Here is a 451427-nt window from a genome sequence, read left to right as displayed (position 1 = left end):
GGCGCGCAAGGCACGAACCTTGTTGTTTTTAAAGGATATTTGCGACGAGCGTGGCGTCTTGATGGCACGCTTTTGAGGCGTTAGCCGCTCTGCTGCGCCACTTGAGGGCAGCGCGGCGCCACAAACAAAACTGCAACTCTTTTTTAACCCTGCCGGTCCCAATTTCAGTGAGCCATACAAGGCCCTGTAGGGGGAAAGCAACCATGTTTCGTGATTTCGACACCTGCATCGCCTGGACCGATGCCATGAAGGAAGGCCACAACTACGTGGGCCTGATCGAATACCAGCCTAAGCGCATGGGCGCCGAAGTGCGCGTGTTGTGGGTGATCGTGCCGGGTTGCGTGTGCGAGAACGAGGCGGAAACCGCCGCCGACAATATGTTGCGCGAGATCAGCGACATCACGCAGCTGGACCGCGTGACCTACAGCGACGGCGTGACGCTGTAGCGCAAGTTTCGGCAGCGCCTGAACACTTACTGAAGAATTGAGCGAGGAACGCCGGTCATGGCACGAGCCATCTGGAAAGGCGCCATCAGTTTTGGCTTGGTGCACATCCCCGTGGCGCTTAACTCCGCCACCGCCTCCCAGGGCGTCGACTTCGATTGGCTGGACAAACGCAGCATGGAGCCCGTGGGCTACAAGCGCGTGAATAAAGTCACCGGCAAAGAAATCGACCGCGAGAACATCGTCAAAGGCGTGGAGTACGAGAAGGGCCAGTACGTGGTGCTGAGCGAGGAGGAAATTCGCGAAGCGCACCCGGCGTCCACGCAAACCATCGACATTTTCTCGTTCGTCGACAGCGCAGAAATTCCCCTGCAGCACATCGACACGCCGTATTACCTCAGTCCCGACAAGCGCGGCGAGAAGGTGTATGCCTTGTTGCGCGAAACCCTGGCCAGCACCAAAAAGGTGGCGCTGGCGCTGGTGGTTTTACATACCAAGCAGCACCTGGCGGCCCTGATGCCCATCGAAGACGCCATGGTTTTGGTGATGCTGCGCTGGCCCAGCGAAGTGCGCAGCCTGGCGAGCCTGGAGCTGCCGGCCTCGGTGAGCAATGCCAAGCTGGCCAAGGGTGAGCTGGAAATGGCCAAGCGCCTGGTAGAGGACATGAGCGGCGAATGGTCCCCGGACGATTACCAGGACAGCTTCACCGACAAGATCATGCAGCTCGTAGAGCAGAAGGCGCAGCAGGGCAAGATCGAAGCGGTCGAGCAGGCGCCCGGCGAAGAAGGCCGGCGCACCGCCGACGTTATCGACCTCACCGAACTGCTCAAACGCAGCCTGGGTGGCAAGCCGACGGCGAAGAAGGGCGCGGCGGCATCCAGCAAGGAGTCGGAAGAAGACGAGGCGCCCGCGCCAAGAGCAAAAAGCTCGCGCAGCAGTGCGAACAAAAGCACCGCGTCGAAAGCCAAAGCGCCTGCGCGCAAATCCACCAAAACCAGCAAGGCGAGTTAACGCGCCAAGGGCGGGGCCATGAGCGAACATAAACGCGCACAAACGTCCGACGTCGTTGCGCCGAAAACCCAACGCCAAGGCATGCCTGCGGGCGAGGCGGCGAATCATCCGCACGGTGCAGATGGCAAGGGCCGGCAACTGCTTGATGAGGTGTCGATCAGCCATCCCGAGCGGGTCATCGATGCGCAGAGCGGTACGCAAAAAGTGGAGCTGGCGCAGTTCTATCACGGCATCAGCGAGTGGATTCTTCCGCACCTTAAAGGCCGGCCGGTTTCGTTGCTGCGCGCGCCAGATGGCGTGGACGGCGAGCATTTCTTCCAGAAGCACGCCCAGCATCTGGCGATTCCGCACATCACTCATTTGGACCAAGCAATCGACCCGGCGCATCCGCAACTGATGCAAGTCGACAGCTTGCCGGCGCTGATTGGCGCGGTGCAGATGGGCTGTATCGAACTGCACACCTGGGGCGCCACCAGTGCGGCGGTGGAAACGCCGGACCGGCTGATTCTCGACCTCGACCCGGACCCCGCGCTGCCATGGAGTGCCATGGTCGAGGCGACGCAGGCGACCCTCGCATTATTGGATGTCGTGGGCTTGGAGGCCTGGCTGAAAACCAGTGGCGGGAAGGGCATGCACATTGTAGTGCCACTGCGAAAACAGGCCGGTTGGGACAGCGTGAAGGCGTTCGCGAAGGCCCTTGCGAACCATATGGCCAACCAAGCGCCGGAGCGCTTCACCGACAAAATGGGGCCGCAGAATCGGGTGGGGAAAATCTTTATCGACTACCTGCGCAACCAACGCGGCGCCAGCACCGCCAGTGCCTACTCGGTGCGCGCGCGTCCGGGCTTGCCGGTGTCGGTGCCGATTGAGCGGGACGAACTAGGCACGCTGCAAAGTGCTGCGCAATGGACCGTCGCCAACCTGCAGGCGCGACTTGAAGGTCTGCCGCGCGAGCCGTGGCACGACTACCACAACCGCCAAGGCCTCACCCGCGCGCAGTGGGGCCAGTTGGGCATCGAGCCTGTCTGACGCTATTGCTCGCTATCGGCTTGCACTTGCTTAAACAACTGCTGCTTGGCGCCTTGCAAAATGCGCTCGGACAACTGCGGATCGGCCACGCTGCGCGACAGCACCAATGCGCCTACAAGGGTTGAGAGCAGGGCGATGGCTTGCTCATCGGCATCTGGCCCTTCCAAGTGTTCTGCCAGTTTGCTGAAGCGGCTTTGCACCACGGCGTCGGTTGTGGGGCTGGCTTGGCCGCGCTGGCCCAGTTCGGCGCACATCGTAGTCAGTGGGCAGCCTTTGCCGGGGTGGGTGCGGTGGGTGTTGCTCAGGTAGTAGCGGATAAAGCTCTGCAGGGGCTGCGCTTCAGAGAAGGTTTTCTCGACGCCGTCGGCCAGTTTTTCCGCAGCCGCGCTGAGCGCTTGCTCAACCAGGTCATCCTTGGATTTGAAATGCGCATAAAAGCCGCCGTGGGTCAGGCCCAGCGCTTTCATCAGCGGTTGCAGGCCGGTGGCGCCGATGCCGTCGCGGCGAAAACGCTCCGACGCTTCGTCGATGATGCGCTGGTGAGTTTGTGCCTTGTGATCTTCTGAGTAACGCATGGCAACGCCCTCCAATAACGTGAAATGCCGGCCGTCATTCTAAACCAGCCGGCACCTGAACGTCAGACCGCTTCCAGCAACGTCGCCACGCCCTGGCCGCCGGCGATGCACTGGGTGGCAATGGCGAAACGCCCGCCCGTGCGTTTGAGCAGCGAGGCCGCTTTGCCGGTGATACGCGCACCGGTGGCGCCGAGCGGGTGACCCATGGCCAGCGCGCCGCCGTCGAGGTTGACCTTGGCCATGTCCAGGCCCAACTCGCGTACGCAGGCAATGGATTGGCTGGAGAAGGCTTCGTTGATTTCCACCAGGTCGATGTCGTTGATGCTCAGCCCTTCACGTTGCAGCAGCTTGCGCGTGGCGTGAAGCGGACCCATGCCCATGATTTCCGGCGCGCAGCCGGCCACGGCCACGGCGCGTACGCGGGCCAGCACATCAAGGTTCCAGCGTTTGGCAAAGGTTTCCGTGCAGACGAACACCGCTGCGGCGCCGTCGGTTAATGGCGAGGCGGTGCCGGCGGTGACGCTGCCGCCGAACGCCGGTTTGAGCGTGGCCAGTGCGTCGGCATTAGTGCCGGGGCGAATGCAGCCGTCTTCGCTGACCAGCCCTTCAGGCGTGGCGATGGGCACGATTTCGTCGGTGAAGTAACCGAGTTCGCGCGCCTTGGCGGCTTTGGCGTGGGAGTCGACTGCCATCAGCTCTTGCTCTTCGCGGCTGATGCTGTACAGGTTGGCGACGTTCTCGGCCGTCTGGCCCATCGACATATACGCCTGGGGGAAACTCTCAAGCAGTTTCGGGTTGGGCGAAATATTGAAGCCGCCCATGGGCACGCGGGTCATCGATTCCACGCCCGCGCAAATAAACGCCTCGCCGGCGCCGAGCAGAATTTGCCCAGCGGCGAAGTGCACGCCGGTCATGGACGAGCCGCAGAAGCGGTTGACGGTGGCGCCGCCCAAGGTGTCGGGCAGGCCAGCGAGAAAACTGGTGATGCGCGCGATGTTCATGCCTTGCTCGGCTTCGGGGTAGGCGCAGCCCATGATCAGGTCTTCGATTTCCCGTGGGTCGATGTCGAGGCGCCCCACCAGCTCTTTCACCACTTGGGCGGCGAGGTCATCGGGGCGCACATTGATCAGGCCGCCTTTGCGGGCAAAGTGAAACGGCGAGCGGGCGTAGCCGGCGATTACGATGTTTTCCATGGTGCTTCTCCTGCGACGCGGCCTTAGCCGTGCATGTTCATGATCAAACAGGTGGTGGAGCCGGTGGCGTAGAGCTTGTCGTCTACGTCGTACAGGCGGCCTTCGGCGAGCGCGGTGGAGCGGCCGACGTGGATGATTCGCCCTTCAGCGCGAATCGGGCCGACAGCGGTGGTGACGGCGCGCACGTAGCTGATGCGTAAATCCGTGGTGGTGTAGCCCTGGCCTTTGCTGAGCATGGTGTGGATCGCGCAGCCCATGGCCGAATCGAGCATGGTGGCGATGTAGCCGCCGTGCACGCTGCCCAGCGGGTTGTAGTGCATAAGCGCGGGGTGGCCCTGAAAGATGAAATGGCCGCTGGACCATTCCATCGGCACCATCGCCATAGGCTCGTTAATGGGCGGCGAGGGCAGTTGGCCGCTGCCGATGCCATCGAAAAATTCCTGCGGGCTCATGCCGGCCACTTGCTTCAATGTCATGGTGTCGGGTGCCGCCAAACGCGCACGCAAATCGTCGGCAGCTGCCAGCCAAGCCTGGATTTTTTCCTCGCGGGACATGCTCATAAAGACCTCTCAAGCGTTAACGAACTAAAAGTATCAAGCCGCACTGGCATCACGCTTACAGCCTAAATTACACTCGTCATGTAAAACAATATGAAGGCCGTAATATAAGTGCCAAGCTTGGTGGCATAAACGCCATGCGCAAATTACAAACCTGTAGGAGCGGCCTCAGCCGCGATGCTTTTCCGTCCACCAACGAATCAATTGCAGTCTTTACTGCTAAGAAATTTCCCAACCGGAGAACCAGCATGAGCAACTACGACGTAGTGGTAATTGGCGGCGGCCCAGGGGGCTACAACGCGGCGATTCGTGCCGGCCAACTCGGGCTTAAAGTCGCGTGTGTGGAAGGGCGAGACACCCTGGGCGGCACCTGCCTGAATGTCGGCTGCATGCCATCGAAAGCGCTGCTGCACGCGTCCGAGTTATACGAGGCGGCCGTAGGCCCGGAATTCGCCAAGCTGGGCATTGAGGTCAAACCCACGCTCAACCTGGCGCAAATGATGAAGCAGAAAGACGAAAGCGTGACCACGCTGACCAAAGGCATCGAGTTCCTTTTTCGCAAGAACAAAGCCGAATGGATCAAAGGCTGGGGCCGCATCGATGGGCCGGGCAGGGTGGTGGTCAAAGCCGCCGATGGCAGCGAGCAAGTGCTGACGGCCAAAGACATCGTCATCGCCACCGGCTCCGAGCCCACGCCGCTGCCAGGCGTGACCATCGATAACCAACGCATCCTCGATTCCACCGGCGCGCTGTCGCTGCCCGAAGTGCCCAAGCACCTGGTGATTGTGGGCGCCGGGGTGATTGGCTTGGAACTCGGCTCGGTGTGGCGCCGGCTCGGCAGCGAGGTCACGGTGGTCGAATACCTCGACCGCATCTGCCCGGGGCTGGATCTGGAAACCGGCAAAACCTTCCAGCGTTCTCTGGCCAAACAAGGCTTTGCATTCAAGCTCGGCAGCAAGGTCAGTAGCGCCACCGCCACGGCCACCGGTGTGACCGTGGAAATCGAACCGGCGGCTGGCGGCGAAAAACAAACCTTGGAAGCCGACTATGTGCTGGTCGCCATCGGCCGCCGCCCGTTCACCCAAGGCCTGGGCCTGGAAACCGTGGGTATCACGCCAGACAAACGCGGCATGTTGGAAAACCAGAAACACCGCTCGGGCGTGCCAGGCATCTGGATCATTGGCGACGTGACCTCTGGCCCGATGCTGGCGCACAAGGCCGAAGACGAGGCGATTGCCTGCATCGAACAAATCGTCGGCAAAGCCGGTGAGGTCAACTACGCGCTGATTCCAAACGTGATCTACACCAAGCCGGAAGTGGCGACGGTGGGCAAAACCGAGGAGCAGCTCAAGGCCGAAGGGCGGGCCTACAAGGTCGGCAAGTTTCCATTCGCCGGCAACAGCCGGGCCAAAATCAACCACGAAAGCGAGGGCTTTGTAAAAGTGCTGGCCGATGAGCGCAGCGACGAAATTCTCGGCGTGCATCTCATTGGACCCAGCGTCAGCGAGCTGATTGGCGAATATTGCGTGGCCATGGAATTCGCCGCCTCGGCTGAAGATATCGCCCTGACTTGCCACCCGCACCCGACACGTTCCGAGGCGCTGCGCCAAGCGGCCATGAACGTCGATGGTTGGGCCATGCAGGCTTGAACAAGGCACTTCAAGCGCAGCACTGATAAAACCTGCACTTGCCTGGCTGCTCGCGGACTAATGGCACATCAGCCTTCCACAAACCGCGAGCAGCCATGGCCGACCCCGCAATTGAAAACAAACTCTTCCTCGTCCTGCTGACCGCAGTAACGCTCGCCTTCGGCTGGATTTTGCTGCCGTACTACGGCGCCGTGTTCTGGGCAGTAATCCTGGCCATTTTGTTTAACCCGCTGCAGCGCCACCTCGCCCGTCGCCACCAAGGCTCACGCAACCTGACCGCCTTGGCTACGTTGCTGGTGTGCCTGTGCATCGCCATTTTGCCCGTGGTGTTCACCACCGCCTTGCTGGTGCAGGAAGCCGGCGAACTCTACAAACGTATCGAAAGCGGCGAGCTGGACATCGGCGCCTACATTTTCGAAATCAAACGTCACCTGCCCACCTACGTGCAGGGGCAGATGGACCGTTTCGGCATGGGCAGCCTCAATGGCCTCAAAGACAAAGCCATCAGCGGCGCCATGCAAGGCAGCCAAGCCGTCGCCAGCCAGGCGTTCACCCTGGGGCAGAACACCTTCGAGTTTCTGATCAGCTTCGCGATCATGCTGTATTTGCTGTTCTTCTTTCTGCGCGACGGCCAGGAACTGGTGCGGCGTATCCGTAGCGCCATTCCGCTGAATGACGGGCAAAAGCGCCGGCTGCAATTGCGCTTCACCCGCGTGGTGCGCGCCACAGTGAAAGGCAACGTGCTGGTGGCGGTGACGCAGGGCGCGCTGGGCGGTCTGGCGTTCTGGTTTCTGGGCATTACCAGCCCGCTGCTATGGGCGGTGCTGATGGCGTTTTTGTCGCTGCTGCCGGCAGTGGGTGGAGGCATTGTCTGGGTGCCGGTGGCGGTTTACTTCCTCGCCACGGGCGCCATCTGGCAGGGCGTGGCGCTCAGCGTCTGGGGCGTGTTGGTGATCGGTATGGTCGACAACGTGCTGCGCCCGATTCTGGTTGGCCGCGACACCCGCATGCCGGACTACATGATTCTGCTATCGACCCTCGGTGGGCTCACGATCTTTGGCTTGAACGGTTTTGTGATCGGCCCGTTGATTGCGGCGCTATTCCTTTCTTGCTGGGGCATTTTCACCAGCGGCAATCAGAAAGTGCGCCTGCCTTCTTAAAAGTGACTAAAAGGCGCGCTGTCTTTAGGTAACTGCCCACTGGATGCAGCTGTCGGTCCTGCATTAACCGCTGCGGCTTGTCGAGAAGCTTGCGACCCTTTTTTGGAGGAGGGTCGCCATGACGTTAACCCTTTCAAAAGCGTTGGGCGGCCCGATTCCTCGGGCCGCGTTGCGTTCTTTCTTGCCACTGTTGCGAAGCCGCTTCGCAGTGGGGCAACTCACCTCTTTTCCTGTTGCAGCTGCGCAGAGAACCCCAGTTCCGGCGCCTGAGTTGCTTATCAGCGTGATCGTGCCCACCTACAACTACGCCCACGTGCTGCCCAGAGCGCTGGATTCGGTGATAAGCCAATGGGGCGACGATATTGAGTTGCTTGTTATCGACGACGGCTCCGACGACCACACGCCGGACGTATTGCAGCGCTACACCCGACGATTTGCTGGCTGTTTTCAGATAATCCGCCAAGACAATGCCGGAGCCGCAGCGGCGCGAAATCGCGGGGTGCAGGCGGCGCGCGGCGCCTATGTGCTGATGCTGGATGCCGATGATGAGTTGCTACCAGACGCCTTCCAGACCTTGCGCGAGGCGTTGCGCGCGACGCCCTCGGCGGCCATGGTGCTGGGCGCACAGGTTTCGGTGTATGCCGATGGCAGCCAACGCGTCAGGCTGCCCACACCCGTGACGGGCACGCCAGTGCAGCGGTGCCGCCGCTATCTGCTGCAAAAGCGAATTTCCATTTCCCATAGCCGCTGCCTATTCCGCCGCGATCTGCTGCTGCAACGCCCTTACCCGGAAACACTGCGCAGCGGCGAAGATGTGGCGGTGTTTGCCTATGTTTTGGTGAGTGGCTCCGCCGTGACGACGACCCACCCTTTGGCTCGGGTTTATAAACACCGCGATAGCCTGCGCCACAGCCGAGCGGACGAAGAGTCGGTGGCCCAAAGCATGCTCCATGAAGTGTTTGCGCAACTGCCGGACGAGTGCCAGCGCTTGCGCCAGCGTTATGCGGCTCAATGTTATCTATCGCTGTTTCGAGCGGCGCTTTTAGTCGGTGATGGCTGTTCGGCGCGCCGCTTTTATCGGCAGGCCGTGACCCTGTCGTGTTGGCAAGCGCTGCGACCCGGCTACCTCAGTAAATTGCTGCGCATTGGGTGGCGCTGACGCGGGCTGCGGCTCAGATTCTCGCCCCATAAAAAAGCCCGGCATGAGCCGGGCTTTTTTATGGGCGCTGCGCTTATGGCGTCAGCACCATGGTGGAGTGTTGCACCAGTTCCAGCAGCGGTTGTGGGTACACGCCGAGCACGAAGGCCAGCAGCGCCACGGCCAGCAGCATGATGCCGCCGGTACGCTGACCCCAGTTGAACGGTGCATCGTGCCGATGCAGATTCGGTTCCACCAGGAACAAGGTGACCATCACGCGCAGGTAGTAGAAAACGCCGATCGCGCTGCCCAGCACCAAGGCGCCCAGCAGCCACCATTGTTGGGTTTGCACGCCAACCATAACCACCACGAACTTGCCGATAAAGCCGGAGGTCAGCGGAATACCCGCCAGCGACAGCATCATCACCGTGAGCACGGCGGTCAGGTACGGACGGCGCCAGAACAGGCCGCGGTATTCGTACAAGGCGTCGGCATCGCGGCCGCTGAATGGCGTGGACATCAGTGTCACCACGCCAAACGCGCCAAGGCTGGTCAGCACGTAGGTGGCCAGGTACACGCCAACCGCTTCCACGGCCAAGCCTTTGCCGGCGATGACCGCGATCATCAGGTAGCCGAAGTGGGCGATGGAGGAATAACCCAGCAGACGCTTGAGGTTGTTCTGCAGCAGGGCGAGCAGGTTGCCGACCAGAATCGAAGCCACGGCGATCACCGACAGCACGGTGGTCAGCAGCCCTTCGTTGGCGGCCGGGGAGAGCAGGAACAAGCGAACCATCACCACGAACACGGCCACTTTACTGGCGGTAGCCAGGAACGCGGCCACGGGTGCGGGCGCGCCTTCGTAAACGTCGGGCGTCCATAGGTGGAACGGCACCAGCGACAGCTTGAACGCCAGGCCAACCAGCATCATGCCCATGCCCAACTGCGCCATGGCGCTTTGTGCGCCAGTGGCGGCCAGCTTGGCGCCGATGCCGGTGAAGCTCAGGGTGCCGGCGTCGGCATACAGCAGGGCCATACCGAACAACAGGAACGCCGAACCGGCGGCCGAAAGCACCATGTATTTGATGCCGGCTTCCAGCGAGCGCTTGTTGAAGAACGCGTACGCGACCATGCCGTAGACCGGCACCGACAGCAGTTCCAGACCGATAAACAAACCAGCCAGGTGCTGGGCGCAGACCAGCACGATGCCACCGGCGGCGGCCAGCAGAATCAGCAGGTACAACTCGTCACGGTTGCCGGGGAAGCCGACCTTGTCATCGCCCATGTAGGCGTGAACCAGGGTCACGCAAGCGAGGGTCGAGACCAGAATCAGGCCGATGTAGAAGTTGGCGAAGTTGTCGACCAGCAGCAGGCTGGTGACCGCCAGCGGTGTGGCTTTGACGGCGGGAATGATCGACAGCAAGGCCAGGTTCAAACCCAGACCCGACAAGATGAAGGTCTGGCTGTGGTTGCGTCGCCAGGCGATGGCCAGCATCACCACCACGATGGTGGCGCAAACCACCAGCAGCGGGAGCAGGGCGAGCAGGTGTTGAGTCGTGAATTCCATAACGCGGCTTTCCATTACAGGCTACCGGCCCGATGCGAGTTGAGTGGAAGCGGTACCCAGCCAGTGTTGGATGCCCTGCATAGTGGCCGACGAGGTGTCCAGAATCGGCTGCGGGTAGACCCCAAGCAGAATCAGCAACACCGCCAGGCCCAGCACCATGAACATCTCACGGGCGTTCATGCCTCGCAGTACATCGTCAGACTTGGTCGGACCAAAGTAGGCACGGTGAATCATGATCAGCGAGTACACCGAGCCAAACACCAGGCCGGTTGCCGCCACGATGGTGAACCACGGGAAGGCTTTGAACGCGCCGACCAGAATCAGGAATTCGCCGACAAAGTTACCGGTGCCCGGCAAGCCCAGAGCCGCTGCAGCGAAGAACAGGCTGATGGCCGGCAGGTACGGCAGGCGTCCCCAGATACCGCCCATTTCGCGCATGTCGCGAGTGTGCAGGCGCTCATACAACTGGCCGCTGAGAATAAACAGCGCCGAGGCCGACAGACCGTGGGCAATCATTTGCACCACCGCGCCTTGCAAGGCGATCTGGCTGCCGGAGTAGATGGCAATCAGCACAAAGCCCATGTGCGACACGCTGGAGTAGGCGATCAGGCGCTTGATGTCGGTTTGAGCAAACGACAGCAGGGCACCGTAGATGATCGCAAACACGCCAAGGTACATGGCGATGTGAGCGAACTCCGCCGACGCATTAGGGAACAGCGGCAGGGCGAAACGCAGCAAACCATAGGCCGCGGTTTTCAACAGGATACCGGCCAGGTCGACCGAGCCTGCAGTTGGCGCCTGCGCGTGGGCGTCGGGCAGCCAGGAGTGGAAGGGCACCACCGGAAACTTCACTGCGAAGGCAATGAAGAAGCCGAGCATCAACACGTATTCGGTGCCTTCGGACAGCTTGGTCTTCAGCAGGTCGGCGTAGTTGAAGGTGATCACGCCCGTGGCGTTGTAGTTGACGAACACCAGCCCAAGAATCGCCACCAACATGATCAGGCCGCTGGCCTGGGTGTAGATGAAGAACTTGGTGGCCGCATTGATGCGGGTGTTGCCTTTGCTGCCGCTGTGACCCCAGAGCGCGATGAGGAAGTACATCGGCACCAGCATCATTTCCCAGAAGAAGAAAAACAGGAACAGGTCGATGGCGAGGAACACGCCTACCACACCGCCGAGAATCCACAGCAGGTTGAGGTGAAAGAAGCCGACGCGGTTCTGGATTTCATTCCAGGAACAGAGCACGGACAGCACACCGAGCAAGCCGGTGAGCACGATCATCAGCACGGACAAACCGTCCATGGCCAAGTGAATGGTGATGCCGAAGCGCTCGATCCATTGCACCTTGAACTCGTGGGCCCAAACCGGCTCCGCACCTGGCGCGGGCGCCAGGCTGAAGTTACCGGTGGTCCACAGCCAGAGGCTCAGGCCGAACAGCAGCACCATGCTGAGCAGGGCGATCCAGCGCGGCAGGGTGTTGCCGAACCGTTCGGCCTGCCAGCACAGCAGGCCGCCGATAAAGGGAATCAGGATTAGCCAAGGCAGAATCATGACGGGCTGTTTTCCTTAATTCAAAATCAGAAGAAGGGCGAGCAGCAGCACGGCACCGCCGGCCACCGAGGCCGAGTACCAGCGCAGGTTGCCGGTTTCCGTACGGCTCATCAGGCTGTTACCCAGGCGTACCAAGCGCGGAACCACACCGATGCTGCTGTTGATGGGGTCGTTGCCCAGCAGGCGGGTGATCAGCAGGTACGGCTGCACGAACAGCTTGTCGTAGATCCAGTCGAAGCCCCACGCAGCGAACCACCAGGCCGAGAGCAATTTGCCCGGGCCGCTGTTGGCCACTGCGGTGGCGAAACGGCGCTTGCCGAGGAACAGCACCGCAGCCAGGGCGATACCGGCAATGGCGATTAGGCCCGACGACAGCTCCAGGCTGTGTTTGGCTTCGCCACCGGCGTGGCCGAAGCTTTCCGGCAGCACACCAGCCAGCGGCGGGCTGATGAGCGCGCCGATAAAGGTCGACAGCACGATCAGCACCGACAGCGGCAACCAGTGGCTGATGCCGTGACCGGCATGGGCCTCGGTTTTCGCCTCGCCGTGGAAGGCGATAAAGATCAGGCGGAAGGTGTACAGCGAGGTCATGAACGCACCGACCAGACCGGCGTACAGCAAACCGGTGTGGCCGCTGGCGAAGGCTTCCCAAAGAATTTCATCCTTGGAATAGAAGCCGGCGGTCACGAAGGGCAGGGCAGCCAGTGCAGCGCCGCCGACGATAAAGCTTGCGTAGGCCAACGGCAGCTTCTTCCACAGGCCGCCCATCTTGAAGATGTTCTGCTCGTGGTGGCAGGCGACGATCACCGAACCGGAGGCGAGGAACAGCAGGGCCTTGAAGAAGGCGTGGGTCATCAGGTGGAAAATCGCTGCGTCCCAGGCGCCAACGCCCAGGGCCAGGAACATGTAGCCGATCTGGCTCATGGTCGAGTAAGCGAGGATGCGCTTGATGTCGGTTTGTACCAGTGCCGCGAAGCCGGCGAGTACCAGCGTCACGCCGCCGACGATGCCAACCAGCTCCAGCACTTCCGGCGCCAGCAGGAACAGGCCATGGGTGCGGGCAATCAGGTACACGCCAGCGGTCACCATGGTGGCCGCGTGAATCAGCGCGGAAACCGGAGTAGGGCCGGCCATTGCATCGGCGAGCCAGGTTTGCAGCGGCAACTGAGCCGATTTACCTACCGCGCCACCCAGCAGCATCAGGGTTGCCCACCACATCCAGGTATCCCCGGCCTGCAGTTTTTGCGGCGCCAGAACCAGCAGCTCTTGGATGTTCAACGTGCCCAGGTGCTGGAACAGCAGGAACAGGCCGATGGCCATGAACACGTCGCCGATACGGGTGACGATAAAGGCCTTGAGTGCGGCGTTACCGTTGTTGCGGTTGCTGTAGTAGAAGCCGATCAGCAGGTAACTGCACAGGCCCACGCCTTCCCAACCGAAGTACAGGAACAGCAAGTTATCGCCCAGAACCAGGAACAACATGCTGGTGATAAACAGGTTGGTGTACGAGAAGAAGCGCGAGTAACCGGCTTCACCGCGCATGTACCACGAGGCGAACAGGTGAATCAGAAAGCCTACGCCGGTGACGACGCCCAGCATGGTCAGCGACAGGCCGTCCAGGTACAGGGTGAAGCTCGGGGCGAAGCCGTCTACCGACATCCATTGCCACAGCACCTGGCTGTACACGCCGCCTTCTGGCGGGTTGACGTTGAATTGGTAGATCAGAAAGGCGGTGGTCAGGGCCGACAGGCCAACGGAGCCCACGCCGATCAGCGCCGAGACGTTTTCCGACCATTTGCCGCGCGAGAACGACAGCAGCAGCCAGCCGATAAGGGGGAAGGTAAATGTCAGGAATAAAAGGTTCATCCGCGCATCTCGCTGGCAGCGTCGATATCGAGGGTGTGGAAGCGGCGGTAGAGCTGCAACAACACGGCCAGGCCGATGCTGGCTTCGGCGGCAGCCAAGGTCAGCACCAGAATGAACATCACTTGCCCGTCAGGCTGTGCCCAGCGGCTGCCGGCCACGATAAAGGCCAAACCGGCGGCGTTCATCATGATTTCCAGGCTCATCAGCACGAACAGAATGTTGCGGCGCACCATCAGGCCTACCAGGCCGAGACAGAACAGCACACCCGCTACGGCGAGGCCGTGTTCCAGGGGGATCGAATTCATCATTGGATTTCCTTCGCCTCTTGACGGCCGAGGTGGAACGCGGCGACTACCGCTGCCAACAGCAGCATGGAGGCCAGCTCAACAACCAGCAGGTACGGGCCAAACAGGCTGATGCCCACGGCTTTGGCGTCAACGGTGGTCAGGCCGATGGCGCCGGCGCTCGGGTTGCCGAACAGCACGTAGAGCAATTCAGCCAGCAGCAACAACGCCAGCAGCGCCGGGCCGAACCAGATGCCGGGCTTGAGCCAGATACGCTCCTGATCGGCGGCAACAGGGCCGAGGTTGAGCATCATCACCACGAACACGAACAGCACCATGATGGCGCCGGCATACACGATGATTTCCAGCGCACCGGCAAACGTCGCGCCGAGGCTGAAGAACGTCATCGACACAGCCAACAACGAGATGATCAGGTAGAGCAGGGCGTGAACCGGGTTGGTGTTGGTGATCACTCGAAGAGTGGACACCACCGCCACGCCGGACGCGAAGTAGAAAGCGAATTCCATAGTCAGATTCCCACGACGGATACAGGCAGCCAACGGCCGGTCGCCACATTCAGAGTCAGTTGAGCGCGCATTACGGCAGCAACCCCTTGACGTTGATCGGCTCGGCTTCGTTTTGCGCCGCGCCCTTCGGCTTGCCAGCAATGGCCATACCGGCCACGCGGTAGAAGTTGTAGTCCGGGTTTTTACCGGGACCGGAAATCAGCAGGTCTTCTTTCTCGTACACCAGATCCTGACGCTTGAACTCAGCCATTTCGAAATCCGGCGTGAGCTGGATCGCGGTGGTCGGGCAGGCTTCTTCGCACAGGCCGCAAAAGATGCAGCGCGAGAAGTTGATGCGGAAGAATTCCGGGTACCAGCGACCGTCATCGGTCTCGGCTTTCTGCAGGGCGATGCAGCCCACCGGGCAAGCCACGGCGCACAGGTTGCACGCTACGCAGCGCTCTTCACCATCGGGGTCGCGGGTCAGCACGATGCGGCCGCGGTAGCGCGGCGGCAAGTACACGGGCTCTTCGGGGTACTGCAAGGTGTCGCGTTTGCGGAAGGCATGGGAGAACACCATCACCAGGCTGCGAAGCTGGGTATAGGTGCCATGCACAACGTGGAGCACATACTTAAGCATGGTCATTCTCCGTTACTGAGCCACGCCGGCCGGGGTGTTGAGCAACACCACGGCAGCGGTCACCAGCAAATTGATCAGGGTCAGCGGCAGGCAGAACTTCCAGCTGAAGTCCATCACCTGGTCATAGCGCGGGCGCGGAATCGAGGCGCGCAGCAGGATGAACAGCATGATGAAGAAGCCGGTTTTGAGCGCGAACCAGAGGAATGACAGCGACGGCAGAATGTTGAACGGACCGTGCCAACCGCCGAAGAACAGGGTGACCAACAGCGCCGAGATCAGCACGATGCCGATGTACTCACCGACAAAGAACATGCCCCATTTCATGCCGGCATATTCGATGTGGTAACCGTCGGCCAGCTCTTGCTCGGCTTCCGGTTGGTCGAAGGGGTGACGGTGGGTAACAGCCACGCCCGCGATGAAGAACGTACAGAAGCCGAAGAACTGCGGAATGATGAACCACAGGTTTTGCGCCTGGTATTCAACGATGTCGCGCATGTTGAACGAGCCCACCTGCGCCACGATGCCCATCAGCGACAGGCCCATGAACACTTCGTACGACACGGTTTGTGCCGAGGCACGCAGGCTGCCGAGCAGGGCAAACTTGTTGTTACTCGACCAACCGGCAAACAGCACCGCGTACACCGACAAACCGGCCATGGCGAAGAAGAACAGCAGGCCGATGTTCAGGTCTGCGACGCCCCAGGTCGGGGTGATCGGGATGACGGCGAAGGCAATCAGCAAGCAGCTCATGGCCACCACCGGCGCCAGGGTGAAAATCACCTTGTCGGCGAACGGCGGCGTCCAGTCTTCCTTAAAGAACATTTTGATCATGTCGGCGGCGATCTGAAACGCACCGAACGGACCCACTCGGTTCGGACCGTAACGGTCTTGCCAGAGGGCCAGCAGGCGACGTTCCACCCAGCTCAGCAACGCGCCGCACACCACCACGGCGAGCAGCACGACGATGGCTTTGAGCACGGCGATGATCACGTCGATCACTTCAGGCGTGAACCAACTCATTGCGCGGCCTCCTGCAGCGAATCAGCGGTTTTGCCAGCAATCGCGGCGGGGATGCCTGCCAAACCAACCGGCAACGCAACGATGCCCGCACTCAGCTCTTCGCTCACGCGCAGCGGCAGACGCAAGGTCTGGCCAGCTACGTTGAGGCTGACCAGCGCGCCTTCGTTCACGCCCAAGCGGGCCGCTTCCGAAGCGGCGACGGCGACGTAGGCTTCAGGAATACGCTGCTGAACCGGCGCGGCGCGCGAGGAATTTTCTTCGCTGCCGAACAGGTGATGAACCGGCACAACCTGCCAGGTGCCTGGCGCCGGGTTGAATGCGCCCGGTGCAGTGGCAAACCAGCTGAGGCCATCGCCTTGGCTTTCGATCAGGCGCGTGCCCGGATCGCCAGCACGCAGGTGACCGCCGACTTCGTCCTGGAATTTGTTCCAGGCTTGCGGCGAGTTCCAGCCCGGCGACCAGGCGAACGGCACCTGTTGACGCGGTTCGGCGGAGCCGGAGTAGCCTTCCATGGAGAAGGCGAAGGCGGTGTCTTTGTCTTGCGAGGCGCGCGGTTCGTGCACGCTGATATTCGCGCGCATCGAGGTGCGACCGCTGTAACGCAGCGGCTCGCGAGCCATTTTCAGGCCCTTGATGCGGAACGAGGCGCCCGGTGCAGCGTCGACGATACCGGCCAGCAGCGGCGTACTGGCGGCGGCAGCGGCGGTCACCTGGTCGAGCTGAGTCCAATCAACGTTCTGGCCGAGCAGGGTGCTGCGCAGGGCATGCAGCCAGCGCCAGCCTTCGTGAACCAGAATGCTTGGGTCGTAGTAGGTCGGATCAAACACTTGGAAGAAGCGCTGGGCGCGGCCTTCCTGGCTGACCAGCGTACCGTCGCCTTCGGCGAAGCTCGCCGCGGGCAACACCAGATGGGCGCGGGCCGTGGTGTCGGTTTGCTGGTGGTCGGCAACGATGACGACCTTGGCGGCAGTCAGCGCGGAGTCGACCAGCGCTTTGTCGGCGCGGGTGTACAGATCGTTTTCCAGCACGACGATGGCGTCGGCCTTGCCGTCGACCACAGCTTGCAGCGCGGCGTCGGCAGAGTCGCCGCCGAGCATGGCCAGGCCCAGGCTGTTGGCTTCGCTTACCACCAGGCTGAGGGAGCCGTTTTTCTCGCGCAGCTTGAGGGCCTTGGCGATGTTGGCGGCGGCTTCGATCAGGGCTTTGTTGCCCAGTGAAGTGCCGGCAATTACCAGCGGCCGTTTGGCTGCCAGCAGGCTGTCGGCGATGCGCTGGGCCAGTTCCAAGGCTTCGGCGTCCAGACCGGCAACGGCCGGAGCGCTGGCGTCGATGGCGTGGGCGACGGCAAAGCCGATGCGCGCCAGGTCATCCGGCGCGGCGTGCACGCACTCTTCGGCGACGTCGTCGAGCTTGGTGGCGTCAAGGCTGGCAATAAACAGTGGGTTCAGCGCGTGCTGACCGATGTTCTGCACCGCAGCGTTGAGCCACGGCTGAATCTTCATGGCTTCGGCCATGTCTTCGGCCTTGCCTTTCACCGACTGGCGCAAGGCGAGGGCGAGGCGGGCGGCGGTTTGCGTCAGGTCTTCCCCGAGCACGAACACGGCGTCGTGGTCTTCGATGTCACGCAGGGTCGGAATGGGCAACGGGCTGTTTTGCAGTACGTTCAAGACAAGGCGCAGGTTGTCCAGCTCAACAGCGCCGATACCGGAGTAGAAATGCTCGGCACCGACCAGTTCGCGCAGGGCGAAGTTGCTTTCCAGGCTGGCGCGCGGCGAACCGATGCCGACGATGTTGCGACCGCGCAGCAGCTCAGCGGCGTTATCCAGGGCTGCATCCACGCTCAGCTTTTGGCTGCCGGCCGTCAGCAGTGGCTGACGCGGACGGTCGGTGCGGTTGACGTAGCCGTAGCCAAAGCGACCACGGTCGCAGAGGAAGTACTGGTTCACCGAACCGTTGTAGCGGTTTTCGATGCGACGGATTTCGCCGTAACGCTCGCCGGGGCTGATGTTGCAGCCGCTTGAGCAGCCATGGCAGATGCTCGGCGAGAACTGCATGTCCCACTTGCGGTTGTAGCGCTCGGAGTGGGTTTTGTCGGTGAACACACCGGTCGGGCAGACCTCGGTGAGGTTGCCGGAAAACTCGCTTTCCAGAACGCCGTCTTCAACGCGACCGAAGTACACGTTGTCGTGGGCGCCGAACACGCCGAGGTCGGTGCCGCCGGCGTAGTCCTTGTAGAAACGTACGCAGCGGTAGCAGGCGATGCAGCGGTTCATTTCGTGCGCAATGAACGGGCCGAGTTCCTGGTTCTGGTGAGTGCGTTTGGTGAAGCGATAACGGCGCTCGTTGTGGCCGGTCATCACGGTCATGTCTTGCAGGTGGCAGTGGCCGCCTTCCTCGCACACGGGGCAGTCGTGCGGGTGGTTGGTCATCAGCCATTCAACGACGCTGGCGCGGAAGGCCTTGGACTCTGCGTCGTCGATGGAAATCCAGGTGTTGTCGGTGGCGGGGGTCATGCAGGACATGACGATGCGACCACGGGTGTCGTTTTCGTCGGTGTACTGCTTCACCGCGCACTGGCGGCAGGCGCCGACGCTACCGAGCGCCGGGTGCCAGCAGAAGTACGGAATGTCGAGCCCGAGGGACAGACAGGCCTGTAACAGGTTGTCTGCTCCATCGACTTCGAGCGCTTTGCCGTCTACGTGGATAGTGGCCATAGTTCAAGTTTCTTCGTTGGCCCGTTTGTTCAGGGGTGAAAGCCGCATCTGCTGCGGTTTTCGCCACGCTCAACTGGCGGGCTTGGCTAATAGAATCACGGTTCGATGGGGCCAGAGTTCTAGATAAGCGTTCTCTGGCCGCCGTCGTAAAAACGTTAGGCGCTGACGAACTGCGTCGGCGCCACCGGCGTGCTGATTCGGGAAATACCCGCTTCGAACTCCGGTCGGAAATATTTGATTGCGCTGCCCAGCGGCTCCACGGCGCCCGGTGCGTGTGCACAGAACGTTTTGCCTGGGCCGAGGAAGTTGACCAGGCCCTCGAGGGTTTCGATATCGCCGGGCTGGCCATGACCTTTCTCAATGGCGCGCAAGACTTTCACGCTCCACGGCAGGCCATCGCGGCACGGCGTGCAGAAACCGCACGACTCGCGGGCGAAGAACTCTTCCATGTTGCGCAGCAGGGCAACCATGTTGACCTTGTCGTCCACCGCCATGGCCAGGCCGGTGCCCATACGGGTGCCGACCTTGGCGATACCGCCGGCGTACATTTGCGCATCCAGGTGTTCGGGCAACAGGAAGCCGGTACCGGCACCGCCGGGTTGCCAGGCTTTCAGGGTGAAGCCGTCGCGCATACCGCCGGCGTAGTCTTCAAACAACTCACGGCCAGTGACGCCGAATGGCAGTTCCCACAGGCCTGGGTTTTTCACCTTGCCGGAGAAGCCCATGAGCTTGGTGCCCATGTCTTCGCTGCCCGGCCGGGCGAGGCCCTTGTACCACTCGACGCCGTTGCCAACGATGGCCGGCACGTTGCACAGGGTCTCGACGTTGTTCACGCACGTCGGCTTGCCCCACACGCCGACAGCGGCCGGGAAAGGCGGCTTCGAACGCGGGTTGGCGCGGCGACCTTCAAGGGAGTTGATCAGCGCGGTTTCTTCACCGCAGATGTAGCGACCGGCACCGGTGTGCACGAACAGTTCGAAGTCGAAACCGCTGCCCAGAATGTTCTTGCCCAACAGGCCGGCAGCCTTGGCTTCAGCCACGGCGCGGTTGAGGTTGGTGGCCGCATCAACGTATTCGCCACGCAGAAAAATGTAGCCGCGATAGGCCTTGAGCGCGCGCGCACTGATGAGCATGCCTTCGATCAGCAAGTGCGGCAGCTGCTCCATGAGCATGCGGTCTTTCCAGGTGTTGGGTTCCATTTCATCCGCGTTGCACAGCAGGTAGCGGATGTTCATGGATTCGTCTTTAGGCATCAGCCCCCACTTCACGCCCGTGGGGAAGCCGGCACCGCCACGGCCCTTGAGGCCGGAGTCTTTGACGGTTTGCACGATGTCGTCTTGCGACAGGTCGGCGAAGGCTTTACGCGCGGCGGCGTAGCCGTCTTTGGCCTGGTATTCCTCAAGCCACACGGGCTGCGCGTCGTCACGCAGGCGCCAGGTCAGCGGGTGCGTTTCCGCGGTGCGGGCAATGCTGTTGGCCGGCCCGAAGGAGGTCAGGCGGGTGGTCGAAGCGGACGTCATACGTAAGCCTCCAGCAGTTCTGCTACGCCATCGGGTTGCACGTCGCCAAAGGTGTGGTCGTCGATCATCAGCGCCGGGGCCTTGTCGCAGTTACCCAGGCAGCACACCGGCAGCAGGGTGAAGCGGCCATCGGCAGTGGTTTCGCCGAGGCCGATGCCCAGCTGTTGCTGGATGCTGCTGACTACCGACTCATGGCCGCCGATGTAGCAAACCATGCTGTCGCACACGCGGATGATGTGACGGCCAACGGGCTGGCGGAAAATCTGGCTATAGAAAGTGGCAACGCCTTCGACGTCGCTGGCCGGAATGCCGATGATCTCGCCGATGGCGGCGATGGCGCCATCTGGCACCCAACCACGGGCTTTCTGAACGATCTTCAGCGCTTCGATGGAGGCCGCGCGGGAGTCTTCGTAGTGGTGCAGCTCATGTTCGATGGCCGTGCGCTCGGCATCGCTGAGGGTGAAACGGTCGGTTTGAATCAGCGTGGTGGTAGTCATAGTTAGCGGTCCACGTCAGCCATAACGAAGTCGATACTGCCCAGGTACGCGATCAAGTCCGCGACCATGCTGCCGCGGATTACCGAAGGAATCTGCTGCAGGTGCGGGAAGCTTGGCGTACGAATACGGGTGCGGTAGCTCATGGTGCCGCCGTCGCTCGTCAGGTAATAACTGTTGATGCCCTTGGTCGCTTCGATCATCTGGAAGCTTTCGTTGGCCGGCATGACCGGGCCCCAGGAAACTTGCAGGAAGTGGGTGATCAAGGTTTCGATGTGCTGCAACGTGCGCTCTTTCGGCGGCGGCGTAGTCAGCGGGTGATCCGCTTTGTACGGGCCAGACGGCATGTTGCGCAGGCACTGGTCGATGATTTTCAAGCTCTGGCGCATTTCTTCCACGCGCACGATGCAGCGGTCGTAGGCATCGCCATTTACGGCCAGCGGCACTTCGAATTCGAAGTTTTCGTAGCCCGAGTACGGGCGCGCTTTACGCAGGTCGAAGTCCAGGCCGGTGGAACGCAGGCCGGCGCCGGTGACGCCCCATTCCAGCGCTTCCTTGGTGTTGTACTGGGCAACGCCAATGGTACGGCCACGCAGAATGCTGTTTTTCAGGGCGGCTTTTTCGTACTCGTCGAGGCGCTTGGGCAGCCATTCAACGAAGTCTTTCACCAGCTTTTCCCAGCCGCGCGGCAGGTCGTGCGCAACGCCGCCGATGCGGTACCAGGCCGGGTGCAGACGAAAACCGGTGATGGCTTCAATCACCGTGTACGCGCGCTGACGGTCGGTGAAGGTGAAGAACACCGGGGTCATGGCGCCGACGTCTTGAATGTAGGTGCCGAGGAATAGCAGGTGACTGGTGATGCGGAAGAACTCGGCCATCATGATGCGGATGACGTCGACCTTCTCCGGCACTTTGATGCCGGCCAGCTTCTCGACCGAGAGCACGTACGGCAGGTTGTTCATCACACCGCCGAGGTAGTCGATACGGTCGGTGTAAGGAATAAAGCTGTGCCAGGACTGACGCTCGGCCATCTTCTCGGCGCCACGGTGGTGGTAACCCACTTCCGGTACGCAATCGACGATTTCTTCACCGTCCAGCTGCAGCACGATACGGAACGCACCGTGGGCCGAAGGGTGGTTGGGGCCGAGGTTGAGGAACATGTAGTCCTCGTTCTCGTTGCCGCGTTTCATGCCCCAGTCTTCCGGGTTGAAGCGTGCGGCTTCTTCTTCCAGGTTCTGCTTGGCAACCGACAGGCTGAACGGATCGAACTCGGTGGCGCGCGCTGGGTAGTCTTTGCGCAGCGGGTGACCCTGCCAGGTCGGCGGCATCATGATGCGGGTCAGGTGCGGGTGACCGGCAAAGGTCACGCCATACATGTCCCACACTTCGCGCTCGTACCAGTTGGCGTTCGGCCAGATATTGGTCACGGTCGGCAGGTTCAGGTCGCCTTCGGACAGCGCGACTTTGAGCATGACGTCGCTGTTCCGCTCGATCGACATCAGGTGGTAGAACACCGTGAAGTCGGAACCTGGCAAACCACGCCGCTGAGTGCGCAGGCGTTCGTCGACGCCGTGCAGGTCGTAGAGCATGACGTAGGGCTTGGGCAGCTGACGCAGAAAGGTCAGCACCTCGATCAGCCGCTCACGCGCCACCCACAACACCGGCATGCCGGTGCGGGTTTGCTGGGCGGTAAACGCATCTGCGCCAAAGCGCGTGTTCAATTCGGTGACGACGTCTTGGTCGTCTGCCTTGTAAGGCGGGATGTACAGAGCGGTGTCTGCAGTCATGGTCTCGGTCGCTATCAGTCAACGTAAAGGGTGAATCCGGCGGACTTTCTGGGTAAGAAAAAGCTAGATCACACTTCGTCGGGGCTGCGCAGGTTGGTTACCTGAATACGCTGTTCACGGCGCTGTTCCTTTTGCGACGGCATGTCGGCGCGGTAAACGCCTTGTTCGCCAACGACCCAGGAAAGTGGGCGACGCTCCTGGCCAATCGATTCTTGCAGCAGCATCAGCGCTTGCAGGAATGCTTCAGGGCGAGGAGGGCAGCCGGGCACGTAAACGTCCACGGGCAGGAATTTGTCCACCCCTTGAACGACAGAGTAAATATCGTACATGCCGCCGGAATTCGCGCAGGCGCCCATGGAGATAACCCACTTGGGCTCGAGCATTTGCTCGTACAAGCGCTGGATGACCGGAGCCATTTTGATGAAGCAGGTGCCTGCAATCACCATGAAGTCGGCCTGACGGGGTGACGCACGAATTACTTCGGCGCCAAACCGGGCAATGTCATGGGGAGCGGTGAAGGCAGTCGTCATCTCCACGTAGCAGCAGGACAGACCGAAGTTGTACGGCCAGAGGGAGTTTTTACGCCCCCAGTTGACCGCGCCATTCAGCACGTCCTGCAGTTTGCCCATGTAGATGTTTTTGTGGACTTGATCCTCTAGAGGATCGGAAACGGTCTCCCGCTCGCCGATCGGATACTGCTCATTAGGCGCATCCGGGTCGATTCTGGTGAGTTTGTATTGCATCGCCAAAGCCTCATTGTTTTAGCTTCGCCTGCCGCTTGCGACGACCTTCGGGAGCCCAATCAAGAGCACCGATGCGCCATAGGTAGACAAGACCTGCCAACAGAATTGCTATAAAAACTGTAGCTTCAATAAAGCCGGCCCATCCGCTTTCACGAATAGATACCGACCAGGCGAAGAGAAAGAGGGCTTCAACGTCGAAGATCACGAAGAGCATCGCGACCAAATAGAATTTTGCCGACAGGCGCAGGCGAGCGCTGCCGGTGGGCAACATGCCGGATTCGAACGGCTCGTTTTTAACCCGGCCCCACGCCTTGCCACCGAGCAGGCTGGAGACGCCGAGCATAAAGGCGCAAAGGCCGATAACGCCCAGCAGGAAAATGGCAAAGCCCCAGTTGTGGGACATGGTCGCGACAGCTTCAGCAGGCATGCCGGTACTCCTTAGACAAGCATCGGCGGAATCATGGGAGATGAAAGTTGCCGGTTGTAATCCATAGCCAGCAATCTAATTTTCGTAATTTTATGCGTGTCTGGCTTCGTAAGTAAATTTTTCCTTATAAAAAATTTACTTACGGGCCAACATCTTAGCGGCGCAAATCGCGCAAAGCCCGTGGCGTCGGGGTTATGACGCGTTCTACGTCGTTAGTCGAACATCCGCTTTTTTATTGTTAATGACAGCAAATTGTGCTGTAGATGATATTCGTTATTATTTGGGCGTTAAATCAGAAACGCCCTACGTTGGAGAAGGGTAGCTGCTGTTAGCGCATAAGCGAGCAAAGCGTTAGGGAAGTTGGCGCTTGAGTGAAGGGCGAGAGAGGAGTGGGTGCCTGGATTTCGGCTTGCCATCCACCGAGACGGCAATTTTCAACGCACGCGACATTTTTCTGGCATAAAAAAAGGCGAGCCTGAGCTCGCCTTTTCTTTACACCCCAGGCCGAAGCCTAGTGAGCCATTCCGTGGATCAATGGAATTGGTTCATGGTGTTGTCTTTACCGCTTGCTTTCAGAGCCGCTTCGCCAGCGAAGTACTCTTTATGGTTGTCGCCGATGTCGGAGCCAGCCATGTTCTGGTGCTTGACGCAGGCGATGCCTTGACGCAGTTCCTGACGCTGAACGCCTTTCACGTAAGCCAGCATGCCTTGGTCGGCGAAGTAGCCTTTTGCCAGGTTGTCGGTGGACAGCGCAGCAGTGTGGTAGGTCGGCAGGGTGATCAGGTGGTGGAAGATACCAGCCTGTTGCGAACCGTCGCGTTGGAAAGTGCGGATCTTCTCGTCTGCAACCTGAGCCAGTTCGGTTTCGTCGTAATCGACGCTCATCAGCTTGGCGCGGTCGTAGGCGGAAACGTCTTTGCCTTCAGCAACGAATGCATCGAACACTTGCTGACGGAAGTTCAGGGTCCAGTTGAAGGACGGGCTGTTGTTGTAGACCAGCTTGGCGTTCGGGATCACTTTGCGGATCTCGTTAACCATGGCAGCGATCTGGCCAACGTGTGGCTTCTCGGTTTCGATCCACAGCAGGTCAGCGCCGTTCTGCAGCGAGGTGATGCAGTCCAGGATGCAGCGAGCTTCGCCGGTGCCAGCGCGGAACTGGAACAGGTTGGAAGGCAGGCGCTTAGGACGCAGCAGTTTGCCGCCACGGTTCAGAACCACGTCGCCGTTGTTCAGCTCGTTTGCCGACACTTCTTCGCAGTCCAGGAACGAGTTGTACTGGTCGCCCAGGTCGCCCGGCTCTTTGGTCACAGCGATTTGTTTGGTCAGGCCAGCACCCAGGGAGTCGGTACGGGCAACGATTACGCCGTCGTCTACGCCCAGTTCCAGGAATGCGTAGCGAACTGCGTTGATCTTGGCCAGGAAGTCTTCGTGCGGAACGGTCACTTTGCCGTCTTGGTGGCCGCACTGCTTCTCGTCAGAAACCTGGTTTTCGATCTGGATGCAGCACGCACCCGCTTCGATCATTTTCTTGGCCAGCAGGTAGGTGGCTTCCGGGTTACCGAAACCAGCGTCGATGTCGGCGATGATCGGTACGACGTGAGTTTCGTAGCCGTCGATCTGAGCCTGGATTTCGTCTGCTTTCACTTTGTCGCCAGCGGCGCGGGCTGCGTCCAGGGCGGTGAACAGCAGGTCCAGCTCACGGGCGTCAGCCTGGCGCAGGAAGGTGTAGAGCTCTTCGATCAGGCCCGAAACAGCGGTCTTCTCGTGCATGGATTGGTCTGGCAGCGGGCCGAAGTCCGAACGCAGAGCAGCAACCATCCAGCCGGACAGGTAGAGGTAGCGCTTGTCGGTAGTCTTCAGGTGCTTCTTGATCGAGATCAGCTTCTGCTGCCCGATGAAGCCGTGCCAGCAGCCCAGGGACTGGGTGTAGACGGAGGAGTTAGCGTCGTACTCAGCCATGTCTTTGCGCATGATAGCGGCGGTGTACTTGGCGATATCCAGACCGGTTTTGAAGCGGTTCTGAGCGCGCATACGAGCGACGGACTCAGGGTTGATCGCACTCCAGCTGTTGCCGGCGGTTTCTTTCAAAGCGGCTACGGCTTTGATGTCATCTTGATAAGCAGACATGGTCAATCCTTCAAAGTTGATTGGTTGAGCACGACACTTCCCTTTCAAAACCGACAAGCAACACGGTCTTTCAGTGGGCGGTGTACTGCAGCGCAACGAGATATCGACTGAGACGAGATTGAAGCTGAGGAGGGGGCAGAGGGGGCGAACAGTTCGAAGGTGCTGGCGTTAACACTTGCTGGTTCGTGGAAACCGATGGGTGTTGCTGCTGTGACCAACTGGCCGATTCGTTAAACGCTTCCCCGTCCCTCAGGACAACTTCGTTCCAGTCGCAATCTCGTCGAACTGCCTTTTGAGCGGTAAAACACGAATCGAATCTACGGTAAGCAGGTTGCGATCCGGAGACCTCCGTTAGGGGCCTCTGATTAGCGGGAGCGGGGCCATCATGCCTTTGCAAAAAGACTTCGTCAAACGTTTTGTAGTGCTTTTTTCTTACTACTACATATTGTTCGACGAGCGACTGATGGGTCACGTTTTTCGGCCGTGGCGCCGCCCTGATCAGTCCAGGGCATCGACCTTCAGGCGCAGCGTCATGTCTTCACGACCTTGCGTTGAGCGGTGCTGAATAAAGCCGTTTTGGTCGGACTGCGAACTCTCATTCACGCCGCCGATGGTGATCCATTCGCCCAGGCGGCCGGTCACTTTGGTGTTGGTATTTTGAATGTCGATCGCGCCTTGCTGTGTTTGGCTGAGGCGGTCGTTATTGTTGTTGATACTGACGTGCACCACGTCGCCGGTGAGGCTGGCGGTGACGTAAAACCCGCGGGTGACATTGCGGTATTCGGTGTTGTTGTAGACCCGGCCGTAACCGTCGACGCTCGAGCTGGTCAGCGGCACGCTTTGGCCCACTTGAATCAGCGCCGGGTAGCCTTCCGTGGTCTGCACTTGTTGGGTGCCGCCGCCCCGGCTTTGGGTGCTGCGGTGGATGATGCGTACTTGGTCGCGACCATTCACTTCGCCACGTCCCGATTGAATTTCCACATTGCCAGCATTGGCCGAGCCGTTCACCGAGTAACCCTGGTCGTTCATCTGGTTGCTGTCGGAGGTGTCGACACTGATGAGCAAGCGCCTCGGTTGTTTGTCGATCTGCTTGAGCAGGTCGCGAACTTCCTGAAGTTTGGCGGGCGGGGCGTTGACGACCAGTTGGTTGCCGTAGTTGCTGGCCCGGCCTTCGTTGCCCAGCACGGATTGCACCACGGGCAATACGTCGTCGGCAGTGCGGTAGTTCAGCGGCATCACTTCGGTAGCCGCCAGCACCGGCAGGCTGACAGTCAGGCACAGGGCGGCAAACAGCGAGCGCAGGGTCATACCAGAAGACTCCGAAGGTCGAGGTCGGTGACGCTGACGTCCCAGGCCTGATCAAATTTGTTTTGCAGCACGCGCACCTGGCCAGGATCGTTGTACAAGGCGTAGCCGGCCAGTTGCTCGAGTTTGGGGCGCATCAGGATGCCATTGGTGTCGGCGAGCAGATAGGCCACTTCATCGTTGCTGTAGCTGGGGTTGAGCTTGCGAATGTGCAGATTGCTCGGCAGGCGCCGCGACAGTTGCAACAAGCGATGGCCTTCTTTCACGGCGTTGCTGGCGTCGTTCACCAGAATGCGCAAACGATTCTTCGGATTAGCCAACAGGAATTGGGTACAGGCCTGTTGCACGCTGCTGTGGTGGTAAAGCCAGCGTTCTAGATCCGGGGTGTAGATGCACAGGCTGCGCTGCGCCTGTTGCAGCAACGCCAACGCATGCGCCTGGGCGTGTTCGGCGTGGCTGAAATGCTGGAGTTGACGCGGCCCGCCGAGGTGAAAGGGGGCCGGTTCGCGACGCTCCGGCTCCGCCTGCAAGGGCGGCGGATTGTGCACCGTAAAACTGCCGGGCGAGACGAACTCGATGGCCGGCAGTTCTTCCGCGACACCGTCCGTGGCGTCTGTTGGCGGAGCGTCTTTATCGATCATCCTGACCTCACTGACTGATGCGTTTCATCTCTACGTGGGGAATGCCGGCGTCGAGAAATTCGCCGCTGACTACGGTAAATCCTAGACGCTCATAGAAGGCCGTGGCGTGAACCTGGGCGCTGAGCATTTGTTCTTTCAGACCCCGGCGCTCTGCTTCCTGGATAACGGCCTTCATCAGCTGTTCACCGACTTTCAAACCGCGCCAGTCTTTCAATACCGAAACCCGGCCGATATGGCCGTCGGGCAGCAGGCGCGCGGTGCCAATCGCGTAATCGCCATCGGCAGCCAGAAAATGCACGGCTTCGACATCTTCGGCGTCCCATTCCAACTCCGGCGGCACCGCTTGTTCAGCAATAAACACGGTTTCGCGAATGCGGCGCAGGTCTGCGTTGTCTTTCTGCCAGCTGGCGAGCCTTACCTGAACGTTGCTACTCATCTGCAAACTCCAAACTTCCTTGTTTCACCAGTTCGAGGACGAGGTTACGCCCTTCATCGTCGGCCAACCATTGGCCCAGGTTTTCCAAGTGCAGCACGTCGGCGGCACAAATCAGTTTCAGCAATTCGCGCAGGCTGGTCGACAACAAGCGGCTTTGCCCGCTGGCAAACAGCACCAAATCTTCGCCCACTTCAGACCAGGCCAGGCGCGCACTCGGATTGCGGATAAGCATGGCGCCGTTTTCGATTTGGTCGAGCAGCTCTTCTTCGTCCAGTTCAGTGCCAGCAACCAGTTCTGGATAGCGCGGTTCGGTCATGAATTGGCCGAACCAGGTCATCAGCAAACGCTCGTCACCGATGTGTTCGTTAAGCAGGGCTTTGAGACGGTCGAGCGAGTCGCGCTGAATCTGATGCGGGTCGCTGGCAGGGGCGGCGCCGGCATCGCTGTAGCGTTCTTCGTCCGGCAGGAACTGGCTGAGAAAGTCGGTGAAATGGGTCAAGACTTCTGCGGCGCTAGGGGCGCGGAAACCCACGGAATACGTCATACAATCATCCTCGGCGGTGCCATAGTGAGCCAAACGTGGCGGCAGATAGAGCATGTCGCCGGGCTCCAACACCCATTCGTCGGTCTGTTCAAAGTTGGCCAGAATGCGCAGGTCCGCATGCTCAAGCATGGGGCTATCCGAGTCGCACATCTGGCCGATTTTCCAGCGCCGGTGTCCCTGGCCCTGGAGAAGGAAAACGTCGTAATTGTCGAAATGCGGGCCTACACCGCCGCCCGGCGTGGCGAAGCTGATCATCACATCGTCGATGCGCCAGCTCGGCAGGAAACGAAAGTGCTGCAGCAGCTCGGCCACTTCCGGCACGAACTGGTCGACGGCTTGCACCAGCAGGGTCCAGTCGCGCTCGGGCAGGGTGGCGAATTCATCTTCGTTGAACGGGCCGCGGCGCAGCTCCCAAGGGCGTTCGCCGTGCTCAAGCACCAGGCGCGATTCAACTTCTTCTTCCAGCGCCAGGCCGGCCAATTCGTCGGCGGAGATAGGGCTTTCGAAATCGCTGATGGCCTGACGGACCAGCAAGGGTTTCTTCTGCCAGTAGTCGCGCAGGAATTCACGAGCGGTAATGCCACCGAGCATCTGAAGCGGAATATCAGGATTCATCGCTAAGCCTTTGAAAGTCATCTGAGCCCGTAAATAAAAACGCCCGGCACTGCCGGGCGTGCAACTGGGCAATATCGGTTAGATACGTTTGGCCTGAGCGGCGGCGTTGCCCGCGTAGCCAGCCGGGGTGAGGGCGCGCAGCTGAACCTTGGCGTCGGCTGGAATATCCAGGCCGTCGATAAAGGTTTGCAGGGCTTCGGCGCTGATGCCTTTGCCGCGCGTCAGCTCTTTGAGTTTCTCGTAGGCGTTTTCGACGCCGTAGCGGCGCATTACGGTTTGCACCGGTTCGGCCAGCACTTCCCAGCACGCGTCGAGGTCGGCAGCGATGCGCTGAGCATTGAGCTCCAGCTTGCTGATGCCTTTAAGAGTGGCTTCGTAGGCGATCACGCTGTGGGCGAAACCAACGCCCAGGTTGCGCAGTACGGTGGAGTCGGTGAGGTCGCGCTGCCAGCGGGAGATTGGCAACTTGCTCGCCAGGTGCTGCAGCAGCGCATTGGCGATGCCCAGGTTGCCTTCGGAGTTTTCGAAGTCGATCGGGTTGACCTTGTGCGGCATGGTCGACGACCCAATTTCGCCAGCAATGGTGCGCTGTTTGAAATAGCCGAGGGAGATGTAGCCCCAAATATCACGGTCGAAGTCGATCAGGATGGTGTTGAAGCGGGCAACCGCGTCGAACAGCTCGGCAATGTAGTCGTGCGGCTCGATTTGCGTGGTGTAGGGGTTGAAGCTTAGGCCCAGCTCTTGCTCGATAAAGGCGCGGGCGTTTTCTTCCCAATCGACCTGCGGGTAGGCCGAGAGGTGCGCGTTGTAGTTGCCCACGGCGCCGTTGATTTTGCCCAGCAGGGGAATGGCGGCAACTTGAGCGATTTGGCGCTCCAGGCGGTACACCACGTTTGCCAGCTCTTTGCCCAGCGTGGTCGGCGAGGCCGGTTGGCCGTGGGTGCGCGACAGCATCGGCACGTCGGCAAAGCGGTGAGCCAGCTCGCGGATGGCGTCGGCCAGTTGCTGCATCAGCGGCAGCAGCACGGTGTCGCGGCCTTCGCGCAGCATCAGCGCGTGGGAAAGATTGTTGATGTCTTCGCTGGTGCAGGCGAAGTGGATGAACTCACTCACCGCAGCCAGTTCTGGCAGCTTGGCGACTTGTTCTTTAAGCAGGTATTCCACGGCTTTTACGTCGTGGTTGGTGGTGCGCTCGATTTCCTTGACGCGCTCAGCGTGCTCAACCTGGAAGTTGTCGACCAGTGCGTTAAGCAGGGCGTTCGCTTCGGTGGAAAACGGTGCGACTTCCGGAACGCCGGTATGCGCGGCCAGGCGCTGGAGCCAGCGAACCTCGACCATGACGCGGAAACGGACCAAGCCGTATTCGCTGAAGATTGGGCGCAGAGCGCTGGTTTTGCTGGCGTAACGGCCATCAACGGGGGATACCGCGGTGAGCGAGGAGAGCTGCATGGGGCGTTCTCGGACAGTCGGGCGACGAAAAGGGGCGCGAATTATACATAGAAAAACCTTACCTGACCCGCGCGCAGCGAACTGCTCTGTCGGGTTTTTCGGTGAGGCGTGGAACAGCGCGGTGCTGTGGGAGCGACTTCAGTCGCGATGCTTTTAAGATCACGAGCATCGTGGCTGAAGCCGCTCCTACGGGTATGGAAGTGTTTATCCGCGAACCAGCGGGTAAAGCTCTTTCAGCAATTTGCGACGGTTAATCACCAACTGCCAGCGATGGCCGCCCAGTTGACGCCACAGGCGTGCCGAGCGAATGCCAGCAAGCAACAGGGCGCGAATTTTTGCGGCATTGCTCGGTTGTTGAAGGTTGCGCATGTCGCCGTGCACTTGAATGCGTTGGCGGAAGGTGCTCAGCGTGTCCTGATACAGGCCGCCGCTCGCGGCAATTACGTTTTCGTGCACGAGACCGAAGTGCTGAACCTGCTGTTGAATCTGGTCGAGGCGTTTGCCGATGGTTTCCAGCATGTCGTCGCGCTTGGCCAGCTTGCGTTCCAAGCCCAGCAGCGCCAAGGCGTAGCGCAGCGGTTCGCGTTGCAGGGTGGTGGGGTCGCGCTCCAGGGCACTAAGCAGCGCGCGGTAGCCATTGCGCAGGTTGATGTCGTCGCCGCCGTAAACGTCCAGGGTGGTTTTCGGATCGCGGACCATCAAACTTCCGAGCATGCAGCTCAAAGCGCCTTCGCTGATCTGCCCGGTGCGTGCCACTTGGTCGACCAGAAACGCCGCCTCAAACACGCCGCCCAGGGCAACCAGTTGTTCCTGAATCGGCGTCATGCGCGCTTTTCCTTACTGCTCCAAGGTTGCGCCACTTCTATTACACCGCCGCCCAGGCAAACGTCACCGTCATAAAACACCACCGACTGGCCCGGCGTAACGGCCCGCTGAGGCATGGCGAATACGGCGCGGTAACCCTCGCTGGTTTTCTCCAGCGTGCACGCCTGGTCGCCCTGGCGGTACCGCACTTTCGCGGTCAAGGCGCGTGGGCTGGTGAGGTCGATGGGGTTGACCCAATAGATGTCGGAGCAGAGCAGGGCGCTGGAAAACAGCCATGGGTGTTCATTGCCCTGGCCGACCACGAGCACGTTGCGTTCGAGGTCTTTGATCAGCACGTACCACGGTTCTTCGCCGGCATCTTTCAAACCGCCGATTCCCAGGCCCTGACGCTGGCCAATGGTGTGGTACATCAGCCCGTGATGACGGCCGATGATTTCGCCTTCGGTGGTTTCGATATTGCCGGGTTGTGCGGGCAGGTATTGCTTGAGGAAGTCGCTGAAGCGGCGCTCACCGATAAAGCAGATGCCGGTGGAATCCTTCTTTTTGGCCGTGGCCAGCTGATGTTTTTCAGCGATGGCGCGCACTTCCGGTTTTTCCAGTTCGCCGACCGGGAATAACGTCTTGGCCAACTGCTCACCGCCCACGGCGTGCAGGAAGTAGCTTTGGTCTTTGTTCGGGTCGAGGCCTTTAAGCAGTTCGGTGCGCCCGTCGATATCGCGGCGACGCACGTAGTGGCCGGTGGCAATCAGGTCGGCACCGAGCGACAGCGCGTACTCAAGGAAGGCTTTGAATTTGATTTCCCGATTACAGAGGATGTCCGGGTTGGGCGTGCGTCCCGCCTTGTATTCGGCCAGGAAATGCTCGAACACATTGTCCCAGTATTCCGCAGCAAAATTGGCGGTGTGCAGCTTGATGCCGATTTTGTCGCACACCGCTTGCGCATCGGCCATGTCGTCCATGGCGGTGCAGTATTCGGTGCCGTCGTCTTCCTCCCAGTTTTTCATAAACAGGCCTTCGACCTGATAGCCCTGCTCCAGCAGCAGCACGGCGGAAACGGAGGAGTCGACACCGCCGGACATGCCGACGATCACGCGAGTTGAGGAATTGTCACGCATAGGAGTTTGGATGCAGGGCTTTTCGGAAAAACGCGATTCTATCAGGGCCGCCGGCTCAGTGGTGATCGACGCTAGTCACGCAGCAGGGCGAGGGGGAAGCGTTCGCCGCTCAGATAGTCGTCGATGCAGCGCAACACCAGCTCGCTGCGCAAACGCTCTGGTTGCGCGGCGAGTTCGGCGCGGGTCAGCCATTGCGGGCCGATGATGCCGTCGTCGAGCTGGTAGTTGTCGCGCTGTTGCAGCGCCTTGGCGGCGAAGCACACGCGCTGGTAGGTCACGCCGTTGCTGGGGGCTGTGTATAAATAGATGCCGGTGACGGCAGTGAGCTCAACGTCCCAGCCGGTTTCTTCGAGCGTTTCGCGAATAGCGGCCTGCATGAGACTTTCGTCGGCTTCCAAGTGGCCAGCAGGCTGATTAAATACAGCGCGGCCGCCGGCGGTTTCTTCCACCATCAGGAAACGACCCTGATCTTCGACGATGGTCGCGACGGTAACGTGAGGGGTGAAACGCATGAGTAACTCCTGTGCGATCAGCGCGCGCTTTGGTTTCAGGCGGGCGGCGAAAAAGGCAATATCGGGGCAAGCTGCTAGGCTAAAAAGCGCCTCTGCTACCGGGTAAATGTAGTAGCGATGTAGTTTGACTACAGAGATAGGTCAGGTGCCGTAATAACGCGGCCTGCAGCGGGTGTTTAGTCCGATAATCTCAAGAAAAGTGCGTGACTTTCTGTAGAAATACTACAAGAATGGCCCGCCTTTCCGAGACCAATTCAAGTTCCATATCGCCGCGCCATCCGCGTGGCGGGATGTCAGACCACGAAAGCAACGGAGTCCAGCATGGGATACCAAAAGATCCAGGTGCCAGCAACCGGTGACAAAATCACCGTCAATGCCGATATGTCCCTGAATGTACCGAACAACCCAATCATCCCTTTCATTGAAGGTGATGGCATCGGGGTTGATATCAGCCCAGTGATGATCAAAGTCGTCGATGCAGCCGTAAACAAAGCCTACGGCGGCGAGCGCAAGATCTCCTGGATGGAAGTTTACGCTGGCGAGAAAGCCACCCAGGTTTACGACCAAGACACCTGGCTGCCGAAAGAAACACTCGAAGCCGTTCGTGATTACGTTGTATCGATCAAAGGTCCTCTGACCACTCCAGTTGGCGGCGGCATCCGTTCCTTGAACGTGGCCCTGCGTCAGGAGCTCGACCTCTACGTTTGCCTGCGCCCAGTGCGTTGGTTCACCGGTGTTCCGAGCCCGGTTAAAAAACCACAAGACGTTGACATGACTATCTTCCGCGAAAACTCGGAAGACATTTATGCCGGTATCGAGTGGAAAGCCGGCTCGCCGGAAGCTGAAAAAGTCATCAAGTTCCTGAAAGAAGAAATGGGTGTTACCAAAATCCGTTTCGACCAAGACTGCGGTATCGGCGTTAAGCCGGTTTCCAAGCAGGGTACTCAGCGTCTGGTGCGTAAAGCACTGCAGTACGTGGTTGATAACAACCGCGACTCGCTGACCATCGTGCACAAAGGCAACATCATGAAGTTCACCGAAGGTGCCTTCAAAGATTGGGGCTACGAAATCGCCAAAAACGAATTCGGTGCAGAGCTGCTGGATGGCGGCCCATGGATGCAGTTCACCAACCCGAACACCGGTAAGAAGGTCGTGGTTAAAGACGCCATCGCCGACGCCATGCTCCAGCAAATTCTGCTGCGCCCGGCTGAGTACGATGTGATCGCGACCCTGAACCTGAACGGTGACTACCTCTCCGACGCCCTGGCGGCCGAAGTAGGCGGTATCGGTATCGCTCCGGGCGCTAACCTGTCCGACAACATCGCTATGTTCGAAGCCACCCACGGCACCGCGCCGAAGTACGCTGGTAAAGACCAGGTGAACCCAGGTTCGCTGATTCTGTCCGCCGAAATGATGCTGCGTCACATGGGCTGGACCGAAGCTGCCGATCTGATCATCGACGGCGTTAACGGGGCGATCTCCGCCAAAACCGTGACCTACGACTTCGAACGTCTGATGGACGGCGCTAAGCTGCTGTCTTGCTCGGCGTTCGGCGATGCCATGATTTCTCACATGTAATGTGAGCGTTTAGGCAATAAAAAAGGCCGGTCCATGACCGGCCTTTTTTATTGCCCATTGAAATTGGCCCCAAGGGGCCAAATATCAGGCTTCGGAGGTAACCGCTTGTGGCTGTGATACAGCGACTGGCGGCGCGTCCGCGGTTTGGGTGATGGAGCTGATGTTGACAGCATGCAGGCCCTTGGGACCCTGAATGATGTCAAAGCTGACCGGCTGGCCTGCTTTAAGGGTTTTGTAACCGTCCATCTGGATAGCCGAGTAGTGGGCGAACAGGTCCTCATCTCGGCCGTCAGCCAGGATAAACCCATAGCCCTTGGCGTTGTTGAACCACTTGACCTTACCGCTAAGCATGCTGATGTCCCTCTGCAAATACACCCACCACTGGGGTATTATCCGTTACGACTCCGCGCTGGAATCATCCGCTTTGGTAAGCGCGCGGACCCTGATACCCTCGATTGGGTATTCTCTGTTTGTAACACTGATTTACTGATAGTCAAGGCGACGGCACGACCGTCTGCGAAGTCGGTCAAAAACTGTCTGTCGTCCCACTCCTACAATTACGAACCTTTCATCCCACATGCGTGTAAGTAGCCAGATTCGACTAACATTCAATCAGGACCATCCCGAGCCGCATGAGGATGACGCCTCGGGCGTGGCCCTGCAGGAAGCTAAGCCTGCGTTGCAGGCACCACCGATGTACAAGGTGGTCCTATTCAACGACGACTACACCCCCATGGATTTCGTTGTCGAAATTCTTGAAGTGTTCTTCAGTTTGAACAGGGAAGTGGCAACCAAAATCATGCTGACCGTTCATACAGAGGGACGGGCAGTGTGTGGCGTGTATACCCGCGATGTTGCGGAGACCAAGGCAATGCAGGTCAACCAATACGCGAGAGAAAGCCAACACCCGCTACTCTGTGAGATAGAGAAAGACGGTTAATTGCGACTGCTTGGTTATGAGGTGAAGCTATGTTGAATCGAGAGCTCGAAGTCACCCTCAATCTGGCCTTCAAGGAGGCCCGCACCAAGCGTCATGAATTCATGACGGTTGAGCACCTCTTGCTGGCCCTGCTGGACAACGAGGCAGCCGCCTCAGTCCTGCGTGCGTGCGGAGCGAACCTGGACAAGCTGCGCCATGACCTCCAGGAGTTCATCGACTCCACCACGCCCCTGATCCCCCAACACGACGAAGAGCGCGAAACCCAACCAACCTTGGGCTTCCAGCGCGTTCTGCAGCGCGCGGTCTTCCACGTGCAAAGTTCGGGCAAGCGTGAGGTGACGGGCGCCAACGTGCTGGTGGCTATTTTCAGCGAACAGGAAAGTCAGGCCGTATTCCTGCTCAAGCAACAAACTGTCGCGCGAATCGATGTGGTCAACTTCATCGCGCACGGCATTTCCAAAGTTCCAGGCAACGCCGATCACACCGACAGCGATCAGGAGATGCAGGACGAAGAGGGCGGCGAAGCGTCTTCGTCGAGCAATCCGCTCGATGCCTATGCCAGTAACCTCAACGAAGCTGCACGTTTGGGCCGCATTGATCCGCTGGTAGGCCGTGAAAACGAAGTGGAACGTGTTGCGCAGATTCTTGCGCGGCGCCGCAAAAACAATCCATTGCTGGTGGGCGAAGCAGGCGTTGGTAAAACCGCCATCGCTGAGGGCCTGGCCAAGCGCATCGTTGACGGCCAAGTACCGGATCTGTTGTCCGATAGCGTGGTTTACTCGCTCGATCTCGGCGCCTTGCTCGCTGGCACCAAATATCGCGGCGATTTCGAGAAGCGCCTGAAGGCGTTGCTCAACGAATTGCGCAAACGTCCCCATGCCATTCTGTTCATCGACGAAATCCACACCATTATTGGTGCGGGCGCGGCGTCTGGTGGCGTCATGGATGCATCGAATCTGCTCAAGCCAATGCTGTCTTCGGGCGAGATTCGCTGCATTGGCTCGACGACCTTCCAGGAATTCCGCGGAATCTTCGAGAAAGACCGCGCCTTGGCGCGTCGCTTCCAGAAAGTTGACGTTACCGAGCCGTCGGTTGAAGACACCATTGGCATTTTGCGTGGCCTCAAAGGACGCTTCGAGCAACATCACGGTCTTGAGTACAGCGATGAGTCGCTGCGTGCCGCTGCTGAGCTCGCCTCGCGCTATATCAATGACCGTCATATGCCCGACAAGGCCATCGATGTAATCGACGAAGCAGGTGCGTTCCAGCGCTTGCAGCCAGTCGAGAAGCGCGTGGCGCGAATCGAGGTGGAGCACGTCGAGGACATCGTCGCCAAAATCGCGCGCATTCCCCCGAAACATGTCTCCAGCTCCGACAAAGAGCTGTTGCGTAACCTTGAGCGCGATTTGAAGCTGACGGTGTTTGGTCAGGACGCGGCCATCGATTCGCTGGCAACGGCAATCAAGCTTTCCCGCGCGGGCCTCAAGTCGCCGGATAAACCGGTCGGTTCGTTCCTGTTCGCCGGTCCTACCGGTGTCGGTAAAACCGAGGCGGCGCGGCAGTTGGCCAAAGCCATGGGTATCGAACTGGTGCGTTTCGACATGTCGGAATACATGGAGCGCCACACGGTTTCCCGCTTGATTGGTGCGCCTCCAGGCTACGTCGGTTTCGATCAGGGAGGCCTGCTAACCGAAGCCATCACCAAAATGCCGCATTGCGTATTGCTGCTCGATGAAATCGAAAAGGCGCACCCGGAAGTCTTCAACTTGCTGCTGCAAGTGATGGACCACGGCACGCTGACCGATAACAACGGCCGCAAGGCGGACTTCCGCAACGTCATTTTGATCATGACCACCAACGCCGGTGCCGAAACGGCCTCGCGGGCCTCGATTGGGTTCACCCATCAGGACCACTCGACCGACGCCATGGAAGTGATCAAGAAGAGCTTCACGCCGGAGTTCAGAAACCGCCTGGATACCATTATCCAGTTCGGTCGCCTGAGCCACGAAGTGATCAAAAGCGTGGTCGACAAGTTCCTCACCGAGCTGCAAGCACAACTGGAGGACAAACACGTCACGCTGGAAGTCAGCGACGCGGCGCGCAATTGGCTGGCAACGGGTGGCTACGATTCGCAAATGGGCGCACGCCCAATGGCGCGTCTGATCCAGGACAAGATCAAACGTCCGCTGGCAGAAGAGATTCTGTTTGGCGAGCTGGCCGAACACGGCGGTGTGGTGCACATCGATGTGGTCGACGGCGAGATGACGTTCGACTTCGAAACGACAGCCGAAATGGCTTAGCTCGGTAAGGCTTGTCGGGGAAATGGTCTGCCATTTCCTCGGCTCGCTACATAAACCGCACCAACAAAAATGCCCAGCAGTTGCTGGGCATTTTTATTTAACTGGCTTAGCGCGCGCGGTAAGTAATGCGGCCCTTGCTCAGGTCGTACGGCGTCAACTCAACACGTACTTTGTCACCGGTAAGAATACGGATGTAGTTCTTGCGCATCTTTCCGGAGATATGCGCGGTTACGACGTGCCCATTTTCCAACTCCACGCGAAACATGGTGTTAGGTAGGGTGTCGACGACAGTGCCTTCCATTTCGAAGCTGTCTTCTTTCGACATGCAGTAAAGCCCTCGGTTACCAATGAATGGCCCGGTGCAACTGGCGCCAGGCAAAAGCGGCGTGCATTGTGCCCGAAAACAGGGCCCGCCGCCAAGGTATTCAGGTGAGGGTTATCCAGCGTTGATTGACGAACAGCTCAATGGGGCGGTATTGGGTCTTGTAATTCATCTTCCGGCAGCTCTTGATCCAGTAACCCAAATACACCGCATGCAGCCCGATACGGCGGGTTTCGGCGATCTGCCAAAGGATGGCGAAGCGCCCGAGGCTGCGGCGTTCTTCGGTGGGGTCGTAGAAGGTGTAAACCGCTGAAAGGCCGTTCGGCAGTACGTCGGTCACCGCGATAGCGACCAGTCGGCCGTCCAGGCGGAACTCATAGAAGCGCGAGAAGGGCAGATCGCGCACAAGGAAGGTCGTGAATTGGTCGCGGTTTGGCGGATACATGTCGCCGTCCGAATGGCGCTGTTCGATGTAGCGGGCGTATAGCGCGTAATACTCTTCATTGAAGTTCGGCCGAACGGCGCGCACCTGCAGATTTTCATTACGTTTGAGAATGCGCCGTTGCTGGCGGGTCGGCTGGAAAAGGGCGGCGGGAATGCGCGCCGGAACGCACGCGGTGCAGCCTTGGCAGTGCGGGCGATACAGGTGATCGCCGCTGCGGCGAAAACCCATTTCCGAAAGCTCGGCGTACACATCCACATCCATGGGCTGGCTGGGATCGAGGAACAGCGTGGTGGCTTGTTCTTCGGGCAGGTAGCTGCAGGGATGCGGTTGAGTGGCATAGAACTTAAGGCGCGCCAGCTCGGTCATGATCAACACTCTTGAGAGCCTGGGGTTAAGTGTATGCCAGGGTTTCGGACTCGACTAGGCGACCCAGTCGGCTGTGGTCGACTGATCCAGATGACGCTTCAGAAAATCGGCAAATTCGGCCCGCGCAATGGGTCGCGCACCGAAGCTATGCAAGTGTTGGGTGGGCATCTGGCAGTCGATCAAAACAAAACCCCAGGCTTTGAGATGTTCGACCAGCGTGGCAAAGCCGACTTTCGAGGCGTTATCCGCATGGCTGAACATCGACTCCCCGAAAAACAGCTGCCCCATCGCCAGCCCATACAGCCCGCCGACCAGTTTGCCGTCGTCCCACACTTCCACCGAATGGGCGAAACCCTGCTGATGAAGCTTCAGGTAGGCCGCTTGCATGGCATCGGTAATCCAGGTTCCATCGGCGTAACTGCGCGGGCCAGCGCAGGCGCTGATGACGGCAGTGAAGTCTTTATCAAAGGTCACCTGATAGCCGCCCTGACGCATCACCTTGGCCAGGCTGCGCGACACGTGCAATTCGCTAGGAAACAAAACGGTGCGTGGGTCGGGCGACCACCACAAAATTGGTTGTCCCTCAGCAAACCAGGGAAAGCAGCCGTGTCGGTAGGCGGCGACCAAACGTTCGGCACTGAGATCGCCCCCGGCAGCCAATAAGCCTTCAGGGTCGCGCAGGGCTTTTTCCAGCGGTGGGAATTCGTAGGTGTTTCGTTGCAGCCAAGTGAGCATGGTCAGGCCCGGCCGGGGGAGAGGAGGGCGGACCAAAGGGCCCGCCGCTTAACGCTTACAAGTCCAGATATTTCTCGGCATCGAGGGCGGCCATGCAGCCTGCGCCGGCCGAGGTGATGGCTTGGCGGTACACATGGTCTGCCACATCACCGGCGGCGAATACGCCTTCGATGTTCGTAGCGGTGACGTTCCCTTCGCTGCCGCCTTTGATCAGCAAGTAGCCGTCACGCATATCCAACTGGCCGGTGAACAGGTCGGTGTTCGGCTTATGGCCGATGGCGATAAATACGCCAGCCAGCGCCAGTTCCGAGGTTTCGCCAGTGTGGCTGTCGCGCAGGCGCACGCCCGTCACGCCTTTGTTGTCGCCCAGCACTTCGTCCAAATTCTGGTTCCAGTGCAGGCGCATGTTGCCGTTGGCGGCTTTGTCGAAGAGTTTGTCTTGAAGAATCTTCTCGGCGCGCAGCTTGTCGCGGCGGTGGATCAAGTGCACTTCTTTAGCGATGTTCGACAGATACAGCGCTTCTTCCACGGCGGTGTTGCCGCCGCCAACAACCGCGACCACCTGGTTGCGGTAGAAGAATCCGTCGCAGGTCGCGCAAGCCGAAACGCCCTGGCCGGCGAACGCTTCTTCAGACGGCAGGCCCAGATACTGCGCAGACGCGCCGGTGGCAATAATCAGTGCGTCGCAAGTGTAAGTGCCGCTGTCGCCTTTGAGCGTGAATGGCTTGCTCTGCAACTCGGCGGTATGGATGTGGTCGTAGACAATCTCGGTGTCGAAGCGCTCGGCGTGTTTCTGCATGCGCTCCATCAAGGCCGGACCTGTCAGGCCTTCGACGTCGCCGGGCCAGTTGTCCACTTCCACGGTGGTCGTCAGTTGGCCGCCGGGTTGAATACCAGTGATGACCAAAGGTTTGAGGTTGGCGCGCGCGGCGTACACGGCAGCGCTGTAACCGGCAGGGCCGGAGCCCAGGATGATCAGCCGCGAATGCTTGACTTCACTCATAAAAAGACCCCATAAGCCTTTGTCACAAAAGAGAATGCGTGCTCCAATTGGGCCGCACGAAAGATGCTGGCGGCTATGCTACACCGAAGCAGCAGAGCCCCGCAAAACGCGCCAGCGGCAAGGCCGGGCGCGTGGCAAGAAGCGGGTAAATCCGTACAATGGCCGAGTTTTCGCCGCCAATCGTTTAGTTGGACGCGCCACAAGCGCAGGAAAAGACGCGTTTTGAAGAATTCCACCACCACCGCTCAAGCACCCGTCTGGCGTCAGCAATTGCACTACCGACTCAAGGAAGGTGCGCTGATCGCCCTCGGTGCGCTCTGCCTCTATCTGTGGATGGCACTGCTCACCTACGACCAGAACGATCCGGGCTGGACCCACACCAGCAACGTGGTGCAAGTGCAGAACGCCGCCGGCCGCGCCGGCGCCTGGTTCGCCGACATCCTGTTCATGGCCCTCGGCTATTTTGCTTATCTGTTCCCCGGTCTGCTGGTGATCAAAACTGTGCAGGTGTTCCGCAATCGCCACGAGCCGTGGCAGTGGAATGGCTGGTTGTTCTCCTGGCGCCTGATCGGCCTGGTGTTCCTCATTCTTTCTGGCGCGGCCTTGGCCTACATTCACTTCCATTCCGGTTCCTCCATGCCCGCGTCGGCTGGCGGCGCGCTGGGCGAGAGCCTGGGCCGTCTGGCTGTGGCTGCGCTGAACGTGCAGGGCAGCACCTTGCTGTTTATCGCCTTGTTCCTGTTCGGCCTGACTGTGTTTAGCGACCTGTCGTGGTTCAAGGTGATGGACGTCACCGGCAAAATCACCCTTGATCTGTTCGAGCTGATCAACAGCCTGATCACCAATTGGTGGAATTCGCGCGTCGAGCGCAAGCAATTGGTGGCGCAGCTTCGCGAGGTCGATGACCGCGTCAGCGAAGTGGCCGCTCCCGTGGTGCACGACCGCCGCGAGCAAGCCAAGGTCAAGGAACGCATCATTGAGCGCGACGAAGCCCTGAGCAAACACATGACCGAGCGCGAAACCCGTCCCGCGCCCGTCATCACGCCGCCGCCAGCGCCGAAAGTCGCCGAGCCGAGCAAGCGTGTGCAGAAGGAAAAGCAGGTTTCGCTGTTCGTCGACAGCGCCGTGGAAGGCACCTTGCCGCCCATTTCCATCCTCGACCCGGCCGAGAAGAAACAGAAAAAGTTCTCCCCGGAATCGCTGGAAGCCATGTCGCGACTGCTCGAAATCAAGCTCAAAGAGTTTGGTGTCGAGGTGGTTGTCGAGTCGGTGCATCCGGGCCCGGTCATTACCCGTTTCGAGATCCAACCGGCCGCCGGTATCAAGGTCAGCCGTATTTCCGGGCTGGCCCGTGACCTGGCCCGTTCGCTGGCCGTGATGAGCGTGCGGGTGGTGGAAGTGATCCCCGGCAAAACCACCGTAGGCATCGAAATTCCCAACGAAGACCGCCAGATCGTGCGCTTCTCCGAAGTGCTGTCTTCACCTGAGTATGACGATGCCAAGTCGCCGGTTACCTTGGCGCTGGGCCACGACATCGGCGGCCGCCCAGTAATTACCGACCTGGCGCGTATGCCGCACTTGCTGGTTGCCGGTACCACCGGTTCGGGTAAGTCGGTGGGCGTAAACGCCATGATCCTGTCGATTCTGTTCAAGTCTGGCCCGGAAGATGCCCGACTGATCATGATCGACCCGAAAATGCTTGAGCTGTCGATCTACGAAGGCATCCCGCACCTGCTGTGCCCAGTGGTCACCGACATGAAGGAAGCGGCCAACGCCTTGCGTTGGAGCGTTGCCGAGATGGAGCGCCGCTACAAGCTGATGTCCAAGCTGGGCGTGCGTAACCTCGCGGGCTTCAACCGCAAAGTGAAAGACGCCGAAGAAGCCGGCGAGCCGATTCCGGACCCGCTGTACAAGCGTGAAAACATCCACGACGAAGCGCCGCTGTTGAAAACCTTGCCGACCATCGTGGTGGTGGTCGACGAATTCGCCGACATGATGATGATCGTCGGCAAGAAGGTTGAAGAGCTGATCGCCCGTATCGCGCAGAAAGCCCGTGCGGCGGGTATTCACCTGATTCTCGCTACTCAGCGTCCGTCGGTGGATGTGATCACCGGTCTGATTAAGGCAAACATCCCGACGCGTATGGCGTTTCAGGTGTCGAGCAAAATCGATTCCCGAACCATCCTCGACCAAGGCGGCGCCGAACAACTGCTAGGCCACGGTGACATGCTCTACCTGCCGCCCGGCACCGGGTTGCCAATTCGCGTGCACGGCGCGTTCGTCTCCGACGAAGAAGTTCACCGCGTGGTGGAAGCCTGGAAACTGCGTGGCGCCCCGGATTACATCGACGACATTCTTAATGGCGTGGAAGAGGCCGGCAGCGGCTTCGACGGCGGCAGTGGCGGCGGTGGTGAAGGCGGCGAAGGCAGTGAAGACGATCCGCTCTACGACGAAGCCGTTCGGTTTGTCACCGAAAGCCGCCGCGCCTCGATTTCTGCGGTGCAACGTAAGCTGAAAATCGGCTACAACCGCGCTGCCCGTATGGTCGAAGCCATGGAAATGGCCGGCGTGGTAACCGCCATGAACACCAATGGCTCGCGTGACGTAATTGCCCCGGCGCCGATTCGCGACTGACGCGCCCGTTTCCCTATTTGTGTGACCAATGACGAGGATTTACATGCGCCTGATCCGCTTGCTGTTGCTGGCTGCCCTGACTGTCGCCGCGATTCCCGCGTATGCCGACGACGAAGCCGCCGTGCAAAAGCTGACTCAACTGCTCAACCAGGCCCAAACCATTACTGCCCGGTTCTCCCAACTGACCCTTGATGGCGGTGGCACCCAGCTGCAGGAAACCGCCGGCGAACTGGCCCTAAAGCGCCCTGGCCTGTTCCGCTGGCACACCGACGAGCCACAGGAACAACTGCTGGTTTCGAACGGTGAAAAAGTCTGGCTCTACGACCCGGACCTGCAACAAGTCACGATTCAAAAGCTCGACCAGCGCCTGACCCACACGCCCGCCTTGTTGCTGTCGGGCGATGTGTCTGAAATTCGCCAGAACTTCGACATCAGCTTCAAAGAAGCCGGCGACGTGGTGGATTTCACCCTCAAGCCCAAGGCCAAGGACACGTTGTTCGATAGCCTGCGCCTGTCGTTCCGCAAGGGCGTGATCAACGATATGCAGCTGATCGACAGCGTCGGCCAGCGCACCAATATTCTGTTCCTGAGCGTGAAAATGAACCCGGTCGTCGACGCCAAGCAGTTCACCTTCGAAGTGCCGGCCGGCGCCGATGTGATTCAGGAATAACTGCGCTTCACCCCTAACGAGACACTGCGCCCCGCCATGGATCTGTTCCGCAATAGCCCCGTCGCTCAACCTCTGGCTGCCCGTTTGCGCGCAGCCAGCCTGGACGAGTACGTCGGTCAGGAGCATTTGCTGGCCCGCGGTAAGCCGCTGCGCGAAGCGCTGGAGCAGGGCACGCTGCATTCGATGATTTTCTGGGGCCCGCCCGGCGTGGGGAAAACCACCTTGGCGCGGCTGTTGGCGCAGGTCTCGGATGCGCATTTCGAAACCATTTCCGCCGTGCTTTCGGGCGTTAAGGAAATTCGCCAGGCCGTAGAGGTTGCCCAGCAGCACGCCGCGCAATATGGCCGCCGCACCATTCTGTTTGTTGACGAAGTGCATCGCTTCAACAAGTCGCAGCAGGATGCGTTTCTGCCCTACGTGGAAGACGGCACGCTGATCTTTATCGGCGCCACCACGGAAAACCCTTCGTTCGAACTGAACAACGCCTTGCTGTCTCGGGCGCGCGTTTACGTGCTGAAGAGCCTCGACGAAGAAGCCCTGCGCAAATTGGTTCACCGCGCCCTGACCGATCCGAAGGGCCTCGGTGATCGCCACCTGACCTTGCCGGACGAAAGCTTCAAAATCCTGCTCGCCGCTGCCGATGGTGACGGCCGACGCCTGCTGAATTTTCTGGAAAACGCGGCCGACCTGGCGGAAGACAACGGCGAGTTGAGCGTCGACTTGCTGCAAAACCTGCTGGGCGACAGCCGTCGTCGTTTCGACAAAGGCGGCGAAGCGTTCTACGACCAGATTTCCGCACTGCACAAATCGGTGCGCGGCTCCAGTCCGGACGGCGCCTTGTACTGGTTCGCGCGCATGCTCGATGGCGGTTGCGATCCGCTGTACATCGCCCGGCGCGTGGTGCGAATGGCCAGCGAAGACATCGGCAACGCCGACCCCCGTGCGCTGACCCTGTGCCTGAACGCCTGGGATGTTCAAGAGCGCCTCGGCAGCCCCGAAGGTGAACTGGCCGTGGCGCAGGCCATTGTCTACCTGGCCTGCGCGCCGAAAAGTAACGCGGTGTACAACGCCTTCAAAATGGCCATGCGCGACGCGGCGGAGCAGGGCTCGCAAGAAGTGCCGCTGCACCTGCGCAACGCGCCGACCAAATTGATGAAAGAACTGGGTTACGGCGACGAATACCGCTACGCCCACGACGAGCCCGAGGCTTACGCCGCTGGCGAAGATTACTTCCCCGACGCGCTCCAGCCCCGCCGTTATTACCAGCCGGTGCCCCGTGGCCTCGAACTGAAAATTGGCGAAAAGCTCAAGCACCTGGCGGCGCAAGACCAAGCCAGTCCTCGGCAGCGGAGAAAATCATGATCCGTCTGATTTTGGCGGTGGCCGTGGGCGGCGCCGCCGGCACGCTGTTGCGTTTTGCCACTGGCAGCTGGATTGCGGCAAATTGGCCGCAGCATTTCAGCCTCGGCACGTTTCTGGTCAACATCGTTGGCTGCCTGCTGATTGGCCTGCTGTATGGTTTCTTTTTGCTCCGCCCGGAACTGCCGATAGAATTGCGCGCAGGTCTGATCGTCGGCTTCCTTGGGGGCCTGACGACGTTTTCTTCCTTTTCCCTCGACACACTGCGCCTGCTTGAAAACGGGCAATTGCCGCTGGCCCTGGGTTACGCGGCGCTCAGTGTGTTCGGCGGCTTGCTTGCCACCTGGGTGGGCTTGTCCCTGACCAAACTCTGATGATGAGAGACAACCATGCTTGATCCGAAACTGATCCGTAGCGAACTGCACGCCATCGCCGAGCGCCTCGCCACCCGTGGCTTCCAACTGGATGTCTCACGCATCGAGGCCCTCGAAGCGCAGCGCAAAACCGTGCAGAGCAGCACTGAGCAGTTGCAGGCCGAGCGCAACGCCCGTTCAAAATCCATCGGTCAGGCCAAAGCCCGGGGCGAAGACATCGCGCCACTGATGGCAGACGTCGATCGTATGGCCGCCGAGCTGAGCGCCGGCAAAATCGAGCTGGACAAGATTCAGGCCGACCTCGATGCCATCTTGCTGGGCATTCCCAACCTGCCGCACGAATCGGTGCCGGTGGGTAAAGATGAAGACGACAACGTCGAAGTGCGCAGTTGGGGCACGCCGACCACCTTCGATTTCGAAATCAAAGACCACGTCGCCCTGGGCGAACTGCATGGTTGGCTGGACTTCGAACGCGCGGCCAAACTGTCCGGCGCGCGTTTCGCCTTGCTGCGCGGCCCTATCGCCCGCCTGCACCGCGCCCTGGCGCAATTTATGATCAACCTGCACACCGGCGAACACGGGTACGAAGAGGCGTATACGCCTTATCTGGTGCAGGCGCCTGCTTTGCAGGGCACGGGCCAGTTGCCGAAATTCGAAGAAGACCTGTTCAAAATCAGCCGTGAAGGCGAGGCCGATCTGTACCTGATTCCGACGGCCGAGGTGTCGCTTACCAACATCGTCAACGGCGAAATTCTCGACGCCAAGCAGCTGCCATTGAAGTTCGTCGCCCACACGCCGTGCTTCCGTAGCGAGGCCGGTGCTTCGGGCCGTGATACCCGCGGCATGATCCGCCAGCACCAGTTCGACAAAGTCGAGATGGTGCAAATCGTCGAGCCAAGCACCTCCAACGCGGCGCTGGAGGAACTCACCGGCAACGCCGAGAAAGTGCTGCAACTGCTGGGCTTGCCGTACCGCGTTCTGGCGCTGTGCACCGGCGACATGGGCTTTGGCGCGGTGAAAACCTACGACCTAGAAGTGTGGGTGCCAAGCCAGGACAAATTCCGCGAAATTTCTTCGTGCTCCAACTGCGGCGACTTCCAGGCGCGCCGCATGCAAGCCCGCTGGCGCAACCCGGAAACCGGCAAGCCGGAGCTGGTGCACACCTTGAACGGCTCGGGCCTGGCGGTCGGCCGTACGTTGGTGGCTGTGCTGGAGAACTACCAGCAGGCCGACGGCTCCATTCGCGTACCGGACGTGCTCAAACCTTACATGGGCGGCATCGAGGTGATCGGCTAAATGGAATTTCTGCCGCTGTTTCATAACCTGCGCGGGCAACGCGTGCTGGTGGTTGGCGGCGGCGAAATCGCCTTGCGCAAATCCCGTCTGGTGGCCGACACCGGCGCCGTGTTGCGCGTGGTCGCGCCGTACATCGACAGTCATCTGGCAGCGCTGGTGGCATCCAGTGGTGGCGAGCAGTTGCTGCGAGGCTACGAAGCGGCTGACATGAACGGCTGCACGCTGGTGATTGCCGCCACGGACGACGAGCCGCTTAACGCCCAGGTGTCGCAAGACGCCCGCGCGCGCGGCATGCCGGTCAATGTGGTGGATTCGCCGGCGCTGTGCAGCGTGATCTTTCCGGCCATCGTCGACCGCTCGCCGTTGCTGGTGGCGGTGTCCAGCGGCGGCGATGCGCCGGTGCTGGCACGGCTGATCCGCGCCAAGCTGGAAACCTGGATTCCCGCTGCGTATGGCCAACTGGCCGGCCTGGCGGCACGCTTTCGCGCGCAAGTGCGTGAACGGTTTCCGGATTTGCAGCAACGTCGTGTGTTCTGGGAAGACGTGTTCCAGGGCCCGATAGCCGAACGCATGTTGGCCGGGCAGGGCAGCGAAGCCGAAGCACTGCTGCAAGCGCGACTGGATGGCGAGACGGGCACGGTGAAAGGCGAGGTGTATCTGGTTGGCGCCGGGCCGGGCGATCCCGACCTGCTGACCTTTCGCGCGCTGCGACTGATGCAGCAAGCCGACGTCGTGTTGTACGACCGCCTGGTAGCGCCCGCCATTGTCGAGCTGTGCCGTCGCGACGCTGAGCGCATCTACGTCGGCAAACAGCGCGCCGAGCATGCGGTGCCGCAGGAACAGCTCAATCAGCAACTGGTGACGTTGGCCAAACAAGGTAAACGCGTGCTGCGCCTCAAGGGTGGCGACCCGTTTATTTTCGGTCGCGGTGGCGAGGAAATCGAAGAGTTGGCGGCCCATGGCATTCCGTTCCAGGTGGTGCCGGGCATTACTGCGGCGAGCGGCTGCGCTGCCTACGCCGGCATCCCGCTGACCCACCGCGACTATGCGCAGTCTGTGCGTTTCGTGACCGGCCATTTGAAAGACGGCAGCACCGATTTGCCCTGGTCCGACCTCGTCGCGCCTGGGCAAACGCTGGTGTTCTACATGGGGTTAGTGGGCTTGCCGTCCATTTGTGAGCAGCTTGTGCTTCATGGTCGTAGTAGCGACACCCCAGCCGCGCTGATTCAGCAAGGCACCACCCAGAACCAGCGCGTTTTCACCGGCACCCTGGGCAACTTGCCGCAACTGGTGGCCGAGCACGAAGTGCATGCGCCGACGCTGGTGATCGTGGGTGAGGTGGTGACGTTGCGGGACAAGCTAGCGTGGTTTGAAGGCGCGCAGTCCCAAGTCTGACGCCAGCCCTACGGACTTAAATCCAAAAGCATCGCGGCTAAAGCCACTCCCGCAGTGGTGCGGACGCCTGGGCTTCTGTGGGAGAGGCTTTAGCCTCGATTTCCTGGAAAAGGTGGTCTTCGGGTAATGGCGCGGTTGCAGCATCGCGGCTAAAGCCGCTCCTACAGACAGCGGGTGCAAATGGTCTAGAACCGCTCCCGATCGTGCGCCCGCATGAAATCCTGCTGCGGCCCTTTGGGCACGATGCCCGTTGGGTTGATGGTCAGGTGACTCGCGTAGTAGTGGTGCTTGATGTGCTCGAAATCCACGGTCTGCGCCACGCCCGGCCACTGATACAGCTCGCGCAGCCAGTTAGACAGGTTCGGGTAATCCTCAATGCGCTTGAGGTTGCACTTGAAGTGGCCGTGGTACACCGCGTCGAAGCGAATCAGCGTGGTGAACAGCCGCCAGTCCGCCTCGGTGATTTGCTCGCCGGTCAGGTAGCGTTTCTCGCTCAGCAGCGTTTCCAGTGATTCCAGCGTGGCGAACAGGCCGTCGAAGGCTTCTTCGTAGGCTTGCTGCGTGGTGGCAAAGCCGGCGCGGTAAACGCCGTTATTCACATTGGGATAGATGAGCTCGTTCAGCGCATCAATCTCGCTGCGCAGGGCTTCGGGGTAGAAATCCAGTTCGTTGCCGGTCAGCCCGTTAAAGGCTGAGTTGAACATGCGGATGATTTCCGACGATTCATTGCTGACGATGCGCTTGAGCTTCTTGTCCCACAGCACGGGCACCGTTACGCGGCCGGTGTAGTGGGGGTCATCAGCCACGTAGCGTTGGTACATCAGGCTTAGGTCGTCCAGTGCATCGCCGCTGGAGCCGTGGGTGGTGTCGAAGGTCCAGCCGTTTTCACGCATCAGCCAGCTGACCACGGAAACGTCGATGAGATCTTCCAGGCCTTTCAGCGCGCGGAAAATCAGGGTGCGGTGGGCCCAAGGGCAGGCCAGGGACACGTACAAATGGTAGCGACCGGCTTCGGCTTTAAAGCCACCTTCGCCGCTGGGGCCGGCTTCGCCGGTCGCGGTCACCCAGTTGCGGCGCTGGGCGTTTTCACGCTTGAAGCGGCCGCCGTCCTCGGTGTTGTACCACTGGTCTTGCCATTGGCCGTCGACTAACAAACCCATCATCAAATCCTCAGCTATTTTGCGTTGGAGCTGAGTCTATTCCGATCAGTTCGAACGAATAGCGCAAAAGTCGCCTGGGAATGATCGGCTAAATCGATTTGTTGCGCTTCTGCCAGAAGATTTCGGCTTTAGCGAATGCTTCGTCACGTGGCGTATCCAACCCACGTAGCGCCAACGCCATGGTGGCCATGACGGCTAGCCGGCCGTAATTGTCTTCAACTTCGCCTCGCCAGAAGGCGGCCAAATGTTCCGGATCCAAACGCTCGGGTTTGACGTGGCGCTGGGGCGACAACGGCGGCCATTCTTCATCCCAACTGCTGCCGCCCTCGGTGCCGTAAAGGTGCGAGGTGGCGTCCGGGTTCATCTCGATTTCGCCGCCGTCGCCCTTGATCACGATGGCTTTGTCGCCCAGCAATTGGCTGGCGTCGCGATGCGCGGCCTGATAGCCCGGATGGAAAATACTCTGCAGGCCGCAGCGGGCGTTGAGCGGGTTGAGCACGCGGGCCAGGGAGTGGATGGGCGAGCGCAAGCCGAGGGTGTTGCGCAGGTCGATCATGCGTTGCAGTTGCGGCATCCAGTCTTGCAGCGGGAAGAAGGCGAGGTTGTGCTGAGCCAGGGCCTGTTCGGTCCCTGCCCAGTCGCGGCACAAGGTGATGCCGAGTACGTCGAGCACTTGTTCGCTGTACATGCGGCCGGCCGTGTGAGCGCCGCCACCATGCATCAGGATGCGGACGCCGTTGTTGGCCAGGCATTTGGCGGCGAGCAAGTACCACGGCAAATGGCGCTTTTTGCCGGCGTAGGAAGGCCAGTCGAGGTCAACCTGAATGGCCGGGGCGTTCAGCCGCGCGCGTACGGCCTGGGTAAAGCCGGCCAATTCCTCCGGGCCTTCCTCCTTGTGGCGCATCAGCATCAGAAACGCACCGAGCTGAGTGTCTTCGACCTTGCCGTCGAGGAGCATGCCCATGGCCTCGCGGGCTTCTTCCTGGGTCATGTTGCGCGCGCCGCGCTTGCCCTTGCCGAGAATGCGCACGTAGTGGGCGAACGGGTGCTCGGCGGGGGTTACGAGGGTCAGCGGTTGGGCGGTCATAGGCAATTCGTCGGCTTCGGCAGGCCCGCCAGTTTGGCGGCGAGTTTGGCTGGAGTGCCTTTGAACAGGCGATTGAGGTGCAGGCTGTTGCCCTTGTCGGCGCCCAGCTTCAAGGCGGCAAATTTGATCAGCGGCCGCGTTGCCGGCGACAGCTGAAATTCGGCATAGAAGTCACGTAGCAGATTCAACACTTCCCAGTGCTCGGGGCTCAGGGCGATGTCTTCCTGTGCGGCCAGCGCTTCGGCGGCGGCAGGTGACCAATCATGGTGGTTCGCCAGGTAGCCGTCTTTGTCGAGGGCGATGGCGCAGTCTTCAACGATCAGTTCGTTCATAGCCAGGTGTTGACCTTGGCGAAGGCGGTGCAGCATTCGACGAAGCCGGGGTAGTCGAGCGCTTTTACGCGCGGCGGCAGGGCGAGGTGGCGGGCGTGCAAATCTTCCTCCAGCGCGTAAAGCGAAATGCTCTCGGGCATCAGGCTTAGTGCCTGCCATTGCGCCGTGTCGGGCTGCAACGCGTAGGTGGCATCGCCAGTGAGTAAAACGCCGTCGCCAGGACCGAGCAGACGCAGGCAACTGACCAGGCGGGAGTCGCTGAAGGGCGAGTGGGAGAGCATGTGCAGGGTGGCCATTAGAGCGTGATCACCTGGTCGTGTTGGGCGATTAGAACGGTGAGGGCGCTGTCGTCTAGCGCTTCCACTGCGGGGCTCAACGGCTGGCCGCTCAGGCCGCGCTCGTCGAGGCTGCGGGTGGACGCGTACAGAGCGTCGACGCCAAACAAGGGCAGCGCTTGCAGGTTGGCGGTGAGGTCTTTTTGCTGCACCGCAACGGCCTGCTGAGCGGTTTGCAGCTGGAACACGCCATCGTCGAGAAACAGCAGGCTGATGGGCAAATCGAACGCGCCGCCCGCCAGGGCAATGTCCAACGCTTCACGCGCACCGGGGCCGGACCACGGGGCCTGGCGGCAAATAATCAGCAAAGACTTGGACACTTCACGGCCCTCCGAAGCAGACGAGGCGGTCAGCGAGTTGCGCCGCTTCATGCAACTGGCCCAGGCCGGAAAGCTCCCACGGCTTGGCCAGGCTGGCGGCGCTGCGTTCGTAGCGTTGGGCTTCTTCTTCGTTCAACACGCCGCGGCGCAGAGCGGCGGCGATGCACACCACGCCGTCGAGGGTGTGGGTGGCAATGAAGGTTGACCAGGCGGCAGCGGTGTCCAGCTCGTCCTGCGGGGCGATCGGCGTGCTGGCGGCGCTGTAGACGCCGTCCTGATAAAAGAACACCCGCACAATCTCGTGACCGCCGGCCAGCACCGCTTCGGCGAAACGCAAAGCGCGTCGCGATGAGGGCGCGTGGGGCGCGGAGAACAGGGCGATAGCGAATTTCATGGCGCTGACCGATCAGAAAAAACAGGCGGAATAATACGGCGCTTTGCCAATTTCAGACATAAAAAAGCCCGCCGAAGCGGGCTTTTTCTACGACGCCTGAATCAGTCGTCGCTGCTCATGATGCCGAAAATTTGCAGCAGGCTGATGAACAGGTTGTAGATCGAAATGTACAAGCTGACGGTCGCCATAATGTAATTGCGCTCGCCGCCATGAATGATCTGGCTGGTCTGGAACAGGATGCAGGCCGACGAGAACAGCACGAACGCCGCGCTGATTGCCAACTGCAGACCGCTGATCTGGAAGAACATGCTGACCAGCACCGCGCCGAGCAACACGAAGAAACCAGCGGTGATAAAACCAGCCAGGAAGCTCATGTCCTTACGGGTAGTCAGCACGTAAGCCGACAGGCCGCAGAACACCAGAGCGGTCATGGCGAAGGCCGAGCTGATCAGCTCCGGACCGTTGGCCATACCCAGATAACGGTTAAGGATCGGACCGAGCGTGTAACCCATGAAGCCGGTAAGGGCGAAGGTGGAAACCAGACCCCATGCGGAATCACGCAGTTTTACGGTGAGGAAAAACAGACCGTAGAAGCCGATCAGAACGACGAAAATATTGGGATAGGGAACGCGCATCTGCTGGGCAAAAAACGCAACCACGCCACTGAAGGCGAGGGTGAGGGCCAGCAGCCCGTAGGTGTTGCGCAGTACGCGGCTGACTTCTTGCTGCTCGACCTGCGCGTGGCCGAGTGCGTAATCTTGTTCGTGCATGGCGACACTCCTGAATAGACGGCTTGTTGGGTTCCGTGACCGTAGTCTTGGCGATCATAACAGAGCACTTGTAGCTGCCAACCCGCAGAGTTTGACAGTGTGTTTCCTTCCGGTATGATTCGCCCGCACTTCGGAGGTGTGGCCGAGCGGTTTAAGGCAGCAGTCTTGAAAACTGCCGACTGTAACAGGTCCGTGAGTTCGAATCTCACCGCCTCCGCCATTTGAAAAACGAAAAGCCCCGCTTAATGCGGGGCTTTTTTATGCCAGCGTTTTCTCTTAGCGAGAGGCGCTGGTTGGGGCGCAGCCGGTGCTTGAGCCGCCTGTCAGCGACTCCACGTTGTCGAGCACCTTGTTGCCCTGGTCAACCTTCTGCGCATGCTCGGCGGCCTGTACGCGTTGTGCGTAACCGGCAGAATTGCCGCTCAGGTTTTGCTGGGTTTCCAGCACCGAGTTGGTGATGGCCAATAGGCTGCGGCCGGTTGAAATCAAGTCGGCCGTGGTACTCGGCGCGCACGGGCCGTTCGCCGTTTGTACGTTATTCAGGCCTTGAGTTTGGGTGTTTTGCGGCAAGCAGCCGGCGAGCGTGGCCAGCACGGGCAATACGAACAATGCGCTCAGTGTTCCCTTGATCTTCATCTGCAGTTCCCTCTGGTTTGCCGGGTTATAGGAGACCGGGCCTCGACCGAAATGCCGAAGCGAAGGCGGGAAGTCTATGAGCGCCGTGTAGGCACGAGGAATAGTACGGGTGTACTACGGCGCTCAGCCGCTCAAGCCTGCTAGCGTCTTGTCCTCTGGGGTGCGACCGCTTAGGGTGAGCGCATCTGTTAAGTCGGTTTGCAAGGATTGCTTATGCCTACGCGCGCGCGTCGCCCGTACGACACCGAACGCGCCCAGGCGGCGGTGCGTTTGATCATTACGCCGATCACTGTCAGCTACATGTTTTGGGTGTATTTCCAATCCATCATCGACCGTGAGCTTGCCTGGCTGGTCGCCTGCTTCGGTTTGTTGTTCTTTGCGCTGTCGTTGCTGCTGTGGTGGGACATCTGCCGGCGGCCCGGCGAGCACCCGGTGCGGCGCGCCTTTACGCTGCTCACCGACTTCAGTTGCATTACGCTGACCATGGCGGTGGGCGCCGCCGCCATGCTGCCGGTGTACGGCATTTTGTTATGGGTGACGGTTGGCTACGGCTTGCGCTACGGGCCACGCTATTTATTGGTGGCGACGGCCATGGCGATAGCGTCGCTGGCCATTACCGCCAGCAGCTCGGCGTACTGGCAGGCGCAACCGTTCATGACCATCACGCTGATCATCACCACGCTGATGGTGCCCGGTTATATGTACGCGCTGCTCAAGCGCACGCATGACTCCGCGGAGGCTGAGCGCGCGGCGAACCAGGCCAAGTCGCAATTTCTGGCGCAGGCCAGCCACGATTTACGTCAGCCCATTCACTCGATAAGCCTGTTTACCGCTTGCCTTCGCGATGGCCGGCTAGACGCTGAGCAACAGCGCCTGGTGGACAACGTCGACAAATCGCTGCACAGCGTCTCTCGCCTGTTTCGCACAATTCTTGACATGTACTCGCTGGACAGCGGTCGCGTCACGCCGCACCCCGAAACCCTGGCGCTGCACACCTTGCTGCAGCAACTGGTGCAGCAGAACGCCGAGGCCGCGCGCTGGGCGGGCGTGGCGATCCGCGTTCATTGCCCGCCGACCTACGTTCACGCCGACCCCGGTTTGCTCACCACCATGCTGCAAAACCTGCTCACCAACGCGCTGAAATATGCGCCGGGCCGGCCGTTGCTGATTGGCTGTCGACGGCGCGGTGACCAGCTTTGCATCGAAATGTATGACAAAGGCATCGGCATCGCCGAAGCGCATCTGGGCAGCATTTTCGACGAGTTCTACCGCGTGCGTCAGGCCCGTGGCAAAGACGTGGAGGGCATGGGGCTGGGGCTTGCCATCGTCAAACGCCTGGGCCAACTGATGGGGTTGTCCATCCGCATTCGCTCCACCGTGGGCAGCGGAACCGTAGTGGCGATCGACGGCCTGGAGCCGGTTTCGGTACCCGCCGTCCATAGCCCCGCGGCGCCGCTTCGGCCTGTGGCATCGCCAATGCTCGGCGGCTTGCGCGTGTGCTTGATCGAGGATGACGACAACGTGCTGTTGGCGACCGCCACCTTGCTGCAGAAGTGGGGCTGCAACGTGGACAGTTACACCTCGATTCCGCGCAGCCATAACCCCTACGACCTGGTGATCACCGATTTCGATCTGGATACCGAGGCGTCCGGCGCGGACTGCATCACCTATGTGCGCCAACTTAGCGGGCGCAATATTCCGGCGATCATCGTCACCGGCCACGACGTGCGGCGGGTGCAGGAAGCGGTGAATGATCCGGCCATTCCGGTGCTGCCAAAACCGGTTCATCCGGCAGAGCTGCGGTCGCTGCTGGTGGCGCTGAAACTGGCGGAGCAGGCGTCGTAGCCTTCAGTTAAGCCCGGCTTTTGCCGCGAGTGCAGCGGCGGCGGTGCGCGTCGTCACGTCGAGAATGTGTAGCAGGGAAGACACATGAATGCGCACCGTGAACGGCGAAATAGCCAGCTCCCGCGCAATTTCTTTGTTGGACAGACCGCGAGCCACTAGCACCAACACTTCCCGTTGTCGCGGTGTCAGTTGATCCAGCGCGCTGCCATGTCTGATAAACGCTGGCAGCCCGGCAGGCCCAGTGGCCAAAACGAATTCCCCCGCACGTACCGCCAGCAGCGCTTGGACGATTTCATCCGGTGGCGTGGCTTTGCCGATAAAACCATCGGCGCCAGCGGCCATCACCTCATCGATCAGCCCTCGGTCGTCGACCATCGAGACGATGACGATGGAACTGCGCTTGAAGGACGTGCGCAATGCGCTGATCGCTTGCGGCGACTGCCCGGGAAACAGCAGGTCGAGCAAGAAAATGCTAGGTGCTGGGCCGTCGTGAGCCAGCCGCAGTACATCGGCCATATCGCTGGCTTCTTGCACGGCTGCCTGCGGGAAGACGCGCTGCACGATACGGCTCAGGCCATCGCGAAACACCGGGTGATCGTCGGCGACAATGATGCGTTCAGGTGGCGACAGGGGCGCGGTATTGGCGTTGTCAGTCATACCCGAAGCCTAAAGTCATATTTCGAGCAGCGCCACCTCCGGGCTTCAAGGATGCGCGACGGCGCTAGTTTTGCGTGGCAAACGCGCGCAAGCGTCCAAGATTCTGGCGTTGGCTATTTGACTGATATGCGCCAAGCTAGGCCATGTAAGGAGATTTTGTTAAGGTGTCCGCCTTCCCATAAGACCGCTTCGCCAAGCGGCTTTGACGCGCAAGAGGTGTCGCTTGATTAGGGTGCTAGTGGTCGATGACCACGATCTGGTTCGAACCGGTATTACGCGCATGCTCGACGATATCGACGGCCTTCAGGTTGTCGGTCAGGCCGACTCGGGGGAGGAGTCGCTGAAGAAGGCGCGCGAGGTCAAGCCGGACGTCGTCCTGATGGACATCAAAATGCCAGGCATCGGCGGTCTTGAAGCCACCCGCAAGCTGCTGCGCAGTCACCCCGATATGAAAGTCATCGCCGTCACAGTCTGTGAAGACGACCCGTTTCCGACGCGTTTGCTTCAAGCCGGCGCGGCAGGTTATCTGACCAAGGGCGCGGCGCTGGAAGAGATGGTCCAAGCCATTCGTATGGTGTTTGGCGGGCAGCGTTACATCAGCCCGCAAATTGCCCAGCAGCTGGCGCTGAAATCGTTTCAACCGCAAACCAGTGGTTCGCCGTTCGACCTGTTGTCTGAGCGGGAAATCCAGATCGCGTTAATGATCGCCGGTTGCCAAAAAGTACAAACCATTTCCGACAAGCTCTGCCTCTCACCGAAAACCGTGAACACCTACCGCTATCGCATTTTCGAAAAGCTGGAAATCACCAGTGACGTAGAGCTGGCCTTGTTGGCGGTGCGTCACGGGATGGTCGATGCCACCAGTTGAAATGAGCGAACCGTTTGACGCCAGCGCGTTTCTGGCGACCAGCAGTGGCCGCCCCGGCGTGTATCGAATGTTCGATGCCGAGGCGAAGCTGCTGTATGTGGGCAAAGCCAAGAATCTGAAAAAACGCCTGGCCAGTTACTTCCGCAAAACCGGACTGGCGCCGAAGACCGCTGCCCTGGTGGCCAAGATCGCGCAGATCGAAACCACCATCACCGCCAACGAAACCGAAGCGCTGCTGCTTGAGCAAACCCTGATCAAGCAATGGCGGCCGCCGTACAACATTCTGTTGCGCGACGACAAATCCTATCCCTACGTGTTCTTGTCCGATGGTCCGTTCCCGCGCCTGAGCATTCACCGTGGGGCCAAGAAGCTGAAGGGTCGCTACTTCGGTCCATACCCCAGCGCCGGTGCGATCCGCGAAAGTCTGAGCCTGCTGCAGAAGACTTTTCTGGTCCGCCAGTGCGAAGACAGTTACTTCAAAAACCGCACCCGTCCGTGCTTGCAGTACCAGATCAAGCGTTGCAAAGGCCCGTGCGTGGCCGGCTTGGTGACGGCTGAGGAATACGCCGAAGACGTGCGTCACTCGGTGATGTTCCTAGAAGGGCGCAGTAATGCGCTTACCGACGAGTTGTCTACCGGCATGGAACAGGCAGCGATGAATTTGCAATTCGAGCGGGCGGCCGAATTGCGCGATCAAATCGGCTTGCTGCGCCGAGTTCAGGACCAGCAAAGCATGGAGGGCGGCAATGGCGACGTCGATGTGATTGCCGCGATGGTCAATCCCGGCGGTGCCTGCGTGCATCTGATCAGCGTGCGGGGTGGCCGCGTGTTGGGCAGTAAAAATTTCTACCCGCAGGTCGCGATTGAGGAGGGCGTGGGTGAGGTGCTCGCCGCGTTCCTTGCGCAGTATTACCTCGGCAGCCATGAGCGCGATCTTCCGGCCGAGTTGATCGTCAACACCGACCATGAAGATTTCCCCGTGCTTATCGAAGCGATTCAATCGCTGCGCGGCCGTGAGTTGGCGATCAGCTACAAAGTTCGCGGCACCCGAGCGAAGTGGCAGCAGTTGGCGGTGGCCAACGCCGAGCTGGCGCTGGCTTCGCGCCTCGCTGACCGTCAGCACATCGCCGCCCGCTTCGAAGCCTTGGCGCAGGCGCTGAACATGGATGAAATTCCCCAGCGCATGGAGTGCTTCGACATCAGCCACTCCAGCGGCGAAGCGACCGTGGCTTCGTGCGTGGTGTTTGGGCCGGAGGGGCCGCTGAAGTCCGACTATCGGCGCTACAACATTGAAGGCGTTACCGGCGGCGACGACTACGCGGCGATGCATCAAGCGCTGACGCGGCGTTTCAGCAAGATCAAAGACGGCGAGGGCAAGTTGCCCGATATCCTCTTGGTCGATGGCGGTAAGGGCCAGCTGTCGATGGCGCGCGAGGTCTTGCAGGAGCTGGCTGTGCCGGACCTGATTCTGCTCGGCGTGGCCAAGGGCGTAACGCGCAAACCCGGCCTGGAAACCTTGTACCTGAACGACGCGGCCCACGAATTCACCTTGCCCGGCAACTCGCCGGCGCTGCATTTAATTCAGCAGATCCGCGATGAATCGCACCGCTTCGCCATCACCGGTCACCGCGCCCGTCGCGGCAAGACACGGCGCACGTCGAATCTGGAAGAAGTGCCAGGCGTTGGGCCGAAACGCCGCCGCGAGTTACTCAACCACTTCGGCGGACTGCAGGAATTAAAGCGCGCCAGCAGCGATGAGATCGCCAAAGCGCCTGGAATTAGTAAAAAGCTCGCCGAGTCGATTTATGCGGCCTTGCACAGCGAGTAGAATGCCCGCTCACCTCGCAGCCTAGTTGTGCCGATGAATATCCCCAACCTGCTTACCGTTCTGCGCGTTCTGCTGATTCCGATCTTCCTATTGCTGTTTTATCTACCGTTCTCCTGGAGCTACCTGGCGGCCAGCGCGGTATTTGCAGTTGCAGCGGCGACTGATTGGCTGGACGGTTATCTGGCCCGCAGATGGGAGCAGAGCACCCCGTTTGGCGCTTTTCTCGATCCGGTTGCCGACAAATTGATGGTCGCCGTGGCCTTGGTGGTGCTGGTGGAAGAGCACCACACCATTTGGCTGACGCTGCCGGCAGCGATCATCATCGGGCGCGAAATCGTCATTTCGGCCTTGCGCGAATGGATGGCCGAGCTCGGCGCCCGCGCGCATGTTGCGGTGTCGAACCTGGGCAAATGGAAGACCGCGGCGCAGATGCTGGCCCTGGTTATTCTGCTGGCGAGCCCGCCGTCGGAAACCGTGCGCGTGGTGATTGGCTTTGCTCTGCTGATCGTCGCGGCGGGGCTGACGTTGTGGTCGATGGTGCATTACCTGATCGCCGCCTGGCCGCACCTGAACCCCAACCGGGGAAAATAAAGTTTTTTGAATCAAGGGGTTGACGGGATGTTTGGTTTCTATAGAATGGCGCCCGTCACCAAGACGCGGGAATAGCTCAGTTGGTAGAGCACGACCTTGCCAAGGTCGGGGTCGCGAGTTCGAGTCTCGTTTCCCGCTCCAGTTTGTTGACGTTGACGCCGCAGTTTGCGGCGTCTTCGTTTTGAGGCCGAGTAGCAAAATGGTTATGCCGCGGATTGCAAATCCGCTTACGCCGGTTCGATTCCGACCTCGGCCTCCATTATAGAAAGACCCCGTAGCTCGTTGATCTACGGGGTTTTTTCTTTTTAGGGCTGACCAATTCCTACATGCCTTGAAGCTTGCCTCACGCACGATGGCTGTATATATTCCGCCCTCGTTCTGTGCCGCAGCACCGCCATTGGCCGCTGCCACACACCATCGCCCGGATGGCGAAATTGGTAGACGCAAGGGACTTAAAATCCCTCGTTCTTTGAACGTGCCGGTTCGACCCCGGCTCCGGGCACCACATACAAATCAAGGGCTTACGACCGAACTGGGCGTAGGCCCTTTTTTGCATCTGGTCCGCAATTTTGGAGCCGGTCCGCAATTCCTATTTTGTGGGCGTCGATTTCTCCCCCTTTCGCTCGCGAATGTAAGCCGCGGTCAACACTACGGTGGTGTGTCCGAGCTGCTTCTGCGCCTGCCGAATATCCCCGCTGGATTCCGCTTTGTCTGTTCCTGCCTTGGCCCTCAGGTCACGCATTTGGAACAACCCCTTGTCGATCCCAGCCGCCTTCCTGGCTAAATCAAAACGCCCCCTCAACATGTGATAGGTCATCGCCTGGCCGCTCTCCAGCACCACCAGCCTTGTGCTATGGATCTTGTAACCGGCCTTGCGTTGGCTGATGCGGTCCATCAGTTCCTTCAGCTCCCCAACGATTTCGATCCGCCGCTTGGCGCCGGTCTTGCCCTGGGTAATATGTAAGAAGCCTTCGCGGATGTCGCGGGTGTCCATTTTCAAAGTGTCGGCGACACGCTGGCCCGCCAGGTAGGCGAGGTCCATGGCCTCGCGCAGCGGTTGCCCGGCGTGCTCATAGACCTTGGCGTACAGGTCATCTTCAACGTACACCGAGCGTCCGGCTTCTTTGTGGCCTTTCACGCCCGCGCACGGGTTCGCCAAGTTGGTGTAATCGGTTTCTCTGGCGTAGTTCCAAATCGCGCTGAGCAGCGCCTTCTCGCGGTTTGCTCGACGGGTGCGTCTTTGCCTCGGTAACGTAGGTACTGCTTCACGTTCTGCGGCTGGATGGCGTCTAGCGGCGCTGGCGGGTCGTTGAAGAAGGCCAGCAGCTGTTTCAGCTCCCGCTTGTTGTCCTTCTGGGTGGTTGGGCTCTTGGTCGGAACGACCTCGGCGAAGTATTGGATCGCCACGTAGTCGAAGGTGATGACCTTCTGTACCAGCTGCGTGGCTGTGCGGTCTTTCTCGAACTGGGCGTACTGCATGATGGCCAGACCGTAGTCGCTGCCCAGCGGTATTTCCTTACGAGGAGTGCCGCCCGCGTCGTAGTAGTAATACACCTTGCCGCTGGCTTTCTTGCGCTCCCTCAGCCTGGCTACATCGCCAGGCTTATTCGGCTCTCTGCCCATTTCATCCCGCCAGACGTGGTTTCCATGTCGATTTTTCGGCAACAGCGGGGCCGGTCGCCGTTACAGCGTCGGTGGTGACCGCTGGCCAGCCGTTTCGTTTGATGCTGTGCCGTATGCCGTTTTTCTTCAAGTTCTGGATCTGGCCAGCCTTTGTTCCAGCGCCGGTCAGTTCCCGCACCTGGGCGGGCGTTAGGAATTCAAGCATGAGGGCTCCGGGCCGCCCTGTGGCGGCAGAAGGTTGGATGGAGGAAGGGGGGAAAGGGGACCTGCCAACAGTGCTAAAGGCAGATTGACATCACGTTCGGCGCCCCCCGAAAATCGAAATGGCTTACTAGTTCATAGAAATCTGGAAAGCCTTATCTGCTAGGACTCATAAAAAATAAAATGGAGAGCACCATGAAAAAGCTATTTCTGATTGCGCTGTTTTTGTGTTTCGCGGGAAACGCGATGGCCGACAATCCTGGGAAAGCGGCATCCAATTGCGTTGAAGCCTCAAACGGCGAACTAGATGCCAACAACAAACGCACGGTTACGTTTACGAATGTTTGCGACGAAAAAGTGTTCGTCATTTGGTGCGGCAATCTGGCTTACAGCAATAAACAGTGCGGCGACGGCCCACACGGCGGCTTCTATACCCAGTCCAATAACATTGGCCCCGGCCAATCCGTCGACACCAAAGTTAACAATGGCGGTGGGTATAACTTTGCGGCCTGCTATGGCGGCATTTCCTTTGGTTCGGATGAGTACACAGACGAACCCAATGGCAATTTCACCTGCGTAGCTACTGGGCGCTATAAGAACGGGTCTTAAACCTGTCGTTATTTTCAACGAAGTCTCTGGACGAGTGGTGATGAGCAGTTGGTTTGCTCATCACTCACCTGCCTTAGCGGGAAGGCCGTATTTCGCCTCCGCCTCTTCGCGTGTCATCAGCCCATAAGCGACAACCCGCTCAACGCCCGCCTCAGCCTTACAAACGCTGCAGATGCTCGGCCCGCCGCAGCGCATCCTCACGCCATCAGGTCGAGGTCGAACGTGACCATGGCCGGTGTTTGACTTAACGGCCTCGGCGAACACGAACTGCGCTATTAGCTCGACGCTCATGTCGTGCAACGACTGGACCTTGCCGAGCGCCGCAGCAAGCGAGTGCTCGGTGAAAGTCATTGAAGGGTTTGGGCTCATGCTGCTTTCTCCGGCTGCTTTAGGTCTTCGTGCTCATCAGGGCCCAGGTACTGACGCCAGGGCACTTTCACCCCGTTGACCAGAAAGCCCCACATGCCTTGCCAGGGGCCGGTAATGAAGAGGGTGTAGACGCCCTCGGGCGGCACCTGGTCGATGCGGTGGTACTCGCTGTGGGAAAGAAGAGCGGTAACACCTGCCTTCCGATGCATGGGGATGATTTTCACCGGGTCGTTTTCGAGCCAGTACAGATCCAGTTCCCGAGGGTGGTTGGAGATATCCACCATGGTGGCGGGCACCATTCGCTGCTCGGTGTACCAGCCCCGGAGAATGATCGTCCGGGCATTCCATGGGTGGTCGTGCAGATCCCGGTCGCCGTCGGCGCGCATGATGTGTTGCACGCGAACCGACCATGGCCACCAGCGGTACTTCGCTTTGTGCTCACCGCGGCTGTACGGATTGAACAGCCACCACCGCCATATGTACGTCTCGCTTTCGTCGTGCGAAAGGATGTGGAGGTAGGGAGTGCGCTGGGCGCGGTTGATGATCCGGTTGGCAACTGCCGGGCGTGCCAGCAGCTTGGCGGGCAGGCGCCAGAAGAAGTTAGGCATGGATAGTTCTCACCTGATAGCGTGATGGGAATTTTTTACGGAGATGGATGATGTTTCCAGACTTGGATGCCAAACCTAAAAGCGGGGAGCTTTCAATACATAAAATTTGGCCGAAGATTCTGCTTGCCTTTGTGCTTGTTCTTGTCGCGGTACTGGCGCCAGTGGCCGCATTTAACGGTTTTCTTAAGCCCGCCGAGGAAGCCCTGTCAACATGGTTTATGCGGAGCGGTGCGATCAGCGCGATTTTTGCATTTGCAGCCCAGAATCAAGCTTTTGTTGCGATGGAATTGCTTTCCCCCAGAGGCTTGGGGTCACTCGGAATTAACCGATTGAGGAAGGTGTTAATCCCTCCGCTTAACGCAATAAACCGATTCGTGTTCTGGGTAGCCATTTCGGGCTCAGTGATCTGGGGCTATGGTGACTTAGCTCTTGCCATGTTGAATCGCTAATCGTTTTTCCCGCTTTCATCTTCCTGTCGCCCGACCTAACTGGCGACTAGGCGCCAAAAGAAACTGAGCATCGGAAATACCTCGCCAGGGTGGCGTGACAATGGGTTATGGGGTATGACTCGCGACTGCAAATTGGAGGGTATAAGTGTGGATATCGGTACAGTGGCGAGCGTTGGTTCCTTGGTTTTTGGATTGCTATCTGCGATTTTCTGGGTAGCCTCGGCCGTGGCTAACGCGCCGCCGCCGGCAGCTCTTGTTGGGAAGCCCGATGGTAGCTATTGGAAAGGGAACATCCTGAATGGAGGTGACCTTTATGGAACGCTCAGAGCGCAAGCGAAGTGGAACAGCCGTGCGGCGTTTACGGCCTCGGCAGCTGTGATGTTGCAAATAGTTGCTGGGATTTGCACGAGCGGCAATGTCTGACAGGGATGTGATATGGACCAAAATGAAAAACATTGAGCGGCCATTCGATCAGTAATCGAAGATTGTACCGGGCAGGTAAAATGGTCTGGCCTCAACGCTTTTACTCATTTAGAGCGTGCTAACCAACTCGCCTACCCCACAATTGCTGCTTTCTGCGCCATATGCGCGGAAGAGGAAGCCGCCGCCGCCCTTATTCATTCCCTTAGGAATTTAAAATATCCAGGCGCCAAACAAATTCAATTTCTCTCCCATCCACACAAGCAAGCGGTTTTCGTCTTTATCCATACAATTATAGATTGGTTTAAAGTCTTTTCCCGCCCCGAATGGCCGTTTCAGTCTCCTATCTTCTATGTTGCACCTGAGGGCTATCGGAAAGCAGTGTGGATGGACTTAGTATTTAAAGGATCAACCCATAAGGGCACTCCTATCCCTCCGTTAAACGGGCAGATTAGCGGGGAAGTGCCGCTGACGGAACAACTCCGGGAACACATGCTTAAGTTTATGGGGAACGATGGTGTGGACGAGGTGCGGAAGAAGATTGAGAGCACCGCAAGCTATCGAAACAAGATGTTGTATGCAGCTTCGAACGGTCTCCCGCAAGGCCCTGTGTTGATTAAAGAGTTCATCAACCTACATACCGCCAAAGTTAGCGCCTTATTGATTGCTGTTGGTCTCATTGACCCATGGAAGAAACATCCTAAGTCACCCATGGTTATTACCTCAATCGAGCTGCTTCTGGCGTTCATGGATCGGACTACGTCCACTCCGCACCCCGATAAACTTTAACCTTTCAATCTTTCTATTCCGAGAAGCTTTCCGAGTTGGTGATCCATACTGTTCGGCTTGGAAACATCACGAGAGCTGACCGCTGAAAGGTGGCGCGCAACAACTCTCCAGCGATGGCCTCGGCTCGCTCTTCGATGTCGACGCTGAGCTTTGGGAACCGTGGGTAGTGATCAGCCCTACCACATAGCCGGCTTCCTCGCCGCCGGTGTAGACGAAGGTGGTGGGTTCGATGGTTACGCACAGCCCTTCCTGCATGCATTCCTGTCGAAGCACTTGCTTGGCGACTTCAATGGGGCTGGACAAGTAGAGCTTTGCCCAGAACGTGGGCGCTTCGGTGTAGTTAATTCTGGTCACTCGCAAAGTCCATAGATAGACCTGCACAGTTCAACTTCGTTATCCATCCGAATCAGGTCGTACTGCCGGCCGCCGCGTGATGTTTTAGCCCATTCGACCCGGGCGTGGACACCATGGGTGATCGTGCCCGCATCTGCTGCCGAGGTGGCGCCGAGGTCAGAGGCTGGGAAGAAGGTGGCGACTGTGGTTTTGCTGACCCTCGATATGAGCTGCTCCCATTCGGCTAGCCGCCTCAGCTCTTCGGGAAAGCGCTTGCTGATTTCCAGCAGTTCGTCCTTGCCTGCGTTGATGCAGGGCATACAACCGACGCGGCGCATCCCCATCTCGTAGAGAGGGTTGGCCTTGAGCCCATGCTTGCGATGCATGGCGAAGCACTCTTCGGCCTTCCACGGAAGAATCGGGCGGTAGTTCCAAAGCTCCGCCCCGTTGGCGTGCGTCATCACGTGTTCGGTAGCGGGCAGGGGTGCCCGCTTTGCACCCTCGTCAGCGCGTACGCCTTGCCACGTCATCCCCGCCATCAAGCAGCCAAATGTGCACTTGCTTGGTCAACTGATCGCGCTTCAGCTCTTTGCTGCAGAACGCGACTTTGGTAGATGGAAAGCGTCCGTGAACCATGCACATGTCCAGGAACGGGTTTCCGGTTGAATGCAGAAGTTCAAGCGCCTATTCGGCAATCTCAACCGTCCATTCGTAGCGACCCTGGTTCTTGTGAGTGCCCGCAATCACGTTGCGCATCATCTGCCGGCGCCCTTCGATCTGCTTGGTAAGTCGGCGCGGATTCAGCGGATCGGCACACCGGTGGCGCGCTCGATGTAAAGGACATATTCGTATGTGAACGGGTGCTCGTTACCGGTGTCGGCGAACACTGCTTGCAGGTCAGGCGTTTCCCGCTCGACCGCCAGCAACAGCATCGCGGTGCTGTCCTTCCCGCCGCTGTAGCTGATGACGTTGTGTTCGACTGACATGGTTTTCTCCAGGCAAAGCGCCGCCGTGCCGGGGCAGGTGGCAATCAAAATGGGAATGGGGTATTTGTTGGCCGCCGGCAATGGGCCGGAACAAGGAGGTTTTAAATGCGGTGTTACATCTGCCCAGGGCAAGCTGATCGCTTGTCCACCACGCGTGATGCGGAAAATTTCGATTGCCCGACTTGTGGCAAATACAGCATCACCGGTTCTGCGCTGGCGGAGATCAGGCAAAACATTTACGTGTTCGACCAGGCCAATACCTGGGCATGGCTCGAATCTGAGCGGTCAAAAGGCGTTGAACGGCCGATGATTGGGTCAGACCTCGGCCTCTACTCTTAAATTGATCATTGAGCCGTCTGGCGCGAAATTCTCGTCGCCTGGATTGTTGGTAAGCTCTGCCATGCTCAGAAACTCGAACTCGCGCGACACCTTTTCAGATACAGCGAAAGGTGTCGTGACGCCTCGCAACAGCCAGGCGGCAACCGCGTCGTCAGCATCCAGCACATTTCGCAACAGGTTTTGGTAGACCTCTTGGCTGTTGTTGAAACCAGGCTTCTTCATCAGGCGCTTCAGTTTGCTCTTGAAGCCGCCGGCAACCTCCACCGCCACAACCTCGACGCCCAGCGCGTCGTCCTTCTGCTTCTTCTTTTCCCGCTTGCGCCGCTGCTTCAAAGCCTCGGCCGATCGCTGGTCATGGTTATCTATTCCGCTTGGCGGCAGGATGATATGCATCCGCCGCCGGTGGTGTGGTGCGCGCTTCATTTGCGCGGATGCTGCTTTGCAGGAAAGTCGATGTCGTATTCCTTCAGCAATCGGAGGAAGCGTTCGTAGGCGATTCCGAGGGCCTTCATCATTTGGTTGCGCGTGAGCCCCAAGCCCATGCTCGCCTTGATGCGCTCGACATCCGCCGCATCGTGGGTGCGGTCGATGTAGAAGTCGCGCGGCTGGAACTTGAACCCGCCAGCTGCCGCCATCCGCCGCAACGCATCTCTGCTGATGCCTAGGGCTTTGGATGCGGTGACGAGATTCATCGTTTGCGCCGCCACCCGAGCCTTTTCGATTTGCTCCTTGCGCCGATCCGTCGCAACCCGAGTCGCGGCGATGCGCTCTGTGGGCGGCCGGATCACCTGGGCATGGTTGTTGAAGCTCGTCGGCATTGGTGCGTCTATCCGGGTTGGCACGTCCTGCACTTCGCCGCCGCCGGTAAGGTACCGGGCTACGGCATCCGCCAACTGTGCAGAGGCCTCGCCTTTAATCTGGATGGCTGTCTGGTCGATCATGCCCGGAGCTCCCCGCGCTCCATCTGGTCAGCCAGGGTGCGTGCTTCGCTGTAGGTTTTGAAGGTGTCGATCACGCGGCCGGTTTCGAGGTCGCGCACTTCGTAGACGCCGCCTTGGGCGTACACCTGGGCAGGCCTTGCCGGGAGCTGGCGCTTTTGTGCGTTGCGCCGGCGGGCGTTCAGCAGGCTGTTGAGGTCGGCGATGCGATCAAACAGATTCATAGGTTGTGCTCGCTTGGATGGGTGAGGGGAAGCGTTTGAGCAAAACGCGGTGGCCGGCCAACTGAACCACCTGGTTGACGCCGATGGCGCCCCAGGCAGGGGAAGTGCAGGCGATCCAGCCCCAGTCGATGTAGCCTGAAAGCTTTGCTGCCACCAGAAACAGCGTGGCGATGGTGTAGAGGCTGAGGAACCATCCGCAGTCGTCGTGCTTGTCCATGGTGGTGCTCCGGATTGCGTGCATAGGTCGCCACCCTGTCCGGAAGAGTCCTCCGCAAGGTCCAACCGGTAAGGTGGCGGCGTATGTAGGCGATGGGTAAGCTGGCGGGAAAATCAGAAGGAGCGGCAGATGAAACGGATTTTGACCCTTGGCGCGGCATTGCTACCCATCGCGGCTTTTCTGGCTGGATGTGTAGCTGGTCAAAAGGGGGCGGCGGATTTTTCAGGTGTCGAGGATCCCGCAGAATTATCAGCCGCGGTAGATCGATATGTTGCCGCATTCGATGCGGATCCTCAGCTCACCGAGGACAGGTATACCTATATGGTTTTGGTTGCTCACGGTTGCCTCTCGCAGAACGACCTAGACCCCGAGAAATATTGGACGGCGAATGATTTCCCAGAGCGTGAAGCCGTCCAGAGCTGCGCTAATCATCAGGCGGAGGTCATAGCTGGGGATGTCCTAACGATTGAATCCGTGGGTAAGAAAACTTCCTCCGAATATGGCAAAGCGCTTGTTGATCGTTCGCTGAATTTTGCGATGAGTTACAGCGATAAGGCCAAGGCCTACGACTCCACCGCGCTTTTAGCTTGGGCACGGCTGCAGGGGAAAATAGCGCGCTACGAAAATGAGAACCGCGACCCGTCGGCCGTGCCTCGGTAGCGGCAACCCTTCCAATTGGAGCACTAAATGAAACGGATTTTGACGATTGCGCTAATTGCAGCTTCTACTGCTGCATCTCTTTTGGGGTGCTCGGCGCCGGCCCCCGAACAGTCGGCTGTTGATCAAGTCGCAGGCAGTCCGCAATTTCGAGAAGACATACACACTAGCATTGGGCTCCTTTTCATTGGCTGCGAAGGCAAGCTGCAAATAAATCCCGCGCTCGTTGATGAGAATCTGGCGAAGTTATTGAAGTGCGAACGGGACCAATTCGACGCTATTAGTGTCGAGGCCAATAGCCGTATTGATGAAGGGCTGCTAAAACTAGAGGAAATGTCATCGTTTGCTATCAGTGCTTCTGTCCAGTTTGCGCAGAATCACAATGACAAAGCCGCTGCGCTCACGCCTGAAGCGCTAATCGCATTCGTCAAAGATACCGACGAAAATAAATGGCCAGTTTTGCCTGATCGAGAAACGGTGGATCCAGTCGTCAGCGCCGCCGCTGCAGCAATTTCGGCTGAAGAAGATCGTCTCGATGCCTTATTGAGCGGGGATCCTAAGTACATGGAGGACGATTTTACTGCCTTGGCTTTGGTGTCCTACGGCTGCATGGAAAAGCATCACGTAGACGCAGAAAAGAATTGGCACTCAAATGATTTTCCCGAACTTACAGCCGTAAAAGAGTGCACTGATTTCCAAGCGGACCTTATTGCTCAGGAGGTTCTCACTGTTACCTCTGTTTCGAAAACACCGCGCGAGTATGGGAAAGAGCTTGTGGAGCGGGCGCTGAATTTCGCTCTAACTAACCGGTACAAAGCAAAGTCTTCCGACCCTGCCGCACTTCTTGCTTGGGCAAGGACAGAAGGCAAGATAGCCCTTAAAAAATACGCAAACAGCGCCGAGGCGTCCCTTCCTCGGTAGCTGCCATAACTCGTTAGTTTCTTCGCTGTAAATGGCGGCGTATGAAGGCGATTGGGTAAGCTGGTGAAAAGCCAGAAGGAGAGATGAATGAAACGAAGTTTACGGATCGCCCTGCCTGCAGCTTTTGCCCTTATTGCTCTTCAAGGCTGCACGACAGATGCCGATGGTTCAGCTTCTCCTGCGGCATTGGAAATGTCGAAAATTGCAAAGACCCAGCAGTACCGTGAAGATATCCAGACAAGCAGTTGGCTTGTGTTCGTAGGCTGCCAAGGAAAGCTGCAAATTCCTTCAGAGCTCGCCCAGGAGAAGTTCGATCTCATCTCAGAGTGTGCCTCTGCCGAAACCAGCCGCATCGCTCTTGAAGTCCGTAGTCGTCTTCAGGAAGGGCTATTGAAGCCAGAGGAAGCCTCATCGTTTGCACTTAGCGCAGCGTGCCGCTTTGCTCAGAACTATAGCGAACGGGCTGCCGCGCTTACTCCTGAGCATTTAATTCAATCAGTCCGCACCGAAACTCTTAGCCGCTGGCCAGTCAGGCCCAACAAGCAAGAACCCTGATTGCCGAGCTTTTTACACTACTGCTGCAGTATTGGTGCGTTCACTATCAGCCAATCACTGTAGTTCATGACAGGCAGCAATCGGCCAACAGCGGACAGGCCAAGTCATATATTTAGATAATTTCTGATGGCGGAGTTTTCTTGATCAGATTGGACACCGTCACCTCAACAGATTTGGTGAGACGGTTAACTCTCGCCGAGCTAATTACGACGGCGTCCTCAGGTTTTTCACCGGCAACGTAAAGCTCGAATATTCGATGCTCTTTTTCGAAGGCGACACCCAACGTCAAGTTCTTTTTCCACTCTTCCGGGGGAGCCTCATACCCTTTGAGAGCTTCGTACGTAGCTGATCGAGCCAACTCTTTTAGCTCATCCAGCTCTTTGGGCTTTTTCATAACCTGGCTGTCCCCGTTCATTGGAGAGTCGAGAATACCAGCGCGTAACCGGATTCCCACCGTCCGCTTCTGGCCGCTTTGAGCCTGTCGTGTCAGGCCGGAGTCGGCCAGAAGCAGCAGCTCGGATGTGTCTACGAAACTAGGAGCGACTCAGTTTGCTTGATACACCTGAGCCACTTCTTAGGAAGTGGCTTTTTGTCGGTTTTCGATCAGCACCTTCGCTGTCTCACGATGGTGAGCTGTAAGAATAGGGCGATGGGCCGCTTTCCAGTGGCGCCCTGTAGCCTCGTCTACCCCTCAGCCCCGCCGGCGGGAAGCGCGAGCTTCGGCCACACTGCTACGCCTGTCCGGGTCGTAGTAGATCGCATCGAGCAATGCGGCGCGGCCGTACCACAGTTGCTGTTCCTCATCGGACTCTGGCAATTCTTCCTGCCACCAAGGCATGAGCTGCATGGGCTCAATGAACCGGTCCCAGTAGTTGTGCAAGGTGACGGTCGAGAAGGCTGTGCCGAAGGCGGCAGCTAGACCCAGTTCATTCGGGCCACAGTAGCAAAAGAAGTAGTCCGGCCGCTTCATCGCCAGCAGACGCGTGCCAATGCCAATCCACGTCGCCGCCGCACCGGGTACCCGTAGGAATCTGCTAACGAATGCTTCGTAGTGGCGGCGCTTCACGGGGCCCAGCAACGGTATCTGGTCCAGAGCGCATGAGATTGCCACGGGTTCGTTTTGCAGGGCAGCGAAGGCCCGGCCAGACGAATTCATTTGCCCGAAGAGCCCCCAATCCAGATCCTCTACGGAAGAGCGGTGCAGTAAGCCGCCGATCCGGCGTTGGTCGTTTATGGGCAGGTCAGCAAAAGTGGTGGTGTCGGCGAACAGTTGCCGGGCTTGCGAGAGCACCTGTATCCGCCCCGGCAGGTCGTTGGCCCTGTCCGCCTGGACGCTGGCCACGTAGTGCTTCCAGTTCATGCCATTGAGATCAGCGTTATTACCTGACCCGCTTCGCACGAAAGGCTTCCTGATGCGGGTGAATGCCTTCAGCTCCTCCAAGGCGTCCTTTGCCCGGGCCTTGTTGGCCTCGTAGGACTGGATGAAATCGTCGTCGATCGACTCGGCGCGGGCCCACTGTTGGCGGATGAAGTCGTGGAACGACACCAGAGCAGGGTCTTTTCGGCCGCCCTGCAGGAACACGCCGGCTTCGATGTTGCGGGCCATGCCGGCGCCGGTGAGGTTTGCACTACCCACATAGACGCAGAGCTCATCACCCAGGTCGAAGCTGTAGACCTTCGGGTGAAACATCGGGGCGGCGTCCGGAGCAAAAACCTTGGCCGGGGTGAAGTCTTTGCAGGCCACCAGGCACTTCGTATCGCTGAAATAGCGCGTGGTACCGATAACCAGGTGGGTCATTTTCGCCTTGTTGGCGATCGCCGCCTTAAACACCGGATTTTCCGTGCACCACGCGCTAGCCCAAGAGAACGACTTGCACTGCTTGATCAGTTTGAGCAACTTCTGACTGGTTTCTTTGGAGCCGGTTACCGGCGATATGGTGGTCATCCTTGGTCTTCCATAAGGCTGGGTTTAGCTCAGCGTGAGATCATCATTGCCCTGCCAGCCACGACGTAGCGCATCGGTTTGCACAGCCCGGTCGGCAAGACCCAGTTGTAGCGATCATCGCTTTCTACCCGCTGTAGCGCCAGCGGCAAACTCGCCCAATCCGCCTTGCAACGTGCTGTCATGGAAAAGGGGACAGATTTATTAAGCTGCTCTAATTTAGAGTCGGTTAATAAATCAGTCCCCTTTGTTCTGCTACGGCGGAGAGTCACGACGCAGCAGTCTTTCCCGATGTTCTTTGTCGAAGTGGGATTGAGCGTCTGCCATCTTTGGCCAAACCTGGGAATCGAACACCCGCCGCTGCTTTTCGAAAAGCGAGTCGAGACACCGACCGAACACCTGCTTAATGATGCCCTCAGCTTCAGCGCTTAGCGGAGAATCGTCCTATTTTAAAGTCCGCGGCCTGCTCTATGGGATATCAGGTTTCGTCCTTGATTGACCTGATTACGTCTTCAGCACTTTTAATATGCTGATCCAAATAAGCAACTCTGGCTAACGGCAAAGCAAGCCTATAAGACAGCATTTTCTCGTAATTACCGAAGTACCAACACATAGTGTTAGGGTTCACTTCATTCGCGCATTCCAGATAGAAAGACGCACCTCCTTCACCATGTCTCACCAACGCAAATCCAGTATCCAGCTCATACCTATCATATCCCGAGAATTGCGAAGCGGCTTTTTTTTCCTCATTCAATTTAGAAATGTTGATCTCCCTCCGGACCTCTGGGGTTACGTATTTTTCGAGCATAAGAAAATCGTCTGAAAGATGATTTTTTCCGTTTGGATAAGGCTTCAAGATTACCATCGATACCGTACCTCGAGGATAAGGGGCCCCATCAGGTATCATGCCACGAGGTACGCTCAGTCTGATTTCGGAACTTTTCCCTTGCACACTAAAACTCGTTTTACTGTCGCAACCAGACAGAAGAAGAAAAAAAGGCAAGATCGTAAAAATACCCTGTTTCAACGAGCCGATAAAACTCTCGATGACGGCGTTTTCAGACGGCCTACCTTTTCGGCTGATGCTAACCAGTGAGGAGATACCGGATATAAATTTCATGATGACTCCTTTCATCCAATTCAAACGGTAGCTATCGGCCAAAAGTGAGTTACCTCTATTCTCACATATCGCGCTAGACACTCAGATCGCCCATTGAAGGTCGCGAAGCCAATGCTAGCGCTTTGAGCGGCGCTCATTGCTGAGCTGCAGCCCTGAGAATTTGGTCCTTGATTGCTGAGTTGTTCTGAGCAAGATTAGCAATAGCATCTACAACCGTTTTCAATATTTCTACTCCTAGCGAAATGTATATATAATTCCCGATTCGAACTATTGTCGCTTGAGGCGGTGCGTCAATAGTAGAAATAGTTGCATCTTGAAGTGTCTGGCCAAGGGCGGAAACCGTTATTCTTGCACGTCGCACCTCGATTTCCTCGTCAAACAAATGTGCTACCAAGTCAGGCGTAAGCAAGCCAGACATTCTTGGGCGGGGATTGCCGTTAAGTTCTACATTTGGCTTAAAAACAGACTCGATAAAAACTGCGGCCGCCTGAGTAGTCACATATGTTATTTCATTCGATACATCAATATCTAAGGGAATTTCTGCCGAATTCAGCCCGAAATTATAAACCATAAGCGAATAGTCTTGTGATGGAAGAGATGAGCCTATCAATCTAGTAATTCTACTCTCCATCTGCTCGCTAAAGTGTAGCCTTGAAATATACAGCCGGCCTTCATCAAAGCTCACGTGAATGTCTATCCTTGGCGGCATTGAATGTGGTCCGTTTTCACATATTGCGTACCACTCATAGAATCCACCGCAACCTAGATCAATTGGGGTACCTGGAGCGCGTCCGTTTTCTATGCCTCTTTCTCGGAAGAGCATTTGACTAGAAATCAATTCAGCCAAGTCTTCAGTTGGACTGATAGAAAGATGATCGCGAAGTTTTTGATTGCCTACAGATGTAATTATATTGGCGATAAGCTCTCCACCACTGCCTGCGACGTAACATTTTCCGTAATTTATGGTGTCTATTTGGCTGTGCACGTTATGTATGAAAGCCTCACGGGATCCACCGCTACTGACAAGCACTCCGAGCAAGGAAAATTCACATGCTCTCCTAGAGTTTCGCAAAGAATCTTCAATTATTTTGCGTGAGATTCGAAGTGATCGATCATAACTGTAAGATGTCAAAAACTTCCTGGATAGCTCTCTTAGGAAATCCGCAGCGGCTGCGCAGTTCCCAGAAAAAGCAAGTACTCCAGAACTGTTTGGCAAGAAATAGGTTTTCCTGGCTAGTCGCGAAATATGCCAAAGTTTTGGAGGTGTACCCCATTCGGAGTTAATGCTTCCTAGCGCTGGAAGCCAAATTTTCTTTTCGGGGTTCGGATCCGCCGTCTCCACGCTGACTAATGTGTCTGCAATTAGATACGGAGACTTTTCAGCGTCGAGTAGCGCAATTGCTGTCATGAGTAAGCCTTTTATATCCAAGATATTACTGTATTTATTTTTTCGTGGATTGAGACCATCAGCGCTGCCGCAGCAGTTCCATAGGCGCTTCTGAATGTCTACTGTCAAGTATTTGCACGTTACAACCAACGACTGCTCCTGGCCGATACCTGCCATACAGGGAGTATCGCATTAGGTAGGCGGGGCCCCGTCAAAAGTCGCAGACTTTACTAAGCAACCCCCGCGCAACAAGAGGGCCGCGCGCCGAGTTCGGCGTACAAATAACGGCCGCATCGGCTTGATTTCATTAAGTCGCGCATCTGATTCGTAATCAGCCACACAAGGGTCGGATAAAGGCCTGAAAACTGGTCCGCAATTAATTAACGACCCTTGAAACTATTGGGCTGCAAGGGTGCCATAAATCGTTTTTTGCGGCCCGCAAAATGCAGTAAGTAGCTGATATTTCGAGCTTCCCCTTAGGACTTAAAATCCCTCGTTCTTTGAACGTGCCGGTTCGACCCCGGCTCCGGGCACCACTTCCAACACAAAGGCTTATCCGCAGCGATGCGGGTAGGCCTTTGTTGTTTCTGACGCCCGCTGGTTTTATGGCACGGTCGTACGCTTAAATTCGCCTCTTCCTACACAAATCCGACATTGCGACTACGATCAGATGGCATGGCCAGGTGGGCCATGGACAGTGCCATCTACGGATCGAGGTGCAGCGTGGCGAAAGTTTTGATTGCTGACGACCATGAGGTTATCCGCATGGCTACACGGATGATGTTGGAAACTGCCGGGCATGAGGTTATTGGTGAGGCCAGTAATGGCGTCGAGGTGGTAAGCCTTTTACGCAGTCTCTCGCCGGATCTGGTCATTCTGGACATGGACATGCCGCAGCTTGATGGCTTCGCCGTGCTTCAGCGGGTTCACGCGCAGGCCAATCCGCCCAAAATCATTGTGTTCTCGGGCCTGGATGCCAGCCGCTACGCGGTTCGTTGTGCGCGGGCCGGCGCGTCGGGGTTCGTAGCCAAAGACAGCGACATGAAACAGCTCACCAACGCCGTGCAAACGGTGATGTCGGGCTACAAGTTGTTTCCCGTCACCGAGTATTCCTCGGTCGATGGCAGCGGTCAGTTGGCTTCGGAGAAGGAGTTGTTGGAAACCCTGTCCGACCGCGAAATGACCGTGCTGCGTAGCCTGGCGACGGGCCATCGGATCAAAGACATCGCCGATGAGCTGCTGCTGAGCGAGAAAACCGTGAGCACGTACAAAAGCCGACTCATCAGCAAGCTTCAGGTTGGCAACATTCTCGAACTGGTCGAACTGGCCAAGCGCAACAATCTGATCTGAAACCCACCCCGCACGGCGCGCTTCTTAGTCGAACGCGCCGTTGAGCACCTCATAAATAATGCCGGTGGCGATGGCGACCAAAATCAGGTCGGTGCCGACTTGCTGCCATTCATAACCCTCGTAGCGCGGCAGCTGACCGAGCAGGCGACCGTCGAGTTTTTTGGCGATGCCCGGTGGCAGCGGTTTGCCGCGGGCGAGGTTCTTCTGAATGCCGGGGGGCAGCGCTGGGCCTGGGCTCCAATAGTCGCGGTGGCCGCCCAGCAGGCCGTAGATAGAGTTACGGTCCACGCTGGGGCCGCCGCCATGCCCTTCGTTACCGCCGCCGCCCTTATTCTTCCCGCCCTGCGCATGTTCGCCACCATGGCCGTTGCCGTTGTTTTTGCCCTTGCCGTTGCCAGGGTCGGCGAGTGCCGAAACAGAACCCATCGCCAGGGTCAGGCAGGCGAACAGCGCGATCGATTTGTGTGCTTTGAACATGGCAGCGTTCTCAAGAGGGAAGGGCAAGGGTCAACAATTCGAGCTTAGCTCAGCCCCAACGGCAACGTCCTCGGCAACTTAAGCGACAGCCGTCAATTGCCCGCGAGCCGCCTGTAAAAAAAGCTCAAATGCTTCTGTCACGCCGCGCTGCAGTTCGCGCTCGTCACAGTGCTGCGCGTGGTTTTCCAGCCGCTGCAAAAAGCTTGGCCAGAGACCAGGCGTGGCGGCGTGGCCCAGATAACGCATAGGCGCGCCCGGCTGCGCGGCTTGCACGCGCCGAGCGAGCACTTGGCCGCCCAGGCGTGAGCCTTCCAGCACATACGCCGCGCCCCAGCACCACGCTTGGCTAACGCTGCTGCGCGCCGGCAGCGGCGCAACGGGGCGGCAGTTGAGTGCTGCGAGGTCCGCACGCAGGGCATCGCTGCGCCGACGCTGTGGCCAATCGTCGAGCAAACATTCGATGCCGTTCTGTTCCAAGCAGTGTTCGAGGCTGAACAGCGCAGCAGCGTGGGCTTGCAGAAAGTGGCGATAACCGTCGGCAGTTTCCACAGACAGCGCCGAGAAGGCGTCATCGACCTCTTGATGCAAGCCGGCGCCGGCCTGGCGCAGGCGTGCGCGCACGTTATCCATGCTTGGGCACCACGGCGCGCAAGGCTTGCAGAATCTTGCGCACCAGCTGGTCTTCGGTGAACGGCTTTTGGATCACCGGGCTGTCGCCGAGGCCCACGGAGTCGAGTTCGGCATAACCGCTGATAAACACGATCGGCAGCTGAGGTTGCTGCACCGCCACCACCCGGGCCAGTTCGCCGCCGTTCATGCCGGGCATGGCGAAGTCGGCGAGCAGCAAATCCACCTTTATGCTCGTCAACAAGTGGAGCGCGTGGGCGCCGGACTCCGCTTCGGTGACTTCAAATCCCAGGCGCCGAAGCATCTGCGCCGTGACGTCGCGTACCGAAGGGTCATCATCGACCAGCAAAATGTGGTGCTCGCCGCACAGCAACTCGGGGCTCTCGCCCGCCTGATCGGCCGCTACCGGGTTGGCCTGCGGTTCGGTGCGTGGCAAATACACCTGCACCGTGGTGCCCACGCCCACTTCAGTGAAAATCCGCGCGCCGCCACCCGATTGCTTGGCAAAACCGAACACCTGCGCCAAGCCCAGGCCGGAGCCTTTGCCCACCTCCTTGGTGGTGAAGAACGGTTCGAAGGCTTTTTGCAGCACCTCCTGGCTCATGCCGGTGCCGGTGTCCGAGACCGACAGCATCACGTAGTCGCCAGGCCCCGGCTCTTCGGCGCTTTGCGCGGCCTGGCTGATGGTGACGTTGGCGGTGGCCAGCACCAACTGGCCGCCGTCGTTCATCGCGTCGCGGGCATTGATGGCCAGGTTGAGGATGATCATGTCGATCTGCGTCGGGTCGACCAAGGCGTGCCAGAGGTCGGACTGCGCCTGAATCGCCACGCTGATGCGCCCGCCCAGGGTGCTTTTGAGCAGGGTGTGCAAGTTGTTCAGCGTTTCATTGAGGTCTAGCGGTGCGGGCGCCAATTGCTGACGACGGGCGAAGGCCAGCAGCTGGCTGGTCAGCGTGGCGCCGCGTTCACCGGCGGTGCGAATGTGATTAACCCGGCGCAGGCTGGTTTCAGGCGGCACGCCGCGTTCCAGGTCGCGCTGCAAGAAGGTGGCGCTGGTCAGAATAACGGTCAGCAGGTTGTTGAAATCGTGGGCGACGCCTGCGGTCAGTTGGCCAACGGCCTCCAGGCGTTGCATTTGCCGGAGCGTGGCTTCGACTTTTTCCCGCTCCTGAATCTGCTTGCGCAACGCGGCGTTGGCGTCGGCCAGCTTGTCGATGCTGGCAATTTCGCTGGTGATATCCCGGCCTGCCACGTAGGCACGACCGCCGTCGGGCACGGCACTCCAGGAAATCCAGCGGTAACCGCCGTCACGGTGGCGCAGGCGGTTGACGAAGCGGTCCGCGACCTTTCCGCGCCGCACGGTGGCCATCGCCACGCGGCTGCTGCGCACGTCGTCGGGGTGGGTGAGGGCCACCAGCGGAAGGCCGAGTAACTCGTCCTGACGCCAACCCAGAATGCTTTGCCAAGCCGGGTTGACCGCCAAGGTGGTGGAGTCAAAACCCGTCACCGCCAGCAAATCGCGGGACAATTCCCACGTGCGGTCGCGCTCGCGGGTGCGCTCTTGCACGCGCTCGCCGAGGGTTTCGTTCATTTGCTTGAGTGCTTCGGTGGCGGCGCGCTGCTCGGTGATGTCCATCACCACGCCGACAAAGCGGGTGCACTGCGTGCCTTCAAAAAACGCCTGGCCGCGCATTTCCAGCCAGCGCTCGCGGCCGTCCGGCAAATGAATGCGGTAGGGCGTGGCGAAATCAGGGTGATGCGGGTCGCTGGTCACCGCTTGAATGCGTGCCCGCAGCGCCGGCAAATCGTCCGGGTGACAGAGGCGTTCGAACACGCTCATGTCCAGCGTTTCGTCGCCGTCCAGGCCGCACATGGCGCGGTAGCGCTGGTCGCAGCGCAGTTCGCCGCTGCTGGGCTCGTAATCCCACATGCCCAGGCCAGCCGCTTCCACGGCCAGACGGGCGCGCACGCCAACCTCCTGCAACGCCTGCTCCGCCTGTTGCCGACGGCGCCGCTCATTCACTTCGGCCAGGGCGCGGTTCACCGCCTTGGGCAGCAGCGAGAGGTTCTGTTTGAGCACGTAATCGACGGCGCCGGCGCGCATCATGTTGACGGCGTTTTCTTCGCCGTACACACCGGAAAGGAAAATAAACGGGGTTTGCGGTGCCAGGCGCCGGGCTTCCTGCAACGCCTGGCTGCCGGAGAAACCCGGCAGAATGAAGTCGGCCAGAATCAGATCAAACTCGCGTCGCTCCAGGGCTTCAACGACACCAGACTGGTCGTAGACCAATTCGACATCGAGGTTGTAACCACTGCGCTCCAGTGCTAACTGAGCCAGTTCCGCATCGTGCGGGCTGTCCTCAATCAACAAAATACGGATGTGTGTTGACGCGGGCATCAATGTTCCTAGGTCAGTCGTGCTGGTCGTCGTGCTTGCGGGTGCGGTTCAGACGCAACGAGCCGGGCGGTGGTTCATTGAGAACGGCCCAGAAAATGCCCAGATCGGAAATCGCCGCCACGAAGTCTTTGAATTCCACCGGCTTGACCACATACGCGTTCACGCCCATTTCATAGGCGCGCATCAGATCGGGTTCCTCGCGAGAGGAGGTCAGCATGACCACCGGAATGCTGCGCAGCGCCGGGGTTTCGCGCACGGTTTTGAGCACTTCCAGACCGTCGACCTTGGGCAACTTCAAGTCGAGCAACAGCACGGCCGGATTGCCGTCTGCGCGGCTCTCGTAATCACCACGTCGCAGCAGGTAATCCAGCGCTTCGGCGCCGTCGCGTTTAATCACAACATCGTTGGCCAACTGGCTGCGCTCCAGCGCGACCAGAGTCAGTTCCAGATCGTTGGGGTTGTCTTCAACGAGAAGGATGGGTTTGAGCATCAGTCTTTCCGGTCATCAAGTGGAGTGTTGTAAGTCAGTCGGGGTAAGGCGAAATAGAACGTGGCGCCATGGTCGATACGGCCTTCGGCCCAAACGTGGCCGCCATGGCGTTCGATGATGCGGCGCACACTGGCCAGGCCAATGCCGGTGCCTTCGAACTCTTCCATGCGATGCAAACGCTGGAATACGCCGAACAGCTTGTTGCTGTACTGCATGTCGAAGCCCACGCCGTTATCGCGGATAAAAATCACCGTTTCATCGTCGTTTTGTTCGGCGCCCATTTCGATCACGGCCTTGTCGCGGCGGCCGCTGTATTTCAATGCGTTGCTGATCAGGTTGCGCAGCACCATGTGAATAAAGGCGGCGTCGGCGACCACCACGGGCAGGGAGCCGATGCGCCATTCGACGTCACGTTGATCGTAGTCCGGGCGCATTTCCTCGCGAATCGAGGCCACCAGCGCGCCGAGGTCCACATCGGTCATGTGCAGCGCGGCGCGGCCCATTTGCGAGAAGCTCAGCAGGTTGTCCACCAGCACGCCGGCGAAACGCGCGGCATCGCTGATGTTCACCAGGAAACGCTTGCCGCGCTCGCTCAGCTGCTGACCTTCAAGCTCACCGAGCAGTTCGGTGTAGCCGGCGATGTGGCGCAGCGGCGCGCGCAAGTCGTGGGACACGCTGTACGAGAACGACTCCAGCTCTTTGTTGCTCTCGCGCAGTTCGCCAGCCAGCATCGCCATCTCTTCGGCCTTGCGCAGCACGATGCCCAGCACGGCGTTGCGCAGCTCCATAGCACCTTCGCATTCAGCCGCGTCCCACGGCGCGCAGTACCCGCGCAGCTCTTCGCGCCAGGTGTCGAAACTGTTGCGCGGGGAAAGGGCGCCGCTGGTTAAATCCAGGGTTTTATTCGGCTGCCCGGCCCATTTCACTGTCTGCACGCGCTCGGGCCGGAACCACATCAGGTAATGAGCGTGCAGCTTGGAAATCGACACCGCCAGCACGCCGGCACTGTGAGCCGCCAGGTGCGGTAAATGCGGCACGTCGCGCCCCAGGTTGTCGCTGCTGAACAGTGGGCCGCCGTTCTGGCTGCCCAGCCAGGTCGCCAGTTGCATGATCTGCGCGTCGGCCGGCGCGTTGCCGACCGTGACGCACGTATCGGCCGTCACCACGGCGGCGCCTTGGGCCTGGGCGAATGCCAACACCACCTCAGGCAAGCGCTGGAAGCCTTCGGTCACGCTGTCGTAATCGGCCATACCGGCCAACAGCCGCACGACCAGATGGCGCAATTCCAACTTGCGGTGCGCCAACTCAGCCGCTTCGCTGGCGTCGATTTGCAGCGCCAGAATGCGCGCCAACAACTCACAGGTGGTGCGGGTTTTGTGGCTGAGCAGACGCGGCTCGCTGTCATGACACGAGATCAACCCCCACAGGCGATCGCGCACCACAATCGACACCGACATCGAGGCCAGCGTGCCCATGTTGCGCATGTATTGCAGATGCACCGGCGACACGCTGCGCAGCGAGGCGAAGCCCAAATCCAGCGGCTGCTGATCGACCGGGTTCAGCGCGGGAATCAGGGGTGAGGGCGTGTAATTGGCATCGGGAATCAGCCGAATCAGATTCTTGCAATACAGCGCGCGGGCCTGGGCCGGGATATCCGAAGCGGGGAACTGATGGCCCAAGTAGCTGGCGTAACCCGGGGCGGCGCGTTCGGCCAGCACTTCACCATTGCCGGCTTCATCGAACCGGTAGGCTTTGACGCGGCCAAAACCGGTAATCCGGCTCAACTCATTGACCGCCAACTGGCAGATGGCCTCGATGGTATTCGCCGCATGCAGCTCGGCAACAAAGGTGCGCATCAAGGGATACAGAACACCGTAAGCCTCGCCAGCATTACTGGCCTGCTCGAATTCGAGAATCAGCTGATCCTCGTTGCGATGGCCCATCAGCGCGAAGGAGCAGGCCTGTGCCGTACCCTTAACAAAACGCACATCGCCAAGGTGGAAGGGGTTGCGGTCTTCATCCGAGAGGCCGGCGAGCCGCGCCGGTAACTCCGGCTCATCAATCAGCTCGCTCAGCGATAAACCCAGCAGGCTCTGCGCCTCGAGCCCAAGCCACTGGCGGACGTTTTCACTGACCTGCTGCACTGCCAAGTCTGTCGCCGCGACCACGATCAAAAATCCATGGGGCTGAATGCCGCCGGGAATATGGATCGGTTCGTCGGCACAGCGCGCTACGGCGTCGGTCAGCGAATCAGGGACGGGGGTGTTCATGGTGCATCCTTTCAGACCAGTGCCACGAGAAATGGGCCGGCAATACGGCTTGGCCCAATTCAGAGCGGCGGCTGCGGAAAATGGTTCGAGAAATTTTCGACGGTGCGATTGGCGGTTATTTTGCCTTGGCCAACCCGTTTACTGCCAGTAGCCACTGGGGGTTCAGACGCGGCTGGTCGGTTTCCAGTCCGAGCGCCTGCATGGCTTCTTTATGGGCGGCAATTTCAGCGGTTACCTGGCTGAGCGAACTGGTATTGGCTTCCAGCAGGTACATCTGCGTCAGGCCCTGGTGGTAGAAACGCAGCAACTTCATGGCCTCCGGGTTCTGCGCGCTTACGCCGGCCTCCACGTCGTGCATCACATTGGTCACGCTCATCAGCGCGCGCTTCAGACGCCAGCCATACACCGCTGCGTTCATCCACGGCTGCGACCACAACTTGACCTTGAACAGTGCGGCGCACAGCACCACCGCCAACGCCACGCCGCCGGCATTCCAACGGAAATTGTCGCCGCCCGGCGTGCCAAACAACATCACCGCCAGGCTGGACAACAGCATGGCCATGGCCACGAAAATCACCGCCACGATCACCGTGCTGCGGCGGGTTTGCTGGCGATAGGTGGCAGGGTCGAAGGGTTGGATTTCAAACATGAGGGGAGAGGGCTCTGAGGCGAATGCGGCGGGCATTATCGCCTTAGAGCGGGCGAGCAGGGGAGAGAGGACGAGGCGAGTTGCTGAATAAAAGAAGGGCTGCGGCGAAGTTCAGCGCCCCGCATTCGCTCCTCGTACCAACCGACTGATCGCCTCGCGCTCACTGATCTGCGTCGGCATCTTCAGGGTGACAAGGTGACCATCCATAAGCTGAATGGCCAGTTCGGTTTCAAAGTGCAGGCCGTTTTCGTCGAGGGTGGCGTAGGTCACGCCATAGGCGTTTTTACCGGTTTCGCTGAACATGCTGCCCATGGCGTTCTCCTTGTTGAGCCGCGTTGCATTAATGACGTGCAGGTTTTTGTTCGGTTTTTGCCGGGGCAGGGGTTTTGTCGCTGTGGCGATACAGCTCGGCATTCAAGTGGCTGGCAAAGGCCGAGGCGGCTACAAGGCTGGCGATGGCTCCGAATTTGTTCATGGCGGTATTCCTCATGCTAGGGGGGCGGTGTTGCCCGATGGGTTGCATGATTGCCGAGCGTCGCGGTGACCAGAAGTGAATGGGCACGATGGTGACTATCGAAGCCAGTGATAGAGCGCAGCGGCGCTATCGAGCCAGCGATATGGACGCGCGGCCTTGCTCAGGAAAATGGGTCAGTTCGTAAAATTTTATTGACGACAACGGCCGCCGCATTTCCCGCTGTGGATTCGCAATTAAAACCGCGAAAGCGAGATAAGCCGTGGTTTATGGGTTTCCTTGCGCGCGCCGCTATGTTAAATAAAACAAACAGCTGGCCATAACCTACATCGCTTCAGGAAATCCCTTATGTCGTTACGTATCTGCATTCTGGAAACAGACATTCTGCGTCCGGAACTGGTTGACCAATATCAGAGCTATGGCCGGATGTTCGAGCAGCTCTTCGCTCGCCAGCCAATTGCCGCCGAGTTCGTCACCTACAACGTGGTGGAGGGCAACTACCCGGCAGATGACGAGCGCTTCGATGCCTATCTGGTCACCGGCAGCAAAGCCGATTCGTTTGGCACGGATCCCTGGATCGAAACCCTCAGAACTTACTTGCTCGACCGCTACCAGCGCGGCGACAAGCTGCTGGGCATTTGCTTTGGCCATCAGTTGTTGGCGCTGTTGCTGGGCGGTAAAAGCGAGCGGGCGCATCAGGGCTGGGGCGTCGGTACCCACCGCTACCAAGTGGCCGAGCAGCCGAGCTGGATGACCCCTGCGATGGATGAGTTGACCTTGCTCATCAGCCATCAGGACCAAGTCACCGCGTTGCCCAAAGACGCCACGGTAATTGCTTCCAGTGCGTTCTGCCCCATCGCCGCGTACCGCATCAATGACCAAGTACTGTGCTTCCAGGGCCACCCGGAATTTATTCACGATTATTCCCGCGCCTTGCTGGAGATTCGCCAGCAGCACCTGGGCGAAGAAATCTATAAGTCCGGTATCGACAGCTTGCAGCACGACCATCAAGGCGCGGCTGTTGCCGAGTGGATGATGCGTTTCGTCGCGCAAGACAAGGCGGCGTTGCCGGCCTGATCCATCGAGGCTAAAGCCTCTCCCACGGATTGTTCGTTGCTGTGGGAGTAGCTTTAGCCTCGAGCTGTTTGCGCCTGTTCAGCCCGCCCGCCGTACCAATTATCAAAATCCCCGCTCATTTTTTCCTCCCTACGGTCACAAAATTAAGCGCGGCGTTTCGTTGCCGTCGCCTTTTGAAGACCAGAGGAAAACGCAGCACGATGGACTATCTCGATCTTTTGCAGTGGCCGGCCATGGCCGTCACGGTAATGGCCGCCTGGCTGATTGGCGCACGAAGCGCGCGCCGCCGGATGATGGGGTTTTGGGTTTTTATTCTGAGCAATGTGTTGTGGGTGATCTGGGGGCTGTACACCCACGCGTATGCGCTGATCTTGCTGCAGTTCTGCCTGTGCGCCATGAACTGCCGGGGCCTGAAGAAAAATGCCGACACAGTCACACAGCCGTAACGCCGGGTTGGCAGTTTTTTTCAGCAGCTATAGTCAAGACTTACTGCCGAAATACATGAGGCCCGTTTTATGGACTGGCTCGTCACTTATAAATACAACAACGTGGAGCGCCACCTGCAGTTGCAGGCCCGCAGTGTGCCCAACATTCAGGTGGTCGCGTTTCGCGCGGTAACGGAGGTATTCGGCGAGAAGCCGCCGGTGGCGAAGGTCGCCGGGCAGCCGGTACTGGAGTGGGTGAGGGCGTGCGGTGTGGATATCACTGACGTGATCTTGCTGCGTCGCAACAGCCGCGAGCGCAAGCCTGACGCAGAAGAGCAGGGCGCGGGTGCCCAGTCGCAAAAAGGCTGAAGCGCCTCCCGGTCATGCAACTGTTGCCAGCCATGCGGAAGAGGCTTCAGCCTCGATGTTGCGAACTTACCTGATGGTGCGAACTAAATTCCGTGTCCGCTAAACCTGCTTAGCAGGCAACCGCTTTCTGCACGCGGCGTTGACGCAATTCCTGATTCGAACGGCGAGCCAGGGTTTTCGCTTTGGTCACGTGAATCGGACCTTCAACGTAGGTCGGCAATTCACGCTCAACCCAAGCCGCCTCATCCCCGCGCCAGCGCAGCAGGCCAGCCTCGATTTTAATTTCGCGGTGCAGTTCACGAATCAGGGTGTGCATGCGCGCCTGGCTCAGCAGCTCTTCGCTTTTGATTGCCTTGCACAGCGGCTTGCCGTTCTGCCCAACCAGGGACAGCAGCAAAGAACCGTCTGGACGAGGTTTGATGGCAACAGTGTGCTGAGGAAACGCGTCGAAGAATTCTTTGATGGCCAGTTGCATTCCATGTACTCCATTGATTCTTTTGCAGATGGAGTGAATAGAGCAGATGCCGTGCCAGAAAATTCGTACGAGAAAAACAGAATAAAATCAGTAGCTTAGATATTTTTCCGAGCGCAACGGTCGTGCACTTTGCATGATCGGGCAAAACCCGATCTTGCAAAGTGCAATTTCAGCTCGCGTCGTTTAGCTGAAGGGTTGCTGAAACGGGGTTTTCACCGGCACGTCCGGCCCAGCTTCATCGGGCACGAACGTCTGCGGTTGATAGCCGCGTGGCGCCGGTTTGCGTGGCACGCGCTGCGCCACTTCGGGCAGGTGTTTGAGCTGATAGCTCGGCGGTGCCGGATGACGCGCACGGCCTAGGCCGCGGTAGATGGCGACGGCGCCCAAGACGATGTCAGCCGCGCCGAGCACGCCCTTCACGGCCATGCCTTTGCGAATCAGCAACGCGCCGCCGGCGACGGCAAGCAAACGTTCGAGATAACCCGGATTAGCCATTGGTGAACTCCTCAGGACGCTTTCTTCAGGGCCGACACCAGCTCGGCTTTGCGCATGCTTGAGCGGCCCGGAATGTTCATGTCCCGCGCGCGCATCATCAGGTCCGCCTTGCTTTGCTCTTCCAGCTTCTGCCCAGGGCGGGGTGCGCCATGTTTAGTGGCAACGGCCTGGCGCGCCGACGATTTGCGCGCCGCGCTCTTGGCTCCCGGCGCCTTGCGCTGCCCGGAACCGCCGGCCTTTTCGCCGCCACCGGACTGTTTATTCACCGTGGCCCAGGCGCGGCCTTCAGCTTCGCGTTTAGACACACCTTTGGCTTCGTAGCTTTCTTCGATGTGCTCGGCCTTGCGCTTTTGCTCGGCCGTGTACTTGTCTTTACTTCCGCGCGGCATGATTGCTCTCCTCATGAAGCGGGGCTGTAGCAAGCCCGTTACAGGTTCTGAGCCAGGGCCGTTGCCGGGAGTTCAGCTTTTTCCGCAAACGGTTCGCTGAGGGCAAAATTGGTTGAACTCTCACGCGCAATCACACACCTATTCTGTAGGGGACCGGTCTGCCCATCGCTCAAACGCCAGTGTTGCGCGCAACCGGATGGTCGACTGGCTTCGATCATTGGTTACGGTCCTCTGCACATTTCACCCCTTGCAATCGGCCATTTATTGCAACCGGTTGGAGCGGGTCTGGGAATCAGGAAACGGGGACGAGGAGCGAAGGACATGAAAAGAGATTGGGAGCTGTTGCGCGAAATGCTGCTGGAAATCGAGAGCCTGCAAAAGGGTCATCATTTCTTCCCCCACCGCATCGACGGGCACTCCAGCGACAGCGTCAGCTATCACCTGCACCTGCTTGAGCAGGCTGGCCTGGTGGAATGCGCAGACCACCGTCCGCTCAGCGGCGAGTTGGTGCGCATCGGTAAATCGCTGACCCTCACCGGCCACGATCTGCTCGACCTGATCCGTGACGACAACCTGTGGATGGTCAAGAAAGCCTTCCTCACCGAGCACCTCGGCGGCATCACTATCGACGCCCTCAAATCGACCATGGCGCTTTACCCAAGCGACAGCGGCAGCTCATTCAATGTCTCCCGCCACGCACAGAACGACGCCGTCTTTAATTAACACGGCAACCCGTTTTCATTCGGTAGCAGTGGCGGCTTTGAGCCGGCCGCTGGCTGCCGCTTTCACTCGCGCTCAACTCAGCTGACCGAGGCACGCCCATGTCCGCCGATCGCACGTCGCAAGACGAGGCCACGTTCAATTCCACTGGCACTCAGTCTGACAACCCAAGCTCCAGCACTTTATCCAGCGCCGACGTTCAGGCCTTCAAGCAAAGCATTCTGGCCAAACTCAAATACGCCGTCGGCAAAGACCCAGGCAACGCCTACATTCACGACTGGTTCGAAGCCATCGCCCTGGCCGCCCGGGATCACCTGGTCGACAACTGGGAAGAAGCCGAAGCGCGGGTCGATCGCAAGCCGCAGAAGCGCGTGTACTACCTCTCGCTGGAATTTTTGATCGGCCGCTTGCTTGTTGATTGTCTGAGCAACCTGGGCCTGCTGGAAACGGCACGCGAGGCGCTGGCCGAGCTGGACGTCGACATCGAACGCATCCGCGAAGTCGAGCCCGATGCCGCGCTCGGCAACGGCGGCCTCGGGCGACTGGCCGCGTGCTTTATCGAAAGCATGGCCACGCTCAACATCGCCGGCCATGGCTACGGCATTCGCTACGAGCACGGTCTGTTCAAGCAGGTGATCAGCGACGGCTGGCAACACGAACACACCGAAACCTGGCTCGACTTCGGCAACCCCTGGGAGTTCGAGCGGCCGGAAGTGAGCTACAACGTCGGCTTCGGCGGCAGCGTTAATACCGTTACCGAGCGCAACGACGTACCGCGCCAACACTGGCAGCCCACCGAGATTATCCGCGCCATTGCCTACGACACCCCGGTGGTCGGCTGGCGTCGCGCCGGCGTCAGCACCTTGCGGCTCTGGCGGGCGAGGGCGCTGGAAGACCTGCAACTGGAACGCTTCAACGCCGGCGACCACTTGGGCGCCGTGGCCGACGTGGTGCGTGCCGAAAGTATCTCGCGCGTGCTGTATCCGGCTGACAGCACCGAGGCCGGTCAAGAACTGCGCCTGCGCCAGGAATTCTTCTTCGTTTCCGCCTCGCTGCAAGACTTGCTGCACCGCCACATGCGCCTGCATGGCGACATTCACTCGCTGCCGGAAAAAGTCGCCATTCAGCTCAACGACACCCACCCGGCCATCGCGGTGGCCGAGTTGATGCGCCAATTGGTCGACGTGTACCGCATCGAATGGTTTGCCGCCTGGGAATTGTCCGTCGCGACCCTGTCGTACACCAACCACACCTTGCTGCCCGAGGCGCTTGAGTCGTGGCCGGTCTCGTTGATGGAACGACTCTTGCCGCGCCATATGCAGATCATCTATTTGATCAACGCGCACCACATCGACTCGCTGCGGGCCAAAGACATCCACGACTTTGACCTGCTGCGCTCGGTGTCGCTGATTGAAGAAGAACACGGGCGCCGCGTGCGCATGGGTAACCTCGCGTTCCTCGGCTCGCACAGCATCAACGGCGTGTCGGCGCTGCATACCGACCTGATGCGCGAAACCGTCTTCCGCGATTTGCACAACTTGTACCCCGACCGCATCCGCAACAAAACCAACGGCGTCACCTTCCGCCGCTGGCTCTACCAGGTGAACCCGCAGCTTACCCAACTGCTCAGAGAAAACATCGGCGATGGCGTGCTCGACAGCCCGGAAACCTCGCTGATCAAGCTCGAACCGTTCGCCGACAAACCGGCGTTCCGCAAACAATTCGTCGCCCAGCGCCAACACAGCAAAGCGGCGCTGGCGCGGTTGGTCAAAGAGCGGCTGAACATCGACCTCAACCCCGAGGCGATTTTCGATGTGCAGGTCAAACGCATTCACGAATACAAACGCCAACTGCTGAACCTGCTGCACACCGTGGCGCTGTATCAGGCGATTCGTAACGAGCCGACCACCGATTGGGTGCCGCGTGTGAAAATCTTCGCCGGCAAGGCAGCCGCCAGTTATCACCAGGCCAAACTGATCATCAAACTGGCCAACGACATCAGCCGCACCATCAACGACGACCCGACCGTGCGCGGCTTGCTCAAGGTGGTGTTCATTCCGAACTACAACGTCAGCCTGGCGGAAACCATCATTCCGGCGGCCGACTTGTCGGAACAGATCTCCACCGCCGGCATGGAAGCCTCTGGCACCAGCAACATGAAATTCGCCCTGAACGGTGCGCTGACCATCGGCACGCTCGACGGCGCCAACGTGGAAATGAGCCAACTGATCGGCCAGGAACACATGTTCATCTTCGGCATGACCGCGCAGGAAGTGAAAGCGCGCATGAGCAATGGCGACTTCGACACCATCCATGTGATCCAGCAATCACCGCGACTGAACGCGGCGCTGGAAGCCATCAGCAAAGGGGTATTCTCGCCGGATGATCCAGAGCGCTATGTGGGCCTGATCGATGGCCTGGTGCACCACGACCGCTACATGCTTTGCGCGGACTTCGACTCGTATTGGGATGCGCAGCGCAAAGTCGACGAGTTGTGGCAGCAGCCCAACCAATGGTGGCGGTCGGCTGTGCTGAATACTGCACGGACAGGCTGGTTCTCCTCGGATCGGACCATTCGTGAGTACGCCGAGGATATTTGGAAGGCGATGCCTCCCAAGAAGTGAGGGTTAAAAGCATCGCGGCTAAAGCCGCTCCCACAGAAATCGCACAATCTGTGGGAGCGGCTTTAGCCGCGATAGGTTTTATCAGGCGACGGACATTCGCCCCAGCCCGCGGTTAACGTCCGCCTTTGATCAGGCTTTGTGATCCACCCCGCAGCGCAGCGGAGGGCGAAGCTCGGGGCTAGACGTTTTGGCTTCTTTGCGCCGATCTACCGTGTACGGCTTGAAATACTGGATTCCCGCCTGCGCGGGAATGACGGTGGTCTTTGAAAGCTCCTCCGTCATCCCCGCGCAGGCGGGGATCCAGAGTTTCACGGCTATTAGCCCGGCCCGCAGCGCCGCCGCTCAAAAAAATTGCGGCTAATCGGAATGCCGCCCAGCCGCTCCTACAGAAATCGCACTACCTGTGGGAGCGGCTTCAGCCGCGATTTTTCTCACCTAGTGAGCAACCCCAGCTCACCAAAACCCAGCGGGATGTTGCTTGGCAATGTAATCGGGCTGCAACCCAAACGCCGACTGAAAAAACGTGGCTAACCGCGTATGCAGCACCATCTGGTTAATCGACGCCAACTTCCCGCGTTGCACGCGCCGCTGGTTGCTGTCGCTGTAAAAGTCCTCGTGCAACACCCGTTGTTGCTCCGGCTCGGCAGTGATGCAGCAACTGTTGAATCCGTGCTCACCCTGACCCTCCGGATACGCCACCAAAAGGCATAAGCCCGGGCTGGCTTTTTCCGGGCCGTGCAGTTCCACGCGCACCTCCAGCCCCGCACCCTGCGCGTAGGTTTTGGCTTCTTCAAATAACGGCAGGGCGCATTCGTGCATCAGCGTCATAAAGGCATCGAGAAAAGTTTGGCTATCGACGACCTGGCTATCCATGGTGCACACGCCTCCTGTCAGTGCCCGGCACGGGCCGGTTTATGGCGAAGGGGAACCGCGCGCATGGTGGTGCGTTGCACCGGGCGGCTGTGTTGGCGCGTGTGGTGACGACGGGCGATGCGCAGCATCCCCCACAAAGCGGCCGCTGCCACCAGCAGCCAGGTTCCGATCAACAACAGCACAACGCTTTCAGGTGGCATACGGTCCTCCTGCAGCCCCTTATGGCTGCGGCATAACGTCGACATCAACGGGATTGGGTGCAGTGGTGGGCTGCGCATGAATGCGGATGCGCTGGTGCATGTGCTCGGCGTGGCACACCTCGTCGATCACTTGGCTGACGAAGCTGCTGAGTGCGTCGCCTTGCACCTCGGCGGTTGGCGCGTCGAACAACGTCCACACCACAGGGCTCGCTGTCAGGCGCTCTTTCAGGTGGCCTAGCGGTTCGGTCAGGCCGTCGTCGCCGCCGTCCAGCCAGGTGAAGTCGCCGAGCAGCAGCAGGCGTTTCACACCGGCGACCGGCAAGCCATCGAGCAGGGCGGTGACGGCTTTGAAGGTGCTTTCGAATTGGTGGTCGTGGTCGGAGGCGGGCAGCACGACGATGACCGCGTCGCGCCCGGCGATGCTGTGGCTGACGCTGATAGCGTCGTACAAATCGCCCTGGATGGTGCTTAGGCCAGGGCGGGCGTTTACGGCGTTCAGGTCATCCAGAATCAGCGTGGTCTCGAACTGGCGCGCCAAGGCTTCAACCATCAACGCGTTTCCAATGCTGCTTTGAGCGCCGTACACAGCGAGTTTTACGGCAGGCGTTTCGAGATTTTTCATCTAGGCGATTCTCGTGAGGGTGGTGGGTGTCGCGAATTGGAAAGCAGGTGCGGGTATCAGCCGTTGGACGCGCGCTGGCGCCCCGGCTCGTTGGGTCCGCCAGGTTGCCCGGCAGAAACCGTGACCTCGGTGATATCGCTGCTCTTGGCTGAACTGTGCAGCGACTCCACATGCCGACGGGCCTGGGTTTCGGTGAACGCCTCGGTGTCGCTTTGCACCTCCACGCTCTTGGCTTGGCCCTGAAGCTGGTAATGCACCACAAACGAATAGTTGCCGCTCATCTTGAGAGTCTCTCCAACGGTGGCAGGTATTAACTTTGGCCGCTTGGCAGGGCAAAGGGTTCAGCTTTATTTGCCAAGCGGTAAACGCGGCCAACGGGCCGCTTACGCGCGCGTAACGGCGGCGTAAATGTCGCTATCAGCGAAAAATGGTTAAACCAATGCGGGTGCGCGAAAGTCGATTGAAGGGAGACATGCACAAACACGCTCGGCCGTGACGTACGGCGTACTCGCGGGGTGATCCGCAGGAGGTGCTGATATGACCTTTGTCTGCTTTCTAAAAGGCTGTAACTGGCTGGAACCTACCCATGAGCTGTTCGGCAACGAACTGCTGCTATGCCAATGCTGCTCACGTTGCGGCGCGCACCGGTATTTGCCCGAAGGCCTACCGAGCGCCACGGGCGAGGGCGGTCACGGCGGCGCCGCTTGAACACCTGGGAGACGATTCTCGCCACCGTCATTGGCGAGTTTTCCGACCTTAACGATGTCGCCCACACCACCCGCGTCACCCTGCGCATGGCGCTCGCCACGTTGCTCGGCGGCGTGCTTGGCTGGGAACGCGAGCAGCAGGGCAAGTCGGCCGGCGTGCGCACGCACATGCTCGTCGCCTTGGGCAGTGCGCTATTTGTGATGGCGGCTGAGCAAATGGGTGCCGAGGACGACGCCATGAGCCGCGTCATGCAAGGCGTGGTCGCCGGTATCGGCTTTCTGTGCGCCGGCACCATTCTCAAAGGACGTTCGCCCAACGAGGTCAAAGGCCTGACCACGGCGGCGGGTATCTGGCTAACGTGTGCGATTGGCATCACGGTCGGACTGGGCCGCGAGGCCACGGCGTTGCTGGGTACGGTCTTCGGCTTGATTGTGCTGAATCTGGTGCCGCACCTGATGAGCCGGCTGGAGAAGGACAGCCCGGAACAGGGTCAACTCACCCAAGAGGACGAAGAGCCGCCCAAGTGAGCCCGCCTACAGGGGCGCCGGGGTCTTGCGCCGCAACACCAGCAAAAACTGGCGCTTGCCGGTGGTCCAGACCAAGGTTTGAAAATCCCCCTCGCGCAGCCCGGCCTTGTTATAGGCATTGGCCTGATGCACCGCATTGCCCTCGGCAAGGGTTTGCGCCACCACCACCTCGCTCATCACCACACCTTCGGGCGTGCCGGGTTGCAAACTGGGCGTGACCGCAATCGAATAGCCCACCCGCAACGGTTGCGGCTGATTCACCAGCGTGCCGTTCTTGCGCACCGCCTGGTCGCGCTGGGTATCAACAAACGTCGACACGGTTGCCGAACTGCCAAGTGTTGCTACAAACGGCTGTAATGGCTGCAAGGCGTAGTTGTTGGCGCCGGCAATGCGATCCACTAAGCCCTCGGCGGCCACCTCGGCTGGCCCGTGCAACAAGCCCGCTTCCCGGTTCGCGCGCGCCTCCAGGTTGGCCACCGGGGATTTCACCTCCGCCAATACCGCGCGCCATTCAACCTGAGAGACGGGCGAGGGAATGGGGGCGGGTGCGTTGGGGTCGAGGGCGGCGGCGGATGCCATTGAAGTGAGCAGCAGGCCGAGCAGGGGAATCACAACATTCATCAAGCAGAGCGCCGAGATAGGAGAAGGGGAGACTATAGCCGGCATCTTCTTTTCCAGGAATCGCGGCTGAAGCCGCTCCCACAGGGCTGAGGTTTTTTGTGGGAGCGGCTTTAGCCGCGATGCTTTTGATTGCCATATAGGGCGTGTTCGGCTCAAGACTCTCAATCCTGAGTCGTCGAAACGCCGCTTGCCCAACGCTGCCAACCACCGCCTATCCATCTGAATTTCAAGCCCTTTTACCCCGGCCACCGGCTGTGTAAAATCCCGCGCCCCGACCAGAGGAGACACACCGTTGGCCACCCATTACTCGCCGTCCCCAGACACCATTGCCTGCGGCCGCACCGGCGCCAGTCTCGAAAGTGCTGCCGATCTCAGCCAGGTCACCTGCAAGCTGTGCCTTCGCGCCGCCGAAAAGGCCGCCGCCGAACCGGTGCGTAAAACCCCAACCCTGGCCGAACTGCGCGCTGCTGCCAAAGCGAAAAAAGCGGCCACCAGCGAAGACGGCCAAGCAGTCGCCGCCGTGGCCAGTGAACCCAAGCCGGTCGCCGCCGTAGCCGCTGCAAAGCCTGCCGAAGGCAAACCTGCTGCGAGCAAACCGCAGCCAGCGCCGCACACTCAAACCGCGCCCAAAGCCGCCGCCGCGCTCAGCCCGCGTGCCGCTTGGCAGGAACGCCTGCAACAACTGCCCGGCCGCAACCGCCTGCCGCGCGGCGTCGCTAAGCAACGGTTTATCTAACCGACACAGGCCGGTGCGCTATCGGCCAGATGGGTTAACTGGCCTAGCGCGGCCACTTCGCCGATCACCAGCACCGCCGGGGCCTTCAGTTCAAACGCCAACGCTGCCTCGTGCATGCCCGCCAACTGGCTGCGGCATTCACGCTGGTGCGGCAGCGAGGCGTTTTCGATCATGGCCACTGGCGTTTGCGCCGGCAGGCCGCCAGCCAGCAACTCGCGCTGCACCTCGGCCAGTTTCGCCACCCCCATGTAGATCACCAGCGTGGTGCCGGTTTGCGCCAGGGCGTGCCAGTTCAGGCTGCTGTCGTCTTGCGTGTGAGCGGTCACCAACGTCACGCCGCGCGCCACGCCGCGCAAGGTCAGCGGAATACCGCATTGGGTGGCGCCAGCCAGACCGGCGGTGATGCCGTTGACCAACTCCACTTCGATGCCATGGGCGCCGAGCCAGTCGGCTTCCTCACTGCCTCGGCCGAAAATGCATGGGTCGCCGCCTTTCAGGCGCACCACGCAATAGCCTTGGCGGGCGTAACGCAGCATCAGCCGGTGAATGAACTCCTGCGGCGTAGAACGGCAGCCGCCGCGCTTGCCGACCGCGATCACCTTGGCGTTAGGGCAATGCTCGAGCACGGCCGGATTGACCAAGTCGTCGATCATCACCACCTGCGCCGCATTCAGGGCGCGCACGGCTTTAAGGGTCAACAACTCCGGATCACCAGGACCGGCGCCCACCAACCAGACTTTTGCGCTCATAGGAATTTCCTCCAACGGGTCAGGCGAAACGCGCTGCGCGTTTTTGTAGGAGCGAGCTTGCTCGCGAATGCGTTCCTGAATCGTGTCGTCATGTGTGTAACACCCACACCAGCAGCCCGATATTGATCAGCAGCGAAACCAACGCCAGCCCACGCCACACTTTCAGCGGTTCGCGCTCCAGCAACGGACGCGGGCGGGCTGCGGGTTGGAGTTCGCCTTGTTGCAAGGCCAGCAGCCATTCTTCAGCGGTTTCAAAGCGCTGCGCCGGGTCGTTGGCCAGGGCTTTTTCCAGGTTGTGCACCAGCCATTCCGGCAGGTCGGGCCGGTAGCGACTGGCCGCAACAGGCACGCCAAAACGCGGGCGTTGAAAGGCTTCGATTTCACCGTGCGGGTAATGCCCGGTGAGCAGGAAGTACAGCGTAACGCCCGCGCTGTAGAGATCTTGCGCCACGCTCGGGGCGGCGCCGGCATAAGCTTCCGGGGCGATGAAACTGGGGGTGCCGGGCAGCTCGCCGTTGTCCTGCGGCGACAGGCCAGGGCAATAGGCGAGGCCGAAATCCAGCACCCGCAGTTCACCGTCGCTGCTGAGCAGCAGGTTTTCCGGTTTGATGTCCCGGTGCAGGATATTGCGCCGGTGCAGCATGCCCAGCGCCCGTAACAGGCGCGAGGCGATTTCCAGCCATTGGTTAAGGCCGAAGTTGCCGTGCAGGTTGAAGTGCTCGGCCAAGGTGATGCCTTCGTGTTCGCGCATCAGGTAGTACAGGTGCTGACGCTGATTGGCGTGGTGCACCTCAGGAAAGTAACGACCGGCCACCCGGCGCAGAAACCACTCTTCCTGCAACAGGGCTTGCCCGGCGTTGCTGTCACTGTCCCGGCTGGCTGGCAGGGTTTTCAGCAGCCAGGGGGTTTGCTGTGCGTTCGTGCCGGTGGCACGCACGCGGTAAACCAGCGACTGGCGGCTTTGGCCCACCAGGGCCTCGACCTTCCAGCCTTCAAACAATTGCCCGGGCTTTAGCGCCGGTGGCACTGGCCATTGCTCAACTTGCCCGAGCACATCGCCCAGACTCGCTTCGCCCAGGGCCTCAACCCGCACCAGTAAGGCGCTGGCGTTGTCCTGGCTGCCGGCCTTGTGCGCGGCGGTCACCAGCGCCTGGCTGGCGGCTTGTAACTCGGTTTCGTCACGCAAGATGCCGGCAATCGAGGCTTCGCTGAGGGTCGCCCAGATGCCATCGCTCACCAGCAGAAAACTCTCGCCCTGGCGCAATTCACCGTCCAGGTAATCGACCACCACATGCTGTTCCAGCCCCATGGCGCGCTTGAGCACATGCTGCATGCCCGGCTGGCCCCACACATGGTCTTCGCTGATGCGCTGCAACTGCCCGGCGAACCAGCGATACACGCGGCAGTCGCCGATATGCGCCAGGGTGAATTGCTTGCCGCGCACCACCAGTGCGCTGAGGGTTGTGAGCAAGGGCTGGCCGCCACCGTTGGCGTGCAGCCAGCGATTTTGCGCCAGCAGCAAACGGTCCAGCGCCTGCGCCACGCCCCAGGTTTCCGGGGTGGCGTAGTAATCGAGCGCCAACGCTTGCAACGTGGACCGCGCGGCCAGACCGCCGTCCGCGCATTGGCTGACGCCGTCGGCCAGGGCAAACAGATAACCCTTGCTGGCAGCCAGGGCCGGGGCGGGCGTGACCAGGCGCACAGCGTCCTGGTTCTCGGCCCGTGGTCCGCAGGCGCTCGCTTCGGCGTAGCTCAATTGCAGGCTCATGGCGTGTGCTTAAACGCGTGCGGCGGTGAAGGCGGCCGAACCCCAGGTGGTTCTCCAGCGGCGTTTCACCCCGTGCAGACCAAACCACGCCACCACGCCAAGGCTGGCGAACAACCACAGGCCCAACTGGTAATCGCCGGTGTTTTGCTTAATTGCGCCCAGACCCGCTGCCAGCAGGAAACCGCCGATGCCGCCGGCCATGCCGATCAGGCCGGTCATCACGCCGATTTCCTTACGAAAGCGCTGCGGCACCAACTGGAATACCGCGCCATTTCCGGCGCCGAGGCCGAGCATTGCCGCCACGAACAATGCCAATGCCGCCACCGAACTGGACAAGTGGAAACCCACCGCCGCGATGCAGATGGCCGCTACCGCGTACATGCCCAACAGCGTGCGAATGCCGCCGAAACGGTCCGCCAGGGCGCCGCCCAGAGGACGCATCAGGCTGCCACCGAACACGCAGGCCGCGGTGTAGTAACCGGCAGTCACCGGGTTGAGGCCGTATTGATCGTGGAAATAGCCGGGCAGGGCGCTGGCCAGGCCGATAAAGCCACCGAAGGTGACGCTGTAGAAAAACATAAACCACCAGCTGTCACGGTCGCCCAGGGCCTTGAAGTAGTCGCCCATGGATTTTGGCTTGGCGCGGTTCGGTGCGTTGCGGGCCATCAGGCTGAAAGCGACGAGGGTCAACACCAGCGGAATCAGCGCCAGGCCGAAGACGTTGGTCCAACCAAACGCCGCCGCCAACACCGGCGCAGCCAGCGCGGCGAGCACCGTGCCCGAGTTGCCGGCACCGGCAATGCCCATGGCCTTGCCCTGATGCTCCGCCGGGTACCACTGCGAGGCCAGCGGCAACGCCACCGCAAACGAAGCGCCGGCCATGCCCAGAAACACGCCGAGCAGCAGCGCTTGCTCATAGCTGTGAATACCCAACTGCCAAGCGACCGCCAAGGCGCCGATGACAATGATCTGGCCAAAAATGCCCGCCGTTTTCGGCGACAGCTGATCGGCCAACATGCCCATCACAAAGCGCAACAGCGCGCCGGCCAGAATCGGCGTAGCCACCATAAAACCGCGCTGCTGGGTGGTGAGCTGCAAGTCGGTAGCAATCTGCACCGCCATTGGGCCAAGCAGGTACCAGACCATAAAGCTCAAATCGAAATACAGGAACGCCGCAAACAGCGTGGGGGTGTGCCCGGCTTTCCAGAAACTGTTGTTGTTCATTGAACACCTCATCTGCAAAAGGAAATGTGTTTGCAGGTGGGCTGCCGCTGCCGGCTGCACCACCTCCCCGAAACCGGGGCCAAAAACGCAAAAAACGCCGCATTCCGCCGGGCACTTGGGCCTAGGGAATAGCGACGTCTTTGTCGTGGTGGGGCAACCGCCGTTGGCTACCTGTGAGGATGTATGAGCAGGTTGTGTGCCAGGTTGGGTGGGAGGCTCTGGGATGGGGGTTTGGTGGGGTTTTGGCGGATAAGCGTGTTTTGTTGTGCTGCGTTTTGGAGCGCTGGACTCGGTGTGCGCACCAACGCGTACGATTTGAGATTCTGGATTCCCGCCTGCGCGGGAATGACGGTGTTCTCCCAAACACCGCCGTCATCCTCGCGAAGGCGGCGGTCCGACGATTCGGGATCCAGAGTTTCGGAGGAGACGCTGGTGCTGCGGCGAAAGGGTCGTCAGTACTGAAAATCTGCTCCGCGGGCGCGTCTGGTGCGGGGTGCGCAGCATCGTGTACGACTTGAGATTCTGGATCCCCGCGTGCGCGAGGATGACGGTGCCCTCTCCAACACCTCCGTCATTCCCGCGCAGGCGGGAATCCAGAATTTCGGAAGGGACGCCGGTGCTGCGGCGAAAGGGTCGTCAGCACTGATCTACTCGCGGGCGCGTCTGGTGGGGGGTGCGCAGCATTGTGTACGACTTGAGATTCTGGATCCCCGCGTGCGCGAGGATGACGGTGCCCTCTCCAACACCTCGGTCATCCTCGCGAAGGAGGGAATCCAGAGTATCGGAGGAGACGCTGGTGCTGCGGCGAAAGGGTCGTCAGCACTGATCTGCTCGCGGGCACGTCTGGTGCGGGGTGCGCAGCATCGTGTACGACTTGAGATTCTGGATCCCCGCGTTCGCGAGGATGACGGTGCCCTCTCCAACACCTCCGTCATCCTCGCGTACGCGGGGATCCAGAGTTTCGGAAGAGACACCGGTGCTGCGGCGAAAGGATTAATTCAACATCTCACTCATCGCAATAATCTGCTCCGCCACCTGAATCAACTTCTGCTGCCGACTCATCGCCTGCCTACGCATCAACGTATAAGCCTCATCCTCATTGCAGTCTTTCATCTTCATCAGCAGCCCCTTGGCCAGTTCCACGCGTTTGCGTTCGGCCAGTTGCTGGTCGCGAGCGTGCAGTTGGGCGCGTAGGGTTTGGTCGCTTTCGAAGCGGGCCATGGCCACGTCCATGATCGGCTGCAAACGCTGGGCGTGAATGCCTTCGACGATGTACGCGCTGACGCCGGATTTGATCGCCTGGCGCATTACATCCGGGTCGTGCTCGTCGGTGAACATCACGATGGGTCGGGGCTGGTCGCGGCTGACCAGCACCACTTGCTCCATCACGTCGCGGCTCGGCGATTCGGTGTCGATCAGCACCACGTCGGGGCGCACGGCTTCCACGCGGGCGGGCAGGTCGATGGTCAGGCCGGATTCGTCGATCACCTCGAAACCGGCTTCGCTCAGGGCAGCACGCAACCGCCCGACTTTCTTGGATGTGTCGTTGATCAGCAGAATTCGCAACATGGCTGGCGGCTCCGCTTACTGAGCGCTAAGGGCATGCAGGGCAAAGCTGCGGGCGTAGGCGGCGGGGTCGCTGCCGTCCCACACGCCGCCGTCGAGCAACTGACTGCTGCGCATGGGCGAGGCCGGTACGGTGATTTCCAGACTGCCGGCCGCTCGGCTGTAGAGTTCAAGCTGCTGCACCTGTTGCGCCACGGCTAAGTAGTCCGGGTCTTCGCGCAGCAGGCCCCAGCGGCGGAACTGGGTCATAAACCACATGCCGTCCGACAGGTACGGGAAGTTCGCCGCACCGTTGGCGTGGAAGCGCAGGGCGTGGTCGTCGTGCCAGCTGGCGCCCAGGCCGTCGCTGTAACGGCCGAGCAGGCGCGGTTCGATGCTCGTGACCGGCGCGTCGAGAAACTCGCTGGCGCTGAGCAATTGCGCGGTGCTGCGGCGGTTTTCCGGGCTTTCTTCGATAAAGCGGCTGGCCTCCAGCACGGCCATTACCAACGCGCGCGCGGTGTTGGGGTATTGCTCGACAAACGCGCGGGTGCTGGCCAGCACTTTTTCCGGGTGGTCCGGCCAGATCGCCTGGCTGGTGGTCACGGTAAAACCTTGTTCCTGGGCAATGGCGTGCGCGCCCCAGGGTTCGCCCACGCAGAACCCATCGATACGCCCGGCTTGCAAGTGCGCGAGCATTTGCGGCGGCGGTACCACCACGCTGTTTACATCTTGCAGCGGATGAATGCCCTGGCTCGCCAGCCAGTAGTACAACCACATGGCGTGGGTGCCGGTGGGGAAGGTTTGCGCGAAGGTCAGTTTTGAGCCGCTTTGGTGCGCGCGCGCATTCAGTGCACTGGCAGTGGTCACGCCGGCTTCTTTCAGCGGTTGCGAGAGGTTGATGCTCTGGCCGTTCTGGTTCAGGCCCATGAGCACCGCCATGTCGGTAGCCGGCGCACCGCTGATGCCCAATTGCAGGGCGTAGACCATGCCGTACAGGCTGTGCGCCGCGTCGAGTTCGCCGCACAGCAGCTTGTCGCTGAGGCCGGCCCACGAGCTTTGGCGCTTGAGGTTGAGCGTTAATCCATAGGGCTGCGCGAAGCCTTGCGTGGCGGCGACGACCACCGAGGCGCAATCGCTGAGCGGCATAAAGCCCAGGTTCAGCACGTTCTTTTCCGGCGCATCGCTGCCGGCCACCCAGGCGAGGGCGTGAAGGGCATCGAGGGGATTGCTTGAATTGCTCATGGCGCTGTTCCCGTATTGCAAAAAAAAGCGCCGTAGCGTCCGGCCTGGAGGGCCAGTTGCGCACGACGCCGTTGTCATGACTGGGGTTGGCCTGATGGTGGCCTTTGAGAATGGGAGAGCAAAGGGTGTGCCGGATATCGTGGATAGCCTTGAGATTCTGGATCCCGGATCGCCGGACCGCCGCCTGCGCGGGGATGACGGTGAACACTGTGGGAGCGGCTTTAGCCGCGATTGGCCGGGCCTGCAAATCAACAGCATCGCGGCTAAAGCCGCTCCCACAGGTGATATGTGCCGCTAGTACACATCCCGCAAATACCGCCGATCCTTGCTCATCCCACTCACATACAACGTAGCCGCCCCAGCGGTCATTTTGCCGTGCACCTGCACAATCTTTTTCAGCGCGGCGTCCACGTCCTTGGCCATGCGGCTGGCGTCCCCGCACACGCACACGTAGGCGCCTTGTTGCAGCCATTGCCAGATGGCGGCGCCTTCTTCGAGCATGCGTTGCTGCACGTAGATCTTCTCGGCCTGGTCGCGCGAGAACGCGGTGTCCAGGCGCGTGAGCAAGCCGCTGCGTTGCCAGGTGCGCAGTTCGTCGTGGTAGTAGAAGTCGCCCACGGCGCGCTGTTCGCCGAAGAACAGCCAGTTTTTTCCGTTGCCGCCTTGGGCCTGACGTTCCTGCAAAAAGGCGCGGAACGGGGCGATGCCGGTGCCGGGGCCGATCATGATCAGCGGCGTGGCCGGGTCTTGCGGCGGGCGGAAGTGGGTGGAGCGTTGCAGGAAGATGCGCACGCCGGTGTTGGCGGCGCGGTCGGCGAGAAAGGTCGAGCACACGCCGCCACGGGCCTGGCCTTGATGCTGGTAACGCACCACGGCGACGGTCAGGTGCACTTCGTTTGGCGTCACCGTTGGGCTGGAGCTGATGGAGTACAGCCGTGGTTGCAAGGGTTTGAGCAGGCGCGCTAGTTGCTGAGCGTCGAGGGCGATGGGGTATTCGCGCAGCAGCGTCGGCACCTGGCGGCCCCACAGCCAGTCTTGCAGCGCCGCCTGATTGCCTTCGTGCAGCAGTTCTTGCAGAAACGGACTGCCGTTGTGCCCGGCCACGCGGCGCAGCAGGTCGGGGCTGATGCGGGCGATTTCCAGGTGCTCGGTCAGGGCTTCGCGCAGCGGCATCGGCGCCTGATTGTCGAGGTCCACGGCGCTTTCGCCGTCGAGCCGCAGGGTGGCGAGCAGTTCATCGACCAGCGCGGCGTCGTTGCTCGGCCACACGCCCAGGGCGTCGCCGGCCTGGTAGGGGAAGTCGTGGCCGCTGAGGTCGAAGGCAAGATGGCGGGTTTCTTTGACTGAGCCGGCGCCGTTGAGCACTTGGTTATGTACCAGGCGGGTCCGCAACGGGTTGGCGCGGTTGAAGGTGCTGCTTTCGCTCGGTGTCGGGCGCAGTACGGTGGGCGCGGCGCTGTTGCTGGCGAAACGGCTGCACAGCTGCGTCAGCCATTGCTCGGCGGGGGCGTGGAAGTCCGGCTCGCATTCCAGGCGCGGCTGCAAACGCTCGGCACCGAGGGCGGCCAGGCGTTCGTCGAGTTTGCGGCCGAAGCCGCAGAATTGCTGATAGCTCGAATCGCCCAAGGCCAGCACGCTGAAACGGCTGTTAACCAGGGCGTCGGCCTCGGCGCTTTGCAGGCTGTGCCAGAAGTCGCTGGCGTTGTCGGGCGGGTCGCCGTCGCCAAAGGTGCTGGTCACTAACAGCACGCCGGCGGCGTTGCGCAGGTCGTCCAGCTTGGCCTCGTCCATGGCTTGCAACTTCGCCCGCTGACCGGCGCTGCCCAGGCGTTCGGCGCAGGTGGCGGCAAGGGTTTCGCTGTTGCCGGTTTGCGAAGCCCAGAGCACCAGCCACGGCGCCTCGCCGCTGTCAGTTTCGGCGCTGGGCGTTTCAGCGGCACGGGAGAACAAACCGGCCAGCAAACCGTTGACCAACAGCCGGTTGTTCGGCGCAAAGGGGGCGCTGGCGGGCAGCGTCGGCACGCCGGCCTGGCGTGCTTGCTCGTTGCGCAGGCCCAGCAGAAAACCTTGCATATACAGCTGCTCTTCGCTGGCCAGCGCCAGTGGTGCCGGGCTGTCGAGGTTGAGCTGGCGGGCGAAGGCATCGATTGTCATCGGAGCAAATTCCTTGGCGAGAGGCGAGGGCAGCGCTTCGTCGGGTGGGCTGACCGGGTGCAAGGCGACCGCGCAGAACTTGAACGCCGGCTGCAGGGAAATCGGGTCGATGGCGTCGCTGGTCACAGCGTTGATTGCCAACTGCTCGCCAAACACATCGTTCCAGTGGAACGGCGCAAAGCAGTTGCCCAGCTGCACCCGGTCGCTGACCACGGCCGGCAACACCGCGCGGCCACGCCGTGAGCGAATTTCCACCTTGCTGCCGGCGCGAATGCCCAACCGCGCAGCGTCGCTGGGGTGAATTTCCACAAACGGGCCGGGGTTGAGTTTGTTCAGGCTTGGCACCTTGCCGGTCTTGGTCAGCGTGTGCCATTGGTGCTGCACGCGGCCGGTGTTGAGCACCAGCGGGTAGTCGTCGTCGGGCAGTTCGGCGGGCGGCAGATAAGGGCGGGCGAAGAACTGCGCTTTGCCGCTGGCGGTGGGGAACCGCAGGGTGGTTTCGCTGCGATAGCGAATGGGGTTGCGCTCGCTTGCCGCCTCGCTCGCGCACGGCCATTGCACCGGCGCCTGCTGCAAGCGGGCGTAGCTGGCGCCGCGAATGTCATAGCCGGTGCCGGGGTTGGCAGCCTGTTTGATTTCTTCGAATACCTGCTCGGCGCTGGTGTAGCTGAAGGCCTCGCTGTAGCCCATGGCGCAGGCGACGCGGGCGATCAGTTGCCAGTCGGGCAGGGTGTCGCCGGGCGGCTGCACGGCCGCCTGCATCAGGGTGAGGTTGCGCTCGGAGTTGATCATCACGCCCTCGGCTTCGGCCCACAGCGCGCCGGGCAGCAGAATGTCGGCGTAACGGTTGGTTTCGGTGTCGAGGTAGGCGTCCTGGGTGATCACCAGCTCGGCCGCTTGCAGCGCCTCGATAACGGTCTGCCGATTGGGCGCGCTGGCCACCGGGTTGGTGCAGATGATCCAGCAAGCCTTGATCGCCCCGGCCTTCATCTGTTCGAACATCGCCACCGTGCCGTCGCCGGCTTCAGCGCGAATGGCGCCAGGTTCCAGTGCCCACAGCTGTTCGATAAATTGGCGGTCGTCGGCCACCAGTGCCGAGCGCTGCCCAGGCAAACCGGGGCCCATATAGCCCATCTCGCGGCCGCCCATGGCGTTGGGCTGGCCGGTGAGGGAAAACGGTCCGCTGCCCGGCCGGCAAATGGCGCCGGTGGCCAGGTGCAAGTTGCACAGCGCGTTGGTGTGCCAGGTGCCGTGGATGCTCTGGTTCAGGCCCATGGTCCAGCAGCTCATCCAGTTGGCGGCTTCACCGATCCATTGCGCGGTCTGGCGGATATCGGCTTCGGCGAGGCCGGTGATTTCGGCGACGTAGGCGGGCGTGTAGAGCGCGAGAAAATCGTCCATCACCTCCCAGCCGTCGGTGAAGGATTCGATAAAGGTTTTGTCGCTGTGGCCATTGGCGACCAGCAGGTGCAGCAGGCCGTTGAGCAGGGCCAGGTCGGTGCCGGGACGAATCTGCAAAAACAGATCGGCCTTGTCGGCCGTGGCGCTGCGGCGCGGGTCGATGACCACCAGTTTGGCGCCGGCCTTCAAGCGGTCGAGCAGGCGCAGAAACAGAATCGGGTGACAGTCGGCCATGTTCGAGCCAATCACCACAAACACATCGCTGTGCTCGAAATCGTCGTACGAGCCGGGCGGGCCGTCGGCGCCGAGCGACAGTTTGTAGCCGCTGCCAGCGCTGGCCATGCACAGCCGCGAGTTGGATTCGATATGCCGGCTGCGGATAAAACCCTTGGCCAGTTTGTTTGCCAGGTACTGGGCCTCCAGCGACATTTGCCCGGACACATACAAGGCCACGGCGTCTGGCCCGTGGGTGTCGATGATGCTGCGCAGGCGGCTGGCCGTGGCCTCGATGGCCTGTTCAATGCCCACACGCACCGGGTCGCGGGTGCGCTCCTGGCGCATAAAGGCATGCTCCATGCGCCCGCTGTTGGCAACGGCCTGGCCGCAGGTGCTGCCCTTGGTGCACAGCCGGCCGGCATTGGTGGGGTGCTGTTTGTCGCCGGACACTTTGACGATCAGGTTGTTTTCCACCTGCATGACAATGCCGCAGCCCACGCCGCAATAAGGGCACACGCTGCGTACGCTTTTGCTGGTGATGATGTCGCCCATGCCATTCCCCGCTGAAACGAAAAAGGCGCCATGCAGCGCACCGTTTTTCAACGGGGCTGCATGGCGCCTTTGCCTGAATGTGCGGCCACCGACGTTGATGGCCTTTGCCTGTGTGTAGCAATGGCTGGGCCAACACCCTCGCGAGCCCTTGCACGACCCTGTGGGAGCGGCTTTAGCCGCGATGCTTTGGCTGTTAAGAGCATCGCGGCTAAAGCCGCTCCTACAGGGTTTCTTGGGTCCGAATTGGGGCGTCTGGCAGGTGGTCGCACTGTTTTGGCTCCAGATTCGGGCGCGGCAACGAGCCCACGCCATCGCGCAAAACCCCCACGCCACGGCCTCTGCGCCGTTGTTGTTTTCCTTCTGGCACAACCGCTGCATACGTGACTGCAACCCGCCGCGTTGCTGCGTGTGGGATGCCCTGTCGATCAATGGCGATCGTCTGGCCGCAACCGGCCCGGGTAACTACATGACTGCATGGCTCAAGGGCCGGCAGCACGAACAGGCAAAGGCGCCTGGAACCTTTTTGGTTCCGGGCGCTTTTTTTTTGCTTCGACAAAACCGCGTTGGCTCTGGCAGGTACGTCTATGAACAGCACAAATGAACTGCAAACCCTGGTGGTAATCGGCAACGGCATGGTGGGCCATCACTGTGTCGAGCAACTGGTGGAGCGGGGCGCCCTGGCGCATTACCGCATCGAGGTGTTCAGCGAAGAACCGCTGCGCGCTTATGACCGTGTGCATCTGTCCGAGTACTTCGGCGGCCGCGATGCCGAGTCGTTGGCCTTGGGCGATGCCGCGCTGTATCACACGCCCGGCGTGACCCTGCATCTGGGTGTGCCGGTGCTGGAAATTGACCGCGCTCGCCAGGAAGTGATCACCGCCAACGGCTGCGTGCCGTTCGACCAGTTGGTGTTGGCCACCGGTTCCTATCCGTTCGTGCCGCCGATTGAAGGCGCGGCCGGCGACTCGCGTTTGGTCTACCGCACCTTGGCGGATCTGGACACCATTCAGGCAGCGGCGAAAAACGCCCGCCGTGGCGTGGTAGTCGGCGGCGGCTTGCTGGGGCTGGAAGCGGCGAATGCGCTGAAGTCTCTCGGCCTTGAAGCCCATGTGGTGGAGTTCGCGCCGCGCCTGATGCCGGTGCAACTGGACGACCACGGCGGCCAGGCGCTGAAAGCACGCATCGAGGAATTGGGCGTGAGCGTGCACCTGTCGCGCGGCACCCAGTCGATCACGCCGGGCAGCGAGTACCGCTACCGCATGAACTTCGCCAACGACGAATTTCTGGAAACCGACCTGATCGTGTTCTCCGCCGGCATTCGTCCGCAAGACGCCCTGGCCAAAGCCTGCGAGCTGGAACTGGGCGCCCGTGGCGGCATCGCCATCGACAGCCAGTGCCGCAGCAGCGATGCACGTATTTTCGCCATCGGCGAATGCGCGGCGTGGAACGGCAGCATTTTCGGTTTGGTCGCGCCGGGTTATCAGATGGCCCGCAGCGTGGCCGCGCAACTGTGCGACGCGGTGGGCTTGAGCGATGACAGCGCCCAGCCATTTCTCGGCGCCGACATGTCGACCAAGCTGAAACTGCTGGGCGTGGACGTGGGCTCCATCGGCGATGCCCACGGCGCCACCCAAGGTGCGCGCAGCTACCGGTTTATCGACGAAGCCACCTCCACCTATCGCCGTTTGATCGTTTCCGCTGACGGCAAACAGGCCCTTGGCGCCGTGCTGGTGGGCGACAACAGTTACTACGACACGCTGCTGCAATACGTGCAGAACGGCATCACCTTGCCGGCCGACCCGGCGAGCCTGATTCTGCCCCAAGGCGCCGCCGCCCCGGCCCTGGGCGTGGACGCGCTGCCCGCCACGGCCACCGTGTGCTCGTGCCATAACGTCAGCAAAGGCGCGATCTGCTGCGCCATCGACAACGGTTGCAGCGACCTCGCCGGCCTCAAGTCGCACACCAAGGCGGCCACCGGTTGCGGCGGCTGCGCGGGCTTGCTCAAGCAAGTGTTCGAGCACGAACTGACTGCGCGCGGTGTGGTGGTCGACAAGAGCCTGTGCGAGCACTTCGCCTATACGCGCCAAGAGCTGTACTCGCTGGTGCGCGTCGGCGGCATCGAAACCTTCGAAGACATGCTCGCCCGCCACGGCAAAGGCCATGTCGGCTGCGACATCTGCAAGCCTGCCATCGGCTCGATTCTCGCCTCGTGCTGGAACCGCCCGATTCAGGAACCGTGGCTGGTGCCGCTGCAAGACACCAACGACACCTTTATGGCCAACATGCAGAAGAACGGCACCTACTCGGTGGTGCCGCGTATTCCCGGTGGCGAGATCACCCCGGACGGCCTGATCGCCATTGGCGCCGTGGCGAAAAAATACGACCTGTACACCAAGATCACCGGCGGTCAGCGCATCGACCTGTTCGGCGCGCAGTTGCACGAGCTGCCGGATATCTGGGGCGAACTGATTGCCGCCGGCTTTGAAACCGGCCACGCCTACGGCAAGTCGACCCGCACCGTGAAGAGTTGCGTCGGCAGCACCTGGTGCCGCTACGGCGTGCAGGACAGCGTGAAGATGGCGCTGTTTATCGAAGACCGTTACAAGGGCCTGCGCTCGCCGCACAAGCTCAAGTTCGCCGTGTCCGGCTGCACCCGCGAATGCGCCGAAGCGCAGAGCAAAGACGTCGGCGTGATCGCCACCGAGAAAGGCTGGAACCTGTACATCAGCGGCAACGGCGGCATGCGCCCACGTCACGCCGAACTGTTCGCCACTGACCTCGATGACGAGACGCTGATCCGTTACATCGACCGTTTCCTGATGCTCTACATCCGCACCGCCGACAAGCTGCAACGCACCTCGGTGTGGCGCGAAAGCCTGGAGGGCGGCCTGGATTACCTCAAGGCCGTGGTCATCGACGACAGCCTGGGCCTGGCCGCCGAGCTGGAGGCGCAGATGCAGCTGGTGGTCGACCGCTACGAATGCGAATGGGCAAATGCCCTGAAAGACCCGGAAAAACTCAAACGCTTCCGCACCTTCGTCAATGCCAAGGGCGGCGACCCGGATATTCACTTCGTCAAAGAGCGCGGGCAGATTCGCCCGATTCAGCTCGACGAACTCAAGCTGATCAATGCAGTGGAGGTGGTGTGATGCAGGCCATGGCACGGGAACAAGGTTGGACCGGCGTGTGCGCGCGGGCGGATTTGGTGGCGAATTCCGGTGTGGTGTCGCTGGTGGACGGCGTGCAGGTGGCGCTGTTTTACCTGCCCGATGGCGAGCAGATATTCGCCGTGGAAAACCGCGACCCGTTGTCGGGCGCCAATGTGATTGGCCGCGGAATTATCGGCAGCCTGGCGGGGGATCTGGTGGTGGCGGCGCCGTTGTACAAGCAGCACTTCCGCTTGCAGGACGGCACCTGCCTGGAATACCCGGAGCAGGCGTTGAAGGTGTGGCCGGTGCGGGTGAGTGGGGAGGTGGTGGAGGTGTTTTTGGCTTAACGGCCCCCTCACCCCAACCCTCTCCCGCGAGCGGGAGAGGGGGCTTAACCGTGTATGCCGCGCCACCTCGGTCAATTCCCCTCTCCCGTTTACGGGAGAGGGGCTAGGGGTGAGGGCCGAATCCACCACCGTTCCGACTCCCGCCCAGATTTAAATTGTCTAGAGTTCTATAACTCCCTCAGCGTGCCACCCAGGCGGACAATCCAATCAAACGGCTCATCCTCACCAGCCTCTGCCTGGCCGCGCTAAGTGGCCCGGCGCAGGCCGCCACGCCCGTGCTCACCATCGCCACCAGCGAGCTGCCGCCTTTCGTCAGTGCCAACCCGAAAAACAGTTTTCTCACCGAGCTGTTGCCGGAAGTGGGCAAGGAAATGGGCGTGAAATTCGCCTTCCGCTTTATGCCGTGGCCGCGCTGTGAGCGCGAGACGGATGACGCCAAGGTGTGGGCGACCATGCCGTATGTGCCGACGCCGGAGCGCGATGCCAGGTTTCTGTTCTCACAGCCGCTGTATGCCAAGAAAACCTTGTTTTTCTATTACAGCCCGACAGATCAGGGCTATCCGCGCACGTTTGAAGCGTTGAGTGAATTGCAGGAATACCGAATCGGCGGCGTGCGCGGTTATTACTACGAGGCGCTGCTGGCTGAGGCCGGTTTACAGGTGGAGTCGGCGACCAGCGAGGAGTCCAGTTTCAAAAAACTGCGAGCCGGGCGCGTAGACCTGGCGCCGGCGGTGGACGTGGTCGGCTGGGACGTGATTCGCAAGCATTTTCCAGCCGAGGATCACGCCAGCTTTCGTACGCTGGAAACACCGCTGGCGGTCGGCCACAACTACCTGATGACCTCGCGCAATTACCCGCAGACCGAAGCGTTGCTCGAGCGCTTCAATCAGGCGCTGGCCAAGCTGCGGCGCAACGGCGTGTACAAGGCCATCGCTGAACGCCATGGCCTTAGCGTGGACAACTAGCCCGGTTTGGTTGATTCGCGGCGGCCGTAATCCTGGGTGATGCGGTCGATGATCACGGCCAGCGCCACAATCGCCAGGCCGGCTTCCACGCCACGGCCGACATCCAGGGTTTGAATGCCCACCAGCACTTCTTCACCCAGCCCGCGTGCGCCAATCATCGAGGCGACCACCACCATCGACAGCGCCATCATCACCGTCTGGTTCAGCCCGGCCATGATGCTCGGCAGCGCAAGCGGCAGCTCGACATTGCGCAGCACTTGCCAGCGCGTAGCACCCAGGCAACGTGCGGCTTCGCGCACCGAGGTGTCGACCTGGCGCAAGCCCAGGTCGGTGAGGCGAATCAGCGGCGGCAGCGCGTAGATGAGGGTGGCGAAAATCGCCGGAATCTTGCCCAGGCCAAACAGCATCAGCACCGGAATCAGGTACACAAAACTGGGCAGCGTCTGCATCACATCGAGCACCGGCATGATTACCCGCCGCGCCGTGGGCCGGAAGGCGAGCAGCACGCCGATGGGCACGCCGAGCAGCACGCACAAGCCGGTGGCCACCAGCACCAACGCGCAGGTTTGCAGCAGCTTGTCCCACAGGCCGACCACGCCAATCAGAAACATCAGTGCCACCAGCGCCAGCGCCCGTTTCCAACTGCGCCCGGCATGCCAGGCGAGGGCGAATACCCCTATCAGCAGCAGCCACCAGGGCAGGGCGCGCAAGCCGCTTTCCAGCCAGGTCACGCCCAACAACAAGGTGTCGGCCACTTGCCGCAACTGGTCGCCATAGTTGACGACCAAGCCATCAACCAGGCGGTTTACCGGCTCGGCGATGGAGTGGTGCAGGCTTTCGGGAAAGCCTGAACTCACAGCGCCGCCTCGACCTTGCTGCGCGCTTGGTCACTGACCCACGCCTGCCAGACCTGCGGATTGGCTTTTAAAAATGCCTCGGCAGCGGCGCGTGGCGATTGGCGTTGTTCGCTCATGCTCGCCAGCGTGGTGTTGAGCAGGGCGATGGGGAAGTCGACCTTTTCAAACATCGCCACCAGCTCGGGGTGTTGCGCACGGAAGGGCGCCGACACACCAATCGACAAGCGCGCGGCCAGCGAACGGCTGCCGCGTGGGTTGGGGTTTTTGCTGTCGGTGAGGGTTTTCCAGGCGTCGCCGTCGAAGGCCGGTTCTTCCAGACGCACTAGCTTGTAGCGGCCCATTAGCGGGGTGGGCGACCAGTAATAGAACAGCACCGGTTTGCCCCGGCGAATGGACGAGGTGATTTCCGCGTCCAGCGCAGCACCCGAGCCGGTGCGGAAGTTCACGTAGCTGTCGCTCAGGCCATAGGCTTTGAGTTTTTGCGTGTTGACCACTTCCGAGGTCCAGCCGGCGGGGCTGTTGAGGAAGCGGCCTTTTTCCGGTTGCTCGGCGTCGCGAAACACCTCGGCGTAGCGCGGCAAATCGCTGACCGAACGCAAGTCCGGCGCCACGGCCTTGATGCCTTTGGCGGCATCGCCATGAATCACATAGTCCGGCACCCACCAGCCTTCATCGGCGTTTTTAACGATGTCGCCCAGGCCAAACACTTTGCCTTCGGCCTCGGCTTTGACCCAGGCGGGGCTGCGGCCGGCCCATTCTTCGCCGATCACCTGAATGTCGTTGCGCGCCAGGGCCACTTCCAGGCTGACGGTGCTGCCGGGCTGGGTGTCGGTCTTCAAGCCATAGCCTTTTTCCACCAGCACGCGCAGCACTTCGGTGATCAGGCTGCCGCTTTCCCAGGTGAGGTCGCCGAAGTAAATCGGCTTCGGCTCGGCCGCGTGCGCCGTTGGCATTAACAAGGTGAAAGCCAGTGCAGCGCCGCCCAGCCAGCGAGTAATCGAATGCATCGCGCGTTCCTTTTGTGCGGAGAGTCGTTGCGAATCCTAGGCGATTTCTTTTACGCCTGACGGTTTTTGAACACGCCGCTGAGAACAAATTCATAGCGTTCGGGGCGGATATAAAAGGTGGTGCGGTCGCAGCACTGCTGCTCGTCAAACCATGAGGTGCGCTGCATCACCAACAGCGCCGTGCCGCGTTTGATGCCCAGGTGCTCGGCCAGTTTTTTGTCGGCCTCGCGGGCGCGAATGGCCATGTCGGCGCGCACCACGGGTTTGCCGGTGACGCGTTCCAGCACCGAGTACAGCGGCTCTTGTTCGACGCTGGGCCAGTCGACGTCAGCCAGCTCGGCGGTGAGGTAGCTGCGGGCGAAGGCGATGGGTTCGTCGTCCACAGTGTGCAAGCGCTCGACCATCACGCAAGCCTCGCTGAACAGCGCGGTCAGCTCGTCCGGCACTGCCACGCGGCGATGGGCGAGCAGGCGCATGGTCGGCGCCAGGCCTTGCAAGACCAGCGAGTCGTGAAAGCTGCGCAGGGCGTCGAGGTCGTGGCGCACCTGTTGCGCGGCCACAAAGGTGCCCTTGCCTTGCTTGCGCTCCACCACGCCGTCATCGCCCAACTTGGCGAGGGCCAAACGGATGGTCACGCGGCTGACCTGGAAGCGCTCCACCAGCTCGGATTCCGACGGCAATTTGCCCAGCGCGCCAAAGTGGCCTTGCTGGATTTCCGTCAGCAATTGGTGAGCGATCTGCTCGTAAAGCGAGGTGGAACTGTCGCGTTGCAAGGTCACGGTGAGAAGTCCTGAGCGCGAGAAGCAGGGCAGTCGGCCGCTTGCTTCTAAGGTTATGAATTTTCAGTCTTGGGGCTAACTTGTATTAATACGTATTATGACGACCACAGACAGTATAAATGACCTTACGGCGCCTGCCATGTCCCGATTCCAGACCCAACTCGCCATGCCACAGTTCGCCTTGCCACAGCCCGCCTTGCAGGTCGATGCCGCGCATTTCGCCTACCCCAACGGCCATGTGGTGTTTCGCGACTTCAGCCTGAGTGCCAAGCCAGGCGAGTTCGTGGCCATTCTCGGGCCGTCCGGCTGCGGCAAAACCACCTTGCTGAACCTGCTGTCCGGCTTTCAGAAACCCCAGGCCGGGCGCTTGCTGGTGCACGGCGAAGCGGCGCGCCCGGAGTTGCCGGCGCTGGGTTATGTGTTCCAAAGCCCGCAGCTGTTTCCCTGGCTAAGCGCGCTGGAAAACGTACGTTTCGGCTTGCGTGTGGCCGGTGAGCAGAATGTGGCGGCGCAGCGTGAAAAGGCGCTGCATTACCTGCGGTTGGTCGGCCTGGAAGCGGCTGCCGAGCGCTTGCCGCGCCAGCTGTCGGGCGGCATGCAGCAGCGCGTGGCGCTGGCCCGCACGCTGGCGCTGGAGCCGCAGGTACTGCTGATGGACGAACCGTTCGCCGCGCTCGATGCCATCAGCCGCAACAGCATGAATGAAGAAACCCTGCGGCTGTGGGCCGAGCTGGGCCAGACCGTGTTGTTCATTACCCACGACATCGACGAAGCGGTGTTTCTCGCCGACCGTGTGGTGGTGCTGAACATTGCCCCAGGGGGCGTTCACAGCGAGCTCGCCATCGACTTGCCGCGCCCCCGCACCAACCGTGACACCCGCCGCTTGCCGGCTTTTCTCGACTATCGCAACGAGCTGATGGAACGCATCGGCGACGTCATGGCGCAGTCGCCGTCGCTTCCTGAACTCACTTCCTGATATCGAGAATTTCATGATCAAAGCACTGCTGTTGCCCGTCGCACTGGCGGCTACTTCCTGGCTGGGTGGCGCCCAGGCCGCTGAACCGCTGCGTATCGGCTACGTGATGGCCATGGCCAACGCGCCGGTTATCGTCGCCGAGAAACAGGGCTACTACCGCGACGAAGGCCTGGCGGTGGACATCAAAGCCCTGGGCGACGGCCCAGTGATTCAACAGGCGCTCGCGGCCCACGAATTGGATGTGGCCTACGTCGGCACGCCGCCGGTGTATCAGTGGTACGCACGCGGTTTGAAGAGCGTGATTCTGGCCAAGGTCAACTACGGCCAGGCCGCCGTGCTGACCCGCAGCGACAGCCCGATCAAGAGCCTCGCCGAACTCAAAGGCCACAAGCTGGCCGGGGTGAAAAAGGGCAGCGGCATGGACGTATTGCTGCGCGGCTACGTGCTCAAAGAAAACGCCAAGCTGGAACCGGACACCGACGTCGAAATCGTCGACATGCCGCCCGGCAATATGAACGCGGCGCTGGAACGCGGCATTGTCGATGCGGCCTTCACTTGGGAACCCTTTGTCAGCCAGGCGCTGTTGCGCGGCTCGTCGCGACTGTTGCTCGACGTGAACCAGGCGCTGCCCAACTACCCGTGGTACGTGGTGATCGGCCTGCCGGAAACCCTGAAACAGCGCCCCGATGACGTGGTGAAACTGCTGCGCGCCCATCGCAAGGCTATCGCCTTTCTCAACGAACACCCAGCTGAGGCCAACGCGATCATTGCCGAGGCGTTCAAGCTGGAAACCGTGCAGCGCGCCGACGGCAGTACCGTCAGCGGCGTGGAAATCGTCGCCGAAGCGCGCAAGCGTCTGGGCTGGTCAGCCGAGCTGCAAGCCTCGGACCTGGCGTTTATCCAGCGCCTGATGAACTACTCCAACGAGCTGAAATTCATGGACGCACAGATTCCCCTCAAGGATCTGGTGGACACCTCGTACCTGCAAAAAGCCTCGCGTTGAGCCCAGCCATGAAACGCGCCTTGTCACTGCCAACACCGAACTGGGGCTGGGCCTCGCTGCCGTTTCTGCTGCTGGTGTGGATTGCCCTGGCCAGCCGCTTTCCCAGCTACGTGCTGCCGCAGCCCTGGACCGTGGCAGGCGAAGCGCTGCGCTGGATTGACGACGGCTCGCTGTGGAAGCAGTTCAAGGCCAGCGTGCTAGAGGAACTGGCCGGCTTTTTCAGTGCGGTGCTGGTGGCCGTGGTGTTGGGCGGGGCGGCGGGTTTGTCGCGGCGTTTTCGCGATTTCATCTCGCCGCTCAACAGCCTGTTTATGGCCATTCCGCCGATTGCCTGGGCGCCGCTGATTTTGATCATTTTCGGCTTTGGCTTTTTCTCCATCGTGCTGGTGATTTTTATCGCCGCCGTGTTCCCCATGGCCGTGACCATTCAGGAAGGCGTGCTCGGCATTCGCGACGGCGAAGTACGCGCCGCGCGCACCTTGGGGGCCAATCGCTGGCAGCTGCTGGGCCTTGTGTATTTGCCGGCGTCGCTGCCGTTTCTCACCGCCGCGTTGCGCATTGGTTTCAGCCAGGGCTGGCGTGCGCTGGTGGCCGCGGAAATGATCGGCGCCTCGCAAGGCATCGGCTGGATGGTGTCGATGGGCGGGCAAATCGGCAACAGCAGCCAGGTGCTGCTGGGCATCGTGCTGATCGGCTTGCTCGCCTGGCTGATGGAAGCCCTGGTGTTCCGCCGTATCGAGCGTCACTACCAAGCGTGGCGCGCCGCCTGAACAGGCGCGCCGCTGCATTCTTTTTTGATCAAGAGGACTTACCGTGAGCCAGACGTTCGATCCCCGTGAAGCCGGTGAATACACCGCCCCCGTCGGCCTGTATGCGCGCAACAAGGCGCGGCCGTTTCTGGGCAGTATCCGTTGCGACCGCCAGACTCTGGTGGCCGGCCAGTGGGACGAAATCACCTTCGTGTACGAGGTCGGCGCCAGCGGCCTGGCCGACGGCGCCTGGCTCAAATTGGCGTTCAAATTCTATTCGGACTGGGCGCTGTTCCAGACTTCCGACCCTACCGCTGCCAACTACGTGAGCGCCGAATACCAGGCGGGCGAGTTGGTGCCAGGGCAAAGCCCGGCGACCGTGCAGCACCTGAACGTGCGCTTCGATCAGAAGGGCCACGAGCGGCCGTTTCAGAAAGCCATCCTGATCGACATCGTGGACGGCTATCTCAACCCTGGCGACCGCATCGTTATTCGCATCGGCGACCGTCGCCAGGGCGGGGCGGGCACGCGGGTGCAGAGCTTTGTCGAAAAAGACTTCCGCCTGCGCCTGTTTATCGACCCGCTGGGCAGCTCGAAATTTGCCGAAGTGCCGGGCGATTTGCTGCTCGATATCGTGCCCGGCGTGCCGGAGCGCATGCTGGTGATCGTGCCGCGTCTGGTCGGTCAGGGGCAGCCATTCGATGTGCTGATACGCGCCGACGATGCCTGGGGCAACACCTGCCGCAACCTGCCACTGACCGGCAACTTGCTGCTCAACGGTCCGCAGGGCGGCAGCCTGGCGCTGCCCATCACCTTGGCGGCCGAAGGCTGGGCGGTGGTTCGTGTACCCGCGCTGAAACTGGAAGCAGTGGGCGAGTGGTCCGTGAGTGTGCAGCCCGACGAGCCGGGCATCGCCCCAGCGCAGGCGTACATCAACGTCGACGAAGCGGGCGCCGGCATTCGCCCGTTGTATGCCGACTTGCATGTGCATTCCGATGACACCGTGGGCACCAACGACACGCTTTATAACCTCAGCTACGGCCGCGACGTGGCCGGCCTCGACGTGCTGGGTTACACCGCCAATGACTTCAACATCACCGAAAAACGCTGGGACGCCGCCGTGGCATTGATCGGCGAACTCAACGAGCCGGGGCGCTTCGTCTGCTACCCAGGCACCGAGTGGTGCGGCAACTCCTGCGCCGGTGGCGACCGCAATGTGGTGTTTCTGCACGACGGCAAACCGGAGTTTCCCTTCGACGCCCAAGGGCGTCTGGTGCGCTCGTTCGAATGGAATGAATTCACCGCCGGCACCATCAAACCCGGCGCCTGGCCGGTGGATGAGCTGTACGCGGCCTACGCAAAAAATCCCGAAGGGCATCTGATGATGCCGCACGTGGGCGGGCGTCGCTGCAACCTGGACTGGCATCACCCCGAGCTGGAACGCCTGATCGAAGTGGGCTCGGCCTGGGGCCAGTTTCACTGGGTGTATGCCGAAGCCTTGCAGCGCGGTTACCGCGTTGGCGCGGCGGCCAACAGTGACGAGCACCAGGGCCGTTGCGGCGGCGGCGTGCCGGCCACGGCGGTGTTTGGTTCGCGCGGCGGCCTCACCGGCGTAATCGCCGACAGCTTCGACCGCGCCGGCGTCGGCAAAGCGCTGCGCGCCCGGCACACCTTTGCCACCACCGGCGAGCGCAGCGTGGGCGTGGTGAAGGTCGGTTCACACCTGATGGGCGACGTGCTGCGCGCCGAACCGGGACAAACCTTGGACTACCGCCTGCTTGGCGATGCCGGCTGGGAGCAGGTGGAATTGTTTGATGGCGAGCAGTGCATCTGGTCGCGCAACCTGCATGAAGAAGCCGGGCTTTCCAGCCGCCGCGTCCGGGTTCGTCTGGGCGGCGCGCGGATCAAAGACCGTTACCGCGGCGCGTACTGGAGCGGCGAAATCGAGATCACCGGCGCGGTTATCAATGGCTTCAACTTCCTCGGCGCCGATCACCCGGAGCAAACCGTGTGGCGCAAAAACGCCACCACGCTGGCCTTCCGCACCGACACCAATGGCGACACCGACAGCCTGGAAATCGAACTGTCGCAACTGGCGGGCGCGCGCATCAGCCTCACCAGTCGCGTGGACGCCTACGTGAAAGTCGGCGATCCGTTGCAGCCCCATCCCCATGTGCACGCGCCGACCGTGAAGGTGCAGGTGTCGGGCACGCAGTTGCTGGAGCAGGGCGCCGTGGTGGAAAAGCTGCCGGGCGCCGAACTGCAAGTGGCGCTGGAGCGCATCACCGAGCAGCCGTTGCCGCGTGAGGTGCAGGGCAGTATTGGGCTCGACGAACTGGCGCTGGACCCGGCGCGCGAGCATCCGCTGTTTATCACCGCACGCCAGCGCGACCAGTCGCGCATCTGGACGTCGGCGGTGTTTGTCAGCGCGTAGGGCGCGCGGTCAGTCTTTGAAGGCATCGTCCAGCGGCACGCGGTAGCCGGTGGCCAGGCGATTGGTTTCGTTGGCCATGCCGATTACCGCCTGCAGCTCGCCAAACATCTCGTCGGTCATGCCCGCTTTGCGCGCGCTCGCGGTGTGCGAGCCGATGCAATACGGGCAGTTGTTGGTCACGCTGACGGCGACGTAAATCAGTTCTTTGGTCAGGGCGTCCAGCGCGCCCGGGGCCATCACCTGCTTGAGGCTCTGCCAGGTGCGCTCCAGGGTGTCGGGGTGCGCGGCGATGCATTTCCAGAAGTTATTGACCTGATCAACCTGACGCGTTTGCTTGATGTCGTCGTACACCGCCCGTACGCGCGCATTGGCATTTTCATATTCGATTAAGTGCTTGGACGTCATGTTCTTATTCCTAATATTTTTTGCGTTGAGCCGAAGGGAAACTACCGTCTGCTCTAACGCTATCAAGGAGAGAAACCGATGTCATTGCGCATTCTGGCGTTAGCCGCCACCGCCTTACTGCCCCTGTACACCGCCACGGCCAGCGCCGCCGAGCCGGGTTTATGGAACGTGTACGCGTCGCTGAAAAGTCATAAATGGGTCGACCTGACCCACAGCTACAACGAGCAGATTCCGCACTGGAAAGGCTTCGAGCCGGCGCAGCGCAAAACCCTGTACACCATTGAGAAAGACGGCTTCCAGGTGGACCTGTATTCCCATGTGGGGCAGTGGGGCACGCACGTTGATCCGCCCGCGCATTTCCACACTGGCCTGCGCACCGTTGACCAGATTCCGGTAACCGAGCAGCTGCTGCCTTTGGTGGTGCTGGACATTCACCAGCAGGTGCAGAAGAACCCGGACTACACCGTCACCCTCGACGATGTAAAAGCCTGGGAAAAACGCCACGGCGCCATTCCCGCCGGCGCGTTTGTGGCGCTGCGTAGCGACTGGTCCAAGCGCTGGCCGAGCCAGGACAAGATTCAAAACCTCGACGACAAAGGCGTGGCCCACTATCCGGGCTGGAGCAAAGAGGTGTTGGTGTACCTGTACGAAACGCGAAAAATTACCGCCTCCGGCCATGAGACAACTGACACCGATCCCGGCATCGCCACCAGCAAAGACGACTACTCGCTGGAGTCGTACATCCTCGGCAAGAACCACTACCAGATCGAGCTGCTCGATAACCTCGACCAAGTGCCGGAGGCCGGTGCCCTGGCTGTGGTGAGCTTTCCGAAAATCGAAAAGGGCAGCGGCTTTCCGGCGCGAGTGTTTGCCATCCTGCCGTAGCATCGGGTTTTCAGCGGTGCTTTAAACGCCTGGATTTATAAAATCGCTTGGTATGACGCTCTGCCTTAAATAGAATCAATCTCATTTGTTTCGTAGGCAGAGCCTCTCGCTATGACTGAAGTCGCCTCAACGCCGCAGCACATGCCGGAGCCCGGCCTGACCGCGCTGTATCGCGAGCACCGCACGTGGCTGGAAAGCTGGTTGCGACGCCGCGTCGGCAACGCGTGGGATGCGGCGGATATCAGCCAGGACACCTTTCTGCGCGTGCTCTCCAGTGCGCAACCGCTGGCCGATTTACGCGAGCCGCGTGCCTATCTGCTCACCGTGGGCAAACGCCTGCTCAGCAACTTCTACACCCGCCGCAGCCTGGAACAGGCGTATCTGGAAGCGCTCGCGCAGCTGCCACAAGAGTGCGTGCCGTCACCGGAACAGCGCTGGTTGCTGCTGGAAACCCTGCATGCCCTGGACGAACTGCTCGATGGCTTGGCAGCGCCGGTGCGTCGCGCGTTTTTGTTAAGCCAGTTGCATGGCCTTGGCTACCGCGACATCGCCGAGCAGTTGGGCATTTCTGAGCGCACGGTGAAGCGCTACATGGCCCAGGCCTACGAACACTGCCTGCTGGTGGAGCTGTGATGCGCGCCTCGCCGGCAAGCGAAGCCGTGGAAGTGGCCCGCGCCGCCGCGCGCTGGCTGGCATTGCTGGAGTCGGGCGCCGCCACCGAAGACGATCATCGCCGCCTGCAACAGTGGCGCAACAGCCATTCCCACCACGAAGCCACCTGGCAGAAAGCCCAATTGCTGCGCGAACGCTTTAGCGGCGTGCCGCCAGAATTGGCCATGGCCACGCTGGACCGCCCGGACCTGGCTCGCCGCGCCGCGCTCAAACGCGCCTTGGCGGTGGCAGCGCTGGTGCCGACCGGCTGGCTGATCAGCCGCCAATTGCCGCTGGACGTCTGGAGCGCCGACCTGCACACCGCCATCGGCGAGCGCAGCAGTCGGCTGCTCGCCGATGGCAGCACCGTTGCGCTAAGCACCGACAGCGCCGTGAACATCGACCTGGCCACCCGCACCGTCACCTTGCTGCGCGGTGAGCTTGCCCTGACGGTGCCCGGCCACCAGGCACTGACCGTGCAAGTGCCGTACGGGCACGTCGCGGTCGCCAACAGCGAACTGTGCGTGCGCCGCAATGCGCACGCCTGCCACCTTTCGGTATACGCCGGTGAGGTCAGCGTGCAGCCGTTGCACGGCGCGCCGCTGGTGCTGCGTGCAGGGCAGCAGGTGGACATGAACATCGGCGGCATCAGTCCGGTGCGGCGCTTTGAAGTGTCGCAGCCGGGTTGGCGCGACGGCGTGCTGGTGGCCGAAAACCAGGCGCTGGGTGATTTCCTGCGTGAACTCAGCCGCTTTCGACCCGGGCTGTTGCGCTGGTCGCCGGAGCTTGAAGGGCTGCACGTGACCGGCAGTTTCCGCCTCGACAACACTGACACGGTGCTGGCGCTGCTGGCCGCCACCTTGCCGGTCGAGGTGCAATCGCGCACTCGCTATTGGGTCACGCTGGTGCCGAAAAAAGCGCCGCTCAAAAATAATGTGGGCTGAGGCTGTCCCTTTTTTTCATCTCGCCGGTCATTCCAGGCAAGTGAATTGAATCGAGAGCGATCCTCCATGTCCGTCGTCCAGCCTCATCGTCCCAACCGTCTGCCTTTCGCCTTGCGCCCGCTGTCGCAACTGGGCCTGATTCTCAGCCTGGCCGGCGCGCTGCACGCCGTGCCCAGCCTGGCCGACGACGCTCGCCACAGCGTGCAGATTGGCGCTGGCAGCCTGAGCAGTGCGCTGACCCGCTTCGCCAGCCAGGCCGGCGTCAATCTTTCCGTCGACCCCGCGCTGGTCAGCGGCCGCAATAGTCCCGGCCTGTCCGGTAACTATGGCGTGGAGGAAGGGTTTGCGCGCTTGCTGCAAGGCAGCGGCTTGCAGTTGCAGCAAGCGGGCGAGGGCGCCTACACCGTGGTGCCAGCTGCGCCCGTGGGCAGCGCCGTGGAAATTGCGCCCACCAGCATCACCGGCGGCCAGCACGCCGCCGAGGCTGAGCGCTATGCCGGTGGCCAGATCGCCCGTCGAGGCTCGCAAGGTTTGCTCGGCTCGCGTGACTTTATGGAAACGCCGTTCAGCATGACCACCTACACCAGCGAGGCGGTGAAGAATCTGCAGGCACGCACCTTGAACGACCTGGTCGCCAGCGACCCGTCCGTGCGCGCCACCAACCCGGCCGGTGGGCGCTTCGAGCAATTCACCATTCGCGGGTTCAGCCTGTTCAACAGCGACGTTTCCTATAACGGCCTCTACGGCATCTTGCCGACGTACTCCATCGACATGGATATGGCCGACCGCGTCGACGTACTCAAAGGCCCGAGCCAACTGGTCAATGGCATTTCGCCGCGCGGCAGCGTGGGCGGTGGCATCAACGTGGTGGCCAAGCGCGCCGACGACAAACCGCTGACCGAATTTACCGGCAGTTACGCCTCCGACAGCCAGGTCGGTGGCGCCGTGGACATCGGTCGGCGCTTCGGCGAAGGCAATCAGTTCGGCCTGCGTTTCAACGGCGTGAAACAGTCCGGCGACACCGAGTGGGATCACCAGAGCGTCGACCGTGAAATGGCCGTGTTGGGCCTGGACTTTCGCGGCGACCGCCTACGCCTTTCCACCGACATCGGCCACACCGAGCGTGACACCGACGCCCCACAGGAGCGCGTATTGATTGGCGCGGCGGCGAAGGTGCCGGACGCCGACGATGTGCGCCACAACTATGCGCAGTCGTGGACCAAGGCACGCACCGAAGACACCTTCGGCGCGGTGAATGCCGAGTACGACCTCAGCGATTCGTTAATGGCCTACGGCGCCGTGGGTGCGCGGGAAAGTAACCACGACTTCCTGCGTCACAACGTGCCGGTCAGCAACGACGCCGGTGCCTTTGTGGTCCAACCGCGCGACTTTACCCGCGACGAGTCGGTCCGCACCGCCACTGCCGGCGTGCGCAACTGGTTCGACACCGGCCCGGTCAGCCATGAGCTGAATCTGTCGGCCAGCTACTTCTACATGGACTTCACCAACGGCGGCGCGCGCTACGCCAACGCCACCAGCAACCTCTACAACCCGGTGCAAACCCCGACACCCACCAGGCCGATTCGCGCCGACGCCGAGGTGTACACCGAGAACCGCTTCAGCGGCGTGGCGCTTGCAGACACCCTGGGCTTTTTCGAAGACCGCTTGCTGGTCACCCTCGGCGCGCGCTGGCAGCGGGTGCAGGTGGACGACTGGTCGAACGACGTAAAAGGCGACACCGCCTACGACGAAGAGAAGGTCTCGCCTTCCGGCGGCGTGCTGTACAAGCTCACCGACGAGCTGTCCCTGTACGCGAACTACATGGAAGGCCTGAGCCAAGGCAAGATCGCGCCGTCCACGTCGGTGAACAGCGATGAAATCTTCCCACCGTTTATCAGCCGTCAGGTGGAAGTGGGCGCCAAGTACGACCTCGGCAGCTTCGCCCTGACCGCCGCCGCGTTCCGCATCAAGCAGCCAGCCTACGAAACCAACGCCACCTCGCGGGTGTTCGGCCCTAACGGCAAGCGCGAAAACAAAGGCATCGAACTGAGCGTATTCGGCGAGCCGCTGCAAGGCTTCCGCCTGATGGGCGGGTTGATGTACATCGACAGCGAACTGACCGGCACCGTCGGCGGTGTGGCAGACGGCAACCGCGCCCCGGCCACCCCGGAATACAACGTCAACCTCGGCGCCGAATGGGACGTGCCTGGCGTGTCGGGCCTGACCCTCACCGCGCGTGGCATTCACTCCAGCTCGCAGTACCTCGACCAAGCCAACAGCAAGCAAATCGACGGCTGGGAACGCTACGACATGGGCGCGCGCTACGCCTTCAAAGCAGCCGAAAAAGACATCACCCTGCGCGCCGGCATCGAAAACGTCATGAACGAGCGCTACTGGGCCTCGGCCGGCGCTTCCGACGACAGCGAGCCTGGGCTCAGCATGTCGACGCCTCGCACTTACCTGGTCTCGGCCACCGTCGGTTTCTGACTGCTGTTTACGGCGCAACTGTTTACCAGCGGCGCCGGCTAAACAGACTTTTTGGGGAAAAGCAGGCGCGCTGATCGCTATTTGACCGTACCCACCTTCGCCAGCGCGAAACGCTACATGTAGCGTGCTATGCACAGAGTTATGCACAGATAGTGTGGATATCTAGGATGAGTGCCGCGCTGTTGGCGGGCCTTAAAGGGTTGCGGAAGGTCCGCTATTCGTGCTCGGAGGGATCCTGCTCAGCGTGGTTGGCGCGCAGCCAGGCAAGGCGTTGATGGAGTTGGGCGGCGAAGGTGCGGGCGGCCAATTCTTCCTGAAAGGTCACACCCCGATAGCCGATACGCACGCGCCAGCATTGCTGCCCGCGAAGCTTCACATACTCGACATGCACGTTGTTCATCACCGCTCCCTGTTCGCGGCCCACGGCGCCGCAGCGCGAAGAGTAACGGGGCGGGTGCGGGCTCGCAATTGCACTAAAGGCGACAGTGGCAATGCGGCGCGATGTTTTTAATGCGCTTGCAGGCCCGGCCAATCGCGGCTAAAGCCGCTCCCACAGATGGTGCATTCCCACAGATGGTGCATTCCCTGTGGGAGCGGCTTTAGCCGCGATGTTTTTGATGCGATTGCAGGTCTGGCCAATCGCGGCTGAAGCCGCTCCCACAGATTGTGCGTTTCCACAGATGGTGCATTCCCTGTGGGAGCGGCTTTAGCCGCGATGTTTTTGATGCGATTGCAGGCCTGGCCAATCGCGGCTGAAGCCGCTCCCACCGATTGTGCGTTCCCACAGCTGGTGCGTTCCCTGTGGGAGCGGCTTTAGCCGCGATTCCTGCAAACGCTAAAGCTGCAGCGGTTTAGTACACCCACACTTCCACGCGACGGTTTTTGATTCGGCCGTTTTCGGCGCTGTTGGCGGCCACGGGAAGCTCGTCGCCGAGGCCGTCGATGTCGCGGAACATTACGCCTTGTTTGGCCAGCTCACGGCGCACGGTCATGGCGCGCAGTTTTGACAGCAACGCGGCACGCGACGGGTCGGCTTTCGGGTCGCCGAAGCCGAGCAGCACGACCTGACGGTTGAGTTTGTTGTTGTCTCGCAGGTAATCCATCACGCGCTGCAGGTCGTAGTGCGATTTGTTGTCGAGGTTGGCGCTGCCTTCTTGGAAGCGGAAGTTCACCGACAGGCGCTGGGCGTCGCGGGCCAGGTCTTGGTAGTTCTTCGGCATGTCGGCGGTGGGCGCCACTTTGATCGCTTGCACGGTCTGGGCGATAAAACCGGTTTTGGCGACGATGGCCTGGCCTTCCGGGCTCTGGGCGAATTTCACCAGGGCGTCGGCCCATGGGTTTTTCACCTGGGGCGGCAGGTAGAAGAAGAGCCGGCGCGACAGCGGATAGTCTTCGGTGGCGATCAGGCTGGTGGACGGCGGCATGGCCTGCGAGTCGCCGTCGGCGATGGCCACGGCTTTGGCTTGGCGGATGTAGGGCAGGCCGATAAAGCCGATGCCGGCCGGGTCTTTGGCCACTTCATCGGACAGCTGTTCGCTGGACTCAAAACGCTTGGCGCCGGGGCTCAGGGTTTTGCCGTGGCTGGCCAGTACCAGTTCCTTGAAGGTGTCGTAGGTGCCGGAATTGTCGTCGCGGGCGTACAGGTGAATGGCGCCGCCACGGCCGCCCAGGGCTTCCCAGGTTTTCGCGTCGCCGGAAAAAATCTGCGCCAGTTGCTCGGTGCTCAACGCACTAAGCGGGTTGCTGGGGTGCAGGATGATGGCCAGGCCGTCGATGGCGATGATGTGTTCGGCGCCACGGCCTTTCAAATCACCCAAGCCGGCGAGGTCGGTGTATTCGCTGTCTTTGATCGGACGTGACGAAGCGGCCAGGTCGGCGCTGCCGTCTTTGAGGGCAACAAAACCGGTGCCCGAACCATGGGCGGCGACGATGATCACCACGTTCTGGCCTTTGGCGTTCTGGCCGCTCAAGCGCTGTTCGTTGTCATTGCCGGTCGGTTCGGCGCGCACGTTTTTCAGGCCCTGTTGTTCCAGCAAGCCTTTAACCAGGGCGGGGCCCAATTTCGCGCCGATGGTGTTGGAGCCCTGGATGCGCAACGCCGGCGTATCGCCCGCAGTGGCGGGTAGCGCGGCGAATACGGACCACGGCAAGGCGTAGCAGATAAAACCCAGAACCAGGAAGGTGACGGTGCGAATCCAAGTATCACGTTCGGTTACAGCAGGGGCGCGCGGCATGCGGCAGGACCTTATTCTAGAGCGGTGGAAAGTGCCCGGAGAATAAGTCGGAAAGGTTGCAGGAAAGTGACAATGCCTGCGCCTTTGCCGTGCCAAGCAAAGGCGCAAACACGCCAATCAGAACGACTTGCTGACGCTCGCTACCACCGTGGCGCCGCAGGTGTCGGTAAAGCCGTAATTGCTCGCGCACTGATCGTCCGAAAGGTCGGTGTCGATGTAGCTCAGGCCCCATTTCAGCTCGAACAGCTCGTAGCTGAGTTTGGCTTCCCACTCGCGGTACGAGTCGCTGCCGGTGCCATTTTGCGACCAGTACAGAGGGTCCTTGAAGTCCATGCGGCCATAGCGCAGCAGCAGGCCGACGTCGGCGGGCAGGGTGGTTTCGTAGCCGACGTAGGTGTAGAGGGTGTCTTGGTCTTTGCCGACGATATTGGGCGCATCGTTGGAGTAGTAGGCCGCCGCCTTGAAGCCATAGGCGCTGAGGATGCCGTAGGCCTCGCTCTGGTTGAATTGGCCTTCTTTGGGATAGGCGTATTTGAGGTAGCCCACGTCCAGGCTCACGTCTTCGGTCGCCTGCCAGAACCAGCCGGCGTAGTAGTCCACTTCTTGCCGGGTTTTCAGGCCGAAACCGAAGTCTACATTCGAGGTCCAGACGCCGACGTACAGGCCGCTGCTGTGCAATAGCGTGGCGCCCGCTTGGGCGGCGGGGTCGTTCTGGGTTTGCGAAATGCCACGGGTGCGGTAGTCGCTGGCCAGGGTCAGGTCGACCTGCACGGCGAAGTCGTCGTTCAACGGTATGGCGGCTTGGCTGAGGAGCGGAAACAGGGCGAGGCCTGCGAGCAAAACATGCTTCATGGTGTGATCCCGATGTTGTGGTTTTTATGGGGCGGGGCGAGCGGACAGGTAGGCCGTGCGTGCAGCTTGCCCTCTCCCTAACCCTCTCCCGCACGCGGGAGAGGGGACGATCGCGGTGCTTGAAGCCAGGCGTTCGCGCTGTTCTCCCCTCGCCCGCGCGGGGGAGAGGGCAAGGCGGCGCACGGTTATTGCTCGGCGGCGTACACCTGCTTGCCGGCGAAATACGTCGCCAGCACCTGGGTTTCGCCGAGGGCTTTGGCGTCCACGGTGAACACGTCACGGTCGAGGATGACGAAGTCGGCGGCCTTGCCGGCTTTCAGTGAGCCGATCTGTTTTTCCAGGCCGATGGTCCGCGCCGCGTTGAGGGTGTAGGCGTAGAACATGGTGTCGCGGTCGATGCGTTCGTCGGCGTTGAGCACGCCTTCTACGCCTTCGCGGCTGATGGCTTGGGCGATGGCCAGCCAAGGGCTCGGACTCGACACCGGCCAGTCGCTGGCGCCGGCAATGGTGGCGCCTTGTTTAAGCAGCGAGTGCGCCGGGTATTGGTAGCGGAAGGCAAACGCGCTGACGTAGGGCTTGACCATGCCGATGGTGTATTCGTCGCCAGCGGCCCACAGCAACTGCATGGCGGCGATCACGTTCAGCGGTTTGAAGCGGGCAAATTCTTTCGGATTGACCAGCTGCAAGTGGGTAATCGAATGGGTGATGCCGCTTTGCCGGTCTTTGCGCGCCTGCTCGATGCCGTTCAGCGATTCACGCACCGCGCGGTCGCCGATGGCGTGGATGTGCACCAGCCAGCCGCGGGCGTCGATGGCGCTGACCAGCTCGCCGAAATGCGCCGGATCAATCAACAGCTCGCCGCGTTTTTGCGAGTTGTTGTACGGGTCAATCAAGGCCGCGCTTTGCGCCGGGTATTCGAGCACACCGTCGGCGAAAATCTTGATGCCGGGCAGCGTCAGGTTGGGGATGCCTTGGAATTGGTCATGCACCTTGGCCAGCACATCCAGGTCGCTCGGGCGGCTCTTGCCGTTGGCCACCAGCAGCGCGGCAACGTGGGCCGTCAGCTGGCCTTTTTCTGAAAGGGCTTTGTACACCGGCAACACGCCGACGGATTTTTCCGTGGGCTTCATGGCGAACACGGCTTCGCCGGGTGCGGCGTTGGCGGCGGGGTCCATCCAGGCGGTGATGCCCAGGCTGTTGTTGTAGGTCACGGCGGTTTGCCCAGCCTTGTACATCACCGCGTCGCTTGGCGGCGGCAGCACGGCGGCGGCACGGTCCCAGCCGGCGTCTACCAGAAAGCCGTTGGGTTCGCCGTTGGCGCGTTTGCCCACGGTGTCGGCTTCGGCGGCCGGCAGCTTTTTGATCAGCGCGGCGTCGATGCCGGCGCGCTTGAGCATGGCGGCGTTGATCCAGCCGGTGTGGTGATCGCTGCCCATAAAGGCGATGGGTTGGTCGGCCCATTCGCCAGCGTTGAAGCGTTCGCGCAGGGCTTCGGCCTGTGCCCAGTAGGCCGAGTTCATGCCCGCTACAACGAGCACCGCGCCGTGCCCGGCTTTGCCGTCGGCGCGCCAGCTTTGCAGGCGTTTTTCCAATTCTTCAAGGGGTACGACTTCATCGGCCATATTCGCCGAGGCCATCTCCAGACCGCCGAACACGGCGTGGGAGTGGGCGTCGATCATGCCGGGCATGAGGGCTTTGCCGCCGAGGTCAATGACGGTGGTGGTGCTGTCGGCCAGCGCTTTAATCTCAGCGTCGCTGCCCACTTGCAAAATTTTGCCGTTCTCCACGGCCACAGCTTGCGCCTTGGGCGCGCTGCTTTCGGCGGTGAAGACTTTGCCGTTGAACAACACCAGATCAGCAGCCGCCATCGATTCCATCGAGGAAAAAGCCACCGCCAACGCCAGCAGGTTCGGAATGAACCTTTTCATGGGAAACCCCTTGTATTTATTGGTCTGGTGGCGAGACTAGCGGTTGCGCTTGGCGGGCAGAACGGCTGCGCCGCGCAAAACCCTTTTGCCTGACAGGAAAAACTGTATGGACAAGCTCAGTGCCCTCGGCATGTTTGTGGCCACTGCCGAACACGGCAGTTTCAGCCGTGCGGCCGAGCAGTTAGGCAAAACGCCGTCGGCGCTGACCAAGGCCGTCAGTCACTTGGAAGCCGAATTGGGCAGCCGCCTGTTCGAGCGCAGCACGCGGCGCACGGTACTGACCGAAGCAGGGCGGTTGTACTTGGAAACAGCACGGCAAGTGCTGCAGCGCCTGCATGAAGTGGGTGAGGAAATTGGCCAGTTGCAACACGGGCTGCACGGCAATTTACGCATCACCGCGCCGCTGGCGTTTGGGCGCGCGTTTCTTGATGAAGTGTGCGCAGGCTTTCTTGCGGTGTACCCGCAACTGACCCTGCACATCGATTTGTGCGATGCCTTTGTCGACCTTGTGGAAAGCGGCTATGACCTGGCGTTGCGTGAAGGCCACAGCGATTTGCCCGGCCTGATTGCCCGCCGTGTGGGGCGCAATCGCATTTTTATCTGTGCCAGCCCGGCCTACCTGGAACGCCATCCCGAGCCGCTGACGCCGAGCAGCGTCAGTGAGCACCAATGGCTGGTGTATCAGCACCCGGCGCTGGACAAGCATCAATGGTTTGTCGAGCGCGACGGCCAGCGCCTGACCCTGGCGCACCCAACCAATACGCGGCTGCGCAGCGACAACTATGACCTGTTGTTGGCCAGCGCCCTGGCCGGCGCCGGCCTGCTGCATACGCCGGAATGGAGCGTGGTGCCGTACCTGGCCGAGGGCCGTTTGGTACGCGTGATGGCGGATTACGACATCGATCCCGACGCCTTCGGCCCGCACATTCTGGCGGTGTACCCCAGCCACCGCCGCGCCACCGGCAAGGTGCAGGCGTTTATTGATTTTCTCGCTGCGTTTCTGGCCCAGCGTGGGTTGGATGGAACGGCTTAGAAGAAGCGAGTGACGCTGACTTTGGCGTTGCGGCCTTGGCTGCGCACGCTGTCGCCGCTCAGTTGCGGGATGTAGTCCTTGTTGAAAATGTTGTCGACGGTGAGATTTACCTCGGTGCCTTTCAATCCGCGCTGGCGCGGTTTCCAGTTGGCGAATACACCGAACACGGCGTAGCTGTCGTTCTGCGCCTCGTCGTAGGCGGAGTCGCTGGTCCAGTCGTCGCTGGGTACGCGGTCGGTTTTACGCACGTACTCGGCTTGCCAGCCCACTTGCATATCCAGCGGCACGATCTTCGCGCCGAGGGTGCCGTTCCATTTTGGTGATGGAATATCGCGCGCCCATACGTCCGGGCCCCAAGGGTTGAGGTAGGCACCGTCGTGTTTGCCGGTCATCCACGAATAGCTCAGCGAGCCGAACACCCAGGTGGAGTCGTAGAAGCTTTCGACCTCGAAGCCCTTGATGGTCGAGCCATTGATATTGCGGTAAATCGGCCGGTTGCCGGCGCCGCAGCGGGCGGTCAGGGAGCCGCCGTTGATGGACTGGTTTTCACAGTCGATGCCGAGGTTTTTGAAAATCTCGTCTTTGATTTCGTTGCGAAACACGGTGGTGCGCACTTGCAGGTTGTCGGCGCGGCCGATGTCGAACGACAGCACGGTGCCGGCACGCAAAGCGGTGATGCGCTCGGGGTCCAAATCACGGCTGGTGCGGTTGCGGGTGCTGGTGGCGCTTTGCACTTCGTACTGTTCGTCGATCACCGGCGCGCGCCAGGTTTTGCTGTAGTCGGCGAAGAAGCCCACCTGCGGCAGCGGCGCCCAGAATAATGACAGGCGCGGCGACCAGCCGCTGTAGGTCTGGCTGCTGTAGTCGTGGACGCCTGGCGTGTTGTACAGCGGCGCCAGGTTCTTTTTACCGTCGTTGCGCACTTGGTCGAAGCGCAGCGATGGCGTGAGGGTCAGGTCGCCCAGGGTGATGGCGTCTTTGATGTAGTGACCCTGGCTGTCGACTTCGCCGCGCGGCATAAAACCCGGCTGGTAGTAGCCGTAGTTGTACTGCGGTCGGTTGTAGGTGCTGCCGGGCATGTACATCAGGGTGTCGCGTTTGTGCTTGCGCAGTTGGCTGCCAACCGTGACGGCGTGGGCCAGCGGGCCGGTGTCGAACAGGCTGGTATTGCGCAGTTCGATGACATCGTCGCGGTACGAGGTGTCCATCTTTCGGCCACCCGTGGCGGGCTGGTAGAAGGCGTTTTCGCCGCGCTCGTCGGTCTGCTCGGTTTTGGAGTGCGAGTAGCTCAGCTCCAGGTCCACCAACGGGTTGTCCAGCGGCTGGTATTCGTACTTGGCCGACCAGGTGGTGTCGACCGTGGTGCGGTCGGCGAGCAAACGGCGCAGGGCACCTTCATAACCGTACAGGCGGATGTTGGTGGCGATTGGCGGCGTGGGGTAGCTGTTGGAGGAAAACGGCGTCATGCGCTCGCTGTTCGAGCGGGTGTAAGACAGGCCCAGGCTGTGCTCATCGTTGGGGTGCAAGTTGAGTTTGAACAGTTCGGCGTCCAGGTCTTGCGCGGAGTTGGGCAAGCGCTTGGGGTTGATCGGGTAGCGGTTATCCGGGTCGGGACGTTGATCGGCGAGCTTGAGGTCGCCGCCGTCGCGCTTGGTGTAATACACCAGCGCGTCGATCATGCCGTCTTCGGTACGGCCATACGTCGCACCGGTGTAGATCTGCTGATGATCGTTGCTGCTGTAGCCGTACTTGAGCATGGCGCCGGTGTCGCGGCCTTGTTCGAGCAGGTCGGGAGCGTCCTTGGTGGTCATGTTCACCGTGCCGCCGAAGCCGCCGTTGCCAGTGAAGGGCGAGTGCGGGCCTTTTTCCACTTCGATGCTCTTGATCAGCTCCGGCTCGATGAAAATGGTGCCTTGCTGGTAGCGCTCAAAGCCGGATTTGGGCGCGCCATTGAGGGTTAACGGCACGTCTTCGGCATCGCCCATGCCCCAGATATTCAAGGTTTGGCCGCCCGGCTTTGGCGAGCCGCCGGCGGTGACGCCCGGCAAGGTGGAAAGCAGGCTGCCAATGTTGTTGGGCTGGCGGCGGTCGATCTCAACCTGGCTTAACGTGGAACGGCCGACTGTCGCCGAATCCACCTGCGCGCCGTCGCCGACAATACTCAACGCGCCGAGGCTGATGCCCTGTTCCGTGGCCGGTACTTCGCTGGCGCGCACCACGTAGGTGTTATCGACCTTCACCAGGGTAAACGCGCTGCCGCGTAGCAATTGGCGAATGGCCTCGTCGGGGCTGAATTGGCCGCTAAGGGCCGGCGCCTGCACGTTGCGCAGCACAGTTTCGTCGAACAGCAACTGCGCCTGGGTTTGTTGCGCCACTTGGCTAAGGGAGACGGCCAGCGGCTGGGCGGGCAGGTTCAGGCTGAATGTCTGCGCCTGGGCTTGCAGGCTGAAGGCCACGCACAAGGCCAGCAGCGATGGGCGGGCGTAGCGGCTTTGGACGTAGTGGTGCACGCGAAACATGACTTCCCCCAAGGTGGCAATTGCCGAAAATTGGCCTGCACGGACGATGCAGACGGTAGGAAGACGCGGCACGGAGCAAAACCCTCATATGCAAATAACAAATATTCGCATCTATTTTTTTCGTGGCTCGATCTTGGCGCGTCCGTCGCCAAGAATCACCGTTCTCACCGGCAGCAAGGCCGGCAGCGCGCGCAGCAGAGCGTCCGGGTCGTTGACGTCCAGACTGCCGGACACCGTGTAGTTGGCTAACGCCGGATCGCTTAACTGCACCGGCTGGTCGCGGTACAGCGCCAACTCGTCGATCAGGCTGGCGAGGTCGCGGTTGCGAAACACCAAATGGCCACTGCGCCAATCGGCGACCTGGCTGGCATCGAGCAGCGTTTGCTGCACGCGGCCGCTGCGGTAGTCGTAACTGGCGCGCTGCTGGGCACTGAGCAGCGTGGGCGTGGCATCGGCCGTCGGGATCAGCGCAACCTGGCCATGGGCGACGGTCACCACCAACTGCCGCTGGCCGCGCCGCACGTCAAAGCCGGTGCCCACCACGCGCACCTGCGCTTCGCCGGAGTGCACCCAGAGCGGCCGTTCTTTGTCGGGCGCCACCTCGATATACAACTGACCCTGGAGCAGATGGATGTCGCGACGGTGGGCGGTGAAATCGATGCTCAGCCGGGTATTGGCGTTGACGAATAACGTACTGCCATCGGGCAATTGAACATCACGAACGCCCTTGGCCTGCGCCGCAATGTGTTGGCTGAACACGGTGTGTGGCGCGCCGAGGGTCATGGCCAGCAGGGCACAGAGCAGCGCGGCGGCAACGGCCAGCGCCGGCCGCCAGCCACGTCGACGACGGGCTGGGCGAAGCGCCGGCGCGCCGCGCAGTTCGCCCAGCTCAGCCCACAGGGCTTCGAACTCGGCATAGGCGCGGGCATGTGCCGGTTCGGCCAGCCACTGGGCGAAGGCTTGCGGGTCGGGGTTGCTGCCTCGGTTACGGCTGAACCACTCGGCGGCCTGGGCGTCGATGCTGTCGTCGCCCAGGTTGTCGACGGGCGCGTTCACTGCGCCGGCTCCTGAGCGTGGTCCTGTTCCAGCCGGCGCTTGCAATGCAGCAGGGCGAAGGCGATGTGTTTTTCCACCATGCTTACGGAAATTCCCATGCGGTCGGCGATCTGCGCCTGACTCAAGCCATCAAAGCGATGCAGCATAAGGGCTTCGCGGCGCCGCGGCGAGAGTTCGTCCAGCACGCTGCTGAGGCGTTCCAGATGTTGCTGCTGCTGGGCGCGGGCAAGCGGCTCGTTGCTGTGCAGGGGCGTCACGTGCACCTCGACCTCGCTGGGTTGCGCGCTGTGCTCGGCAAATACGGAATGCCGCACCTTCTGTTTACGCCAATGATCGCGCAGTAAATTGCGCGCCATTTGAAATAGAAAGGCGCGCGGTTGCTCGACGCTGGCCTGGTCGCGATAGCCCAACCATTGGGTGAATACGTCCTGGGTCATGTCGGCCGCATCACTGGCGTTATCTGTGCGTTTGCGCAGGTAATGCAGGATGTCCGCATAGAAGCTGCGATACGTGTGCGCGTCTTCAGGGTCGGGGTGGCGGCGAGACATGAGCGTCCTTTTCGGTAAGCGGCAGAGCAGGGCGCGGCGATGTTATCGAGAATGGTTAGCATTTGTCTCGTGCGAAATGTGTTTCGGTGAAATTCTCTGTTTCGTACAAATGACTTTCTTGCCGCGCCGCTTTCTCTTGTTGCGGCATCTGGCTAAGCTCGGCGTTCGTTGCCGCTTTCGTTGCCGCTTGCAAACGCAGCCGACCTTCACCTGCCGACCTTCACTGCCGAGAGTTTCTTATGCCCCAGCAATGGCCCGCCGCCGATATCGCCCGGTTGATCCTCGACGGCTTCGATGACTATCGCGAGCACTTCAAACAGATCACCGACGGCGCCCGCGCTCGCTTCGAACAGGCGCAATGGCAGGAAATTCAGCAGGCCTCGGCGGCGCGCATCAATTTGTACGAAGAGAAAGTGCACGAAGTCAGCCTGCGCTTGCGCCAGGCCCACGCCGATGAGGTGCTGCTCGACGTGCACCTGTGGCCGCTGGTGAAAAGCGCTTACATCAACCTGATCGACAGCCGCTTCGACGACGAACTGGCCGAAACCTGGTTCAACTCGATTTTCTGTGGCCTGTTCAGTCACGACCTGATCAGCGACGGCTGCATGTTTATTCACACCACGCGGCCTTCCTTGCGTAGCCACGAACGCGGGGCGCAGACCCGCACCTACATGCCGCAAGTGAACCTGGCCGGCATGCTTGAGCAGGTGTTCACCGACTACCAATTCAGCGTGCCCTACGAAGACTTGAACCGTGACCTGGCGCGCCTGGAAGGCCAACTGCGGGCCAACCTGCCGGACTGGGTGTGCAAAGACCCGGAGCTGTGCATCGAGCTGTTTTCTTCGGTGCTGTACCGCAACAAAGGTGCCTACCTGGTGGGGCGCATTTACACCCGCGACGAACAGTGGCCGCTGGTGATCCCGCTTCTGCACCGCGAGGAGCGCGGTATTCAGATTGACGCGCTGATTACCGATGAAGCGGAAGTGTCGATCATCTTCTCCTTCACCCGTTCGTACTTCATGGTCGATGTGGCGATTCCCGCCGAGTTTGTCGGCTTTCTCAAACGCATTCTGCCGGGCAAGCACGTCGCCGAGCTGTACACCTCGATTGGCTTTTACAAACACGGCAAGTCCGAGTTTTACCGCGCGCTGATCAACCACCTGGCCAACACCGATGACCGTTTCATCATGGCGCCCGGTGTGCGCGGCATGGTCATGAGCGTGTTCACGCTGCCGGGCTTCAACACCGTATTCAAAATCATCAAAGACAAATTCTCGCCGTCGAAAAACGTCGACCGCGCCACGGTGATCGAGAAGTACCGCATGGTGAAAAGCGTCGACCGGGTAGGGCGCATGGCCGACACCCAGGAATTCGCCGACTTCCGTTTTCCCAAGTCCAAATTCGACCCGGAGTGCCTGGCCGAGCTGTTGGAAGTGGCACCGTCCACTGTCGAGCTGGAAGGCGAAACCGTGCTGGTGCGCCACTGCTGGACTGAACGGCGTATGACGCCGCTGAACATCTACCTCGAACACGCCAACGAAGCCCAGGTGCTCGAAGCGCTGGAAGACTACGGCCTGGCCATCAAGCAACTGGCAGCGGCGAATATCTTCCCCGGCGACATGCTGCTGAAAAACTTCGGCGTCACCCGTCATGGGCGCGTGGTGTTTTACGACTACGACGAAATTTGCGCCCTCACCGAAGCCAACTTCCGCGTCATTCCGCCACCGCGTTATCCCGAAGACGAGATGTCCTCCGAGCCGTGGTATTCGATCGGGCCGCTGGACGTATTCCCAGAGGAGTTCCCGCCGTTCCTGTTCGCCGACATGCGCCAGCGCAAGCTGTTCAGCGAGCTGCATGGCGACCTGTACAAAGCGGACTACTGGAAAAGCCTTCAGGACGCGATTCGCGCCGGCAAGGTGATCGACGTGTTCCCGTATCGGCGCAAAGAGCAACTGAACTGACTGCCCATGGCAGAGGCGATTTTCTCCCGCTCCTCGTGGCTTAACTCGCTGCATATGTCGACGCTCACCGTGAGCCTGTTGCAGGCCCACGGGCACGCCGCCGAGACCGTGCTCGAGGGCAGCGGCATTTCCACCGACGACCTGCGCGGCATGAAACGCCTGATCGGGCCCAGCCAGGAACAGCAGGTGTTCGCCAACGCCCTGCGCCTAAGTCCGCTGCCGGCACTGGGCCTGCAACTGGGCGTGCGCACCCGTATTTCTGCCTATGGTTTGCTCGGTTACGCGCTGCTTTCGGCGCCGACCTTTGGGCAAGCGCTGCGCATTGGCCTGAGTTACCCGGTGCTGCTGGGCACTTACTTCAACCTCAGCCTGGTGCGCGAAGGCGACGTCGCCTGGTTGGTGGCCACCGGTTATGGCGAAGACGAAGCGCTGCGGCCGTTCAACGTCGAGCTGTGCCTGGCTTCGCTGAACGTGGTGTGCGCCGACCTGCTCGGCCAGCCGTTGCCGCTGGAGGCCGTGCAGTTTGACTACGGCGACACGCCTGAACGGCGTCAGGCCTACCGCGACTGTTTTGCCTGTGCGCTGCACTTCGACCAACCGCGTAACGCCATCGGTTTCGCGGCCCACTGGCTTGATGCAGCGCTGCCGCTGGCCGACCCGATCACCCACCAGGAAATGCTCGACCAATGCCGCCGGCAGAACGCCGAACTGGCCGCCAGCCGCGCCTGGCTGGAGCGTGTGCGCGAGCTGCTGGCCGAGCGCTTGCAGCAACCGCCGAATCTCGACGAACTGGCGCGGCACATGAACTGCTCGGCCCGCAGCCTGCGGCGCTATTTGCAGCAACAACACACCAGCTACCAGCAACTGCTCGACGAGCTGCGCTTCAGTCGCGCCAAAGAGCTGCTGCAACAGGGCGATCTGCCCATCTACCGCATCGCCGAATTGCTCGGCTTCAGCGAAACCGCAGGGTTACGCCATGCGTTCCAGCGCTGGAGCGGGCAGCCGCCGAGTTATTTTCGCGTGTAGTTCTGGGCGCTTTCTTTTCCAGGAATCGAGGCTAAAGCCTCTCCTACAGGGAACCGAAGCCGTCCTGTAGGAGAGGCTTCAGCCTCGAGCTTGTGATCTTTATTCGGCCAACCAGATTGGCCATTTCGATCCCCTTTTGGCCACTGCCAGCGTTCTCGCCAGCGCGGTCGCGTGCCCACAATGAAGGCACAAGAACACTGATGAGGTAGTGCCCATGTTGACCGTGTACAGCGACGATCACCGTCTTCACCATGGCCAGTCGGAACTGGTCGATGGCCAGCTGCAGCCCTGTTTCGAAATGCCTAGCCGTGCCGACACGGTGCTGGCGCGGGTGCAGCAGCAACAGTTAGGTGAGGTGATTGCGCCCAAGGATTTCGGCCTGTCGCCGATAGCGCGTGTTCACGACGCGGCCTACCTGACTTTTCTACAAAACGCCTGGGCGCGCTGGGCGGCAGAAGGGCACAGCTGCGACCTGCTGCCCTCGACCTTTCCCGGTCGCCGCCTGCGCCGCGACGGCCCGATTCCCCGCGCGCTGATCGGCGAGCTGGGGCATTACTGCTTCGATACCGAAGCGCCGATTACCGCCGGAACGTGGCAAGCCATTTACAGCTCCGCACAAGTTGCACTCACCGCCCAGGACCACATGCGCCAAGGCGCGCGTACCGCCTTTGCGCTGTGCCGCCCGCCGGGCCATCACGCGGGTAGCGACTTTATGGGCGGCTACTGCTTCCTCAATAACGTCGCCATCGCCAGCCAGGCGTTTCTCGACCAGGGCGTCAAGCGCGTGGCGATTCTTGACGTCGACTACCACCACGGCAACGGCACGCAAGAGCTGTTCTACAAGCGCGGCGATGTGCTGTTCGCCTCCATCCACGGCGACCCGCTGGACGAATACCCGTACTTCCTCGGCAACGCCGATGAAACCGGCGAAGGCGAGGGCGCCGGCTGCAACCACAACTACCCGCTGGCGCTCGGCAGCGGCTGGGCGCAATGGAGCGCGGCGCTGGACGACGCCTGCGAGAAAATCGCCGCCTATGCACCCGACGTGCTGGTGGTTTCCCTGGGCGTAGACACCTACAAAGACGACCCCATTTCCCAGTTCAAACTCGACTCGCCGGACTACCTGACCATGGGCAAGCGCATCGCCGCCCTCGGCCTGCCGACGTTGTTTGTGATGGAAGGCGGTTATGCGGTGGACGCCATCGGCGTGAATGCCGTGAACGTGCTGCAAGGTTTTGAAGAGGAGGCTGCCCATGCGCCGGAATAAATTGCTCAGCCTGGTCGCCAGTGCCAGCCTGCTGGCCAGCGCCACACTGATGGCGGCAGAGCCGGTGGTGCGAATCTACAACTGGTTCGACTACATCGGTCCGGACACCCTCAAAGGCTTCAAACAGGAAACCGGCATCGAACCCAAGTACGACGTTTACGACAGCAACGAAGTGCTCGAAGCCAAACTGCTTTCCGGCCATTCCGGCTACGACCTGGTGGTGCCCAGCGATAGTTTCTTGCCCAACTACATGAAGGCGCAGGTGTTCCAGAAACTCGACAAGAGCAAGCTGCCGAACTGGAAAAACCTCAACCCGGAATTGCTCAAGGTGCTGGCCGCCAAAGACCCCGGCAACCAGTACGTGGTGCCGTACATGTGGGGCACCAACGGCATCGCCTATAACGTCGACAAGGTCAAAGCCATTCTTGGCGACGACGCGCCGCTGGATTCGTGGGACTTGCTGTTCAACCCGGAAATTCTCGCCAAGCTCAAACAGTGCGGCGTGGCCTACCTGGATGCGCCGACGGAAGTGATTCCTGAAGTGCTGCAATACCTTGGCCTGTCGCCCAACAGCCACAACCCCGAAGACTACAAAAAGGCCGAAGCGCACCTGAACAAACTGCGCCCGTCGATTACCTACTTCAGCTCGTCGAAGTTCGTCACCGACCTGGCCAACGGCGACATCTGCGTAGCGCTGGCCTGGTCGGGCGGCGCCATGCAAGCGGCGGCGCGGGCGGAGGAGGCGAAGAACGGCATCAAGATCGAATACCGCATCCCCAAAGAAGGCACCGCTGCCTGGTTCGACGTGCTCGCCATTCCCCGCGACGCGCAGAACCTCGACGAGGTACACGCCTTCATCAACTACCTGCTGCGCCCCGACGTGGTGGCGCCAGTTTCGGATTACGTGGCCTACGCCAACCCGAACAAGGCCGCCGACGACTTGATCAGCCCGGCGCTGCGCAATAACCCCAACGTGTATCCGTCGGCTGAGATGCAGGCGAAGTTGTACAGCGTGGAGATGCTGCCGCCGGCGTTGGAACGGTTGCGGACGCGGACGTGGACGAAGGTTAAGACGGGCAAATAGGGGGCTTTTGGAATAGGTGATCGACGCAACATTCTGGATCCCCGCGTTCGCGAGGATGACGGAGGTCTATGCAAAAACTTCCGTCATCCTCGCGAAGGCGGGGATCCAGAATTTCGGAGGAAACACCGCTCGCTCCACAAACCGAATCTAACCTGCCCCTTGATCCCACCCCGCCCACTAAGCCACGCTTCAACCTCCCCAATCCCACCCGGAACCAACCGTGGTCCTACTCAACTGCGACATGGGCGAAAGCTTCGGCGCCTGGTCCATGGGCCTTGACGCCGAGGTCATGCCCTTTATCGATTGCGCCAACATTGCCTGCGGTTTCCACGCCGGCGATCCCGGCACCATGCGCGCCACCGTGGCCTTGGCGCTGGAGCACAAGGTGCGCATCGGCGCGCACCCGGCGTACCCCGATCTGGTCGGCTTCGGTCGCCGCTCCATGGCCTGTTCCTCGCAAGAAGTCATCGACCTGCTGCACTACCAGATCGGCGCATTGGCGGGCGTCTGCCGTGGGCAAGGCGGGCAGGTGGAGTACGTGAAACCGCACGGTGCGCTGTACAACGACATGATGAAAAACCCGGCGCTGCTGCGCGCGGTATTCCAGGCCGTGGCCAATTATGGCGACGGCCTGCGCCTGATGCTCATGGCGCGTGCCGACAACACGGCGGCCGAGGCGCTGGCCGCTGAGTTCGATGTGCCGCTGTGGTTCGAAGCGTTCAGCGACCGCGCCTACGACGGCGCCGGCCATCTTGTGTCGCGCCAGCTGCCGGGCGCGGTGCACCACGACCCCGAGCGCATCGTCGCCCAGGCGCTGGATCTGGCGCAGGGCAAACCGTTGCTGGCGAGCGACGGCAGCGCTCTGCAATTGCACGTCGACAGCCTTTGCGTACATGGCGACAACACAGCCTCGGTGGCGGCGGTGCGGCGTATTCGCGAGTCGTTGGACGCGTTGAAATCGGTATGAAACCAAAGGTCGAAGCGGTGGCGGTCGATTGCCTGATGCTGCGGCTCTTCGACGACATCAACGAAGCCCACATGCCCTGGCTGATCGCCGCCGCCCAGCGTTTGCGCGCGGTGTTTGGCGATTCGCTGAGCGACCTGGTGCCCTCGTACACCACGTTAATGCTGCATTACGACGTGCTGCGCATTGACGGCGCCCAGGCCCGCACATTGATTAACGATGCCCTGCGCGACTTGCAGCCGGCCGATGAAAACAGCGGGCGCAGCCATGCGTTGCCGGTGTGGTACGACCCGCAGGTCGGGCCGGAATTAACGCGGTTGGCGCGGCGCAGTGGCCTGTCGGTCAGCCAGGTTATTGCGCTGCACAGCGGTCACGCCTACCGCGTATTCGCCCTCGGTTTCGCGCCCGGTTTCGCTTACATGGGCCTGGTCGACCCGCAACTGGCAGCGCCGCGTCTGGACACGCCACGGCCGCGTGTTCCCCGAGGCAGCGTGGCGTTGGCGGAGCGCCAGACCGCGACGTATCCGCAGGTGTCGCCCGGCGGGTGGAATGTACTGGGACGCACGCCGGTGGCGCTGTTTGATCGCGCCCTGGACGGCTACAGCCTGTTGCAACCTGGCGACCGCGTGCAGTTTGTGCCGGTGGAGCGCGCCGAGTTCCTGCGCTTGGGCGGCGACGATACGGCGCTTGAGGCCTTGCCATGAGCCACGCAACGGTAGAACAGAGCACGCCGCTGGTGCAGCTGCAGGACGGCGGCCGCTTCGGCGTTCGTCATTTGGGCGTAACCCAGGGCGGTGCGGCGGATTGGCTGTCGATGCGTTGGGCCAATTGGCTGCTGGGCAATGACTTAAACGCGGCGGTGGTGGAAGTCACCTTGGGCGGCTTTGCCGTGCTGATGGAGCACGACGGTTGCCTGGCCCTGACCGGCGCCGACCTGGGCGCCACGCTGGACGGCGAGCCGTTGCCGCCTTGGCGCAGCTTCAGCGTGCGCGCCGGGCAACGGCTGCACTTCAATACGCCGCGTCAGGGCATCCGCGCTTACCTGGCGGCGCCGGGCGGCTTCGATTGCGCGCCGACACTCGGCAGTGCCAGCACGGTGAGCCGCGAGGGATTTGGCGGGTTGCATGGCGACGGCACGGCGCTGGTCCGTGGCGATACCTTGACGTGGAACGGGCCGACCGTGGCGCCTCGGCAGTTGCCTGAACAGCACATTCCCGTGTTGAGTCTGGAGCAGCCGCTGGAACTGATGCTCGGTGCGCAACTGGGCGAGTTCAGCGGCCAGGCGCTGTTCGATTTATTCAATGCCAACTGGCACCTCGACACCCGCGCCGACCGCATGGGCATTCGCTTGCTGGGCCCGACGCTTGGCTACCAAGGCGCTGGGTTGATTTCCGAAGGCATCCCGCTGGGCGCCGTTCAGGTGCCGCCAGACGGGCAGCCAATTGTGCTGCTCAACGACCGGCAAACCATCGGCGGCTATCCACGCGTAGGCGCGCTCACACCGCTGGCGCTGGCGCGTCTGGCGCAAGCGCAACCCGGTGACAGCGTGCGTTTCAAACCGGTTGTCCAGCACGTTGCCGAGCGCGAATACGTGCAGCTGCTCAAACGCTTGAGCACCCCGGCTTAAGCCGGTACCAGATCGAAGCCGGTGGTTCCCAGGCGCTCGCCGTTCACCAGCACGTGCACGGCGTGATGCCCCATGTAGTGTTTGCGCGTAGTCAGCTCGCGCATCTGTTGCGCGCGTGACAACACCACGCTGGCACCGCCGGGCAAGTCGAAGGTTTTCAGCTTGAACACTTTGCTGGCGGTTTTGCCGGAGGCTTTGACGTAGTCGATGGCGTAGTCCACCACCAGGCGCTGGGACTGCGCGCTCGTGGAGGTGAGCGTGAACGCCAACGTCATGCTGTGGCCCAGCGGCACGGTTTCGGGGCTGACGCTCAGTGCGGTCAACGCCACTTGCGCCGGTTCGCCGGCACCGAGCACCGCCAGCGCGCGGCGGTCGCCAGCCTTGATCAGCGTGCGCAGGGCATGGCGGGCAATCCAGGCGGTGCGCGGCTGGTGCAGCGGCCAGGCTTCTATTTGGTCGAGCAACGTGTCGGGGTGGTCTTTGCTGATGTCGTTTAAATGGTTGGCCACCGATTTGCGCACATACAGGCTGGGGTCGTCGTTCAGCGCCTGCAGAATCGGCCAGGCGCGCCACGGTTCGGCCTGCATTTGCGGCAGCCTGAACGACCACGGTAAACGCGGGCGGCTGCCTTCGCTGGCGAGGCGGCGCACGTGTTCGTTGCTGTCGAACGCCCAGTCGCTCATCAGCGCCAGGCTGCGCTCAAGGTCTTGCAGCAAGAAATGGCGGATGGCGAATTCGGACGAGCCGAAGCAGGTGAAATACTTGAGCGCCTGCATCGACAGTTCGAACTGGTCACGCCCGTAGACGGCGACGTATTGCGGCAAGCACATGCTCACGAAGCCGCTGTTCAAACGCGGCGCCAGCTCTTTGAGAAGGCCCAGCGCCGTGGCGAAGTCGGCGGGCAGAGTGGCGTGCAAACTGTCACTGACCCGCGCCATGCGCTGCATCACTGACAAATTATCGAGGCCGTCTGTGGCCAGCGTCAGGAATTGTTTGCGGTCGAACGCCGGGTAGACCGCTGCGGTTTGCTCGGCGATGTGGTGCAGTCGGTCGCGGTTGAAAATTTCCTTGAGGGCGGGGGCGCTGGTTTGCGTGGTGCTCATGGCTGACCTGGGGAAGATTGCTGTCAGGGAAGTCTACCGGCTGGGTAGGACATACCGTATATCGGCAAAGCGCTACTTTTCCCGCTCCGACAGGGCCTGGGAAGTGGCGCGGTGCCAGTGTTAGTGCCACTCTCAGCGTGTAGCCCGGCCGATGTGGCGGACTACAAAAGAGTAACGTGACGTTGCCATCAATCAATCGGACCGGATATCCATCGGAATAGGCTGCTATAAACGTAAGCAGATTCTGAAAAACTTCCTGATAAGCCAACGTGACTGTTTAGGCTTGAGTTCCGAGGAGACGGCCGCACTTAACAGGCGACCGCCCACTCGCTGTTTAGAGAGGAACAAACGATGAAAATGTGGCTGCGTACTTTGGCCTGGAAACTGTCCGTCCTGTTGGGCACCGCCCGGCTGCAACCCATCCCGATTCCAACCGAGGAACAGCAACGCCGGATGGCTGCGCAGCGCCGCAGACGTTAATCGACGTTGCGATTCCAGCCTGGCCGTGTAAACGCCGGGCTGGCCGATTATGTCCCCCGGCGTGGCGCTTTTCGTGACTCCTGGGCGTTCTGGCCGGTGCTAGCATCCTCGGACTTTTCCGGGGAGCAGTGCATTCGATGGAGCGTCTGATTCAGGCCAATGGCCAAGCGCATTACGGCATTTTTCCCCACGCGGTGGATGAGGTTAACTACCGCGACTTCGACTTCCGCTCGCCGATGGGCCGCCGTCTCGGCGCCTTGGCCAAGTGGCGACGCTTCCACCAATTCCAATATTTCGGCGTCATCAGCGACCAGCTGATTGGCGGCTGCGCGCTCGCCAACTTGAGCCTGGCCGGCATCGGTTTCGTCTACCTGTACCACCCAGCGAGCGGGCGCATGATCGAGCGCCAGTTCAAGTTGCCGCTGGGCATCGGCAGCCAATTTTCCCAACACCCCAATGACGGCGTTTGTGAGCTGCACAGCGGCAAAAATCTGCTGCGCCTGGAAAACAGTGGCAGCGAAAAACGCCTGTGGGTTGAGCTGGATGACGGCACGCGCATAGACGCGCGTTTCAACGAACACGAGCCGCCGTTCCAACCGATGTGCCTGAACACTCCAACGGCCAGCAACGGCTGGGTGTATGCGCAAAAAGTCGCGGGCGTGCGCTGCGCGGGCAATGTAAACAGCGCGCTGGGCAATTTCGACCTCGGCGCCATCGACGCCTTTGCTCATCACGATTGGTCGGCCGGCTATATGCGCCCGGAAACGTGCTGGAATTGGGCCTGCCTGTCGGGGCAGGCGAGGGCGCAGCGCGTAGGGTTGAATCTGTCGTGCGGGGTGAACGAAACCAGCTTCACCGAGAACTGTTTCTGGCTGGACGGCGAACTGATCAAGGTCGACACCGTGCGTTTTGACTTCGATCGGCAAGACCCAATGAAGCCTTGGCGCATTAAGTCCTTTGACGGCCAGGTCGACCTGCATTTCGAAGCGCGCGGCCTGCATAAAGAGCGGCTGAACTTGGGAATTATCGCCAGTAACTTCAAGCAAATTTTCGGACAATTCCGAGGCGAGCTGCGGCCAAAAGGTCGGCCAGTACTGGCAATCAATGACCTGTGGGGCTTTGTTGAAGACCAATACGTGAAGTGGTAACTGCGACAATTTCGCCTGCACGAAGCGACTATGTCTTACAACTCAACGTCTTCCACTTTACCGAGGGTTATGGTTAGCTGGCTAATTATTAGTTTTAGCTATGACCACGAGCGTTTTCTTATGCCCCACACAGATCAACACCGTTTTGGTATGCAATTGGCCCAACTGTCGCGCTCGTGGCGCGGTGAGTTGGACCGCCGTCTGGCCGGGCTGGGTTTGTCTCAGGCGCGCTGGTTGGTGTTGCTGCACCTGGCCCGTTTCCGCGATGAATTGCCCACTCAGCGTGAGTTGGCGCAAAGCGTTGGGGTAGAAGGCCCGACTTTGGCGCGTTTGCTCGACAGCCTGGAAACCCAGGGCTTGGTGCGCCGTCAGGCAGTGGTTGAAGACCGCCGCGCGAAAAAGATCAGCCTCGACGATTCGGCCCGGCCATTGATTGAGCAGATTGAGGCGATATCTACGCAACTGCGTAAGGAGTTGTTTGACGGCATCGACGAAGACGAACTTCGCCGCTGTCAGTTAGTTCACGCGCGCATCCTCAGTAACCTCGAAAAGCGTTAAGGCCGGCGCAAACGGGGAGGGCTGCAATGGCTTTCCCCTGTAGCCAAAACCTCTTTTGTAGGGCTTTTGACACTGGCGTCCTACGTCGCTAAGTGCATCTTTTCTTTGCCATTTATTTGACTGTTTTTCCCCTGTTTTGCGTATCATGGCCAAATGCCGGGATAACTGCGTCACAAATAAAGGAATCGTGACCATACTCTTAGGCAGGGGCTTACATGGATGTCTCTCCCTTCTTCAGTCTTTTGCTAAACCTTTTGTTAGCACCACAACGTTGGAACTGCGCCGATAGGTGCGCTGTGGTGTGAACATGGAGCAGTACTTTCCGGGAGGCGTCGATGGTGCAGGTTCGACATTTATTACTTGGCTTGGCCTCCGGCTCGGTTTTGTATTCGGGGTTGGCGTCAGCCTTGGGCTTGGGCGACATCACCTTGCATTCGGCGCTTAACCAGCCCCTGGAAGCCGATATCGAACTGCTGGAAGTGGGCGACCTCAGCGCCGCTGACATGAAGGTGCACCTGGCGCCCGATGCCGTTTTCGCCCGTTCCGGTGTCGACCGCATCTACTTCCTCAACGACCTGCGCTTCACGCCGTTACTACGTGGCGGCAAAAGTGTGATTCGCGTGGTGTCGAGCAAGCCGGTGCGCGAGCCCTACCTGAATTTCATCGTCGAATTGGCGCGGCCCAACGGCCAGTTGTTCCGCGAATACACGCTGTTGCTCGATCCACCCAATTCCTCCGCCTATAACGCAGTGGCTGCTACGCCAGCGGCGACCTCAGCCAAACCTGCCACGCGTTCCACGGCTGGCGCACCCGCTGCGGCGAAGCCAAAAACCGCGCCGCCGCCGGCCGCACTCGGCAAGCGCTATGTGGTGGCCCGAGGCGACAACCTGTGGACCATCACCGCCCGGCTGCGCGCCCAAGGCAGCAAGGCGTCGCAACAGCAGTTGATGGATGAAATCCACGCGCTGAACCCGAAGGTATTCACCGGCGACGACACCAGTCGCCTGCAAGTAGGCGATAGCTTGCTGCTGCCGGACACGGCTCCCGCAACGGCCACTGCATCGACCCCGGCTAACGCGTCTGGCCCGGCTTCCAACGTCGGCGCTGCCAGCGATGCCGAGGCGCCGCCGACCCTCAGCGTGGTATCGCCAGACGACGAGCCGCTGCCCGTGCCGACCACGCCGCTCGACCCGCAAGCGGAAATGATCGTGCAAATGCAGCGGCGTCTGGACAACGAACTGGCCCAGCGCGCCGACGAGAACACCAAGCTGCAACAAAGCCTGGCGGAGCTGACGCTGCAAGTGCAGCAGTTGATGGAGCAATCCGCCGCCAAGGACAAACAGCTGGCCGACCTCAAAGCCCAGCTCAGCGCCCAGCAGTCGCCGACGCCGGTGCAGGACAGTAACGCTGCCAGCCCATCAGCCCCCGTGGTTGCGCAACAGCCTGCCGATAACACCTGGTACGGCGCGCTGTGGGCCCTGGTGGGCGCGCTGCTGCTGGCGTTGCTCGGCGTGCTGTTCTGGCGCCGCAAGCGTCAGGAGCCCGAGCCGCAGCCGGTGATCGTGGTCGCCCCAGCAGGCCAAGCGCAGGATGAAGACGACGACTTCGACCTGGACGATTACGACAGCGAACCCGTTGCCCCCGCGCCGGTAGTGGCCAAGCCACGCGCCGCCGTCGCCCCAACCGAAGCGCGTGCCGCCAGCCCGACCGACACCCTGGAAGGGGCCAACATCTACATCGCCTATGGCCGTTTCAGCGAAGCGGCCACCAGCCTGCGCCGCGCCCTGGATGCAGAGCCGCAGCGCAGCGATATCCGCTTCCGCCTGCTTGAAGTGTTGGCTCAGCTGGGCGATGCCCGTGGCTTCCAGCGCGAGGAAGAGATTCTGCTCGACGCCGGTTACCCCGACGCGCCCATCGCTCAGCTCAAAGCCCGCCACCCGGAAATGTTTGAACGCCCGCTGGCCGAAGAACCGGCTGCCGACGTGTTCGACGACGCCGTGTTGGCGCTCGACGAGCCGCAGCCGCTGGTGAGCCAGCCGGTGGCCGAAGACGATCAGTTCAACCTCGACGACTTCTCCCTCGACCCCGACTGGGACCTGATCAGCCCGTTCTCTGCCAACGCCCGCAACAAAGCGGAAGCGGCGCACAAAGCCAGCAATGATCCGGCACCGGAGCTGGATAAAATGGACTTGAACAGCCCGTTCGCCGAGTCGTCGATGGTGGTCGAAGAAACCCATGACGAGGGCTGGTTCGGCAAGGGCGTGGACGACGGCGAATACCTCAGCCAACCGCTGGTTGAAGAGGATGAGCCGCTGGCGGACCTTGACCATCTGGACTCGCGCCGCGATAACCTGGCCAAGTTCAATCAGGCCCTCGCTTATATCGAGCAGGGCCACTTGGAAAGCGCCTGCGACATCCTCAATGAACTCGTCAACGAAGGCGACGAAGAGCAGAAGCGCGAAGCCTCGAGGCTGCTGGCTAAAATCGCCTGAGCCAGGCCCTAACAAATAGCCCGCGTGTTCTAAGCCCGCGGGCTTTTTTTATGTTTTCAGGAGTGCACCATGGACCGTAAAGCCGACGTCACCATCACCTACTGCACGCAATGCCAATGGCTGCTGCGCGCCGCCTGGTTGGCGCAGGAATTGTTGTCCACCTTCGGCCAGGATTTGGCCAGGGTCAGCCTTGAGCCGGGTACCGGCGGCGTCTTCCGCATCACCTGTGGCGACGTGCAGATTTGGGAACGCAAGGCCGATGGCGGCTTTCCCGAGGCCAAGGTGCTGAAACAGCGGGTGCGCGATGTGATCGACCCCGATCGCGACCTCGGCCATAACGACCGGGCCACGCCAGCGGCGGACTAGCCGCTCATGGCCGCGCGGGTTGGGCGTCCACCGGCTCGACCGGCTTGCCGTCGCCCATGCGGGCGGAGAGGAAAATCGCGAAGATGATTAACGCACCGCCGCCCATCATGCGCAGCGTCGGCGTTTCGGAAAAAATCAGCCAGGCGAAGGTGATGCCGTACACCGGCTCCAGGGCGAACACCACGGCGGCGGTGCGAGCTTTGAGTACGTCCAGACTGGCAACGAACAAGCTATGGGCGACGCCGGTGCAGAACACGCCGAGCAGCGCAATCCACAACCAATTCATGGCCGACACACTCGGCAGCTCCGTTGCCGCGAAGGGCAGCAAACACAGCGCCACGACCAGGTTCTGACACAACGCCGACTGCACCGGGCCGACCTTGCCGGAGCCGGCGCGGTTAACCAATGACAACAGGGCGAACAGCAGGCCCGAGAGCACGCCCCACAGCAGTCCGGTGGTGGCGCCGCTGGCCAAGTTGAAATCAGGTGTGACCAGCACCAAACCGATGCTCACCAGGCACACCAGCACAATCTCATTGCGGCGAATGCGCTCGCGGAAAATCAGGCCTTCGAGAATCACCGTCAGCGCTGGAAAGCTGGTGAAACCGAGTGTGGCGATGGCCACGCCGGCCACCTTCACCGAGATAAAAAAGCTCACCCAATGCCCGGCCAGCAACACGCCGCCCAAGGCCAGCCGTGCCCAATCGTTGGCGCGTAAACGCTGCCAGGGAATGCGCGCAATCAGCGCCGCAAACACCGCCAAGGCCAGCACCGCAAACAGTGCGCGGCCGAACACGATCATGGTGGGTGTGGTGGTCGCCAGTTTGCCCAGCACGCCGGTAAAGCCAAACATCAGGGCGCCGCAGTGCAGAGCGGTGAGGGCGGAGCGGTGATTCATGGGGGTCCTTAAATTTGATTCAAAAGCATCGCGGCGAATCGGAGTGCCGCCCAACCGCTCCTACAGGATGTTGAACGCCTACGCCTACGCCTACACCTACGTCTATGCCAACCGCGCACCATTGGGCAACGCATGCTCAAAGCTGGCCAAGACTACCCGATTTTCCCCGTCATACGCGCCGGTCACCAGTAGCTCGGAGCGCACGCCAGCGATGGATTTAGGTGCGAAGTTACACACGCATAGCACCTGTTTTCCGATCAGGCTTTCGGCGCTGTAGTGGTCGGTAATTTGTGCGCTGGAGGTCTTCAGCCCGAGCGGGCCGAGATCGATTTGCAGCACATAAGCCGGCTTGCGTGCCTTGGCATTGGGTTCGGCGTGGTAGATGGTGCCGACGCGTAGCTCCACGCGCTCAAAGTCTTGCCATTCGATGGTGTTCATAGCGGCTCCGGAGACACTGATCGGCGCAGTGTAAGCAGCGCCCCGGAGTCTGTCTGTCGCCAGACTCGCGGCCATTGTCGCCAGGCTCTCGCCGTTAGTGCGCGTGCCGCAGTTGCCGGGGCGTGGTGCCAACATGCCGGGCGAGGGCGGCGGTAAAGGCGCTTTGCGAGCTGTAGCCAACCCGCTGCGCCACCTCGCCGACTGGCAGCGCGGTGTCGCGAAGTAGGTCAATGCCCTGTTGCAGTCGACGCTGGCGAACGTAGTCCATCGGCGTTTGTCCGGTTTGTTGGAGAAACCGGGCGTGAAAGCGCGCTGCCGACAAACCGCTGAGGCGCGCCAGGTCGGCGACCTGCAAAGGGTGCGCGGCATGCTGGTCAATGTAGCGATCAAGGCTCGCCAGCGGCAGTTCGCCAGCAACAGGCGAAGCGGAGGGCGCGCTGGCCAGGCTGGCTAGTAGCAGCGCCGCACCTTGCTGGGCGATGACCGGGTCGGCAATCGGGCTGGCGATCAGCCAATTCACCAACTGCTGTTGTGCGCCGCCGAGGGTCAGCGTTTGCGGGCGGTCGAGCAGGCGTTGGCCATTATCGGCATGGGCGCCGAGGCGGCTGCGCAGCCAGTGGCTGTCGGGCACATCGAACACCATGCAATCGCTGCCTTCACGGCTTTCGCAGGCGTGGTGGGAGCCGCTGGGAATCACCAACAGCTGTTGGCCGCGCAGCAGGCTGCCGTGGCCTTCCACTTCGAATTCCAAGCGACCGTTAAGGCCGAAGACAATTTGCGCGTGGCTGTGGCTATGGGCGATCAACTCATCGCTGTAATGGCGCAGGGACAAAATCGAGTGCATGGCGGGCTCCTCAGCACAGAGACGCAGTTTACCGATGTGCACCTTTGGGGGAAGCGTTGTCATCAGTTTGTCTTGGGCATGTCACACGCAGGTCACCCGCAGCCTTCAACCTCCATTAAACCCTGCCGGAGGCCGCGCCCATGAGCAGCGCTCAGCTCGTAAAACCCAGCCGTAAGCAACGTGTACGTACCCTGTGGATTTCCGACGTGCACTTGGGCACGCGCGATTGCCAGGCCGAACACCTGTCGCAGTTTCTCAAACGCTATCAGGCCGACAAGGTTTACCTGGTAGGCGACATCATCGACGGCTGGCGCCTGCGCAGCGGCATCTTCTGGCCTCAGGCCCACACCAACGTGATTCGCCGGCTGCTGACCATGAGCAAGCGCGGCACCGAAGTGGTGTACGTCACCGGCAACCACGACGAATTCCTGCGTCGTTATTCCAAGCTGATTCTGGGAAATATTCAGTTGGTCGACGAAGCCGAGCACATCACCGCCGATGGCCGTCGCCTGCTGGTGATCCACGGCGACCAGTTCGACGTAATTACCCGCTACCACCGCTGGCTGGCCTTTCTCGGCGACTCCGCCTACGAATTCACCCTTACCCTGAACCGCTGGCTCAACCACTGGCGGCGCAAATACGGCTATGGCTACTGGTCGCTGTCGGCGTACCTGAAGCACAAGGTCAAATCGGCGGTGAACTTCATCAGCGACTTCGAAGAAGCCATCGCCCACGAGTGCAACAAGCGCGGCTTCAATGGCGTGGTGTGCGGCCATATTCACCATGCCGAAATCCGCCAGATGGGCGACGTGGAATACATGAACTGTGGCGACTGGGTGGAAAGCTGCACCGCGCTGATCGAACACCTGGACGGTAGCATCGAGCTCTATCGTCTGGCCGACGACCACGCCCGTCAGGCGCAGCAGGCTGCTGAGGAGCAAGCCGCCGGCGCTGTTGTGGCAGCCGCTGTGGGCGCCGCGTTGGCAAATCCGCCCGCAGCCGTGGTGGCCGAAGCGGCGCCGCGCGAAACCACTGCATGAGGATTCTGATCGTCACCGACGCCTGGACGCCGCAGGTAAACGGCGTAGTCACCAGCCTGCAAGCGCTCATCGCCGAACTGCGCGGACTGGGCCATCTGGTCAAGTTGCTGTCGCCGGCTGACTTTCGCCACGTGCCGTGCCCCACTTACCCAGAGATTCCGCTGGTGTGGGACCTATGGCGCGTCGGCCCGGCGATTCGCGACTTTCGCCCCGACTGCGTACACCTCGCCACCGAAGGCCCGCTGGGCTGGACCGCGCGGCGCTGGTTGAGCAAGCGCGGGCTGGCGTTCTCCAGCGCCATTCACACGCGCTTTCCCGAATACGTGCACACCCGCTGGCCGCGCATTCCGTTGGCCTGGGGCTACGCCTACCTGCGCCGGTTTCATCGACCGAGTCAGGCCGTGCTGGTCACCACCGAACGCTTGCGCAGCGAGTTCGCCGGCTGGGGCCTGCAACGCCTTGGGCTATGGCGCAAAGGCGTGGACCTGACGCGCTTCACGCCGACGTTGAAGACGCCCGGCAAGCTGGCGTTTCTCTATGTGGGGCGGGTGGCGCCGGAGAAGAATCTGGATGCGTTTTTGCGCCTGGATCTTCCCGGCCAGAAACACGTGATCGGCGACGGCCCGCAGCGTGCCGAGCTGCAAAGCCGCTACCCGCAGGTGCGTTTTCACGGTTATCAGCACGGCGCTACGTTGGCCCGGGCGTATGCCGAAGCCAGCGTGCTGGTGTTTCCCTCGCGCACCGACACCTACGGGCTGGTGATGCTTGAAGCGCTGGCCTGCGGCACGCCGGTGGCAGCGTTTCCCGTGGCGGGTCCGCTGGATGTGCTGGAGCAGGGCGTTAGCGGCGTGATGGATGAAGATTTGCGCGGCGCGTGTCTGGCGGCGTTGAGCCTGGATCGGCAGCGCTGCGCCGAGGCGGCGCAGAAGCAATCGTGGCGGGCGTCGGCGTTGGAGTTTTTGGCGCAGCAGCCGCTGATTGATGGGGAAGTGGTTGAGCCGGTGGTTGAAAAGGCTCTGCTGAACTAACCGCTTTTCGTAGGAGCCAGCTTGCTGGCGAAGCCTTGGGGAACTGAAATCAAGGGCTTCGCCAGCAAGCTGGCTCCTACGAGCACCGCGTGATTTACACGATCACCTTATCGCGCAACTTCTCCGCCGCCAGGTTCAGCGCCTGAATCACGCGCTCTTTGTCGTAGTTCTGAATGCCGTTGGTATCCAGATACATAGAGAAGCCTGGCAATTCGTGCTCCACATAGCTGGACGCAGCGCCTAGGTCGCGACGGAAGTCGACCACTTGGTAAATCTGCACCGGGCGGGTGAACCCTTTGACGGTGATCTGGCCTTTATCGCGGCACATGATCACGTCTTTGATCAGCGAGTAGGTCTCGTGGGAAATCAGAATTTCCCCGGACTCGGCGGCGCTTTCCAGGCGGCTGGCGAGGTTCACGTCGCGGCCGATGATGGTGTAGTCCATGCGCGTGTCGGCGCCGAAGTTGCCCACCGTGCAATAACCGGTGTTCAACCCCATGCGAATTTCCAGCGGTTTGGTGATGCCCTGCGCTCGCCATTGTTGGCGCAACACTTTCATGTGCTTGCGCATGGCGATGGCCATGGACACGGCGTTCACCGCATCTTTCTTGGCGCCCTGGCTGGACGGGTCGCCGAAAAACACCATCACGCAGTCACCAATGAATTTGTCGATGGTGCCGCCGTATTTCAGGGTGATCTTCGACATTTCGTTGAGGTAGGTGTTGAGCAGGTCGGTCAGCGCTTCGGCTTCCAACTCTTCAGACAGCTCGGTAAAGCCCTTGATGTCAGAGAAAAACACCGTGAGCTTTTTGCGCTGGGTTTCCAGGCGCACGCTTTTCTTGCCGCTGAAAATCGATTCCCACACTTGCGGTGACAGGTACTTGGCGAGGTTTCGCGCCAGGCGGGCGGCTTTTTCCTGCTCGCGCTTGATTTCGTTGCGCGCTACGTCCAGACGCAGCCCTTGTTGGTGCACGAAATAGGCGGTGATGCAGATGTACAACGTGCTGAACACCACGCTGATCAGCGACACCAAGGTGGGCGTGGTGGCTTTGACTTCCGGCTGCACGATGACGCTGGTGAGCACCACGCCGCTAACGGTAATCAGCAGGGCCAGGCCCAGGTAACGCAGGCCGCCAATGATCAGCGCGCTAAACACCAGCGTTAGCACGATCATCAAACTCGGCACCACCGAAAAACCCAGCAGGGCAATGGCGGCGCCGCAGTGCAGCGAGTCGATAAACAGCAACACCAAATCGGTTTCGCGCGCGTGCTCGCGTTTGAAACGCTGGCTCAGGTGATGGGCAAGATGGGGATAAAGGAGGGCGTACGGCACCATCCAGAGGATGTTGTAGCCGAAATACTGCACAAAGGTGCCAGCCGCGATGCTGGCCGCCATGGCGATATAAGCCAGCACCCGCGAGTAGTACTCGCGCAGAGGTAAAGAAGGTAAGTCAATCGGACGATCGATACTGGCTGACTTCATAGCGTTGACACGATCCCTGCTAGTTTTCTGACGTCTCTGTAGGACGTCTTCGCTCTCTGCAAAACAGAGGCCATGCTTTTGGTTGGTGCGGGATCATAACCAGCAAAAGATGGACCGCCAATACCGCCCGCCGAAAGGCTGGAGACAAGGGCTCCAGCGGTCGGTGATAGCACTATGGTTTCAGATTGATGGCTCGGTTACAGCCTTATAAACCGAGTTTTTAGGCTGGGCAAACAGGCGCCGCAGCATCGGTTCGAAGAACTCCAGCGGCAGGTGCTCATAGGCCGGGTCGAAAGCGGCGGCATCGTACTTGGCGCAGAACTCAATAGTACGCAGGTACTGCGGGTGGTCCTTGAATTGCTCACGCAGCAGCCGGTCCATGCCCAGATGATGAAAGAAGTAATAACCCTGGAAAATGCCGTGTTTCTCCACCATCCACAGGTTTTCCTCACTCACAAACGGCTTGAGCATGGCTGCGGCGATATCCGGGTGGTTGAAGGTGCCAAGGGTGTCGCCGATGTCATGCAGCAGCGCGCACACCACGTATTCCTCATCGCGGCCATCACGGTGGGCACGGGTGGCGGTTTGCAGTGAATGGGTCAGACGGTCGACGGGAAAACCACCGAAATCGCCATCCAGCAGCTTGAGGTGCGTCATCACCCGGTCGGGCAACAGCTTGGCAAACGCCATGAAATCTTGAGCGATGATCGCCCAGTCCTCGGCGGTTCCGTCTTGCATATGGGTGAAGCGGGCGTGAGCGTTCATCAGGTTCTCCGCGATTGTTTTTGTTTTTTTAGATGAAAGTTGCGTAACGGGTCTGAGCGAGGGCCAGGCAAGGCGAAAGTGGGTGAGAAAAGCGCAGTTGGCTGTAGCCAATGAGCATTTTCGAATCCCGCTTTCAACGCCGCATGGTCGAAGATCAGGCCCGTTAAAAGGGAATTCGGCCGGTGAAGGCATCTTTGAGCATCACCCAATCTCCGGCGAGACTCCACAGCGGATAGTCAAAAGTAGCGGGCCGATTCTTCTCAAAAATAAAGTGCCCCACCCACGCAAACCCATACCCGGCGAGCGGCATGGCCAGCAGCCACAACCACTGCTGAGTGAAGAGGGCATACCCAAGAATGCTCAGCACCAACAGGCTGCCAACGTAGTGCAGACGGCGGCACACCGGGTTGCTGTGCTCTTGCAGGTAGTAGGGATAGAACTGCGCAAAGCTGGTGAAACGTTCGGCGGTTTGCGTGCTCATGGCACACCTCCTGTTGTTCTCTTACGTAGGGCCGTCTGTAGGACACGGTGGATTGAAGTGTAGGTCGAGTGTCTTCGTGGGCCAGTGACAATCAGCGCCACTTTAGTATCCTTGCGCTCGTTCCGCCTTCGCGCGGCTCCCGTGATTAGAACAAGAACTCTTGCATGAGCGAACGTACGACTTCTTCGAGTTGGGTACTGGCCATCGTCAATGGGCTGGAAATGGGTGGCGTCGATTGCCGGCAGCTGTTTGCCGAGCTGGGGCTGGATTACCAAGCCTTGAATGACCCCGACGCGCGTTTTTCCCAGGACGGCATGACCCGCGTCTGGGGCCGCGCGGTGCAGCTCTCTGGCAACCCGGCGATTGGCCTGAACCTGGCCAAGGTCGTACGCCCGGCGTCGTTTCATGTGGTGGGCTACGCGTGCATGTCCAGCCGCACGCTGAAAGAAGCCTTCACCCGCCTGGTGCGTTTCCAGCGAATCATCGCTGAAGGCGCCGACCTCAACTTCCGCCCCCTGCCTGAAGGCTACGCCCTGACCCTGGCGATTCACGGTGATCGCCTGATTCCGGCGCGGCAGAGTGCCGAGGCCTCGTTGGCGTATACCTTGTCGTTTTGTCGCTGGATTACCGGTAAAGAGCTGCGCCCGCTGAAAGCCTGCTTTCAGGGTGAACCGCCGGCCGATCTGGCGCCGTATCAGCAAGTGTTCCAGGCACCGCTGCAGTTCAACGCCGAGCATTACGCCCTAGTGTTCGAGCGCGCCGACCTCGACGCGCCGATCCCGAGCGCCAACCCGGCGCTGGCGCAATTGCACGACCGTTTTGCCGGCGAATACCTGGCGCGCTTTTCGGAAAGCCGCATGACCCACCAGGCGCGCCAATTGCTCTGCCGCTTGCTGCCGCAAGGCGAGCCCAAGCGCGACACCGTGGCGCAGGCGTTGCACCTGTCGCAACGGACCTTGCAGCGCCGCTTGCAGGAGGAGGGCACTAGTTTTCAGCAGTTGCTCGACGACACCCGCCGCGAGCTGGCGGTGCAGTACCTGGCGCAGCCGGAGCTGACGTTGTTGGAGATTGCGTACCTGCTGGGATTTGCCGATCCGAGTAATTTTTTCCGCGCATTCAGGCGCTGGTTCGACAGCACGCCGGGGGAATACCGGGCGCAGATGTAGCAGTTACCGCGGCGCTCAAGCTGTCAAAGCGCCTGAAGGATGGCCGGGAAATCCGGTCGCTCTGCCACGTTCGGCGTCACACAGGCGCGCTGCAACTGCCACAACCGCTCCGGCGCCTCGCCGCAGCGTTCCAGCAATTCCTCCAGCAAACAGCCAAACGCTCGCGCTTCGATGCGTTGCAGCGCGTGGCCCTGCGCGCTTCCTGGGTCGAAGAACGAGGCGGCGCCGAAGTCGCCGAGCAGGCAGTGGCCGGCATCGTTGACCAGCAGGTTGTGGGCGTAGAGGTCGCCATGAAGGATGCCGTTGGCATGCAGGTGGGCGGCCGCCGATGCCACGGCGCGGGCGATGGCCACGGCTTGCTCCAGCGTAAAACGGCGCGCTTCGGCATAGCAGTCGCGGGTGCAACTGGCGAGCGACGGCGGCCCGGCCAATACGCGGTAGTCTGCATTGATGCGTTCTAGCAACAGGCCAGGCGGCGCGCCGGCTTCGGCTTGAAGGGGCCCGGCGACGCCAATCAGATTCGGGTGATTACCCGCCGCCAGGCATGCGGCCATTTCGCTGTGGGGCAGGCCGTCGCTGGTGACCTCGCCGCGAAACAGCTTGGCGGCCATGGCACGCGGCGCCTGGCCCGGCGCTTGCCACTGCGCCGCGTGAATTACCCCCGAGGCACCTTCGCCCAACACGTCGCCTAGCTGCAACTGCGCCCGGGCAATGGCCGCCACCGGGTGAGCGGCCAACACCGAGCGCTCTGCGACATCACTGGCCGGATTGCCGGCATACGCCAGCCACGCCAGCTGCGGCAACTCCAGCAACCAGCCAGGAAGATGCTCGAAGCGGTTGGCGGCGATACGCAGCAGTTGCAGGTTGGAAAGAGCGCTCAGGCTGTCGGGTAGGACGCTCAGGCGATTGCCCGCCAGCATCAGTTTTTGCAAACGCGGCCGCTCGCCCAGTTCAGCTGGCAAGTCGCTCACCTGGTTGTCGCTCAGAATCAGCCAGCGCAACCGAGTCGGCAACGCAGCCGCCGGCACATGGACGATGCGGTTGGCCTTGAAACCGACCATCTCCAACTGCGCGCAATCACCGAGCACTTCGGGCACGTGGGTGAACGGGTTGTCGGAACAGAACAGCACCTTGAGCTTATGCAGGCGCGGCAAATCCGAGGGCAGGGCGGTGAGCTGGTTGCCGGATAAGTTGAGCACTTCCAGGCTGTCGGCCAGCGTGAAGATCTCGTCGGGAAACTCAGTCAGCCCGCAGGACAAATCCAGCCGCGTAATGCCAGCCAGCTCGCCCCGGCGCAGTTGTTCAAGCGTATGCATAGAGGAAATTACACGCGGATAGAATTCCCCTCTCCCGTTTCGGGAGAGGGGCTAGGGGTGAGGGTAAAAACAGCGCAGAGGCAGAACTTAGTTGTCATACCCCAAATTCGGCGCCAACCACCGCTCGGTCACGGCCAGATCCTGGCCCTTGCGCGCGGTGTAACTCTCGACCTGGTCTTTATCCACCTTACCCACCGCAAAGTACTGCGCCTGCGGATGGGCGAAGTACCAGCCGCTGACCGCTGCCGCCGGGAACATGGCGTAGTGCTCGGTCAGGAACACGCCGCTCACGCCCGCTTTGTTCTCCTCGGCGGCCGGGTCGAGCAGGGTGAACAGCGTGCCTTTCTCGGTGTGGTCCGGGCAGGCTGGGTAGCCGGGGGCAGGGCGGATGCCCTTGTAGGCTTCCTTGATCAGCTCGTCGTTGCTTAGCGTTTCTTCCGGATCGTAGCCCCAGTGGGTTTTGCGCACTTGTTGGTGCAGCCACTCGGCGCAGGCTTCGGCCAGACGGTCAGCCAGGGCTTTGACCATGATCGAGTTGTAGTCGTCGCCGGCGTCTTGATAAGCCTTGGCCACTTCCTCGGCGCCGATGCCAGCGGTGGTGATAAACCCGCCCACGTAGTCGGTGACGCCGCTGCTTTTCGGCGCCACGAAATCGGCCAGCGAGAAGTTCGGCTTACCATCGGTTTTGATGATTTGCTGGCGCAGGTGATGCAGCTTGGCCAACGGTTTGCCGTCGTCGCCGTACAGTTCGATGTCGTCGTCCTGCACCTGATTGGCAGGCCAGAAGCCAAATACCGCGCGGGCTTTGATCAGCTTGCCGTCGATGAGCTTGGTGAGCATCTCGCGGGCGTCTTCGTACAGCGCGGTGGCCGCTTCGCCGACCACTTCGTCGGTGAGAATGCGCGGGAATTTGCCGGCCAGGTCCCAAGAGATAAAGAACGGCGTCCAGTCGATGTACTCGGCCAGCACGTTGAGGTCGATGTCTTCCAGCACCTTCACGCCGGTAAAGGTCGGCACGCTGGGCTGGTAGCTAGCCCAATCGAATTGCGGTTTCTTCGCCACGGCGGCGGGGTAGCTCAGGCGCTCGGTGCGGGCGCTGCGGTTGGCGGTGCGCTCGCGTACTTCTACATAGTCTTTGCGGGTGCTTTCGACGAAGCCGGCTTTCAGTTCCTTGGACAGCAACTGCGTGGCCACGCCCACGGCGCGCGAGGCGTCGGTGACGTACACCACGGCATCGTTCTGGTACTTGGGCTCGATCTTCACGGCCGTGTGCGCTTTGGAGGTGGTGGCGCCGCCGATCATCAGCGGCAGGGTGAAGCCCTGGCGCTGCATTTCGCGGGCGACGTGCACCATTTCGTCCAGCGACGGTGTAATCAGGCCCGACAGGCCGATGATGTCGCACTTCTCGGCAATCGCCGTTTGCAGAATCTTCTCGGCCGGCACCATCACGCCCAGGTCGACGATGTCGTAGCCGTTACAGCCCAGCACCACGCCAACAATGTTCTTGCCGATGTCGTGCACATCGCCTTTTACCGTGGCCATCAGAATCTTGCCCTTGGCTTCAGGCTTGTCGCCTTTTTCCAGCTCGATAAACGGAATCAGGTGAGCCACGGCCTGCTTCATCACGCGGGCGGATTTCACCACCTGTGGCAGGAACATTTTGCCCGCGCCGAACAGGTCGCCGACCACGTTCATGCCGGCCATCAGCGGGCCTTCGATCACCTCGATGGGCCGCTTGCACTGCTGCCGCGCTTCTTCGGTGTCTTCAACGATGTGCGTGGTAATGCCCTTGACCAGCGCGTGCTCCAGGCGCTTGCCGACGGTCCAGGAACGCCACTCTTCGGTTTCCGCTTCTTTAACGCTGCCGTCGCCCTTGTAGTTGTCGGCGATGGCCAGCAGGGCGTCGGTGCCGTTCGGCGTGCGGTTGAGCACCACGTCTTCCACGCGGTCGCGCAGCTCGGCGGGAATCTGGTCGTAAATCTCCAGTTGGCCGGCGTTGACGATGCCCATGGTCAGGCCGTTTTTGATCGCGTAGTACAGGAACACCGAGTGAATCGCCTCGCGCACCGGGTTGTTGCCCCGGAACGAGAACGACACGTTGGACACGCCGCCCGAGCTCAAGGCGTAGGGCAGGTGGTCGCGGATGTAGGCGCAGGCGTTGATGAAGTCGACGGCGTAGTTGTTGTGTTCCTCGATGCCGGTGGCCACGGCAAAAATGTTCGGGTCGAAGATGATGTCCTGCGGCGGGAAGCCGACTTGATCAACGAGAATGTCGTAGGAGCGTTTGCAGATTTCGATTTTTCGTTGTTCGGTGTCGGCCTGGCCGAGTTCGTCGAACGCCATCACCACCACGGCGGCGCCGTAGCGCTTGCACAGCTTGGCGTGGTGAATGAACTGCTCGACGCCTTCTTTCATGGAAATCGAGTTGACGATGCCCTTGCCCTGAATGCACTTGAGGCCCGCCTCGATCACTTCCCACTTGGACGAGTCGATCATGATCGGCACGCGGGAAATGTCCGGCTCGGAGGCGATCAGATTGAGGAAGGTGACCATCGCCTTCTTCGAATCGAGCATGCCCTCGTCCATGTTGATGTCGATCACCTGGGCGCCGGCTTCCACCTGTTGCAGCGCCACTTCCAGGGCTTCGGTGTAGTTATCTTCACGGATCAGGCGGGCGAACTTGGCGCTGCCGGTGATGTTGGTGCGCTCGCCGACGTTCACAAACAACGACTGACGGTCGATGGTGAACGGCTCCAGCCCGGAAAGACGGCAGGCTTTGGGAATGTCAGGGATCGCGCGCGGCTTGTACTTGCTTACGGCCTCGGCGATGGCCTTGATGTGCGCGGGCGTGGTGCCGCAGCAGCCGCCGACGATGTTGAGAAAACCCGAGGCGGCAAATTCTTCAACCACCACGGCCATTTCCGCCGGGCTTTCGTCGTATTCACCAAAGGCGTTCGGCAAGCCGGCGTTGGGGTGAGCGGACACATGGGTGTCGGCCTTGCCGGCCAGTTCTTCCAGGTACGGACGCAGTTCCTTGGCGCCGAGCGCGCAGTTCAAACCAACGGAAATCGGCTTGGCGTGGCTCACCGAGTTCCAGAACGCTTCGGTGGTCTGGCCGGAAAGGGTGCGGCCGGAGGCGTCGGTGATGGTGCCGGAAATCATGATCGGCAGCTCGAAGCCGACTTCTTCATACACGCCTTGCACCGCGAAAATTGCCGCCTTGGCGTTGAGGGTGTCGAAAATAGTTTCGATCAGAATCATGTCCGCGCCACCTTCGATCAGGCCGCGGGTGGCTTCGGAATAGTTCTCCACCAGCTCGTCAAAGGTGACGTTGCGGTAGCCGGGGTTATTGACGTCGGGCGACAGCGAACAGGTGCGCGAGGTTGGGCCAAGCACGCCGGCAACGAAGCGCGGACGGTCCGGGGTCTCCAGGGTTTTCGCATCCGCCACCTGGCGCGCCAGACGGGCGCCTTCCACGTTCAGCTCGTACACCAGCGCTTCCATGCCGTAATCGGCTTGCGACACTTGCGTAGCGTTGAAGGTGTTGGTTTCCAGAATGTCGGCGCCGGCATCGAGGTAGGCCTTTTCAATTGCCTGAATCACATCGGGGCGGCTGAGCAGCAGCAGGTCGTTGTTGCCCTTCACATCGCTCGGCCAGTCGGCGAAGCGCTTGCCTCGGTAGTCTTCTTCCTCCAGGCGATAGCTCTGAATCATCGTCCCCATCCCGCCGTCGAGAATCAGAATGCGCTCGCTCAGGGCGTGCTGAAGAGACTGGAGTCGGGCTTGGCGATCGGACATGTAGGCATTACCTGAAAAGCGCGGAATTTAGTGGGCGCGATAATAGCAAAGCTGCAACGGGCTGGAGCACATGGCGGGTTTACATGAATTTGGCTCATGTTGGAGCTGCTCCACTCCCTGTAGGAGCCAGGTTGCTGGCGTACCGTGCGCACACCGGCCTGAATATCGGCTGCGGCATTCGCCCGCAAGCTGGCTCCTACCAAACCAATTAGCGGGCGCCCGCGATTACAAAAAAACACCGCGAAACCCCTCGCCGTCGGTGCCTGGGGCCGCGCATATCGTTAGACTCGCGGCTTGAGATTTCAGGATGTTTCCATGTCATACCGCTCCTACGTCGCAGCCGTCTTATGGTTTTTTGCCATGGGTGCCGACGCCGACTCCATCTCCTACAACCGCGACGTTCAACCGATCCTCACGGAGAAGTGCGTGGCCTGCCACGCCTGCTATGACGCGCCGTGCCAGCTGAACATGGGCAGTGCTGAAGGCGTGTCGCGCGGGGCGAGCAAAATTCCGGTGTACGACGGTGGCCGGACGGTAGCGGTCGACACCACGCGCCTGTATCTCGATGCCCACAGCCCGGCGGCGTGGCAGCGCAAGGGCTTTTCGTCCGTGCTCGACGCCCAGGGCGGCCAGGCCGCGTTGATGGCGCGCATGTTGGAACTTGGGCAGCAACACCCGGTAGAGCCCAACGCCAGGCTGCCCGAGAGCATTCAGCTCGGGGTAGAGCGGCCAAATTCCTGCCCCACGCCGGGCGAATTCGACGGTTACGCCAAGACGCATCCGCTGGAAGGCATGCCGTTGGGCGTGACGGGGCTGACGGCGGGTGAATTACAGACGCTGCAACAGTGGCTGGCCGCCGGCGCGCCGCTGGACCAGCAGGCGCTGGTGGCCAACGGTATAGAACTGGCGCAAATCAAGCAGTGGGAAGCCCTGTTCAATGCCCCAGGCGCGCGCGAGGGTTTGGCGGCACGTTGGCTGTACGAGCATTTGTTCCTGGCGCACCTGTACTTCCAGAACGGCGACAACCGCCATTTCTTCCAAGTGGTGCGCTCGCGGACGCCAAGCGGTACGCCGGTTGATCTGATCGCCAGCCGCCGACCGAACGACGACCCCGGCACCGTCTTCTATTACCGCCTGATTCCGGTCCAGGGCGTGATCGTGCATAAAACCCACATCACCTATCCGCTCAGCCCGCAAAAGCTGGCACGGGTGAAGGAGCTGTTTTACGGCAATGACTGGCAGGTTCAGGCCTCGCCGGGGTATGGCCCGCAGCGTCGCGCCAATCCATTCGATACCTTTGCCGCCATTCCGGCGCGGGCGCGGTATCAGTTCATGCTGGAAAACGCCGAATATTTTGTGCAGACCTTCATTCGCGGTCCGGTATGCCGGGGCCAGATCGCCACGGACGTGATCCGCGATAACTTCTGGGTCATCTTCCAGGATCCCGACCACGACCTGTTCGTCACCGACCCCAACTACCGGGGCCAAATCACCGAGAAGCTCGCCTTGCCCGGTCAGCTCGACGACTTGGGCGCCACCTTGAGCCTGTGGCGGGCGTACCGCGACAAACGCAACGACTACGAAAACGCGCGCAAAGATGCTTACGCCGACGCGCCGGCGCCAAGCTGGTCGCACATCTGGGCGGGCAACGACAACGCCGTGTTGTCGATTTTCCGCAACTTCGACAGCGCCACCGTGAAGAAGGGCTTGATTGGCGAGGTGCCGCAAACGCTGTGGTGGATGGACTACCCGCTGCTGGAGCGCACCTATTACCAGTTGGTGGTCAACTACGACGTGTTCGGCAACGTCTCGCACCAGGCGCAGACGCGGCTTTATTTCGACTTGATCCGCAACGGCGCCGAGCAGAATTTTCTGCGCCTGATGCCGGCCGACGCGCGCGACGAGATACTCAGCGACTGGTACCAGGACGGCGGCAAACTGAAGATGTGGATGGACTACCAAGACATCGACGACGACAGCCCCACGGGCTTGTTCCTGCCGGAAGCCAATGCGAAAAACATCTTCGCCAAGCAACTGATCCAGCGTTACGCCGGCTTCAACATGCGGCCCGACCCGATCAACCGCTGCGCCGACGCCAACTGTTACCGCCGCAACTTCCCGAAACCGCAGCAAGACGCCGAGCAGGCGCTTAGTCGCCTGACCAACAAACCGGCGGCCGGGCTGAAAGTGATTCAGGACCTGCCCGAAGCGACCCTGTTGCGCGTGGAAGAAGCAGACGGCAGCTACGACGTCTACAGCCTGCTGCGCAACCGCGCCCACAGCAACGTGGCCTTCATGATGGGCGAGAGCCTGCGTTATCAACCCGGCCTGGACACGCTCACCGTGTACCCCGGCGTAATGAGCAGCTACCCGAACTTCATGTTCAACGTGCCGGTGAAACAGGTGCCGGAGTTCGTCGCGACCTTGGAGCGCGTGCGCGACGACGTGGCGTTTGAACAAGTGGTGCAGCGCTGGGGCATCCGCCGCTCACATCCGCAGTTCTGGCAGTACTTCCACGACCTGGACCGCTACATCCAGCGCACCGAGCCAGTCGAGGCGGGGGTTCTCGACATGAATAGGTACGAGAATTTGTAGGGCTTTGGAAGCATTTCTGGTGCTGTGGGAGCGGCTGGTCTGCACTCCGATTAGCCGCGATTCCCTGGAAACGCCGAATTTGAAAGCATCGCGGCTGAAGCCGCTCAGTGGCTGCGTCGTTAGCGCTTCTCCCTGATTTATGGACCTTTTCCCCCGCCGTTACGGTCAACCCTGTAACGCGAGGTGGCTCGCCGTGGTGTCGGTTTGCCATGTGCGCGCCGGGTTCTGGCGCCAGAAGGCGTCGTGGTTGGGAGCAGGGATTTATGCTGATTTCAGTGCAAGCGCTAAGGGCGTTGGCGGCGTGGTTGGTGGTTGGTCATCACATCATGCAAGTGTTCTTTGACTTCAAAGCCGACAGTGCGTTTGGCCAATTTTTTATCGACAAAGGCGCCGTGGGCGTCGACATTTTTTTTGTGATCAGTGGCTTTGTCATCTACCTCTCCACCCAAGGCAAAGACATCGCCGCCGGGCGCTTTCTGCTCAATCGCGTGCTGCGAATCGTGCCGGCTTACTGGCTTTTTTCGTTAATGGCGGCCTTGCTGATCGTCTACGCCCAACCCGTGATGCCGGGACAAAGCTTCGAGCTGCAGCACTTCGTGCTATCGCTGCTGTTTATACCTGCCGACAACCCTGGCGGCTTCGGTCTTTACCCCACCCTCAGCGTGGGCTGGACCCTCAACTACGAGATGTTCTTCTACCTGCTGTTCGCACTTGGCTTCAGTGTGCCGGAGCGCTACCGGCTGTGGCTGATTGCCGGTGCGCTGTTTCTGATTGGCACGGTGGCGACTCGGGAAAGTTGGGTGAGCGATTTCTACCGCAACAGCATCGTTTATGAATTTCTGTTCGGCATCGTGCTGGGCATGGTGTATCAGCGGGGTTGGATTCAACCGGGGCGCTGGCTACCAGTTATGGTCATTGTGGGGTCGTTATTGACCATCTATCACCTGGACACCGCCGTGCGCATGTTGCATTGGGGCGTGCCGAGCGCCTTGATTGTGGCGAGCTGCATTTCGCTGGAAAGCTATTTCCGTGGCAGTCGCGTGCTCAAGTCGCTGGGCGATTGCTCGTACTCGGTTTACCTCGTGCACGTGCTGGTTCTGTCGCTGGGCTGGTACCTGACGCAGCGCTTCGACTTGAACATTTATTGGGTGATCGGCGCCTGCATTCCGGCTATCGTGCTCGCCTCTTGGGGGAGCTACGAGCTGATCGAGAAGCGCTTTTTCCAGCAAGCCAAAGTCTGGCTGGACGATCAGAAGCCTCTTACGAACAGATCGGCTATTCCTGACTGATTTACTAGGGCTTTATTCGCCCGCCCCATGGGCGTAAACTGCGCCCATGTTTGCGAGGAGTTGCCATGACTGCCATCACCATTACTGAAGCTGCCCACGATTACCTAGCCGACCTGCTGAGCAAGCAGAGCACCACCGGCATCGGCATCCGCATCTTCATCACCCAGCCGGGTACCCAATACGCTGAAACCTGCATCGCCTATTGCAAGCCGGGCGAAGAGAAGCCAGACGACCACGCCGTAGCGTTGAAAAGCTTCACCGCTTATATCGACGCCTTCAGCGAAGCCTTCCTTGAAGACGCGGTAGTCGACTACGCCACCGACCGCATGGGCGGCCAGCTGACCATCAAGGCGCCAAACGCCAAAGTTCCGATGGTTAACGAAGACAGCCCCATCAACGAGCGCATCAGCTATTACCTGCAGACCGAAATCAACCCGGGGCTGGCCAGCCACGGCGGTGAAGTCAGCCTGATCGACGTGGTCGAAGACGGCATTGCCGTACTGAAATTCGGCGGCGGCTGCCAAGGTTGCGGACAGGTTGACCTGACCCTCAAAGAAGGCATCGAGAAAACCTTGCTCGAGCGTATTCCCGAGCTCAAAGGCGTTCGCGACGTGACCGATCACACCAACAAAGAAAACGCCTACTACTAAGTAGCGTTCGATGACAAAAGGCGGCCCTCGGGCCGCTTTTTTCATTTCTGCAGGTTCATTTCTGCCCGCTTCACTGGGGAATCCGTGGAGTTTTAGCTTCGTTCTGCAAAGCTAATCGGAGCCTTCATACAGGCTCTAGGTCGTGCCTTTCATAGGGTTTATGTATTGAGCCCTAGGGGAAGAAACGCCATGAACAAACACTGCTTTCGTCTTATTTTCAGCAAGCCTCTGGGCTTTTTTATTCCCGTCGCCGAAATCACTCGCGCCCAACGCAAGCCTGGGCAGCGGCAGGGGCCTGCTGCTAGTGCAGTTGCACCTAAACCGCCGGCTTTTTCGATTAAGCATCTTGCACTTTCTATGTGGGTGGCCGCTGTTCCGAGCTGGGCCACCGCAGAAATTCTGCTGGATCGCAGCAGCGGCGCCACGGTATCCAGCGCCGTCAATGGCGTGCCCGTGATCGAGATCGCGAAAGGTAACCAAAAAATAGACGCACAACAGGTCGCCAAATCACTTTCCAAAAAGTTAGGTTCGTTGGGTGGTGAGACGCGCGTGAAAGAGCTGTCTTTCATCGATGGGGCTTTCAAAGAAAACGTCCGAAACAAGATTGACCGCCACATTCTTATTAACGCTAACCACGGTGATCCGGCCGCTGATTATGCTGTCGCCCAGTTGGCAGCGAAACACCCCACGACGACGACCGTTGTCATCCCGACACATGATGGCAACGCTCAGGTGCTGTCTGGATCGCTTGAGGGAGGCGGTCGCAACGCCAAGTTCGAAGTGGTTGGGCATGGAGCAGAGAGGAAAATCGGCACTCTGAGTCCGGAGCAAATTGCAACGACCGTAGCGCGTTTATCGGCATCAACCGGCACTTCAGTGGAAAAACTGACGCTGGTTGGTTGCGAGTCACTTTGCAATAAGGGGGGCATTGTTGACGAGGTGCGATACCTGCTCAATACAAAGGAAGATATTCAAACGCGCGTCAAAGGTTACTCCACATCGATCATTATCGATGGCAACGGTCACAAACTGCCTGTTTCGGCTGATACCGTCGGCGCGCTGGGAAAAGACGATCCGCTTAGTCCGGGTGAAAGCCCCCCCCACCTTACCGGCACCGAAAACGATCCCCATAGCGAAGGTCCAGAAACAGCAAAGCCCAACCATATCTGGGAAGCCTACAATAAAAAGATGATTAGCATGGAGGCTGCCGAGTTTCTGTCTCATGTGAAAAACAAAGTCGAGTATGACTTGCAACTTGGCCCGGTTTTTCTGGGTGAGGCCCATAATTTACCTTCGGCGTGGTTACTGACGAAGCAGTTGTTATCCGACGGGGCGTTAAAGCGAGCTGTCTTGGAGAGTGTTCCGATCTACGACTCGTATGAGCTCGCGGATAATGCGGCTGTCGAACAGGCGCTGGCAATGAAAGGTTATTCATCGCTGGATGATTATTTTAGTAATTTCGACTTGCTGGAAAAAGATTCTACCGGTTATAAAATTATCAAGCAGGAGTTTGCCGCTGAAGTGGCAAAAATTAATAACTATTATGCTGGGCTATTGCGGTCGGATGTATTGGATAACAATATCAGATTTGACTTTATTGACAGCGGGCGATTGGAGGACCGACCCGCCAATGATCTGGAGGAAATAACCGTGCGAAATATCGCGATGGCTGAACAACTAAATAGTGATCTTAAATACAAGCTGCCGGGTGTGCTTGGAATATTCGGCGCCGAGCATCTGCGCAGGCACCCGACTCATAACAATACGGCGGGTCCGGCCGTTCAGGAATTGGTGGATCTACCGCAGTACAGAACATATGACTTAACACCGTTATTTAACGATTATTCAACCGGAAAGGATCTGTATCGGTGGTCGCAGCTTAGTGATAGCCGGCCCCTGGATGCGGGAATATCGGAGGCGACCCCTTACAAACCTTCAGGCGCCAACATTGGGGAGCCTATTCAAATTAGAAAATATAAAAACCAACTGGTACTCAACGCAGCAGGTGAGCATGCGCAGCCGGCAATAGATCAAGTCAGAGCAAATTATCCATCCACCTCTATCGTCTTCGATGCTCAGGAAGGGGGCAATCTCGAATATGTCGACGGTGCGGCGGCAAGCACTTCTCGCGAGCGGCTGACGAAGGTATTTCTTTTTGCCGATAAAGAGCCCGCTCTATCCGATAAGCACCGCTGGTTAACACTGGCCAGTAATAAATTGTACCGAGCCCCCAAATACTTGAACCTCAAGGAGTTTCATCTAACGGCTCAGGGCACATTCGAGTTCGTCCCCCCCGGCTCGCTGTCCAACCCAGTGCCGTTTAATGATCCTACGCAGTAGGGACCGCAGGACGCGTTAAAGCGGCGTAACCACGTGCCGCTCCCTGGCCGGCCATAGCATCACCAGCGCCAACGCTACTAAGGGCAAGACACCGAGGTTGATGGCGGTCCAACCCAGCCCGGTGATCAAGGCACCGGAGGCAAATGAGGCACAGGCGGCGACGGAACCGTTGACCAGTTCCATGACGCCTTGCGCCTGACCACGTTCGCTTGGGGCGTGACCTTCTGCGAGCAAGGTGGTGCCCGCGATCAGTGCCAGGTTCCAGCCCAGGCCGAGCAGGAATGAACTCACAAGAAAATGCCCTTTGCTCAGGCCGAGGAGCGCGACCACGGCGCTGGCGAGCAAAATGCAGCCGCCGAGCACGGCGACGCGGCGGCTGCCGAGGCGGTCTACCAGCGGACCGGCGACAAATGCTGGAAGAAACATGCCGAGCATGTGCCACTGAATGACCCCCGCGCCCACTGCCACATCAAAGCCACAAAAACTCATGGCCAGTGGCGTGGCGTTCATCACCAACACCATCAAGCCGTGGCCGATAGCGGTGGTGGCAACCGCTGCGCGCACCACTGGCCTTGCCAGCAATTCGCGCATGGCGGCAAAGCCCGCTTTGCCTGGCGCCGGCGCGGCACCTTCGCGCAACCGGCTGAGCAGTAGCAAGCCGAATGCAGCGAGCGCCGCGATGGCCAGATACGCCCCCAGATACGGCGTGCTCAGCACGGTGCGCGACCACAGCGCCAAGCTGGGTGCCAGCAAAGCCGCAAGCACACCGCCTCCGACGACATACGCGGTGGCACGGCCTTTCTGATGTTCGTCTACCGCTTCCAGCGCGGCGAAACGGTAGTACATGGCCGACGCTTGATAGGCGCCGATGGGCAAAGCGCCGAGGCAGAACACGATGAAGTCGCCCACCCAAACGCCCAACGCGCTGAGTAAACCGCCCGCCACGCCACAAGCCGCACCGAGCATCAAGCCCGGTCGCCGGCCGTGACGCTGCATAAACAGCGACAGCGGCTGCACGGCCAGCAAATTGCCGAGCACCAGCAGTGCCAAGGGCAGGGTGGCCAGCACGTTGCTCGGCGCCAGTTGCAAGCCGACCAGCGAGGTCAGGGTGATGCCGATGAGCGAGCAAGACCAGTACAGCGCCTGGCCGGCGAAAAGCAGCCGAACGGAGGCATTACGCAACAGCAACATGATGGTTTTTCCTTGGCGGATGGTGACGTCAGCTGGCCTTGGCGCAACCGGCTGGTTTGTGCACGCGTTCGGTGGAAGCGGGGTTGTTGAGCAACTTGGCGGACGGGCGGCGAGGGCGTTGCAGCAGTTCGCCGCCGCAATTCGGGCATTCGCCCTTGAGGTGGGTTTCGGCGCAGTCCTGGCAGAAGGTGCATTCGAATGTGCAGATGCGCGCGTCCACAGAGTCCGGCGGCAGGTCGCGGTCGCAGCATTCACAGCTTGGGCGGAGTTCGAGCATGGCGTAGTCCTTACGTGGGTGGCTTTGCATGAGGATGGCGGGCGCTTATAGCGCCGGCTCGCGCAGTGGGGCGTCGCCAAAGCGCTGCGAATATTCCTGGGGGCTGACCGCCAGGTGTTTGTGAAATGTGCGCCGCAAGTTTTCCGGATGGCCGAAGCCGGTCAGGCGCGCCACGGTGGCAATCGAGGCTTGGGCGTCTTGTAGCAGCAAGCGCGCCGCTTCAAGCCGCACGCGCTCGACATAGCGCCCCGGGCCCATGCCCAATTCCTGGGTAAATACGCGCGACAAGGTACGCGGCGTCATTTTCGCCTGCTGCGCCAGGGCTTCCAGCGACAAGTCTGCCCCGATGTTGGCGGGCAGCCAGTCGAGCAGCGCAGCCAGGCGCGGCACGCGGGTCGGTTCCGGGGTGAGCAGGGCGCTGAATTGGGTTTGTCCGCCAGGACGACGCAAAAACATCACCAAGCGCCTCGCGACGCTCAAGGCTATTGCCCGGCCCAGGTCGGCTTCAACCAGGGCCAGCGCCAGGTCGATACCAGCCGTGACGCCCGCCGAGGTGAACACATGGCTGTCGCCGTCGAGATTGCGCGGGTCGAAGGTGTGCAGGCGGTCGCTTTCGATCAGCACCGAGGGAAACCGGCAGCGCAGCTCGTCGACGTCGGCCCAATGGGTGGTTGCCTGGCGGCCGTCGAGCACGCCAGCGGCGGCGAGAATCAGTGCGCCGGAACAGATCGACCCCAGCCGCCGCACCTGCGGCTCGGTCTGGCGCAACCACTCAAGCAACGGCGCGTCGAGCATTTGCTCGTTGACGCCGAGGCCGCCGGGCACGAGCAGGGTGTCGAGTTGCGCAACGTCCAATGTTTGCCAGGTGTGGTCTACGCACAGACGCATGCCAGCGGACGTGGGCACGGGCGTCAGGTCTTCGCCCACCAACAGCAATTCATAAAACGCTGGCAGGCCCTGGCGCCCGCGCTCGACGTTGGCCGAGGCGAACACTTGCATGGGGCCGGTGACATCCAGGCTCATCACCTGCGGGAAAATCAGGCAGGCGACGGTGCGCAGGTGGCTGGAATGAGGAGGCGTGGCCATGGGGGCACCTTCTTGACGAGGATGCCATTCTGTCGCGCGATGGGCTTGGCAACAATGACAATAAGCCCACAGATATTGCCATTTGATTTTGACTGCGCGGTTTTAGGCAAATCGCGGCTGAAGCCGCTCCCACAATTGAGGTGGACCCTGTAGGAGCGGCTTCAGTCGCGAGCTTTTGAACGGAAAATCCCTCATTGCGGATTCAACCGCTCCAAAAACCGCATCAATGTGGTTTCTTCATCCCGCAAACCCTTGCGGCTGCGCGCCTTGCTCAACGATGCCAGTTCGCCGGCAACGAAATGCTCCAGCACCGCCGGATGCACGTAGCACTTGCGGCAGATGGCAGGGGTGTTGCCGAGCTGGCTGGCGACATCTTTGATCACTTCGTTGACGAGGCGTTTTTGCTCGGTGGCCGAGCGTTCCTCGTGGGGCAATTGGCGCAGGCGGTCGAGGGCCAGGGCGGTGCCGGCCCAGGTGCGGTAGTCCTTGGCGGTGAAGTCGCTGCCGCTTTGTTCTTGCAGATACTGGTTGATATCGGACGAGGTCACGACCCGGCGCTGACCGTCGTCGTCCAGGTATTGGAACAGGTGCTGGCCTGGCAATTCGAGGCAGCGGCGAATGATTTTCGCCAGGCGCGGGTGCTGCAGGCTCACTTCGTGCTCGACGCCGCTCTTGCCGCGAAAGTGAAAGCGGATGCCGGCGCCTTTCACGTCCACGTGGCGGTTACGCAGGGTGGTCAGGCCGAAGGATTTGTTGTCACGGGCGTACTGCGTGTTGCCGACGCGAATCAGCGTGGAGTCGAGCAGGGCCACCACCGTGGCGACCACTTTGTCATGGCCCAGCCCCGGCAGTTTCAAGTGTTCTTCGGTGCGCGTGCGCAGTTTCGGCAGGGCGCGACCGAATTCCAGCAGGCGTTCGTATTTGTCGGCATCGCGAATTTCCCGCCAGCGTGGGTGATAGCGGTACTGCTTGCGCCCACGGGCGTCGCGGCCTGTCGCTTGCAGGTGGCCTTGCGGGTCGGCGCAAATCCATACGTCTTCGTAGGCCGGCGGAATGGCCAGCTTGTTGATGCGCTGAATCTCGTCGGCGTCGCGGATGCGCTCGCCCTTAAGGTCGAAGTAGACGAACTTGCCGCGCAATTTACGTCGGCGAAAACCCGGTTGGCTGTCGTCAACGTAGTGCAAGTCGGGCGGCAATGCGGGACAGAGCAGGGTGCCGGTGTCGCCGCCTTCGTCATCGGGTAGCGGCCGTTCGCCTTTGGCCAACGGCAATACGTCGGGCTTGATTGCGCTGGTCATGGTTAGCCTTGCCTCGGAGTGTTGATGGCTTCGCTCCATTCATCATGCTCGCAGCGCTGACATGTGGCGTGCTCGCCGGCCTGCAGTTGCGTGGTGTTGCCGCACCAGATGCAGGCGTACAACGCGCTGCTCGGCACTTCCCGATATTGCTGGCGAAGCGGGCTGGGCAATACCGACAGGCCGTAGCGCACCTGGTCGTCGGGCAGGAAATACAGGCTGACGTCGCCGTTCACTTCCATGATGCCGATGCGCACTTGGCCCAGGTGCTCGACGCCTTTCTGGCGCAGCTCCATAAAGAATTCGTCGGTGGAAATGTTCTTGCGCGCCAGCGCCGGCACGTCGCACACGCCGTTTTCAATGATCAGCGCCGGGCGGCCCTCCAACCAATCACCGAACCGCGGCAAGCGCTCCATGGCGAAGGTGGTGACGCGGTAGAGCAGCAGCAACGTAGCGAACACCACAACGATGGGCAGCAACGGCACGTCGTCGTAGAAGGTGACGTCACCTGCGGCTGAGCCGAGGGTGAGGATCACCACCAGCTCAAACAGCGACAGCTGCCTGACGCCACGGCGCCCGGAAATTTTCAGAAAGGTGAACACCACCAGATAAGCGAACAGCGTGCGCACCGTGACTTCGAGCAAAAACGGTACGGGCAGCTTGTCGATCAGCATCCGCTGCCAATCGAAAGCGGTCATGGCCAGAGGCCTTGGTGACGAGGGGACATGGGCGGTTTCCTACCTGACTGCGGGTAACAAAATAGACGCTGACCGGCGGTTTTAGGTTCGGTGTATTTGTGCGTCAGGGGCAGGTGTACGCCGGCTCGACGCGTAATGCCTGAAAAGCATGTTTTTTATGCTCTTTAGGTTTGAATGAATAAAAAGTCATGAAAATCAACGTGTTAAAAATTGTAATTCTTTTAGGTTATTACAAAATAGTTAAAAGTTACTTTTTGAGATAAGCCCTCTCCTCAATCATTGCGCCCAACACGTCGAACCGCTCTGCAACGGCCACTTGCCAGACAGCGCGGGCGCTGGGTCACCGCGCTGTTGACCGGCGACATACGCAATTGCGAGGAGTTTTAAATGGGCAATGTTCAACCAGCCGCATCAGCGCAGCGGCAATGGCAGGCGCCGGCCAGCGCCGATCTGGTCGACCTCGGTCACCGCCACCGCGAGCCGCTGGCCCAGAGCCGGCGGCATCACGTGGCGCCAGTCGGCGCATTGAGTCGGCGCGAAAAGCTGTTGCTGGCGGTGCTCGCGGTGGTCGCCCACGGTGGGCTGATTTACTGGCTCAACCAGCAGACCCCGCCGCCGCTGCCGGTAGTGCCGCCAGAAATTCCGCCCATGGAAATCGAATTCACCCGTCCGGCGCCGCCAGTGGTGGAACCGCCACCGCCGCCACCGCCGCCGCCCGTGGTTGAGCCGCCACCACCGCCACCGCCGGTGGTGGATGAGTTGGCTGCGAAGCCGGCGCCAAAACCGATTCCGAAACCCAAGCCGACACCGCCGCCCAAACCCTTACCGAAGCCGGCACCCAAGGCTGTAGAACCGCCGCCCCCAGCGCCGACACCAGCGCCCGTTGCGGCACCGGCGCCACCCGCGCCGCCGGCTCCGGCGCCGGTGACACCGCCGTCGGCCAACGCGGCGTACTTGAAGAACCCGGCGCCGGAATACCCGTCGCTGGCTCAGCGTCGCGGTTGGGAAGGCACGGTGGTGCTGCGGGTGCATGTACTGGCCAGCGGCAGCCCGGCAGAGATTCAGATTCAAACCTCCAGCGGCCGCGAGCTGCTGGATAACGCAGCCGTACAGGCGGTCAAGCGCTGGTCGTTTGTGCCGTCCAAGCAAGGCGATGTGGCGCGAGACGGTTGGGTCAGCGTGCCGATCGGCTTCAAGTTGCACTGACAGCGACCACGCATTAGCGAATTTATAGAGAGAGTTGAATCATGAGCGTATTGGCCACATCCCCCCTCGAGTCGATTGAAAGCGCGGTCATCTGGCTGCTGGTCGGTTTCTCTGTTGTGACCTGGGGCCTGGCCCTGCTGAAAGCCTTGCAGTTCGGGCGATTGAAACGCCAGGACCGCAAGTTCCAAAAGCTGTTCTGGGGTGCCTCCAGCCTGGATGGAGCGGCGGAACTGGTGAACTCCCAGCCCGGCGCCGTCTCCCGTGTTGCCCAAGCCGGCTTCGGCGCGATCCAGGTGCAGGAGCACGCCCAGGATTTAAGCCAGGCGATCAACCATCAGGACCGCCTCGAACGCGCCCTGCGTCAGCAGATTCAACGGGAGCGTCGTTCGTTGGAATCGGGCTTGGCGGTGGTTGCATCCATCGGCAGCACGTCGCCCTTTATCGGTCTGTTCGGCACCGTATGGGGAATCATGGAAGCGCTCAAAGGTATCAGCCTGGCCGGCTCGGCCAGCCTGGAAACCGTGGCCGGCCCAATTGGTGCTGCGCTGGTGGCGACCGGTGTGGGCATCGCCGTCGCCGTGCCGGCGGTGCTGGTTTACAACTACTTCTTGCGCCGCCTGAAGCTCAACTCGGCTGACCTGGACGACTTCGCCCACGACTTCTACAGCCTGGCGCAGAAGTCCGCGTTCAAGCTTATTCAACTGCCTGGCGGTAAGGCCGCGCCGCAGAAAGTGAAGGAGGCTTCGTAATGGCGTTCTCCACTCAAGACAGCGATGAAGTGCTCAGCGAAATCAACGTAACGCCGCTGGTGGATGTGATGTTGGTGCTGCTGGTGGTGTTTATCGTCACGGCGCCGCTGCTGACCAATGCCATCCCGATCAACTTGCCGAAAACCGAAGCCGTGGCGCCGGTCGAGCAGAAAGACCCGCTGGTGGTCAGCATCGACGGCGCCGGCAAAGTGTTCCTTAACAAGGACGAAATTCAGGCCGACTTGCTGCAATCCAGCCTGGAAACCGCCAAGGCCAAAGACGCCGAACTGCGGGTGCAATTGCAGGCTGACGAGAAGGTCGACTACGGCCAGGTGGCCAAGGCCATGGCGTCGATTGAGCGAGCAGGGATTACCAAGCTGTCGGTGATTACTGCGCGTTAACCCGTTTTGGTCGCCCTGCTTCAGGCAGGGGCAGGGCGGCCTATTTTCTTCGTTCCCGGACACGGTGAAACTGCTGCGCTCGGTTCTGCTGCGTTGAAAACGAGCTCGCACTGCTCATTGGCTACAGCCAACTCCGCGTGCTCGCTCGTTTTCGCCTTGCATAACCTTCGCTCGCTACGTTTCACCGTGCCCGGACCGCAGAGCAAAGCGTCACTTAGGAGAAACCTGATGACTTCCACTCTCTATATCTCGCCGGGCGCTTGCTCGTTCGCCGCTCACGTGGTCGTGCATGAGCTGGAGTTGCCGATTCAGGTGGAGCGCGTTGCGTTGCGCACGGCGGACTCGACGATTCACCAGATCAACCCCTTGGGCCGCGTGCCGGTGTTGCAGTTGGACGATGGCCGGCGCATCACCGAGAACAGCGCGATTTTGCCGTATCTCGCGGACCTTAAGCCGGGCACTTCGCTTTTCGCGCCGGCGGGTAGCGTGGAGCGCGCGCAGATTCAGAGTTGGATTGGTTACCTGGCCGCCGAGGTGCACGCCGCCTCCTTTCGCCCGCTGAACCGGCCGGAGCGCTACAGCGCCGATGAAAGCGCCCACCCCGGCATTCGTGCGCAGGCGCTGGAGCAGTTGTATAAGGCGTTTGCGCACATCGACCAACACCTGCAAGCCCAGCCTTTCTTGGGCGGCGAGCAGTACAGCATTGCCGATGCTTACCTGGGCGTGTTCGCTGGCTGGGCAGGGCGCGTGGGCGGGCGCTTGGATGAGTTGAAGGCGTTGGCGCGCTTTCGTGAGCACTTCAACGCGCGGCCGGCGGTCCAGCGCGCGTTGGTGGCTGAGGGCTTTTAGGCCTCAGCCGTTTTCCTCTTCGTAGCGGTCCAGCGTGTCGCTGGTGATGATGCGGCCCAGTTCGATCAACTCGGGCGCTTTGTAGAACTCGAAAAAGCGGCAGGCGCGGCGCGGTACGTTGACCAGAATATCGGGCGGGTAGCCGGCGATCTTGTATTGCGCGAGCGAGGTTTGCATCACCTCGAAGCTTTGGTTGACCAACTCCAGCAGCGACGCCGGGCTACCGGTTTCCGCAACCCGTGAGCCGGTGGCCGAGTTTGGCGTCGGGCTTTCATCCGGGCGCGGCGACGGTGCGGCGGCCGGTGGGTCGAGCCAGGGGTTGGGCTCGGCGCTGGCGGCGGCTTCGAGTAACGCAGCTTCTTCGGCGGGGCCGGCCAGTTTGCGGCGAAACGGAATGCGTGAACCAATGCTGTCCATCAAGCCATCGAGCTTGCCTTTGAACGCGGCAGGACGCTCGATTACCGGCAGTTGGTAATGGCGCTGGCCGTTGGCGTTGAGGTTCACTGCCACAATCAAATCGCAATGACTGGCCACCACCGGCACGATGGGCAACGGGTTGAGCAGGCTGCCGTCTACCAACATGCGCTTGCCCTGGATCACCGGGGTAAACAGGCTGGGAATCGCCGCCGACGCGCGCATGGCTTGGTGCAGGTTGCCTTGCTGGAACCAGATTTCCTGCTGGAAGGTGAGGTCGGTGGCGACGGCGGTGTAGGGGATGCGCAGGTCTTCGATATTGATCTCGCCGACCATTTCGCGAATGCGCCCGAAGACTTTTTCACCGCGAATGGCGCCGAGTCGAAAGCTTACGTCGAGCAGACGCAGCACGTCGATGTAGTCGAGGCTTTCAATCCACTCGCGGTATTCGGGCAGCCTGCCGGCGGCATAGATGCCACCCACCACCGCGCCCATGGAGCAACCGGCGATGCAGGCGATGTCATAACCGCGCCGCTCCAGTTCCTCGATAGCGCCAATGTGCGCATACCCCCGTGCGCCCCCCGCACCCAACACCAGCGCCACGCGTTTACTCATCACCCGCTCCTGATTACTATCGCCGGCCGCTTGGCACGGCATTTTGCGACCATACGCGCGCCGGCTTGCGCCGCCAAGGCGTAGGCGATCGCCGCTTCGCTTGATCGCACTTTTTCGCGGCGCTGGCGTCTGATCAACACACGTGCTTAATGACGTTTAACCTGCTGTTTCTCTTATTTGGAGCAATGTTATGAAAGCCTGGATCTGCTTACCCCTGATGGTGCTGGCGTTGTCCGGTTGCGCCGCAAAAACTGCCTACCGCGACAGCTGCGCCGCGCAGTCGGACGCCGCCTGGCGCGAGCTTGATCTGGCCAAGGCCGAAGGCTTTGCCGGCACCGTGAGCTACTCCAAAGCCCTGTCGCTGCTGACCGGCGCGAAAACCTCGCAACAATTCGAAGGCTACGAAAGCTGCACCAAGAACGCCAAGAAAGCGCGCTTCTACATCAGCGAATCCCGCGCCGGGCGTTGATTGCGTTTCAGCAGAACACGGTCGTCAGGTAGGTTGGGCTGAGCCATCGGCGAAGCCCAACACGCCACTTCTGCAATCCAGCACAGCAATACAATCTCTTCCCATCTGCATCTCTCACTATCAGCTCATACGAATCTGACAGTGAGCGCCCCATGGCCAATCCCGTTTCCCGCAGCGCTTTCACCGCCAGTGATTGGGGCTTGCTGTGGCTACGCGTTACCGGCTCGGCCTTGCTGCTGCATGTGCACGGCTTGCCAAAACTCCTGCATTTTCAAGAACAGCTGAGCCTTATCGAAGACCCCTGGCGCCTCGGCGCGACCTTCACGCTGAGCCTGGCGATTTTCGCCGAAGTGCTGTGCCCGCTGCCGATTCTGCTCGGCGTGCTCACCCGTCTTTCTTGCTTGCCTATTCTCGCCGTGCTGCTGGTGGCGCTGGTGGCCGTGCACCCGGAATGGAGCGTGGCCGACGGCCAGTTCGCCTGGTTGCTGCTGATAATTTTCAGCACGGTGTTTATCGCTGGCCCAGGGCGCATTGCCTTGTCGCAACGCCTGCCCGGTAAGGCGCGGGCGCTGGTCTATCTTCAGTGACGGCTCGGTTTCTTACGTTCAAACAGGAGGCGTCAGCCCATGAGTAGTGTGGAAGTGTTCGAAGAGGTGGCGACCTTGCTGGTCCGTCACCGCGTCAAGGCCGGCAAAGATGCCGCCTATGAAGCGTGGCTGCGCCGCATCATCAGTACCGCGCGCGAGTACGCCGGGCACTTAGGCATCGACGTGATGCGCGGCCACAGCCAGGGGCTGACCCAGTTCACCTGCGTGCTGCGCTTTACCAGTACCGAGCTGCTGCAAACCTGGCTCGACTCTGACGACCGCCGCCGCTTGGTGGCCGAAGTGGAACCGCTGCTGGCCGACGGCGATAAAACCGAAGTGAACGCCGACCGCGAATTCTGGTTTACCCCCGCTGAAATCGGCACCGCCAAACCGCCCGCGCGCTGGAAACAGGCGTGCGTCACCTTTCTGGTGATTCTGCCGCTGAGCATGGGCGTGCCGCTGTTGTGGAAGCCGGTGTTCGCCAAGCTGCCGTTTTTGTCTGGCTACCTGGCCAGCAGTGTGGTGATCACGCTGAGCATCGTCCTGCTTGTGGTGTACGTGTTTATGCCGCGAGTGACACGCCTATTTGCGCGCTGGCTTAACGCCTAGCGCTGCTTTGTGAAAGGAGAGTAATCCTCATGGCTGATGAAACCCCTCCAAAGTCCCCCGGGCGCCGCCAATTTCTGGCAGCCAGTTCAGTGCTTGGCGCTGCTGGCGCGCTGTGGTCTGCCTTGCCTTTTTCCGCTTACGCCACCTCATCAGGAGCTGCGATGAACGCCGATCTAATTCTCTTCAATGGCCGGTTGCACACGGTTGACCGAGAAAAACCGACCGCCACGGCCGTCGCCATCAAAGACGGCAAGTTCATTGCCGTGGGCAACGACGGCGAAGCCATGGCCTTTCGCGGCGGCTCGACCCGCGTGGTCGACCTGCAAAAGCGCACGGTCATTCCAGGCCTCAACGACTCGCACCTGCACTTGATCCGCGGCGGCCTCAACTACAACCTCGAACTGCGCTGGGAAGGCGTGCCGTCGTTGGTTGACGCCTTGCGCCTGCTCAAAGACCAGGCCGACCGTACGCCCGCGCCGCAATGGGTACGCGTGGTGGGTGGCTGGAACGAATTCCAGTTTGCCGAAAAGCGCTTGCCAACCATTGAAGAGCTGAACAAAGCCGCGCCCGACACCCCGGTGTTTGTGCTGCACCTGTACGACCGCGCCTTGCTCAACCGCGCCGCGCTCAAGGTGGTGGGCTACACCCGCGACACGCCGAACCCACCGGGCGGCGAGATTGTGAAAGACGCCAATGGCGAGCCCACCGGCATGTTGGTGGCGCGCCCGAACGCCATGATTCTGTACTCCACGCTGGCCAAAGGGCCGAAGCTGCCGCTGGAATACCAGGTGAACTCCACGCGTCAATTTATGCGCGAGCTGAACCGCCTGGGCGTTACCAGCGCCATCGATGCCGGTGGTGGCTACCAGAACTACCCGGACGACTACCAGGTTATCCGCGAGCTGGCCGCCAACGACCAACTCACCGTGCGCATCGCCTACAACCTGTTTACCCAGAAGCCCAAAGAAGAACTGGTGGACTTCAAAAACTGGACGCAAATCGTCAAGCCAGGCGATGGCAATGACTTCTTCCGCCACAACGGCGCCGGCGAAATGCTGGTGTTCTCGGCGGCCGACTTCGAAGACTTCCTCGAACCGCGCCCGGATCTGCCGCAAACCATGGAAGAAGAACTGGAACCGGTGGTGCGTCACCTGGTTGAGCAGCGCTGGCCGTTCCGCCTGCACGCCACCTACGACGAATCGATCTCGCGCATGCTCGATGTGTTCGAGAAAGTGAACCGCGACATTCCGTTCAACGGCCTGCACTGGTTCTTCGACCACTGCGAAACCATCACGCCGAAAAACATTGAGCGTGTACGGGCGCTGGGCGGCGGTATTGCCGTACAGGACCGCATGGCGTTCCAAGGCGAATACTTCGTCGACCGCTACGGCAAGAAAGCTGCCGAAGCGACGCCGCCGATCAAACGCATGCTCGCCGAAGGCGTGCCGGTGGGTGGCGGTACCGATGCCACGCGCGTGTCGAGCTACAACCCGTGGACCTCGCTGTACTGGATGGTCAGCGGCAAAACCGTCGGCGGCATGGAGCTGTACCCCGAAGGCTTGCCGCGCGAAACCGCCCTGCAACTGTTCACCCACGGCAGCGCCTGGTTCTCGACCGAGCAGGGCAAGAAAGGCCAGATCAAGGTCGGTCAGTTGGCGGATGTGGTCGCCCTGTCGGCGGACTTCTTCAGTGTCGATGAAGAGGCCATCAAGTGGATCGAATCGGTACTCACCGTGGTGGACGGCAAGATCGTTTACGGCACCGACGAATTCGACAAGCTCGCGCCGCCTGCGCTGCCCGTGACCCCGGACTGGTCGCCGGTGGTGAAAGTGCCCGGCCACTGGCGTCAGCAAACCGCATTGGCGGCCGCTGTGCACCAATGCTCCGGCCCGTGCGGCGTGCATTCCCATAGCCATGAAAAAGCCCGTCTTTCCTCGGCGCCGGTGAGCGATCACCAGGGCTTCTGGGGTGCGTTCGGCTGTTCCTGCTTCGCCTTCTGATTTTGTTATCCAACCCATCAGGCCCGGTGCGGGCCTGATTATTTCGAGGAAATATCATGAGCAAGAAATACAACCGCTTGGACAAAGACAACGCCGTGGTTTTGCTGGTTGATCACCAGGCCGGCCTGATCTCCCTGGTGCGCGACTTCACCCCGGACGAGTTCAAAAACAACGTACTGGCCCTGGCCGACATCGCCGCGTTCTTCAAGCTGCCGACCATCCTCACCACCAGCTTTGAAAACGGCCCGAACGGCCCGATGGTTCCCGAACTGAAAGCCAAGTTCCCGGACGCCCCGTACATTGCCCGTCCTGGCCAGATCAATGCCTGGGATAACCCGGACTTCGTGGCCGCCGTTAAAGCCACCGGCCGCAAGCAAATTATCATCGCTGGCGTTGTGACCGACGTGTGCGTGGCATTCCCGACCTTGTCGGCCATCGAAGAAGGCTTCGACGTGTTCGTCGTGACCGACGCTTCCGGCACCTTCAATCCGCTGGTACGTGAGTCGGCCCTGAACCGTATGGTCGAAGCCGGTGCGCAATTGATGAACTGGTTTGCCGTAGGTTGCGAGCTGCAACGCGACTGGCGCAACGACATCGAAGGCTTCGGCGCCATCCTCGGCGGCCACCTGCCGGCGTATGCCAACCTGATGCAGAGCTATAGCCAGAAAGCGCAGTAATTTTTCGGCTGGACGTGTAAGACCCCAATCGAGGCTGAAGCCTCTCCTACAAGTGGTACATCGCTTGTGGGAGAGGCTTCAGCCTCGATTTTTTTGCGCCTTTGTTTTTGTAGGAGCCAGCAAGCTGGCTCCTACAAGAGAGCGACGTTATAGGCCCACTGCTTTTTGTAGGAGCGGCTTTAGCCGCGATGCTCTTGCTTTGAAAAACATCGCGGCTAAAGCCGCTCCTACAAGTGATCTGGAGCTTGCGGGAAAGGCTTTAAGCCCGACATTGGTGGGGCTTCACTCGATTTTTATGCTCGCTGTCATTGTAGGAGCGGCTTGGCACGCCCAGATCACCGCCCCCACGGTGCCGGTGCGCCGATCAACCGGCCCATGGCGCCTTTGATCCCCAACTCTTTCAACGCGGTGAGTTCACCTTGGGTTTCGACCATTTCGGCAATTAACGGCAAGTCGATGCTGTTGGTGGCGCGGAACATGGCTTCGATAAACATGCGTTTGTCGCTTTCCTCGTCGATGGCGCGGATGTAGGTGCCGTCCACTTTCAGGTACGCAAGGCCCAGGTGGGTGAGGTTGCCGATCAGGCTGAAGCGGCCGCCGAAATGCTGCAGGCCCAGGTTGAAGCCGGCCAGGTGCACGGCCTGGCTGAGGCGTTCCAGTTCGGCCGGTGGCGGCAGGTGACGTTCATCCACTTCAAGGGTCATCAGGGTGGCGTGCTGGGGGTTTTCCCGGAGCAGGGTGATCAGCTGCGCCTGGGCGTCGGCTTCGCGCAAGGTGGCGGCCGACAGGCTCAGGGCGATGGGTTGCTGATGCGCGGCGAGGTGGGCGAGGGCGTGTTTGAGCATCGCCAGGTCGAAGCGTGCGGTCCAACCCAGGCGCTCGATCCAGGGTAGGAAACGGCCGGCAGCGATGGCCTCGCCTTGCGGGTCGATCAGGCGCGCCAGCACTTTGTGGTGCAGCACGCGTTGGGTGTCGGCGCAGTCCACCACCGGTTGGAAGTACAGCTCCAGCTTGCCTTTGTTGAGCGCTTCGTCGATCCAGCCGCGCCAGTCGTTGAGGCTCTGGCTCGGAGCGGCGTTGAAGTCGTCGAGGCGGTCCCAGAACTTGGCGGCGTTGCTCTGCGCCTGGGCCAGCGCTTGATCGCCACGGCTGATCACGGCCGTTACGTCTTCGCCGGGGCGGAAGGCGGCAATACCCAGATGGGCCACGGGCGTGCAGTCGCTGGCGCCGGTTTGGCGCAGGCTTTCCAGGCTGTCGATCAGTTGCAGGGCGAGGCGGTCGGCGTCGTCGCCGGCCAGCCCTGGGGCCAATAAGGTGAACTCGCCGCCACGGCTGCGCGAGGCCAGCCAGTCGCTGCGGTCGGGGTGTTCGAGCGAGCGTTTCAGCAGCTCGCCAATGGCGGCGATCAGGGCGTCGGTGCGTTGCCCGCCGAGGCGCTGGTTGAGGCCGCCAAGGTCGTTGACCCGCAGCATGATCAGGTAGCCCTCGGCGTGCTGTTCGTGGGCGCTGAGTTGGTTGGCCAGGTTGATGTCGAACAGGCGGCGGTTGGCCAGGCCGGTGAGGGTGTCCTGGTAGGCTTCTTCGCGGAGTTTTTCACTGCGCGCGGCTTCTTCGGCGAACAGGTTTTTCAGTTTCTCGACCATCTGGTTCATGGCCAGCACCACGCGCTTGAGCTCGGGTGTGCGCGGAACGCGGGGCAGGGTGAAGAACTCGCGACGGCTGATGGCGTGGGCCTGTTGCACCATGTTGTCGAGCGGTTTGAGCTGGGTACGCAGCAGCCAGCCGCCGAGAATCGAGCTGACCAAGCCGCAGAGCAATAACCAGGCGGCGCTGCCCAAGGCGCTGTCCCACAGACGCGACAGGGCGAATTGCGGATGGCTGAGCACCTCCACGCGGGCGGCCTGATCCCAGCCGCGCATGATCATGGCGTCGCCGCCTTCGGGTTCAAGGTCGATCAGTTTGACGAACCAGGCCGGCACGTTTTCCGAGGTCGTGGTGGTGCGGCGTTCAACCATGGTTTCGCCGTTGTCGACGCGCACCACGCGGATGGTGGCGTAGTAGCCGCTGTCGAACACCGAGCTGACCATCAACTCGATCATGGCCGGGTCGTCGACATGCGGGGTCATGGACAGCGCCAGTGCAGTGGCGGCGTCTTGCGCGTGGGAACGCAACTGGCTGAGCAATTGCTCGCGCGAGCTTTCCACACTGGTGATGAAACTGCCGGTGAAGGCCACTACCAGAAACAGGCAAATGGCGAGAAACAACTGCTTGAGTAACGACATAAGGTTCTCCTAACCCTCACCAACGGCAAAGCCTTCGGCATTCATTTTTTTCAATATGTCCTGCCAGCGCGAAAGCTTTTTGCTGTCACCGCGTTTGCCGGAGGAGCCCGGCAGGTACAAACCTTCGGCATTGAAGGAATACACCGGGAGTAGATCTTTACGTTGCGAAGCGGGGCGAATATCGCCGATCAAGTTGTCCAGTACCAGCGGCTGGGCGGTGGGGCTGGAGTAGTAGGTGAGCACCATGTGGGCCTGGTTGTAGTTCAAGGCTTTGACGTAAGTGATGCGCAGCTTTTCGCTGGGAATGCCAAGGCGCCGCAGGGTGAAGTATTTGGCGATGGAGTAGTCCTCGCAGTCGCCAGCGCCCTTGACCAGCGCTTCGAGCGGCGTGGCCCAGTAGTCTTCCTGGCGCCAGTTGCGCATGTCATCAACAAAGCGCAGCTCGCGGTTGAAGAACTTGTTCACCACAACGAGCTTTTCGCTTTCGGGCAAGCCCCCACTTGAGCTGACCAGATCGCCCCAGGCGAGAATGCGGGGCTTCGCTTCGCCGAGATTGCCGTAGCGGGTTTCTGCGTTTTTGACGATGACGGCGAAATCCCAATCGGCAAATACACTGGCAACGCCCACCAGCAACGCCAGCAACAAAGACGCACAGACGCGTGCCGAAAACAGGCGTCTGTGTCGTCCTTGAAAGCGCTGCCGAAGCTGCATGTCGCGTCTCCGCCGATGGTGGGGTGATTCTAGGCAGTTGCAGGGGAATTTGCTGTATGGGCTACGGGAATTTTCTACGGCGTCGCTGCGCTTGTATCCGAGCGGCTACGGGCGCTTGAGGGTTTTCTGCCTGAGGATATAAATCGTCACGCACACCGCACTGGTCAACATAAACGTACGCGCCCAGAACATCGGCACCAGGTAGCAGGAAAAGCCGATGCTCAGCCACATCAAACCGATGGCGTATACCTTGCCTTTGAGCGGTATGCCGTTGCCGTCGAGGTAGTCGCGAATCCACGGACCGAGCTTGGGGTGGTCTACCAGCCAGTGGTAGAAGCGCTCGGAACTGCGGGCGAAGCAGGCGGCCGCCAGCAGCAGAAACGGCGTGGTGGGCAGTACGGGAAGAAAAACCCCGATAACCCCAAGCACCACGCTCAGCCAACCAATGGTCAGCAGGGCGTAGCGAATGGCGGGGTTACGGTTTTCGTGGACTTGGCGCGTCATCCACGGTCCTTATCGTGCGGTGACGAATTAGTGGTGACGAGGCTTGAGCAGCGCAGGTTTTTCGTCAGGCGCCTGACAGATCAGGAACAGCGCGGTGAGCGCTTCGGGAATTTGCTCGACCATGTCGTCCATCAGGTCGGCATCTTTGGCGATGTCGGCGAACTCGGCTTCTTCATCGAACAAACCGGAACCCACCATGATCGGCAGCAGCAGTTCGCTGACTTCTTCTTCGGCGGTTTCAAACCAGGCGGCTTCGCGCATAAACACGCCTTCCATAAAGCCGATGCACCAGCCACGAATATCGGAATCGTCCGGCTCTTCGCCCAGATCCAGATCACACGGCAGTTCGAGGTCATCGTCGGCGGCGAGCATGCGGCCGATGTGCGCTTTGAGTTGGATGAGGGTGGCTTCGATTTCGTCGCGCTCGGCGTCGTCACGGTAGTGCGGCGGCTCGGAGAACAGGGTGTCGATCCACTCGCGCTCCGGTACTTGTTCGGTGCAGATCGACAGTGCGGTCAGGAAGCCGTGAGCGGCTACATAGTCCAGGGCTTCTTCATGCAACTCATCGGCGTCGAGGAAGGCTTGCAGGCGGGTCAATTGCGCGGCGAAGGACATTACGGCACTACCTAATGGGACTGAATGCGCAGGATTTTAGCCTGTATAGCCCGCTGGCGCGGCGCTCTTGGCAGATTTTTTTCGCCGCCGCCGCTAGCTGGCAGGATTTTTCGACGGGCAATCACCGATAGGCGTCGTCCATTGCCTGGGGGTGCTGACGTATACTGCGGCGCTTTTCCGCCTGCACCTTTTGCAACGCTTGGGGTTTTTATGCTCGAACCGGCTCTGCGCATCCTTAAAGACGTTTTTGGCTACGACAGTTTTCGTGGGCGTCAGGGTGCAATCATCGAGCGCGTGGCCAACGGCGGCGACGCCTTGGTATTGATGCCAACCGGCGGCGGTAAATCCCTGTGTTTCCAAGTGCCGGCGCTGTTGCGGCCCGGTTTGGCGGTAGTGGTTTCGCCGCTGATTGCCTTGATGGAAGACCAGGTGGCCACGCTGGACGAGCTGGGCGTGGCAGCCGTGGCGCTGAACTCGACCCTGAGCGCTGCCGAGCAACGGCAGATCGCCGACCGCATTCGCCGCAATGAAATCAAGCTGCTCTATGTAGCGCCCGAGCGCCTGGTGCAGCCGCGCATGCTCGAGTTTTTGCAGGACTTGGACATCGCGCTGTTCGCCATCGACGAAGCGCATTGCGTGTCGCAATGGGGTCACGATTTCCGTCCCGAATATTTGCAACTGGGCCAGCTTGCCGAGCTGTTTCCCCACGTTCCGCGCATTGCCCTGACCGCCACGGCGGACATGCGCACCCGCGAAGAAATCGTCACCCGCCTGCACCTGCAAGATGCCGAGCGGTTTCTGTCGAGCTTCGACCGCCCGAATATTTTCTACCGCATCGTGCCTAAAGAGCAGCCGCGCAAGCAGTTGCTGGCGTTCCTTAAAGAGCGCAAGGGCGACGCCGGCATCGTCTATTGCATGTCGCGTAAAAAGGTCGAGGAAGTGGCGGCCTTTCTGAGCAAGGAAGGCTTCGCCGCGCTGCCGTATCACGCCGGTTTGCCCCACGAACTGCGCGCCACTCACCAGAAGCGTTTCCTCAATGAGGAAGGCTTGATCATGGTCGCGACCATCGCCTTCGGTATGGGCATCGACAAGCCCAACGTGCGCTTCGTGGCCCACCTGGATTTGCCCAAGTCGCTGGAAGCCTATTACCAGGAAACCGGCCGCGCCGGCCGCGATGGCTTGCCGGCAGACGCCTGGATGGCTTACGGCCTGCAAGACGTGCTGCTGCTTAAACAGATGCTGCAAAGTTCGGAAGGCGATGAGCGCCACAAGCGCCTGGAGCAGCACAAACTCGACGCCATGTTGGCGCTGTGCGAGCAGATTCGCTGCCGCCGCCAGGCGTTGCTGGCGTACTTCGACGAAGAAATGCCCAACCCCTGCGGCCATTGCGATAACTGCGTCGACAACGTGCAAACCTGGGACGCCACCGAGCCGGCACGTCAGGCGCTGTCAGCGATCTTTCGCAGCGGCCAGCGCTATGGCGTCGGCCATTTGGTCGATGTTTTGTTGGGGCGCGACAACGACAAAGTGCGCAGCAGTGGCCATCAGCACTTATCCGTTTTCGGCATGGGCAAAGCCCTGAGCGAAGGCGAATGGCGTTCACTGTTTCGCCAGTTGGTGGCGCGCGGTTTGGCCGATGTGGATCTGGAAGGCTACGGCGGCCTGCGCCTGAGCGAAACCTGTCGGCCGCTGCTGCGCGGCGAGGTGACGCTGGAACTTCGTCGCGACCTGAAACCGCAGCTGGCGGCGAAATCCTCGTCGGGTGGCGGCAGCTCGGCCAGCCAACTCGTGCGCCCGGACGAGCGCGAGCAGTGGGAAGCCCTGCGCGCACTGCGGCGCAAACTGGCAGAAGAACACGCGGTGCCGCCGTACGTTATTTTCCCCGACTCGACGTTGCTGGAAATGCTGCGCAGCCAGCCCGGCTCGATGGCGGAAATGGCCGAGGTCAGCGGTGTTGGCGCGCGCAAACTGGAACGCTATGGTGCGGCATTCTTGGAAGTACTGAGCGGCGCTGCGGAAGTGGCGCCACCGGTGGTGGATATCCGTCACGAGTTGGTCAGCCTCGCCCGCGCCGGCATGACGCCGCAGCAAATTGCCGGGCAACTGAAATGCACCGAAAGGAACGTGTACAGCCTGTTGGCCGAAGCCATTGGCCGGCAGCAGTTGTCGCTGGAACAAGCCATGGATTTGCCGGCTGAGCTGCTGGGCGAAATTCAGGATGCGTTTCTCGACGCCGATGGTGAGTTGCCAGCGGTAGCCGCCATTGCCGAGCAGTTTGCCGGGCGCGTGCCAGAAGGCGTGCTGTACTGCGTCCGCGCGGCGTTGCAGGCAGAGTTCGAGGTATAAGTCGGCGCTCAACTCCGTGTTCGGCGGGGCCGTTTTTATGGCGTCAGAAATTTTGCCCGGGTTGTTGCGCGCACTTTCTGCGGCTATGGTGTCAAAAAGCCTCCCCACCAAGAGAAGAGGTAACGGGTGCCGCTCCATCAAGCCTGGCTGGACGATGTCCGCCCCAATCCTTATGCCGACCAACTGTCTTTAGGCTTCCGCCTGCTGCGTTTCGTGCGCCCGTTGGAAAATGAATACCGTCAGTACATGCGCGAGGACAGCTTCGACCTCAAGCGTATTGCTCTGAGCGTGGGCATGGTGCTGTGGATGGCGTTCGCGGTGCTGGATTTTTCTCTGATCGACGGGCCTCAGGTCTGGTGGATGCTGGGCGTGCGGCTCAGCGTGCTGGCGATGCTGCTGGTGTGCGCCCTCCTTATTCTGCAACGCAAACACTTCCATCTACTGGTGCCCTTGAGCATCACCTGCATTGGCGGGCTCGGGCTGGGCGCGGCCTCGGTGGTGGCCATCGCCCACACGGTCGACATGACCTACCCCTACGAAGGCCTGCTGCTGGTGTGCATGGCGGCGTATTTTCTCGTCGGCTTGCGCTTGTCCGAGGCGCTGGCCACCTCGTTGATGGTGCTGCTGGCGTATGTGGTACTGGAGCTGCTGGTGGGACTGCCGATTCCCCGTCTGATCAACAACGTGTTGTTTCTGCTGTTCGGCAATTTGATGGGCGCCATCGGCTGTTACCTGTTGGAGTTCAAATCGCGCGAGCACTTTTTGGTCAGCCGCCTGATGCGCGTGCTGGCGGATCACGACAGCCTGACGGGCCTGCATAACCGCCGCAGTTTCAACCGTCAGTTGGAACGCTTGTGGCGCCAGGCGCAGCGCGAAAACCAGCGGCTTGCGCTATTGCTTTGCGATATTGATCACTTCAAAGCCTATAACGACTGCTACGGGCATCAGGCCGGCGACAACGTGTTGCAGCGCGTTGGCGCGGTGCTCGCGGATGCGGCGCGCCGGCCGCTGGATATGTCGGTGCGCCTCGGCGGTGAGGAATTTGCGGTGTTGCTTTACGACATCACCGATGCGCAGGCCCGCGAGCGCGCTGAGGCGTTGCGTCTGGCGCTGGAGAAGCTCGGGATCCGCCACGAGCGCTCTGACACGGCGGCGATGGTGACGATGTCGGTGGGCGTTTCCTGCCTGCTGCCGGCCGAGGAGCGCGATGTCGGTCAGTTGTATGAACGCGCGGATCGGGCCCTGTACGAGGCCAAGGCATTCGGGCGTAACCAAGTGGTGGCTTGACCCCGAACGCATAAAAAAAAAGCCCGGCATGACGCCGGGTTTTTTATGGGGGTTTTACGCGGGCTAGATGCCCATGCCCACCAGGCTTTGCACGATATTGCGCAAGGTGCCGGCAATGGTCGGGTGTTCCACTTCAAAGCGTTCAACGGCGAGGTTTACGCCGTCCACCAGATTGGTGTCCGGTGCGCTGGCTTCGCGTTGCAGTTGCAGTTCGATCTGTTGCGCCAGGGCGTTGAGTTCTTCGCGTTGCTCGTCGGAGACGGGCGTCTGGCTGTTCAGTTGCTCGCGCAGTAAGTCCAGTTGATGCTGCAATTCGCGGGCAGGCATGGTGTTTCTCCCTCTGTGATAGGCAACAGCATTGACCCTGAGCGTGCGCCAAAGGTTCGAGTGTTGAGGGTAATCCATGCTCTGCCGCTTTGCCCGAGCGCAGGCGCGGCAAGGTGTAACACCTTACGGCTTTTCACCTTTTTGCCGGCGCTGGGCCAGGTCTGTGAGGCTAGGGCCGAGGTCCGCCAGTTGATCGATCACCGAATGCACGCCGAGGCGATAAAGGCTCAAGGTTGCCTGCGCGCGCAAGTGGTCGCGCTCGGGGGCGGGCAGGGCTTGCCAGTCGTCTGGCGCCTGGCCACAGAGCGGGCCGCAAGCGGCGAGGCCCACCGTCCATAAGCCGGCATTCAAGCCCGCCTGCAGTAAACGCGGTTCGCCGCTGATCAGCACGCAGCCGTCGAGGTTGCTCACCTTTAACGCCGACAGCGACTGCCAGCAGGCGTCGGGCGCAGGCCACGGGCGGGCGGCGCTGGTGTCGGTGCCAACCAGCCAGGCGGGCAGGGCACTGGCCAGTTGCTGGCTGGCATCGGCGGGTAACTCATCCAGCCAAGCGCAGGGCACGCCTTGCTGCTGCAGGGTTTCCAGCACATGCAAGGCGCCGGGCGTGACGTGCGCGTAATCATTGGCGCTGGCTTGCAGGGCGCTTTGCAGGGCGCTGATGTCGGCGCTGTGAGGCTCACGGCCCAGCGCCGCGCTCAGCGCAGCATGCGGTGACAAGAGATGGCAAGGCTGATTGGCGGCGTCGGGAAACAGCCGCTGCAAGGTCACGGGCAAGGCGCGGGCGCCGAAGTCCACCAGGCAGCCAGAGAGGCCGAACAGCACGGCGGTGAAGTCGGCAGATGATGAGGCGAGTGCAGGCATGACGCGCATCCGAAGGGGGCTTGTTAGCAAAGTAGTTACCCGCGATGACGGTGCGATGAATACTTTGTGACAATTGACCGGCACGGAGTTGCCGCGCCATTTCGGCCGATGGAAAAGCCGCCTGCCAAAGCCCGTTATCAGCCCTTATACTGAGCGCCTTTTGCGCCAGCACCTATGCTGGCAAAGCGCGCACCGCGCGTTCCCCGTTCTGCCTTTGGAGCCATGCAATGGAAGTGTTTGCCAGCAATTGGGCCACGCGTTTTGGCCAACTCTGCCTGTGTGCCGGTCTTGCGCTGGTGGCGCAGGGCGCTTGGGCAGCGGAAAACGACCCGTGGGAAGGCTTCAATCGCCCGGTGTTCACCTTCAACGACACGGTCGACACCTACGCGCTGAAACCCGTCGCGCAGGGTTACCAAGCGGTCACGCCGCAGTTTCTCGAAGACGGCATTCACAACGTGTTCAGCAACCTGGGCGATGTCGGCAACCTGGCCAACAACCTGCTGCAAGGCAAAGTGGAGGCGGCGGGGGTCGATACCAGCCGTTTGATTTTCAACACCACCTTTGGCCTGCTGGGCTTCTTCGATGTTGGCACCAAGATGGGCTTGCAGCGCAGCGATGAAGATTTCGGTCAGACCCTTGGCGCGTGGGGCCTGAACAGTGGGCCGTATCTGGTGCTGCCGCTGCTTGGACCAAGCACCGTGCGCGATGCGTCGGGCAAGATTCCGGACAGCTTCCTCGAACCCTACCGCTACATGGACCACGTGCCGACCCGCAACGTGACCCGTGCGGTGGATGTGGTGGATACCCGTGCGAGCTTGCTGTCGGCCGAGAAATTTATCAGCGGCGACAAGTACAGCTTTATCCGCAATGCGTATCTGCAGATGCGTGAATTTAAAGTTAAAGACGGTGAAGTCGAAGACGACTTCTGAGTTAGCTAAACGATCGGATGCGCGTCGGCGGGGCGGCGTTAAAAATACGTTTTCAATGCTCATGGGCTACAGCTCACTTCGCTTGAAGACGTATGTTTGCCTTGCTCCGCTCTAGCTCGCTCGATCTTGAGCAGCGTGATTCGGCTATTGAAAGGGCAAAACGAAAAAGGCGACCTCAGGGTCGCCTTTTTTGTTTGATCGATGAGGGGGGGGTTACTTCATGGAAAGAATGGCCAACCCCAGCGATTGTTTGCCGCCATCCAATGCGCTGGCGCGGATGACTTCGGCTTCGGCGTCGAGGCCGCGTAATTCGTTGTGTTCCGATGCGATGTGGACGCGAACCTTGTCGCCCACTTTGGCGTCGCTTTCAGCTTCTAACTGCATGCCAGTACTGGACAAGTCGAGGCAGAGGGCGGGAATGTCGCGGCCGCCGTGTTTCAAGGTGACGGGTGCTTCCAAGCGCATACGGATGTAGTCGCGTTTCTCGGTGTAGGCATGATCACTTTGGCTCATCGACCCGCTCCTGTGGTTTTTATTGGACTCTCCGACGGCTCTTATAACCTTGCCCTCTTTCGCCTGTAAAGGCGTCAGACGATGATCGGCGTACGCTTGAATCGCCGCACGGATGGGAGTACCGTCTGCGCCTTGACCGTCCACGCGTCCCGGCTGATCGGCCTGACGTACACGCCAACCACCCCTGGCGCCGTTTGCCTGGTACCCCATGCACAATTCCAGTGCCTCGCTGCTGATTATTGATGACGACGAAGTAGTGCGCGCCAGTTTGGCCGCTTACTTGGAAGACAGTGGCTTCAGCGTTTTGCAAGCTAGCAACGGCTTGCAGGGTTTGCAGATCTTCGAGCAGGAGAAACCTGACTTGGTGATTTGCGATTTGCGCATGCCGCAAGTCGATGGCCTTGAGCTCATTCGCCGCATAAATGCACTTGAAGTGCAGACGCCCGTTATCGTCGTTTCCGGCGCTGGCGTGATGAGCGATGCCGTTGAAGCGTTGCGTTTGGGCGCCGCCGATTACTTGATCAAACCCCTCGAAGACCTGGCCGTGCTGGAGCACTCAGTACGCCGTGCGTTGGATCGCGCCAATCTGCGTATCGAAAACCAGCGTTACCGGGAAAAACTCGAAGTCGCCAACCGCGAGCTGCAAGCCAGCCTGAACCTGCTGCAAGAAGACCAGAACGCCGGTCGCCAGGTGCAGATGAACATGCTGCCGGTCACGCCGTGGAGCGTTGATGGCTTGGAGTTCGCGCACCAGATCATCCCTTCGCTGTATCTGTCGGGCGACTTCGTTGATTACTTCCGCCTCGATGACCACCGCATTGCCTTTTACCTGGCCGACGTTTCGGGCCACGGCGCGTCGTCGGCGTTTATCACGGTTCTGCTGAAATTCATGACCACGCGGCTGCTGTATGAATCGCGCCGTGGCGGGCAGTTGCCAGAATTCAAACCTTCGGATGTGCTGGGCCACATCAATCGCGGGTTGATCAATTGCAAGCTCGGCAAGCACGTCACCATGTTGGGCGGCGTGATTGATGAGCAGAGTGGCAAGCTCACGTACAGCATCGGTGGGCATTTGCCGCTGCCGATCATGTACAGCGAAGGCACGGCGCACTACCTGGAAGGCCGCGGCCTGCCGGTGGGGCTGTTTGATGAGGCAACCTACAGCGATCACGTGATCGATTTGCCGCAATCATTCAGCCTGACCCTGCTTTCAGACGGCATTTTGGACCTTTTGCCGAGCGATACACTCAAAGAAAAGGAAGCGTTGCTCCCTCAGTTGGTGTGCACGGCGGGTGGCAGCCTGGATGGCTTGCGCCAGGTGCTTGGGCTGGCCAATCTCTCAGAGATGCCAGATGATATTGCCTTGCTGGTGTTAAGCAGGAACCTTGCATGATCTGTATGACCGCGCGCCCCATGACCCTTATGAGCCGCATAAACGATAAAGGTACAGTGGCATGAGTACCGGTCGAATTCAGTTTGCCGAGCAGAACGGCACGTTCGTTCTGAAGTTCGTGGGCGAAGTTCGCCTGACGCTCTGTTCCGCATTAGATGCCACGATCGAGAAGATTTTCACTGCGTTGAATTTCTCCGCCATCGTCATCGACCTGACCGAAACCCGCAGCATCGACAGCACGACACTCGGCCTGCTGGCCAAGCTGTCTATTCTGTCGCGCCAGAAAGTCGGCCTGCTGCCCACCGTGGTCACCACCCACGCCGACATCACCCGGCTGCTGCAATCGATGGGTTTTGATCAGGTTTTCAATATCGTCGACCAGCCGCTGGCCTGCCCGGGCAGCCTGGCGGACTTGCCCTCGCAAGATCAATCCGAAGAAGTGGTGAAGGCCAAGGTGCTGGAAGCGCACCGTATTCTGATGGGCCTGAACGAGTCGAATCGTGAAGAGTTCCACGACCTAGTGAACGCCCTCGAGCGCGGCTAACGCCGGTCGAAGCGGCACCCAAACAAACGCGCGAGCGGCCTAAGCCCTCGCGCGTTTTGCATTTCAGCGTTTGGCGGCGAGCAGGGCTTCGAGTTTTTCCTGATCGCGGGCGAACTGGCGAATGCCTTCGGCCAGCTTCTCGGTAGACATCGCTTCCTCATTCAGCGCCCAGCGGAAACTGCTTTCGGTCGGCACCTGTTTCGGCTCGCCCGGATTGCCGTCCCGCAGCACGCGTTCCAGCGAGCCTTCGTCTTCGGCCAGTTGTTGCAACAGCTCGGGGCTGATGGTCAGACGGTCGCAGCCGGCCAGTTGCTCGATCTGGCCCAGGTTTCGGAAGCTGGCGCCCATCACCACGGTGTCGTAGCCGTTGGCCTTGTAGTAGTTGTAAATGCGCGTCACCGACTTCACGCCCGGGTCTTCAGCGCCAACGAAGTCGCGGCCTTCGGCCTTTTTGAACCAGTCGTAGATGCGGCCTACAAACGGCGAAATCAGGAAGATGCCGGCATCGGCGCAGGCGGCCGCCTGAGCGAAGGAGAACAGCAGGGTGAGGTTGGTTTGAATGCCCGCGCGCTCCAATTGCTCAGCGGCGCGGATGCCTTCCCAGGTAGCGGCAATTTTGATCAGGATGCGCTCGCGGCCAATGCCGGCGCGGTCGTACAAATCGACCAGGCGCTGGGCGCGCAGCAAGGTGGCTTCGGTATCGAACGACAGGCGTGCGTCCACTTCCGTGGAAATACGCCCCGGAATCACCTTCAGAATGCCCTGGCCAACGGCGACGCCAAAACGATCACTAGCCAAGCCCAGATCGCCGTTGCAATCAGCCACGGCCTGATTCAGCAGCTCGGCGTAACCCGGCATAGCGGCAGCTTTAAGCAGCAGGGAAGGGTTGGTGGTGGCGTCCACCGGCTTGAGGCGGGCAATTGCATCGACGTCGCCGGTATCGGCAACCACGGTGGTGAACTGTTTGAGTTGTTCGAGCTTGGAGGTCATGGCGCGGCCTTGTGGTAACGGATGGCTAGACCTTACCCGAGCAACCAGTCGCGCTCAACGGCTGGCGCGTGACATTCAGCGGTGTTTTTGACGTTGTGCGTGAAAGGCGCCAGTTTCCCGACGAATACAGCTGCGCTCGATGCGCTCGTAGAAGCCAGCTTGCTGGCGAACCGCGCAAACGCCGTATTCGGTGTTTCCAGGGTTCGCCAGCAAGCTGGCTCCTACGGGGCGAGCACTGTTATGAGCGGGAGGCCACGGTTGCCGGGGCCTGCCAGCCGCCGCCCAGGGCTTTATAGATCGACACGATGCCGTGGTAGACGTCCACTTCCGCCTGCGCCTGAGCATCCTCAGCAGCCAGGCGCTCGCGTTCAGCGTCCAGCAGCACGAGGAAGTCGGAGGTACCTTCGCGGTAGCGAATCGATGCCTGCTCGGCAGCGGCGCGGCTGGCTTCGCTCTGACGCAGCAGCGAGATCAGGCGTTCCTGGCGTTTGCTGTAGTCGGTAAAGGCGTTTTCCGATTCTTCCAACGCCACCAGCACTTGTTGCTCGTAGTTCGCCAGGGCGCCATCGGCATCCGCTTCAGCACCGCGCAAGCGGGCCCTTACGCTGCCCAGATCGAACGCCGCCCAACTGATGGTCGGTGCCACGCCCCAGGCCCGGGCGGCCGAGGAGCCCAACTGCGAACCGCGCGCCGAGGTGAAGCCGAGGAAGCCGGCCACATTCACCCGTGGAAACAGGTCAGCCGTGGCCACGCCGACGTTGGCAGTGGCCGCCGCCAGTTGCCGTTCGGCAATTCGCACGTCAGGACGACGGCGCAGCAATTCCGCCGGATCGCCAATGGGCAGCGCTTTGGCAATGGCTGGGATCGCCCGTGGGCTCAAGTCCACCGTCATTTGCTCAGGCCGCTGGCCCAGCAACGTAGCGATTCGGTTACGCGAGCGAACTTCCTGCGCTTGCAGTTGCGGCAGGGTGGCCTCGGTGGCTGCCAGGCGCGCATCGGCACGCAATACATCCAGCTCGCTGCCTACGCCCGCTTCGCGCATGGTGTCGGTGAGGTTGCGCGATTCCTGCTGGTTTTTCAGGTTGCTGCGAGCGATGCCCTCGCGCAGTTGTGCGCCCCGCAGCTCGCCATAGGCGTCCACCAGTTCGGCAATCAGGCTGACTTGCAGCTGATACAGCTCAGCCTCGGCAACATCCTGCTCGGCGTCGCTGGCTTCCAGTTGACGTTGAATACGCCCGAACAAATCCACTTCCCAGGCCATGTCCAGGCCCAGGTCGTAGCGTTCATTGCGCACGCGGCTGTCGGTGACGCCCGGTTGCTGGGCCTTGCCGTTCTCGCTGCTGGCGCGGCTGGTGACCACGGGGAAGCGGTCATTGGCCACGTCGTCGCGAATGGCGCGGGCCGCTTTCAGGCGGGCAAAGGCCACGCGCAATTCGCGGTTTTCCTGCAACGACTGGGCGACCAATTGGTTCAGGGTCGGGTCGTCAAACTGCTGCCACCAGGTCACTTCAAAGGTGCTGCGGTCGTACTTGCCCTGATTGGCGTCACCTTGGGCGGCGGTGAGTTTCGCCGCTTCGGTTTCCGGCGCTTTGTAGTCCGGGCCCACGGCACAGGCGCTTAGAGCGAGTGCCAGAAGGGCGGGGGTGAAGGCTTTCAAACTCATGATGCGTGTGCCTCCAGCAGGCGAACTTTGCGCGCTTCGCGGCGTTCCACGAAGTTGCGGATCAATACATAGAACACCGGCGTCAGCAGCAGACCGAAGAAGGTCACCCCGAGCATGCCGGAGAACACCGCCACGCCCATGGCATGACGCATTTCAGCACCGGCACCGCTGGAGAACACCAGGGGCACCACGCCCATCACGAAGGCGAACGAGGTCATCAGAATCGGGCGCAGACGCAGGCGGCATGCTTCCAATACGGCGGCCAGCGGGGTCATGCCTTCCAGCTGTTTATCCTTGGCAAACTCGACGATCAGAATCGCGTTCTTACACGCCAGGCCCACCAGTACGATCAAGCCGATCTGGGTAAAGATGTTGTTGTCGCCGCCGGAAATAATCACCCCGGTAATGGCCGACAGCAGGGTCATCGGTACGATCAGAATCACCGCCAGTGGCAGGCTCCAGCTTTCGTATTGGGCGGCCAGTACCAGGAAGGCCAGCAATACGCAGAGCGGGAACACGAACAGCGCGGTATTGCCCGATAGGATTTGCTGATACGTCAGGTCGGTCCATTCGAACGTCATGCCGTTTGGCAGCTCATCTTTCAGCAGTTTCTCGATGGCTTTTTCCGCTTGGCCCGAGCTGTAACCCGGTGCGGCGGCGCCGTTGATTTCTGCGGTGATAAAGCCGTTGTAGTGCATTACGCGGTCCGGGCCTGAGGTGTCGCTGACCTTCAGGAAGGTCGCCAGCGGGATCATTTCGCCCAGGTTGTTACGCACTTTCAGCTGACCAATTTGCTCGGCTTCCAGGCGGAACTGCTGCTCTGCCTGCACGTTGACCTGATAAGTGCGGCCAAAGCGGTTGAAGTCGTTGGCATACAGCGAGCCCAGGTACACCTGTAGGGTGTCGAAGATGTCGCTGATGGCCACGCCGTGGGTCTTGGCTTTTTCACGGTCGATGGCTGCGTCAACTTGCGGCACGTTCACTTGGTAGCTGGTAAACAGCCCGGCCAGTTCCGGTACGTTCTGGCTCTTGGCAACGATGTTCATCGTTTCCTTGTACAGCTCTTCGTAACCCAGGCCGCCACGGTCTTCGATCTGCAAGCGGAAGCCGCCGATGGTGCCCAGGCCTTGAACTGGCGGAGGCGGGAAGATCGCCATGTAGGCTTCCTGAATGCCGGCGTACTTGCCGTTCAGGGCGCCGGCGATAGCGTTGGCCGATTGGCTCGGGTCTTTACGCTCGTCGAAGTCTTTCAATGCCACAAACACGATGCCGCTGTTCGGGCTGTTGGTGAAGCCGTTGATCGACAGGCCGGGGAAGGCGATGGCGTTGGCCACACCCGGTTGCTGCATGGCCATTTCCGACATCTGCTTAATCACCGCTTCAGTGCGGTCGAGGCTCGCGGCGTCTGGCAATTGGGCGAAGGCCACCAGGTACTGCTTGTCTTGCGCCGGTACGAAACCGGTTGGCGTCGACGAGAAGCCTGCGTAGGTCAGCACCATCAGGCCGGCGTAAATCACCAGAGCGATGCCGCTGCTGCGAATAACGCGCGCCACGGTGCCGACGTAGCCATGACTGGCTTTGTCGAAGAAGCGGTTGAACGGACGGAACAACCAGCCGCCGAGCAATTTATCCAGCACCTTGGAGAAACGGTCCTTCGGCGCGTTGTGATCTTTCAGCAGCACGGCGGCCAACGCTGGCGACAGGGTCAGCGAGTTGAATGCCGAAATCACGGTGGAAATGGCAATGGTCAGAGCGAACTGTTTGTAGAACTGCCCGGTAAGGCCGGAGATAAATGCCGCCGGAATAAACACGGCACAGAGCACCAACGCCGTGGCAATGATCGGGCCGGTCACTTCACGCATGGCGCGCTTGGTGGCTTCGATCGGGGTTAAGCCCAAGCCGATGTTCCGCTCGACGTTCTCCACCACCACGATGGCGTCGTCCACCACGATGCCGATGGCCAGTACCAGGCCGAACAGCGACAGCGCGTTCAGCGAGAAGCCAAACAGGTGCATCACGGCAAACGTACCGATCAGCGAAACCGGCACCGCCACCAACGGAATGATCGAGGCGCGCCAGGTTTGCAGGAACAGGATTACTACCAACACCACCAGAATCAGCGCTTCGAACAGGGTGTGAACCACCGCCTCGATGGAGCCGCGCACGAAGATGGTTGGGTCATAAACGATGCTGTAGTCCATGCCCTCCGGGAAGCCTTTCTTCAGCTCTTCCATGGCCGCACGCACTTCGTTGGAAATCTCGATGGCGTTGGAGCCGGGACGCTGGAAGATCGGAATGGCCACGGCCGGGTCATTGTTCAGCAGCGAGCGCAGGGCGTACTGGCTGGAACCCAGTTCGATGCGCGCGATGTCTTTCAGGCGAGTGATCTCACCGTTTTCGCCGGAGCGAATAATGATGTTTTCGAACTCTTCCTCACTCACCAGACGGCCTTGGGTGTTCACCGAAAGCTGGAAGCTGGTGCTGCTAGGCGACGGCGGGGCGCCGAGTTGGCCGGCGGCCACCTGACGGTTTTGTTCGCGAATGGCGTTCACCACGTCGGTCGCGGTCAGGTTGCGCGAGGCGGTTTTGTTGGGGTCGAGCCACACGCGCAGCGAGTAATCGCCCATGCCGAACAGTTGCACATCACCCACACCGCCGAGACGGGCCAACTCGTCCTTGATATTGAGCAAGGCGTAGTTGGACAGATACAGCATGTCGTAACGCTTATCCGGCGAGGTCAAGTGCACCACCATGGTCAGGTCAGGCGATGCCTTGTCGACCGTGATACCGATGCGCGTCACTTCTTCCGGCAGCTTGGGCTGGGTACGCGTCACGCGGTTCTGCACTTGCACCTGCGCGTTGTCCAAGTCGGTGCCCAGGGCGAAGGTGATGGTCAGGGTGATTTTGCCGTCGGCGGTCGACTGCGAGGACATGTACAGCATGTTCTCAACGCCGGTAATCGCCTGTTCCAGCGGTGCGGCAACGGTTTCACCGATTACTTTCGGGTTGGCGCCGGGGAAGTTGGCGCGAACCACTACGGTCGGCGGCACCACTTCCGGGTATTCGCTGATCGGCAGCTGGAACAGCGAGATGGCGCCGGCGATCAAGATCAGCAGCGATAACACTGCGGCAAAGATCGGCCGTTGAATGAAGAACTGGGAAAAATTCATCGCTAATAATCCTTTAAGCCCAAGAGCTGTTAACTAACGGGCTTAGCCGCGTGCCGGAGCGGTGCTGGCAAGCTTCTGCACGACTTTGTCGTTCTTGGCTTGGGCCGCATTGTTGTTTTCCAAGGCTTGGCGCTGCTGCGCCAGGGCGTTGATGGTTTCATCGCTGGCCATCGGAATGACCTGAGGCTCGACCGGCGAACCAGGGCGCACGCGCTGCAGGCCTTTCACCACAATCTGGTCACCCTTGGCCAGGCCGCTGCGCACGATGCGCAAGCCTTCCAGCTTCGGCCCCAGCTCAACGGCGCGGTAGGCGGCTTTGTGCTCGGCGTCGATCACCAGCACAAACTTTTTACCGAGGTCGGTGCCGACCGCTTCGTCGTTGATCAACGTGGCGTTGTAGGTGCCGCTGCCAACCAGTTTCAGGCGGGCATACAGGCCAGGCGTGAAGCGACCGTCAGCGTTATCAAACACAGCGCGGCCACGGATGGTGCCGGTCTTGGGATTGACCTGGTTGTCGACGAAGTTCATCTGGCCCAGGTGCGGGTGGCCGTTTTCGCCAGTCAGGCCCAAGTACACCGGGCTGTTCTGACCACGTTGGCCTTGGCGGGCGAGCTCGTTGTATTTGAGGAATACGCGCTCATCGACATCGAAGTAGGCGTATACGCGGTCGGTCGACACCACGCTGGTGAGCAGGGTTTGCCCGGCGTTGACCAGGTTGCCGGCGGTAATGTCGGCACGGCTGACGCGGCCATCGATAGGCGACGTGATGCGGGTAAAGCTCAAGTTAAGGCGGGCGTTTTCCAGTTGCGCCTGGATATTCGCCACGCCAGCGCGGGCTTCCTGGGCGGCACTGGTGCGGGCGTCAGCCAATTCCGCAGAAATGGCGTTGCTGGCACGCAGACGTTCGCCACGACGCGCTTCGTTCTCGGTGCGGCTCAGGTTGGCGCGCACTTGTTGCAGCTGGGCTTCCAGGCTGCGCACTTCGGCTTCAAACGGGCGGGGGTCGATCTGGAACAGCAAGTCGCCTTTCTTCACCAGCGAACCTTCGGTGAACGCGACCTTGTCGATGTAGCCGGAAACGCGAGGGCGAATGTCCACGGCTTCTGGTGCTTCCAGGCGGCCGGTGAACTCGTCCCACTCATTGATCGGTTGTTGCAGCACCTCCGCAACGCTGACCTTGGACACTGGCATCTGCGCAGTGGCTTCGGGCGCCTTGCCACACGCGCTGATAATCACCAGGGCGAGGGCGGCTAGGGGGAAACGCAAGGCTAAAAGGGACTGTTGCATCGGTGAGACTCCGCCATAGGTTTTTCAGAATGGGCGGAGTGTGATGGCCTAATGAGACGTCAGACGAATCGAACAAGCCGAAGTTGGATATCAATATGAATGATGTTTAGTTCATCTGACGGTAATAGTTCAGAGTATTTTCCGAACTGTAGGAGCGGCTTCAGCCGCGATGCTCGTGATTTTGTGGTTTGCAGGAATCGCGGCTAAAGCCGCTCCTACAGAAAACCGGGTTACACCAAACTATCCGGGTCGGCCACGAACATCTGAATGCGCGAGCGCAACCAACGCTCGGCCGGGTCGTTGTCTTGCGCGCCGCGCCAGGCCATCGACAGTTCAAAGGAGCGCGCCGGTATGCCATCGGGCACATCTTCGGCCCGCACGCCGCCGGTGGCGGTGAGTGCGGCGGCGGTGTAGTCGGGCACGATGGTCACCAGGTCAGTGCCCGACAACAACGTGCCCAAACCATTGAACTGCGGCACCGCGAGTACCACTTTGCGTTTGCGCCCGACCTTTTCCAACTCTTCATCAATAAAGCCGTTGAGGTCGCCCGCAAACGACACCAACGCGTGGGGCCGCGCGCAATATTCGTCCAGGGTCAACTTGCCCGGCGCCGAGTCGGCGCGCAGCAGCTGCGGTTTGCTTTTGCGCAGGGTCTTGCGTTTGGCGTTGGCCGGCAGTTCATCGGTGTAACTCACGCCCACCGAAATTTCGCCGGAAGCCAGCAAGTTGGGCATCAATAGATAGTTGGCGCGCCGCACTACAATCACCACGCCAGGCGCTTCGGCGCGCACGCGGCGCAGCAAGGCAGGAAGCAATCCGAACTCAACGTCGTCCGAGAGGCCTATACGGAAGACGGCGGTGCTGGTGGCCGGATCGAATTCCGAAGCGCGGCTGACGGCGGTGGAGATGGAGTCGAGCGCCGGCGAGAGCAGGCCGAAGATTTCCGAAGCGCGCGCCGTGGGCTCCATGCTACGACCGGTTCGCACAAACAGGGGGTCGTCGAATAGACTGCGCAGCCTTGAAAGCGCCGCACTGATGGCGGGCTGGCCAAGAAAGAGCTTTTCTGCCGCCCGCGTCACGCTGCGTTCGTGCATCAGCGTTTCGAACACGATCAGTAAGTTGAGATCAACGCGGCGTAGGTCGTTACGATTCATTCAGCGCTACCCTGTACCTGAGTGCTCTAGTGCGGTTCCTGGAGCGAAAGGCTGAAGGGCGGCGAGGCTGGCGTCAAGGCCGGCCATCATTGGTATTTATGTCGACTATCGATAGACGCGGGTGGTTTTGATAGTAAAGCCCCGATAAAGTCCGTGGCCATTGGGAGTCCACATGCGAGGTGAGCGATGTCCCGTGTAATCCGTTTCCATCAGTTCGGCCCAGCTGAGGTCCTGAAGCTGGAAGAACAAACTACCGCACAACCGGCGGCCGGAGAGGTATTGCTGCGGGTTGAAGCCATCAGCGTGAGCTGGCACGACGTGCTCTGGCGCCAGAACCTGGCCCCATCTCCTGCACGTCTTCCCGCCGGTATCGGCCAGGAAGTGGCCGGTGTGGTGATTGCCGTCGGCGCGGGCGTAGACGATTTGAAAGTCGGCGATAAAGTCGCCAGCTTTCCCGGCCATAGCGCTAACCAGTATCCCGGCTACGGCGATGAAGTGGTGCTGCCGCGCCAGTCGCTGACCCGTTACCCCGATGACGTGCTCAGCGCGGTCGAGGCGAGCGGCTTTTATACGCCTCTGCTGATTGCCTACTTTGCCTACGTGGAACTGGCGAAAGCCAAAGCCGGGCAAACCGTGCTGATCACCGATGCGTCGCACTGCTCGGGTCCTGCCTTTGTGCAATTGGGCAAAGCGCTGGGGCTGCGTATTGTCGCCGCGACGAAAGACCCTGAAGACCGCGAGTCGCTGATTTCCTTGGGTGCCGACAAAGTTATCGTCACCGAAGAGCAAGACTTGGTCGCCGCCATTAACAAATACACCGATAACCGCGGTGTAGATGTGGTGCTCGACGGCTTGGGTGGCCCGCAAATGTGCCTGCTCGGCGATGTGATTGCGCCGCGTGGCCGCCTGGTGCTGTACGGCCTGCAAGGCGGCAACCAGACGCCATTCCCAGCCTGCGCCGCGTTCCAAAAGAACATTCAGTTCTTCGTGCACTGCATCGGTAACTTTACCGGCAAGCCGGAGCTGGATATTCCGCCGGATCAGGAAGCCGTGGCCAACGCCCTGACCGCGTTGAACCAACTGGCCCGCGACCGGGTGCTGCAACCGCGAGTCGAGAAGGTGTTCGCCTTCAACGACTTCGTCGAAGCGCATCACTACATGGAAAAATGCCCGAAACAGGGCCGTGTGGTTATCGAAGTAAACGAGTAACAGAGGAAGCGGCAGGCCAGCAGGGCTGGCTTGCCAGGGTAGGGCTTATCTACCCTTGAGCAGCTCGGCCGCCTGGTCGAGCAAGGCGAGCGGGTCGGGCGCTTTATGAATGTCGACCGACAACAGCTGGCGAAACTTCCGCGCTCCTGCAAACCCTTGTCCCAACCCCAACACATGCCGCGTCACGTGGTGCATCGCACCGCCGCTGGCTATGTGCGCCGCTATATAAGGACGCAGCGCCTGTAGCGCTTCAAGTCGGCTGATCACGGGTGCGTCGCTGCCAAACAGCTGCTGATCCACCTGCGCCAGCAAATACGGGTTGTGATACGCCTCGCGCCCCAGCATCACGCCATCGAACGTCTGCAAATGCTCCTGGCACTGCTCCAGCGTCTTGATGCCGCCGTTGAGCACAATCTCCAACTCCGGGAAATCCGCCTTCAACTGCGCCGCCACGTCGTAGCGTAGCGGTGGAATCTCGCGGTTCTCCTTTGGCGACAAGCCCGCCAGAATCGCAATGCGCGCATGCACCGTGAAACTGCGGCAGCCGGCTTCTTTCACCTGACCGACAAAATCCACCAGCTCGGCATAACTGTCGCGCCCATCAATGCCAATGCGGTGCTTCACCGTCACCGGAACCGACACCGCATCGCGCATCGCCTTCACACAATCGGCCACCAACGCCGGATGGCCCATCAGGCAGGCGCCAATCATATTGTTCTGCACCCGATCGCTCGGGCAGCCGACATTCAGATTCACCTCCTGATAACCCGCCTCCTGCGCCATACGCGCACACGCCGCCAACTCGGCCGGCACGCTGCCGCCCAACTGCAACGCCAGCGGATACTCGGCCACGTCGTGCTGAAGAAAACGCTGCGGATTATCGCCACGCAGCAACGCACCGGTGGTGACCATTTCGGTGTAAAGCAGGGCGTGTTTCGACAGCAGGCGCAGGAAGTAGCGGCAGTGGTGGTCAGTCCAATCCATCATCGGTGCCACGGAGAAGCGGCGGGATGGTTCGGCTTGAGCGGGTACGAATGGCGCGGTCATCGTCGGTGTCTGGGGGACAGTTTCGGGGCGGGGAGTCTATCAGGAATACTCCCGGGTTCCGATGGCGCGCGGCTTGGCGTTAAGGCTCGACGGTGTCCGTATGCAGGAGCGTGTAAGGAAGTACCAGCGTGTCTGCAACCAGGCTGAATGGAAGGTCGATGATTGCGATGGGGGCAAGAACAACCATGACGCCGGCGTTTTCTTCCGTTGCGCCCCTGATGACCATCAAGTCGACGGCAGAGCCGCAATAGGGATGGATACCGCAGTGCTTGCCATCGCCGAACGTTTCCGAAACCGTCGAGCAGCCTGCCAACATTGCCAGCGCTGTTGCCGTTATCACCATGCGCATGCGAACCCAACTCCCTAGATGAACCAGGGGCGAGACTCTAGCATTCAGCAGGGAATTAAATGCGCGAATGTAGCAACGTTCGAAGTCTTGGCGGATCGTTATTTTTTGCAGGGGAGGTGGCGAGAGAAGTGCGGCGGATTAATCAGGAACGATTAATCCGCCCTCACTGAAGAGCGGAACAGCAATTACGCGTTAGGCGGGGTGCCTTCGGCGTTAGCGACTACGGCATCAATCTGAATAAGCGCGCCCAGTGGAAGCTCGGACACACCCACGGTGCGGCGGGCAGGGACGCCGCCTGGGAAGTACTTGCCGTACACCTCATCCACCGCTGCTATGTCGTCAATATTCTTGAGAAAGATATTAACTTTGACGACGTCATTCATGACATGGCCGATGCTTTCAATAATGACCTTGATATTGTTCAAGCACTGAGCAGCTTGCGCCATGATGCCGCCGGGCACCAAGTTGCCATTTGCCGCATCAATCGGTAGTTGTGCAGAAAGGTGGTTGTAGTGGGAAAACGCCACAGTTTGCGTCGAGAATGGGCAGATCGGTGCGCGTGAAGTGTTGTTGGCTTTGATAACAATGCCGTGGCGATCTTCAACGAGCTGCGGCGGCGTGCCGTCACCGTGCGATACAACAACTTCGATTTGAACCAGTGCATCCAACTGCAAGCTAGCAACCGGAACTACGGTACGCGCCGGCATATAAGCAACGGTGCGGGCAATGGCCGAGTCGGGGAAGAATGTGGTGTAAACCTCATTAACCGCTTGAATGTCGCTGAGGTTTTTAACAAAAACGTTAACTTTGACAATGTCATCGAATGGAACGTCGATGCCTTGCAGAATGGCTTTTACATTTTTCAAACATTGCGCAGCTTGTTCCTTGATGCCGCCAGAAACCAATTTTCCGGTTGCCGGGTCGATAGGAAGTTGTGCGGAGAGGTTGTTGTAGTGAGAAAAGGCGACCGTTTGCGCTGACAACGAGTCTACCGGAGCATTTTCTATGTCGGCTGCGGATTTAATCAGATCACCGGCCTGAGGCGCTTGGGGAATGGTGCCTTCGCCGTTCGACAACAGTGCTTCTACCTGCAAGGCTGCGCCCATTGGCAGAGCGGCGACGCCCACCACGGTTACGACGGGAACGTAATAGGGAAAGAAGTCAGCGTATACCGAGTTAACAATATCCAAATCAGCCATGTCTTGAAGAAACAGGGTGATTCTGACTACATCTTCCAAGTTGTGATTAATGCCAGTGACGATGTCTTTAAGATTGTTAAAGCACTGTTCGGCTTGCGCGCGAATGTCATCAGATACCAAGTTCCCAGTCTTGGGGTCAATCGGTAACTGAGCGGACAAATTGTTGTAATGGGAAAATGCGACACTTTGTGAATATGGGCCGATAGGCTTGGCAGCGTTTTGCGGATTTCTTGCCAGTACTGCGTTATAGCCAGTCATAGTAGCGCTCACCTGATACAAAGGAAATTAATGCAGCGGTCAGTTTGTTTAATTCAAATGCCACTGCGTTTCCGGTCGCGGAGTTAGTCGCGCGGGTAGTTAAATAAATCGAAGGACCCGTTCGGATGAGCAGAGTGTAGAGGTGATCGCTCGGTGCGCTATGTACGATAGCTTTAGAACTCGGCGGGAAAATCCTGAGAGACCTGTGGGAAATTCCTTACTGCATAGATCCAACATGCAGTTGGTGCCAAAGCCTTTTCTGGTGAACGAGCGACTTTCCTAAAGAGCGCGGGCGGAGCGCCGGAAAAGTCGCACAGTTCAAAAATGCTTCAAACCACCCAACTGTACTCTTTCAAATTTCCGGCCATTGCACCGTTGGCAACGCCTCAAAACCCGGTCGGGCGAACAGGTAGCCCTGGAACAGGTTTATACCCAGCGATTGCAAATGGCGCAGTTCACCGACCGATTCAATACCTTCAGCAATTACTTCAATTTCCAGCGCCCGGCAAACACCCACAATTCCTTCAACAATTGCCTGGCGGACACGATGGCTGTCGATGTCGCGCACCAAGGCCATGTCGAGTTTGATGATGTCGGGTTGGAATTCGGCGAGTAGGTTGAGCCCGGCGTAGCCGGCACCGAAGTCGTCGATGGCGGTGTGAAAGCCATGCTTGTGGTATTCGGTGACGATCTCTTTCAAGTGGTCTTTGTTGACCAGTTCTTCCCCCTCGGTGAGCTCGAAAATAATGCGCTCAGTGGGGAAGTTGAAGCGCTTGGCGGCCTCAAGCGTGGCCCGAATGCACGTAGCGGCTTTGTACACGGCGTTGGGGAGAAAATTGATGCTGAGCAAACAGGGCATCTGCAGGCGACTTGCCAGTTCCACCGCTTTCACTCGGCAGGCTTGGTCAAACGCGTAGCGGTTGTGCTCGTTAACGCGCCCAAGCACTGAGGCGGCGCCGCTGCCGTCCGTGCCGCGCACCAACGCCTCGTAGGCATAAACGCTGCGCTCGGCGAGGTTGACGATGGGCTGGAAAGCCATGGTGAAGTCAAATTCGAGGGCTGCACCGTCGCGACAGGCGTCGCAGCTAGGCTTGTTTGGTTGTGTAGTCATGGCGAAAAAACCCAAATTGGCCAGGGATAACGTCCGGAACGGTGTCCGGTTTTTTTCTATTGTGGCGAAATTTGGACCGTAGCAGATGAAGAAATGGTCGGTGAGTTTTTTGTACGCTGATCACAGCACCTCAAAGGTGAGGCCGGCGTAGCGCCTGAGTCGCTCGACGTAGCGCTGATCGAAGGCGGTGGCGGGTGTCCAGAACCCGCCGCCCTTGCCGGCTTCTTTGGGAAGGTCCAGGGCCAGACTGATCGCGGCCTGGCCGAGCATTTTGCTGGTGGAGCCGTAGCCCGGGTCGCGGTCGCCGGTCACTTTCACGTTCAGCACCTGGCCGGTGGCGGTGCGGCCGAGAAAGCGCAGGTCGTAACGCCCCGCCCGTTGGGCTTCTGGACTCGGGCCTTCGCCAGGTTTAGGCAAGACGAATCGCTCCAGCAGGCGGCGAATGGGAGAGATCATCACACCGAGCATGAAAAAGCCCAGCCCAAATACCATGGCGAACGCCATGAGGCGCCCCTTCAAGCCGGGGCCCGTCAGTGTGGCTTCGTTGTAAGTGAAGGTGGAGCCGTAGGCATGACCGCTCAGCGCGTTGGAGCGATGGACGACTCGCTCGTTAATCGCAGCCATGAGGAAGGGGCCGATCCACATGCCGAAATCGCTGTCGTGTTCAACTCCCCGAACCGCATGTTGGCGGGTGGTGAATCCGTGGCCCGGCGGGCAAATGGAGTAGGGGTTCATCAGTTCTTTGCGCAAGGCTGGGTCGGCGGCTGCTTCTTGCGCCACGTTGATGATGCTAGCGATGGTGCCGCCCGAAGCCCCGCCTTTCAGTGTTTTCACGCGCATTTTCACCTGCGTGGCCGGCACACCGAATTGCGCCATGGCCTGTTGTTGCAGCACGTAAACGCCCATGTCGGAAGGCACCGAGTCAAAGCCGCAGCAATGGACGATGCGCGCGCCAGATTGTTTGGCGGTGCTTTCGTATTTGTCCTGCATGCGATTAATCCATTGCACCTCGCCGGTGAGGTCGCAGTAGTCGGTGCCCTGTTGCGCGCAGACTTTTACCAACGGCTCGCCATACAAGGCATAGGGTCCAACGGTGGAGACCACAACACGGGTCTGTTCGCATAATGTGCGCAGCTGCGCCTCGTCACCGGCATCGGCCATTAGCGTGGGCAGGTTCGCGCCGAGCGGGCCCAATGAGCGTTTAAGGATGTCGAGCTTGCTCGCGGAACGCCCAGCGATTGCCCAGCGCAACGTAGGCGCTTCGCTAGGCAGATGTTCGGCCAGATAACGGACGAGGAGTTGGCCGACAAAGCTGGTGGCACCGAATACGACGAGGTCATACGCAGGAGCGGTCATGCATGGTTTCCAAGTAGTGGCGGAACGATGCTGCGGCGTGATGGCGACAGCGCGATGCGGTAACGGTAGCTGAAGGGCTTATCGTGTCGCGTGGAAAATACCGCAGGTTGTTGCAGTGCTCGCCTGACTTGCGATTAGTCAGGCATACCCGCTGCGGTGCGACTCTCCCTACAATGTCGCCTCACGTTTTCGCCGAGCCGCGCCATGGATATCGAACTCGCCCGCACCTTTTTGCAGATTGTCCGCAGCGGCAGCCTGGTGGCCGCTGCCGAGCAGCTGCATGTGACGCAAACGGCGATCACAGCGCGGGTGCAGAATCTGGAGAACCAGCTGGGCTGCAAGCTGTTCGTGCGCAATCGAGCGGGCGCGAAGCTGACGGTCGATGGCGAAGCCTTTGTGATGTTTGCCAACCAGTTGGTGCAAACCTGGGAGGCGGCGCAGCGTGATTTACCGTTAATGCCGGGGTATCGCACGGTGCTGCGCTTGGGCGGGGAGGTAAGCCTGTGCAATCCGTTGATGCTTAGCTGGGTGCAGCAAGTGCGCCAGCACATGCCGGCGCTGGCGGTACGCGCGCAAATCGGCGACGGCCAGGCGCTGCTCAAACAATTGGAATTGGGTGTGCTGGATGCCGCGCTGGTGTACCAACCGTCCTATTGGCCTGGCTTGCAGGTTGAGCAAGTGTTGGAAGAAAAGCTGATTCTGGTGCGCCAACCGCAGACGCCGGAGCCTTACGTGTACATCGATTGGGGCGAGGACTTTCGCCGTCAACATGACGCAGCCTTGCCTGATCGCGCGAAGGCGGCGCTGGGGTTCAACCATGGTCCGCTGGCGCTGCAGTACATCTTGGCTTCCGGCGGTAGCGGGTATTTCCGTACACGGGTGGTGCAAAGCTATCTCGACAGCGGCGCGCTGGAACGGGTCGAAAAAGCGCCGGAATTCAATTACCCGACTTACCTGGTTTATGTGCGCGAACGTGACAGTGAGGCGCTGCAACAGACGTTTGCCTTGTTGCGCGAGGTGATTCGCAGCGGGGCAGATTGGTCGCAGCGTTGGGACCCCGCCTAGGGTTAACCCAGGTGCATCAACAGGTCACGGTGCAAGGCCGCGATCAGGTCGGTTTGCGTGACGATGCCCAGCAACTCGCCTTTGTCGAGCACGGGCAGGCAGTGCAGACCCTGATCTGACAGCAGCGGAATCATCTCCACCACATGGGTGCTGCGCTGCACGGCGATTACCGGGTGGCTCATGACTTCTTCCAGCACTACATCCCGCTTTAAACCGAGGCGGCCCAAGAGATTGCGGCGGCCTGAGCGGCGGCTGTGACTGATGAGGTCGATGAGGCTGACGATACCGACTAAATGACGTTGTTCGTCCAGCACCGGCAAGGTCTTCAAATGGTGATGCTTGAGCAGGCCCAACGCCTGCTTGAGGGTGGTTTGCGGCGTAGCGGTTTGCACATCGCGCGACATGATCTGTTCGGCACGGATGTCGCCCATGCTACGGCGCAGCGCGTTCTTCTCGGTGGCGCGAATGATTTGCTTGAGGTCTTCGCGCTGAATATCAACGAAACCGCCCAGCTCGTTCAGCGCTTCGTCCAGGTCGGCACTGGTGATGCCCATACGCTCCTGCGGCGGCCGGTCTTGCGTGGCGTGAGCGTTGGCCGCCGGCGCGGGCAGCTTGGGATAGCGCACGCCGGTGAGGTTGTTGTAGAGCAGGGCGCACGCTAGCAATGCCAAGGCATTGAACAGCGTTGGGTAAAGCACGTGCCAGCCCAGATCCGTCAGGCTCGGCCCACCGAACACCACGCAAATGGTCAGCGCCGCGCCCGGAGGGTGCACACAGCGCAGCAGAAACATGCACACCAACGTACCGCCCACGGCTAGCGCGGCGGCAGCAATTCCGGGCGGACACATGTGCAGCGTGCCGACCGCCACTACGGTGGCCACTGCGTAGCTGCCGACGATCGACCACGGCTGCGCCAGCGCGCCCGACGACACGGCAAACAGCAGCACCGCCGAGGCGCCGAGGGGGCCGAGCAAATGCGCTGCCACCTCCGTACCGAACAAATGACTGCCCGCCCACGCACAGGCTAAAACGCCCAGGGCAGCGCCATAAGCGGCGCGCAGCCATTCGGTGGGGCGGGTGGGAGTAGCGGAAGGCAGGAAGGTTTTTAACCAGGCGGCGAACATCGGGGCGACAAGCTCGGTATAGGCGACGGCGGCGAGTGTGGCGAGGGGCAGGGGGCGGCACAAATGAATAATAATGTTGGTTGAGTGCAATTAAGTTGCTGCTAAAGGAGCTGCCGATAGCCGTTTCCTAAATGCTCTTAGGAACGCGGCTTCATCCTCTTCAGACATAGCCACTATCGACCCGACTGATTTCCGCGCGCTGGCGCGGCGCCGTAACGTAGCGCCATACCGAATTGCGGAGGTGGTTATGACGAACATCAACATCATGTCAGTGGTTGGCAGTGCCGTTCCGGCCGCGCTGCGCGCCGACGGCGTTCTCGCCTGCTGGTACGTGATGGTCGATGGCGTGCAGCGCTCCGGCCCGTTTAGCTCCTTCGAGGTGGCGGTGGCCAGCAAAACCCTCTGGACCTTCGAATCGCTTTTACGCAGCAAGCCGACCCACGCGCTCGCTGCCTGAGTTTCACGCTGCTCCCCCGGCGTCCCTTGGCAACTCCCCGGTTGCCTCTTTTATTTCTGCGTTGCTCCACGCCTTTTGCCCGTCCTTGTGACGGGCTTTTCTTTTCTCGCGATAAACTGCCGCGTCTTTTATCGGAAGCATCGGCGTGAAGTGGGACATTTTCTGCAGCGTGGTGGATAACTTCGGCGACATTGGCGTGACCTGGCGCCTTGCTCGGCAACTGGTCGCCGAGCACGGTTGCGCGGTGCGGCTTTGGGTCGACGATTTGTCTGCGTACGCGCGTATCTGCCCTCAGGGCGACGCGTCTGTCGCCCAACAGTGGCAAGACGGCGTTGAGGTTCGGCAATGGCCCGCCATCTGGCAGCCCGTGCTGGCGGCAGACGTGGTGATCGAGGCTTTCGCTTGCACACTGCCGGCCGCTTATATCCAGGCAATGAGCGAACGCGAGCGGCCGTCGCTGTGGCTGAACCTGGAATACCTGAGCGCCGAAGCGTGGGTCGAGGGCTGCCATGGCTTGCCGTCGATGCAATCCAACGGCCTAAAGAAGTTCTTCTTTTTTCCTGGATTTACCGAGAAAACCGGCGGCTTGCTGCGCGAACGCGACCTGCTTGCCCAGCGCGACGCGTTGCAGCTGGATCCGGCAGCGCGGCAGCGGTTTCTCGCCTCGTTAGGCGTGATTCAAGCGCCTGGTACGCAGCTGATTTCCCTATTCGCGTACGAACTGCCGATGCTTGGCCAATGGCTCGACGCTTTGGCCCAGTCGAATGAGCTAGGCCATTTACTGGTGCCGGAAGGGCGAGTGCTCGGCGACGTCCAGCGCTGGCTCGGCGCAGAGACCTTAGCGGTTGGCGATGTGGTGGAGCGAGGCAACTTGCGCGTGCAGATTTTGCCGTTCATGTCGCAGCAAACCTATGATCGGTTGCTCTGGTGCTGCGACTTCAATGCCGTGCGGGGCGAGGACTCGTTTGTGCGCGCGCTGTGGGCGGGGCGGCCCTTGGTGTGGCACATCTACAAACAGCAAGACGACGCCCATCTCGAAAAACTTCAAGCATTTCTGGCGCTGTACCAGCAGGGGCTGCCGACAGCCGCGCAGGGAGCGTTGCGTGATTTTTGGCTGGCATGGAATAGCGAGGGCGCGCTAGCCGAGGCGTGGAACAATCTGTCGGAGTGTCGCTCCGAGATCCAACGGCATGTCGAGCAGAAGGCTCTAAAATGGGCCTCTCAGGCCGATCTTGCATCGGCGCTGGTACTGTTTTACCGAAATTGGCTATGATACGCGGCCTAGAATTCTGTACCTCCATCCAAATTCGGATACTCGTATGAAAACCGCACAAGAAATGAAGCCAAACAGTGTGGCCCTGATCGACGGCCAGCCATGGCTTATCCAAAAGGCCGAATTCACTAAATCCGGTCGTAACAGCGCCATCGTTAAAATGAAGTTGAAGAACCTGCTCTCCGGTTCTTCCACTGAAACCGTTTACAAAGCCGACGACAAAATGGAACCAGTCATCCTGGACCGCGTTGCCGTGACTTACTCCTACTTCAGCGAACCGAACTACGTGTTCATGGACGAAGAGTTCAACCAGTACGAGCTGAACTCCGAAGACTTGGAAAGCGTTCTGCCGTTCATCGTTGATGGCATGACCGACGTCTGCGAAGCCGTGTTCTTCGAAGGCAAAGTGGTTTCGGTTGACCTGCCGACCACCATCGTTCGCCAAATCGCTTACACCGAAGGTTCGGCTCGTGGCGATACCTCGGGCAAAGTGATGAAGCCTGCCAAGCTGAGCAACGGCACTGAAGTCAAAGTGGCTGACTTCTGCGAAATCGACGACTGGATCGAAATCGACACCCGTACCGGCGAGTACAAATCGCGCGCTAAAGCTCCGGTTTAAATCCGACTTTATTGCCGACATGAAAAAGCCCGACCTAGGTCGGGCTTTTTTGTGCCTGTTGCTTTTACACAGCGACGTTCAGGGTTACCTGGATGTTGCCGCGAGTAGCGTTGGAGTACGGGCAAACCTGGTGGGCTGCATCAACCAGGGCCTGGGCTTCAGCTTGATCAAAGCCTGGCAGGCTGATGTTCAGTTCCACTTCCAGACCAAAGCCGCCGGGGATCTGACCGATGCCGACTTTGCCGGTGATCGAGCTGTCAGCGGGCAGTTGTTTCTTCTGCTGGCCAGCAACGAATTTCAGCGCGCCGATGAAGCAAGCCGAGTAGCCGGCAGCGAACAGTTGTTCCGGGTTAGTAGCTTCGCCACCTTGACCGCCGAGTTCGCGAGGGGTGGAGAGTTTTACATCGAGCACGCCGTCCGAAGAAACAGCGCGGCCGTCGCGGCCACCGGTGGCGGTTGCAGTAGCGGTGTACAGAGCTTTGATGGTTCGCATGGTCGTTCTCCAGTCGTCTAGTTTGTTTGCTAAAGTTTTGTGCACTAAGCAGTGCGTGGAGTGAAAGTTAGTGTCTATTTAGTTTGCGCGCAAGTTAAATAGTTGGACTAATTTGTTCTAAGGTCTTTGTTTTTATGGAATAAGCGTCTAGACCGAGCCTTGCAAGGCGTTGCGGAGCGTGACCAACTCGTTTTTAAGCTCCATAAGCTCCGCTGGCTGCTGCGCTGTCGCCTTCAAAATGCACGCGGGAACGCCCATGGCCTGTTCCTGCAAGGCGCGGCCCTTGTCGGTCAGGTGCAACTGCACCACGCGTTCGTCCTGGCTGCTGCGGGTGCGGGTGAGCAAACCTTCCGCTTCCAGGCGTTTGAGCAGCGGGGTGACGGAGCCGGGGTCGGTGAGCAAGTGCTGACTCAACTCACCGACGGTAATGCCATCGCCTTCCCACAACACCAGCATGGCCAGATATTGCGGGTAGGTGAGGTTGAGCGCCTGAAGCAGCGGCTTGTACACCTTGGTCATCGCCAGCGAGGTGGAGTACAGCGCGAAGCACAGCTGGTTATCGAGTTTGAGCTGGTCGGGCGTGGCCATGGTGCCTCCGGTACATACATAAGGGATGCATAACGTTAGCGCGCTTGTCTTTAATGCGCCACGTTTTAGCGAGCGTGCCTGCCAGGCGGCACCGCCGCGTTAAACCCGGAAGCCTTCGACAATATGTTCCGCCAGGCTCTCGGTCACCGGCGACTGCGTGCGTGTGTTGCGCAGCAGCACAATGCTGCACAGCGGCAGCTCCGGCAGGTTCTCGGCTTTTCCCAGAATGCGCATGTCAGGGGTAATCAGGCTTTGCAGCTGGGCCGTCACCGCCAACCCGGCGCTGACTACCGCCATGATCGCCGACAGGCTCGGGCTGGTGTACGCCACGCGGTATTGCCGCTCCATGGTGTCCAGCGCATTGCACGCCCACAGGCGGCAGAAGCAATCGTTGTTGAACATCGCCAAGGGCAGCGGCGTTTGCTCGTGCGGACTGAAGCCCAAGGCCTCGGCCCAGACGAACCGTTCCTGGCGCAGCAGTTGGCCGATTTCATCGCCCGGCATACGCGTGACGATGGACAAATCCAGGTCCTGTCGCTGCAACAGTTGTGACGACGATTCGCAATGCACCTCCACCTGCACCATCGGATAGGCCTGGGCGAAGCGCGACAAAATGCCCGGCAGAAAGCGCATCACGTAGTCATCCGGCGTGCCGATGCGCACCGAGCCGACCATGTGCGGCTCGCGCAAGGTATTCATCACCTCGCCGTGCAATTTCAAAATGCGCCGCGCATAACCGAGCAGCACTTGGCCCTCGGCCGTCAGCCGCACCTGGCGCCCATCGCGCTCGAACAAGGCGCGCTGCACCACGTCTTCTTCGAGGCGCTTCATCTGCATGCTCACCGCCGACTGTGTGCGGTTCACCGCTTCCGCCGCGCGGGTAAAGCCGCCCAGATCGGCGATGGCCACAAAGGTCCGTAACAGTTCGCTGTCGATGCCGACATAGCTGCTCATTCATCAACTCCCGAGATGGGTCGCATAAGAAACATTCGTTGGATTGATCTTAGCGCCGGGCGGACACTCTCGCCATCCCCTTCGCGCAGCAGTTCGTCGCACACCTCACGGGGAGCTTTGAACAAGGAGAGCTGATCATGAAAGCGCAAAAAGGTTACGCCATCGCCGCCGCCTTGCCACGTTCGCGGCAGGGTTCCCAAGCCCTGTTCGCCCGGCTGTGGCTGCAAGTGAAACGCTGGCACCAGTTGGCCGCGCAACGTCGCCTGCTGGCGAGCATGCCGGACGCTACGCTCAAAGACTTGGGCCTGTCGCGTTCCGACATCGAGCAGGAAGTGGAACGGCCATTCTGGGACGACCCCCTGAAACGCTGAGCCCACATCCACCGCAACCAAGGAAGAACGCATGAACCCGCACTACCATCTGGCGCAAGTCAACATTGCCCGCACCAAAGCCCCGCTCGATGACCCGTTGATGCGGGGCTTTGTTGAGCAATTGGACCCCATCAATCAACTGGCCGATCGCAGCCCTGGTTTTGTCTGGCGGTTGCAAACGGAGGAGGGCGACGCCACTTCGATTGTGCTGTTCGACGACCCGCGCCTCATCGTCAACCTCTCGGTCTGGACCTCGTTCGAGGCGCTGAAGGCCTATGTGTACAGCGGCGACCACCTCAGCGTGCTGAAGTCGAAGAAAAGCTGGATGGAGAAACTCGACACGCCGTCGTTGGCCCTGTGGTGGCTGCCCGTCGGCCAGTTGCCAACGCCCGAGGAGGCCAAAGAGCGCTTGGCGCTTTTGGCAAAAAATGGCCCCAGCGCGACTGTATTCACCTTCGCCAGGCCGTATCCTGCACCCGAAGCCGAACCAGGTGCAGCCGATGTCCACACCGCTATCGCTATCCCTTAACCAGGCCCGCCGCCTGGCCTTGAGCGCCCAAGGTTTTGCCGACCGCAGCCGCGCCAGCGAAGTCAAACCGGCGCGTTTCAACGCGTTGATTGAGCGCTTGGGCGTGGTGCAGATCGACTCGGTGAACGCCGTGGTCCGCTCCCATTACCTGCCGTTGTTTTCCCGCCTCGGCGACTATTCGCCCAGCCTGCTCGAGCAGGCTGCATGGGGTCGCGGCAAGCGCCGAACCCTGTTTGAGTACTGGGGCCACGAAGCCTCGCTGATGCCGTTCGCGTTATACCCAATGATGCGCTGGCGCATGCAGCGCGCCGCCCACGGCCGGGGCATCTACCAACACCTGGCGACATTCGGGAAGGAGCAACAGCAGGTGGTGCAGCGGGTGCTCGCCACGGTGCGCGACAGCGGCGCGACGGGCGCGGGTGCGCTGACGACCCGGGTAGAACGCGCCGGCCCCTGGTGGGACTGGAGCGCAGAGAAAATGGCGCTGGAATGGTTGTTCGCCGCTGGCGAAGTGACCGTAGCCGGGCGACGCGGCTTCGAGCGGCTATACGACTTGCCCGAGCGCGTGGTCCCCCACGCCTGGCTCAATCACCCCGACGTGCCGGAAGCCGAGGCGCAACGCCAGCTTCTGCTACACGCCGCGGCGGCGTTGGGCGTGGCCACCGAAAAAGACCTGCGCGACTACTTTCGCCTCGACCCCAAAGACAGCCAGGCGCGGCTGGCCGAGCTGCTCGAAGCCGGCGCGTTGCAAGCGGTCACCGTGCAGAGTTGGGACAAAACCGCCTATAGCCTTCCGGCGCTCAGCATCCCCCGTAGCGTAAAAGCCTCGACGTTGCTGTCGCCGTTCGATTCGCTTATCTGGGAACGCGCGCGCACCGAGCGGCTCTTCGACTTCCGCTACCGCCTGGAGATTTACACCCCGCAAGCCAAACGCGTGTACGGCTATTACGTGCTGCCATTCCTGCACAACGAGCGGCTGGCCGCCCGGGTCGACCTGCGCGCCGAGCGCAGCAGCGGGCGCCTGCTGGTGCATGCGCTGCACGAGGAAACGGTGGGCCTGGATGAGGAGGGCGTGCAGGCCTTGGCGCGTAATTTAATAGCCATGGCGCAATGGTTGGGGTTGTCGCAGGTGGAGGTGAGTTGTGCGAAAGCCGAGAGTCAGCGGCTGCGCAGCGCGCTTCGCGCCTAATGGCACGGCCGCCCAGCCGGCCATGCACCTGGCCTGCCCGGAATTACGCAGTCCCATGCATGTACTCCGTCACCCCCGCGAAGGCGGGGGTCCAGGTGCGGTGATTGACGGGTTTACCCCAGACCGCTCTTTCGCCGGCCCACCGCATCGCGGCTAAAGCCGCTCCCACAAAAAAACAGCTGGCAGGCGTCGCGGCTTCGCTCTTTTGTGGGAGCGGCTTCAGCCGCGATGCTCTTGCTCTAAGCGCTTACCCCTGAAACGGCGACTTGCTCAATATCACCCCCGTCTCCGCCACGTACTGATGCCAATGTTCCAGCAACACGGCCAGCTTCTCGGGCTCACGCTCAGCCAGGTCATGAATCTCACCCGGGTCGCTGCTCAAGTCATACAGCTGCCAAGTCGAAGGCCCAACCGGACCGGGAATAAACACGGCTTTCAGGTCGCCTTGGCGAATGGCGCGCATGCCGAACAACTCCCAGCCGGTGACGGTGTTCTGGTCGTGAATCTGCTCGGTCTCGCCGCTCAGGTAGCCCAGCCACGATTTGCCGCGCGGCTCCGCCACCTCGCGGCCTCGCCACTGCTTGCCCGGATGCCGAACCCCTGCGAGGTCAAGAATGGTGGGAGTGATGTCCATCACCGTGCTGAATTCCTTAACGATCTGCCCCTGCCGGTGGAAGGCGGGGTAGCGCACCAGCGCCGGCACGCGAATGCCGCCTTCGGTGGTGAAGGCTTTGTACAGACGCGACGGCGCGGTCGCCGCCTGGGCCCAGCGTGGGCCGTACCAGACGTAGGAATTGGCGCGGCCGATGTTGTCCAGGCTGTTGTCGTAGTGGGTATCGAGGTAGGTGAGCAGCGTTTCGCCGAACAGTGGGAAGGCTTCCAGCAGCAGGCCTTCGGCGCCGTTGTCGGACATAAACAGCACAAAGGTGTTGTCCAGTTCGCCTTGTTGGCGCAGGTAATCGACCACGCGTCCGATGTTCCAGTCCATGCGCTCGACCATCGCCGCATAGGTTTCCATGGTGCGCGCAGAGATCGCCCGCTGTTCGTCGCTGAGCGCCTGCCATTCCTGGTTCTGCGCGATCACAGGGTGGGCTTCTACGTCCTGCCCGACCAAGCCCAATTCCTTGAGTTTGGCCAGGCGTTCCTGGCGCAATACCTCCGGCCCGGCATCGTAGCGGCCCTTGTAATTGGCCACCACGTCGGCCGGCGCTTGCAGCGGCCAGTGCGGAGCGGAGAAGGGCAGGTAGGCGAAAAATGGCCGTGCCTGGTCGCGCTCTTTCAGGTACTGCAGCAGCTTGTCGCCAAAGGCGTCGGATGAGTAGAAGTCGTCCGGCAGCGTGTCGACGAATTGGTCGTCTTCGATGTACAGCACGGGTGTCGCTTTGATGATACCGGGGGTGTTTTCGTCTTCCGGTGGTTCGTAGCCGTAATGGTTGGCGGCGCCGGGAAGCAGCGAGAACGACCGCTCGAAACCGCGAGCGTGCGGCGCCTGGTCAGCAGTCAGACCGAGGTGCCATTTACCGGCCATCAGCGTCTGGTAGCCGGCTTCACGCAGCAGTTCGGGCAGGGCCACCACGCGCTCGTTCAAATAGCCTTCGTAGCCCGGTTGGCCGAGTTGCTCCGGGCCGATGGCCTCGGCCATGGCGCCGATGCCGGCGATGTGGTGGTCGGTGCCGGTGAGCAGCATGGAACGGGTTGGCGAGCACGTGGGCGCGGTGTGGAAGTCGGTCAGACGCACGCCGGCGGTGGCCAGGGCGTCGAGGTTCGGCGTGGCGATCTCGCCACCAAAGGCGCCGAGGTCGGAGAAACCCAGGTCGTCGGCGACGATCACCAGGAAGTTCGGGCGTTTACTCATAGCACAGCATCCTCTTTTAAAACGGTAGAAATCAGTAGGCGATGTAGGCCAGCGGCAGGTCTTCCACGCGCACCACGGGCGGGGCCACGTAGGCGCCGTCGCTGGTCAATTCATGCAGCAGTTCTTCGCGCAGTTGATGGAATTCGAAACTGCTGCGCGCCCGTGGGTGCGGCAGGTCGATGGCCACCACGCGCTTGATTCGTCCGGGGCGCGGCTCCATGACCACCACGCGGTCGGCGAGAAAAATCGCTTCCTCGACGTCGTGAGTCACCAGCAGCGTGGTGATCGTTGCGCGGCGGCGAATGGCCAGCAGTTCGTCTTGCATGTGCTGACGGGTGAGGGCGTCGAGTGCGCCAAACGGTTCGTCGAGCAGCAGAATTTGTGGGCTGGCCACCAACCCTCGGGCAATCGCCACCCGCTGCGCCATGCCGCCCGATAGCTGATGCGGGTAGGCGCGTTCAAAGCCCCGCAAACCCACCAGATGAATAAATTCGCTGACGCGCCGAAAGCGCTCGGCCTGGTTCAGGTGTTCGTTAACCAAGCCCAGGCCGATGTTCTGCTCCACCGTCAGCCACGGAAACAGGCGGTGCTCCTGGAACACGATGCCGCGATCGCCGCCGATGCCCTGCACCGGTTTGCCGGCCACCTCGATCTGCCCGCGAAAGTCGCTGTCCAGCCCCACCAGCAGGCGCAGCAGCGTGGATTTGCCGCAGCCGCTGGAGCCGACGATGGCAACGAATTCACCGGGCGCGATTTCCAGATTGAATTCACGAATGGCTTCCAGCTCGCTGCCATCGACGGCGAAGTGTTTGGCCACGTGGTTAAAGCGCACCAACGGCGCGGCGGTCGCTTTGGCCGTTGGAAAGGCGAGTGTGCTCATGCGGTTCTCCAGCGCGTTGCCCGCGCTTCGATAAATTGGCCGAGGGCGTTCAGGGCGGCGCCCGTGAGGCCGATGAGGAGCATGGCGGCCATTACCTGATCCATGCGAAACAGCTGCTGCGCGCCGATCATCAAGGTGCCGATGCCGTAGCCCGAGGCCATGAAATATTCCGCGCCAATGGTGCCCAGCCAGGCGTAGATCAGACCCAGGCGCAGGCCCGCGAAAATCGCCGGCGTGGCGCCCGGAAGGATCAGCAGGCGCAAGCGCTGGAACAGATTCAGGCGCAGCGCCGTAGCGGCTTCGCCCAACTGCGGCGACAGGTTGCGAATGCCCCGTTGAGTAGCCACCAGCAGCGGGAAAAACGCCGCCAGCCCGACGAACACCAACTTCGCCAATTCCCCCAGACCGAACCAGGCGGTGAGCAGCGGCACCCAGGCGAAAATGGCGATCTGGCGCAGCGCAGAAAGACTCGGGCCCAGTAGCCGGTCGGTGCGCGACGACAAGCCCAGCACCACGCCCAGTACAAAGCCCAGACCGCCGCCGACCAGCAAACCGGCCAGCGCGCGCAGCAGGCTGTGGCCCATGGCGGTCAGCGAACTGCCGTCGCCCAAGCCTTCGTATGTGCTGAGCAGCACCTGCCACGGGCTAACCAGAATGTTGGCGTCTACCCACTGCAATTGACTCACCACCTGCCAAATAGCCACCAGGCCCAGCGGCAGCAGCCACGGCTGCCAGCGTTGCCAACCGCTGCCCACGGGGCGGCGGCGAAACTCGGCGGTGGGCGGGTGCGGCCAGAACAACAGCGCGCGGTCGAGCAGGGTGATGCCGCGTTCCATCAGTACGCCGACGATGCCGATGATGAAGATGCAGACGAACACCACGTCGAGCATGAACAACTGGCGGCCCCAGACCATCAGGTAGCCGATGCCTTCACTGGAGGCGAGCAACTCCACGGCCAGCAATGACGACCAGCCGGTGGCCAGCGCCAAGCGCAGCCCTGCCATAAACGATGGCAAAGCGGCTGGCAGCACCAAGCGCCAGATCAGCAGGTAGGCTGGCAAGCGCAACACAGCGGCCGCTTCGCGCAATTTGGGCTGGGCGTCGCGCACGCCGACCAGGCTGTGAATGGTCACCGGCACCACCACGGCCTTGACCAGCACCACCAGCTTCAAGGTTTCACCAATGCCAAACAGCAGCATGAACAGCGGAATCCAGGCCAGGGTTGGAATCTGTGCAAGCGCGCTGAAGGTCGGGAATATCAGCCGTTCCGCCCGTGGGCTGAAGCCCAGCGTGGCGCCCAACACTGCGCCAACCGCCACGCCAACCGACAACCCCCAGAACAAGCGCTGCAGGCTGATCCACAAATGACCGAGCAAATCGTCGCGGCCCAGTTCCACAGCGCTTTGCCAGACCAAAGCCGGCCCCGGCAGGGTTTGCGCAGACATCCAGCCATAGCGCGCGGCCAGCGCCCAGAACACCAACAACAAGGCCGGCACCACCCAAGGCCACAGCGCTTGGCGCGCAGCGGCTTGGCTGAAGGCGAAGCGTCGAGTGCGCGGATTCAACGTAAGGGGGCGGGCGCTTGCCATATCAGTTACCCCGCCACACTGGGGCGCTGGAGAAAGGCTTAGATATATTCTTCATGGGAATATCAAATTAAGTTGTCTGCGCTTTTATAAGCTAAGAACCGCATTTAAGGGCTGGCCCAACTCGCGAGCAAATGCCTTTGCTGAATACTTTTTATGCTTTTGCCGCATGTGCAGCGGAGCCCGCGCTAGACAGCGCTTAGGTCGAACGGTTACTAAAAAATAATTTATTAGTATTTAAAGTTTTGTTTCTGCTGTGCCTTATTCGCGGCTCTAGCTGGCGCGGTGCCGGCGTTTGGCGGGAGCCCACAACGATGAATACCTTCTTCAACTCGGCCTTGAGCCTGTTCGCCTCGCCGCTGCTGGCCGGGCTCCTGGGCGTGTTTCCGCTGGTGGCTCACGGCGCGCCCGAGCCGCTGACGGAAATTCGTATCGCCGTGCCTGACCTCAGCGCCGTGGCCACCCACAGCGGCGGCGGCATTGTCGACGTGGTGCGCGAGCAGCAGCTTTTCGAAAAAGCGCTGGCGGCGGACGGCATCAAGGTTCAGTGGAATTTCTTCAAGGGCGCCGGCCCCGCTATTAACGAAGCGTTCGCCAACGGCCAGGTCGATCTGGCGTACCTGGGCGACCTCGCGGCCATCGTCGGTAAATCCAACGGCCTCGACACCCGGCTGCTGAGCGCCACGGCCCGCGACGTGAAGCTGTACCTCGGCGTGCTACCGGGTTCCGGTATTCAGTCGCTGGCGGATTTGAAGGGCAAGCGCGTGGGCATCTTCCGGGGTACCGCTGTGCAACTGTCGTTCGACGCCGCGCTGGTGAGCCAGGGCCTGACGGAGAAAGATATCAAGGTCATTAACCTGGACTTCACCGCGTCCACCTCGGCGCTGGTGGCCAAGCAAATCGACGCCACCTGGGGGGCTTCCAACCTGACGGCGCTGCGCGCGCGCGGCCTGGTCGACATTCCGCTGACCACCAAAGACCTTAACGGCGCCGGCAGTGTGCAGAGCGTACTGGTGGGTTCGGGGGCCTTTGTCGATGCGCACCCGGACATCGTCAAACGCCTGCTGAAAGCGCAGGAAACCGCCGTGCAGTGGGTGAGTGACGAGGCGAACAAAGAGGCGTACATCCAGCTGGTCTCGCGCCTGGCGGGTTACCCGGCGGTGATCCTGCAAACCGACCTGGGCGATGAGCAGCTTGGCCACTTGTTCCAGACCCGACTGGACCCCGAGTTTCTCGGCAAGCTGGATGCGTCGATCAAACTGGCCGGCGAGCAGCGGCTGATTCGCAAACCGTTCAGCACCGCCGAGTGGCTGGCCAAAGACGTGGCAACGACGCAGCCTGCGGTGGCTGCGCAGTAGCAGGGTTACTGCTTGGCGAGAAAGGCTTTGGCAGCCCGCGAACCGTTGGCCTTGCCCAGTACCTCGCAAATGCCTTGGCCCGCCGCGATCAGTTTCGCCATGTCGATGCCGGTGCTAATGCCCATGCCGTTGAGCATGTAGAGCACGTCTTCGGTGGCGACGTTGCCGGTGGCGCCCTTGGCATACGGGCAGCCGCCGAGGCCGGCGACGGAGCTGTCGAACACGGCGATGCCTTCTTGCAGGCTGGCGTAGATGTTCACCAGCGCCTGGCCGTACGTGTCGTGGAAATGGCCGGCGAGTTTGTCGCGGGCGATATCGCGACCGACCACCTCGAACAGCCGTCGGGTACTGGCCGGCGTGCCGGTGCCGATGGTGTCGCCCAGCGACACTTCGTAGCAGCCCATTGCGAACAGCTCCCGCGCGACCATGGCCACTTGCTCCGGCGCAATCTCACCTTCATATGGGCAGCCGAGCACGCACGACACATAACCACGCACGCTGATGTTGTGCTGCTGCGCCAACGCCATCACCGGCGCAAAGCGCGCCAGGCTCTCGCTGATCGAACAGTTGATGTTCTTTTGCGAGAACGCTTCCGAGGCCGCCGCGAATACCGCCACTTCGCTGACACCGGCTTCAATCGCCGCTTCCAGGCCCTTGAGATTGGGCGTTAGCGCACCGTACGTGACGCCGGGCTGGCGCTGGAGCTGGGCAAACACCTCGGCGGAGCCGGCCATTTGCGGCACCCACTTGGGCGACACGAAACTGCCAACCTCGATATAGCGCACGCCAGCGGCCGACAGCTGATCGACCAAGCGCACCTTGGCCTCGACGCTGATGGCCTGTTGTTCATTCTGCAAACCGTCGCGCGGGCCGACTTCGACCAAGCGGACGTGGGTGGGCAAGACCATTTCACTCTCCCAAAACAACATCGTTCTACTGTACGAGCGAGCTTGCTCGCGAGTGGTGTTGCAGCGAGCTTGCTCGCGAATGGCGGTTGCAGGGTTCGCGAGCAAGCTCGCTCCTACAACAGCACCAGCAGTTGCGTTTATTCCAGCTCCACCAACACCGCACCTTCGGCCACCATTTCGCCTTCGGCGCAGTACAGCGCTTTGACGGTGCCATCGTGCGGGGCGCGGATGCTGTGTTCCATTTTCATGGCTTCCAGTACCACCAGCGGCGTGCCGGCTTGAACGGTCTGGCCGGCTTCTACCAGCACGCGCACGATACTGCCGTTCATGGGCGCCGTCAGCCCGCCGTGCTGCTGATGGCTGGCCTGGGCAGCGGCGATGGGGTCGAACTGTTGCACGGCGTGCAGCTCGTTATTCCAGCGCAGGAACAAGGTCGTGCCTTGGCGGATGGCCAGGTGCTGGGTGGTGACGCCGTTGGCGTTTACCCGTAGCTGATCGCCTTGGCGCGTGATGGTCGCGTCGGCGTCGCGAAGGCGCACCACGCGTTGCTCGCCAGCGCAGGTCAGGTGCAGGTCGGTTTCGCTGGCCAGGCCGGCGCGCCAACCCGTGCTGGCGGCCCACGGGCTGTGCGGATCATCGTCACGCGACACAGGCGTTGCGGTCAGTTGCCAGGCGCGGGCGGCCAGTTGCCAGAAGGCTTCGGGCCGTTCACCGGGAGGCGGCAGCAGCTCGGGCTGATAGCGCGGAATAAAACCAGTATCCAGCTCGGCGGCGGCGAAGGCGGGGTGCGCGAGAATGCGCTGCAAGAACGCCAGGTTGGTCTTCAGGCCGCCCACGGCAAATTCGCCGAGCATGGCCAACAAACGCAGGCGCGCTTCCTCGCGGTTTTCCCCCCAGGCGATCAACTTGCCCAGCATCGGGTCGTAGAACGGCGACACCACATCGCCTTCCGCCACACCGCTGTCCACGCGCCGACCCGCGCCAGGTGCCGATTCGCGGTACAGCTGCAGGGTGCCGGTGGCGGGCAGGAAGTCGTTGTCGGGGTCTTCGGCGTACAGGCGCACTTCAATGGCATGGCCTATCAACGGCACCTGCTCTTGCGTTAGCGGCAGCGCTTCGCCGCGCGCCACGCGAATTTGCCAGGCCACCAGGTCGAGGCCGGTGATGGCTTCGGTGACCGGGTGCTCCACTTGCAGGCGCGTGTTCATTTCCATAAAGAAAAAGTCGCCGCGCGCATCCAGCAAAAACTCCACCGTGCCGGCGCCCACGTAGCCGATGGCCTGGGCCGCTTTAACGGCCGCCTCGCCCATGGCCCGGCGCTGTTCAGGGCTGAGGCCGGGGGCGGGGGCTTCTTCGACGACTTTCTGATGGCGGCGCTGAATCGAGCAATCGCGTTCGTTGAGGTATAGGCAGTGGCCGTGCATGTCGGCGAACACCTGGATTTCCACGTGCCGAGGTTTGAGCACGTATTTTTCCACCAGCATCTGGCTGTTGCCAAACGAGGACAGCGCCTCACGCTGCGCAGACGCCAAGGCTTCGGCCAACTCTCCCTCGTGCTCGACCACTTTCATGCCTTTGCCGCCACCGCCGGCCGTGGCTTTGAGCAGCACCGGATAGCCGATGCGCTGGGCGGCGTCGCGGAAGGTGGCGAGGTCTTGCGCCTCGCCGTGGTAGCCGGGCACCAGGGGCACGCCGGCTTTTTCCATCAGCGCTTTGGCGGCCGATTTGCTGCCCATGGCATCGATGGCGGAGGCGGGCGGGCCGAGGAAAATCAGCCCAGCCGCTTCGATGGCACGGGCGAAACCGGCGTTTTCGGAGAGAAAACCGTAACCGGGGTGGATTGCCTGGGCGCCGCTGGCCTGAGCGGCGGCGATCAGTTTGTCGATGCGCAGGTAGCTCTCAGCCGGCTTGGCGCCGCCCAGATTCACGGCGCTGTCGGCCTCGCGCACATGGCGGGCGCGGCGGTCGATGTCGCTGTGCACGGCCACGGTGCTCATGCCCATGGCCTTGGCCGTGCGCATCACGCGACAGGCGATCTCGCCTCGGTTGGCGACGAGTAAACGGTTGATCATGACTGCGGCTCCTGCCAGGCGGGTTTGCGCTTGGCCAGAAAGGCTTGCAGGCCTTCCTGACCTTCGGCGCTGACGCGGATTCGAGCGATGGCGTTTTCGGTATAGCGGCGCAGGGCCGGGGTCAGCGCGCCAGTGCCTACTTCATGCAGCAATTGCTTGCTGGCCTGCATGGCTAACGGACTGTTGAGCAGCAGGTTGGCGACCCAGCGTTCTACTTCCGCCTCCAGCTCGTCAGGTTCGTAGCACTCGGCCAACAAGCCCAACTGCTGCGCACGTTGGCCGTCGAAGCGTTCGGCGGTCAGCGCAAAGCGGCGCGCGGCCCGCTCGCCGATGGCTTGCACCACGAACGGGCTGATGACCGCAGGCGCCAGGCCGATGCGCACTTCCGACAGGCTGAACTGCGCATCGCGCGCGCCGATGGCCATGTCGCAGCAACTGATCAGGCCGATGGCACCGCCAAACGCCGCACCTTGCACCACAGCCACGGTGGGGATTTTCAACTGATGCAGGCTGTACATCAGGTCGGCCAACTCACGGGCGTCGTTGAGGTTGGCGCTGTAGTCGAGGTTGGATGATTGCTGCATCCAGGCCAGGTCGGCGCCGGCGCAAAAGTGTTTGCCGCGCCCGCGCAGCAGCATGAAGCGAATACTGCGGTCGGCCTTGATGATGTCCAACGCCAGAACCAGCTCGCGGATCATCTGGGCATTGAAGGCGTTGTTCTTGTCCGCACGATTCAGCCACAGGGTGGCGATGCCGTTGGCGGTGATATCGAGTTCGATGGTGGTGAAGTCAGTCATTGCACAAATCTCTGTGTGGAACTGGGCTGGCTTTTTGTGGGAGAGGCTTCAGCCTCGATGGGATGCTGAAGAAATCAAAAGCATCGAGGCTCAAACCTCTCCTACAGGAAACGCCGTTCAGCTGAACTACATCCGGAACACACCGAACTGGGTGGGCTCTATCGGCGCGTTCAGACTTGCGGAAAGTGCCAGGCCCAACACCTCGCGGGTTTGCGCAGGGTCAATCACGCCGTCATCCCACAGCCGCGCGCTCGAGTAATAGGGGTGACCCTGCTGTTCGTATTGCGCCAGGATCGGCTGCTTGATCGCCGCTTCTTCCTCGGCGCTCAGTTGCTGGCCGCTGCGTTCGGCTTGCTCGCGTTTCACCTGCGCCAGCACGCCTGCCGCCTGCTCGCCGCCCATGACGCCGATGCGCGCATTGGGCCACATCCACAGAAAGCGCGGGTCATACGCGCGGCCGCACATTCCGTAATTACCGGCGCCGAAACTGCCGCCGATAATCACCGTGAACTTCGGCACTTTGGCACACGCCACCGCGGTCACCAGCTTGGCGCCGTGCTTGGCGATGCCGCCAGCTTCGTATTTCTGCCCGACCATAAAGCCGGTGATGTTCTGCAAAAACAGCAAAGGAATGCCGCGCTGACACGCCAGCTCGATAAAGTGCGCGCCTTTTTGCGCCGACTCGGCGAACAAGATGCCGTTGTTGGCAATGATCGCCAGCGGGTAACCGTTGAGGCGGGCGAAGCCACACACCAGCGTGCTGCCGAACAGGGCTTTGAATTCATCGAACACCGAGCCGTCGACCAGGCGGGCAATCACCTCGCGCACATCGAACGGTTGCTTGGCGTCGGCGGGAATCACGCCGTAAATCTCATCGCTGGCATACAGCGGCGGTTGCGGCGCGCGGCTGTTCAATTGGCCGTGCTTGCGCCAGTTGAGGTTGCTGATGCAGCGCCGCGCCAGGGCCAGCGCGTGTTCGTCGTCTTCGGCGTAGTGATCGGCGACACCGGATGTTTTGCAATGCACGTCGGCGCCACCGAGGTCTTCGGCGCTCACCACTTCACCCGTGGCAGCGCGCACCAGCGGCGGCCCGGCGAGAAAGATGGTGGCCTGGTTGCGGACCATGATGGTTTCGTCCGACATCGCCGGCACGTAGGCGCCGCCTGCGGTACAGGAACCCATCACCACGGCGATCTGGGGAATGCCCAGTGCGCTCATGTTCGCTTGGTTGAAGAAGATGCGGCCGAAGTGTTCGCGGTCGGGGAACACCTCGTCCTGACGCGGCAGGTTGGCGCCGCCCGAATCCACCAGATAGATGCAGGGCAGGCGGTTTTCCTTGGCGATGGTTTGTGCGCGCAGGTGCTTCTTCACCGTGAGCGGGTAATAGCTGCCGCCTTTGACCGTGGCGTCGTTGGCCAAAATCATGCACTCCACGCCCTCGACGCGACCGATGCCGGCAATCACCCCAGCGGCCGGCACGTCTTCGCCGTACACCTCGTGGGCCGCCAGTTGGCCGACTTCAAGAAAGGCCGAGCCGGGGTCGAGCAGACGGTTAATGCGTTCGCGCGGCAGCAACTTGCCCCGCGAGGTGTGGCGCTCCTGCGCCTTGGCACCGCCGCCTAGCTGCACCTGAGCGAGGAGGGCGCGCAGGTGATTGACCTGCTCGAGCATGGCATCGGTATTGGCAGCAAATTCGGGGCTGCGGGTGTTGATGTGGCTGGTGAGGATGGCCATGGGGCGCTCCGGGCGATGCGTTTGGTACCTGTGGGAGCGGCTTTAGCCGCGATGCTTTTAGATCAACAACATCGCGGCTAAAGCCGCTCCTACAGTCGATGTAGGGCTGGTGGTCAACGGGTCTCGTTAAACAATTCCCGCCCAATCAACATCCGCCGAATTTCGCTGGTGCCGGCGCCGATCTCGTACAGCTTGGCGTCGCGCAGTAATCGGCCGGTGGGGAATTCGTTGATGTAGCCGTTGCCGCCGAGAATCTGGATGGCATCCAGGGCCATTTGCGTGGCGCGCTCGGCGCTGTAGAGGATCACCCCGGCGGCGTCTTTGCGCGTGGTTTCGCCACGGTCGCAGGCGTTTGCCACGGCGTAGAGGTAGGCGCGGCTGGCGTTGAGCTGGGTGTACATGTCGGCGACTTTGCCCTGGATCAGCTGGAATTCGCCGATGGCCTGGCCGAACTGTTTGCGGTCGTGGATGTAGGGCACCACCACGTCCATGCAGGCTTGCATGATGCCGACGGGGCCGCCGGACAGCACCACGCGCTCGTAGTCGAGGCCGCTCATCAACACCTTCACGCCGCCATTGAGCACGCCGAGAATGTTTTCTTCCGGCACTTCCACATCATCGAAAAACAGCTCGCAGGTGTTGGAGCCGCGCATGCCGAGCTTGTCGAATTTGTTGCTGCGCGAGAAACCTTTCCAGTCGCGCTCGACGATAAACGCGGTGATGCCGTGGGCGCCTTTTTCCAGATCGGTTTTGGCGTAGATCACGTAGGTGTTGGCGTCTGGCCCGTTGGTGATCCAGGTTTTGCTGCCATTGAGCACGTAGCAGTCGCCGCGTTTGTCGGCGCGCAGTTTCATCGACACCACGTCCGAGCCGGCGTTGGGCTCGCTCATGGCGAGGGCGCCGACGTGCTCGCCGCTGATCAGTTTCGGCAGGTACTTGGCCTTTTGCTCGGCGGTGCCGTTGCGGTTGATCTGGTTCACGCAGAGGTTGGAATGCGCGCCGTATGACAAACCCACCGAGGCCGAGCCGCGGCTGATTTCTTCAATCGCCACCACGTGCGCCAGGTAACCGAGGCCGGCGCCGCCGTATTCCTCGCTGACGGTAATGCCCAGCAAGCCCATGTCACCGAATTTGCGCCACATGTCGTGGGGGAACAGGTTGTCGCTGTCGATGGCCGCAGCGCGTGGCGTCAGTTCGGCGGCGACAAAGGCCTGCACTTGGTCGCGCAGCATGTCGATGGTTTCGCCGAGGGCAAAGTTCAGGGAAGGGTAAGTCATGGTGGGCACCTGGTGATTATTGTTGTTGAGCTGCCAGTAACGGGTTAAGCGGGAATTTGCGCCATGGCGGCCAGGCAGCGCTCTTCGGCGGTGTCCAGCTCCATTTGCATCTGCTCGATGTCGAGTAATTGCTGACGCAGCTGTTCGCGGCGCTCGGCGATCTTGCGCATGAAGGTTTCGAGTTGTTTGTGGTTGCCGGTGGGGTCGTAAAGCTCGATCAGCTCGCGACACTCGGCCAGGGAAAAACCGATGCGCTTGCCGCGCAGAATCAACTTTAGGGTGACTTTGTCGCGCGCCGAGTAGATGCGCTCCTGGCCGCGGCGCTCGGGGGTGAGCATGCCTTGTTCTTCGTAGAAACGAATGGTGCGGGTGGTGACGTCCAGCTCACGGGCCAGGTCGGAAATGCTGTAGGTGGTCGGCATAGGAAAATGCTTACTCGCAAAGTTACCTTTACGTTAACGTAAATCACCTTTCCCTACAGCGTCAAGCGAGTGTTCCGTGTGCCGTTTTGGCGTCAGACGGTTTTGCGCGGCGATTGTGGTGGGGGATTGATGCCCATCGACACATAGATACTGGTGAACGCATCCACGCCAATATTGGCCGGCTTCACCCATTCCACCGGCACATACAACAAGCCGCCGCCGATGGGAATTGGCGCGGTGGGCACCAGCACGGCGTAATAGTGGCGGCCGTCGATATCGATAGGCTCGGGGTTGGGCATTAACGCCAACACCGCCACGCCATCACCGCCGAAGAAGCACCAGACGGGGCTCATGGCGTTGATGTCGGCGCCTTCTTTTTTCTCCAGCAGCGCCACGAAGCGATCGGCCAGGTTGTACAGCTTGCCGAACAGCGGAATGCGCCGCAGGGTGACATCGGTCAACCAGGCCAGCGGCTTGCGCAAACCGTGTTGCACGGCCAAACCCAGCACATAAATGGCCACCACCAACAGCACCGTGCCCAAGCCATAGGCCAGGTATGTGTTGCTGGCGAATGGTTGGCCCATGGCCGCAAACAGCCTGCCGACGTAAGTCGACGGTCCTACAATACGGTTGAGCAAACTGACTACCCAAGTGAGCAACACCAGGGTCAAGGTCAGTGGCAATAACACGATCAACCCTGCCAACCAGGTGGTCAGCAGGGAATTGAAGCTTTTCTTCAGCATCGGGACTTCCGCGGCAATCAAGCGATGGCTTTGAGGGTGAATACCTGGGTGATCTGTTGCAGCTGGCCGTCCCACACGTAACGCAAATGCTCGCCCTGCACCGGAATGCTGGCGGCCGGCGGGCGGAACAGCGCCGCGCATTCGCCGTTTTCGTTGCGCACGCTGCGGTACAGCAAACCCCACGAGCGCGCTTTACGGCGCTCGGCGGCAAAGCGTTGGGGCAGGGCGTAGGCGTTCGGGTCGGGGTCGTAGAGTTCGTCGTAGCCTTCGCGGACGTCATCCAGCGGCTGCACCACTTTGCACACGTAGGTGCGCAGGGTCAGTTCCATGCTCGGCTCGTGGGTGGCGCGCATAAAGCGTTCGCGGTGGAAGCGGGTTTCGGCGATGGCGGTTTGTAAACTGTCGCCGCAGTAGTACACGCCGTATTGGCCGTCGGTGAAGCGGCTTTTGGCGCCCACGTGAGTAAAGGCAGCCATTAACGGCGAGGCGCCGGGGCCGCACACGCGGTCTTCGGGGGCCACATGGCTAAGCAGGCCGGCCTCTTCGCGCAGGCGGTCGTTGGTCAGGCTTTCAATCAGAAAGGCTTGTTCCAGATCGGCGGGGTCCAGCACATCTTCAAACACCGAGATCGGCGGGAAGGCGCTGGAAACGATGCGATAGGCCCGCATCCATGCAGGCAGCACTTGAGTCGGTTGTTTCAACCACGTACTCCATCCAGGTAACGACGTACCACGGCAATATCCATCACGCCGCCGGCCAGCATCACCTGCAAAGCGCTCATGCCGTTGAAGGGTGCTTCGCTGTTGGCCTTGCGAATCCATTCGTACGTCGACGGTTTATCGCCAAACAAAATACGCAGCGTTTTGTGGATGCCCATCAGATAGGAAACGCGTTCTAACGTGTCGCGCGGTAAGCGAATTTCGGGCAGTTGGCGGTACTTGTAGAGCGTGCTGCGGCCGATGGAGCCCAGCAGCACGGTTTGTTCCTCGACCGAGCAGTTCCATTTCTCCATCAGGTTGAAGAAAAACTTCAGCGCCACGTGCCCGGCATGAGCCGAGTCGAGGTCGAGAACAGCGCTGTTGGACGGGCTGGCGAGGGACATGGTGTTTCTCCACAAGTGGACAGTGATGTCACTTTAGTCCGCATGTGGAAAAACCGCAAGTGCCCGAATACCCAGCGCGCTTATGCCTGCCCGGCGTCCTGCACGCTGATCTGCTGCGCCAACTCGATCATCTGCTCACGCATCCAGCGGTTCGCCGGGTCCTGGTCGGTGCTTTCGTGCCAATACAGGTGCGTTTCCACGGCGGGCACTTCCACCGGCACGCCGACGTAGTGCAGGTCATGGCTGCGGGCAAAGCGCTCGGGCACGGTCATGGCCATGTCGGTTTTCTGCATCACCATGGAGGCCATCAGGTAGTGCTGGGAGCGCAGGGCGATCTTGCGCTGAATGCCCATTTTGCCCAGGGTGAGGTCGACATAACCCAGCCCGCTGCGGCGGCTGGAAATGTGGATGTGGGTCAGCGACATATATTCGTCGAGCGTCAGCTTTTCCTTGGCCAGCGGGTGGCCTTTGCGGATGGCGCACACATAGCGGTCAGACAGCAGCTTGACGTGGCGCACCTGCGGGTCGGTGTTCAACGGCGCGTCCACGGCGAAGTCGAGGCGGCCGGCGGCGAGCTCTTTGGTGGTCTCGCGACGCTTCGACAAAAAGCTCTCAATCTGCACGGCCGGAGCCTGGCGACGCAGGCGCTGGAACAGCGGCGGCAGAATGATCTCCTCGGTGAGGTCGGTCATGCTGATGCGGTAGGTCTTGTTGGCTTGCAGCGGGTTGAACGTGCGGCTTTCCTGCACCGAAACGCGCAGCAGCGACAGGGCATTGCGCACCGGACCAATGATGTTCTGGGCCATGGGCGTGGGCACCATGCCTTGCGCGGTGCGGACGAAGAGCGGGTCGTTGAAGGTTTCGCGCAGGCGCGCCAGGGCGTTGGATACGGCGGGTTGGGTGATGCCGACAATCTGCCCGGCACGGGTCAGGTTGGCCTCGGTGTAGATGGCGTCGAAGACGATAAAAAGGTTGAGATCGACCTTGCTCAAGTTCATTGCCAACGCGCTCCTGGTCTTATTGGTTTGGGGTCACGGAATCAGCTAATCATATATCGGTGATGAATGTTAATACACGCCGAGAATAGGTTAGATAAATCTTCATCCCTGTTCTAGGATCTTTTCCAACCTCACAACAGCCCGTCAGAAGGTGCCTCCGATGGATTTCGCTTATTCCCCCAAGGTTCAAGAACTGCGCGAACGCGTTACCGCATTCATGGACGCTTATGTCTATCCCGCCGAAGCGGTGTTCGAAGCTCAAGTGAACGAGGGTGATCGCTGGCAGCCCACCGCGATCATGGAAGAGTTGAAAGCCAAGGCCAAAGCTGAAGGCCTGTGGAACCTGTTTTTGCCCGAGTCGAAACTCGGCGCCGGTCTGACCAACATGGAATACGCGCCGCTGGCCGAAATCATGGGCCGCTCGCTGCTGGGCTCCGAGCCGTTCAACTGCTCCGCGCCAGACACCGGCAACATGGAAGTGCTGGTGCGTTACGCCAACGAAGAACAGAAAAAACGCTGGCTCGAGCCGCTGCTCGCTGGCCAAATTCGCTCGGCGTTCGCCATGACCGAACCGGGCGTGGCGTCCTCGGATGCCACCAACATGGAAGCCCGTGCCGAGCGCGTGGGTGATGAGTGGGTCATCAACGGCCGCAAATGGTGGACATCGGGCGCCTGCGACCCGCGCTGCAAAATCATGATTTTCATGGGCCTGAGCAACCCGGACGGCCCGCGTCACCAGCAGCACTCGATGATCCTCGTACCGACTGATGCACCCGGCGTAAAAATTCTGCGTCCGCTGCCGGTGTTCGGCTACGACGACGCCCCGCACGGCCACGCCGAAGTGCTGTTCGAAAACGTTCGCGTGCCGTACGACAGCGTGTTGCTGGGCGAGGGCCGTGGTTTTGAAATCGCTCAAGGTCGCCTTGGCCCAGGCCGTATTCACCACTGCATGCGCTCCATCGGCATGGCGGAACGCGCCCTGGAACTGATGTGCCAACGCGCCGTTAGCCGTACCGCTTTCGGCAAGCCGTTGGCCCGCCTGGGCGGCAACGTCGACATCATCGCCGACTCGCGCATGGAAATTGACATGGCCCGTCTGCTGACGCTCAAAGCGGCTTACATGATGGACACCGTGGGCAACAAAGTGGCCAAAAGTGAAATCGCGCAAATCAAAGTTGTCGCGCCAAACGTCGCCCTGCGTGTGATCGACCGCGCCATTCAAATGCACGGCGGCGCGGGTGTGTCGAACGACACGCCGCTGGCCTACATGTACGCCATGCAACGCACCCTGCGCCTGGCCGACGGCCCGGACGAAGTGCACCGTGCAGCCATCGGCAAGTTCGAAATCGGCAAGCACATGCCCAAAGACATGCTCAAGAGCCACTAAGCCCTAGCGCATGAAAAAGCCCGCCCGGTTTAGCCGTGGCGGGCTTTTTTGCGTCTGCCGTTCCGCCCCGTTACTCGCGATAGAAAACTTGCACCAGGTGATAGCCGAACTGGCTTTTCACTGGGCCGTGCACGGTGCGCACTTCCTTTTTGAAAATCACCGAGTCGATGGACTTCACCATCTGCCCGGGCCGCACTTCGCCCAGGTCGCCACCTTTTTTGCCGGACGGGCAGGTGGAGTATTTTTTCGCCAATACATCGAACGCCTCGCCCGCAGCGATGCGTTTTTTCAGCGCGGCCGCTTCCGCCTCGGTTTTCACCAGAATATGGCGGGCCATTGCTTTTGCCATGGGGGCTCCTCGGTCTCTTCGTTAATTGCCAACGCATCGAGGCCAAAGCCTCTACCACGGGGCGCATAGTGTGCCAGTATTCGCGGCGGCGTTTTACTGGCGCCAATAACATGGCCGCCAGTGTGCTCACTTTGACCTACCGTATTACTTTCACCCACCCAAGGAGGCTTTGCCCATGGACCTGAACCCGATGCTGAAAATTCTGGCGACTCAGGACGGTTCAGACCTGTACCTGTCCACCGGCGCGCCGCCCTGTGCCAAGTTCAACGGCGTGCTCAAACCGTTGAGTGCCGAGCCGCTGAAGTCGGGTGAAATCGCCGCCGTGGCGGATTCGATCATGGACTCGGCGCAGAAAATCGAGTTTGAGCGCGAGCTGGAAATGAACCTCGCCATATCGCTGGCCGGCATTGGCCGGTTTCGCATCAACATCTTTAAGCAGCGCAACGAAGTGTCGATTGTGGCGCGCAATATCAAGATGGAAATCCCCAAGTTCGAAGACCTCAAGCTGCCGGAAATTCTGCTGAAAACGGTGATGGAAAAACGCGGCCTGGTGTTGTTCGTGGGCGGCACGGGCTCGGGTAAATCCACCTCGCTGGCGGCGCTGATCGACTACCGCAACCGCAACAGCGGCGGTCATATCATCACCATCGAAGACCCGGTCGAGTACGTGCACCGGCACAAGAAATCGATCATCAACCAGCGCGAAGTGGGCGTAGACACCCGCAGCTTCCACGCCGCCCTGAAGAACACCCTGCGCCAGGCGCCAGACGTCATCCTCATCGGCGAGATTCGCGACCGCGAAACCATGGAACACGCCCTGGCCTTCGCCGACACCGGGCACTTGGCGATCTCCACTTTGCACGCCAACAACGCCAACCAGGCGCTGGACCGCATCATCAACTTCTTCCCCGAAGAGCGCCGCCCGCAGTTGCTCAACGACCTGGGCAACAACCTCAAAGCCTTCGTCTCTCAGCGCCTGGTCAAGACCACCGACGGCAAGCGCCGCGCCGCTGTGGAAGTGCTGCTCGGCACGCCCACGGTGCGCGATCTGATCAAGCGCAGCGAGCTTAGCGAGATCAAGGAAATCATGGAGAAGTCGCGCAACCTGGGCATGCAGACTTTCGACCAGGCGCTGATCGAGCTGGTGAACGAGGGGGCGATTGATGAAGAGGAAGCGGTGAAAAACGCCGACTCGGCCAACAACGTGCGCCTGAAACTCAAGCTCTACCGCGAGACGCCCGCCGTGGCTGCGGTGCCGGTGGCTGCTCCGGTGGCGCCCGTCGCGCCAGTGGCGCAAGCCAGCGATTGGGGCATGGAGTTGAAGCTGGAAGACATCGAAGAAGAGCCGGCGCCACCGGAAGATCCCGGTCGCCACGGCATTTAACCCCCGACTATTTCGTCGGCGGGTTCATATAGCGCTCGCGGATGCGCTCTACGCCGCCATTGGCGCGCAGCTTGGCAATGGCGGCGCGCATGCGTTTGATCACCGTGGCGTCGCAGGTTTTCGAGCAGGCCAGGTACATCTCCGTGCTGGCCATTTCCGGGCTCATCAGCAGCGGGTCGCGAGTGTTGCGGTTCCAGGCGAACTGGCCTTCGGGCACGGTGGTGAACCAGGCGTCGATGCGTTTTAACTCCAGCAGCCGAAGCGGCTTGTCGCCCAGTTGCAGCGGATAAATCTGCTCGCGGCTAAACCCTTGGCTGAGCAGAATTTCCTCTTGCGCCGAGCCGATGCCAACACCAATGCGCTTGTACTCCGTGCGCGCTTGCTCGAAATTTTTCAGCGGTTCGCTGAAGCTAAAAAACGCCCGGGGCAGCGGCAGCACGGAGGCGATCCAGGTGTACTGGGTTTCCCGACCCGGCGTTCGCGACAGCGGCAGAATCAATAAATTTTTCCCCTCCCGCACGCGCTTTTGCGCCCGCAGCCACGGCTCGGAAATAATGTTCACCCGGTAACCCGCCAGCGCTGCCGCTTCCAGCACGGCGTCGCCCACCAGCCCATGGCCCAACGGGTCGTTAGGGGCGGCTAGCGGCATGGCGTCGGGAATGTACAAATCAAAAACAGGCGGGGCAGCCAACGCGCTGGCGCCGAGCAGGGCCAGCAACAAACCGACAACTCGGGGCAGCATGGCGACGTCCGTAGGAGGGCAGTGGAAGGAGTATAGGTGAGGTTTTGCGCGCCGATTGGCGTGGTCCATATGACTTCACACGGTCAAATTGACTCGCACTCAGGGTGAGTCGTTGTGACTGCGCTAACGGCTAATCTATTGATTTAGATCAATAAAAAATGTGGCACGCATTCTGATTAGTCCTGGGTACGCAACGGAAAGCCTTTCCGGCGTTCACTCGGAGGATTCACCCATGTTTGCCTACCTGAGCAGCCCGAAAAACGTGATGCACTTGTCCAACCAATTGCTGATGGCGGGTCTGGTGGTGTTGCTGGTCGGTGTGTTCGTCGCTTACGGCTACGAGGGCAGCTTGAACCTGCCCACGCTGGTCGCCGCCCACGGTGGCGTGATTCTTGGCCCGACCGCACTGAAGATCGGTTACGTGATGCGCTTGATCGCCCAGTACAACTTGGGCAAAGCCCCGGTTAGTGCAGCGTGCGCGTGAAATCAGGCGCCGGCGGGCACGATCAGGTCCACCAGCGAATCTGCCGTGGCCTGCAAGCGCGCGGTGTCTGGGTAGAGACGTTCGATCACCACGATGCCGCGCGTGAGCGTCACCAGCAGCCGCGCGGCGTCTTCAATGGGCAACGCCAGCGGCTCGGTGGCCTGGCTCAAACGCTCCGCGAGCAAACCCTCCAGCCCGTCGACCATGCCGCGCAGCACGTCACGAATCGGCTCGGCGCTGGCGTTTTCATCCACCGTGGTTTTGGTCGACAAACAGCCGCGTGCCGCTTCGCCGGATTTCATCGAGGCAATGGCAAAGGTGAAAAAGGCTTTGAGCGCTTCGCGGGTGTCGGGGTAGGTCAGGGTTTCGCCGGCAGCGGCGAGAAAGCCCGCTTTGTAGCGAGCGAACACCGCGAGAAACAAGCCTTGCTTGTCGCCGTAGGCGTTGTACAGCGAGCCACGTTGCACGCCAGTGGCTTCGGCGAGTTCGGGCATGGAGGTCGCGCCGAAGCCTTTACGCCAGAAAACTTCCAGGGCGCGTTCGAGGGTTTGGTCTTCGTTGAATTGTCGTATTCCGGCCATGGCGGCAATTTCACTCTTGTTTGACAGGTGTGTCAATAATGCCTTGACAGGCGCTTCGTTGCTCACAACACTAGCAAGCATGACAGGTATGTCAAAGATGGCGTGGACAGCCGATCAGCCTTTTGCCAAGCGAGCCACACATGACCAGTGAAGCCAGCGTCACCCACCTCGACAGCGGCCCCCGCCAACCCAGCGTGATGCACGCGATTATCGCCGGCCTGTGCGCCAGCCTGGTCGGCATCGGCTTGGCGCGTTTCGCCTACACGCCCTTGATTCCCTCGCTGATCGAAGCGCAGTGGTTCGCCGCCAATGACGTGATGTACCTCGGCGCTGCGAACCTGGTCGGTTACCTGGCCGGGGCGCTTAGCGGTAGGCCTATCGCGCGCCGCCTCGGTGGGCCATGGACGCTGCGGGTGATGATGCTGTTCGCCTCGCTGGCGTTTCTGGCCTGCGCCTTTCCGGTGTCGGTGCTGTGGTTCTTTGCCTGGCGCTTTGTTTCCGGGCTGGCGGGCGGCGCGATCATGGTGTTGGCCGCCACCAGCGTGCTGCCGTTTATTCCCGGTGCGCGCAAAGGCCTGGCCAGCGGCGCGATTTTCCTGGGTCTGGGCCTGGGCATCGCCGCCTCGGGCACCTTGGTGCCGCTGCTGCTGAACCTGGGTCTGCAACAAACCTGGATCGGCCTCGGTGTGCTGTCTGCCGTGCTCACCGCCGTGAGCTGGAGCGGCTGGCCGACCGTGGCGACGCCAACGCCGGTCATTACCGCCGGCACCGAAAGCAAAACGCCGACCGCCATGAAACTGCTCTACGCCCAATACGCGCTGATGGCCGTGGCCTTGGTGCCGATGATGGTGTTTCTGGTCGACTACGTGGCGCGCGGCCTGCAGTGGGGCGCACATTGGGGCGCGATGGTGTGGGTGGTGTATGGCATTGGCGCGATTCTGGGGCCGATGGTGTACGGCGCGTTGGCCGACCGCATCGGCTTTGCCACCACCAGCCGCGTGGTGCTCGGTATTCAGGCGCTGGCGATTGCCTTGTTGGCGCTGGACCACAGCGTGCCGGCCCTCGTGGCGGCGGTGCTGGTGATCGGCTCGTTTCCGCCCGGCATCGTGCCAGTCAACCTGGGCCGTATTCAGCATTTGCTGCCGGGCGACCTAAGCGCGCAGAACCACGCCTGGAGCCGCGCCACCACGGCGTTTGCCTTGTTCCAGGCGCTGGCCGGTTACGCCTATTCGTACCTGTACGCCCTGAGTCACGGCAACTACACGCTGTTGTTTGTGATTGGCGGCGCGGCGGTGGTGCTGGCTTTGTTGCTCGACCTGATTCCCACCGCCAGCCGCCGCGCCGCCGTCGATTAATGCAGCGGTATGTCGTGCGGCACCGCTTTGAGCCGTGGCAGCCACCAGGCCACGGCGAAGTTGAGCACCAGCAGCCACACGCCGAACACCGGCAGCAGCGGCAAGCCCAGGTGCGCGCTTAGCCACAAACCACCGAACCAGGCGCCCGCCGCGTTGCCCAGGTTGAACGCCGCGTGGCTCAGCGTGGCAGCCAGGCTGGCCGATTCGCCGGCTTGCTCCACCAGCAGCAATTGCAGCGGTGTGGACACCGCAAAGGTGGCGATGCCCCAGCACAGCAGAATCGCCAAGGTCGGCAACTGCCATTGGCCGAACAGGTACAAGCCCAACACCATCAACGCCCCGCAGGCCAGCGCCATCGGCACCGCACGCTGTACGCCGCGATCGGCCAGGCGCCCGCCAAGCACGTTGCCCAGGGTCAACCCGACGCCCATCAGCAACAGGGCGCCGTTGCTTTGGTCTGGGGTAAAGCCGGTGACTTCGCGCAGGAACGGGCTGATGTAGGTGAATACGGTAAACAGCGACACCGACGTCAGGCTGCACACCAGCAAGGTATGCAACACCGGGCGGCGGAAGATGCCGCTCCAGCTGCCACTCGCGCTGCGCACCGGCCGGGCGGTGGGCGGCAGCCAGATAAATTGCGCGATCACCGTCAGCGCCCCGATACCGGCCACCACAAAAAACGTCACGCGCCAGTTCGTGGTTTGCCCCAGCCAGGCCCCGAGCGGCACGCCGAGCACGTTGGCGATGGTCAGGCCGCTGATCACCATGGCCATGGCCGAGGCCTGGCGATGGGGCGGCGCGAGGTCGCGGGCGAGGAGGGTGGCGCAGCCAAAGAAGCCGGCATGGCTGATGGCCGTGGCCAAGCGCGCGGCGAGCAGCCAGTGATAATCCGGCGCCAGGGCGCAGGCCAGGTTGCCCAAGGTGTACATAAACATCAGCGCGATCACCGCTTGCCGGCGTGGCGCGCGGTCGAGCATCGGCCCCAGCAACGGCGCGCCGACCACCACGCCCAGGGCGTAAGCGCTGACCAGCAGGCCGGCGTCGGCCAGGCTCACGCGCAGGTCGGCGGCGAGTTCGGGCAGCAAGCCCATGATGATGAATTCACTGCTGCCAACTACGAAACCGCCAAGGGCGAGGGCGAGCAGGGGGAGGGACATGAGGGTGCGGGCGTGCATTGAGCGAGGGGTTCCAATCGGGGGGCTGCGGTTAGGCTTGAGGCGGCGTTATATGCAAAATTCTGGATCCCCGCCTTCGCGGGGATGACGGAGTCGTTTGGATTACCACCGTCATCCCCGCGCAGGCGGCGGTCCGACGATTCGGGATCCAGAATCGTGAGGGGAGCGCCGTACCATCGGCAAAACGCGACCCCACAAGGCCGCGCATTTTAAGCGCTTTCCCGCTCCACCAGTTCACATTCCAGCAAATTCAATTGCTGCAACGGCTCATCCCCCTCGATCACCCCCAACGCCTGCAACACCCGCCGCGCTGCCACTTCGCCAATTTGCCGGGCGGGCGGTTTGATGGTGGTCAGGCTCGGCAGCAGCATTTCGGCGAAGGCGTAATCGCCAAAGCCCACCACGGCGCAGTCTTGGGGAATGCGCAAACCGGCGCGCTGGCCGGCGAGCAGGCCGCCGGCGGCGACGTTGTCGTTGGCGAAGATGATCGCGTCGGGGCGCGGGGTGCGGTTCATTAGCGCGTCCATCGCCTGCTTGCCGCCTTCAAAGGGCGTGGCGTCGCTGCTGGGCACGAACACCCAGGGCTCGCGGCCAGCTTCGCGCAGGGTTTGCGCGTAACCGTCGCGGCGTTCCAGGGCGCTGAAGTCGCCGGCCGCGCTGTTCTGCACGAAGGCGATGCGCTGGTAGCCCTTGTCCAGCAGATAGCGCGCGGCGCGTACGCCCACGTCGTGGTGCAGAAAGCCGACCTGCATGGGGCTGCGCTCGGGCTGGTAATCCCAGATTTCCACCACCGGAATATCCGCCTCGGCGAGCATTTTGTCGGTGCCCGGCGAGTGGAAATGGCTGGTCACCACCAGTGCCGCCGGCGACCAACCGAGAAACGCCCGCACGGCATTTTCTTCCTGGTCTTCCGAGAAATAACTGGAGGCCAACAGCAACTGATACCCGTGCGCGGCCAAGGTGTCGCTGAAGCCCTGAATGGTGTTGGCAAAGATCGGCCCGGAGATGTTTGGCACCACCATGCCGACGATGCGCCCACGGGCTGAAGCCAGCCCGCCGGCCACCAGATTGGGCACATAGCCCAACTCGGCGACCACCGCTTGAATGCGCTCGCGCAGCTCCGGCGATACCTGTTCCGGCTGGTTGAAATAGCGCGACACGGTAATGGCCGAAACACCCACCTGCTTAGCCACGGTGCTTAACGTCACGCGCCCGGCGCCACGGCGTTTACGGGTGGTTTCTTTGTCGCTGATCACGGTAAAAGCCGATCCTGGGCGAGGAGAGTGGCGGCCACCTTACTGCATTTGGTAGCGCTAACAAAAGATCCCCGCTAAATCACTTAATGGAATATAAAAGTAATTTATTAGTATTTGACGGTCTATAAATGCCGCGTTGATACTGGTGATGTTAGCGCTAACAAGCGCCGCGCTGTCGCCACGCACTGCCACTCGTACGAGCGAGACCAGACACCGACAGCGCTCTACAGAGCCCACCGCAGCAGTGGGCCACGTCTGGGTCTTTAAAGGGGCAGTCCACCATGAACACCGCAGCATCTCGTTTCCCGCGTCGCAGTCCGTTGGCCGTAGCCGTTTTGCTCGCCGCGCTGGGCCAGTACAGCGTTGCCGCCGAGCCGTCTGAGCCAACCGAAAGCGCCGAGCAAGCGCCCACCCTGAGCACCGTTACGGTTACCGCCACCCGCCGCGAAGAGTCGCTGCAAAAGGTGCCGGTGGCGGTGTCGGTGGTCGATGGCGAACAGCTTGAGCGCGACAACCGCAACAACGTCTCGAGCATCGTTCAGCAAGTGCCCACGCTCAACTACCGCAGCGGCGCCTCGAACAAAGACACCTCGTTGTTTATCCGTGGCGTCGGCACCATCACCACCTCGCCGGGCATTGAGCCCACCGTGGCGACTGTGATTGATGGCGTGGTGCTTGGCCGCCCCGGTCAGTCGACGCTGGACCTGCTCGACCTGGAACGCATCGAAGTGCTGCGCGGCCCGCAAGGCACGCTGTTTGGCAAAAACGCCTCGGCCGGCGTGCTGAACATCGTCAGCAAAGAAGCGCCGGAAGAAACCCACGGTTACGTCGATTACTCGCACTTCGGCGGCGGCAACGAAAACCGCCTGCGCTTTGGTATTGGCGGGCGCTTGACCGACAGCGTGAAAGGCTCGCTCACCACCTTGCTGGGCACGTACGACGGCAACGTCGAAAACGAATACAACGGCCATGACGTCAACGGCTACGACCGCAAAGGCGCGCGCGGCAAGCTTGAAATCGAGCCGAACGACGACGTAAAAGTCACCCTGATCGCCGACTACACCGATGGCAAAGACACCATTCCCAACGGCGTCATCACCCAAGCCAGCCCCGCGTTTGGCACCGCTCTGGGCAACAGCGTCAGCCCCAGCGACCACAACCGCAGCATCAACAGCGACTTCAACACCCGCGTCTACGACCGCAACCAGGGCTTGTCTGGCCAAGTGGACTGGAGCCTCGGCGATTACACGCTCACCTCCATTACCGCCTGGCGCGGCTGGAACAACACCCAGTACCAGGACGGCGACCGCCTGGCGCAAGTGGCGGTCGGCTTCCCGCAGTCCCACGACAAAGGTCAGCTGGACTACGACCAATACTCACAAGAACTGCGCCTGGCCTCGCCCAAAGGTGAATTCAACGAATACGTGCTCGGCGCCTTTTACATGCACGGCAAAAGTGAAGAGAGCTACCAGCGCGCCGTCACGCCGGTCAGCTTTGTCACCCAACGCGGCCGCGCCGACTACGAAGCCACCAACGACAGCTACGCCGTGTTCGGTGAAAACACCTTCAACTTCACCGACGACTTTCGCGGCATTCTCGGCCTGCGCTGGACCCACGATGACCTGGAATACAAACACCAGCGTGTATCAACCGCTGCCGCCACTGGCATTCAGCCGAGCTACGCCAGCGAGGGCTCGGTGGACGAAGACGGCTTTACCGGCCGTGCCGGGTTCCAATACGACATCAACGACAACCTGACCAGCTACATCACCTACTCGCGTGGCTACAAAGGCCCGGCCTACAACGTGTTCTTCAACATGCAGCCGCGTGACACCGAAGCGCTGAAACCGGAAACCTCCAACTCCTGGGAGGTGGGCCTGAAAAGCACCGCCTTCAACAACCGCCTGACCGCCAACCTGGCCGCGTTCCACACCGAATACGACAACTACCAGGCCAACTTCTACGACGTGGTGGCCGGCGCCGTGGTAACCCGCCTGATCAACGCCGGCAGCGTGAAAACCGAAGGCGTGGAACTGGACGTCAGCCTGCAAGCCACCAGCCAACTGAAATTCTCCGGCGCCGTGGCGTACACCAAAGCACGCGTCGACGAATTCAGCTGCCCGGTCGGCGCCGCCGCCTCGTGCGACATCAACGGCAAACCACTGCCCTACAGCCCGGACTGGAAAACCTACGTACGCGGCGACTACACCATCCCGCTGGACAACGGCCTGGATGTCGAACTGAGCACCGACTACGCCTGGCAAGACCAAGTGCAATACAGCCTCGACCAGAACGCCAACACCATCCAGGGCGCCTACGGCATCTGGAACGCCAGCGTGGCCTTGGCCGACTACAACGACGGCTGGCGCGTAGCGGTGCTGGGTAAAAACTTGGCGGACAAGAGCTACTCGAATGGACTGGCGTATAGCGGCGCCAACTACGTTTACCGCTCGGTGCCTAGGGATGATGAGCGGTACTTTGGGGTTGAGGTGCGCAAAGACTTTTGAGGTTCGAGCCTGACCATTACTTTGAAAAAAACCACCGTCATCCTCGCGAAAGCGGCGGTCCGACGATTCGGGATCCAGAATGGCCCGTCGAACGGTGCTCGTCACAAAATTCTGGATCCCCGCGTGCGCGAGGATGACGGATGTATGGGCAAAGAAATTCGTTTCCGACAACCCCCCGTAGGCGCTACTCGAATGGGCTGGCGTATAGCGGCGCCAACTACGTGTATCGCTCGGTGCCGAGGGATGATGAGCGGTACTTTGGGGTTGAGGTGCGGAAGGTTTTTTGAGGTTTTACCGCCGCTTTAACCACCGCTTTTGAAAAAACCCACCGTCATCCTCGCGCACGCGGGGATCCAGAATGGCCCGTCGAACGGTGCTCGTCACAAAACTCTGGATCCCCGCGTGCGCGAGGATGACGGATGTTTGATGCGAGACCGCCGTACCACCCCTGTAGGAGCGGCTTCAGCCGCGATGCCCTTGACCTTAAACAACCCAAAAAGCACCACCAGGAAACCCAAACCCATGACCACCCCCACCCGCCAACTCAGCCTTGGCGCCTTCCTCATGGCCGGCGGGCACCACATCGCCGCCTGGCGCCACCCCGACGTGCAGGCCAATCCGCTGGATTTCGCCAGCTACAAACGCACCGCACAAATCGCCGAAGCGGCCTGTTTCGATGCGGTGTTTGTCGCCGACAGCGTGGCCGCCAGCACCGACGACATCGCCAGCCACACCTCGCGCTCGGTGTACTTCGAGCCGCTGACGTTGCTGGCCGCGCTCAGTGCGGTGACCGAGCGGATCGGGCTGATCAGCACGGTCACCACCAGCTACAACGAGCCCTACCACGTGGCGCGTAAATTCGCCTCGCTGGATCACTTATCCGGTGGCCGCTCAGGCTGGAACCTGGTCACTTCTGATGCCGCCGCCGAAGCCTTCAATTTCGGCCGCGATGCGCATATTCCCCACGCCGAACGCTACGCCCGCGCCCGCGAATTTCATCAGGTGGTCACCGGCTTGTGGGACAGCTGGGCCGACGATGCCTTTGTGCAGAACAAACAGTCCGGCCAGTTCTACGACCCGACCAAGCTGCACGTGCTCAACCACAGCGGCGAGCACTTCAGCGTTCGCGGTCCGCTTAACGTCGCCCGCTCGCCGCAAGGTCGGCCGGTCATCGTGCAGGCCGGTTCTTCGGAAACCGGCCGCGCCCTGGCGGCGGAAACGGCGGAAGTGGTGTTCACCGCGCAAACCTCTTTGGCCAAAGCGCAGGCGTTTTATGCCGATGTGAAAGGGCGCATGGGCGCCTTTGGCCGCGAGCCCGACGCGCTGAAAATCATGCCCGGCGTGTTTGTGGTGGTCGGCCAGAGCCGTGACGAAGCGCAGGAGAAATTCGAGCAGTTTCAGGAGTTGGTGGAACCGCAGGTGGGCGTCGCCTTGCTGGGACGCATGTTGGGCAACTTTGACTTGTCGGGCTACCCGCTGGACGGTCCGCTGCCCGATTTACCGCTCACCGAAAACGGTCAGCAGAGCCGGCAGAAATTGCTCACCGAACTGGCCGGCGCCGAGAACCTGAGCCTGGCGCAACTGGGCCGGCGCATTGCCGGTGGAAGAGGGCATTACAGCCTGATCGGCACCGGCAGCGACATCGCCGATGAGTTGCAGGCCTGGTTCGAAGGCGGCGCGGCGGATGGTTTCAACGTGTTGGTGCCGCACCTGCCGGCAGGGCTCGAAGACGTCGCCCGTTTTGTGGTGCCGGAGCTGCAACGGCGAGGCTTGTTTCGCACTCAGTATCAGGGCAGCACCCTGCGTGAGCACCTGGGCCTGACTCGGCCGGTGAATCAGTTTTTCAGCCAATGACATCAAAAGATCGAGGCTGAAGCCTCTCCTACAGCGAACGCATTTCTCTGTGGGAGAGGCTTTAGCCTCGATTCCTGAAACCAAGAGACGACCCCATGACCTACCTCGCCAACCCCGACCGCTATCAATCCATGCCCTACCGCCGCGTCGGCCGCAGCGGCCTGGTATTGCCGGCGCTGTCCCTCGGCCTGTGGCACAACTTCGGCGATGCCACGCCTATTTCCACCCAGCGCGCGTTGCTGCGCACGGCGTTCGATCTGGGCATCAATCACTTCGACCTGGCCAACAACTACGGCCCACCCTATGGCAGCGCAGAAACCAATTTCGGTCGCCTGCTCAAGGAAGATTTCGCCGCGCACCGCGACGAGCTGATCATTTCCACCAAGGCCGGCTGGGACATGTGGCCCGGTCCCTACGGCCAAGGTGGCAGCTCGCGCAAGTACCTGATTTCCAGCCTCGACCAAAGCCTGCAGCGCTTGGGCCTGGATTACGTCGATATCTTCTATTCGCACCGCTTCGACCCGCACACGCCGTTGGAAGAAACGGCCGGCGCGCTGGCGAGCATCGTCGAGCAGGGCAAGGCGTTGTACATCGGTATCTCGTCGTATTCGGCGGGCAAAACCCGCGAGATCACCGCCTTGCTGCGCGAGCGCAACGTGCCGCTGCTGATTCATCAGCCGGCGTACAACCTGCTTAACCGCTGGATCGAAAAAGACCTGCTCGATGCCACCGACGAGGTGGGCGCGGGCGTGATCGTGTTCACCGCCCTGGCCCAGGGCTTGCTCAGCGACAAATACCTCAACGGCGTGCCGCAAGATTCGCGCGTAAACCGGCCGGGCGGCGCCTCGCTGCGTCCCGAGCATTTGTCCGAAGCCAACATCGAACGCGCCCGCGCGCTGAATGAAATCGCCAAGCGCCGTGGCCAAAGCCTGGCGCAACTGGCCCTGGCCTGGACCTTGCGCGACCCACGCGTGACCTCGGCCCTGATTGGTGCCAGCCATCCTGAGCAGATCGTGGAAAACGTCGCGGCGCTGAACAACCTGGCCTTTAGCGCCGAGGAGCTGGCCGAGATCGACCGCTACGCCGTCGAAGGCGGGATCAACCTCTGGGAAAAACCGTCCACCGACTGGGAATGACATGCGCCTATTAAAACGTTTTGCCGCGCTGTGGCTGCTCGCCGCGTGCAGTCAGTTGGCATTGGCCGATCCGGCCACGCTGCGCATCGGCTATCAGAAAGGCTCGGCGAGTCTGGTGTTGGCCAAAGAGCACAAGCTGCTGGAGCAGCGCTTTGCCAACACGCAGATTAAATGGATCGAATTTCCGGCCGGGCCGCAGATGCTCGAAGCGTTGAATATCGGCGCGCTGGACGTGGGCTCCACCGGCGATATTCCGCCGCTGTTCGCCCAGGCGGCCGGCGCCGATTTGCTTTACATCGCCGCCGAGCCGGCCAAGCCGCAAGCCGAGGTGATTGTGGTCGGCAATGCCAGCCCGATTCAAAGCGTGGCCGAGTTAAAGGGCAAAAAGGTCGCCTTTCAGAAAGGCTCCAGCTCGCACAATTTGCTGCTGCGGGCACTGAACAAAGCCGGCCTGGCCTTTACCGATATTCAGCCGGTGTACCTGTCGCCCGCCGACGCCCGCGCGGCGTTCGAGCAGGGCAGCGTCGACGCCTGGGTGATTTGGGATCCTTACTATTCATCGCTCGAACTGGAAGGTAAGGCGCGCCTGCTGGCCAATGGCGAAGGGCTGGGCTTGATCGGGCCGTTCTTCCTGGCGGCGCGGCCTTATGCCGAGGCGAACCCGCAGTTTATTCCGGCGTTGCTGGATGAGCTGGGCAAAGCCGAAGCGCTGACCCGTACTGACAAAGCCGCCAGCATCGCGCTTCTTGCCTCGTTTATGGGCTTGTCGCCAGCGGTGATCGAACGCACCTTCAGCCATCGTCCGCCGTCGCCGCCGATGGCGGTCAGCGCCGAGATTGTGCAGGCACAGCAAGCCACGGCCGATCTATTTCTGGCCAATCGGTTGCTGCCGAAAAAACTCGATATTGAAGCGGCGGTGTGGCGGCCGTAACCGCCAGGCGAGCGGGGCGCCTTAGCGCTCACGCATCGCTTCGGAACGGGCTTTGAGCACCGGTTTGAGCAGGTAATCCAACACGCTTTTATGCCCGGTAATGATGCCGACGTTGGCCACCATGCCAGGAATGATCAGCAGCGGATGCTCGTCGGTGCCCAGGTGGTTTTTGTCGGTGCGCACCTGGATCAGGTAGAAGCTGTTGCCTTTGTCGTCGGTCACGGTGTCGGCGCTGATCAGTTCCAGCTTTGCTTTGAGACCGCCGTAAATCGTGTAGTCGTAGGCGGTGAATTTCACCATGGCGCTTTGGCCAGGGTGCAGGAAGGCAACGTCTTGCGGGCGCACCCGCGCTTCGATCAGCAGGTTGTCTTCCAGCGGCACAATTTCCAGCATGTCGCTGCCGGGCTGCACCACGCCGCCAATGGTGTTGATCTTCAGCGTTTTGATAATGCCGTGCACCGGCGAGGTCACGGTGGTGCGGCTCACGCGGTCGTCGATGGCGACGCTGGTGGCGGTGATTTTTTGCAGTTCGGTGCGCTTTTCGTTGAGCTCTTTCGAGGCGTCGGAGCGGAACGCCAGGTCGGATTCCTGCATCTTGCTTTTGATTTCGTCGATGGCCGCCTCGGCGCGCGGAATGGCCAACGAGGTGGAGTTTAACGAGCCGCGAATTTCCACAGCGCTGCGGCGCAAGCGCAGAATTTCTACCGGCGAAATCGCGCCGGTGCCCACTAACGGCTCCGACATGTTCAGCTCTTGTTGCAGCAAGCCGAGGCTGGAGCGGTATTGCTCAACCTTGGAGCGAAACTCGGCCAGCTCCTGGGTTTTCTGCCGCAGCTGTTCGTTGAGGGTGCGCTGCTCGCTTTCCAGGTGTTTTTTCCGCGAGCTGTACAGCGCCAGTTCGTCGGCGGCCAGTTGCGGCGCTTTTTCCAGAACGTCGGCAGACAGCTGCATGGGCCGGCCTTCGGCTTCGGCCGACAACCGTTCCACCCGCGCTACCAACGCCATGCGGTCGGCTTCGGTTTCGCCACGGTTAGATAAAAACCGCGTGTCATCCAGGCGCATGAGCTTGTCGCCCTTGTTCACCATCTGGCCTTCGCGCACGAAAATTTCGGTGACGATGCCGCCTTCCAGGTTTTGAATCACCTGCACCTTGCTCGAGGGAATGGCTTTGCCTTCGCCGGTGGTCACTTCATCGAGCACAGCAAAGTGCGCCCAGCCGAGGGCGGTGAGCAGCAGGCCGCAGGTCACCCACAAGGTGATGCGCGACAGCCAGGGCGAATCTTCGCGCACCACGCCGTCCACTTCCGGCATGAACTCGGTGTCCTGTTTTTTCTGCCGCAGGCTTGAAAAGTACCCGCGTGGCGGTTGGCTCAGGTCCATGTTTTTTCCGTTAACACTCATCAGTTGACGTCATACCGAGGCCTGGCCGATGCGGCCTTTGCGCAGGGCGTCGATAACCGCATCTTTCGGCCCGTCGGCCATCACTTGGCCGTTGTCGAGCACCACCAGACGGTCGACCAGGCTGAGCATCGAGGTGCGGTGGGTAATCAGCAGCACGGTTTTGCCTTGAATCCAGGTGTGCAGCTTGGCTTTCAGCGCTTCTTCGCTGGCGTTGTCCATGGCGCTGGTGGGCTCGTCGAGCACCAGAATCGGTGGGTCCAGCAGCAGCGCGCGGGCCAGCAATACGGCCTGGCGCTGGCCACCGGAAAGCAGCTGGCCGCGCTCGCCTACCGGGCGCTCAAAGCCCTGCGGATGCTGACGGGCGAGCTCGCTGACGCCGGTCATTTCCGCCACTTCGAGCATGCGTGCGTCGCTCACGTAGCGGGCGCCGAGGGTGAGGTTGTCGCGCAGGCTGCCCGAGAGCAGCGGCAGGTCGTGGGCGACGTAGCCGATCTGGTGGCGCAGGTCGGCCACATCGAGTTGGCGCAGGTCGAGGCCGTCGAGCAGCAGTTGGCCTTCTTCGGGTGTGTAGAAACCCATGATCAGACGCGCCAGGGTGCTTTTGCCTGAACCGCTGCGGCCGATGATGCCGATGCGCTCGCCCGGCTGCATGTGCAGGCTGGCGCCGACCAGCGCCGGGCCGCTGGCGTTGGGGTAGGTAAAGCTGACCTTGTGCATGTCGAGCGCGCCCTTGAGTTGGGTGCGCTCCAGCGGCCGCTGTTTGGCTTGGCGCTCTTGCGGCATGGACATCATGGCGTCGGTGCTGCGCATGGTGATTTGCGCTTGTTGGTAGCGCGTAATCAGCCCGGCAATTTGCCCCAGCGGCGCCATCACGCGGCTGCCGAGCATGTACGAGGCCACCAGGGCGCCGACGCTAAGGTTGCCGTCGATAATCAGGTACACGCCGGCAATGATCGTCGCCATGCCCGAGAACTGCTGAAGGAACAGCGTGCCGTTGGTGGCCAGCGCCGAAAGATTCCGCGCGTGGGCGTCAAGGCGGGTCATGGCGCCGTGGGTGGTTTCCCATTTGTGCTGCCGCTCGCTTTCGGCGCTGCACGCTTTCAGGGTTTCCAGGCCGCTAAGGGTTTCAATCAGCAAGGCCTGACGCTCGGCGCCCAGGGCCAGGCTTTTCTGCACGGTGTCGCGCAGGCGCGACTGAATAATCAGGGCGAAAATAATGGTGATGGGAAAGGCCAGCAGGGGAATGACCACAATCCAGCCGCCGAGCAGACCAATCACCACAATCATCAGCAGGGCGAAGGGCAGGTCGATAATGCTGGTCAGGGTCACGGCGGTGAGGAATTCGCGCAGGCCCTGGAAGTCGTGAATGCTCTGGGCGAAACCGCCAACGCTGGCCGGCCGGGCGCTCATCGACATACCGGTGATGCGCTCGAACAAGGTGGCCGAGAGCACCACGTCGGTTTTCTTGCCGGCGACATCCAGCAGATGGGAACGCAGCACCCGCAGCAGCAATTCGAACATCGTGCCCAACAGCAAACCGATGGACAGCACCCACAAGGTCGAAATGGCCTGGTTGGGCACCACGCGGTCGTAGGTTTGCATCACAAACAGCGGCACCATCATGCCCAGCAGGTTGATCAGCAGGCTGGCGAGAATGGCGTCGGCATACAGCCAGCGCGACAGTTTCAGTGTGTCGCGAAACCAGGCTTCCACGCGAGGCACCAGCGGTGTGCGCAGGTCTTCCAGCTCATGGCGCGGCCGGGCAAATAACGCCTGGCCGGCGTACTCGGCTTGCAGCAATTCGCGGCTTACCCATTGCTCGCCGCCTTCGGCTTCGCTGGGCAAAATCAGCGCCTGACCATCAGCGCGCCACTCGCGCAGCACGGCGCAGCGGCCGCCCTTGAGCACCAACAACACCGGCAGGTTAAGGGCGGAAATGGCAGTCAACTCACGGCGCAGCAAACGGCCTTGCAAGCCGGCGCGGGCTGCAGCGCGAGGTAATAAATCGGGGCTCAAGCGTTGTTCGGGCATCGGCAAACCGGCACTCAAACTGCCACGGCTGGCCGAACAGTTGTGCAGGTTGCACAAGATCAACAACCCATCGAGCAGCGGGTCATCGTGGTCTAAACGCGGGTCGCCGGACGGGCCGGTCCGTTCCATGGTGGTCACAGTCTCACTACTCCTCATTCAGACCTTGAGCACTCGGCTGACTGCTGTCTGATCGCACTGTGCCACTGTGGTTCAGACAAATTATTCAGCGAGTTCAACCGAGGGCTGATACAGCGGGAACCGGCGCCACCCATGCACTGTTGTAGGAGCGGCTTCAGCCGCGATGCTCTGGATTGAAGATCAAGGGCATCGCGGCTGAAGCCGCTCCTACAAGGGCGGGGTGGGGCGGCTGGCTGCCGTCGCTTATTTCATCGACGGCAGTTGCGCGGTGCTTTTCACTTCGTTGAGCGCAGTCGCTTCGGCGGGCAGCACGGTGCCTTGCTTGCGCAGCAGCTCGCCCATGGCCGATTGCAGGCGGTACATCGAGAATTCCTCGGTGTAGCGCACTTCCACGTAACGACGGTTGGCGGTGAACAGTTCGTTCTCGCTGTCGAGGAGGTCGAGCAGGGTGCGTTGGCCCAGGCCGAATTGGTCTTGGTAGGCCATGCGTACACGCTTGGTGTAGTCGGCGTAGTCACGGGCCAGCGGCGTCTGCAGGCGGGCGTTGCGCAGGGCGTTCCAGGCCAGGGTCACGTTCTCGTTGATCTGACGCAGGGCGTTGTTGCGGATGTCCATCGCCTGGTTGATTTGGTAGGCGGTGGATTGCAGGTTGGCCTTGTCGCGGCCGCCGTTGAGCAGGTTGTAGGTCATCACCACGCCCGCACGCCAGTTGTTGTCATGGCCTTCGTCGCCGGCGGTGTTGTTGTTGGCGTTGGCCGCCAACTCGGCGTCGAAACGTGGGTAGAAGGGCGACTTGGCCACTTCGTATTGTTTCTCGGCGGCGATCACGTCGGCTTGGGCCGATTTCAGCATGGGGTTGTTATCCACCACGCGCTGGCGCGCTTCGTTCACGTCTTCGGGAATCTGGCCTTTGATCGAGGCCGGAATTTCCAGCTCATCGGCGGGGCGGCCAACGGCACTGAAGAAATTGGCTTCGGCGTCCTGCAGGTTCACTTCCTCGGTGTAGAGGTTGTTGGCTGCCAGGGCCAAACGCGCGGACGACTGATCGGAGTCGGCGTTGCTGCCCACACCGCGCTCGCTGCGCAGGTTGATCTGATCGCCCATGCGCTGGTGCGCCTGCAAGTTATTGCGGGCCAGGTCGACCATCTCGCGGCGTTTCAGCACTTCGAGGTAAAGCTGCACGGTGCGCAGCGCCAAGTCTTCGCCGGTGCCTTGGATGTAATAAGACCGGGAATTGACCACCGCTTCGGTGCGAGCAATTTCGTTCGGCGTGTTGAAGCCATCGAACAGCATTTGCCGCAGGCGCAGCTGCGAGGTGCCGTAGTCGAGTTGTTCCTTGTTGTGGCTGTTCAGGCCATTGCCGCGCGCGCGGGTGGTGGGGTTGTCGGTTTCTTCGCGGCCGTAACCGGCGATGGCGTCGACTACCGGGTAGTAACCCCCTTGTGCGACGCCGACTTGCTCCTTGCTCGCTCGGCGGTCGTTGATGCTGGCTTGCAGCTCGGGGTGGGTGTCGATGGTGCTCTGGATGGCTTCGGACAGGGTCATGGCCTGCGCCTGTGCGCAGACCACAGCCAACAGCACGCTAGTCCATAGCGGTTTTATTGCAGGCATGGGTACTTCTCCATAGGTGTGAACGTTGTGTTGGTATGCCAATAAATTGGCTTATGCGCCTACTAGACCGTTTCAGGCTTGTAACATTCCAGCTAAGAACAACTTTAGAAGAACCTAAGAAATTTTTGGAACAAACCTTATGAATATTTATTCTTATGCAGTATGTGAAAACGAGCACATTGTTTTTGCCTGCACGTCACGTTTACCGGGGTCTTTGACGCTGGCGAGACTTGCAAATCACGGTCAATTGCGGTTTCGAGCGTCTGGAACGGGGAGAAACACTGCGGTAGTTTGAGCAGCGCTAGGGCGGTAGTTTTTTGACGTCATGGCTTTTTGATGCAAATCATCGTTGCCTAACTTTCGGCGGGTTTTTCGTATTCCTCAGCTTTTGAAAGGCGGTTGGCCCTTTTGAAAATGCGTGTCGACGGGTCGTTGGCAGCAGTAGTGAGGAAGGAATCATGGCTACGTTGATTGGTGTCGTCAGTAAAGTAATCGGCGAGGTCTTTGCGGTAGCGAGCGATGGATCGCGACGCGCGTTGACTGAGGGCGACCGCGTATACGCGGGCGAACAACTGGACACCGGCGCTCAAGGCGCCGTTGCCGTGGCGCTGGCCAATGGCGGCGAACTCACCCTGGGCCGCGAAAGCAGCCTGGAACTGGATACCGCGCTGCTCAACGGCGGCAGCGGTAACGAGGTGATCGTTCAAGACCCCGTTGCACCGGCCACGCCCAGCCAGGACGACCTGACTGACGTTGAGCAACTGCAAGCGGCCATCGAGGCGGGCCAAGACCCGACCCAAGCCGGTGAAGCCACCGCTGCCGGCCCGGGTGCAGGCGCAGGCGGCCCCGGCGGTGCAGGCGGCGGCCGTTCCTTCGTGCTGCTGACCGAAGTCGGCGGCGCCGTGACCCCGAACATTGGTTTCCCCACCGAAGGCCTGGCGCGCGGCCCCGAGTTTCCCGATCCCGACCCGGCCGCCCGTAACCTCCCTGATCCTGATCCTGCGGCCCCGGACGGCGACCCCGACGCCGGCACCGTGTCCATTTCCCTCGACGAAGACAGCGACCTGCCCGGCAGCATCGAAGGCAGCCCGTATGGCGATGACCAGCCTGGCGTGCCGGCTTCGCTCAGTGGCAGCCTGGGTTATAACTTTGGGCCGGACGGTCCGGGGGCGTTCGCCTGGAACGCGGTGGATTTGTCTGGCATCACCTCGCAAGGTCAACCGCTGGTCGTGGTCATCAGCGCCGACGGCCTGACGCTCACGGCCCACCAAGGCGGCGCTGACGGTCCGGTGGTATTCACGGCCACCAACACTAATCCGCTGACCGGCGCCTTCGACTTCAACCTGGAGCTGCCGCTGGATCATCCAGTGGCCGGCGCCGAAGACACGCTAGACCTCAACCTCGATTACACCATCACCGACGGCAACGGCACGCCGAGCACCGGCACCCTGGCCGTGGGCATCAACGACGACAGCCCGGAATTGAGTACCGGCGGTGAGGGTTCGCCGTTCGTGGGCGGCATCGTCCATGAAGACGCGCTGAGCCAATTGCCGGCCAGCGGTCAGTCAGGTCTTCCGGGCGTGGCGGTTGCCGCACCATACGAGGGCAACAATGAAGACGGCGATGCGCCGGGTTCCGACAGCAACCCCGCGCAGACCGTGAATGTCGGCGTGGAATCCGGCCCTGGTTCGCTTACCAGCCTGGTGAACTTCGGTGCCGATGGCATTGGCAGCTTCGGCCTGGTCGGCACCGCTGCCGCCACCGCCGTGCTCGATGCCCAGGGACTGACTTCGGGCGGCGTGGCGTTGACCTATTCAGTCGTGGTGTCGGCTGACGGCAGCTATACCACGCTCACCGCCAGCGGCCCCGGCTACGACGTGTTCACCCTGCAAGTGGGCACCGATGGCAGCTTCAATTTCACCCTGCAAGGCCCGCTGGACCACGCGCTCGCCAATGGCGATGACGGCGAACTGTTCGGCAATGGCAACGTGCTGGGTATCGACTTCACCGGCCTGCTGACCGCCACCGATTTTGACGGCGATCCGGTGCAAGGCTTCGGCACGGCCGGCGGCCTGTTTGTGATCAATATCGAAGACGATGTGCCGACCATTGGCACCGTGGGCACCGAAGCCCAGCTGCAAGTGGATGAAAGCGATCTGGGCGCCAACGCCTCAGCCAACTTCAGCGATGCATTCACTGTGCAAGCCGGCGGCGATGGCCTGCAAAGCGTGAATTACGAGCTGACCGTGAGCGACCCGGCCAGCGGCCTGGTGGACACCGCCAGCGGCGAAAACGTGGTGCTCAGCGTTAATGCCGGCGTGGTCGAAGGCCGCACCGAAGGCAGCAACGAACTGGTGTTTACCGTGAGCGTGGGCGCTGACGGCACCGTGACCCTCGACCAGATTCGCCCGGTGGTGCACGACGACGCCAGTAACCCCGACGATGTCGACGTGCTCGGCAGCGGCCACATCAACTTGGTGGCCACCGCCACTGACGGCGATGGCGACACCGCCACCGGCAGTCTCGACCTGGGCAACGCCATTAGCTTCCGTGACGACGGCCCGAGCATCACCCCCGGCACCTTGGCCGGCATCGCCCTGGTGGTGGATGAAACGTTCCTTTCGGTGGATGCCAGCGCTGATTTCAGCGGCGCGTTCACTCCCGTGTTTGGTGCCGATGGCGCCGGCAGCGTCAGCTATCAACTGAACGTCAGCGTTCCCGGCGCCGACAGCGGCTTGGTGGACACCGCCAGCGGCGACGCCATCGTGTTGTTTAAAGAAGGCGACACATTGGTCGGCCGCGTCGGCGATGCCGGTGGCCCGATCTCCTTTACCGTTACGGTGAACGCAGCGACCGGCGTGGTCACGCTGGATCAACAGCGCGCCATCGTGCACGACCCGGACACCGGGCCAAATCAAACCACCGGCTTGCTCAACGACAATCTGGTGCAACTGACCGCCACCGTCATCGACAAAGACGGCGACAGCGCCACCGCCAACCTGAACATCGGCGGCACCCTGAGCTTTGCCGACGATGCGCCCATCATCGACCCGGGCACCGGCTTGCCGCCTGCGCTGGTGGTGGATGAAACAAACCTGAACGTGGACGCCAGCGCCGACTTCAGCGGCGCCTTTACGCCGCTGTTCGGTGCTGATGGCGCGGGCAACGTGGCCTACACCCTGAACGTCAGCGCACCGGGCGCCGACACCGGCCTGGTTGATACCGCCAGTGGCGATGCCATTGTGCTGTTCAAAGAAGGCGACCTGCTGGTCGGCCGCGTGGGCGATGCCGGCGGTCCAATCTCCTTCACCGTGTCGGTGAATGCGGCGACCGGCGTGGTCACGCTTGATCAACAATTGGCCATCGCCCACCTGCCCAACACCGGGCCGGACCAAGCCAGCGATTCGCTGCTGGGCAACCTGATTCAACTGACCGGCACCATCACTGACGGTGACGGCGACACCACCTCGGCCACCGTGAATATCGGCGGCGCCCTCAGCTTCGAAGACGATGCACCCACCGTCTCGCCCACCACGGCCACCGCCACACTGGACGACGAAGGCCTGCTCGGTGGCATCAACGGCGGCCCGGGCGATGTCGCCGGCGCGGCCACCACCACCAGCGGCACGCTGAACTTCGCCGCAGGCGCCGATGGCCTGCAAAGCATTGCGCTGACCGGCCCAAGCAGCCTGGGCACTGAGGCGGTGACCTCGGTGTGGGATGCCAGCACCAACACCCTGACCATCAGTTCCGCCCGTGGCGAACTGGTGCGCGTTGAGCTCACCAACCCGAGCACCGGCGCTTACACCGTGAGCCTGCTGCAACCGTTGATGCACCCAGCGGCCGGCACCGAAGACACCCTGCAACTGAACGTCGGCTACACCGTCACCGACCGCGATAACGACCAGGCCAGCGGCAACCTGGCGGTCAATATCAACGACGACAGCCCAACCATTCAGGCGTCCGATCTGGGCGGAAGCTCGCAGGTCACCTTTAACGGCACCAGTGCGGGCTACGCCAGTAGCTATGGCTACTACACCAAAGGGCCTGATGGCTTGCCGGTCGACGGCAAAATCATCTGGGCCAACGTGCAGGACCAGACCGCCGGCGACACCGCCGACATCAGCAGCCTGGACCCCAGCACCACTGGTTTCTTCATCATTCCCAACGGTGCCAACGGCAACGCTGGCCTGGTAGACGGTGCGTCCGTCAGCTTCAGTCAGGTGGGCGGCAAGTGGGTGGCCTCGGTGGGCGGCGTGCCGCTGGTGGGCGACGATGGCGCCAATGTGCTGTTCACTGACGCCTCGCTCAACCCCGGCGGCTCGCACCTGCAAGACACCGGCAGCGCGGGCAATCAGAACTGGGAAGACCTCACCATCGGCTCCGACTACGACTACAACGACGTTGCCACCAACGTGACGTGGGGCTCGTCGTTGCAGCTGCAAGTGGATGAAAGCAACTTCGGCGCAGATGCCAGCGCCAACTTCGCCGGCACTTTCAACGTGCAGGCCGGTGCCGATGGCATCGCCAGCCAGACCTACAACCTCGGCGTGACAAACGCTAACTCCGGCCTGGTGGATACCGCCACCGGCGAGAACGTGATGCTCAGCGTCAACGCCAGCGGCGTAATCGAAGGGCGCACCAGCGGCACCAATGACTTGGTATTCACCGTGAGCGTAAATGCCGGCGGTACCGTTACCCTCGACCAGATTCGCGCCATTGTTCACCCCACCGGCGACGCCGACGAAGCGGCGTACCTGGGCGCCGGGCATATCAGCCTTGGCTCCACGGTTGTCGATGGCGACGGCGACAGCGCTACTGCCACCGTCGACCTCGGTCAGGTGATCAGCTTCCGCGACGACGGCCCAAGCGTGGGCACCAACGGCACCGTGCTGCTCGACGACGACGCATTGGCCAATGGCATTGCCGGTGGCGTTAACGATGACGCCGACTCTTCCAACACCAGCGGCACCTTGGCGCACAACTACGGCGCCGACGGCGCGGGCTCGATTCAGTGGCTCACCAGCGGCGCACCGGCCGGCTTCAGCTACGAAACCTCGGGCAGCAACTTGCTGGTCAAACAGGGCGGCACCACGGTGATGACCGTGTCGCTGAACAGCAGCACCGGCGAATACAACGTGGTGCAAAACGCGGCCATCGACCACGCCAACGCCGACAACGAAAACAACCAGGCCTTTACCTTCAACTACCAAGTCACCGACAAAGACGGCGACAAGGCCAACGGCACGCTGCAAGTGAACGTCGACGACGACACGCCTACCGCGAGTGACGACGTGGCTCAGGTGCAAGTGGCCCAAGGCCAAAGCTTCAACACCATGTTCGTGCTGGACTTCAGCGGCAGCATAGACAACAGCGAACTGAACACCATGCTCACCGCGGTGAAAGCCGCTGCCCAGGCGCTATTCAGCGGCACCACTGGCGATGTGCACGCGCAAATCGTCGCGTTCTCTGGCGATGCCACCTCGTACCTGCCGGTGGACAACTATGCCGACTTCGCGGCGAGAATCGACAGCCTGAACTCCAACCTGCCTGGCGGCGCGCGGCCTTACAGCGGCTCGACCGACTTCAGCGACGCGGTGCAGGAAGTGGTCAATTCCTTTACCCCGATTGCCGGTGCCAGCAACCAGGTGTTCTTTATCAGCGACGGTAACCCGAACGAGTCCACCGGCCCTGGCGGCGAGGCACTGAGCCCCGCAGCGGCGGCGCAGTGGAACAACTTCGTGAGCACCAACCACATCAACGTCACCACCATCGGCATTGGTGACGGCATTGCCACCGGGCCGCTGCAACAAGTGGATGTCGACGGCAATGGCGTACCGATTCTGGTCGACGGCTTCGGCTCGCTGATCGATACCCTGGTTGGCCAAGTGACCGGCGGCTTCGTTAACGGCAACGTGCTCAACGGCAGCGATGGCGCCGTGGGCGGCGGCGATGACGACAGCTTCGGCGCAGACGGCGCCGGGCGCATTCAGTCCATCGAAGTCAACGGCGTGACTTACACCTGGGACGGTGCCAACACCATCGACCCAAGCAGCGGCGCCAACATCGTCGGCAACCAACTGAACAACATCGCCACGGGGCAGGGCGGCACGCTGTCGTTCAACTTCAGCACCGGCGCCTGGAGCTACACCGCGCCCAACACCATTGCTGGCGACAAGGTGGAAAACTTCACCTACACCATCATTGACCACGACGGCGATCCCTCCAGCGCCAGCCTCACCGTATACGTCGAAGACGCCTCGCCGATTGTGGCGCGCGTCGATGAAGACGAACTGGCCGGCGGCATCACCGACAACGACGCCACCACCACCATCGCCACCGGCAGCGTCGCCGACCTGAGCGCGGCCGGCAGCGGTGCGCAGTTCAGCCTGAGCACCAACACCAGTGGGCTGGCCTCGGCCACCTCCCATGGTGTGGCGCTGGTATACAGCGTGGCCGGCGACACCCTCACCGCCACAGCCGGTGCCGGCGGGCCGCAAGTGTTTACCTTGCAAGTGGCCGGCAACGGCGATTACACCTTCACCCTGAAAGCACCGCTGGACCATGCCGCAGGCAGCGGCGACGACTCGCTGGTAACGCTTAACTTCGCCAGCCTGTTGCAGGCCACCAACGGCGTGAATGCGCTGCCGCTGGCCGGTGATTTCCTGGTGCAGATCGAAAACGACATCCCCGTCATCGCCGCTGGCAACGCGGCGCCTGGCTCGCTGCAAGTGGATGAAACCAACCTGGCGGTGAACGCCAGCCAAAGCTTTGCCGGCGCCTTCACCGGCCAGTTCGGCGCCGATGGCGCGGGCAGCACCACCTATGGCCTGAACGTCAGCAGCGCCGGGGTCAACAGTGGCCTGAAAGACAGCGCCACCGGCAACGACATCCAGCTGTTCAAAATCGGCAACGACGTGGTCGGCAAGTACGGCGGCGTGGGCGGCACCACGGTGTTTACCGTGAAAGTGGATGCCAGCGGCGTGGTCACCCTCGACCAGGTTCGCGCCATCGCCCACACCCCTGACAGCGGCCCCGATCAGGCCGCCACCCTCAGCGCCGGCAACCTGGTGCAGTTGGTCGCGACCATCATCGACCACGACGGCGACAGCAGCAGCGCCACCCTGAACCTGGGCAACGCCATCAGCTTCAAAGATGACGGCCCCACCGTCAGCACCAACGCCCCGGTGTTGTTGGACGACGATGCCTTGCCCAACGGCAACGCCAGCGGCATTGGCGACGACGCCGATTCGGTAAACAGCAGCGGCACCCTCGCGCACAGCTTTGGCGCCGATGGCGCGGGCTCGATTCAATGGCTGACCAGCGGCGCGCCGAGTGGCTTCAGCTACGAAACCTCGGGCACCTCGCTGCTGGTTAAACAGGGCGCCACCACCGTACTCACCGTCACGCTCAACAGCGCCACCGGTGCCTACAACGTGGTGCAAAACGCCGTGATCAACCACACGCCGGGCGAGGCCGAAAACAACCAACCGTTCAACCTCAGCTACCAAGTCACCGACAAAGACGGCGACAAAGCCACCGGCTCGCTGAGTGTTAACGTTGACGACGACACCCCGCTGGCCAAAGGCGACATCGCCTACGTGCAGGAAGCCCAGGGCCAGAACTTCAACTCGGTGTTCGTGCTCGACTTCAGCGGCAGCATCGACAACAGCGAACTGAACACCATGCTCACCGCGGTGAAAACCGCTGCCCAGGCGCTGTTCAGCGGCACCAGTGGCGACGTGAAAGCGCAGATCGTGGCGTTCTCCGGCGATGCCACGGCGTACCCAACCTTCGACAACTACGCCGACTTCGCGGCGAAAATCGACAGCCTTAACTCGCAAATCGGTGGTGCGCGGCCGTACAGCGGCTCCACGGACTTCAGCGACGCGGTCACCAAGGTCATCAGTTCGTACACCCCGATTGCCGGTTACAGCAATCAGGTGTTCTTCATCAGTGACGGCAACCCCAACGAATCCAACGGTCCTGGCGGCGCATCGCTGACCACGGCTGTGGCTTCGCAATGGACCAACTTCGTCACCAGCAACCACATCAACGTCAACACCATCGGCGTAGGCGACGGCATCGACACCGTGCACCTGCAAGAAGTGGATGTGGACGGCAGCGGCTCGCCCGTTCTGGTGGGCAATTTCGCCGGCTTGGTCGACACCCTGGTGGCGCAGGTCACTGGTGGGCTGGTTAACGGCAACGTGCTGCTGGGCAATAACGGCGCGGTCGGCGGCGGCGATGACGACAGCTACGGCGCCGATGGCGGCGGCCATATTCAGTCGATTCAAATCAACGGCATCACCTACGCGTGGGACGGTGCCAATACCATCGACCCAAGCAGCGGCGCCAACATCAGCGGCAATTCGCTGAGCAATATCGTCACGGCTGAGGGCGGCAAACTGTCGTTCAACTTCAGCACCGGCGCTTACACCTACACGGCGCCGACCACGGTTACCGGCGACAAGGTGGAAAGCTTCCAATACACCATCATCGACCACGACGGCGATCCATCCTCGGCCACGCTCACGGTGTACGTCGAAGACGCAGCGCCCGTGGTGGGCCGCGTGGAAGAAGACGAACTGCCTGGCGGCGTGTCCGATGGCGATGCCTTCGGCACCGTGGCCACCGGCAATATCGGCGACCTGGTGTTCGGTCCTGGCACCGCGCAATTTAGCCTGAGCAGCAACACCAGTGGCCTGGCTTCGGCCACCTCGCACGGCGTTGCGCTGGTGTACAGCGTGGTCGGCAACACCCTGACCGCTACCGCAGGCGCCGCTGGTCCGCAGGTATTCACCCTGCAAGTACAAACCGACGGCAGCTACACCTTTACCCTCAAAGGCCCGCTGGATCACCCGCTGGCCAATGGTGACGACACCGAAGCGCTGAGCCTGAACTTCGCCAGCATTCTTAAAGCCGTCGATGGCAGCAACAACCCGATGACGCTGGCCGGCGGCTTCCTCGTGCAGATTGAAGACGACGTGCCCACCGTCGCCCTTAGCGGCGCGCAAACGCCGACCCTGCAAGTGGACGACAGCAACCTCGCCGCGAACGCCACCGGCAACTTCGCCAACGCCTTCACCGTCAACCATGGCGGCGACGGCGCCGGCAGCACCACCTACAGCCTCAACGTCAGCTCGGCCGGCGTGGCCAGCGGGCTGAAAGATGCGGCCAGCGGCAGCGACATCCTGCTTTATAAAGAAGGCAACGCGATTGTCGGCAAAGTCGGCGGCGCGGGCGGGGCGACGTCGTTCACCCTCACCGTAAACGCCAGCACCGGCCAGGTCAGCCTCGATCAAGCCCTGGCGCTGCAACATTCGCCAGACACCGGACCGAACCAATCGACCACCTTGAGCGCCGCCAACCTGGTGCAGCTGGTGGCGACCGTGACCGACCACGACGGCGACAGCGCCAGCACGGCGCTGAACCTGGGCAACTCGCTGAGCTTCCTCGACGACGCGCCAACCGCCGCCACCATCGTGCAAAACGGTCAGGCCAGCACGGCGCTCAATACCAACCTGATGATCGTGCTCGATATCTCCGGCAGCATGAACAACGCGTCCGGCGTGGGCAGCATGAATCGTCTGGACGTGGCGAAGAACTCGCTGCTGGAATTGTTCGAACAATACGATGCGCTGGGCGATGTGAAAGTTAGCGTGGTGTCGTTCTCCACCAACGCCACCACCGAAGAAGTGTGGGTGAGTATCGCCGACGCCAAGGCCGCGATTCTGGCCCTGCAACCGGCCGACTCGACCAACTTCGACGCGGCGCTTATTGCCGCCATTAACGCCTATGGCCAGCCCGGCAAGATCGCGGCCGGCAATGTGCAGAACGTGGCGTACTTCCTCTCCGACGGCGAACCCAACGTGCCCAACGGCGATGCCGGCATCTCCAACGCCGCCGGCAGCGCCAGCGGTTGGCCAACCCCGTACTCCAACGGCGGCGTGTCGGAAGAGCAAGCGTGGGTCAACTTCCTCAACGCCAACAACGTGCGCTCGTATGCCTTGGGCATGGGCACCGGCAGCAGCGTGGGCGGCCTGGACCCCATCGCCTACAACGGTGTCACCCACAGCAACACCGGCGGCCAGGTGGTGAGCAACCTCAACAACCTCACCTCGGTACTGGTGAGCACGGCGCAGGCCTCACCGCTCTCGGGCAACCTCACCAGCGGCGGCAGCTTTGGCGCTGACGGCGGCTATGTGCGGGCGCTGACCGTTGACGGTAAAACCTTCACCTACGACAAAACCGCCAACAGCGTAACGGCCACCGGCGGCGCGCCATTCACCTACAGCTCGGGCATTCTCACCCTTGGCCTGGCCTCGGGCGGCAGTCTGGCTGTGAACGTTAACAGCGGCGCGTACACCTTCTCGCCGCCTAGCGTGATCAGCACGGCCATTGCCGCGAGCATCGTATTCACCCTGATCGACCTGGACGGCGACACCGCCAGCGCCGCGCTGAACATCGCCATCGATGCCGGCCAGGCACCAATGGTGGTGCGCGACGACTTGGTGCTGACGAACACCGACATCCAGGCCAACGCCGACCAGATCAGCATTCCCACCTGGGCGCTGCTGGCCAACGACACCGGCCCGAGCCACAACCTGCTGTCGATTATCGCGGCCGGTAATGCCGTGGACGGCAGCGTGAACCACACCGCTGGGGCGCAAGTATTCGGCGAGGAAAACGCCAGTGCGCGCGATGGCGGCAGCTTCACCTACACCGCCTCGATTGATGGCCATACCGCGCTGGACACCGCAGTGGTCACGGTTGATCGCGCTCAAGCTGGCGAAGCCGCATTGGACGGCACCTTCCGCAACGAAGTGCTGCTAGGCCGCGAAACGGCAGACACCCTCAACGGCAATGACGGTGACGACATCCTCTTGGGCCTGGGCGGCAATGACACCCTGAACGGCGGCGAGGGCAACGACATTCTCGTCGGCGGCCTCGGCAACGACGCGCTTAATGGCGGCAACGGCGTAGACACCGTCAGCTACCACGACGCCACCGGCAGCGTGACCGCCATTCTTACCGCAACGGGCGGCTCGTCCTCCGGCGCGGCGGGTGCCGACACCTTCAGCAATATCGAAAACCTCATCGGCTCCGACTACGCCGACACCCTGACCGGGAACCTCAACAGTAACTACATCCACGGCGGTGCCGGCAACGACATCATCAATGGCGCAGCAGGCGATGATGTTCTTGTCGGCGGGCTGGGCAATGACTCGCTGACCGGCGGAAGCGGCAACGACACCTTCGTATGGGAGAAGGGCGGCCTCGGTGGCACCGACACCATCAACGACTTCCACGTTGACCTGAGCGGCAACAGCTCGGACGTGCTCGACCTGTCGCAACTGCTGTCGGGCGTGGCGCAGGCCGGCAACGCACTGGACGACTACCTGAGCTTCAACTTCGGCGGCGGCAATACCACCATCGGTATTTCCACCACCGCCGGCGGGCCGGCTCAGCAATCGGTGGTATTGAGTGGGGTAGATCTTTCCAGCGGCGCCTACTACGGCAGCACCGATGCGGCGACGGTCATCAACGGCATGATCAGCGATCACGCCTTGAAAACCGACACCGTCTAACCCGTTGTTCCTGACTTGGGCCCGCTTCGGCGGGCCTTTTTTTGCCCAGGTTTTACGACGCCTAAAACGACTACGGGCAGCTCGAAGGCTGCCCGTAGGGGTGTTGCGTGTGAAGCCTTAAGCGGTCATCTGCCAAGGCTCAAGGTCGTAACCTTGCTTATTCAACTCATCGCGCGACTGCTTCAGCAAACGTTCGAGTTGGGTTGGATCGGTGAACGCGCTGCTGGCCACTTGAGTACGGCCGAGCAGGCGGGTGTTGGTGCGGTCGATAACAGAAAAATTCAACTCACCTTTGCCATCTTGCGGCGCCCAGGCAACACACTGGAAAGGCTGAAAAGCGCGGTGAGCAATCAACAAAGCTTCGTTAACACGGAGCGGGGTAGTCATGGGGTCGTTTCTCCGATGGGTCCCAAACAGTAAGCGGCCGCTGGAGCGAATCTTCGCTACTGGGGCCTTCAGGAGTGTTGATGGCGGGAGCTGACCATCGAGTCACAATAAGGTCGCTGAAATGATGAAAAAGGTCGCAAATTTGAAGTAATCGTGTGGTAGGCGGGGGGAGGTTTGTTTAGAAGATCGGAAAATCTGCAGAAGCCCCCGTCATCCTCGCGCACGCGGGGATCCAGAGTTTTGAATGTGACGCGAAAATGTCGACCGATTTGAAATTCCAGAATCCCAAGCCCCGCACCCATCAAAAAGCGCACCAACCCCCCACAAAAAAGCCCGCCATAAAGACGGGCTCTTCCACAACCAGAGCGCCCTTAAATCACCACACCCTGACTACGCAAATAATCATCATAAGTGCCGCTAAAATCCACAACCCCACTGGCCGACAACTCAATAATCCGAGTCGCCAACGACGACACAAACTCCCGGTCGTGGCTGACGAAAATCAGCGTACCCGGGTAGTTCTCCAGCGCCAGGTTCAGCGCTTCGATGGATTCCATGTCCAAGTGGTTGGTCGGTTCGTCCATCACTAGCACGTTCGGCTTTTGCAGGATCAGCTTGCCGAACAACATACGGCCTTGCTCACCCCCGGAAATCACCTTCACCGACTTCAAAATCTCGTCGTTGGAAAACAGCATGCGGCCCAAGGTGCCACGAATCATCTGCTCGCCCTGGGTCCACTGACCCATCCAGTCGAACAGGTTCACGTCGTCTTCAAAGTCGTGGGCGTGGTCCTGGGCGTAGTAACCAAGCTCGGCGCTGTCGGTCCATTTCACGTTGCCGGAATCCGGCGATAGCTCGCCAACCAGGGTACGCAGCAGCGTGGTTTTGCCGATACCGTTCGGGCCAATGATCGCCACGCGCTCGCCGGCTTCAACCTGGAAGCTGAAGTTCTTGAACAGCGGCTTACCATCGAAACCCTTGGCCATGTTCTCGACCATCACCGCATTGCGGTGCAGCTTCTTGGTTTGCTCGAAACGAATGAACGGGCTCACGCGGCTGGACGGCTTGACCTCGGCCAGCTGAATTTTGTCGATCTGCTTGGCACGCGAAGTCGCCTGCTTGGCTTTCGAGGCGTTGGCCGAGAAGCGGCTGACGAAGCTTTGCAGCTCGTTGATCTGCGCCTTTTTCTTTGCGTTGTCGGCCAGCAACTGCTCGCGCGACTGGGTGGCAGCGGTCATGTATTCGTCGTAGTTGCCTGGGAACAGACGCAGCTCGCCGTAATCCAGGTCAGCCATGTGCGTGCACACGCTGTTCAGGAAGTGACGGTCGTGGGAAATGATGATCATGGTGCTGTTACGCGCCGTGAGAATGTTTTCCAGCCAGCGGATGGTGTTGATATCCAAGTGGTTGGTTGGCTCGTCGAGCAGCAACACTTCCGGATCGGAAAACAGCGCCTGCGCCAGCAACACCCGCAGCTTCCAGCCTGGCGCCACTTCGGTCATCGGGCCGAAATGCTGCTCCAACGGAATGCCCAAACCCAGCAACAACTCACCGGCACGGGACTCGGCGGTGTAGCCGTCCATTTCCGCGAACTCGGTTTCCAGCTCGGCCACAGCCATGCCGTCTTCTTCACTCATCTCCGGCAGCGAATAAATGCGATCGCGCTCGGCCTTTACCTTCCACAATTCCTCGTGGCCCATGATCACGGTATCGATCACCGTGAACTGCTCGTACGCGAACTGATCCTGACGCAGCTTACCCAAGCGCACATTCGGCTCCAGCATCACCTGGCCACCGGACGGCTCCAGATCGCCACCGAGAATCTTCATGAAGGTCGACTTGCCACAGCCGTTCGCACCAATCAGGCCGTACCGGTTGCCGTTGCCGAATTTCACGGAAACGTTTTCGAACAGCGGCTTGGCGCCGAACTGCATGGTGATGTTAGCGGTGGAAATCAAAGGGCTTACCTATCAATAACGTAATGGTGTCAGGAGTTGCCTGATACCGATTGGAGACCGATATTCAGCGTTTCCTGTCCGCTCCAGGCGGAGCGTAAATGGGTCCGGCGGGCATGAAATCAACGCAGCGTGTGCCCAATCGGGCGGCGCTGGCGGGCGTTTGATGCGGGGTTCATGCCAAACAGGGCGCGCATTGTCGCATAGGTGATGCGACAGGTGTATGGCGGCCGATAACGGGTGATTGCTGGCTTACAACCGGAGTGACAACCAGGCACGACGTGGCGAATATTTGGTTTGCTCGGAACGAGCAGAACGGTTAGAAAGGCTGCTCCGCCGTTTTTGATACAAGGATGTCGACATGCGGTTTTCGCAGCAAATCGAAAGTTACCGGCACCCATATAGCCTGTTTAACCCCATGCTGTTTTAGCGAGAACGATCTCGTGCCTGCAAAATAATTACGCCTCGCAGCAAACTTAGCGATGTGGTTTCGTAGAGGGACTTACGGTCTTGATAAGCAAGTTTTTCCCAAGCGTTGGTCGTGCTTTATGCGTGATAAGGAGAAACTGGCGCGGTTTTCTTCTGTTTAACGAGCCATATATGCCGATCAAAAATCAAATTTATTCGGTACTATTAACGTCGCTGGTTTCTGGATGTTCAAACGATTCAGGGAGCTACATGCACATGTACACTCCTGATTGTAGGCAAGAATCTTTGCCGCAAACTGTTAATTTAGATTCGTTTGCCAGACATCGAGAATGCGGCGACATATCCGGAGCGGAGCGATTAGCGCTGGCGGGGGCTGAGGCCGGTGATGCCAGGATGGCAAGTCAATACCTCCTTCTAATAGAATCGCAAGATCGATTATGGCAAGGGCTGACGATCGCTTTGTTATATGCTGAAAAAGGGGATGAGGAAGCGATAGAGTGGGTTTTAAAAATAGCTCGAAAATATAAAATAGAATCTCTTTTTATTCCTGTAAGTGAAATGTATCTGGGGCTTTTTGAAAAGCGAATTCCTTACGCGAATTCTTTGCTAGACGAATACCTGGACTACTCACTTGAGAATGTAGAAAAAGATCGCATCAGTACGCTCTCGTATGGCGCTAGATTTTTAGAACTGTCTCGTGGTGTGCTTGACGCACAGGAGTATTCAGACGCTTCGGAAAAGTTGGAGAAAATTCGTTTATCTATCGACAGCGAATAGGCGACCGCCTATGACTTAGCTCTCATAACTTGGAAAAGGGAGCAGATTTATTAAGAGTTCCAGGCAGAAAGCTAATAAGTCTGTCGCCTTTCCCCCTTGCAAGCCAGGTACTTGAGTTATGGATGGAATGTTTATTGAAGATGCAACTTCTGTAAAGCTGGTTGATGTCTACTATGAATTTGAGGAACGAAGAGTCAGCGATTCAGGATTCTCCATAGTTAGTACGACTGCTTTTGACTCAAATGGTTTTTCCGGAATTGATGTTGTCTGCGAGTGTAGTGATGAGGGTTGGCCGTTCAGGAAGTTTGACTACCTATGTGGTAGTCAAGAGGCGTTTGCATACTATTCGGAGGATCCGGGTGACCCGTTTTGGCGCTGGATTAAGAGTGCGTTTTACTATGATCCCGACTTAAAGGGTTTGTTTCCGATTGCGGGTGTAAATAGCGCAATAGATAAGTTGCTTGGTTTATCATTTGTAAATGGTACGTCTGTATGCCCAATCGTTTTTTTTGGGCCTAATAAACAGGTTTTGGAAATAGAAAATTTGGTGGAGAAGATGTACTCCGAATGTGACGATAAGCTTGGGGTCTTTATGCAGATCTTGAAGATTATTCCAGGGTGTGCCGTTTTTAACTTGGTCACTCCTTATAGTTTTGTCGCTGCATCGTTGGATATGGGTGGTTTCCTTTCGAATGTGAAGGAGTGTGTCAGCGTTTGGCCGAATGTAACTGGGCGCTGAGCTGTATCTTGGGCTCTGTAAGGCTGGGGGGTAAAGGGGACAAATTGTTCCCTTTTTCGACGTTGGTAATTGAGTGAGCTAAATGATCAAATCCGTCCTTTCCCGTGTATGCAGGTTTCTAGCCGCTTCGTTTGATGGGAATATTCCGCGGGTTGCTATTTTCTTTATGCGTGTCAGTTCCGCATTAGGTAATTCATGGTCGCAGAATAATCTAGCGGTCAAATATATAAAGGGGGATGGCATCGCCCAAGACTTGCCATGCGCGGCGGCTCTTTTAAAGTTGGCGGCAGATCAAGAGTCGGTAGAGGCGTTTTTAAACTTGGCGTGGATGTACTTTGATGGCGTCCATTTTTCCCAGGATTATAGCGCCTCAATTCATTGGTATGAATTAGCGGCAGGAAAAGGGCATCCAGTCGCAAAATACAATTTCGGATGGATGATCTTCAATGGTATGGGCGCTGCGGAAGATCAGGAGGCTGGCTTAGCGTTGATCGCTGAGGCAGGGAAAGCTGGATTGGATGAGGCGCGTATCTTTATAGAAAATATCAACCGATCGGGCTTGCAGACAAAAGAGCGGTACGAATAACGTTAGTTTCGTGGCTGCTCTGTAGGCCATGGGAGAGAGTTCGTTGTAGGGAAGCGAGCATTGGCCAGGGAAAAAAGTGAAATAGCACTTTTTAAAACTTTTTAATGGGGTGGAAGTAACGATGCGCAGTTGTGTAGATCAGATGTTAACGTTGAACCTTGGTCGCATTGTTTCAATCGCAGCTTTTGCGTGTTTGTCCACATTCTCGGGCGTTGATGCTGCTGAGTTGAGTGCGGTTAAAACAGCGCTCGCGGCTACTAACGAAAGGGATTACTTAGGCGCACTAGCGAGTATTCGCCATTACAAACAGATATCCCCAGATGACGTAGGGTTCATGCGCTCTATTTGGCTTGAGGGTGCGGATGATTACAAGGGCTCCGCGTTGAGTAAGCTTATCTTGGCTGAGGGCCTGTATAGGTTTGATGCGGGGAATAGGGCGGATTATCTGCGTTATATTGTGCAGGAAACTGAGGTTGAGGACGAAGAAATGCGAGCTGAAGCATACTTCAGTCTGGGTTTCTTGCGGGTTCGCGATTTAGAAGGACGATTACTTGGTGTTGTAAGCGATGGCGGATCGAAAGAGGCTTTGAGTGCCGGTTACGGGCTGACTTCATTTGAGAGTTCGGACGTTTATGGGCGGTTGTGCAAGGCGCTTGGCTCGCGCGCAGCAAAAGATGATGTGGCTGAGAAAGTTTCTCGCTATTTATGGTCTGGAAAACAATGGCGCTGTTAACCGTTAGCTTTTGATTCTTCCACTTTTGGGTCTAGGTTCGCCGTTTCCGAGGTAAAAAATGCTGGACGAAATAGAACTCCATGACGGTGTCATAAAAAATCTCTTCGTTGATTACGCAAAAAAAGAAGTGAAGATTTCAATCGCTTTCTACAATGGCGAAGGCGACAGGGTAGCTGCGCAAATTTCATTCAGTGGGGTTGAATCGATGCAGCATGTTGGCAGCTTCGATGCCTTGGCTAGTCACTCTGGTCCCGGAAACATAAATTATTGGCGCCCCAACGAGCAGGGTGACTCATTCATTTATTTGTCGGACGGCTGCATTGTTGTTCGCGCTAAAAACATTTCTTTTTCGGTGGTCGAGTAGTCCGTCCATTGCAAGGCGGACAGCTAGCACTCCGATTCCTGTTTGTGCCCTTCGAACATTCAACCAAAAAAAAGCGGCGCCACCGTGCCCCATAAAGGACCGCAGTGGCGCCGCTCGCTCAGACCAGCAGCGCGTTACGCCTTGGCGCAACTCTCCGGTGCCCAGTCACCCATATCCGGGTTGTTGCACACGTCGTTGATCATGGTTTTGCCTTGGGTGGCGACTTTCTGGCTTTCGGTGCGCGAGGTTTGCGCTTTTTGCGCGGCTTTCTCGGTGGCGACGGCCTGGGTCGATACTTTGGCGCGTTGGGCTTTGGTGACGGTCACTTTCTTGCCGGCGTCCGCTTCAGCCACTTTGGCTACGGTGTCGCGCTGCACGCCAACGGCGATCAGGTCTTTTTCATAGGCTTGGGTGTAGGCGTCGAGGTCTTCGCCGGTGCGGCCGTCAGCGGCGGCGAGCAGGGCGTTGGTTTCTTTCAGGCCGCTGACGATCTCGGCCAGGTGGGCGCGGCCGTCGGCTTCGCTGATTTTCTTGGCTTTGCGGGCATCGCGCAGGCTGGCGAATTCGCGCTGGTAGCAAGCTTGGGCGGCTTTGGCGTAGCCGACGCTGCGGTCGATTTCGCCGGTGCTGCGGTCGATGTCGGTGGCGTAGGAGCCGATGCGCTGGTTGTCGTCGGTAATCTGTTTTTGCTTCTCGACGTAGTAACCCGCTGCGCCGCCGACCAGGGCGCCGCCGGCTGCGCCGATCAGGGCGTTGCGTGCGGCGTGGTCGTCACCGGACAAACCGCCGGCCAGGCCGCCAATCAGGCCACCGGCAATGGCGCCGGTCATGGCCGAGTTTTTCACCGCGTCTTCGGTGCCGCGCAGGTGCGATACCGGCTCGTAGCACGCTGGGTAGTACTGGGCGGTGGTCGTGGCGGCTACTTTCGAGGTCGGGCCGGTGCTGGCGCAACCGCTGATGAAGATGCAGCTGGCGGCCAGAAAGGACGCCGCCATACGTGCCGACGTGTTGAGTGTTTTGTTGATGCTTGCCTGCTTCATGGTTTTTTCCCGTTCTTGGTGTTGTGTGTTTCGCGGCCCGGTGAGCCCGGCCGCAAACGCTTCCTTAACGCTCGCCGTTCGCGAGCAACTGCTCCAGAATCGCCGCCGGATCGGCACGCTTATCCTGGCGATACTTTCCTACGTGCGTAACGAAGAGGGTGGCACGTTTGACCAGGCTCTTGCCGAGCACTGGTTTGCGGTTGAGCTCTTCTTTTATGCGTTGTAGCTGCGCCTGAATCACGGCATCGGTGTAGCGGGTGCCAGTGGCCAGGTTGTCGATGTAAATCTGTACGGCGCCATCCAGTGCGCTTCGGCCGTTGGCCATCGCGGTGGCAAACAGCTTAGCTGAGGCTTCGTCCTTATTTGCCTTTGCTTGTTCCTGACTTTTTTTCAGGTTGGTCAGGCGAATGTTGTAGTTGTTGATGGTTTCAGCCACCAGCGCTGCCGACTGAATCAGGTTGCCGGCTGCTTCTTCTCGCTGTTGGGCAATCAGCGAGACGTTGCGTTTCAATTCTTCGTTAATTAATCCGAGCTGAGCTTGCAGCGCCGGGTCGGTGCTGGCGGCGATCAGGCTGTCGAGGCTTTTGGTCGGGTCGGCGGTGTCGTCGATGGCGTCGGTGAGCGAGGCCAGGCGGCCTTCTTTTTGCCATTGCGTGAGCAGTTCTTTGTAGCGCGAGCGCGGGGCGGAGAGGGCGCCCAGGGCCACGCGGAAACCGGTGGTTTCGTTGGCTTGCTCGGTGCCGTCGGCGGCGAACAGCGGGTATTCGCGGCGCATGCCGGTGAACAGCGTGGTTTCGCCTTCGAGGTAGTTGCCGCCTTTCACCACAAAGCCGCCGTAGGTGCCTTGGCGGCGACCGGCGTGTACCAGCTGGAACGACTCCTGAACCATTTCGGCGGCGTTGCCGATTACGTCGTACAGGCCGATGGGGTTGGGCAGTTTGGTGCCGATGGGCAGCAAGCGCGCGGCCTGACCGCTGCCGCCTGCGACCTGGTTGTAGACGGCCCAGTCGCCGAGCGGACCTTCCTGATCGCTGCCTTCGACTTTGCGCGGGAACAGCCGGCCTTCCAGTTCCTGGCGGCTGACGGCCTGGGCGCCACGGGCGGCGAATTCCCATTCGGCTTCGGAGGGCAGGCGCACAAAGCTCAGGCCGCCGTCTTCGGCTTTGGCGGTGCGGCCGCTCACGGGCAGCAGGTCGCGGTGGTTTTTCATCAGCCAGGCGGTGTACACGGCGGCGAAACGCTCGGCGTCGAAGTGCGACACCTTCACTTTCGGCAAGCGCGCCGCCGCGCCGGTGGCCGGTTCCGGGCAGGCCGGCGGTTCGCCCTGGCCGGCCAACGAGGCGGCTTGGTCCATGACGGCGGCGTACTGGCGGGCGGTCACTTCGTATTTGCCGATGAAATACAGCATGGGCGACAGCGGCGTGCCGGCTTCTTTTTTCGGCAGCGCCGGTTTCAGGGTTTCGCGCCAGGTTTCCGGCAAGTCGGCGAGGGTGAACTGGCCGTTGATAAAGTCGCGGCGGTAGCCGGAGATAAACGACTGCTGGTAACCGCTTTCACCTTCAGCGAACGGGTAGCCCAGGCTGATTTCACGGTCGTCCAGGGCGCCGTTGGCCAGCACGTAGACGTAGCGCATCACCAGATTGCCGCCGCATGGCAGCGGCAGGCTGACGTCGTCGGGCAAAGGCTTGGGGTTGTCCACCGAGGGTTCTTCTGCCCAGGCGTTCTGCCCCAGGGCCAAGGCCAGGGCTGCTACTGCCGTGAACCGCTTAAACATCGCGTAATCCTTCCGAAGCTTCGATCTGCGCCGCGCGCCAACCGCCGAGTGCAGCGGCCAGGGCGCTGCAGGTCAGGGTGGCCAGCGCCGCCAGGAAAAAATGAATGGGCAATAACTGGCACACGAACTCGCCGGTGCCCGTGTCGAATAACTGGTTCAGTCCGGCGCCGGCGACTGCGTACAGTAACCCGGCCAGTAGCAGACTAAACGCGCCGCTGTACAGCGCCAACAGCAGCAGAAAACCCACCAGCGCGGCCGTCGGAAAACCCAGCAGGCGCAACACGGCCAGCGCTTTGCGTTTGCGCTCTACCGCCGCCAGCGTGTTGGCGGCCACGGCAGCAAAAGCACCTCCCACGGCCAGGGCGGCAATCAGCCAGAACACCAGCGTGAGGTTATGGCTGAGCGAGCGCACCTGAGCGATGGTTGAAGCTTGCGTGGCAACTTCCTGGCCGAGCCCGGCGAAGTGCTGACGCAAACTTTCCACGCCATCGAGATCCGCCGCATACACGCGCAGCCCCGGATACACACGACTGCCCGGCACCGACGGCGTTTCGCCCGGCCAGCCGAACGCGGGCACCGCGCGACCGTCGCGGTAATCCTCGGCGGCTTCCAGCAGGCTCAGCGGGGCGAACAAGCCATCGCGGTTGAAGGTGGCCAAAGGCAGCACCGCCTGCACCGTCACGCTGATCTGCCGTGATTCCACTTGCCCGTTCTGCTGCCGCCCGAAACGCGCGCTCAGGCGCTCGCCGGCTGCGACACCGAGCTTTTCGGCGGCGCTTTGGCTCAACACAATCTGCTCGCCGGTTGGCAGCGGCACATCGGCGAGCAACGGGTCGCCCTGGGCGGTGGGAATCATCTCGACAGTTAACGACTGGCCGCTGCCGTCTACCGACAAATCCGTAGTGGCGGCAATCTGCCGGGTGCGCGGCAGGGCGAAGGCCACGTCCGCTCGCAGTTTCAATTCGGTGACATCGGCCGCGCGGTAACGACCGCCACCCAGGGTGATCACTTCACGAATCGACGGGTCGTTTTCCAGGCGTTCGGTCAGCGTGGTCACCAGGCCGAACTTGAGCCCAAACAACACCAGCAGCGGCGTAATCACCGCCGTCAGCGCCAACACCGCGCACAACGACAGGCGCGCTTCGGTGCGGTAATCCGCCCAGGCCAGTGACAGCAGCAGGCTGACGCGCATCAGTGCCCCGCCTGCGTAAGTGTCGCGGTTACGCCGCCATCGGCATCGCGCCGCCATTCAATCGGCAACACGCTCAGGCCGGCGCTGCGGGCCAGGGGTTCGTCGTGGGTGGCGATGACGGTGCAGGTTCGATGAACCCTGGCTTGCTCAACCAACAGCTGCATCACGCGCTGCGCGTTGGCCGGGTCGAGGGAGGCGGTGGGTTCGTCGGCCAATACCAGTTTCGGCCGGTGCGAAAGGGCGCGAGCAATGCTCACGCGTTGGCGTTGGCCGACCGACAGCCGACTCGGGCGCTTGTCCAGTTGCTCGGCAATTTCCAGGTGCTCGGCCAGACGTTGCACCTGCTCGTCGGCGGCCAGGTTCAACAGGCGGCGCGGCAGTTCGATATTGCCGCGTACGTCGAGAAACTCCAGCAGCCCGCCGGTTTGCAATACGTAGCCGCAGGCCTTGCTGCGCAACCGTGCCAGGGCGTCGTGGTTGTTGGCGCGCCACAGCGCGGCGATGTCGAACTGGCCGCCGTCCACCTCGAAATGAAACTGGCCGCTGTTATCGGGCGACAACACCAGGGCGAGCAAATCCAGCAGGGTGCTTTTGCCACAACCGCTGGGGCCGACCACGGCAATCTGCTCGCCCGCCGCCAGGTCCAGCCTTGGAATGCTCAGGCTGTAGCGCTGGCGGCCGGCGCCGCGGGTTTTCTGAATGTCGCGCAGGCGCAGCATCAGGGCAGGGTCGACAGCGGAACGCGGTACAAGGCGTCACCCGGCTCGGCGTCGCCGAAGCGCACCCAGTTGGCGACGTCGTTGTGGAAGGTTTCGTACAGGCGAATCTTCGAATCCAGCTCGTCGATAAAGTCTTCCTGTTCGGCCACGCTCAGCGACAGCCACAATTCCTGGGTCATGTTCAGCGACTTGCTGCGGTACGGCAGGCCTTCCAGGTACTCGCCGAGAATGCCGCTTTGCGCCAGGTTGCTGCCCTTCACCAATTTCGATGGGTCGCGGCTCATGTAGGCGCTGGCCGTGGCGATTTCTTCGAAGAAGTCTTTCGATGAACTCTGGGTGCGGCGCGCCGCGTCGACGATCAGTTTCAGCGATTGCTGCAGGTCGTTGAGCTGCATTTTGCTCAGCAGCACGCACACCTGAAACGCCGGCAGCGCGGGGTTGGTCAGGTCGCGATCGGCGGTCCAGGCGGTCACCAGTTGCGGCGCGTGGGCGGCGCCGCGCTGGCCGAGGAAGTCCATGTGCATGGCGTAACCGATGGCGGCGGTTTTCGCCGCCAGGCTCAGGCCGCTTTGCAGCTGCGGCGCCGGCTGGGCTTTTTGTTGGCCGGCGTTGTGCACCAGGTCGGCAAACACCGAACCGATTTCATTGACCGTGTTGCCGAATTTGCCGACGTCGCCACCGGCCACGGAAATGTACAGGTCGCCGATTTTCGGGTTGGCGTCGGCGGTGAGGCTGCGGTACTGCTGCTCGGCGTAACCGTGGTTGTTTTTGCCAGCCGGAGTGCGCAAGTGCAGGGCGTAGATTTTGATCTGCTTGCGCAGCGCCGCTTCGCGTACTTGGGCTTCGTTCATTTGCGTGCGGCCCAGCGGATCGTTTTTGCGCAGGGCGCCGGCGTCGGTCACCAGAAAAATCACGCGGCCGGCATAGGGCGACCAGTCCATGTTGTCGACCGCGTCCATCACGCCGGCAAAGGCGTCTTCGTTGAACGAATGGCTCGACACGGTGGTGGCTTTCACATTGCGCGCCAGCTCGATAAAGCGCTGCGGGTCGTTGTCTTGCTGCAACGGCACCAGGGTTTTGCTGACGTATTCCAGGCCTGGGGTTTTGTCGATGTTGTTGCGGAAACCGACCATGCCAAAGCTGACTTTATCCAGCTCGCCGCGGGCACCGATCTGCTCTTGCAGGCCTTTGACCACGTCGTTGACCTGGTCGATATACGGCTGCATCGACACCGAGGTGTCCACCACCAGCACGATGCCGGTACGGAAGGCGTCGGGCTTGCTGGCGAGCTTGGCGCCGGCGCCATTGAGCTGCGGCGTGTTGCCAGGGTCGATGGACGCCACGTTAAGCAGCTGCGCCGGCTGGCCGTCGGCGTCGAAGCTTTCGCGCGACTCGAAAATCGGCAGCAGGTAGAACTGGTCCTGGGCGATGGCCATGTCTTGCGGCTCGATGGCCAGTACGTTCTGGCTGGAACCGTCGTCGCGCTGCGCTTTGGTCACCTCGTTGCGCGCGGCGGTGGTGTCGGCCAGCAGGCGTTCCACGTCGTCAGCCTTGCGCAGGAAAATCACCGGACCACGGCCCGAGCGCTCGGTGAATTTCAGCACCAGGCTCTGCTTCCAGTCGCTGACCTGCGCGGCGGGCAACCAGCCTTCGCTGCGGCCATCGCTGGAGGCGCCAACCTTCACCCACGGCTCGCCGCCGACTTGCTGGCGGGCGTACACGTACAGCACCGAGAACGCCGGCAGCGCCGTGCTTGCGGCCTTGCCGCCGGCTTCCGGGGCCAGTTGCGCGCCGGGTTTGCTCAGCACGCGTTGGAACAGGGTTTTCTTGCCGGCCATCAACAGCGGCTTGTCGCCGCCGTCCGCGTTGGCGGCTGGGGCGACGCTGCCGGTAGTGGCTGCGGTGGTCGTCGTGGTGGCAGGTGGCTGCGCGGGTTTCTTCTCGGGCTGCACCTGCGCAACCGGAGGCTTGTCGGCTTTTGGTGAACCGCTCAGTAGGAAGTAACCGCTACCGCCCAGAATCAGCAACAAGCCCAACCCGGCGCCAGCAATCAGCGGCACTTTGCTGCCCGAGCGTTTCTTCTCGATTGGCGGCGTGTACGTAGGCGCGGGTGGCGGCAGGGTGGCGCCGGCGTCGGTGGCGTGCAGCGGCGGCATGTCGATGGACATCGGCGTCAGGCCACCGGTGTCGGCGGTAATTACCGGCGTGGCGGCGGTCGGCGCTTCTTCGCTACGCGGTGTCGGCGGCAGGTTCAGCGGGCGAATTTGTGTGCTTTCCATGGCGCTTGGCGCCAGGTGATCGAGCGCGGCAATAAACGCCCCGGCGGTGGGGAAACGCTCGTCCGGGTTCTTCGCCAGCAGCTTGCGCAAAATGTCCTGATAACGGCCGTGGTTGATCGGCAATTCCGGCAACGGTTCGGTCAGGTGGGCGAGGGCGGTGGACAGCGAGTCGGTGCCGACATAGGGCAGCTTGCCGGTCAGAATTTCATAGAGCACCACGCCGAGGGCGTAGAGGTCGGTACGGCCGTCAATGGGCAAACCACGGGCTTGCTCGGGGCTCATATAGCTGGGCGTGCCGATGGCAAAACCGACCTGGGTGAACTGCGTGCTTTCTTCAATCGACTTGGCGATGCCGAAGTCCGACAACACTGCCGTGCCGTCGGCGCGGAACAGAATGTTGGCGGGTTTTACGTCGCGGTGCACAAGCCCTTGCGAGTGCGCGTAGCCGAGCGCCGAGGCCACCTGGCGCAGTATCGACAAGCCCTGTTCCGGGCTCAGGCCTTCTTCGATACGTTCTTTGAGCGTGCCGTTGGCCAGGTATTCCATGGCCATGTAGTACCAGGGCCCGGCGTTGCCGATGTCGAAAATGGTCACGGTGTTGGGTTGCGACAGGCGCGCCAACATGCGGCCCTCGCGCAGAAAGCGTTCGCAAAAACTCGGGTCGGCGGCCAGCGCACTGGCCATCACCTTGAGCGCGACCTTGCGTTGCAACGAGCGCTGCGTGGCCAGATAAACCGTGGCCATGGCGCCTTCGCCAAGGCCGCGTTCGATGTCGTATCCAGGTATCTCGATTTGCATGCCTTTACTGCTCTTATGAGGCGGCTAGTTTTTCGTTCAAAAGCATCGCGGCTGAAGCCGCTCCTACAGTCCGCACAACATGTGGGAGCGGCTTTAGCCGCGATGCTCTTCTGGTCCTTTCACAAAGCCCGAACCGTAATCGCCGTAATGTTATCCGGCGCCCCCCGGGTCAGCCCCAGGTGCACCAGGCTTCGCACCATGGCGTAGGGTTCGGCGTTGCTGAGTACGTCGCGCAATTCACTGTCATCGGCGGTTTTGTTCAGGCCGTCGCTGCACAGCAGAAAGTTGTCGCCGGGCTGCACGGTAAAGCTCACTTCGGCCAGCTCCAGCTGTTCAAACACGCCAACGGCGCGGGTGACAACGTTGGCGCGTGGGTGCACGCGGGCTTCTTCTTCGCTGAGCATGGCGTTGTCGATCAGGTCTTGCACGTAGCTGTGGTCGCGGGAAATCATTTCCAGCTGGCCGTCGCGCAGGCGGTACAGCCGGCTGTCGCCGGCCCACAGGCACACGGCCTGCTCGCCACGGGTGGCCAACAGCACCACGGTGCTGCCCATCATGCTCACGCCACGGCGCGCGGTTTCTTGCAGCACTTGTTCGTTTACCTGCGCCAGCGCCGTGCGCAGGGCGGCGACGTACTCGGCCAATTCCTGGGGCGCGGGAATCTGGCGCAGCGTGTCGATGATCAGGTTGCTCACGTAGTCACCCGCCGCGTGGCCGCCCATGCCATCGGCCACCACCCACAAGCCGCGCTCGGTCAGTTCCAGGCAGGCGTCTTCGTTCACCTGACGCACCATGCCGACGTGGCTGTAACTGGCGGCCTCATACGCGCTAATCATGGCGAATCCCTCAGCACGCTGCGCCGCTCGCCCATTAGCAAGCGGGCAAAATCTTCCAGTGCCGGCAAGCCGTGGCAGCGCAACAGACCGGCCGCGACCTGATCGGAACCGTGGCCCCACCAGCAACTGGCGCCTTCGCAGCTCAATTGCGCCAACAGCGCCAAGCGCGCGTGGGGTGTGGTGACGTCGCTGCGCAACAAACTGCCCAGCCCACCGACATTGGCGCGAGGCGCCACCGCAGGCTCACCCAAGGCGCTGACGGCCTGCTCGAAGTGCTCGACGTCGGCGTCCGGCTCGAGGGTGGAAAGCAGCAAGGCTTCGGCGCGGTCAAACCATTGCTCGTCGCCACCGACCACGCTGGCGATGTCGGCATCGGTCGGCAGCAGGCAGGCGATGGTCAACGGGAAGTAACGGCCGACGCGGTCGATGCTCGGCATCATCACGCCCGCCACCGGCTGGCTGCCGAGCAGGTTGGCCGGCACAGCGAACCGCCACAACGGGCTGACCAGGTACGCATCCAGCCAGGCATCGCCCAGCTCACGTTGGCTGGCGGCCATGCCAGCGGCCAGCCAGGCATCCCAGGCTTCGATAAAGGCGGGCGGCAGGTCGCGGCTGAGAAAGTCGCCACGGGCGGCCAGCTTGCCGTAAAACCCAGCGCTCATTTACAGCCGCTCCGGCAGGCTGAAACCCGACAGCACGCGGCTCTTGAACGGGTTGAAGGCGCTGCTGGCGCGCAGCTCACAGGAGATGCTCGCACCATCCACATGCAGGCGCAGGGTGAAGCGGTCTGGCGCGTTGCCGCGTTCCAGTTCCGACTGCTCCAACAGGCGGAACCAGGCCCACGGGCCATCCAGCGTCAGCCCGGAACGCCCACCGGTGGGCGGCGGCAGAATGGACACGCGCACGCCACCGGTGCTGTTGGGGCTTGGCCATTGCATTGCAACCGGCCGGCTCGGGCCATGGTCGTAGGTCATTTGCTGGCCGTCGAGGTCGAGCAAAAATTGCTCGATGCTGGCGTCCATGGCCACAGGCCGCAGTTCGAAACGCACCGCCGGTTGCGTGCCGCCGGCGCGGAAGAACGCATCGCGAATCGCCGCCGCGCGCTGGAAAGTGCCCAGCACGTTGGGGTTGATACCCAGCTTCTGCGCCGCGCCCGGCTGCCAGCGCCAGGTGGCGGCGGAGGTGTCGACGTAGGGCTGCAAATACTTACGGAAGTAGTTGTCCATTACGCCGCCCGTGCCGAAGAACAGACCGAAGTCTTCCAGCGTCACGTCGCGGCTGCTGCTGGGGTTGATCGGGTAACGGTCGGCGATGGACTGGCGGTAAACGCTCACCACTTCGCTGACCCACGCGCCGTTCAATTGATTGCGCACGCCGCCCATCATGCTGTTGGTGGTGGAGTTGACCACCGACTTCACCAGCCCTTGCACCACAGGCGGCTGACGTTCGGCGGTAAGCGCCACGCGCGAGGCGGCAGCGGCCACCTGGTTTTTCGACTCACCGAGCAAGGCCTCGCCACTGGCGCCGACCATGCCGCTGACTTGCACGTACAAGGCGTTCATATCGGCCAGCAAGGTGTCGATGGGCGGTGGTTCGTTGCCAGTGGTGGCGACCAGGCTATTGAGCTCGGCAAAGCGCGCGCTGATAGGGTCGGTTTCAGCCGGCGCTTCGCTTTGCGCGGCCTGTTCTTCGCCCACCAGCGAGCCCAGTTGCTGCTTGAGCTTGTCTACCGTGCCATCCACTTTTTTGCCTTGTTCGGCGAGCAAACGGTCGGCCTGTTGCAGGTCGGTTTCCTTCGCTACCGCCACCAGCAATTTCTTGAACGGCGAGTTCGGCCCGGAGAGCACGCGCAGCACGTCGGCGGCTTGCGCCACGTTGCTAATCGGCACCACGTCGATGTCGCCAAGCAAGCCTTCCCACTGGCGCAGGTAGTCTTCGAAATACAGCTTGCGCACTTCCGAGGCCAAACCGGCGACGCCTTGCACGTCGTCGAGCGTGCGCCCGAGCACCCACTGTTCTTCGGCGATGGTGCCGGCCTGGCTGAGGCTGGCGGTGAGGAACACTTCGCGGTAGCCCCGGTAGGTGAAGAAGCCGCTCAACGGCTCGCTCAATGGCTTGCCACTTTTGCGCGTGAACACCAGCGGCGCATCGCGACCGGCCGCTTCACTGATGCGGAAGTCTGGCAAACCTTGCGGCAGTTTCTGCCGTTTCACCCGGTCATACACGCGCTGCGCCACCGGCAGGCGTTGCAGTTGCCGGCGCAGGTCTTCCACCAGGTTTTCGTCCAGGCGCGCACTCGGCGGCCGGCGTTCCAGCAGGGCGTCCAAGTGTTCATGCAAGGCTTGACGCTGCTCGGGCGCCAGGTCGCGGGGCAGGGCGCGGTCCCAGTCCAGAGCAATCCAGGCTTTGATGAAGTCGGCGTCGTAATGGTCCGGGCTGCCGAGCATCAAGTAGGCCTTGAGGCCTTCGTAGAGGAAGTCTGAACTGCCGCCGGAGCGCAGCTGTTCTTCCATGCGCGTGACCAAACGCGGCGCGAACACGGCAATCAGCAGCTTGCGGTACACGCTGGCCGATTCCTCGCCAAGCATGTCGCCTTGGTACAGGCCGTAACCTTCGGCCCAACCGGGCGGATCGCCGGCCACGTTCTTGATCGCGTTAAGCAGCGGCAGCACCGCCAGCACGTCGCGCTGCGCCGGGCTCAGGCTTTCCAGCGCTGCGGGCAACGGCTGCACGCGCTGTTCCACGGCGGCGATATAGGCCTGGTTGGCGCGGTAGCTGGCAAACCACACGCCGGCCACCACCAACACCACCAGCACGGTGGCGGCCAGGGCGCCGCGCGCCAGCCATTTGCGTCGCCGCTCGACCTTGGCGTCGGCGCCGACCAGGCCGCGCTCACCAAAGGCCACGGTGCGGAACAGGCGCTCGATAAAGTAGCTGCGCCCGGTGCCGTTTTGCCGCGCCAGGTGCTGACGGTCAAGGTTCATCGACTGCGCCATGGAGCCGATCAGCCGATCAATCGGCGTGCCTTCCTGCGTACCGCTGGTGAGGTACACGCCGCGCAGCAGCACGCGTTCTTCGAAGGTGGTGGGTTTGAACACGCCTTCGAGGAAGCTGCTGAGGTTGTCTTTGAGCGCCGACACTTGCTGCGGGAAGCCGTAAATCAAATCACGGCGCGCCGGGTCGCGTTCGGTTTGCAGGCGCTCCACCAGGCCTTCGTTCAGGCGCTGTTCAAGACCAGCAAATTCGCTGGCAAATACCGCCAGCGGGCCGTCGGTGTTTTTGCCGTCGTCCAGGGCAAAGGTCATGCCCCACACCTGCGCGCGGTCTTCTTTGCTCAGGTTGTCGAAAAACTCCATAAAGCCAGGCACCAGGTCGAGCTTGGTGAGCATCACGTAAATCGGGAAGCGCACGCCGAGCTGGGTGTACAGCTCTTGAATACGCGCGCGAATGGCGCGGGCATGGGCCAGGCGTTCGGTCTCGGTGCCGAGCAGCAAATCCGACAGGCTGATGGCGATAAACGCACCGTCGATGGGCCGACGTTTGCGCTGGGTTTTCAGCAAATCGAGAAAGCCAAGCCAGGCGGCTTTGTCGACCGCTGCGTGGCTGTCTTGGGTGGTGTAGCGGCCGGCGGTGTCGAGCAGCACGGCTTCGTCGGTAAACCACCAATCACAGTTGCGCGTACCGCCCACGCCACGAATGGCGCCGCTGCCCAGCTCACCGGCGAGCGGGAAGTTCAGCCCCGAGTTCATCAGCGCCGTGGTTTTGCCCGAGCCGGGCGGGCCGATGATCACGTACCACGGCAGCTCGTACAGGCTGCGGCGTTCGTCGCCGCCGAGCTTGGCGCGCTTGAGCAACGCCAGGGCTTCGTCCATGCGCTGTTTGAGCGTGGCCAGTTCTTCGGCGGTCGCCACGCTGGCAGCATCGGGCGCGCTGACGGCGGCCAGGCCGCTCATCACCTTGGCGGCGTTGCGTCGGGCTTGCAGGATGCGGGCGACGCGGTAGCCGATCCAGATCAGAAACAGCAGGGCAATCAGCACCCAGCGGCTGGTGGCCGAAGCCAACGGTTCGTGCTCGCCAATGCGCAGCAACGGGCCGACAAACCAGATGATCAGGCTGAGGGCAATCAGGCCCAGCACCGGCATGACCCAGCGGGCGAAAAAGTTGAAAAACGACTTCACTCGACGCCCTCCGCAAATACCGTAATTTCGACCCGGCGGTTGCGCGCGCGGCCTTCGTTGGTGGCATTGGAGGCCACCGGCTCGGTGTCACTGCGGCCCTCGGCCCGGAAGCGCGTGCTGTCACCGGTTTTCGCCGCGAGAATGCCCGCCACTTCCTGAGCCCGTGCCTGCGACAGTTTCCAGTTCGACGGAAAGCGCAGGGTGGCGATGGGGCGGTTGTCGCTGTGGCCGGTGACCAGCACGTTGCCTTTGACTTTCTGCACCGCGTCGGCGATGCGCATCAGCAGCGGTTGCAGGTCGCTGTCGATACTGGCGCTGCCAGAGCTGAACAGCTCGTCGCCGCGAATGGTCACCACCGAGCGGTCTACCGCGTCTTCCACGGCCACACGCTGGGCTTTGATGTCCTCAACGAGGAAGCCAGCCAGGCGCGGACGCTCGATGATTTTCGGCTGCATCGGCGGACGGTCGATGGCCTGCACCGGAATTTCGCCCAGGGCATGAATCTTCTTGAACACCGGTTCGGCGTCGGCGGCCAGCTTCATGCGCAGACCGAATACCAGCAGCAGCAACAGCGCCAAACCGATGGCAATGCCGACCCACGGCGGCAGGTATTGCGAAAGACGGTCGCGCACCACGCTCAAGCCGCGCCAATGCGGCGACAGCTCGCGGTCGCGCTCACCGCGCACCGAACGAATGGTGGCAGCGGTGCGTTCACGCAAGGCTTCGAGCTGGCTGCGGCCGTCGTTCATCACGCGGTAACGGCCCTCGAAACCGAGGCTCATGCACAGGTACAACAGCTCCAATAAATGCAGGCGCTGGTGGGCGTTTTGCAGGCAGTGATCCAGCAGCTGGAACACCTTTTCGCCGCCCCAGGCTTCGTTATGCAGGGTGATCAGCAGGCTCTGTTTGCCCCATTCGCTGGTACTGCCCCACGGCGTGCTGAGCACGGCTTCGTCGAGCGCGGTGCACAACACATAGCGCGCCAGCATCATTTCGTCCTGCGGCACGCCGGCCTGGCGCACTTGCTCTTCGAATTGACGCAAGTGCCCGAGTATTTGCGCGCGCAAGCTGGCCGGCGCCGGGTGGGCGATGGTGTTGCGCAAGCGGGTGAGCAAGGCCAGTAGCGGACCGGCCGCCTGCTCCAGCGGATTCAAACCCTGACCGCGCGCGGTGGGCAACGGCGCGCTGGCCATGGGGCCGGCAGGTTGTGCTGGCGGTGGCGTCGGGCGGCCGGCGGCGGCCGGATCCGGCGCACGGCCACCGGGGCGCGGCATGATCATGGTGCGGTCATCGGGGCGACCTCCACCGGGGTTATTGGTAGAGCCGGTGCCAGGCGGAGGGCTGCCGAACGGATCGTCGATTGGGTGCATCGGATTATCCTCGGATGGCCCAGAAGGCCAGATTCAGCCCCGGAAACTGCCCGGCAATATGGAAAGCAAAACCACCGGAGTTCGGCAGTTGCTTCCAGTGCGCGCTGCCGCGATCCAGCTCGAAATAGGTCGAGCCGGCGTGGTACGGCAATTGGCGTGGCGCCACCGGCATCGGCAGCAAGCCAATGCCCGGCAACTGCAAGTTCACCAGGTCGCGAATGTGTTCCACCGAGCCCACTTTGGCTTGCTGCGGGAAGTTGCCGCGCAGGGTTTCGCCCGGCACATCGGCGCGCACCACCAGAATAAAAGCGGCGTTGTCGATCAGGGTTTTGTCCGCCAGCATCGCCACGTGCACGCCGTAGGATTTCTCCACAATCGGAATGGCCACGGCCTTGCTGTCGATTACCGTCGCCAGGGCCATGCGCAGGGCGAGGAATACCGGGGCAAAGCTGCCAGCCAGATCGTCATGGGCGTATTGCGGGTATTCCGCCGGGCGCCGCTCGCTGGTGGTGAAGGTCGAGAGTTCGCCAGCCAGGGCCACCAGCTCGGTGTACAGGCGCTCCGGGTGCAGCGGGCTCAAACGGGCCAGGTGGCTGGTCAGGGCTTCGGCGCGGTTGATCAGTTGCAGCAGCAGGAAGTCGGCGATCTCGGACGCGCCACCGGCGCTGGAGGCGACTACGCGGCCGGCGAGGGCTTCGCCGCGTTGATGCAGCAGGCCCACCAGTTCCTTGCAGAAACCGGCCAGGGGCGCAGCGGCGGCCACATCGAGCAGCGGCGGCAGGTAATCGGGGTCGAGCACCAGGGCGCGGTCGGCGCGTTTTTCCCGCACGCGCACCACGCCGACGCTGGCGTATTCGCCGAGGCCGTCCTTGTCGGTCAGCAGGCGAAAGGCCTGGCCGCCAATCGATACCGGGGCGCGGCTTTCAAAGGCGGCGTTGTCGTCGCGCACTTCGCGCACCTGGCTTAGGTAACGGGCGCCGCCGAGGGCTTCGCCTTCGTCCACGGTGTCACGGGTGCCGGCACGGCGCAGCGGCAGGGCCAGGTGCACGATGGCATCGCGGGCGTTGTCGTCCACGCTCAGCGGCACGGGCGCGCTGTCGTCGCCGGGAATATTGAACGGCGTGCCGTCCGGCAAAATGCCTTTGGCGCTGAGGATGGCGAGCTTGCCCTGGGCCAGCAGCGCCTCGTCGATCTGCAACTCGGAAAAGCCCCAGCCACCGGCGAGCAACGGGCGGCAACGGCCATCAACCAATGCTTCGAGGTAGCGATCGTGTTGCTGGAAATGCTGGGGGCGCAGGAACATTCCTTCCGACCAGACCACGCGGTTATTCCAAGACATGCTGGCTCCTGCTAGTTCGCTGAACGCGGGGTGATGGCCACGGCATGACTGCCGACCATCACGTCGTATGGGCTGGTTTTTTGCGCGGGCACGGCAACCACCTGACGCCACAACGCGTGGTCGAGGTCGCGGTAGCCGACAACGATGGCGAGGAATTTGGTTTGCTCGTCCAACGTGCGCTCGAGTTCTTTTTGCTCGCTGGGGCGCAGCAGCAATTCATCGTGGGCGACCAGGTCGGAACCCAGGGCGCTTTCTGGTTTGTCGATGAGGCTGAAAAAGTCGGCGCGGGAAAAGTTGTTGGCGCTTTTCAGTTCATACAAACGCACGCGCACCGGGGCGGGGTCGCCAGCCGGGGAGGGGTTCAGTTCACTGGAGCCGAGAAAGTGCAGTTGCAGCACGGTCGGCGGTGGCGGCGGCGGTGGCTCGGATGCACAGGCGGCCAGCAACGAGGCCAGCACCACGCCGTGCAACAGGGAAAAAATTCTTGGCATTCTTGAGTCCTTGATATGAGCGCCTGACTGACGTTGCCCTGGCCAGAGCCGGGCGACGATTCCGTGTATGAAGAAATTTAGCGACGTCGCAAACGGCTGCTGTGCTCCTCGTAAGCGCGGCTGAATTCACGGCCGAACAGGTCTTGAAAATCGTCCTCGGCTTCGCGCTGGATGCTCGCGTACAAAGCGCTGAACTGCTCCCACAATTGCGCATGGCGCGCACCGGGCAGCAACGCAGAAAAACCGCTGGGTTTTTCGAAGCGGGCTTCCAGCGCATTCGGCTCGAAGCGTTGCAACAGGTGATGAATCGCCGCCTGCACACCGGCCATCACGGCCATCTGGTGCGCCTTGATGTCGTCGAAGCCGTCTTCAATGGCTTGGTCCGGCGCCAGGAATGCCTGGTTGCCGGAACGCAACAACAACAGCAGCGCTTCGTCCACATTCGGCGCGAATTTCAGCGGGTTGTTTTGAATCGGTTGAATGGTGGTCTGCTGCATGCGGAACTCACCTTTCAAACTGCTGCGCGCACGCAGCACCTCGATCATGCCTTCAACCATTTGCCGGTAGCTGCGGCCGATGGCTTCCATTTGCGCTTCGGCGTTTGCCGGGTCGACGCGCAGTTGCGACACACCAGCACCGCGCAAAAAGGCCTGGAGCAAATCGCCGCTCGGTGCCGCGTCCAAAGGTGGCAGGGGCGGTTGCAGGCGAATCGGTTTCGGCTCGCGAATCGGCTCGGGCGTGGGGTCGAGAATGAATTCCTGCGGCTCGGGCGGAGCAGGGGGCGCAACGCTCGGCGTGGTGGCGATGCCGGCCCACGGGTCATCCACCACGGCGCTTGGCGGCGGCGTGATGGGCTCGGGTTCGGCGGCTACAAAAGGCACGGCAGCGGGCGGCGGTGGCGCCAAAGGCTGCTGCGCGAAGGGATCGGGAATCGCAGGCTTTGCTGCCGAGAGATCGGCAAACGGATCCCAGTCATCCGGAATCATCGACGCGCCGCCACTGGCAACCGGCGTGGCGGCCGGCACATCAAAGGTCGGCATGGCTTGCGGCGTTGGCGGGCGGAAGTCATGGCGCTCGGCCGGCACATGATCCGGAATCGGCGCCGCGCCGCCCGATGGCGGATTGAGGAAATCAAACAGGTCGGGCTTGGTGTCCAGCGGCGAGTTGCCGTGGAAATGCGCGGCGGCATGGTGCGTTACCGGCGTCGGCATGGCGGCCGGCGCAGCGCTGCCGGCCTGGCGGCTCATCAGGGCATCGAAGCTGGTGTTGGGGTCGGTGGCGATGCCCGAGGCGGCGCTGCTGGAGGCAAAACCGCTCATGGCATCGAGCTGCACAAGAATGTCGTACTCGCCCAAACGCACCAATTCACCGTCTTGCAAACGCTCGCTGTTGCCGCGGCGCAAGCGTTGGCCCGACTGCACCAAGAGCACGCCGTTGGTGCTGTTGTCGGTGATGTAGTAAGCGCCGTCGCGGCTGGTGATGGTGCAGTGCAGGCTGGACACCAGGCGTTCGGGGTCGGGCAGCACCCAATCGTTTTCGGGGCCACGGCCGATGGTCAGGCTACCCTGGTCCAGCTGACGTTCCGACAATTGGCCGGGTGTCAGTTTGTGGTAGCTGGTGATGGTCAAACGCAGTGGCATTGCGACTCCTTGCACACGCCTTGCGGCGTTACCTCCGGGCTGATGCGGGCGGCTTGAAGAAAAGCCTTACCCCGTCGCCTTATTTTTCCTGCGCGAATACTACAGCGGCCAACGCACAGAGTTCCGTCTTTCATCTGAAAATTCAGGATAAAAAAGACACGCTTCACAGATTGATCTTCTAGGCTAGCTGTTGCTCACTCGTCCTCCAAGCGCGGCTTGACAACGCTTTGACGTGCTCCAAGAATGCCCGTCGCCCCGCCAGTGGCGTTTTTTTGAGCCATGGTTTGGCCACCACGCGAGCCGAAGGAATCGGTTCTCGTAGGCACCCCAATCGGATCAGGGCTGCGTTCCAGCAGCCTGATATGGAGATCGCCCGAGTGTTGGATGTACCCGCTTTACTGGCTCCGATAAACGCCGACGCACCTTGCGGCGAGGACCTTGAATACGATGCAGCTTTTCTCGAGCTGGAGCGTAGTGCGCAAGGTCAGCCGGAACGCCAAATGGGTGACGCCGTTTTACCGGCAGAACCGCCCGAATGGCCCAGCGTCAATCAGCAAATTCACGAGCTCTTTTCCCGCACCAAAGACCTGCGTGTCGCCAACATTTTGGTGCGCAGTTCCCTGGCCCTTTATGGCCTGCCGGGTTTCGCCCAGGCGCTGTTGCTGATCAGCGAATTGCTCAACCAGTACTGGGTCGATTTGCACCCACGGCTGGACCCCGACGACAACGACCCCACCTCGCGCATCAACGCGCTGACCGGCCTGAATGCCGAGGACAACCTGCGTCTGCTGTGGGAAAGCGCCCTGGTGCGTTCGCGCACCTTTGGCACCGTGACGGTTCGCGCGGCGATCAACGCCCACGGCCTGCAACGCTTCGCCAGCGAGACCCTCGGCCAGGATCAATTCAACGCCGCGCTGCGTGACAGCGATGCCGACGCGCTGCAAACCACCCGCGATGCCGTGGCCCAGGCGCTCACCGCACTGACCGCCATCGAGCGTGAAGTGAGCGAGCAAGTCGGCTCTGATCAGGGCGTGGATCTGGCGCCGCTGAAACTGATGCTGCGCCAGGCCGGGCAAACCCTCGGCGCCAATGCGCAGGCCGATACCAGCAGCAGCGACTCAGCGGGCGAGGGCGACAGCATGGCCACCAGCGATGCCTCAGCCAGTGCCACACAAACGCCACGCGCCAGTGGTGAAATTGCCACGCGCGATGACGTGTTGCGCCAGCTTGATCGCCTGCTTGAGTACTACGCACGGCACGAGCCATCGAGCCCGGTGCCGGTGCTGCTCAGCCGCGCTAAAACCCTGGTCACCGCAGATTTCGCCGCCATCGTGCGCAACCTTATTCCCGATGGCATGTCGCAGTTCGAAGCCTTGCGCGGGCCTGATTCCGAATGACGTTGGGGCGTGCCCCAACTGCGTAATCCAATAAGTCGGTCATCAGTGGTTTGTCGATGACGTCACTGTTCAGTCGCCTGATGGCGAGGGAGGAGCAACATGGTCACCAGTAGCCAGAAATTCATCGCCCGAAATCGCGCGCCCCGTGTGCAGATCGAATACGACGTCGAGCTGTATGGCGCCGAGAAAAAGGTTCAGCTGCCGTTCGTAATGGGCGTCATGGCCGACCTCGCTGGCAAGCCTGCCGAGCCGTTGGCTCCGGTAGCCGACCGCAAGTTTCTGGAAATCGACGTCGATAACTTCGACTCGCGCCTCAAGGCGATGAAACCGCGCGTGGCCTTCAACGTGCCGAACGCCCTGACCGGCGAGGGCAACCTGAGCCTGGACGTGACCTTCGAGAGCATGGACGACTTCAGCCCGGCGGCCATTGCCCGCAAGGTTGATTCGCTCAGCAAGCTGCTTGATGCGCGCACCCAACTGGCCAACCTGCTGACCTACATGGACGGCAAAACCGGCGCCGAAGACATGATCATGAAAGCGATCAAAGACCCGGCCCTGCTGCAGGCCCTGGCCAGCGCACCGAAGCCAACCGACGAGCCACAAGCTTAAGAGGACGATTTAGCATGGCCGAATTGAGCACCGACAATCAGGCGCTGCCCCAGGCAACGACCGAGCAGACCAGCGAGTTCGCAAGCTTGCTGCTGCAAGAATTCAAACCGAAAACCGAGCGTGCCCGCGAAGCAGTGGAAACCGCTGTGCGCACCCTGGCCGAACACGCCCTGGCACAGACCAATCTGATTTCCAACGACGCCATCAAGTCGATTGAATCGATCATCGCCGCCATCGACGGCAAGCTGACCGAGCAGATCAACCTGATCATGCACCACCCCGATTTCCAGCAACTGGAAAGCGCCTGGCGTGGCCTGCATTACCTCGTTAACAACACCGAGACTGACGAGCAGCTGAAAATTCGCGTGCTCAACATCTCCAAGCCGGAACTGCACAAGACCCTGAAGAAATTCAAGGGCACCACGTGGGACCAGAGCCCGATCTTCAAGAAGATGTACGAAGAAGAGTACGGCCAGTTCGGTGGCGAACCGTACGGCTGCCTGGTGGGCGACTACTACTTCGATCAGTCTCCGCCCGACGTGGAACTGCTCAGCGAAATGGCCAAGATTTCCGCCGCCATGCACGCACCGTTCATTGCCGCTGCTTCGCCAACCGTAATGGGCATGGGCTCGTGGCAGGAACTGTCGAACCCGCGCGACCTGACCAAGATTTTCACCACCCCGGAATACGCTGGCTGGCGCTCGCTGCGTGAGTCTGACGACTCGCGCTACATCGGCCTGACCATGCCGCGCTTCCTGGCGCGCGTACCGTACGGCGCGAAAACCGACCCGGTGGAAGAGTTCGCCTTCGAAGAAGAAACCACCGGCGCGGACAGCAGCAAATACACCTGGGCCAACTCGGCCTACGCCATGGCGGTGAACATCAACCGTTCGTTCAAACTGTACGGCTGGTGCTCGCGCATTCGTGGTGTGGAATCGGGCGGTGAAGTGGAAGGCCTGCCGGCTCACACGTTCCCAACCGACGACGGCGGCGTGGACATGAAGTGCCCAACCGAAATCGCCATTTCCGACCGCCGCGAGGCCGAGTTGGCGAAGAACGGTTTCATGCCGCTGCTGCACAAAAAGAACACCGACTTCGCCGCCTTTATCGGTGCCCAGTCCTTGCAGAAACCGGCCGAATACGACGACCCGGACGCCACCGCCAACGCCAACCTGGCCGCGCGCCTGCCGTACCTGTTCGCCACCTGCCGTTTTGCGCACTACCTGAAGTGCATCGTGCGCGACAAGATCGGCTCCTTCAAAGAGAAGGACGACATGCAGCGCTGGTTGCAAGACTGGATTCTCAACTACGTCGACGGCGACCCGGCGCACTCCACCGAAACCACCAAAGCCCAGCACCCGCTGTCGGCTGCCGAGGTGGTGGTGGAGGAAGTGGAAGGCAACCCGGGTTACTACAACTCGAAGTTCTTCCTGCGTCCGCATTACCAGTTGGAAGGGCTGACTGTTTCGTTGCGCCTGGTATCGAAACTGCCGTCCGCCAAAGGCGCGTAAAACGCCGGGAGCTTAGCCCGGGCGGCGTTAAAAGCAGGTTCAAAAATGCTCATTGGCTACAGCCAACTCCGCTTTTTTCACCTGCTTTTGCCTTGCCCGGCCGTCGCTCTCGACGTTTTCCAAAATTTTGCACAGTGCATTTAAACGGACTTGCCATGGTGGTGGGTTCACAAAGATGAAGTGGCTACGGCCACACAGGAGGAAACATGGCTGTTGATATGTTCATCAAGATCGGTGACATCAAGGGCGAGTCCAAGGACAAGGCCCACGCTGATGAAGTCGACGTATTGGCGTGGAGCTGGGGCATGTCGCAAAACGGCAACATGCACCTGGGCACTGGCGGCGGCGCTGGCAAGGTCAACGTGCAAGACCTGACCCTGACTAAGTACCTCGACAAGGCCACACCGAACCTGATGATGGCGTGCTCCTCGGGCAAGCATTACCCGGAAGCCAAGCTGACCGTGCGTAAAGCCGGCGGCAGCGCGCAGGTTGAATACTTGGTGATCACCATGAAAGAAGTGCTGATCTCCTCGGTGACCACCGGCGGCAGCGGCGGCGAAGATCGCCTGACCGAAACCATCGGCCTGAACTTCGCTCAGGTGCAAGTGGATTACCAAGCCCAGAAAGAAGACGGCTCCAAAGAGGGCGGCCCGATCAAGTACGGCTGGAACATCCGTCAGAACGTCAAGATCTGATAAGGCTTTACCCGCTCTCAACCTGTGGGAGCGGCTTTAGCCGCGATGCTTTTCAGCGATCAAGAGCATCGCGGCTAAAGCCGCTCCTACAGCTTTTTATCTGTCATCCAATCCCAGGGAAGTGCTGTTATGACTGCCGATGAACTGTTGCGTGCCGGTCGCCTCGATGATGCGCTCAAGGCCCTGCAAGACCAGGTTCGCGGCGCTCCGGCCAACGCCACGCTGCGGATTTTTCTTTTTCAACTGTTGGCCGTTATGGGCCAATGGAGCCGTGCGCAAAATCAGTTGAAGGTGGTCGGTGAACTCGACGCCGCCGCGCTGCCGATGGTGCAAACCTATCGCACCGCGCTGGAGTGCGAGGCGCTGCGGGCCGAGGTATTTGCCGGGCGCGTGACGCCGGTGATTCTTGGCGAACCCGCCGCCTGGATTGCGCCGCTGATTCAAGCCTTGAAGATGGACGCCGACGGTCACCCGCAAGCCGCCGAGCAGATGCGCGCTGAAGCCTTTGAAGCCGCGCCGGCCAATCCCGGTCAGGTCAATGGCACGCCGTTCGCCTGGTTGGCCGACGCCGATCCGCGCCTGGGGCCGGTGCTGGAAGTGATCGTCAACGGTCGCTATGCCTGGCTGCCGATGAGCAACATTGCCAGCCTCACCGTGGAAGCACCGACCGATCTTCGCGACCTGGTGTGGCTGCCCGCCGAACTCACGTTGATCAATGGCGGCACCACCGTCGCGCTGCTGCCCAGCCGCTACCCCGACACCGTGGCACAAGGCGATGATGCCGCGCGCCTGTCGCGCAAAACCGATTTCCTCGACAACGGCGTGCCGCTGGGCCAGCGCCTGTTCGCCACCGATGAAGGCGATACCGCGCTGTTCGATTTGCGCACCGTGGAATTCGCTGTGGCAGACGCCTGATGGCCAACATGCCTTTGCAGGAGCGCCTGCAACCGTCGCTGCTCGACCGCCTGGTGGACAACGACCGCAGCAACCCGAACGAGAGCCCGGACAAGCGCGTGCTGTCCATGAGCCAACTGAAGGCCTCGGTGCTGCGTGACCTCACCTGGTTGTTCAACACCACCGCGTTGCTCGATGTGGAAACCGCCGCCGCCACCCCGGCCGGCTCCTCGGTGCTCAATTACGGCTTGCCGGCGTTGGCCGGGCGGACCTTGTCGAATATCGACGTGCCGGCGATTGAAGCCTTGCTGACGAAAACCATCGCCACCTTCGAGCCGCGCATTTTGCGCTCCACCTTGCGCGTGAAAGCGCGCTTGCTGGAGGAGGGCATGGACCACAACGCCCTGGCGTTTGAAATTGAAGGCGACCTGTGGGCACTGCCCGTGCCGCTGCGGTTGATGCTCACCACAAATCTGGACCTGGAAACCGGCCACGTAAAAATCGTGCCCAACGAGCAGCGGAGGCGCGCATGAATCCGCGCATGCTGGAGTATTACAACCAGGAGCTGTCGCACATTCGTGAGAGCGCTGCCGAGTTCGCCCGCGAGTTTCCCAAGATTGCCAGCCGCCTGACCTTGTCGGGTGTGGATTGCGCCGACCCGTACGTAGAGCGCCTGCTCGAAGGCTTTGCCTACCTGACCGCGCGGGTGCATTTGAAGCTGGACGCCGAGTACCCGACGTTCACCCACAATCTGCTGGAAATCGCCTATCCGCATTACCTGGCGCCGACGCCATCGATGACCGTGGTGCAGCTGCGCGCCGACCCCAACGAAGGCTCGCTGAGCAGCGGCTTTACCATCGAGCGCAATGCGCCGCTGCGTGGCGTGCTGGGCCGCGAAGAACAAACCGCCTGCGAATACCGCACCGCCCATTCGGTGACGCTGTGGCCGCTGGAAGTGGCCAGCGCCGAATATTTCGGCAACCCGGCCGCGGTGCTCGGGCGTCTGGCCGCCAGCGAGCCAAAGGCCAAAGCCGGCTTGCGCATTCGCCTGCGCAGCGGCGCCGGTTTGCCGCTCAACAGCCTGAGCCTGGACAGCCTGCCGCTGTACCTGCACGGCGCCGATGAACAGCCGTTCCGCCTCTACGAACAATTGCTTGGCAACGCCTGCGCGGTGTTTGCCCAGGCGCCGGGCAGCGATTGGGTCGAGCGCCTGCCGCCCGGCTCGCTGCGCCCCCGTGGCTTCGACGACGAAGATGCGCTGCTTCCAGTGGTGCCGCGCGCGTTCCAGGGCTACCGCCTGTTGCAGGAATACTTCGCGCTGCCCAACCGATTTCTGTTTGTCGAATTCGCCGAGCTGCGTCGCTCAGTGCAGCGCTGCGCCGGCAATGAGCTGGACCTGATCATTCTGTTCAACAAACACGACGCCACCCTCGAAGGCACCGTCAGCGGCGCGCAGTTCGTGCCGTTCTGCACCCCGGCGATCAACCTGTTTCCACGCCGCGCCGACCGCATTCACTTGAGCGAGCGGGTCAACGAGCATCAAGTGATCGCCGACCGCACGCGGCCGATGGATTTCGAGATTCACTCGCTCACCCAAGTGACCGGTCACGGCACCGGGCCGGAGCAGCCGTTTCAGCCGTTCTATGCCGTGCGCGACCCGTCGCGCTATGGCCGCGAGCAGGCGTATTACATCGTGCGTCGCGAGCCGCGCCTGTTGTCGAGCAACCAGCGGCGCAATGGCCCGCGCTCCACCTACGTGGGCAGCGAAACCTTCGTGTCGCTGGTGGACGCAAACCAGGCGCCGTACCGCCACGACCTTCGCCAACTGGGCGTCAGCGCGCTGTGCACGAACCGCGACTTGGCGCTGTTTATTCCGGTGGGCACCAGCAAAAGCGATTTCAGCCTGGAAGACAGCGCGCCGGTGTTGGACGTGCGCTGCCTGGCCGGTCCGAGCCGTCCACGCGCCAGCCGCGCCCATGACGCCAGCGCCTGGCGGCTGATCAGTCAGTTGTCGCTCAATTACTTGTCGTTGTCCGAACAAGGGCAGGGCGCCGCCGCGTTGCGCGAGCTGTTGCGCCTGTATGGCGACCCCACCGACTCGGCGCTGCAATTGCAAATCGAAGGCCTGCGCGAAGTCAGCAGCAAACCCTGCACGCGACGCTTGCCGATGCCGGGGCCGATTGTGTTTGGCCGTGGCTTGGAGATCAGCCTGGAGTTCGATGAAAACGCCTTTCGTGGCACCGGCGTGTTTCTGCTGGGCGCGGTGTTTGAGCGTTTCCTCACCCGCTACGTGTCGGTCAACAGCTTTACCGAAACCGTGCTGCGCACCACCGAGCGCGGCGAAATCATGCGTTGGCAGGCGAAACCCGGATGCCGACCGAACCTCTGAATTCGCTCGCCGCGATGGCGGCCGCACCCTGGGAGCATGACTTCTTCCAGGCGTTGCGCCGTATCGAATGCGAAGCCCAGGACAAACCCCGGCTCGGCCATTCCGTGCGCCTGGCCGACGACCCGCTGCGCCTGGGGCAAACCCCGGACTGCGGCTTTGCGCCGTCAACGTTGTCGCTCGTCGAGCCGGCCAGCGACACCGCGCCGCCACGCGTAGAACAGTTCTTTTTCGGTCTCACCGGGCCGAACGGGCCGTTGCCGCTGCACTTGACTGAATACGCCCGCGAGCGTCAGCGCAACGAAGGCGACCCCGGTTTTACGCGGTTTATGGACGTGTTCCACCACCGCCTGCTCACGCTGTTCTACCGCGCCTGGGCCGAAGCGCGGCCGTCGGTAAGCCACGACCGGCCAGACGACGATTACTGGTCGGCACGCCTCGCTGCGTTGTCGGGTCGCGGTATGGACAGCCTGCTCGGCCAGGGCCCGATTCCAGATCAGGCGCGTTATTACTACACCGGTCACCTGGCGGCCACGAGTCGCTATCCCGATGGCTTGAAGGTGATTCTGTCCGAGTACTTCGAGCTGCCGGTGGCCATCGAGGAATACGTCGGCCAATGGCTGGAACTGCCCGAGCGCAGTCGCCTTGGCGCCGGGGCCAGCACCCTCGGCATGGACGTGTGCCTGGGCACCCACGTGTGGGACCGCCAACATAAATTTCGTCTGCGTCTGGGCCCCATGCCCTTGGCCAAGTACGAGCGCCTGTTGCCCGGTGGCGAGCTGTTTCGCCAGTTGGCTGCATGGGTCGGCGAGTACCTGGGCCATGAGCTGGACTGGGACGTGAACCTGGTGTTGAGCCAGGAAGAAATACCCCCATTGGACCTGGCCGGCGGTGTGCGGCTGGGTTTCAACGCCTGGCTGGGACACCCCGGCGAGGATGCCAAGGATTTACTGCTGGCCAGCCAGTACGCCGGGGACCGGCTGCTGCAACGCCCGAATAAGGAGATGAGTCATGAGTGAGATCAGCCGGGTTGCACTGTTCGGCAAGCTGAACAGCCTTGCCTACAAAGCCATTGAAGCGGCCACCGTGTTCTGCAAATTGCGCGGCAACCCGTATGTGGAAATGGCCCACTGGCTGCACCAGATCTTGCAACTGCAAGACTCTGACCTGCACCAGCTCGTGCGCCAGTTCAACATCGACCCGGCGCGCCTGGCCCGCGATCTCACCGAAGCGCTCGACCGCCTGCCGCGTGGCTCCACCTCAATTACCGATTTGTCCTCGAATGTCGAAGAAGCCGTCGAGCGCGCCTGGGTGTACGGCAGCTTGATGTTTGGCGAAAACCAGGTGCGCACCGGCTACCTGATCGTTGGCATTCTGAAAACCCCGAGCCTGCGCCATGGCTTGCTGGCGTTATCTCAGGAGTTCGACAAGGTAAAAGTTGAAGCACTGACCGAGCGCTTTGACGAGTACGTCGGCAACTCGCCGGAAAACGCCCTGACCGCCAGCGACGGCTTCAGCAGCGCCGCACCGGGCGAGGCCAGCGGTGCCATGGCGCCCGGTGCGCTGGGTAAGCAGGAAGCGCTGAAGAAATTCACCGTTGATCTCACCGAGCAGGCGCGTAGCGGCAAGCTCGACCCGATTGTGGGGCGCGACGAAGAAATCCGTCAGTTGGTCGACGTGCTGATGCGCCGTCGCCAGAACAACCCGATTCTTACCGGCGAGGCGGGCGTGGGTAAAACCGCCGTGGTCGAAGGCTTTGCTTTGCGTATCGTCGCTGGCGACGTGCCGCCTGCGCTGAAAGACGTGGAACTGCGCGCACTCGACGTCGGCCTGCTGCAAGCCGGTGCCAGCATGAAAGGTGAATTCGAACAGCGCCTGCGCTCGGTGATTGAAGACGTTCAAAGCTCGCCCAAGCCGATCATCTTGTTTATCGACGAAGCCCACACCCTGGTCGGCGCCGGCGGCGCTGCCGGTACGGGCGATGCGGCCAACCTGCTGAAGCCGGCCCTGGCGCGCGGCACCTTGCGCACCATCGCCGCGACCACCTGGGCGGAATACAAAAAGCACATCGAAAAAGACCCGGCCCTGACCCGCCGCTTCCAAGTGGTGCAGGTGGAAGAACCGTCCGAGCACAAAGCCATTCTGATGATGCGCGGCGTGGCCTCGACCATGGAAAAACACCATCAGGTACAGATTCTCGACGAAGCCCTGGAAGCGGCGGTGAAGCTGTCTCACCGTTATATTCCGGCGCGTCAGCTGCCGGACAAATCCGTCAGCCTGCTCGACACCGCCTGCGCTCGCACGGCCATCAGCCTGCATGCTGTGCCGGCCGAAGTGGACGACAGCCGCCGCCGCATCGAAGCGCTAGAAACCGAGCTGGCCATCATCGGCCGCGAGCACGCCATCGGCATCAATATCGGCGAGCGCCTGCGCAGCGCCGAAACCTTGCTGGGCGAAGAACGCGCGCGTCTGGCAGGGCTTGAAACCCGCTGGGCCGACGAAAAAGCCCTGGTCGACGAGTTGCTCGACATCCGCGCCCAACTGCGCGCCGCTGCCGAAGCGGTGGACGATACCGGCACGGAGCCGGCACCGGCCGCGCCCAACGCCGAACTGCACACCCGTCTGCAAGACGTGCAAACCCGCCTGGCGGCGCTGCAAGGTGAGTCGCCGCTGATTCTGCCGATTGTCGACTACCAGGCCGTGGCCTCGGTGGTTGCAGACTGGACGGGCATTCCGGTCGGGCGCATGGCGCGCAACGAGCTGGAAACCGTGCTCAACCTGGCGCAGTACCTGAAAAAACGCATCATCGGCCAGGATCACGCCCTGGAGATGATCGCGAAGCGCATCCAGACCTCGCGCGCCGGCCTCGACAACCCGAGCAAACCCATCGGCGTGTTTATGCTGGCCGGCACCTCCGGCGTGGGCAAAACCGAAACCGCTCTGGCACTGGCCGAGGCCATGTATGGCGGCGAGCAGAACGTGATCACCATCAACATGAGCGAGTTCCAGGAAGCCCACACCGTGTCCACCCTCAAGGGCGCGCCACCGGGCTACATCGGCTACGGCGAAGGCGGCGTGCTGACCGAAGCAGTGCGGCGCAAACCGTATAGCGTGGTGCTGCTCGACGAAGTGGAAAAAGCCCACCCCGACGTGCACGAAATTTTCTTCCAGGTGTTCGACAAGGGCGTGATGGAAGACGGCGAGGGCCGGGTGATCGACTTCAAGAACACCTTGATTCTGCTCACCACCAACGCCGGCACCGAGCTGATTTCCAGCCTGTGCAACGACCCGGAACTGATGCCCGAGCCGGACGCCATCGCCAAGGCGCTGCGCGAGCCGCTGCTGAAGATTTTCCCGCCGGCGCTGCTCGGCCGTCTGGTGACCATTCCGTACTACCCGCTGAGCGACGAGATGATCAAGTCCATCGCCCGTCTGCAACTGGAGCGGGTGAAAAAGCGCGTGGAAGCCACGCACAAAGTGCCGTTCGAATACGACGACGGCGTCATCGCCCTGATCGCCGAACGCTGCACCGAAACCGAGAGCGGCGGTCGCATGATCGACACCATTCTGACCAACACCTTGCTGCCGGATATGAGCCGTGAATTCCTCACGCGCATGCTCGAAGGCAAGCCGTTGGAAGCGGTGCGTATCAGCCGCCAGGGCAGCGATTTCCACTACTCATTTGGCGCTTCAACAGACAGCAGCGCTGCGGTTTAACGCCGTCGCAGTCGGGATACGGATATGGCATTAAGCACAAGCACGCGCCTGGTTCAGGTCGACAGCCCGCTGGGCACCGATGTTCTGGTGCTGCGCCAGCTCGACGGCGTGGAAGAGCTGGGGCGGGTGTTCGATTACGAGCTGAACCTGGTCTCGGAAAACACCTCGGTGGCGCTCAACAGCCTGCTCGGCAAACCCATGAGCATCACCATGGAATTGCAGGACGGCAGCAAGCGCTACTTCCACGGCATCGTCGCCCGCGCCAGCCAGGGCGCCGGCATCGGTCAGTTCGCGGTGTACCGGGTCACGCTCAAGCCGTGGTTGTGGCTGATGTCGCGCACCTCCGACTGCAAGATTTTCCAGAACCGCACGGTGCCGGACATCATCAAGCAGGTATTCCGCGACCTCGGTTTCTCCGACTTCGAAGACAGCCTCAGCCGTTCCTACCGCGAGTGGGACTACTGCGTGCAGTACCGCGAAACCAGCTTCGACTTCGTCAGCCGGCTGATGGAACAGGAAGGCATCTACTACTTCTTCCGCCACGAAAAAGGCCGCCACGTATTGGTGTTGGCCGATGCCTACGGCGCCCACAGCACCGCCGCCGGTTACGCAAGCGTGCCGTTCTACCCGCCAACCGCCGAGCAGCGCGAGCTGGACCACATTGACGACTGGCACCTGAGCCACGAAGTGCAGCCCGGTTCCCTGGCGCTCAACGATTACGACTTCCAGCGCCCCAGCGCGCGCCTGGAAGTGCGCTCGGTAATCAGCCGCCCGCACACCGCCAGCGATTACCCGCTGTACGACTACCCAGGCGAATACGTGCAAAGCGGCGACGGCGAGCACTACGCACGCACCCGCATTGAAGCGATTCACACCCAGTTCGAGCGCGTGCAACTGCGCGGCACCGCCCGTGGCATTGGCTCGGGCAATCTTTTCAGCATGACCCGTTACCCGCGTGACGATCAGAACCGCGAATACCTGGTAGTCGGCGCCCGTTACAAAATCGTGCAAGAGCACTACGAAACCGGCTTCGACGACGTGGAACAGCAGTTCATCAGCCACCTCGACTGCATGGACGCCAGCCAGGCATTTCGCCCGCAGCCGATCACCGTGCGGCCCATCGTGCAGGGCCCGCAAACGGCCATGGTGGTCGGCCCCAAAGGCGAGGAGATCTGGACCGACCAATACGGCCGCGTAAAGGTGCATTTCTACTGGGACCGCCACGACCAATCCAACGAAAACAGCTCGTGCTGGATGCGCGTGTCGCAATCCTGGGCGGGCAAGAATTGGGGTTCCATTCAGATTCCGCGCATCGGCCAGGAAGTGATTGTCAGCTTTCTGGAAGGCGACCCCGACCGCCCGATCATCACCGGCCGCGTTTATAACGCGGAACAAACCGTGCCCTACGACTTGCCCGCCAACGCCACCCAAAGCGGCGTGAAAAGCCGATCCAGCAAAGGCGGCTCGCCGGCCAATTTCAATGAAATTCGCATGGAAGATTTGAAGGGTTCCGAGCAGCTGTTTATTCATGCGGAAAAGAACCAGGACATCGAAGTCGAGAACGACGAAACCCACTGGGTCGGCCACGACCGCACGAAAACGATCGACCACGATGAAACCGTGCACGTCAAACACGACCGCACCGAAACCGTCGACAACAACGAGACGATCACCATCGGCGTGGACCGCAAGGAAAAGGTTGGCAACAACGAAACCATCTCCATCGGCGTCAACCGCACCGAAGATGTCGGCAGCAACGAGAAAATCACCATTGGCGCCAACCGTACCGAGAGCGTAGGCGCCAACGAAGACATCACCATCGGTGCTGACCGCAATGAAAAAGTCGGCAGCAACGAGACCATCAAAATCGGCGCCAACCGCACCGAAGATGTCGGCAGCAACGAAAAAATCACCATCGGCGCCAACCGCACCGAGAGCGTGGGCAGCAATGAAGACATCGACATCGGCAGCAACCAGACCACCAAAATCGGCAGCGACGAAAGCCGCAGCGTTGGCAAAAACCGCAGCACCGATGTGGGCAAAGACGATTCGCTAAGCGTGGGCAAAAACTTCGAGCTGACGGCCGGCGACTCCATCACCCTGAGCACCGGGGCGGCCAGCATCAGCATGAAAAAAGACGGCACCATCGTCATTCGTGGCAAAAACATCACCATCGACGGCTCGGGCGCGATCAATATCAAGGCCAGCAAAAACGTGGTCGTCAAAGGCCAGAAGATTCTGCAGAACTGATTAGCAGCGGCCGCTAACCCCGGCCGCCCAACGGAAGAGAAACCAGCATGAGTGTTCAGCACTTCACCCCGGCAAGCGCCGCTGCCACCCGACTGGATGGCGTGGTGATCGGCGTATTGCTCGACGTGCCACAAACCGCCTCGCCGGTGGTGGCGTTTCCCGGTTGCCCTTCGGAAACCGGCATCGCCGCCACCACCACCACGCAGCTGAGCCGCGAGGATATCGGCACGCAAGTGGCGCTGATGTTTGTCGGCGGCGACCCCAGCCAGCCGCTGGTAATCGGCCGCATTCAGCGCCTGGCGCCGGTAGAAAAACCCGTAGCGGTGGCGCATCTGGACGGCGAGCGCCTGGAGTTTTCCGCCGAGAAGGAAATCGTGCTGCGCTGCGGCAAGGCCAGCATCACCCTGACCCGCGAAGGCAAAGTGATCGTGCGCGGCACGTATCTGTCCAGCCGCTCCACGGGCGTGAACCGCATCAAAGGCGGTTCGGTGCAAATCAACTGATTCACTGAAGCAAGAAGCCCTTCATGGAACTGCTTAACGCGACCGGTCTGGTTGCTGCCTACACCCAAGGCCTGGCCCCGGACGGACGTGAGTCGCTGGTGGTCATCGCCAAAGGCACCTTCACCTTGCCCCTCGACGGCCGCGAAGCGACGTTGGCGGCGGTGCAGCGTCCGCTGCTGATGGCCGATGAATACGTGGGCGAACCGGGGCTGTCGGCGCCGCTGCGGGAAATGGACTTTGCCCCGATCAAACCCTTCTGCGACGTGCTGGTTCACGGCAAAGCCTATGCCCCCGAAGGCCGCCCGGTGAGCCAGTTGACCGCCGGCATTCGTGTTGGCCGCGTGAGCAAAGCCTTCACCGTGTACGGCCCGCGCCAATGGCAACCCGGCCTGATTGGCGCCGGTGCCGGCGTGGCGCAACCCTTTACCGAACAAACGATCGACTACGCCCACGCCTTTGGCGGCAGCGTGCCGGTGGCCGACAACCCGGAATTGCGCGACAGCTACCCGGCCAACACCTGCGGCCGTGGCTGGTTTCCAAAAAGCGCCAGCACGGCGGACATCGTCGGCATGCCGATGCCCACCACGGAAATGCTCGGCCAACCGGTCGACAGCCCCCACGGCGACTTCACCCCCATGGCGCTCGGGCCCATTGGCCGCAGCTGGCCGCCGCGCATCGGCTACGCCGGCACCTACGACGACGCCTGGCTGGCTGATCACTTTCCCTTCCTGCCGCCGGACTTCGACAACCGCTACTACCAGGCCGCGCCGCCGGACCAGCAAACCGAGCACCTCAAAGGCGGCGAAGACGTACTGCTGCTGTGCCTCACCCGCCAGGAACGCGCCGGCTTCAAAGTGCCGAGCATGCAGGTGCCGGTGACGTTTTTCTTGAAGAAGGGCGGGCATGAGACGGTGCAGGCGGTGATTGATACGTTGGTGATTGATACCGATGCGGGGGTGGTGGAGGTGACGTGGCGGGCGAGCAGGGCGCTGAAGAAAAATATGTTTGAAATCGGTGATGTGCTGGTGGGCGAAATGACGCGCGGTTGGTGGCGTGCGCGTGAACTGGGCAAGGAACATTTTCCTTCCTTGACCAGCGCCATGCGGACCGCTGGGGATGAGCGCTGATGGCCGCTATTTGTATCGTCAGCAGCGGCATGGTCAGCGCTGTCGGCTTGAACGCCGCGACGAGCTGCGCCGCCATGCGTTGCGCGATCGACAATTTCCAGGAGACACGCTTTATGGACCAGGGCGGCGAATGGCAGCTCGCCGCCAGCGTGCCATTGGAAATGCCGTGGCGAGGCCGCGAAAAGCTCGTGAAGATGGCGGCTCGAGTCATTGCCGAAGCGATGCAGCAGGTGCCCGGTCTGGTTGCGGCGGATACGCCAGTGTTATTAGGCGTGGCCGAGCTTGAGCGCCCCGGTCGCCTGGCGGACCTGGATACCAGTTTGCTCCACGACGTTGAGTTGGAATTGGGCCTGCGCTTTCACGCCAATTCCAACGTAATTGCTCGTGGTCGCGTCAGCGGCGCGGTGGCGTTGCTGAACGCCCGTAAAATGATTAACAGCGGCAGCCATCGCCACGTCGTGATTGCCGGGGTGGATTCGTTTCTCAACGCCGGCACGCTAAGCGCCTATGAACGACGCGAGCGCCTGCTCACCAGTGAAAATTCAAATGGTTTCATTCCCGGTGAAGGCGCAGCTGCCGTCGTGGTTGCCGCGCCCGTCCACAATGACGAGCCGCAGCTTGCCTGCGTCGGGCTGGGATTTGGCATCGAAAAAGCCACGGTGGAAGCCGAAGACATGCCGTTGCGCGCCGACGGTTTGGCACAGGCAATCAAAGCGGCTCTGGCAGAGGCAGGTTGCGGGCTGGAAGTGATGGACTATCGGCTCACCGACATTTCCGGCGAACAGTATTACTTCAAAGAGGCCGCGTTGGCCCTGAGCCGCACGCTGCGCGTGCGCAAGCCCGACTTCCACCTTTGGCATCCAGCCGATTGCATCGGCGAGTGCGGTGCGGCCATTGGCCCGGCCATGCTCGCGGTCGCCCTGGCCGCCAGCCGCAAAGGCTATGGCGAGGGGCCTAACGTGTTTTGTCACTTGGGCAATGACGCCGGCGAGCGCGCCGTTGCGCTGTTGAGTTATCAAAAGGTGAGGGCTGCCTGATGGCTAACGAAGTGTATGCCAACAGCATGGAGATCTCCTGCAAGTCCGCCAATGGCAAGTCGGTGGCGGCCTTTCCGGATGTGTGTTTCACCCCGCCGCAGGCGCCGCCCACACCAATGGGCGTGCCCATTCCATACCCCAATACCGGCATGGCCAGCGATACCACCAAGGGCACCCGCACGGTGAAGATCACCGGCAAGGAAGTGATGCTCAAGGATAAGAGCTACTTCAAAACCAGCTACGGTGATGAGGCTGGATGTGCGCCGAAAAAAGGCATCATCACCAGCAAAATAAAAGGCAAGGTGTACTTCACGGCCTGGTCCATGAACGTCAAGTTCGAAGGCGAAAACGTGGTGCGCAACCTTGACCTCACCACCCATAACCACGCCTCTCAGGGTCCCAACACCGCGCCTTGGCCTTATCTGGACAAAGCCGCTGTCGATGCCGGTACGTCGGCTTGTTCAAAAGAAGTCAAAAAAGAACAAACGGCCTGCGCAGACTTCAAACCGGCCGGTACCAAGGATGCGTGCAGCGCGTTGGGTCCGAAAGTAAAACCCTCCGGTAAAAAGACCAGCCCGGAGGCGGATCGGGTTGCCGACAAGTCTGCCGCCCACAACTGCCTGACCGCGAGGCGCTGCAACTTGCAGCCGTACAAGCCCAGTGGCTGCTGCCCCCAGCAAACGGCGCACCACCTGGTTGAGGCCAGTGCACTGCACGACGTCGGGCGAGGTGGAAAGGAGTCGACGAGCCTCAAGGGCATTTCCAAATACAACGAGAATAAAGCGCCGTGCGTATGCGCCGAAGGGGTAAACCAGAACGTCGGTACCCACGGCCTGATGCACACCTTTCAAAGCGCCTCGTCAGCGCGGGCGCGCAAAGGCGAGTTGACCACCAGTAAGGGCGCCAAATTCACTGCCAAGAAAACCACTTACAAGACCGCGAAAACCCAGGCCATGACCGCCATGGCCAAGGTGTTCCCTCAGTCCAAGTGCTCCAAGGCGTGCACAGAGGCGCAACTGGATCATTACCACAAGCAGTGCGGCATTAATGATCGCACCCCCATCAAGGCCGTGGAGACCGGGCAAACCGACGTCACCGCCGCCAACCGATCTATCGCCGCCCGCAATAAACGGGTCGCCGCTGCGCGCGGGCGTGGTGGTCGTTAATTCTTTTGAGGACCTGATATGAGCACCCCGACAACCAGTCAATGGACTGACCTGTTTTCCTACGTCACCGGTGTTGTGCGTTACAACGACCTGGCCTACGTGGCCTCGGTCTCCGATGAGATGCGCGACAACCGAGTCACCCATTCCTATGTCACCGAATGGGACGCCGGTACCTGGCGGGTGGGGGATGAGGACGACGATCTGTTGCCGTGGGACGTAGTAGCCGCCACCCTCGTTCACACGCCACTGGAACAAGCGCTGTTTTTAGGCGCTCGCGGCAACGTGCTGATGTTGGGCTCGGGCGACACCCACGAAGAGCAGATTCCTGACAACGAAGAAACCGGCATTTCCGGGCGCGGCAATCTTCGCGGTGTTTGCGCGGTGGAAGGTGTTGCTTATGCCTGTGGCATGGACCGCCAGGTGTACCGTCGGCACGACGAAAACGACTGGCGCGCCCTGGACGCTGGCGCTCGGCCGCCCCTGGACGATGAAGAAATTGTCGGCTTTGAAACCATCGGCGGCTTTACCGGCAAAGAGCTTTACGCAGCCGGCTGGAATGGTGAAATCTGGGAATTCGGCGGCAAGCGCTGGGTGCAACGCGACAGCCCGACCAACCTCATTCTCACGGCACTTTGCTGCGCTGAGGATGGCTTCGTTTACATCGCCGGCCAGGGCGGCACGTTATTGCGTGGCCGCAACGCAACCTGGGAGGTGCTTGAACAAGAAAGCGTTACCGAAGACTTGTGGAGCCTTGCCTGGTTTGACGGCGCCTTGTACGCCTCAAGCATGCTGGGGGTTTACCGACTGGTGAACGACCAGCTCGAACTGGTCGATTTTGGCGACGCGCAACCGTCCTCCTGCTTTCACCTGAGCGCGGCTGATGGGGTGTTATGGAGCATCGCCAGCAAAGCCATTGTTGCCTTCGACGGCGTCACCTGGACCCGGATCGACGGATGATCCCCCAAGTACTCGACCAACACGCCGAAGAAGCCAGCTTCCTCGCCATGCTGCGCGACCACGCCGTGGGCGCGCCGAACTACGACCTCGCGCACCTGACCAACCTCGACAACCGCATCGAAGCGCACCTTGATGGTTTGCAAATCGCTGGCCTCAAGGGCTTGAACGTGCTGCTCGAACAACTCAACCCCAACGCCAACGGCGAGGTGTTCGCGGCCACGGTCTTGGCGTTTCAGATGAACAACAGCGCGGCGCTGAAGACATTGGGCGAACACATTCGCACCAGCGAGGAGGGCGAGCGTTACTTTGCCGCCGCGCTCGGCTGGCTGGAGTGGCCGGCGATTCAACCGTGGGTGGAACGCTTGTTGACATCGCCCGAGCCGCTGTTCCGCCGCTTGGGCCTGACCGCGTGTGGCCTTCACCGCCAAGACCCCGGCCCGGCGTTGCTGTCTGCGCTGGGCAACAGCGACCCCAGCGTATTGGCCGCTGCCGCGCGCACGGCCGGGGAGTTGCGGCGCCGCGACCTGATGCAGCCGATTCGTCTGCACCGTATGCACGCCGACGACGCGGTGCGCTTCTGGAGCAACTGGGCCACCGCGCAAATGGGCGATGAGGAAGCGCTGCCGATTCTTCAACAATTCGCCGAACAACCCGGCCGCTACCAGGAGCGCGCCTTGCATGTGGTGCTGGCCTGGCAGGCGCGGGAAACCAGCATGGCCTGGATTCGGCGCATGACCCAGAACCCGGCGCAGCGCCGTATCGCCATCAAAGCCACCGGCCTGTTTGGCGACCCCGTGGCGCTGCCCTGGCTGGTGCAGCAGATGCACGACGTGCCCATGGCGCGAGCGGCCGGCGAAGCCTTCAGCCAGATCACCGGTGCCGACCTTGCCGAGCTAGATTTGGAACTGCGCCATTCGCCTGACTACGACGCTGGCCCGAACGACGACCCCAACGACCCGGACGTGGCCTTGGACCCTGACGAAAATCTGCCCTGGCCCGACGCCGGGCTGATTAATGCCTGGCTGCAACAAAACGCTGGCGCGCTGCAGAACGGCACGCCCTATGTGCTTGGCGAACCCTTTAGCGAAGCAGCGTGCCGGCGCGTATTGAGCAGCGGCAACCAGCGCCAGCGGCACATGGCGGCGGGCTTGTTGGCGCGCTATGTGCCGACCCTGGCGATTTTTCCCATTACCGCTCCAGCGCGTCGACAGCGTCGCGCGTTAGGCGCCTGACTTCAGAGGACTTCACATGGAATGTTTTGAACACCCGGGTGCAACGGGCGTGGGCCTCTGCCGAGGTTGTGGCAAGGGCGTGTGCCGCGCGTGCGCTGTGGTACTGCCGAAAGGCTTGGCGTGCTCGCCAGCGTGCGAAGTGGAGGTGGCGGAAGTCACCGAAATGAACGAACGCGGCAAACGCATCTACGGCATCGGCCAGTACAAAACCAACCAGTTGGCGAGTGGGGTGCTGGTGTGGCTGTTGCTGAGCGGGGCGATGGTGTCGATGTCTGGCTACTTCTTTTTTGCCCGCGGCCGGATTGACTACGTGACTAGCACGATGGCGGTTTTGTTTTTGCTGATTACGTACATTACGTATCGCGGGAGTAAGCGGACCGGGATTAATTGTTGAGGAGTTTCGTTACTGGCCGAGATTCTGGATCCCCGCGTGCGCGAGGATGACGGAGGTTTGGGCTACGTTCGAAGACATAACCTGGCCTTTGAAAGAGGAACCTAGTCGCCAAGACCACACCGTCATCCTCGCGCACGCGGGGATCCAGAATGCTGCGGCGACCATCGTAACTGGCCACAAGCGCGGTTCCTGGCCCTTCGCCTCAGCGCCCCCACACAACCGCCGCCCACCCACTACTTAAAAAACTGGCTCGGCGTAACCCCAAACTGCTTTTTAAACATGGTCGCAAACGCGCTTGGGCTCTCGTAACCCAGCGCACCCGCCACTTCGATGATTTTTTCGCCCACGGCGATGCGTTCCAGCGCTTGCATCAGCCGCGCTTGTTGGCGCCATTGGCCGAAGGTCATGCCGGTGCTTTTCTGGAATAACCGCTGGATGGTTTTTTCGTCCAGGTGCAGGCGCGCGCTCCAGTCGGCCAGGGTGGCGGTGTGGCCGGGGTTTTCTTGCAGGGTCTGGCAGATGGCGCCAAGGCGCGGGTCGGTCGGTTGCGGCAGGTGCAGGGGCAGGGTGGGCAGAATTTTCAGCTCGTCGAGAATCAGGTTCATCACCCGCGCTTCTCGCGAGTTGTTGGCGTACGGCTCGGCAATGCCAATGGCGGTCTGGATCAATTCGCTCAGCAGCGGCGAAATGCTCACGGCGCGGGTTTCGGTGGGCAGGTCTAGCGAGTCGTCAGGGTGCACGAACACGCTGCGCATTTTCAGCGGGCCGATGCAGCGGATGGCGTGCTCGTGGCCGCAGGGCATCCAGATGCCGCGACTCGGCGGCACGGTCCATTGGTGCATCGCCGCATGCACCACCATCACGCCTTGGATGGCGTAAATCAGTTGGTGCTTGTTGTGGCAATGGGGCGCGATTTGCCAGTCAGCCGGGTAGTCGGTGGCACTGGTGCTCACGCGCCACGCAGCGGCGTCGATTTCTTCCAGCAACTGCGGCAAGGGTCTGATCATGTTGTCCGTTTTGCGATAGGTGTTGTCTGCATCACGCGAGACAGGCGCTTTTAAGGGCCCGTAGCATAGCGTCGACCCCTGAAATTACCAGCGCATGTGTCTGCGCTGGCTTGTCTGGAAGCTGCCCTATGTCCACCAGTGCCACTGCTTCACCGTCCTTAGCCAGTACCGTCACTCAGCAGGCCAGCCCGCTGGTGATGCGCGTGATCGGCGCCTGCGCCCTCGCGCATTTGATCAATGACCTGATTCAAGCGGTGCTGCCCTCGATTTACCCGATGCTCAAGGCCAACTATGGCCTGACCTTCGCCCAGGTCGGCCTGATTACCCTGACCTTTCAACTGACGGCCTCGCTGCTGCAACCCTGGGTCGGTTACCACACTGATCGCCACCCGAAACCGTGGCTGTTGCCGGTGGGCTCGCTGTGCACGCTGGTGGGTATTTTGCTGCTGGCCTTTGTCGGCAGTTTCCCTGCGATTCTGCTGGCTTCGGGGCTGGTGGGCATCGGCTCGTCGACCTTTCACCCGGAAGCCTCGCGCATCGCCCGGCTGGCCTCGGGCGGGCGCTACGGCCTGGCGCAGTCCACCTTTCAAGTGGGCGGCAACGCCGGTAGCGCGTTCGGGCCGTTGTTGGCAGCGGCCATCGTCATTCCGTATGGCCAGGGCCACGTGGCCTGGTTCGGCTTGTTCGCCACCTTTGCCATTGGCGTGCTGTATGGCCTGAGCCGCTGGTACCGCAACCACCTCGCGCTGTTCAAGCTCAAGCAAGGCGGCGTGGCAACGCATGGTTTGTCGAAACAGCGGGTGATTGCCGCCTTGGTGGTGTTGGCCATGCTGGTGTTTTCCAAATACTTCTACATGAGCAGCCTGACCAGTTACTTCACGTTTTTTCTGATCGAGAAGTTCGACGTTTCGGTCACCAGCTCGCAGCTCTACCTGTTCCTGTTTTTGGGCGCGGTGGCGGCCGGTACGTTTTTCGGCGGGCCGATTGGCGACAAGATCGGCCGCAAGAAAGTGATCTGGTTTTCCATCCTCGGCGCCGCGCCGTTCACCTTGGCGCTGCCCTACGTCGACCTGTTCTGGACCGGCGTACTGAGCATGATCATCGGCTTTATTCTGGCCTCGGCATTCTCAGCCATCGTTGTGTACGCCCAGGAACTGGTGCCCGGAAATGTCGGCATGATTGCCGGTGTGTTTTTCGGGCTGATGTTTGGCTTCGGCGGAATCGGCGGCGCCTTGCTGGGCTATCTGGCTGATATTCACGGCATCGAATATGTGTTCCGCCTGTGCGCGTTCCTGCCGCTGCTGGGCATTCTCACCGTGCTGTTGCCCTCAACCAAGGGCGTGTAAAACCGCGCCCCGGCCCGCGCACGGTGAGCGTTACGCATCGTGTTCACCGCGCATGGCGGGCTGTTCGATGGGCTGGCCAATGATGCGGTCCAGGGGCGAGTGGGGGAAAACCATCTCCACCACCACGCCGTTCGGGTCTTCGACGAACAACTGGTGCTCGCCAATTTCGGGGATCACCCGCTCACTGAAGCTGATGCCCAGCGACATCAGGCGTTTTTGCATCGGACCCAGGCCCATGCAGCGCAACGACACGTGATCAATCGAACCGGAACCGTGCCGCGCCGACCGTGCGCCCAGGTACGCCTCCAACCCGGAGCGCGCATCGGTGATGGCGACGATGTGCAAAATCGGCTGATCGCCGGCGTACAGCCAGTAACCAGGAAACCGAAACGCCGGCCGAGGGCCGTGTTTTAGGCCGATCACGTTGCTGAAAAAGTCGGCGGTTTCGTCCCACTTTTTGGTGCGGATAGTGAAGTGGTCGAGGCGCTGGATGGTAATGGCGGCGTTTGTCATGGCGATGCTCCGAAATCGGTGGCGGTTAACAGCTCCGGATGCTGCGGTTTTTTTCCTGCAGCAATAAGCGGCCCGTGCAGCAAGCACTTTCGCGGAGCGGTTGAAGATGCGCCCGGCCAGGCATAAGCGGCCGCGATACCTGCCAGCGCCAATGCTGATTGGTCTGATGAAGCGCGCTGAATTAGGGTCGGCTACCGCCTTTTTGTGAGCCGTACCGATGCGTTTTCGCCGCCTCGATCTCAACTTGTTAGTCGCGCTGGATGCCTTGCTCAGCGAGTGCAGCGTGACCCGTGCGGCCGAGCGTTTGTGCTTGGGCCAATCGGCCACCAGCTCGGCGCTAGGGCGTTTGCGTGAGCATTTCAACGACCCGCTGTTGGTGGCGGTCGGTCGCACGATGCAACCGACCACGCTGGGCTTGGCGCTGCTGCCGAAAGTGCGCGAAGCGCTGGCGCTGACGCGCGAGATTATCGATGCGCCGGTGCGCTTCGAGCCGGCGCAGTGTGAGCGGCGTTTTACCGTGGTGGCGTCTGATTATGTGGCGGCCGTGTTGATGCCGGCGGTCAGTCGTGAACTGGCGCGACTGGCGCCGGGCGTGCGCTTGACCGTGCGTGATTTGCCGTTGCCGCGCGACGGCGACGTGGTCAGTGAAGCGCTGGACTACCGTCGCAGCGATTGCGCCATCGTGCCCCAGCGCCGGCTCAACCCGGCGTACCCGCAGCAGCCGTTACTGACCGATGAACTGTGCTGCCTGGTGAGCGCCGAGCACGCCGCCTATGCCGATGGCATCAGCTTGGCGGCGTATTGCGAGGCGGAGCATGTGGTGCGCGAATTTGCCGATGGCCGTCAGTTGGCGCTGGATGCCGCGCACTTGGAAGAACTCGGTATTAGCCGCCAAATTGCGGTGGCGGTAGAAAGCTTTGCCTTGATGCCGGACTTTCTCGTCGGCACGGCGCGGGTGGCGACGCTGTTCCGGCGCCAGGCCGCGTTGTTTGCCAGCCGCTATTCACTGCGTGTGGTGCCTGCGCCGTTGGCGTTTCCGGTGGCGACGCAGGTGGTGCAATGGCATCCGTATCAGCATGCGGACCCGGCGTTGAGTTGGTTTCGGTCGGTGTTGGTGGCGCAGGCGGGGAGTCTGAACGCGGTCTGCGTCTAGTCCCCTCGCCCCGGCGGGGAGAGGGTTAGGGTGAGGGGGCTGCGCGCACAATTTGCGAGCGAGTAAAGGCCGGCCCTCACCCCCAGCCCCTCTCCCGCTAGCGGGAGAGGGGAGCTCAAGCGCGGTCTGCTTTTAGTCCCTCGCCCCAGCGGGGAGAGGGTTAGGGTGAGGGGGCTGCGCGCGCAATTTGCGAGCGAGTAAAAGCCGGCCCTCACCCCCAGCCCCTCTCCCGCTAGCGGGAGAGGGGAGCTCATGCGCGGTCTGCTTTTAGTCCCCTCGCCCCAGCGGGGAGAGGGTTAGGGTGAGGGGGCTGCGCGCACAATTTTCGACCGAGTAAAAGCCGGCCCTCACCCCCAGCCCCTCTCGCCTGTCCGGCCGACTTAGCGGGCGAGGGGAGCTCAAGCGCGGTGTGCTTTTAGTCCCCTCGCCCCAGCGGGGAGAGGGTTAGGGTGAGGGGGGCTGCGCGCACAATTTGCGAGCGAGTAAAAGCCGGCCCTCACCCCCAGCCCCTCTCGCCTGTCCGGCCGACTTAGCGGGAAAGGGGAGCTCAAGCGCGGTCGGCTTCTAGTCCCCGCAATCCGCCTGCAATCCGGCCGCCGCAATCGCCAGCAGCGCACAGCGCTCGTCGTTATCCGAGGTGTCGCCACTCACGCCAATCGCCCCCAGCAGTTCACCGTGCGTCGAGCGAATCAACACACCGCCCGCCACGGGAATCACTTCGCCTGCGGTCAGGCTGTTGATGGCATCGAAAAACGCCGGCATCGCTTGCGCACGGCGGGCCAGTTCGCGCCCGCCAAAGCCCATGCCCAGACAGCCGCGTGCTTTGCCGGTGGCAATCTGTGGCCGCAGAAAACTCGCGCCCTCATCGCGCACCACGGCCAGCGGGTGACCGGCCTGATCGAGAACGGCAGCGGCCATGGGTTTCAGGCCCAAATCACGGGCCGCCTGCACAGTGGCGCTGGCCAGTTGCGCGGCGAGGGTAAAGGTCAGTGCAGTCATGCGCCTGCGCTCCATTTGCCCAAGTGCGCGACGCGGTCGCGGGTGTACAGGTCGGTCCATTTCAGTGAGTTGAAGTCCGACACCTGCTTAGGGTTGTAAGGCGTGCGGTCGAGGCGCATCGGTTGGCCGGCTTTGTATACCGCCTTGAGGGCACTGCGGTTTTGCAGCAGGCGGATGTCCTCCAAGGGCGAGCCGTCGAGCAGGAGGAAGTCGGCCTGTTTGCCCACCTCCAACGTGCCAAGGGTTTCGCCCCGTGGCATGCAGCGAGCACCGACGTTGGTGGCGGCGTAAAGGGCTTCGGCCGGGGTAAAGCCGAGGCGGGTGACCAGCAGTTCCAGCTCGCGCGCGTGCCATTCGCCATAGGGCGTTACGGCAAAGCCGCTGTCGCTGCCGCAGGCGAACGGAATGCCGGCGGCCTTGGCGCGTTTGAGCACCTGGCTGCCCACTTCCAGGGTGCGCGCGCAGTAGGCGGCGTAGCCGGTGGTGATGGCCGGGTCGTGGGGTTGGCAGAAGTCCACGGTGTTCTGCGGAAAGGTCATGGTCGGCGCCAAAATGCTGCCCGCTTCGAGCAACGCGTCGATGCAAGCGTCGTCCATGTAGAACGCGTGGAAGACGAGGTCGACCCCGGCCTTGGCGGCATACATCACCGCTTCGCGGCCATAGGCGTGGGTGGCCACTTTGCAGCCGAGGCGGTGGGCTTCGTCGACCATCTCTTTGGTTTCATCAGCGGTAAAGGCGGCGATGATTTCGCCGTTGGGGCGGCGGTGGGTGCCGTCCATGGCGATTTTGATCAGGTCGACGCCATCTTTGGCCTGCTTGCGCACCTCGGCCAGCGCTTCGCTGCGGCTGGTCACCAGGCGCGCGGTGAAATATTCGGGTGCACCGACGCGGCTGGGAAACCAGTCGTTAAGGCTCTGTCGGTTGGTAATCACCCGGCTGCTGGCGGCAATGCGCGGACCCTCGAACAGCCCGGCGGCGATGCTGTTGCGCACTGCGATGCTCAACTGACCGCTGTCGCCGGGGCAGACCATGCTGGTAACGCCGGCCGCCAACACATGCTGCGCGAAGAACATACCGCGCAGGGCGCGGAATTCGTCGCTGGTCCAGATATCAATGTCTTCCTCGCTCTGTGCATTACCAAAGGCCAGATGGGTGTGCACATCCACCAGGCCGGGCATCACAAAGTGGTCGGCGGCATCGACCACCTGAGCGCCAGGCGCGGGAAGCGGTGCGCTGCTGCGCGGGCCGACATAACTCAGCACGCCGTTCTCCACCACCAGCGTTTGCTGCTGGCGGGTGGCGAGGCTGGTGCCGTCGAACAGGGTTTGGCAGTGCAGGTGCAAGGTGCTCATAGCGGTGACATCGCTGTAATGGGAGGTGTGCAGGCAGGCTGCCGAGCGCGGCGGCGGGGCACCAACAGATTGCGTCGATGGCCAGGTATTGACCGCCTCAATACGTGGCGCAGCCCTTGCCTGGCCTGGGCTGCCGGGCAAGCGACGGGCGAGGGCGGCACGCAGTGAGAGTGGCGATGGCAGCCATCGTGATCGACGATTTTTTAACGCCCAGCGCGGCGCCTAAGGTGCGCGCTCTCAACCCATAGGAGCGTCTGCATGAACACCCACCAACACCTGCTGGAACTGGAGCAAGCGCGCAGCCGTGCGCTGGTAGCAGAAGACCACGCCCGCGTGGCCGAGCTGTTCGCCGACGACCTGGTGTACGTGCACACCACCGGCCTGGTGCAAGGCAAAGCCGACTACCTGACCTACGCCAAAACGGCGGTGCAATACCTGGCCATCGAGCGCGGTGAATTACAGATTCGCTTCTACGGCGAAGGCGTAGCGGTGATGACCGGGCCGCAATGCAACACGCTGCAAAAGCGCGGCGGTGATCAGCCGATTCGCGGGGAAGGGTTTGCCACCCAGGTGTGGACGCTTGGGGCGCAGGGGTGGCAGATCAGCTCGTTTCAGGCCACGCGGTTGCCGGCTTGAAGGCAGCGTCGCCTGGAAAAGCATCGCGGCTAATCGGAATGCCGCCCAGCCGCTCCTACAGGTGGTCGGTGCCTCTGTAGGAGCGGCTTCAGCCGCGATAGCTACACCGCCGATCCGGCATATTCAACCTCAATAAGTATGCTAACCACGCATATACAAAAACAAAGGTAATGCGCCCATTACATATTAGGTTAGAACCAAATCGAATTTCCCGCTCATTTCTTATGTAGTTAGCATGGCCCCACCTGAAGGCCGAAACGCCTTCATTTGCTGATTTCAGGGAGATGGCATGTCAGTACGTTCACTTGCTCGCTGGCCGATGGTGCGCAACGTGGCGGCGCGGTTGGTCAGTCCGTTGCTGTTGTTGTTGCTCTGGGAAGTGGCCTCGCAAACCGGCGTATTACCGACGCGCGTTATCGCCGCGCCCAGCGCTATCGGCGGCACCTTGTGGCAGTTGCTGGCGAGCGGTGAGTTGGCTGGGCATTTGTGGGTGTCGTTGGGGCGTGCGCTTAGCGGCCTGGCGATTGGCGTTAGCGTGGGCACTACGTTGGCGCTGGTGGCGGGGCTGTCACGCGGTGGCGAGTTGGCCATCGACTCGCCGATGCAAATGCTGCGCACCCTGCCGTTTCTGGCCATCGTGCCGCTGTTTATCTTGTGGTTCGGGGTGGGCGAAACGCCAAAGATCGCGCTCATCGCCCTGGGCACCACCTTTCCCATTTACCTCACCTTGTTTGCTGGCATCCGTGGCCTTGATCCGAAGCTGATCGAAGCGGCCACGCTGTTCGGCCTCAACCGTCGCGAGCGCGTGTGGCATGTGATTTTGCCGGGCGCGTTGCCTTCGTTTTTTGTCGGTTTGCGCTATGCGTTCGGCATCAGTTGGCTGGGGTTGGTGGTGGTCGAGCAGATCAACGCCACGGCCGGCATCGGCTACCTGGTGAACGATGCCCGCGACTTTATGCGCACCGACGTCATCGTTATTTGCCTGCTGGTGTACAGCGTGCTCGGCCTGGGCATTGACGCCCTGGTGCGCGGGCTCGAACGGTTCACCCTGGCCTGGCGGCCGACGTTTATTGGGAGTTAAACATGCCTCGCGGTAGCTCGTTTTCTGCGGTGTCGGTGCGCCAGGCGGTTCGCCAATTTGGCCCGCAGCGCATTCTTGATGGCTTGGATCTGGAGATCGGCGCCGGCCAGTTCGTGGCCCTGCTGGGGCGCAGCGGCTCGGGCAAAACCACTTTGCTGCGCGCGTTAGCCGGCTTGGACCAGATAGACAGCGGCCAACTGCAAGTGCCCGAGGCCCGCGCGGCGGTGTTTCAGGAGCCGCGCCTGATGCCGTGGAAGCGTGCCTGGCGCAATGTCAGCCTCGGCTTGCGCGGGCCAGAGCCGCGTGAACGGGCGCTGGCGGCCATGGCGGAAGTGGGCTTGCAGCATCGTTTGCAAGCCTGGCCCGGCACCTTGTCGGGCGGCGAGGCGCAGCGGGTGGCGCTGGCCCGGGCCTTGGTGCGCGAGCCGAAACTGCTGCTGCTTGACGAACCCTTCGCTGCCCTCGATGCGCTCACCCGTTTGCGCATGCAGCAGTTGGTGCTGGAACTGTGGCGCAAACACGAACCGGCGGTGCTGCTGGTGACCCACGACGTCGACGAAGCCGTGCTGCTGGCCGACCGCGTGTTGGTGCTGGACCAGGGCCGCATCGTCGATGACCTGGCGATCACCCAGCCGCGCCCACGGGAAATTGCCACACGCTCGTTGCAGGACATTCGCCGCCATCTGCTCACCTTGCTCGGTGTCGAGTCCGCGCCCGCGGCTGCGCCCAGCCATTCTTTCTACCTGACCGGAACGCACCGATGACCCTGACTGCCCAGCCCGCCATCGCCGTGGACACTCGGCCCGACTTGGACAGCCCGGCCTTCGCCCAGCTGCTCGACACCCTGACCATCGAGTTCGCCGCCAGCGCCGGCCACTACGACCGCCACAGCGAATTTCCGCACGCCAATTTGCAGCGCTTGCACCAGCACCAGTTGCTCGCCCTGACCGTGCCACGCGAGCTGGGCGGCAGCGGCGCCACGCTGGCCCAGGCCCGGCGTGTAATCAGCGCCGTGGCCAAGGGCGAACCGTCCACCGCCTTGGTGCTGGTGATGCAATACCTGCAACACACGCGCCTGCAAAAAAACCTGGCCTGGCCCGAATACCTGCGCCTGCGCGTGGCGCGCGAAGCAGTGGAAGAGGGCGCGCTCATCAACGCCCTGCGCGTAGAACCCGAACTCGGCACCCCGGCGCGCGGAGGCTTGCCCGCCACGCTGGCCACGCGGGTGCCCGAAGGCTGGCGGCTAAACGGGCGGAAAATTTATTCCACCGGCATTCCCGGTTTGACCTGGCTGTCTGTGTGGGCGCGCAGCGATGACAGCGTGCCGCGCGTGGGCACCTGGCTGGTGCACCGCGATACGCCGGGCATTCGCGTCGAAGAAACCTGGGACCACCTCGGCATGCGCGCCACCGGCAGCCACGACGTGATTTTTGACAACGTGCTCGTGCCCTTCGACCACGCCGTCGACGTGCAGCCGGCCGACGTGCCGCGCCCCTCGGAACTCGACCCTTCGGGCGTGCTGTGGCTGGCGGTGTTGCTGTCGAGCATCTACGACGGCGTGGCGCAGGCGGCCCGCGACTGGCTGGTGGGCTGGCTACGCGAACGCACGCCCGCCAACCTCGGCGCGCCGCTGGCGACGTTGCCGCGCTTTCAGGAAGTGGTCGGCCGTATCGATGCGTTGCTGTTGTCCAACCGCGTGCTGCTCGATGCCGCCGCTGAAGGGCGCGTGCCGGCCAGCGAAGCCACGCAGATCAAATACCTGGTCACCCACCAGGCGATCAAAGCCGTGGAATTGGGCATCGAGGCCATCGGCAATCCGGCGTTGGCGCGCGGCAATCCCTTGGAACGCCACTTCCGCGACGTGCTGTGCAGCCGCATTCACACCCCGCAAGACGACGCCATTCTTGGCGCCGCCGGCCGCGCTGCTTTCGCCCAGGCCGCCGAGGCGCTGGCATGAGCGCGTTACGAATTGCCAGCCAATTGGACGTGGCGTTTAACGCGCACTTGCGGCTCGTGCTGCCGGATGCCGAGGTGCTGGATTGGCCGCGCGGAGTATTTGCCGGCTTGCCGGCCGACGTGCAGGTAATGCTCGCCGCGCCGCAGCCAAAATTGCTCAGCGCCGAAGAGCCGGTCGGCTGGCCCTATGGGTTGCAGTTCATTCAACTGGTGAGCTCGGGCATCGACTTTTTCCCGCTCTGGTTGCTTGATCGCGTGCCGGTTGCCAGTGCGCGGGGCGCCACTGCTGAGGCCATCGCCGAGTTCGTCCTGGCCAGTGTGTTCGGCGCCGCCAAGCAGTTGCCGGCGCTGTGGATCAACGACGACAGCCAGTGGCAGCAACGCCCGTTGGCGTCGGTCAGCGGCAGCACGTTGGGGCTATTCGGCTTTGGCAGCATCGCCCGCAGCACGGCGCACAAAGCCCTGGCGCTGGGCATGAACGTGGTCGCCTTGCGTGGCTCGGCCAAACCCTTCGACCTGCCGGGAATTCAGCCCGCGCGGGACATTCACGACCTGTTCGCCCGCGCCGATCACCTGTTGCTCGCCGCGCCCGCCTCGGCGCACACCTACCGTGTGGTCAACCGCGCCGTACTGGCTTCGGCCAAACCGGGCCTGCACTTGATCAATGTGGCGCGCGGCAGCTTGATCGATCAGGACGCCCTGCGCGAGGCGCTGGATACCGGGCAGATTGGCCTGGCCAGCCTCGATGTCACCGACCCCGAGCCGCTGCCCGACGGTCACTGGCTGTACCGCCACGCGCGGGTGCGGTTATCGCCGCACACCTCGGCCCATTCGCCACAGGTCTATCTCAATATCGCCGCGCTGCTGGCGCACAACATTCAACGGTGGCGCGCCGGCGAGGCCTTGGAAAACGCCGTGCTCGTCGCCCACCCGTCGCCTGAAGGAGTTCCCGCATGAGTGCCCAACCGCCCGGGTTGCCGAAGCCGTCTGCCTATGGTTTGCAGCGTGACGGCCACACCGTTTTCCGCTGGCAGCACCCGCCGCAACAGGCCACCTATGCGGCGGAACGGCGCGTGCGCCGCGAGCGGTTGGCGGCGGGTTTTCGGCTGTTTGCGCGGCACGGCTTCGACATGGGCGGTGCCGGGCATATCACCGTGCGCGACCCGGAATTCCCCGAGCATTTCTGGGTAAACCCGGTGGGCGTTTACTTCGGCCATATCCGCGTCAGCGACCTGCTGCTGGTGAACCCGGAAGGCGACATTATCGAAGGCGAGGGCTCGCTGAATCTGGCCGCGTTCGCCATTCATGCCGCCCTGCACAAAGCGCGCCCCGACGTGGTGGCCGCCGCGCACGCCCATTCGTTGTACGGCAAAGCCTGGTCCAGCCTGGGCCGCTTGCTCGACCCACTGACCCAGGACGCCTGCGCCTTTTATGAAAAGCACGCGCTGTTCGACAACTTCAGCGGCGTGGTGCTGGAAGAAAGCGAAGGCGCGCGCATCGCCGCCACGCTGGGCGCGGACAACGTCGCGCTGATTCTGCAAAACCACGGCTTGCTCACCGTTGGTGAAACCGTGGAGGCGGCGGTGTGGCGCTTTATCGCCCTGGAAAACGCCGCCCACAGCCAACTGCTGGCCGAAGCCGCCGGCACGCCGAAACCGATTCCCGCCGCCGTCGCGCGCCACACCGCTGGCCAAGTGGGCACCGAATTCGGCAGCTGGTTTGCCCTGCAATCGCACTGGGATCGACTGGTGCGCGAAGAACCCGATTTCCTCGAGTGAAGGACCACCGTTATGAACCGTCGTGAATTTATCCAGCGCTCGGCCGTCGCCGGGCTGGCCGCCGCCTTGCCGTGGCGCCTGGCCCACAGCGCCGCGCCCTGGGAAGGCGCCAGCTTGCACGTGGCCACCTACAAAGGCGCGGCGCCGACCTTCTTCGCCGAAGCGGGCATTGAGACGCCGCCGTACCCGGTTAAATACGCCGAATTTACCGGCGGCAATCTGGCCTTCGAAGCGTTGGTCAGCGGCACCCTCGACATCGCGCCAATGAGCGAAATTCCGCCGATTTTCGGCATCAAAAACCATGCGCCGGTGAAGTTGATTGCGGTGCTGACGGGCGACGTTAACAACCAGGCGATCATCGTGCCCAAGGGTTCGAACATCCAAACCCTCAGCGACTTGCGCGGCAAACGCATCGGCTACATCCGCTCCACCACCTCGCATTTCTTGCTGCTCAAAGCCCTCGAAGAACAAGGCCTGAGCTTCGCCGACATCACGCCCATGGCGCTGACCCCGCAAGACGGTTTCGCCGCCTTTCAAAACGGCAACCTCGATGCGTGGGTGACATACGGCTACTTCATTCAACTGGCCGAACTGCGCAGCGGTGCGCGGGTGTTGCGCACGGGGCAGGGCTATTTGTCGGGCAACTACGTGATTGCCGCCAACGCCAACACCATCGCCGACCCGAAAAAACACGCCGCCATCACCGACTACATCCTGCGTGAATACCGCACCTGGCAATGGATTCAACACAACCCCGATGCGTGGGCGGCCAAGAGCGAGAAGATTCTCGGCATTCCCAAAGAGGTGTTTCTCGCCCAGTTCAAAGCCCAGAGCGGCCCGCGTGTATTGCAGCCGGTCGACGATGCCGCCGTGCGCTCGCAACAGGAAGTGGCCGATGTGTTCTACCAAGCCGGCGTGCTGCCCAAGGCCCTGGACGTGTCAACGCTGTGGGACCGCAGCTTTCGTTGGGGTTGAGCCATGAGACGACCCACCGTGGTGTTGCTGCTGGCGCTGGCGGCAAGTGCCCCGGCGTCGCCTGAGGAACCGCTACACCAGCGCTTGCTGATACTCGACAGCCACCTCGACACGCCCATGCAATTGGCGCGGCCTGGCTGGGACATCAGCCAGCGTCACCGCTACGCGGACGACCTCTCGCAAGTCGACCTGCCGCGCATGCGCGACGGCGGCCTGGACGGTGGCTTCTGGGCCATCTTCACCCCGCAGGGCCCGCTCACCGACGAGGGTCGCACGCTGGCCAGCGAACATGGGTTGGCCGTGCTCACGCGCATTCGCGACATGATCGCCAGCCACCCGAACGACTTCGAACTGGCCCTGACCGCCGCCGACGCCACACGCATTGCCGCGCAGGGCAAACGCGTGGTGTTTATCAGCATGGAAAACGCCGAACCGCTGGCCGCCGACCCTGCGCGCCTGGTCACCTACCACCGCCTGGGCTTGCGCATGCTCGGCCTGGTACATGCCGCCAACAACAGCTTCGCCGACTCCGCCACCGCCTTGCCGCACTGGCACGGCTTGAGCGCCGACGGCAAAGCGCTGGTGGCCGAAGCCAATCGCCTGGGCATCGTGCTCGATGTTTCCCACGCCTCGGACGCCACCTTCGACCACGTGCTGGCCCTGAGCCGCGCGCCGATCATTGCCTCGCACTCCGGCAGCCGCGTGATCGCCGCCAGCCCCCGAAACCTCGACGACAACCGCCTGCGCCGACTGGCCGCCGCCGGTGGCGTGGTAGGCATCAACAGCTTCCCCAACGACCTCATCACCCGCCGCCCCAACCCCATGCGCGACAAAGCCCTGAGCCCGCTCTACCGCGAATTTCGCAACGCCGCCGCGCTGAGTCCCGAACGCGTCGCCGACCTGGCCGAACGCATCCGCCAAGCTGATGCCGCGTATCCGCAACAGCGAGTCAGCTTTGACCACTTCACTAACCATCTGCTGCATGTGCTGGCCGTGGTTGGGCCTGAACATGTAGCCATTGGTGCCGACTGGGATGGCGGCGGTGGCGTGGTGGGGATGGAAGATGTGAGCCAGTTGGGGCGCATTACCGAACGGCTGTTGCAGGCCGGGTATGGGGAAGGGGACTTGGCCAATATTTATGGCGGGAATTTATTGCGGGTTTTGGCGGCGGTGCAGCGGGTGGGGCAACCTTGAGCCCAGTCCCTCTCGCCCGTCCGCATGCGCGCTAATTGCGTTCGCCTGTGCCAACGCCTTTTGCAGGAATCGCGGCTAAAGCCGCTCCTACAGCAGCGCACCAACCTGTGGGAGCGGCTTTAGCCGCGATGCTTTTGATGTTGCTTACAGGCTCTTGATTGTGATCTGGCTTGTGATCTACCCGCCCCATTCATCGCAGGCCGAGTGGAGTCGACGTGTAGGGGGTTGAGCGGCCGGGAGCCGCGAAAGGCGTGTCGGGCCATGGATGGCCCTTATCGCGGGGACGCCTAGTCCGTGCCCCCGGAGCGGCGATGGAATGAGGGGACCCGTAGTGCAGCGTAGGGCCAAGGTAGGGGCTGTACGAGACAACCACATGGGTAACAAAAGTGTTCAATCACATGGGTGACACTTTCAAGGATAGATACCCATCCTTCTGCTCCCTTTCGTCCAGCCTACCTATCACAACCGGGCCGAAATGAACGGCCCAAAGATCATCGCCAATTTGCTCCAGCCCAATTAGTTCGTGCCTTAAAAGATACCCCACATAAATGCGCATACCGTGGTGATTGATGATCCCGCTGCAGTCGGCCCGGTGCGGTTCGACATAGCCAGGATATGTCGGCTCCGGCAAGCGTTCCGGGTATGGCCGTGGCGAATTCTGGTAATGGGTTTTGGGCGTGCTCTGGTTTAGCGCTTCGTGCGGCCGCTGCTCATTGTAATTATGACGAAACAGGTCGAACTGCCTTTGCTGCTCCGCCATATGCGCAGAACAGGGGTGAGTGACGGCCCGTTTCAGCGTCCGATGCATACGTTCGTGGCGCCCATTCTGTTCGGGGCGGCCAGGTGCTATTCGTTCAGGAATGATGCCCAGCCGTAGCCACCAAATGGAGAGTTGGCTTAGACCTGTTTTGCCAGCGCTAGCGAAGGGGGTGCCGTTGTCTGTTCGCAGGCGCGAAGGTAATCCGTAGCAGCGAAACAAATCTTCGAAAGCCGACTTGGTCTCCTTTAGCCGTGTGCCGGACATGCCTTCGCAAGCCAGCAGAAAACGACTGGCGTGATCCATCACCGTCAACGGATAACACCACTTCCCGTCCTGAGTCAGGAACTGACCTTTGTAGTCGGCGCTCCAGAGTTCATTAGGTTCGTTGGTCGATTTAAGCGGCTTTGGATAGCTAGGTACCCGCTTACGAAGCCGGCGGGGCGTGACCAATCCCGCCTGTTTGAGGATGCTGTAGATCGTGGTCCGGGAAGGACTTTGCCCAGGATATCGCTGCTCCACGAGTGCCTGGATCTTCTTCGGCCCCAGTTCAACCGCAGATCGGCGCCTTAGATCAAGGATGTACTCGCGGATAACAAATGGCGTGCACACCTGTTCGCGACGCCGCCGACTTTGCTCAGCCAACCCCTCCATGCCGGCTAAGTTGTAGCGTTCCACCCACTTGTAGCCGGTCTTTCGACTGATGCCGAAGTGCTCGCACAACGCAGTGAAGCTGCTGACCTGCCTGAGGTAATCAGCAATGAACAACACTTTCTCGTCCATAGGTTTCAGTTCTCGCCACGGCATGAGGGCACCCTCCTGAGGGAGACCCCATTAGGTTAAAAACTGTTACCCATGTGGTTGAACTGATTTGTTACCTATGTGGGTGAGTCGTACCGGAGCTAGACTTTTTGGTTACTTTTGTGGCAATGACAAAAGTGACTCGCGCGTAAGGCGCGAAACAAAAACGTTCAGCGCACGCGGTAATGAATACCTGCGTTCGACTTCAAGATTCGACCTTGCTTTTAAACCAGAGGAATTCTTCGTTACCACGTTTGCGCGGCATTTTATTTCGCGCCTTACGCGCGAGTCACTTTTGTCATTGCCGGATTGCCGGACCACCCAAAAGTAACCAAAAGGTCTAGCTCCTACCTTGGGTCTACGCTGCGCTCCGACTTCCCTCCTTCCGTAGCCGCTCCGGGGGCACGGCGCAACGGGCCTTCCCTGGCCCGATGCGCCTCTCGCGGCTCCCGGCCGCTCAACCCCCTCCACGTCGACTCCACTCGGCCTGCGATAAACCTCGCGAGGTAGATCAAAATCAAGAGCGAAAGATCACGAGCCAGATCACCGGCGGGATCACGAGCCAGATCACGCGCTACCCAATTTCCCGCATAAAACGCAATGCCCCCCAGCCCATCCCACGGCCCTCGTGGGTTCTGTAGGAGCGGCTTTAGCCGCGATCCCTGCAAACACCATTGCCTGGCCAATCAATCCATCAAATCCCTGAACTTTTGCTCAAACACGGGGCTCGGAACTGTACGCCCCCTGTTTCGCCAGGGATGACGAACTCCAACCAGCCGCCTCCCATTCTCCACCACGGGTGGCGGCTGTTTGCTAAGAAGGAGCCCGATTCGATGTCGCACGCCAGCCCGTTGGCCCCCCTCAATCAGGTTGCTGAACGTCAGGCTGCCACCTTGCAATTGGATGACGCTTTGCAGCTGCCGCGCATTGCCATTGAGGCGGTGACGCCCGTGGTCGAGGCCGGCCGCTTTGCCGCCAAGGGCATCGCCGGCTCTGCCGTGACGGTGAGCGCGGTGATTTTCACCGATGGCCACGACAAGATTGACGCGTCCATCCTCTGGCGCGCCGAGCTGGAAGAAAAATGGCACCGCGTGCCGTTGCAGTCTTTGGGCAACGACCTCTGGCAGGGCGAGTTCACCCCCAGCCAACCCGGGCGCTATCAATTCGCCGTGCAAGCCTGGTGGGATGTTTACGGCACGTTCGCCTATGAATTGTTGAAGAAGTTTTCCGCCGGCGTGCCCATTACCCTCGAGTTGCAAGAGGGCGAATTGCTGCTGCGCCGCGCCGCTGAAAACGCTGGCCCCGAACATGCCGAGCTGATGGCCGAGCGCTTGCGCGCGTTGCAAGACACCCAGTCGGTGGATGAGCGCGTGACGTTTTTTCTGTCCGCCGAAACCACCGAGGCCATGCGCCACACCGAAGCCCATCCGCACCGTGTGAACAGCCCGGCATATCCGTTGGATGTCGAGCGCAAGCTGGCGGAGTTCGCCAGTTGGTATGAGCTGTTTCCCCGCTCGGTAACCGATGATGAAGACCGCCACGGCACCTTTCGCGATGTGATTGAGCGCCTGCCGTATGTGCGCGATATGGGTTTTGATGTGCTGTATTTCCCGCCGATTCATCCCATCGGCAAGGCGCACCGCAAGGGTCGCAATAATTCTTTGCAAGCCCGCGCCAATGATCCTGGCAGCCCGTATGCCATTGGCAGTAAAGATGGCGGCCACGATGCTATTCACCCGCAGCTCGGCAGTTTTGAAGATTTCCGCGCGCTGGTTCAGGCCGCCAAAGAACACGGGCTGGAGATTGCCCTGGATTTCGCGATTCAGTGCTCGCCCGATCACCCGTGGCTGCAAGAGCATCCGGGTTGGTTTAGTTGGCGGCCAGACGGCAGCATTCGTCACGCTGAAAACCCGCCGAAGAAATACGAAGACATCGTTAACGTCGACTTCTATTCCAAAGACGCCATGCCGGATTTGTGGTTGGCGCTGCGCGATGTGGTGAAGGGTTGGGTGGAGCAGGGCGTCACGCTGTTTCGCGTGGACAACCCGCACACCAAACCGCTGCCGTTTTGGGAGTGGTTGATCGCCGATATCCGTACCACTCACCCGGAAGTGATGTTTCTCGCCGAGGCTTTTACGCGCCCAGCGATGATGGCGCGTCTGGGCAAGGTGGGCTTCAGCCAGAGCTACACCTATTTCACCTGGCGCAACACCAAGGCCGAACTGGCCGAGTACTTCACGCAGTTGAACGAAGCGCCGTGGCGCGATTGCTACCGGCCGAATTTCTTTGTGAATACGCCAGACATCAACCCGGCCTTTTTGCACAACAACGGCCGCGCTGGTTTTCTCATTCGCGCCGCGTTGGCGACCATGGGTTCCGGGCTATGGGGCATGTACTCGGGCTTTGAAATTTGCGAGTCGGCGCCGGTGCCGGGCAAAGAGGAATACCTGGATTCGGAGAAGTACCAGATCCGCCCGCGTAACTATCAGCAGCCGGGCAACATTGTCAGCGAGATCGCCCAGCTCAATCGCATTCGCCGGCAAAACCCGGCCCTGCAAACCCACCTGGGGCTGCAGATTTACACCTGCTACAACGACAACATTTTGTTGTTTGGCAAACGCACGGCCGACCTCAGCAATTTCGTGCTGGTGGCCGTCAGCCTCGACCCGCACAACGCTCAGGAAGCCCACTTCGAACTGCCGCTCTGGGAGTTCGGGCTGCCCGACGACGCCAATTTGCATGGCGAAGATTTGATGACCGGCCACACCTGGACTTGGTATGGCAAAACCCAATGGATGCGCATTGAGCCGTGGCACCAGCCATTCGGTATCTGGCGTGTGCGCGTAACCGGCTAAGGGAATACGCAATGAGCGACGCAGCGAATAACGAAAAAACTCCAACTGGCAGCAAAGCGCCAGTCGACAGACGCAGTAAAAAACGCCGGCCTGCCGCCTTTATCAATGACCCGCTCTGGTACAAGGACGCGGTGATTTATCAGGTGCATGTGAAGTCGTACTTCGACTCGAACAACGACGGCATCGGCGACTTCCCGGGCTTGATTGCCAAGCTCGATTACATTGCCGATCTGGGCGTGAACACCATCTGGCTGCTGCCGTTTTACCCCTCGCCACGGCGCGATGATGGTTACGATATTTCCGAATACCGCGATGTCCATCCCGACTACGGGACCATGGCCGACGCCAAGCGTTTTATCGCCGAGGCGCACCGGCGCGGCATTCGGGTAATCACCGAGTTGGTGATCAACCACACCTCGGACCAACACCCGTGGTTTCAGAAGGCGCGGCGGGCCAAGCCCGGTTCCAAGGCGCGGGATTTTTACGTGTGGTCGGACAGCGACCAGAAATTCCCGGAAACGCGGATCATCTTTCTCGACACCGAGAAGTCCAACTGGACCTGGGACCCGGTCGCCGGCCAGTACTTCTGGCACCGGTTTTATTCCCACCAGCCGGACCTGAATTTCGACAATCCACAGGTGCTCAAAGAAGTGCTGAGCGTGATGCGTTTCTGGCTCGATTTGGGTGTGGACGGTCTTCGCCTCGACGCCATTCCGTACCTGATTGAGCGCGAAGGCACCAACAACGAAAACCTCGCCGAAACCCACGACGTACTGAAGAAGATTCGCGCGGAGTTGGACGCCACCTACCCGGATCGCATGTTGCTGGCCGAGGCCAATCAGTGGCCGGAAGACACGCAACTGTATTTCGGCGGTGAAAACGGTGGCCCTGGTGACGAGTGCCATATGGCGTTCCACTTCCCGCTGATGCCACGTATGTACATGGCCATCGCCCAGGAAGACCGCTTTCCGATCACCGACATTCTGCGCCAGACCCCGGAGATTCCGGACAACTGCCAGTGGGCGATTTTCCTGCGTAACCACGATGAATTGACGCTGGAGATGGTCACCGACGACGAGCGCGATTACCTGTGGAATTACTACGCCGCCGACCGGCGCGCGCGGATCAATTTGGGTATTCGCCGCCGTCTGGCGCCGCTGGTGGAGCGTGATCGTCGGCGGATCGAGTTGCTCAACAGCATGCTGCTGTCGATGCCGGGCACGCCGACGCTGTATTACGGCGACGAAATTGGCATGGGCGACAATATTTTCCTCGGCGACCGCGACGGCGTGCGCACGCCGATGCAGTGGTCTATCGACCGCAACGGCGGCTTTTCCCGCGCCGACCCAGCCAGCCTGGTGTTGCCGCCGATCATGGACCCGCTCTACGGGTTCCAGAGCATCAACGTCGAAACCCAGCAGCGCGACACCCATTCGTTGCTGAACTGGACGCGGCGCATGCTCGCCATTCGTAAACAACAGAAAGCCTTCGGGCGCGGCACCCTGAAAATGCTCGCACCGGCCAACCGCCGCATTCTGGCGTACCTGCGTGAGTACACAGGCGTCGACGGCAAGCGCGAAATTATTCTGTGCGTGGCCAACGTGTCGCGCGCTGCGCAGGCTGCCGAGCTGGAGCTGTCGGCCTACAACGGCATGGTGCCGGTGGAGATGGTCGGCGGTACGTCGTTCCCGCCAATCGGTCAGCTGAACTACCTGCTGACCCTGCCGCCCTATGGCTTTTATTGGTTCTTGCTTGCTGAAGAAGCACAGATGCCCGCGTGGCACGTGCCGCCGGTGGACCGTATGCCCGAACTTCCAACGTTGGTTATCAAACGTGACCTCAATGAACTGATGCAGGCGCGCTGCAGCACAACCCTGAGCCGCGAGTCGTTGCCGGCGTACCTGCCCAAACGTCGCTGGTTCTCAGCGCTGGACGATGCCGCCAACGCCGAATACAAATTGCTGTACGCCGTGCCGTTTGGCGCGCGCAGCGTACTCAGCGAAGTGCAAGTGCGCAGCGGTGAGCATGTTGAGCACTATCAACTGCCGCTCAGCTACGTGGCGGAAAACACCGCCGGCAGTACCGTGCCGCAGCAATTGGCACTGGCGCGGTTGCGCCGTGGCCGCGAGGTGGGGCTGTTGACCGACGCCTTCACCCTTGGCGAATTCAGCCAGCAGGTGGTGCGTTATCTGCGCGAAAGCCAGACGCTCACCTCCGGCGGCTGCGAGCTGCAATTTCTGCCAACGCCGCAGCTGTTGGCGCTGGCCGACAACCCGGATGAAGAGATCAATCTGGTGTCTGCCGAGCAGTCAAACAGCTCGGCGCTTATCGGCGAAAGCATGGTGCTCAAGCTGGTGCGCCGCGTGATGCCGGGCATTCACCCGGAAACCGAAATGGGTGGTTACCTCACTGCCCAGGGCTTCGCCAATATTCCGCAGCTGCTCGGAGAAGTGCGTCGGGTGGATAACGAAGGCGTGCCGCACACTTTGATGGTGTTGCAGCAATTCCTGAGCAACCAAGGCGATGCCTGGCTGTGGACGCAGAACACCTTGGAACGGGCCATTCGCGACCAGCTTGCGGCTCCGGCCGTCAACGATGCAGACGAAGGCGTGGCCCCGGCGAGCGTCGAATTGGCGGCGTTTTCGCGCATGCTCGGTCGTCGTTTGGGCGAGATGCACAGCGTGCTCGCGCAACCCACCGACAACCCGGACTTCGGTGGCGTGACCAGCACCGAGGACGATGTGAAAGAGTGGTCGCGCAGCATCGGCGCGCAATTGGAAGAAGCGCTGGATGTGGTCGCCGCGAGCAGCAGCGCCAACGCTGACGCGGTGAAATGGCTGGCGGCCAACCGCAAACCGCTGCTGGCAGCGGTGGGCAAACTGGCCAAGCAATGCCTCGGCGGGTTGCGTATTCGCGTTCACGGCGACTTGCACTTGGGTCAGGTGTTGGTGGTGCAGGGCGACGCTTACCTGATCGACTTCGAAGGCGAGCCGACCCGCAGCCTGGAAGAGCGCCGCATGCGCCACAGCCCGATGAAAGACGTAGCTGGCATGATCCGCTCGTTCGACTACGCCGCCGCCATGGCCATCCGCAACACGCAAAGCACCGATGCTTCGCCCGAGGCTGAACAGGTGCGCCTCAACGTCGCGGAAAACTATCGCACCCAAGCGCGTACCGCGTTCCAGGAAGCGTATCGCCTGGCGGCCGCCGACCTGCCGCACGCCTGGCATGAGCGCGACGGCGAAGTGGCGGCAATGACGCTGTTCAGCTTGGAGAAAGCCGCCTACGAAATTCTGTATGAAGCCCGCTACCGTCCCGACTGGCTGAACGTGCCGGTGCAGGGCTTGGTGGAACTGGGGCAAAACCTGTTGGGGAGTGCTGCACGATGATTGATTCCAATGTGCTGGCCCCGCGTGGCAGCAGCCTGCCTGACGAGCAAGTGCAGGCGCTGGTACGCGCTGAGCACGCTGATCCGTTTGCGTTTCTCGGCCCGCATCGCGACGAGCAGGGCCCGATCATTCGCGCTTACCTGCCAGGCGCCTTGGGGGTCGATTTAATCGACGCCAACAACGGCGAAAACCTCGGCGCCATGACCCTGGGTGAAGTGCCGGGCATGTTCACCATCCGCCCGGCCGAGCTGTGCCGCTACCGCTTACGCATCCGTTGGGGCGCGGGCGAGCAAGAGATAGAAGACCCGTATTCGTTCGGCCCGCAGCTCGGCGACATGGACATTTACCTGTTCAATGAAGGCAATCACCGCGATCTTGGCAAAGCCTTTGGCGCGCAATTGGCCGAGGTGGACGGCATTCCCGGCGTGCGGTTTGCCGTGTGGGCGCCCAATGCGCGGCGTGTTTCGGTGGTCGGTCACTTCAACGGCTGGGACGGCCGCCGCCATGTGATGCGCGCTCGGCATCCGTCGGGCGTATGGGAAATCTTCATTCCACGCCTTGGTCCGGGCGAGGTGTACAAGTACGAAATTCTCGGCAGCCACGGCGTGCTGCCGCTCAAGGCCGACCCAATCGCCTTGGCAACCGAGCATCCTCCCGCCACCGGTTCGGTGGTGGCGCAGCCGCTGGAGTTTGTTTGGAACGACCGGCAGTGGATCGAAAACCGCCCGCAGCATCAGGCGCATAACCAACCGCTGTCGATCTACGAGATGCACGTGGGCTCGTGGCGTCACGACGACGGCCGCGTGTTGCAGTGGCCGGAGCTGGCCGACCAGCTGATTCCGTACATGCACGAGATGGGCTTCACCCATGTCGAACTGCTGCCAATTATGGAGCACCCGTTTGGTGGCTCGTGGGGCTACCAACTCCTGTCGCAATTTGCCCCCAGCGCGCGTTACGGCACGCCGGCGCAATTTGCCGCGTTCGTCGACGCCTGCCATTGCGCCGGCATCGGCGTAATTCTCGACTGGGTGCCTGCGCATTTCCCGACTGACAGCCACGGCCTGGCACGCTTCGACGGTACCGCGCTGTATGAATACGCGCATCCGTTCGAGGGCTTCCACCAGGATTGGGACACCTTTATCTACAACCTCGGCCGCAACGAAGTGCATGGCTACATGCTGGCTTCGGCGCTGCACTGGTTGCGGCTGTACCACATCGACGGTTTGCGCGTGGATGCAGTGGCGTCGATGTTGTATCGCGACTATTCACGCAAACAGGGTGAGTGGATTCCTAACCGCCACGGCGGCCGCGAAAACCTGGAAGCTATCGACTTCCTTCGTCACCTTAACGACGTGGTGCATACCGAAGTGCCCGGCGCGCTGGTGATTGCCGAAGAATCCACCGCCTGGCCAGGCGTAAGCCATGACACCCAAGGTGGCGGCCTGGGCTTCGCCTACAAATGGAACATGGGCTGGATGCACGACAGCCTCAAGTACATCGCCGAAGACCCGATCAACCGTCAGCACCACCACGACCAACTGACGTTCGGGTTGCTGTACGCGTTTACCGAGCAATTTATCCTGCCGATTTCCCACGACGAAGTGGTGCACGGCAAGCGCTCGCTGCTCGACAAAATGCCCGGCGACCGCTGGCAGAAATTTGCCAACCTGCGCCTGTACCTGAGCTTTATGTGGACCCATCCCGGCAAGAAATTGCTGTTCATGGGCTGCGAATTTGGCCAGTGGCGCGAGTGGAGCCACGACCATGAGCTGGACTGGTATTTGCTCCGTTACGGCGAACACCAAGGCACGCAAAATCTGGTGAAAACCCTTAACCAGCTGTACCGCCAACACCCGGCCATGCACCAACGCGACGGCCGCGCCGAAGGCTTTCAATGGCTGATCGGCGATGACGCCGCCAACAGCGTGTACGCCTGGCTGCGCCACGGCGACGACGGCGCGCCGTTACTGGTGGTGCACAACTTCACCCCCGTACCGCGCGAACACTACCGCATCGGCGTGCCGCAGGCGGGGGAATGGCAGGTGCTGCTGAACAGCGATGACGAGCAATTCTCAGGCTCGAACGCAGGCTCGCGAGGCGCCGTGCATACAGACGACGCGCAAGCGCATGGCCAGCCGCAATCGCTGAGCCTCAGCTTGCCGCCGTTGGGGACGTTGGTGTTGAAGCCGTAAATGCGCGGCGGGCGCCAGTAAAAATCTCGCGGCTAAAGCCGCTCCTACGGGTAACTGCTTACTCTGTGGGAGCGGCTTTAGCCGCGATGGTTTTTGTGCCTGTCGGAACTTTCGAAACGACACATCTACGTCCAGAGCATCGCGGCTAAAGCCGCTCCTACAGGATCTTCGTTTGTCTGTGGGAGCGGCTTTAGCCGCGATGCTTTTGGGTTAGTCGTCTTGCGAAGTACGAATGTGCTTGGCGCGCTTTTCCAGTACCAGATAAACCACCACGGCCACGGCCAGCGGGATCAGGAAGTAGATGACCCGGTAGCCAATCAACGCCGCCACAATCGAGCCTTTGTCGACCTGGTGTTGCAGCAGGGCGATGAAGACGGCTTCCAGTACGCCCAGCCCAGCGGGGATGTGGGTAATCACGCCGGCGATGCTGCTGATGAGCAGAATGCCGAGGATGTCCCAGTACGAGACTTTGTCGGGCAGCAGGATGAAGATCATCGCCGCCATCAAGCCCCAGTTCAGCGTGCCGAGCACCACTTGGGCGCCGGCCATGCGCAGGCTGGGCAGGGTGATTTCCTGTTTGCCGAAATGCCAGTTGCGGCGTTTGCTGAATTTGCAGGCGAACAAGTACACCGCCGATGCTGCAAGCAAGGCGAAGCCGATCAGTTGCAGGGTGGATTCGCCGATTTTCCAATGTTCGGGCAGGTCCACCAGTCGCAGCGAAAAGACCCCACCTGCAAGCAAAATGTAGCCAAGCCAGTTGGTTAGCAGGCTGATGCTGATGACCTTGGTGATGGTCGGCACGTCCAGCCCCAGCCGCGAGTACAGCCGGTAGCGCATGGCGATGCCGCCGACCCAGGAGCTGAGGTTCAGGTTGAACGCGTAACACACGAACGTCACCGGAATGGTCTGCCGGGCCGGCAGCTTATGTTCCGTGTAGTGGCTGCCGATCAGGTCGAAGCAGCTGTACACCGCGTAACTCACGGCGCTGGCAAGCAGAGCCAGTAACAGCGTTTTCGCGCTGAAGGCGTGCAGCGCCGTTTTCACTTCCTGCCAGTTGAGGTTTTTCACCAGCAGGTAGAGCAACACAGGCACCAGGCAAAAGAAGAAAACATTGAGCAGCCGTTTGGCCCAGATTTTCCAGGCGGGTTGCGGCTTTTCCTGCTCGGCAGTGGCGGTATTGGCGCTCATCGGCTTTCCTCCGCCTTTAGGTTCATGTCGCTTTCCGGTTGTTGTTGCAGCGCGACGGCGTCCTTGACCACCAGGGGTTTCAGGCGCGGCGAATGCGCGGGCAGCCAGCCGGCAATCGCCGGGAAATGCCGCAAGAAGTGGAACGTTAAAAAGATGATGGGCGCGCGCCACCAGTAGCCGCGCATAACCCGTTCGAGGCTGATGCGTTTGCAACTGGCATTCGCCAGCTCGGTGAGGTGGTCGTGCAATTGCTGGTTGAAGCGGTGGTCGCGAATGATCAAGTTGGCTTCCAGATTGAGCGATAGGCTCAGCGGGTCGAGGTTGCTCGAGCCGACTGTTGCCCATTCGTGGTCCACCAACGCGACCTTGCCGTGCAAAGGCCGCTGGCAATATTCATGAATCACCACGCCATCACGCAGCAGGTAGTTGTAGAGCAGACGGGTGCACAGACGCACCACGGGCATGTCGGGCATGCCTTGCATGATCAGCGTCACTTTCACCCCACGCCGCGCTGCGTTGCGCAGTTCACGCAGCAGTCGATAGCCTGGAAAAAAGTAGGCGTTGGCGATCACCAGCCGGTAGTTGGCGGAGCGAATGGCGCTCATGTACGCCTGTTCGATGTCGTCCTGGTATTGCTCGTTGTCGCGCAGGCTCAGCTGCATGCGCACCGTGCCGCGAAAATGATTGGCGGGCGAGGGCGGTTGTTGCCCAGGGCGCTCGCCACGGCGCCAGGCGAGCAGTTCCAGCGCGGCGCGGTGAACGTCAGTAACAATCGGACCGCGCACTTGCACGGCGTAGTCTTGCTTGGCCATGGGGCCGAAGTCGGCAAGGTGGTCGGCGCAGAAGTTGATGCCGCCGATAAACGCGGTTTCAGCATCGACCACGACGATTTTGCGGTGCAGGCGGCGGAACAGGTTGGTGCGCATGCCGAGCACACGCGGGCGCGGGTCGAACATGTTCAACTTCACCCCGGCTTCGGTGAGCGCCGCCACGTAGGGCTTGCCGATGTCGGCGGTGCCATAGCCATCCACGGTCACCTCCACGTGCACGCCCCGTTTGGCCGCTGCGATCAACACGTCGCGAAGCTCTTCGCCGACCTTGTCTTCATAGATGATGAAGGTTTCCAGCAGCACTTCCTTGCGCGCGGCCTGAATGCTGGCAAACACGCGTGGGTAGAATTCCTCGCCATTAATTAGCAGCTGTACTTCATTTCCTTCACGCCACTCGTACTTCATAGGCGAACCTCCACGGCTAATGGCGCATGGTCGGACAAATGCGACCACGGCCTTGTCGACAACACCTGCGGCTCATGGCTTTGGGCGTTGCGGATATAAATTCGGTCCAGGCACAACAGCGGCCAGCGCGCCGGAAAACTGCGCGCAGGGGCGCCGTAGTGCTGCATAAACACTTCCTGCATGCCGGCGTTGGCCAGCACGGAATCGGCGCGCAAGCGCCAGTCGTTAAAGTCGCCGGCAACAATCACCGGCGCGTCTTTTGGCAGCGCATCGAGCAGCGTGCAGAGTAGTTCCAGCTGCTTCTGACGGTGGCCTTCGCGCAGGCCCAGGTGCACGCAAATGGCGTGCACTTCGCGGTGTCCTGGCACATCCAGCACGCTGTGCAACAGGCCACGTTGTTCATGCACACCTACGGACACGTCGAGGTTGTCGTGCCGCAGAATCGGGAATTTCGACAGCAGCGCATTGCCGTGGTCGCCGTCCGGGTAAACCGCGTTGCGGCCATAGGCAAATTGCGGCCACATGGCGTCGGCAAGAAATTCGTACTGCGGCGTCGGCGGCCAGTTGCTGTAGCGCTTGGCATGGGTTTGGTGGGTGCCGTGCACTTCCTGCAAGAACACCAGATCGGAATCCATGGTGCGCACCGCGTCGCGTAGCTCGGGCAAGATGAAGCGGCGGTTGAAGAAGGTGAAACCCTTGTGCATGTTCACGGTGAGAATGCGCACGCTGTGCACGGCGGGCCGCAGCTGATTCACGGGCAGAGGCACGGAGGTGACGGTGGTCATAACTCGATTCCTTGTGGTAATTCACCGGGTTTTGTCGCCAGCGCGGCGGCGAGGCCGAACGACTCCAGCAACTGGCGCGCATCAAACGGCGCGCGCACTTTGATGTCGTTGTCGAAGTAGCAATACACGTCGCGCGCGCCGCGCTTGGTTTTGCTGTCGGGGCTGATCAGGTGCGCGTCAGCGGGTTGTTTGCCGTGACTCCAGGCTTCGATGCGGTCGTGCCAGCGTTTTAGCGCGGGCGCTGAATAGCCGCTGGCGTAGAGCTTTTTGTCGCCATGCAGGCGCATGTAAACGAAGTCGCTGGTGATGTCTTCGGCGTACGGCCATTTCTTCGCGGCATCGGCCACCACGAGGGCGACGTTGTGTTTGCGCAGCAGGGCGATGTAGTCGTCGTTCACAAAGCTGTCGTGACGAATTTCCATGGCATGTCGCATCGGAAGCTTGCCAGGCCAGTCTTGATACCCCTCAACCTGACGGCGCTCGTCGCACCCGCTGGCGATTTTTTTCGCGGCGCGCCGCGTGGTCGGTAATTGCTGAAAAAATTCTTCAATCAGCACCGCGTCGTACTTGAACGTCGGCGGAAACTGCCAGAGCAGGGGCCCCAGGCGTGTGTCCAGCTGACCGAGACCGGAGGCGAAGAAGTTCGCCATGGGCTGTTCGATGTCGCGCAGGCGCTTGATGTGAGTGATCAGGCGCGGCGCCTTGATGCTGAAGACGAAATCGTCCGGCGTATCCGCTGCCCAGCCGCGATAGCGCTCAGGCGTTTGCAGGGCATAAAACGAGCCGTTGACCTCAATGCTGTTCACTGCCCGCGAAGCAAATTTGAGCTCCTTCTTCTGCACCAGCCCCTCTGGGTAGAATTCGCCGCGCCATGGCCCGTAACGCCAGCCGGATATCCCGATTCGAATGGCGGCCATTGTTCAGTCCGGGTTGTGCAGCGCGTGGGACACGGCGGTGTGGCTGATGGTTTCCTCATCGCCGCTGCTGACGCTGTGCTGCTTTTGCGGGTGCAACTCCACCTTGATCCAGCCGCTGGCGCGGCGATCAAACTGCTTGAACGCCTCGATGGCATCGTTCATGGGCTTGATCTGAGTGAGGATCGCCGCCGGGTCGATGCGCTTGCTGACCACCAGTTCGATCAACTTGGGGATGTACTTGCGGTGATGGCAGTTGCCCATGTTGATCGTGAGGTTTTTGTTCATGGCCGCGCCAATCGGGAAGCTGTTCATTTGCGGCGGGTAGACGCCAACAATCGATAACGTGCCGGCTTTGGCCAGCGCCGCCACCGCCCATTGCAACACTTGGCTGGGCGCGTCGCCGGGGTGCCAGTTGTCGCCGTCGGGGTGGGTGGTGGGGCTTACCGCGGCCATTTCTTCGCGGAACGCGCCTTCTTGCAGCGGCGAGCCGTGGTGGCAGCGCGAATGCTCGGCGTCAACGCCGACGGCGTCGATGGCGCGGTCCACGCCAATATCACCGGTAAGGCGAAGCAGGGTGGCGACCGGGTCTTCCTTGTCGAAATTAATGGTTTCGGCACCTTGCTCACGGGCCATGCGCAGACGGTCGTCGAGGTGATCGATGGCAAACACCCGAGCGGCGCCCAGCAGTTTCGCGCTGGCAATAGCGAACTGGCCGACCGGGCCGCAACCAAACACCGCGAAGGTGTCGCCGGGGGTGATTTCGGCCATCTCGGCACCGAAGTAGCCGGTGGGAAAAATATCGGAAAGCAGAATGGCCTGGTCGTCGCTGACTTCCATCGGCAATTTGATCAGACCGATGTTGGCGTGAGGAATGCGCGCCTTCTCAGCCTGCAAACCCTGGAACGGGCCTGTCGCTTGCGGGCCGCCAAAAAATGCCGTGCCGGCGGTTTTGCCGTTCGGGTTGGCGACGTCGCACTGGGCGTAATAACCGGCGCGGCAGTACGAACAGTTGCCGCAGGCGATGGTGGAGGGCACCACGACGCGGTCGCCAATCTGCAAATTGCGCACGTCGCTGCCCAGTTCCTCGACGATACCCACCGCTTCGTGGCCAAGAATGGTGCCCTTGACCATGCCGCTGAACGTGCCGCGTACAAAGTGCAAGTCGGTGCCGCAAATGGCCGAGGCCGTGATGCGGATGATGGCGTCGGTGGGCGCTTGAAGGGTCGGCTCCGGAACGTCGTCGAGGCGAATATCGCCGACGTCGTGAAACACCACGGCTTTCATGCTGTCTCCTCGCTGAATGGGGGTGGACGGAGCGGTGCCGGCGCGACAGCTGCGGTCGGGCGGCGTCCAGTACTAGTTCCGACTGGACGGCAGGAGCGGGGTTCAGGTTTTTTGGGCGAAAAAAAACCGCTTCAAGCGAAGCGGTTTTTGCTGGGCAGGTACGCGGGGTCAATATTCCCAGCGCAGCGTGGCGGTAACGCTGCGGGGCTCGCCGTACAAGTCGCTGTACACGCTGGTACTGGCGTAATACTCCTTGTCGAAGACGTTATCGACGTTAAGCGTGCCGGTGAAGTGCTCGTCGAATTTGTAGCGCGCGAGCACGTCGACCAGGGCGTAGCTTTCTTGTTTGGCGGTGACGGGGTTGTCCGGGCCGAATACGCCGATGTTGTCGTAGCTCGTCGCGCTTTCCCAACGTACCCCACCGCCTAATGTCAGACGGTTCAGCTCGCCCTGGAAGTTGTAGGTGGAAAACATCTTCACCGTGTTCTTCGGGAACCCAACGTTCACATCGACACCATCGGGGTAATAGCTGGTGACGTGGCTGTAGCCGGCCTGCACCTGCCATCCGGGGAGCACTTCGCCCGCCAATTCCACCTCAGCGCCTTTGACCTTGAGGTTGGTCGGGTTGACGTAGCTGTTGCCCAACTGATCGCCGAACTCAGTGGAAGCTGGGTAGTTGGATAGCTTGGTTTCGAACAGCGCAGCGGACAGGTTCAACTTGCCGCCGTAGTACTCGGCTTTACTGCCGATTTCGTAACTGTCGCCTTCAGCCGGATCGACGAACTTGCCCTCAATGGTTTGTGAGGTCTGCGGTTTGAAAATCTTCGTGTAGCTGGCGTACACCGAATAGGTGTCGTTGAGGTCGTACACCACGCCGGCGTAAGGAGTGACCTCGCCGGTTTCCTTGCGCTTGCCGTCATCGGGTGCGTATTCCACACCCGGATCCCAGTCGTATTGAGTGGATTGATCGAGTTTGAAGTAGCTCAAGCGCGAACCCAGGATCACCGACAAATCATCGGTTGGTTTCAAGCGCACTGCGGCGTAGGCGGCGGTGTTGCGTTGTTCATATTTAACCCGGCCTTCGCGCTCGATAGGTGGGCGAGCAATGTTCCCGTGCCAGTTGTAGACGTTGGGAATTGTAGGGTCCCAGGTGATTGTCGGGTCATAAAAGCGCCACAGCGGGTTGGCATCGACGTTGGCCCGGTATTTATTCGCGCTGACGCCAAACATCAACTCATGCTCGCGCCCGAGGAAGGAAAAAGGCCCGGTGGCATAGGCGTCAATGGCGTTTTGTTCGGGCTTGCTCGGCCACTTGGCGAAATACAGGCTCGTACCGGCGCCCGTTTCCTGATCGGGATAACCTTCACTACTAAACCAGCCGTATTCCACATCGTTGTCGTCGCGCGTGTTGGTATAGGCCACTTTCGCCAACCAATCGTTATCGAAACGGTGCTCATAGGTGGTGAAAATCGAGGTGCGTTTGCGGTCGGCATGGCTCCAGTCAGTAGCGGAGTTATAGTCCCGATCGAAGTCGGTCCGGTTGCCGTTGCTAAAGAACGCCGGGAAACCGAAGTAGCCGCAGGCGTTGCAGTTTTTCACCTGGTAATCGATGCCGAAGCTGACGGTATCGCGCTCGGTCAGGTCCGCTTCGAGAATGCCGTAGGCCACTTGCCGCTCGGTGCTTAGCCGGTCGGTGAACGAGTCGGCGGTTTGGTACGCGGCTACCATGCGGCCGCGCACGTTGCCGGTTTCAGTCAGCGGGCCGGAAACGTCTACTTCCGTGCGGTAGTTGTCCCACGAGCCGGCGCTGCCCTGAATAGATGCCTGGAATTCACGGGTTGGGCGCTTGCGAACCATGTTGATGGTGGCCGACGGATTGCCGGTGCCGCTGAGCAAACCGGTGGAGCCGCGCACGATCTCGACACGGTCGTAGACGGCCAAGTCGTTGTCCTGGCTTTTCATCTCCGGTTGGAACACGGTCGGGATGCCATCAACCTGAAAATTCTCGATCTTCAGCCCGCGGGAAAAAATACCCACTTCGTCGTCCGAGGAGTTGCTCTTCTTTTTAAACAGCACGCCCGGCGCCTCGGAAATAACGTTTTCCAGGCTGATCATGTTCTGGTCACGCATGCGTTGCTGGGTGATCACACTGACCGATTGCGGCGTCTCGCGAATCGACAGCGGCATCTTCGTCGCCGTGCTGGTAGCCGCCGTGGTGTACGAACCGGTGCCCTCAGTCGTTTCGCCCAGGCCATTGGAAACGATGGCGGTGGCGCCCAATTCCATGGCGCTCTGGTCGGCCTTGAGCAGCGTCACGCTGTTGCCGCGAATCTGGTAGCTGATGCCGGTGCCGCGCAGCAACACGTCCAGCGCGATCGCCGGTGCGAAGTTGCCTTTGACCGCCGCGCTCTTGCGATTGCCGACCAGGTCCGGGCTGTAAAGAATCTGCAGATTGCCTTGGCGACCCAGCTCTTGCAGGGCGCTGGAGAGTGACTGTGCTGGAATATCCAGCGCGACGTCCTGGGCCTGCACCATCGCCGCGTACGGGCTGGCGAGGAACAGACCCACGCTGCTGGCCAACAAAGACGGGCGCAAGGTGCGCTGAAGCATCAGCTTCATCCGTGGTGAAAGGTGCTTCGTGGAGGACATCATGATCTTCCGTGCATGTTGTTGAGTTAGGTTCGCATTTATAGGACGAGGCTGGGGGCGGAAACCGGAAAAATAATTTTCCGATTTCTGAACTTTTTTACTCAGGCGGGATGCGCAGCGGCCTGCAGCTGACCGTTTTGCAGGTGCACCACTTGGTCGGCGAGGTCGAAATAGCGGTCGTCGTGGGAGATCACGATGATGGTTTTGCCCAGGCGCTTCAGGTCGGGCAGCAGCTCGGTGTAGAAAATCTTGCGGAAGGCCGGGTCTTGGTCGGCGGCCCATTCATCAAACACCAGCACCGGCCGCCCATCGAGCCAGGCGTTCACCAGTGCCAGGCGCTTGCGCTGGCCGGTGGACAAATCGGTGGTGGTGAACGCCCCGTCGCGCACGCTGACCTTGTGAGCGATTTCCAGACGCTGCAAGTATTTGCCGGCATCGGCGGGCAGGGCGTGCTCGCCTTGAACCAGGTCGTCGAACAGGTAGTAGTCGGCAAAAATCGTGGTGAACAACTGGCGGTAATCGTCTCGTTCTTCAGCCGTTATCGCCTGGCCGTTAAGCAGCACCTCGCCTTGCTGCGGCGCGTATAAGCCGAGCAGCAGCTTGATCAGCGTGGTTTTGCCGCTGCCGTTGTCGCCGACGATAAACAGAATTTCGCCGGGCTCGACCCTGAGGTTGACCGGCCCAAGATGAAACGCCGCTGCGCCTTCTACGGCGGGAAAGGCATAGACCACATTGCGCAATTCGATGCCACGCAGGGGCGTGGGCGGGGCGGTTTGCGGGTTGTCCAGCAGCAAGTGCGGCTCCGGCGAGGAGAACAACCGCGACAGCTCGGCGATATGGCTGAACGCCACTTGGGCACGGCTGACAATGGGCAAGGTGGCGAGCAGGGTTTCCAGCGGGCCTTTCATATATAGCAGCACCAAGACGAAGCCGCTGATGACCGCGGCATCGTTGTTGAACCACAGGCTTTGCGTAGCAATGGCCAGGGCGATGACCACAAAAAACAGCATGGAACCGAAGGCTTTGGCGGTGACGAAAATGCTGATCGAGCGAATCTGTAAACGACAGATATGTTCAGCCGTTGCCTGCAACTGTTGGGTAAACATGCGCTGGCGGCGCGGCCGGTTGATGCGCAGTTCCTTGGCGCCTTCGGCCACGGCGCGGTAGTGCTTTTGCAGGTCGTCCTCGGCTTCGCGCGCCTGGTGAAAACCCTGCAACCCGAGCGACTGCGCAAAGAACTGCGCGGTGCAGCCGATCACGATGGCCACGGCGGTAATCAGGAACATCGGCCATGACAAATAGGCCAGGTAGCCCAGGCAGCCGAGGGTCACTGTAAAGGCAATGGCCAGCGGCGCGAAGGCAAAAGCGAAGTCGCTGACGGTATCGACGTCGTGGGTGAGCACCGGAATCAGCCGGTGGCTGCGAAAGCGCTCGATCTGCTCGATGGGCGCCGACAGCACCTTGGCGCCTAGGTCTTTGCGCAGGCGGGCGATGATGTGTTGGCCGATGTAATTGGTGCCGATATCCGCCGCAATCGAGCTGGCCAGCGCCACCAGACAAAATCCAGCGAAGGCGATGACCACGCCTGTGCTCATACCGTTTTGCGCGTGCAGGCCATTGTTGATCGTTGCCAGTAACGCCGTGATGCTCAGGCCGCCGAGCACGCCCAACACCACGCAGGCTGTGGCCAACGGCCAGAACGGCTTGAGCAGCGTGAGCAGTTCGCGAATGGCGCTGGGGGCAGCTGGGGTGGGGGTGTTCATCGGCTTTTCCTGAAAGGGCGCGGGCGTGATCGCCTGAGGAAAAGACGGGTGGGGGGAGGGGAAATTTAGCGGGGAGGGTCGGCAGATTAGGAGACAGCTTGGCGTTCTTCTTTTTCAGGAATCGCGGCTAAAGCCGCTCCCACAGAAAAACAGAGCATCTGTGGGAGCGGCTTTAGCCGCGATGCTTTGCTTCTGCTTGGCGCCTACAGCTCCCGCGCCACCCGAAACCCCAACCAATCGCCACGCACATACGGCTCGCGATAATTCCTGTTTCCCGACCGCGAAAAGATCGGCGCCTCGGTCCAGTCGTTGCCGCGGATCATGTGATATTCGCAGCTGGCTTCCATCCACGCTCTGCCATCGCTCGGCGCGCCGACGTAGCCGTCGTGCATGCAATCGGCCACCCACTCGTACACGTTGCCGTGCATGTCATACACGCCGAAGGCATTGGCGGGGTAACTGCCGACCGGCGAGGTGTAGCTGAAGCCATCCGCCGGCCCGTAGGTGTTGGCGTGTTTGCTAATGCCATAGTCGGCACCTTCATCAAACGGGAACGGGAATGGCCCGGCAGAACCGGCCCGTGCGGCGTATTCACGCTCGGCTTCGCTGAGCATGCGGTAGTGCTTGCCGGTCTGTTTCGACAGCCAGGCGACATAGGCTTTTACATCGTCGTAGCTCATGCATACCGCCGGCTGCGTGGGGCCTTGCGGGTAGCGGGGTTTGCTTGCCACGCATTCACGGCCAGGACGCTCGTCCCCGTCGGCGATGGTCACGTTTGCCTGTTTGACATAGGCGTCCCACTCGCCCGCCGTTATTTGGAAATGGCTGATGGCGAACGGTTTGGCGAAGGTGACGGGGTTCAGCGGGCCTTCATCGGGCTGGCGGCCCACTTCGTTTTCTGGGGTGCCCATAGTGAACGTGCCGGCAGGCAGTACGACCATCTGCGGGCAGTCTTTGCAGTCGCGAAATACACTGCCCGCAGCGTGTGTGTCGGCAGCATTCGCAGGCGGTGCGATCAGCAGCAGCGCGGCAATAAGCAGGGTTTTCATAAACGATTTCTCATAGCTGTTGGGTCAGCAAATTGATGGCGCGATCGATGTCCGCCTCGGTGTTGAGCAGGCTGGGCGCCATGCGTACTACGGGGCCGATATCGCGGTTAACGGCGTCGACGATTACGCCATTGCGGGTGAGGTAGGCGGCAATCGCGTCTTCATCCACCAGCGGCGTTTTGAAAAAGGTGAAACCGGAGGAAAACTGCGGGCTTTCAGGGGTGACCAATTGCACGCCCTTGACCGTTTTTATTCGCTGTTTCAGGTAGGTGTTAAGGCCATGAATGCGCGCTTGCACGTCCGCCTTGCCCAATAAAAGGTGCAGCTCGAAGGCTTTGCCCAAGGCCCAGCGGTGTTCAAAACTGTGATAGCCGCCCGGCGACATCACCGAACCAAAGGTGTCGTCGGCGCGCGAAAAACTGCCGACCGTGGGCGTCATGTTGGCCATGGTCGGCGTGGCCGAGCAGATGATGCCGGTGCCGCGCGGTCCGAACAGCCACTTGTGCGCACCGGCAATCAGGTAGTCGCAATTCAGGTCGGCGAAGGTGACATTTTCGATGCCGAAACCATGAACGCCATCGACACACAACAGCAGTCGATCCGCTTCGTCACGGCCCTGGTTATGTTCGCGCACCATCTTGCCAATTTCGCCAATCGGCAACTTCACTCCGCTGCCCGATTGAACCCAGGTAAGCGCCAACACGCGGGTGTTCGGGCGCAGTTCGCTTTTTATACGCTGCACAATCTGCTCGGTTGAAATGCCCTGCGGCTCGTCGAACAAGCGAATTTCACGCATCTGCGTGTTTTCTCGCTGCTTGCGAAACCGCATGGCGGCGTAGGCTGAGCTGTGTTCGTGTTCGGTGGTCAGCAGTTCCTGGTCCGGGCGAATGTGGATACCGGCATAGATCAGCGCCAGGCCTTCGGTGGTGCTGCCGGTGAGGGCGATTTGCGCGGGCGTGACGTTGAGGTAATTGGCTGCCCAGTTGCGCGCGTTGTCCTCGTGTTTCCAGATGGCTTCGCTTTCGTAATCCACGGCAGCGGCGGGGTTGCGGTCCAGCTCGGCGCGAAACTGGGCGATGGCATCGCGCACCGGTTTCGGGTGCGAGGTGAGCAGAAACGTCGAGAAGTGCGCCAGGCTGTAATCGAGTGGGAACAGGGCGCGCAGTTGCTGCCATTTCTCGGCGGCATTGCTGCTGAAGGCGAGCGCCGACGAGTCGTCGGCAAAGACCGGGGCGCCCATGGGCAAGGCTGCGGCCAGTAAACCGGCCTGTTTGAGAAACGTGCGGCGATCAGTCATGGAGCTCCCGTTTGGCGGCGTTTTACTGTGGCAGAGGCTTTAGCCTCGATTCCTGGAAACGCGGTGGTAATCAGCGGGTGGCGCTGGCTTGGGTCTGTTCCCAGACGCGCAGAAAATTGCCGCCCCAGAGCTTGGCAATGTCGGCATCGGAGTAGCCGCGATTGAGCAGTTCGGCGGTGACGTTGCGGGTGTCGCCGACATCGTGCCAGCCGTCCAGGCCGCCGCCGTCGTTGAAGTCCGAGGCGATGCCGACGTGGTCGATGCCGATTTTCTTTACCGTATAGTCGATGGCATCGCCGTACTCTTTCAGGCCCGCCAGCGGCTCTTCTTCAAGAATTTTGTACAGCGCGCCGGCGTATTCACCGAAGCGCGCTTCGGGCCAGGTGGCGATCACCGGGTCGCCCGGCATTAACGCGTTGTTCAGGCCTTGCAGTGGCCGCAAGTCGAACTGCGCGCGCAGGGCGTTGAGCTTGTTCAGCGTCGGTTGGCTGAGGGGGCGCAAATAAGCGGGGAAGCCGACGACTTGCACCACGCCGCCGCTGTTTTTGATCAGCTGCAATTCGTGGTCGCTGAGGTTGCGTGGAATGTCGACGAAGGCGCGGGGCACGGAGTGCGAAGCCACCAGCGGCGTGCGGCTTAGGCGGGCAACGTCTTCCAGTGCGAGAGTCGACATTTGCGACACGTCGATGATCACGCCCAGCTCGTTCAATCGCGCCACCGCTTGTTCGCCCAGGGCCGACAAACCACCGAGTGCATCGGCGCGGTCGTTGAAGAACGGCAGCGGCCGCGAAGAGTCTGCCCAGCTGTTATTGCCAACGTAGCTAAAACCGAACATGCGCATGCCGCGCGCGGCCCAGGTGTCGAGCAGGCTGAGGTCGTCACCCAGCGGGTAAGCGTTGAGCATACTGATAAAGATGGCGAACTTGCCCTCGTTGGCCAGGCGGCGGTAGTCGGCGGGCGTGTAGGCGATGCCGACCTGATTGGGAAAGTCGCGAACCATGCCGGTGATGATGGTGTAGCGCAGCTCTTGTTGATGGCGCGCTTCATCGACAAAAGCCGGGGTAGGGCGGTGCGGTGCGTTCGGGCCGTTCCAGATTTCTGGCCAGCCGAACACGGTAAGTGCCGCGCCGGACAATCGCCCGCGCGCCGCCTTGATCAGGTCGAAGCGGCCGTCGCCGTCTTTATCCGCTTCGTTGCCTTCGGTGCCGAAATCCACCGGCACGGTGATGTGGCTATCGAACGACACAATGCGTTCTTGCAGCGCGTTGGCGCGGCGCATCAGCTCGGCTGAATACGGCGGTGCGGGACGCACAAAAAAGTACCAGGCCGCCGCGCCAACCACCGCGAGCACCAGTAAAAGCGAGACAACCAGCAAGGTACGACGGGTGTTTTTCATGCTCGAACCAACGGCTAAAGGTGTGCTGTTGGGAGGAACGAGCCGGGCGCCGGAAAATTTAGCGGACGAGGTGCACCGCACCGCTAAATTTCTTGGCGCAGCAGACGTTCTAGCTGGATCAGGTCTGGATTGATGAGTGCGCGATGAGGTTTTCCCGACGAGGCTTTATGGCTGGGCTGGTGGTCACCGGCGCGGCCATTCCCGCCGTGCTTTACGCGCGCCGCGAGCGTGATTTCGACGACCCCTTGCAGCCGGGGCAGCGCCTGACGCCGGACGAGGCCACAGTGGAATCGGCAGCGCCGCCGCTCGCGCGGTTCGCTGATCAGTTGCGGGGTATCTGGGATATCCGCTTTAGCGGCGCGGACCGTCAGATGCTGGGTTTGGCGCAGAGCGTGGAACTGCTGCTGGACGTAGGCCCCAGCGGGCGGGCGGTGCGAGGTTATTTGGGGTTGCCAAGCACCTTGCGTAGCGACAAACCGGCCGAATACCGGGTGCAAGGCGACCTTACCGGGATGCCTGAAGGGCAATTGCGTTGGCGCTTGCTGGGTGATAACGGGGTGCCGCGCTACGAATTCACTGCGCTGTTGGACGAGGTGTGGGGCGGGTGGAGCGATGCCGGTAGTGCCTCGTTGAATGGTTCGATACGCGATTTGCAGCGGCCTTTGGCCTTGCCGGAACAGGCTTGCCAATTCGTCGCCATCAAACGCGCGTTCCCCGAGGCCCGGGAGCGAACGCCGTTGGCGCCTGCGCTACTGAGCTGGCTGGTGTCGCCGCAACACCGTTTGTTTCATCAGCTGTGGCATGCGAGCCGTGATAAATGGCGACGCCTGGACGACGACAAACGCAACGCCCTGCGCGGCCTGGGCTGGCAGCCCGGCCCGCGTGACGCTGAGCGGGGCGCTCGAGGCCGACGTAAACACCTGAACGGCTCGGGCGAGGATTTTCTGTTTATGCACCGCCATATGCTCGGCCGCGCCCGGGCATTGCAGCCCGACTTACCGACCTGGCAGGAACTGCCACAGCCGCCGGTATTTATCGAGCGCGACCGCCAGGGTTTTATCCGTTACTACGACAACCACGACGGCAACTCGGTACCGCCAGCCTGGGTAGCCAGTGACGACGAAGAACTCAGTCAGTGGCTCGCCCAGATCAAGGCCCACGACACCCACTACAGCAACTTTCAAGTTTGGGAATCGCAGTACAAGGACCCCCAATACCTCAGTCGCCTGACGCTCGCCCAGTTCGGTTCCGAGGTGGAGTTGAATATTCACGACTGGCTGCATATGCGCTGGGCCACGGTGACCCGAGACCCGTCCAACGGCATGCCCATAACCGGGGATCGCGAGCAATCCGATTACGCCCCGCGTTGGTTTCGTGCCGAGAACGATTTTCTCGGCGACCCGTTTTCCTCCCACATCAACCCGGTGTTCTGGCGCTTTCATGCCTGGCTGGATGCGCGGGTTGAAGACTGGTTCCAGGCGCATGAGCGCCACCATCCCGGCGAGGTGCTGCGTCGCGAAGTGAACGGCGTGAACTGGTTTGCCCCGGGGCGCTGGGTCGAGGTGGCCGACCCGTGGCTCGGCCCGCTGACCCACGGCTGCGGGCCGACCGAGCAAGGTGCTGCGGCGTTTGAAAGCCAGGCGGCGGAGATGGAGGTGGAAGTGATGAAGCTGGCGCTGCGGATCGCGCTCAGTGGCGAAGACGAGGTGCCGCAGCTGCTCAAACGCAGCCCGAGACGGCCCTGGTATGCACGGAATTTGAAGGTGGTTTAAAGCGTTTCAGCTCGATCAGCTCTCCTATAGGAACGGCTTTAGCCGCGATGCTCTTGATGTTTTCGTTTGCAGGAATCGCGGCTAAAGCCGCTCCCACAGTTTTGGAGCCTCGCCGCACCTCTTCTGTAGGAGCGGCTTTAGCCGCGATGCTTTTATATCTTTCGCCCCGCCATATGCCGCAAGTACGCAATTAATTGCTGCAACGCCTGGTCGCTGATGACCTCGGGTCCGAAGCCCGGCATTTTGCCTTGAGGCCAACGCCGCAGGCTTTGCGGGTCGCGAATGTAGCGTGCGAGAAAACCGTCGGCGAAATATTCGGTGGGGTTGTGCGGCACGTTCAGGTCTGGCCCGAACTGAGCGTCGCCGGCGCCGTTGAGGCGGTGGCAGGCGAGGCAGTTTTTCTGGAATTGAGCGAATCCGGCTTGCACCTCGGCACTGGCATCGTTTGCCGGTAACAAAGCGGGGAAGCGATCCGCGACTGCCGTTAAACGGCTGATTTTGGCAATCTGAAACGGCCACTGTTCCGGGCCGATGTGGTTGGCTTCAGGCTGGCTCCACACCAGATAAAACGGCCCGGCGCTTGGCTTGCCGCTGGCCAGCGGCGGCCAGGGCGCTGTTGGATCTTCAATTGCCAGCCACGCGCGGCTGACGGTGTTTTGCAGCAGTGGCGCGGCGGGGATTTCGGCGGCAAAACCATCGAGCGCCACCACTTGCAGGTGGTCGCTGCTTTCCACGCCGGTTAGCAACGCGGCGAGCGGGACGGCGCGATAGCGCATGGTGCGCTTGTACGCCACGTCGTTTTGAATCTCGATGGCCTGGACCTGCGGATGCTTGAGCAACGCCTCGGTGCTCAGCGTCTGGGCGCCGGCGGGCAGGGCCAGGGTCAGGTCAGCCGCCAGCGCGGGTAGGCCGAGCATTAACAACAAGCCAACGAGTATCGCGCGCATGCCACCGCTCCAGTTCCTAAAGCGGCGATTGTAGTGGCTGGATGCGCAACGTGCAGAGCGAGTCAGAAACAACCCGCATACGCAGCGCAATGGGCGTCAGCTGATCAGCCGCGTGAGATTGGGCAGAATCAGAACGACAGCGGTGGCAAAAAGGATCCATCCGGCTTGGCGGACTTTTGGTTGTTTCAACATGGCGGTCGGCCTTTGTTCTTGTTGGCATCGCGCGGTCCGAAAACGCACCCGCTTGCCTTGGCTGAATTGATAAACCGCTCCGGCAAAACCCGGCAGCGGCGCCCTAGCGCTATGAACAGTAGCTTTGTAGACAATAGGGGGCACGTCACTGGCGGCTTAGAACGCTTGGTATTTAGAAACGCCGGGCTTGTGCGCCTGGGTTATGGCGCTGGTTGATATCAGGTAACGAGGCTTGTTCCAGACACGTCGCAACCCAGCGCTGCCTGCAGTGGATCAAACGACCGTTCGTCTGAGCATCGCGGTCAATGGCCCTGAGCATTTCGGTCATTGAGCCTGGGGCCTGTGGCGTTAAGGTGGAGCGGCATACAACAACAGGCTCGTTGCGCCCTGTGCGCGATGCCGATAGCCAGCCCTTCAGCAGAAGGCCAGAGGATGTCATGACCGAAGCATTCATTTTCGACGCGGTGCGTACGCCGCGTGGCAAGGGTAAAAAGGACGGCGCTTTGCATAGCGTCAAACCCGTCAACCTCATCGCCGGGTTGCTCACTGCGCTGCAAACGCGCAACAACCTCGATACCAGTCAGGTGGATGACATCGTGCTGGGCTGCGTAACGCCCGTGGGCGATCAGGGCGCGGACATCGCTAAAACCGCGCCGATGGTGGCCAAGTGGGACGTCAGCGTTTCTGGCGTGCAGATCAACCGGTTCTGCGCTTCGGGTCTGGAAGCGGTAAACCTCGGCGCCATGAAAGTGCGCTCGGGCTTTGAAGACCTGGTCGTAGTCGGCGGCGTTGAATCGATGTCGCGCGTGCCCATGGGCTCGGATGGCGGCGCCTGGGTCATGGACCCGGAAACCAACCTCAGCACCAGCTTCGTACCGCAGGGCATCGGTGCCGATTTGATCGCCACCTTAGAAGGTTTCAGCCGCACGGATGTCGACGCGTTTGCCCTGCGCTCGCAGCAAAAAGCGGCACGCGCCAGCGCTGATGGCTCGTTTAACAAGTCGCTGATTCCGGTCACTGACCAGAACGGCATCGTGCTTTTGGACCACGACGAGTTCATCCGCGGCGATTCCACCCTTGAAGGCCTCGGCGCGCTCAAGCCGAGCTTCGAAATGATGGGCCAGATGGGCTTTGACGCCACGGCCATCCGCCAATACAGCCATGTTGAACGCATCAACCACGTGCACACACCGGGCAATAGCTCGGGCATCGTCGATGGCGCGGCGGTGATGTTGATTGGCTCGCAGGCCAAAGGCAAAGAGCTTGGCCTGAAGCCACGGGCGCGCATCGTGGCGACCGCCGTCACCAGCACCGATCCGACCATCATGCTCACCGGCCCAGCGCCGGCTACGCGCAAAGTGCTGGCCAAAGCCGGCCTGAGCGTTGATGACATCGACCTGTTTGAAGTCAACGAGGCGTTCGCCTCGGTGGTGATGAAATTCATGAAAGACATGGGCGTCAGCGAAGAGAAGGTCAACGTCAACGGCGGCTCCATCGCCATGGGCCATCCGCTGGGCGCAACCGGCTGCGCGATCCTCGGCACACTGCTGGACGAGCTGGAAAAACGCAATTTGCGTTACGGCCTCGCCACCTTGTGTGTCGGCGGTGGCATGGGCATCGCCACGATCATCGAACGCATCTAAGGAGCTTTCAGACGCTATTGCGCGTTCTCAGCCGGCCTTCGACTTGCCTGCTCAGTTCGCTGCGCCTCTGAACGGCTTCCCCACTCTCGGGGTAGGAAAAGAAATGACTGACGCCATCCGTTATGAAAAAGGCCAGGACAATATCGTCGTTCTGACCATCGATATGCCCGGCCAAAGTGCCAACACCATGAACGCCGATTACCGTGAGGCCATGGCCGCCACCGTGGCCCGACTGGAAGCCGAGAAGGCCGATATCGCCGGGGTGATCGTTACCTCGGCGAAGAAAACCTTCTTCGCGGGCGGCGACCTAAATGAGTTGGTGAAAGTCACCAAGGCCGACGCTGCATCGTTCTACCAGATGATCCTCAACATCAAAGGCCAACTGCGGCGCCTGGAAACCCTGGGCAAACCGGTGGTGGCGGCAATTAACGGCGCCGCGTTGGGCGGCGGTTGGGAAATTTGCCTGGCCTGTCATCACCGCATCGCGCTGGACAGCAGCAGCGTGCAGTTGGGCCTGCCGGAAGTAACGCTCGGCCTATTGCCAGGCGGCGGCGGGGTGGTGCGTATGGTGCGCATCCTCGGGCTGGAGAAAGCGCTGCCGTACTTGGCCGAAGGCAAAAAAGTTCGGCCGGCCGAAGCGCTAAAAGCCGGGTTGATTCACGACCTCGCCAGCGACCGCGACGACATGCTCGCCAAGGCGCGCGCCTGGATCGCCGCCAATCCAAACGCCGTGCAGCCTTGGGATGTGAAAGGCTACAAAATTCCGGGCGGCACGCCGTCGAGCCCCAACGTGGCGCAAATGCTCGCCATCGCGCCCTCGGTGCTGCGCGACAAAACCAAAGGCTGCTTCCCGGCACCGGAAAAAATCATGTGCGCTGCGGTGGAAGGCGCGCAGGTCGATTTCGACACCGCGCAGCTCATTGAAGCGCGCTATTTCACCGAACTGACCACCGGCCAGGTGGCGAAAAACATGATCGGCACGTTCTGGTTTCAGCTCAATGAAATCAACGCCGGTGGCTCGCGGCCCAAGGGTCAACCGGCCTACGTCACGCAAAAAGTCGGTGTGCTGGGCGCGGGCATGATGGGTGCTGGCATCGCCTATGTGTCGGCGGTGGCGGGCGTCGAGGTGGTGCTTAAAGATGTATCGCTGGAAGCGGCCCAGAAAGGCAAAAGCTACTCGGCCACCTTGTTGGATAAAAAGGTCGGACGTGGGCAAATGACCGCAGAAAAACGCGACGCCATTCTGGCTCGCATCACAGCGTCTGCCGACGAAGCGGACTTCAGTGGCTGCGATTTGATCATCGAAGCCGTGTTCGAAGACCGTGACCTGAAAGCCAAAGTGACGGCCGCCGCTGAACGTCATGCCCTGGCGGATGCTGTGATTGCTTCCAACACATCCACCTTGCCGATCACAGGCCTGGCGAAAGCGGTGGAGAAACAGGACAAGTTTATCGGCCTGCATTTCTTCAGCCCGGTGGACAAGATGCCGTTGGTGGAAATCATCAAAGGCGCGCATACCAGCGACGAAACCCTGGCGCGCGGCTTCGACTACGTTATGCAGATCAACAAAACGCCTATCGTGGTTACCGACAGCCGCGGCTTCTTTACCTCGCGGGTGTTTGGCACTTTCACCAATGAAGGCCTCGCCATGCTGGGCGAAGGCGTGAACGCGGCGATGATCGAAACCGAAGCGCGTAAAGCCGGTATGCCGGTCGGTCCGTTGGCCATCAGCGATGAAGTGTCGATGAGCCTGATGAACCACATTCGCCAACAAACCGTTAAGGATCTGGCGACCGAGGGCAAACAGATTCCTGAGCACCCTGCGTTCGCGGTGGTGGACCTGATGCTCAACGAATACAAACGTCCTGGCAAAGCAGCAGGCGGTGGTTTCTACGAATACCCTGCCGGCGGCAAGAAATTTCTCTGGCCGGAACTCAAGGGCCGTTTCGAGAAGGCGGACGCGCAGATTTCCCAAGACGATGTTCGCGACCGCATTTTGTTTATTCAGGCCATCGAAACCGTTCGCTGCGTCGAAGAGGGCGTTTTGCTTTCGACGGCTGATGCCAACATCGGCTCCATCTTCGGCATAGGCTTTGCGGCCTGGACCGGCGGTGCCTTGCAGTTCATCAACCAATACGGGCTGCAAGATTTCGTCGCGCGGGCTCAGTACTTGGCTGAACAGTACGGCGACCGCTTCCTGCCGCCTGCGCTGCTACTGGAAAAAGCTGCGAACGGTCAGACGTTCTAACCGCGCCTGCAACAAGCCTCCGCAGACTTCCTGCGAGAGGCTTGTTTGCGACCTCAAATCTGCAAGCGCTTGGCCATCTCCGACGTCGCTCCCCAGCCCAGCTTTTCATACACCGGCTTACCGGCCTGCGTGGCATGAAGCACGGCGAAGCCGACACCGCGCCGGGCAAATTCTGCTTCCGCCAGTTTCATCAACGAAGAGGCGAGCCCTTGCCGTCGATAGGGCTGTTCGACGTACACGTTTAGGACGTAACCGCGTGACGCGTCCGTTGGGTGAGCAGGGTGCGGCGGCCATTCGATGGTCATCAAGCCCACGGCGGCGGCTGGCGTTTCGTTATCCATCAGCACGAAGCCGTAATAGCGACCATCCCGCAAACGGGTTTTCAGCCATGGACGGAAATTTTCAGTCATTACCCTGAGCTGTTCGGCGTTGCCATCGGCTTCAAGAAACATGCGCTCACGGTGGTTGCAGATAAGCGCGAGGTCATCCGGCACCACGCGCCTTACTCGAAAATGGGGGATGTGTATGTTGCCGGGAATATCGTCCATCGCGTGCTCCAAAGGCTCGTTAGCAGGAGTGCTGCGATCCTAACGGGGCTGTTGTCAGCTACGACAGACTCAATTCGCCAGCAAATTCGCCATACACCCAAGCCCGTTCTTAGCTAGCCAGCGCGCCAGCGTTCAGACGCCGCTGCTCTTTGCTGACATTAACGCGCATCGCGGTTTGGGAAATATCGATGAGGCTCTGCGCGAGGGTGTAAATACCCCGGGACTGCATCCAGGTGAGGATGTCGGACAGGTGCCAGATGGACGCAGCGCCTTCATGGATGGGGGGAGGAAATGAGTCGGCGTTGGTGATCATCAACTTGCGCATGTTCTGGCGAGTCATGCCGACCAGCGCGGCTACGTCGGTGAGGCCAACCATATCCGGCGTCGCTTCAATGAGGGTAGCGTCTGGCAGAACGCTGCGCACGTTGTCCATTGCGCTGAGAATGGCTTCTTCGGCGCAAGCGGCTTCTCGGGTAAACGCCAGGGCAATGCGGCCGGGTTGGCCGATGCCGATCAGGGCATCGTCGCAACCTGCTTCAGCAAGACGGCCGACCAGTTCGTCCATGTCGTGCTCGTTCGGGTTCAGCAGGTATCTGAGGGTAAAGATGTAGTCCATGTTTTTACTCCGCATTGGCCGATTTCTTCGACGCTGATTGCCCACTAAGCGTGGTGCAGTTATTAACGACCCGGCGTATGGCATTGGCGAAATTGCCAGGGTTCTTGGGAGTGCTCCATATACTGGTGATACAGAATTCGCCGCATCTACAGTCGCTATCATTGGAAGGACAATACATTTTCCCCCAGCAATGACTGCCGCCTTGCGTTATTCGCCAGCCTTGGGACTCGGCGTATTTAAGGGCGTTCTCAACTTCCTTTTTCGTATGTGCTGCACGGGTCATCCAATGAACCTCAGTCTCTAATCAATGCGTAAAGTTGTCAACTGACAACTTGCTAAGGAGTGACGCCGCTCATTCGGCGCCTGTGCCCATAGTGCGGAGAAAAGTCGCTTCTATTGGAGCCTCTTACAGGCGCGCGCTCCGACGCTGCGCCAGCGTCGAGGCCCGGAAAGACAGGCTTGGAAGTCTTGCAGCCCAGACACCTAGAGGCTTTGCAGCGGGTTTAGGGCGAGGGTGGGTTTAGCACTTCAGCGTCATCGGCAGCGATTCGTCTGGCAGGCTTTTAGGCATCAGCCTATGACGGGCAGAGCCCGGTTTAAGTGCGGCCAATGGTCGGCAGCCCAAGCGCAAGGCTTGCATGCCAGAACGCTCCTGAACTACTGTATGAATAATCAGTATTAGGGCGTGAATCATGCAACTCATTGCCAAGCTCGGCATTCTCGCGGATGCCGCCAAGTACGACGCATCGTGCGCCAGCAGTGGTGCGCCCAAGCGCAGCTCCAAAGACCGCGACGGGCTAGGCGCCACCAATGGCATGGGCATTTGCCACAGCTTCACGCCGGACGGCCGCTGCGTTTCGTTGCTCAAGGTACTGCTCACCAATTTCTGTTTATACGACTGCCAGTACTGCGTTAACCGTCGCTCCAGCAACGTGCCCAGAGCGCGGTTTACGCCGGAAGAAGTGGTGCGCCTGACCCTGGATTTCTATCGGCGCAACTGCATCAGCGGGCTGTTTCTGAGCTCGGGCATTATTCGCTCGGCTGACTACACCATGGAGCAGCTGATTCGTGTGGCGCGCTTGTTGCGCGAGGAGCATGAGTTTCGCGGCTACATTCACCTCAAAACCATTCCGGATGCTGACCCGCTGTTGATTGAGGAAGCGGGGCGGCTGGCCGATCGCTTGAGCGTGAATATTGAATTGCCCACTGATGCGAGCCTGGAATTACTGGCGCCGGAAAAACGCGCCAGCACCATTCGTGATGCCATGGGCACCATTTATCAGGGGCAACAAGCGGTCGCGGGCGAAGCCCGGGCGCCGCGATTCACGCCGGCAGGGCAGAGTACTCAGATGATTGTCGGCGCCGATGCCACCGATGACCGCACGATTCTGCACAACGCCGAATCGCTGTATCAGGGCTTCGCCCTCAAGCGCGTGTATTACTCGGCCTTTAGCCCGATTCCCGACAGCCCGGCCAGCGTGCCCCACGCTGCGCCGCCGCTGTTACGTGAACATCGCCTGTATCAGGCCGATTTTCTAATGCGCGGCTACGGCTACAACGCCGGGGAACTGCTTAAAGAAGGCGGCAATCTGGCCTTGGATATCGACCCGAAATTGGCCTGGGCGCTGGCCAATCGTGAGGTGTTTCCCCTGGACGTAAACCGCGCTGAGCCGGCGCTGTTGGCGCGCATTCCCGGCATTGGTCTGCGCAGTGTGCAGCGGCTGGTGGCGCTTCGCCGCGAACGACGAATTCGCTACGACGACTTGGTGCAAATGCGTTGTGTGCTAGACAAAGCCCGGCCCTTCATCGTGACCAGCGATTACCGGCCCGCAGACGCTGGCGTGCGCAGCGGGCTATTGCGCGAACGGTTACGCGAGCCGCAAGCGCCACTGCAAATGGGGCTCTGGGGATGATTGCGCTCGATTGCGACAACCACTTCGATACCTGGCGCGAGCAGGCCCGCATGCTGCTCAGCCATAGCGTGGATCCGGCGGACGTGGTCTGGGCGCAAGGTCTGATGCACGACCTGCTGGCGCAACCGACGCCACTGCCAGCCGAGCGCGGGCCGTTTCGGCCGCGCATTCCGGCGGAGCTGCTGACACAACTGGAACAGGCCGGTCGCTATCGTGGCGACCAACGCTGGAGCTTGCTTTATGAGGTGCTGTGGCGCGTGGCCCATGGTGATCGCACCGCCATGCTGGCCGGTGATCGTTTAGGCAGCGAATTGCAGCGGCGTATCCGGCAGGTCAGCCGCGAAGCTCACCACTTGCACGCATTCCTTCGCTTCATTCCGGTGCCGCCTGCGCTCGTTGAGCACCTGCAATTGGACTGGGTAGCCTTCCATGAACCGGCCCATGACATTCTCGAAAGTGCCAGCGGGCATTTTGCCGATCGCCTCGGGCGCGAACGCTGGTTGATCGCCACGCCCGAAGACGGCATTCGTTACGACGGCCACACTCTGGACTATCGCAAGCATTGCCCCGAGCAGTGGCGCCAATGGGCGCAACACGCTGAAGATCCCGATGCCGAGTTGTGGCGCACCTACTACCGGCACATTTTCAACCCGGCCCGGATAAACCCCACCGTTATGGCCCAGCACATGCCGGGGCGATTCTGGCGACATTTATCCGAAGGGCCACTGATTCCTCAGTTGATCGGCCAGGCGCGCCAAGGCAAGCAGCGCGACGGGCAGGCGCAGGAAGTCAGCCGCCAGGAAGGAAAACGGATTGCGGGAAAACCAGTTGGTCGGGGAACGTCGCTGTAGAGATTTGCCGCTGTTTTCAGCGGGCGAACAGATAACCAAGACCGCCCACTGCCAACCCCACAAGGCTCACGATGAGCACCGGCTTTGAGGTAAGCCAACGAATGAGCCGCTGATTGTGTTCCTGGCGAAGCCTTTGCAATACGATCGCCGCTTCAGGATGAATGTCAGCCATAAATTCGTGGCTGGTGTAGAGCAGATGCCGTCCTTGATCCATTTCGACCGTGAGGAAACAGACGATGGCGAACGCGGCTGAACCGTCAGGGAACACCCCCACGTTTAAAACCTGACAGTCGACGCCGTATCTACGTAGCGCCGAATTGACGTACTCAGCCATCGATTCTTCTTTGAATTCCATCAACACAAACATCTGCATTCCTTCGCTTCGGGCTTGCCAGCGCTGCCCCTTAATCGTTGTGTGCTTCGCAATGAAGCCGTTTTCCACCCAGAATTCCTGCGCACCTACGCTGTCACTAGCCCATCACACTCGAGCCTTTATTGGAGGTTAATCATGGCGTCTTTCACGGGAGGGTGCGTGTGCGGCAACGTGCGGTTTGTAGCGAACGGGCAGCCGTATCGGGTGGGATTGTGCCACTGCTTGGACTGCCGCAAATACCACGGCGCGTTGTTCCATGCCTCGGCGATTTTCGCTCAAGAGGCGGTGGCGATTGAAGGCGAAACCGCGAGCTATGGGGAACGGTTTTTCTGCCCGCGTTGTGGCTCGTCGGTGTTCAACCGCAGCGGCGATGACGTGGAGGTGAACCTCGGTGCGCTGGACGCGCCGGATCAGTTCACGCCCACCTACGAAAGCTGGACGCTGCGTCGCGAAGCGTGGCTTCCGGCGTTCAAGTTGGCGCACCACTACGAGCGCGGTCGCGAAGGCACGGGGCGTTCGGAAACGTAGCGAATCAATGAGCGGCGCGCCATTCTCGGACCAGGGTTTCCACCAACTCTGCCGCTGGTAATGCCCGAGCAAGCGGCGCACCTTGACCGGCCCACTGCACGGCGAAGTCGCCATTACCTTGTGCGGCTGCAGCGGCTACCAGCGCTTTTGCGGCGTCGTAAGCGATGGGGTAGTCAGGCGGCGTGCCGCGGTCCAGTTCAGTGAATAACCGGTTGACCATGCCACGCGCTGGGCGTCCGGAAATGGCGGCGCTGATGCGTGTCTGATGCGCGCGCGGGCCGACCAGGGCTTCGCGGTAGGCAGCGTTCGCGGCCGATTCCGGGCACAGAATAAAGGCGGTGCCCAGCTGCACGCCCTCGGCGCCAAGTGCAAGGGCGGCGGCGATGCCGTTGCCGTCCATGATTCCCCCTGCGGCGATCACCGGCAGTGAGCTGGCGCGGACGATCAGGGAAACCAGTGCAAAGGTGCCGAGCAGGCAATCTTCGCCTGGCTCGAACACGCCCCGATGACCGCCGGCTTCGACCCCTTGGGCGACCAACGCATCAACGCCAGCGGCTTCAGCCAGTTGCGCCTCTGCCGGGCTGGTGACGCAGGCGAGGGTGACGATGCCGGCTTTCTTTAGCGCTGCAATCCATTCGTTTGACGGCAGGCCGAAGTGAAAACTGACCACCGCAGGCCGCTCACTCAGCAGGACTTGCAGCACGTCTTCGCTGGCCAGAAAGCTGCGGTAGCTTTCCTTCAGTTGTTCGGGCGGGGCGGCGTTCAATTCGTTGAACAACGGTGTCAGCTGTTTCAGCCAGGCAGCTTCGCAGGTGGCGTCGGGCTTGGCCGGTCGATGGCAGAAAAGATTGACGTTGAACGGTGCAGCCGTGAGCGCGCGGGTATTTTCGATCAGCACGCGCGCCTGGTCGGCGTTGCTCGCGCCCAGGCCGATGGAGCCCAGCGCTCCGGCGTTCGATACAGCGGCCGCCAGCTCGGGTGTTGATACGCCGACCATGGGCGCTTGAATGATGGGATGCTTGATGCCCAGCAAACGCACGATGCGGTCGCTCATGATTTCGACTCCTGATGGCCTACCGGTGAGGTGCCGGATTGTTTCGCCCTTCGGCGCGGCCAGCAAGAGGCACGTGCTGCTAAACGCTGAGCGTCTGATTGCGCAACAGGTCGACCACGCCGCTCAGCGCTTGGAGCGTCGAGGCGCCGCGTCTCATCGCGCTTTGGTAATGCTGTGCCTGCTCGATGGCACTGGTGCCCCGGTTGAGCATGCGTTGCGCGTGCTCGTAGGCGCTGTCATCGCCACCTGCGTGGGCGTAGTCGCCAACCATTTCCCAGGTTTTGCTGAGCCACTGTTCAAGGCTGATGCTGCGCTGCGTGCCCGGCTCAATGTAGTCGCCCTGAATGCCGTAACGCTTGGCGCGCCAGCGATTCTCCTTGAGCAGCTGGCGTTGCAAGGGCGTGTCGCTTGGGCCCGGGCTGGGGTTGTGCAGGGCGTAAGTCACCAGCGCACGAAACAAGGCGGCGATGCACAGCGCGTCTTCCAAATGCGGGCAGGCATCGGTCACGCGCAGCTCCAGCGTGGGGAAGCGCAGCGCCGGGCGAATATTCCACCACACATCGCTGCGGCCGCGAACGCTGCCGCTTTCCACCAAGGCATCCACATAGCGTTCGTAGTCGGCCTGACTGTCAAAATGCTCGGGTGAGCCCATGCGTGGCCATTCATCACAGGCCGCTTGCCGGTAGCTGTGCAAGCCGGACAGCCGCCCGCCGAAAAATGGCGACGAGGCACTCAGCGCCAACAACAGGGGCAACCAGGGCAACACGCGGTTCATCACCACGATACGGTCGCCAGGCACGCCCACATGCACATGCAAGCCACACAAAATGCTGCGCTGCGCCACCATTTGCATGTCGGTGAACAAATCGTCGTAGTGGGGCAGGTCGGTGGGCCGCTGCGCCTGCCATTGCGCCAATGGATGCGTGCCCGCTGCAATGATGCCGAGCCCGTGTTCTTCGCCCAGCCATGACAGCGTGGTGCGCGCATGGCTCAGGCATTCGCGCGCCTCCTGCTGGCTACTGAGAATGGGCGTGACCACCTCTATCTGCGAGGTAAACATTTCCGCAGTCACCATCTCGGGCAGCGCTTCGCGGCAGGCTGGAAGGTAGGCCGCGGCGGGCTGGCGGACCAGTTCGCGGGTGGTTAGATCCGAGAGAAAGTATTCCTCTTCGATGCCGAAATTCAGGGGCTTGATGGCGGCCATGGGGGCGGTGTCCTTGCGGGCAAAATGTTTCACCGGTGCTACAGCAAAAGACGGTCGCGCCGGGTGCCCGGTTCCACCTTTTGTTTGCGCTGCTGTGCCCATGGCCTCGACCGTTCAGCGAATAGGTGGAATCTTTACGCGCGCCCTTGGCTCCCACTTCTATGCCTCATTTGAGGTGCCTGCCAGGAGTATGCAATGTCCATCTTGAGTCTGGTCGATACGGAACATCTCGACTTCGCGACGCTCACCCCCCATCGCGGGCCGGCCCAGGAGCTCTACGTAAAATTATTGAGTGAGCCAAACGAGCATCTGGATAGCGCGCGGCGTTTTCTGGATGCGCAGCTGCAGCACGCGGCCAACTTGCCGTGCGACCTGCCGGAAAATCCGCAGCAGTTGTTGCACTGGATGCGTGCCAGCACAGCGCGCACTACCGCCGACTACAACCAGTATTTACACGGTCGAAAACTAGGCGAGCCACGGCGCTTTTTTAGCTGCCGTGCCCATGCGCTGTACTTTCTGCGCGCGGTGGCGCCGACCAAGCTGGTCGACGGCGCCTGGCTCTACGGCGTGATGCCGCACTGGCGCGACAGCCGTTTGAATTTCCTGGTGCAAACCTACTTGGAAGAACTCGGCGACGGCGTTCCGGCCATGAACCATGTGCTCATGTACCAACAGCTGCTGAGCACCCACGGTTGCGAAGAGTTGGCGACCCTGGGTGACGAAAACTACCTGCAGGGCGCGGTTCAGCTGTCGCTTGGAATGCTGGCCGAGCATTACTTGCCAGAAGTGATCGGCTACAACCTGGGCTACGAACAGTTGCCGTTGCACCTGTTAATCAGCGCCTATGAGTTGGACGAACTGGGCATCGACCCGTACTACTTTAAGCTGCACGTGACGATCGATAACGCCGCGTCCGGTCACGCGCATAAAGCGGTGCGCACGGTGCTGGACAACATGCCGCAAGTTGGCGACAGCGAGGAATTTTACCGACGCGTCTGCCACGGCTACCTGCTCAACGACTTGGGCCTCGGCTCGACTGCCGTCGTCCAGGCGTTCGATCTGGAACACGAACTGCTCACGCTGCTGGAAAGCAAACGCTCGCTGGCTGGCCAGGTGCATTCGGATTACTGCCGCATTGAAGGCCGTACCGTGAACGAATGGCTGAGCGGGCCTGAGCCGATTCGCGGTTTTCTCGACGCCCTGCAATCGCGCGGGTGGATTTGCCGCAACCAGGCACCCGATAACAGCCGTTTCTGGCATTTGGTGCAGGGCGAGGGCGCGGCCATGTTTGGCGTGTTCAGTCCATACGAGCTGCAAGTGCTGCACGACTGGATTGCCGGTGACTGGCTGCAAACCCAGGAAGCGCTGCCGGCCAAGCGCCGCCCGGCGAGCAAGGCAGACGCGACGCGCCGTATGCGAGCCTCTCACCGTTATGTCGAACCGCAAGCGCTTGGCGGCCTGGTGGAGAGCAGCGACATCGATCGCGAGCAATACGCCCTTGCCCAGGAACTCGCCACGTTGAGCACCGAGGAGCGCGAGCGCCGGTTGCTCAGCCTGGCCGGTCCTGCCACCCATTGCACCCCGGCCGGTCTGATGGCCACCCGAATTCTGTCCACATTGGTTCGCTAGGAGCGCGGCATGAGCCAAGGCATTACCCCGTCAAGCGCCGAATCCCATGGGGCGCTTGTGCAGTTGGGCCTGGCGTTGAAGGCGCTTGGCTATCGCTTCACCACCGTTACTCCGCTGACCCACGAACGCGTCAATGCCCGACCCGGCAACGAATTCGCCGCACACCTTCGCGATGTGTTTGGCTGGAGCCGGCCGTTCAGAGGCGACGTGCTCGATACCCGCTTACTGACTCTGCTGCGTGAGGCCAAGTGTCTCGACGAGCGCGCCGAAGGCTCGGAGAGTCGGGTGCGTTGGTCGTCACTGCATGGTCAGCTGTTCGTACACTCGCGCTTCCCCACGCAGGAACAGGACGCCGTGTTTTTCGGCCCCGATAGCTACCGCTTCGTCCAAGCCTTACTCGCCCATCTCCATGACGACACGCGGCCGACGCTGCGCATCGCGGACATCGGCTGCGGTGCAGGCGTCGGCGCAATTGTGGCCGCGGTTGAACGACCGGATGCTGAGGTGTTGGCGCTGGACATCAACCCGCAGGCGCTGCGTTACACCGCTATAAATGCTGAACTGGCGGGCGCTGATAACGTGCAGGTCGCCCATAGCAATCTACTGGATCAGGTGCAGGGGCAGTTCGGTCTCATCATCGCCAACCCGCCGTACATGGCCGACGCCGAAGGCCGCGCCTACCGCGATGGCGGTGGTGAGCATGGCGCCGGTCTGTCGATCGCCATTGTCGATACGGCGCTCCAGCGTTTGGCGCCTGGCGGTACGTTGTTGTTGTACACGGGCGTGGCCATGGTCGAGGGCGACGATCCGTTCGCCGCCAGCATCCGCCCACTGCTGCACGCAGCCGGGTTCGATTGGCAGTACTGGGAGATGGATCCGGATGTGTTCGGCGAGGAACTGCTGGAACCGGCCTATGCCAATGCAGACCGCATCGCTGCCGTGGTGCTGCGGGTAACGCGGCCGCGTTAAGTGGGGAGGGCGGCCAAGCAGAACCGGTGGTGTCTGCTTGGCCAGGTGGTGACGATTAAGCGGCGCTACGTTGTTGCTGCAGCTCGCTCTTCAGCGAGGTTTTGCGCGCTTCCATCTCGGCACCCAGTTCTTTGAGCTGGGCCGCACTCAGCAGTTTTTTCGCTTCCTTGAACATCGACTCTTCCTCTTCCTCGATGTGGTGCTCAAGCAATTCTTTGAGCACTTTGGCGCGGCCGGAAAACTCGACACTGTCCGGCGCTGTGCCTTTCAAATGCGGGAGCACCAGAGCATCCACAGCGCGGTGCTCTTCGATGGCTTCGAAGTACATTTTCGCTTGTTCTTTCTCGCCGGCTTTTTTGTAGGCCGGGTAGAAAATTTCTTCTTCGATATGGGTATGGACGAACAGCTCCATCTCGATTTTGTTGATCAGCTCAACGCGTTTTTTCACCGCACGTTCGGTGGTGGCGCTGAGTTGTTCCAGCAGATCGAGCACAACCTTGTGGTCGGCTTTGAGCAGGTCAATCGCGTTCATGGTTCACCTCGTAGGCTAATCGGATTTGGCGTGATCTTTGCCGCGCCTTTAATACCGACTGGCCGTGCTGCGAAGTAGTTCGAGCTGTTTCGTTTGTTTGCCGATGAGGTGTTGTGGCGCGAGTCGGCGAGGTGGAAAAAAGCCCTGCGTCAGAACGTTACGGCTGAAGCCACGCCGCGATTACCGACTCGGTTCCGGCAATGCTGACGTTATTCTTCGCGCTGCTCGCCGCTGTAAACCAAGGTCGCTTTGCAGCTGCGGCAGTAATAGCGCCGGCCCTTGCGCACCAGGGTGTGGCGTTGCGCCGAGAAGGGAAAATCACGGTCTGGGCACGCGCAGCTGTATACGTAGCGGGTCACGCTGCGGCGCTGAATCTCATAGGTGTGGCAGCGGTCGGCCGGCAATTCGTACACGCCCTGCATGATCAACTGCCATTCCTCGCCATGGGGCTGAATGTGCCGGCCGAACATTTCGCGGGCGATCATGTGCGCGACTTCGTGAGCCACGGTTTGCTTTAAAAAGTGTTCCTGGTTTTCGCGATAGAGCTGAGGGTTGAAGCGCAGCAGGTTTTCATCAAGGTGAGCCACCCCGGCTTTCTGGCCACGTAACTTGAGGCTGACTTGGGGGCGGGTAAAGCGGCGTCTGAAAAACGCTTCGGCTTGCTGATAACAAGCCTCGACACGAGCATTAAGCAGTTCGGGCATCGAGTTCCTCCGGATAACAGGCGCGATTATGCCCAAGCGCGCCGCTTGCCACTTGCCTAAAACAACGAAACCGCCAAACGGCGGTTTCGTTGTATCAGTGGCTCCGATTTTTAGCTGGTGTAGACCGGGCCCACGCCCATTTCCCAGAAGATCACCGACATGGCGATCATCGCTACCAGCACGACCAGCCCCACTGCCAGCACCGAGCTGGAAAACAGGAAGCCTTCGTCCTGATGAATGTTCATAAACGTCGGTATGCCGACATAAAGCAGGTAGACCGTGTAACAGATCGCCGCCGTGCCAACGGCCATGGCGAGCCAGAGGTTGGGATACAGCGCGGCGAGCCCGCCAATAAACAAGGGGGTCGCGGTGTAAGCGGCAAACACGATACAGCGACCCATGTCCGGGCTGGCGTCATAGGTGCGCGCCATCCAATTGATAAACGCGCCCATGACGGCCACACCGCCCAGCATTGCCAGGTAGGTCATGGCTGTCATCCACAGCGCGCTTGCTTCGGTGAGCATGACGGGTGTTCCGTTACCCACCGTCCAGCCAACCTGCGTGGTTCCTATATAGGCAGACACTGCGGGAATCGCGGCAAGGATGAGCACATGGGTGAGATACATGTGACTGATGCTTTCTTCTTCGCCGCGGATCTCTTGCCACTCTTGATCAGGATGCGCGAATAGCCCCCAAACGTGATGGATCATGCGAGATACCTCCTCTTGTTATAACGGTCGCCCCCCAGCGTAGCGCCCGAGGCGCGTGAGTAGCGCTACCGGGTGCAGGGCCGAACCAATGCGACCGTATGTCGCAGTATAGGCAGGGGCTGGAGGCCGCGTGGGGCGTGGTTTTAGAGCAAATCAGTCTCTAAAGGTCAGCGGTAATAGCGAGCAAGAATTTCCATCGCCAAATTGATCGATTGCAGCCGCGCGGTGCTACCGCCACGGTCGGGATGGTACTGGCTGACGAGCTGGCGGTAACGCTGTTTGACAGTGGCGAGATTGAGCGCCTCGGTGCTGCTGTCGAGCTCGAACAACTCGAGCGCCGCCCGCTTTTCGTCACCGCCTTGCATGCGTTTCCAGAAGCTGGTGAGAAGTTTCTCCACATCGGCTTCGCTGGTCTCGCGTAAATGGCCGAGGTCGAGGTAATAGGCGCGAAGTGGATCGGCATCCGTGAGCTGCGCTTCGCCGGGCGTATATGGCAGCAACTGCACGGACAGCGGATTGATCAATAAATGATCCGTCTGCGCTTGCCACAGCTGATCGCGCAGGCGGTACAGGGCGTTGAATAACAAAAAGTGCGTACGAAACAGCACCAGTTTGTCCGCCAGGTTCAGGTGGGGAATGTGCGTGGAGTGGCGCTTTTTCAGCTGCTGAATGAGCTGATATTCACTGCAGCCATTGGGCGACTCGCGCAACAGCAGCAACACCTGATCGGCCAGGTCCAGGCTGTTATCGAGTTCACGGGGCAGGGTGGAGGCGGGGTCTAGGGTCATGGCCGCAGCCTAGCACAGCGAAAGCACGGGCTTGTGTGGCGGAACTCGCAAGGTTCAGGCCTGTCCCACGCAGCAGACTGCGGCCCGTGAAGCCGTGATGGAGAGTTGCCGTATGCGCCGATTGCGCACCCTGTTTGCTGTCGCTTCCTTGTTGTTCGCTGGCACGCTGCTTCCCGGTCTGGCCAGCGCTGCGCCATCTGCCGACCCGTGGGAAATCTGGAACGCCAGCGATGAAAGCCGCGCCGCCCATATTGACCACAGCGCCTGGCAGGAACTGCTGACCCGCTACCTGAAAACCAGCCCAACCGATGGCATCGCGCGCTTCGATTACGCCGGCGTCGACAAGGTGCATCGGCGCCTGCTTGATGTGTATATCGACCAGCTAAGCGACCTCGACCCGCGTCAATTCACCCGCGCCGAGCAGTTCGCCTATTGGGTCAATCTGTACAACGCGCTGGTGACCAAACTGGTGCTGAAGAAATACCCGGTGGATTCCATCACCAGCCTCGGCGCCTGGTACCAGTTCGGCCCGTGGGACAAGAAAGTGGTGGAAGTGGACGGCTACAAGCTCAGTCTCAGCGACATTCAGCACCGCATCCTGCGGCCGTTCTGGCGCGACCCACGGCTGTTTTACGTACTCAGCTCCGCCAGCCTGGGTTCGCCGAACATGCCGTCGTTCACCCTCAGTGCAAAAAACACCGAGCAGCAACTCAGCGACGGCGCCCGCGCTTACATCAACAATCCGCGCGGTGTGTCGTTCAAAGACAAAGAGCTTCGACTTTCGCGTATCTACGACTGGTATGCCGACGACTTCGGCGGCGAGAAAGGCGTGCGCAAGCACCTGCTTCAGTATGCCGAGCCGGCTTTGGCGCAGAAACTCCAGGCCTTTGACGGCGAAGTGCGCTACCGCTTTGACTGGGATTTGAACAAACAGTGACCACCGCGTCGCGTCGTTTGGGGGTAGGGCAAACGTTCCTTTCTGCGTAAAATGCGCGCCTTCGCGTTCAGCACTTCCGGACCTTCGCACCATGGGCACCCTTTCGGTAAATCAAAGCAAACTGCAGAAACGCCTCCGTCGCCAAGCCGGCGAGGCGGTCACCGACTTCAACATGATCGAAGAGGGCGACAAGGTGATGGTCTGTCTGTCCGGCGGCAAGGACAGCTACACCATGCTTGATGTGCTGCTGCACCTGCAGAAGGTCGCGCCGATCAAGTTTGAAATTGTCGCCGTGAACATGGACCAGAAGCAGCCCGGCTTTCCCGAGCACGTGTTGCCGCAGTACCTGGAAAGCATCGGCGTGCCGTATCACATCGTCGAGAAAGACACCTACTCGGTGGTGATGGACAAAGTGCCGGAAGGCAAAACCACCTGTTCGCTGTGTTCACGTCTGCGTCGCGGCACGTTGTACACCTTCGCCGACGAGATCGGCGCCACCAAGATGGCGCTCGGTCACCACCGCGACGACATTCTGGAAACCTTCTTCCTTAATATGTTTTACGGCGGCACGCTTAAAGCCATGCCGCCAAAATTGCGCGCCGACGACGGCCGTAACGTGGTGATTCGCCCGCTGGCGTATTGCAGCGAGAAAGACATCGAGGCGTACTCCGAGCTGCAAGGCTTCCCAATCATTCCGTGCAACCTGTGCGGCTCGCAGGAAAACCTGCAGCGCAAGGTGGTCAAGGAAATGTTGCTTGAGTGGGAGCGCAAGACGCCGGGCCGTACCGAGATAATGTTCCGCGCCTTGCAGAACGTGATGCCGTCGCAATTGGCGGACCGCAAGCTGTTCGACTTTGAGAACCTGCGTATCGACGAGAGCGCCCCGTCGCGCTTTCTCAATGTGATGAACCTGTAAAAGCGCCGGGCTTCACCAGACTTCGCCTCTATATATAGGAAGCCGGATGCGCGACTACAAATGGCTCAACGAGTACTGCCTGAATCGCTTCGGTTCGCAGGCCAAACTCGAGGCTCAACTGCCGAGCGTCAAAACCCCAGCGCAACTGCGCAAAATAACTGATGACCGTTATTTGTCCTTGATTGCGCTAAGGGTTTTTCGCGCCGGGCTCAAGCACAGCCTGGTCGACGCCAAATGGCCGGCGTTCGAGCAAGTGTTCTTCAGTTTCGACCCGGAGAAGGTTGTGCTGATGGGCGCCGACCACCTTGGACGGCTGATGCAAGACGCCCGCATCATCCGGCACCTAGGCAAGCTGAAAAGCGTGCCGCGTAACGCTCAGTTCATTCTCGACGTTGCCGAGGAGCGTGGCAGTTTTGGTGCGCTGATTGCCGAGTGGCCGGTGACCGATATCGTTGGGCTGTGGAAATACATAGCCAAGCACGGCAGCCAAATGGGCGGGCTGTCGGCGCCGCGTTTTCTGCGCATGGCGGGCAAAGACACGTTTATTCCCACCGACGATATGGTCGCCGCGCTGCGCGCGCAGGACATCATCGACAAGGTGCCCACCAGCCTCAAAGACCTCGCCACCGTGCAGGCCGCGTTCAATACCTGGCATGAGCAGAGCGGCCGGTCGATGGCGCAGCTGTCGTGGATGCTGGCGCATACGGTGAATCACTAACCACGCTGCGTAGGAGCGAGCTTGCTCGCGAACCCTGCAACGCCGGCATCAAGATGAACAGGGTTCGCCAGCAAGCTGGCTCCTACAGCAAAGACGGTCAGAGGAGGGCGGCGGGATGGATGCACGGGTGATCGAAGCGTTGCAGCGCGCCCAGCGCGTGTTGTTCATCACTGGCGCCGGATTGTCAGCCGATTCGGGCTTACCGACCTATCGCGGCCTGGGCGGCCTGTACAACGGGGAAACGGCGGAAGGCATTCCCATCGAAGCCGCGTTATCCGGTCCCATGCTGCAACGTGATCCAGCGCTGTGTTGGAAATATCTCGCCGAACTCGGTCGCGCCTGCCTGAATGCCAAACCCAACGCCGGTCACTACGCCATCGCCGAGATGCAGCGGCGTCTTCCGGGGTGCTGGGTGCTGACGCAGAACATCGACGGCTATCACCGCCAGGCCGGCTGTGATCCAGAGCGTTTGATCGAAATTCACGGCGAACTGGCGCCACTGTATTGCCAGTCGTGCGGAGCGGTGAGCCAGGAATTGGCGGCGCACTTGGACAGGCCCTTGCCGCCAAGGTGCGAACAATGTGCGGGCATTCTCCGACCGCCGGTCGTTTTATTCGAGGAGATGCTGCCGGAAAAAGCCATCGAGACGCTCTACCACGAGCTTCGCAAGGGTTTTGACCTGGTTGTGGCGGTGGGCACGACGGCCAGCTTTCCCTACATCGCCGAACCTGTTTTGCGCACGCGTCAGGCGGGGGGCTTTACGGTGGAGATAAACCCGCAGGACGGGGCTTTGAGCCCGTATGTGGACGTCCATATTCGCGGGAAAGCGTTAGATGTGTTGCCGATACTACTGAGTCACACTCTGGCCAATTAAATTTGCATATAACCGTTATGGAAGGCATATTCGCGCCTTCATAAATTTTTAGTCCACGGTCGTGCCCATGCTCAAACGCTCTGCACCCCTCGTGCCCCTCGCACTTTCAGTGTTCCTCGTGGCCTGTGCTGGCATGCAGCCAGCCCCGCAAGTAACTGAAGTTCCTCAGCAAACCATCAGCCAGCAATCCATTGCTGATGAAGAATCCGATGACGGCCTCGACCCGTTACCCGACTTTGCTCAGGACCAGCCTTATCAACTCCCGTCTTTCGCCGACAGCATCCTGGCCCACGGCCTGTCGCTGGTAGGCACCCGTTATCGCTTCGGCGGCACCTCGGCCAACACCGGTTTCGATTGCAGTGGCTTCATCGGCTACCTGTTCAAAGAAGAAGCCGGCATGAGCCTGCCGCGCTCCACCCGCGAAATGATCAACCTCGACGCGCCGCTGGTTGCTCGCGGTGATCTGCAACCGGGCGACCTGCTGTTCTTCAGCACCCACGGTCGCGGTCGTGTCAGCCACGCCGGTATCTACCTGGGTGATGATCAGTTCATTCACTCCAGCAGCAGTAAGAGCGGCGGTGTCCGCGTCGACAGCCTTGACGACAAATACTGGAGCCGCACCTTTATCGAAGCCAAACGCGCGCTGGCGATGGCCTCGGTGAACACCGCGCAAGTCAGCCGCAACCCGCTGCACCCCTAATCAGTGGTCGGCCAACAAAACCCCCGTTGATCGGGGGTTTTGCGTTGGCGGGTTTGCAAGTTTCCGTAGGAGCCCGCAGCGCCGGCAAAATGCACCTAGCCCTTGCGCCACGGCCATCTCAAAGGCAGAGTACGCCGAACCATCTCTGAGCCGCCCCGCTTATGCCTGCTCCGGCCCGTGTCCTGCTTGTTCTAATTGCTGCGCTGCTTTCTGCCTGCGCCAGCTCACCGCCTCCTTCCAAACCCATCGTTTTCGCCCCACCTAGCGCCACGCAGAGCGATGCGGCCGACGATGTGTTGTTTCGCGCCCTGGGCCTGGTCGGCACGCCGTATCGTTACGGTGGCAACACGCCGGACAGCGGCTTCGATTGCAGCGGCCTGATCGGCTATGTGTACCGCGACGCCGCGGGCATCTCGCTGCCGCGCTCCACCCGCGAAATGGTCAGCATGGGCGCCCCCAGCGTAAAGCGTGAAGCCTTGCAGGCCGGCGATCTGGTGTTCTTCGCCACAGCTGGCGGCGGCAAAGTCAGCCACGCGGGTATCTACGTTGGGGAAGGGCGCTTCGTCCACGCGCCATCCAGCGGCGGAACCGTGCGCCTGGACAGCCTGTCCACCGCCTATTGGCTGAAAAGCTACGTCGACGCCAAGCGCGTTTTGAGCCCAGCCCGCCTGGCGCGCACTCCTTGAGCCACCGGCGCCGCTTTGTTTTTTAGTGACCCCTGCCAAGGACGCACCGCATGACCGCTCGAACACTCGCCCTCGATGACGCGCTCTACCACTACCTGCTCGACGTTTCCCTGCGTGAAACGCCACTGCTCAAACGCCTACGAGAAGAAACCCAGGCAATGCCCATGGCGCGCTGGCAAGTGGCGCCGGAGCAGGGCCAGTTTCTCGCGCTGCTGGTGAAACTCACCGGCGCCAAGCGTCTGTTGGAAATCGGCACCTTCACCGGCTACAGCGCCCTAAGCATGGCCAGCGCCTTGCCCGAAGACGGCCATCTGCTGTGCTGTGACCTGCCCGGCGACTACAACCAAATCGCCCGTCGCTACTGGTTTCAAGCCGAACTGCAAGAGCGCATCGAACTGCGCCTGGCGCCGGCGCTGGAAACCTTGGGCCAACTGGAGCGGGAAGGGCGCGGCGAGAGTTTCGACCTGATCTTTATCGACGCTGACAAAGCCAACTACCCGGTTTATCTGGAACACGCCCTGGCCCTGGTGCGCACCGGTGGCGTAATTCTGTTCGACAACACCCTGTGGAGCGGCCGCGTGCTCGAAAAATCGCCCGACAGCCCAGACACCCGCGCGATTCAAGCGCTGAACCGCCGCCTGAAAACCGACGCCCGTGTCGACCTCTCGCTTCTGCCCATCGGCGATGGTCTGACGCTCTGCCGCAAGCGCTAATCAGCCCCGCGATGCCCGAACCGATCCGCCTTCCGCCCCAGCCCGACCAGTGCGAACTGTGCCAACGCCCCGTGCCGCTCACCCGGCATCACCTGATACCCAAAGCGCTGCACAACAAGCCCTACGTGCAAAAGCAATTCGCCAAAAGCGAACGCATCACCGCCACGCTATGGGTATGCCGGGCGTGCCATAACCAGATTCATCGATTGTTTAGCGAGAAGGAATTGGCGCTGGCCTATAACAGCCGCGATGCGCTGCTCAGCGATGAGCGTTTGCAGACGTTTGTGAGCTGGCTGGCGACCAAGCCGCCAGGGTTTATGCCCAAGCATTGAGCCAGAAGGCGCAGTTTGTAGGAGCGGCTTCAGCCGCGATGTTTTGATCTGCTGTGGATCTGCCCTTCTGATCTACCTGCCCCATTGTTCGCAGGCCGAGTGGAGTCGTCGCGCAGGCGCGCGCGCTGGTAGGCGCGAAACAAAAGGTTCAGCGCACGCGGTAATGAATCCTCTGCACCGGCTTGAGATTCTGGATTCCCGCCTACGCGGGAATGACGGTGGTGTATGAATAACCTCCGTCATTCCCGCGCAGGCGGGAATCCAGAGTTTCGGAGCGAAGTGCGGTAGCGGGTTCGCCACGTCGCAATGGAGTAAATGCCTCGGTCGCTTACCCGGCGAAATGCTTTGGATCCCGAGTAGTCGGACCGCGACCCTGCACGGGAATGTCGGAAGTCGGAACGCGGATGCGCTCATCAATCATCCGGATCAACAATCCCTTCGCGCACGGCATACAGCACCAACCCCGCGACATCATGAATATGCAGCCGCTTCATAATCTGCGCCCGGTGCGCCTCCACGGTCTTCACGCTCAACCCCAACCCTTCGGCAATCAGGCGCGTGCTCACGCCCCGGCTAATCAAACGCAGAATTTCGATCTGCCGCTCAGTCAGGCTTTGCGCGACCGATAGCGGGCGTTTCGAGCGTGCCAAGGCGCGTTCCAGAACGGGCTCGGCAATGGATGAACTCAGGTAACGCTGACCCCGCCCAACGGCGTTCAGCGCCTCGTGCAGTTCATCAATTGCGGCGTCTTTTAGCAGGTAACCGCGTGCGCCTTTTTCCAGGGCAGACACCACCACCTCGGCGTCGGCGTGCATCGACAGCATTAGCACGCGCGAGTCGGGTGCAGCGGTGGCTAGCTCTCGCAGGGCTTCCAGGCCGCTGACGCCCTGCATCGAGACGTCGAGCAAGATGATGTCCGGGTGCAACGCACGGGCCATGTCGACGGTTTGTCGTCCGTCCTGCGCTTCGCCGACCACCTCGTAGCCTGGCAGGGTTTCGATCATGGCCCGAACGCCAACGCGGATCAGCGCGTGATCGTCGGCCAGCAACAGACGACACGTCATAGCGGCACGCTGCGGCAGCGGCGATGGTGGCGACCGTGTTGCCAGAGATAAAGGGAGTTGAAACGGCGATTACGCATTGCTTGGACTCCTGTCTCAAACTGCGCCGCACGGGCGCAAGGCGAGGCTCGACACGGCCGCGCTTATAAGCAATGAGTAAGGAGTGTAGCGAAGGTTCGGCCAATTTGATGGGCAAGTGGCCATCATTGTGCACGGCAAAGTGCCTGCAAGCCGTCTGCGTTGGGCACCGCAGCGTTCGTCGGATTAAGCGCTAAGGCCCCGTGCGCCCGTATTGGATGATGACCTTAGGCAAATTGCCGAGTGATTCAGTGCTTTGCGCAGCGTCCATGCGCAAGGCTTCTTTGGGCATGCCGAATACCACGCAGCTGGCTTCGTCCTGCGCCACGGTGCGCGCGCCGGCCTCTCGCATGGTCAGCAGACCACGGGCGCCGTCGTCGCCCATGCCGGTCATGATGATGCCCAGCGCGTTGTGGCCGGCGTGTTTGGCTACCGAGCGGAACAACACGTCGACTGACGGTTTGTGCCGGTTCACCGGTGGCCCATCAATCACTTCCACAAAGTACTGCGCGCCGCTGCGTTTGAGCTGCATGTGTTTGCCACCCGGCGCCACGAGGGCCAGGCCGGGGCGCACGCGGTCCATGTGTTTGGCTTCGCGCACGTCGATGGCGCAGAGGCTGTCGAGGCGCTGGGCAAAGGCGGCGGTGAATTTCTCGGGCATGTGCTGAACGATGACGATGCCGGGGCAGCCGGCCGGCAATTGTCGCAGCACCACTTCCAGGGCCTGGGTGCCGCCTGTGGATGTGCCGAGTGCTACCACACGATCGGTGGTGGTCAGCGACGGCTTTTCTGCATGCGGCTCCGGCTGGGCAGCAGCGCTCACTGTTTTTGCGACAGACGCCGCTGGTGTTGCCTTTGGCATGGCGCGTGGGCTGCTGCGGGCGGCCATTTCAATCTGACGGATCAGATCGCCGGATATCTGCTGCAAGCTGTCTTTAAGCCCGAGCCTGGCTTTGGTGAACACGCCTACAGCGCCTGCCGCCAGGGCGTCGAGGGTGATGGCGGCGCCGGCTTCGGTGAGTGTCGAGCAGATAATTGATGGCGTCGGCCGCTCTGCCATGATTTTGCGCAGGAACGTGATGCCGTCCATGCGCGGCATTTCCACGTCCAGCACCAGAACGTCGGGCCACTGTTTCTGCATTTTTTCCAGTGCAAACAGCGGGTCGGCGGCCTGGCCAATCACGTCGATGGTGGGGTGACTGTGCAAGCAGGCGGTGAGCACCTGACGCACCAGCGCCGAGTCATCGACGATAAATACTTTGATCCGCGCGTTATGGGGCATCGGCTGGTTCCGTTTCTTAAAGGCGTTCAAACACCGAAGGGCGCAGGGTTCGCAGCGGCAAGTCGAAACCGTGCAGGCTTTCGGCGTGGCCGATAAACAGCAAGCCGCCAGGGTGCAGGCGCTCGACCAAGCGTTGCGTAATGGCGCGCTTTTCGTCCTGGGCGAAGTAGATCAACACGTTGCGCAGGAAAATCACGTCGAACGGGCCGACACCGGCGGGAATCGGGCGCATCAGGTTGACCTCGGCGAAGTTCACCCGGTGGCGCAGTTCCTGGTTCATGCGAAACAGACCCTCGCTGTCTTCCACACCGCGCAAACAGTGGCGTTTCAGCCAGCCTGCGGGAAAGTTGTCGGCCTGGTCGAGCGGGTAGGTGCCCCGGCGAGCGGTTTCCAGAACGCGGCGGCTGAGGTCGCTGGCGAAAATCGACCAGTCGCGGCTGCGTGAGTGCTCGGCGGCGACCATGGCCATGGTGAAGGCTTCCTGGCCCGATGAGCTGGCCGCACTCCACATATGCACCGGCTTGCGCTGCCGGCCCAGCCACTCGCCCAGTACCTCAAAGTGCTGCGGCTCGCGGAAAAAGTAGGTTTCGTTGGTGGTCAACAGGTCGATCACCAGACGCCGTTCTTCCTGTTCGTTGGGGTCGTTGATCAGCTGCATATAGGCGCCGTAATTCGGCACCCCGCGTTCGCGCAGCCGGCTCATCAGACGGCCTGCCATCAGCGTGCGCTTCTGTTCGGCCATACGGATGCCGGAAGCCTGCAGCATCATCTGCTGCAGGCTGCGGAAGTCGCTGTCACTGAGTTTCGGCAGGTTAGAGGTGGGCATCAACTGGCCTGGCGAGCGAGGCTCAACTGGCGGATGTCGTCGAGCGACAACACCCGTCGCACGTCCAGCACAATGGTGAAACCACGCTCGTCGCGGGCCATTCCGGCAATAAAGTCGGTGTTGATGCCGGCGCCAAAGGGCGGCGGCGGTTCAACGGTGGTGCCGTCGATATCCAGCACGGCGTCCACGGCGTCTACCACCAAACCGATGCGCTGCTCTTGGTCGTCCAAGTGCAGTTCGATGATGACAATGCAGGTGCGCTTGTTGGCCACGCTCAGTGGCATGCCAAAGCGCGCCGCCAGGTCGAGCACCGGCACCACGTTGCCGCGCAGGTTGATCACACCGTGAATAAAGCTCGGCATCATCGGCACCGTAGTGATCTGCCCGTATTCGATAATCTCGCGCACCAGCTCGATCGGCAGCGCATAGCGCGCGTCACGAACCCGGAACGACAGGTGCTGCACGCTATCGGGCGTGGCGGCAACACTGGCTTGTAAGTGAGGCATGGCGTGGCGTCCCGGGGCTTAGTTGAAATTCACGAACTGGCCTTCATCCACCAGTCCTTGGCCGGGCTTGCGCGGCTCTTGGCGACGCAGCTCGCGCACGTTGCTCGGCCCGCGCGGTTGGCTCGGTTTATGGCTGGCGGCAGCGGCGAAGTTGTCGAGACGGAAGTAGCCGATCAATTCCTGCAGCTGGCTGGCCTGGGCGTTCATTTCCTCGGCGGTGGCCGCCAGCTCTTCCGAGGCGGAGGCGTTTTGCTGGGTGATCTGGTTCATCTGGCCCATGGCGATATTGATCTGCCCGGCGCCGCTGGATTGCTCCTGCGACGCGGCGGTGATCTCTTGCACCAGGTCCGAGGTTTTTTGAATGTTCGGCACAATTTCGTCGAGCAGTTTGCCGGCCTGTTCGGCGAGGCTGACGCTGTTGCTCGCCACGCCGCCGATTTCCTGCGCGGCCACCTGGCTGCGCTCTGCCAGTTTGCGCACCTCGGCAGCGACGACGGCGAAGCCTTTGCCATGGTCGCCAGCACGGGCAGCCTCGATGGCGGCGTTCAGGGCCAGCAGATTGGTCTGGTAGGCGATGTCATCGATGATGCCGATCTTCGCTGCGATCTGTTTCATCGCCTGCACCATCTCGCGCACAGCCTGACCACCTTGTACGGCGTCGTTCGCCGCCTTGCCGGCAATGCCGTCGGTGATTTGCGCGCTTTCGGTGTTCTGCGCAATCGAGGCCGACATCTGTTCAACCGACGCAGTGGTTTCTTCCACGCTGGCGGCTTGCTCGGTGGCGGCCTGGCTCAGCGACATGGAGGTGGCGCTGACTTCCTCGGAGGCCGAGGACAACGAATCGGCGGCGCTGCGCACATCGCCCATCACGGTGCGCAGGCGTTCGGTCATGTGCTGCATGGAGGCGAGCAGCTTGCCGGTTTCGTCTTTGCTGTCCGAGGTGATGCTCACGCTGAGGTCGCCCTCGGCCAGGCTGTTAGCCACGTCCACCGCACGGTTGAGTGGGCGGGTGATGCTGCGGGTTACCAGAATGCCAATGGCAAAGCCCAGCCCAGCGGCGATCAGAATCAGCACGACCATTTGCGTACGAGAGTCTTGGTAAATCGTGGTGATGGTGTCGTTGGCTTCCCCAGCGCGGTGTTTTTTCTGCTCAACCAGCCCGGCAACCGTTTCGTCGGCGGCGTTGCTCTGGGCACGCAGCTCGGGCAGCAAGGCGATCACGTCGCTGGCCTCGGCAAAGCGGCCGCTGGCTTTGTTGATGTCGAGAATACGCAGCGCGGTTTGCTCGTAGGTGTTCAGCTCTTTGGTCAGGGTGGCCAGCTGCGCCAGTGACTCCGGGCTGCTAAAGCTGGGGCGCGCTTTGTCGAGGTTTTCGTGCATGGCTTTAAGCGCCTCGTGCACTTGAGCCATGGTTCGCTCGCGCTCTTCGGCGTTGGTGCTCAGCAAGCTGCTGCGCAGGTGACGGCCCACGTAGGCGAGGTTGAGGTTGGCGGTTTGCATATAGCTCAGGCCGATCATTTCGCGCTGGTACATCTGGTCTGACAGGTCGTTGACCTTGCTCAGGTTAATGATGCCCAGTGCGCCCACCACGGCGGTGAGAATCACCACCAGGGTGAAGCCGGCGATCAGGCGAATGCCGATCTTCAAGTTACGGATAGCGTGCATAAAAGGTCTCCTAGGAGCCGGTGAGGTCCGGTCGCGGTTGGTTAGCGCGCGAGTCGGCCTCGACGCTGTGTTGCAGGGTGTTGAACAGACTGGCGATATCCAGGATCAGGGCGATTTGCCCGGAGCCGAGAATGGTGGAGCCGCTGATGCCTTGCAGGTGCTGGAACAGCAGGCCCAGCGGCTTGATAACGGTTTGCAGCTCGCCGTGCAGGTGGTCAACGATCAACCCGGCCTGCTGGCGGCCGAAATTGACCACCACAATGTTGCGGCGGCTGGTGTGGCTGGCGGGCAAGCCAAAGTGCGCAGCCAGGTCGATGCACGGCAGCGGTTTGCCGCGCAGCTCGATGTAGCCATAGGTGCAGCGCGCCAGTTGGGTGGCGTCCAGCTCGATGCATTCGGTGACCAAATCCAGCGGCACCACCAGATGCTCGTCGCCCAGGCTGACCAGAAAACCATCGATGATTGCCAGTGTCAGCGGCAGGCGTATGCGGAACGTGGTGCCTTGGCCGAACACGGAATCGATGTCGATACTGCCGCGCAATGCATCGATGGCGCTGCGCACCACGTCCATGCCAACGCCACGGCCGGAGAGGTCGGACACCGCGTCGGCGGTGGAGAAACCGGCGGCGAAAATCAGCCGTTGGATATCGTGTTCCGAGAGGTTGGCCTGGGCGTCGATCAAACCGCGGGCGATGGCTTTTTCGCGGATGCGCGCGGTGTTCAGGCCGTGGCCGTCGTCGCTCACTTCAATCACGATCATGCCCGACTCGTGGTAGGCGTTCAGGCGCAGCAAGCCCTGCGCCGATTTGCCAGCCGCCGCGCGTTGTTCGGCGTTTTCGATGCCGTGGTCGATGGCGTTGCGCACCAGGTGGGTGAGCGGGTCGGCCAGTTGGTCGATCACCGATTTATCCAGCTCAGTGTCGGCGCCGCGAATGTCCAGGCGGATGTCTTTGCCCAGTTGCTGGCTGACGTCGCGTACCACGCGGTGGAAGCGGTTGAAGGTGTCGCCGATTTCGATCATGCGCATTTTCAGCGCCACTTCGCGGATTTGCTCGACGTGCTGATTCACCGTTTGCGCGCTTTCGATGCAAAGCGCATTGCCGTGCTTTTGCGCATGCAGCTGGGCACCGGCCGCGCTGATCACCAGCTCGCCGACCAGGTTGATCAGCTCGTCGAGCTTGTGCGCGGCCACGCGAATCGGGCTGTCGTTAACGCGCTTGTCGCGGGAGGCTTTTTGTTTGGCCAATGCCGCGTCTACGGCTTTCGGCGCGACCATGCCTTGGCTCACCAGCACTTCGCCGAGCGCGGGTTTTTCATCGGTGGCGCTGGCTTGTAGGTGCAGGCTGGTTTGCAGTTCGTGTTCGGTGAGCAGGCCGGCGGTGACCAGAATCTGGCCAATGCGCGCGTCGCTTTCCGGCAGTTGATGAATGAGCTTGAGGTAGTCGTCCAGCACGCTGTCGGGCGGCAAAATGTGCAAGGTGCAGAAGTCGCGGATGAACTCGAACACCTCTTCAATTTCGGTTTTGCTGGCCTCGCTTTGCAGGTCAATTTCCAAACCCAGGTAGCAGCTTTCCGGGTCCAGATCGGCGAGGGCCGGCAGGGTGTCATCGATCAACGCCAAGTGATTGATGTCGCCCAGACGCGCCAGGTAACGCACAAACGAGGCCGGGTCGAAACCGTTGCGCAGCAGGTCGGCGTGAAAGCGCAGGGAAATGTGCCAAGCCGCCGATTTACCGAGCGAGGCCACGACCGGCGCACTGGTTTCAGGTTCGTGGGCAGCCATCACCGGCATGGCGCCGGGTACGGCCTGAGCATGTTCAGCCAGGGTTGCAAGCAGTTGCGCCTGATGCTCTTCATCCACCGGAAGTTCGCCCGTTTGCGCGTCGATCAGCGCCACCATGGATGCGATTTCATCGAGGCAACGCAGCAGTACGGAAATCAGCGCCGGGGTCAGGGTGCCGGCGCCGTCGCGCACGGCCATCAGCAGGTTTTCCAGGTGATGGGTGAAACTCACCAGCGGCGTCAGCGAGAACAAACCCGCCGAGCCTTTGATGGTGTGCATGGCGCGGAACAGGCCGCTCAGGGCCTCTTCGTCAGTGGGCGACTGGTCCAGTTGCAGCAGGTATTCCTCGGCCTGCTTGGTCAGCTCGCTCGCTTCTTCGATAAAGCCCAGCAGCAGTTGCGTCCACTGTTCGCCGTTCAGCATGGGGTGGCCCTCAGGCCTGGGCTGCCGACAACGGCAGCAAATGAGAGAGGCGCAACAGGGCGAGCAGCTCGAGTACGGCGGCGGCCGGGTTGCAGGTTTCCAGCACGATGCCCAGCTGTTGCAGTGACTTATGCAGGGCCAACAACAACTGCACGCCGGCGGTGTCGAGTTCTTCCACTGCGCTCAGGTCCAGGCGCCAGGCCGGCACGTGCGTGTCGCTGGCGAGCACGGCGGCGAGCTCGGTGTGGGCCTGACTCACTTCATAAATGGTCAGGCTGCCGGCAATGGCCAACTGGCCGGGGGCGGGGTGGCTGAGCTGGAACATGTCAGCTGGCCAACTTGTCGACGGCCGACAACAACTGCGCCGGCTGGAACGGTTTGACGATCCAGGCGCGCGCACCCGCTGCCTGGCCTTCGGCCTTTTTGTTTTGCTCACTTTCGGTGGTCAGCATGACGATGGGGGTGAACTTGTATTCCGGCCGCGCTTTAAGCGCCTTGACCAGGCCGATGCCGTCGAGGTTGGGCATGTTCACGTCGCTGATGATCAGGTTGACCTTTTGCCCGGTCAGCTTGGCCAGCGCATCGCGGCCGTCGACGGCTTCGATCACTTGGTGGCCGGCTCCGGTGAGGGTCATCTTCACCAGTTGGCGCATGGACGATGAGTCATCGACGATCAAAATGGTTTTGGCCATGGGGCAGGGCTCCGTCAGGGCAAGGAAAAGGCGTTAGAAAAAGGTGATGTCGTCTTGCGCAGCGCGGCTTTTGCCGGCTGCACGGCGGCCGCCGCGTTCTTCATCGGTGGTGAATTGGCTGCGCAGTTCGCGCAGCCAGCGCTGCGGGTCGCTGATGATCGGGTCTTGGCTTTGCAGGGCGCTTTGCAGGCGCTGGATGTCGCTTTGCAGGTGGTCGAGCATCTGGTCGGAGCGGTCCTGGAACTGCAGGCTGACGACGATTTCCTGAATGTCGCCCTGAGTGACGCGGGTGTCCTGTTGCAGCTCCAGTGAGCTGTGGGTCAGCGCGTCAAGGTTGGCCGACAGCCCTTGCATGATTTCGCCCGCCACCTGATCGAGGTAATGCAGGTTGCTTTCTTCGCTAGCCGACAGCTGATCCGCAGCGCCGACGGTGGACTGGATGGCTTTGTTGATCTCGCCCACTTTCTCGACCATGCGCTGGCCGGTTTCGGCCGACAGGCTGGAGAGTTTGCGCACCTCATCGGCGACCACCGAGAAGCCCCGGCCGTATTCACCGGCACGGGCGGCCTCGATGGCGGCGTTGAGGGCGAGCAGGTTGGTTTGGCTGGCGATGTCTTGCACATGCTTGGACATGCTCTGCAATTCGCTGGCATAGCTGTTCAGGTGGCCGACGGTGGCGAGCAATTGCTTGCGGTTGTCGCTGGCGGCGTGGAACGCGCTGGTTACTTCGTCGAGGCGCGCGTTGGCGGTGCGCAGGCTGTCGCCGATGCCGTTATTGCCGAGCACGCTTTCGGAGCGGTTGAGGGTTTGTTGCAGCCGATCGACCAAACTGGCGAAGCGCTCGAACAGCGCGCTGACATTGCTGCCCAGCAATTGGCGCACCTGGCCGAGGTTGTCGTTCCAGGTCGGCAGCAGGGCGCTAAGCAGCGGTTGGTTGTCCAGGGTTGGCGCGGTCTCTTCAACGTAAACCGGCTCGGTTACCGGCGCCTTGCTCGGCCTTACAAACACGCCGGCCAAGGCGGTAACCGCCAGACCGGCACCGGCCAACCACGGCATGGACACGCCCAGGCCAATCAGGCTGATGACAACTCCAAGGTAAAGCGCGCAATAGGCCAACACGGCAAATTCCCGACCAGGTTCAAGTTGGGTGAACTATAGGCAGCCGCGGCTAAGCGAAAAATCGGGGCACCCCCTACAGGCTTTGTAGGGGTTTCCCCTATACAGAAGTGCGCCGAGTTGGCGACCCCCGCCGAATTGACGCTCAACCTGCAACCCTCTAACCTGCCACCCTCGCTTCAGGTGCCGCCATTTGGCGGTGAAACAGGGAAGTCGGTCCCGCTTGTTTTGCACGTGTTGCGCGTACAAAAGAAACGGCACAAGCCGACGCTGCCCCCGCAACGGTAATTGAGCTGAACACCGCACTAGCCACTGTGTTGAACACGGGAAGGCGCGCTGTTCTGTTGGCCATCACTGGCCGCGCTCATTAGCCCGGAGACCGGCCTGTCGCAGTACCACGGCATTGCGGAGGGCTTTGTCTGGCGTCGGGTGATTGTCTGCAATCCCTGCGTCTGCCGTTCTCCGCTAGCCTCAACCAAGCCGTTGGAAAACCGCCGCCTCGCGCGGGCTTTCCCGGCCTGGACAATTGATGTTGAAGAGCTGAGACCGCAATGAGCGAATCCGCAGAACGCGACGCCCGCCACAAGGCGCGCATGGCCCGCAAAAAAGCCCTTATCGACGAGAAAATCGCCCAGGCCCAGAACGAATACGGCCTGCTGCTGGTGCACACCGGCAATGGCAAAGGCAAAAGCAGCTCGGCGTTTGGCATGGTCGCGCGGGCCTTGGGCCATGGCATGAAAGTGGGCGTGGTGCAGTTCATCAAAGGCGCGGCCAGCACCGGCGAAGAACGCTTCTTCCGCCGCTTCCCCGAAGAAGTCAGCTACCACGTGATGGGCGAGGGCTACACCTGGGACACCCAGGACCGCCAGCGCGATATCGACAAAGCAGTCGCCGCCTGGGCCGTGGCCAAAGACATGCTCAACGACCCGGCCATCGGCCTGGTGGTGCTGGACGAGCTGAACATCGCCCTCAAACACAATTACCTCGACCTCGACACCGTGCTCGCCGATATCGGCGGCCGCCCGGAATTTCAGCACGTGGTCGCCACCGGCCGTGGCGCACCGCCTGCGCTCATTGAAGCGGCCGACACCGTGACCGAAATGGCCATGGTCAAGCACGCCTTCAAGTCCGGCGTTAAAGCCCAGGCCGGGGTGGAGTTCTGATGCAGAGCCACGCATGCCCGGCGCTGTTGATCGCCGCACCGGCGTCCGGCCAGGGCAAAACCACCGTCACCGCTGCCCTGGCGCGCCTGCACACACGCCAAGGCAAACGGGTTCGGGTATTCAAATGCGGGCCGGACTTTCTCGACCCCATGATTCTCGCCCGCGCCAGTGGTGCGCCGGTGTACCAGCTGGATTTGTGGATGGTCGGCGAAGCGGAAAGCCGTCGCCTGCTCTGGGAAGCCGCCGCCGAGGCCGACCTGATTCTGATTGAAGGCGTCATGGGCCTGTTCGACGGCACGCCATCGGCCGCCGATTTGGCCCGTCACTTCGGCGTGCCGGTGCTGGCGCTGATCGACGGTTCCGGCATGGCGCAAACCTTCGGCGCCATGGCTCACGGCATGGCCACGTACCAGGCCGACCTGCCGTTCTCCGGCGTGCTCGCCAACCGCACCGGCAGCGCCCGGCATGGCGAAATTCTGCGCGACTGCCTGCCGCCTGCCATCAAGTGGTACGGCGCTTTGCCGCGCAGCGCCGCGATTGAACTGCCGAGCCGGCACCTGGGCCTGGTGCAAGCCGAAGAGCTGGAAGACCTGGACGCCCGTTTGGACGCCGCCGCCGACGCCCTGGCCGCCAGCGCCGACACCACGTTGCCGGCGCCCGTGCACTTCGCGCCGCCACCAATGGTTCGGCAGATATTGCCGTTGCTCAAGGGCGTGCGCATTGGCGTGGCGCGCGACACCTCGTTCGCCTTTCTCTATCAGGCCAACCTCGACCTGCTGCGCGAGCTGGGCGCCGAGCTGATCGAATTCTCGCCACTTCGCGACAGCGCGTTGCCCGAGGTCGACAGCCTGTATTTGCCCGGTGGTTATCCGGAATTGCACCTGCAGCCGCTGCAAGCCAACCAGGCCATGCGCGCCGCCATTCACGCCCACCACGCCGCGGGCAAACCGCTGCACGCCGAATGCGGCGGCATGTTGTACCTGCTCGACGCGCTAACCGACAAAGACGGCGCCAGCGGCGAACTGTTGGGCCTGTTGCCGGGCAATGCGCTCATGCATAAAAAGCTCAAAGCCCTGGCGTTGCAGGAAATCGACTTGCCCGAAGGTCGCGTGCGCGGCCACACCTACCACTATTCGGAGCTGCATTGCGCCCTGGAGCCGCTGGCCCGTGGCGTGTGCCCGACCTACAAACGCACCAGCGAGGCGGTGTACCGCATCGGCCGGCTGACGGCTTCGTACATTCACCTGTATATGCCGTCCAACCCGGCGGCCGCGGCGGCACTGTTTCGGCCTGGCGCAGCGCCCGCCGTCGCCCACATTCAGCAGAGCGACGAGCAGCTCGCATGACCGACCACGCCTACAGCGCCGCCGAGCGCGCGGCTGTTTACCGCGCCATTGCTGAGCGCCGCGACATGCGCCACTTCAGCGGCGGCGAAGTGGCGCCCGAGGTGCTGGCGCGCTTGCTCGAAGCGGCGCACCACGCCCCGAGCGTCGGCTTGATGCAGCCGTGGCGGTTTATCCGCATTACGCAAACACCGTTGCGCCATGCCATTCACGCGCTGGTGGAAGAAGAGCGGGTGCGCACTGCCGAGGCGCTGGAACAGCGCGCCGATGAATTTATGCGGCTGAAGGTCGAGGGCATTCGCGACTGCGCCGAGCTGCTTGTGGTCGCCCTGGGTGATGGCCGCGAAGCCCATGTGTTTGGCCGTCGCACATTGCCAGAAATGGACCTGGCCTCGGTGTCCTGCGCGATCCAGAATTTCTGGCTGGCCGCTCGCGCCGAAGGGCTGGGCGTGGGTTGGGTGTCGATGTTCGAGCCGCAGGCGCTGGCTGAGTTGCTGCGCCTGCCTGCCGGGGCCAAACCGGTGGCGGTGCTGTGCGTGGGCCCGGTGCCCGAATTCTACGAAGCGCCGATGCTGCAACAGGAAGGCTGGGCGACGCCGCGTCCGCTCAGCGAATTGCTGTTCACCGACACCTGGCCGGAGGCGCAATGAGCATCGCCTTGCTCAGCGTCGCCGGGGTGGCATTGGATGCGTGTTTCGGCGAACCCAAGCGCTGGCATCCGCTGGTGGGCTTTGGGCGCCTGGCCAATGCCCTCGAACAGCGCTTCAACCGCGCCTTCAGCGACAACGCCGAAGAGGTCGGACGCGGCTGGCGCAGCCATGGCGTCACCGCCTGGGTGCTCGCCGTGCTGCCGCTGACCGTCGCCGCCTGGCTGCTGAGCCTGCTGCCCTACATCGGCTGGCTGGTGGACATCGCCGCGCTGTACCTGGCCCTGGGCATGCAAAGCCTGACCGAACATGCACAACCGATTGTGCAGGCGCTGCGCGACGGTGATCTGGCCAAAGCCCGCGAGCGTGTGGGTTATATCGTCAGCCGCGACACCAGCGCCCTCGACGAGCACGGCGTGGCCCTGGCCGCCACCGAATCGGTGCTGGAAAACGGCAGCGATGCGGTGTTCGCCGCCTTGTTCTGGTTTGTGCTGCTGGGCGCGCCGGGGGTGGTTTTGTACCGCCTGAGCAACACGCTGGACGCCATGTGGGGCTACCGCAACCCGCGTTTCGAACGCTTTGGCTGGGCGGCGGCGCGCATCGACGATGTGCTCAACCTGATCCCGGCGCGGCTGGTGGCGCTCACCTACGCGCTGCTCGGCAACACCCGTCTGGCCTTGCGCTGCTGGTGCCGGCAGGGCTTCACCTGGTACAGCCCAAACGCCGGCCCGGTAATGGCGGCGGGCGCTGGTGCGCTGGGCGTAGCGCTGGGGCGACCGGCCATGTACCACGGCGCCCTGCGTGAACGCCCACCCTTGGGCGAAGGCCCGCCGCCGGACGCCGACACCATTGAGCGCGCCGTGCGGTTGGTGCGTCGTGGCGTGCTGCTGTGGCTGTTGGTGTTGCTGCTCGGAGGGCGCCTGTTTGCCTAAGCCAATCAGCGCCGGCCTGCTCCATGGCGGCCGACTGCAACAGGCCGCGCGTGACTACGACATTGCCGTCGAAGACTGGCTGGACCTGTCCACCGGCATCGCGCCGTGGCCGTTTCCCCTGGCCGAGATTCCCGTCAGCGCCTGGGCGCGGCTGCCCGAAGATGACGACGGCTTAACCGCCGCTGCCTGCGCGTATTACGGCGTGGAGCAGCTGCTGCCGGTGGCCGGTTCACAAGCAGCCCTTCAGCTATTGCCGCGTTTGCGTGGGCGCAGCCGTGTGGGCGTGCTGTCGCCGTGCTACGCCGAACATGCCCACGCCTGGCGCGAAGCCGGGCACGACGTTCGCGAATTGACCGAGGCCGACGTAGCCGCGCAGCTCCATGAGCTGGACGTGCTCGTGGTGGTCAACCCCAACAACCCCACCGGCCGCCTGTGCCCGCGCGACCAGCTTTTGACCTGGCACGTGAACCTGGCGGAGCGGGGCGGGTGGCTGGTGGTGGACGAAGCCTTTATCGACATCACCCCGCAGCACAGCCTGGCGGCCGACTGTCCGCGTGACGGTCTGATCGTCCTGCGCTCATTCGGCAAATTCTTCGGCCTGGCCGGCGCTCGACTGGGCTGCGTGCTGGCGGCGCCAGCGCTGCTGCAAGCCCTGGCCGATCGCCTCGGCCCCTGGACCGTTAACGGGCCAACCCGCGCCGTGGCCCGCCAGTGTTTCGCCGACCTCGCCAGTCAGAAGCAGCAACGTGAACGTGCGCTGTACGCCAGCGAGCGGCTTGCCGAGCTGATGACGGTTAACGGCCTGCAACCCAGCGGCGGCACTGGGCTTTTTCAATGGTGGCAAGGCGAACAAGCCGCTGCCGTTCACGATTTTTTCGCCCGGCGCGGCGTGCTGCTGCGGTTGTTTCCGGCTCATAGCAGCCTGCGCATCGGCCTGCCGGCTGAAGAGGCTGACTGGCTAACACTGACCGAGGTTTTCCACGCGTGGCGCACCAATGACTAACGCAACCGACACCACCTTGATGGTGCAAGGCACCACATCGGACGCCGGCAAAAGCACGCTGGTGGCGGCCCTGTGCCGTTGGCTGCATCGCCAAGGCGTGAACGTGGTGCCTTTCAAACCCCAGAACATGGCGCTCAACAGCGCCGTGACCGTCGACGGCGGCGAAATTGGCCGCGCCCAGGCGGTGCAAGCGCAAGCCTGTGGTTTGCCGGCACACACCGACATGAACCCGGTGCTGCTCAAACCAAACAGCGACACCGGCGCGCAAGTCATCATTCACGGCCGCGCCGTCACCAGCATGGAAGCGGCCCAGTACCACGACTACAAAAAGGTCGCCATGCAGGCCGTGTTGCAGTCGCACCAACGCTTGAGCAGCGCCTATACGGTGGTGATGGTCGAGGGCGCGGGCTCGCCGGCGGAAATCAATTTGCGTGCCGGTGACATTGCCAACATGGGCTTCGCCGAAGCGGTGGATTGCCCGGTGATTCTGATTGCCGACATCGACCGCGGCGGCGTGTTTGCCCATCTGGTCGGCACCCTGGAATTGCTCTCCGAAAGCGAGCAGGCGCGGGTGAAAGGCTTCGTCATCAACCGCTTTCGCGGCGCCCTCAGCCTGTTGCAACCGGGCCTGGACTGGCTGGAACAACGCACGGGCAAACCGGTGCTGGGCGTATTGCCGTACCTCACCGACCTGCACCTGGAAGCTGAAGACGCCATCGACACCCGGCAAATCGCCAAGGCCGAGCAGGTGCTCAAAGTGGTGGTGCCGGTGCTGCCGCGCATCAGCAACCACACCGACTTCGACCCGCTGCGCCTGCACCCGCAGGTGGACCTGCAATTTATTGCCCCTGGCCAGCCGATTCCGCCGGCCGACCTGATTATTCTGCCCGGCTCGAAAAGCACCCGTGGCGACCTCGCCGTGCTGCGGGCGAACGGCTGGGAAAGCGCCTTGCACAAACACCTGCGCTACGGCGGCAAGGTGCTGGGCATTTGCGGCGGTTTCCAGATGCTCGGCCAACAGATCCACGACCCGGCAGGTATCGAAGGTGCCGCCGGATCCAGCGCGGGACTGCGGCTGCTCGACTTCGAAACGGTGTTGGCCGAACACAAACAGCTGCACAACGTAAACGGCCACCTTTGCCTCGATGGCGCGGCTATCAGCGGCTATGAAATTCACGCCGGCATCAGCACCGGGCCGGCCTTGGAACGGTTCGCCGTGCAGCTCGACGACGGCCGCTGCGACGGCGCCCGCAGCGACGATGGACAGATTCTCGGCACCTATCTGCATGGGCTGTTCGAGAGCCCCGCTGCCTGCACAGCGTTGCTGCGCTGGGCCGGACTGCAAGACGTGCAGACCGTCGACTACCACGCCCTGCGCGAGCGCGATCTGGAGCGCCTGGCGGACTTGGTTGAACAGCATCTGGATACCGAAAAATTGCGCCACTTATGCGGGCTATAAACCACTCTGTGGGAGCGGCTTTAGCCGCGATGCTCTTGCGACCAAAAAGCATCGCGGCTAAAGCCGCTCCTACAGGTCCGCGATTTGCACTCGATGTTTGGCGAGCACCGGAAACCAAGCAACTCGCGCGGTATTCCACGCACTCTGTGGGAGCGGCTTCAGCCGCGATGCTCTTGCGATCAAAAAGCATCGCGGCTGAAGCCGCTCCTACAGGGGCGGTGACAACTTTGGACACTGACCATGCATGAACTCATTCTCGGCGGCGCCCGCTCTGGCAAAAGCCGACTCGCCGAACGCCTGGCCAGTGAAAGCACCTGGCCCGTCACCTATATCGCCACCTCTCAGGCCGGCGACGGCGAAATGAGCGCGCGCATCCGCCAACACCGCGAGCGCCGTCCGGCCGCGTGGGGCTTGGTCGAAGAGCCGCTGCGCCTGGCGCACGTGTTGCAAAGCCATGCGGCGCCGGATCGCTGTCTGCTGGTGGACTGCCTGACGCTCTGGCTCACCAACCTGTTGATGCTCGACGATCCCCAGCGCCTGGCGGCCGAGCGCGACGCGTTACTCGAGTGCCTACCGGCGCTGCCGGGGCGCCTGCTGCTGGTGAGCAACGAAACCGGCCTGGGCGTGGTGCCGATGGGCGAGCTGACACGCCGCTATGTCGACGAAGCGGGCTGGCTGCATCAAGCCCTGGCTGAACGCTGCCAGCGGGTGATTTTCACCGTCGCGGGCCTACCCATGATTCTTAAAGGAGTGCCGTTATGAGCTTGTCGTGGTGGGCTGCACCGTGTCAGCCATTGGATACCGTGGCCAAAAGCAAAGCCACGGCACGCCAGCAAGTGCTGACGAAACCGGCCGGCTCGCTGGCGGTGCTGGAGCAGACGGCAATTGACCTGGCGGCCATGCAAGGCTGCGAGCGGCCGGTGATCGATAGCCTATGGATTGCCGTTTTTGCCGGCGACCATGGCGTGGTCGCCGAAGGTGTGTCGGCCTACCCGCAAGCCGTGACGGGTCAGATGCTGCGCAACTTTACCGGCGGCGGCGCAGCCATTAGCGTGTTGGCGCGTTATCTCGACGCTGCGCTAGAAGTGATCGACCTGGGCACCGCCACGCCGCTGGAGGCCATCCCGAACGTGCGCCACCTCAACCTGGGCGCCGGCACGTTCAACTTCGCCCAAGGCCCGGCGATGACGCCCACCCAGCTGTACATCGCCCTCGAAGCCGGGCGCGATAGTGTTCGCCGAGCCAAGGCCGGCGGCGCGCAACTGTACATCGGCGGCGAAATGGGCATTGGCAACACCACCGCTGCCAGCGCCATGGCCAGTGCGCTGCTCGACTGCCCGGTGCGGTTGATGGTCGGTCCTGGCACGGGCCTGGACCCGGCCGGTGTCGCCCATAAAGTGAACGTGATCGAAACCGCCTTGGCCCTGCACCGCGCCCACCTCAACGACCCGCTGGCCGTGCTGCAACACCTGGGCGGTTTCGAGATTGCCGCGCTGGTGGGAGCGTATGTCGCCTGCGCGCAAGAGGGCGTGACGGTATTGGTGGACGGGTTTATTTGCACCGTCGCGGCCCTGATCGCCGTGCGCTTGAACGCCGATTGCCGGCAGTGGTTGTTGTTCGCTCATCAGGGCGCCGAACCCGGCCATCACGCCGTGCTTGAAGCCTTGGACGCCCAGCCGCTGCTGCAACTGGGCTTGCGCCTGGGCGAGGGCAGTGGCGCGGCGCTGGCCGTGCCGCTGCTGCAAATGGCCTGCTGCCTGCACGGCGACATGGCCACGTTTGCCGAAGCCGCTGTGGCAGACCGCCCGGCATGACCGTGCACCTTAGCCTGCTGCGCCACGGCGCCACCGAATTGGCCGGCGGCTTTCGCGGCAGCATCGACGATGCGCTCACCGATGAAGGCTGGACGCAAATGCACGCCGCCGTGGCCGAAGCGGACCCGTGGGACCTGATCATTAGCTCGCCGCTGCAACGTTGCGCAGCATTCGCCCACCAGCTTGCCGCTGAGCGTGGCGTGCCGCTGCAGTTGGAACGCGACATCCGCGAGCTGCATTTTGGCGCCTGGGAAGGGCAAACGGCGCTGGCGCTGATGGCCGAGCATGAGGCCGAACTGGGCCAATTCTGGACGGATCCCTATGCCTTTACGCCGCCCGACGGCGAGCCGGTGCTTGAGTTCGCCACACGGGTGCTCGGCGCTATCGAGCGCATCGCGGCCGAACAAGGCGGGAAGCGCGTGCTGTTAATCAGCCACGGCGGGGTGATGCGCTTGCTGCTCGCCCAGGCCCGCGGTCTGCCGCGCGAGCAATTGCTGCAAGTAGAAGTTTTGCACGGTGGGCTGCACCAGTTGATCGTGCAATCGCCCTGCGTGCTGTCGGAGGTCTGATGCTGCCGCTGCTGATTGCCGTGCAATTTCTGACCAGCTTGCCCGTGCGCTTGGCGGGCATGCCGAGCGCGCAGGAGATGGGGCGTTCGCTGCTGTGGTACCCCGTGGTCGGTCTGCTCATTGGCCTGCTGCTGTTCGGCCTGAACGCGCTGTTGGCCGACACGCCAACCCTGCTTCGCGCCGCGCTGCTGCTGGCCGCCTGGGTGGCGCTGAGCGGCGCCTTGCACCTGGACGGCCTCGCCGATAGCGCCGACGCCTGGCTCGGCGGCTTCGGCGACCGCGAACGCACCCTGACCATCATGAAAGACCCGCGCAGCGGGCCGATTGCCGTGGTCACGCTGGTGGTGGTGTTGCTGCTGAAATTTGCGGCGCTGGTGGCCTTGCTAGAACATTTTCAGTGGAGCGCGTTGCTGCTGGCCCCGTGGCTGGCGCGCGGTTTGTTGCCGCTGCTGTTTATGACCACGCCGTATGTGCGAAGTGGTGGCTTGGGGCAGGCGCTGGCGGAGCACCTGCCGCGCTCGGCGTTGCCGTGGTTGCTGGGCGCACATGCGCTGGCCATGCTTATGTTTGGCTGGGCCGGGTTGTTGGCGTTGGTGAGCGGGCTGCTGCTGTTCGCCTGGTTGCGGGGGCGGATGGTGGCGCGGTTGGGCGGCACGACAGGGGATACGGCGGGGGCGATGGTGGAGTTGGTGGAGTGTTTGGTGTTGGTGGTGTTGGCGGTTTAGGGCGCTAGTCTGAGTCGCGCATCGTCGAAATGCCGCTTTCGCGGGAAATGACGACCGTCTGTACAAAAACACCGTCATCCTCGCGCACGCGGGGATCCAGGCTATTGCGTCGTGCACATAACGTCGACACATCCGAGATTCTGGATCCCCGCGTTCGCGAGGATGACGGATGATTTTTTCGCGGACACCGTCATTCCCGCGAAGGCCGGAATCCAGAGTCTTTTGTCAGGCACTGACCTCGAATACGTCAACAATTTTGCTCTCCCGGTCCCCGCAACCAATCACGCCCCACCCCCAAAATCGCTCTTTCCATTTGACGCCCACCCAAACACGGGTATATACACGCTTCCATGCTAACCACCCATTGCCTCTGCACCAAACTCCGCCGAGCCGCCCGCAGCGTTAGCCGTCTGTACGACGACGCGCTACAGCCGCTTGGCCTTAACGTCGCCCAATATTCGCTGCTCAGCCACCTCCAGCGGCTTGAGCAGCCGAGCATTTCCGAGTTGGCTGAGGCCATGGGCCTGGACCGCAGCACCCTGGGCCGCAACCTCAAGGTGTTGGAAGGCGAAGACCTGGTGCAGATGGGTGAGGGCAGTGATTTGCGCAGCCGCCAGGTGCAGTTGTCGGCGCAGGGCGCCCGCCGTTTCGAGCAGGCCGCGCAGGCTTGGAAAGACGCGCAAGCGCAAGTGGCGCTGCGCCTCGGTGCAGAAAAACGTGAGGCGCTCTGGCTGTTGCTGGACGACCTGGAAACCATCGATTGATGCAGTGCAGCGGAGCAGGGCGATGACAGCGAGGCGTGCAACGACATGGGTGCTTTTGGGGGCGGCGCTGATCCTGGCGCTGTCGATGGGCATTCGCCATGGCTTCGGCCTGTTTCTGGCGCCGATGAGCGCCGAGTTTGGCTGGGGCCGCGAGGTGTTTGCCTTCGCCATCGCCCTGCAAAACCTGCTGTGGGGTTTGTCGCAGCCGTTTGCCGGCGCCTTGGCTGACCGCTACGGCGCGGCGCGGGTGATGGTGGTTGGCGGCATTCTTTATGCCCTGGGTTTGGTGCTGATGGCCTCGGCGGACTCGGTGTGGTCGCTGTCGCTGAGCGCCGGTTTGCTGATCGGGTTGGGCTTGTCGGGCACCACGTTCTCGGTGGTGCTCGGCGTAGTCGGCCGCGCGGTGCCGGCGGAGAAACGCAGCATGGCCATGGGCATCGCGGCGGCCGCCGGCTCGTTCGGTCAGTTCGCCATGTTGCCCGGCACCTTGGGTTTGTTGAGCTGGCTGGGCTGGTCGCTGGCCTTGGTCGCACTCGGCGCCCTGGCTGCGCTGATTGTGCCGCTGGTGACGATGCTCAAGGACAAGCCGCTGCCGGTGTCGGGCAGCGACCAAACCCTTGGCGCAGCGCTGCGTGAAGCGGCGGCGCATAAAGGTTTCTGGCTGCTGGCGTTGGGCTTTTTCGTGTGCGGGTTTCAGGTGGTGTTTATCGGCGTGCATTTGCCGGCCTATCTGGTGGACCAACACTTGCCCGCCACGGTCGGCACCACGGTGTTGGCACTGGTGGGCCTGTTCAATATTTTCGGCACCTACTTCGCCGGCTGGCTGGGCGGGCGGATGTCCAAACCGCGCCTGCTGGTGGGTTTGTACCTGGCGCGTGCCGTGGTGCTGGTGTGGTTTATCAGCGTGCCGGTCACCCTGTTTACCGCTTACACCTTTGGCGTGCTGATGGGCATTTTGTGGCTCTCGACCGTGCCGCTTACCAACGGCACCGTGGCCACTCTGTTTGGCGTGCGCAACCTGTCGATGCTCGGCGGCATCGTCTTCTTGTTCCATCAACTGGGCGCGTTTCTTGGCGGCTGGATGGGCGGCTATCTGTACGACCGCACGGGCAGCTACGACCTGGTCTGGCAAATTTCCATCGCCCTCAGCCTGGTCGCCGCCGCGCTCAATTGGCCGGTGCGCGAGCAGCCGGTTGAACGCCTGCGTATGGCGGCGGCATGAGCCGTTCGTTCACGGTAGCGTTGAGCGTCGCCGCAGCGGCGGGGCTGCTCGCGCTGGTGTGGTGGGGCTGGCAACGTGGCGGTCTGGCGTTGCTGCAACTGGGTATGGGCAGTTGCCTTTGACGGCCCGGCGCTTGACGGGTAGCGTGGCTCCACTGTCACTCGACCACTGAGCGCCACCACCATGAGCCTGCGTCGCACCGTTCTTCCTGCCCTCGTTTTGTCCCTGCTGTCGCTGCCGGTACTGGCGGCGAGTTGCCCACCGCTGCTGCAAGGCGAACTGCCCAAGCTGCGCGACAAAAACAAAGAACAACTCAACCTTTGCGACCAGTTCGCCGGCAAGCCGCTGCTGGTGGTCAACACCGCCAGCCATTGCGGTTTTGCGCCGCAATTCAAAGGCCTTGAGGCGCTGTACAAAAGCCACAAAGAGCAGGGCCTGGAAGTGCTCGGCGTGCCCTCCGACGACTTCAATCAGGAAGACGCCGACCTCGCTGAAACCGCCAAGGTTTGCTACGTCAATTACGGCGTGACCTTCGCCATGGTCGAGCCGCAGCACGTGCGCGGCGACCAAGCCATTCCCCTGTTCAAAGAGCTGGCCGCGCAGAGCAGTGCGCCGCGCTGGAACTTCTACAAATACGTGGTCGACCGCCAGGGCAACGTGGTGGCGAGCTTTTCCAGCATGACCAAGCCGGACGACCCCGAGCTGCAAGCCGCGCTAGCCAAAGCCATTGCCTCCAAGCCCTGAGCAGCTGGATTTTCTCAACCTTAAGGAATTTAAGCTTCAGTTAAGCGGCGGGCGATAAGGTGATCCCGTCGAAACACATGACTAACTGAAGAAAAGGACTGACCCCATGAATAAGTTCACTGCCCTGTTTGCTGTTGCTGCCCTGACTGCCACCGCCGGTATGGCTCAAGCCCGTGACCTGGGCCCGGACGAAGCCATGAAACTGCGTGATGCCGGCACCGTTCAGTCGTTCGAGAAACTTAACGAAGCGGCCCTGGCCAAACACCCCGGCGCAACTGTGAAAGGCACCGAGTTGGAAGAAGAACACGGCCGCTACATCTACCAGGTTGAACTGCGTGACGCTCAGGGCCTGGAGTGGGATCTGGAGCTTGACGCTACCAACGGCCAGATCCTGAAAGACCATCAAGACAAGTAATGAGCAAACCCGTTAGCAAATGGCTGATGCGTTACTGCGGCATCGTCGCCCTGGTCCTGGCCGTGCTCACCCTGAGCGTCGCCGTGCACGCCCGTGACCTGGACCAAGACGAGGTGCTGCGCCTGCGGCAGGAAGGCCGCATCCCGCCTTTGGAACAGCTGCTAAAACCCGCCCTGGAGCGTCACCCCGGGGCGAAGTTGTTAGAGGCTGAACTAGAGGAAGAGGATGACGTGTTGGTCTACGAAATTGAGCTACTGACCACCGACGGCGTGGTTCGCGAGTTGGAAATCGACGTGCGCGACGGGCGCATCCTCAAGGACAAGGAAGACGACTGATGCGTTTGTTGTTGGTGGAAGACCACGTGCCGTTGGCGGACGAATTGCTCGTCAGTCTGGGTGCCCAAGGCTATGCCGTGGATTGGCTGGCCGACGGGCGCGACGCCGCGCACCAGGGCGCCACCGAACCGTACGATTTGATCATTCTCGACCTCGGTCTGCCGGGTAAGCCTGGCCTCGACGTACTGCGCGAATGGCGCGCCGGTGGGCTGGCAACGCCGGTACTGATTCTGACCGCACGCGGCTCCTGGGCCGAACGTATTGACGGCCTCAAAGCCGGCGCCGATGACTACCTGACCAAACCTTTCCACCCCGAAGAACTGCAACTGCGCATTCAGGCCTTGCTGCGCCGCTCTAAAGGGCTGGCCAATCAGCCGCACCTGGAAGCCGCCGGCTTGCAGCTGGACGAAACGCGCCAGTGCGTAAACCTCAACGGTGATGACATTCAACTCACCGCCGCCGAATTCCGCCTGTTGCGTTATTTCATGCTGCACCCGCAGCAACTGCTGTCCAAAACCCACCTGGCCGAACACCTGTACGACGGCGAAACCGAGCGCGACTCCAACGTGCTGGAAGTGCACGTCAACCACCTGCGCCGCAAGCTGGGCCGTGAAGTGATCGAAACCCGACGCGGCCAGGGCTATCGCTTCGCCGGGCTGGGCGCGTGAAGTCGATTCAGCGCCGGCTGAGTGTCGGCCTGGTCAGTGTGTTGCTGGTGGTTGGCCTGGTGCTGGCGCAAACCAGCATTTGGTTGCTGGACCTTGGCCTACGGCGTTATCTGGAAGACGGCTTACGCCAGCAGGCCGAGAGTTTGCTGATCGCCACTGTGCGCGGGCCGAGCGGTTTGCAGCTCAGCGACCAGCGCGTGCAGGCTACCTACCAGCAACCGTTTTCCGGGCGCTATTTCCGCATCGACTTCGCCGACGGCACGCCGGCCCCGTGGCGCTCCCGCTCGCTGTGGGATTTTGAGCTGACCCCGGCCACGCAGCCCGGTCTGCAAACCGATCTGGCCGATGGCCCGAATGAGCAACTGTTGCTGACCTACCGCGCCGACTACCGTCGCTACGGGCAGCAGATGTCCATCACCGTGGCGCAAGACTACAGCCCCGTACTCGCCAGCTTTCGTCGCGTGCAATACGTTGGCCTGGCGGTCGGCGCCGGCGCGCTGCTGATTATTCTGCTGCTGCAACGCCTGACCGTGCGCAACGCCTTGCGTCCACTGGAACGCGTGCGTCAGCAATTGCAGCAACTGCAACAGGGCCAACGCACTGCGCTGGACAGCGAAGTGCCGCTGGAACTGGAACCGCTGGTGACACAAATCAACCACCTGCTAGCCCACACCGAAGACCACCTGCTGCGCTCGCGCAATGCCCTGGGCAATCTCGGTCACGCCTTGAAAACCCCGCTGGCCGTGCTGATCAGCCTGGCCGAGCGCGACGAATTAAAAGCCTATCCCGCCATTCAGGCCACCCTGCGCGAACAGCTGCAACAGATCGAACAACGCCTGAGCCGCGAACTGGGCCGGGCGCGATTGGCCGGCGAAGCGTTGCCCGGCGCGCAGTTCGTGTGCGACGAAGAGCTGCCGGGGCTGTTCAGCACCCTTGGCATGATTCACAACCGAGGTCTCGAACTGACCTGGAACGCCGCACCGGGTTTACGTTTGCCGCTGGACCGTGAAGACCTGCTCGAAGTGCTCGGCAACCTACTCGACAACGCCTGCAAATGGGCCGACTCGGCCGTAAGCCTGACCGTTCAAGAAGAGGCGGGCGGGTACCACCTGTGGGTCGACGATGACGGACCGGGCATTGAACACGTGCGCCGCGTGGAAGTACTGGAACGGGGCACCCGGCTGGATGAACAGGTGCAAGGGCACGGGCTGGGATTGGGCATCGTGCGCGATATTGTCGAAGCGTGGGGTGGGCGCATCGAGATGCTGGACAGCCCGCTGGGTGGGCTGCGGGTGGGTGTTTTTCTGCCAGGGGCGTGATGCCTTTTCAGGAACCGCGGCTTACCGGAGCAGGTTGTTCGCTGTCTGTGGGAGCGGCTTTAGCCGCGATGTTTTTCGGTGATGTTGCGCAAGATGCCCGCCGTCCCCGCGCCAGGATGACGAAGGTTTCGCCCAAGCCTCCCGTCATCCCCGCGAAGGCGGCGGTCCGACGATTCGGGATCCAGAATTTTGTGGCGTGCACAAATACTCGTCTCATCCAAAACTCTGGATCCCCGCGTGCGCGAGGATGACGGAGGTTTTTCCCAAAATCCCCGCCGTCCCTGCGCGCGGATGACGGAGGTTTGCCCAAGATGCCCGCCGTCCCCGCGCGAGGATGACGGAGGTTTTGAATGCGCGTCATCCTCGCGCACGCGGGGATCCAGAATGTTGCGGCGGGCACGAACCTGAAGCCACGCCCGGTTCCGCGCTCCGGTCAGCCGCGATGCGCTTCCAGGCCCATCACATCCCGTTAGCAAACCCCGGATTGCTCATATCAATCGCCGCCCGCACCGGCTTCAGCGCCTCGCCATACTTAGCCAAAATATCCAACGCATAATCAATGCGCGCCCGCAGACGCTGATCATCTTCGCCAGCCGCTTCTGGCCCATTCAGCACGCCGCCGCAATGGCGAACCAAAATGTGTTCCGGCAGGTAATTCACGCGGCAGTTCTTGTAGCTCGACGCGCGCATTTCGCTGATGACATAAGGCCCGCCCACGGCCGCCGAAACGCCCACCAACAGCCCCGGCTTGTGCGCCAGTTCAGCCTTGCTGGTGTAGATAAAAAAGTTCTTGATCGCCGGGCAGGCCATGCCATTCCACTCCGGCACCACCACGATCACCGCGTCAGCCGCTTTCAGTTGCTCGGCATAGTGCGTCCATGGGCCGGTATCTTCGGCAGGCCACAGGGGCAGGGTGCCGGTGCCGAGGTCGATCACCGAACTGTTTTCGGCGCTGGTCAGGTTCAGCTCGATCAAACGCTGCTGAAGGAAATGCGCCACCTTGGCGGACTGGCTGTTGTTGCGGCTGGAGCCGGCGACGATGGCGTAATTAAGCATCTGCAAATCCTTGGCGAAAGAGAGAGCGCAGGCTAGCGGGGCGCAGTCAGAGCGGCAAGGGCCAAGGCGCCCTCGCGGGGGTTGGATCGCGCCATAAAGCGCAGCCCTGTAGGAGCCAGCTTGCTGGCGAACCCTGGAACAGGTGATTTCAGATCTAAGTTTCCAGGGTTCGCCAGCGAGCTGGCTCCTACAAAAAGCCCTTACACGCGGAACTGATCCATCAATGCCTGCTGATGGTTGGCCAAGCGATTCAACGCCTGACTTACCTGCGCCGACTCATCCGCCTGCGCCGAAATCGATTCGGTCACGTCGCGAATCGAAGCCACGTTGCGGTTGATCTCTTCGGCCACCGAGCTTTGTTCTTCGGCGGCGCTGGCGATTTGCAGGTTCATGTCGGTAATCACGCCCACCGCCTGACTGATGCGCTGCAAGGCGCTAACAGCGCGTTCCACTTGCTGCACGCTGGTCTGCGCCTGGCGATGGCTGCTGCCCATGCTGCTGACCACTTCGCGGGTGCCGTTTTGCAGGCCTTCGATGACTTTGCGAATTTCTTCAACCGAGTCTTGCGTGCGCTTGGCCAGGCTGCGCACTTCATCCGCCACCACGGCAAAACCTCGACCGGATTCACCCGCGCGCGCCGCCTCAATGGCGGCGTTGAGGGCGAGCAGGTTGGTCTGTTCGGCAATCGAGCGAATCACCTCCAGCACGGAGCCAATTTGCTGGCTGCTGCTGGCCAGGCCTTCGACTTCTTCCATGGCCACGTTCATTTCATTGGCCAGCAACTCGATTGCACTGGTGGTCTGGTCGATCACGCCCAGCCCTTCGCGGGTGGCGTCGTCGGCGCTGCGTGCGGCCTCGGCAGCCTGGGCGGCGTTGTGGGCGACGTCTTGCGCGGTGGCGCTCATTTCCTGGAAGGCGGTGGCCACTTGGTCCACCTCACGGAACTGCTGTTGCATGCCGGCACTGGTCTGACGGGCAATGGACGAGGATTGATCCGCCGTGCCGCGCGCGTCCTGCACCGAGCTTTTCACATCAGCAATGATCGGCTGCAACTTGTCGAGGAAGCGATTGAACCAGCCGGCCAGTTCGCCCAATTCGTCGCGCTTGGCGTAGTCGAGACGGCGGGTCAGATCGCCTTCGCCGGTGGCGATGTTTTGCAGCATGGCCGCCACGTTGAGAATCGGCCGAGTCACGCCACGCGCCGTCAGCCACATCAATAGCAAGCCAAGAATCACGGCCAGTAAACCGATGCCCAGCGACAGACTGCTGTCGGTTTTGCCACGGCTGTCGAGTTCGGCTTCAAGTTTTTTGGCCGGCACGGTAAGCACCTGCTGAGGCACTTCGATCAGCACGCTCCAGGGTTTCGATTCGGGAATCGGCTGCAACGGTTCGAGCACTTGCAGCATCTCGCCTTCATGCAGCACCTGGGGTTGGGCGCTGGCAGTCAGGCGGCTGAGTTCATTGCCATGCTCGCCGAACGCGGCGTTCAAGGGTTTGCCCAACATCGAAGCGTCGCGGCTGTGGCCGGCGAACAACCCCAGCGGGCTGATAATGCTGACGTGGCCTTCGCCGTTGTACAGCTCTTTATTGGCCTTCACGCTGACGTCTTGCAGGCTCGCCAGGCTGATGTCGAGCCCGACGACGCCAATGACCTTGCCGTCGACTTCCACCGGGAAAGCGATGCTGGTCATCAGCGTTTGTACCTTGTCGACCTCGTCGATATACGGGTCGAGCACGCAGGCTTTTTTGCCTTGCAGCGGGCAGGTCAGCCAGGAGTTGTATGGCGTTCCGTTGCTCATCACGCTTGTGTCGTTGAGCAATTCTTCCTTCATCGCCTCGGGCGACAACTCACCACTTTTAGACTGCGACCAGTACTGCGCGAAGCGGCCGATATCGTTGCTGCCTTGAGCTTCCTGGTCGACAAACTGAGCGTCCTGCCCGTCCAGCGCGTTGGGCAGAAACACCACGTACAAGCCCAACAAATTGCTGTTGCCTTGCAACGCGGTGTGCATCTGCTCCGACAGATCGGCACGCACGGCGCCGGCTTCAATGCTGTGCGCCTTGGCCTGAGCCAACAGCATTTTCACCTGGCGGGTAAAGCCGTTGCCGTACTGATAGGCGTCCATGAAATAACGCTGAATCCGCAGCGACTGCGTTTCCCCCCGCGCCGCCATGCGCTTTTGCGCCGCCTCTTCGAGCATGGCCGTGCTCGACGCCTTGACCACATTCGCCGTGTTTTTCGACTGATACAGCGACGTGCCGACCAAAAGAGTAACGATCACCAACAGGCATAGGCCGGCAAGCGAGGTGATTTTCCACTGGATGGAGAGGCGACTGAGCATGGGGTAATTCTCGTGTAAGGCTTAGGACAAACGGTGATTACAGACAACGCACGAATAGCCGTTATGGGCGGGCGGCGGGAATTATGCACATGGCCGATTGAAATATTGAACGGATATTTGTGACGCGTCCGACGCTTTTATCGGCACTGCACGAAATGTTTGAGGGGATTGATGGAAAAAAGTCGGAGGAAAGTGCCGACTTAGTCTGAAATGAATTTAAGAAACCACCTACAGCCGTAATCAGAATCGCCGATAACTCGTTATTGCCGTTTCCTGACGGTGCGCAGTTAAAGGAGTAATCATGCGTTTAAAAACAAAAGTGATGCTGTTGGCCCTGGTGCCGGTGCTGCTGTTTGCATTGGTACTCAGCGGCGCGGCCACGCAAGTGTTGCTAAGCCTGGCCGATGGCGAAGTCAAAGAAACCCGTGAACGCCTGATTGCCGAGCGCCAACAAGAACTGCAGAGCTACATGCAAATTGCCCTTGGCTCGGTGCAAAGCCTTTACGACGGCGCTGCCCAAGGCGACATGGACAGCCGGGCGGAGGCGATCAAAATCCTCTCGAAAATCAAATACGGCAAAGACGGCTACTTCTTCGGCCATGACGCCAACATCGTGCGGCTGTTCCGTGGCGACAACCCGCTGGACGTCGGCAAAGTGCTGGCTGACCGCAAAGACCCCAACGGCGTTTACGTAAACCGCGAGCTATACAACGTCGGCAAGAACGGCACCAATTACCTGCGTTACGCCTCGCCGCTGCCCACCAACGACAAAGTGTTAGTGCCCAAGTTGGCCTACAACATCTACTTGCCCAAGTGGGACATGGCGCTCGGTACCGCCATTAACCTGGACGGCGTGGAAGCGGACGTCGCCAAAGTGCAGGCCTCGATTTCGGCGCGCATCAGCACCATCGTCACCAGCATCGTGGTCATTGCCCTGGTGCTGCTGGTGATTTTCGGCATCGCCGGTTTGGCCTTGGGCAATGCCTTCTTGCGGCCCTTGCAGCAAATCAAAAACAACCTCGACGACATTGCCGCCGGCGATGGCGACTTGACCAAACGCCTGCCGGTGAACAGCAAAGACGAACTCGGCGAATTGGCCGGCTCGTTCAACGCCTTTGTTGCCAAGATTCATGGGCTGGTTCGGCAGATCGTGGAAATGACCGGGCAACTGACCACGCTGGTGAGCGAGGTGTCCGCGCAAACCCAGCGGGCCGATAAAGCCATGGCCAACCAGCGTCACGAAACCGATCAAGTGGCCACTGCCATTAACGAGATGTCGGCGGCGGCGCACCAAGTGGCGCAGAGCGCGCAAGGCGCGGCATCGGCTGCGCAACAAACCGACCAGGAAGGGCAGGCCGCGAAGAAAGTTGTCGACGGCAGCATCAGCCGCATTCATGCGCTGGTGGGCGATATCCGCAGCAGCGGTACCTCGCTCGACAGCTTGCAGCAAGACGTGCAATCGATTGTCAGCGTGCTCGGCGTGATCCGCTCGATTGCCGAGCAGACCAACTTGCTCGCGCTCAACGCTGCGATTGAAGCCGCCCGTGCCGGTGAAGCCGGACGCGGGTTCGCCGTGGTCGCCGATGAAGTGCGCGCCCTGGCCAGCCGCACGCAGCAGAGCACCCAGGAAATCCAAGGCATGATCGACCGCCTGCAAAAAGGCACCGAAGACGCCGTGACTGCCATGCGCCGCTCCAGCGAAGCGGGCGACGTCACCAGCCAGCAAGCCAACCAGGCTGGCGCCTCGCTGGATGCCATTGCCGAACTGATCGCCACCATCAACGCGATGAACGCGCAAATCGCCAGCGCGGCGGAAGAGCAGACGGCCGTTGCCGAAGAGATCAACCGCAGCGTGCACCAGATTGCCGGCGCGGTGGATCAGGTCGCCGATGAAACCCAGCAGAGTGCACAGACGGCGCGCAGTTTGGCGGAATTGGGGGATCGGTTGGGGACGTTGGTTAAGCAGTTTAGGATTTGAAGGAGTGGGGGAGTTTTGTACGCAAGGCCGGCCCATTTGGGACGTAAATGGGTGTTCGCCTCGAAATTCTGGATTCCCGCCTGCGCGGGAATGACGGTGGTGTCTGTACTTACTCCGTCATTCCCGCGTAGGCGGGAATCCAGGCGCGGTGATTGACTGGTTTACTCCGAACCGCTCTTTCCCAAGCCCACCGCATCGCGGCTAAAGCCGCTCCCACAGGGGATCGGTGTACCCACACCGAAGCGATATATTTCCGAATCGCCGGACCGCCGCCTTCGCGGGAATGACGGGCGTTTCTATTGGGTCATGTAATAGACGACAGATCCCAACCAAACCACCGTCATCCCCGCGCAGGCGGCGGTCCGACGATTCGGGATCCAGGCGCGGTGATTGACTGGTTTACTCCGAACCGCATTTCAGCAGACCCACCGCATCGCGGCTAAAGCCGCTCCTACAGGAAATCGGGACAGTCAAACCGATTCGCTGAACCTGTAGGAGCGGCTTCAGCCGCGATCCCTGCAACCCCCAATCACCGCGGATACAACGGCGGCAACGGACTCGTTTCCTGCGCCGCAGCCGGAGCTTCGGCGGCGGGGAGGGCGCGGATGGCTTTCCACAGCTGTTCACCTTGCCAATATTGGCCGCTCTCGCTGTACAACGCGCCGTTCAATCCATCCAGACTTTCACTCAATGGCACAAACCGCGCGGCCATGTCGGCGAGGGTTTCTGGCTGTTGCCGGGCCCAGGCGTCGAGCGCCTGGCGAGTGGCTTGGGAGTCGTTGGCCAGGCACGCGCGTTTGAGGTCGTCGAGCAAGCTGCGCGGGCTCGGGCCGGTTTGTGCGGTGCGCGACACCGCTGGCTGGCGGCGCGCACGCCACCACAGGCCAAAGCCGAGCAGGGTGGTGAAGCTCAGAATCAACGTTGCCAGTTGCCACGGCCACACCGCCGGGCCTTCTATCAACGGCAACACGGCATCGGTGTTCACCGGCGCTTCCACGTCCATGGTCGGGTTGTTGGCGACCATCAGGGCGCGCGCCGGCACGCTGGTGTGTTCCAGGCGATCTTCCTTAGTGTTCCACCACACCAGATCCACCGCTGGCAGCTCGATGCGCCCGCTGCGGTTCGGCACCAGGGCTTCGCGTTCTTCGCGGCTGCCGATCAGGCCGCGTTCATTGGTGCTGTTGCTCAGTTGCGGCTGGTCCGGATAGCGGCGCAAACCGGTCACAGACGTGGCCGGTAGCGGCGGCAACTGAGCGCTGGAAAGGCCGTCGACTTTTAAGGTGAGGCTGCGCGTCAGCGAGTCGCCGACCTGGGCTTTGTCCGGCTCCGGCGTCCAGGCTTCGCTCAGCACCACCGCGCGCGCGGGCAGCCACGGCGCGTCGACGGGGTAGTCGGCCGGCTTGGCTTTTACCTGCAACGGAATTACCGGCGACTTCACACGCATCAACCGCCCCGGGCGCGGCCCGAATGGCTGGTACGTGCTGTTGTTCTGAGTGCGGTCCGCCACCGTGGCACTAAACACCAACGATGGAATGTCCAGCTCGCCGCTGTGTTGCGGGTAGATGGCGTAGCGCAACTCGATCACGCCATGCCGTACGCCGTTTATTTCTTTCTCATACGTGCGCGGGTCACCCAGCGATTCGATGCGTGCGTCCGGAATTTGCAGCGGCGTGAGCGCGCTGTCGTCGTACAGCGACACCGAGTGGTAAATGCGCAACGTGAGGATGGTCTGGGCCTGCACGTACACGGTGTCTTGGTCGAGGCTGGCGTCGATAAACACCGGCGCCACCGATTCGGCGTCGCTGTTAGCTTCGGTTTTGATCACTTGCAGGGTGATCGGCTCGCTTTTGTTCTCGCCCAGGCTGAGCGACGGAATCACCACGTTGCCGACGCTTTTCGGTTGCAGGGTGATGATCCAGCGCGTGGTGGCGCGGGCCGAGCCGTCGATGGTGGTCAGACGGTTGATTTGGCGCGTGCCAAGCACGTCGAACGCTTCATCGAGCGGCGCCAGGTCCGGCTTGCCGAACAAGGTGGCGTCGTCCGATTCCAGCGACAGTTCCAGGGTTTCACCTTCGCTCAGGCGAGTGCGGTCCACCGAGGCGGTGAAGTTCGCGGCGCTGGCCTGCATGGCCAGCAGGCACAGCAAAAAGGCGCAAAACAGACGGGTCATCAACTAATTCCTAGGCTCTTGGCGCTGTTGCTGTTCGTACCAGAATTTGCGTCGCAGCAGCTCGCCGGGGTCGTCGGGAATCTGCCGCAGCCATTGCTCCATGGCTTGGCGCTGCTCGGCACCAAGGTGTTGCTGTTGGCCCTCGTCGGCCTGGGGTTTGCCGCCTGGTTGCTGCTCTGCCTTATCGGCGTTTCCGTTTTTGCCGTCTTTACCGTCTTTGTCGCCACCGGCCTGCTGGCCGGCTTTGCTGGCGTTGGGGTCTTGCTGGGCGCTTTGCTGGCCATCGGGTGGCGGCTTTTGCGTGGCGTCTTTTTCGTCCGTTTTGTTCGGGGTAGACGGCGGCGGCTGGTTCTTGTCGGTGTTGCTGTTGGAATCGGGCCCGCCCTGGTTTTGCTCAGACGGCTTTTGCTGCTGGTTCTTGCCTTTTTGTTTCTGCTTTTGCTGTTGTTCTTTCTGCTTCTGCTCTTTTTCCTGCTGCTTCTGTTGGCGCAACAGTTCTTCGATCAAGGCTTTGTTTTTTAGCGCCTGGGGCAACTCGGGTTGCACCTCCAGGGCTTGGTCATAGGCATCCAGCGCCGCTTCCAGTTCACCGCTGCGGGCCAGGGCGTTGCCACGATTGTAGTGGTCGGCCGCGCTGCCGCCCGTGGCGAAACGGTTGGCGGCGCCGGCGTAGTCGCCGGCCTGGTACAGCGCCTGGCCCTGCCATTTAGGGTCGGTAAAGGTGTCGGCGGCTTCAGCGGCTTTGTGCTGTTGCAGCAGGCGTTCGCCTTGCTGGTCGGCGCGCAGCCAGAGGTCGGCAAACTCGAAGGCGTAGCTGGGGCGCGGCCCCATCATCAGCAGCAACGGCAAGCAGAACAGCCAGCCACGGCGCCCAGCGCAGGCGGCCAGCAACAGCAGCGGCAACAGCAGCCAATAACCTTGGTCGGCCCAGGTTTCTAATTGCGTGGGTTCGCTGTCGCGCAGGCTTTCTGTGTCGGCGAGCAGGCCGAGGTCGCGCAGGTCGGTTTCGTCCAGACGCGAGCGCAGGTAGTTGCCGCCTAGTTCGTTGGCGAAACGGCGCAGGCCGGCGCTGTCCAGGCGCGGCAGCAAAATGCTGCCTTGGGCGTCTTTCAAAAAGCCGCCGCCTTCCTGTGCAATCGGTGCGCCCTGGGCCGAGCCGATGCCTAGAATTTGCAAGCGGCTGCCTTGTTTGCCCAGCGCTCGGCGAATGCCTTGGCGTTCCTGATCATCCAGGGCCGAGGTGATCAGCAGTAGCCGACCGTTGCCTTGCGCGCCCTGTTCCAGCAGCGTCATGGCTTTGGCTACGGCCAGGTCGGCGCGTCGGCCGGCTTCCGGCATAATCGCCGGCTTCAGCGACTCCAACAGATTGCGCGTGGTCGCCAGGTCGTCCGAGAGCGGCACCAAGGTGTGCGCGCTGCCGGCGTAGAGCACGATGCCGGTTTGCGCGTCGTGGCGCGCTTCCAGCAGGTCGAGCACTTTGTGTTTGGCATGTTCCAGGCGATTAGGCTGCACGTCGCCGGCCAGCATCGACGGCGTCATGTCGAGCAGCACCACCAGCGGGTCGGCGCGCTTCTGCGTGCTCTGTTCCACGTGTTGCCAACTTGGACCAAGTAGGGCCAGCAAGCACAGCAACCACGACACGCCGAGGGCAATCCACGGCAAACGACTGACCCGCCGATTACCGCCACTCAGCAGCACCGCGTGGAAAGCCGGCGGCAGGAGCATTTGCCAACGGCCGGCGCGGCGTTGGCGGTGCCAGAGTTGCCACAGCAACCACAGCAGCGGCGGCAGCAACAGCAGCCAGAACGGCCGCAGCCAATGGGGCCAAAGCGCGATCATGAGCGTTTCCTCATGCGCGCGCGCCATTTCGGGCGGGCTGGCAGGGCGCGCTGCAAGCGGCTTTGCAACAGGTGCGGCCACAGCGAGTTGACCACCAGCAGCAGGCTCAGCAGAAACGCCGCCGCCAGCGGCCAGGCGTAAAGCTCAAGGGCAGGGCGGGCGATGGTGGGTTGCTGGGCCACGGGTTCGAGTTTGTCGAGGCTGGCTTCGATCAGGGTCAGTTCGTCGCTATCGCGAGCGCGGAAGTACTGGCCGCCGGTCATGTCGGCGATTTTCTGCAGTGTCGGTTCGTCCAAGTCCAGGCCAGGGTTCAGACCGAGCATGCCGAACGCGCCGCGCTCTGGGTCGGCGCCGATGCCGATGGTGTACACCTTCACCTTTTCCTCGACGGCCAGCCGCGCCGCCGTGATCGGATCAATCTGCCCGCCATTGCTGGCGCCGTCGGTGACCAACACCAGCACGCGGCTATTGGCCGGCCGCTGACGCAGGCGCTTCACGGCCAACCCGAGCGCATCGCCAATGGCGGTGTTTTTGCCAGCGATGCCGATAAGGGCTTCGTCGAGCCAGATGCGCACGGTGCGGCGGTCAAAGGTCAGCGGTGCCTGCAAATACGCCTGGCTGCCGAACAAAATCAGCCCGACGCGATCACCTTTGCGGCCCTCGATAAAGTCGCCGAGCAGGTTTTTAACCAAGGTCAGGCGGCTGACGTCGTTGCCGTTCCACTGCATGTCGGCGTAGTCCATGGAGCCGGACACATCCACGGCCAGCAGCAAATCACGCCCGCTGGCCGACACCGGCAACGGCTCGCCGACCCACGCCGGCCGCGCCGCTGCACTCAACAACAGCAACCACAGCAGGGCGAAAGGCGCCTGCTGCCGCCACGCGGGCAAGTTGGCCCGCGCGCGGCGCCCGGCCAGACCTTCGAGCTCCGGCAGGAAACTGACCTTCAGCGCCGCCTCGCCGCTATCGGCGGCGGGCAACACCAGGCGCAACAGCCACGGCAGCGGCAGCAGCACGAACAGCCAGGGCCAGGTGAACTCAAACATGTTTGCGAATCCAGGTATCGACGGCTTGGTAGAGGCCATCCACCGCTTTGTCGTCGAGTTTGCATTCGGGGCGATACGCGCCTTCCACCAGAATCATCCAGCGCGTCAAACCAGCGGCCGGGCAGCGGTTGTCGAGGTACGCCAACCAGGCGCGGCCGCTCATGGTGTGGCTTTGGCTATTGGGGTAATGGCTTCGGCACAGGCGCTTGAGCAGGGCATTGAGTTGCTGCAACCACGGTCCGGCGTTGATGCCGTCATACGGTTTTTTCAATTGCCCGAGTTCCTGCAACGCCGCCAGGCGAAGGGGATCGAGCGGCACGTCGGTACCGGTTTTTTTGCCCCGCTGCGGCAGACGTTTGCGCAAGCGCCACAAGCCCCACAGCGCCACTGGAACCAGCAAACCGAGCAGCCACCAGCCCGGCGCTGGCGGCCACCAGGAAATTGGCGGCGGGGCGATCAAAGGCTGCAACTGGTCGAGAGGATTCATTGCTTCTTCCTCGGCCGCTGCCCTTGCAAGTGATCGCGCAGCTGTTCAATCGGGTCGTTCAAGGTGGTGAGCGGAAACAGCGGCACGCCGAGTTTTTGCGCCAACAATTGCCAGCGCGCCTGCCGCGCTTCGCCGAGGGCGTGATAGGTCTCGCGCAGCTCGGCGTTATGGGTGTCGAGTTCCAACAGGGCGCCACGCTCGGTGAATTGCAACAAGCCGGCGGCGGGCAGAGCGTGGTCCAGCGGGTCGGATAACGGCAGCAGCAATAAGTCGGTGTGACGAGCGAGCAGGGTGAGTTGTTGCTCGGCGCTGTCGTTCAGCGCGCGCTCATCACACAGCACCACCGCCAGGCTGCCGGGGCGCAGCACTTCGCGCGCACGTCGCAGCGCCAGGCCAAAGGTGTCGCGGCCGGCGGGAATTTCACTATTAAGGTTCTGGTTGGCGCGCACCAGGCGGTTGAGCAATTGCAGCAGGCTCATCTTGCTGCGCCGGGGTTTGATTTCGTGGTGCTCGTTGTCGCCAAACACCAAGCCGCCGACGCGGTCGTTGTGGCCCAGCGCGGCCCAGCCAATCAGCGCCGCCACTTGCGCTGCTAGTACAGACTTGAACGCCAGCCCTGAACCGAAAAACAGGCGCTGGCTCTGTTCCACCAGAATAAAAATCGGCCGCTCGCGTTCTTCATGGAACAGCTTGGTGTGCGGCTCCTGGGTTCGGGCCGTCACGCGCCAGTCGATGGTGCGCACGTCATCGCCGGGCTGATACACGCGCACCTGATCGAAGTCGACGCCACGACCGCGTAGTTTGGAATGGTGCAAACCCACCAGCGGACTGCGTCGCGCCGGCGTGGAAAACAACTGCACCTCGCGGATGCGGTGGCGCATCTCGATCAGCTCAGCAAGGCTGACGCGAATTCCGGCTTCGCTGGCGGCAAGCGGTTGCATGGCGATCAGGCCACGGCAACCACATCGAGGATGCGTTGCAGCACCCGGTCCTGGTCAATGCCCGCCGCTTCGGCCTCGAACGACAAAATAATGCGGTGACGCAGTACGTCGAACAGCACCGCCTGAATATCTTCCGGCGACACGAAATCGCGGCCAGCCAGCCAGGCGTGGGCGCGGGCGCAGCGGTCGAGGGAAATGGAACCGCGCGGGCTAGCGCCATAGGAAATCCACTCGGCCAATTCCGGGTCGAACTTAGCCGGGGTGCGCGTCGCCATCACCAACTGCACGAGGTATTCCTCCACGGCGTCGGCCATGTACAAACCCAGCACTTCTTTGCGCGCGGCGAAAATCGCCTGCTGGCTGACTTTATGTTCGGGCTTGGTTTCGCCGTTCAGGGCTTCGCCACGGGCTTGCTGGAGAATCTTGCGTTCGACCGAGGCGTCGGGGAAGCCGATCTTCACATACATAAGGAAGCGGTCGAGCTGGGCCTCGGGCAGGGGATAGGTGCCTTCCTGCTCAATCGGGTTTTGCGTGGCCATTACCAGAAACAGCGGCGACAAATCGTAGGTGCTGCGCCCCACACTGACCTGGCGCTCGGCCATGGCTTCGAGCAAGGCCGACTGCACCTTAGCCGGCGCGCGGTTGATTTCGTCCGCCAGCACCAGGTTGTGGAAAATCGGCCCTTGCTGGAACACAAAGCTGCCGGTTTCCGGGCGATAGATTTCCGTGCCGGTGATGTCGGCAGGCAGCAAGTCGGGGGTGAACTGAATGCGGTGGAACTCCGCCTCGATGCCTTCGGCCAGCTCCTTGATCGCCTTGGTCTTGGCCAGGCCCGGAGCGCCTTCCACCAGCATATGGCCGTCGGCGAGCAGGGCGATGAGCAGCCGCTCAATGAGTTTTTCCTGACCCAGAATCTGCGTGGAGAGAAATTGACGCAGGGCGACGAGCGCTTCGCGGTGTTCCATCGTGGAGAGTTTCCTGGCGGATTGACGAGATGCAACGGCTCGCAGCCAGGCGACAAGGCGCGCGGGGGTGGCTGCGAATGGCGTGACACTTTAATGCAAAACACGAAGCGGCGGCTATTGGGGGGCTGGGGGATTGCGTGGTGGGTCAAAAAGCATCGCGGCTAAAGCCGCTCCTACAGATTGTGTAATGGTGTGGGAGCGGCTTTAGCCGCGATGCTTTTGCCCGGCGAGCCCAAGCTAGAGCAGTGGAAAGCCTGTCCGAATATGTCGCCCCATCGCAATCCCTCGGTCACAGCCTCTCGTTAAGCTACGCGTGACTTGATGGTCGTCGCGTGCACTGGCGGGTTTCAACAATGGCCTAGACTGTTGTGCAACCCGATTAACAGGGTGCCCTGCCCACGTAACTATCGGCACCGGCACACGGCGTAATCGGTCAGGTATGAATTCAGCGAGCTCTCTCACGAACAACAAGCCCAGCGGAGCACACACATGGCGTTCTTTACGGCGGCCAGCAAAGCCGACTTTCAGCATCAACTGCAAGCGGCACTGGCGCAGCACGTTAGTGAACAGGCGTTGTCACAAGTAGCCCTGTTCGCCGAGCAGTATTTCGGTATCACCGCCCTCGAGGAACTGACCCAGCGTCGCCTCTCCGACCTCGTCGGTTGCACCTTGTCCGCGTGGCGTCTGTTAGAACGCTTCGACAGCAGCAAACCGCAGGTACGCGTTTTCAACCCCGATTACGAAAAGCACGGCTGGCAGTCGACCCACACCGCCGTCGAAGTGCTGCACCCAGACGTTCCCTTCCTCGTCGACTCGGTGCGCATGGAGCTGAACCGTCGCGGTTACAGCATTCATACCTTGCAAAACAGCGTGCTCAGCGTGCGCCGCGACGCCAAAGGCGAGCTGGTGGAAGTGTTGCCCAAAGGCACCACCGGCCCGGACGTGGCGCAAGAGTCGCTGATTTTCCTGGAGATCGACCGCAGCGCTAACGCCACCGACATGCGTACGCTGGAAGCCGCCATTCTCGAAGTGTTGGAAGAAGTGCGCATCACCGTCGCCGACTTCCAGCCCATGCGCGCCAAAGTTGGCGAACTGCTGGACTGGCTGAGCAAAGCCAAGCTCAACGTCGAAGCCGCCGAACTGGCGGAAATCAAAGTGTTCCTGCAATGGCTGCTCGACAACCGCTTCACCTTCCTCGGCTATGAAGAATTCACCGTGGCCGATGAAGCCGAGGGCGGTCATATCACCTATGACGAATCGACCCTGCTGGGCCTCTCCAAACGCCTGCGTACCGGCTTGAGCAACGAAGACCTGCACATCGAAGCCTACGCCGTGAACTACCTGCGTGAGCCCGTGTTGCTGTCGTTCGCCAAGGCCGCCCAGCCAAGCCGCGTGCACCGCCCGGCCTACCCGGACTTCGTTTCCATTCGCGAACTGGATGCCAAAGGTCGCGTGGTCAAGGAATGCCGCTTTATGGGCATTTACACCTCTATCGCCTACAGCGAAAGCGTACGCAGCATTCCGTACATCCGCCGCAAAGTGGCGGAAGTGGAGCAGCGTTCAGGCTTCAACGCCCAGGGGCACCTCGGCAAAGAACTGGTGAAAGTGCTGGAAGTGCTGCCGCGCGACGACTTGTTCCAGACGCCGGTGGACGAGCTGTACAACACTTCGCTGGCCATCGTGCAGATTCAGGAGCGCAACAAGGTTCGCCTGTTCCTGCGTGCCGACCCGTACGGTCGTTTTGTTTATGCGCTGGCCTACGTGCCGCGCGACATCTATTCCACCGAAAGCCGCGTGCGCATCCAGCAAGTGTTGGTCGATCGCCTGCAAGCCACCGACTGCGAGTTCTGGACCTATTTCTCGGAATCGGTATTGGCCCGCGTGCAGTTCATTCTGCGCATCGACCCGAAAACCAAACTGAACATCGACCACGCGCAAATCGAGCGCGAAGTCATTCAGGCCTGCCGTTCGTGGAAAGACGACTACGCCGGTCTGGTGGTGGAAAGTCTCGGCGAAGCCAAGGGCACCCGCGTACTGGCGGACTTCCCGAAAAGCTTCCCGGCCGGCTACCGCGAACGCTTTGCGCCGCACTCGGCTGTGGTCGACATGCAGCATTTGCTCAGCCTCTCGGACGATCGCCCGCTGGTGATGAGCTTCTACCAGCCGCTGAGCGCCGACGGCCAACAGTTGCACTGCAAGCTGTACCACGCCGACACACCGCTGGCGCTTTCGGATGTGCTGCCGATTCTGGAAAACCTCGGCCTGCGCGTGCTGGGTGAATTCCCGTACCGCCTGCGCCACCAGAACGGCCGCGAGTTCTGGATTCACGACTTCGCGTTTACCTACGCCGAAGGCCTGGACCTGGACATTCAGCAACTCAACGACACCCTGCAGGACGCCTTCGTGCAGATCGTTGGTGGCGCCGCCGAGAACGACGCCTTCAACCGCCTGGTGCTAACGGCCGCGATGCCATGGCGCGACGTGGCCTTGCTGCGCGCCTACGCCCGTTACCTGAAACAGATTCGCCTGGGCTTCGACCTGAGCTACATCGCCAGCGCCTTGCTCAACCACGTCGACATCGCCAAAGAACTGGTGCGCCTGTTCAAAACCCGCTTCTACCTGGCGCGCAAACTCACCGCCGACGACCTGGCCGACAAGCAGCAACGTCTGGAACAAGCGATTCTCACCGCCCTCGACGACGTGGCCGTGCTTAACGAAGACCGCATCCTGCGTCGCTACCTGGACCTGATCAAAGCCACGCTGCGCACCAACTTCTATCAAAGCGATGCGAACGGTCAGGCCAAGTCGTACTTCAGCTTCAAATTCAACCCGCGCGCCATCGCCGACTTGCCCAAGCCGGTGCCGATGTTCGAGATTTTCGTGTACTCGCCACGGGTCGAAGGCGTGCACCTGCGCGGCGGCAAAGTGGCCCGCGGCGGTTTGCGCTGGTCTGATCGCGAAGAAGACTCCCGCACCGAAGTGCTGGGCCTGGTGAAGGCGCAGCAAGTGAAAAACGCCGTGATCGTGCCGGTCGGCGCCAAGGGTGGCTTCGTGCCACGCCGCATGCCCATTGGCGGCACCCGCGACGAAGTGCTGGCCGAGGGCATCGCCTGCTACCGCATCTTCATTTCCGGCTTGCTGGACATCACCGACAACCTGAAAGAAGGCGAAGTGGTGCCGCCGCAAAACGTCGTGCGCCATGACGAAGACGACCCGTACCTGGTCGTTGCCGCCGACAAAGGCACCGCCACGTTCTCCGACATCGCCAACGGCATTGCCGGCGAATACGGCTTCTGGCTGGGCGATGCGTTCGCCTCCGGTGGCTCGGCCGGTTACGACCACAAAGGCATGGGCATCACCGCCAAAGGCGGCTGGGTGTCGGTGCAGCGTCACTTCCGCGAGCGCGGCATCGACGTGCAGAAAGACCTCTCCACCGTCATCGGCATCGGCGACATGGCCGGCGACGTGTTCGGCAACGGCCTGCTGCTGTCCGACAAGCTGCAACTGGTGGCGGCGTTCAACCACCAGCACATCTTTATCGACCCTAACCCTGACGCGGCGAAAAGCTTCGTGGAACGCAAACGTCTGTTCGACCTGCCGCGTTCCAGCTGGGCCGACTACGACGCCTCGCTGATCTCCAAAGGCGGTGGCTTGTTCCTGCGCAGCGCGAAAAGCATCGCCATCAGCCCGGAAATGAAAGAACGCTTCGACATCAAGGCCGACAAACTGCCGCCCACCGAACTGCTCAACGCCTTGCTCAAAGCACCGGTTGATCTGCTGTGGAACGGCGGCATCGGCACCTACGTGAAAGCCAGCAGCGAAAGCCACACCGACGTCGGCGACAAAGCCAACGACGCCTTGCGCGTCGACGGACGCGAACTGCGCGCGAAAGTGGTGGGCGAGGGCGGTAACCTCGGCATGACCCAGCTCGGCCGCGTGGAATACGGCCTCAATGGCGGCGCCAGCAACACCGACTTTATCGACAACGCCGGTGGTGTGGACTGCTCCGACCACGAAGTGAACATCAAGATCCTGCTCAACGAAATCGTTGCCGCCGGCGACATGACCGGCAAGCAGCGCAACACCTTGCTGGCCGAAATGACCGACGCCGTAGGCAGCCTGGTGTTGGGCAACAACTACAAGCAAACCCAGGCCCTGTCGCTGGCCCAGCGCCGCGCCCGTGAGCGCATTGGCGAATACAAACGCCTGATTTCCGCCCTGGAAGCCAGCGGCAAACTCGACCGCGCCATGGAGTTCCTGCCAAGCGATGAGCAACTGGCCGAGCGCGCCGCCAACGGTCACGGCCTGACGCGACCGGAACTGTCGGTGCTGATTTCCTACAGCAAAATCGACCTCAAGGAATCGCTGCTCAAGTCCCTGGTGCCGGACGACGACTACCTCGCCCGCGAAATGGAAACCGCCTTCCCGCCGCTGTTGGCCGAGAAGTTCGGCGACGCCATGCGCCGCCACCGTCTGAAACGGGAAATCATCAGCACCCAGATCGCCAACGATCTGGTCAACCACATGGGCATCACCTTCGTTCAGCGCCTGAAGGAATCCACCGGCATGAGCGCGGCCAACGTAGCGGGCGCTTATGTGATCGTGCGCGACGTGTTCCGTCTGCCGTACTGGTGGTCGCAGATCGAGGCACTGGACTACAAAGTGCCGGCCGACCTGCAACTGCAACTGATGGACGAACTGATGCGCCTGGGCCGCCGCGCCACGCGCTGGTTCCTGCGCAGCCGTCGCAACGAACTGGACGCCGCCCGTGACGTCGGCCACTTCGCCCCACGCCTGGAAGCGTTAGCCAAACAACTCGACGGCCTGCTCGAAGGGCCGGCGCGTGAACAATGGCAAGCCCGCGTGCAGGACTACGTGGAACAAGGCGTGCCGGAAGAACTGGCCCGCGCGGTCGCAGGCACAAGTCATCTGTACACCTTGCTGCCGATTATCGAAGCGGCCGACATCACCGGCCAGGACCCGGCACAAGTGGGCGCAGCCTACTTCGCCGTCGGCGGCGCGCTGGAACTGTCGTGGTACTTGCAGCAAATCACCAACCTGCCCGTGGAAAACAACTGGCAAGCCCTGGCGCGTGAAGCATTCCGCGACGACCTCGACTGGCAACAGCGGGCCATCACGGTATCGGTGCTGCAAATGACCGACGCCCCGGCCGACATGGAAGAGCGCACCCAAGTGTGGATCGAACAGCACCGGCCAATGGTCGACCGCTGGAAAGCCATGCTAGGCGAACTGCGCGCCGCCACGGGCACCGACTACGCCATGTATGCCGTGGCGAATCGGGAGTTGATGGACTTGTCGCAGCGCGGTTGAGGGCCGTGAAGCAGTAACGAAAAGCCCCGCCTAGTGCGGGGCTTTTTTATGCTCGCGAAACACCCGCTGCCTTCTGTAGGAGCGGCTGGGCGGCACTCCGCTTGAGCCGCGATGCTTTTGGTTTTTTCGTTTGCAGGAAATCGCGGCTAAAGCCGCTCCCAGAGTGGGTCGGAGGTCGCCCAACTGACGGCGCCAACGACCGCAAAACATCGCACCTGTGGGAGCGGCTTCACCCGCGATGCTTTTGATGTTCCCGCAACACGGTGGCGACGTTCGCAAACTGCTTTGCCATATGTTCTATTACCGCGCTGCAGCCAAAACAAGGATGTGTAAATGCGGACGATCTCGCACAAAGTCAAAACCTACCGGCGTCAGTTTCGCTTGATCCCTCGCTACGTGTTGAACACGCGCATTTTCGTGCTCCTTGCGATTCTTGTGCTGTTAATGACGGGTGCGGTTGGCCTGTCGGTAGTCACCACCATCGTGTATCGCTGCCAGACCTACGCTCACCTCACGTGGGTCGTCTTGGCATTCGAAGTTCCGCTAGCGTTTGGCTTTGGCCAATTAATTATAGAGGCGAGCCGCAAGCGCTATTTGCGGTCAAAACCAGGTTCGCCTCATCCCAAGCTGCGAACCGCTCTGATGTTTACAGAGCGAGACCGTGCAGCCACCATCCGTGCGCTATTTGGCGAGCACGAAAATTACGAAGCGTTGGCCCGAATGCTCATTGAACAGTGGGAATGGCGCTGCGCAATAACCGCTAAGGCAGGCGACTCCATCGTGAGAAAAGCGCGGGGCTTTTTCGCCATTCCCGGCGCGGGGAATTTCGCCTCCTACCTCGGGGGCCTACTGGCAGTGGTTGCCGCTATTGTCGTCACCATGGCGGACAGGCAAACCTTCTATGCCCAGTTGCCGACACTAATGAGCGATGTCTGGGAATTAATTTGGCTCATCACAGCGAACCTTGTTTTCCCGCTAGCGGTTCTGGTTATTCCCTTGGCAATGATCGCGGGCACGGTGCGGTCGGTCGCGATTCGACTGGTTGAAAAGCTAAACGACGACTATCTCGGCGAAGGCAGTTTCTACGGCTTCATCAACGCGCTTCTTGAGTTGCAGGAATTAAAGGAACGTCGCTTGCTGATGGTTACCACTGGGGTGGCCTACTGGACCTTCCGGCTCGGAACGGCACCGATGTGGGAAGTGCCGAGGCTAGTCCGAAATATGAGGCGCGCCAGGCGACTCGGGAAAATTCGACGGCGACAACTGAATCAGCCCAGCACTGCAGCATAGGTGACGAAACTGTCGTTATTTCCTTAAACCATCGCGGCTAAAGCCGCTCCCACAGTGGATTGGGATTGCCCACTGACGGTACCAACACCCCAGAAACATCGCACCTGTAGGAGCGGCTTCAGCCGCGATGCTTTTGATGTTTCGTCCGCAGGAAATCGCGGCTAAAGCCGCTCCCAACAGTGGACTCATTTCGTGCTCCCGCAAGCGGGCGAGGAGTGACGTATGGCGACGTCGGTGCACGTCCGTAGGCGCGAGCTTGCTCGCGAATGATCGCAGGGAATTTCAGAACTGGGGTTTGCAGGGTTCGCGACCAAGGTCGCTCCTACAAAAGCGATCGGCAATCAGCTCCCTCTCCCGCCTGCGGGAGAGGGTTGGGGTGAGGGGCCGTTGATTTTTACAAGGCTATCAGCGCACCACATGCAAGTAATGCATGTGCTTTTCATACTGGTCGAGTATGTCGCCGATCACGTCGTCGCGGTTCCAGCCCATCAGGTCGTAGTCTTGCCCCCCTTCTTTGAGGTGCACTTCGGCGCGGAAGTATTTGCGGGTTTCGCTGGCGGTGTCTTCCTCGCCGCTCAGCACGAAGCTCGGCAGGGTGAACGCGCGCGGGCGTACTTCGTAAAGAAAGTCGGGCTGCCCGGTCAGGCTTACGGCAAGCGCGGTGCGGCCGTCGCTGCCGGTGGTGACTTCGGCTACGTAGCCCTGTTTTTTCAGCTCTTCGGCCACCGATTCACACGCCGGGCGCACCACTTCGCTGATGAACCGGCTCACGTGGGCGCGACGCGGAAACATGGCGATGCCGCGCAGGCGACGCTGCCAGCCACCGTGGGTGCGCGCGGTTTGCCGAGGACGGGCGAGGGCGTGGTAGCGCATGCCTTGTTTGGTGGAGTCTTTGTCCAGCGCTTTGAACAGGCCCCACATTGAGGCCAGCAGGATCACGGCGAAGGGCAGGGCGCTGGCGATGGTCGCGGTTTGCAGGGCTTTGAGGCCGTTGGACAGCAACAGCGCAATGGCCACCACGCCAATTAGCACCGACCAGAAAATGCGCTGCCACACCGGTGAATGGGTGCTGCCGGAAGAGGCGAGCATGTCGACGACCAGCGCGCCAGAGTCGGCAGAGGTGACGAAGAACACCACCACCATCAGCACGGCAATGCTCGACACCACCGTGGACCAGGGGAAGTGCTGAAGGAAGGCGAATAAGGCCAATGAGCTGTCCTCGTTGACGATTCGCGCCAGTTCGGTGTTGCCCTCGTTGAGGATCATATGAATGGCGGTGTCGCCGAATACGGTCATCCACAGCAAGGTGAAACCGGCCGGCACGAACAGCACGCCGCAGACGAATTGGCGAATGGTGCGGCCACGGGAAATGCGCGCGATAAACAGGCCGACAAAGGGCGACCACGACAGCCACCAGCCCCAGTAAAGCAGGGTCCAGCCGCCGATCCAGTCGGTGGGTTCGTAGGCGTAAAGGTTAAAGGTTTTGCTGACGATTTCTGACAGGTAACTACCGGTGTTCTGTACGTAGGTTTGCAGCAAGAACACGGTCGGGCCGAGCACCAACACAAACAGCATGAGGATAACGGCGAGGCTCAGGTTCAGTTCCGAGAGGATGCGAATGCCACGGTCCAGGCCGGTAGCAACCGACAAGGTCGCCAACGCGCACGTCACGACAATAAGGCCCAACTGCACGGTGGTGTTGACCGGCAGGCCGAACATCATGTGGAAGCCGCTGTTGATTTGCAGCACACCATAACCAAGGGATGTCGCGACGCCGAATACGGTGCCGAGAATGGCGAAAATATCCACGGCATGGCCGATGGGCCCGTAGATGCGTTCACCAATCAGCGGGTACAGCGCCGAGCGCAGGGTCAGCGGCAGGTCGTGGCGGAAGCTGAAGTACGCGAGGATCAGCGCCACGATGGCGTAAATCGCCCAGGCATGCAGGCCCCAGTGGAAGAACGTCAGCTTCATGGCTTCTTTGGCGGCTTGCACGGTGCCGGGGTCGCCAACGGGCGGCGTGGTGAAGTGCATCACCGGTTCGGCCACGCCGAAGAACATCAGGCCAATGCCCATGCCAGCGGAGAACAACATGGCAAACCAGCTGGCATTGCGGTAGTCGGGCTCGCTGTGGTCCGGGCCGAGTTTGATGTCGCCGTAGCGGCTGACGGCGAGGAACACTACGCCAATCAGAATCAGCGCGACGGTGAGAATGTAGAACCAGCTGACGTTGACGATGATCCAGTGCTGGATATGGTCGAACAGCGTTTGCGACTGTTCCTGGAACAGCACGGTGTACGACACCAACAGCAGAATCAGTATGGCGGCGGTGTAGAACACCGGTGGGTTGAGGGTATTACGCGGCTTCGCCGGCGTTTCCATGGCGGATATTCCTTCTAGGCGGGTGCGCTGCAGCAATCGTAGTGTATGACCACGGCTGCGCCGGTCGGTGCCGGTTCGCGGAGCCTATGGGAGGGCACTATGCCGCTGGGGTTCAATTTTTTATTGGCATCCAGCCCTTCTGCCGAACAGGAACGTGCACACCCGTAGGAGCGAGCTTGCTCGCGAATGATGGCGAAGGAAATCCCAAAACTGGCGGTTGCAGGGGTTCGCGAGCAAGCTCGCACCTACAGAAAGCGCGCGCCCATCAGCCGCCTCGGCCGCCTGCAGGTGAGGGGCTTTGAGCAGCTTTGTCGCACTACGCCAGGCCGGTTTCGCCATAGGCCAGGCTGCCGTTGCCTGGCGCCTCGCTCACGTCGTTGGCCAGGTAATGAATGAAGTTGGCCAGCCGCAGGTAGTCGAGCATTTCCATGGGTTGCTGTTCGGTGCCTGCGGCGTGTTTTTTGCCGTCGTGTTCAGACTCGTGTTGACAGTTCATCACTTGCTCCAAATACTGTATGCATAACCAGCTTACAGGGATTCGGATATGTCGTTCAACCTCAGCCAGCTTCCAGCCGCCGAACGCACCGCCATTCAGCACCATCGCCAATACTGCTTCGAAAGCTATCAACGCCAACAGGAGCTGGACGCGCAACTGGCGCTGGAAGCGGCATGGGAATTCGGCCGTTTGATGAGCGCGCGGGAAGAAAAGAAAGCCGGCTGGCGCGACTGGGTGTGCCAGCAACTGTTAGCCATGGAAGACCCGCAATTGGTAGCCAAACTGACTCGCCGCTTGAACCTGCACTTGAAGCAACAAAGCTGAGGTCTATGCGCGAAACGCTGATCAAACTTGTCCTCGCACCGTTGCTGTTGCTGCAAGGCCTGTACGTGCGCCGGGTAACGCCGCGACTGCCTGAGCCCGAAGGCGAGCGCGTGGGCACGACAGGAAGTGGCCCGCATCTGCGCCTGCTGCTGTTGGGGGACTCGGCGGCAGCAGGCGTAGGTGTGAACAGCCAGGCCGAGGCGCTTAGCGGGCAGTTGGTTAGAAACCTGGCCAGCGATTTCAGGGTGTCGTGGAAGCTGATTGCGCAATCGGGGTTGAACACCGCGCAGTTGCAGGCGTTGGTGGAGCGCAGCGTGACCGAGCCGTTTGATGCGGTGGTGGTGTCTATTGGCTTGAACGATGTGACCGGCGGCGCCTCGGTGGCCGAGTGGACGCCGACCATGAACCGGCTGTTGGATTTGCTGCAATGGAAATACAGCACTCGACACCTGTTGATCGCACCGATACCGCCCATGCACGCCTTCCCGGCGTTGCCGCAACCGCTGCGCTGGTACCTGGGGCGCCGTGCCAGGTACTTCAACGCCGGGTTGAAATGGCTGACGAACCGGCGCATGGACTGCCACCTGCAAACGTGCGACTTCCCCATGCAGCGAGATTCGCTGGCCGCCGACGGCTTCCATCCCGGCGCTGCGGCGTACGCGCTGTGGGCCAGCGAAAGCGCGGCGATTTTACGCGAGTGTTTTGCCGATCCGCAGATGTTGAGCGGGCGAGTGGTAGTACCCGAGCGCGCGGGCTAACGCGTTTACCGGCCACGAAGCGGGAACCCCTGTAGGAGCGGCTTTAGCCGCGATTCCTGGAAACGATAATGATGCGTTTGGGCTCGGTTTAGCGGTCGCAGGTCCGGCCAATCGCGGCTAAAGCCGCTCCTACAGGTGGGGTGTGTGTTCAGGAACAGTCGCGGTCATTTCGGCTCAATCTTCCAGAAACATCGCCGCCCGCTCTACGAAATCCTCGTAGTTCTGAAATATCCCGCCATGCCCGGCATCGTCGTAAATGACCAGCTGCGCGTTAGGGATGCGCCGCGCCAGGTCGGCCGAGTTCAGCGACGGCACCATGATGTCGTTGTCGCCGTTGGCGATCAGAGTTGGGCTTTTGATGGGGCGCAGGTCGTGTGGCGGCTGTTTGCCCCAGGCCTGAATCGCTTTCAATTGGCGCATAAACGCAGCCGGCGACGGCGCTTTATCGCGCTGGTGTTTGCGTTCTTTCAGGCGTTTCAGGAAGGCCTTCGCTGCCTGTTTGCCTTGTGGGCTGGTGGTGAAGAACAGGTAAAACTTGGGGTCGCGCAGGGTCAACAGACCTTTGATCATCAGCGGCCATGACATCGACCAGACGCGGTCGATGCCTGCGCCACCGGCAGGCCCGGTTCCGGTCAGAATCAGTTTGCGCACCAGTTCAGGCGCTTTGAGCACGACGGCCTGGGCGACAAAACCGCCAAGGGAAAAGCCGAGCAAGTCGACCTGGCTAAAACCCAGCGCGCGAATCAGGGCGATCGCATCGTCGGCCATTTCCTCGACGGTCAACCGGGCCGTGCCGCCCGAGCCGCCAATGCCGGGGTAATCGGTGGCGAAGACTCGGCGGGTTTGTGCCAGACCATCGACAATGCGCGGGTCGAAGTTGTCGAGCACCGCGCCCCAGTGGTTGAGCATGACCAGCGGCATGGCGTTTTCTTCGCCGATGGTGCGGTAGGCGATGGGCGTGCCAGCCACGCTAATGGTGCGATTGATGGCGGTGGCGAACTGCGCATCGGCGCCACGCGCGGGGGAAATATGAATTGTCACAGTGACCGGGCCTCGGTTCGCAAGCGAACGCTACGAGCGGGGAAGGGCGCGCCGCCCCTTGAACAAGGGGCGGCGTGCGAGCGGTTACGCTTCGTTGCGATAGCGTGGGGCGACGGTGGATTGCTTCAGGTTGCCAAGAAACGCCTGACGCGCGCCTTGCAAGGTGTCCCAGAACGCCGCGTCTTGCAGAGGCGGAATGGTCACGTTTTCGCGGCGATCGAAGCCCAGCAGCGCGGCGTCGACCATGTCACCGACTTCCATGATTTCCGGCAGTTGATTGATGTCGATGCCGGCACGGTCCCAGATTTCGGTACGCGTAGCGGCGGGCAACACGGCCTGCACGTACACGCCTTTTGGCCCCAGTTCCAGGGTCAGCCCTTGCGACAGGAACTGCACGAATGCCTTGGTGGCGCCGTACACGGTCATGTTCAGTTCAGGCGCCAGGCCCACGACCGAGCCAATGTTGATGATTGAGCCTTCACCGGCCGCCACCAGACGCGGCGCAATGGCGCTGGCCAGGCGCACCAGGGCGGTGGTGTTCAGCGCGACGAGGCGGGCGACGCTTTCGGTGCTTTGCTGGATAAACCCGCCGGACTGCGCCGCGCCGGCGTTGTTAACCAGAATGCCGATAGCGGCGTCTTCACGCAGTCGCGCTTCTACGGCTTCGATGTCGCGCAGTTCGGTCAGGTCGGCGGGCAGTACGTCTGCGGCAATACCGTGGGCGTCACGCAGTTTTGCGGCCAGGGTGTCGAGGCGGTCTTTGTCGCGGGCAACCAGAACCAGGTTGTGGCCACGGGCGGCGAAGCGTTCGGCGTACACGGCGCCAATGCCTGACGAAGCGCCGGTAATCAGTACAGATTTCAATGCGGTCATGGCGGTAATTCCTTAAGAGAAGAGGGTGGTTTACGCGGTGTACGTTGGGTAATCGGTATAGCCTTTCGCGCCGCCGCCGTAGAGCGTGGCGGGGTCGAGTGCAGCCAGCGGTGCATCGGCTTTCAGGCGCTCGACAAGATCCGGGTTGGCAATAAATGGACGGCCAAACGCCGCCAGGTCGATCTGGTTGTCGGCAAGGCGCGCGTTGGCCAGGTCGAGGTGGTAGCCGTTGTTGCCGATGTAGGTGCCGCTGAAGCGACTGCGCAGGGAGTCGAAATCAAACGGCGCGACGTTGCGCGGGCCGCCAGTGGCGCCTTCTACAACGTGCAGGTAAACGAGGCCGAGCGCGCTGAGTTTTTCCGCCAGATAGTCGAACTGCCCTTGCGGGTCGCTGCTGGACACGCCATTGGCCGGAGAGACAGGGGAAATGCGAATGCCGGTGCGCTCGGCGCCGATCTCGCTCACCACCGCCGCAGCGATTTCGAGCACGAGCCGCGCTCGGTTTTCGATGGAGCCGCCGTACGCGTCGGTGCGCACATTCGCGCCGTCTTGCAAGAACTGATCGAGCAAGTAGCCGTTAGCGCCGTGAATTTCCACGCCATCGAAACCCGCCGCAATAGCGTTGGCAGCGGCTTTGCGGAAGTCTTCGACAATGCCTGGCAGCTCGCTGAGTTCCAGGGCGCGCGGCTCGGAGACGTCATGGAATCCGTTGTTGACGAACACCTTGGTGGCGGCGCGAATGGCTGATGGCGCAACTGGCGCCGCGCCGTTTTCTTGCAGGTCCACGTGGGAAACCCGGCCGACGTGCCACAGCTGCAGGAAAATTTTCCCGCCTTTGGCGTGTACCGCAGCGGTGACCGCTTTCCAACCATCGATCTGGGCCTGGGTGTAGATGCCGGGGGTGTCTTGATAGCCCTGGCCTTGTTGCGAAATTTGCGTGGCCTCGGAAATTAGCAGACCGGCCGATGCGCGCTGGGCGTAGTACTCGGCGGCATATTCACTGGGCACAAAACCGAGGCCTGCGCGGTTGCGCGTCAGCGGCGCCATGACGACGCGGTTTGCGAGGGTCAATGAGCCTAGGGTGTAGGGTTCGAACAGCGTGTTGTCGTTCATGTCTGGTCCACGATTCGGTGAAAGGTAAGGGCATGCCGACACGCAGTAACGAAGCGGCGGTTTTATGATGTCGAGCATAATCTAACCTGTCAATGGTTTTGATTATGGTCGACATCAGAGTAGTATTCACTGCGTATGTGAACGAAACAGAGGCGCTTGCTATGAAAGTGACAAAAGCCCAATCGCTGGCCAATCGAGCCCACATCGTCGACACGGCGTCGGTGCTTTTCCGCGAACGCGGCTACGACGGCATCGGCGTCGCCGACCTGATGGCGGCGGCTGGCTTTACCCAAGGTGGGTTCTACAAACATTTCGGTTCCAAGGCCGATCTGATGGCCGAGGCCGCTGCGTGCAGCCTGGCCCAGTCGCGCGCTTCCAGCAAAGAATTGGACTTCGCCGGCTTTATCGACCTGTTCCTGTCGCGCAAACACCGTGACTCGCCCGGTAGCGGTTGCACCATGTCGGCTCTGTGCGGCGACGCGGCGCGGCAACCGGCCGACATTAAAGCCACGTTTGCCGAGGGCATTGAGCAAGCAGTGAGCGGGCTGCAGCACAAGCACATCGCCGACGGCAACGCGGCGGACGATGAAGTGCGCGAAAGAATGATCAGCCTGTTGGCGCAGGTGGTGGGCGCCGTTGTGTTGTCACGCGCTTGCCCGGATGATTCGTCGTTGGCCGACGAGATATTGCAGGCGTGCCACCGGCAAATCAGCGCGTCATATACGCCACCTGCGCATCAGCCGGAGTAAACCCGTCTGCGCTCAGATGATGTCATTGTGCCGTCATGTGGGCGCCGTATGCTGGCCATTCAACGTGGCCGGATGATGGTGCAGTGAACCGTCAGTTTTTCTCGTCTCCCCGATTTTTGCAGGTGCTGTGGCTGACCTTGTGCGTCGCGATGCTGGTGTTGCTGTGGGGTTTGTATTTCCAGCAAAAAACCGCTTCGCGGCAGGAGGCCTTGGCGGCCAAGGCGTCGGAGCATCTCAATCTCGCCAGTATTGTTGCGCAGAACCTGCAGCAACTGGTCGACCGCGCGCAGGCCATTGGCCGCGTGACGCAAAGCACGCCGGAAAGCCGTGAGCAAAGCCATCGCGGGCTGGTACGCATGTTGGCCGAAGACCCGGTGCTCAAGCGCATGAGCCTGTACGACAGCAGCGGCAAGCTGTTGTCTGCCAGCCACAACGATGAAGCGCAAACGCTTCCAGCCGCCTGGCTCGAGCAACTGCAGGCGCATACCGCGCGCTACGGCTTCAAAGCGTTTTTGCCTCGGCTTAGCGAGCGCGAGCAAACCTCCTCTTTGCCTAACTGGCGCCTGCCGTTTCTGCTGCCGCTCGCCGACGCCACCACCCGCAAGCTCGATGGCGTGCTGTTGGTACAGCTCGATATTGGCTACCTGGCGACGCTGTTCCAGCACATCAATCTGGGCAACAGCGGATTAATGAGCCTGCTCGACGGTGAAGGGCAGGAGCGCCTGCGCATCAACAACAGCGGGGTGGTGATTTCCGCCGTGCCGCTGCATTCGACGTTGAACGCCAGCACCGACGAGGTGGGCAAACTCAGCGTTTACCTGAATGGCGAGGCGTACCAGAGCCTGTACCGCCGCGTCGCCGACCGTGGTTTCAGTGTGATGGTCAGCGAGCGCACCGATGAAATACTGGCCTCGCCGCAACTGGCCTTTGGCCGTCAACGCTGGCTGAACCTGGGCATGACCCTATTGATTCTCAGCGGCCTGCTTTGGACGCTGCGCGCCCTGAACAACCGGCAGTTAGCGTTCAGCGCCCTGGAACAGGCGCAAGCGGTTAACCAGGAATTGATCGGCCGCTTGGAGGAAGAACACAAGCGCAGCAGCCATGCCGCCGCCACCGACCATCTCAGTGGTTTGCACAATCGCCGGCGCTTTATCGAAGTAGCCAAGCGCGTGCTGACCGAGCAGCGCAGTAAGCGGCGTTTGCTGGCGATCTGTTTTATCGACATGGACCGCTTCAAATCGATCAACGATTCCCTCGGCCACAAAACCGGCGATTTGCTCTTGCAGGCAGTGGCCGGCCGCATCAGCCGTTTGCTCGAACCGGGCGACGAGGCCGCGCGTTTTGGTGGCGACGAGTTTGTGGTGCTGTTGGCTGGCGAGCGCACGGAAGAGCAAATCAATGCCTGGGTGCGCGCGCTGGTAGCCAAACTCACGGCGGTGTATTCGCTGGACGAACACGAGCTCAACACCAGCCCCAGCGTGGGCGTGAGTATTTGCCCGCGCGACGGGCAGGATGTCGACAGCCTGATTCGCCACGCCGACGCTGCCATGTATTCGGCCAAGCGAGCGGGCAGGGGGCAGTTCCGATTTTTTGACCCGTCGTTGAATGTGTCCGATATCGAGGAGTTCACCCTGGAGCAGGCGTTCGGCCACGCCTTGAGCGAGCGGCAGTTTGTGCTGCATTACCAGCCATTGCTGCGGCTGGATTCGATGACGGTGGTGGCTTACGAGGCACTCGTGCGCTGGGAGCATCCCGAGTTTGGTCTGGTGTACCCGGACCGCTTTATCGCCTTGGCCGAGCGCAGTGGTTTTATCGTCGCGCTGGGCTGGGAAGTGTTGCGCTTGGCCTGTGAAGAACTGGCCGACTGGCAAGGGCAGGGCATCACCACGCGGCTGGCAGTAAACGTGTCGGCCATTCAGTTGCGCCAAGTCGATTTCAGCGAGCGCCTGCTGAACAAGCTGGCCCGACACGGCATCGACAAATCGCGCCTGGAGTTGGAGATCACCGAGACCACCGTGCTCGACCAGGACGGCATCGCCATTGAGCATTTACACCGCCTTCGCGCCAACGGAATTGGCGTCAGCCTGGACGACTTCGGCCAAGGCTACGCCGGCTTTGCTCACCTGCAATCGCTGCCACTGAGCAAGCTGAAAATCGACCGCGCGCTGATTGCGCCGTTATCCAACAGCTATGACGACAGCCCGATTGTTTCCTCCACCATCATTCTGGCCAAACGCCTCGGGTTGGAAGTGGTGGCCGAGGGCGTTGAAACCGTGGACCAGGTGGTGTGCCTCAAGCTGGCAGGCTGCGACATCGCTCAGGGCTACCATTTCAGCCGACCGCTCTCTGCGCAAAAGCTGCGCGAATATGCGCCGTTCGTTAGCGCCATGGAAAACGCGTGCGCGCGGTAACAGCACTGGCAGCGCTGCTGCTGTCGGCGCTGTTGAGCGCTGGCGCCAACGCCCAGTGCAGCCAACAAAGCCTGCGCGTGGCGGTGATTCCGAAGAAAAGCATGGAAGCGCTGATGGTGGAATTTCAGCCGTTGCTGCAACGCCTCACCAGCACCTTGCACATGCCGGTGGAAGTCGTCGCGGCGTCTTCGTATGAAAGCGTGGTGGATGCCATTGTTTCTGGCGGCGTCGATATCGCCTGGCTGGGCCCGGCCTCGTACATTTTGGCGTACCAGCGCGAGCCGCGAATCGAGCCCTTCGCCAGTCTCACCATCAACGAAGGTTTTTTCACGCCGGCCGGCCACCATTACCAGTCACTGCTGATGGTTCGTCGCGACGGCCCCGCAAACGTCAATGCCGTACGCGGTGAAAAAGTGGCCTTGAGCGATCCGGCCAGCACCTCCGGCGGCATTGTTCCCAATGGCGAGTTCGCCGCAGAAATCGGCCAGCCGCTGTCCCGTTATTTCGCCTCGCTGGTGTACACCGGCGCCCATGACAAGTCGCTGGACGCCTTGCTCGACGGGCGCGTTGGCGCGGCGTTTGTGTCCAGCGTGCAGGCCGATGGGTACCTCAACAGCGGCAAAATCAAACAAGACACCCTGCGCGTGCTGTGGCGTTCGGCGCCGATTTTCTACGACCCGTACGTGTTCAGCGCCAACGTGTGCGCGCCGTTAAAAGCGCGTATTCGCACCGCCATGCTCAGCGACCCGCAGGCGCTCGCCGAGTTTCTCGCCTCGCAACATGCGTCCGGCATCATGCCGGTCAGCCACGCCGACTACGCGCCCCTGCTGAAAATGATGGAAAAAGCCGCGCCTTAGCGACGCGCCTCACTAAGCAATAGAGCGAAGTTTGGCGATGTCTTTGCTGGGCGGTGCGCCAAACATTCGGCTGTATTCGCGGCTGAACTGTGAAGGACTTTCGTAGCCCACCTTGAACCCTGCGGCCGACACGTCCATGCCTTCGGCAATCATCAACCGCCGCGCTTCGTGCAGGCGCAGCTGTTTCTGATACTGCAGCGGGCTCATGGCGGTAACAGCTTTGAAGCGGTGATGCAGGGTTGAAGTGCTGAGGTTGACCAGGCTGGCCAACTCCTCGATAAGCAGCGGCTTGTGGTAGTTGCGGTTCAGCCACTCGATGGCGCGAGTTACGCGGTGGGTCTGGCTGTCGGCGATGGCGATCTCGTGCAGCCGCTGGCCCTGCTGGCCTTTAAGCAGGCGGTAGAAAATCTCGCGCAGGGCCAGCGGCGCCAAGGCGGGAATATCTGCCGGGGTATCGAGCAGGCGCACCAGGCGCAGCATGGCGTCGAGCAGCGAGGTGTCGATTTTGTCCAGATATAAACCGCGGTTCGCTTCTCGCCCCGGCACGCCGATGGGGCTGGCGTCGGCGATCAGCTGGGCGATTTCTGCCGGGTCGATATCCAGGCGTACGCACAGATACGGTTGCTCGGGGGACGCTTCAATCACTTGCCCGGCCAAGGGCAGCGTCACCGACACGACCAGGTAATTCAGTGGATCGTACACGTAGCTTTCGTTCCACAGCCGAACCTCTTTTCGGCCCTGGGCGATGATGCACAAACCGGGTTTGTGCACCGTGTGGATGGTGTCGGTGGGGCTGTCGCTGCGGATGAAATGAAGAGGCGCAATGTCGGTTTGAAACACACCATATTCCGGGGCGAAGCGTTGCATGGCGGTGGCCAGCTCGGCTCGGCGTCGGGTAATTTCCGCGTCCAGGTCGTTCACATCGGTTACCTCCCTTTGTAAGTCCTGCGCCAGAGAATATGGCTTATGCGCTGCGCTTGGTAGACGGCAATTTCAGCGGTTTACATCCAGTACCAGTTTTCCGCGCGTGTGCCCGGCCAAGCTCTGTTTCACCGCGTTTACTACGTCGCTGAGCGGCACCACTTGCGCCTCCAGATGAAGCTTGCCGGCGCTGAACAGGTCAGCAATCTGCGCCAGTTGGCGACCGTCCGAACGCGTGGCGAAATGCTTGCCCGCCGCGCCATGTTCGCGGGCTTTGCCGGCGTCCGGTGTGCTCACCGGCGAAACCAGCACGCCCCCGGCTTTGATTACGCGCCAGGAGCGAGCCTGGGTTTGGCCACCGACCAGATCGATTACCACGTCCACATCGGCGACGCTGTCTTCGAAGCGTTCAGCGCTGTAATCGATCACGTGATCGGCGCCCAGGGAGCGCAGGTAGTCGTGGTTCTTCGCCGAGCTGGTGGCAATCACGAACGCGCCGGCAAGCTTGGCCAGTTGCACAACAAAGCTGCCCACACCGCCTGCACCGCCGTGAACCAGCACTTTCTGGCCGGGCTGAACGAGGGCGTGTTCATGCAAGGCTTGCCACGCGGTGAGCGCCGCGGCCGGAATGCCACCGGCCAGTTGCAGCGGCACTGTGGCCGGCACGCGGGCGAGTCGATCGGGCGTGGAAAGGGCTTGCGTGGCGTAGCCGCCGACAATGCCGATAAAGCCGAACACCGTGTCGCCAACCGCGAATTCACTGACGTTTTTACCCACGGCTGCAACGGTTCCCGAGACTTCGACGCCGGGCGTGTAGGGCAGCGGCAGGGGAATGAATTGCTTCATGGCGCCGGAAAGAATCTTCCAGTCGACCGGATTGATACCGCTGCCGGCGACGTTGATCAGAACTTGGTCATCGTTAGGGCTCAGATCTGCCACCTCTTTAAGTTGGAGTGCGTCCGGCTGGCCGTATTGGGCGACTTGAATAGCTTTCATCTGAATACTCCATTTCGAAAAGTGAGGGCATTGCCGGCAGGCGAACCTGCCGGCAGCGGGATTAGAGGCGACGAGCATCCAGGCTGAAGCGACCAGCACCGAAGGCGACAACCTGCAAAAGGCCGCCAGCCATGGCGATGTTTTTGAAGAAATGAATGAACTGGTTCTGGTCAGCCAAAGCGCTGTGAAAGATCAGTGCGGTGACAACACTGAACACCGCCAGCAAGCCTGCGATAAGGCGGGTGCGATAGCCGGCGATCAACGCCGCGCCGCCGAGAATTTCCACGGCGATGGCAGCGGCCAGTGCCAGTTCCGGAAAGGGCAGCCCGACCGAACCGATGTAGCCAATCATCATGGCCGGGGCGCTGATTTTTGAAATGCCAGACAGAATGAAAATGGCGCTTAGCAAGATGCGCCCAAGCAACGAAGCGCTGCTGTTGAAGGTGTTTGAAGAGGCCAGTGGAGCGGTAGAAGCGATAGCTGCGTGGGACATGACGGTAGATCCTTTTTGAGTTCAGCGCCTCACCACGAAGCGCCGATGTGAGGCCATCTTGTCATCGCCAAGCTATTGCGAATAGCCGCCTAATTTCGAAGATTAGGTTCGAGTATTTCGGCATGCTGGGCGAATCTTCTTTTGGCAGAATCAGGCAAACACGTCGGAGAAATCGCATAACCCGACGCGCATCAGCGCAGTAGCCTGAACTCCGGTTTCAACACTCAAAGGAGAGAAACGATATGACTGAGCACATCACCGTAATTGCCTACCTGCGCGCCCAGGCGGGGAAGTCCCAGGAACTGGGCGAGCGCCTGCTGGCGCTGGTGGCGCCTTCGCGTGCGGAGGAGGGCTGCATTTCCTATGACGCCCACCAATCGCTGGAAGACCCCGACCTCTGGTGCATGTATGAAAACTGGCGGTCCGCTGCCGACATCGACAGCCATTTTCAAACACCTTACTTGCGGCAATTTGCAGCGGATCTTCCCCAGCTCCTGGAAGGCGAACTGGACCTGCGCCGCTACGTAAAACGCTCGGTGTAATACGCGAGCAATCTTGAATGCGGTTCGGCGTTGGCGCTGCACCGCCTCTATCAAGAGGAATTCTGCAATGAACGAGAACAAAGTGTGGCTGGTAACAGGTTGCTCCACTGGCTTTGGTCGATACATCGCCACGGCGTTGCTCAACGAAGGCCAGCGTGTGGTGGTGACGGCGAGAAAGACGCAGCAGATTGAAGACCTGGCAGCGCTGGGCGATGCCTTGATTCTGCCGCTGGACGTGACCGATTCCGAACAGGCGCAGCAGGTTGTGCAGGCCGCCGAGCACCACTTCGGGCGAGTGGACGTGCTGATTAACAACGCCGGTATCGGCTATTTTTCCTCGGTGGAAGACAGCGACGATGACGCGGTACAGCGAATGTTCGAGGTCAATTATTTCGGCACGGCCAACATGATTCGCGCAGTGCTGCCAGGCATGCGCCAACGGCGCGCCGGCATGATCGTTAACCTCACTTCGGTGGGCGGTCTGGTCGGCTTCGAAGCGGTTGGCCATTACTGCGCCACGAAATTTGCCGTCGAAGGCTTGTCTGAAAGCCTGCGCGCCGAGGTGACGCCGCTGGGTATTGCCGTAATGACCGTTCAACCCAGCGCGTTCAGAACGGAGTGGGCCGGTTCATCTGACGCCGCGCAAGCCGTGGCCGAGGATTACCAGGCAACCGCAGGCGCCGCCATGCGCGCCTATCAAGACTCGGTTGGTAAACAGGCGGGTGATCCGGCCCGGGCAGCGGCGGCCATCTATACCGCCGTTACCTGCGCAACGCCGCCAGCACGCCTGCTGCTGGGCAACGAAGCCTATGAAGCGGCGCAGGACAAGGTCGCGTCTATGGCGGGCGAGTTCAGCGCTTGGGAATCGGTTGCCCGTGGTGCGGATTTTCCAACCCCGTAAGTGCTGTGGCGGCGCCAGGTTGCGGGCGCGGCAGGATTAGGCAAACAACTGACAGGAGTGATTTAACGGGGACCGCGCGGTGCGGGCAACACTGGGTGCGTGGCGTTACTTAGCCGCAAGTCGCCCAGTTTGAACGGTCCGCACCGAGGAGAATTTTTATGGATTCACCGTCCCCGTCCCGCCCGTTGTTGTGGCTCTACGCGATCGCTACGGGAGCCATGATCGCCAATCTTTATTATCTGCAGCCGATCCTTTCCCTGGTTGCCGCCTCCTTTGCCGTTCCCGTTGCCGCATCCGGCCTGCTGGTAAGTTGCGCCCAGCTCGGCTACACGCTGGGCATTTTGCTGGTGGTGCCGCTTGGCGACGTGCTTGAACGGCGCGCGCTGTTAAGCCGAATGTTTGCGCTTAACGCGTTGGCCCTGTTCATGGCGGCGGCCAGCCCGAGCTTTCTGCTGTTCAGCGCAGCCGTTCTGGTGTGCGGTATCACTGCGGCAGCCGCCATGCTGATCGTGCCCTATGTAGCCTCGATTGCTGCCGAGCAGCGGCGCGGTCAGGTGGTTGGCTTTGTGATGACCGGCGCGCTGCTGGCGATTCCGCTGTCATGGCTGGTGTCCGGCGGAGTCGGCAATGCAGCAGGCTGGCGAATGGTCTATGCCAGTGCCGGATGTACCGCGCTGATTCTGCTCATGTTGCTGAGAATTACCTTGCCGGCCGAGCCGCAACGGAGAATGGAAAAGGTGCGTTATCGGCCGCTGCTGCTCTCCTTGTGGCGCATCACGCGAACCCATTCAGCCCTTCGTCGCCGCGCTCTTTACGGCGCGCTGGGAATGGCCAGCTTCAGCATGCTGTGGACCGGCTTGCCGATTCTGCTGTCGCAGGCACCATTCAGTTTCCACGCTTCGCAAATCGGCCTCATCGGCCTAACAGGCGTTGCCGGCGCCATGATTCCGGGCCTGGTGGGCCGCCTGAGCGATCGCGGCCACAGCCATGCACTGGCTATCGGCCTGGCAACGCTAATGGTGTTCGCCTGGGCGGCGCTGAGTGTTGCCACGGCGGGGCTCTGGATAATCATCGCCGCCGCCATGGCGCTAAACATTGGCGTGATGGGGCTGCAAATTACCCATCAGGCGGTGATCTACAAACTCGACCCCACGGCAAACGCACGAATTACAGCGGTGTTTATCAGCCTCAACTTTGTTGGCGCGGCCATCGGCTCGGCAGTGGCCAGCGTCGGTTGGCGCTACCTCGGCTGGGAAGGGCTGTGCGTGCTGGGAGCAGCGTTCCCGGTGGTGTTGCTGATTGTCTATGCCACCACGGAGCGTCTGTGGTCGAGCCGTTGTGATTCGCCCGATACGCCGATTCAGCGCGAAGAAATTCAGTAAGGCTTGCACCTGCGCGGGTATTTCAATTTCAACATCAATGCAGAGGAGACGCTCATGGCCCAGCCATCCGCAGATCAGAACAAATATGTAGGCATGTGGGTGACCGCCGATGGCCGTATTCGCCATGAATTGCTGCCCGGCGGGCGCTATGACGAAGCGCGGGGACAGCAGCAAAGCGCTTATCAAGGACGCTACTGGCTGGAAGGCGACCATATCGAATACGTCGACGACACCGGTTTTACAGCCGACGGCGAGTTCCGCAACAACGTGCTGTACCACGCAGGAATGGTGTTGTATCCGCAGCGTTGATCAGAGAGCCGGAATGGAGATTCCGGCTTTTTTTGACTCTGCAAAAAACACATGGCCGAGTACATGAGCGCTTATGGGCGGATGCGTTTGGCAGCCCTGCAACGGTAAATCCATGGAACTGCTCGCAACAACAATGGCCTCACGCTAGCGGCCTTTGGGTTCGCTTGTGTGCCGGTCAACGAAGGAAGCTGATGCGCATGGACACCGCAGAACGAACCTCGCCTAAGGGCCTGGAAAACTACATTCGGGGTGAGCGCCTCGCCGCGTCTGATGAGTTGGATGCGCGCGACGTGCTGGTGCAGATATTCAACCGCGAGCGCCAGGAAGCGAGCTTCATCGTTCCCGCCGTGGCGGAGCCTTTGCTGGTCTGGGTTATTGGCGGAACAGCGACGGTAGATGAACGAACCCTGGGCGGCGAATGGGAAACCAGCAGGGTAACCACCGGCGACTTCTTTCTAACCACTTCGGCCGAGCCTTATGAGATGCGCTGGAACGTCACCAGCGAAGCGCCATTCGTGGTCATGCATATCTATCTGGGTATCGCGCTGCTGGAAAAAGCCATTCACGAGACGCTCGGCGTAGCGGCGCCTGTTCGGTTGCGCGAGGTGTCGGGCGGGCGCGACCCTGTGCTGTCGATGCTGCTCGAACAGTTCCGCGCTGAAGTGACCGGGCACCAGACGGGCAGCGCACTTTTCCTGCAAGGACTGGCGCAGTGCCTGGCCGTGCATCTGGCTCGCGACTACAGGGACGATTCGGCCGACGACATTGCCCACCGCAATGCCTTGCCGGCATACAAGCTGCGGCGGGTTTTGACGGACATGGAAAGCAATCTGCACAAGGATTTCAGTCTCGGCACCCTGGCTGAGGCGGCTGGCATGAGTGAGTTCCACTTCAGCCGGCTATTCAAAAAAGCCACCGGGCATTCGCCGTCGCAGTTTTTTATCCGACTGAGAATGGCCCGTGCCCGGCAGCTTCTTTTAGAAACCGATCGCAGCATCATCGATATTGGCCTGGACGTGGGTTACAGCAGCCCAAGCCATTTTTCCCAGGTGTTCAAACGGGAAGTGGGGGTTACGCCGAGCCACTATCGCAAGTGAGCCCAGGCGTGGAGATCACAGGTTCTGCGGGCGAAATTGCCCGTGGAAATCCAGGGTTTCGCCGGCGACCATAAACCGTCCCCGGCCGCGGTAGTGCAGGGTTCGCGGGTTTTCCACCGACTTTGCGACGTGGGCTTTCACCACTTCCCAGATGAATAGGCCGTACTCGCCGATCAGCTTCGAGTCGAACAACTGGCATTCGAAATTGGCGTAGCACTCTTTAATCAGCGGCGCCTCGACCCGTGCGGCGGGCACAGGGGTGAGGGCGAATTCGGCGAACTTGTCGATGGCGGCGCCGCTGCTGTTGCCGACCGCAACCACCTGGTCGACCCATTCGACGGTGGGCACATTGATCACGCACTGCTGGCTATTGCGGATCAGGTCATAGCTGTGATTTCCGCTCCAGATGTAGCAGCCGAACAGGGCAGGGGAGAACTGCATCATCGTGTGCCAGCCCATGGTCATGATGTTGGTTTCATCTTTCCAGGCCGAAGTCACTAGAACGATGGGACCGGTCTCCAGGTGCTGGCGTACATCGATCAATGGAAAGTCGGATTTTCGAAGTGCGGTCATGGCGCCTCCGTGAATCGGTAAAGGAATAGAAAAAGCGCGGTGTCAGCAACGCTGCACCGCGCAATGGGCAAAGGGCATCAGCCCACCGGAATGCTCATGCCGCCGTCGGCCATGACCACCGAGCCGACGATAAAGCTGGCGCGCTCGGAGGCGAGGAACGAGACAATTTCGGCAATTTCTTCCGGCGCCGCTGCACGGCCGATGGGTGCGGATTTGCCGTGTTCCTCAAGGAAACCGCGTCCGTCGTCCATAAAGTGGTTCAACAGGTTGGTCACCACATCGCCCACCCCAATGGCGTTTACCCGAATGCCGTGCTCAATGGCTTCCAGCGCCTGAGTGCGTGTCAGTTGGGCGAGGGCGCCTTTAGAAGCTGTATAAGCGGCGATGCCCGGAAAGGCGAAGTACGACGCGTAGGAGGCAATATTCACGATCGCGCCCGACTTGTTTTTCATCATTTCTTTCATGGCTTCGCGCGAGTGCAGGAACGCGCCGGTGACGTTGGTTTCCATCTGCCAGGTCCAGTCTTCGCGGGTCATCTCCACCATGGGTTTGTAGAGAATCCGGCCGGCGTTGTTGACCAGCACATCCAGCTTGCCGAACTTCTCAACGGCCAGGGCCACGGCTTTTTCAGCGGAGCCATCCACGGTGATATCGGCAACGAACGGCACGATGCCGTCGCGCTCCAGTGCGTTTACCGACGGGTCGATGTCTTCGGCAATGACCTTGGCGCCGCGCGAATGGAGCAGCTCGGTAATGGCTTTACCAATGCCGCTGGCGGCACCGGTGACCAGAATTACTTTGTCTGCCACTTCGTTGGGGGTTGGATTGAAAGTCGTCATATCAGGTCTCCAAGTAGTCATTTGAATGTCGCTTTCGACGGTTCAAATTTCTCGCTTTCGGACCTGCTTCGCTTTGGCGGGCTTGCTCACGCTGTCGGGGTTTTGCTTCTTTGTGCTCAGGCTGAAGGGGCGACCATGACCACTGGCGCGTCGAAGGCATAGGCCGCTTTCACCGGGTCGAAATACTCGCGAATGTGGGTGAGTTTGCCGTCGCGAACGCTCACGAATAGTACGTACTCCTGCGAGTAGGTTTTGCCCGTTTGCTTGGCGATGCCTTGAGCGTTTACCTGGGCAGACGCGGTGTGTGCGTCGGTGGACGTTTGAATGCGCAAGTCAAAAAATTTGAAGGACTCGACGGCGCCGACAAACCAGCCGACGTGGTTCAACACCTGATCTTTGCCCACCAGTTTGCTGGGGTGGCCCAGGCTTGGCGCGAACGGCAATTCCCAGACGATGTCGTCGGCTACCAGGGTTTTCCATTGCTCCGGATCGTCTACAAACGTCTCGAAATGGCGTCTCAACACATCGGCTGCGCTAGCACTCATCACGTTCTCTCCAAGCCCTATTCAGGGCGAATGGTTTATCTGAGAACAAAATCTAGCATGGGCTAATCGTCGTAAATACCGGGATAATTTAGAGCGCACTGTTCAACTAAATAGGTAAGTGTTCAGCTCTGCGCGGCCTGTTGCCCGAAGCGCTCAATCAACCAGCGCCCGGCCGGACCAGGCGGCGAATCGGTGCGGTAGATCGCATCAAAGGTATAAATGCCGCTTTTGCCATCGGGTAGATCCAGGCGCACCAGACGGCCCGAGTCCAGGTCGGCTTGAATCATGGGAACCGGCATATTTCCCCAGCCGATGCCTTCTTTGAGCAGCATGTGCTTGGCGCCCAGATCGGCCAGGCGCCAGGTGCGGGTGCTGAGCACGGCGAAGTCTTTGTCGCCGGTGAGTGTCGAGCGGTCGGACAACACCAACTGCACGAACTCGCGAGCAGCGCCGGGCTGTTTGGAGGAGGGCGCCGCCAATGGATGGCTCGGCGCGGCAACGGGTACGAGCTGCACGCTGCCCACGGCGATACGTTCAATGCCATCAAGGCCGATATCCAACGGGCCACTCACGCCAACGCCGGCTTTGCGGTTCAACACCAACTGCGTGACGGCGCCCAGGGCTTCCATATGCAGGTGCAACGTGACCGTTGGAAACACCTCACGGAAGGTTTTCAGCGCGTCGACCACACGTTCTGCCGGCAGCATGACATCCAGCGCCAAATGCACCTCGGCTTCCAGGCCGTGCAGCAAGCCGGACACTTTGGCGCGTAATCCGTTTACGCCGTTGGTGATGGTTCGCGCTTCTGCCAGCACGGTTCTGCCAGCGTCGGTGAGCTGGGGTTTGCGCGTGGTTTTACGGTCGAATAGCGAGACGCCGAGCTGCATTTCCAGATTGGAAATCGTGTAGCTCACCACCGAGGTGGCGCGGTGAAGTTTGCGCGCCGCGCCCGCGAAACTGCCCACTTCGACAACCGTTAAAAACACCTTGAGCTGGTCCAGCGTGGGAGTTCCGGGATCCGAAGCCATTTCTACTATCTCGAACGTTCAGGGAAGAATTGCCCTAGTTTCGCAGATAGCGAGGCGCTGAGTCGCGTGCTTCGAGCCCGGCGCTTCGTCAGCCGTGGAGCATTGCCACGTTTAGTTTTCTGAGCAGGTCGCGCTTCTTGTCCCGGTGGTTTTGCATGCGCTGCAACAGGTCGTCGAGCGTGGCAATGGCCTTGAGAATGTACGGGCCTTTGTTCAGCATCACGCACTCGGCCCGCACGCCCATGGCGGCGTCGGTGATTTCCGCGCGGGTAGGGGCGCCGGTTTTGGCCAGACTCTCAAGCACCTGCGTCGCCCAGATCACCGGAACATGGGCGGCTTCGCACAGGCACAGCATTTCTTCCTGCAACTCGGCCGAGCGCTCGAAGCCGGTTTCCACCGCAAGGTCACCGCGCGCAATCATCACGCCCAATCGAGGGGGGCGCATGCCGGCGAGCAGCAGTTCCGGAAGTTGCTCGAAGCCACGGCGGGTTTCGATTTTCAGCACCACGCCCAGATCCGGCGCGTTCAGGCGTTCAATGTGCTCAAGCAAGGCATGCACATCGGCGACTTGGTTGACGAAAGACAGCTGCACAATGTCGGCGTGTTTGCAGGCGAACGCCAAGGCGTCGAGATCGTCGTCCGAGAGTGCGCCAAGTTTCAGATCGGTATCCGGCAGATTGATGCCTTTGTCGGCTTTCAACTTGGCGCCGTCGGGCGCGTGGTGAATATGAATTTCCAGTTCGCCGTCACGCCGGGCAGTGATTACGCCGCCGATTTTGCCGTCGTCGAACCATATCGGGTCGCCTGGCATGGCCGCTTCCAGTACCGCCGACGAGGTGCAACTGATGCGCGCGGGCGCAAGCGGTTTGCCGTCTGCATCGAACCGCGCGGCGACACCTTCGCCTTCAAGGCCCAACAGCAATACATCGCCTTCATTGACTGTGATGATCTGAGGGCAGGGCGGAACCGCCTGCACCTTGGCGGAGGATTTTCGGCTAGCCGATTCGTCCAACGCCAGCATCATGCCGGGCACGAAATAAGCGGTTTTCTCCAGCTGCGCCGTGCAGCCGGCTTCTTCCACAGCACTGATAACAAGCGCGCGTTTGGCATCGCGGGCGTCGCGAAAGGCCAGGCGGTCGCCCACCTTCAGCCGGCGCAGCCATGGCTCGGGCAACAGCACACTGTTGTCGACCAAACGGGCAGGGTCGCCGGTTAAGAACACCTCGGCGGGTACCTGAACCCGACCAAATGCGTCACGCAGCGGTTTCACTTTCAACACCGCCGGCCCCAGCGCCACGGGGCCGGTGCGCAGTTTCGGGCCCGCCAGGTCCATGGCCACCTGACAGGGCTTGCCGAGCTTTTTGCTGGCTTTGCGCAGGTGTTTGATCATATTCAGCCAAGCCGGCGCATCGTCATGGGCGCAATTGATGCGCTGACAGTTCATGCCAGCGGCCAGCAGGCTTTCGACCAGTTCATAGTCGTCAGCGGCTTCGCTGGGCATGGTCACCATAATGCGCACCGACCGGGCCTGCGGCGCCTCACCAAACAGCGCGGCGCCATGATCCAGCAACGGGTTGGTTTGCAAGGAATTGGCGAGCGGCGACGCTGCACTGGGCGCGCTCGGTTCCTGGCTGGCACCGAGGGTTTTCAACACGTCTATTACACGCTCAACCGAACCCAATGCATCGGCTTCGCAGCGCCCCAGCGACGAGAGACCGAGGGCGGATAATTGCTTTTGCAGCTGGCGGATGTCCTGACGTCTTAGCGCCAGGTAGTGAAGAAGATTGATGGCGCCAGGCAGGTAATCAGGATGAATCGCAGCGAGGTCAACGCGGCTATTGATCGCCTCGCGCATGTCGTCGCGCAGCACCGACAACGCATCGAGCACCTCGGGTAAAGAAACGTCAGCGTTCTCGACATAACGATCAGACGGCATGGGCGAGGGCAGGGGTTCGTTGCGGCTCATAGAGCATCACCATCGTCAGCACGGGTAGGCGTTCACGCTAAAAGCCGCACATGACAGTTTTTCTACCTCCTGCGGCTGCTCGTCCGCTTTGTCGCGCCAAGCGACGTATGGCCGTAAGCACAAGTGTCATACGCAAGCCTTAGGCTCAAGCCTGCCCGCGTATTTCGCCACTGGAGAGACCCATGAGCCAGAAACTACGAGTTCTGTTCGTCTGCATCGCCAACGACGCCCGTTCACCGATGGCTGAAGCGCTGTTACGCCATCTTGAGCACGACCATTTTGAAGCCTACAGCGCCGGCATCGAGCCAACCGAAATCGACCCGCGCGCCTTGGAAACTCTGGAGCACGCCGGCATTTCAACTGAAGGTCTGCGCAGCAAAGCGCTGGAAGAATTTCAGGGTCATGAATTCGATTATTTGATCGATCTTTGCGACAAGTCGTCTAACGAAGAACAGGTGATGCCGCGCTCGGCGCAGGTGTTGGTGTGGAACTTCGTGGACCCAACCACCAGCGACCAGCACGACCCGTTTCGCCATGCGTTTCAGGAACTGAGCGACCGGGTGCGCATGTTTACCTTGGTTAAAAACCGTGACATCGAGTAGCAGCGCAACGCTGCTGGATGCTTTGTTGGCTTTAGGGGGAAGTGCATGTCGTTGGTGAACAACATCGTGGCGCATGTTCTGCAATTGGAAGTGGCACTGTTCAATGCCGTAGCACGCTTGGAAAACAACACCGACAGCGAAGCGCTGCATGACATTCGCACCTCGGTTCGACGCCTGCGCAGCGTATTACGCCCACTGCGCGGAAGCCGAGGCGTTGAGGCATTGGAAGATGCAGCGAAACGCGTGGGCGCATTGACCACACCGATCCGAGACCTTGAAGTGCTGGCCGGTGAGTTGCGCGAACGAGGGTTTGAGGCGCAGGCGCAGGTTCGTGAGCAGCGGCTGGCCGAGCATTACCGCCAGGTGGTGCGCAGCAGCGAGTTGCGTGATCTGTTCGTCGGTCTGGATCTATGGCCACACGCCATACGCGCCGCCGAGCGCGCCGGGGAGCTGGAAAATTGGCCGGCGCAATTACAAAAGCGCCTGCACAAACAGCAGGTCAAATTGCTGAAAGCCCTGAGCAACAGTGGCGACGATCCGCATCGCCTGCGGTTGTTGATCAAACGTAACCGTTATGCCGCCGAGGCGTATCCGAAACAGAGTCCACTGTCGGACGAGTCACGCAAACTGCTCAAAGCTACACAAAGCGGCTTGGGCGCCTGGCACGATCGACATCAGTGGAGCCTAAAAGCCGAGCAGGAATCGGATCTGTTGCGCTTGGAAGACGCATGGCGACGCGAAGGTGCCGCCATGCTCAAAACCACAGAGGCCAAACTGCGTAACTTGCAGGCCAGTCTGAAAAAGGATTGACTGCGAAGACAGCGCGGCTAGGGAACGAGCGCGCTGGAAAAGTCTGTAGTCGCGTTCGCAGATCCGTATAGGCATATTCGTATAATGTATATTATGTTAAATCCGCTATACACATCGAAGCTTAACCAGCCCTTCATTTAACCGCTGCAGCAATTTAGGGTTCGATTTAAGGAAACGCACTTTCAGACGTCCTCTTCTTCCGCTTGGAACACTTCGATCAGCATTGCCCGCCAGGGAGAAGCCAAGCCCGCGCCGGCAGTAGTCGTCGAAAAATCTGCCGTCGATCCCTGATTGTCAGCCTAATCTGGTGGCCTCGCTCACCGTCAGGCTTAAGCACAACAGAAATGTGCCGATAGCCCAATATCGCCTGCACAAGCGGCCTCTAGCCTGAGGTCGTCACTTACCTTGGGGACACCGGCAATGAACATTAAGCAAAAGCTGACCTGGGCCTTCGGCGCCATCGCCAGTGTCCCCATTCTGTTGGTGGCCGCCGTGGTAATTTTCAATCTGCGCTCTCAGGCGCAGGCCGATTTCATCGAAGGCAGCGGGCGCGAAATTCGCCAGATAGACAACGCCATGGACATGTTTTTCCGCGGCATCAGTGAGAACGTCGAGTATGTCGCGTCGCTACCGCTGGTGGCGTCGGCTACCGAGCTGAGCAATTACACCAATAGTGATGCGAGCAACACGCCGCTGACACCTTCCAGTAAAGAACTGGAGGTCGAGTTTGGCCGCTTCGCCAAGGCGCACCCCACTACGGCGTATCTCTCTTACGGGCGTATCGACGGTGGCTATGCCACCTGGCCCGCCGACACGACACTGAGCAAGTACGATCCGCGCGTACGTCCCTGGTACAAAACGGCTGTGGCCAATCCGGGCAAAACGGTGCGCACCGCCGCTTACTACTGGGCCCCGGACGACGCGGTGCTTATTGGTACCGTCCGCACGGTGAACGATGAGCAAGGCGCTCTAGCGGGCGTCGTTGGCCTGGATGTTTCGGTCAAGCAACTGACCGACCTCATTAAGCAGATTCGCCTTGGCGAAACCGGTTACCTCATGCTCGTCGAGGAAAGCGGCAACGTGCTGGTCGATCCGAAAGATGCCAGCCATAACTTCAAGTCCTTGGCCGACCTGGGCGACGGTTATTCGAAACTGGCTGGGGTCAAGGGCTTCGTTCAGGTTGAGCTCAACGGCAAGCACTACATGGCTCATGTCTGGCCCTCCCCTACGCTTGGCTGGAACTTCATCGGGCTTATCGAGAATGACGAAGTCATGGCTAAAGCCAACGCGCTTGCTTGGCAGATCGGCATCATCGTGGCGGTGTTGGCCACCGTGTTCGCGCTGCTGGGCGCGGTGTTCGCCAACGTGATCGTCAACCCGATTCATGGGGTGGCAAGCGGGCTGCAAGATATCGCCCAAGGTGACGGCGATCTCACGCGCAACCTGGCGGTAACTGGCAACGACGAGACGGCGTCGCTGGCGAGGTGGTTCAATCAGTTCCTCGGTGCCATCCGCCAACTGGTGCAACGGATTATCGAGGCCTCCACCGCGTTGCGTCACACCTCTGACGGATCTACGCGGGTGGCGCAAGAAATGAACGATGTTGCCGAGCGCCAGCGAAGTGCTGTCGAGATGGTTTCCACCGCGTTCAATGAAATGGTCGCCACCGCCAACGAAGTCGCTCGTTCGTGCAGCGCCGCCGCCAACTCCGCCGATGACGGTCAGCGCCAAGTGCACACCGGACAAACACAGATTGAAGGCGCTACACAAAGTGTTCAGCGTCTAAGCGAAAACCTCAGGCAGTCGGCTGACTCGCTGAAAGAGCTGGAGCAGGACAGCCACAACATCAACAAAATTCTCGACACCATTCGCTCCATTGCCGAGCAAACCAATCTACTGGCGCTGAACGCTGCCATCGAGGCCGCACGCGCCGGCGAACAAGGTCGAGGCTTTGCAGTGGTTGCCGATGAAGTACGCGCTCTGGCGCAGCGCACTGCGGTGTCTACCGGCGAGATCGACACGCTGCTCGGCGGCTTGGCGCGTCGCACTCAAGAAGTGACCAAGCAAATGCAAAGCAGCTTGGAGATGTCGCGCAATAGCGTGGAAAGAATTGGCGAGGCCAGCGTCAGCTTCGAACACATTCGCGGCGCGGTGGACCACATACGTGACCAGAACACCCAAATCGCCACAGCCGCCGAAGAGCAGCACCACGTCGCCGAAGACATCAACCAACACATCGCACAAATCCAGCATGACGCGTTGCTGGTAGAGAAGCTGGCGCAGTCTGCGCACAGCGACTCGCAAGAATTGGCCGGGCTTTCAGAGCAACTACAAGGCTTGGTTGGACGGTTCAAAGCGTAACTACGGGCCTCGGCCTTAACGGTTGTCGCCACCCCCAAAAATACGTTCGGCCCGTCAACAACCCGGGCCGAACGCATTCATTGCTCAGTTACCCCAGCCAACCACGCCTTTGATTTCCAGAAAGTCTTGAATGCCCCAGCCGGCATATTCACGCCCGTTGCCGGATTGTTTGTAGCCGCCGAACGGGGCGAAGGTGTCCCAGTCCGGGTAGTTGAGGTACACGGAACCAGCGCGCATGCGCCCCGCTACCTTGCGGGCATGTTCGATGTCGCCGGATTGGATATAAGCGGCCAGCCCGTAAACGGTGTCGTTGGCCATTTCGATGGCCTGCTCTTCGGTTTCGTACGGAAGGATCGACAACACCGGGCCGAAGATTTCTTCGCGTGAGATGGTCATCTGCGGTGTGACGTTGCCGAATACGGTTGGTCGCACGTAGTAGCCACTGCTCAGACCTTCGGGTCGGCCCAGGCCGCCGGTTACCAGGGTGGCGCCCTCCTCTATGCCTGCAGAAATCAGGCCCTGAATCTTGTTGAATTGCGCTTCGCTGATCACCGGGCCGAGGGTGGTGGTTTCCTCGTTCGGGCTGCCGGTAACCATGGCTTCAGCGGTGGCTTTGGCAATTTCCAGGGCGCGGGCGTGGTGCGCGGCGGGCACCAACATGCGGGTCGGTGCGTCGCAGCTCTGGCCTGAGTTGGAGAAGCAGCCTTGCACGCCTTTGCTCACGGCTACGTCCAGATCGGCATCGGCAAGCACGATATTGGCCGATTTGCCGCCCAGTTCTTGCGCGACGCGTTTCACCGTATCGGCGGCGGCTTTGGCCACCAGAATGCCGGCTCGGGTTGAGCCGGTGAACGACACCATGTCCACTTTCGGGTGCGCCGTCAGCGGCGCGCCAACATCCGGGCCGTTGCCGTTGACCAGGTTGAAAACGCCAGCAGGAACGCCCGCTTGGTGCAGAATTTCGGCGAAGATAATGCCGGTCAACGGCGCGATTTCACTAGGCTTGAGCACCACGGTGCAACCGGCGGCAATGGCCGGCGCCACCTTGCAGACGATCTGGTTCAGCGGCCAGTTCCACGGGGTTATCAACGCGCATACGCCAATCGCTTCACGCACTACGCGGGTGCTGCCGTGCTGCTCGCTGAATTCAAATTTTTCCAATGCGCTGATGGTGCTTTCCAGGTGCGCGCGACCGCTCCAGATTTGCGCGTCACGGGCAAAGTGCAGCGGTGCGCCCATCTCTTGGCTGACGGCGGTGACCAAGTCTTCGTAGCGCAGGTTGTAGACGCGCAAAATCTCTTTCAGCAGTGCCAGGCGCTGTTCGACGCTGGTGTTCGAAAACGCTGGAAAGGCTTTGGCAGCAGCGTTCACGGCCTTGTCGACGTCGGCGGCGTTGCCCACCGCAATCTTGATAAAGGCCTGTTCGGTGGCCGGATTGATGACGTCGAGCGTCTGGCCGGATTCAGCGGCAACCCACTGGCCGTCGATGTAAAACTGTTGTGCGTTGTTCATGGTGCCCTCGCTTGAGAATTGGCCGACTTAGCTGTTGCTTGGGAAAGCGAACTGCGCCGCTTCGTGACTGGCACGGCGCGGCCAGCGCTGGGTGATGGCTTTCTTGCGGGTGTAGAACCTCACACCGTCAGGACCATACGCATGCAGGTCGCCGAATAGCGAGCGCTTCCAGCCGCCGAAGCTGTGGTAGCTCACGGGCACCGGCAGCGGCACGTTGACGCCGACCATGCCCACCTCGATTTCATCGCAGAACAGCCGCGCTGCTTCCCCGTCGCGGGTAAAGATGCAGGTGCCGTTGCCATATTCGTGATCGTTGATCAATTGCATGGCCTCCTCCAGGCTGCCGACCCTCACCACGCACAGCACCGGGCCGAAGATTTCGTCGGTGTAAATGCTCATGTCGCGGGTCACGCGGTCAAACAAGGTGCCGCCGACGAAGAAGCCGTTTTCATTGCCGGCCACCTGCAAGTCGCGGCCGTCCACCACCAGTTCTGCACCCTGGGCAACGCCGGCATCGATGTAGCCTTTGACTTTGTCGCGCGCGGCGCCGGTAACCAGTGGGCCCATGTCCAGGCCGCAGCTCGTGCCGGCACCGATCTTCAAGGCACGCACTTGCGGCACCAGTTTGGCGATCAGTGCATCGGCAATCTGCTCGCCCACGCACACCGCCACCGACAACGCCATGCAGCGTTCGCCGCAGGAGCCGTAGGCCGCGCCCATCAGTGCGCCGACGGCGTTATCCAGGTCGGCGTCGGGCATCAGCACGGCGTGGTTTTTCGCCCCGCCAAGGGCCTGCACGCGTTTGCCGCGCTTGGTGCCTTCGCTGTAGATGTATTCGGCAATTGGCGTAGAGCCGACAAAGCTCAGGGCTTTCACATCCGGCGACTCAATCAGGCCGTCAACGGCTTCCTTGTCGCCGTGCACCACGCTCATTACGCCTTTGGGCAGCCCGGCTTCGATAAGCAGTTCGGCGATATACAAGGTCGAGCTGGGGTCGCGTTCCGACGGTTTGAGAATGAAGCAATTGCCGCAAACAATGGCGATCGGGTACATCCACAGCGGCACCATGGCCGGGAAGTTGAACGGTGTGATGCCGGCCACCACGCCTACCGGTTGCAGGTCGGTCCAGGCGTCGATATGCGGGCCGACATTGCGGCTGTAGTCACCCTTGAGCAACTGCGGCGCGCCACAGGCGAATTCGACGTTTTCGATGCCGCGTTTCAGTTCGCCCGCCGCATCTTCCAGGGTTTTGCCGTGCTCTTCGCTGATCATCTGGGCGATGGTCGCTTCGTGCTGTTCCAGCAATTGTTTGAAGCGAAACATCACCTGCGCGCGTTTGGCAGGTGGCGTGTTGCGCCAGGCCGGGAAGGCCGCTTTGGCGACGTCGATGGCCTGTTGCAAGGTGGCGCGATCGGCCAGCGCCACCTGGCGAATCACCGCGCCGGTAGAGGGGTTGTAAACGTCGGCGGTGCGGCCGGTGCCGGGCACGCGCGCGCCGTTGATAAGGTGTGGAACAGTGCTGCTCATAACGCTCTCCAGGGCCGCAGCGCTGGGTGCGCCGGGCCTGTCATAAAGGGTTCAGGCCTTGACGGCAGCCTGCAGGGCGATTTCCACCAGAATGTTGTCGGCGGCCATATTGGCCTCCACGGTGGCACGCGCCGGCAGCGCGTCCTGCGGCACCCACTGGCGCCAGACCGCGTTCATCGCGGCGAAGTCCTGCACGGCATGCTTGAGCCAGATTTGTGCGAACAGAATGTGCGACTTGTCAGAGCCGGCCTCGGCCAGCAGCGCATCGATTCGCGCCAGCACCTGGGCGGTTTGCCCGGCCACATCCTGGGTGCGGTCGGCGGGCACCTGGCCGGTGATGTAAACGATGCCGTTGTGCACCAGTGCGTGACTGAGCAGACCGGGGTTGGGTTGCAGACGGGTAATGGTCATGGACGAGGCTCCGTAGTGGATGGGTCAGGAAATTTTCAGCACGGTGCGGCCAACCAGTTGGCCTTTGCGCATGCGGTCGAAGATGTCGTTGATGTCGTCGAGGCGTTCCAGGCTGATCTGCGCTTTCACTTGCCCACGGGCGGCAAACGCGACGGCTTCGTGCAGGTCCTGGCGGGTGCCGATGTTGGAGCCGGTGATGGTCAGCTCCCAGCCGCTGATGCTGGAGATCGAGGCGCGCACGGCGTCGGCGTCGCCGCCGGGCAAGCCGATAAACACCGCTGTGCCGCCTGGGCGCAGCATTTTTACCGACTGTTCGAAGGCTGCATTGGCGGTGGCCGTTACCAGCACTGCATGCACGCCGCCGGGAATTTTGTCCTTGAGGGTTTGCACCGGGTTATCGAGGGCGTTGACCAGCACCTCGGCGCCATAGCTGCGCGCCAGTTCCAGCTTGTCGGCGCCGACGTCGATGGCCGCAACCCGCAGGCCCATGGCGATGGCGTATTGCACGGCCACATGGCCAAGCCCGCCGATGCCCATCACCGCCACCCACTGCCCGGGCCGTGCGCCAGACCGCATCAGGCCACGGTAGGTGGTCACGCCGGCGCACAGGATCGGCGCCAGCGCATACAGGTCGGTGCCTGCCGGAATGCTGGCGACAAAGGCCGCCGGCGCGATCATGTATTCGGCATAGCCGCCCTGCTTGCTGTAGCCGGTCGACTCGCGCCGCGCACAGATGGTTTCCATGCCGCCCAGGCAGAATTCGCAGGTGCCGCAGGCGCTGTACATCCACGGCATGCCGACGGCGGTGCCGATGGCCGGCTCGGTTACCCCAGCGCCGAGGGCGGCAACGTGGCCGGTAATTTCATGGCCAGGAATCAGCGGCAGTGTGGGCAGGTCGGACCAGTCACCGTCCATGGCGTGCAGGTCGCTGTGGCACACGCCACACGCGACGATGCGGATCAGAATCTCGCCGGGGCCGGGTTGCGGAATCGGCACCTGCTCGATGCGCAGCGGCTCGCCAACGGCATGCAAAACGGCGGCTTTCATGGTTTGGCTCATTGCGTTGTCCTCAATGTTCCGCCCGCAGATTCGGGCAATTCGGCGCCTATACCGCGGGCCGGAGCCCGCAGCAGGATTAGCTGTGAAAGGGAGCCTGCGCGTTAGCCCACGGGACGCAAACTGCGCGATGCGCTGGCGATGGTGCGCGCGGCGTTGATCACTTTTGGCGCCAGTTGCTTGCGCGCATCGTCGAGGGTCCAGCGGCTGAACGGCACGGAAATACCCACCGCGCCCAGGGGATAACCATCGGCGTTGACCACCGCAGCCGCCACGCTGATGTCACCGGCGAAATACTCTTCCTGCGCGAAGGCGTAACCCTCGCTGCGCGATTCGGCAACGATGGCGCGCAGTTGCTCCAGGTCGGTCACGGTGGTGGCCGTGTAGCTCTGGCGGTCCGAGGCCTGAAGAATGGCGTCGGCTTCGGCGGCCGGCAGCGCGGCCAGGTAGGCGCGCCCCGCTGCCGTGCAGTACATCGGCAGATGCCGGCCCAGCGGCATATGAATGGAAATCTGCTTGTGGCTGGGAAAGCGCGCCACGTAGAGCATGTCCAGCCCGCACGGTTCGAGCAGGTTGCAGCTTTCTTCCACGTCGCGGTTCAACTCATGCAGGTAGGGATTGGCGCGCTCGATCAGCTCGCTGGTTTGCAAATATCCGGTGCCCAAATCGAGGGATTTGGGCGCCAGGCGAAAGCGCTTGGTCACCGGTTCCTTGTACAGATACCCAAGTGCTTCGAGGGTAAATGCCGAACGCTGCACGGTGCTCTTGTTCAGCCCGGTGGCTTCGGCCAGTTCGACCAGGCTCATGCTCGGGCGCCCGGCGCGAAAGGCAGTCAGCAGTGCCAAGCCTTTCGACAAGGCAGTGATGAACAGTGGCGAGTCTTCCAGAGAGCTCATGGGTTTTATCCTTGTTTTGCCGATAACGGCACATCAATCACGGGGCGTTTCATTTATTCAAAATGGCTCAACACAATGCCCGGCTCCACCACCGGCTGATTGCGTTCAAACCGGTCGACGGCAAAGGGCCGCATGCGCTCGTCTACCTCGCCGCTGACGATCGCTTTGGCCAGCAATTCACCCGCAGCCGGGGCGCCGGCATGGCCGTAGCACCAGCCGGCGCTGATAAACAGGCCCGGCAACTGCTGATGCGCGCCCAGCAGCGGGCCAAAATCTTTGGAGATATGCACCAAGCCGGCCCATTGGCGCAAGATCCGCGCGTGGCCCAGTTGCGGAAACATCTCCAGATACGCCTTGGCAGTGGCCGCCATCACCGGCACATCGGCATTCAGCGTGTGCTGCGCACGCTCCGCCACTTCGGCCCCGCCCACCACTTCGCCGCGCGCAGTCTGGTGCATGTAGCAGAGCCGATCCAGCAGTGCCACGGCCGGCCCAATCAGCGGGCGCATCGGTTCCAGCGCCATCGCTTCCAGGCGCATCGGATAACCATCCAGTGGCACGCCGGCCAGTTGCGCCAAGCGGTTGCTTTCAGCGCCGCCGGCCAGCACCAGGGTGTCGGTGGCGATGCGCTGCTCGCCCACCCTCACCCCGCCAATGCGCCCGGCGCTCTGGTCGATGGCGGTCACTTCAGTGCGGTAAAGAATCTTCACGCCGCGCGCTTCGCAGGCCTGACGATAGGCATACATGGCCGCGTGATGGGGCGCTACGCCGCTGTCCGGCAGGTGCACGGCCGCACTCACACGCTCGTGGGCCAGGGCCGGCAACACCTCGCGCAACCCGGTGGCGGTCAGCAGACTGGAATTGATGCCGCACTCGCGGTGCACCTCCAGCGTGCGGTCGAGCATGGCGGCCGTGCTGCTGCGCTCGCCGACCATGGTGTAGCCGCGCCGCGAGTACATGACGTTCTCGCCAAGGCGCTTCGAAAGGCCCTGCCACAGGTGGCACGAATGGGCGAAAAAGCGCGTCCACTCCGGCGAGCTGAAGGCGCCGCGAATCAGCGTACCGTTGCGCCCTGATGCCCCGCCCTGCCAGTACCCGGCATCCAGCACGAGAATGTCGCGCACGCCCAGCTCAGTGAGGTTGAAGGCCAGCGACAAGCCTTGAATGCCGGCGCCGACGATGATGATCGAGGCCCGGCTTGGCAGTGCGTGAGCGGCCGTCATTGCAGCGGCTCCACACAATCGACCAGCCCCGCCGCCTGCGCCACGCTCAGCGCCCGACGTGGCGGACGCAGCGTCGGCCTTGGCAATGCCGACAACGCCAGGCCACTGCGGGCGCTGACCAGTGCGCGCAGCGAATCCCAGCACGGCTGGCCCTGACAGGGGCCCATGCCGCACGAGGTCAGGCGCTTGATCACTTCCAGGTCAGTAATGCCCTGCTCCACCAGCGCCTGCACCTCATGGCACGACACATCGAAACACGGGCACAGCAACGCGGCATGGCGCGAGGCGGCGGCTACCGGCAACGGCTCATCCGCCAATGCGGCCGAGCCGACGGTACGCAGGCGGCTGTCGCGCACTTCGCGCAGTTGCAGCAAGCCATCGGCGCGACTTTGGAAACTCAGGCTCGCGTCAGCCAACCACGGCCCCGCGTGCACAACGGCATCACAGGCCACACGGTCAGCGAACCGCGCAGCCTTTACGCGATGGCGTCCTTCCACACGGTGCAGCTGCGCTACCGGGCGCACGGCGACCACGTTGACGCCCAGTTCGGTCAGGCGCGCGGCGACGGCGTGTTCATCCCCCGTACCAACCACCACCACGCGCGCACCCGTTGCCACGGCCTGTTCGTGGGCCATAAGCAATGCGGTTCGCGCATCCATTACCCCGGGCAGCCAGATGCCCGGCACCACCGGCGGGCAGGCGCGGCGGCCAGTGGCCAGAATGATCTCGTCGGCTTCCAGCGCCACGGCACCGAGTGTTGCGTCATGCGGGGCGCCAAGCAGCAGTTCGCCCTCGCGGTAGGCGCCAAACACCTCGACGCCAGTCACCAATTGCACGCGTTCATCCAGTTGCGGACCCGGCGTACCGAAACTTTGCGCATAGCGCGCCACGCCATGGCCTCGGGTTACCAGCACCACGCTGCGCCCCGCCGCTGCGGCTCTGTTGGCAGCGCCGCAGCCGGATGGGCCCGCGCCGATTACCAGCACATCGGCACTCAGGCGCCGGGCCATCGGCACCGCTATCTGCCCGATACGCTCAGGCGGTTTCGCCGAACCGGCGAGAAACGCCAGCAGCGCTTCCCAGCGCTGAAACAAGGCGCTGCCGCTGGGCACCAGGTTGGTGTGTTCGAAGCCGCCCTGGATCCAGCTGGCCGGAATCAGGCGCGACAAACGCAGCACATCGAGGGCCGGCGTCGGCCAGCAGTTCTGCATCTCCACCTTGGCACCGGCCGTAACGGGCAGCAGGTCCAGGCGCTCGTTCGGCACGCCATTCACACGCGCCAGAACGCCGGCCACGTAGCTGCCGGAGTAGCCCAGCGGCCGGTGTGATTTGCGCGTCCAGGCCAGGGTGCGAATGCCATTGGCCAGCAGCGCGGTCGCCAGGCTTTCGCCCTGGCGGCCTTGCACGCGGCGGCCGTTCCAGAAGAACTCGAGCACCTGCGGGTTGGCGTGGGCCAGCCGGATCATGCCGCGGCCCTTTTGGCTATGCGCTGGGCCATGATGCTGATGCACAGCATGATGATCGACAGCAGGGTCATCAGCGTGGCGACCACGGCAATCAGCGGATCGATTTCCGAGCGCAGCGAGCTGAACATTTTCTTGGTCAGGGTGGAGCTGTCGCCGCCGCTGATAAACAGCGACACCACCGCTTCATCCAGGGAAATGGCGAAGGCAAACATTGCCGCTGCAATGACCGAAAAACGAATCTGCGGCAGCGTCACGTCGAAGAACGCGCGCAGTCGCGTGGCGCCCAGAATGCAGGCCGCCTGCTCCTGGGTCATGTCGTAACTGCGCAGGCCGGCGCTGACGTTGATCACCACATAGGGCAAGGCCAGCAGCGTATGCGCCAGCACCAGACCGGGAATGGTGTTGTTCAGATCAAAGCGCGCGTAGACGAAGAACAGGCCGATGGCGATAAAAATGGTCGGCACGATCATCGGCGCCATCATCAGACCACGCAGCACGCCGGTTACCCGCGACTGGGTGACGTGCAGCGAATACGCCGCCGCCGTGCCCAGCGTGGTCGCCAGCAACATGGTCAGCGTGGCCGTCAGCAGAGATACACCGGTAGCGCTGCGCCATTCTAGCGAGGCGAAATAGCTGAAGAACGGCTCCACGCTGAACGACTTCGGTGGAAAGCTCAGGTAGCGCGCATCCGACAGCGACATGGGAATCACGATCAGCGTCGGCAACACCAGAAACGCCATGGTCGCCAGTACCAACACGTAGAGCCATGCGCCGGTCACCGCTGCCAGTAGGTTTTGTTTGAGTCGGGCCATGATTTACTCGCTGCGCCGGCTGAGGCCGACGCTCTTCTTGACGATAAACAACATAAGCAAGGTGGCCACCAGCAGCACCACGCCCAGCGACGAGGCCGCGCCCCAGTTGGCATACATCGACACGTCGCTTTCGATGCGCATCGAGATCATCTGCACCTTGCCGCCGCCCAACAGCGCCGGCGTCACGTAAAAACCCAGGGTGATCACGAACACCAGCGTGGCACCGGCCGCCAGGCCCGGCAGCGACAGCGGCAGAAACACATCACGAAAGGCCCGCGACGGTGACGCGCCAAAGGTGGCGGCCGCCTGGTTGTAAATCGGGTCGATGCTTTTCATCGCCGCAAACAGCGGCAGAATCATGAACGGCAACATGATGTGCACCATGCCTATCACCGTGCCGGTGAGGTTGTGCACCAGCGACAGCGGCGCATCGGTCAGGCCCAGGCTCATCAGCAGATCGTTGGCGATGCCACGGCGCTGCAGAATGATCAGCCAGGCGTAGGTGCGCACCAGCAGCGACGTCCACAGCGACACCAGCAGCAGCGCCATGGCCAGATTGGCCAGCCAGCGCGAGCCTTTGATCATGAAATAGGCGTAGGGGTAGCCGATCAGCACGCAAACCAGCGTGACGATGACGCTGATCTTGAAGGTCTGCACAAAGGTCAGAACGTAAATCGGCTCCAGCAAGCGCGTGTAGTTTTCGATGGTCAACTGGCCTTCAGCGTCGAACAGTGACAGCCAGAATAGCCAGCCAATCGGCAGCACAAACGTCAGCAACACCAGCAGCAGTGCAGGCAGCCCGGTACCGAACAGAAACCAGCGCTCACGCCGGCCGGCGCCGCGCAGTTCGCGCGCGTTCAGCGCGTTGGCGCCGGCGCTCATTGGTCGTCTCCCACCACCAGCGTGTCTTGCAGGTGCAGGCCGAGCACCACGGCTTCGCCACGCTCAGGCAAACGGTTGCTTTCCGAGCTGCGGGTAGGCCGGCGAATGGCCACGGCCATGCCCTCGCCCAGGTCGATCTGCACCAACTGGCTTTCGCCCTGGAAAATCACATCGCTCACGCGACCGTGCAGCAGGTTGTAGTCGCTGGCATCGGCCGTGACGAATTGCAGCTTCTCGGGGCGCACCACAAGGCTCGGATTCTTCACGCTGGCGGCCACGCTGGCACCGCGCACCGGGCGGCCCTGAAACAGCGGCTGGCCGTCTTGCAGGGCGATCGGCAGGCAGGACGATTCGCCGACGAACTCGGCGATAAAGCGGTTGGCCGGACGCTCGTACAGGTTCACCGGCGTATCGATCTGGCGAATGCGGCCCTGGCTCATCACAGCAATGCGGTCGGACATGGTCAGCGCTTCGCGCTGGTCGTGGGTGACGTAAACCACCGTCATGCCCAGGCGTTCATGCAACCGGCGCAGCTCCAGCTGCATGGTTTCGCGCAGGCGTTTGTCGAGGGCCGAAAGCGGTTCGTCCATCAACAGAATTTTCGGTTCAAAGACAATGGCGCGGGCCAGGGCGATACGCTGGCGCTGCCCGCCCGACATTTCGGTAATGCCGCGTTCGATCAAGTGATCCAGCTCCACAGTCGCCAGCGCCGCTTCTACGCGCTTGCGAATGTCAGTGCGCTTGAAACCGCGCAGCTTCAGTGGATACGCCACGTTCTGGAACACGTTCATATGCGGGAACAGCGCGTAGCTCTGGAACATCATGCCCACGTCGCGCTTGTGCGGCGGCTCGAACACCATCTCGCGGCCAGCAAAGCGAATGCTGCCGGCATCCGGGCGCACAAACCCGGCCAGTGCCATCAGCAGCGTGGTTTTGCCGGAACCGGAGGAACCGAGCAAAGACAGGAATTCGCCGCTTTTGATATTCAGCGAAACATCATCCAACGCAGCAAAGCTGTCGTAGGTCTTGGTCAGGTTCTCGATGTCGATGGACATCGAAAGTTTATGTTCTTGGGACATGCTCACACTCGGCACAGTGGACGTCTTGCGCCCTTTTTCGTAGAGGAGGCGCCTGGGCGCCCCACCCCGTTCAACAGATCAACGCACAGCTTACTGGGCCACAAACAGGGCGAACCGTTGACGCACTGCCTCCTGGTTTTTCACCCACCACTCAGGCGAAACGGCGACCACTTTGTCGATGTTCTGCGGTGAAGTGGGCAGGCGCGCCGCCAGCTCTTCGGTGATGATCGGCAGCTCATACGCCTTGGCGTTCACTGGCGAGTACGGAATCAACGTCGCCAGTTTGGCCTGGCTTTGCGGCAGCATGATCTGGGCGATGAGTTTCATCGCCAATTCCTTGTTAGCCGCGCCCTTGGGCACGATCAGGCAGTCATGGCTCAACAAAGCGCCGTCGAAGCTGTAGTCCACCGGTTCGCCGCTGGCTTTCACATCGCTGACGCGACCATTCCAGATCGCCAGGAAATCCACTTCACGGCTGCGCAGCAGTTGCGCCGAATCGGCACCGGCGCTCCACCAGTTCACCACCTGCGGCTTGATGCGCTCCAGCACCTTGATCGCCCGTTCCACGTCCAGCGGATACAGGTCTTTGGGCGCCACACCATCACCCAGCAGCGCCGCTTCCATGGTCAGCCATGGCTGGCGATACAAGGCACGGGCGCCCTTCACGTTCGGGTCGAAAAACTGC

At 61.2% G+C, this 451427-nt stretch carries 405 protein-coding genes, 4 tRNA genes, 6 pseudogenes and 1 riboswitch (1 of these 416 running past the window's edge); of the genes and pseudogenes, 189 read left to right on the top strand and 226 right to left on the bottom strand.

Features of this window, described 5'->3' with window-relative positions:
- Positions 1-203: 203 nt before the first annotated feature.
- The 3 genes and pseudogenes from ACZZZU_RS04845 to ligD all read left to right on the top strand — a co-directional run.
- A complete protein-coding gene (locus tag ACZZZU_RS04845) occupies positions 204-446 on the top strand; it encodes a hypothetical protein (RefSeq protein WP_122498001.1) in 243 nt (80 codons plus the stop codon).
- Positions 447-503: 57 nt separating this feature from the next.
- Positions 504-1454, top strand: coding sequence for a non-homologous end joining protein Ku (gene ku, locus ACZZZU_RS04840; RefSeq protein ID WP_463549927.1), 951 nt, complete (start codon positions 504-506; stop codon positions 1452-1454).
- Positions 1455-1499: 45 nt separating this feature from the next.
- Positions 1500-2483, top strand: a pseudogene (gene ligD, locus ACZZZU_RS04835) (non-homologous end-joining DNA ligase); the annotation flags it as partial.
- A 2-nt stretch (positions 2484-2485) separates the two neighbouring features.
- Here the strand turns inward: ligD and ACZZZU_RS04830 are convergent.
- The 3 genes from ACZZZU_RS04830 to ACZZZU_RS04820 form a co-directional block, all read right to left on the bottom strand.
- The gene (locus ACZZZU_RS04830) at positions 2486-3058 is read right to left on the bottom strand and encodes a TetR/AcrR family transcriptional regulator (protein ID WP_463382479.1); all 573 of its coding nucleotides are present in this window, start codon (positions 3056-3058) and stop codon (positions 2486-2488) included.
- Between the two features lie 62 nt (positions 3059-3120).
- Entirely contained in the window at positions 3121-4251 is a 1131-nt protein-coding gene (locus ACZZZU_RS04825; RefSeq protein ID WP_463382480.1) for a thiolase family protein, read from the bottom strand.
- Positions 4252-4274: 23 nt separating this feature from the next.
- Positions 4275-4811: a PaaI family thioesterase gene (locus ACZZZU_RS04820; protein ID WP_122498011.1), complete on the bottom strand. Its 537-nt coding sequence runs from the start codon at positions 4809-4811 to the stop codon at positions 4275-4277.
- Positions 4812-5056: 245 nt separating this feature from the next.
- On the opposite strand from ACZZZU_RS04820, the gene lpdA reads away from it, so the two are divergent.
- The 3 genes from lpdA (at position 5057) to ACZZZU_RS04805 (ending at position 8776) form a co-directional block, all read left to right on the top strand.
- The gene (gene lpdA / locus ACZZZU_RS04815; RefSeq protein WP_122498013.1) at positions 5057-6457 is read left to right on the top strand and encodes a dihydrolipoyl dehydrogenase; all 1401 of its coding nucleotides are present in this window, start codon (positions 5057-5059) and stop codon (positions 6455-6457) included.
- 95 nt (positions 6458-6552) lie between these two features.
- Complete coding sequence (locus tag ACZZZU_RS04810; RefSeq protein WP_122498015.1) at positions 6553-7617, top strand: AI-2E family transporter; 1065 nt, start codon at positions 6553-6555, stop codon at positions 7615-7617.
- 271 nt (positions 7618-7888) lie between these two features.
- Positions 7889-8776, top strand: coding sequence for a glycosyltransferase family 2 protein (locus ACZZZU_RS04805; protein WP_463549926.1), 888 nt, complete (start codon positions 7889-7891; stop codon positions 8774-8776).
- 73 nt (positions 8777-8849) lie between these two features.
- Here the strand turns inward: ACZZZU_RS04805 and nuoN are convergent, their stop codons facing one another.
- The 22 genes from nuoN to ACZZZU_RS04695 all read right to left on the bottom strand — a co-directional run bounded on the left by nuoN (position 8850) and on the right by ACZZZU_RS04695 (position 33440).
- On the bottom strand, positions 8850-10319 hold the full coding sequence (gene nuoN / locus ACZZZU_RS04800) for an NADH-quinone oxidoreductase subunit NuoN (protein ID WP_463549925.1): 1470 nt from the start codon (positions 10317-10319) through the stop codon (positions 8850-8852).
- A 21-nt stretch (positions 10320-10340) separates the two neighbouring features.
- Complete coding sequence (gene nuoM, locus ACZZZU_RS04795) at positions 10341-11870, bottom strand: NADH-quinone oxidoreductase subunit M (protein WP_122498021.1); 1530 nt, start codon at positions 11868-11870, stop codon at positions 10341-10343.
- 15 nt (positions 11871-11885) lie between these two features.
- A complete protein-coding gene (gene nuoL, locus ACZZZU_RS04790) occupies positions 11886-13736 on the bottom strand; it encodes an NADH-quinone oxidoreductase subunit L (RefSeq protein WP_463549924.1) in 1851 nt (616 codons plus the stop codon).
- Positions 13733-14041: an NADH-quinone oxidoreductase subunit NuoK gene (gene nuoK / locus ACZZZU_RS04785; RefSeq protein ID WP_122453234.1), complete on the bottom strand. Its 309-nt coding sequence runs from the start codon at positions 14039-14041 to the stop codon at positions 13733-13735. Before nuoK ends, nuoL begins: the two co-directional genes overlap by 4 nt.
- The gene (gene nuoJ / locus ACZZZU_RS04780) at positions 14041-14547 is read right to left on the bottom strand and encodes an NADH-quinone oxidoreductase subunit J (protein ID WP_463549923.1); all 507 of its coding nucleotides are present in this window, start codon (positions 14545-14547) and stop codon (positions 14041-14043) included. The genes nuoK and nuoJ overlap by 1 nt, the downstream gene beginning before the upstream one ends.
- 70 nt (positions 14548-14617) lie before the next feature.
- Positions 14618-15166, bottom strand: a complete 549-nt coding sequence (nuoI, locus tag ACZZZU_RS04775; protein WP_122498027.1) for an NADH-quinone oxidoreductase subunit NuoI — start codon at positions 15164-15166, stop codon at positions 14618-14620.
- Between the two features lie 12 nt (positions 15167-15178).
- Complete coding sequence (gene nuoH / locus ACZZZU_RS04770; protein ID WP_463549922.1) at positions 15179-16186, bottom strand: NADH-quinone oxidoreductase subunit NuoH; 1008 nt, start codon at positions 16184-16186, stop codon at positions 15179-15181.
- Entirely contained in the window at positions 16183-18900 is a 2718-nt protein-coding gene (gene nuoG, locus ACZZZU_RS04765) for an NADH-quinone oxidoreductase subunit NuoG (RefSeq protein WP_463549921.1), read from the bottom strand. Before nuoG ends, nuoH begins: the two co-directional genes overlap by 4 nt.
- A gap of 155 nt (positions 18901-19055) precedes the next feature.
- Positions 19056-20420, bottom strand: a complete 1365-nt coding sequence (gene nuoF / locus ACZZZU_RS04760) for an NADH-quinone oxidoreductase subunit NuoF (RefSeq protein ID WP_463382485.1) — start codon at positions 20418-20420, stop codon at positions 19056-19058.
- Positions 20417-20917 carry an NADH-quinone oxidoreductase subunit NuoE gene (gene nuoE / locus ACZZZU_RS04755; protein ID WP_122453228.1) on the bottom strand — a complete coding sequence of 167 codons (501 nt, stop codon included), beginning with the start codon at positions 20915-20917 and terminating at the stop codon, positions 20417-20419. Before nuoE ends, nuoF begins: the two co-directional genes overlap by 4 nt.
- A gap of 2 nt (positions 20918-20919) precedes the next feature.
- The gene (gene nuoC, locus ACZZZU_RS04750) at positions 20920-22701 is read right to left on the bottom strand and encodes an NADH-quinone oxidoreductase subunit C/D (RefSeq protein WP_463549920.1); all 1782 of its coding nucleotides are present in this window, start codon (positions 22699-22701) and stop codon (positions 20920-20922) included.
- A 68-nt stretch (positions 22702-22769) separates the two neighbouring features.
- Positions 22770-23444, bottom strand: a complete 675-nt coding sequence (locus tag ACZZZU_RS04745; protein ID WP_122498037.1) for an NADH-quinone oxidoreductase subunit B — start codon at positions 23442-23444, stop codon at positions 22770-22772.
- 10 nt (positions 23445-23454) lie between these two features.
- Positions 23455-23847 (bottom strand): NADH-quinone oxidoreductase subunit A, encoded by a 393-nt coding sequence (locus ACZZZU_RS04740; protein WP_463384681.1) that lies wholly within the window; start codon positions 23845-23847, stop codon positions 23455-23457.
- Between the two features lie 555 nt (positions 23848-24402).
- Positions 24403-25998 carry an isocitrate lyase gene (locus tag ACZZZU_RS04735; RefSeq protein WP_122498041.1) on the bottom strand — a complete coding sequence of 532 codons (1596 nt, stop codon included), beginning with the start codon at positions 25996-25998 and terminating at the stop codon, positions 24403-24405.
- 498 nt (positions 25999-26496) lie between these two features.
- The gene (locus ACZZZU_RS04730; RefSeq protein WP_463549919.1) at positions 26497-27306 is read right to left on the bottom strand and encodes a secretin N-terminal domain-containing protein; all 810 of its coding nucleotides are present in this window, start codon (positions 27304-27306) and stop codon (positions 26497-26499) included.
- On the bottom strand, positions 27303-27944 hold the full coding sequence (locus ACZZZU_RS04725) for a DUF7931 domain-containing protein (protein WP_463549918.1): 642 nt from the start codon (positions 27942-27944) through the stop codon (positions 27303-27305). Before ACZZZU_RS04725 ends, ACZZZU_RS04730 begins: the two co-directional genes overlap by 4 nt.
- Positions 27945-27951: 7 nt before the next feature.
- The gene (locus tag ACZZZU_RS04720) at positions 27952-28380 is read right to left on the bottom strand and encodes a GNAT family N-acetyltransferase (RefSeq protein WP_463382488.1); all 429 of its coding nucleotides are present in this window, start codon (positions 28378-28380) and stop codon (positions 27952-27954) included.
- Positions 28373-29539, bottom strand: a complete 1167-nt coding sequence (locus ACZZZU_RS04715) for a ribosomal protein uL16 3-hydroxylase (protein ID WP_463549917.1) — start codon at positions 29537-29539, stop codon at positions 28373-28375. Before ACZZZU_RS04715 ends, ACZZZU_RS04720 begins: the two co-directional genes overlap by 8 nt.
- Positions 29540-29617: 78 nt before the next feature.
- On the bottom strand, positions 29618-30988 hold the full coding sequence (gene purB, locus ACZZZU_RS04710; RefSeq protein WP_122453219.1) for an adenylosuccinate lyase: 1371 nt from the start codon (positions 30986-30988) through the stop codon (positions 29618-29620).
- A 204-nt stretch (positions 30989-31192) separates the two neighbouring features.
- Positions 31193-31813, bottom strand: coding sequence for a high frequency lysogenization protein HflD (gene hflD / locus ACZZZU_RS04705; RefSeq protein WP_122498057.1), 621 nt, complete (start codon positions 31811-31813; stop codon positions 31193-31195).
- Positions 31810-32928 (bottom strand): tRNA 2-thiouridine(34) synthase MnmA, encoded by a 1119-nt coding sequence (mnmA, locus tag ACZZZU_RS04700; RefSeq protein WP_463382490.1) that lies wholly within the window; start codon positions 32926-32928, stop codon positions 31810-31812. Before mnmA ends, hflD begins: the two co-directional genes overlap by 4 nt.
- Positions 32929-32999: 71 nt before the next feature.
- A complete protein-coding gene (locus tag ACZZZU_RS04695; RefSeq protein ID WP_463549916.1) occupies positions 33000-33440 on the bottom strand; it encodes an NUDIX hydrolase in 441 nt (146 codons plus the stop codon).
- 321 nt (positions 33441-33761) lie between these two features.
- On the opposite strand from ACZZZU_RS04695, the gene icd reads away from it, so the two are divergent.
- Positions 33762-35018 carry an NADP-dependent isocitrate dehydrogenase gene (gene icd, locus ACZZZU_RS04690; RefSeq protein WP_122498063.1) on the top strand — a complete coding sequence of 419 codons (1257 nt, stop codon included), beginning with the start codon at positions 33762-33764 and terminating at the stop codon, positions 35016-35018.
- An 84-nt stretch (positions 35019-35102) separates the two neighbouring features.
- Here the strand turns inward: icd and cspD are convergent, their stop codons facing one another.
- Entirely contained in the window at positions 35103-35369 is a 267-nt protein-coding gene (gene cspD, locus ACZZZU_RS04685) for a cold shock domain-containing protein CspD (RefSeq protein WP_122498065.1), read from the bottom strand.
- Between the two features lie 226 nt (positions 35370-35595).
- Between cspD and clpS the strand changes: the two genes are divergently transcribed.
- Positions 35596-35958 carry an ATP-dependent Clp protease adapter ClpS gene (gene clpS, locus ACZZZU_RS04680; RefSeq protein WP_122498067.1) on the top strand — a complete coding sequence of 121 codons (363 nt, stop codon included), beginning with the start codon at positions 35596-35598 and terminating at the stop codon, positions 35956-35958.
- A gap of 29 nt (positions 35959-35987) precedes the next feature.
- Positions 35988-38258 carry an ATP-dependent Clp protease ATP-binding subunit ClpA gene (gene clpA, locus ACZZZU_RS04675; protein WP_122498069.1) on the top strand — a complete coding sequence of 757 codons (2271 nt, stop codon included), beginning with the start codon at positions 35988-35990 and terminating at the stop codon, positions 38256-38258.
- A gap of 106 nt (positions 38259-38364) precedes the next feature.
- On the opposite strand, the gene infA is transcribed toward clpA, so the two are convergent.
- From infA to trxB, 4 genes are all read right to left on the bottom strand, one after another.
- Positions 38365-38583 carry a translation initiation factor IF-1 gene (gene infA, locus ACZZZU_RS04670; protein ID WP_002553999.1) on the bottom strand — a complete coding sequence of 73 codons (219 nt, stop codon included), beginning with the start codon at positions 38581-38583 and terminating at the stop codon, positions 38365-38367.
- A gap of 100 nt (positions 38584-38683) precedes the next feature.
- Entirely contained in the window at positions 38684-39391 is a 708-nt protein-coding gene (locus tag ACZZZU_RS04665; RefSeq protein ID WP_122498071.1) for an arginyltransferase, read from the bottom strand.
- Between the two features lie 54 nt (positions 39392-39445).
- Positions 39446-40126 (bottom strand): leucyl/phenylalanyl-tRNA--protein transferase, encoded by a 681-nt coding sequence (gene aat, locus ACZZZU_RS04660; RefSeq protein WP_463549915.1) that lies wholly within the window; start codon positions 40124-40126, stop codon positions 39446-39448.
- Positions 40127-40181: 55 nt separating this feature from the next.
- Positions 40182-41129, bottom strand: coding sequence for a thioredoxin-disulfide reductase (gene trxB, locus ACZZZU_RS04655; RefSeq protein WP_122453209.1), 948 nt, complete (start codon positions 41127-41129; stop codon positions 40182-40184).
- Positions 41130-41351: 222 nt separating this feature from the next.
- Here trxB and ftsK point away from each other — a divergent pair, with 222 nt between their 5' ends.
- The 6 genes from ftsK to cysG are packed head-to-tail and all read left to right on the top strand — an operon-like array spanning position 41352 to position 48857.
- Positions 41352-43763, top strand: coding sequence for a DNA translocase FtsK (gene ftsK, locus ACZZZU_RS04650; protein ID WP_463549914.1), 2412 nt, complete (start codon positions 41352-41354; stop codon positions 43761-43763).
- 43 nt (positions 43764-43806) lie between these two features.
- Complete coding sequence (lolA, locus tag ACZZZU_RS04645; RefSeq protein ID WP_463549913.1) at positions 43807-44433, top strand: outer membrane lipoprotein periplasmic chaperone LolA; 627 nt, start codon at positions 43807-43809, stop codon at positions 44431-44433.
- Between the two features lie 36 nt (positions 44434-44469).
- Entirely contained in the window at positions 44470-45795 is a 1326-nt protein-coding gene (locus tag ACZZZU_RS04640; protein WP_463549912.1) for a replication-associated recombination protein A, read from the top strand.
- Positions 45792-46166 carry a fluoride efflux transporter CrcB gene (crcB, locus tag ACZZZU_RS04635; protein ID WP_463382497.1) on the top strand — a complete coding sequence of 125 codons (375 nt, stop codon included), beginning with the start codon at positions 45792-45794 and terminating at the stop codon, positions 46164-46166. Before ACZZZU_RS04640 ends, crcB begins: the two co-directional genes overlap by 4 nt.
- Before the next feature lie 15 nt (positions 46167-46181).
- Positions 46182-47462: a serine--tRNA ligase gene (gene serS / locus ACZZZU_RS04630; protein WP_122453205.1), complete on the top strand. Its 1281-nt coding sequence runs from the start codon at positions 46182-46184 to the stop codon at positions 47460-47462.
- Positions 47463-48857, top strand: a complete 1395-nt coding sequence (cysG, locus tag ACZZZU_RS04625; RefSeq protein WP_463549911.1) for a siroheme synthase CysG — start codon at positions 47463-47465, stop codon at positions 48855-48857.
- A gap of 185 nt (positions 48858-49042) precedes the next feature.
- On the opposite strand, the gene ACZZZU_RS04620 is transcribed toward cysG, so the two are convergent.
- The 7 genes from ACZZZU_RS04620 to ACZZZU_RS04590 all read right to left on the bottom strand — a co-directional run bounded on the left by ACZZZU_RS04620 (position 49043) and on the right by ACZZZU_RS04590 (position 53255).
- On the bottom strand, positions 49043-50017 hold the full coding sequence (locus ACZZZU_RS04620; RefSeq protein ID WP_463549910.1) for a glutathione S-transferase family protein: 975 nt from the start codon (positions 50015-50017) through the stop codon (positions 49043-49045).
- An 88-nt stretch (positions 50018-50105) separates the two neighbouring features.
- Positions 50106-51104 (bottom strand): glycosyl transferase family protein, encoded by a 999-nt coding sequence (locus ACZZZU_RS04615; RefSeq protein WP_463549909.1) that lies wholly within the window; start codon positions 51102-51104, stop codon positions 50106-50108.
- Positions 51101-51436 (bottom strand): TusE/DsrC/DsvC family sulfur relay protein, encoded by a 336-nt coding sequence (locus ACZZZU_RS04610; RefSeq protein WP_122498089.1) that lies wholly within the window; start codon positions 51434-51436, stop codon positions 51101-51103. The genes ACZZZU_RS04615 and ACZZZU_RS04610 overlap by 4 nt, the downstream gene beginning before the upstream one ends.
- Positions 51433-51732: a sulfurtransferase complex subunit TusB gene (gene tusB, locus ACZZZU_RS04605; protein ID WP_122498091.1), complete on the bottom strand. Its 300-nt coding sequence runs from the start codon at positions 51730-51732 to the stop codon at positions 51433-51435. Before tusB ends, ACZZZU_RS04610 begins: the two co-directional genes overlap by 4 nt.
- A complete protein-coding gene (tusC, locus tag ACZZZU_RS04600; RefSeq protein WP_463549908.1) occupies positions 51732-52091 on the bottom strand; it encodes a sulfurtransferase complex subunit TusC in 360 nt (119 codons plus the stop codon). Before tusC ends, tusB begins: the two co-directional genes overlap by 1 nt.
- 1 nt (position 52092) lies before the next feature.
- Entirely contained in the window at positions 52093-52485 is a 393-nt protein-coding gene (gene tusD / locus ACZZZU_RS04595; protein WP_463549907.1) for a sulfurtransferase complex subunit TusD, read from the bottom strand.
- Positions 52486-52586: 101 nt separating this feature from the next.
- Positions 52587-53255, bottom strand: a complete 669-nt coding sequence (locus ACZZZU_RS04590; protein WP_122498097.1) for a Bax inhibitor-1/YccA family protein — start codon at positions 53253-53255, stop codon at positions 52587-52589.
- A 132-nt stretch (positions 53256-53387) separates the two neighbouring features.
- On the opposite strand from ACZZZU_RS04590, the gene ACZZZU_RS04585 reads away from it, so the two are divergent.
- A tRNA-Ser gene (locus ACZZZU_RS04585) sits at positions 53388-53475 on the top strand.
- Positions 53476-53531: 56 nt separating this feature from the next.
- Here the strand turns inward: ACZZZU_RS04585 and ACZZZU_RS04580 are convergent.
- A complete protein-coding gene (locus tag ACZZZU_RS04580) occupies positions 53532-53891 on the bottom strand; it encodes a hypothetical protein (protein WP_463549906.1) in 360 nt (119 codons plus the stop codon).
- Between the two features lie 213 nt (positions 53892-54104).
- On the opposite strand from ACZZZU_RS04580, the gene ACZZZU_RS04575 reads away from it, so the two are divergent.
- The gene (locus ACZZZU_RS04575; protein WP_463549905.1) at positions 54105-55736 is read left to right on the top strand and encodes a hybrid sensor histidine kinase/response regulator; all 1632 of its coding nucleotides are present in this window, start codon (positions 54105-54107) and stop codon (positions 55734-55736) included.
- Positions 55737-55739: 3 nt separating this feature from the next.
- On the opposite strand, the gene ACZZZU_RS04570 is transcribed toward ACZZZU_RS04575, so the two are convergent.
- Positions 55740-56393 carry a LuxR C-terminal-related transcriptional regulator gene (locus ACZZZU_RS04570; protein ID WP_463549904.1) on the bottom strand — a complete coding sequence of 218 codons (654 nt, stop codon included), beginning with the start codon at positions 56391-56393 and terminating at the stop codon, positions 55740-55742.
- 223 nt (positions 56394-56616) lie between these two features.
- On the opposite strand from ACZZZU_RS04570, the gene gacA reads away from it, so the two are divergent.
- The 6 genes from gacA to ACZZZU_RS04540 all read left to right on the top strand — a co-directional run bounded on the left by gacA (position 56617) and on the right by ACZZZU_RS04540 (position 60185).
- On the top strand, positions 56617-57261 hold the full coding sequence (gene gacA / locus ACZZZU_RS04565; RefSeq protein ID WP_122498105.1) for a response regulator transcription factor GacA: 645 nt from the start codon (positions 56617-56619) through the stop codon (positions 57259-57261).
- A 1-nt stretch (position 57262) separates the two neighbouring features.
- A complete protein-coding gene (gene uvrC / locus ACZZZU_RS04560; RefSeq protein WP_463552102.1) occupies positions 57263-59089 on the top strand; it encodes an excinuclease ABC subunit UvrC in 1827 nt (608 codons plus the stop codon).
- A 33-nt stretch (positions 59090-59122) separates the two neighbouring features.
- Positions 59123-59680: a CDP-diacylglycerol--glycerol-3-phosphate 3-phosphatidyltransferase gene (gene pgsA, locus ACZZZU_RS04555; protein ID WP_463549903.1), complete on the top strand. Its 558-nt coding sequence runs from the start codon at positions 59123-59125 to the stop codon at positions 59678-59680.
- 65 nt (positions 59681-59745) lie between these two features.
- Positions 59746-59821: transfer RNA gene (locus tag ACZZZU_RS04550), tRNA-Gly, on the top strand.
- Between the two features lie 44 nt (positions 59822-59865).
- Positions 59866-59939, top strand: a tRNA-Cys gene (locus ACZZZU_RS04545).
- 160 nt (positions 59940-60099) lie between these two features.
- Positions 60100-60185 (top strand) — tRNA-Leu (locus ACZZZU_RS04540).
- Between the two features lie 84 nt (positions 60186-60269).
- Here ACZZZU_RS04540 and ACZZZU_RS04535 read toward each other — a convergent pair.
- Both ACZZZU_RS04535 and ACZZZU_RS04530 read right to left on the bottom strand, forming a co-directional pair.
- Positions 60270-61303, bottom strand: a pseudogene (locus ACZZZU_RS04535) (tyrosine-type recombinase/integrase).
- A 1-nt stretch (position 61304) separates the two neighbouring features.
- The gene (locus ACZZZU_RS04530) at positions 61305-61508 is read right to left on the bottom strand and encodes a DUF4224 domain-containing protein (RefSeq protein ID WP_463549902.1); all 204 of its coding nucleotides are present in this window, start codon (positions 61506-61508) and stop codon (positions 61305-61307) included.
- Between the two features lie 191 nt (positions 61509-61699).
- Between ACZZZU_RS04530 and ACZZZU_RS04525 the strand changes: the two genes are divergently transcribed.
- Positions 61700-62113 (top strand): hypothetical protein, encoded by a 414-nt coding sequence (locus tag ACZZZU_RS04525; protein WP_463549901.1) that lies wholly within the window; start codon positions 61700-61702, stop codon positions 62111-62113.
- Between the two features lie 60 nt (positions 62114-62173).
- On the opposite strand, the gene ACZZZU_RS04520 is transcribed toward ACZZZU_RS04525, so the two are convergent.
- On the bottom strand, positions 62174-62482 hold the full coding sequence (locus ACZZZU_RS04520; protein WP_463549900.1) for a hypothetical protein: 309 nt from the start codon (positions 62480-62482) through the stop codon (positions 62174-62176).
- On the bottom strand, positions 62479-63090 hold the full coding sequence (locus tag ACZZZU_RS04515; protein ID WP_463549899.1) for a hypothetical protein: 612 nt from the start codon (positions 63088-63090) through the stop codon (positions 62479-62481). Before ACZZZU_RS04515 ends, ACZZZU_RS04520 begins: the two co-directional genes overlap by 4 nt.
- Positions 63091-63140: 50 nt before the next feature.
- On the opposite strand from ACZZZU_RS04515, the gene ACZZZU_RS04510 reads away from it, so the two are divergent.
- Both ACZZZU_RS04510 and ACZZZU_RS04505 read left to right on the top strand, forming a co-directional pair.
- Complete coding sequence (locus ACZZZU_RS04510; protein ID WP_463549898.1) at positions 63141-63539, top strand: hypothetical protein; 399 nt, start codon at positions 63141-63143, stop codon at positions 63537-63539.
- A gap of 807 nt (positions 63540-64346) precedes the next feature.
- Complete coding sequence (locus ACZZZU_RS04505; protein ID WP_463549897.1) at positions 64347-64748, top strand: hypothetical protein; 402 nt, start codon at positions 64347-64349, stop codon at positions 64746-64748.
- Between the two features lie 66 nt (positions 64749-64814).
- On the opposite strand, the gene ACZZZU_RS04500 is transcribed toward ACZZZU_RS04505, so the two are convergent.
- The 3 genes from ACZZZU_RS04500 to ACZZZU_RS04490 all read right to left on the bottom strand — a co-directional run bounded on the left by ACZZZU_RS04500 (position 64815) and on the right by ACZZZU_RS04490 (position 66067).
- Positions 64815-65102: a hypothetical protein gene (locus tag ACZZZU_RS04500; RefSeq protein WP_463549896.1), complete on the bottom strand. Its 288-nt coding sequence runs from the start codon at positions 65100-65102 to the stop codon at positions 64815-64817.
- Positions 65099-65611, bottom strand: a complete 513-nt coding sequence (locus ACZZZU_RS04495; protein WP_463549895.1) for a phosphoadenosine phosphosulfate reductase domain-containing protein — start codon at positions 65609-65611, stop codon at positions 65099-65101. The genes ACZZZU_RS04500 and ACZZZU_RS04495 overlap by 4 nt, the downstream gene beginning before the upstream one ends.
- 270 nt (positions 65612-65881) lie before the next feature.
- Positions 65882-66067: a phosphoadenosine phosphosulfate reductase domain-containing protein gene (locus tag ACZZZU_RS04490; RefSeq protein ID WP_463549894.1), complete on the bottom strand. Its 186-nt coding sequence runs from the start codon at positions 66065-66067 to the stop codon at positions 65882-65884.
- 105 nt (positions 66068-66172) lie between these two features.
- On the opposite strand from ACZZZU_RS04490, the gene ACZZZU_RS04485 reads away from it, so the two are divergent.
- Positions 66173-66406 (top strand): hypothetical protein, encoded by a 234-nt coding sequence (locus ACZZZU_RS04485; protein WP_463549893.1) that lies wholly within the window; start codon positions 66173-66175, stop codon positions 66404-66406.
- Here ACZZZU_RS04485 and ACZZZU_RS04480 read toward each other — a convergent pair.
- From ACZZZU_RS04480 to ACZZZU_RS04465, 4 genes are read right to left on the bottom strand one after another with little or no spacing between them, the layout of a single operon-like run.
- Positions 66383-66799, bottom strand: coding sequence for a hypothetical protein (locus tag ACZZZU_RS04480; protein WP_463549892.1), 417 nt, complete (start codon positions 66797-66799; stop codon positions 66383-66385). The genes ACZZZU_RS04485 and ACZZZU_RS04480 overlap by 24 nt on opposite strands.
- A gap of 26 nt (positions 66800-66825) precedes the next feature.
- Positions 66826-67347 (bottom strand): hypothetical protein, encoded by a 522-nt coding sequence (locus tag ACZZZU_RS04475; protein WP_463549891.1) that lies wholly within the window; start codon positions 67345-67347, stop codon positions 66826-66828.
- Positions 67344-67568 carry a hypothetical protein gene (locus ACZZZU_RS04470; RefSeq protein WP_463549890.1) on the bottom strand — a complete coding sequence of 75 codons (225 nt, stop codon included), beginning with the start codon at positions 67566-67568 and terminating at the stop codon, positions 67344-67346. Before ACZZZU_RS04470 ends, ACZZZU_RS04475 begins: the two co-directional genes overlap by 4 nt.
- Positions 67555-67785 carry a hypothetical protein gene (locus ACZZZU_RS04465; RefSeq protein WP_463549889.1) on the bottom strand — a complete coding sequence of 77 codons (231 nt, stop codon included), beginning with the start codon at positions 67783-67785 and terminating at the stop codon, positions 67555-67557. Before ACZZZU_RS04465 ends, ACZZZU_RS04470 begins: the two co-directional genes overlap by 14 nt.
- A 129-nt stretch (positions 67786-67914) precedes the next feature.
- Between ACZZZU_RS04465 and ACZZZU_RS04460 the strand changes: the two genes are divergently transcribed.
- The 3 genes from ACZZZU_RS04460 (at position 67915) to ACZZZU_RS04450 (ending at position 69918) form a co-directional block, all read left to right on the top strand.
- A complete protein-coding gene (locus tag ACZZZU_RS04460) occupies positions 67915-68445 on the top strand; it encodes a hypothetical protein (RefSeq protein ID WP_463549888.1) in 531 nt (176 codons plus the stop codon).
- Between the two features lie 27 nt (positions 68446-68472).
- A complete protein-coding gene (locus ACZZZU_RS04455; protein WP_463549887.1) occupies positions 68473-69363 on the top strand; it encodes a hypothetical protein in 891 nt (296 codons plus the stop codon).
- Between the two features lie 87 nt (positions 69364-69450).
- Positions 69451-69918: a hypothetical protein gene (locus ACZZZU_RS04450; RefSeq protein WP_463549886.1), complete on the top strand. Its 468-nt coding sequence runs from the start codon at positions 69451-69453 to the stop codon at positions 69916-69918.
- Positions 69919-70030: 112 nt separating this feature from the next.
- On the opposite strand, the gene ACZZZU_RS04445 is transcribed toward ACZZZU_RS04450, so the two are convergent.
- From ACZZZU_RS04445 to ACZZZU_RS04430, 4 genes are all read right to left on the bottom strand, one after another.
- Positions 70031-70312, bottom strand: coding sequence for a hypothetical protein (locus ACZZZU_RS04445; RefSeq protein ID WP_463549885.1), 282 nt, complete (start codon positions 70310-70312; stop codon positions 70031-70033).
- Positions 70313-70609: 297 nt separating this feature from the next.
- Positions 70610-71863 (bottom strand): phospholipase D family protein, encoded by a 1254-nt coding sequence (locus tag ACZZZU_RS04440; RefSeq protein ID WP_122493635.1) that lies wholly within the window; start codon positions 71861-71863, stop codon positions 70610-70612.
- A gap of 475 nt (positions 71864-72338) precedes the next feature.
- Positions 72339-72980, bottom strand: a complete 642-nt coding sequence (locus ACZZZU_RS04435; RefSeq protein WP_463549884.1) for a hypothetical protein — start codon at positions 72978-72980, stop codon at positions 72339-72341.
- A 133-nt stretch (positions 72981-73113) separates the two neighbouring features.
- On the bottom strand, positions 73114-74544 hold the full coding sequence (locus ACZZZU_RS04430; protein ID WP_463549883.1) for a hypothetical protein: 1431 nt from the start codon (positions 74542-74544) through the stop codon (positions 73114-73116).
- Between the two features lie 498 nt (positions 74545-75042).
- Between ACZZZU_RS04430 and ACZZZU_RS04425 the strand changes: the two genes are divergently transcribed.
- Complete coding sequence (locus tag ACZZZU_RS04425) at positions 75043-75717, top strand: response regulator (RefSeq protein ID WP_463549882.1); 675 nt, start codon at positions 75043-75045, stop codon at positions 75715-75717.
- A 24-nt stretch (positions 75718-75741) separates the two neighbouring features.
- Here ACZZZU_RS04425 and ACZZZU_RS04420 read toward each other — a convergent pair whose 3' ends face one another.
- From ACZZZU_RS04420 to ACZZZU_RS04385, 8 genes are all read right to left on the bottom strand, one after another.
- Positions 75742-76194 (bottom strand): anti-virulence regulator CigR family protein, encoded by a 453-nt coding sequence (locus ACZZZU_RS04420; protein ID WP_463549881.1) that lies wholly within the window; start codon positions 76192-76194, stop codon positions 75742-75744.
- Positions 76195-76272: 78 nt separating this feature from the next.
- Positions 76273-76824: a biliverdin-producing heme oxygenase gene (locus ACZZZU_RS04415; protein WP_463549880.1), complete on the bottom strand. Its 552-nt coding sequence runs from the start codon at positions 76822-76824 to the stop codon at positions 76273-76275.
- Entirely contained in the window at positions 76817-79219 is a 2403-nt protein-coding gene (locus ACZZZU_RS04410; protein WP_463549879.1) for a hybrid sensor histidine kinase/response regulator, read from the bottom strand. The genes ACZZZU_RS04415 and ACZZZU_RS04410 overlap by 8 nt, the downstream gene beginning before the upstream one ends.
- A gap of 13 nt (positions 79220-79232) precedes the next feature.
- Entirely contained in the window at positions 79233-79709 is a 477-nt protein-coding gene (locus tag ACZZZU_RS04405; protein WP_122498240.1) for a response regulator, read from the bottom strand.
- A complete protein-coding gene (locus ACZZZU_RS04400; protein WP_463549878.1) occupies positions 79709-81979 on the bottom strand; it encodes an ATP-binding protein in 2271 nt (756 codons plus the stop codon). Before ACZZZU_RS04400 ends, ACZZZU_RS04405 begins: the two co-directional genes overlap by 1 nt.
- Positions 81980-82094: 115 nt before the next feature.
- Positions 82095-82628 carry a DUF3087 domain-containing protein gene (locus ACZZZU_RS04395; RefSeq protein WP_463549877.1) on the bottom strand — a complete coding sequence of 178 codons (534 nt, stop codon included), beginning with the start codon at positions 82626-82628 and terminating at the stop codon, positions 82095-82097.
- A 111-nt stretch (positions 82629-82739) separates the two neighbouring features.
- Positions 82740-82940, bottom strand: coding sequence for a type III secretion system co-regulatory protein PtrC (gene ptrC, locus ACZZZU_RS04390; RefSeq protein ID WP_463382512.1), 201 nt, complete (start codon positions 82938-82940; stop codon positions 82740-82742).
- A 28-nt stretch (positions 82941-82968) separates the two neighbouring features.
- Complete coding sequence (locus ACZZZU_RS04385; RefSeq protein WP_277342771.1) at positions 82969-83103, bottom strand: hypothetical protein; 135 nt, start codon at positions 83101-83103, stop codon at positions 82969-82971.
- A 345-nt stretch (positions 83104-83448) separates the two neighbouring features.
- Here ACZZZU_RS04385 and ACZZZU_RS04380 point away from each other — a divergent pair, with 345 nt between their 5' ends.
- From ACZZZU_RS04380 to ACZZZU_RS04370, 3 genes are all read left to right on the top strand, one after another.
- A complete protein-coding gene (locus ACZZZU_RS04380; RefSeq protein WP_122498246.1) occupies positions 83449-84177 on the top strand; it encodes an amidotransferase in 729 nt (242 codons plus the stop codon).
- A 200-nt stretch (positions 84178-84377) separates the two neighbouring features.
- Entirely contained in the window at positions 84378-84623 is a 246-nt protein-coding gene (locus tag ACZZZU_RS04375) for a hypothetical protein (RefSeq protein ID WP_122498248.1), read from the top strand.
- 69 nt (positions 84624-84692) lie between these two features.
- Complete coding sequence (locus tag ACZZZU_RS04370) at positions 84693-84971, top strand: hypothetical protein (protein ID WP_122498250.1); 279 nt, start codon at positions 84693-84695, stop codon at positions 84969-84971.
- A 109-nt stretch (positions 84972-85080) separates the two neighbouring features.
- Here ACZZZU_RS04370 and ACZZZU_RS04365 read toward each other — a convergent pair whose 3' ends face one another.
- From ACZZZU_RS04365 to ACZZZU_RS04355, 3 genes are all read right to left on the bottom strand, one after another.
- Positions 85081-85446, bottom strand: a complete 366-nt coding sequence (locus ACZZZU_RS04365; RefSeq protein ID WP_122498252.1) for a DUF3509 domain-containing protein — start codon at positions 85444-85446, stop codon at positions 85081-85083.
- 183 nt (positions 85447-85629) lie between these two features.
- Positions 85630-85941, bottom strand: a complete 312-nt coding sequence (locus tag ACZZZU_RS04360; protein ID WP_122498254.1) for a hypothetical protein — start codon at positions 85939-85941, stop codon at positions 85630-85632.
- Positions 85942-85952: 11 nt separating this feature from the next.
- Positions 85953-86330, bottom strand: a complete 378-nt coding sequence (locus ACZZZU_RS04355; protein WP_463549876.1) for a Rho termination factor N-terminal domain-containing protein — start codon at positions 86328-86330, stop codon at positions 85953-85955.
- 321 nt (positions 86331-86651) lie between these two features.
- Here ACZZZU_RS04355 and ACZZZU_RS04350 point away from each other — a divergent pair, with 321 nt between their 5' ends.
- Together ACZZZU_RS04350 and ACZZZU_RS04345 are read left to right on the top strand one after the other, a co-directional pair.
- A complete protein-coding gene (locus ACZZZU_RS04350) occupies positions 86652-87053 on the top strand; it encodes a DUF2513 domain-containing protein (protein WP_163016749.1) in 402 nt (133 codons plus the stop codon).
- A 98-nt stretch (positions 87054-87151) separates the two neighbouring features.
- Positions 87152-89674, top strand: coding sequence for a glycogen/starch/alpha-glucan phosphorylase (locus ACZZZU_RS04345; RefSeq protein ID WP_463549875.1), 2523 nt, complete (start codon positions 87152-87154; stop codon positions 89672-89674).
- Positions 89675-90127: 453 nt separating this feature from the next.
- Here the strand turns inward: ACZZZU_RS04345 and ACZZZU_RS04340 are convergent, their stop codons facing one another.
- From ACZZZU_RS04340 to ACZZZU_RS04325, 4 genes are read right to left on the bottom strand one after another with little or no spacing between them, the layout of a single operon-like run.
- A complete protein-coding gene (locus ACZZZU_RS04340) occupies positions 90128-90547 on the bottom strand; it encodes a hypothetical protein (RefSeq protein WP_463549874.1) in 420 nt (139 codons plus the stop codon).
- 17 nt (positions 90548-90564) lie between these two features.
- Entirely contained in the window at positions 90565-90747 is a 183-nt protein-coding gene (locus ACZZZU_RS04335; protein ID WP_463549873.1) for a hypothetical protein, read from the bottom strand.
- Between the two features lie 19 nt (positions 90748-90766).
- Positions 90767-91369 (bottom strand): NAD(P)H-binding protein, encoded by a 603-nt coding sequence (locus tag ACZZZU_RS04330; protein ID WP_122498266.1) that lies wholly within the window; start codon positions 91367-91369, stop codon positions 90767-90769.
- 56 nt (positions 91370-91425) lie between these two features.
- The gene (locus tag ACZZZU_RS04325) at positions 91426-91650 is read right to left on the bottom strand and encodes a hypothetical protein (protein ID WP_463542036.1); all 225 of its coding nucleotides are present in this window, start codon (positions 91648-91650) and stop codon (positions 91426-91428) included.
- Positions 91651-91906: 256 nt separating this feature from the next.
- Here ACZZZU_RS04325 and ACZZZU_RS04320 point away from each other — a divergent pair, with 256 nt between their 5' ends.
- On the top strand, positions 91907-92077 hold the full coding sequence (locus tag ACZZZU_RS04320) for a PSPA7_2676 family Cys-rich small protein (RefSeq protein ID WP_163016750.1): 171 nt from the start codon (positions 91907-91909) through the stop codon (positions 92075-92077).
- Positions 92074-92604, top strand: a complete 531-nt coding sequence (locus tag ACZZZU_RS04315) for an MgtC/SapB family protein (RefSeq protein ID WP_206000766.1) — start codon at positions 92074-92076, stop codon at positions 92602-92604. The genes ACZZZU_RS04320 and ACZZZU_RS04315 overlap by 4 nt, the downstream gene beginning before the upstream one ends.
- 6 nt (positions 92605-92610) lie before the next feature.
- On the opposite strand, the gene ACZZZU_RS04310 is transcribed toward ACZZZU_RS04315, so the two are convergent.
- Entirely contained in the window at positions 92611-93225 is a 615-nt protein-coding gene (locus ACZZZU_RS04310) for a hypothetical protein (protein ID WP_463549872.1), read from the bottom strand.
- Positions 93226-93517: 292 nt separating this feature from the next.
- On the opposite strand from ACZZZU_RS04310, the gene ACZZZU_RS04305 reads away from it, so the two are divergent.
- Positions 93518-93961 carry a hypothetical protein gene (locus ACZZZU_RS04305; RefSeq protein WP_463549871.1) on the top strand — a complete coding sequence of 148 codons (444 nt, stop codon included), beginning with the start codon at positions 93518-93520 and terminating at the stop codon, positions 93959-93961.
- Here the strand turns inward: ACZZZU_RS04305 and cobA are convergent.
- From cobA to ACZZZU_RS04275, 6 genes are all read right to left on the bottom strand, one after another.
- Positions 93958-94710 (bottom strand): uroporphyrinogen-III C-methyltransferase, encoded by a 753-nt coding sequence (cobA, locus tag ACZZZU_RS04300; protein WP_463549870.1) that lies wholly within the window; start codon positions 94708-94710, stop codon positions 93958-93960. The genes ACZZZU_RS04305 and cobA overlap by 4 nt on opposite strands.
- An 88-nt stretch (positions 94711-94798) precedes the next feature.
- Entirely contained in the window at positions 94799-96478 is a 1680-nt protein-coding gene (locus tag ACZZZU_RS04295) for a protein kinase domain-containing protein (protein ID WP_463549869.1), read from the bottom strand.
- 9 nt (positions 96479-96487) lie between these two features.
- Positions 96488-97702, bottom strand: a complete 1215-nt coding sequence (locus tag ACZZZU_RS04290) for an MFS transporter (RefSeq protein ID WP_122498280.1) — start codon at positions 97700-97702, stop codon at positions 96488-96490.
- A gap of 993 nt (positions 97703-98695) precedes the next feature.
- On the bottom strand, positions 98696-99271 hold the full coding sequence (locus ACZZZU_RS04285) for an ANTAR domain-containing protein (RefSeq protein ID WP_122498282.1): 576 nt from the start codon (positions 99269-99271) through the stop codon (positions 98696-98698).
- A gap of 15 nt (positions 99272-99286) precedes the next feature.
- Positions 99287-100492, bottom strand: a complete 1206-nt coding sequence (locus ACZZZU_RS04280) for a CmpA/NrtA family ABC transporter substrate-binding protein (RefSeq protein WP_463549868.1) — start codon at positions 100490-100492, stop codon at positions 99287-99289.
- Positions 100493-100786: 294 nt separating this feature from the next.
- Positions 100787-104803, bottom strand: a complete 4017-nt coding sequence (locus ACZZZU_RS04275) for a molybdopterin-dependent oxidoreductase (protein WP_463552101.1) — start codon at positions 104801-104803, stop codon at positions 100787-100789.
- 596 nt (positions 104804-105399) lie between these two features.
- Here ACZZZU_RS04275 and nirB point away from each other — a divergent pair.
- The 3 genes from nirB to ACZZZU_RS04260 all read left to right on the top strand — a co-directional run bounded on the left by nirB (position 105400) and on the right by ACZZZU_RS04260 (position 109276).
- Positions 105400-107964, top strand: coding sequence for a nitrite reductase large subunit NirB (gene nirB / locus ACZZZU_RS04270; RefSeq protein WP_463549867.1), 2565 nt, complete (start codon positions 105400-105402; stop codon positions 107962-107964).
- Positions 107964-108311 carry a nitrite reductase small subunit NirD gene (gene nirD / locus ACZZZU_RS04265; RefSeq protein ID WP_463549866.1) on the top strand — a complete coding sequence of 116 codons (348 nt, stop codon included), beginning with the start codon at positions 107964-107966 and terminating at the stop codon, positions 108309-108311. The genes nirB and nirD overlap by 1 nt, the downstream gene beginning before the upstream one ends.
- Positions 108312-108586: 275 nt before the next feature.
- On the top strand, positions 108587-109276 hold the full coding sequence (locus ACZZZU_RS04260; protein ID WP_463549865.1) for a substrate-binding periplasmic protein: 690 nt from the start codon (positions 108587-108589) through the stop codon (positions 109274-109276).
- Here the strand turns inward: ACZZZU_RS04260 and ACZZZU_RS04255 are convergent.
- Genes ACZZZU_RS04255 through ACZZZU_RS04245 form a run of 3 tightly spaced genes read right to left on the bottom strand, consistent with a single transcriptional unit; the run spans position 109273 to position 111919 of the window.
- On the bottom strand, positions 109273-110133 hold the full coding sequence (locus ACZZZU_RS04255; RefSeq protein ID WP_463549864.1) for an ABC transporter permease: 861 nt from the start codon (positions 110131-110133) through the stop codon (positions 109273-109275). The two genes, ACZZZU_RS04260 and ACZZZU_RS04255, sit on opposite strands and share 4 nt — an antisense overlap.
- Positions 110130-111140: an ABC transporter substrate-binding protein gene (locus tag ACZZZU_RS04250; protein ID WP_463549863.1), complete on the bottom strand. Its 1011-nt coding sequence runs from the start codon at positions 111138-111140 to the stop codon at positions 110130-110132. The genes ACZZZU_RS04255 and ACZZZU_RS04250 overlap by 4 nt, the downstream gene beginning before the upstream one ends.
- Before the next feature lie 50 nt (positions 111141-111190).
- The gene (locus ACZZZU_RS04245) at positions 111191-111919 is read right to left on the bottom strand and encodes a GntR family transcriptional regulator (RefSeq protein WP_122498298.1); all 729 of its coding nucleotides are present in this window, start codon (positions 111917-111919) and stop codon (positions 111191-111193) included.
- 139 nt (positions 111920-112058) lie between these two features.
- Here ACZZZU_RS04245 and ACZZZU_RS04240 point away from each other — a divergent pair, with 139 nt between their 5' ends.
- Genes ACZZZU_RS04240 through ACZZZU_RS04225 form a run of 4 tightly spaced genes read left to right on the top strand, consistent with a single transcriptional unit; the run spans position 112059 to position 117081 of the window.
- Positions 112059-112895, top strand: coding sequence for an ABC transporter ATP-binding protein (locus tag ACZZZU_RS04240; protein WP_463549862.1), 837 nt, complete (start codon positions 112059-112061; stop codon positions 112893-112895).
- Between the two features lie 13 nt (positions 112896-112908).
- Positions 112909-113898, top strand: a complete 990-nt coding sequence (locus ACZZZU_RS04235) for an ABC transporter substrate-binding protein (protein WP_463549861.1) — start codon at positions 112909-112911, stop codon at positions 113896-113898.
- A gap of 20 nt (positions 113899-113918) precedes the next feature.
- The gene (locus tag ACZZZU_RS04230; protein ID WP_463384684.1) at positions 113919-114668 is read left to right on the top strand and encodes an ABC transporter permease; all 750 of its coding nucleotides are present in this window, start codon (positions 113919-113921) and stop codon (positions 114666-114668) included.
- Positions 114669-114711: 43 nt separating this feature from the next.
- Positions 114712-117081: a CehA/McbA family metallohydrolase domain-containing protein gene (locus ACZZZU_RS04225; RefSeq protein WP_463549860.1), complete on the top strand. Its 2370-nt coding sequence runs from the start codon at positions 114712-114714 to the stop codon at positions 117079-117081.
- Positions 117082-117090: 9 nt separating this feature from the next.
- On the opposite strand, the gene ACZZZU_RS04220 is transcribed toward ACZZZU_RS04225, so the two are convergent.
- Entirely contained in the window at positions 117091-117486 is a 396-nt protein-coding gene (locus tag ACZZZU_RS04220) for a carboxymuconolactone decarboxylase family protein (protein ID WP_463542052.1), read from the bottom strand.
- A 78-nt stretch (positions 117487-117564) separates the two neighbouring features.
- Between ACZZZU_RS04220 and ACZZZU_RS04215 the strand changes: the two genes are divergently transcribed.
- The 4 genes from ACZZZU_RS04215 to ACZZZU_RS04200 all read left to right on the top strand — a co-directional run bounded on the left by ACZZZU_RS04215 (position 117565) and on the right by ACZZZU_RS04200 (position 122453).
- Positions 117565-118371 (top strand): cyclase family protein, encoded by an 807-nt coding sequence (locus tag ACZZZU_RS04215; protein WP_463382533.1) that lies wholly within the window; start codon positions 117565-117567, stop codon positions 118369-118371.
- Positions 118372-118512: 141 nt separating this feature from the next.
- A complete protein-coding gene (locus tag ACZZZU_RS04210; protein ID WP_463384685.1) occupies positions 118513-119004 on the top strand; it encodes a sigma-70 family RNA polymerase sigma factor in 492 nt (163 codons plus the stop codon).
- Positions 119004-119966, top strand: coding sequence for a FecR domain-containing protein (locus tag ACZZZU_RS04205; protein ID WP_463549859.1), 963 nt, complete (start codon positions 119004-119006; stop codon positions 119964-119966). The genes ACZZZU_RS04210 and ACZZZU_RS04205 overlap by 1 nt, the downstream gene beginning before the upstream one ends.
- A 66-nt stretch (positions 119967-120032) precedes the next feature.
- Positions 120033-122453, top strand: a complete 2421-nt coding sequence (locus tag ACZZZU_RS04200; protein ID WP_463549858.1) for a TonB-dependent siderophore receptor — start codon at positions 120033-120035, stop codon at positions 122451-122453.
- Between the two features lie 214 nt (positions 122454-122667).
- Here ACZZZU_RS04200 and ACZZZU_RS04195 read toward each other — a convergent pair whose 3' ends face one another.
- From ACZZZU_RS04195 to ACZZZU_RS04180, 4 genes are all read right to left on the bottom strand, one after another.
- Positions 122668-122853 (bottom strand): hypothetical protein, encoded by a 186-nt coding sequence (locus tag ACZZZU_RS04195; protein ID WP_463549857.1) that lies wholly within the window; start codon positions 122851-122853, stop codon positions 122668-122670.
- Positions 122854-123304: 451 nt separating this feature from the next.
- A complete protein-coding gene (locus ACZZZU_RS04190) occupies positions 123305-124687 on the bottom strand; it encodes a substrate-binding domain-containing protein (RefSeq protein WP_463549856.1) in 1383 nt (460 codons plus the stop codon).
- 117 nt (positions 124688-124804) lie between these two features.
- Positions 124805-125539, bottom strand: coding sequence for a TorF family putative porin (locus tag ACZZZU_RS04185; protein WP_463549855.1), 735 nt, complete (start codon positions 125537-125539; stop codon positions 124805-124807).
- 185 nt (positions 125540-125724) lie between these two features.
- Positions 125725-127467 carry an amidohydrolase gene (locus tag ACZZZU_RS04180; RefSeq protein WP_463549854.1) on the bottom strand — a complete coding sequence of 581 codons (1743 nt, stop codon included), beginning with the start codon at positions 127465-127467 and terminating at the stop codon, positions 125725-125727.
- A 106-nt stretch (positions 127468-127573) separates the two neighbouring features.
- On the opposite strand from ACZZZU_RS04180, the gene ACZZZU_RS04175 reads away from it, so the two are divergent.
- Entirely contained in the window at positions 127574-128500 is a 927-nt protein-coding gene (locus ACZZZU_RS04175) for a LysR family transcriptional regulator (RefSeq protein WP_463549853.1), read from the top strand.
- On the opposite strand, the gene ACZZZU_RS04170 is transcribed toward ACZZZU_RS04175, so the two are convergent.
- From ACZZZU_RS04170 to ACZZZU_RS04160, 3 genes are all read right to left on the bottom strand, one after another.
- On the bottom strand, positions 128497-131019 hold the full coding sequence (locus ACZZZU_RS04170; RefSeq protein WP_463552100.1) for a TonB-dependent receptor: 2523 nt from the start codon (positions 131017-131019) through the stop codon (positions 128497-128499). The genes ACZZZU_RS04175 and ACZZZU_RS04170 overlap by 4 nt on opposite strands.
- Positions 131020-131130: 111 nt before the next feature.
- Complete coding sequence (locus ACZZZU_RS04165) at positions 131131-132075, bottom strand: FecR family protein (protein ID WP_463549852.1); 945 nt, start codon at positions 132073-132075, stop codon at positions 131131-131133.
- Positions 132072-132623 carry an RNA polymerase sigma factor gene (locus ACZZZU_RS04160; protein ID WP_463549851.1) on the bottom strand — a complete coding sequence of 184 codons (552 nt, stop codon included), beginning with the start codon at positions 132621-132623 and terminating at the stop codon, positions 132072-132074. The genes ACZZZU_RS04165 and ACZZZU_RS04160 overlap by 4 nt, the downstream gene beginning before the upstream one ends.
- Positions 132624-132862: 239 nt before the next feature.
- On the opposite strand from ACZZZU_RS04160, the gene aceK reads away from it, so the two are divergent.
- The 7 genes from aceK (at position 132863) to ACZZZU_RS04125 (ending at position 140552) form a co-directional block, all read left to right on the top strand.
- Positions 132863-134584, top strand: coding sequence for a bifunctional isocitrate dehydrogenase kinase/phosphatase (aceK, locus tag ACZZZU_RS04155; protein ID WP_463549850.1), 1722 nt, complete (start codon positions 132863-132865; stop codon positions 134582-134584).
- 6 nt (positions 134585-134590) lie between these two features.
- Positions 134591-135610 carry an AraC family transcriptional regulator gene (locus ACZZZU_RS04150; protein ID WP_463549849.1) on the top strand — a complete coding sequence of 340 codons (1020 nt, stop codon included), beginning with the start codon at positions 134591-134593 and terminating at the stop codon, positions 135608-135610.
- Positions 135611-135824: 214 nt separating this feature from the next.
- Positions 135825-136877 carry a histone deacetylase family protein gene (locus tag ACZZZU_RS04145; RefSeq protein ID WP_463549848.1) on the top strand — a complete coding sequence of 351 codons (1053 nt, stop codon included), beginning with the start codon at positions 135825-135827 and terminating at the stop codon, positions 136875-136877.
- Positions 136864-137961, top strand: a complete 1098-nt coding sequence (locus tag ACZZZU_RS04140) for an extracellular solute-binding protein (protein WP_463549847.1) — start codon at positions 136864-136866, stop codon at positions 137959-137961. The genes ACZZZU_RS04145 and ACZZZU_RS04140 overlap by 14 nt, the downstream gene beginning before the upstream one ends.
- A 220-nt stretch (positions 137962-138181) precedes the next feature.
- A complete protein-coding gene (locus ACZZZU_RS04135; protein WP_463549846.1) occupies positions 138182-138928 on the top strand; it encodes a 5-oxoprolinase subunit PxpA in 747 nt (248 codons plus the stop codon).
- Positions 138925-139629, top strand: coding sequence for a 5-oxoprolinase subunit B family protein (locus ACZZZU_RS04130; protein ID WP_463549845.1), 705 nt, complete (start codon positions 138925-138927; stop codon positions 139627-139629). The genes ACZZZU_RS04135 and ACZZZU_RS04130 overlap by 4 nt, the downstream gene beginning before the upstream one ends.
- The gene (locus ACZZZU_RS04125; RefSeq protein WP_463382549.1) at positions 139626-140552 is read left to right on the top strand and encodes a 5-oxoprolinase subunit C family protein; all 927 of its coding nucleotides are present in this window, start codon (positions 139626-139628) and stop codon (positions 140550-140552) included. The genes ACZZZU_RS04130 and ACZZZU_RS04125 overlap by 4 nt, the downstream gene beginning before the upstream one ends.
- Here ACZZZU_RS04125 and ACZZZU_RS04120 read toward each other — a convergent pair.
- Entirely contained in the window at positions 140549-141655 is a 1107-nt protein-coding gene (locus ACZZZU_RS04120; protein WP_463549844.1) for a DNA alkylation repair protein, read from the bottom strand. The two genes, ACZZZU_RS04125 and ACZZZU_RS04120, sit on opposite strands and share 4 nt — an antisense overlap.
- Before the next feature lie 351 nt (positions 141656-142006).
- Between ACZZZU_RS04120 and ACZZZU_RS04115 the strand changes: the two genes are divergently transcribed.
- From ACZZZU_RS04115 to ACZZZU_RS04095, 5 genes are all read left to right on the top strand, one after another.
- Positions 142007-142135, top strand: coding sequence for a PA1414 family protein (locus ACZZZU_RS04115; RefSeq protein WP_277423748.1), 129 nt, complete (start codon positions 142007-142009; stop codon positions 142133-142135).
- Positions 142136-142272: 137 nt separating this feature from the next.
- Positions 142273-143283 (top strand): DUF2804 domain-containing protein, encoded by a 1011-nt coding sequence (locus ACZZZU_RS04110; protein WP_463382551.1) that lies wholly within the window; start codon positions 142273-142275, stop codon positions 143281-143283.
- Between the two features lie 120 nt (positions 143284-143403).
- Positions 143404-143841 carry a MarR family transcriptional regulator gene (locus tag ACZZZU_RS04105; protein WP_122498346.1) on the top strand — a complete coding sequence of 146 codons (438 nt, stop codon included), beginning with the start codon at positions 143404-143406 and terminating at the stop codon, positions 143839-143841.
- Between the two features lie 335 nt (positions 143842-144176).
- Positions 144177-146333: a FimV/HubP family polar landmark protein gene (locus ACZZZU_RS04100; RefSeq protein ID WP_463549843.1), complete on the top strand. Its 2157-nt coding sequence runs from the start codon at positions 144177-144179 to the stop codon at positions 146331-146333.
- A 69-nt stretch (positions 146334-146402) separates the two neighbouring features.
- Positions 146403-146699, top strand: a complete 297-nt coding sequence (locus tag ACZZZU_RS04095; protein ID WP_463549842.1) for an Rdx family protein — start codon at positions 146403-146405, stop codon at positions 146697-146699.
- Between the two features lie 4 nt (positions 146700-146703).
- Here ACZZZU_RS04095 and ACZZZU_RS04090 read toward each other — a convergent pair whose 3' ends face one another.
- From ACZZZU_RS04090 to ACZZZU_RS04080, 3 genes are all read right to left on the bottom strand, one after another.
- Entirely contained in the window at positions 146704-147597 is an 894-nt protein-coding gene (locus tag ACZZZU_RS04090) for a DMT family transporter (RefSeq protein ID WP_463549841.1), read from the bottom strand.
- Positions 147598-147699: 102 nt separating this feature from the next.
- Complete coding sequence (locus tag ACZZZU_RS04085) at positions 147700-148035, bottom strand: tRNA-binding protein (RefSeq protein WP_463549840.1); 336 nt, start codon at positions 148033-148035, stop codon at positions 147700-147702.
- 94 nt (positions 148036-148129) lie between these two features.
- Complete coding sequence (locus ACZZZU_RS04080) at positions 148130-148879, bottom strand: helix-turn-helix transcriptional regulator (RefSeq protein WP_463549839.1); 750 nt, start codon at positions 148877-148879, stop codon at positions 148130-148132.
- 140 nt (positions 148880-149019) lie between these two features.
- Between ACZZZU_RS04080 and ACZZZU_RS04075 the strand changes: the two are divergent.
- Both ACZZZU_RS04075 and ACZZZU_RS04070 read left to right on the top strand, forming a co-directional pair.
- Positions 149020-149826: pseudogene (locus ACZZZU_RS04075) on the top strand (UDP-2,3-diacylglucosamine diphosphatase); the annotation flags it as partial.
- Positions 149827-149915: 89 nt separating this feature from the next.
- A complete protein-coding gene (locus ACZZZU_RS04070; RefSeq protein ID WP_463549838.1) occupies positions 149916-150947 on the top strand; it encodes a glycosyltransferase family 4 protein in 1032 nt (343 codons plus the stop codon).
- Positions 150948-151041: 94 nt separating this feature from the next.
- Here the strand turns inward: ACZZZU_RS04070 and ACZZZU_RS04065 are convergent, their stop codons facing one another.
- From ACZZZU_RS04065 to ACZZZU_RS04055, 3 genes are all read right to left on the bottom strand, one after another.
- On the bottom strand, positions 151042-152430 hold the full coding sequence (locus ACZZZU_RS04065; RefSeq protein ID WP_122453149.1) for an adenylate/guanylate cyclase domain-containing protein: 1389 nt from the start codon (positions 152428-152430) through the stop codon (positions 151042-151044).
- A 180-nt stretch (positions 152431-152610) separates the two neighbouring features.
- Entirely contained in the window at positions 152611-153195 is a 585-nt protein-coding gene (locus ACZZZU_RS04060) for an HD domain-containing protein (RefSeq protein ID WP_463549837.1), read from the bottom strand.
- 163 nt (positions 153196-153358) lie between these two features.
- The gene (locus tag ACZZZU_RS04055; RefSeq protein ID WP_122498359.1) at positions 153359-153676 is read right to left on the bottom strand and encodes an Mpo1-like protein; all 318 of its coding nucleotides are present in this window, start codon (positions 153674-153676) and stop codon (positions 153359-153361) included.
- A gap of 164 nt (positions 153677-153840) precedes the next feature.
- On the opposite strand from ACZZZU_RS04055, the gene ACZZZU_RS04050 reads away from it, so the two are divergent.
- Positions 153841-154842 (top strand): AraC family transcriptional regulator, encoded by a 1002-nt coding sequence (locus ACZZZU_RS04050; RefSeq protein ID WP_463382558.1) that lies wholly within the window; start codon positions 153841-153843, stop codon positions 154840-154842.
- Between the two features lie 23 nt (positions 154843-154865).
- Here ACZZZU_RS04050 and ACZZZU_RS04045 read toward each other — a convergent pair whose 3' ends face one another.
- Together ACZZZU_RS04045 and metH are read right to left on the bottom strand one after the other, a co-directional pair.
- Entirely contained in the window at positions 154866-156158 is a 1293-nt protein-coding gene (locus ACZZZU_RS04045) for a leucine-rich repeat-containing protein kinase family protein (RefSeq protein WP_463549836.1), read from the bottom strand.
- Between the two features lie 87 nt (positions 156159-156245).
- Complete coding sequence (gene metH, locus ACZZZU_RS04040; RefSeq protein ID WP_463549835.1) at positions 156246-159956, bottom strand: methionine synthase; 3711 nt, start codon at positions 159954-159956, stop codon at positions 156246-156248.
- Between the two features lie 315 nt (positions 159957-160271).
- Here metH and ACZZZU_RS04035 point away from each other — a divergent pair, with 315 nt between their 5' ends.
- From ACZZZU_RS04035 to ACZZZU_RS04020, 4 genes are all read left to right on the top strand, one after another.
- Positions 160272-162551 (top strand): fatty acid cis/trans isomerase, encoded by a 2280-nt coding sequence (locus ACZZZU_RS04035; protein WP_463382561.1) that lies wholly within the window; start codon positions 160272-160274, stop codon positions 162549-162551.
- 263 nt (positions 162552-162814) lie between these two features.
- The gene (locus ACZZZU_RS04030) at positions 162815-163840 is read left to right on the top strand and encodes an acyltransferase family protein (protein ID WP_463549834.1); all 1026 of its coding nucleotides are present in this window, start codon (positions 162815-162817) and stop codon (positions 163838-163840) included.
- A 65-nt stretch (positions 163841-163905) separates the two neighbouring features.
- Positions 163906-164490, top strand: a complete 585-nt coding sequence (nfuA, locus tag ACZZZU_RS04025; RefSeq protein WP_122498371.1) for a Fe-S biogenesis protein NfuA — start codon at positions 163906-163908, stop codon at positions 164488-164490.
- Positions 164491-164679: 189 nt separating this feature from the next.
- On the top strand, positions 164680-166830 hold the full coding sequence (locus ACZZZU_RS04020; RefSeq protein ID WP_463549833.1) for a C80 family cysteine peptidase: 2151 nt from the start codon (positions 164680-164682) through the stop codon (positions 166828-166830).
- 15 nt (positions 166831-166845) lie between these two features.
- Here ACZZZU_RS04020 and ACZZZU_RS04015 read toward each other — a convergent pair whose 3' ends face one another.
- From ACZZZU_RS04015 to ACZZZU_RS03995, 5 genes are all read right to left on the bottom strand, one after another.
- A complete protein-coding gene (locus tag ACZZZU_RS04015) occupies positions 166846-168018 on the bottom strand; it encodes an MFS transporter (RefSeq protein WP_463552099.1) in 1173 nt (390 codons plus the stop codon).
- Between the two features lie 31 nt (positions 168019-168049).
- Positions 168050-168298 (bottom strand): DUF1272 domain-containing protein, encoded by a 249-nt coding sequence (locus ACZZZU_RS04010; RefSeq protein WP_463549832.1) that lies wholly within the window; start codon positions 168296-168298, stop codon positions 168050-168052.
- Between the two features lie 45 nt (positions 168299-168343).
- Positions 168344-169384, bottom strand: coding sequence for a GlxA family transcriptional regulator (locus ACZZZU_RS04005; protein ID WP_463549831.1), 1041 nt, complete (start codon positions 169382-169384; stop codon positions 168344-168346).
- Between the two features lie 191 nt (positions 169385-169575).
- Positions 169576-170682 (bottom strand): DNA topoisomerase IB, encoded by a 1107-nt coding sequence (locus ACZZZU_RS04000; RefSeq protein ID WP_463549830.1) that lies wholly within the window; start codon positions 170680-170682, stop codon positions 169576-169578.
- A 2-nt stretch (positions 170683-170684) separates the two neighbouring features.
- Complete coding sequence (locus tag ACZZZU_RS03995) at positions 170685-171377, bottom strand: DUF421 domain-containing protein (protein WP_463382566.1); 693 nt, start codon at positions 171375-171377, stop codon at positions 170685-170687.
- A gap of 387 nt (positions 171378-171764) precedes the next feature.
- Between ACZZZU_RS03995 and ACZZZU_RS03990 the strand changes: the two genes are divergently transcribed.
- From ACZZZU_RS03990 to ACZZZU_RS03975, 4 genes are all read left to right on the top strand, one after another.
- Positions 171765-172583, top strand: a complete 819-nt coding sequence (locus ACZZZU_RS03990; RefSeq protein ID WP_463549829.1) for an energy transducer TonB — start codon at positions 171765-171767, stop codon at positions 172581-172583.
- A gap of 41 nt (positions 172584-172624) precedes the next feature.
- Positions 172625-173332, top strand: coding sequence for a MotA/TolQ/ExbB proton channel family protein (locus tag ACZZZU_RS03985; protein ID WP_122451013.1), 708 nt, complete (start codon positions 172625-172627; stop codon positions 173330-173332).
- Complete coding sequence (locus ACZZZU_RS03980) at positions 173332-173733, top strand: ExbD/TolR family protein (protein ID WP_463549828.1); 402 nt, start codon at positions 173332-173334, stop codon at positions 173731-173733. The genes ACZZZU_RS03985 and ACZZZU_RS03980 overlap by 1 nt, the downstream gene beginning before the upstream one ends.
- Positions 173734-173961: 228 nt before the next feature.
- Positions 173962-174582 (top strand): glutathione S-transferase C-terminal domain-containing protein, encoded by a 621-nt coding sequence (locus tag ACZZZU_RS03975; RefSeq protein ID WP_463549827.1) that lies wholly within the window; start codon positions 173962-173964, stop codon positions 174580-174582.
- A 3-nt stretch (positions 174583-174585) separates the two neighbouring features.
- Here ACZZZU_RS03975 and ACZZZU_RS03970 read toward each other — a convergent pair whose 3' ends face one another.
- Entirely contained in the window at positions 174586-175611 is a 1026-nt protein-coding gene (locus ACZZZU_RS03970) for a patatin-like phospholipase family protein (RefSeq protein ID WP_122498391.1), read from the bottom strand.
- Between the two features lie 190 nt (positions 175612-175801).
- On the opposite strand from ACZZZU_RS03970, the gene ACZZZU_RS03965 reads away from it, so the two are divergent.
- The 5 genes from ACZZZU_RS03965 (at position 175802) to ycaC (ending at position 179953) form a co-directional block, all read left to right on the top strand.
- Positions 175802-176080, top strand: a complete 279-nt coding sequence (locus ACZZZU_RS03965) for a hypothetical protein (RefSeq protein ID WP_122451010.1) — start codon at positions 175802-175804, stop codon at positions 176078-176080.
- A 152-nt stretch (positions 176081-176232) separates the two neighbouring features.
- Entirely contained in the window at positions 176233-176667 is a 435-nt protein-coding gene (locus ACZZZU_RS03960) for a DoxX family protein (RefSeq protein ID WP_463549826.1), read from the top strand.
- Between the two features lie 39 nt (positions 176668-176706).
- Entirely contained in the window at positions 176707-177276 is a 570-nt protein-coding gene (locus tag ACZZZU_RS03955; RefSeq protein WP_122498395.1) for an antibiotic biosynthesis monooxygenase, read from the top strand.
- 161 nt (positions 177277-177437) lie between these two features.
- Positions 177438-179276, top strand: a complete 1839-nt coding sequence (locus ACZZZU_RS03950) for an amidohydrolase (RefSeq protein ID WP_463549825.1) — start codon at positions 177438-177440, stop codon at positions 179274-179276.
- 56 nt (positions 179277-179332) lie between these two features.
- Entirely contained in the window at positions 179333-179953 is a 621-nt protein-coding gene (gene ycaC / locus ACZZZU_RS03945) for an isochorismate family cysteine hydrolase YcaC (protein ID WP_122451006.1), read from the top strand.
- A gap of 335 nt (positions 179954-180288) precedes the next feature.
- Here ycaC and lapD read toward each other — a convergent pair whose 3' ends face one another.
- The 4 genes from lapD to ACZZZU_RS03925 all read right to left on the bottom strand — a co-directional run bounded on the left by lapD (position 180289) and on the right by ACZZZU_RS03925 (position 184065).
- Positions 180289-182235 (bottom strand): cyclic di-GMP receptor LapD, encoded by a 1947-nt coding sequence (gene lapD / locus ACZZZU_RS03940; RefSeq protein ID WP_463549824.1) that lies wholly within the window; start codon positions 182233-182235, stop codon positions 180289-180291.
- A gap of 9 nt (positions 182236-182244) precedes the next feature.
- A complete protein-coding gene (gene lapG / locus ACZZZU_RS03935; protein ID WP_463549823.1) occupies positions 182245-182946 on the bottom strand; it encodes a cysteine protease LapG in 702 nt (233 codons plus the stop codon).
- Positions 182947-183051: 105 nt separating this feature from the next.
- Entirely contained in the window at positions 183052-183450 is a 399-nt protein-coding gene (locus tag ACZZZU_RS03930; RefSeq protein ID WP_122498403.1) for a YbaN family protein, read from the bottom strand.
- A 27-nt stretch (positions 183451-183477) separates the two neighbouring features.
- Positions 183478-184065: a YecA family protein gene (locus ACZZZU_RS03925; protein WP_122498405.1), complete on the bottom strand. Its 588-nt coding sequence runs from the start codon at positions 184063-184065 to the stop codon at positions 183478-183480.
- 210 nt (positions 184066-184275) lie between these two features.
- Here ACZZZU_RS03925 and recQ point away from each other — a divergent pair, with 210 nt between their 5' ends.
- Positions 184276-186411, top strand: a complete 2136-nt coding sequence (gene recQ, locus ACZZZU_RS03920; RefSeq protein ID WP_463549822.1) for a DNA helicase RecQ — start codon at positions 184276-184278, stop codon at positions 186409-186411.
- 126 nt (positions 186412-186537) lie between these two features.
- Complete coding sequence (locus tag ACZZZU_RS03915; RefSeq protein WP_463549821.1) at positions 186538-187698, top strand: GGDEF domain-containing protein; 1161 nt, start codon at positions 186538-186540, stop codon at positions 187696-187698.
- A 63-nt stretch (positions 187699-187761) separates the two neighbouring features.
- Here ACZZZU_RS03915 and ACZZZU_RS03910 read toward each other — a convergent pair whose 3' ends face one another.
- Both ACZZZU_RS03910 and ACZZZU_RS03905 read right to left on the bottom strand, forming a co-directional pair.
- Positions 187762-188025, bottom strand: coding sequence for a DUF4404 family protein (locus ACZZZU_RS03910; protein WP_122498411.1), 264 nt, complete (start codon positions 188023-188025; stop codon positions 187762-187764).
- Positions 188026-188148: 123 nt separating this feature from the next.
- The gene (locus ACZZZU_RS03905; protein WP_463549820.1) at positions 188149-188886 is read right to left on the bottom strand and encodes an HAD family phosphatase; all 738 of its coding nucleotides are present in this window, start codon (positions 188884-188886) and stop codon (positions 188149-188151) included.
- Positions 188887-189113: 227 nt separating this feature from the next.
- On the opposite strand from ACZZZU_RS03905, the gene ACZZZU_RS03900 reads away from it, so the two are divergent.
- Entirely contained in the window at positions 189114-189815 is a 702-nt protein-coding gene (locus ACZZZU_RS03900) for an MlaA family lipoprotein (RefSeq protein ID WP_463549819.1), read from the top strand.
- 213 nt (positions 189816-190028) lie between these two features.
- Here the strand turns inward: ACZZZU_RS03900 and ACZZZU_RS03895 are convergent, their stop codons facing one another.
- Positions 190029-190328, bottom strand: coding sequence for a PilZ domain-containing protein (locus tag ACZZZU_RS03895; RefSeq protein ID WP_122498417.1), 300 nt, complete (start codon positions 190326-190328; stop codon positions 190029-190031).
- Positions 190329-190536: 208 nt separating this feature from the next.
- On the opposite strand from ACZZZU_RS03895, the gene rssB reads away from it, so the two are divergent.
- Positions 190537-191721 carry a two-component system response regulator RssB gene (gene rssB, locus ACZZZU_RS03890; protein ID WP_463549818.1) on the top strand — a complete coding sequence of 395 codons (1185 nt, stop codon included), beginning with the start codon at positions 190537-190539 and terminating at the stop codon, positions 191719-191721.
- Between the two features lie 61 nt (positions 191722-191782).
- The gene (gene rssC, locus ACZZZU_RS03885) at positions 191783-192265 is read left to right on the top strand and encodes an anti-sigma factor antagonist RssC (protein ID WP_122498421.1); all 483 of its coding nucleotides are present in this window, start codon (positions 191783-191785) and stop codon (positions 192263-192265) included.
- A gap of 63 nt (positions 192266-192328) precedes the next feature.
- On the opposite strand, the gene tal is transcribed toward rssC, so the two are convergent.
- The 5 genes from tal to ACZZZU_RS03860 form a co-directional block, all read right to left on the bottom strand.
- Positions 192329-193255, bottom strand: coding sequence for a transaldolase (gene tal / locus ACZZZU_RS03880; protein ID WP_122498423.1), 927 nt, complete (start codon positions 193253-193255; stop codon positions 192329-192331).
- Between the two features lie 238 nt (positions 193256-193493).
- Entirely contained in the window at positions 193494-194918 is a 1425-nt protein-coding gene (locus ACZZZU_RS03875; RefSeq protein WP_463549817.1) for an efflux transporter outer membrane subunit, read from the bottom strand.
- Entirely contained in the window at positions 194915-198088 is a 3174-nt protein-coding gene (locus ACZZZU_RS03870; RefSeq protein WP_122498425.1) for an efflux RND transporter permease subunit, read from the bottom strand. The genes ACZZZU_RS03875 and ACZZZU_RS03870 overlap by 4 nt, the downstream gene beginning before the upstream one ends.
- A 42-nt stretch (positions 198089-198130) precedes the next feature.
- On the bottom strand, positions 198131-199375 hold the full coding sequence (gene mexE, locus ACZZZU_RS03865) for a multidrug efflux RND transporter periplasmic adaptor subunit MexE (protein ID WP_122498427.1): 1245 nt from the start codon (positions 199373-199375) through the stop codon (positions 198131-198133).
- Between the two features lie 230 nt (positions 199376-199605).
- Positions 199606-200529 carry a LysR family transcriptional regulator gene (locus ACZZZU_RS03860; RefSeq protein ID WP_463382580.1) on the bottom strand — a complete coding sequence of 308 codons (924 nt, stop codon included), beginning with the start codon at positions 200527-200529 and terminating at the stop codon, positions 199606-199608.
- Between the two features lie 186 nt (positions 200530-200715).
- On the opposite strand from ACZZZU_RS03860, the gene ACZZZU_RS03855 reads away from it, so the two are divergent.
- Positions 200716-201738, top strand: coding sequence for a zinc-dependent alcohol dehydrogenase family protein (locus tag ACZZZU_RS03855; RefSeq protein WP_463549816.1), 1023 nt, complete (start codon positions 200716-200718; stop codon positions 201736-201738).
- 45 nt (positions 201739-201783) lie between these two features.
- Here the strand turns inward: ACZZZU_RS03855 and dusA are convergent, their stop codons facing one another.
- From dusA to ACZZZU_RS03830, 5 genes are all read right to left on the bottom strand, one after another.
- Positions 201784-202785: a tRNA dihydrouridine(20/20a) synthase DusA gene (gene dusA, locus ACZZZU_RS03850; protein WP_463549815.1), complete on the bottom strand. Its 1002-nt coding sequence runs from the start codon at positions 202783-202785 to the stop codon at positions 201784-201786.
- Positions 202786-202864: 79 nt separating this feature from the next.
- On the bottom strand, positions 202865-203134 hold the full coding sequence (locus ACZZZU_RS03845; RefSeq protein WP_463549814.1) for a YceK/YidQ family lipoprotein: 270 nt from the start codon (positions 203132-203134) through the stop codon (positions 202865-202867).
- Between the two features lie 185 nt (positions 203135-203319).
- Positions 203320-204591 carry a RidA family protein gene (locus ACZZZU_RS03840; RefSeq protein ID WP_463549813.1) on the bottom strand — a complete coding sequence of 424 codons (1272 nt, stop codon included), beginning with the start codon at positions 204589-204591 and terminating at the stop codon, positions 203320-203322.
- Positions 204592-204943: 352 nt separating this feature from the next.
- The gene (locus tag ACZZZU_RS03835; protein WP_463549812.1) at positions 204944-205702 is read right to left on the bottom strand and encodes an EAL domain-containing protein; all 759 of its coding nucleotides are present in this window, start codon (positions 205700-205702) and stop codon (positions 204944-204946) included.
- A 120-nt stretch (positions 205703-205822) separates the two neighbouring features.
- Positions 205823-207058 carry a saccharopine dehydrogenase family protein gene (locus ACZZZU_RS03830; RefSeq protein ID WP_463549811.1) on the bottom strand — a complete coding sequence of 412 codons (1236 nt, stop codon included), beginning with the start codon at positions 207056-207058 and terminating at the stop codon, positions 205823-205825.
- A gap of 204 nt (positions 207059-207262) precedes the next feature.
- On the opposite strand from ACZZZU_RS03830, the gene ACZZZU_RS03825 reads away from it, so the two are divergent.
- Positions 207263-208123: a LysR family transcriptional regulator gene (locus ACZZZU_RS03825; protein ID WP_463549810.1), complete on the top strand. Its 861-nt coding sequence runs from the start codon at positions 207263-207265 to the stop codon at positions 208121-208123.
- Positions 208124-208125: 2 nt separating this feature from the next.
- On the opposite strand, the gene ACZZZU_RS03820 is transcribed toward ACZZZU_RS03825, so the two are convergent.
- The gene (locus tag ACZZZU_RS03820; RefSeq protein ID WP_122498577.1) at positions 208126-209247 is read right to left on the bottom strand and encodes an HPP family protein; all 1122 of its coding nucleotides are present in this window, start codon (positions 209245-209247) and stop codon (positions 208126-208128) included.
- Positions 209248-209494: 247 nt separating this feature from the next.
- Here ACZZZU_RS03820 and ACZZZU_RS03815 point away from each other — a divergent pair, with 247 nt between their 5' ends.
- The 3 genes from ACZZZU_RS03815 to efp all read left to right on the top strand — a co-directional run bounded on the left by ACZZZU_RS03815 (position 209495) and on the right by efp (position 211596).
- Positions 209495-209704 (top strand): hypothetical protein, encoded by a 210-nt coding sequence (locus ACZZZU_RS03815; RefSeq protein ID WP_463549809.1) that lies wholly within the window; start codon positions 209495-209497, stop codon positions 209702-209704.
- A gap of 139 nt (positions 209705-209843) precedes the next feature.
- Positions 209844-210977, top strand: coding sequence for an elongation factor P maturation arginine rhamnosyltransferase EarP (earP, locus tag ACZZZU_RS03810; protein ID WP_463552098.1), 1134 nt, complete (start codon positions 209844-209846; stop codon positions 210975-210977).
- A 46-nt stretch (positions 210978-211023) separates the two neighbouring features.
- Positions 211024-211596 (top strand): elongation factor P, encoded by a 573-nt coding sequence (efp, locus tag ACZZZU_RS03805; protein ID WP_122498446.1) that lies wholly within the window; start codon positions 211024-211026, stop codon positions 211594-211596.
- A 64-nt stretch (positions 211597-211660) separates the two neighbouring features.
- Here the strand turns inward: efp and ACZZZU_RS03800 are convergent, their stop codons facing one another.
- From ACZZZU_RS03800 to ACZZZU_RS03790, 3 genes are all read right to left on the bottom strand, one after another.
- Positions 211661-212089, bottom strand: coding sequence for an organic hydroperoxide resistance protein (locus ACZZZU_RS03800; protein ID WP_463549808.1), 429 nt, complete (start codon positions 212087-212089; stop codon positions 211661-211663).
- A gap of 147 nt (positions 212090-212236) precedes the next feature.
- On the bottom strand, positions 212237-212677 hold the full coding sequence (locus ACZZZU_RS03795) for a MarR family winged helix-turn-helix transcriptional regulator (protein ID WP_463549807.1): 441 nt from the start codon (positions 212675-212677) through the stop codon (positions 212237-212239).
- A gap of 99 nt (positions 212678-212776) precedes the next feature.
- Complete coding sequence (locus ACZZZU_RS03790) at positions 212777-213631, bottom strand: LysR family transcriptional regulator (RefSeq protein WP_122498453.1); 855 nt, start codon at positions 213629-213631, stop codon at positions 212777-212779.
- 137 nt (positions 213632-213768) lie between these two features.
- Here ACZZZU_RS03790 and ACZZZU_RS03785 point away from each other — a divergent pair, with 137 nt between their 5' ends.
- Genes ACZZZU_RS03785 through ACZZZU_RS03775 form a run of 3 tightly spaced genes read left to right on the top strand, consistent with a single transcriptional unit; the run spans position 213769 to position 215720 of the window.
- Complete coding sequence (locus tag ACZZZU_RS03785) at positions 213769-214002, top strand: DUF1127 domain-containing protein (RefSeq protein ID WP_463549806.1); 234 nt, start codon at positions 213769-213771, stop codon at positions 214000-214002.
- Between the two features lie 31 nt (positions 214003-214033).
- Positions 214034-214531, top strand: coding sequence for a DUF3291 domain-containing protein (locus ACZZZU_RS03780; RefSeq protein WP_463549805.1), 498 nt, complete (start codon positions 214034-214036; stop codon positions 214529-214531).
- On the top strand, positions 214503-215720 hold the full coding sequence (locus tag ACZZZU_RS03775; RefSeq protein WP_463549804.1) for a winged helix-turn-helix domain-containing protein: 1218 nt from the start codon (positions 214503-214505) through the stop codon (positions 215718-215720). The genes ACZZZU_RS03780 and ACZZZU_RS03775 overlap by 29 nt, the downstream gene beginning before the upstream one ends.
- A gap of 247 nt (positions 215721-215967) precedes the next feature.
- Here ACZZZU_RS03775 and ACZZZU_RS03770 read toward each other — a convergent pair whose 3' ends face one another.
- Genes ACZZZU_RS03770 through ACZZZU_RS03760 form a run of 3 tightly spaced genes read right to left on the bottom strand, consistent with a single transcriptional unit; the run spans position 215968 to position 220044 of the window.
- Entirely contained in the window at positions 215968-217575 is a 1608-nt protein-coding gene (locus ACZZZU_RS03770; protein WP_463549803.1) for an arylsulfatase, read from the bottom strand.
- Between the two features lie 31 nt (positions 217576-217606).
- Complete coding sequence (locus tag ACZZZU_RS03765) at positions 217607-218455, bottom strand: ABC transporter ATP-binding protein (protein WP_463549802.1); 849 nt, start codon at positions 218453-218455, stop codon at positions 217607-217609.
- The gene (locus ACZZZU_RS03760; RefSeq protein WP_463549801.1) at positions 218452-220044 is read right to left on the bottom strand and encodes an ABC transporter permease; all 1593 of its coding nucleotides are present in this window, start codon (positions 220042-220044) and stop codon (positions 218452-218454) included. The genes ACZZZU_RS03765 and ACZZZU_RS03760 overlap by 4 nt, the downstream gene beginning before the upstream one ends.
- A 311-nt stretch (positions 220045-220355) precedes the next feature.
- Here ACZZZU_RS03760 and ACZZZU_RS03755 point away from each other — a divergent pair, with 311 nt between their 5' ends.
- On the top strand, positions 220356-221399 hold the full coding sequence (locus ACZZZU_RS03755; protein ID WP_463549800.1) for an ABC transporter substrate-binding protein: 1044 nt from the start codon (positions 220356-220358) through the stop codon (positions 221397-221399).
- Positions 221400-221404: 5 nt separating this feature from the next.
- Here the strand turns inward: ACZZZU_RS03755 and ACZZZU_RS03750 are convergent, their stop codons facing one another.
- From ACZZZU_RS03750 to ACZZZU_RS03705, 10 genes are all read right to left on the bottom strand, one after another.
- Positions 221405-222307: a hydroxymethylglutaryl-CoA lyase gene (locus ACZZZU_RS03750; protein ID WP_463549799.1), complete on the bottom strand. Its 903-nt coding sequence runs from the start codon at positions 222305-222307 to the stop codon at positions 221405-221407.
- Between the two features lie 137 nt (positions 222308-222444).
- Positions 222445-224379, bottom strand: coding sequence for an acetyl/propionyl/methylcrotonyl-CoA carboxylase subunit alpha (locus ACZZZU_RS03745; RefSeq protein WP_463549798.1), 1935 nt, complete (start codon positions 224377-224379; stop codon positions 222445-222447).
- Complete coding sequence (locus ACZZZU_RS03740) at positions 224376-225176, bottom strand: gamma-carboxygeranoyl-CoA hydratase (RefSeq protein WP_122498473.1); 801 nt, start codon at positions 225174-225176, stop codon at positions 224376-224378. The genes ACZZZU_RS03745 and ACZZZU_RS03740 overlap by 4 nt, the downstream gene beginning before the upstream one ends.
- 126 nt (positions 225177-225302) lie before the next feature.
- Positions 225303-226910 carry a carboxyl transferase domain-containing protein gene (locus ACZZZU_RS03735; protein WP_463549797.1) on the bottom strand — a complete coding sequence of 536 codons (1608 nt, stop codon included), beginning with the start codon at positions 226908-226910 and terminating at the stop codon, positions 225303-225305.
- A gap of 113 nt (positions 226911-227023) precedes the next feature.
- Positions 227024-228187, bottom strand: coding sequence for an isovaleryl-CoA dehydrogenase (locus ACZZZU_RS03730; RefSeq protein WP_463549796.1), 1164 nt, complete (start codon positions 228185-228187; stop codon positions 227024-227026).
- 44 nt (positions 228188-228231) lie between these two features.
- Positions 228232-228609 (bottom strand): MerR family transcriptional regulator, encoded by a 378-nt coding sequence (locus ACZZZU_RS03725; protein WP_122498479.1) that lies wholly within the window; start codon positions 228607-228609, stop codon positions 228232-228234.
- Positions 228610-228701: 92 nt separating this feature from the next.
- A complete protein-coding gene (locus tag ACZZZU_RS03720; RefSeq protein WP_463549795.1) occupies positions 228702-229352 on the bottom strand; it encodes a DUF502 domain-containing protein in 651 nt (216 codons plus the stop codon).
- A gap of 17 nt (positions 229353-229369) precedes the next feature.
- Entirely contained in the window at positions 229370-230020 is a 651-nt protein-coding gene (locus tag ACZZZU_RS03715) for an RES family NAD+ phosphorylase (RefSeq protein WP_122498579.1), read from the bottom strand.
- 29 nt (positions 230021-230049) lie between these two features.
- Positions 230050-230454, bottom strand: coding sequence for an MbcA/ParS/Xre antitoxin family protein (locus ACZZZU_RS03710; RefSeq protein WP_122498483.1), 405 nt, complete (start codon positions 230452-230454; stop codon positions 230050-230052).
- 80 nt (positions 230455-230534) lie between these two features.
- Positions 230535-231452 carry a LysR family transcriptional regulator gene (locus ACZZZU_RS03705; RefSeq protein WP_122451037.1) on the bottom strand — a complete coding sequence of 306 codons (918 nt, stop codon included), beginning with the start codon at positions 231450-231452 and terminating at the stop codon, positions 230535-230537.
- 160 nt (positions 231453-231612) lie between these two features.
- Between ACZZZU_RS03705 and ACZZZU_RS03700 the strand changes: the two genes are divergently transcribed.
- Complete coding sequence (locus tag ACZZZU_RS03700) at positions 231613-232839, top strand: acyl-CoA dehydrogenase (RefSeq protein ID WP_463382605.1); 1227 nt, start codon at positions 231613-231615, stop codon at positions 232837-232839.
- A gap of 70 nt (positions 232840-232909) precedes the next feature.
- Here ACZZZU_RS03700 and ACZZZU_RS03695 read toward each other — a convergent pair whose 3' ends face one another.
- Complete coding sequence (locus ACZZZU_RS03695; protein ID WP_122498487.1) at positions 232910-233188, bottom strand: peptidylprolyl isomerase; 279 nt, start codon at positions 233186-233188, stop codon at positions 232910-232912.
- 175 nt (positions 233189-233363) lie between these two features.
- Here ACZZZU_RS03695 and ACZZZU_RS03690 point away from each other — a divergent pair, with 175 nt between their 5' ends.
- Positions 233364-234572, top strand: coding sequence for a PilT/PilU family type 4a pilus ATPase (locus ACZZZU_RS03690; RefSeq protein WP_463549794.1), 1209 nt, complete (start codon positions 233364-233366; stop codon positions 234570-234572).
- A 7-nt stretch (positions 234573-234579) separates the two neighbouring features.
- Here ACZZZU_RS03690 and ACZZZU_RS03685 read toward each other — a convergent pair whose 3' ends face one another.
- The gene (locus ACZZZU_RS03685; RefSeq protein ID WP_463549793.1) at positions 234580-235314 is read right to left on the bottom strand and encodes a substrate-binding periplasmic protein; all 735 of its coding nucleotides are present in this window, start codon (positions 235312-235314) and stop codon (positions 234580-234582) included.
- A gap of 232 nt (positions 235315-235546) precedes the next feature.
- Between ACZZZU_RS03685 and ACZZZU_RS03680 the strand changes: the two genes are divergently transcribed.
- The gene (locus ACZZZU_RS03680) at positions 235547-235798 is read left to right on the top strand and encodes a transmembrane sensor/regulator PpyR (protein WP_463549792.1); all 252 of its coding nucleotides are present in this window, start codon (positions 235547-235549) and stop codon (positions 235796-235798) included.
- 2 nt (positions 235799-235800) lie between these two features.
- Here the strand turns inward: ACZZZU_RS03680 and ACZZZU_RS03675 are convergent, their stop codons facing one another.
- Entirely contained in the window at positions 235801-236379 is a 579-nt protein-coding gene (locus ACZZZU_RS03675; RefSeq protein ID WP_463549791.1) for a TetR/AcrR family transcriptional regulator, read from the bottom strand.
- Between the two features lie 140 nt (positions 236380-236519).
- Between ACZZZU_RS03675 and ACZZZU_RS03670 the strand changes: the two genes are divergently transcribed.
- A complete protein-coding gene (locus ACZZZU_RS03670; RefSeq protein ID WP_463549790.1) occupies positions 236520-237734 on the top strand; it encodes a YbfB/YjiJ family MFS transporter in 1215 nt (404 codons plus the stop codon).
- On the opposite strand, the gene ACZZZU_RS03665 is transcribed toward ACZZZU_RS03670, so the two are convergent.
- A complete protein-coding gene (locus ACZZZU_RS03665) occupies positions 237731-238891 on the bottom strand; it encodes an MFS transporter (protein WP_463549789.1) in 1161 nt (386 codons plus the stop codon). The genes ACZZZU_RS03670 and ACZZZU_RS03665 overlap by 4 nt on opposite strands.
- A gap of 227 nt (positions 238892-239118) precedes the next feature.
- Positions 239119-240165, bottom strand: a complete 1047-nt coding sequence (locus ACZZZU_RS03660; protein WP_463549788.1) for a LacI family DNA-binding transcriptional regulator — start codon at positions 240163-240165, stop codon at positions 239119-239121.
- A gap of 281 nt (positions 240166-240446) precedes the next feature.
- On the opposite strand from ACZZZU_RS03660, the gene ACZZZU_RS03655 reads away from it, so the two are divergent.
- The 4 genes from ACZZZU_RS03655 to ACZZZU_RS03640 all read left to right on the top strand — a co-directional run bounded on the left by ACZZZU_RS03655 (position 240447) and on the right by ACZZZU_RS03640 (position 246593).
- Positions 240447-242672 (top strand): TonB-dependent receptor, encoded by a 2226-nt coding sequence (locus ACZZZU_RS03655; RefSeq protein WP_463549787.1) that lies wholly within the window; start codon positions 240447-240449, stop codon positions 242670-242672.
- Between the two features lie 522 nt (positions 242673-243194).
- A complete protein-coding gene (locus ACZZZU_RS03650; RefSeq protein ID WP_463549786.1) occupies positions 243195-244526 on the top strand; it encodes an LLM class flavin-dependent oxidoreductase in 1332 nt (443 codons plus the stop codon).
- Between the two features lie 95 nt (positions 244527-244621).
- Entirely contained in the window at positions 244622-245662 is a 1041-nt protein-coding gene (gene mgrA / locus ACZZZU_RS03645; protein ID WP_463549785.1) for an L-glyceraldehyde 3-phosphate reductase, read from the top strand.
- 1 nt (position 245663) lies between these two features.
- The gene (locus ACZZZU_RS03640; protein ID WP_463549784.1) at positions 245664-246593 is read left to right on the top strand and encodes an aliphatic sulfonate ABC transporter substrate-binding protein; all 930 of its coding nucleotides are present in this window, start codon (positions 245664-245666) and stop codon (positions 246591-246593) included.
- Positions 246594-246614: 21 nt separating this feature from the next.
- Here the strand turns inward: ACZZZU_RS03640 and ACZZZU_RS03635 are convergent, their stop codons facing one another.
- The 3 genes from ACZZZU_RS03635 to ACZZZU_RS03625 all read right to left on the bottom strand — a co-directional run bounded on the left by ACZZZU_RS03635 (position 246615) and on the right by ACZZZU_RS03625 (position 251774).
- Positions 246615-247973 (bottom strand): HlyD family type I secretion periplasmic adaptor subunit, encoded by a 1359-nt coding sequence (locus ACZZZU_RS03635; protein WP_122498507.1) that lies wholly within the window; start codon positions 247971-247973, stop codon positions 246615-246617.
- Positions 247974-248003: 30 nt separating this feature from the next.
- The gene (locus ACZZZU_RS03630; RefSeq protein ID WP_463552097.1) at positions 248004-250154 is read right to left on the bottom strand and encodes a type I secretion system permease/ATPase; all 2151 of its coding nucleotides are present in this window, start codon (positions 250152-250154) and stop codon (positions 248004-248006) included.
- A gap of 252 nt (positions 250155-250406) precedes the next feature.
- On the bottom strand, positions 250407-251774 hold the full coding sequence (locus ACZZZU_RS03625; protein ID WP_122498511.1) for a TolC family outer membrane protein: 1368 nt from the start codon (positions 251772-251774) through the stop codon (positions 250407-250409).
- Positions 251775-252232: 458 nt separating this feature from the next.
- Here ACZZZU_RS03625 and ACZZZU_RS03620 point away from each other — a divergent pair, with 458 nt between their 5' ends.
- Positions 252233-263365: a retention module-containing protein gene (locus tag ACZZZU_RS03620; protein WP_463549783.1), complete on the top strand. Its 11133-nt coding sequence runs from the start codon at positions 252233-252235 to the stop codon at positions 263363-263365.
- Positions 263366-263482: 117 nt separating this feature from the next.
- Here ACZZZU_RS03620 and ACZZZU_RS03615 read toward each other — a convergent pair whose 3' ends face one another.
- Together ACZZZU_RS03615 and ACZZZU_RS03610 are read right to left on the bottom strand one after the other, a co-directional pair.
- The gene (locus tag ACZZZU_RS03615) at positions 263483-263752 is read right to left on the bottom strand and encodes a hypothetical protein (RefSeq protein ID WP_122498515.1); all 270 of its coding nucleotides are present in this window, start codon (positions 263750-263752) and stop codon (positions 263483-263485) included.
- A 371-nt stretch (positions 263753-264123) separates the two neighbouring features.
- Positions 264124-265710, bottom strand: a complete 1587-nt coding sequence (locus tag ACZZZU_RS03610) for an ABC-F family ATPase (RefSeq protein ID WP_122453664.1) — start codon at positions 265708-265710, stop codon at positions 264124-264126.
- A gap of 597 nt (positions 265711-266307) precedes the next feature.
- Between ACZZZU_RS03610 and ACZZZU_RS03605 the strand changes: the two genes are divergently transcribed.
- The 5 genes from ACZZZU_RS03605 to ACZZZU_RS03585 all read left to right on the top strand — a co-directional run bounded on the left by ACZZZU_RS03605 (position 266308) and on the right by ACZZZU_RS03585 (position 269335).
- Complete coding sequence (locus tag ACZZZU_RS03605; RefSeq protein ID WP_463549782.1) at positions 266308-266913, top strand: hypothetical protein; 606 nt, start codon at positions 266308-266310, stop codon at positions 266911-266913.
- 118 nt (positions 266914-267031) lie between these two features.
- Positions 267032-267652, top strand: coding sequence for a hypothetical protein (locus ACZZZU_RS03600; RefSeq protein WP_463549781.1), 621 nt, complete (start codon positions 267032-267034; stop codon positions 267650-267652).
- 82 nt (positions 267653-267734) lie between these two features.
- On the top strand, positions 267735-268238 hold the full coding sequence (locus tag ACZZZU_RS03595; protein WP_463549780.1) for a tetratricopeptide repeat protein: 504 nt from the start codon (positions 267735-267737) through the stop codon (positions 268236-268238).
- A 121-nt stretch (positions 268239-268359) separates the two neighbouring features.
- On the top strand, positions 268360-268971 hold the full coding sequence (locus ACZZZU_RS03590; protein WP_463549779.1) for a hypothetical protein: 612 nt from the start codon (positions 268360-268362) through the stop codon (positions 268969-268971).
- A 58-nt stretch (positions 268972-269029) separates the two neighbouring features.
- Complete coding sequence (locus ACZZZU_RS03585; protein ID WP_463549778.1) at positions 269030-269335, top strand: hypothetical protein; 306 nt, start codon at positions 269030-269032, stop codon at positions 269333-269335.
- Positions 269336-269469: 134 nt separating this feature from the next.
- Here the strand turns inward: ACZZZU_RS03585 and tagQ are convergent, their stop codons facing one another.
- From tagQ to tagH, 12 genes are all read right to left on the bottom strand, one after another.
- Positions 269470-270375, bottom strand: a complete 906-nt coding sequence (gene tagQ / locus ACZZZU_RS03580) for a type VI secretion system-associated lipoprotein TagQ (protein WP_463549777.1) — start codon at positions 270373-270375, stop codon at positions 269470-269472.
- A 64-nt stretch (positions 270376-270439) separates the two neighbouring features.
- Entirely contained in the window at positions 270440-272149 is a 1710-nt protein-coding gene (locus tag ACZZZU_RS03575; RefSeq protein WP_463549776.1) for a formylglycine-generating enzyme family protein, read from the bottom strand.
- Positions 272142-273341: an FtsX-like permease family protein gene (locus tag ACZZZU_RS03570; RefSeq protein ID WP_463549775.1), complete on the bottom strand. Its 1200-nt coding sequence runs from the start codon at positions 273339-273341 to the stop codon at positions 272142-272144. The genes ACZZZU_RS03575 and ACZZZU_RS03570 overlap by 8 nt, the downstream gene beginning before the upstream one ends.
- Positions 273341-274060 (bottom strand): ABC transporter ATP-binding protein, encoded by a 720-nt coding sequence (locus tag ACZZZU_RS03565; RefSeq protein WP_463549774.1) that lies wholly within the window; start codon positions 274058-274060, stop codon positions 273341-273343. Before ACZZZU_RS03565 ends, ACZZZU_RS03570 begins: the two co-directional genes overlap by 1 nt.
- Entirely contained in the window at positions 274060-277137 is a 3078-nt protein-coding gene (locus tag ACZZZU_RS03560; protein ID WP_463549773.1) for a serine/threonine-protein kinase, read from the bottom strand. The genes ACZZZU_RS03565 and ACZZZU_RS03560 overlap by 1 nt, the downstream gene beginning before the upstream one ends.
- A 119-nt stretch (positions 277138-277256) precedes the next feature.
- Positions 277257-277973, bottom strand: coding sequence for a PP2C family protein-serine/threonine phosphatase (locus ACZZZU_RS03555; protein ID WP_122496444.1), 717 nt, complete (start codon positions 277971-277973; stop codon positions 277257-277259).
- Positions 277970-278635 carry a type VI secretion system-associated protein TagF gene (gene tagF, locus ACZZZU_RS03550; protein WP_463549772.1) on the bottom strand — a complete coding sequence of 222 codons (666 nt, stop codon included), beginning with the start codon at positions 278633-278635 and terminating at the stop codon, positions 277970-277972. Before tagF ends, ACZZZU_RS03555 begins: the two co-directional genes overlap by 4 nt.
- On the bottom strand, positions 278636-282151 hold the full coding sequence (gene tssM / locus ACZZZU_RS03545) for a type VI secretion system membrane subunit TssM (RefSeq protein WP_463549771.1): 3516 nt from the start codon (positions 282149-282151) through the stop codon (positions 278636-278638).
- Positions 282148-283521, bottom strand: a complete 1374-nt coding sequence (locus ACZZZU_RS03540; protein ID WP_463549770.1) for a DotU family type VI secretion system protein — start codon at positions 283519-283521, stop codon at positions 282148-282150. The genes tssM and ACZZZU_RS03540 overlap by 4 nt, the downstream gene beginning before the upstream one ends.
- A 4-nt stretch (positions 283522-283525) precedes the next feature.
- The gene (tssK, locus tag ACZZZU_RS03535) at positions 283526-284860 is read right to left on the bottom strand and encodes a type VI secretion system baseplate subunit TssK (RefSeq protein WP_122453679.1); all 1335 of its coding nucleotides are present in this window, start codon (positions 284858-284860) and stop codon (positions 283526-283528) included.
- Positions 284861-284871: 11 nt separating this feature from the next.
- Entirely contained in the window at positions 284872-285351 is a 480-nt protein-coding gene (gene tssJ / locus ACZZZU_RS03530) for a type VI secretion system lipoprotein TssJ (protein WP_463549769.1), read from the bottom strand.
- A gap of 77 nt (positions 285352-285428) precedes the next feature.
- A complete protein-coding gene (tagH, locus tag ACZZZU_RS03525; protein WP_463549768.1) occupies positions 285429-286991 on the bottom strand; it encodes a type VI secretion system-associated FHA domain protein TagH in 1563 nt (520 codons plus the stop codon).
- Positions 286992-287371: 380 nt separating this feature from the next.
- Here tagH and tssA point away from each other — a divergent pair, with 380 nt between their 5' ends.
- The 17 genes from tssA to ACZZZU_RS03440 all read left to right on the top strand — a co-directional run bounded on the left by tssA (position 287372) and on the right by ACZZZU_RS03440 (position 306866).
- Positions 287372-288388: a type VI secretion system protein TssA gene (tssA, locus tag ACZZZU_RS03520; RefSeq protein WP_463552096.1), complete on the top strand. Its 1017-nt coding sequence runs from the start codon at positions 287372-287374 to the stop codon at positions 288386-288388.
- A gap of 99 nt (positions 288389-288487) precedes the next feature.
- Positions 288488-288997: a type VI secretion system contractile sheath small subunit gene (gene tssB, locus ACZZZU_RS03515; protein WP_122496435.1), complete on the top strand. Its 510-nt coding sequence runs from the start codon at positions 288488-288490 to the stop codon at positions 288995-288997.
- 14 nt (positions 288998-289011) lie between these two features.
- Complete coding sequence (gene tssC, locus ACZZZU_RS03510) at positions 289012-290508, top strand: type VI secretion system contractile sheath large subunit (protein ID WP_122453683.1); 1497 nt, start codon at positions 289012-289014, stop codon at positions 290506-290508.
- Positions 290509-290714: 206 nt separating this feature from the next.
- Positions 290715-291203, top strand: coding sequence for an Hcp family type VI secretion system effector (locus tag ACZZZU_RS03505; RefSeq protein WP_122453684.1), 489 nt, complete (start codon positions 290715-290717; stop codon positions 291201-291203).
- Between the two features lie 129 nt (positions 291204-291332).
- The gene (locus tag ACZZZU_RS03500) at positions 291333-292118 is read left to right on the top strand and encodes a type VI secretion system accessory protein TagJ (RefSeq protein WP_122496432.1); all 786 of its coding nucleotides are present in this window, start codon (positions 291333-291335) and stop codon (positions 292116-292118) included.
- Positions 292118-292630, top strand: a complete 513-nt coding sequence (gene tssE, locus ACZZZU_RS03495; protein WP_463549767.1) for a type VI secretion system baseplate subunit TssE — start codon at positions 292118-292120, stop codon at positions 292628-292630. Before ACZZZU_RS03500 ends, tssE begins: the two co-directional genes overlap by 1 nt.
- A complete protein-coding gene (gene tssF, locus ACZZZU_RS03490; RefSeq protein WP_122496428.1) occupies positions 292627-294486 on the top strand; it encodes a type VI secretion system baseplate subunit TssF in 1860 nt (619 codons plus the stop codon). Before tssE ends, tssF begins: the two co-directional genes overlap by 4 nt.
- Complete coding sequence (gene tssG / locus ACZZZU_RS03485; protein ID WP_463542150.1) at positions 294450-295502, top strand: type VI secretion system baseplate subunit TssG; 1053 nt, start codon at positions 294450-294452, stop codon at positions 295500-295502. Before tssF ends, tssG begins: the two co-directional genes overlap by 37 nt.
- Entirely contained in the window at positions 295495-298200 is a 2706-nt protein-coding gene (tssH, locus tag ACZZZU_RS03480) for a type VI secretion system ATPase TssH (RefSeq protein ID WP_463549766.1), read from the top strand. The genes tssG and tssH overlap by 8 nt, the downstream gene beginning before the upstream one ends.
- Positions 298201-298224: 24 nt before the next feature.
- Positions 298225-300450 carry a type VI secretion system Vgr family protein gene (locus ACZZZU_RS03475; protein WP_463549765.1) on the top strand — a complete coding sequence of 742 codons (2226 nt, stop codon included), beginning with the start codon at positions 298225-298227 and terminating at the stop codon, positions 300448-300450.
- 47 nt (positions 300451-300497) lie between these two features.
- On the top strand, positions 300498-300953 hold the full coding sequence (locus ACZZZU_RS03470) for a DUF6484 domain-containing protein (protein ID WP_463549764.1): 456 nt from the start codon (positions 300498-300500) through the stop codon (positions 300951-300953).
- 23 nt (positions 300954-300976) lie between these two features.
- Positions 300977-302080, top strand: a complete 1104-nt coding sequence (locus ACZZZU_RS03465; protein ID WP_463549763.1) for a DUF2169 family type VI secretion system accessory protein — start codon at positions 300977-300979, stop codon at positions 302078-302080.
- A complete protein-coding gene (locus ACZZZU_RS03460; RefSeq protein WP_463549762.1) occupies positions 302080-303117 on the top strand; it encodes a beta-ketoacyl synthase N-terminal-like domain-containing protein in 1038 nt (345 codons plus the stop codon). The genes ACZZZU_RS03465 and ACZZZU_RS03460 overlap by 1 nt, the downstream gene beginning before the upstream one ends.
- The gene (locus tag ACZZZU_RS03455) at positions 303117-304283 is read left to right on the top strand and encodes an HNH/endonuclease VII fold toxin-2 domain-containing protein (RefSeq protein ID WP_463549761.1); all 1167 of its coding nucleotides are present in this window, start codon (positions 303117-303119) and stop codon (positions 304281-304283) included. Before ACZZZU_RS03460 ends, ACZZZU_RS03455 begins: the two co-directional genes overlap by 1 nt.
- A gap of 18 nt (positions 304284-304301) precedes the next feature.
- Positions 304302-305240 (top strand): beta propeller repeat protein, encoded by a 939-nt coding sequence (locus ACZZZU_RS03450; RefSeq protein WP_463549760.1) that lies wholly within the window; start codon positions 304302-304304, stop codon positions 305238-305240.
- Positions 305237-306472, top strand: coding sequence for a TIGR02270 family protein (locus ACZZZU_RS03445; RefSeq protein ID WP_463549759.1), 1236 nt, complete (start codon positions 305237-305239; stop codon positions 306470-306472). Before ACZZZU_RS03450 ends, ACZZZU_RS03445 begins: the two co-directional genes overlap by 4 nt.
- A gap of 16 nt (positions 306473-306488) precedes the next feature.
- The gene (locus tag ACZZZU_RS03440; RefSeq protein WP_463549758.1) at positions 306489-306866 is read left to right on the top strand and encodes a hypothetical protein; all 378 of its coding nucleotides are present in this window, start codon (positions 306489-306491) and stop codon (positions 306864-306866) included.
- A 233-nt stretch (positions 306867-307099) separates the two neighbouring features.
- On the opposite strand, the gene ACZZZU_RS03435 is transcribed toward ACZZZU_RS03440, so the two are convergent.
- Positions 307100-307873, bottom strand: coding sequence for an AraC family transcriptional regulator (locus ACZZZU_RS03435; RefSeq protein ID WP_463549757.1), 774 nt, complete (start codon positions 307871-307873; stop codon positions 307100-307102).
- A 128-nt stretch (positions 307874-308001) separates the two neighbouring features.
- Here ACZZZU_RS03435 and ACZZZU_RS03430 point away from each other — a divergent pair, with 128 nt between their 5' ends.
- Positions 308002-309219: an MFS transporter gene (locus tag ACZZZU_RS03430; protein WP_463549756.1), complete on the top strand. Its 1218-nt coding sequence runs from the start codon at positions 308002-308004 to the stop codon at positions 309217-309219.
- A gap of 30 nt (positions 309220-309249) precedes the next feature.
- Here ACZZZU_RS03430 and ACZZZU_RS03425 read toward each other — a convergent pair whose 3' ends face one another.
- Entirely contained in the window at positions 309250-309732 is a 483-nt protein-coding gene (locus ACZZZU_RS03425) for a VOC family protein (RefSeq protein ID WP_463549755.1), read from the bottom strand.
- A gap of 217 nt (positions 309733-309949) precedes the next feature.
- Here ACZZZU_RS03425 and ACZZZU_RS03420 point away from each other — a divergent pair, with 217 nt between their 5' ends.
- Positions 309950-310885 (top strand): LysR family transcriptional regulator, encoded by a 936-nt coding sequence (locus ACZZZU_RS03420; protein ID WP_463549754.1) that lies wholly within the window; start codon positions 309950-309952, stop codon positions 310883-310885.
- A 564-nt stretch (positions 310886-311449) separates the two neighbouring features.
- Here ACZZZU_RS03420 and ACZZZU_RS03415 read toward each other — a convergent pair.
- On the bottom strand, positions 311450-311884 hold the full coding sequence (locus ACZZZU_RS03415) for a GlcG/HbpS family heme-binding protein (protein WP_463382651.1): 435 nt from the start codon (positions 311882-311884) through the stop codon (positions 311450-311452).
- Positions 311881-313236, bottom strand: a complete 1356-nt coding sequence (locus tag ACZZZU_RS03410; RefSeq protein WP_463549753.1) for a metal-dependent hydrolase family protein — start codon at positions 313234-313236, stop codon at positions 311881-311883. Before ACZZZU_RS03410 ends, ACZZZU_RS03415 begins: the two co-directional genes overlap by 4 nt.
- 258 nt (positions 313237-313494) lie before the next feature.
- Here ACZZZU_RS03410 and ACZZZU_RS03405 point away from each other — a divergent pair, with 258 nt between their 5' ends.
- From ACZZZU_RS03405 to ACZZZU_RS03370, 8 genes are all read left to right on the top strand, one after another.
- Positions 313495-313872: a nuclear transport factor 2 family protein gene (locus ACZZZU_RS03405; protein ID WP_122496396.1), complete on the top strand. Its 378-nt coding sequence runs from the start codon at positions 313495-313497 to the stop codon at positions 313870-313872.
- Positions 313873-314161: 289 nt separating this feature from the next.
- Positions 314162-314953, top strand: a complete 792-nt coding sequence (locus ACZZZU_RS03400; RefSeq protein ID WP_463549752.1) for an ABC transporter permease — start codon at positions 314162-314164, stop codon at positions 314951-314953.
- A 2-nt stretch (positions 314954-314955) separates the two neighbouring features.
- Positions 314956-315717: an ABC transporter ATP-binding protein gene (locus tag ACZZZU_RS03395; protein ID WP_463549751.1), complete on the top strand. Its 762-nt coding sequence runs from the start codon at positions 314956-314958 to the stop codon at positions 315715-315717.
- Positions 315714-316910, top strand: coding sequence for an acyl-CoA dehydrogenase family protein (locus ACZZZU_RS03390; RefSeq protein WP_463549750.1), 1197 nt, complete (start codon positions 315714-315716; stop codon positions 316908-316910). The genes ACZZZU_RS03395 and ACZZZU_RS03390 overlap by 4 nt, the downstream gene beginning before the upstream one ends.
- Entirely contained in the window at positions 316907-317866 is a 960-nt protein-coding gene (locus ACZZZU_RS03385; protein WP_463549749.1) for a D-isomer specific 2-hydroxyacid dehydrogenase family protein, read from the top strand. The genes ACZZZU_RS03390 and ACZZZU_RS03385 overlap by 4 nt, the downstream gene beginning before the upstream one ends.
- On the top strand, positions 317863-318687 hold the full coding sequence (locus ACZZZU_RS03380) for a class II aldolase/adducin family protein (RefSeq protein WP_463549748.1): 825 nt from the start codon (positions 317863-317865) through the stop codon (positions 318685-318687). Before ACZZZU_RS03385 ends, ACZZZU_RS03380 begins: the two co-directional genes overlap by 4 nt.
- A 12-nt stretch (positions 318688-318699) precedes the next feature.
- On the top strand, positions 318700-319662 hold the full coding sequence (locus ACZZZU_RS03375) for an ABC transporter substrate-binding protein (protein ID WP_463549747.1): 963 nt from the start codon (positions 318700-318702) through the stop codon (positions 319660-319662).
- Between the two features lie 3 nt (positions 319663-319665).
- The gene (locus tag ACZZZU_RS03370; protein ID WP_463549746.1) at positions 319666-320856 is read left to right on the top strand and encodes a dipeptidase; all 1191 of its coding nucleotides are present in this window, start codon (positions 319666-319668) and stop codon (positions 320854-320856) included.
- 394 nt (positions 320857-321250) lie between these two features.
- Here the strand turns inward: ACZZZU_RS03370 and ACZZZU_RS03365 are convergent, their stop codons facing one another.
- Positions 321251-322420: an integrase core domain-containing protein gene (locus ACZZZU_RS03365; protein ID WP_463549745.1), complete on the bottom strand. Its 1170-nt coding sequence runs from the start codon at positions 322418-322420 to the stop codon at positions 321251-321253.
- An 827-nt stretch (positions 322421-323247) separates the two neighbouring features.
- Between ACZZZU_RS03365 and ACZZZU_RS03360 the strand changes: the two genes are divergently transcribed.
- The 3 genes from ACZZZU_RS03360 to glgB are packed head-to-tail and all read left to right on the top strand — an operon-like array spanning position 323248 to position 330850.
- The gene (locus ACZZZU_RS03360) at positions 323248-325269 is read left to right on the top strand and encodes an alpha-1,4-glucan--maltose-1-phosphate maltosyltransferase (protein ID WP_463549744.1); all 2022 of its coding nucleotides are present in this window, start codon (positions 323248-323250) and stop codon (positions 325267-325269) included.
- Between the two features lie 11 nt (positions 325270-325280).
- Positions 325281-328658, top strand: a complete 3378-nt coding sequence (treS, locus tag ACZZZU_RS03355; protein WP_463549743.1) for a maltose alpha-D-glucosyltransferase — start codon at positions 325281-325283, stop codon at positions 328656-328658.
- Positions 328655-330850, top strand: coding sequence for a 1,4-alpha-glucan branching protein GlgB (gene glgB / locus ACZZZU_RS03350; RefSeq protein ID WP_463549742.1), 2196 nt, complete (start codon positions 328655-328657; stop codon positions 330848-330850). The genes treS and glgB overlap by 4 nt, the downstream gene beginning before the upstream one ends.
- Positions 330851-331060: 210 nt before the next feature.
- Here glgB and ACZZZU_RS03345 read toward each other — a convergent pair whose 3' ends face one another.
- The 10 genes from ACZZZU_RS03345 to pvdM all read right to left on the bottom strand — a co-directional run bounded on the left by ACZZZU_RS03345 (position 331061) and on the right by pvdM (position 344413).
- Entirely contained in the window at positions 331061-332038 is a 978-nt protein-coding gene (locus tag ACZZZU_RS03345) for a lysylphosphatidylglycerol synthase domain-containing protein (protein WP_122495908.1), read from the bottom strand.
- Positions 332035-333273: a cardiolipin synthase ClsB gene (clsB, locus tag ACZZZU_RS03340; RefSeq protein WP_122495910.1), complete on the bottom strand. Its 1239-nt coding sequence runs from the start codon at positions 333271-333273 to the stop codon at positions 332035-332037. The genes ACZZZU_RS03345 and clsB overlap by 4 nt, the downstream gene beginning before the upstream one ends.
- On the bottom strand, positions 333270-334058 hold the full coding sequence (locus ACZZZU_RS03335) for an endonuclease/exonuclease/phosphatase family protein (protein WP_463549741.1): 789 nt from the start codon (positions 334056-334058) through the stop codon (positions 333270-333272). The genes clsB and ACZZZU_RS03335 overlap by 4 nt, the downstream gene beginning before the upstream one ends.
- Entirely contained in the window at positions 334055-334975 is a 921-nt protein-coding gene (locus tag ACZZZU_RS03330) for a DUF72 domain-containing protein (protein WP_463549740.1), read from the bottom strand. Before ACZZZU_RS03330 ends, ACZZZU_RS03335 begins: the two co-directional genes overlap by 4 nt.
- Positions 334976-334978: 3 nt before the next feature.
- Entirely contained in the window at positions 334979-336259 is a 1281-nt protein-coding gene (locus tag ACZZZU_RS03325; protein ID WP_463549739.1) for a zinc-dependent alcohol dehydrogenase, read from the bottom strand.
- Between the two features lie 168 nt (positions 336260-336427).
- Complete coding sequence (locus tag ACZZZU_RS03320) at positions 336428-338869, bottom strand: TonB-dependent siderophore receptor (RefSeq protein WP_463382790.1); 2442 nt, start codon at positions 338867-338869, stop codon at positions 336428-336430.
- Positions 338870-339009: 140 nt separating this feature from the next.
- Positions 339010-340671 (bottom strand): cyclic peptide export ABC transporter, encoded by a 1662-nt coding sequence (locus tag ACZZZU_RS03315; RefSeq protein ID WP_463549738.1) that lies wholly within the window; start codon positions 340669-340671, stop codon positions 339010-339012.
- A gap of 203 nt (positions 340672-340874) precedes the next feature.
- Positions 340875-341720, bottom strand: coding sequence for a dihydropyoverdine dehydrogenase (gene pvdO / locus ACZZZU_RS03310; RefSeq protein WP_463549737.1), 846 nt, complete (start codon positions 341718-341720; stop codon positions 340875-340877).
- Positions 341721-341730: 10 nt separating this feature from the next.
- Positions 341731-343017: a pyoverdine-tailoring periplasmic protein PvdN gene (gene pvdN / locus ACZZZU_RS03305; RefSeq protein WP_463549736.1), complete on the bottom strand. Its 1287-nt coding sequence runs from the start codon at positions 343015-343017 to the stop codon at positions 341731-341733.
- A 70-nt stretch (positions 343018-343087) separates the two neighbouring features.
- Entirely contained in the window at positions 343088-344413 is a 1326-nt protein-coding gene (pvdM, locus tag ACZZZU_RS03300) for a pyoverdine-tailoring dipeptidase-like protein PvdM (protein ID WP_463549735.1), read from the bottom strand.
- 143 nt (positions 344414-344556) lie between these two features.
- Here pvdM and pvdP point away from each other — a divergent pair, with 143 nt between their 5' ends.
- A complete protein-coding gene (pvdP, locus tag ACZZZU_RS03295) occupies positions 344557-346185 on the top strand; it encodes a pyoverdine maturation tyrosinase PvdP (protein WP_463549734.1) in 1629 nt (542 codons plus the stop codon).
- A gap of 152 nt (positions 346186-346337) precedes the next feature.
- On the opposite strand, the gene ACZZZU_RS03290 is transcribed toward pvdP, so the two are convergent.
- Complete coding sequence (locus ACZZZU_RS03290) at positions 346338-347132, bottom strand: cytochrome c (protein WP_463549733.1); 795 nt, start codon at positions 347130-347132, stop codon at positions 346338-346340.
- 629 nt (positions 347133-347761) lie between these two features.
- Between ACZZZU_RS03290 and ACZZZU_RS03285 the strand changes: the two genes are divergently transcribed.
- On the top strand, positions 347762-348967 hold the full coding sequence (locus ACZZZU_RS03285) for an acetyl-CoA C-acetyltransferase (protein WP_122495932.1): 1206 nt from the start codon (positions 347762-347764) through the stop codon (positions 348965-348967).
- Positions 348968-349070: 103 nt separating this feature from the next.
- Positions 349071-351215: a 3-hydroxyacyl-CoA dehydrogenase NAD-binding domain-containing protein gene (locus ACZZZU_RS03280; protein WP_463549732.1), complete on the top strand. Its 2145-nt coding sequence runs from the start codon at positions 349071-349073 to the stop codon at positions 351213-351215.
- A gap of 53 nt (positions 351216-351268) precedes the next feature.
- Here the strand turns inward: ACZZZU_RS03280 and ACZZZU_RS03275 are convergent, their stop codons facing one another.
- From ACZZZU_RS03275 to ACZZZU_RS03265, 3 genes are all read right to left on the bottom strand, one after another.
- Complete coding sequence (locus ACZZZU_RS03275; protein ID WP_463549731.1) at positions 351269-351763, bottom strand: GNAT family N-acetyltransferase; 495 nt, start codon at positions 351761-351763, stop codon at positions 351269-351271.
- A gap of 109 nt (positions 351764-351872) precedes the next feature.
- On the bottom strand, positions 351873-352379 hold the full coding sequence (locus ACZZZU_RS03270; protein ID WP_463549730.1) for a helix-turn-helix transcriptional regulator: 507 nt from the start codon (positions 352377-352379) through the stop codon (positions 351873-351875).
- A gap of 4 nt (positions 352380-352383) precedes the next feature.
- Complete coding sequence (locus ACZZZU_RS03265) at positions 352384-352662, bottom strand: hypothetical protein (RefSeq protein WP_463382781.1); 279 nt, start codon at positions 352660-352662, stop codon at positions 352384-352386.
- Positions 352663-353071: 409 nt separating this feature from the next.
- Here ACZZZU_RS03265 and ACZZZU_RS03260 point away from each other — a divergent pair, with 409 nt between their 5' ends.
- Together ACZZZU_RS03260 and ACZZZU_RS03255 are read left to right on the top strand one after the other, a co-directional pair.
- The gene (locus ACZZZU_RS03260) at positions 353072-354292 is read left to right on the top strand and encodes a putative DNA modification/repair radical SAM protein (RefSeq protein ID WP_463549729.1); all 1221 of its coding nucleotides are present in this window, start codon (positions 353072-353074) and stop codon (positions 354290-354292) included.
- A complete protein-coding gene (locus ACZZZU_RS03255) occupies positions 354289-355143 on the top strand; it encodes a TIGR03915 family putative DNA repair protein (protein WP_463549728.1) in 855 nt (284 codons plus the stop codon). The genes ACZZZU_RS03260 and ACZZZU_RS03255 overlap by 4 nt, the downstream gene beginning before the upstream one ends.
- Positions 355144-355159: 16 nt before the next feature.
- Here the strand turns inward: ACZZZU_RS03255 and ACZZZU_RS03250 are convergent, their stop codons facing one another.
- On the bottom strand, positions 355160-355585 hold the full coding sequence (locus ACZZZU_RS03250; protein WP_463549727.1) for a hypothetical protein: 426 nt from the start codon (positions 355583-355585) through the stop codon (positions 355160-355162).
- 66 nt (positions 355586-355651) lie between these two features.
- Between ACZZZU_RS03250 and ACZZZU_RS03245 the strand changes: the two genes are divergently transcribed.
- Complete coding sequence (locus tag ACZZZU_RS03245) at positions 355652-356044, top strand: GFA family protein (RefSeq protein ID WP_463549726.1); 393 nt, start codon at positions 355652-355654, stop codon at positions 356042-356044.
- A 4-nt stretch (positions 356045-356048) separates the two neighbouring features.
- Here ACZZZU_RS03245 and ACZZZU_RS03240 read toward each other — a convergent pair whose 3' ends face one another.
- Complete coding sequence (locus ACZZZU_RS03240; protein WP_463549725.1) at positions 356049-357098, bottom strand: NAD(P)H-dependent flavin oxidoreductase; 1050 nt, start codon at positions 357096-357098, stop codon at positions 356049-356051.
- Between the two features lie 79 nt (positions 357099-357177).
- Entirely contained in the window at positions 357178-358302 is a 1125-nt protein-coding gene (locus tag ACZZZU_RS03235; protein WP_463549724.1) for a carboxylate-amine ligase, read from the bottom strand.
- 195 nt (positions 358303-358497) lie between these two features.
- Between ACZZZU_RS03235 and ACZZZU_RS03230 the strand changes: the two genes are divergently transcribed.
- The gene (locus ACZZZU_RS03230; protein ID WP_463549723.1) at positions 358498-359931 is read left to right on the top strand and encodes an iron-containing redox enzyme family protein; all 1434 of its coding nucleotides are present in this window, start codon (positions 358498-358500) and stop codon (positions 359929-359931) included.
- 9 nt (positions 359932-359940) lie between these two features.
- Complete coding sequence (locus tag ACZZZU_RS03225) at positions 359941-360900, top strand: methyltransferase (RefSeq protein ID WP_463549722.1); 960 nt, start codon at positions 359941-359943, stop codon at positions 360898-360900.
- A 55-nt stretch (positions 360901-360955) separates the two neighbouring features.
- Here ACZZZU_RS03225 and ACZZZU_RS03220 read toward each other — a convergent pair whose 3' ends face one another.
- The 4 genes from ACZZZU_RS03220 to ACZZZU_RS03205 all read right to left on the bottom strand — a co-directional run bounded on the left by ACZZZU_RS03220 (position 360956) and on the right by ACZZZU_RS03205 (position 363634).
- Positions 360956-361432, bottom strand: a complete 477-nt coding sequence (locus ACZZZU_RS03220; RefSeq protein ID WP_122495958.1) for a hemerythrin domain-containing protein — start codon at positions 361430-361432, stop codon at positions 360956-360958.
- 209 nt (positions 361433-361641) lie between these two features.
- Positions 361642-362136, bottom strand: a complete 495-nt coding sequence (locus ACZZZU_RS03215) for a SprT family zinc-dependent metalloprotease (protein WP_463549721.1) — start codon at positions 362134-362136, stop codon at positions 361642-361644.
- A gap of 110 nt (positions 362137-362246) precedes the next feature.
- The gene (locus ACZZZU_RS03210) at positions 362247-362846 is read right to left on the bottom strand and encodes a Yip1 family protein (protein ID WP_122495962.1); all 600 of its coding nucleotides are present in this window, start codon (positions 362844-362846) and stop codon (positions 362247-362249) included.
- A 167-nt stretch (positions 362847-363013) separates the two neighbouring features.
- A complete protein-coding gene (locus ACZZZU_RS03205) occupies positions 363014-363634 on the bottom strand; it encodes a DNA-J related domain-containing protein (RefSeq protein ID WP_463549720.1) in 621 nt (206 codons plus the stop codon).
- 112 nt (positions 363635-363746) lie between these two features.
- Here ACZZZU_RS03205 and ACZZZU_RS03200 point away from each other — a divergent pair, with 112 nt between their 5' ends.
- The 8 genes from ACZZZU_RS03200 to ACZZZU_RS03165 all read left to right on the top strand — a co-directional run bounded on the left by ACZZZU_RS03200 (position 363747) and on the right by ACZZZU_RS03165 (position 369510).
- Entirely contained in the window at positions 363747-364571 is an 825-nt protein-coding gene (locus ACZZZU_RS03200) for a DUF547 domain-containing protein (protein ID WP_463549719.1), read from the top strand.
- Between the two features lie 91 nt (positions 364572-364662).
- Positions 364663-365487, top strand: coding sequence for a tRNA 2-thiocytidine(32) synthetase TtcA (gene ttcA / locus ACZZZU_RS03195; RefSeq protein WP_463549718.1), 825 nt, complete (start codon positions 364663-364665; stop codon positions 365485-365487).
- Positions 365488-365533: 46 nt separating this feature from the next.
- Positions 365534-366205, top strand: coding sequence for a DNA-3-methyladenine glycosylase I (locus tag ACZZZU_RS03190; RefSeq protein ID WP_463549717.1), 672 nt, complete (start codon positions 365534-365536; stop codon positions 366203-366205).
- A gap of 115 nt (positions 366206-366320) precedes the next feature.
- The gene (locus ACZZZU_RS03185) at positions 366321-367079 is read left to right on the top strand and encodes an NAD-dependent deacylase (RefSeq protein ID WP_463549716.1); all 759 of its coding nucleotides are present in this window, start codon (positions 366321-366323) and stop codon (positions 367077-367079) included.
- A gap of 67 nt (positions 367080-367146) precedes the next feature.
- The gene (locus tag ACZZZU_RS03180; protein ID WP_122495970.1) at positions 367147-367779 is read left to right on the top strand and encodes a C40 family peptidase; all 633 of its coding nucleotides are present in this window, start codon (positions 367147-367149) and stop codon (positions 367777-367779) included.
- 161 nt (positions 367780-367940) lie between these two features.
- Positions 367941-368465, top strand: a complete 525-nt coding sequence (locus tag ACZZZU_RS03175; protein ID WP_463549715.1) for a C40 family peptidase — start codon at positions 367941-367943, stop codon at positions 368463-368465.
- A 50-nt stretch (positions 368466-368515) separates the two neighbouring features.
- The gene (locus ACZZZU_RS03170) at positions 368516-369178 is read left to right on the top strand and encodes a class I SAM-dependent methyltransferase (protein ID WP_463549714.1); all 663 of its coding nucleotides are present in this window, start codon (positions 368516-368518) and stop codon (positions 369176-369178) included.
- A gap of 11 nt (positions 369179-369189) precedes the next feature.
- Positions 369190-369510, top strand: a complete 321-nt coding sequence (locus ACZZZU_RS03165; RefSeq protein ID WP_463382766.1) for a hypothetical protein — start codon at positions 369190-369192, stop codon at positions 369508-369510.
- 413 nt (positions 369511-369923) lie between these two features.
- Here ACZZZU_RS03165 and ACZZZU_RS03160 read toward each other — a convergent pair whose 3' ends face one another.
- The 9 genes from ACZZZU_RS03160 to ACZZZU_RS03120 form a co-directional block, all read right to left on the bottom strand.
- A complete protein-coding gene (locus ACZZZU_RS03160; RefSeq protein ID WP_463549713.1) occupies positions 369924-370574 on the bottom strand; it encodes a response regulator in 651 nt (216 codons plus the stop codon).
- Positions 370575-370842: 268 nt separating this feature from the next.
- The gene (locus tag ACZZZU_RS03155) at positions 370843-371931 is read right to left on the bottom strand and encodes a protein-glutamate methylesterase/protein-glutamine glutaminase (protein ID WP_463549712.1); all 1089 of its coding nucleotides are present in this window, start codon (positions 371929-371931) and stop codon (positions 370843-370845) included.
- Between the two features lie 16 nt (positions 371932-371947).
- Positions 371948-372757, bottom strand: a complete 810-nt coding sequence (locus ACZZZU_RS03150; RefSeq protein WP_463382764.1) for a CheR family methyltransferase — start codon at positions 372755-372757, stop codon at positions 371948-371950.
- A complete protein-coding gene (locus tag ACZZZU_RS03145) occupies positions 372757-373263 on the bottom strand; it encodes a chemotaxis protein CheW (protein ID WP_463382763.1) in 507 nt (168 codons plus the stop codon). Before ACZZZU_RS03145 ends, ACZZZU_RS03150 begins: the two co-directional genes overlap by 1 nt.
- An 18-nt stretch (positions 373264-373281) precedes the next feature.
- Entirely contained in the window at positions 373282-374928 is a 1647-nt protein-coding gene (locus ACZZZU_RS03140) for a methyl-accepting chemotaxis protein (protein WP_463549711.1), read from the bottom strand.
- 10 nt (positions 374929-374938) lie between these two features.
- Positions 374939-377134 (bottom strand): chemotaxis protein CheA, encoded by a 2196-nt coding sequence (locus ACZZZU_RS03135; RefSeq protein ID WP_463549710.1) that lies wholly within the window; start codon positions 377132-377134, stop codon positions 374939-374941.
- 10 nt (positions 377135-377144) lie between these two features.
- Positions 377145-377459: an STAS domain-containing protein gene (locus ACZZZU_RS03130; protein WP_463549709.1), complete on the bottom strand. Its 315-nt coding sequence runs from the start codon at positions 377457-377459 to the stop codon at positions 377145-377147.
- 1 nt (position 377460) lies between these two features.
- Positions 377461-377826, bottom strand: coding sequence for a response regulator (locus ACZZZU_RS03125; RefSeq protein ID WP_122495991.1), 366 nt, complete (start codon positions 377824-377826; stop codon positions 377461-377463).
- A 33-nt stretch (positions 377827-377859) separates the two neighbouring features.
- Positions 377860-378882 carry a methyl-accepting chemotaxis protein gene (locus tag ACZZZU_RS03120; protein ID WP_463552095.1) on the bottom strand — a complete coding sequence of 341 codons (1023 nt, stop codon included), beginning with the start codon at positions 378880-378882 and terminating at the stop codon, positions 377860-377862.
- A gap of 224 nt (positions 378883-379106) precedes the next feature.
- Positions 379107-379344: riboswitch (cobalamin riboswitch) on the top strand.
- Between the two features lie 149 nt (positions 379345-379493).
- On the opposite strand from ACZZZU_RS03120, the gene cobO reads away from it, so the two are divergent.
- From cobO to ACZZZU_RS03030, 18 genes are all read left to right on the top strand, one after another.
- Complete coding sequence (gene cobO / locus ACZZZU_RS03115; protein ID WP_122450863.1) at positions 379494-380105, top strand: cob(I)yrinic acid a,c-diamide adenosyltransferase; 612 nt, start codon at positions 379494-379496, stop codon at positions 380103-380105.
- Complete coding sequence (locus tag ACZZZU_RS03110) at positions 380105-381451, top strand: cobyrinate a,c-diamide synthase (protein ID WP_463549708.1); 1347 nt, start codon at positions 380105-380107, stop codon at positions 381449-381451. Before cobO ends, ACZZZU_RS03110 begins: the two co-directional genes overlap by 1 nt.
- Positions 381448-382098 carry a 5,6-dimethylbenzimidazole synthase gene (gene bluB / locus ACZZZU_RS03105; protein WP_463549707.1) on the top strand — a complete coding sequence of 217 codons (651 nt, stop codon included), beginning with the start codon at positions 381448-381450 and terminating at the stop codon, positions 382096-382098. The genes ACZZZU_RS03110 and bluB overlap by 4 nt, the downstream gene beginning before the upstream one ends.
- Positions 382095-383027: an adenosylcobinamide-phosphate synthase CbiB gene (gene cbiB, locus ACZZZU_RS03100; protein WP_463549706.1), complete on the top strand. Its 933-nt coding sequence runs from the start codon at positions 382095-382097 to the stop codon at positions 383025-383027. The genes bluB and cbiB overlap by 4 nt, the downstream gene beginning before the upstream one ends.
- Positions 383020-384030, top strand: coding sequence for a threonine-phosphate decarboxylase CobD (gene cobD / locus ACZZZU_RS03095; protein WP_463549705.1), 1011 nt, complete (start codon positions 383020-383022; stop codon positions 384028-384030). The genes cbiB and cobD overlap by 8 nt, the downstream gene beginning before the upstream one ends.
- Entirely contained in the window at positions 384023-385489 is a 1467-nt protein-coding gene (locus ACZZZU_RS03090; RefSeq protein WP_463549704.1) for a cobyric acid synthase, read from the top strand. Before cobD ends, ACZZZU_RS03090 begins: the two co-directional genes overlap by 8 nt.
- A gap of 240 nt (positions 385490-385729) precedes the next feature.
- Positions 385730-386251: a bifunctional adenosylcobinamide kinase/adenosylcobinamide-phosphate guanylyltransferase gene (cobU, locus tag ACZZZU_RS03085; protein ID WP_463549703.1), complete on the top strand. Its 522-nt coding sequence runs from the start codon at positions 385730-385732 to the stop codon at positions 386249-386251.
- Positions 386248-387303: a nicotinate-nucleotide--dimethylbenzimidazole phosphoribosyltransferase gene (gene cobT / locus ACZZZU_RS03080; protein ID WP_463549702.1), complete on the top strand. Its 1056-nt coding sequence runs from the start codon at positions 386248-386250 to the stop codon at positions 387301-387303. Before cobU ends, cobT begins: the two co-directional genes overlap by 4 nt.
- Positions 387300-387872, top strand: coding sequence for an alpha-ribazole phosphatase family protein (gene cobC / locus ACZZZU_RS03075; protein WP_463549701.1), 573 nt, complete (start codon positions 387300-387302; stop codon positions 387870-387872). Before cobT ends, cobC begins: the two co-directional genes overlap by 4 nt.
- Entirely contained in the window at positions 387872-388597 is a 726-nt protein-coding gene (locus ACZZZU_RS03070; RefSeq protein WP_463549700.1) for an adenosylcobinamide-GDP ribazoletransferase, read from the top strand. The genes cobC and ACZZZU_RS03070 overlap by 1 nt, the downstream gene beginning before the upstream one ends.
- A 350-nt stretch (positions 388598-388947) precedes the next feature.
- Complete coding sequence (locus tag ACZZZU_RS03065; RefSeq protein WP_463549699.1) at positions 388948-389361, top strand: MarR family winged helix-turn-helix transcriptional regulator; 414 nt, start codon at positions 388948-388950, stop codon at positions 389359-389361.
- 22 nt (positions 389362-389383) lie between these two features.
- Positions 389384-390583, top strand: coding sequence for an MFS transporter (locus tag ACZZZU_RS03060; protein ID WP_463549698.1), 1200 nt, complete (start codon positions 389384-389386; stop codon positions 390581-390583).
- Positions 390580-390705: a hypothetical protein gene (locus ACZZZU_RS03055; RefSeq protein WP_277342756.1), complete on the top strand. Its 126-nt coding sequence runs from the start codon at positions 390580-390582 to the stop codon at positions 390703-390705. The genes ACZZZU_RS03060 and ACZZZU_RS03055 overlap by 4 nt, the downstream gene beginning before the upstream one ends.
- Before the next feature lie 61 nt (positions 390706-390766).
- Positions 390767-391327, top strand: a complete 561-nt coding sequence (locus ACZZZU_RS03050) for a glutathione peroxidase (protein WP_122496014.1) — start codon at positions 390767-390769, stop codon at positions 391325-391327.
- Between the two features lie 106 nt (positions 391328-391433).
- The gene (locus tag ACZZZU_RS03045) at positions 391434-391742 is read left to right on the top strand and encodes a PepSY domain-containing protein (protein WP_122496016.1); all 309 of its coding nucleotides are present in this window, start codon (positions 391434-391436) and stop codon (positions 391740-391742) included.
- A complete protein-coding gene (locus ACZZZU_RS03040; RefSeq protein WP_241000607.1) occupies positions 391742-392077 on the top strand; it encodes a PepSY domain-containing protein in 336 nt (111 codons plus the stop codon). The genes ACZZZU_RS03045 and ACZZZU_RS03040 overlap by 1 nt, the downstream gene beginning before the upstream one ends.
- On the top strand, positions 392077-392745 hold the full coding sequence (locus ACZZZU_RS03035; protein ID WP_463549697.1) for a response regulator transcription factor: 669 nt from the start codon (positions 392077-392079) through the stop codon (positions 392743-392745). The genes ACZZZU_RS03040 and ACZZZU_RS03035 overlap by 1 nt, the downstream gene beginning before the upstream one ends.
- Complete coding sequence (locus ACZZZU_RS03030; protein ID WP_463382748.1) at positions 392742-394064, top strand: ATP-binding protein; 1323 nt, start codon at positions 392742-392744, stop codon at positions 394062-394064. The genes ACZZZU_RS03035 and ACZZZU_RS03030 overlap by 4 nt, the downstream gene beginning before the upstream one ends.
- 459 nt (positions 394065-394523) lie before the next feature.
- On the opposite strand, the gene ACZZZU_RS03025 is transcribed toward ACZZZU_RS03030, so the two are convergent.
- From ACZZZU_RS03025 to ACZZZU_RS03015, 3 genes and pseudogenes are all read right to left on the bottom strand, one after another.
- Positions 394524-395120, bottom strand: coding sequence for an NADPH-dependent FMN reductase (locus ACZZZU_RS03025; RefSeq protein ID WP_463549696.1), 597 nt, complete (start codon positions 395118-395120; stop codon positions 394524-394526).
- A gap of 200 nt (positions 395121-395320) precedes the next feature.
- Positions 395321-396076 (bottom strand): methyl-accepting chemotaxis protein, encoded by a 756-nt coding sequence (locus ACZZZU_RS03020; RefSeq protein WP_463552094.1) that lies wholly within the window; start codon positions 396074-396076, stop codon positions 395321-395323.
- Between the two features lie 102 nt (positions 396077-396178).
- Positions 396179-397132 (bottom strand): annotated as a pseudogene (locus tag ACZZZU_RS03015) (PDC sensor domain-containing protein); the annotation flags it as partial.
- A gap of 631 nt (positions 397133-397763) precedes the next feature.
- On the opposite strand from ACZZZU_RS03015, the pseudogene ACZZZU_RS03010 reads away from it, so the two are divergent.
- Together ACZZZU_RS03010 and ACZZZU_RS03005 are read left to right on the top strand one after the other, a co-directional pair.
- Positions 397764-398582, top strand: a pseudogene (locus ACZZZU_RS03010) (cache domain-containing protein); the annotation flags it as partial.
- Positions 398583-398618: 36 nt separating this feature from the next.
- Complete coding sequence (locus ACZZZU_RS03005) at positions 398619-399440, top strand: methyl-accepting chemotaxis protein (RefSeq protein ID WP_463384697.1); 822 nt, start codon at positions 398619-398621, stop codon at positions 399438-399440.
- A 529-nt stretch (positions 399441-399969) separates the two neighbouring features.
- Here ACZZZU_RS03005 and ACZZZU_RS03000 read toward each other — a convergent pair.
- The 6 genes from ACZZZU_RS03000 to ACZZZU_RS02975 are packed head-to-tail and all read right to left on the bottom strand — an operon-like array spanning position 399970 to position 406888.
- Entirely contained in the window at positions 399970-401610 is a 1641-nt protein-coding gene (locus tag ACZZZU_RS03000; RefSeq protein WP_463549695.1) for a BatD family protein, read from the bottom strand.
- 3 nt (positions 401611-401613) lie between these two features.
- Positions 401614-403449, bottom strand: coding sequence for a VWA domain-containing protein (locus ACZZZU_RS02995; RefSeq protein ID WP_463549694.1), 1836 nt, complete (start codon positions 403447-403449; stop codon positions 401614-401616).
- Complete coding sequence (locus ACZZZU_RS02990) at positions 403446-404495, bottom strand: vWA domain-containing protein (RefSeq protein WP_463549693.1); 1050 nt, start codon at positions 404493-404495, stop codon at positions 403446-403448. Before ACZZZU_RS02990 ends, ACZZZU_RS02995 begins: the two co-directional genes overlap by 4 nt.
- Positions 404488-404982 carry a DUF4381 domain-containing protein gene (locus ACZZZU_RS02985; RefSeq protein ID WP_122496034.1) on the bottom strand — a complete coding sequence of 165 codons (495 nt, stop codon included), beginning with the start codon at positions 404980-404982 and terminating at the stop codon, positions 404488-404490. The genes ACZZZU_RS02990 and ACZZZU_RS02985 overlap by 8 nt, the downstream gene beginning before the upstream one ends.
- Positions 404979-405923, bottom strand: coding sequence for a DUF58 domain-containing protein (locus ACZZZU_RS02980; protein WP_122496036.1), 945 nt, complete (start codon positions 405921-405923; stop codon positions 404979-404981). Before ACZZZU_RS02980 ends, ACZZZU_RS02985 begins: the two co-directional genes overlap by 4 nt.
- Positions 405924-405928: 5 nt before the next feature.
- Positions 405929-406888 carry an AAA family ATPase gene (locus ACZZZU_RS02975; protein ID WP_108097801.1) on the bottom strand — a complete coding sequence of 320 codons (960 nt, stop codon included), beginning with the start codon at positions 406886-406888 and terminating at the stop codon, positions 405929-405931.
- A gap of 489 nt (positions 406889-407377) precedes the next feature.
- Here ACZZZU_RS02975 and ACZZZU_RS02970 point away from each other — a divergent pair, with 489 nt between their 5' ends.
- Both ACZZZU_RS02970 and ACZZZU_RS02965 read left to right on the top strand, forming a co-directional pair.
- Positions 407378-412219, top strand: a complete 4842-nt coding sequence (locus tag ACZZZU_RS02970; RefSeq protein ID WP_463549692.1) for an NAD-glutamate dehydrogenase — start codon at positions 407378-407380, stop codon at positions 412217-412219.
- Positions 412220-412552: 333 nt separating this feature from the next.
- Positions 412553-413509, top strand: coding sequence for a hypothetical protein (locus ACZZZU_RS02965; protein ID WP_463549691.1), 957 nt, complete (start codon positions 412553-412555; stop codon positions 413507-413509).
- A gap of 405 nt (positions 413510-413914) precedes the next feature.
- Here the strand turns inward: ACZZZU_RS02965 and ACZZZU_RS02960 are convergent, their stop codons facing one another.
- Both ACZZZU_RS02960 and ACZZZU_RS02955 read right to left on the bottom strand, forming a co-directional pair.
- The gene (locus ACZZZU_RS02960) at positions 413915-415891 is read right to left on the bottom strand and encodes a BCCT family transporter (protein WP_463549690.1); all 1977 of its coding nucleotides are present in this window, start codon (positions 415889-415891) and stop codon (positions 413915-413917) included.
- A gap of 316 nt (positions 415892-416207) precedes the next feature.
- The gene (locus ACZZZU_RS02955; protein WP_463382740.1) at positions 416208-416387 is read right to left on the bottom strand and encodes a hypothetical protein; all 180 of its coding nucleotides are present in this window, start codon (positions 416385-416387) and stop codon (positions 416208-416210) included.
- 48 nt (positions 416388-416435) lie between these two features.
- On the opposite strand from ACZZZU_RS02955, the gene ACZZZU_RS02950 reads away from it, so the two are divergent.
- A complete protein-coding gene (locus ACZZZU_RS02950; protein ID WP_463549689.1) occupies positions 416436-416711 on the top strand; it encodes a hypothetical protein in 276 nt (91 codons plus the stop codon).
- A gap of 5 nt (positions 416712-416716) precedes the next feature.
- Positions 416717-417469, top strand: a complete 753-nt coding sequence (locus tag ACZZZU_RS02945) for an SGNH/GDSL hydrolase family protein (RefSeq protein WP_463549688.1) — start codon at positions 416717-416719, stop codon at positions 417467-417469.
- A gap of 174 nt (positions 417470-417643) precedes the next feature.
- Here the strand turns inward: ACZZZU_RS02945 and ACZZZU_RS02940 are convergent, their stop codons facing one another.
- The 3 genes from ACZZZU_RS02940 to ACZZZU_RS02930 form a co-directional block, all read right to left on the bottom strand.
- Positions 417644-418510 (bottom strand): alpha/beta fold hydrolase, encoded by an 867-nt coding sequence (locus tag ACZZZU_RS02940; protein ID WP_463549687.1) that lies wholly within the window; start codon positions 418508-418510, stop codon positions 417644-417646.
- An 84-nt stretch (positions 418511-418594) separates the two neighbouring features.
- Positions 418595-419383, bottom strand: coding sequence for an SDR family NAD(P)-dependent oxidoreductase (locus tag ACZZZU_RS02935; protein WP_463549686.1), 789 nt, complete (start codon positions 419381-419383; stop codon positions 418595-418597).
- A 30-nt stretch (positions 419384-419413) separates the two neighbouring features.
- Positions 419414-420496 (bottom strand): alkene reductase, encoded by a 1083-nt coding sequence (locus tag ACZZZU_RS02930; RefSeq protein ID WP_463549685.1) that lies wholly within the window; start codon positions 420494-420496, stop codon positions 419414-419416.
- A gap of 161 nt (positions 420497-420657) precedes the next feature.
- On the opposite strand from ACZZZU_RS02930, the gene ACZZZU_RS02925 reads away from it, so the two are divergent.
- The 3 genes from ACZZZU_RS02925 (at position 420658) to ACZZZU_RS02915 (ending at position 424513) form a co-directional block, all read left to right on the top strand.
- Complete coding sequence (locus tag ACZZZU_RS02925) at positions 420658-421245, top strand: TetR/AcrR family transcriptional regulator (RefSeq protein WP_463549684.1); 588 nt, start codon at positions 420658-420660, stop codon at positions 421243-421245.
- A 149-nt stretch (positions 421246-421394) separates the two neighbouring features.
- Complete coding sequence (locus tag ACZZZU_RS02920; protein ID WP_463552093.1) at positions 421395-423656, top strand: putative bifunctional diguanylate cyclase/phosphodiesterase; 2262 nt, start codon at positions 421395-421397, stop codon at positions 423654-423656.
- Positions 423644-424513 (top strand): phosphate/phosphite/phosphonate ABC transporter substrate-binding protein, encoded by an 870-nt coding sequence (locus ACZZZU_RS02915; protein WP_463549683.1) that lies wholly within the window; start codon positions 423644-423646, stop codon positions 424511-424513. Before ACZZZU_RS02920 ends, ACZZZU_RS02915 begins: the two co-directional genes overlap by 13 nt.
- 12 nt (positions 424514-424525) lie before the next feature.
- On the opposite strand, the gene ACZZZU_RS02910 is transcribed toward ACZZZU_RS02915, so the two are convergent.
- The 3 genes from ACZZZU_RS02910 to ACZZZU_RS02900 all read right to left on the bottom strand — a co-directional run bounded on the left by ACZZZU_RS02910 (position 424526) and on the right by ACZZZU_RS02900 (position 426923).
- On the bottom strand, positions 424526-425380 hold the full coding sequence (locus ACZZZU_RS02910) for an AraC family transcriptional regulator (RefSeq protein WP_463552092.1): 855 nt from the start codon (positions 425378-425380) through the stop codon (positions 424526-424528).
- A 126-nt stretch (positions 425381-425506) separates the two neighbouring features.
- On the bottom strand, positions 425507-426430 hold the full coding sequence (locus ACZZZU_RS02905; RefSeq protein ID WP_463549682.1) for an NADP-dependent oxidoreductase: 924 nt from the start codon (positions 426428-426430) through the stop codon (positions 425507-425509).
- A gap of 61 nt (positions 426431-426491) precedes the next feature.
- Positions 426492-426923, bottom strand: a complete 432-nt coding sequence (locus tag ACZZZU_RS02900; protein WP_463549681.1) for a DoxX family protein — start codon at positions 426921-426923, stop codon at positions 426492-426494.
- Between the two features lie 242 nt (positions 426924-427165).
- Between ACZZZU_RS02900 and ACZZZU_RS02895 the strand changes: the two genes are divergently transcribed.
- The 5 genes from ACZZZU_RS02895 to ACZZZU_RS02875 all read left to right on the top strand — a co-directional run bounded on the left by ACZZZU_RS02895 (position 427166) and on the right by ACZZZU_RS02875 (position 431154).
- Positions 427166-427465, top strand: a complete 300-nt coding sequence (locus ACZZZU_RS02895) for a putative quinol monooxygenase (protein WP_463549680.1) — start codon at positions 427166-427168, stop codon at positions 427463-427465.
- A gap of 67 nt (positions 427466-427532) precedes the next feature.
- On the top strand, positions 427533-428366 hold the full coding sequence (locus ACZZZU_RS02890; RefSeq protein ID WP_463549679.1) for an oxidoreductase: 834 nt from the start codon (positions 427533-427535) through the stop codon (positions 428364-428366).
- Positions 428367-428524: 158 nt separating this feature from the next.
- A complete protein-coding gene (locus tag ACZZZU_RS02885; RefSeq protein WP_463549678.1) occupies positions 428525-429748 on the top strand; it encodes an MFS transporter in 1224 nt (407 codons plus the stop codon).
- Positions 429749-429802: 54 nt separating this feature from the next.
- A complete protein-coding gene (locus tag ACZZZU_RS02880) occupies positions 429803-430057 on the top strand; it encodes an Atu4866 domain-containing protein (protein ID WP_463549677.1) in 255 nt (84 codons plus the stop codon).
- Positions 430058-430254: 197 nt separating this feature from the next.
- Entirely contained in the window at positions 430255-431154 is a 900-nt protein-coding gene (locus tag ACZZZU_RS02875) for a helix-turn-helix domain-containing protein (RefSeq protein WP_463549676.1), read from the top strand.
- Between the two features lie 15 nt (positions 431155-431169).
- Here the strand turns inward: ACZZZU_RS02875 and ACZZZU_RS02870 are convergent, their stop codons facing one another.
- The 5 genes from ACZZZU_RS02870 to ACZZZU_RS02850 all read right to left on the bottom strand — a co-directional run bounded on the left by ACZZZU_RS02870 (position 431170) and on the right by ACZZZU_RS02850 (position 436105).
- Entirely contained in the window at positions 431170-431727 is a 558-nt protein-coding gene (locus tag ACZZZU_RS02870) for a flavin reductase family protein (protein ID WP_463549675.1), read from the bottom strand.
- 77 nt (positions 431728-431804) lie between these two features.
- Positions 431805-432566 (bottom strand): SDR family oxidoreductase, encoded by a 762-nt coding sequence (locus tag ACZZZU_RS02865; RefSeq protein ID WP_122496076.1) that lies wholly within the window; start codon positions 432564-432566, stop codon positions 431805-431807.
- Positions 432567-432682: 116 nt separating this feature from the next.
- Positions 432683-433111 (bottom strand): nuclear transport factor 2 family protein, encoded by a 429-nt coding sequence (locus ACZZZU_RS02860; RefSeq protein ID WP_463549674.1) that lies wholly within the window; start codon positions 433109-433111, stop codon positions 432683-432685.
- Between the two features lie 122 nt (positions 433112-433233).
- Positions 433234-434139: a LysR family transcriptional regulator gene (locus tag ACZZZU_RS02855; RefSeq protein ID WP_463549673.1), complete on the bottom strand. Its 906-nt coding sequence runs from the start codon at positions 434137-434139 to the stop codon at positions 433234-433236.
- 88 nt (positions 434140-434227) lie between these two features.
- The gene (locus ACZZZU_RS02850; protein ID WP_463549672.1) at positions 434228-436105 is read right to left on the bottom strand and encodes a pyruvate kinase; all 1878 of its coding nucleotides are present in this window, start codon (positions 436103-436105) and stop codon (positions 434228-434230) included.
- A gap of 182 nt (positions 436106-436287) precedes the next feature.
- On the opposite strand from ACZZZU_RS02850, the gene ACZZZU_RS02845 reads away from it, so the two are divergent.
- The 4 genes and pseudogenes from ACZZZU_RS02845 to ACZZZU_RS02830 all read left to right on the top strand — a co-directional run bounded on the left by ACZZZU_RS02845 (position 436288) and on the right by ACZZZU_RS02830 (position 439878).
- Complete coding sequence (locus tag ACZZZU_RS02845) at positions 436288-436707, top strand: arsenate reductase ArsC (RefSeq protein WP_463549671.1); 420 nt, start codon at positions 436288-436290, stop codon at positions 436705-436707.
- A 45-nt stretch (positions 436708-436752) separates the two neighbouring features.
- Positions 436753-437517, top strand: coding sequence for a CHAD domain-containing protein (locus tag ACZZZU_RS02840; protein ID WP_463549670.1), 765 nt, complete (start codon positions 436753-436755; stop codon positions 437515-437517).
- Positions 437518-437937: 420 nt separating this feature from the next.
- Positions 437938-439023: pseudogene (locus ACZZZU_RS02835) on the top strand (cache domain-containing protein); the annotation flags it as partial.
- An 87-nt stretch (positions 439024-439110) separates the two neighbouring features.
- Positions 439111-439878 (top strand): methyl-accepting chemotaxis protein, encoded by a 768-nt coding sequence (locus tag ACZZZU_RS02830; RefSeq protein WP_463536945.1) that lies wholly within the window; start codon positions 439111-439113, stop codon positions 439876-439878.
- Between the two features lie 84 nt (positions 439879-439962).
- On the opposite strand, the gene ACZZZU_RS02825 is transcribed toward ACZZZU_RS02830, so the two are convergent.
- From ACZZZU_RS02825 to ACZZZU_RS02775, 11 genes are all read right to left on the bottom strand, one after another.
- Positions 439963-441390 (bottom strand): aldehyde dehydrogenase family protein, encoded by a 1428-nt coding sequence (locus tag ACZZZU_RS02825; protein ID WP_463549669.1) that lies wholly within the window; start codon positions 441388-441390, stop codon positions 439963-439965.
- Positions 441391-441417: 27 nt separating this feature from the next.
- Entirely contained in the window at positions 441418-442917 is a 1500-nt protein-coding gene (locus ACZZZU_RS02820) for a CoA-acylating methylmalonate-semialdehyde dehydrogenase (protein ID WP_463549668.1), read from the bottom strand.
- A gap of 51 nt (positions 442918-442968) precedes the next feature.
- A complete protein-coding gene (locus ACZZZU_RS02815) occupies positions 442969-443328 on the bottom strand; it encodes a RidA family protein (RefSeq protein WP_463549667.1) in 360 nt (119 codons plus the stop codon).
- 24 nt (positions 443329-443352) lie between these two features.
- Positions 443353-444387 carry a zinc-dependent alcohol dehydrogenase gene (locus ACZZZU_RS02810; protein WP_122496255.1) on the bottom strand — a complete coding sequence of 345 codons (1035 nt, stop codon included), beginning with the start codon at positions 444385-444387 and terminating at the stop codon, positions 443353-443355.
- A 101-nt stretch (positions 444388-444488) separates the two neighbouring features.
- Positions 444489-445280, bottom strand: a complete 792-nt coding sequence (locus tag ACZZZU_RS02805; RefSeq protein ID WP_463549666.1) for an IclR family transcriptional regulator — start codon at positions 445278-445280, stop codon at positions 444489-444491.
- Positions 445281-445333: 53 nt separating this feature from the next.
- On the bottom strand, positions 445334-446503 hold the full coding sequence (locus ACZZZU_RS02800) for an NAD(P)/FAD-dependent oxidoreductase (protein ID WP_463549665.1): 1170 nt from the start codon (positions 446501-446503) through the stop codon (positions 445334-445336).
- Positions 446500-447969, bottom strand: a complete 1470-nt coding sequence (locus ACZZZU_RS02795) for a 2Fe-2S iron-sulfur cluster-binding protein (RefSeq protein ID WP_463549664.1) — start codon at positions 447967-447969, stop codon at positions 446500-446502. The genes ACZZZU_RS02800 and ACZZZU_RS02795 overlap by 4 nt, the downstream gene beginning before the upstream one ends.
- Complete coding sequence (locus tag ACZZZU_RS02790; RefSeq protein ID WP_463549663.1) at positions 447966-448781, bottom strand: ABC transporter permease; 816 nt, start codon at positions 448779-448781, stop codon at positions 447966-447968. Before ACZZZU_RS02790 ends, ACZZZU_RS02795 begins: the two co-directional genes overlap by 4 nt.
- 3 nt (positions 448782-448784) lie before the next feature.
- Positions 448785-449663 carry an ABC transporter permease gene (locus ACZZZU_RS02785; protein WP_463549662.1) on the bottom strand — a complete coding sequence of 293 codons (879 nt, stop codon included), beginning with the start codon at positions 449661-449663 and terminating at the stop codon, positions 448785-448787.
- The gene (locus ACZZZU_RS02780) at positions 449660-450742 is read right to left on the bottom strand and encodes an ABC transporter ATP-binding protein (RefSeq protein WP_241000617.1); all 1083 of its coding nucleotides are present in this window, start codon (positions 450740-450742) and stop codon (positions 449660-449662) included. The genes ACZZZU_RS02785 and ACZZZU_RS02780 overlap by 4 nt, the downstream gene beginning before the upstream one ends.
- Before the next feature lie 90 nt (positions 450743-450832).
- Positions 450833-451427 carry the 3' portion of an ABC transporter substrate-binding protein gene (locus tag ACZZZU_RS02775; protein ID WP_463549661.1) on the bottom strand. Its footprint extends 440 nt past the window's final position, so the window shows 595 of its 1035 coding nt (coding positions 441-1035); its start codon lies off the right edge, out of view — the gene reads right to left on this strand; the stop codon is at positions 450833-450835.

The sequence above is a fragment of the Pseudomonas sp. AC136 genome (assembly GCF_979258585.1).
This window is presented reverse-complemented; position numbering and strand designations above follow the sequence as displayed.

Excerpts from the sequence above, each read along its gene's own strand:
- ACZZZU_RS04845 (WP_122498001.1), top strand. The coding sequence starts at position 204 with ATGTTTCGTGATTTCGACACCTGCATCGCCTGGACCGATGCCATGAAG.
- ku (WP_463549927.1), top strand. The coding sequence starts at position 504 with ATGGCACGAGCCATCTGGAAAGGCGCCATCAGTTTTGGCTTGGTGCAC.
- ACZZZU_RS04830 (WP_463382479.1), bottom strand. The coding sequence starts at position 3,058 with ATGCGTTACTCAGAAGATCACAAGGCACAAACTCACCAGCGCATCATC.
- ACZZZU_RS04825 (WP_463382480.1), bottom strand. The coding sequence starts at position 4,251 with ATGGAAAACATCGTAATCGCCGGCTACGCCCGCTCGCCGTTTCACTTT.
- ACZZZU_RS04820 (WP_122498011.1), bottom strand. The coding sequence starts at position 4,811 with ATGAGCATGTCCCGCGAGGAAAAAATCCAGGCTTGGCTGGCAGCTGCC.
- lpdA (WP_122498013.1), top strand. The coding sequence starts at position 5,057 with ATGAGCAACTACGACGTAGTGGTAATTGGCGGCGGCCCAGGGGGCTAC.
- ACZZZU_RS04810 (WP_122498015.1), top strand. The coding sequence starts at position 6,553 with ATGGCCGACCCCGCAATTGAAAACAAACTCTTCCTCGTCCTGCTGACC.
- nuoN (WP_463549925.1), bottom strand. The coding sequence starts at position 10,319 with ATGGAATTCACGACTCAACACCTGCTCGCCCTGCTCCCGCTGCTGGTG.
- nuoM (WP_122498021.1), bottom strand. The coding sequence starts at position 11,870 with ATGATTCTGCCTTGGCTAATCCTGATTCCCTTTATCGGCGGCCTGCTG.
- nuoL (WP_463549924.1), bottom strand. The coding sequence starts at position 13,736 with ATGAACCTTTTATTCCTGACATTTACCTTCCCCCTTATCGGCTGGCTG.
- nuoK (WP_122453234.1), bottom strand. The coding sequence starts at position 14,041 with ATGAATTCGATCCCCCTGGAACACGGCCTCGCCGTAGCGGGTGTGCTG.
- nuoJ (WP_463549923.1), bottom strand. The coding sequence starts at position 14,547 with ATGGAATTCGCTTTCTACTTCGCGTCCGGCGTGGCGGTGGTGTCCACT.
- nuoI (WP_122498027.1), bottom strand. The coding sequence starts at position 15,166 with ATGCTTAAGTATGTGCTCCACGTTGTGCATGGCACCTATACCCAGCTT.
- nuoH (WP_463549922.1), bottom strand. The coding sequence starts at position 16,186 with ATGAGTTGGTTCACGCCTGAAGTGATCGACGTGATCATCGCCGTGCTC.
- nuoG (WP_463549921.1), bottom strand. The coding sequence starts at position 18,900 with ATGGCCACTATCCACGTAGACGGCAAAGCGCTCGAAGTCGATGGAGCA.
- nuoF (WP_463382485.1), bottom strand. The coding sequence starts at position 20,420 with ATGACGTCCGCTTCGACCACCCGCCTGACCTCCTTCGGGCCGGCCAAC.
- nuoE (WP_122453228.1), bottom strand. The coding sequence starts at position 20,917 with ATGACTACCACCACGCTGATTCAAACCGACCGTTTCACCCTCAGCGAT.
- nuoC (WP_463549920.1), bottom strand. The coding sequence starts at position 22,701 with ATGACTGCAGACACCGCTCTGTACATCCCGCCTTACAAGGCAGACGAC.
- ACZZZU_RS04745 (WP_122498037.1), bottom strand. The coding sequence starts at position 23,444 with ATGCAATACAAACTCACCAGAATCGACCCGGATGCGCCTAATGAGCAG.
- ACZZZU_RS04740 (WP_463384681.1), bottom strand. The coding sequence starts at position 23,847 with ATGTCCCACAACTGGGGCTTTGCCATTTTCCTGCTGGGCGTTATCGGC.
- ACZZZU_RS04735 (WP_122498041.1), bottom strand. The coding sequence starts at position 25,998 with ATGTCTGCTTATCAAGATGACATCAAAGCCGTAGCCGCTTTGAAAGAA.
- ACZZZU_RS04730 (WP_463549919.1), bottom strand. The coding sequence starts at position 27,306 with ATGACCCTGCGCTCGCTGTTTGCCGCCCTGTGCCTGACTGTCAGCCTG.
- ACZZZU_RS04725 (WP_463549918.1), bottom strand. The coding sequence starts at position 27,944 with ATGATCGATAAAGACGCTCCGCCAACAGACGCCACGGACGGTGTCGCG.
- ACZZZU_RS04720 (WP_463382488.1), bottom strand. The coding sequence starts at position 28,380 with ATGAGTAGCAACGTTCAGGTAAGGCTCGCCAGCTGGCAGAAAGACAAC.
- ACZZZU_RS04715 (WP_463549917.1), bottom strand. The coding sequence starts at position 29,539 with ATGAATCCTGATATTCCGCTTCAGATGCTCGGTGGCATTACCGCTCGT.
- purB (WP_122453219.1), bottom strand. The coding sequence starts at position 30,988 with ATGCAGCTCTCCTCGCTCACCGCGGTATCCCCCGTTGATGGCCGTTAC.
- hflD (WP_122498057.1), bottom strand. The coding sequence starts at position 31,813 with ATGACGCCGATTCAGGAACAACTGGTTGCCCTGGGCGGCGTGTTTGAG.
- mnmA (WP_463382490.1), bottom strand. The coding sequence starts at position 32,928 with ATGCGTGACAATTCCTCAACTCGCGTGATCGTCGGCATGTCCGGCGGT.
- ACZZZU_RS04695 (WP_463549916.1), bottom strand. The coding sequence starts at position 33,440 with ATGCGTTTCACCCCTCACGTTACCGTCGCGACCATCGTCGAAGATCAG.
- icd (WP_122498063.1), top strand. The coding sequence starts at position 33,762 with ATGGGATACCAAAAGATCCAGGTGCCAGCAACCGGTGACAAAATCACC.
- cspD (WP_122498065.1), bottom strand. The coding sequence starts at position 35,369 with ATGCTTAGCGGTAAGGTCAAGTGGTTCAACAACGCCAAGGGCTATGGG.
- clpS (WP_122498067.1), top strand. The coding sequence starts at position 35,596 with ATGCGTGTAAGTAGCCAGATTCGACTAACATTCAATCAGGACCATCCC.
- clpA (WP_122498069.1), top strand. The coding sequence starts at position 35,988 with ATGTTGAATCGAGAGCTCGAAGTCACCCTCAATCTGGCCTTCAAGGAG.
- infA (WP_002553999.1), bottom strand. The coding sequence starts at position 38,583 with ATGTCGAAAGAAGACAGCTTCGAAATGGAAGGCACTGTCGTCGACACC.
- ACZZZU_RS04665 (WP_122498071.1), bottom strand. The coding sequence starts at position 39,391 with ATGACCGAGCTGGCGCGCCTTAAGTTCTATGCCACTCAACCGCATCCC.
- aat (WP_463549915.1), bottom strand. The coding sequence starts at position 40,126 with ATGCTCACTTGGCTGCAACGAAACACCTACGAATTCCCACCGCTGGAA.
- trxB (WP_122453209.1), bottom strand. The coding sequence starts at position 41,129 with ATGAGTGAAGTCAAGCATTCGCGGCTGATCATCCTGGGCTCCGGCCCT.
- lolA (WP_463549913.1), top strand. The coding sequence starts at position 43,807 with ATGCGCCTGATCCGCTTGCTGTTGCTGGCTGCCCTGACTGTCGCCGCG.
- ACZZZU_RS04640 (WP_463549912.1), top strand. The coding sequence starts at position 44,470 with ATGGATCTGTTCCGCAATAGCCCCGTCGCTCAACCTCTGGCTGCCCGT.
- crcB (WP_463382497.1), top strand. The coding sequence starts at position 45,792 with ATGATCCGTCTGATTTTGGCGGTGGCCGTGGGCGGCGCCGCCGGCACG.
- serS (WP_122453205.1), top strand. The coding sequence starts at position 46,182 with ATGCTTGATCCGAAACTGATCCGTAGCGAACTGCACGCCATCGCCGAG.
- cysG (WP_463549911.1), top strand. The coding sequence starts at position 47,463 with ATGGAATTTCTGCCGCTGTTTCATAACCTGCGCGGGCAACGCGTGCTG.
- ACZZZU_RS04620 (WP_463549910.1), bottom strand. The coding sequence starts at position 50,017 with ATGGGTTTGTTAGTCGACGGCCAATGGCAAGACCAGTGGTACAACACC.
- ACZZZU_RS04615 (WP_463549909.1), bottom strand. The coding sequence starts at position 51,104 with ATGACCGCCCAACCGCTGACCCTCGTAACCCCCGCCGAGCACCCGTTC.
- ACZZZU_RS04610 (WP_122498089.1), bottom strand. The coding sequence starts at position 51,436 with ATGAACGAACTGATCGTTGAAGACTGCGCCATCGCCCTCGACAAAGAC.
- tusB (WP_122498091.1), bottom strand. The coding sequence starts at position 51,732 with ATGGCCACCCTGCACATGCTCTCCCACTCGCCCTTCAGCGACTCCCGC.
- tusD (WP_463549907.1), bottom strand. The coding sequence starts at position 52,485 with ATGAAATTCGCTATCGCCCTGTTCTCCGCGCCCCACGCGCCCTCATCG.
- ACZZZU_RS04590 (WP_122498097.1), bottom strand. The coding sequence starts at position 53,255 with ATGCACGAACAAGATTACGCACTCGGCCACGCGCAGGTCGAGCAGCAA.
- ACZZZU_RS04580 (WP_463549906.1), bottom strand. The coding sequence starts at position 53,891 with ATGAAGATCAAGGGAACACTGAGCGCATTGTTCGTATTGCCCGTGCTG.
- ACZZZU_RS04575 (WP_463549905.1), top strand. The coding sequence starts at position 54,105 with ATGCCTACGCGCGCGCGTCGCCCGTACGACACCGAACGCGCCCAGGCG.
- ACZZZU_RS04570 (WP_463549904.1), bottom strand. The coding sequence starts at position 56,393 with ATGACTGACAACGCCAATACCGCGCCCCTGTCGCCACCTGAACGCATC.
- uvrC (WP_463552102.1), top strand. The coding sequence starts at position 57,263 with ATGAGCGAACCGTTTGACGCCAGCGCGTTTCTGGCGACCAGCAGTGGC.
- pgsA (WP_463549903.1), top strand. The coding sequence starts at position 59,123 with ATGAATATCCCCAACCTGCTTACCGTTCTGCGCGTTCTGCTGATTCCG.
- ACZZZU_RS04530 (WP_463549902.1), bottom strand. The coding sequence starts at position 61,508 with ATGCTTGAATTCCTAACGCCCGCCCAGGTGCGGGAACTGACCGGCGCT.
- ACZZZU_RS04525 (WP_463549901.1), top strand. The coding sequence starts at position 61,700 with ATGAAAAAGCTATTTCTGATTGCGCTGTTTTTGTGTTTCGCGGGAAAC.
- ACZZZU_RS04520 (WP_463549900.1), bottom strand. The coding sequence starts at position 62,482 with ATGAGCCCAAACCCTTCAATGACTTTCACCGAGCACTCGCTTGCTGCG.
- ACZZZU_RS04515 (WP_463549899.1), bottom strand. The coding sequence starts at position 63,090 with ATGCCTAACTTCTTCTGGCGCCTGCCCGCCAAGCTGCTGGCACGCCCG.
- ACZZZU_RS04510 (WP_463549898.1), top strand. The coding sequence starts at position 63,141 with ATGTTTCCAGACTTGGATGCCAAACCTAAAAGCGGGGAGCTTTCAATA.
- ACZZZU_RS04505 (WP_463549897.1), top strand. The coding sequence starts at position 64,347 with ATGGACTTAGTATTTAAAGGATCAACCCATAAGGGCACTCCTATCCCT.
- ACZZZU_RS04495 (WP_463549895.1), bottom strand. The coding sequence starts at position 65,611 with ATGACGTGGCAAGGCGTACGCGCTGACGAGGGTGCAAAGCGGGCACCC.
- ACZZZU_RS04490 (WP_463549894.1), bottom strand. The coding sequence starts at position 66,067 with ATGTCAGTCGAACACAACGTCATCAGCTACAGCGGCGGGAAGGACAGC.
- ACZZZU_RS04485 (WP_463549893.1), top strand. The coding sequence starts at position 66,173 with ATGCGGTGTTACATCTGCCCAGGGCAAGCTGATCGCTTGTCCACCACG.
- ACZZZU_RS04480 (WP_463549892.1), bottom strand. The coding sequence starts at position 66,799 with ATGCATATCATCCTGCCGCCAAGCGGAATAGATAACCATGACCAGCGA.
- ACZZZU_RS04475 (WP_463549891.1), bottom strand. The coding sequence starts at position 67,347 with ATGATCGACCAGACAGCCATCCAGATTAAAGGCGAGGCCTCTGCACAG.
- ACZZZU_RS04470 (WP_463549890.1), bottom strand. The coding sequence starts at position 67,568 with ATGAATCTGTTTGATCGCATCGCCGACCTCAACAGCCTGCTGAACGCC.
- ACZZZU_RS04465 (WP_463549889.1), bottom strand. The coding sequence starts at position 67,785 with ATGGACAAGCACGACGACTGCGGATGGTTCCTCAGCCTCTACACCATC.
- ACZZZU_RS04460 (WP_463549888.1), top strand. The coding sequence starts at position 67,915 with ATGAAACGGATTTTGACCCTTGGCGCGGCATTGCTACCCATCGCGGCT.
- ACZZZU_RS04455 (WP_463549887.1), top strand. The coding sequence starts at position 68,473 with ATGAAACGGATTTTGACGATTGCGCTAATTGCAGCTTCTACTGCTGCA.
- ACZZZU_RS04450 (WP_463549886.1), top strand. The coding sequence starts at position 69,451 with ATGAAACGAAGTTTACGGATCGCCCTGCCTGCAGCTTTTGCCCTTATT.
- ACZZZU_RS04445 (WP_463549885.1), bottom strand. The coding sequence starts at position 70,312 with ATGAAAAAGCCCAAAGAGCTGGATGAGCTAAAAGAGTTGGCTCGATCA.
- ACZZZU_RS04440 (WP_122493635.1), bottom strand. The coding sequence starts at position 71,863 with ATGACCACCATATCGCCGGTAACCGGCTCCAAAGAAACCAGTCAGAAG.
- ACZZZU_RS04435 (WP_463549884.1), bottom strand. The coding sequence starts at position 72,980 with ATGAAATTTATATCCGGTATCTCCTCACTGGTTAGCATCAGCCGAAAA.
- ACZZZU_RS04430 (WP_463549883.1), bottom strand. The coding sequence starts at position 74,544 with ATGGCAGGTATCGGCCAGGAGCAGTCGTTGGTTGTAACGTGCAAATAC.
- ACZZZU_RS04425 (WP_463549882.1), top strand. The coding sequence starts at position 75,043 with ATGGCCAGGTGGGCCATGGACAGTGCCATCTACGGATCGAGGTGCAGC.
- ACZZZU_RS04420 (WP_463549881.1), bottom strand. The coding sequence starts at position 76,194 with ATGTTCAAAGCACACAAATCGATCGCGCTGTTCGCCTGCCTGACCCTG.
- ACZZZU_RS04415 (WP_463549880.1), bottom strand. The coding sequence starts at position 76,824 with ATGGATAACGTGCGCGCACGCCTGCGCCAGGCCGGCGCCGGCTTGCAT.
- ACZZZU_RS04410 (WP_463549879.1), bottom strand. The coding sequence starts at position 79,219 with ATGCCCGCGTCAACACACATCCGTATTTTGTTGATTGAGGACAGCCCG.
- ACZZZU_RS04405 (WP_122498240.1), bottom strand. The coding sequence starts at position 79,709 with ATGCTCAAACCCATCCTTCTCGTTGAAGACAACCCCAACGATCTGGAA.
- ACZZZU_RS04400 (WP_463549878.1), bottom strand. The coding sequence starts at position 81,979 with ATGAACACCCCCGTCCCTGATTCGCTGACCGACGCCGTAGCGCGCTGT.
- ACZZZU_RS04395 (WP_463549877.1), bottom strand. The coding sequence starts at position 82,628 with ATGTTTGAAATCCAACCCTTCGACCCTGCCACCTATCGCCAGCAAACC.
- ptrC (WP_463382512.1), bottom strand. The coding sequence starts at position 82,940 with ATGGGCAGCATGTTCAGCGAAACCGGTAAAAACGCCTATGGCGTGACC.
- ACZZZU_RS04385 (WP_277342771.1), bottom strand. The coding sequence starts at position 83,103 with ATGAACAAATTCGGAGCCATCGCCAGCCTTGTAGCCGCCTCGGCCTTT.
- ACZZZU_RS04380 (WP_122498246.1), top strand. The coding sequence starts at position 83,449 with ATGTCGTTACGTATCTGCATTCTGGAAACAGACATTCTGCGTCCGGAA.
- ACZZZU_RS04375 (WP_122498248.1), top strand. The coding sequence starts at position 84,378 with ATGGACTATCTCGATCTTTTGCAGTGGCCGGCCATGGCCGTCACGGTA.
- ACZZZU_RS04370 (WP_122498250.1), top strand. The coding sequence starts at position 84,693 with ATGGACTGGCTCGTCACTTATAAATACAACAACGTGGAGCGCCACCTG.
- ACZZZU_RS04365 (WP_122498252.1), bottom strand. The coding sequence starts at position 85,446 with ATGCAACTGGCCATCAAAGAATTCTTCGACGCGTTTCCTCAGCACACT.
- ACZZZU_RS04360 (WP_122498254.1), bottom strand. The coding sequence starts at position 85,941 with ATGGCTAATCCGGGTTATCTCGAACGTTTGCTTGCCGTCGCCGGCGGC.
- ACZZZU_RS04355 (WP_463549876.1), bottom strand. The coding sequence starts at position 86,330 with ATGCCGCGCGGAAGTAAAGACAAGTACACGGCCGAGCAAAAGCGCAAG.
- ACZZZU_RS04350 (WP_163016749.1), top strand. The coding sequence starts at position 86,652 with ATGAAAAGAGATTGGGAGCTGTTGCGCGAAATGCTGCTGGAAATCGAG.
- ACZZZU_RS04345 (WP_463549875.1), top strand. The coding sequence starts at position 87,152 with ATGTCCGCCGATCGCACGTCGCAAGACGAGGCCACGTTCAATTCCACT.
- ACZZZU_RS04340 (WP_463549874.1), bottom strand. The coding sequence starts at position 90,547 with ATGGATAGCCAGGTCGTCGATAGCCAAACTTTTCTCGATGCCTTTATG.
- ACZZZU_RS04335 (WP_463549873.1), bottom strand. The coding sequence starts at position 90,747 with ATGCCACCTGAAAGCGTTGTGCTGTTGTTGATCGGAACCTGGCTGCTG.
- ACZZZU_RS04330 (WP_122498266.1), bottom strand. The coding sequence starts at position 91,369 with ATGAAAAATCTCGAAACGCCTGCCGTAAAACTCGCTGTGTACGGCGCT.
- ACZZZU_RS04325 (WP_463542036.1), bottom strand. The coding sequence starts at position 91,650 with ATGAGCGGCAACTATTCGTTTGTGGTGCATTACCAGCTTCAGGGCCAA.
- ACZZZU_RS04320 (WP_163016750.1), top strand. The coding sequence starts at position 91,907 with ATGACCTTTGTCTGCTTTCTAAAAGGCTGTAACTGGCTGGAACCTACC.
- ACZZZU_RS04310 (WP_463549872.1), bottom strand. The coding sequence starts at position 93,225 with ATGAATGTTGTGATTCCCCTGCTCGGCCTGCTGCTCACTTCAATGGCA.
- cobA (WP_463549870.1), bottom strand. The coding sequence starts at position 94,710 with ATGAGCGCAAAAGTCTGGTTGGTGGGCGCCGGTCCTGGTGATCCGGAG.
- ACZZZU_RS04295 (WP_463549869.1), bottom strand. The coding sequence starts at position 96,478 with ATGAGCCTGCAATTGAGCTACGCCGAAGCGAGCGCCTGCGGACCACGG.
- ACZZZU_RS04290 (WP_122498280.1), bottom strand. The coding sequence starts at position 97,702 with ATGAACAACAACAGTTTCTGGAAAGCCGGGCACACCCCCACGCTGTTT.
- ACZZZU_RS04285 (WP_122498282.1), bottom strand. The coding sequence starts at position 99,271 with ATGTTGCGAATTCTGCTGATCAACGACACATCCAAGAAAGTCGGGCGG.
- ACZZZU_RS04280 (WP_463549868.1), bottom strand. The coding sequence starts at position 100,492 with ATGAGCAATTCAAGCAATCCCCTCGATGCCCTTCACGCCCTCGCCTGG.
- nirB (WP_463549867.1), top strand. The coding sequence starts at position 105,400 with ATGAACAGCACAAATGAACTGCAAACCCTGGTGGTAATCGGCAACGGC.
- nirD (WP_463549866.1), top strand. The coding sequence starts at position 107,964 with ATGCAGGCCATGGCACGGGAACAAGGTTGGACCGGCGTGTGCGCGCGG.
- ACZZZU_RS04250 (WP_463549863.1), bottom strand. The coding sequence starts at position 111,140 with ATGCATTCGATTACTCGCTGGCTGGGCGGCGCTGCACTGGCTTTCACC.
- ACZZZU_RS04240 (WP_463549862.1), top strand. The coding sequence starts at position 112,059 with ATGTCCCGATTCCAGACCCAACTCGCCATGCCACAGTTCGCCTTGCCA.
- ACZZZU_RS04235 (WP_463549861.1), top strand. The coding sequence starts at position 112,909 with ATGATCAAAGCACTGCTGTTGCCCGTCGCACTGGCGGCTACTTCCTGG.
- ACZZZU_RS04220 (WP_463542052.1), bottom strand. The coding sequence starts at position 117,486 with ATGACGTCCAAGCACTTAATCGAATATGAAAATGCCAATGCGCGCGTA.
- ACZZZU_RS04215 (WP_463382533.1), top strand. The coding sequence starts at position 117,565 with ATGTCATTGCGCATTCTGGCGTTAGCCGCCACCGCCTTACTGCCCCTG.
- ACZZZU_RS04210 (WP_463384685.1), top strand. The coding sequence starts at position 118,513 with ATGCCGGAGCCCGGCCTGACCGCGCTGTATCGCGAGCACCGCACGTGG.
- ACZZZU_RS04205 (WP_463549859.1), top strand. The coding sequence starts at position 119,004 with ATGCGCGCCTCGCCGGCAAGCGAAGCCGTGGAAGTGGCCCGCGCCGCC.
- ACZZZU_RS04200 (WP_463549858.1), top strand. The coding sequence starts at position 120,033 with ATGTCCGTCGTCCAGCCTCATCGTCCCAACCGTCTGCCTTTCGCCTTG.
- ACZZZU_RS04195 (WP_463549857.1), bottom strand. The coding sequence starts at position 122,853 with ATGAACAACGTGCATGTCGAGTATGTGAAGCTTCGCGGGCAGCAATGC.
- ACZZZU_RS04190 (WP_463549856.1), bottom strand. The coding sequence starts at position 124,687 with ATGCCGCGCGCCCCTGCTGTAACCGAACGTGATACTTGGATTCGCACC.
- ACZZZU_RS04185 (WP_463549855.1), bottom strand. The coding sequence starts at position 125,539 with ATGAAGCATGTTTTGCTCGCAGGCCTCGCCCTGTTTCCGCTCCTCAGC.
- ACZZZU_RS04180 (WP_463549854.1), bottom strand. The coding sequence starts at position 127,467 with ATGAAAAGGTTCATTCCGAACCTGCTGGCGTTGGCGGTGGCTTTTTCC.
- ACZZZU_RS04175 (WP_463549853.1), top strand. The coding sequence starts at position 127,574 with ATGGACAAGCTCAGTGCCCTCGGCATGTTTGTGGCCACTGCCGAACAC.
- ACZZZU_RS04170 (WP_463552100.1), bottom strand. The coding sequence starts at position 131,019 with ATGTTTCGCGTGCACCACTACGTCCAAAGCCGCTACGCCCGCCCATCG.
- ACZZZU_RS04160 (WP_463549851.1), bottom strand. The coding sequence starts at position 132,623 with ATGTCTCGCCGCCACCCCGACCCTGAAGACGCGCACACGTATCGCAGC.
- aceK (WP_463549850.1), top strand. The coding sequence starts at position 132,863 with ATGCCCCAGCAATGGCCCGCCGCCGATATCGCCCGGTTGATCCTCGAC.
- ACZZZU_RS04150 (WP_463549849.1), top strand. The coding sequence starts at position 134,591 with ATGGCAGAGGCGATTTTCTCCCGCTCCTCGTGGCTTAACTCGCTGCAT.
- ACZZZU_RS04145 (WP_463549848.1), top strand. The coding sequence starts at position 135,825 with ATGTTGACCGTGTACAGCGACGATCACCGTCTTCACCATGGCCAGTCG.
- ACZZZU_RS04140 (WP_463549847.1), top strand. The coding sequence starts at position 136,864 with ATGCGCCGGAATAAATTGCTCAGCCTGGTCGCCAGTGCCAGCCTGCTG.
- ACZZZU_RS04130 (WP_463549845.1), top strand. The coding sequence starts at position 138,925 with ATGAAACCAAAGGTCGAAGCGGTGGCGGTCGATTGCCTGATGCTGCGG.
- ACZZZU_RS04125 (WP_463382549.1), top strand. The coding sequence starts at position 139,626 with ATGAGCCACGCAACGGTAGAACAGAGCACGCCGCTGGTGCAGCTGCAG.
- ACZZZU_RS04120 (WP_463549844.1), bottom strand. The coding sequence starts at position 141,655 with ATGAGCACCACGCAAACCAGCGCCCCCGCCCTCAAGGAAATTTTCAAC.
- ACZZZU_RS04115 (WP_277423748.1), top strand. The coding sequence starts at position 142,007 with ATGAAAATGTGGCTGCGTACTTTGGCCTGGAAACTGTCCGTCCTGTTG.
- ACZZZU_RS04110 (WP_463382551.1), top strand. The coding sequence starts at position 142,273 with ATGGAGCGTCTGATTCAGGCCAATGGCCAAGCGCATTACGGCATTTTT.
- ACZZZU_RS04105 (WP_122498346.1), top strand. The coding sequence starts at position 143,404 with ATGCCCCACACAGATCAACACCGTTTTGGTATGCAATTGGCCCAACTG.
- ACZZZU_RS04100 (WP_463549843.1), top strand. The coding sequence starts at position 144,177 with ATGGTGCAGGTTCGACATTTATTACTTGGCTTGGCCTCCGGCTCGGTT.
- ACZZZU_RS04095 (WP_463549842.1), top strand. The coding sequence starts at position 146,403 with ATGGACCGTAAAGCCGACGTCACCATCACCTACTGCACGCAATGCCAA.
- ACZZZU_RS04090 (WP_463549841.1), bottom strand. The coding sequence starts at position 147,597 with ATGAATCACCGCTCCGCCCTCACCGCTCTGCACTGCGGCGCCCTGATG.
- ACZZZU_RS04085 (WP_463549840.1), bottom strand. The coding sequence starts at position 148,035 with ATGAACACCATCGAATGGCAAGACTTTGAGCGCGTGGAGCTACGCGTC.
- ACZZZU_RS04080 (WP_463549839.1), bottom strand. The coding sequence starts at position 148,879 with ATGCACTCGATTTTGTCCCTGCGCCATTACAGCGATGAGTTGATCGCC.
- ACZZZU_RS04070 (WP_463549838.1), top strand. The coding sequence starts at position 149,916 with ATGAGGATTCTGATCGTCACCGACGCCTGGACGCCGCAGGTAAACGGC.
- ACZZZU_RS04065 (WP_122453149.1), bottom strand. The coding sequence starts at position 152,430 with ATGAAGTCAGCCAGTATCGATCGTCCGATTGACTTACCTTCTTTACCT.
- ACZZZU_RS04060 (WP_463549837.1), bottom strand. The coding sequence starts at position 153,195 with ATGAACGCTCACGCCCGCTTCACCCATATGCAAGACGGAACCGCCGAG.
- ACZZZU_RS04055 (WP_122498359.1), bottom strand. The coding sequence starts at position 153,676 with ATGAGCACGCAAACCGCCGAACGTTTCACCAGCTTTGCGCAGTTCTAT.
- ACZZZU_RS04050 (WP_463382558.1), top strand. The coding sequence starts at position 153,841 with ATGAGCGAACGTACGACTTCTTCGAGTTGGGTACTGGCCATCGTCAAT.
- ACZZZU_RS04045 (WP_463549836.1), bottom strand. The coding sequence starts at position 156,158 with ATGCATACGCTTGAACAACTGCGCCGGGGCGAGCTGGCTGGCATTACG.
- metH (WP_463549835.1), bottom strand. The coding sequence starts at position 159,956 with ATGTCCGATCGCCAAGCCCGACTCCAGTCTCTTCAGCACGCCCTGAGC.
- ACZZZU_RS04035 (WP_463382561.1), top strand. The coding sequence starts at position 160,272 with ATGTCATACCGCTCCTACGTCGCAGCCGTCTTATGGTTTTTTGCCATG.
- ACZZZU_RS04030 (WP_463549834.1), top strand. The coding sequence starts at position 162,815 with ATGCTGATTTCAGTGCAAGCGCTAAGGGCGTTGGCGGCGTGGTTGGTG.
- nfuA (WP_122498371.1), top strand. The coding sequence starts at position 163,906 with ATGACTGCCATCACCATTACTGAAGCTGCCCACGATTACCTAGCCGAC.
- ACZZZU_RS04020 (WP_463549833.1), top strand. The coding sequence starts at position 164,680 with ATGAACAAACACTGCTTTCGTCTTATTTTCAGCAAGCCTCTGGGCTTT.
- ACZZZU_RS04010 (WP_463549832.1), bottom strand. The coding sequence starts at position 168,298 with ATGCTCGAACTCCGCCCAAGCTGTGAATGCTGCGACCGCGACCTGCCG.
- ACZZZU_RS04005 (WP_463549831.1), bottom strand. The coding sequence starts at position 169,384 with ATGGCCACGCCTCCTCATTCCAGCCACCTGCGCACCGTCGCCTGCCTG.
- ACZZZU_RS04000 (WP_463549830.1), bottom strand. The coding sequence starts at position 170,682 with ATGACCAGCGCAATCAAGCCCGACGTATTGCCGTTGGCCAAAGGCGAA.
- ACZZZU_RS03995 (WP_463382566.1), bottom strand. The coding sequence starts at position 171,377 with ATGACCGCTTTCGATTGGCAGCGGATGCTGATCGACAAGCTGCCCGTA.
- ACZZZU_RS03990 (WP_463549829.1), top strand. The coding sequence starts at position 171,765 with ATGGGCAATGTTCAACCAGCCGCATCAGCGCAGCGGCAATGGCAGGCG.
- ACZZZU_RS03985 (WP_122451013.1), top strand. The coding sequence starts at position 172,625 with ATGAGCGTATTGGCCACATCCCCCCTCGAGTCGATTGAAAGCGCGGTC.
- ACZZZU_RS03980 (WP_463549828.1), top strand. The coding sequence starts at position 173,332 with ATGGCGTTCTCCACTCAAGACAGCGATGAAGTGCTCAGCGAAATCAAC.
- ACZZZU_RS03975 (WP_463549827.1), top strand. The coding sequence starts at position 173,962 with ATGACTTCCACTCTCTATATCTCGCCGGGCGCTTGCTCGTTCGCCGCT.
- ACZZZU_RS03970 (WP_122498391.1), bottom strand. The coding sequence starts at position 175,611 with ATGAGTAAACGCGTGGCGCTGGTGTTGGGTGCGGGGGGCGCACGGGGG.
- ACZZZU_RS03965 (WP_122451010.1), top strand. The coding sequence starts at position 175,802 with ATGAAAGCCTGGATCTGCTTACCCCTGATGGTGCTGGCGTTGTCCGGT.
- ACZZZU_RS03960 (WP_463549826.1), top strand. The coding sequence starts at position 176,233 with ATGGCCAATCCCGTTTCCCGCAGCGCTTTCACCGCCAGTGATTGGGGC.
- ACZZZU_RS03955 (WP_122498395.1), top strand. The coding sequence starts at position 176,707 with ATGAGTAGTGTGGAAGTGTTCGAAGAGGTGGCGACCTTGCTGGTCCGT.
- ACZZZU_RS03950 (WP_463549825.1), top strand. The coding sequence starts at position 177,438 with ATGAACGCCGATCTAATTCTCTTCAATGGCCGGTTGCACACGGTTGAC.
- ycaC (WP_122451006.1), top strand. The coding sequence starts at position 179,333 with ATGAGCAAGAAATACAACCGCTTGGACAAAGACAACGCCGTGGTTTTG.
- lapD (WP_463549824.1), bottom strand. The coding sequence starts at position 182,235 with ATGTCGTTACTCAAGCAGTTGTTTCTCGCCATTTGCCTGTTTCTGGTA.
- lapG (WP_463549823.1), bottom strand. The coding sequence starts at position 182,946 with ATGCAGCTTCGGCAGCGCTTTCAAGGACGACACAGACGCCTGTTTTCG.
- ACZZZU_RS03930 (WP_122498403.1), bottom strand. The coding sequence starts at position 183,450 with ATGACGCGCCAAGTCCACGAAAACCGTAACCCCGCCATTCGCTACGCC.
- ACZZZU_RS03925 (WP_122498405.1), bottom strand. The coding sequence starts at position 184,065 with ATGTCCTTCGCCGCGCAATTGACCCGCCTGCAAGCCTTCCTCGACGCC.
- recQ (WP_463549822.1), top strand. The coding sequence starts at position 184,276 with ATGCTCGAACCGGCTCTGCGCATCCTTAAAGACGTTTTTGGCTACGAC.
- ACZZZU_RS03910 (WP_122498411.1), bottom strand. The coding sequence starts at position 188,025 with ATGCCTGCCCGCGAATTGCAGCATCAACTGGACTTACTGCGCGAGCAA.
- ACZZZU_RS03905 (WP_463549820.1), bottom strand. The coding sequence starts at position 188,886 with ATGCCTGCACTCGCCTCATCATCTGCCGACTTCACCGCCGTGCTGTTC.
- ACZZZU_RS03900 (WP_463549819.1), top strand. The coding sequence starts at position 189,114 with ATGGAAGTGTTTGCCAGCAATTGGGCCACGCGTTTTGGCCAACTCTGC.
- ACZZZU_RS03895 (WP_122498417.1), bottom strand. The coding sequence starts at position 190,328 with ATGAGCCAAAGTGATCATGCCTACACCGAGAAACGCGACTACATCCGT.
- rssB (WP_463549818.1), top strand. The coding sequence starts at position 190,537 with ATGCACAATTCCAGTGCCTCGCTGCTGATTATTGATGACGACGAAGTA.
- rssC (WP_122498421.1), top strand. The coding sequence starts at position 191,783 with ATGAGTACCGGTCGAATTCAGTTTGCCGAGCAGAACGGCACGTTCGTT.
- tal (WP_122498423.1), bottom strand. The coding sequence starts at position 193,255 with ATGACCTCCAAGCTCGAACAACTCAAACAGTTCACCACCGTGGTTGCC.
- ACZZZU_RS03875 (WP_463549817.1), bottom strand. The coding sequence starts at position 194,918 with ATGAGTTTGAAAGCCTTCACCCCCGCCCTTCTGGCACTCGCTCTAAGC.
- ACZZZU_RS03870 (WP_122498425.1), bottom strand. The coding sequence starts at position 198,088 with ATGAATTTTTCCCAGTTCTTCATTCAACGGCCGATCTTTGCCGCAGTG.
- mexE (WP_122498427.1), bottom strand. The coding sequence starts at position 199,375 with ATGCAACAGTCCCTTTTAGCCTTGCGTTTCCCCCTAGCCGCCCTCGCC.
- ACZZZU_RS03860 (WP_463382580.1), bottom strand. The coding sequence starts at position 200,529 with ATGAATCGTAACGACCTACGCCGCGTTGATCTCAACTTACTGATCGTG.
- ACZZZU_RS03855 (WP_463549816.1), top strand. The coding sequence starts at position 200,716 with ATGTCCCGTGTAATCCGTTTCCATCAGTTCGGCCCAGCTGAGGTCCTG.
- dusA (WP_463549815.1), bottom strand. The coding sequence starts at position 202,785 with ATGACCGCGCCATTCGTACCCGCTCAAGCCGAACCATCCCGCCGCTTC.
- ACZZZU_RS03845 (WP_463549814.1), bottom strand. The coding sequence starts at position 203,134 with ATGCGCATGGTGATAACGGCAACAGCGCTGGCAATGTTGGCAGGCTGC.
- ACZZZU_RS03840 (WP_463549813.1), bottom strand. The coding sequence starts at position 204,591 with ATGACTGGCTATAACGCAGTACTGGCAAGAAATCCGCAAAACGCTGCC.
- ACZZZU_RS03835 (WP_463549812.1), bottom strand. The coding sequence starts at position 205,702 with ATGACTACACAACCAAACAAGCCTAGCTGCGACGCCTGTCGCGACGGT.
- ACZZZU_RS03830 (WP_463549811.1), bottom strand. The coding sequence starts at position 207,058 with ATGACCGCTCCTGCGTATGACCTCGTCGTATTCGGTGCCACCAGCTTT.
- ACZZZU_RS03825 (WP_463549810.1), top strand. The coding sequence starts at position 207,263 with ATGGATATCGAACTCGCCCGCACCTTTTTGCAGATTGTCCGCAGCGGC.
- ACZZZU_RS03820 (WP_122498577.1), bottom strand. The coding sequence starts at position 209,247 with ATGTTCGCCGCCTGGTTAAAAACCTTCCTGCCTTCCGCTACTCCCACC.
- ACZZZU_RS03815 (WP_463549809.1), top strand. The coding sequence starts at position 209,495 with ATGACGAACATCAACATCATGTCAGTGGTTGGCAGTGCCGTTCCGGCC.
- efp (WP_122498446.1), top strand. The coding sequence starts at position 211,024 with ATGAAAACCGCACAAGAAATGAAGCCAAACAGTGTGGCCCTGATCGAC.
- ACZZZU_RS03800 (WP_463549808.1), bottom strand. The coding sequence starts at position 212,089 with ATGCGAACCATCAAAGCTCTGTACACCGCTACTGCAACCGCCACCGGT.
- ACZZZU_RS03795 (WP_463549807.1), bottom strand. The coding sequence starts at position 212,677 with ATGGCCACGCCCGACCAGCTCAAACTCGATAACCAGCTGTGCTTCGCG.
- ACZZZU_RS03790 (WP_122498453.1), bottom strand. The coding sequence starts at position 213,631 with ATGAGCAGCTATGTCGGCATCGACAGCGAACTGTTACGGACCTTTGTG.
- ACZZZU_RS03785 (WP_463549806.1), top strand. The coding sequence starts at position 213,769 with ATGAAAGCGCAAAAAGGTTACGCCATCGCCGCCGCCTTGCCACGTTCG.
- ACZZZU_RS03780 (WP_463549805.1), top strand. The coding sequence starts at position 214,034 with ATGAACCCGCACTACCATCTGGCGCAAGTCAACATTGCCCGCACCAAA.
- ACZZZU_RS03775 (WP_463549804.1), top strand. The coding sequence starts at position 214,503 with ATGTCCACACCGCTATCGCTATCCCTTAACCAGGCCCGCCGCCTGGCC.
- ACZZZU_RS03770 (WP_463549803.1), bottom strand. The coding sequence starts at position 217,575 with ATGAGTAAACGCCCGAACTTCCTGGTGATCGTCGCCGACGACCTGGGT.
- ACZZZU_RS03765 (WP_463549802.1), bottom strand. The coding sequence starts at position 218,455 with ATGAGCACACTCGCCTTTCCAACGGCCAAAGCGACCGCCGCGCCGTTG.
- ACZZZU_RS03760 (WP_463549801.1), bottom strand. The coding sequence starts at position 220,044 with ATGGCAAGCGCCCGCCCCCTTACGTTGAATCCGCGCACTCGACGCTTC.
- ACZZZU_RS03755 (WP_463549800.1), top strand. The coding sequence starts at position 220,356 with ATGAATACCTTCTTCAACTCGGCCTTGAGCCTGTTCGCCTCGCCGCTG.
- ACZZZU_RS03750 (WP_463549799.1), bottom strand. The coding sequence starts at position 222,307 with ATGGTCTTGCCCACCCACGTCCGCTTGGTCGAAGTCGGCCCGCGCGAC.
- ACZZZU_RS03745 (WP_463549798.1), bottom strand. The coding sequence starts at position 224,379 with ATGATCAACCGTTTACTCGTCGCCAACCGAGGCGAGATCGCCTGTCGC.
- ACZZZU_RS03740 (WP_122498473.1), bottom strand. The coding sequence starts at position 225,176 with ATGACTGACTTCACCACCATCGAACTCGATATCACCGCCAACGGCATC.
- ACZZZU_RS03735 (WP_463549797.1), bottom strand. The coding sequence starts at position 226,910 with ATGGCCATCCTCACCAGCCACATCAACACCCGCAGCCCCGAATTTGCT.
- ACZZZU_RS03730 (WP_463549796.1), bottom strand. The coding sequence starts at position 228,187 with ATGACTTACCCTTCCCTGAACTTTGCCCTCGGCGAAACCATCGACATG.
- ACZZZU_RS03725 (WP_122498479.1), bottom strand. The coding sequence starts at position 228,609 with ATGCCGACCACCTACAGCATTTCCGACCTGGCCCGTGAGCTGGACGTC.
- ACZZZU_RS03720 (WP_463549795.1), bottom strand. The coding sequence starts at position 229,352 with ATGCTGAAGAAAAGCTTCAATTCCCTGCTGACCACCTGGTTGGCAGGG.
- ACZZZU_RS03715 (WP_122498579.1), bottom strand. The coding sequence starts at position 230,020 with ATGCGGGCCTATCGCATCGTTTCCAGCGCCTTCCCGCCGATCTCGGTG.
- ACZZZU_RS03710 (WP_122498483.1), bottom strand. The coding sequence starts at position 230,454 with ATGTCCCTCGCCAGCCCGTCCAACAGCGCTGTTCTCGACCTCGACTCG.
- ACZZZU_RS03705 (WP_122451037.1), bottom strand. The coding sequence starts at position 231,452 with ATGAACTTGAGCAAGGTCGATCTCAACCTTTTTATCGTCTTCGACGCC.
- ACZZZU_RS03700 (WP_463382605.1), top strand. The coding sequence starts at position 231,613 with ATGGATTTCGCTTATTCCCCCAAGGTTCAAGAACTGCGCGAACGCGTT.
- ACZZZU_RS03695 (WP_122498487.1), bottom strand. The coding sequence starts at position 233,188 with ATGGCAAAAGCAATGGCCCGCCATATTCTGGTGAAAACCGAGGCGGAA.
- ACZZZU_RS03690 (WP_463549794.1), top strand. The coding sequence starts at position 233,364 with ATGGACCTGAACCCGATGCTGAAAATTCTGGCGACTCAGGACGGTTCA.
- ACZZZU_RS03685 (WP_463549793.1), bottom strand. The coding sequence starts at position 235,314 with ATGCTGCCCCGAGTTGTCGGTTTGTTGCTGGCCCTGCTCGGCGCCAGC.
- ACZZZU_RS03680 (WP_463549792.1), top strand. The coding sequence starts at position 235,547 with ATGTTTGCCTACCTGAGCAGCCCGAAAAACGTGATGCACTTGTCCAAC.
- ACZZZU_RS03675 (WP_463549791.1), bottom strand. The coding sequence starts at position 236,379 with ATGGCCGGAATACGACAATTCAACGAAGACCAAACCCTCGAACGCGCC.
- ACZZZU_RS03670 (WP_463549790.1), top strand. The coding sequence starts at position 236,520 with ATGACCAGTGAAGCCAGCGTCACCCACCTCGACAGCGGCCCCCGCCAA.
- ACZZZU_RS03665 (WP_463549789.1), bottom strand. The coding sequence starts at position 238,891 with ATGTCCCTCCCCCTGCTCGCCCTCGCCCTTGGCGGTTTCGTAGTTGGC.
- ACZZZU_RS03655 (WP_463549787.1), top strand. The coding sequence starts at position 240,447 with ATGAACACCGCAGCATCTCGTTTCCCGCGTCGCAGTCCGTTGGCCGTA.
- ACZZZU_RS03650 (WP_463549786.1), top strand. The coding sequence starts at position 243,195 with ATGACCACCCCCACCCGCCAACTCAGCCTTGGCGCCTTCCTCATGGCC.
- mgrA (WP_463549785.1), top strand. The coding sequence starts at position 244,622 with ATGACCTACCTCGCCAACCCCGACCGCTATCAATCCATGCCCTACCGC.
- ACZZZU_RS03640 (WP_463549784.1), top strand. The coding sequence starts at position 245,664 with ATGCGCCTATTAAAACGTTTTGCCGCGCTGTGGCTGCTCGCCGCGTGC.
- ACZZZU_RS03635 (WP_122498507.1), bottom strand. The coding sequence starts at position 247,973 with ATGGACCTGAGCCAACCGCCACGCGGGTACTTTTCAAGCCTGCGGCAG.
- ACZZZU_RS03630 (WP_463552097.1), bottom strand. The coding sequence starts at position 250,154 with ATGGAACGGACCGGCCCGTCCGGCGACCCGCGTTTAGACCACGATGAC.
- ACZZZU_RS03625 (WP_122498511.1), bottom strand. The coding sequence starts at position 251,774 with ATGCCTGCAATAAAACCGCTATGGACTAGCGTGCTGTTGGCTGTGGTC.
- ACZZZU_RS03620 (WP_463549783.1), top strand. The coding sequence starts at position 252,233 with ATGGCTACGTTGATTGGTGTCGTCAGTAAAGTAATCGGCGAGGTCTTT.
- ACZZZU_RS03615 (WP_122498515.1), bottom strand. The coding sequence starts at position 263,752 with ATGACTACCCCGCTCCGTGTTAACGAAGCTTTGTTGATTGCTCACCGC.
- ACZZZU_RS03605 (WP_463549782.1), top strand. The coding sequence starts at position 266,308 with ATGCCGATCAAAAATCAAATTTATTCGGTACTATTAACGTCGCTGGTT.
- ACZZZU_RS03600 (WP_463549781.1), top strand. The coding sequence starts at position 267,032 with ATGGATGGAATGTTTATTGAAGATGCAACTTCTGTAAAGCTGGTTGAT.
- ACZZZU_RS03595 (WP_463549780.1), top strand. The coding sequence starts at position 267,735 with ATGATCAAATCCGTCCTTTCCCGTGTATGCAGGTTTCTAGCCGCTTCG.
- ACZZZU_RS03590 (WP_463549779.1), top strand. The coding sequence starts at position 268,360 with ATGCGCAGTTGTGTAGATCAGATGTTAACGTTGAACCTTGGTCGCATT.
- ACZZZU_RS03585 (WP_463549778.1), top strand. The coding sequence starts at position 269,030 with ATGCTGGACGAAATAGAACTCCATGACGGTGTCATAAAAAATCTCTTC.
- tagQ (WP_463549777.1), bottom strand. The coding sequence starts at position 270,375 with ATGAAGCAGGCAAGCATCAACAAAACACTCAACACGTCGGCACGTATG.
- ACZZZU_RS03575 (WP_463549776.1), bottom strand. The coding sequence starts at position 272,149 with ATGTTTAAGCGGTTCACGGCAGTAGCAGCCCTGGCCTTGGCCCTGGGG.
- ACZZZU_RS03570 (WP_463549775.1), bottom strand. The coding sequence starts at position 273,341 with ATGCGCGTCAGCCTGCTGCTGTCACTGGCCTGGGCGGATTACCGCACC.
- ACZZZU_RS03565 (WP_463549774.1), bottom strand. The coding sequence starts at position 274,060 with ATGCTGCGCCTGCGCGACATTCAGAAAACCCGCGGCGCCGGCCGCCAG.
- ACZZZU_RS03560 (WP_463549773.1), bottom strand. The coding sequence starts at position 277,137 with ATGCAAATCGAGATACCTGGATACGACATCGAACGCGGCCTTGGCGAA.
- ACZZZU_RS03555 (WP_122496444.1), bottom strand. The coding sequence starts at position 277,973 with ATGATTAGCGCGTATGAGGCCGCCAGTTACAGCCACGTCGGCATGGTG.
- tagF (WP_463549772.1), bottom strand. The coding sequence starts at position 278,635 with ATGAGCGCTGGGTTTTACGGCAAGCTGGCCGCCCGTGGCGACTTTCTC.
- ACZZZU_RS03540 (WP_463549770.1), bottom strand. The coding sequence starts at position 283,521 with ATGCACCCAATCGACGATCCGTTCGGCAGCCCTCCGCCTGGCACCGGC.
- tssK (WP_122453679.1), bottom strand. The coding sequence starts at position 284,860 with ATGTCTTGGAATAACCGCGTGGTCTGGTCGGAAGGAATGTTCCTGCGC.
- tssJ (WP_463549769.1), bottom strand. The coding sequence starts at position 285,351 with ATGCCAAGAATTTTTTCCCTGTTGCACGGCGTGGTGCTGGCCTCGTTG.
- tagH (WP_463549768.1), bottom strand. The coding sequence starts at position 286,991 with ATGCCACTGCGTTTGACCATCACCAGCTACCACAAACTGACACCCGGC.
- tssB (WP_122496435.1), top strand. The coding sequence starts at position 288,488 with ATGGTCACCAGTAGCCAGAAATTCATCGCCCGAAATCGCGCGCCCCGT.
- tssC (WP_122453683.1), top strand. The coding sequence starts at position 289,012 with ATGGCCGAATTGAGCACCGACAATCAGGCGCTGCCCCAGGCAACGACC.
- ACZZZU_RS03505 (WP_122453684.1), top strand. The coding sequence starts at position 290,715 with ATGGCTGTTGATATGTTCATCAAGATCGGTGACATCAAGGGCGAGTCC.
- ACZZZU_RS03500 (WP_122496432.1), top strand. The coding sequence starts at position 291,333 with ATGACTGCCGATGAACTGTTGCGTGCCGGTCGCCTCGATGATGCGCTC.
- tssE (WP_463549767.1), top strand. The coding sequence starts at position 292,118 with ATGGCCAACATGCCTTTGCAGGAGCGCCTGCAACCGTCGCTGCTCGAC.
- tssF (WP_122496428.1), top strand. The coding sequence starts at position 292,627 with ATGAATCCGCGCATGCTGGAGTATTACAACCAGGAGCTGTCGCACATT.
- tssH (WP_463549766.1), top strand. The coding sequence starts at position 295,495 with ATGAGTGAGATCAGCCGGGTTGCACTGTTCGGCAAGCTGAACAGCCTT.
- ACZZZU_RS03475 (WP_463549765.1), top strand. The coding sequence starts at position 298,225 with ATGGCATTAAGCACAAGCACGCGCCTGGTTCAGGTCGACAGCCCGCTG.
- ACZZZU_RS03470 (WP_463549764.1), top strand. The coding sequence starts at position 300,498 with ATGAGTGTTCAGCACTTCACCCCGGCAAGCGCCGCTGCCACCCGACTG.
- ACZZZU_RS03465 (WP_463549763.1), top strand. The coding sequence starts at position 300,977 with ATGGAACTGCTTAACGCGACCGGTCTGGTTGCTGCCTACACCCAAGGC.
- ACZZZU_RS03460 (WP_463549762.1), top strand. The coding sequence starts at position 302,080 with ATGGCCGCTATTTGTATCGTCAGCAGCGGCATGGTCAGCGCTGTCGGC.
- ACZZZU_RS03455 (WP_463549761.1), top strand. The coding sequence starts at position 303,117 with ATGGCTAACGAAGTGTATGCCAACAGCATGGAGATCTCCTGCAAGTCC.
- ACZZZU_RS03450 (WP_463549760.1), top strand. The coding sequence starts at position 304,302 with ATGAGCACCCCGACAACCAGTCAATGGACTGACCTGTTTTCCTACGTC.
- ACZZZU_RS03445 (WP_463549759.1), top strand. The coding sequence starts at position 305,237 with ATGATCCCCCAAGTACTCGACCAACACGCCGAAGAAGCCAGCTTCCTC.
- ACZZZU_RS03440 (WP_463549758.1), top strand. The coding sequence starts at position 306,489 with ATGGAATGTTTTGAACACCCGGGTGCAACGGGCGTGGGCCTCTGCCGA.
- ACZZZU_RS03435 (WP_463549757.1), bottom strand. The coding sequence starts at position 307,873 with ATGATCAGACCCTTGCCGCAGTTGCTGGAAGAAATCGACGCCGCTGCG.
- ACZZZU_RS03430 (WP_463549756.1), top strand. The coding sequence starts at position 308,002 with ATGTCCACCAGTGCCACTGCTTCACCGTCCTTAGCCAGTACCGTCACT.
- ACZZZU_RS03425 (WP_463549755.1), bottom strand. The coding sequence starts at position 309,732 with ATGACAAACGCCGCCATTACCATCCAGCGCCTCGACCACTTCACTATC.
- ACZZZU_RS03420 (WP_463549754.1), top strand. The coding sequence starts at position 309,950 with ATGCGTTTTCGCCGCCTCGATCTCAACTTGTTAGTCGCGCTGGATGCC.
- ACZZZU_RS03415 (WP_463382651.1), bottom strand. The coding sequence starts at position 311,884 with ATGACTGCACTGACCTTTACCCTCGCCGCGCAACTGGCCAGCGCCACT.
- ACZZZU_RS03410 (WP_463549753.1), bottom strand. The coding sequence starts at position 313,236 with ATGAGCACCTTGCACCTGCACTGCCAAACCCTGTTCGACGGCACCAGC.
- ACZZZU_RS03405 (WP_122496396.1), top strand. The coding sequence starts at position 313,495 with ATGAACACCCACCAACACCTGCTGGAACTGGAGCAAGCGCGCAGCCGT.
- ACZZZU_RS03400 (WP_463549752.1), top strand. The coding sequence starts at position 314,162 with ATGTCAGTACGTTCACTTGCTCGCTGGCCGATGGTGCGCAACGTGGCG.
- ACZZZU_RS03395 (WP_463549751.1), top strand. The coding sequence starts at position 314,956 with ATGCCTCGCGGTAGCTCGTTTTCTGCGGTGTCGGTGCGCCAGGCGGTT.
- ACZZZU_RS03390 (WP_463549750.1), top strand. The coding sequence starts at position 315,714 with ATGACCCTGACTGCCCAGCCCGCCATCGCCGTGGACACTCGGCCCGAC.
- ACZZZU_RS03385 (WP_463549749.1), top strand. The coding sequence starts at position 316,907 with ATGAGCGCGTTACGAATTGCCAGCCAATTGGACGTGGCGTTTAACGCG.
- ACZZZU_RS03380 (WP_463549748.1), top strand. The coding sequence starts at position 317,863 with ATGAGTGCCCAACCGCCCGGGTTGCCGAAGCCGTCTGCCTATGGTTTG.
- ACZZZU_RS03375 (WP_463549747.1), top strand. The coding sequence starts at position 318,700 with ATGAACCGTCGTGAATTTATCCAGCGCTCGGCCGTCGCCGGGCTGGCC.
- ACZZZU_RS03370 (WP_463549746.1), top strand. The coding sequence starts at position 319,666 with ATGAGACGACCCACCGTGGTGTTGCTGCTGGCGCTGGCGGCAAGTGCC.
- ACZZZU_RS03365 (WP_463549745.1), bottom strand. The coding sequence starts at position 322,420 with ATGCCGTGGCGAGAACTGAAACCTATGGACGAGAAAGTGTTGTTCATT.
- ACZZZU_RS03360 (WP_463549744.1), top strand. The coding sequence starts at position 323,248 with ATGTCGCACGCCAGCCCGTTGGCCCCCCTCAATCAGGTTGCTGAACGT.
- treS (WP_463549743.1), top strand. The coding sequence starts at position 325,281 with ATGAGCGACGCAGCGAATAACGAAAAAACTCCAACTGGCAGCAAAGCG.
- glgB (WP_463549742.1), top strand. The coding sequence starts at position 328,655 with ATGATTGATTCCAATGTGCTGGCCCCGCGTGGCAGCAGCCTGCCTGAC.
- ACZZZU_RS03345 (WP_122495908.1), bottom strand. The coding sequence starts at position 332,038 with ATGAGCGCCAATACCGCCACTGCCGAGCAGGAAAAGCCGCAACCCGCC.
- clsB (WP_122495910.1), bottom strand. The coding sequence starts at position 333,273 with ATGAAGTACGAGTGGCGTGAAGGAAATGAAGTACAGCTGCTAATTAAT.
- ACZZZU_RS03335 (WP_463549741.1), bottom strand. The coding sequence starts at position 334,058 with ATGACCACCGTCACCTCCGTGCCTCTGCCCGTGAATCAGCTGCGGCCC.
- ACZZZU_RS03330 (WP_463549740.1), bottom strand. The coding sequence starts at position 334,975 with ATGGCCGCCATTCGAATCGGGATATCCGGCTGGCGTTACGGGCCATGG.
- ACZZZU_RS03325 (WP_463549739.1), bottom strand. The coding sequence starts at position 336,259 with ATGAAAGCCGTGGTGTTTCACGACGTCGGCGATATTCGCCTCGACGAC.
- ACZZZU_RS03320 (WP_463382790.1), bottom strand. The coding sequence starts at position 338,869 with ATGCTTCAGCGCACCTTGCGCCCGTCTTTGTTGGCCAGCAGCGTGGGT.
- ACZZZU_RS03315 (WP_463549738.1), bottom strand. The coding sequence starts at position 340,671 with ATGAACACCCCCACCCCAGCTGCCCCCAGCGCCATTCGCGAACTGCTC.
- pvdO (WP_463549737.1), bottom strand. The coding sequence starts at position 341,720 with ATGAAAACCCTGCTTATTGCCGCGCTGCTGCTGATCGCACCGCCTGCG.
- pvdN (WP_463549736.1), bottom strand. The coding sequence starts at position 343,017 with ATGACTGATCGCCGCACGTTTCTCAAACAGGCCGGTTTACTGGCCGCA.
- pvdM (WP_463549735.1), bottom strand. The coding sequence starts at position 344,413 with ATGAAAAACACCCGTCGTACCTTGCTGGTTGTCTCGCTTTTACTGGTG.
- pvdP (WP_463549734.1), top strand. The coding sequence starts at position 344,557 with ATGAGGTTTTCCCGACGAGGCTTTATGGCTGGGCTGGTGGTCACCGGC.
- ACZZZU_RS03290 (WP_463549733.1), bottom strand. The coding sequence starts at position 347,132 with ATGCGCGCGATACTCGTTGGCTTGTTGTTAATGCTCGGCCTACCCGCG.
- ACZZZU_RS03285 (WP_122495932.1), top strand. The coding sequence starts at position 347,762 with ATGACCGAAGCATTCATTTTCGACGCGGTGCGTACGCCGCGTGGCAAG.
- ACZZZU_RS03280 (WP_463549732.1), top strand. The coding sequence starts at position 349,071 with ATGACTGACGCCATCCGTTATGAAAAAGGCCAGGACAATATCGTCGTT.
- ACZZZU_RS03275 (WP_463549731.1), bottom strand. The coding sequence starts at position 351,763 with ATGGACGATATTCCCGGCAACATACACATCCCCCATTTTCGAGTAAGG.
- ACZZZU_RS03270 (WP_463549730.1), bottom strand. The coding sequence starts at position 352,379 with ATGGACTACATCTTTACCCTCAGATACCTGCTGAACCCGAACGAGCAC.
- ACZZZU_RS03265 (WP_463382781.1), bottom strand. The coding sequence starts at position 352,662 with ATGACCCGTGCAGCACATACGAAAAAGGAAGTTGAGAACGCCCTTAAA.
- ACZZZU_RS03260 (WP_463549729.1), top strand. The coding sequence starts at position 353,072 with ATGCAACTCATTGCCAAGCTCGGCATTCTCGCGGATGCCGCCAAGTAC.
- ACZZZU_RS03255 (WP_463549728.1), top strand. The coding sequence starts at position 354,289 with ATGATTGCGCTCGATTGCGACAACCACTTCGATACCTGGCGCGAGCAG.
- ACZZZU_RS03245 (WP_463549726.1), top strand. The coding sequence starts at position 355,652 with ATGGCGTCTTTCACGGGAGGGTGCGTGTGCGGCAACGTGCGGTTTGTA.
- ACZZZU_RS03240 (WP_463549725.1), bottom strand. The coding sequence starts at position 357,098 with ATGAGCGACCGCATCGTGCGTTTGCTGGGCATCAAGCATCCCATCATT.
- ACZZZU_RS03235 (WP_463549724.1), bottom strand. The coding sequence starts at position 358,302 with ATGGCCGCCATCAAGCCCCTGAATTTCGGCATCGAAGAGGAATACTTT.
- ACZZZU_RS03230 (WP_463549723.1), top strand. The coding sequence starts at position 358,498 with ATGTCCATCTTGAGTCTGGTCGATACGGAACATCTCGACTTCGCGACG.
- ACZZZU_RS03225 (WP_463549722.1), top strand. The coding sequence starts at position 359,941 with ATGAGCCAAGGCATTACCCCGTCAAGCGCCGAATCCCATGGGGCGCTT.
- ACZZZU_RS03220 (WP_122495958.1), bottom strand. The coding sequence starts at position 361,432 with ATGAACGCGATTGACCTGCTCAAAGCCGACCACAAGGTTGTGCTCGAT.
- ACZZZU_RS03215 (WP_463549721.1), bottom strand. The coding sequence starts at position 362,136 with ATGCCCGAACTGCTTAATGCTCGTGTCGAGGCTTGTTATCAGCAAGCC.
- ACZZZU_RS03210 (WP_122495962.1), bottom strand. The coding sequence starts at position 362,846 with ATGATCCATCACGTTTGGGGGCTATTCGCGCATCCTGATCAAGAGTGG.
- ACZZZU_RS03205 (WP_463549720.1), bottom strand. The coding sequence starts at position 363,634 with ATGACCCTAGACCCCGCCTCCACCCTGCCCCGTGAACTCGATAACAGC.
- ACZZZU_RS03200 (WP_463549719.1), top strand. The coding sequence starts at position 363,747 with ATGCGCCGATTGCGCACCCTGTTTGCTGTCGCTTCCTTGTTGTTCGCT.
- ttcA (WP_463549718.1), top strand. The coding sequence starts at position 364,663 with ATGGGCACCCTTTCGGTAAATCAAAGCAAACTGCAGAAACGCCTCCGT.
- ACZZZU_RS03190 (WP_463549717.1), top strand. The coding sequence starts at position 365,534 with ATGCGCGACTACAAATGGCTCAACGAGTACTGCCTGAATCGCTTCGGT.
- ACZZZU_RS03185 (WP_463549716.1), top strand. The coding sequence starts at position 366,321 with ATGGATGCACGGGTGATCGAAGCGTTGCAGCGCGCCCAGCGCGTGTTG.
- ACZZZU_RS03180 (WP_122495970.1), top strand. The coding sequence starts at position 367,147 with ATGCTCAAACGCTCTGCACCCCTCGTGCCCCTCGCACTTTCAGTGTTC.
- ACZZZU_RS03175 (WP_463549715.1), top strand. The coding sequence starts at position 367,941 with ATGCCTGCTCCGGCCCGTGTCCTGCTTGTTCTAATTGCTGCGCTGCTT.
- ACZZZU_RS03170 (WP_463549714.1), top strand. The coding sequence starts at position 368,516 with ATGACCGCTCGAACACTCGCCCTCGATGACGCGCTCTACCACTACCTG.
- ACZZZU_RS03165 (WP_463382766.1), top strand. The coding sequence starts at position 369,190 with ATGCCCGAACCGATCCGCCTTCCGCCCCAGCCCGACCAGTGCGAACTG.
- ACZZZU_RS03160 (WP_463549713.1), bottom strand. The coding sequence starts at position 370,574 with ATGACGTGTCGTCTGTTGCTGGCCGACGATCACGCGCTGATCCGCGTT.
- ACZZZU_RS03155 (WP_463549712.1), bottom strand. The coding sequence starts at position 371,931 with ATGCCCCATAACGCGCGGATCAAAGTATTTATCGTCGATGACTCGGCG.
- ACZZZU_RS03150 (WP_463382764.1), bottom strand. The coding sequence starts at position 372,757 with ATGCCCACCTCTAACCTGCCGAAACTCAGTGACAGCGACTTCCGCAGC.
- ACZZZU_RS03145 (WP_463382763.1), bottom strand. The coding sequence starts at position 373,263 with ATGCCTCACTTACAAGCCAGTGTTGCCGCCACGCCCGATAGCGTGCAG.
- ACZZZU_RS03140 (WP_463549711.1), bottom strand. The coding sequence starts at position 374,928 with ATGCACGCTATCCGTAACTTGAAGATCGGCATTCGCCTGATCGCCGGC.
- ACZZZU_RS03135 (WP_463549710.1), bottom strand. The coding sequence starts at position 377,134 with ATGCTGAACGGCGAACAGTGGACGCAACTGCTGCTGGGCTTTATCGAA.
- ACZZZU_RS03130 (WP_463549709.1), bottom strand. The coding sequence starts at position 377,459 with ATGTTCCAGCTCAGCCACCCCGCCCCCGGCCAGTTGGCCATTGCCGGC.
- ACZZZU_RS03125 (WP_122495991.1), bottom strand. The coding sequence starts at position 377,826 with ATGGCCAAAACCATTTTGATCGTCGATGACTCATCGTCCATGCGCCAA.
- ACZZZU_RS03120 (WP_463552095.1), bottom strand. The coding sequence starts at position 378,882 with ATGCCGTGGTTGGCCGGTGCCGGTCTGGCGGTTACCGCCTTGGCCGGC.
- cobO (WP_122450863.1), top strand. The coding sequence starts at position 379,494 with ATGAGCGAATCCGCAGAACGCGACGCCCGCCACAAGGCGCGCATGGCC.
- ACZZZU_RS03110 (WP_463549708.1), top strand. The coding sequence starts at position 380,105 with ATGCAGAGCCACGCATGCCCGGCGCTGTTGATCGCCGCACCGGCGTCC.
- bluB (WP_463549707.1), top strand. The coding sequence starts at position 381,448 with ATGACCGACCACGCCTACAGCGCCGCCGAGCGCGCGGCTGTTTACCGC.
- cbiB (WP_463549706.1), top strand. The coding sequence starts at position 382,095 with ATGAGCATCGCCTTGCTCAGCGTCGCCGGGGTGGCATTGGATGCGTGT.
- ACZZZU_RS03090 (WP_463549704.1), top strand. The coding sequence starts at position 384,023 with ATGACTAACGCAACCGACACCACCTTGATGGTGCAAGGCACCACATCG.
- cobU (WP_463549703.1), top strand. The coding sequence starts at position 385,730 with ATGCATGAACTCATTCTCGGCGGCGCCCGCTCTGGCAAAAGCCGACTC.
- cobT (WP_463549702.1), top strand. The coding sequence starts at position 386,248 with ATGAGCTTGTCGTGGTGGGCTGCACCGTGTCAGCCATTGGATACCGTG.
- cobC (WP_463549701.1), top strand. The coding sequence starts at position 387,300 with ATGACCGTGCACCTTAGCCTGCTGCGCCACGGCGCCACCGAATTGGCC.
- ACZZZU_RS03070 (WP_463549700.1), top strand. The coding sequence starts at position 387,872 with ATGCTGCCGCTGCTGATTGCCGTGCAATTTCTGACCAGCTTGCCCGTG.
- ACZZZU_RS03065 (WP_463549699.1), top strand. The coding sequence starts at position 388,948 with ATGCTAACCACCCATTGCCTCTGCACCAAACTCCGCCGAGCCGCCCGC.
- ACZZZU_RS03060 (WP_463549698.1), top strand. The coding sequence starts at position 389,384 with ATGACAGCGAGGCGTGCAACGACATGGGTGCTTTTGGGGGCGGCGCTG.
- ACZZZU_RS03055 (WP_277342756.1), top strand. The coding sequence starts at position 390,580 with ATGAGCCGTTCGTTCACGGTAGCGTTGAGCGTCGCCGCAGCGGCGGGG.
- ACZZZU_RS03050 (WP_122496014.1), top strand. The coding sequence starts at position 390,767 with ATGAGCCTGCGTCGCACCGTTCTTCCTGCCCTCGTTTTGTCCCTGCTG.
- ACZZZU_RS03045 (WP_122496016.1), top strand. The coding sequence starts at position 391,434 with ATGAATAAGTTCACTGCCCTGTTTGCTGTTGCTGCCCTGACTGCCACC.
- ACZZZU_RS03040 (WP_241000607.1), top strand. The coding sequence starts at position 391,742 with ATGAGCAAACCCGTTAGCAAATGGCTGATGCGTTACTGCGGCATCGTC.
- ACZZZU_RS03035 (WP_463549697.1), top strand. The coding sequence starts at position 392,077 with ATGCGTTTGTTGTTGGTGGAAGACCACGTGCCGTTGGCGGACGAATTG.
- ACZZZU_RS03025 (WP_463549696.1), bottom strand. The coding sequence starts at position 395,120 with ATGCTTAATTACGCCATCGTCGCCGGCTCCAGCCGCAACAACAGCCAG.
- ACZZZU_RS03020 (WP_463552094.1), bottom strand. The coding sequence starts at position 396,076 with ATGCAACAGCAGTTCCGTGAGGTGGACCAAGTGGCCACCGCCTTCCAG.
- ACZZZU_RS03005 (WP_463384697.1), top strand. The coding sequence starts at position 398,619 with ATGACCGGGCAACTGACCACGCTGGTGAGCGAGGTGTCCGCGCAAACC.
- ACZZZU_RS03000 (WP_463549695.1), bottom strand. The coding sequence starts at position 401,610 with ATGACCCGTCTGTTTTGCGCCTTTTTGCTGTGCCTGCTGGCCATGCAG.
- ACZZZU_RS02995 (WP_463549694.1), bottom strand. The coding sequence starts at position 403,449 with ATGATCGCGCTTTGGCCCCATTGGCTGCGGCCGTTCTGGCTGCTGTTG.
- ACZZZU_RS02990 (WP_463549693.1), bottom strand. The coding sequence starts at position 404,495 with ATGTTTGAGTTCACCTGGCCCTGGCTGTTCGTGCTGCTGCCGCTGCCG.
- ACZZZU_RS02985 (WP_122496034.1), bottom strand. The coding sequence starts at position 404,982 with ATGAATCCTCTCGACCAGTTGCAGCCTTTGATCGCCCCGCCGCCAATT.
- ACZZZU_RS02980 (WP_122496036.1), bottom strand. The coding sequence starts at position 405,923 with ATGCAACCGCTTGCCGCCAGCGAAGCCGGAATTCGCGTCAGCCTTGCT.
- ACZZZU_RS02975 (WP_108097801.1), bottom strand. The coding sequence starts at position 406,888 with ATGGAACACCGCGAAGCGCTCGTCGCCCTGCGTCAATTTCTCTCCACG.
- ACZZZU_RS02970 (WP_463549692.1), top strand. The coding sequence starts at position 407,378 with ATGGCGTTCTTTACGGCGGCCAGCAAAGCCGACTTTCAGCATCAACTG.
- ACZZZU_RS02965 (WP_463549691.1), top strand. The coding sequence starts at position 412,553 with ATGCGGACGATCTCGCACAAAGTCAAAACCTACCGGCGTCAGTTTCGC.
- ACZZZU_RS02960 (WP_463549690.1), bottom strand. The coding sequence starts at position 415,891 with ATGGAAACGCCGGCGAAGCCGCGTAATACCCTCAACCCACCGGTGTTC.
- ACZZZU_RS02955 (WP_463382740.1), bottom strand. The coding sequence starts at position 416,387 with ATGAACTGTCAACACGAGTCTGAACACGACGGCAAAAAACACGCCGCA.
- ACZZZU_RS02950 (WP_463549689.1), top strand. The coding sequence starts at position 416,436 with ATGTCGTTCAACCTCAGCCAGCTTCCAGCCGCCGAACGCACCGCCATT.
- ACZZZU_RS02945 (WP_463549688.1), top strand. The coding sequence starts at position 416,717 with ATGCGCGAAACGCTGATCAAACTTGTCCTCGCACCGTTGCTGTTGCTG.
- ACZZZU_RS02935 (WP_463549686.1), bottom strand. The coding sequence starts at position 419,383 with ATGACCGCATTGAAATCTGTACTGATTACCGGCGCTTCGTCAGGCATT.
- ACZZZU_RS02930 (WP_463549685.1), bottom strand. The coding sequence starts at position 420,496 with ATGAACGACAACACGCTGTTCGAACCCTACACCCTAGGCTCATTGACC.
- ACZZZU_RS02925 (WP_463549684.1), top strand. The coding sequence starts at position 420,658 with ATGAAAGTGACAAAAGCCCAATCGCTGGCCAATCGAGCCCACATCGTC.
- ACZZZU_RS02920 (WP_463552093.1), top strand. The coding sequence starts at position 421,395 with ATGCTGGTGTTGCTGTGGGGTTTGTATTTCCAGCAAAAAACCGCTTCG.
- ACZZZU_RS02910 (WP_463552092.1), bottom strand. The coding sequence starts at position 425,380 with ATGCAACGCTTCGCCCCGGAATATGGTGTGTTTCAAACCGACATTGCG.
- ACZZZU_RS02905 (WP_463549682.1), bottom strand. The coding sequence starts at position 426,430 with ATGAAAGCTATTCAAGTCGCCCAATACGGCCAGCCGGACGCACTCCAA.
- ACZZZU_RS02900 (WP_463549681.1), bottom strand. The coding sequence starts at position 426,923 with ATGTCCCACGCAGCTATCGCTTCTACCGCTCCACTGGCCTCTTCAAAC.
- ACZZZU_RS02895 (WP_463549680.1), top strand. The coding sequence starts at position 427,166 with ATGACTGAGCACATCACCGTAATTGCCTACCTGCGCGCCCAGGCGGGG.
- ACZZZU_RS02890 (WP_463549679.1), top strand. The coding sequence starts at position 427,533 with ATGAACGAGAACAAAGTGTGGCTGGTAACAGGTTGCTCCACTGGCTTT.
- ACZZZU_RS02885 (WP_463549678.1), top strand. The coding sequence starts at position 428,525 with ATGGATTCACCGTCCCCGTCCCGCCCGTTGTTGTGGCTCTACGCGATC.
- ACZZZU_RS02880 (WP_463549677.1), top strand. The coding sequence starts at position 429,803 with ATGGCCCAGCCATCCGCAGATCAGAACAAATATGTAGGCATGTGGGTG.
- ACZZZU_RS02875 (WP_463549676.1), top strand. The coding sequence starts at position 430,255 with ATGGACACCGCAGAACGAACCTCGCCTAAGGGCCTGGAAAACTACATT.
- ACZZZU_RS02870 (WP_463549675.1), bottom strand. The coding sequence starts at position 431,727 with ATGACCGCACTTCGAAAATCCGACTTTCCATTGATCGATGTACGCCAG.
- ACZZZU_RS02865 (WP_122496076.1), bottom strand. The coding sequence starts at position 432,566 with ATGACGACTTTCAATCCAACCCCCAACGAAGTGGCAGACAAAGTAATT.
- ACZZZU_RS02860 (WP_463549674.1), bottom strand. The coding sequence starts at position 433,111 with ATGAGTGCTAGCGCAGCCGATGTGTTGAGACGCCATTTCGAGACGTTT.
- ACZZZU_RS02855 (WP_463549673.1), bottom strand. The coding sequence starts at position 434,139 with ATGGCTTCGGATCCCGGAACTCCCACGCTGGACCAGCTCAAGGTGTTT.
- ACZZZU_RS02850 (WP_463549672.1), bottom strand. The coding sequence starts at position 436,105 with ATGAGCCGCAACGAACCCCTGCCCTCGCCCATGCCGTCTGATCGTTAT.
- ACZZZU_RS02845 (WP_463549671.1), top strand. The coding sequence starts at position 436,288 with ATGAGCCAGAAACTACGAGTTCTGTTCGTCTGCATCGCCAACGACGCC.
- ACZZZU_RS02840 (WP_463549670.1), top strand. The coding sequence starts at position 436,753 with ATGTCGTTGGTGAACAACATCGTGGCGCATGTTCTGCAATTGGAAGTG.
- ACZZZU_RS02830 (WP_463536945.1), top strand. The coding sequence starts at position 439,111 with ATGAACGATGTTGCCGAGCGCCAGCGAAGTGCTGTCGAGATGGTTTCC.
- ACZZZU_RS02825 (WP_463549669.1), bottom strand. The coding sequence starts at position 441,390 with ATGAACAACGCACAACAGTTTTACATCGACGGCCAGTGGGTTGCCGCT.
- ACZZZU_RS02820 (WP_463549668.1), bottom strand. The coding sequence starts at position 442,917 with ATGAGCAGCACTGTTCCACACCTTATCAACGGCGCGCGCGTGCCCGGC.
- ACZZZU_RS02815 (WP_463549667.1), bottom strand. The coding sequence starts at position 443,328 with ATGACCATTACCCGTCTGCAACCCAACCCCGGTCTGCTCAGTCACGCA.
- ACZZZU_RS02810 (WP_122496255.1), bottom strand. The coding sequence starts at position 444,387 with ATGAGCCAAACCATGAAAGCCGCCGTTTTGCATGCCGTTGGCGAGCCG.
- ACZZZU_RS02805 (WP_463549666.1), bottom strand. The coding sequence starts at position 445,280 with ATGAGCTCTCTGGAAGACTCGCCACTGTTCATCACTGCCTTGTCGAAA.
- ACZZZU_RS02800 (WP_463549665.1), bottom strand. The coding sequence starts at position 446,503 with ATGACGGCCGCTCACGCACTGCCAAGCCGGGCCTCGATCATCATCGTC.
- ACZZZU_RS02795 (WP_463549664.1), bottom strand. The coding sequence starts at position 447,969 with ATGATCCGGCTGGCCCACGCCAACCCGCAGGTGCTCGAGTTCTTCTGG.
- ACZZZU_RS02790 (WP_463549663.1), bottom strand. The coding sequence starts at position 448,781 with ATGGCCCGACTCAAACAAAACCTACTGGCAGCGGTGACCGGCGCATGG.
- ACZZZU_RS02785 (WP_463549662.1), bottom strand. The coding sequence starts at position 449,663 with ATGAGCGCCGGCGCCAACGCGCTGAACGCGCGCGAACTGCGCGGCGCC.
- ACZZZU_RS02780 (WP_241000617.1), bottom strand. The coding sequence starts at position 450,742 with ATGTCCCAAGAACATAAACTTTCGATGTCCATCGACATCGAGAACCTG.